This is a genomic window from Pseudomonas sp. S35, from assembly GCF_009866765.1.
In the GTDB taxonomy this organism is placed as follows: Bacteria; Pseudomonadota; Gammaproteobacteria; order Pseudomonadales; family Pseudomonadaceae; genus Aquipseudomonas.
The window spans coordinates 4299743-4755391 of the sequence record NZ_CP019431.1 but is presented as its reverse complement, the minus strand read 5'-3'; the positions used below and the strand labels follow the sequence as shown (position 1 = coordinate 4755391).

Below are 455649 nucleotides of genomic sequence, written 5' to 3'. Positions count from 1 at the left end.
GGATGTGTATCCGGAGCATCGTCCGGCAGCGGCAAACCCGAGGGATCGAAGATTTTGGTATCGGCGCCAAACTCTTCCAACAAGCGTGCTGCTTCCTGAGTCACCAACCGGCTGAAAGAGCGCTCTCGCGTCGATCCATACAGAAGCAAGATTCTAGGCTTATGGAGTGACGGTGTACGCGGCTCCAGTTGTTCCAACGACGGAATATCGATCAGGTCGGCGTGTACGTTCGGCAATGTGTCTTGCATATAAACTCCTACGGCGGCGCCAGATTGGGCACCGCCTCGGTTGATCTTTAAAGCGAACCGATGCGATTCAGTTCAGCTCTCAACTGTTCAGCGCTGATGGTCTTCAGTGGCAGCGCAAGAAATGCGCTCACGCGCTCGTGAATTTTGGCCAGTGTGGTTTCAAACGCTGCGGTGATCTCGGCTTCCGACCCGCTAGCGTCAGACGGGTCGGCCAGACCCCAATGCGCCTTCAAAGCTGGCCCAAAGAAGATTGGGCATGCCTCACCCGCTGCCCGGTCACAGACAGTGATCACGATGTCTGGAGGCGAGCCTTCAAAAGCATCCGAAGCCTTGCTGCTCAAGCCCGCAGTGGAGATACCCGCCGCCTCCAGCGTTTGCAATGCCCGTTGATTCACCCGGCCACTGGGAAAGCTTCCTGAGCTGACCGCTTCTACACCCTCGGGCGCCAAGTGGTTGAAAAGCGCCTCGGACAGAATGCTGCGGCAGCTGTTGTGGGTGCACATGAACAAGACTTTCATCAGGCGATTCCTTGATTCAGAAACTGAGGCGCAGTGCCAGGGCGGACAATGTGGCGACGAGGATGGGCACGGTCAGCACGATCCCGGTCTTGAAGTAATAACCCCAACTGATCGTTATGTTTTTCCGTGCGAGCACGTGCAGCCACAACAGAGTTGCCAAGCTCCCAATTGGGGTGATCTTCGGGCCCAAGTCGCAGCCGATGATGTTGGCGTAAATCATCGCTTGCTGGACTACACCATCGACTTCAGCGGCATGAATGGATAAGGCGCCTACCAGAACGGTGGGCATGTTGTTCATGATCGAAGACAGCAACGCTGTTAGCAGCCCTGTACCAAGGGACGCGCCCCAAACGCCATAACCGGCGAACACGTTCAGGATCTGTGCAATGTGGTCGGTCAGGCCGGCGTTCTTCAGACCATAAACAACCAGGTACATACCCAAAGAAAAGATCACTATCTGCCATGGCGCCTCTTTGAGTACCTTGCTTGTATTGATGGCGTGACCACGAGCCGCGATGACGTAAAGAATGAATGCACAGACTGCTGCAATGGCGCTGATTGGCACCCCCAGTGGCTCAATGACAAAGAAGCCGATCAGGAGTAGTGCCAACACCCACCAGCCAGCTACGAAAGTGGCCCGGTCGTGGATTGCCTCGTCCGGATTGTCCAGTTGGTTGAGGTCATACGTCTTTGGTAAATCCTTGCGGAAAAACCACAACAGCATGGCTAATGTCGCTGCCACGCTGACGATGTTTACCGGCACCATGATCGAAGCATATTCGTTGAAGCCGATATCGAAGTAGTCGGCAGAGACGATGTTGACCAGGTTGGAAACCACCAGCGGTAAGCTCGCCGTATCGGCGATAAAACCAGCTGCCATGACGAATGCCAAAGTGGCCGCAGGAGAAAAACGCAACGCCAGCAACATCGCGATCACAATGGGTGTGAGGATCAATGCTGCTCCGTCATTGGCGAACAGGGCCGACACCGCTGCGCCCAGCAGGACGATAAATGCGAACAGCTTGCGGGTGCTCCCGCCTCCCCATCGGGCCACATGCAGCGCAGCCCACTTGAAAAAACCTGCCTCATCAAGCAGCAGACTAATGATGATGACCGCGATGAAAGCCCCAGTGGCATTCCAGACAATGCGCCAAACCTCTGGTATGTCGGCAAGGGTAACGACACCTGCCAGCAACGCCACGATGGCACCGAACATCGCACTCCAGCCAACCCCAAGCCCCTTGGGCTGCCAGATGACAAGGACGATGGTGGCGATAAAGATCAATACGGCAATCAGCATTTCATTAATCCGGTTGGGCGTGAATCAGCTACACACGGCTTGGTTGATCGGACGGTCGTTCATGCTGCAGAGGCGCTTAGCCTCGGTTTCCAGCCATTGCTGATTGGCGTCTACCACTTCCTTCAAAACTGCAGTCACCCACGCGGGCAAATCGGGATTCAGTCGGTAGTACACCCATTGGCCTTGGCGACGATCCAACAACAAACCGGCAGAGCGCAGCAGCGCCAAATGACGAGAAATCTTCGGCTGACTTAGGTCGAGTGCTGCCGTTAGCTCGCAAACACACAGCTCACCTTCACTCACGACAAGCAGCGAAATTTTTGCTCGGGTGTCATCCGCCAGGCACTTGAATAAGGTGGTGGGGTTCATGGGTTCTGTCACAGATCCTCCAGGTGTTTGGTCTTGACCAAAACGAAGAGCTTGATGCGCTCGTGGATGTCGTGGAGCGTGTGGCGAAATACGCCAGGATCATCGCTGGTTACTGGGTCAGGAAAATCCCAGGCAATGACTTCACCTGCATTGGGCATTGGTAGGCACTCGCTTGCGGATTTATCACAAAGAGTGATTACGTAATCGAATCGATCAGCTTGAAACTCGCTGAGGGACTTGCTGCGCAGGCCCGTTGCATCGACTCCAACTGCCTCCAATGCCTGAGTCGTGCGCGGATCAACCTCAGACGGTTCAGATCCTGCGCTGAAGGCCTCGAAGCGCGGGTCGGTGTGCCGCAGCAAAGCCTCTGCAAGCAGGGAGCGGGCTGAGTTGGCAACGCACACGAAAAGCACTTTGATAGCAGGGCTCATGGTGGAACTCGATGCATATGGAAAATCGAATATACGCTTTAGCGAATATTCGGTAAAGCGAATATGATGTCTGCTGTTTGGCATGTGCCCTAACGTTCCATGCGTGTCGGCATAACGGAGATGAGAGGATGGAGGGGAAGATGATGATCCAGGCAAAGGAAATAGCCGGAGGACAGTGGCAGCGCTTTCGCGATGCGCTGAAATCTGCTGACCTTCCAGCAGACGATATTGATCTTCCAGGCCGAACCTTTTTTGAGTTCACACTGGACAGTGAGACGGTCGCATGGGGAGGATTCGAAACGCATGGTACGGACGGGTTGTTGCGTTCTCTGGTCGTAGTGTCGACATTCAGATCGAAGGGGGTCGGTGTCGCGGTGCTTCGGGTCATTGAAGCGAAAGCCGCCGAGAAGGGAATCGCTCGATTTCATTTGCTGACAACAACTGCGTCAGGCTTTTTTAAGCAGCAGGGCTATGCAGTAAATCAACGAGGCTCTGCGCCACCTCTTATTTCTCAGACGGAGCAGTTCAGGGGGCTTTGCCCTGGCTCGGCTTGCTACATGTGCAAGGCCTTATCTGCGAATGCACGAAAGTAGCTGATCACCTGGGTGATGGCCTTTGCCGCGATGCTAGTTAGATTTGCGCTGGGCGCGCCATGAGCCCTGCGAATCAGAGAATCAACTGCCGTCCTAGGGGCGACCGCTAGTGGTACGTTGCTCTGAGATACGATTTTAATGTGCCCGATTCGGCACATTAACCATCATTTCTAGGCTTAATGACCCAATTTGGGCACATTAAGCTGAGCGACGCAAAGTAACCCATAATGACGACGGCCCCTGCTGCATGCACAAATGCATCACCAGGGCTGACGACCGTTTGGCGATACTGAAAGACAGGGAATCGCAGGCATAAGAAAGGAGCGGAAATGATCTATTTTTTCATTGAAGACAGTAATGAGAAGGTGAAGATAGGTCGGGCCAAGGACATCGAGCGCCGCAGAAAAGGGCTTCAAACCGGGAATCCGAGGAAGCTCTTACTTCTGGGGTGGATTCGTACAGATGATGACGTACGGTTGGAAAAAGAGATTCATCAGCAATTCTCGCACCTACGTAGCACTGGTGAATGGTTCAGCCTGGATCCTGCGGACATTTTACCCATCCTTGAGCACTTTGGCATCGATGGGTTTGTCGGTAAGACTGAGGATTCCTTTGAGGTAACCAGCCATGATCGGGATGGTGTCCCCGAGTACCTCGGCGTATGGAACTGGGGCAACCTGGAATGGCACGAGTGCTGCCCTTTTTGCGGAAGCTTTTGCGGTATGCACTTTCAAGACGCGTCGAGTATGTATCTGCGCGATTTCGAGAAGTTCGTGGTGGTCTGGCACCAAGAGCTTGAGCACCTAAAGGCCCATCGGGCAAACCGATCCGGAAGATCGCGATGAAGAGAACGCTTCTGGGCATGGCCGAGGCCGGCGAGCCGCTCTTGCAGCAGGCCCTCCAGGCCATCCGAGCTCATCAGAAGGCGGTAGATGAAGGGCGAGCAGCCGAAGAGATCGAACGACTCCGTCTCGAAGCGGATCACCTGTATCAAACCGTCATCACTACCAGTTGCACGCACTGGGTAGGCTGGGTCAAACCCAGCATTGATAGTCCGCCTGAGTGGTTGGGCCTTGCCGAGCGATGAGACCGTATTGCCACCAAGTCCTGACTGCCCGGGGAAAGGGGGATCAGGTAGCAAACAAAGTCTTAACTCCATCCTTCAAGAATGACCAGTTGCTGATAACCAGCGAGATAGCTGTGGAAATCAGGATGCTGAGGATGGCCCACTTCACCGTAGCCTTAACCCCTGACTTGCCCTCCTCTTGGACAGGTCGAATGATATTTTTATAGATGTGCTCATAACCCTCTGACACCACGCGGATGCTATCGAAATGGCTCTGAATCTCGCGCAGTGGGCCGGATAACGGCTTAAGGAGTTCGTTTGATGCTACGTGTTTGTTGACCTCATCGATCTGACGCTTCGTGTCGCTGATTCGATTGGTCAGGGCGCTAGGATTGAAGGTCAGAATGTCGGTGATGCGCTGATCCAGGGCGACGTATTCCGTTTCAATCTTCTCAGCCAATGCTGCGACGTAGTGATGAGTACCGTCGTCGACGACGCATATGATGATTGGCTTGAAGCCATCCTCACCAATATCCGAGTAGTCGACCACACCAGCCTGATCGAGCTTGTAAAGCAGATACTCCAGAGCATTCCAGTTACCTACAAGGCTACCCAGAGCAGCCGTGACGTCGGGATTGTCGAAGTCAACGCCCCCTTTTTCGTCCGCATGGCGGATAAGACAGAGCAGAATTCTGAGCTCTTGCAACGGTGTGATTTGGTCATCAATTGTTGTTGTCATGTAAACCGGTGTACTCAGCTTGCAGAGATGATGGCCTGAACCTCTTAGGGCTTTCTCTGATCAATGTGAACACAGCGAACAGAAAGCGCTCAGGCGCCAGGCCGGGTTTATCGCACACCCCGGGTAAAACGCCTAGATGGCTTGGCCTCATCCAACGGGCAGAACCGATATATTCAGAACGGAACCGCCTAAACAAAGGTCACCATCCTTTTTTGGTCACAAGCGCAAGCGGAGCGCGCCGGCCCATGATGGGCCAAAGGCGAGAGGATGGAAGCCCGATCGGGTCGTAACCTGGCGAAGCCAGGGTGCGGTTCACGACAGCCGTCCTCGTAGGGGCGAGCCACCAAGTTTGCGGGTTCAAGAATTCCCTGAAAGCTCCGCCACGCTTGGCTTACAGCGTGAAAGTCTCGAAGGTTTTGCGGATTTCTTTGTGGATTTTACTTAAGCTACTCACCGTGTGCATGTCGTGGGACTTCAGCCGGCACTAGCTTGCAGGCCGGTTTGCCGTTCTTGGTGATCACGAGCGAGTGCCCCTCCTGCAGAAGCTTCATGATCCTCCGGAAACGCAGCCTTGCCTGCGTTGCGCTGATGACTTGCATGCTGAAGTCTCCCATGGCGAAGAAGGTATGGACGGAGTTGAAAGCGGCCAGCATCCGCAGCCAGCCATCCCAGTTCACTCACATTTCAGGATGGAAGTCGTCGAAGGAATTGACGTCCACCTCGAACTCCAAGGTGCCGAACCGGGCCAACAGATCTGCTCGCAGAGCTCCCTCGGCATACGGCTCAACGTCCACCCAATAGTTGTGGATCATCCCGTCATCCGAGGTGTGCCCCCTAACTTCCGCGTCTGCCAGAAGCTCCGCATCCTCTAGGGATATCTCAAGGCCACTGGCCAGCGCTTGCGCCATGCTAATGCTGGGACGGTGCTCCCCGCTTTCAGCGGCCTGTTGGTGCGCCCTGTCCTCCCATTCAGTCCTGCGATCACGGTCTGCATCCGTTTCGCTAGTGATGATGCAAACACCGTCCTCACCGAGCGACCACCTGCCATTCCGCCGAATCAGATTAACATCCGCCTTAAGGAAAAAAACCCTACCGTAGTAGACACGGCCAGGATCCTGCTGCCCTTCCCAGTCGATGGACATGCCCAACCTGAGTGCGCCAGTCGCATCGTCATAGGCGACTGAGTCCACCTCGCTATCACCGATGGCGAACTCACTGGCGTTGGTCTCGTCCATGGCGCTGGAAAGCAGGTGCTCAAGCTCTTGATCCAGCTCGGAGAACACATCGTCCTCGTGGATCGCGTCCTTGAAGTCACGCACGCCAAAGGCGGCGAGCATCAAACGAGCATCCGCAGGGGTTCGCTGGGCCACAACGACGAGCTCGTGGTACTCCTCGAACCCTGCCTGGCGCGCAAGCGCTTCTTGGGCAGCAGAAAGCTTCATGTCGTGAAGGCGACCATGCTGCTTGGCTTGCGATTTGAAAATGCTGAGAGGGGAAAAATCAGACAAAGCAATGTCTCCAAAACCATCAACGCTTTGGTTACCGATTGCCTGTTCACCGGGCAGCGTCTGGGTAGGGACATACCGAGGTAAAACGTGGGGTGCATCTACGATGGGCTATTGCTTCGCGAAACAGGCGCCAGGCGACCATCACCGCCTAGTGAGATCATAGGTCAACGAGCCCAACTCGACAACTCGATAGATGCTCAATTTCCTAAGTGGCATTAATACGAGCGACACTTAAATTTTGACGCTTTATATAGTCAAAAATACGACTTAGACGAAAAACAACTCTTGCAACAAATAACAGTTGTCGCCGGTTTGTTTATTCTGATAAATACTGAATCTGTTGGGTGCTACCACCCAAGTGCTCTTTAAATATGACTGAAATTTGGGCTTGCGGTTTTTGACCGGGAAACTGGTCGCCTTGGTGTTCGCCTTGGCTTTCTTCGCCGCACAGGTTGATGCTGCCCATCGCTCCTCAGTGCTTAGCGCCTAGGGCAATCCCAAAGGTGATCCAAGGGTTTGTCTCTGATCGTTTGATGCGTTGAGGCGAAATGTGATGCGGCGGTAATGCGGCGGACGGCTTATCAAGGGACTTGATAAGCAGAACTGTGGTTTGTAGTGGCATCTTCAGCGTTCCTTTCGGCCCGGAATGCTTGGCGGCGGGGCAATTTCGCCTGTCGTTGGGAACATCAGTCATGGTTAATTTAAAGAACCTAGCGCGCCGCAAGGCGCGTCAGTCTATGCACAACAATGAAGATGCTCGTGTCATCGAGATAGCTCCATCTCAAGAACCTAAAGCGGGTCGGATTGCGTGGGTAAAGGCGAAGGCAGTAACCCTGCTCAAGTGGATCGCACGTATTCGTCTATGCATCTGGTTATGGGAAAAGGCTGTTGAGGGCTGGGATTTTGTCGAGACAGTGGTGATTCCATTTATTGAGAATCTCCCATGACACAACAAACCACATCATTCGAATTCAGAGGGGCCGGTTCTTCGGGGCCGGCCCATCAACGGAAGCTTGGACATGGATGCTCCGTTCTATCCTCATAGCCCTATCCACAGCATCAGCGCCTTAGCACGTGCTCTCGGAGAGCCTGTCGAGAGGCTAATCGCACTTGCTCATCGTAGCTCTCGCCTTTATCGATATGTCCCGCAAACAAAAAAAGACGGCATAACACCCAGACATACCTATGACGCTCATGAGCCTCTGAAGACGATCCAGCGCAAGATCGTGGATCGGATCCTCAGCAAGGTTTCGTTCCCTGGATACCTGCACGGCGGTATCAGAGATCCCAAGCTACCCCGCAGCATTTACTCGAACGCTCGGGTTCATACCGGCGCCAAGACAGTCATCCTTCAGGACATCGCTGATTTCTTCCCGTCAATTACAAACGAGCACATTCATCGCTTGTTCGTGGGTCTCTTCCGTTTCTCCGCAGATGTAGCCACTCTGCTTGCGGATCTAGTTACTCGTGAGGGCCAGGTTCCACAAGGGGCGAGTACAAGTAGCTACTTGGCCAACCTAGTGTTTTGGGATATCGAGCCGGCGCTCGTCACTCGCTTTAAAGCTCAGGGACTGGCGTATTCGCGCTTCGCAGATGACATCACTGTTTCTTGCAAAACTCGTATTGATCAAGCTACTACCACCCAAGTTGTTGCCTCTGTCACATGGATGCTCGGTCAGAAAGGCTGCCTGCAGAAGCGAAGCAAGCTGCATGTTCGTAAGCGCGGGCAAGCACTGATTACTGGCGATAAAGCTGACGCCGTCACCGTGACCGGATTAGTGGTGAGCGGGCCAATAACAGGGCTTCCCAAAAAACACCGATTGGCTATCCGCGCCGCCGTGAAACAGCTGGAGGATCGCGTCGAGGGTAATTCAGGTCATCTGTCCGCTGATGATGAAAAGGAGATGCGTCGAGTAATGGGACGCATAGGCAGGTTGATCGCTTGTGGGCATCCAGAGGGGCAGCGCTTGAAGGCTCGCGTTCGAGTATTACTGACGCGTGCGCCACTTTTGGAGCGATATGCAGGTGCCGAGTTTCAGCGACAGATGGTTAGGGAAGTCTCCGCAGATCTGAGCTTAATTCCGGCCAGCAAATTGCAAATTGAGCTGCCGGTGGATCTGCCGTGGGAAGCGGGCTAGCAAAAGCCGCGCAGCCAGGATGAGAGTGAAGGATTGGAAGTGGCTGCTGTACGCCTAGTCACTGGTCTGCTGCCGCCTGCTGCACACTATCTCTGAGTCCTCAAGCGCTTGAAGGGCAGGCATCTTCCAACAATTGCAAGGATAGCGCTGTGGCGGCTCGATTCGATTTCCCAAGGTAGCGCTTGAGGGCTTGCTTGATTTTGACGGTGGTAAAGCCGGGACGGATCTTGGCTTTGAGTGCTCCGGGGGAGTAACTTCAAGTACCTTGCCCCATTATTCTTTCTCTTTAGAATCAGTCAGAGGCCTAACATGGGGCCTTATCGGTACGACTTTGCCTTTTCGTAGTTCTTGGTTGGCGTCATCCCAAGCAATTATTAACATGAGTTCCCGTGCTAACGCTGCCTCATATTTAGATTTGTAATCATCAGCAACTGCTTTTGCCTTGCTGGCTTTGATTTTGGCATGCTGAACTTGTGAGGCGCCCGGTTTTACCAGCTTTTTTTGTTGCTCGGCTCGGGTTAAAATCTCTTCGATCAGTGGCTTATATACGTCTCGGCTCTTCTTAATGCTTCCTGGGCTTTTGCCAGCCTCAATAGCTACAGCGTTCAAGGTGATTTTAGTATCCTTGTCTACAATGTCGGGTGAGCCGTCGATAATGCGATTGAGGGCGTCATAATAAGGCTTAAGGGTGGTCGTAAAGTTTTCAGTAGTAGACATGCTCGCTCCATACTTAACAAAAAAATTATTTTGATTTGGCTATAAGCCTGTCACGAAGCTCAGTAAAATCTTTAAGATTTTGCATTTCAGCTTTGTACTCCATGCTGTCGGAGTCAAGCTCTGAAATATCAAACTTCATGATTTCTAATGTGGCATCTAGGACAGATTGTTTCCCGATTAGGTGGCGGCATCCAGGGCACGTGAAAAAATTACCATGAGCACGCTTATCACAGGGCACGGGCGAGGCGCAACCACCTAGTGGGATCTCGGTGTAGGCCGCTAGGCCTTTAGCTGCTAGTTGCACCGTCTCAGCTACGGCGCGATCTACCCAAACGGAACTTGAGCGCTGGCCTGAGATATCCATACCTTTGAGGCCTAGCAGTTTTTCTGAGGTTCTTAGTGCTTCACGAATATACATGGCACCGTCAGCTTCGGATTTTGCCCTCCTGAGCTCGGCTGCGAGCTCAGGATTGATAAGGTTGAAGTGGTAATTCTGAGCGGAGCATCCCCTAGTATAGTAGAGGCTCATCACCTTGGTCAGATGTCCCAATAACCTCTTTAACGAAGGTAAAGTGATGAGTCCTGTTTGCGCGCAAAATACTGCCATGGTGCGACGAAATTGATGAGAAGATATTATCCAAGGAGCTCCTATCTTGTATTTCGGATCGCTACGCCAGTTTCTCAGGGGGTCGACTGCTTCAAGTTCTTGAATGTCAGCCTCTGTAATGAGTATAGGGTCTAACCCAGCCTCCACTCCCATTCTTTTTACCAAGTAGTCCTTCGACGGTTTGGCATTTGCAACAGGGTGTACTGCTGCCGAAATTAAAAGGTGGTTATTGGGGGTTTTGAAATGCGGTGAGAGAAATCGGTTGATTTTGGTAAGAGTGTCGACCGGTTTTAGGATTGCATCTGTGGTAATCCATTTTGTCGGCTTCGATGTGCTATAGAGTTTTGTCGTGATGCCGGCGACGTAGAGTGCATCATTATTCCATCCCTTAACGCGTTCTAAGCAATCGGTGGTTAATCCTTTAACTTCGTGGTCGCGCATCAAGGTGTATAGGTGGATCAGGCTCTTGGCGCAGTGCGATACTTTAGTAATAAAGCCAAGAACATTAATGATCGCCTTCCATTGATATTTTTCGCACAAGGTATCAAGATTGTATTCTTGAACAGCTTTCTTGAAATTGGTTGGATTATCTATATGCAGCGCTAAGTGTTCCGCCGTCGCTAGTTTTGAGGCTCTCGTATTTGGATTGGTGTGGATTTTATTGGATTTCCCATAGTACGGGTTTTCCGCTGCGCGATCTAACAAGGCGAATAAATTTTGGTGATGTTCTAAGAAGTCATCTATGTGAGCGTGATATTGGCGATATTTGAATAGAAGTATCCTGCTGGGGATGATAGGGAATTGTTTGCCCTCAGTTCTAATGGCTTTTGCTGCTTTTTGCATGTATGGAAATATTGTTCCATTCAATGGGAATCCGCGTTCAAGGCTGTCAATGCTGTTCAAAGTTCGGACAAGCGCAACCAGCGCTTTATTCATGCTAGGAGTCAGTTCCTCTTGAAAATTTTTGAAAAGGTCAAACTCTTCGAAAATGCTTTCCAGCTTAAGATTGTGTAATACGCAATGGTCATTGATTTTAGCGAGCAGTTGATGCGTTGAGTGCATGGTGCTCAATCGTAGTGGTCGACCACTTTTCAGATTTTTTGAAAACATCTTGATAATGAAAAGCTTTTTGCAAGTCTCAACGTTATGGTTTTTGTGATCGCAAACGTTGTAGAATGGCAGGAAATTAAAATAGATATTGTCGCCCACATGGAAAGCAAAGGCGGGAAGAATCCACTCGTCGGATGATAGTCGTGACAGGATTTCACCGTTTTGCGTGCGGGAAACCACCGTGTTCGAATCGAGTCTAGCAAAGGACATTCCATAGAATACATCTGTGCCCAGAAAGCTGAGATCGGTGGGAAAAACAGAAAAACTATTAGAGTGGGCTCGACCCGAATTTTGAGTGTTGTCTGTCATTTGATCACCTTGAGTCGAAGTAAACGCCCGTAGAGGGACTCCCAGTAGGGAGACAGTTTGTATTCTAGCTCAACTTCATCCTGCACGCGTTCTATCAAAGGCTTCATGTCTGGCCTTAATTCTAAGAGCTCTGCCAGGATAGAGTCGATTTTTTCAATGGCTTTGCCATGTACCGCATTAAATTGCTTTATGTCCTCGCATGAAGACAATCTTTCTCTGGTTACGTATCGCATGCTGAGCAATTTGCGTACTGAGTCTTCATCAGCGTGCAATCGAAACTCATCGCAGAAAACACACCCAACAAAGTTTCGACAATCAGGCTGATAGTTCTCCGGCGTTTCCTCTACCTCAGAAGGAGGCTCCCCGGAACATCCTCCCCCTGGGGTAGGGAGTTTAAGTTCGCGCTCCAGAATGGTGATGACATAGCTTAATGTGGTGGATATCTCGTCTATTGCTTGCTTCTCTTCCGCTTGTGCATAATGTTTCAAAATGGTGTCACTGCTGTTCTGCATTACTGCAGAAACGGTGCTGATAGTATAGTTTTGGGATAGCAGGTAGACGGACTTGTACTTTCTCAAGCCTTGGAAGTTTAGCCCCTGATGTAAAGGGTCAAGGAAGCTGCGTACCTGAGAGTTAAAGCTGTGAATGGTGTTAGCTTTGATAGGGCGATTCGCCGTGTTGTTTTTCTTGTAATTTATAAATAAGTAGGTGGAAGTCTTCTTGCGACATAGAAAACCACGTAGCTTAAGAAATTTGGTAAATTGCTTATGAAATGTCTTTTTGATCTCAAACTGCTGCTCCATGTCGCCAGCCCGGTATTTTATGACGACGAAGCCTGCATGGTCGCTCGTGGACGTCTCATAAGTTTCAGACCAAAGAAGCCTTCTTAGCTGCGATTCGTTTATACCTGCGTTTGCAACAAACATGGAGATAAACGCATCTTGGGCCAACCCTGCGAGCCACATACGCTTCTGGTGATAAATGTCAGCATTTGCGTTTCGAAGAAGCTCAAGCGCTTGCTCTCGTTGGGGTATTAGTTGATGACGGGACTGGTTTGCTTTCACCATGCACTGTTCGAGAGAGTTCACTTCGCCCAACCGATAATCCCAAATGACGCTATGGCCAACCTTCCAGGTAGAGTCAATAATCGCCGGCGTTGTGATTGCATATTCAGCAGGTAACAAAAGTGCTTCAGTTTCCATGTACGGAATTCGATGGGGAAAAGACTTTTTCTGAAGAACGAAGTCGGCGAGGCCGTCAAACAAGTATTGGCAGACCACTAAATGCTCGGCCATGGCTTGCTCTGATGGTGTCTTCGTAGGATTTGAAGAGGAACTATTAGCAGAGATGATGGGTAAGTCGTTTCGAAAATTGATAGCGGCTACTGGGTAAAAAAGCGAAGCGGTTCTCAATACTTGAGATTGGAGTCGGCTGGCCGTGTATTCAGAAATTCCGTCTTCACGGTTCATTTCAGTGATCAAATGATGAGTGTATCCATCAAGAGCCCGCTTGTAAGAATTCGCACACTCGAGAAAATCATTGTGTCCATTGTCATCAGACCAGTCACCAAACGCCACCAGCTCCACCGCATTTGTATATAGGGTATATGGACTACCACCCAGATGGTACGCTGCGGCGTACTCGAGACACCAATGTTGAATGTAAGGTGTGCGATGAGCGGCGAAAGAGTCAGCCTGGACTGGCTTAGGCATTTTTCGGCTATCAAAATTGCGTTCGGTGTAACAGAGTGCGCCGAGGTCGATTCTACGGTCATCGGTGCATTGCAGTACGAGACCTTCTATAGGTCTGGCCGTAATTACAGCGCGGAATTGGTCAAGTGTGTATTCTTGAAGATTAATTTCGTAGGGGTGCCGCTCTTGATTTATCATGCTTGGAGATCTCCCTTAGGACGATGGCTTCCAGGTGTGCCTCAACCTCGGTTTGAGCTTGGGCAAGGATCGGATGATCCTTTCTATACTTGAGGTATCCTAAGGTTACGTTCACATCTTCGTGATTCAGCCTGTTTCTGAGTTTGTCTAACAGTTCCAGTTGATTCATTTCGCCCTTGTTCAATCTTTGCATATAGTCCTCGAGTAAGTTCATTCCGAACGTGGCTCGTAGATCGTGAAACTGGTAGTTGAATGATGTATTGTTTTTCATAAGTTGTTCCTGAATAACCTTCGCGAATTGACGAATTGCAGATCCCTTTTCAGCGCTGAAGCCAAACAACGATTGGTCGATTTCTGCAACGTAGTATGGTTTTCCCGTTCGTGTGAGGAATACGTATTGGTTAGCGTTGTCCGTTATTGGTGATTTTTCGGCGCGCTCTGTATGGCGTTGAGAATGTATGTAGATATTTAGCATGTGGTGAACCCATGCGGGCATTTCGACAGCCTGATTTTTGCCGCCTTTAGCTTCGGTCATTTCTCCATCTCCTATAGTTACAGGATGGAGTGAATATTTGAAGGGGTCGTTGTCCGCGCCTATGCCACTAATTACGCAACTGTGCCGAAGCGTTAGGATTGACTGAATTCTCATTCCTGTTGTAAGCGCTACTACATGGGTGAGTAGCATTTCGGTATTCCCCAGTTGGATTAGGGCATCGAGAAGTGACTGTTGATCTTCGCGATTAATTGGGAAGAGCTTGCCCCCATCACGGATGAAGCGGCCAGTCGATATGGATCCTTTGTCTTTGAAGGGCAAATCAGTCGCCATCACTTCCTTCACTTGGACGACTCCATGCGCGTCTGTATAACGACGGCGCTTAACTGTCGATATCCACATTTCAGCTTCGGGCTTAAAGTTCCGGCACATTACTTTCCATGTGTAGAAACCAATCATGTTCCCGATTTTGCGATTCGCTGTTTTCCGCTTAATTTGGCCCCGAGCAATCTCAAGTTTCAACTCGGATTTGTAGTAATACGTTGGCCGTTCTGACTGTGGGCCCCGAAAGATGTCATAAGTTCTTTCACCGTCTGTCAGTTTGTTCATCATGTCTGAGAGGTCGCCTGCGGCATTCGAAGCGGTGGAATCTTTGATTCCCTTTACAGACCAGCACCAGAATAAGTAGAGGCAGCCTTCAAGCCAAAGACCCCCATCTGGTTGGACAATTACGTAGAGTCGTGGAGCGGACTGCGGCTGGAGGTGCATGGGCCTAATGGAATAACCCTTGCGGTCGCCTGTGTTGTTATCTGGAAGCGCAAGCCATTCAGTCGAATCCTGGTCATTACAAGGCTCCCAAAGACGGACATCCTTGAGGATGACCTTGTGATAGTTGCCTTGGGAAGCTCCGGCTAATTCAGGCATGGACAATACTCTAAGAGAATGTCCGTCCATTTAAGGTCAGCTCACGGGATCCGTCAAATCGCAGGAGCTCACGCGTGGTTCTGCACCTTGACCGTGTGCAAGGTAATGTCCACCACATCGCCGTCGGCGCCGACCTGGGGCATTTCGATCCAGTCGCCCACGCGCAGCATGTCGTTGCTGGTGAGCTGCACGCTGGCGACGAACGAGAGCAGGGTGTCCTTGTACACCAACAGGATCACCGCTGACATCGCACCCAGGCCCGACAGCAGCAACAGCGGCGAACGGTCGATCAAGGTGGCGACGATGATGATCGCGCCAAACACGAACAGCACCATCTTCGCCAACTGCACATAGCCCTTGATCGAGCGGGTGCGGGCGTGTTCGGTACGGGCGTAGATGTCCAGCAGCGCGTTGAGCAGGGCGCTCATCGCCAGCACCATGAACAGAATGCTGATGGCCAGCGCCACATTGCCGATAAACAATATCGCGGTTTTGCTCAGGTCCGGGACCAGGTAAAGGCCGAACTGGATCACCAGCGAAGGCGTCATCTGCGCCAGGCGATGGAAGACTTTGTTGTGCCGCAGGTCATTGAGCCAGTGCAGCGCCGGCTGCCGCCCGAGCAACTTGACCGCGTGGAGGATCAGGTAACGCGCCACCCGACCGAGCAGCAGGGCCACCACCAGCAACACCAGGAACCCGAGGCTGGCATGCAGCATGGGGTGTTGATCGAGGGCGCCCCAGAGGTCTTGGACGTTGAGCCAGAGCTGTTTGATATCCATGGATGAAACCGATTCTTCTGTAAGACATGACGGGGCGATTAGAGCATCTAAGTGCGACAAAGTTGACGTTGTGGACAAAAGCCTTAACAAAAAAGCAGCTGATTCGCGCCGTTCGCGTAAAGAAACTCGGTTTGGACGCCCGAAACCGGTACCCTATGCCGCTGATATTTTGTATTTCTTCGAGGTAGCACCCGTGTTTTCCCAATTCGCCCTGCACGAACGCCTGCTCAAAGCCGTGGCCGAGCTTAAATTTGTCGAGCCTACGCCTGTGCAAGCAGCGGCCATCCCGCTCGCGCTCGAAGGGCGTGACCTGCGGGTGACGGCTCAAACCGGCAGCGGCAAGACCGCCGCTTTCGTACTGCCGGTTCTGAATCGTCTGATCGGCCCGGCCAAGGTCCGCGTGAGCATCAAGACCCTGATCCTGCTGCCGACCCGTGAGCTGGCCCAGCAGACCCTCAAGGAAGTCGAACGCTTCTCGCAGTTCACCTTCATCAAGTCCGGCATTATTACCGGCGGCGAAGACTTCAAGGTCCAGGCCGCCATGCTGCGCAAGGTGCCGGATATCCTCATCGGCACCCCGGGCCGCATGATCGAGCAACTCAACGCCGGCAACCTTGACCTCAAGGAAGTCGAAGTGCTGGTGCTCGACGAAGCCGACCGCATGCTCGACATGGGCTTTGCCGACGACGTACAGCGCTTGGTCGCCGAATGCGTCAACCGCCAGCAGACCATGCTGTTCTCCGCCACCACCGGCGGTTCGACCCTGCGCGAGATGGTCGCCAAGGTCCTGAACAACCCTGAGCACTTGCAGGTCAACAACGTCAGCGACCTGAACGCGACCACGCGCCAGCAGATCGTCACCGCTGACCACAACGTGCACAAAGAGCAGATCCTCAACTGGCTGTTGGCCAACGAGACCTATCAGAAGGCCATCGTGTTCACCAACACCCGTGCTGCCGCAGACCGTATCTACGGCCGCCTGGTCGCCCAGGAATACAAGGCGTTCGTGCTGCACGGCGAGAAAGACCAGAAGGACCGCAAACTGGCCATCGACCGCCTCAAGGCCGGCGGCGTGAAGATCCTGGTTGCTACCGACGTTGCCGCGCGTGGCCTGGACGTAGATGGCCTGGACCTGGTGATCAACTTCGACATGCCCCGCAGTGGCGACGAGTACGTGCACCGTATCGGCCGTACCGGGCGTGCGGGCAACGATGGCCTGGCCATCTCGTTGATCTGCCACGGCGACTGGAACCTGATGTCGAGCATCGAACGCTACCTCAAGCAGTCGTTCGAGCGCCGTACCATCAAGGAAGTCAAAGGTACCTACACCGGGCCGAAGAAGGTCAAGGCGTCGGGCAAGGCCGTTGGCGTGAAGAAGAAAAAGACCGACGCCAAGGGCGACAAGAAGAAAACCGGCGCCAAGTCGCCGACCAAGCGCAAGATCGCCAACCGTCCGAAGACCGACAACCTGTCGCTCGTCAGCAAAGACGGCATGGCCCCGCTCAAGCGCCGCAAGCCAGAAGCACCGGCTGCCGAATAAGCCTGGGCCGATGTGAAAAAACCGGACATTGTCCGGTTTTTTTATGCCTTCAGTTTTTCGCGTTGGCGGCCGCTTCTTTCAGCTCTTTAAGACGGGCGTCGATCAACTGGCACTTGTCAGGGAACTCCGCGCTTTCGGTGTCCAGGTCCATCTTCTGCAACTCGTCGTTGATTTCCTTGGCCTTGGTAGGGTTCTGCTCGGTGAGCTTGGCGACTTGCGTGGCCAACTGCTCTCGTTTGGTCGTGGCCTCCTCGGGCGTGCAGGCCCAGACGGGCAGGGCGCTGAGCAGGGTGGCGGCGATGGCCAGGTTTCTAAGGGTGTTCATGGTTGTACCTCCTTGGTGATGATGTGCGGTTGAGGGGGCGAACGTCTGGAAAGTTCAGAGAAATGACGCCCGTCCGATGGGCTGAACGGCTGGTAGCGGGACAGGTCACAGCTGTTGACGGGCCACTTTTCCATGCCCGCAGGAGGAATCAGGATGACGACTTACAACTGGGATTTGATCGAACGTCTGCTGCATGAAGTGCAGAACGGCGAAGGCAGCTTTGCCCCGCGCAAATACGCCGAGCAGGAAGCGGCCGAGAAGGCCACGGCTGGCGAATCCACCGGTAACCTGGATGCGCTGAAAAAGACCGCCGCCGATTATGAAGCGCTGCTGTTCAAGCGCGGCTTTATTGAATCGCGTCCCGAAGAAGAGGGCGGCAATGGCGAGAATTTCATCCTGACGCCGCTGGGTGCGCAATTGCTGGCATTGATCGACAGCTCGATTCCGGGCAACGATCACCCGCGCCAGGTGCTGGATGAACAGGCCGATGCGCTGGACCCGGCGACGTTTGCTGAGGTCGCGTCGAAGGCGCAGATCGCCTGATACGCTGACGGCCCGGCACCGCTGAGGGTGTCGGGTGAGACTGTCGGATCGGTAATCTGCCGCTAAGGTGATCTCCGTCCTGCTGCGTTTTGCGCTGTATCTGGGCCTGATGCTGGTGTTTGGCGTGGCGCTCTTTGGCGTCTACGGGTTGAAAACCTCGGGCTGCAAGCTGCTGAACTTCAGGGTGTTGATGGAATGGACGGCAGGTGATTGCGCCACAGCCATCGGCGCACTGCGGCGCACTGCGGCGCAGCATGGCGCTGGAGTTCGGTGCAGTGGCGCTGATCCTCGGGCTGGTAGCGTGGCTGGGCACACTGGGACCCAATTAGGATTGCGCGCCTTTCAGGCATTTGAGTGCTTGGAAGTCAGCGCGCACCTTGTCGATTTTCTGGGTGAGCTTTTGGCGTTGCTGCACGGTACTTTCGGCCATCACGTCGACGAGCAGGCTGCGCGCAGCCGTTTCGGTCTGGGCATACGCTACGCGGTATTGCGGGGTCCACAGGCGTTCACGGTCCACCAGCAATTGTTGAATTTTCTGTGGGAAGTCGGCGCTGTGGCGTTGCTGCACCGCGTCGATGAATTGCGCCTGCCAAAGGGCACGGTTGCCGATCCACGCTTGGTTCTGCTCGCCCAAGGCGATGGACCAGGCGGTGACACGGTTCTGCTGGCTGGCGCTAAGCGGGCCCATCCAGGCGTCCAGGCGCTTGCTCATGCGCTCGGCGCGTTCGCTGATTTGTTGCGCAAGGGGCGGCTTGAGGTAGTCGTCCTGGCGTTTGCGCAGGTCCTTGGCGAGGGCGTCGTTCATTTCCTTGACCTGTTGATCGTCCAGGCCCTTGAGCAATTCTATGGCTGATGGCGTGATCTCACGGGCCACCTCGGCAATGGCTTGCTTGGCTTCCTGGGTGCGGGCTTGCAGCGCGGCGTCGCTCACTTGGTTGGCATCGACCATCTGTTGCAGGCGGTCCAGCCAGTCCAGGTAGCCAGGCAATTGTGTGGTGCAGTGCCAGGCCAGGTGCTCTTTGAGCTTATCGTTGAACCAGCTCTTCTGCCCGGCGTTCATCTCCAGGTAGTCATTGAGGGTCCAGGGGATGATCACGTCCAGGTTGCGATAGGCCAGGCCTACGCGGTTGCAGCCGGCGAGCACCAGGCTCAGGGTCAGCAGTACCACCAGCAGTTTGAGCCGACGCAGCATGGGCGTGTCCTTGGGCAGAGGGAGTCAATGCATGGGAACCCGCGCCGGGCGCGACAGTTCAGCCCATCAATAAAACGACCGAGCGGCCTTCAAGGTCAACAGGCCGTCGCATTGCGAATTGTGTCCGGAGTAGGCCGAGCAATCGCCGCCGTTGAGGCTGGAGTCGCTGTAGATCAGGTCCAGGTCGATGCCCTTCCACGCGCGTGAGAATTGCACCGACCAGTCACTGAAGCTGCTGATGGTGCCGCCGTCTACCGAGGCCGGCGTACCCAGCTGATGGGTGGTGTACTTCATGCTCACCCCGATGCCGAAGGGCTGGGTGCCGCCAAGGTCGGCGAAAAGGGTGCTGTCCTGGCGGTCCGGGTCATTGCTGAAGGATGCGCCGAAGCGATTGCCCAGCAGGTTAAGGCCTCCGTAGAACTCCTGGCTGTCGAGGGGGCTGAGCTTGGGGTAGCTGTAGTGGATCAAGCCGACTTCGTAGCCCAAGGTCTGGTCGAAGGGGTGTTTGAAGCCCATGTAGGAGTCGACTTCCAGGGTACTGGCCGAGGATAGGCCCATGTTTGGCGAAAATTGGCCGAAATACAACCCGCTGTCGTGGCTGAGGTCCAGCCCGCCATGGAACGAATCACTGCCCGGCGACGTAGGCTTGACCAAACCCTGCGCCATGCTGCGACTGGGAGTGGTGCCCAATTTCAGGTCGAAGTCGCCCAATTCGCGCTGGAAGATCTGCGCTTCGGCGAGGGGGCAAGCCACTAATGTGCTGACCAGAAAAATGCAGGATTTGAGCATGCTTCACTCCATGAAAAGCGAGGAGCAGTAACCGGGAGGATCGAGCAGATGCCCGTTCTAGACGTGTGCAAGCATACCGGCGAATGCCCGGCGGTGAGGCCCGTTCGTCGATTAGCACGGTATTGAATGGACTGGGAGGGTGTTTCTGGCTCTAGTCCTAGCGCCTTGAGAGCAAGACGCTTAGGGACCAGGTGTACTGCGCAGGTTTTACTTTTTGCCCAGGCTGATCTGCTTGGACGGGCCGAAAGTCTGGCCGCTCACGCCCTTGGCAATTTGCTGGATTTCGCCACCGGACTTGAGGAAAGCAGCGATCTGGCTGTTGATCGATTCGCTGGTTTCAACGGCGGGAGCTGGCTTTGCTTTGCTGTTGGATGCTTTTACGCGCATGGCGGCCACTAACCTGTAGAAAATTAACTTGGCCAGGCATCGTACAGGAAATACTTGACAATTGCTTGGTAAATATCTGCCAAGAATAAGTCTTGCGCCTGCAAATGGCCAAAGTTCATCTTTGAAATAAGCCGCTAACTTGCTGTTTTAGCTCGAAACCCGGTGGGTACTCGGTGTCGGCGGCACGGCCAAATCAGGCTGACCGATCGGACGAGCGGGGCCGTGCCATTGGAACGCCACGCCACCCCTTGATTTTTGCGGCGTACGCGCGTGGCATGCGCAAACCGGGTAGAATGCCGCCCACGCAATGAGGGTATTGGAAATGGCTCTAGTCGGGCGCTACAACAGTTTACAAGTGGTTAAGCACACTAACTTCGGTTTGTACCTCGATGGTGCGCAAGATGGCGAAATCCTCTTGCCTAATCGGTATATCCCCAAGGATATTCCCAGTGAAGATGAAGACTGGCTGAACGTTTTCATTTATCTGGACAGCGATGACAAACTTATCGCCACCACCGAGAAACCCAAAGTTCAGGTCGGCGAATTCGCCAGTTTGAAAGTGGTGGAAGTCAACAGTATTGGTGTGTTCCTTGATTGGGGCTTGCCGAAGGACCTGTTGCTGCCGTACTCGGAAGAAAAACGTCAGATGACGGCCGGCGAATACTGCGTGGTGCACGTCTACCTCGACAAGCACACCAAGCGTATCACCGCGACCGCACGCCTTGACCGCTACCTGGACAAGACCCCGGCCAACTACGTCGTGGGCCAGGAAGTCGACCTGCTGGTCGCCGAGGCCACCGACATGGGCTTCAAGGCGATCATCAACAACAAGCACTGGGGCCTGATCCACAAGAACGAAGTGTTCAAGTTCCTGCGCCCGGGCAAGGAAGAGAAAGGCTTTATCAAAGAGATCCGCGCCGATGGCAACATCAGCCTGAGCCTGCAACCGGTCGGCCAGGAAGCGGCCTCCAGCCTCAACTCGAAGATCCTTGCCAAGTTGCGCGAAAACAACGGCACTTTGCCGGTCAGCGATAAAAGCGACCCGACGGTGATCAGCAACTTGTTCGGCGTGAGCAAGGGCAACTTCAAGAAGGCTATTGGTGCGCTCTACAAGCAAGGTCAGATTGTGATCCATGCGGATCGCATTGAACTTAGCTGATTGAGGCCGGCTCTTGTGTAGGAGCGAGCTTGCTCGCGAAAAGGGTACATCTGCTAGCGCGATGGGCCTGGGATATTTTCGCGAGCAAGCTCGCTCCTACACAAAGGTCCGCCCGATGTCTAAAAAATCGTTGTTCGCTTACCTCGGCACCTTACTGGCTTTTTTGGTGCTCGACGGCCTGTGGCTTGGCGTCCTTATGGGGCCAACCTACAAATCGCTGCTGGGCCCGCTGATGCTTGATCAGCCCCGCCTGTTGCCCGCAATAATGTTCTATCTCCTGTATGTCCTAGGTTGTGTGGTGTTCGTGGTCTTGCCAAGCGCGAGCTGGCAGCGCGCGGCGCGACTGGGCGCGTTGCTGGGCCTGGTGGCCTACGGCACTTATGACCTGAGCAACTGGGCCACGCTGCAGGCCTGGTCTGCCGGCTTGGCCGGGATGGACATGGCGTGGGGTACCTTCCTTACGGCGATGTGCTGCACTGTTGGGTACTTGTGTGCACATCGGGTGCGTAGGTGATTGTGTACAGGATTGATGTGCACCGTTGCTGAGCGAAGCCCCCTGAACTAAACCACGGTAACTCCCTTTGAAACGTCGTTGTAGAGCGATTGTGTGCCATTGGCACGTATTCTGCTGACTATCTCGTATACAAACCATGCCGCCTCCCGTATGCACACCGCGACGGAAGCGCAGGCAGGTATTTCGAGGAGCCCAGCGATGACCGAACAATTGCCCAAAGGCTACAGCCCGCGTCTCTATAACCAAGACTTGGGCCCACTGCCGCAAAAGTGGACCTGGTACAACATCTTCGCCTTCTGGATGAGCGACGTGCACAGCGTCGGCGGGTATGTGTTCGCCGCCAGCTTGTTTGCCTTGGGGCTGGCCAGTTGGCAGGTACTGATCGCCTTGCTCGCCGGCATCTGCATCGTGCAGTTGATTGCCAACCTGGTGGCCAAGCCGAGTCAGCAGGCCGCGGTGCCTTACCCGGTGATCTGCCGGCTGGCGTTTGGCGTGTTTGGCGCGAATATTCCCGCCGTGATCCGCGGCTTGATCGCGGTGGCTTGGTACGGGATCCAGACCTACCTGGCATCCAGTGCGCTGATCATTGTGGTGCTGCGCTTTTTCCCACAGATGGCGGTGTATGCCGAGCCGCATTTTGCGGGCCTGTCCTACCTTGGTTGGTTTGGTTTCCTTAGCCTGTGGGCGCTGCAAGCTGCGGTGTTCTGGGCCGGGATGGAATCCATCCGCCGTTTTATCGACTGGGCGGGGCCGGTGGTGTATGCGGTGATGTTCGCCCTGGCCGGCTGGATCGTGTGGAAGGCCGGCTGGTCCAACATCAGCTTTACCCTGTCGGAAAAGTCCCTGTCGGGCTGGCAAGCGTTTGGCCAAGTGATCGTGGCCACGGCGCTGGTGGTGTCGTACTTCTCCGGGCCAACGCTGAATTTCGGCGATTTCAGCCGCTACTGCCGCAGCATGCAGGACGTGCGACGCGGAAACTTCTGGGGCCTGCCGGTGAATTTCCTGGCGTTCTCCCTGGTGACGGTGGTGATCGTCTCGGGCACCTTGCCGGTGTTTGGCGAAATGTTGCATGACCCGATCGCGACGGTTTCGCGGATCGACAACAGCATGGCCGTGCTGCTGGGGGCCTTCGCCTTCGTGACGGCGACGATTGGCATCAATATCGTGGCCAACTTCGTTTCACCGGCATTTGATTTCGCCAACGTCGCGCCGAGCAAAATCAGCTGGCGCGCCGGCGGCATGATCGCCGCCGTGGCCTCGATCTTTATCACCCCGTGGAACCTGTTCAATAACCCGCTGATGATCCACTACACCCTGGATATCCTCGCCGCGTTCATCGGGCCTCTGTTCGGGATTCTGCTGGTGGATTTCTACCTGATCAAAAAACAGAAGATCGACGTGGATGCGTTGTTCGATGACAGCCCGAGCGGGCGCTATTACTTCGACGGCGGCGTGAACTGGACGGCAGTCAAGGCGCTGGTGCCCGCGACACTGGTGGGCGTCGCGATCACCTTCACCCCGGCGTTGCAGGGCATGGCCAACTTCGCCTGGTTTACCGGGTGCTTCCTGGGTGGGCTGTTTTTCCTGGTACTGGCACGGCGCGAGCAGGTTCGTGCGCCGACGCCGCTGGTTGCTGGCTGACCAATACGCTGCCAGCCATTAACAGGCCTGCACCGGCGATCACCAACGCCGGCTGCAGGCCGCCGCTCATGTGGTTGCTGACCGACGCCAGCAACGGTCCACTCAATTGGCCGATGGCAAAGCTGGCGGTCAGTACCCCTGTGCTGCGCTGGTAGCCGTGGGGCGCGACCTCGCGCAGACGCGCCATCACCAACTGCATGCACGCCAGGAACGGCCCGCCGCACAATAACACCCCCAATGCGAGACCCCAGCCATTGCCCAGCAAGCAGGCGAACACGCCGGCCGCCTGTAGCCACAACGTTGCCATCAGCCAGCGGCGTGTGGTGGCCGGGTCCTTGCGGCGCAAGCTTGCGACGCCCACGCCAATCGCTGCTGCAAGGCCAAAGCACGGCCAGAACAGGTCGGCCTGCCACGCGCCTTTGAGCTGGGCGCTGGCCATCTGTGACAGAAAGGTCGCGGGGATGATGTAACCCAGTCCGAACAGCACATAAATCCAGCACAGGTGCGTGATGCTGCCATTGCTGCGCGCTTCGCTATCGCGGGCGACTGGGGCGGCGGTTGAGGGCTTTGGTAGGAACGGCAGGATCGCCAGTAACATCACCAGCGCCACCACGCCATACAGCAACCATAACGTGGCGGAGTTTTGTCCCAGCAGGTTTGAGCCCAGTGCCAACAACCCCGTCAACACAATCCCCAGGCCTGGCCCGGCAAATACCAGTGCACCCAGGCGAGGGCGCCCGGCGGCAATTGCCAGCGGCTGGCTCAGACTGGTGATCATTACCAGCGCCCATGCGCTGGCGACACCGGTGCCAAAGCGCAATAGCAGGTGCGGCCAGAACCCGTGGGCCCAATACGAAGCGAGCGTCAGTAGCACGCAGAGCCACAGCCCGCCGTACAAGCGCCCGCGCACATGGTGATGGCTGCGGGCGAAAATCGAATCCACTGCTCCCACCAAATACCCGAGGTAATTGGCGGCGGCGATCAGGCCTGCGCCGGTCAAGTCGATCTGCCCTTCGTTGAGCAAATGCGGCATTTGTGGGGTGAGGGCGAAGCGGCCAATGCCCATAGCCATCATCAGGGCGATAAAGCTGGCGAGTAAGCGAATCAGGGGTGACATGGTCAGGTGTCCTGCTGGGAAACGAATGACCTTCAGCCTAAAGCGCATTGACTTTCTGTAAAAATGAATAATAGTGAGTAACTTGTTCAGTTTTGGAGAAAGGTATGGAGTTCAGTCAATTGCGCATTTTCCAGGCCGTGGCGGAAGAGGGCTCCATCACCCGTGCGGCCGAGCGCTTGCACCGTGTGCCGTCGAACCTGTCGACCCGGCTCAAACAGATGGAGGAGCAACTCGGTGTCGACCTGTTCGTGCGTGAACGCCAGCGCTTGCAGCTTTCGCCTGCGGGCAAGGTTTTGCTGGACTACAGCACCCGCCTGCTGGCGCTGCACGATGAAGCCCACGGCGCCGTGCAGGGCGGGCAGCCTGCCGGCGACTTTGTGCTGGGCAGCATGTACAGCACCGGCGCGGTGCATTTGCCCAAATTGCTGGCGGGTTATCACAAGGCCTACCCGATGGTGAATTTGCAGGTGCAGTCAGCGCCCAGCGGTGAGTTGCTGGAAGGGCTGATTACCGGGCGTCTGGATGCAGCGTTTGTCGATGGCCCGCTGTCCATCGCCACGTTGGACGGCGTGCAGTTGTGCGAAGAAAAACTGGTGCTGATCTGCGAAGCCGACCATCCACCCGTGCGCGGCCCCCAGGATGTCGTTGGGCGCTCGGTGTTCACGTTCCGACGCAGTTGCGCCTATCGCGCACGCCTGGAAAGCTGGTTTGCCCACGAGCGCGTGGCGATGGGGCGGGCGATTGAGATCGAGTCTTATCAAGGCATGCTCGCATGTGTGATCGCTGGTTCCGGGGTGGCATTGATGTCTCAATCCATGCTCGACAGCCTGCCGGGCAAGGATAGTGTGTCCGTTCATCCGCTGACCGGGCAATTTGCCACTGCGACCACCTGGCTCATGTGGCGAAAGGGTATGCTCGGCGCTAACCTCAATGCGTGGATTGACCTGCAACAAGAGGGGCAGGCAGCGTCGCTGAAAGACATGCGCGCCATTGCTTGATCGATCCGTCAGCATTTGGATGAATTCGGTAATAGTTCGTTGTGGTTTCGTTCATGCAATACGTAGGACTTAGGGCTACTATCAGTGTAGGAAAGGGCGACAGAACATGCGCCTACCAGCATTACCCTCAAAGGGGGCAAACCATGAAAGAGAAAATTCAAAACTGGCTCCATGATCTGGGTGTTGCACTGGGCTTGATCGAGCCGCCGCTGCAGCCGGTGCCAATTCGTACGGATGATGAACAGCGGCGTCCACGTCGCCGGTAAGGCCCGGCCTTCCGACGGCAGCGGGTTTAAATGTGGGAGCGGGCTTGCTCGCGAATACGGTGTGTCAGTTGATGGTTAAGTTGACTGATAAACCGCATTCGCGAGCAAGCCCGCTCCCACGTTTGCTTTGCATCAAACGAAAAAGCGGCTGCGATATCCAGCGTCGTGCCCGCTGACATATGCGTTTGAATTCTCTTCTCACCACCTCTTGCATGTCAGTCTTTGGATTTTAGCTATCAGAATCGGACTACCGTGCTGTCAGAATTATCTGGCTTATTTTATTTTTAATATAAGCGTAGGTTGAGTTTTATTAGGAATAGATACGTATCGTTTACGTTTCTGTAATTTCCTAAAAAGGGCAGAAGTATGAGTTGATTCAAAATTGCTGGAGACAAAGTTATGGTGCGCTCGCCCATTCCGCCAGTTGCCGCGTCACTTATCGCCATTGCTGAACATGTTTTGCATATCGCACCTGTATCGAGAGCCTGGAAGGCAGCCGCCCCCAGCAACGTTGTTTTTCTTCCCCCTTCATTAACCAAACAAACCCTGCTCATACAGATCGCATTACTACGTCCGTCAACTGTCATAGTCGGCGACCAATCCATTGATGGAGATGTTATCGACCAATGGCGTGTATCCCACCCATTTGGAGACCTCTGTTTGATCCGCAGAGGTACAAGTCTGGATAAGATACGGCTAGATCTATGCGAGTCCAACGGGATTCGAGTGGTCAATACGCCCGGGGTCAACGCACCGCATGTTGCAGCTTATATCGCGCACTGGCTGAGACTGGCCAATGGTTCCATCCCCCATGACATCAGTGTGCTGGGATACGGCAATGTGGGCAAAGAGTTGGTCAAGCTGTTAGTTGATCGAGATCCGGATGTTCGGATTAAAGTGTTGAGTCCACGCGGCCGAGCGCCGGAGGCTACCGGGATAGTGTCTACCGATAGCCGAGTGTCATTTGTGACGGACTGGTTCGAGGCGCTGCAGGGTGCCAGCGCTGTCGCCATCTGTTTATCCCTGAATGATGAGTCCACCCAGCGTATCGACCAGGCCCTCATTGAGTGTATGCACAGACACGCTCGCCTGATCTGCGTCGCCAAACCGGACGTGTTCAGCGACGATGCTTTACAGGCCCTGTCAGAGGCTCAAGACATCCAATTAGTCTTGGATTACGGGCCTACGACATTGGATGCGTTTCGGATGCGTACACATGCGCTCGGTTGTAGTGTCACCACTTGGCGCAGACCAGCGACGCTGACGGTGCAGGCGGCAACCAGCGAAGACTGCCATTGCGACCTTGATTATGCTGTTTCTGTTCAGCTGAGTTTGATGGCCTTGCGCGGCCTTGTCAGGCGTAAACTTGCACACTCATTGGCGATTCCCTCCCTGCATGCAGATACCGATGCGCCGCATATATCGATTATCGGCAGAGGGATTAACGGCCTGCTCCAGGCTGTGATGTGTCGCTTGGCGAATTATCAGGTCACCGTCTATGGGGGAAGTCGGGAGAGTGATGGTGCCAGTCATAAACGTGTGAACATGCGCCATCTGTCAGCGACGGAGACGACTGCAAAGCCGCTACATAACGACTATCTACTTTCCGGAAATCAGCATCTTGCAGTTGAGTGCAACCGCGCCGGCATTGAGTTGTTTGAAAAACTCCTGGCTGACAATCCGTCGCTGGCGCAATTCGCGCGAGCGCGGGTTGTACGCTGTTACAGGGAAGATGCGAGCGGGGTAGCTGCCGCGATAGGTGAGCAACGCGACATCGAAAACAGGCCGTGGCCTAGTGGCAAAACTAAGGGTGAATTCGCAGAAATAAATCAACAACAGTTTCTGGAGCGTTATGGCGTCCCAGGAATCAGTCGAGCTATTGAGGTATCAGGCTACGATGTCGAATTTATCCATCTAATGGATGAAATAGAGGCGCTGTTGCAGCGCTCGGGGGTTCAGTTCCATATTCAGCATCTGAGTTCAGTCCAAATTGCTGAGCTGAGCAGAGAACACTTCGTCGTCACTGCTATGGGCGTAGAGGAGCCAGAAGTTATCCCGATCATCGGCTGGTTTTTCAAGCTGCGCGCTGTGGGTAATGAAGGGGCCCAAATGCGTGGTCTCAAGCTGCAATACGATCTGCCAATTGGCGTCATGAACTGCCGATTGGACGGTGACTGTATTCTTGTCTCCGGTGGACAGGTTCCGCCTGACTCTGCGTCGGAGTACAAGGAGCAAATTCTGACAGCGTGCCTGGCCGCTGTTTCTCTGCACTTTCCAATGTCTTACCGCAGTGCAATCGAAAATGGCGACTTGCACATAATCGAATGTGCCAGGCCTGGCACCTCAGATGGACTATCGATTGTTTATTGGGCCGCCCACCATCAAATCGCCGCCGGTGGCACCTATGCCGCCGGCACAACCCAAGCATTGGTATGGGCGTCCCTGGTCCAGGAAATCATTCAGGCAAACCAAAACCTGTCTGTTGAGCGATAAAAAAACGGGCGCGACATCCGACGTCGCGCCCGCTGAAGAAACCGCTTTAAATCCTGTTATCCCTCACGCCACCCGAGTTGCCGTTGCCTCTGGCCGGCGCGACAGCACACTCACCAGCACAAAACTCACCAGCCCTACTGCCAGGCTGTAGTAGATCGGCGTGTTCGCATCCAATCCATCCTTGAACATGAACACCAGCGCGGTCACAAAGCCCAGCGTCATGGACGCAATCGCCCCGGAGGTGGTTGCGCGCTTCCAGAAGATCGCGCCCATCAGCGGGATCAACATGCCGCCCACCAACAGGTTGTACGCCAGGGTCAGGGCGCTGATCACATCGTTTACCACCAGCGCGATACCCAGTACGGCAATCCCCGTGAGCATTGTAAACAGGCGGTTGATCGCCAGGCTCGACTGTTTACCGCCACGCAGGCGCGGCAGCAGGTCTTCGGTCAATACGGTGGAGGCGGCCAGCAGGCCAGCGCTGGCGGTGGACATCATCGCCGCCAGTGCGGCGGCAATCACCAGGCCACGAATGCCGTCCGGCAGCGATACTTTGACGATGGCCGCAAACGCGTTGTTGACGTTGTCCAGGTCCGGGATCAGTACGTGGGCGGCCATGCCGATCAGGGCACAGGCCAGCCCGTAGAGGATGCAGTAGAAACCGGCGAAGGTACCGGCGTACTTGGCGACCTTTTCGTCACGGGCGGTGAATACCCGCTGCCAGATGTCCTGGCCGATCAGGATGCCGAAGAAGTAGATCATGAAGTACGTGATGATCGTGTCCCAGCCGATCGCGGTGAAGCTGAAGCTCGACGCGGGCAATTTGGCCACCAGTTCATCCCAGCCGCCGACGCGGTACAGGCAGATCGGCAGCAGGATAAACATCAGGCCGACGGTCTTGATCACGAACTGCACGATATCGGTGAGGGTCAGCGACCACATGCCACCAATGGTCGAATACACCACCACCACGCCGCCGCCCAGCAACACCGAGATCCAGAACGGCAGGCCGAACAGCACTTGCAGCACCGTGCCGATGGCCAGGATCGAGGTCACGCCGATCATCAGCGCGTAGGCCAGCATGATCACCGCGCTGGCCTGGCGGGCCATAGGGTTGTAGCGCTTCTCCAATACCTGGGTCACGGTGAAAATCTTCAGCTTCAACAACGGCTTGGCCAGGAACAGGTTCAGCGCAATGATCCCCATGCCCAGGGCGGCGCACAGCCAGAAGCCGGAGATCCCATGCACATAACCCAGGCGCACGGTACCGACGGTGGATGCACCGCCCAATACCGTGGCAGCCATAGTGCCCATGTACAGCGACGGGCCGAGGTTGCGGCCGGCCACCAGGTAGTCTTCGTGGGTCTTGGCGCGGCGCATGCCGTAATAGCCGAGCACGAGCATGCCGGCGGCGTAGATGAGTACGACGAATAAATCCAAAGCCATGACGGCGAGTCTCCGATTATCTTTTTTATGAGGTCAGGCGGCGCGTTGCATCGCCGATTCAGCGAGCGAATCCATGCCCTTGCTGCGCGGATCAGTCGGTCCGTAAACAGAAGCCGGTTCCGGAAACAGCCGCAGCAACGTCAGATACACCACCGACGCCAACCCCAGCGTCACCGGCAAGCTGATATCAATGCCCTCGGCCAAATTGCCCAGTGGCCCGACAAACTGCCCCGGCAAGTTGACGAAGCACAGGCCCACCAACGCACTGGGAATCCACGCCCCCAGCCCACGCCAGTTCCAGCCATGGCTGAACCAGTAGCGCCCGCCGGTTTCCCCGCGGGTAAACACTTGCAGGTCATCCGGGCAGTAAAAGCCGCGGCGCACGATCAGGCCGATGATCATCATCACCATCCACGGTGTGGTGCAGGTGATGATCAGCACGGCGAAGGTCGACACGCTCTGCACCAGGTTGGCTGCGAAACGTCCGATAAAGATGAAGGCAATCGACATCACCCCGATCAGCAACGTCGCCTTGACCCGTGAGAGCAAGCGCGGGAATACGCTGGACATGTCCAACCCCGTGCCATACAGCGAGGTGGTGCCGGTAGACATGCCGCCGATCACCGCGATCAGGCACACCGGCAGGAAGAACCAGGTCGGCGCCACCGCCAGCAAGCCGCCGACGTAGTTGTTGGCCGCGATGTAGTCCGGTGCCTTGATCGCGACGATGGTCGCGGTGGCCAGGCCGAACAGGAACGGGATCAAGGTGGCGACCTGTGCCGCAACCACCGCCAGCATGATGCGTATCTTTGGCGTCTCACGCGGGATGTAGCGCGACCAGTCACCGAGGAACGCACCGAAGGAAATCGGGTTGCTCATGGCCACCAGCGCCGCACCGATAAACGCGGCCCAGAAGCCGGTCTGGCCCAAGGCGACGCTGCCGGCGAAGTGGCTGTCGAACGCCGGTGCAAACGCGAAGATGCCCAGTAAAAACAGCAAGCTCGCCGCCCACACCGCAATGCGGTTGACCCATAGCATGAAGCGAAAGCCGTAGATGCACACCGTAAGTACCAGCAGGGCAAAAAGCCCGTAGGCCAGGCCCAGGGTCAGGTCGGTTTCCGGCAAGCCGATCAGACGTTTCGCACCACCGACCAATGCATCGCCTGAACTCCACACCGACAGTGAGAAGAAGGCAATCGCCGTCAGCAGCGACAGAAACGAACCAACAATCCGCCCGTGCACTCCAAAGTGCGCACCGGAAGACACGGCGTTGTTGGTGCCATTGATCGGCCCGAACAGGCCCATCGGCGCCAGGATCACCGCACCCACCAGCACACCCAGCACAATCGCCCAGACACCGGCCTGGAATGACAAGCCAAACAGCACCGGGAACGAGCCCAGTACGGCCGTGGCAAAGGTATTGGCACCACCGAAGATCAGGCGGAACAGATCCTTGGGGCTGGCGGTGCGTTCGTGGTCCGGGATCTGTTCGACCCCGTTGGTTTCTATTTTGCGAATACTTTTATCGTTGTTTTTATTATTCATGATCAGCTCCGATCACATTGGCTAAGGGGGCGGCAGCCCTTCCGGCACAGCGGACAAATGTTCGTGACAGGCCAGCCACAGGCCTTGTTGTTCTGTGCGTAGCCCTTGCCGTTTGAAGACAATGGTCTCGCGTTCCTGGCTAAGAAATTGCTCCCCGTTCATGCGCAGCTCGGTGGCCACGTCATGCACAAATATCGCCACGTCCTCACCTTGCAGGCTGACGAACGCGTTGCTCGATGTGCACGACAGCACCTCGAAACCCTCGTGCGCACACCAGCTGTCCCACAACGCCTGGTAGGCATCGCGACTGAGCAGCGGCTGGGGGAGGGTGTAGAACACAAAGCTGGCGTCGACCGTGAACGCGCCGAAATAGGCGGCGCGATCATTGCGGGCGAAGGCCGCCACCAGCTCGGCGGCGGCTTGCAGCACCGCTTGCGCGCTCATCAGCGATGCGCCACGCCGGGCAGTACGCAGAGCATCTCGTACAGCAGGTTGGCGCCCAGCAGCGAGGTGTTGCCGGTGGTGTCGTAGGGCGGCGAAACTTCTACCAGGTCACAACCAATCAGGTCGAGGCCCTGGCAGCCACGGATAATCTCGATGGCCTGGATGGTGGTCAGCCCGCCGATTTCCGGGGTGCCGGTGCCGGGGGCCCAGGCGGGGTCGATGCCGTCGATGTCGAAGCTCAGGTACACCGGGCCACCGCCGACTTTCTCACGGACTTCGGCCATCAATGGCGCGAGGGAGTGATGCCAGCATTCTTCGGCCTGGACCACGCGAAACCCCTGTTTGCGGCTCCAGTTGAAGTCTTCGGCGGTGTAGCCCTGGGCGCGCAGGCCAATCTGCACCACGCGGTCGCAATCGAGCAGGCCTTCTTCCACGGCGCGGCGGAAGGTGGTGCCGTGGGCGATTTTCTCGCCGAACATATGGTCGTTCACATCGGCGTGGGCATCGATGTGCACCAGCCCGACCTTGCCGTGTTTTTTGTGGATCGCCCGCAGGATCGGCAGGGTGATGGTGTGGTCACCGCCCAACGTCATGGGAATCACGTTGTGCTCAAGGATCTCATCGTAGGCTTCTTCGATAATGCGCACGGCATCGAGCAGGTTGAAGGTGTTGATCGCCACGTCGCCGATATCGGCCACCGACAGCGAGTCGAACGGTGCGGCGCCGGTGGCCATGTTGTACGGACGGATCATCACCGACTCGGCGCGGATCTCACGCGGCCCGAAGCGGGTGCCGGCGCGCAGCGAGGTGCCGATGTCCAGGGGCACGCCGACAAAAGCGGCGTCCAGGCCCTTGGCCGATTGCAGGTGGGGAAGACGCATCATGGTGGCGATGCCGGCGAAGCGCGGCATTTCGTTGCCGCCCAGTGGTTGGTGGAAAATCTTGTCCACGGGATTGCCTCATCGTTGTTTTGTTTATTAGAGACCGATTCTGCGAAAAGCCCGGGGCGGGAAGAATCGGCAGGGGCAAATACTTAGTTCAGATTTTTCTAAACTAATGCAGGCGGGTAGACTGCCCCCGTCCACACCCGGAGCCGACCATGGCCAACGCCTTGCCCGACCTGAAACTCCTGCGCATCTTCGTCAGCGTCGTCCGCCACCAGGGGTTCGCTAATGCGCAGCACGAACTCAACCTGTCCACCTCGGCCATCAGCACCTACATGAGCCAGTTGGAATCGGCGTTGGGCCTGGTGCTGTGCCATCGCGGGCGTGGCGGTTTCAGCCTGACCAGCAAGGGCGAGTTGTTCCACCAGGAGACATTGCGCCTGCTCGGCGAATTGGAAGGTTTCGAGCAATACGCCGCCGCGCTCAAGGGCGAGTTGCGCGGCACCCTCAAGCTCGGTGTGCTCGACTCCACCGTCAGCGACAAGGCCCTGCCGTTCGCCGAGGTGATCGGCGCCTACAGCCTGGAACACCCGGCGGTGCACCTGCACCTCTCGGTGATGAGCCCCTACGAATTGCAATTGGGCGTGCAGGACAACCGCCTCGACCTGGCCATCGGCGCCTTCTCCAACCGCATGAGCGGGTTGATCTACATGCCGCTCTACCGCGAACAACACTGGCTGTATTGCAGCACGCGGCATCCTTTGTTTAATGAGCGACGCATTCCCGAACAAGTGATCACCCAGCAACGCATGGTCGGGCGCGGCTACTGGAGCCAGGCGGAGCTCGCCCGCCACGGCTTCAAGCACAGCGCCGCCACCGTAGAAAGCATGGAGGCGCAGTTGATCCTGGTGTTGTCCGGCGCCTACATCGGCTATCTGCCGGAGCATTACGCCCAGGCCTGGGCTGACAAGGGCGATTTGCGCGTGCTGTTGCCAGCGACTTTTGGCTACCAGGCGCCATTCTCGATGATCATGCGCCGTGGCCGCAGCCGCGAACCGCTGATCCAGACCTTCCGCGATTTGCTTAAAGCCCAGCTCAACCAGGCCTGATAAACCATGTCCAGACCCCAATGTTCCCGATGCCTCAGGCCGATCACCCATTGCCTGTGCCCGCTGATCCCCAGCCTCGACAGCCGCACCCGCGTGTTGCTGTTGCAGCACCCGAGCGAGGTCAACCATGCGCTCAACACTGCTCGGTTGGCGGCGTTGGGCTTGAACAATGCGCAGTTGGTGGTGGGGGAGGTGTTGGATGACCTGTCGACACTATTGAACCCGCCCGGTTATCAGACCCGGCTGCTGTTTCCGGCTGACGACGCGCAGCCGCTGCAAGCCTATGCGCCCGAGGATCGGCCACTGTTATTGGTGGTGCCCGATGGCACCTGGCGCAAGGCGCGCAAGTTGCTGCACCTCAATCCGTTGCTGGCAGCGTTGCCACGGGTAACGTTGGCCGATGGCGGTGTTTCGCGCTATCGGCTGCGCAAGGCGCCGGGGCCGGGGGCCTTGTCGACCATTGAAGCCATTGTGCAGGCGTTGCAGGTATTGGAAGCGCCATCGTCATTCGAGCCGTTGCTCAAACCTTTTGAAGCGCTGATCGAAGGGCAGATTGCGGCGATGGGGGATGAGGTCTTCCATAAAAATCATGGCGACGGTCGGCCTGGCTAGCAGGTTCACCGAAGTGCGGCCATCGGAGGCAAGCCCCCGATGGGGCCCTCACAGTCGCCTTATTCCTTTAAGCCATAAGCACCGCACTTTGCGTGATATGGCCCGCCGGCCTTTCCCGGTATGATGTGCGCCCCGCAGTCTGGATTGCGAATACGCCATGACCTTGCAGTACCCTACAATCGCCGATTGCGTCGGCAACACGCCCCTGGTCCGCTTGCAGCGCATGGCGGGTGAAACCAGCAATACCCTGTTGCTCAAGCTCGAAGGGAACAACCCGGCTGGCTCCGTCAAGGATCGCCCGGCGTTGTCGATGATCACCCGCGCCGAGTTGCGTGGGCAGATCAAGCCTGGCGACACCCTGATCGAAGCCACCTCGGGTAACACCGGGATCGCCCTGGCCATGGCCGCCGCGATCAAGGGTTACAAGATGGTGCTGATCATGCCCGACAACGGCAGCGCCGAGCGCAAGGCGGCGATGACCGCCTATGGCGCCGAGTTGGTGCTGGTGACCCAGGAAGAAGGCATGGAAGGTGCCCGCGACCTCGCCGAGCGCATGGCCGCCGAAGGACGTGGCCAGGTGCTGGACCAGTTCGCCAACGGGGACAACCCCGAGGCGCACTACACCTCCACCGGCCCGGAGATCTGGCGCCAGACCCAAGGCACCATTACCCATTTCGTCAGTTCCATGGGCACCACTGGCACCATCATGGGCAACTCGCGCTACCTCAAGGAGCAGAACCCGGCGATCCAGATCGTCGGCCTGCAACCGATGGAAGGCGCGGCTATCCCTGGCATTCGCCGTTGGCCCGAAGAGTATCTGCCGAAGATCTACAACGCCACGCGCGTGGATCGCATCATCGACATGGCCCAACGTGAAGCCGAAGACACCACCCGCCGATTGGCCCGTGAAGAAGGCATCTTCTGCGGCGTGTCCTCCGGCGGCGCCGTGGCCGGGATGTTGCGTTTGTCCAAGGAAGTGGAAAACGCGGTGATCGTCGCGATCATCTGTGACCGAGGCGACCGTTACCTGTCGACCGGCATTTTCGACGAACCCAACTGATGGCCAAGCACGAGAGAGGCCTGCGCTTCCAACCGACGGGCGGCAGCCGGGCCCCACAGATTCCCGTGGGCAAGAAGCAACGCCTGACCATCGAGCGCCTGGCCAACGATGGCCGTGGCATCGTGTTCTTTGAAGGGCGCACCTGGTTCGTCAACGGCGCGTTGGCCGGCGAAGAAGTCGAAGCGCGGGTGTTGGGCGCCCATGGCAAAGTGGTCGAGGCCCGCACCGAGCGGGTGTTCAAGGCCAGCGAACTGCGCCGCCCGGCGCCGTGCGCCCACGTTGGCCGCTGCGGCGGTTGCAGCGTGCAGCACTTGCCCCACAACGAACAACTCGCCCTGAAACAGCGCATGCTCGCCGAGCAACTGTCACGTGTGGCCGGTGTCGAACCGCAAGAGTGGGCTGCGCCGTTAAGCGGCCCGGAGTTCGGTTACCGGCGCCGTGCCCGCGTGGCCGTGCGTTGGGATGCCAAGGCGAAAAAACTCGAAGTGGGTTTGCGCGCCGTGGCCAGCCAGGACATCGTCGCCATCGACGATTGCCCGGTGCTGGTACAGGCCTTGCAACCGATCATGCAGCGCCTGCCAAACATGCTGCGCCGCCTGAGCAAACCCCAGGCGCTGGGGCATGTGGAGTTGTTCAGTGGCTCGTCCGTCGCCGTGTTGCTGCGACATATGGTGCCGCTGTCGGACGCGGACCTGCTGATCCTGAAAGAATTCTGCAGCTTCCATGAAGCCCAGTTGTGGCTGCATGGCGAAGGTCAGCCGGAACCGGTTGAGCCTGATCAGTCACTAGGGTTTCGATTGGACGCATGGGGCCTGGAGCTGGCGTACCGCCCTGGGGACTTTGTTCAGGTCAACGCCGGCGTCAACGAGGCGATGGTTGCCCAGGCCCTCGACTGGCTGGCGCCCCAGCCCGATGAGCGGGTGCTGGACCTGTTTTGCGGCCTGGGCAACTTCGCCCTGCCGCTGGCTAAGCAGGTGCACGAAGTGGTGGCGGTGGAAGGTGTGCAGACCATGGTGGACCGCGCCGCACAGAACGCCATCAGCAACAATTTGCACAATGTGCAGTTTTTTCAGGCCGATTTGTCCCAGCCTTTGACTGACGCAGATTGGGCCAAACAGGGCTTTTCTGCGGTACTCTTGGATCCACCCCGCGATGGTGCCCAAGAGGTTGTGCGCAAGCTCGCCACCCTGGGGGCCAAGCGCCTGGTGTATGTGTCCTGCAACCCAGCCACGCTGGCGCGGGACACGGTTGAGTTGGTCAAGCAAGGCTACCGGCTAAAACGTGCCGGGATCCTCGACATGTTTCCGCAAACAGCGCATGTCGAGGCCATGGCGTTATTTGAAGCGGGCTAGGATGCCCGTTTAATCCGACTGGCCTGCATTCTCCAAGGCCTGTGAACTGCCACGGAGATCGCAGTAAAAAGGTCGGCGATGATTTTGGCGCATCGAAGGTGCGTCGTAGGGAAGGTAAGCAAGATGGTACAGGTGAGAGCACACCAGCCGATCAACACTGACGGCAGTATCAACCTGGAGGCATGGCTGGATCATGCCATCAGTGTCGACCCGGCACTGGACCGTGAAGCCTTGAAAGCAGCCTGCGAGTTCGCTCGTGAGTCTGAGCAGCAAGACAATGCGGCCAAGAACCTGTGGGCCGAGGGCACTTCCAGCTTTCGCACCGGTTTGGAAATCGCCGAGATCCTCGCCGATCTCAAGCTTGACCAGGATTCGCTGATCGCCGCCGTGCTCTATCGCGGCGTGCGTGAAGGGCATATCCCGTTGCCGACGGTCAGCCAGCGTTTCGGCGCGGTGGTGGCCAAGCTGATCGACGGCGTGCTGCGCATGGCCGCCATCAGTGCCAGCCTCAGCCCGCGCCAGTCGATGGTGCTGGGTACCCAGGGCCAGGTCGAGAACCTGCGCAAGATGCTGGTCGCAATGGTCGACGACGTACGCGTCGCCCTGATCAAGCTGGCCGAACGCACCTGCGCGATCCGTGCGGTGAAGACGGCCGACGACGAGAAGCGCAACCGCGTCGCCCGCGAAGTCTTCGACATCTACGCGCCGCTGGCCCACCGCCTGGGCATCGGCCATATCAAGTGGGAGCTGGAGGACTTGTCCTTCCGCTACCTGGAGCCCGATCAATACAAACAGATTGCCACGCTGCTGCATGAGCGGCGGCTCGATCGTGAGCGCTTTATCAGCGACGTGATGGGCCAGTTGCGCGCCGAATTGCAGGCCACCGGCGTCGATGCCGATATCAGCGGCCGCGCCAAGCACATCTATTCCATCTGGCGCAAAATGCAGCGCAAGGGCCTGGCCTTCAGCCAGATCTACGACGTGCGTGCGGTGCGCGTGCTGGTGCCGGAAATGCGCGACTGCTACACCGCGCTGGGCATCGTCCACACCCTGTGGCGGCACATTCCCAAGGAGTTCGACGACTACATCGCCAACCCCAAGGAAAACGGCTACCGCTCGCTGCACACAGCGGTGATCGGCCCCGAGGGCAAGGTGCTTGAAGTGCAGATCCGCACCCACGCCATGCACGAAGAGGCGGAGCTGGGCGTGTGTGCGCACTGGCGCTACAAGGGCACCGACGTCAAGGCCGGGTCCAACCAGTACGAAGAGAAAATCTCTTGGCTGCGCCAGGTGCTGGAATGGCACGAAGAACTCGGCGACATCGGCGGCCTGGCCGAACAACTGCGCGTGGATATCGAGCCGGACCGGGTCTACATCTTCACTCCCGACGGCCACGCCATCGACCTGCCCAAAGGCTCCACGCCGCTGGACTTTGCCTACCGCGTGCACACCGAGATCGGCCACAACTGCCGGGGCGCCAAGATCAACGGGCGCATCGTGCCGCTCAACTACAGCCTGCAGACCGGTGAGCAGGTCGAGATCATCACCAGCAAGCACGGCACGCCGAGCCGCGACTGGCTGAACCCGAACCTGGGCTACATCACCACCTCGCGGGCGCGGGCGAAGATCGTCCACTGGTTCAAATTGCAGGCACGCGACCAGAACGTCGCCGCCGGCAAGACCCTGCTCGAACGCGAGCTGGGCCGCCTGGGCCTGCCTCAGGTGGACTTCGACAAGCTGGCCGAAAAGGCCAACATGAAGATCGCCGAAGACATGTTCGCCGCCCTCGGTGCCGGTGACCTGCGCCTGGCGCAATTGGTCAACCTGGCCCAGCAGTTGGTGGAGCCCGAACGCGGTAACGAACAGCTGGAACTGATCCCGCGCAAAGCCACCGGCTACAAGCCTGGCAAGCGCGGTGATATCCAGATCCAGGGCGTGGGCAACCTGCTCACGCAAATCGCCGGTTGCTGCCAGCCGTTGCCGGGGGATGCCATCGTTGGTTACATCACCCAGGGCCGTGGCGTGAGCATTCACCGCCAGGACTGCGCCTCGGTGCTGCAGTTGGGCGGGCGCGAGCCTGAGCGGATTATCCAGGTCAGCTGGGGCCCGGTGCCGGTGCTCACCTACCCGGTGGACATCATCATCCGTGCCTACGACCGTTCCGGTTTGCTGCGGGACGTGTCGCAAGTGCTGCTCAATGAGCGGATCAACGTACTGGCGGTCAACACCCGCTCGAACAAAGAGGACAACACCGCGTTGATGTCCCTGACCATCGAGATCCCGGGGTTGGACGCATTGGGCCGGTTGCTGGGGCGGATTTCCCAGTTGCCGAACATCATCGAGACACGGCGTAACCGCACACCATGATGTATTCGCTGGAAGACCTGCTGCATTTGATGAACCGCCTGCGGGACCCGCAATACGGGTGCCCGTGGGACATCAAGCAAACCTACGCGACCATCGTCCCGCACACCCTCGAAGAAGCCTATGAAGTGGCCGACGCCATCGAGCGCGGCGACTTCGATCATCTGCAAGGTGAACTGGGCGACCTGTTGTTCCAGGTGGTGTATTACAGCCAACTGGCGCGGGAAGAAGGGCGCTTCGAATTTGCCGGGGTCATCGACAGCATCACGCGCAAGCTGATCCGTCGCCATCCTCACGTGTTTCCTACTGGCGACCTGTATGCGCCGCTGGATGTCCCACAGTTGAGCGAAGAGCAGGTCAAGGAGCGCTGGGAGCAGATCAAGGCAGAGGAGCGTGCGCAAAAATCTGCCGCGCCGGAGCAACTGTCCCTGCTCGATGACGTGCCCACCGCGCTGCCGTCGTTATCCCGTGCGGCCAAGTTGCAAAAGCGCGCCAGCCAGGTCGGTTTCGACTGGCCGTCGGCCTTGCCGGTGGTGGATAACGTACGCGAAGAGCTGGATGAAGTGCTCGAAGCGATGGCCGATAACGACGCGGTGGCCATTGCTGATGAGGTCGGTGACCTGCTGTTCGCGGCGGTCAACCTGGCCCGTCATCTCAAGGTCGACCCAGAAACGGCGCTGCGTGGCGCCAATGCCAAGTTCGAGCGACGTTTCCGATTTATCGAACAGGCATTGCGCGATACCCATCGTCCCATAGAAGATTGCACCCTCGAAGAGTTGGACGCCCTGTGGGGCGAAGCCAAACGTCAGGAAAAGAATGTGTCCAGCTGCGGTTGAGCAGTTGCCTAAGTGAGTAAGCACCATGAGCCTTTCCCTTCGCGACCAGTTGCTTAAAGCAGGTCTGGTCAACCAAAAGCAGGCCAAGCAGGTCGGCAAAGAGAAACAGAAGCAGCAGCGTCTGGTCCACAAGGGCCAGGCCGAGGTCGATGACACCCAAGCCCGCCTGGCTGTCGAGGCGCAGGCCGAAAAGGTCAAGCGCGACCAGGAGCTGAACCGCCAGCAGCAGGAAAAAGCCGAGGCCAAGGCCCGCACGGCGCAGGTCAAGCAACTGATCGAAACCTCGCGCCTGCCCAAGTTGACCACCGAGGACTACTACAACTTCGTGGATGACAAGAAGGTCAAGCGCCTGTCGGTCAACACGCTGATGCGCAACAAGCTGAGCAACGGCTCCCTTGCCATCGTGCACCACGGCGGCGGCTACGAAGTGATCCCGCGCGAAGCGGCGCTGAAGATCCAGGAGCGTGCCCCGGAGCGCATCGTGCAGCTCAATATCCTCACCGAAAGCCAGGTGCCGGATGAGGACGATCCGTACGCGGCCTACCAGATCCCGGATGACCTGATGTGGTAAAGCGTTAAAGCTGCCACGCTCAAAACAACAAACCCCGCTCAAAAGGCGGGGTTTGTGTTTTCAGGTATCGGGCTGCGTGGGCCTTGTGCCTGAGTCCTGCGAATATTCAGGAGCTTTGTGCCTGGCGTTTCATCTCAAGCGACTCAAGCTCGTTCTTATAATTGTGAGCGTCGCTCTCGTTGTGAAACATGCCGACCAGCAGGTCTTGTTGGTGTACATCCCAGATGTGAATCCCATGGCCCAGCGCTTCGTGGGACATATGTGCATCGTCGCGTTCAGTTACTTTTACAGTCATCTGCTTGCTCCAATTTCTGGTGGGTATGCGGCAAGTCGTCGCAGGTCTTTTTATACGGTTTGTTAGCTTCCTAAGTAAACCGCTTTAGCGGTTTATGACAGAAGTTTCATCTTGGTCTCAGGCTTTGAAGAAATGTAGTGGCTCTTCGAATGCTATCGGGGGCAAGAAGCTTCAAGGCAAAACCTGCAGGCGAAAAAAAGCCCCGCATTCAGCGAGGCTCTTGTTCAGCTCATCCGTGCACTCAGTTGCCTTTGACAGCCTTGCCGTCAACGGTACCGTCTTGCAGCATGATGTTGTATTCCTTGCCGTCGGTCTCAACCTGGCGCAGGGCAACCAGGATGCCGCCCTGGTCCTTGGCAAACCACATCTGGGTGATGCGCTTGCTCTGCGTCGGGTCGCGCACGCGCTCGACCTTGATCGCGTCGATGGAGCCTACCTTGGTCTGGACCTTTTCCGGGCCGATCACGCGGAAGTCGTAGGTGTCGACGTCGGTGCCTTCAACCACGTTGTAGCTCATGCTCTTCTTGCCTGCCGCCACATCGCGTTGCAAGGCAAGCTGGTAGGTCGACTTGTCGAGCATGCTGCTTTGCAGGGCCACGTTGACCGGGTCTTTGTTTTCAAAACCGGTGACTTTCTTGGCCGTCTGGTCGAAGTCCAGGTTGATCTTCTTGGCCTTGCCCAGGCCACCACGCTCGAAGGTGTAGCTCTTGGGCTGCAGGGTGTCCTTGTCAAACAGGATCACGCTGGTTTCGGTCAGGCTGGCGATCATCATCGAGGCCTTGAAATTCAAGGTCCAGGTGCCGTCGCCATTCTTGACCAGGCTGCGTTCGGCCGAGCCACTCATGGGCAACTGTTTCCAGTCGGCGGTATAGCTGGCGGAGAAAGGGTGAAGGTCTGCCGCTTGCACGGTAGGCAAGGCAAACAGAGCAAAAGCGAAGAGCAAGGCGCGACGCATAAAATCTCCTAGGTTCGAATCAAGTGGCCGCTGGCCGCGAGTAACTGACCGTCCAATAATGCACCCTGATCACCAAGAATCAACCGCCCCTCGGCAAACCAGCGCACAGCCAGCGGGTAAATCCTGTGTTCCTGGGTATGAACCCGTTGCGCAAGCGTCTGCGCCGAGTCGTGCGACTCTACCGGAACCACTGCCTGTACGACCAGAGGCCCGCCATCGAGTTCCTCGGTGACGAAGTGCACGCTGCAGCCGTGCTCGCTGTCACCGGCGTCGAGGGCGCGTTGATGGGTGTGCATGCCCTTGTATTTGGGCAGCAGGGACGGATGGATATTGAGTAGGCGCCCTTCATAGTGCCGTACGAAATCAGCGCTGAGGATGCGCATGAAACCGGCCAGTACCACGAGTTTGGGATTGAAAGCATCGATCAGTTCGATCAAGGCGCTGTCGAAGGCCTCGCGGCCTTCGAAAGCCTTGTGATCCAGCGAGCGGGTGTCGATGCCCGCATCGGTGGCGCGTTGCAGGCCGTAGGCGTCGCTGCGGTTGGAGATCACCGCAGCGATGCGCACCGGGCTGTCGCCGGTGCGCGTGCTGTCGATCAAGGCCTGCAAGTTACTGCCGGTGCCGGAGAGCAGCACCACGACATCACAGGTCTGGGACATTAATGAGCCTTGAGGTTCTTCAGTTCAACCTGGGCCGCGCCTTCGGCAGCGGTGGCGATCTGGCCGATGACCCAAGGCTGCTCGCCAGCTTCGCGCAGGACGTTCAGTGCGGTTTCAACGTGCTCTTGCGCCACGCAAATGACCATGCCCACGCCGCAGTTCAGCACGCGGTGCATTTCAGTTTCGTTGACGTTGCCTTTCTCTTGCAGCCAGTCGAAGACTGCAGGACGCTGCCAGCTGGCCACGTCGACAATCGCCTGGGCGCCTTTTGGCAGCACGCGTGGGATGTTGTCCAGCAGGCCGCCACCCGTGATGTGGGCCATGGCTTTGACCGCGCCGGTGTCCTTGATCAGCTTGAGCAGTGGCTTGACGTAGATACGGGTCGGGGCCATCAGCAGGTCGGTCAGCGGCTTGCCGTCGAGTTGGATGTTCTCGATGTCGGCGCCGGACACTTCGATGATCTTGCGGATCAGCGAGTAGCCGTTGGAGTGCGGGCCAGAGGACGGCAGGGCGAGCAGGGCGTCGCCGGCAGCCACTTTGGAGCCGTCGATGATCTCGGCTTTTTCTACAACACCGACGCAGAAACCGGCCAGGTCGTAGTCTTCGCCTTCGTACATGCCTGGCATTTCAGCGGTTTCACCGCCGACCAGGGAACAACCCGACAATTCGCAGCCAGCGCCAATGCCGGTCACTACCTGGGTAGCGGTCTCAACGTTGAGCTTGCCGGTGGCGTAGTAGTCGAGGAAGAACAACGGCTCGGCGCCGCATACCACCAGGTCGTTGACGCACATGGCGACCAGGTCGATACCGATGCTGTCGTGCTTGTTCAGGTTCAGGGCCAGACGCAGCTTGGTGCCCACGCCATCGGTGCCGGAAACCAGCACAGGCTGCTTGTAGCCGGCCGGGATTTCGCAGAGGGCGCCAAAACCGCCCAGGCCGCCCATGACTTCGGGGCGCGCAGTGCGCTTGGCGACGCTCTTGATGCGTTCGACCAATGCTTCACCGGCGTCGATGTCTACACCGGCGTCCTTGTAGCTCAGGGAGGGTTGCTTGCTCATGATCCAGGCCTTTAGGGGGGATTCAGGGGTAACGACCGAGCGGGCAGGCGCTTTTGGTAAAAGGCCTAGCCGGTGACGGTCTGCGAAGGCGCGCGATTTTATCAGGCTTGAGGGGCAGCGGCCATCCTCGGGCCGACGGGCAGGGCCATATGAGGTTAAAAAAATGCTAATCGGCTCTGCTGTGGCATGTATTAAGGTATAGCCTTGAACCCGCTATCGTTATGACAGCATGAAAACTTACCAAGACCCTGTGAATGTTTTACTGGTCGGCGTGGTCACAGCCATGGCAAACCGCGTTCACACGGTCTGTTCCAGCCGCTAAATTTGTCGTTCGGGAATCTTCCATGCGTCTGTGTAATTTCTTTTTTGTGGGCTGTTTGTCGTTGGTCAGCCTGGCGAGTCATGCCGAAACCTTCAATGGCCTGTATCAAGTACTTGAACCTGTCAGCAGCCAATCGCCCCAAGAGCGCGACCAAGCCATCCAGCATGCGGTGCAAACCTTGGTGATCCGCCTGACCGGCGACGCCAAGGCTGCCGATGGCCCGGGCCTGGCGGCGGTTCGCCAGGACCCGCAACAAATCATCACGCAATACGGCTATGACGCCGGCCCGCCCGAGAGCCTGCAAGTGGATTTCGACCCGGTCAGCACCGACCGCGCCCTGCACGACGCAGGCTTGTCGGTCTGGGGGCGCAATCGCCCGTCGATCCTCGGCTGGTGGCTGAACGACTCCACCGAAGGCAGCAGCCTGGTGGGGGATGGTCAGGCCGTCGCCCAAGCGTTGCGCCGTGCGGCGCAGCACCGTGGCCTGCCGTTGCGCCTGCCCTTGGGGGATCTGGATGAGCAGGTCGTCGCCACCGCGCCAAACCTGGAAAGCGCCGACGCCGAACCCTTGCGCGCTGCTTCCGAGCGCTATGCAGCGGATGCCCTGCTGGCCGTGCACGCGCGCCAGGAAGGCAACCAATGGCAGGCAAAATGGCGTTTGTGGCTGGGCGACAAGAGCGAGCAAGGCACCGCGCAAGGGGCTGACACCGGCGCGGTGGCTGATGCGGTGATGCTGGCGATCAGCCAAAAGCTGGCGCCGCGTTTTGCGGTCAAGCCGGGCATCAGTGCCGATCAATTGCTGGAAGTGCAGGGGATGACCCTGGAGCGGTATGCCGCGCTGGAGCATTTGCTCGAGCCGTTTGCTGGCCAGCCGGTCCTGGTCGATGGTGATCGCATTGTGTATCGCGTCAACGGTAGCGCCGATCAGTTACGTAGCCAGTTGAGTCTGGCCAGGCTGCAGGAAGGTCCTGCGGCTGAGGTGCATGCGCAGCAACCGGTAGCAGATGGCGTGCAACCGGCCGTGGCACCTGAGCCTCAGGCACAACTGCATTTTCATTGGTAAACGTTCTTCCTTTATATAGAAGCAATGGAGTGGTGTATGGCGGATACGCGTCGTTGGGTGTGGCTTGGCGGGATCGTCCTGCTGTGCGTTTTTGTGTTCTTGCTGCATTCGATCCTGACGCCGTTCCTGGTTGCGTTGCTGCTGGCCTATCTATTTGATCCTGTGGTGGATCGCCTGGAGAAAGCTGGTCTGTCACGCACCTTGGGCGTAGTGGCGGTGTTTGCGCTGTTCACGTTGATCATCACCGCGTTGGTGCTGGTGCTGGTGCCGATGCTGGCCAAGCAACTGTTTCGCCTTTATGAACTGGCGCCGCAGATGCTCGACTGGCTGCAACACACGGCCATGCCGTGGGCGCAGGCCAAGCTGGGGTTGTCGGATGGTTTCTGGAAGTTCGACAAGGTCAAGGCGGCGATTAGCGAGCATATGGGGCAGACCACCGATATCGTCGGTGTGATCCTCAGCCAGGCCACGGCGTCGAGCCTGGCGTTGATTGGTTGGTTGACCAACCTCGTGCTGATCCCCGTGGTGGCGTTCTACCTGCTGCGCGACTGGGACATCATGATGGCCAAGATCCGCAGCCTGCTGCCGCGTGACCGTGAGGAGCGCATCGTGTCCCTGGCGGGTGAGTGCCATGAAGTGCTCGGCGCGTTTGTGCGGGGCCAGTTGCTGGTGATGCTGGCGCTGGGGGTTATTTATGCCGCCGGCCTGATGGCCATCGGCCTGGAACTGGGCCTGTTGATTGGCCTGATCGCAGGTTTGGCCGCGATCGTTCCTTATATGGGCTTTGTGATCGGTATCGGTGCGGCGCTGGTGGCGGGCCTGTTCCAGTTTGGCGGCGACCTGTACCCGATGCTCGGGATCGTTGCGGTGTTCATGGTTGGCCAGGCCCTTGAAGGCATGGTGCTGACGCCGTTGTTGGTAGGGGACCGGATTGGCCTGCACCCGGTGGCGGTGATCTTTGCGATCCTGGCCGGCGGTGAGCTGTTTGGCTTTACCGGTATCTTGCTGGCATTGCCAGTGGCGGCCGTGATCATGGTGCTGGTGCGCCATATGCACGATCTGTACAAGGATTCGGATGTGTACACGGGCGTCGAAGACCCCGACCTGTAACCGCTGCGTCACAAACCCGGCTTCGGCCGGGTTTGTTGTTTATGGGCGGGCGGCGTCAAGCAATCTGCCTAAAACTGGCAAGTTAACGCAAACCTTTGATTTTGCTTGTGGTCTGCTGCATTGTGCGCCCGGCGTCACGGGTATAAACTTTGCAAACTTTACACAGAGGCCACTAACGGTTCGATGGGAGCCGTTCAGTCAGCATGAAACCGATTCAGCTGCCCTTAGGTGTGCGTCTGCGTGATGACGCCACCTTTATCAATTACTACCCAGGCGCCAATGCCGCTGCACTCGGCTATGTTGAGCGGCTCTGCGAAGCCGACGCCGGGTGGACTGAAAGCCTGATCTATCTGTGGGGCAAGCATGGCGTGGGGCGTACCCACCTGTTGCAGGCCGCCTGTTTGCGTTTCGAGCAGATGGGGGAGCCGGCGGTGTACCTGCCGTTGGCTGAGCTGATGGATCGCGGTATCGGGATCTTCGACCACCTTGAGCAATACGAACTGGTGTGCCTGGACGACCTGCAGGCGATTGCCGGCAAGGCCGACTGGGAAGAGGCGCTGTTTCACCTGTTCAACCGCTTACGCGACAGCGGCCGACGCTTGTTGATTGCCGCCTCCACGTCGCCCCGCGAGTTGCCCGTCAAGTTGGCCGACCTTAAGTCGCGTCTCACCCTGGCGCTGATCTTCCAGATGCGCCCGCTGTCCGACGAAGACAAATTGCGCGCCCTGCAACTGCGCGCGTCGCGTCGGGGCCTGCACCTCACCGACGAGGTCGGGCACTTTATCCTCACCCGTGGCACACGCAGCATGAGCGCATTGTTCGACTTGCTCGAGCAGCTTGATCAGGCCTCTTTGCAGGCGCAGCGCAAGCTGACTATTCCCTTCCTCAAGGAAACCCTCGGCTGGTAGCCAGCCCTGTGTTTTCGGGGGCTTCGGCAAAATCCAGGCGTCAGAAAATTCGCGTTTTGGCTGTTTTTGCCACGCGACAGGCGCTTATAGGGGGTTAAGGGCTTAGATGTTATGGCCAAAATCAAAAGTCACATAATTCCCGATTGAATTTGCAAATGAATGTAAGAGAGGGCATAGTCTCGGCTTCTTTACACATCAGCCACGGTCGTGCCCATGCTAAATCGCTTCGCACCCCTCGTGCCTCTCGCACTCGTTACCCTGTTGTTTGGCTGCGCCTCCCACCCTCAACAGGTGGTTGAGCAGCAAAAGCCTCAACAACAGTCCCAGGCAAAATTCGTCGCTGCGCAGTCCGCTTCTGTTTATGAAGAAACTCTTTATAAGGAAGAGCAGACGACTGACAAGGAACTGGCCGATTTCTCCGGCAACAAGCCTTACCAGCTTCCGGTCCTGGCCGACAGCATCCTCGAACGCGGCATGTCCCTGATCGGTACCCGTTACCGTTTCGGCGGTACCTCTGAAGCCGGCTTCGACTGCAGCGGTTTCATCGGCTACCTCTTTCGTGAAGAAGCCGGCATGAACCTGCCGCGCTCGACGCGCGAAATGATCAACGTGAAAGCACCGTTGGTCGCGCGCAACAACCTCAAGCCTGGTGATCTGCTTTTCTTCAGTACTGCAGGCCGTGGTCGTGTCAGTCACGCCGGTATCTACTTGGGTGATAACCAGTTTATCCACTCCAGCAGCCGTCGCAGCGGTGGTGTCCGGGTCGATAGCCTGGGCGACAGTTACTGGAGCAAAACCTTCATCGAAGCCAAGCGCGCACTCGCCATGGCCCCGACGACGGTTACCGCTAGCAAGTAAAGTTAAAGTGATACTTGAAGTTTGACACGTAAGCGCTAGAATCCCTGGACATTGTTGTAATCCGTTCGCGCGAGCTTTGCTTGCGCGTTCTGGTTTTCAGCGTTCGGCAGCGAAAGCCGCATCCAGACCAGGATTGTTCTGCACATGTCGACGTCAGCCCGCCTCGTTCTTCTTGTGTGCGCCGCGCTCCTCAGCGCCTGCGCCAGTCGTCCGCCACCTGCGCCCGTGGCGGCCAAGCCCAAGCCGGTGTTCAACTATTCCACCCAGAATTTCTCGCCTGTTGCCGAAGACGTGCTCTTTCGCGCGTTGGGCCTGGTCGGCACGCCTTACCGCTGGGGCGGCAACACCCCAGACTCCGGTTTTGACTGCAGCGGCCTGATTGGCTTTGTCTACCGCGATGCCGCTGGAATCTCCCTGCCACGTACCACTCGCGAGTTGATCGTGATGCGCGCCCAGGACGTCAGTGAGCAAAACCTGCAAACCGGTGACCTGCTGTTCTTCGCCACCGGTGGCGGTTCACAGGTCAGCCATGCCGGGATCTATGTGGGCGAGGGCCGCTTTGTCCATGCGCCGCAAACGGGCGGTACGGTGAAGCTGGACACCCTGTCCAAGGCGTATTGGCAGAATGCTTACCTGAGCGCCAAACGTGTATTGCCAGGCAATCTGGCGCGTAATCCTTAAAAGCAGCTGCACGTCTCAAGCTTGAAGCTTGCAGCTAGCCCCCCAACCCACTAACCTTCGCCGCTTGTTCCAGGTGCTCTGTGACCTATGGGTCGACAGGGTGAAACAGGGAAGCCGGTGAGTGAGCGCGCTTGTACACAGCGCCGCCGCAATTCCGGCGCTGCCCCCGCAACGGTAAATGAGTCAAGACGCTGCCTTTTTGCCACTGTATCGCGAGCGATATGGGAAGGCGCAGCCGTCGGCCGGTTCTCTACAGAACGCCACTCATGAGCCCGGAGACCGGCCAGGATCATCCAACAGCATCACGGTGGGCGATGCTTGGCTGTCTGTTTGTCTTTTTCCTGCCCGCCGTTTTTGTTCAGCCCCAACGGAGAGCTGCCATGACCGATACCCCCGACCGCGACGAACGCCACCTGGCGCGCATGCTGCGCAAAAAAGCTGTGATCGACGAGCGCATCGCCAATTCACCCAATGAATGCGGCTTGCTGCTGGTGCTCACCGGCAACGGCAAGGGCAAGAGCAGCTCCGCGTTTGGCATGCTCGCCCGGGCTATGGGCCATGGGATGCAGTGCGGTGTGGTGCAGTTCATCAAGGGGCGCAACAGCACCGGCGAAGAGTTGTTCTTCCGCCGTTTCCCCGAGCAAGTGCGTTTTCACGTGATGGGCGAAGGTTTTACTTGGGAAACCCAGGACCGCCAGCGCGATATCGCCGCCGCCGAAGCCGCTTGGGCGGTGTCCCGCGAATTGCTGCAAGACCCGGCCATTGGCCTGGTGGTGCTGGATGAATTGAACATCGCGCTCAAGCACGGCTACCTCGACCTCGATCAAGTGCTCAGCGACTTGCAAGCCCGTCCGCCGATGCAGCACGTGGTGGTCACCGGCCGGGGCGCCAAGCCTGAACTGATCGAGATGGGCGATACCGTCACCGAAATGGGCATGCTCAAGCACGCATTCCAGGCGGGTATCAAGGCACAGAAGGGCGTCGAACTTTGAATCAGCCCCGTCATTGCCCGGCCGTATTGATCGCCGCACCGGCGTCCGGCCAAGGCAAAACCACCGTCACCGCCGCATTGGCACGCTTGCACCGCAACCTGGGGCGCAAGGTGCGTGTGTTCAAATGTGGCCCGGACTTTCTGGACCCGATGATCCACGAGCGCGCCAGTGGGGCGCCGGTGTATCAATTGGACATGTGGATGGTGGGCGAGCAGGAAAGTCGCCGCCTGCTGTGGGAAGCGGCGGGGGAGGCCGACCTGATCCTGATCGAAGGCGTGATGGGCCTGTTCGACGGCACGCCGTCCAGCGCAGACCTGGCGCGGCACTTCGGCGTGCCGGTGTTGGGCGTGATCGACGGCACCGCCATGGCCCAGACCTTTGGCGCCCTGGCGCTGGGCCTGGCGCGCTATCAACCGGACCTGCCATTCGCCGGCGTGCTGGCCAACCGTGTCGGCACCCTGCGCCACGCGCAGTTGCTCGAAGGCAGCCTTACCGAAGGCCTGCGCTGGTACGGCGCCTTGTCCCGCGAGACCGGGATAGAGCTGCCCAGCCGCCACCTGGGCCTGGTGCAAGCCAGTGAACTGAATGACCTGGATACGCGCCTGGATGCCGCCGCCCAAGCCTTGGGCAGCAGTTGCGAAGTCGCGTTGCCACCGCCCGTGACCTTTGCCGCGCCGCAAGTGATCGAGGCCGAGCCGTTGCTGGCCGGTGTACGCATTGCCGTGGCCCGCGACGAAGCCTTCGCTTTCACCTACGGCGCCAGCCTCGACCTGTTGCGGGCGATGGGCGCTGAGCTGACGTTTTTCTCGCCGATCCACGACCGCCAATTGCCCGACGCCGACAGTCTCTATCTGCCCGGCGGTTACCCGGAACTGCACCATCGGGCGCTGTCGGAAAATACGCCAATGCTCGACGCCATCCGCGCTCACCACGCGGCTGGCAAGCCGTTGCTCGCGGAGTGCGGCGGCATGCTGTATCTGCTGGACTCGCTCACCGACGTCGACGGCAACCGCGCCGAACTGCTCGGCCTGTTGCAGGGCGACGCAGTGATGCAAAAGAAACTGGCAGCCCTGGCACTGCAAAGCGTCGAATTGCCGGAAGGCGTGTTGCGCGGGCACACGTATCACCATTCTCTGACCAGCACCGAGTGCCAGCCGATTGCCCGTGGCCTGAGCCCGAACGGTGGGCGCGGTGCCGAAGCGGTCTTCCGACAGGGGCGGATGACGGCCTCTTACGTGCATTTCTATTTCCCGTCGAATCCAACGGCGGTAGCCGCCTTGTTTGCGCCGGACCGAGCTGAAACCCTATCCACTGTGGGAGGGGGCTTGCCCCTGATAGGGCCATGACCGATAACGCTTTCCCCCAGGCCGACCGCGACGCCGTCTACCGCGCCATCGCCGAACGCCGCGACATGCGCCACTTCAGCGGCGGCACTGTCGCGCCTCAATTGCTCCACCGCCTGCTCCAGGCTGCGCACCAGGCGCCCAGTGTTGGCCTGATGCAACCGTGGCGCTTTATCCGCATCAGCGACCGCCAACTGCGCGGGCAGATCCAGCATCTGGTGGAAGAAGAGCGCGTGCGCACCGCCGAGGCCCTGGGCGAGCGCTCCGATGACTTCATGAAGCTCAAGGTCGAAGGCATCAACGATTGTGCCGAAGTGCTGGTGGCGGCGTTGATGGAGGATCGTGAACGTCACATCTTCGGCCGCCGCACCCTGCCGGAAATGGACATGGCCTCGCTGTCCTGTGCGATCCAGAACCTGTGGCTGGCCGCTCGCGTCGAAGGCCTGGGCATGGGCTGGGTTTCATTGTTCGAACCCCAAGCCCTGGCCGATCTGCTGGGCTTGCCGCCCGGCGCCAAACCCTTGGCCGTGTTGTGCCTGGGGCCGGTCGCCGCGTTCTATCCGGCACCGATGTTACAGCTCGAAGGCTGGACCGAACCGCGTCCGCTGAGTGACATGTTGTATGAGAATACGTGGGGAGTGAGTCAATGAGTGTGGCCTTGCTGTGTGTCGCTGCGGTGGCGCTCGATGCGCTGCTGGGCGAGCCCAGGCGCTGGCATCCGCTGGTGGCGTTCGGCAATTTTGCCGGGCGCATCGAGCAACGTTTCAACAGCGGTGGCCGAGGCTGGCGCAGCCACGGCGTGACCGCATGGTTTATCGCCGTCGTGCCGCTGACGCTGCTGGCCACGGCCTTGTCGTGGGCGCCGTATATCGGCTGGGTGTTGGAGATTCTGGCGTTGTACTGCGCCCTCGGCATGCGCAGTCTCGGCGAGCACGTGATCCCGGTGGCCCAGGCGTTGCGCAGCGATGACCTGGATGAAGCCCGCACACGGGTGAGTTACCTGGTCAGTCGCCAGACCAGTGAGCTGGACCGCACCGAAGTGGCCCGCGCCGCGACTGAGTCGGTGCTGGAAAACGGCAGCGATGCAGTATTTGCCGCGCTGTTCTGGTTTGTGGTCGCGGGCGTGCCGGGCGTGGTGCTCTACCGCTTGAGCAACACCCTTGACGCCATGTGGGGCTATCGCAACGAACGCTTCGAACGCTTCGGCTGGGCGGCGGCAAAGATAGACGATGTACTCAACTATATTCCGGCGCGCCTGGTGGCCTTGACCTACGCCGTGCTCGGCAAAACCCGTTTGGCCCTCACATGCTGGCGCACCCAGGGCCCGACCTGGGACAGCCCCAATGCCGGGCCGGTGATGGCCGCCGGTGCGGGCGCGCTGGGTGTCGAGTTGGGGGGCGCCGCGATTTATCACGGCCAAGTGCACCAGCGTCCGCAATTGGGTGAAGGCCCGGCGGCGGATGCCGATTCCATCGACCGCGGCTGGCAACTGGTGCAGCGCGGCGTATGGTTATGGCTGCTGATCCTATGTGCGGGGGCGCAATTCTATGCTTGAACACGGTGGCCGGCTGCGTAAGGCATCCATTCAATACGGCATTGCCGAGGCTGATTGGCTGGACCTGTCCAGCGGCCTGGCACCTTGGCCCTGGCCCATCCCCGAGATCCCGCTACGCGCCTGGGCACGGCTGCCGGAGACCGACGATGGCCTGGAGCAGGCTGCCAGCGAGTATTACGCTGCTGCGCATGTACTGCCAGTGCCCGGCTCCCAGGCGGCGATCCAACTACTGCCGCGCCTGCGCCGCTCCGGCAAAGTCGGCGTGCTATCGCCGTGCTACGCCGAGCACGCCGAAGCCTGGCGCCGCGCCGGTTATGTGGTGCGTGAAGTGCAGGAGCAGGAAGTCGACTTCTTCCTCGATGGCCTCGACGTGCTGGTGGTGGTCAATCCCAATAACCCCACAGGTCTGAGCCTGAGCCCCCAACGCCTGCTGGATTGGCACTCGCGGTTGGCCCAGCGCGGCGGCTGGCTGGTGGTGGACGAAGCGTTCATGGACGTGACGCCGGAATTGAGCCTGGCGGGCCAGGCCCATCAGGTCGGGCTGATTGTGTTGCGTTCGTTCGGCAAGTTCTTCGGCCTGGCCGGTGTGCGCCTGGGCTTTGTGCTGGCCGAACGCAAGTTGCTCAAGTTGCTCGCCGAACAGGTCGGGCCGTGGGCGGTCAGCGGGCCGACGCGGGTGTTGGGGCAAGCGTGCCTGCGCGACACCGCGGGTCACGCGCGGCAGCGCGAGCGTTGCATCGAGGCTGGCCAGCGTTTGTTCACGCTGCTGGAGCGCCAGGGCTTTCAACCCCAGGGCGGCTGCGCCTTGTTCCAGTGGTTGATCACCCCGCACGCCGAACGCATGCACGAATTCATGGCCCAGCGCGGCATCCTGCTGCGTCTGTTCGTCCACGACAGTAGCCTGCGCTTCGGCTTGCCCGACACGGAGGCAGATTGGTTGCGCCTGGCCGATGCCCTGGCCGCTTATAAGGATGCTTCATGAGTACGCTGATGGTGCAAGGCACCACGTCTGACGCGGGCAAAAGTACCCTGGTGACCGCGTTGTGCCGCTGGCTGGTGCGCCAGGGCGTCGCGGTGGCGCCGTTCAAGCCGCAGAACATGGCGCTCAACAGCGCCGTGACGGCCGAAGGCGGCGAGATCGGCCGCGCCCAGGCCGTGCAGGCCCAGGCGGCCAACCTGGCGCCCCACACCGACATGAACCCGGTGCTGCTCAAACCCAACAGCGACACCGGCTCCCAAGTGATCATCCACGGCCGCGCCGTGACCACCATGAACGCTGTGGCCTATCACGACTACAAGGCCATCGCGATGCAGGCGGTGCTGGCCTCCCACGCCCGTTTGAGCGAGCGCTACCGCGTGGTGATGGTGGAAGGCGCGGGCTCCCCGGCGGAGATCAACCTGCGCGCCAACGACATTGCCAACATGGGTTTCGCCGAGGCAGTGGACTGCCCGGTTTTGCTCATCGCCGATATCAATCGCGGCGGTGTATTCGCTCATCTGGTGGGCACCCTGGAGTTGCTTTCCCCCAGCGAGCAGGCGCGGGTCAAGGGCTTCATCATCAACCGTTTTCGTGGCGATATCGCGCTGCTGCAACCTGGCCTGGATTGGTTGGAAGCGCGCACTGGCAAGCCGGTGGTCGGCGTGTTGCCCTACGTGATGGACCTGCACCTGGAAGCCGAGGACGGCATCGACCAGCGCCAGATCGACAAGGCCGCCCAGGTGCTCAAGGTGGTGGTGCCGGTGTTGCCGCGCATCAGCAACCATACGGATTTTGACCCGCTGCGCCTGCATCCTCAGGTCGACTTGCAGTTTGTCGGGCCGGGCCAGCCGATACCTGCTGCTGACCTGATCATCTTGCCGGGCTCGAAAAGCGTGCGTAGCGATTTGGCCTATCTGCGCGCCAACGGCTGGGACACTGCCGTGGCGCGGCACTTGCGCTACGGCGGCAAGGTATTGGGGATTTGCGGTGGCTTGCAGATGCTCGGCGAGCAGGTGCACGACCCATTGGGGCTGGAAGGGCCTGCGGGTTCCAGCGATGGCCTGGGGCTGCTGGCGTTCAGCACCACCCTGGAAGAAGAGAAGCAACTGCGTAATGTTCGCGGGCGTTTGTTGCTGGAGAATGCCGAGGTCAGTGGGTATGAAATTCATGCGGGTGTGACGTGCGGCGCTGCCCTGTCGAACGCTGCCGTACTGCTGGAGGACGGCCGCAGCGACGGCGCGCAAAGCGCTGATGGGCAGATTCTAGGCACGTATCTGCACGGCTTGTTCGAGACCCCGGCGGCGTGCAGCGCGTTGCTGCGCTGGGCCGGGTTGCAGGATGTGCAGGAGGTGGACTACCACGCCCTGCGCGAGCGCGATATTGAGCGCCTGGCCGATTTGGTGGAGAACCACTTGGACACCGATTTGTTGCGCAAACTGGTTGGTGTTTAATGGTGTACACACGGCCCAAATGTGGGAGGGGGCTCGCCCCCGATAGCGGTGTATCAGGTACCGAGTACATATCCATTCCTGCGTTCGGCCGGCGTGGTTTACGGGGCGACTTCACATCAAAAGCCCGATCAAAAGCGACTCGCTTCGCATCGTGGGTGGGTAGGTGGATTGGGGGTGGTTCATGCTTCAGCTGATTCTTGGCGGTGCTCGCTCGGGTAAGAGCCGACTGGCTGAGAGGCTTGCAGTGGAGAGTGCGTTGCCGGTCATTTATATCGCCACCAGCCAACCGCTTGATGGCGAAATGAATGCCCGCGTTGCCTTGCATCGCGAGCGTCGTCCTGATGACTGGGGTCTGATTGAAGAGCCGGTCGAGTTGGCCCGGGTCCTGTGCGATAACGCTGCAGTCGGTCGCTGCCTGCTGGTGGATTGCCTGACCCTGTGGCTGACCAATCTGCTGATGCTCGAAGACGCCGGGCGCCTGGTGTTCGAGCGTGATCAGTTGTTGCAAACCCTGGCCTCGCTGCCGGGTGAAATCATTTTTGTCAGCAACGAGACCGGAATGGGTGTCGTGCCGCTGGGCGAATTGACTCGCCGCTATGTGGATGAAGCCGGTTGGCTGCATCAAGCCTTGGCCGAGCGATGTCAGCGTGTTGTCCTGACGGTCGCCGGCCTGCCCCTGACTTTGAAAGGTACTGCGTTATGAGTGACACCTGGTGGCTCAATCCGTGTAAGGCGATTGACGCTTCGGCGTATGAACAGGCCTTGGCACGCCAGCAGCAATTGACCAAGCCGGCCGGCTCTCTGGGCCAGTTGGAAGCGCTGGCGGTGCAATTGGCCGGTTTGCAGGGCCAGGTCAAGCCGTCGATGGATCAGCTCTGGATTGCCATTTTTGCCGGTGACCACGGCGTGGTCGCCGAAGGCGTGTCGGCCTATCCCCAGGAAGTGACTGGGCAAATGCTGCATAACTTTGTCAGCGGTGGTGCGGCCATCAGTGTGTTGGCCCGGCAATTGGATGCGCAGTTGGAAGTGGTTGACCTCGGTACGGTGAGCCCATCGCTGAGCCTGCCCGGCGTGCGTCACCTGAATATCGGCGCGGGCACCGCCAACTTCGTCAAGGGCCCGGCCATGACCGATGCCCAAGGCCGATTGGCGTTGCAGGCGGGTCGCGACAGCGTTTTGCGCGCCCGCGAAAGCGGTGCGCAGTTGTTTATCGGCGGCGAGATGGGCATCGGCAACACCACCGCCGCCAGTGCGTTGGCGTGTGCGTTACTGGACTGCCAGGTCAGTGACCTGACCGGTCCGGGTACCGGGCTGGATGCCGCAGGTGTCAGCCATAAGGTTGCCGTGATCGAGCGAGCATTGGCGTTGCATGCCGGACAGCGCGGTGACGCACTGCGTACCTTGTTCAATCTAGGCGGCTTTGAGATTGCCGCGCTGGTGGGGGCTTATCTGGCATGTGCCCAGGAAGGTGTGGTGGTGCTGGTGGATGGGTTTATCTGCACGGTCGCCGCACTGGTCGCCACGCGCCTGAATCCAGGCTGCCGCGACTGGCTGCTGTTCGGTCATCGGGGCGCCGAGCCGGGTCATCGTCATGTGCTGCAAAGCCTCGATGCGCAGCCGTTGCTGGAACTCGGCCTGCGTCTGGGTGAAGGCAGCGGCGCCGCGTTGGCCGTGCCGCTGTTGCGCCTGGCGTGTGCGCTGCACGGGCAGATGGCGACGTTTGCCCAAGCGTCCGTGGCAGACCGCTCGGCATGACCTTGCACCTGGACCTGCTGCGTCACGGCGAAACCGAGCTGGGCGGCGGCCTGCGCGGTAGCCTGGACGACGCATTGACCGCCACGGGCTGGGAGCAGATGCGCGCCGCCGTGGTGGCGCAGGGGCCGTGGGACCGGTTGATCAGTTCGCCGTTGCAACGTTGCGCGCGGTTCGCCGATGAGTTGGGCGCGCGGCTCAAGGTGCCGGTGAGCCTGGAAAAAGATCTGCAAGAACTGCACTTCGGTGCCTGGGAAGGGCAGAGCGCAGCGGCGTTGATGGAAACCGACGCTGAAGGTCTGGGCCTGTTCTGGGCCGATCCCTATGGCTTTACACCGCCCGAGGGTGAGCCAGTCAGCGAATTTTCCGAACGGGTTTTGGGCGCGGTCTCACGCTTGTATCGGGCGTATGCCGGGGAGCGCGTGTTGTTGATCAGTCATGGCGGTGTGATGCGTTTGCTGCTGGCCCAGGCCCGAGGCTTACCCCGTGAGCAGTTGCTGAATGTCGAGGTCGGTCATGGTGGTCTGTTCAGCCTGCAGGTCGCGGCTGATGGCGTGTTGAAGGAAGGAATCTGACCATGCTGCCGTTCTGGATCGCGCTGCAATTTCTCAGCAGTTTGCCGATTCGCCTGCCTGGGATGCCGCAGCCCCAGGCGTTGGGACGCTCACTGTTGTTCTATCCGCTGGTCGGGCTGTTGTTCGGGCTGTTGCTGTGGGCACTGAATACGGCGCTGATGGGCGCGCCGCTGTTGCTGCATGCCGCGCTGTTGCTGACGGCCTGGGTGTTGCTCAGCGGCGGCCTGCACCTGGATGGCCTGGCGGACAGCGCGGATGCTTGGCTGGGTGGCTTCGGCGACCGCGAACGCACCCTCACCATCATGAAAGACCCGCGCAGCGGGCCGATTGCGGTGGTCACCCTGGGCTTGGTGGTGTTGCTCAAGTTCACCGCGCTGGTGGCCTTGATCGAGCAGCATAACGGCGCTGCGCTGATCCTGGCGCCGCTGATCGGGCGGGCGTCGATGCTGGCGTTGTTTCTGACCACTCGCTACGTGCGTGCAGGCGGATTGGGTCAGGCATTGTCGGATCATTTACCTCGACTTGTCGGCCAACAGGTGCTGATCCTCAGTGGTCTGGCCTGCGTCCTCATCGGCGGTTTCAACGGCGGGATTGCGGTACTGCTGGCGGCGATCTGCTTCGTGGGGCTGCGCCAGTTGATGATCAACCGCCTCGGCGGCACCACCGGCGATACCGCCGGAGCCTTGTTGGAGCTGCTGGAAGTCGCGGTACTGGTCGGCCTGGCGCTGTAACACTTTCTTGCATTCTCTTAATCGCGGGTATATACACGTTCCATGCTTGCCTCCCAATGTTTATGCACCAACCTGCGACGCGCCGCCCGTGGCGTCAGCAGGCATTACGACGGCGCTCTCGACGGCTTCGGGATCAACGTTGCCCAGTATTCTTTGCTGTGTAACCTGCAGCGCCTCGACCAACCGAGCATTTCCAGCCTGGCCGAAGCCATGGGCTTGGATCGCAGTACGCTGGGGCGAAACCTGCGCGTGCTTGAGTGCGAAGGCTTGGTGCAGTTGGTCGAGGGCAATGACCTGCGCAATCGCCTCGTATTGCTGACCGACGCGGGTGCAGAACGGCTGGCTGCCGCCTTGCCGGCCTGGGAAGCGGCACAACAGAAATTGATCGATCAACTGGGCGCGGATAAACGCGAAACCTTGTTGGCCTTGCTGGATGAACTCGCCTGAAGGCGGGTTTGTTCGAACATAAGCGGGTATATACCCGCGAGCGGAGAATAAGAAATGACCTCGATGTGGCGCACCAGTGGTTGGATCCTTGTGGGGAGTGCGCTGATCCTGGCGTTGTCGCTGGGCGTGCGGCACGGGTTCGGCCTGTTCCTGGCGCCGATGAGCAGCGAATTCGGCTGGGGCCGGGGCACGTTCGCCTTGGCGATTGCGCTGCAGAACCTGATCTGGGGCCTGGCGCAACCATTTGCCGGCGCGCTGGCCGACCGTTTCGGCGCGACCAAAGTGGTATTTGTCGGCGGGGTTCTGTACGCCGTAGGCCTGGTGTTGATGGGCTTGTCCGATTCCGCGTGGTCGCTTTCGCTGAGTGCTGGTCTGCTGATTGGTATCGGCCTGTCGGGCACCTCGTTCTCGGTAATCCTTGGCGTCGTCGGCCGCGCCGTGGCGCCGGAAAAACGCAGCATGGCCATGGGCATCGCCAGTGCTGCCGGTTCATTCGGCCAGTTCGCGATGGTGCCCGGCACCTTGGGCTTGATCAGTTGGCTGGGCTGGTCGGCAGCACTGCTTGCGTTGGGCCTGATGGTGGCGTTGATCTTGCCGCTGGTCAGCATGCTCAAGGATCGGCCGCTGCCGGTACTGGCCGGGCAGCAAACCTTGCGTGAGGCATTGCACGAAGCCTGCGGACACTCCGGCTTCTGGTTGCTGGCCTTTGGCTTTTTCGTTTGTGGTTTTCAGGTGGTGTTTATCGGCGTGCACCTGCCGGCCTATCTGGTGGATCAGCACTTGCCGGCCAGCACAGGTACCACGGTGCTGGCGTTGATTGGCCTGTTCAATATCGTCGGGACCTACACCGCCGGTTGGCTGGGTGGGCGTATGTCCAAGCCGCGCTTGCTGACCGGGTTGTACCTGTTGCGAGCGGTGGTCATTGTGCTGTTCCTGTGGGCGCCGGTGACCCAAATCAGCGCCTATCTGTTCGGCATGGCGATGGGCTTGCTGTGGTTGTCCACGGTGCCGCTGACCAACGGCACCGTAGCTACCTTGTTTGGTGTGCGAAATCTTTCCATGCTGGGTGGGATTGTGTTCCTGTTCCACCAGATTGGTTCGTTCCTCGGCGGCTGGTTGGGCGGGGTGGTTTATGACCGGAGCGGTAACTACGATTTGATCTGGCAGGGTGCCATTGTGTTGAGCTTGCTCGCAGCGGCCCTCAATTGGCCGGTTCGAGAGCGGCCGGTGGCGCGTTTACAGGCGCAAATGGAGGCGGCATGAGCCTGACAGCACGGGCGGTATTGATCACTGTGGGGCTGGTCCTACTGGTGCTGGCATGGTGGGGCTGGCAACGCGGAGGGCTGGCATTGATGCAACTGGGTATGTCGATCTGTTAAGTTCGATTCCTGAACTCTTGAGAGGACGTTTCGACATGCAGATGCGCTGGCTGGCTGTACCTGTGCTGATGGCGGCTTTTGGCGGTGTGGCGTTGGCTGCCGATTGTCCGCCCTTGCTTGAAGGCCAATTGCCCAAACTGCGCGCCAAGGAATCCATCGATCTGTGCCAGCGCTTTGCCGGCAAACCGCTGGTGATCGTCAATACTGCGAGTTTCTGCGGGTTCGCGCCGCAGTTCAAAGGCCTTGAAGCCTTGTATCAGCGTTACAAGGACCAAGGGCTGGAAGTGATCGGCGTGCCGTCCGATGACTTCAAGCAAGAAGCCAAGACCGGCGAAGAGACCGCCAAGGTCTGCTACGTGAATTACGGCGTGACCTTCACCATGACCGAGCCGCAGAAGGTCAAGGGGCCGGACGCTGTGAATCTGTTCAAGGTGCTGGCGCAGCAGAGCAACGCGCCGAAGTGGAATTTCTACAAGTATGTGGTCGATCGCCAGGGCAAGGTGATCGCCGATTTTTCCAGCCTGACCAAGCCAGACAGTCCGGAGTTGATCAAGGCCGTGGAGGCGGCGATAGCGTCCAAGCCTTGAACGTCGGCCACTAAAAAGCCCCGCCTCCTGTGCAGGAGAGCGGGGCTTTTTTACACCGGTCTGAATCAGAAGGTGTAAGTCATGCCCAGGCCGAAACCGTTGGCACTGTTTTCGTACTTGGCGCTGTAGTTGAACGGCGCAGACGTGTTATTGACCTTGATGTCTTCTTCCTTGAGGTAGGAGTAAGCCAGGTCGACCGTCATGTTATCCATCACTTTGTAGCCCAGGCCAACACTGAAGATTGTCCGGTCGCCGGTAGGAATACGTGGCGAGCGGTCTTTGTTGTTGGTGGGCGACTGATCGAAGGTCAGACCGGTACGCAGTACGACCTGCTTGGTCAACTGGTACGAAGTACCCACGGCGTAGGCCCAGGTGTCGTGCCAGTTCTGCTCTTCGGTGATGCTGCTGATACGGGATGGGGCCAAGGCACCGCCGTTTGCCGCAGTCACACCCTCGTTGTTGACGGTGATCTCTTTCAGGCGGCTCCAGCGTGTCCAGGTTGCACCGCCGTACAGTTTCCAAGCGTCAGTCAGGTCTTGAGTGACCGACAGGTCGTAGGATTCCGGCGTTTCAATTTTCAGCGACGCGTCGTAACGGTTGTTTGCCAGGAAACCTTGGGTCAAAGGAGGGCCGGACACTTCGGTGTGGCCTTCAAGCTTGTACTTGACCTTGGAGTGGTAGGTCAGGCCCACGCGGGTGGTGTCGGTGGCCTGGACCAACACACCAACGTTGAAGCCAATCGCGGTGTCATCGCCTTTGATTTTGACGTTGGTGTCGGGCTGTGTGAGGCTCAGGGTCTTGTCCGACTCCAGCACACCGGAAATCCGGTTGATGGTCGGGCCAAAACCGATGGATACCTTGTCGTTGAACGCATAGCTGACAGTCGGCTGGAAGGTCATGACCTTCACTTCGCTCTTGCTGCCGAAGCCACGGCCCTGGAAGCCGTTTTCATAGTCGGTCACCAGGCCGAATGGTGCATACACACCAAAGCCGATGGCCCACTGATCGTTGAGTTTGTTGGTGTAGAAGCCGAATGGCACCGCGGTGAACGGAACCATGTCGCCTTTGTTGGAGCCGCTTGGAAGGCCCTTCGCATCTTTGATATTGGTCGATGCGTCAATCGCAGCAACGCCGCCCGTGATTTGCTGGCCATTGAGGCGCGACATACCGGCAGGGTTACCGTAAACGGTGCTTGCATCATCGGCAGAAGAGGAGCGACCTGCGAAACCCGTACCCATCCCGCTGACGCTCTGTTCGTTCAGTGCGAAACCGCTCGCGAACAGTTGGGAGGATGCCATGGCAACGGCGAGGCTAAGTGTGGTCTTGAGCATTACTTTTTTCATTATTAGAACTCCGTGGTGATCACCGCTGCGGAAAGTACCAATAAAATTAACATCGCGCTATAGGCTGTAATGTAGGAGATAGAGCTGTTTTGTAGGACAATCCGACCAAAATTGAGGTTTTTTGGCGAATCTTGCAAATCGCCCGGTCAGCAGACCGAGTGATTCATGGGGGAAACACAGGTTTGCCAGGTTTGAGTGAAATCACGCAGTCGTCCCTGGGGATGAAATATTTCTTTCCAGATACGTGCCATGGCTAAAACATCGCCGGGCGGTGGCAGGGCGGGGCAGTGTTGTTCTACCAGCAGCCAGGCGATGGCCGTGGCGTAACGCAGGTTGACGGTGAGTTCCAGTTGCGGCGCGCTGAGGAAGGCGTGTTGGCTGGCCAGCCCGCGTACCAGGCTGGCACGCTCGGGGTCCAGTGCCAGGTAGGTGTCCCACAAGGCGCGGTGGCGAGGTTCGGTGATGCTGTACAGGCCGTGGCCGCGGCGGTCATGCAAGGCTGAGCCCAGTTCTGACTGGCTGGCCGCGATACCCAGCAGCAAGGACTCAGCCGTCGGGCTCTGCTGGCCGAGGTACATCAGCGTCGGCCGGATTACATAACGACACAATTCACTGGCAGCGATACCCATACAAGCCTCAATCCGTGAAAGTGGTCGACGAGGCCTGAGAAGGTGGGGGCTTGGCAGCAGTGGATCGGATCTCAGGCTCGCCGGAAGCGGATCATGCCGCTTGAGTTGAAGTGTAGTGTCATATTCATGATGTAAAGGCCTGTTTTTAAAACATCTTATTCATCCAGTTATAACGTTTATATCGATTTGAACTTAGTGCAACTGCACGAAACAGAAATCGCAGGCAATAAAAAAACCTGTGTTTTAAACAGGGTTTTTTGTGTTTCAGCGACTCGGGTCGATCAGGCAACCAGTGCCTGACGGGTACGCTCGATCACAGCCTGCAGCGGTTCGGCGCTGGAGTATTGATCGGGGTACAGGCGTTCGCTATGACGGGCGATGCCGTGTTCGTTGACCAGGGTGAAGCTGAAGCAGCCTTTGCGAGCGGCCATGATCAGGCAGTTCATTGGAGCAAAAGCGTTGGTGAGGGTGCGAATGGCATCCTGAGTATGGATTTGAGCGTTCATATTATTGGTGTTCCTACAAATGACACGGATAAGAGCCGTGCAACGTTAAAACGTTCCAGTAACGTTGATCACCATTGATCAAACGAAGAACCCGACTGGAACAAAGCAGCCAGTTTGAAGCGCTATTAAATTAGGCGCGCTTAGGCTGGCAGGTAGGTACTTAGGAGGGCAGGCAACACAACAGGGGCAAAGGTTCTGGGCCCAGGGTGAAGATCCTGATCAATTTGCAGGTTGGTTCGGTCAGAGTATGTAAACTTCGCGACACCCTTTGCTTGTTCAAAGGCAGTGTCGTCGCAAGTGATACCTGGAAACCATCGAGGTGGTCGATCCCGTGTTGTTCAGGGGAGTTGTTCGACCAGAATTGACTTTCAGCTTGGTACTAACGCCGCGGATAGTAACGGATTGAAACGGCGAAGGGAAGTGTGATAGTCAAATAAATTCTCTCAGCCGCCCAGCAGGCCACGATAGACCAGCACCGTGGCGGCGGCTGCCAGCGAACAGCCCAGCCCGTAGGCGGCGAGTGTCAGGCGCAGGGACTGCCCGGTCTCGACCACCTTCATCACATCGCCCATGTCATTGATGCGGCCCTCACCGAGTTCGATACACAGGCTCACTGCCGTGAAGGCGGCCGACAGCAAGATTGCGATGGCAAACAACGCGCCATCCGGCGATGGCAGCACGGCATTGATCGCCAGGGAAATAACGCAAATCAACAGCAATAACCCGGTGAATATCATGATTCCTTTCATCGACCCTCCCAATGTTGCGCTGCCGGTCAAGCAGTGTGGCGAGCGTGCAAGGGTTTGAAAAGTCCCTGGTGCGCCCTGGCGGTAACATTTTTTAAGCCAATTGCTTCAAAAAAAGCGCGGGTTATAACCATCGTAGGGGTACTTGTGCACATTAGTTGCCAGCTGTGTAACCACGCTGTCACGTGCCATGCTGCGCCGCCATTTGCCTGCAATGGAAATTTAAGTCAATGAAAAATCTGGCTTTTTTTAATTGGTGAAAAAATCGTCAGTTTGACTGCGGGCCCCGCTGCATGGGCGTTTGCGAGCGTTAAAGGGGGGTTGTCCACTGAGTTATCCACAGCTTCTGTGGATTGTCCCGAGCGCTTGCTCTAGAACGGGCGTGCATGGTTTTTTTCAGCTTTACCTGTACGAAAAAAAGAGTAGAGTGGCGCGCCTTCCGTTCTGTCCCACAGTGTTTTATGAAGTTTCGCTCAGTATCACCCTCTGTTACCGACACACCACAGACTGTTACCGCACCCAAGCGCTTTTCCTTGAAAGTTGCCCTGTGGTTGCTCGATAGCCCGCGCCTGGGGCACAGCACCAACGTCAAACACTTCGCCGGGCGCTTGCTCAAGCAGCCGGCCCGCGAGGGCGTGGTTGCCGCACAGAGCCGCCTGGGTCAATTGATGTGCCGTGAGTGTGGCAACGCCCGTGATCGCCGTATCGGCCACGACCTGCTGCGCCTGGCCGCCCGTGCCGGTGACCGCCGTGCCCAACGTGAACTGGGCCAGGTCGAAGACTGAGCTGTCCTCGCGCCCTATGCTTGGTTAACCTTGCTCCTTTTCGGTGATGGCAGAAATGGCTATGGCTTTTGACTGGACCAGTATTGCCCTGGGCCTTACTGGCGCAGCAGTGCCTTTATTGGCAGTGTGCTGGCAGATACAGCGGCGGCTGACTGCGCGCACTACCGGCTGGGAACTGCTTGAAGAGCGCTTGGCGACTGCGCAACTGGCCCAAGAAGGCCTCGCCGCGCAACTGGACGCCAGCCGCGACGAAATCAGCGACCTCAGCCAGGCCAACGCTGCCAAACAAGCCGACCTGGCTGCGGTGCGCCGCGAGGTCGAACTGTTGCAGATCGACCGCGACAATGCCCGCGACGCTGCCCACGCCTGGAACCTTGACCGCAGCGCCAAGGAAACCGAACTGCGCCGCCTGGACGCCTTGGCGTCCGGCCTGCGCGCTGAACTGCGCGAACAGCAGGACAGCCATCAACAGCGCCTCACCGACCTGCAAGGCTCGCGAGACGAACTGCGTGCGCAGTTCGCCGAGCTGGCCGGCAAGATCTTCGACGAGCGCGAGCAGCGCTTTGCCGAAACCAGCCAGGAACGGCTCGGCCAGTTGCTCGACCCGTTGAAGGAACGCATCCAGTCCTTCGAAAAGCGCGTGGAAGAGAGCTATCAGAACGAGGCACGTGAGCGCTTTTCCCTGGCCAAAGAGCTTGAGCGCCTGCAACAACTGAACTTGCGTCTGTCAGACGAGGCCACCAACCTGACCCGTGCCCTCAAGGGCCAGAAAACCCAGGGTAACTGGGGCGAACTGATCCTCGAACGTGTGCTGGAACATGCCGGGCTGGAGAAGGGCCGTGAGTACCAGACCCAGGTCAGCCTCAAGGGCCCGGACGGCGAACGCTTCCAGCCGGATGTGTTGATCATGTTGCCCGGTGACAAACAGGTGGTGGTGGACTCCAAGGTCAGCCTGACGGCGTATCAGCAGTACGTCGCGGCCGATGATGAGGTGATCGGCCAGGCGGCCTTGAAGCAGCATGTGCTGTCGCTGCGCAATCATGTCAAAGGCTTGGCCGGCAAGGATTACAAACGCCTGGAAGGCCTGCATAGCCTGGATTTCGTGTTGCTGTTCGTGCCGATCGAAGCGGCGTTTTCTGCCGCCTTGCAGGCTGAGCCGAACTTGTTCCAGGAAGCCTTCGACCGCCATATCGTGATTGTCAGCCCCACGACCTTGCTCGCCACCTTGCGGGTGATCGACAGCCTGTGGAAGCAGGAGCGCCAAAGCCAGAACGCCAGGGAGATCGCCGAGCGTGCCGGGTGGCTGTACGACAAGTTTGTGTTGTTTATCCAGGACCTGGACGAAGTGGGCAACCGTCTGCAGCAGTTGGATAAAGCTTACAGCGCAGCGCGGAACAAACTGACAGATGGACGCGGAAATCTGGTCAGCCGCACCGAACAACTCAGACTGCTCGGCGCCCGCGCCAGTAAAAGTCTGCCGGCTGATTTGCTGGAGCGGGCCATGACCGACTCCGACGGCGTGGCACACCTCCCCGAATAAACGCAGAGCTAAATGTGGGAGGGGGCTTGCCCCGATGGCGGTAGACCAGTCGCCAGGTGTTTGGCTGCTATACCCTCATCGGGAGCAAGCGCCCTCCCACCTCTTTACCGGGTACATCCGGTTTACAGAGGTAAGTGCCTGCTGAGCAACGCCCGCAGCGCCGCCGGCTTCACCGGCTTGGCCAAATAATCCAAGCCGGCGGCATGCACCTCGGCCACCATCTCGGGACGGCCGTCCGCACTGATGACTACGCCGGGGATCGGCTCCGCCAACTGTGCCCGCAGCCACCCCATCAATTCAGTGCCGGTCTCGCCGTGGTCCAGGTGGTAATCCACCAACGCCAACTGCGGCCGCACGCCTTCTGCCAGCAGCGCCGCGCATTGCGCCTGGTCGGTGGCGGTCCACACCTCGCAGCCCCAGCGCGTCAGCAGGCTGCGCATGCCAATCAGGATGCTCTCTTCGTTATCCACGCACAGCACCTGCGCGCCGCTCAGCGGCAAGCCATTTTCTTGGGGGGCCTTGGCCTGTGGGCTGGTTTGATTGCGCGCCAGCGGTACGCGCACGCTGAATACGCTGCCCTTGCCGGGCCACGAACGCACGCTGAGGCGATGGCCCAGCACGCGGCACAGGCCGTCGGCGATTGCCAGGCCCAGGCCCAGGCCTTTCTCGGCGCGGGTCTGGTGGCTGTCCAGGCGTTTGAACTCTTCGAAGATCACCTTCTGTTTATCCTGCGGGATACCGGGGCCGCGGTCCCATACTTCCAGGCACAGCTCGCCCTTGCGTCGGCGCACGCCAAGCAGCACCGGGCCATCGGCATAGCGAAAAGCGTTGGTCAGGAAGTTCTGCAGGATCCGTCGCAGCAGCTTGATGTCGCTGTCGATGCGCATGCGACTGCCGCGCAGGCGAAACCGCAGGCCTTGCTCCTGGGCCAGGGCCTTGAATTCCGCGCCCAGGGTGTCGAACAGTTCGTTGAGCACAAAGGGCTGGCGTTGCGGGTTGATCTTGCCGTTTTCCAGGCGCGAGATATCCAACAAGTCGCTGATCAGGTCTTCGGCGGAGCGCAGCGAACTGTCCAGGTGCTGCACCAGTTGCCGGGCTTCGCTGGAGAGGCCGTCGTTCTGATGGGAGAGGGCAGCGGAGAACAGGCGTGCGGCGTTCAGCGGTTGCATCAAGTCATGACTGACTGCCGCGAGGAAGCGAGTCTTCGACTGGCTGGCGGACTCGGCCACGCCTTTGGCATCGGTGAGTGCCACATTGAGCTGCGACAGTTCATGGGTGCGCTCGGTCACCCGTTGCTCAAGGCCTTCGTTGGCTTCGGTAAGTGCCTGCTCGGCTTCGCGGAACGCTGTAATGTCGGTGAAACTCATGACAAAGCCGCCGCCTGGCATCGGGTTGCCGATCAGCTCGATTACCCGCCCATTGGGAAACAGCCGTTCTGAGGTGTGAGCGCGGCCCTGGCGCATCCAGTGCAGGCGTCGCGCCACATGTACTTCGGCTTCGCCTGGGCCGCACAGGCCGCGTTCGGCGTTGTAGCGAATAATGTCGGCAATCGGCCGACCAACGCTGATCAGCCCGTCAGGGTAGTTGAACAACTCCAGGTAACGTCGGTTCCAGGCCACCAGCTTGAGGGACTGGTCCACCACGCTGATGCCCTGGGTGATGTTTTCGATGGCGCCTTGCAGCAACGCGCGGTTGAACTGCAGCACTTCCGAGGCTTCGTCGGCGATGCGTACTACGTCCTCCAGTTGCATTTCCCGCCCTTCAATCGCCGCTTTTACTACAGCGCGCGTCGAAGAAGCGCCGAGCACACCGGCCAATAGGCGTTCGGTGTGGGCAATCCAGTCGTTGTCGGCATTCTGATTGGGGTTGAAGCCTTTGCCCTGGCGATAGGCGAAGCGGATAAAACTCTGCTGGGCGCGCTCTTCACCGACAAAACGCGCCGCGAGGCTGAGCAGGTCGCTGATCTGTACCGAGAGCATCGAGCGGGCGTTGGCGCGCTGGCTGATTTCCTGGCCGATAAAGCGCCCGGCTTGCCAGTGTTCAGACACGCGGGTACGCGACAGCATCGACACCCACACAAACAACGTGAAGTTGCCTGCCAGGGAGAACACGGTGCCCAGGGTCAGTGACGTGACGGACAAGCCGAGCGGGTGGGAATGCATCCATGTCAGCCCTGGGAAAAGGCTGAGGGACCAGCCCAGGCTTTTCGCGGTTACGGGTAGGACCAGGGTGTAGAACCACAGGAATGTACCCGCTGCCAACCCGGCAAACACACCCCTTCGGTTGGCCTGTTTCCAATACAGCGCGCCGAGCATCGCGGGGGCGAGTTGGGTGACGGCGGCAAAGGCGATCTGGCCGATGGTGGCCAGGCTCGCCGTAGAGCCCAGCAGGCGGTAGCTGACATACGCGAGCAGCAAGATGATCACGATGCTGACCCGGCGCACCGAGAGCATCCAATGACGGAACACCTCGAAAGGTCGTTCGGCGCTGGAGCGCCGCAACAGCCACGGCAGCAACATATCGTTGGAGACCATGGTCGACAGGGCGATGCTCGCCACAATCACCATGCCGGTGGCCGCCGATGCGCCGCCGATAAACGCCAGCACCGCCAGCGCCGGGTGGGCTTCGGCCATAGGCAGGCTGATCACGTAGGAGTCGGGCAGCACCGAACCGGGCAGCAGCATTTTGCCGCCGAGGGCGATGGGGATCACGAACAATGCGGCAAGGATCAGGTAAGCGGGAAAGACCCACTTGGCCACGCGCAAATCCTGGGGGTCGATGTTTTCCACCACCGTCACATGAAACTGGCGCGGTAGGCAGATGATCGCCATCATCGCGACGCCGGTCTGCACTACCATCGATGGCCAGTTGACGGTTTCCTTCCAGTATTCCTCCAGCCGTGGTGCCAGCATCGCTTGGCTGAACAGGTCACCGAAACCGTCATACAGGCCGTAGGTTACAAACGCGCCGACGGCGAGAAACGCAAACAGCTTGACCAAAGATTCAAACGCAATCGCCAGCACCATGCCACGGTGGTGCTCCGTGGCGTCGAGGTTGCGCGTACCAAACACGATGGTGAACAACGCCAGCACCAGCGACACGATCAGTGCGGTGTCCTGGGCGCGGGTGCCGGTGGTGTCGGCCCCCGCGCCGATCAGCAGGTTCACCCCCAGCACGATGCCTTTGAGTTGCAGGGCGATATACGGCAGCACGCCCACCAGGCAGATCAGCGCGACCACCACAGCCAGTGACTGGGACTTGCCGTAGCGTGCGGCGATGAAGTCGGCGATGGAGGTGATGTTTTCCTGCTTGCTGATCAGGATCATCTTTTGCAGCACCCAGGGTGCCAACACCAGTAACAGCACTGGCCCTAGATAGATGGGTAAAAACGCCCACAGCTGTTCGGCGGCCTGGCCTACGGCACCGAAGAAGGTCCAACTGGTGCAATACACCGCCAGCGACAGGCTGTACACCCAGGCGCGCACACGTGGCGGCAACGGAGCGCGGCGACGGTCCCCGTAGAAGGCAATGGCAAACATAATGGCCATATAGGCCAGGGCAACGGCGGCGATCAGCCCGCTGGACAGCGTCATGGTAACTCCGAGCATAAGAACACCCAGGCATTCCAGGCCCGGTTGGACAGTCTCGCATGATGGCCGGGGTTAGTCAGTGTCGACCAAGGTCGTGTGGGATCTAATGTCGCAGGGAGGCGTTCAGCGTGGCGGCAGGGTTTTCTGGCGCACGATGTAGATCGTCACCAGCACCGCACTGGTCAGCATGAACCCTCGTGCCCAGGGCAGCGGCACCAGGTAACAGGACAGGCCGATGCTCAGCCACATCAAGCCGATGGCGTAGACCTTGCCTTTGAGCGGGATGCCGTTGCCGTCCAGATAGTCACGAATCCAGGGGCCCAGGCGCGGGTGTTCCACCAGCCAGTGGTAGAAGCGCGGGGAGCTGCGGGCGAAGCAGGCAGCGGCGAGCAGGAGGAAGGGTGTGGTCGGCAATACCGGTAGGAAAATGCCGATCACCCCTAGCGCCACGCTCAACCAGCCGATGGCCAGCAGTGCGTAGCGCAGGAGGAGCGAGCGATTGCCCATGGGTGTCACGGGCAAGCGACTCAGTGGTGACGTGGCTTGAGGATTGCCGGTTTTTCGTCAGGGGCGTTGCACAGCAGGTACAGGGCGGTCAGGGCTTCCGGGATCTGTACGATCATGTCGTCCATCAGGTTGGCGTCGGCGGCGATGTCGGAAAATTCCGGCTGGTCGTCGAACAGGCCCGAACCGACCATGATCGGCAGCAGCATTTCGCTGACTTCTTCCTCGGCGGTTTCGAACCAGGCGGCTTCGCGCAGGAACACGCCTTCCATGAAGCCAATGCACCAGCCGCGCAGGTCGGAATCGTCCGGCTCTTCGCCCAGGTCCAGCTCGCACGGCAGCTCGAATTCCTCGTCGGACGCCAGTTGGCGACCGATGTGGGCTTTGAGGGCCAGCAGGGTGGCTTCGATTTCTTCGCGCTGGGCAGCGTCGGCGTAGTGCGGCTCTTCGGCGAAAAGCGCGTCGATCCACTCACGGTCGGGTACGACTTCGGCGCAGATCGAAAGGGCGGTCAGGTAGCCGTGGGCGGCCACGTAGTCCAGCGCCTCGTCATGCAGCTCGTCGGCGTCGAGGAAGGCTTGCAGGCGGGTTAGTTGCTCAGCGAAGGACATTGAAGGACTACCTTGGGAATAAACGATGCTGAATTCTAGGCCTTCTTGCGCGCCCAAGCCAGTCGGCATGCATATTTGCCAGCTTTGGAGGCGGGCAGCAATTCGTCAGTGGCGCCCTTTGGCAGATGACGCTCGGGTATACTGCCGCGTTTTGTGATGCCCCTGCAGGCCAAGCGCCAGGCCGAGAAAACTTCGCTTACGGATTATTTTTCGTGTACTCGTTTTTTTCGGCCAGCCTGTACAGAGGGATTTCGGCACTATTTTGTTGGAGTTATACATGCTCGATCAGGCTCAACGCGTCCTCAAGGACATCTTCGGCTACGACAGTTTTCGTGGCCGCCAGGGTGCGATCATTGAGCGCGTGGCCAGCGGCGGCGATGCCCTGGTACTGATGCCTACCGGTGGCGGCAAATCGTTGTGCTTCCAGGTGCCTTCGTTGCTGCGCAACGGGCTGGCGGTGGTGGTGTCACCGCTGATCGCATTGATGGATGACCAGGTGGCGACCCTGGAAGAACTTGGTGTCGCCGCCGCCGCGCTGAACTCCACCCTTAGTGCTGAGCAGCAGCGCGACTTGGCCGCACGTATCAAGCGCGGTGAGGTGAAGATGCTCTACCTGGCCCCCGAACGCCTGGTGCAGCCGCGCATGCTGGCCTTCTTGCAGAGTCTGGAAATTGCCCTGTTCGCCATCGATGAGGCGCATTGCGTCTCGCAATGGGGCCATGATTTCCGGCGCGAATATTTGCAGTTGGGTCAATTGGCCGAACTCTTCCCCGACGTTCCGCGTATCGCCCTGACAGCCACCGCCGACAAGCGCACCCGCGAAGAAATCGTCGAGCGCCTGCACCTGCAGAACGCCGAGCGTTTCCTGTCGAGTTTCGACCGCCCGAATATCTTCTACCGTATCGTGCCCAAGGAGCAGCCGCGCAAACAGTTGCTGGCGTTCCTCTCCGAGCGCCGCAGCGATGCCGGCATCGTCTATTGCCTGTCGCGCAAGAAGGTCGATGAAGTGGCCGCGTTCCTCTGTGAACAGGGCTACCCGGCGCTGCCATACCATGCCGGCCTGCCCAACGAAACGCGCTCGGCCCACCAGAAGCGCTTCCTCAATGAGGAAGGCCTGATCATGGTGGCAACCATCGCGTTCGGCATGGGCATCGACAAATCCAACGTGCGTTTCGTGGCCCATATGGATTTGCCCAAGTCCCTTGAGGCGTACTACCAGGAGACCGGACGTGCCGGCCGTGATGGCCTGCCGGCGGATGCCTGGATGGTCTACGGCCTGCAGGACGTGGTCATGCTCAAGCAGATGTTGCAGAACTCCGAAGGCGATGAGCGCCACAAGCGACTGGAGCAGCACAAACTCGACGCCATGCTCTCGCTGTGCGAAGAGACCCGCTGCCGTCGCCAGACCTTGCTGGCGTATTTCGACGAAGACATGCCGCAGCCGTGCGGTCACTGTGACAACTGCATCGATGGCGTGCAGACCTGGGACGCCACCGAGCCCGCGCGTCAGGCACTGTCGACCATCTACCGCACCGGCCAGCGTTATGGCGTGGGCCACCTGGTGGATGTGTTGCTGGGCAAGGACAACGAGAAAGTCCGCAGCTTCGGCCACGAAAAACTCTCGGTCTACGGTGTTGGTAAAGCCCGCGCCGAGGGCGAGTGGCGTTCGCTGTTCCGGCAGATGGTCGCGCGCGGCCTGGTGGACATCGATATCGAAGGCTACGGCGGGCTGCGGCTGAACGACAGTTGCCGTGCGCTGCTCAAGGGTGAGGTGAGCCTGGAGTTGCGCCGTGACCTCAAGCCACAGACCACCGCCAAGACCAGCACCAGCCAGGCCAGCCAGCTTGTACGGGGCGAGGAACGCGAACAGTGGGAAGCGCTGCGTACCCTGCGACGCAAACTGGCCCAGGAACACAGCGTGCCGCCCTACGTTATTTTCCCCGACTCCACCTTGCTGGAAATGCTGCGCGAGCAGCCCACCACCATGGCCGAGATGGCGCGGGTCAGCGGCGTCGGTGCGCGCAAGCTGGAGCGTTATGGCCAGGCGTTCCTCGAAGTGCTCGGCGGCCAGGCCGACGCACCGAAGGAAATTGCCGATATTCGCCACGAACTGATCAGTCTCGCACGCGCTGGCATGACCCCGATCCAGATCGCCGGCCAACTGCAATGCTCGGAGAAAAACGTCTACACCTTGCTCGCCGAATCCATCGGCCAGCAGCAGTTGTCTCTGGAGCAGGCCCTTGATTTGCCGGAAGATTTGCTTGGTGAAATCCAGGATGCGTTCCTCGACGGAGAAGGCGAGTTGCCACCCGTTGCCGAGATCGCACCACTGTTTACCGGGCGTGTTCCTGAGGGCGTTTTGTACTGCGTACGGGCCGCCTTGCAGTCTGAATTCGAAATTTAGTGTGCCAATTACGACAATGTAACGAATCAGTACATAGCAACTCTTGCCTACGGGCATTGCTCATGCTTAGCTGACTAATAATTAGCCATACTCTCTTTTCAGTCTAAAACATGAGTTTTTTATGCCGTTAACCGATCAACACCGTTTTGGCATGCAACTGGCGCAAATGTCCCGGGGTTGGCGCGCCGAGCTTGACCGCCGCCTGGCGGGGCTTGGCTTGTCCCAGGCGCGCTGGCTGGTGTTGTTGCACCTGGCCCGTTTTGAAGAAGCACCCACTCAGCGTGAGCTGGCACAAAGTGTTGGCGTCGAAGGGCCGACCCTGGCTCGGTTGCTCGACAGCCTGGAAGGTCAGGGCCTGGTGCAACGTCAGGCGGTGGTGGAAGATCGTCGCGCCAAACGCATCCTGCTGTGTGACACCGCCCGGCCGCTGATCGAACAGATTGAAACCATCGCCACGGCCCTGCGCCACGAGCTGTTCGTGGGTGTGGACGAAGCCGATTTGAGTGTGTGCATGCGGGTGCATGGTCACATCCTGGCGAATCTGGAAAAGTCCTGATCTAAACGCTGATTATGCCCGGCTGGCTTGCTGTGGTGAGCGGGCCCGCTCACCACAATTCAGCGCTTCAGCACGGGTTCAGCGTAGCGTCAAAACGTCTGCCCCAGGTTCAAGTACACCGCCTTCTGATTGTCGTCATTGAACCCGTAGCTGAAATTCAGCGGCCCCAGCGGCGTATCAAACCCCAGGAAAATACTCGCAGCGTTGATGTAGCCGCTGTCGAATTCATTGTCGTTGTTCCAGGCCCGGCCCCGCTCCAGGGACGCGCCCATATACAACGGGAAATCCAGCGGCAGGTAAGAGCGCGGCGTCAGCCGGCGGTAGTACACCGCGCGCATCAAGCTGATGTTCTGTCCGGAAATCGCATCCTGGCGGAAACCCGACAACTGCCGTGCACCGCCCAGCAGAAAGCTGGAAATCACCACGTCCGAATCATCCAGGGTGCGCCCGTAGCGACCACCCAGTACCAGGGTGTCCGGGCCATGGCTCATGGCTTTGTCCAGCTTGAACTCCCATTGCCGGTAGCGCTGGTCCGAGCCCAATCCTGGTTCGAACTCGCGGTACGCCAGGCCGATGTCCTCGCCGGAGTGCGGGAAGTACACGTTATCCAACGAGTCGAAGGAATATTTGAGCTCATAGAAGCCTTCGCTGAAGCTCACGCTCGGCAGGTCGCGGTCGCCAATGCGCACATCCGCCTTGCCCCAGGCTTCGCCGACCCCGAAGCGAATCTCACCACTGTTGCCGATCTGGCGCCCCACGTTCAGACCGAAACCATAACGTTCCAGGCGGTATTCGGAGATGGGATCGTTGTCCAGGATCAGCTCGACGTTCTGCGCCTGGGCACTGAGGTAGGGCGCGATGAAGTAGCGTGAGCCCGCATCCATCGGTTGGTAGAACTCGCTGTACAACTCCTGCCGGTCACCGATCTGCACGCGCGTCAGCCACTCGGCGCCGAGGCGGTTGATGCCGTTCATGCGGTAGCTGGCGCCGAGGTTGAAGGCGCTGTCGCCGCGCATATCGTCCGATAGGTTCAAGCCCAGGCGCAGGTAGTCGGTGCCGCTGCGCTTGCCGCGTGCGCTGATCACCAGGGTGTTGTCCTGGCCCTTTTTCACCACGCGGTATTGGACCTGTTCGAAATAGTCCAGGCCGTAGAGGGTGCCCATATCGGTTTGCAGGCGGCCAAGGTTCAAGGGTTCGCCCAGGGGTTGGCGGATGTAGTAGCGGATCACGTCGTCGCTGACTTTCGAGTCGTTCTCCAGCTTGATCGCGGTGATCACCGGGGTACGCTCGCCCGGCGTACGCGCAGCCACCAATTCGGGGTCGACCGGTTCGGCGGGGCGCAAATGGGCCAGGCGCAGGTCGAGGGCACGGGTGGCGCGGTAGCCGGCGTCGATCATGTCCTTGGCACGGCCGAAATCGGTCACGCCGTAGGCGGCCAGGGGCGGCTGGATCAGCACGTCCTTGGGGTTGAGGGCCTTGAGCTGTTCTTCGGAGTTGCGCCGGGTCATCAGGGTAATGGACTGGTTGAGCACATCCACCACGGTCGCCAGTTGCTTGCGCGAGCGCAACGGTGTGCCGATGTCGACCACGATGGCGATGTCCACGCCCATCTCCCGCGCCACATCCAGTGGGATGTTATCGGTCATGCCGCCATCCACCAGCAGGCGCCCATCCAGCTCCACGGGGGCGAACACCGCCGGGATCGACATGCTGGCGCGGATCACCTGGGGCAGGTGGCCCTTGCTGAACACTACCTTTTCGCCGGTGGTGATATCGGTGGCCACGGCGCGGAAGGGGATCGGCAGTTTGTCGAAATTGCGCGTGTTGCTGCTGTGGGCGAACATGCTTTCCAGTAGCAGCGCCAGGTTCTGGCCCTGGATCACCCCAAGCGGCAGGCCGAGGCTGCCGTCATCGCGAAAGCTGAGTTTCTGTTTGACCAGGAAATCCCGGTCATCCTGCTTGCGCCGAAACGGCACGTCTTCACGCGGCGGCGCGTCGGACAACGCTTGCTGCCAGTCGATACTCAGCGCGAGCTTTTCCAGTTCGTCGATCTTGTAACCCGAGGCATATAGCCCGCCGATCACCGCGCCCATGCTGGTGCCGGCGATGGCGTCGATATGGATACCCTGTTCCTCCAGGGCCTTGAGCACACCAATATGCGCCAGGCCACGGGCGGCACCGCCGGACAGCACCAGGCCGATTTTCGGCCGTGGCGGTTCAACGGCGTCTGCTAGCAGGGGGATCAGGCAGAGGAACAGGCAGGACAGCAGGCGGCGCATCAGGAATCTCAAGGCTGGGCGATAAAGGCCGGTATTATAGCCACTCGATCCCCATCCCTCGTCATGCCAGGAATTTGTCAAATGATGTCCGTCAGCAAACCCGAGATCGTCATCACGTATTGCACGCAATGCCAGTGGTTGCTGCGCGCCGCGTGGCTGGCCCAGGAACTGTTGAGTACGTTTGCCGAAGACCTTGGCAAAGTGTCGCTGGAACCGGCGACTGGCGGAGCATTTCGCATCACCTGCGATGGCGTGCAGATCTGGGAGCGCAAGGCTGATGGTGGCTTCCCGGAAGCCAAGGTGCTCAAGCAGCGCGTACGCGATCAGATCGACCCGCAGCGTGACCTGGGGCACAACGACCGCACGCAGTGAAGGTCACCGCCATCGGCTGGCGGTGACTGATGGGGGCCGCTACTTGGCGGCCATTTTGCTTTTGACGAAGCCCACGACCCACGTCAGCACCAGGCCACCGACGCCACCGCCGACAATATTGCTGCCGACCGCCGCCACATCCAGCGCCTCGCCGCCCGAGGTACCCGTCAGCGCCGCTGCGACCTGGCCCAGCACGAGCCCGCCGATACCGCCCAGCATGGTGTTGAGCCCGGTCCCCAGGCTTTGTTTGGTCATGCCGGCCAAGTTGCCGCCGATGACACCGCTGATGATCTGAACCAGCAAGCTGATAAACATTTCCATGATGAAACCCCTGCATCGCGTTTAAGGAGTGACCACTCGCTTGCAGCAACTGCAAAGAACACCACGGCTGTCGTCGAGCTGTCAGTTATCCGTTGAACGACTACAGACTGTTGCGGATGTTTAAAGTATAGATCAGGCCGTTGCAGTCGGCTGTTTGGCCTGGCTGGCGCTGCCCATCAGCCCCGAGAGCACAATGGCGACGATGATCAGCGCGCCCCCCAGCAGCATGCGCAGCGTCGGCGTTTCGGCAAACAGCAGCCAGGCAACCGTGATGCCGTAGACCGGCTCCATGGCAAATACCACCGAGGCGGTACGCGCCTTGATCACCGCAAGGCTGGCGACAAACAGGCTGTGGGCCAGGCCGGTGCAGAACACGCCGAGCAGGCCGATCCACAACCAGTCCAGCGCCCGCACATCGGCCAGCCCCGGCGCGGCGACGGGCAACAGGCACGCCGCGACCACGACGTTCTGGCACAGCGCTGCCTGTACGGCGGGAATGCGCCCGGAACTGGCGCGGTTATTCAGCGACAACAACGAGAACAGCAGCCCCGAGGCGATACCCCAGAGCAGGCCGCCGGTGGCGGCGCTGGCCAGGTTGAAGTCCGGCGTCACCAACACCAGGCCAACGGTGACGAGCGCCACCAGCACCACTTCATTGGCGCGAATGCGTTCGCGGAAGATCAGCCCTTCAAGGATCACGGTAAACGCCGGAAAGGCCGTAAAGCCGAGGGTGGCGACGGCCACGCCAGCCACTTTGACCGCCATGAAGAACGTCACCCAATGCGCCGCCAGTAGCACGCCGCTGACCAACAGGCGTTTCCAGTCGCGCAGCTCCAGGGTTTTCCACGGGGCGTTGCTGGCGAAGCGCGCAAACACTGCCAATGCGATCACGGCAAACGCGGCGCGACCGAATACGATAATGGCCGGCGAGGCGGCCGCCAGCTTGCCGAATACGCCGGTAAGGCCAAACATCAGTGCGCCGATATGCAGGGCGCCGAGGGCTGAGCGGGGAGTCATTGCGATCCTTGAACCAACGGGGTGACAGAATCGCAGTCTAGAGGCTGCGGGTATGGGCGTCTGTCGCGCAGCTCGCGATTTTTAGCGCAAGACTCTTCCTACGTTACGCGGCGCAATGCCCCAGGTGATGCGCCAAACTCGCGCAACATGGCGGCGGCAAAGGCGCTTTGGGAGGTGTAGCCGACACGCTCGGCGATTTCACCGATGGGCAGCGGCGTCTCGCGCAGCAGGTTCAAGGCCAGTTGCAAACGACGGCTGCGGATGTAATCCATGGGCGTTTGCCCGCATTCGGCGACAAAGCGCGCGTGCAGGCGCGCCACCGACAGATCGGCGATCCGCGCCAGGTCGGCGACCTGCAGCGGATGGGCGACGTGCCGTTCGATATGCGCATTGAACGCCGCGTACGGCAGGCGCCGGCCGGGCACCGGTTGGGGCAGCGAGTGATTGAGGCTGGCCAGCAACAGCACCGCGCCCTGCTGCACGATCAGCGGGTCATCCACCGGGCTGTGGGCCAGCCATTGCACCAGTTGGTGTTGCCGCGAATCCAAGGCCAGGCGCGTCGGTTGGTCGAGCAGGCGGCGGCTGGCATCGGCGTGCTCGCCCAAAGATTGCACTACCCAGTGCTCGGTGGGCACATCCAGTACCAGGCAGCGGCTGCCATCGCGGCTGCCGCAGGCATGATGGGCGCAGAAGGGCAGCACCATCACGCTGCTTTCACGCACCTGGCTGCCACGGCCATCGACTTCCAGGTCCAGGTGACCGGACAGGCCGAACACCAACTGCGCATGGTCATGGCTGTGGTCGATGGGCGCTTCGAGGTAGTGGCGTAGCGTGAGGCTCGGTCCCATCGCTGTCTCCTATGCAGGTCGCCAGTCTACAACGCTTCGCGGCCGCACGCGTTGTCATCAGACTGACGCGCCGCTGTCATGGGCTATTAATCGCCGTGGCGCAAGCTCGCGAAAACAGCGTCGAGGGATGCCCATGACCAGTGCCGAGTTCACCAAACCCAGCCGTAAGCAACGCGTGCGTACCCTGTGGATTTCCGATGTGCACCTGGGCACCCGGGATTGCCAGGCCGAACATTTGTCGCAATTTCTCAAGGGCTACCACGCCGACAAGGTGTACCTGGTCGGCGATATCATCGACGGCTGGAAAATGCGCGGCGGCATGTATTGGCCCCAAGCCCACACCAACGTCATCCGCCGTCTGCTGACCATGGCCAAGCGCGGCACCGAGGTGATCTACGTCACCGGTAATCACGACGAGTTCCTGCGGCGCTATTCCAAGTTGATCCTGGGCAATATCCAATTGGTCGATGAGGCCGTGCACGTGACCGCCGATGGCCGGCATTTGCTGGTGATCCACGGCGATCAGTTTGACGTGATCACCCGTTATCACCGCTGGCTCGCCTTCCTCGGCGACTCGGCCTATGAGTTCACCCTCACCCTGAACCGCTGGTTGAACCACTGGCGAGCGCGGTACGGCTATGGTTATTGGTCGCTGTCGGCGTACCTGAAGCACAAGGTCAAAACCGCCGTGAGCTTTATCAGCGATTTCGAAGAAGCCATCGCCCACGAAGTGACCAAGCGCGAATTGCATGGCGTGGTGTGTGGGCATATTCACCATGCCGAGATTCGCAAGGTGGGCGAGGTGGATTACCTCAATTGCGGGGATTGGGTGGAGTCGTGCACGGCGTTGATCGAGCACTGGGATGGGCAGATCGAGTTATATCGGTTGGCGGATGCGCAGGCGAAAGAGGCGCTGCTCAAGGCCGAGATGGTCGCAGGCTGAAGGGGGTGCTCGGTCAAAATGTGGGAGGGGGCAAGCCCCCTCCCACAATGAGTCCCGTTATTTTCAGCTGGAGACGTCAGCGATAGCCAGGGCCAGCAACGCCAATCGCGTCGCATCCGCCCCGGCCACATTCGCCCGCCCCGAACTGACCATGTACACACTGTGCTTCTCACGCAGTTGCTTGACCTGTTCGGCACTCAAGCCGGTGTAGGAAAACATCCCGCGTTGCGCGCCGATATGCGCAAACTGCTCAGCCAGCCCATGGGGCGCCAGCGCCTCCACCAGCCCGGAACGCAACTGCGCGATCCGTGAGCGCATGGCTTCGACTTCGCCGCTCCACAGTGCCTTGAGCTCGGCATCCCCAAGGATGGTCGCCACGACAGCCGCACCATGATCCGGCGGCGTCGACCACAGGTTGCGCGCGATATTCGCCAGTTGGCTGCGCACGTCCGTGAGTTTTTCCGCATCTGCCGCACATACGATCAATGCGCCGACCCGGTCGCTGTACAGGCCGAAGTTCTTCGAGCAGGAGCTGGTGACCAGCACTTCCGGCAGTTCTGCAGCAAACAAGCGCACCGCCCAGGCGTCCTGCTCCAGGCCGTCGCCGAAGCCCTGGTAGGCAAAGTCGATCAGTGGCAGCAGTCGGCGCTCGCGCACGATCTGCAGCACCTGGCGCCAGTCGTCCTGGGACAGGTCGAAACCGGTGGGGTTGTGGCAGCAGGCGTGCAGCAGGACCACGTCGCCCTGGGGCACCGTGGAAAGAGTGGCCAACATCGCCGCCACATCCAGGCGATTGTCGGTGCCCACGTACGGATAGTGGCTGACCTTGAGCCCGGCCTTGGCGAAGATGCTTTCGTGGATCGGCCAGGTCGGGTTGCTCAGCCACACGCCACGGCCCGGCAGGCTGTGGGCGATAAAGTCGGCGCTCAAACGCAGGGCACCCGTGCCGCCTGGGGTTTGGGTTGCGCCCGCACGCCGCTCCTGGATCAGGCGGGAGTCGGCGCCGAGCACCAGCTCGCTGATCAACGCGCCAAAACGGGTATTGCCGTGGCCGCCGATGTAGGTTTTGGTGGCCTGGGTATCGACCAGGCGCTGTTCGGCCAGCTTCACGGCGTGCGGAATCGGCGTCAGGCCCTGGTCGTCCTTATAAACGCCCACGCCGAGGTCGAACTTGTTCGGGTTGGTGTCCTGGGCATACAGGTCCATCAACCCGAGGATCGGGTCGCCGGGTACGCGGCCAATGGCATCGAAATGCATTACTTGCGGCCCTCGGCGTCCTTGGCCACGTCGTCGGTGCGTGCGGCCATGATGAAGTCGTTGCGGTGCAGGCCCTTGATCGAGTGGCTCCACCAGGTCACGGTGACTTTGCCCCATTCGGTGAGCAGGCCTGGGTGATGGCCTTCGGCCTCAGAGATTTCACCCATTGCATTGGTAAACGCCAGGGCGAATTTGAAGTTCTTGAACAGGAAAACCTTTTCCAGCTGCATCACGCCATCGCGCACTTCGATGTTCCAGTCGGGGATCTGCTTGATCAGTACCGGCAGTTCTTCGTCGCTGACTTGCGGGGCATCGGCGCGGCAAGCTTCGCAGTGGGCTTGGTTCAAGGTGGTCATGGTCGGTGTCCTGAATTCGAATAGGTGAAGGTCAGTGGCGTCACCCTAAAGCAACGCGGGGCCAGGGAACAGACTCACCTGGCCTTAAAAGACGCAGTTCAAGCAGCCTTTGGTTTGGGCGGAAATTTGGGGGTGTGCAAGCCAAGCTGCATACCGCGCTCGACCATGCCCATGATGTCTTCCTGCGCCACGTCGAACAGGCGCTTGAGCTCGGGCAGCACGAAATAGAGCGGTTGCAGGATGTCGATGCGATACGGCGTGCGCATCGCCTCCAGCGGGTCGAACGCTTGATGTTCAGGCGCGTCCGACAGGCAGTACACGCTTTCCTTGGGTGACGACAAAATCCCGCCACCGTAGATGCGTCGACCTGCGGGCGTATCCACCAGGCCAAACTCGATGGTCATCCAGTACAGGCGCGCCAGGTACACCCGTTGCTCCTTAGTGGCCGCCAGGCCGAGCTTGCCATAGGTGTGAGTGAATTCGGCGAACCAAGGGTTGGTCAGCAAGGGGCAGTGGCCAAAGATCTCGTGGAAAATATCCGGCTCTTGCAGGTAGTCCAGTTCTTCGCGGGTACGAATAAACGTCGCCACCGGAAATTGCTTGTTGGCGAGCAGTTCAAAGAAGGTCTGGAAGGGAATCAGTGCGGGGACGCGGGCAACTTGCCAGCCGGTGGTCTCGGCCAACACTTGGTTGATTTCGCCCAATTGCGGAATGCGATCCAGCGGCAGGCCGAGCTTGTCGATGCCGTCCAGGTATTCCTGGCAGGCGCGGCCCTCGATCACTTTCAACTGGCGCGTGATCAGGGTGTTCCACACGGCGTGTTCTTCTGGCGAGTAGTGGATAAAACCTTGCGCATCGGGCTCGCGGGCCACGTAGTGCGTTTGCTTCATACGGCTCTCCTGCTAGGCATTCGTTCTTGTTATGTCCTGCGATGATGAACCTATTGATAACCCTCACGGGGCAAGATTTCATCCGCCTGCGGCCCAGGGTTGTAGGAAAAGCAACTGACTTTCGTAAAGTAATCGTTACGGGTCTGGGGTTGGTCGCGGTAATGGGCTGTGAAAAGCCCGCGCTCTGTCACATAATCTTGACGAGTATCTGCGCCCAGCGACAAAAAGACGCGGCGCCTACCCACTGTTCGGGCCCTTTCATGCGTATCAAAGTGCACTGCCAGAACCGCATCGGCATCCTGCGGGACATCCTCAACCTGTTGGTGGAGTACGGCGTCAACGTCGCCAAGGGCGAGGTCGGCGGGGAGCATGGCAATGCCATCTACCTGTTTTGCCCGAACCTGGTGAACATGCAGTTCCAGGCGCTGCGCCCGCAGTTCGAGGCGATTGCCGGGGTATTTGGGGTTAAGCGGGTAGGGCTGATGCCCAGCGAGCGGCGGCATATGGAGCTCAATGCCTTGTTGGGTGCCTTGGAGTTTCCGGTGCTGTCCATCGACATGGGCGGCTCCATCGTTGCTGCCAACCGTGCGGCGGCGCAGTTGCTCGGGGTGCGTGTGGACGAGGTGCCGGGTATTGCGCTGTCGCGCTACGCCGAGGATTTCGACTTGCCGCAGTTGGTGCGCGCGAGCAAGTCGCGGATCAATGGCCTGCGGGTCAAGGTCATGGGCGACGTATTCCTGGCGGACATCGCGCCGCTGCAATCGTCCGAGCACGATGACAGCGAAGCGATGGCCGGTGCCGTGCTGACCCTGCACCGCGCCGACCGGGTGGGTGAGCGTATCTACAACGTGCGCAAGCAGGAACTGCGCGGCTTTGACAGCATCTTCCAAAGCTCCAAAGTGATGGCGGCAGTGGTGCGTGAAGCCCGGCGCATGGCGCCGCTGGACGCGCCGCTATTAATAGAAGGTGAAACCGGCACCGGCAAGGAACTGCTAGCTCGCGCCTGCCACCTGGCCAGCCCCCGCGGGCAATCGCCGCTGATGGCGCTTAATTGTGCGGGGTTGCCTGAGTCGATGGCCGAGACCGAGCTGTTTGGTTATGGTCCCGGCGCCTTCGAGGGCGCGCGGGCCGAAGGCAAGCTCGGCCTGTTGGAGCTGACGGCGGGCGGTACGTTGTTTCTCGATGGTGTGGGGGAAATGAGTGCGCGTTTACAGGTGAAATTACTGCGCTTCCTGCAAGACGGTTGCTTTCGCCGAGTGGGCAGCGATGAAGAGGTGTACCTGGATGTGCGGGTGATCTGTTCGACCCAGGTGGACTTGTCCGAGCTCTGCGCCCGTGGTGAGTTCCGCCAGGATCTCTATCACCGCCTCAATGTGCTGTCGTTGCATATCCCGCCGCTTCGCGAATGCCTCGATGGGTTGGCGCCGTTGGTCGAGCACTTTCTTGATCAAGCCAGCCGGCAGATCGGCTGCCCGCTGCCCAAGCTGGCGCCGGCGGCGATGGAGCGTTTGAGCCACTACCACTGGCCGGGCAATGTGCGGCAGTTGGAAAACGTGCTGTTCCAGGCGGTGTCATTGTGCGAAGGCGGGACCGTCAAGGCCGAGCATATTCGCTTGCCCGATTATGGTGTGCGGCAGCCGCTTGGCGATTTTTCCCTGGAGGGCGGTCTGGAGTCGATTGTCGGGCGGTTCGAGAAGGCGGTGTTGGAGAGCCTGTATACGGAGCATCCCAGCAGTCGCCAGTTGGGCAAGCGGCTCGGTGTTTCCCACACCACGATTGCCAATAAGTTGCGGGACTACGAGATTCTCAAGGCCGACAAGTAACTACCTGACACCACTGGGTCAAAATGTGGGAGCGAGCAAGCCCGCTCCCACATTTGATCGTTGTCGCCAATGAGACCACCTCTTGCCGCAGGCGGCAGTAGTCCGCCGTTTTTTCGACTATCACCCAGCGCACATTTCCCGACACCTACGCGCAAACCCCCGTCCCGTCTGCATTTCATCCTGTTTCACAAAGTTGGTTCGCAAATTGCTTAAGCCTCATCAGTACAGCGGTGGGCGGCAAGCCTGCGTCAGAAAGAGGAAAGAGTGTGGACAAGTACCTTTATGTGGCAATGACCGGCGCCAGCCAGAATGCACTGGCGCAGAAGGCCCATGCCAACAACTTGGCGAACATTTCCACCAACGGTTTTCAGCGTGACCTGGAGCAGGCGCGTTCGATGCCGGTGTTCGGCGACAGCTTTCCGGCGCGGGCGTTTGCCTTGACCGAGCGTCCAGCCACTGACTTCACGCCTGGCGCGATGATCGAGACCGGCCGTGACCTGGACGTGGCCGTCAGCGGCGACGGCTGGATGGCGGTGCAGACCCCGGACGGCAGCGAAGCCTACGTGCGCAGCGCCAGCATGAACGTCGATGCATTGGGCGTGCTGCGTGCCGGCAACGGCATGCCGATCATGGGCAATGGTGGCCCGATTGCCGTGCCGCCCCAGCAGAAAATCGAAGTCGGCTCCGACGGCACCATCAGCATCCGCGCTATGGGCGAAGGCCCGCGGGTGATGGCTGAAGTGGACCGGATCAAGCTGGTCCAGCCGGACCTCAAGAATATGAATAAAGGCCTCGACGGCACCATCCACACCAAGGATGGCCAGCCGGCCGTGGTCGATGCGAGCGTCAAGCTGACCTCGGGCTTCCTGCAGGCGAGCAACGTCAATGCCGTGGAAGAAATGACCGCGGTGCTGGCGCTTTCCAAACAGTTCGAGCTGCACATCAAGATGATGAACAGCGCCAAGGAAGACGATCAGGCCATGACACGCGTCATGCAGATGAGCTGATTGAAGCCCACTAATTAATGTGCAACGCAGCGCCAACAAACAGGCGCGGATAGGAGAACAGCATGCTTCCGGCTCTATGGGTTGCCAAAACAGGTCTGTCCGCCCAGGACACCAACCTGACCACCATTTCCAACAACCTGGCAAACGTGTCGACCACAGGTTTCAAACGTGATCGCGCCGAGTTCCAGGACTTGCTCTATCAGATCAAGAAGCAACCGGGCGCCCAGTCGACCCAGGACAGCGAACTGCCGTCGGGCCTGCAACTGGGTACGGGTGTGGCGATTGTCGGTACGCAGAAGAACTTCAGCGCCGGTAACCTGCAACAGACCGGCCAGCCGCTGGACATGGCCATCAACGGCCGTGGCTTCTTCCAGATCCTGCAACCGGATGGCACCACGTCCTACACCCGTGACGGTACCTTCCACCTGGACTCCAACGGCCAGATCGTCACTGCCAACGGTTTCGCCCTGGAGCCGGCCGTGATCGTGCCAGCCGATGCCAAGACCTTCACTGTCGGCAACGACGGCACCGTGTCCATCACCGTTGCTGGCAACCCGGCGTCGCAAGTGATCGGCAACCTGCAGACCGCCGACTTCATCAACCCGGCCGGCTTGCAGGCAATGGGTAACAACCTGTTCCTGGAAACCGCCTCCAGCGGCGCGCCGCAAATCGGCACCCCTGGCCTGAACGGTTTCGGTACCACGCTGCAAAGCACCCTGGAAACCTCCAACGTGAGCACCGTGGAGGAGATGGTCAACATGATCACCACTCAACGCGCCTACGAGATGAACTCCAAGGTGATTTCCACCGCCGACCAGATGCTTTCGTTCGTAACGCAGAATCTGTAATCAAGTCTATGGGGCGCTCTTGAGGGCGCCTGCAACACCGTGAGGTATGGGTCATGAATCGCTATGTTTCCGTTTTGGCATTGAGTGGGATTGCCGTGCTCGCGGGCTGTGTCGCCCCGACGCCAAAACCCAATGACCCGTACTACGCGCCGGTGTTGCCGCGCACGCCGTTGCCGGCGGCGGCCAACAATGGCTCGATCTACCAGGCCGGTTTTGAGCAGAACCTGTACAGCGACCGCAAGGCGTTCCGGGTCGGTGACATCATCACCATCACCCTGAACGAGCGGACCCAGGCCAGCAAGAACGCCAACTCCCAAGTGGGCAAGAACAGTACCGCCAGTCTTGGCTTGACCTCGTTGTTTGGCGCAGTGCCCAACGTCAATAACCCGTTGAGCGACGGGGACCTGACCTTGAATGCCGGCTACAGCGGCAGCCGCGCCACCGATGGCAAGAGTGCCGCAGGGCAGGGCAACAGCCTGACCGGTTCGATCACCGTGACGGTCGCTGACGTATTGCCCAACGGCATCATTGCCGTGCGCGGCGAGAAGTGGATGACCCTCAACACCGGTGACGAGTTGGTACGCATTGCCGGCATGGTCCGCGCCGATGATATCTCCACCGACAACACGGTGCCTTCTACGCGGATTGCCGATGCACGCATTACGTATTCCGGTACCGGCGCCTTTGCTGATGCGAGCCAGCCGGGCTGGCTCGACCGTTTCTTCCTTAGCCCGCTGTTCCCTTTCTAGGTGGCCACTTTGAAACTCAAACAGCTGATGGCGGCCGCACTCTTGCTTTCGTTAAGCGCTGTCGCCCAGGCCGAGCGCCTGAAAGACATCGCCAGCATCTCTGGCGTGCGTTCCAACCAGTTGATCGGCTACGGCCTGGTGGTGGGGCTCAACGGTACGGGTGACCAGACCACCCAGACCCCGTTCACCCTGCAGACCTTCAATAACATGCTCTCGCAGTTTGGCATCAAGGTGCCGGCGGGTTCGGGCAACGTGCAGCTCAAAAACGTTGCGGCGGTGTCCATCAGTGCTGACTTGCCGGCGTTCTCCAAGCCGGGCCAGGTGGTGGACATCACCGTGTCGTCCATCGGTAACTCCAAAAGCCTGCGCGGTGGCACCTTGCTGATGACGCCGCTCAAAGGTATCGACGGTAACGTCTACGCCATCGCCCAGGGCAACCTGGTGGTGGGCGGGTTTGACGCCGAAGGTCGTGACGGTTCGAAGATCACCGTCAACGTGCCCTCGGCCGGGCGGATTCCTGGTGGTGCCACGGTGGAACGTACCGTGCCCAGCGGTTTCAACCAGGGCAACAGCCTGACCTTGAACCTCAACCGCTCCGACTTCACCACCGCCAAACGCGTGGTCGACAAGATCAACGACATGCTCGGCCCTGGCGTGGCCCAGGCCATTGACGGCGGTTCGATCCGCGTTACGGCGCCGCTGGACCCAAGCCAGCGCGTGGATTACCTGTCGATCCTGGAAAACCTTGAAGTCGACCCAGGCCAGGCGGTGGCCAAAGTCATCATCAACTCGCGCACCGGTACCATCGTGATCGGTCAGAACGTCAAGGTGTCGCCGGCCGCAGTGACCCACGGCAGCCTGACCGTGACCATCACCGAAGACCCGATCGTCAGTCAGCCTGGGCCGTTGTCCAATGGCCAGACGGCGGTCGTGCCGCGCTCGCGGGTCAATGCCGAACAGGAAGCCAAGCCGATGTTCAAGTTCGGCCCCGGCACCACCCTGGATGAGATTGTCCGCGCAGTGAACCAGGTAGGCGCTGCCCCTGGCGACTTGATGGCGATCCTCGAAGCCCTGAAACAGGCCGGCGCCTTGCAAGCCGACCTGATCGTGATCTGAGGCCATGGCCATGGATATGCGCAAGAGCGGGATCAGCAGCACGGCGGACTCGGGGTCTTACTCCGACTTGAACCGGCTTAACCAGCTCAAGGTTGGCGACGACAAGAACAGCGAAGGCAACATGCGCAAAGTGGCGCAGGAGTTCGAGTCGCTGTTCTTGAGCGAGATGCTCAAGTCGATGCGTTCGGCCACCGAGGCCCTGGGCAAAGACAACCCGATGAACACCCCGGCGGCCAAGCAGTACCAGGAGATGTACGACCAGCAACTGGCGGTGTCGATGTCGCGCGAGGGCGGTGGTATCGGCCTGGCTGACGTGCTGATGCGCCAGATGCAGAAGAACAAGCCGGTGGACGCTGCTGCGGCCACCTTGCAAGGCCCGGCGGCTGCCGAACCGACGAAGAAAGTCGATATGCCGACCGAGATTGCAGCCGGTACCCAGGCCGAGGGGCCGTTGGGTCGCTCCAATGGCCAGCGTCCGTTGTGGGCCTACCGCGTGGCGGAGCCCCAGGCCGGCGCCACTGCGGCCCACAGCAACGACATGGAACTGATGAACCAGCGCCGTATCGCCTTGCCGAGCAAACTGACCGATCGCCTGCTCGCCGGCATCGTGCCGAGCACCCAGGTGGCGACCGACGCCAAGGCCGCGCCGCTACGTAACAGCGCGGCCGATGACAACGTGATCAACAGCACCACACGCAGTTTTGCGGTGCCTAGCGAGCGTATGCAGGTCTACAGCCGCGCGGTGGCCCAGCCGCCCTTGGCGCCGGCGAAGAAAGCGTTCAGTTCGCAGGATGAATTTGTCGCCACCATGTTGCCGATGGCCAAGGCGGCTGCGGCGCGTATTGGTGTCGATCCGAAGTACCTGGTGGCCCAGGCCGCCCTGGAAACCGGCTGGGGCAAATCGGTGATGCGCGCCGAAGACGGCAGCAGCAGCCACAACCTGTTTGGCATCAAGGCCGGCCAGAGTTGGCAGGGCGGCCAGGCACGCGCGATCACCAGCGAGTTTCGCGATGGGGCGATGGTCAAGGAAACGGCGCAGTTCCGTTCCTACGATTCCTACCAGGACAGCTTCCACGACCTCGTGACATTGCTGCAAAGCAATGATCGCTATAAAGAAGTAGTGAAGTCGGCCGACAACCCGGAACAGTTTGTGCGCGAGTTGCAAAAAGCCGGTTACGCCACCGACCCGGCCTACGCCAGCAAGATTTCGCAGATCGCAAAAACGATGAACAGTTACCAGAATTACGCTGCCGCTGGCGCGACCACTCATTTATAAGGTCTGAACCATGAGTTTGCTCAACATCGGGATGTCGGGGCTTAACGCCGCTCAAGGATCGTTGTCGGTCTTGAGTAACAACATTGCCAACGCCAATACCGCGGGCTATTCGCGTCAGCAGACCACCCAGAGCGCGAACGCGTCGAACCAGTACGGCGGCGTGTTCATTGGCAGCGGCACCACCCTGGCCGACGTGCGCCGGGTCTACAACGAATACCTGGACACGGCCTACCAGAACAGCACCTCGCTCAACAGCGATGCCAAGGCTTACCTGGACCAGATCAGTGCGGTCGACAAGACGCTGTCGGACAAGACCACGGGCATGTCCGCCGTGCTCAGCTCATTCTTCGCGGCGGTGCAGACCGCCTCGGCCAGTCCGAACGACGCCTCGGCCCGCCAGATTTTGCTGACGAACGCCCAGACGCTGACCAACCGGTTCAACACCATCTCCAGCCAGTTGAGCCAGCAGAAAGAAACCATTAACAGTCAGTTGAGCTCGATGAGCGATCAGGTCAACCAATTGACCTCGTCGATTGCGTCCCTCAACAAGCAGATCGCCCAGGTGCAGGGCTCGTCCAACACCACCCCGGCCAACCTGCTGGACTCCCGGGCCGAGGCCGTGCGCTCGCTCAATGAGTTGATCGGCGTGACCGCCACGGAAAAGAACGGTGTGTTCAGCGTCAGCACCGGCAGTGGCCAGTCCCTCGTGTTGGGTGATCAGGCCAGCAGCATTTCCGCTGTGCCGAGCAAGAGCGACACCAGCCAGTACACGATCCAGCTCAACGCGCCTGGTGGTACGACCATGGACTTGGGCAATGTGATCAGTGGCGGCAGCATCGGCGGCTTGCTGCGTTATCGCAGCGATGCACTGATGCCGGCGATCAATGACCTGGGGCGCATCGCGCTTGTCACCGCCGATGCCCTCAACAGCCAGTTGGGCCAGGGCCTGGACCTCAACGGCGAGTTCGGTGCCTCGATGTTCACCGACATCAACAATGCCGCCTCCGTTGCCCTGCGCAGCCAGGCAGCCCAGGGCAACCTGGGCGATGGCGCCCTGGGCGTGACGATCAAGGACAGCAGCCAGCTGACCAACTTCGATTACAAGGTCAGCTTCAACGACGGGACCAACCTCAACAAGGTCACCGTGCTGCGTTCCGACGGCAAGGCCATGGGCACCTATGACCTGAGTGCCACGCCACCACCGGTGATCGATGGGTTCACCCTGGCGGTCAAAACCGGCACAAACGTGCAGGCGGGTGACAGCTTCAAGGTCAGCCCGACGGCCAACGGCGCCAAGGAAATCGGCACCGTGCTCAGCGACCCGAGCAAGATTGCCTTTGCCGCGCCGTTGCAGGGCGAAGCCGGTAAAACCAACCAGGGCACCGGCACTTTTACACCGCCGACGCTTACGCTCCCGCTGGATATCCAGGGCGGCGCCGACACCGCGCAGCTGCGCACCGGCATTGAGCATTCGATGCCAGTGACGATGGTCTTCGCTAAACCGGCAGCCGATGGCACCCAGGCCTACACGCTGAGTAACGCCCAAGGCGATCCGATCGGCACCGGCACAATCGTTCCAGGGCAGACCAACAAGATCAGCATCAGCGTGCCGATGCGCGATGCCGGCGGTGTTTTGTTGTCACCCGCCAAAAGCTTCAGCTTCGACACCACGGTCGGCGGTTCGCCGGCCAACGGTGACAGCACCACGTTTTCGTTCAATGCCTCCGGCAAGTCCGACAACCGCAACGCCCAGGCCCTGCTCAACCTGCAGACCAAGGCCACCGTGGGCCTGGCCGCCGACGGCAGTGGCGGCACCAGCCTGGTAGGGGCCAACAGCAAGTTGGTTTCGACCGTCGGCGCCAAGGCCGCAGCGGCCACCACGGACACCACGGCCACCAACGCGCTGTTGACGGCCAACAAGAACGCGCGCAACTCCGTCTCCCAGGTCAACCTGGATGAAGAAGCGGGCGACATGATCAAGTTCCAGCAGTACTACACAGCGTCGTCGCAGATCATCAAGGCTGCGCAAGAAACCTTCAGCACGCTGATCAATAGTCTTTAAGGGAGTCTGGGACGATGCGCATTTCTACACAGCAGTTTTTCGAAACCAGTGCCAGCAAGTATCAGAACAATTATTCCGGTGTGGTCAAGGCCCAGGAGCAGGCCAGTTCCGGTGTGCGTGTGCAAACCGCCGCTGATGATCCGGTGGCCGCACAGCGCTTGCTGATGCTGCAGCAGCAGAAAGATATGCTGTCGCAGTACAGCGGCAATATCACCAGCATTCAGAACAAGCTGACGAACGAAGAAAGCATCCTGGATGCGATCAACACCACGATCCAGGCCGGCAGCCAGTTGGCGCTGCGTGCGGGTGGCGTGACCAGTGATGCTGACCGCAAGTCCATTTCCGTCGAGGTGGGCGCGCTTGAGGATCAACTGCTGGGCTTGCTCAATAGCAAGGACTCGGCGGGCAATTACCTGTTCTCCGGCTCCAAGACCGACACGCCGCCTTACTCGCGCAACAACGATGGCACTTACAGCTATCAGGGCGACGAGAACGAACTGAGCCTGCAGGTTTCCGAGACCCTCACGGTCCGCACCGGCGATACCGGCAAGACCATTCTGGAAGGGGCGGTCAACACCAGTCGCACCCAGTCCAATTACATCGCGCCTACTGCTGCGCCGGTGGCGCCTGCGATTTCGCCGCCGCTGGTTGACGACCACAAGGTCGCCATCTCGAGCGGCCTGGTGACGTCGGGTACCGACTACACCAAGCAGTTCGCCGACGGCCAGCCGTACAAACTGACGTTTACCAGCAGCACCCAGTACGTCATTACCGACAAAGACAATAACGACATTACCTCGCAGGTCGCCGGTAACGGGACGTTTGACTCCACCAAGGAAGGCAGCGCCAGCGTCAACCTGCGTGGCGTCAAGTTCGATATCACGGTAGACCTCACTGACCGTGCTACAGGGCCCGATGCCGATGCGCTGGTCAAGGGGCGTGAGTTCAGCCTCGGCGCCAAGCCGGATGGGTTCAACATTGCGCGGACGGCGAGCAACACCTCAAGCGCGCAATTGACCAACGCCAGCGTCAGCAGTGCCGCCGATTATTCGAGTACGTTTCCCAACAGCGGCGTATTGATCAAGTTCGATGACACCGACCCAGCCGCCTACAAGGTCTATGCCCAGCCGTATACCGCAGGCAGCAAGCCGATTGTCGACAATGGTGTGGTCACCCCTGGCACTGGCACGCCGCCGGGCCCGAGCACGATCACGGCGGCGGGCGTCACCTTCGAGCTGAGCGGTACACCGAACGTCGGCGATCAGTTTTCGGTGGGCAACACCACCCAGAAAACCCAGAATGCCCTCGATACCCTGGGGCAACTGCGCAAGGCACTGGAACAACCGGCCGACGGTATTCCAGGCGCGCGGGTCAAGCTTCAGGACGCCCTGAACGCCGCCGTCAGCAACCTGACCAGCTCGGCCGACCAGGTGGACAACGTGCGGGGTTCCATCGGTGCGCGGGAAAATGCGCTGACGGTGCAGGCCAGCGCAAACACCAGCGTCAGCCTGGCCAACACGTCCACCATGAGCGCCCTGGCCAACATCGACATGGGCGAGGCGGCGATCAACCTGACGCTGCAACAAACCATGCTCGAAGCCTCGCAACTGGCCTTCGTGAAAGTCTCGCAGTTGAGCCTTTTCAACAAGATGTAAGTGGCGTCAAGTCAAGCGGCCTGCTCTGGAAACAGGGCGGGCCGTTGTCGTTTCTGGGGCTTAATTGTTGAAGCGTTTTGCACAAACCGCAGAAAATTGAGTGACCTGTGAGTCATAAAGCGCATCTTCACTGTATCGTGTGAAAAGGATAAGTCGTCACAGAGTCCGTGCGGGGCGGCTTTCAGCGAGATGTTTATGGGGTTATCCCCTTTATTGTCAGCACTCCGGGCGCAGTCCTCGGGGTGTTCTCCAGCTATTTAGTATTGGGAAGCCACAATGATTGGCATAAAAAGCATCGCCAGTTACGTGCCGGCAGACGGGATCGATAACTACGCCCAGGGTGCCAAGTTCGCCAAGGATGAAGAGTTCATCATTGGCAAGATCGGTTCGGCGTTCCTGCCGCGCAAGGAAGCCGCGCAGGAAACTTCCGATCTGTGTGTCGAGGCGGTCAACGCTTTGTTTGCCAACAACCCGGATCTGAAGCGCGAATCGATTGACGCGCTGATCGTCGTCACCCAGAACGGTGATGAAGAGGGTTTGCCCCACACGGCCGCCATCGTCCAGGACAAACTGGGCCTGCCGACCCACGTTGCTGCCTTTGATATCTCTCTGGGCTGCTCCGGCTACGTCTATGGCATCTACGCGATGAAGGGCTTCATGGAAGCCACGGGCCTGAAAAACGGCCTGCTGATCACCGCTGACCCGTATTCGAAGATCGTCGACCCGCAAGACCGCAACACCACCATGCTGTTCGGCGACGCTGCCACCGCCACCTGGATGGGCGAAGACGCGCCGTGGTTGCTGGGCAAGTCCAAGTTCGGCACCGACGGTTCCGGCGCGCCGCACTTGAAGGTCAGCGATGGCGTGTTCTTCATGAACGGCCGCCAGGTGTTCAACTTCGCCTTGCTCAAGGTGCCGGCGCATTTGCACGAGCTGCTCGACGAGTCGAACCTGGCGGCCGATGAGATCGATGCGTTCTGCATCCACCAGGGCAGTGCGGCGATTGTCGACGCCGTGGCCCGTCGCTTCGAAGACGCACCGGTGGAGAAGTTCATCAAGGACATGGTCGAGACCGGCAACACCGTGTCGTCGAGCATTCCGCTGCTGCTGGAAAAGCATGTAATGGACGCTACCTGGAAGCGTGTGGCTATTAGTGGTTTTGGTGTGGGGCTGTCGTGGGGCTCGGCGATTCTCTATCGCCCGTGACGCTTTAATAGGCTGCATAAAAAACGCCGATGATCGAAAGGTCATCGGCGTTTTTTATTTGGCGCCAGAAAAGCCAATGAAATAAGGGTTTTGGGCCTGTGTAAGCCCTTGAATTGCAAAGGGTGGCACGGCGCCAGTAAAAAAAATCAAAAAAATCCTCAAGCAACTGCCCACCACGACGATAACTATTACGTAGGTTCTCAGGCCACACCCGGCGGTTGCCAGGGCCGGAAGCCGCAGTATTCATCCAACGAGGATTTCGTCATGGCTTTAACAGTAAACACCAACATTGCTTCGATCACTACTCAGGGCAACCTGAACAAAGCTGGCGGCGCCCTGGCCACTTCCATGCAGCGCCTGTCTTCCGGCCTGCGTATCAACAGCGCTAAAGACGACGCTGCCGGCCTGCAGATCGCTAACCGCCTGACCAGCCAAATCAACGGCCTGGGCCAAGCAGTAAAAAACGTGAACGACGGTATCTCCATCGCTCAGACCGCTGAAGGCGCGATGCAGGCTTCGACCGACATCCTGCAAAAAATGCGTACCCTGGCTCTGTCTTCCGCTACCGGTTCCCTGAGCGCTGACGACCGTAAGTCGAACAACGACGAATACCAGGCTCTGACTTCGGAACTGACCCGAATTTCCGCCACCACCACTTTCGGCGGCCAGAAGTTGCTGGACGGTTCATACGGCACCAAAGCGATCCAGGTTGGCGCCAACGCTAACGAAACCATCAACCTGAGCCTGGAGAACGTTGCAGCCAATAAAATTGGTTCGCAACAGATCAAAAGCTCGGCCGTCAAGATCGATGCTACTGGTCTCGTGAAAGGGGATATCAGTGTTACCGGTAACGGCCAGACCAAAGATATCAGCTATCTGGCTAGTGCTTCTGCAAAAGACATTGCTGCTCAGCTCAACGGTGCAATCGGTGGTCTGAGCGCTACTGCCAGCACTGAAGTGAAATTCACAGTAGACGAGGTTGTCACTAAGGGCACCCCAGCTATTCTTGACGGTACTGGTGCTGTCACTACTCCAGCTGTTGCCGGTAAACCAGCAAACTTCCAGCTGTCTGTCGGCAATGGCGCAGCTGTTAACTTCGTCGGCGTAACTGACACTGCTAGCCTGGCTGACCAACTGAAATCCAACTCCGCGAAGTTGGGTATCACTGTCAACTTCGACGAAGTAAACAACACCCTAGAAGTGAAGTCCGATTCTGGCGAAAACCTGAAATTCACCAGCGGTACCGACTCGGCTGCGATCTCCGTCAACTCCAAAGATGGTCAAGGTAAGTACCAAGCTGCTGCTGGCGTGGAAACTCCTCAGGCTCTGACTACTGGTGATTATGTTGTCACTGGTCAGATTTCCCTGGATTCCGCCAAGGGTTACTCCCTGGGCCAAAGTACTGCTACTGGTGCTGCTGACGGTGTTTCTCAGCTGTTCGGCAACCCAACTGCCTCTTCGGTCAAGACAAATATCTCTGACACCGACGTGACCAACTCCGCCAATGCCCAAAACGCTCTGGCGGTGATCGACAAGGCCATCGGCACTATCGACAGCGTTCGTTCGGGCCTGGGTGCTACTCAGAACCGTCTGACTACCACTGCAGACAACCTGCAGAACATTCAGAAGAACTCCACCGCTGCACGTTCCACCGTTCAGGACGTCGACTTCGCTTCCGAAACCGCCGAACTGACCAAGCAACAAACCCTGCAATCGGCTTCCACCGCGATCCTGTCGCAGGCTAACCAGCTGCCATCCGCTGTACTGAAGCTGCTTCAGTAATCCCAGCGCTTGGTAACTAACGGAAGGGCGCGTCTACGTGCCCTTCCGTTTTTTCGGTTTAGAGGAGATTGGACATGGACATGAGTGTAAAGCTGAACCAGTCTTATCCGCCGGTTGCACCTCAAAGCGCACCTGCCAAGGTAGTGACTGACAATAGTGTTGTGAATGTCCAGGCAACGCCCGCGATCAGCCAAGAGCCCGCCCGCGCCGACCTGGAAAAAGCAGTCACCGATATTCGCGATTTCGTTCAGGCCACCCAGCGTAGCCTGGACTTTTCCATTGATGACTCCACCCATCGTGTGGTGGTGAAGGTAATCAATACCGACAATGGTGAAGTGATTCGCCAGATTCCGTCGGAAACAGCATTGAAGCTGGCACAGAACCTCAGCAGCGCAAGCAACTTGTTGTTTGACGACAAGGTCTGAGCTGGCATGAAACTTGTTGCTGTCTGGTCTTGAGGCGTAATAAGTCAAGATAACGGCAGCCACCGAACAGGAGATAGATGATGGCGGGTTCAACGGTAAGTGGTATCGGTTCCAATATCGATACGCAAGCAATCGTGACGTCCTTGGTGAATGCCGAAAAGGTACCCAAGCAAACTCAGATCAATACCGCGTCTCAGAAGGCGACCACCACGCTATCTTCGATCGGCAAGATTCAGGCGGCGCTGGATGCGTTTCGTGGTGCGCTCGACACCATGACAACGAGTTCGAGCTTTACGGGGTTGAGCGGCTCATCCTCGGATGAAAAGGTCGCCACCATGACCGCCAGTAACACGGCTTCCAACGGCAGCTTCCGATTGATCGTTGACCAGTTGGCTCAAGCGTCGAAATTGTCGTCCAGGAACTTCACGGGTGGCACTTCGACGGTAGTGAACGCTACTGACAAGGCAACCACGCTGACTATCACTCAGTCAGGCAAGGCTTACGATCTGAGCGTGCCTGCCGGTGCGACCCTGCAGCAGGTTCGTGACTCAATCAATACCCAGTTCGGCACGTCAGGGTTGAGCGCCAACATCCAAACCGACTCCAATGGTTCAAGGTTGATCCTGACCTCTACCACCATGGGCACTGGCTCGGATCTGACGCTGTCGGGTAATTCTGGCCTGGACACCGGCTCGACAGTGGTCGATAAGCCTTTGGATGCCAAGTACAGCATTGATGGTGTTGCGTCGGTCTCGAAAACCAACAGCATTGAAGGCGCCTTGAGTGGTGTGAACATCAAGCTGGTGGCCGTATCGGCAGTCAAAACCGGTGACACAAGTGATCCGCCGGTGAAAAACGCCACGCTGATTACCGTAAGCACCAACAATGCGGCACTCAAGTCAGGGGTCAAGGGTTTTGTAGATACCTACAATGCGCTGATTACTGCGATGAACGCCGAGACCAAGGTCACTACCAACCTGGATGGCAGCACCACGGCGGCAAGCCTCACCGGTGACTCGACCATGCGCTCGTTGCAGGCGGCAATCCGTAACGAGTTCAATCAGTTGTCGGGAACAGGCCAGTTCAAGTCCCTGGCTCAATTTGGTGTCACCACCAGTTCCAGCAACGGTTTGCTGACCCTGGACGACAAAAAGTGGGACGCGGCGGTAAAAACCAACGCAGCCGATATCAACAGTATGTTCAGCGGTCCTGACGGCATGCTGGCGCGTATGAAAAGCGCCACTGATGATTACGCCAAGTCCACGACGGGCATCCTGGCTACGCGTTCCACGTCCTTGTCCGACACACTCAAGGACCTGACCAAGCAGCAGTCAACCCTCGACGAGCGCATGACCCTGCTCACCAGCAGTCTGTCGGCCAAATACAACGCCATGGACACCCTGGTCGCCCAATTGCGCCAGCAGAGCACCAGCGTCATGACCACGCTCAATGCGCTGAACAATCCCAAAACCAATACTTGATCCGCTGCTGTCTAAAAAGAAGGCCAGGCAATCTGCCTGGCCTTTTTTTATCGCGGGACGACTGGGGCTAAAGCTTTTTGCGAACCCGTCGACATATTGGTTACTAGAATCCTTTCCGCTGTCGCCCGTCACGAGGTAGAAACATGAATCCCATGAGAGCCCTTCGCCAATACCAGAAGGTCAATTCCCATGCTCAGATCTCCGAAGCCAGCCCGCATCGCCTGGTGCAGATGCTGATGGAAGGCGGGCTGGACCGTATGGCCCAGGCCAAGGGCGCGCTGGCGCGTGGCGACATCGCCCAGAAGGGCCTGATGCTCGGCAAGGCCATCGATATCGTGATCGGCCTGCGTGACGGCCTGGATGCACAGAAAAGTGACAACCCGGCCTACGTCCAGCAGTTGGAAAGCCTGTACGCGTACATGACCAACCGTCTGATGGAAGCCAACCTGCACAACGACGCCGACATGATCGACGAAGTCGCCCGTTTGATGATCACCGTAAAAGAAGGCTGGGATGCGATTGGCGCGCCACAGGCCGCTGCAGAATAAGGCCTGGGTGCCTTGAGGAACACGTCATGAGCCAAGCACTGCAACGCATTGATGAAACCCGTGAGGCGCTGATGGGCGCGCTGGCGGACCGTAACTGGGACGCTATAGGCGAGCTGGATATGGGCTGTCGCGACGTGATCGAGCAGGTGCTCAGTGAGGCGCCGGTGGACGAAGATGCGCTGCGCGAGAAGCTTGAGAGCCTCTTGGCGGTCTACCAGCAATTGCTGGAGGTGACGACGGGCGAAAGGCAGGCTATTTTTGAAGAGATGTCGCAGATCAACCAAGCTAAAAATGCGTCAAAGGTTTACCATCTGTTCGGCTGAATGGCTCAGTTAATCCGAACGGCGCGTCATATATTTGACTGTGCCAGCATTTTTGACTTAACTAGTGCTGTTTTCAGATTTCAGACGTCTAGTAAGGTAAGAAGTCTTACAGGCGCCTCGATTGCCCTCAATCTCGGGGCAGGAAGTTTTACTAGGGAAGTTGCTATTGCATGTGGCGTGAAACCAAAATTCTGCTGATCGATGACGATAGCGTCCGCCGCCGCGACTTGGCGGTGATTTTGAATTTTCTTGGCGAAGAAAATTTGCCCTGCGGTAGCCATGATTGGCAGCAGGCGGCCAGCTCGTTGTCGTCGAGCCGTGAAGTCATTTGTGTGCTGATCGGGACGGTAAACGCTCCAGGTGCAGTTTTGGGCTTGTTAAAGACACTGTCTACCTGGGATGAGTTCCTTCCTGTTTTGCTGATTGGTGATATTTCTTCTGTCGAGCTGCCGGAAGACCAGCGCCGCCGCGTACTTTCCAGCCTGGAAATGCCCCCAAGCTACAGCAAATTGCTGGATTCCCTGCACCGTGCCCAGGTCTATCGCGAGATGTACGACCAGGCCCGCGAGCGCGGTCGCCACCGCGAACCCAACCTGTTCCGTAGCCTGGTCGGCACCAGCCGCGCCATCCAGCATGTGCGCCAGATGATGCAGCAAGTGGCCGATACCGACGCCAGCGTGCTGATCCTCGGCGAGTCGGGCACCGGCAAGGAAGTGGTCGCGCGCAACCTGCACTACCACTCCAAGCGCCGCGACGGGCCTTTTGTGCCGGTCAACTGCGGGGCGATCCCGGCAGAGCTGCTCGAAAGCGAATTGTTCGGCCACGAGAAGGGCGCCTTCACCGGCGCGATCACCAGCCGTGCCGGGCGTTTCGAGCTGGCCAACGGCGGCACGCTGTTCCTCGACGAAATCGGCGATATGCCGCTGCCGATGCAGGTCAAGCTGCTGCGTGTATTGCAGGAGCGCACCTTCGAGCGCGTGGGCAGCAACAAGACCCAGAGCGTCGACGTGCGCATCATCGCCGCCACCCACAAGAACCTCGAGAGCATGATCGAGGTCGGCAGCTTCCGCGAAGACCTGTACTACCGCCTCAACGTATTCCCGATCGAGATGGCGCCGCTGCGTGAGCGCGTGGAAGACATCCCGCTGCTGATGAACGAACTGATCTCGCGCATGGAACACGAAAAGCGCGGCTCGATTCGCTTCAACTCCGCCGCGATCATGTCGCTGTGCCGCCACGGCTGGCCGGGCAACGTGCGCGAGTTGGCCAACCTGGTGGAACGCATGGCGATCATGCACCCCTACGGCGTGATCGGCGTGGTCGAGTTGCCGAAGAAATTCCGCTACGTCGACGACGAAGACGAGCAGATGGTCGACAGCCTGCGCAGTGACATGGAAGAGCGGGTGGCCATCAACGGCCATACCCCGGACTTCGGTTCTACTGCCATGTTGCCGCCGGAAGGCCTGGACCTCAAAGACTACCTCGGCAACCTGGAACAAGGCTTGATCCAACAGGCCCTGGACGACGCCAATGGCATCGTCGCCCGCGCCGCCGAGCGCTTGCGCATCCGTCGAACCACCCTGGTGGAGAAGATGCGCAAGTACGGCATGAGCCGCCGGGAAGGTGATGAACAGGCGGATGATTGACGCCTGATTCCAAAGACCGCTGATTTATCAGCGGTTTTTTTTCGGCACAAGTATTGCTACAGCCCTCGCAACGTTCCGTTTAACTGACGGTCAGCCAGCGAGAGAGCATGATGCCCCACGCCGCCCAGCAATCTTCCAGCCCGTCTATCCCGGGACTTATGCCCTCTGTGGAGCAGCAAAGCCGTCAGGGTCTCGAACAGGCTTTTTCGCTGTTCAACCAGATGTCGAGCCAATTGACTGACTCCTACAGCCTGCTCGAAGCCCGCGTCTCGGAGCTTAAAGGCGAGTTGGAAGTGGTCAGCGCCCAGCGCATGCAAGAGTTGGCCGAGAAAGAACGCCTGGCCAACCGTTTGCAAAACCTGCTGTCGCTGCTGCCCGGTGGCGTGATCGTCATCGATGACCAGGGCCGTGTGCGTGAAGCCAACCCTGCCGCGTGCGACATGCTCGGCCTGCCGCTCGAAGGCGAGCTGTGGCGCCACGTCATCACGCGCTGCTTTGCGCCGCGTGAGGACGATGGTCACGAAATCTCCCTCAAGGACGGGCGCCGCCTGTCCATCGCCACCCGTTCCCTGGACGCGGAGCCGGGGCAGTTGGTGCTGCTCAACGACCTGACTGAAACCCGTCACCTGCAAGACCAATTGGCGCGCCACGAGCGTTTGTCGTCGCTGGGGCGGATGGTCGCTTCTTTGGCGCATCAGATCCGTACGCCGTTGTCCGCCGCATTGATCTACGCCAGTCATTTGACTGATGAGCAATTGCCAGCCGCCACTCACCAGCGGTTTGCCGGCCGGCTCAAGGAGCGCCTGCACGAGTTGGAGCACCAGGTGCGCGACATGCTGGTGTTTGCCCGCGGCGAATTGCCGCTGACCGACCGCGTGACGCCCGCCCAATTGATGCAGGCCCTGCAAGCGGCTGCAAGCACCCATATTCAAGACACCCAGGTGCGCTGGCAGTGTGACAGCCACCTGGGCGAGTTGTTGTGCAACCGCGACACCCTCGTGGGCTCGCTGCTCAACCTGATCGAAAACGCGGTCCAGGCCAGTAGCACTGGCGCGCGGCTCAAGGTGCACCTGTACAACCGTGGGCAAACCCTGCGGTTGTGTATCAGCGACAGCGGCAGCGGTATCGACCCGGTGGTGCTCAAGCGCCTGGGCGAACCTTTTTTCACCACCAAGACCAACGGAACCGGGCTCGGCCTGACCGTGGTCAAGGCCGTGGCACGTGCCCATCAGGGAGAATTGCAGCTGCATTCCCGTGTGGGGCGTGGCACCTGTGCATTGATGACCTTGCCGCTGTTTTTGTGCGCGGCAAGCGCGGAGTAAAAGTAATGGCTATCAAGGTTCTGTTGGTGGAAGACGATCGCGCCCTGCGTGAAGCATTGGCTGACACGCTGCTGTTGGCGGGCCATGACTACCGGGCGGTCGGTTCTGCCGAGGATGCCTTGGAGGCAGTGGCGCAAGAGGCTTTCAGCCTGGTGGTCAGTGACGTGAACATGCCGGGCATGGACGGTCACCAGTTGCTGGCCCTGCTGCGTGCGCGCCAGCCGCAGTTGCCTGTGCTGCTGATGACCGCTCATGGCGCCGTAGAGCGTGCGGTGGATGCGATGCGCCAGGGCGCGGCGGATTACCTGGTCAAGCCCTTTGAACCCAAGGCGCTGATCGAGTTGGTGGCGCGGCATGCCTTGGGCGTGATCCCGGCCAGCGAGAGCGAGGGCCCGATTGCCTTCGAGCCGGCCAGTGCGCAATTGCTCGAGCTGGCGGCCCGTGTGGCGCGCAGTGATTCCACGGTGCTGATCTCCGGCGAGTCCGGCACCGGTAAAGAGGTGCTGGCGCGTTACATCCACCAGCAATCGACCCGTGCCACACAACCGTTTATCGCTATTAACTGCGCGGCCATCCCCGACAACATGCTCGAAGCCACGCTGTTCGGCCACGAAAAAGGCTCCTTCACCGGTGCCATCGCCGCCCAGGCGGGCAAGTTCGAACAAGCCGATGGCGGCACCATCCTGCTCGATGAAATCTCGGAAATGCCCCTGGGCCTGCAAGCCAAGCTGCTGCGGGTGTTGCAAGAGCGTGAAGTGGAGCGCGTGGGCGCACGCAAGCCGATCCAATTGGATATCCGCGTGGTCGCCACCACCAACCGTGACCTCGCCGGTGAAGTGGCGGCGGGGCGCTTTCGTGAAGATTTGTTCTACCGGCTGTCGGTATTCCCGCTGGCTTGGCGCCCGCTGCGTGAGCGCCCGGCCGACATTGTCCCGCTGGCCGAGCGCTTGTTGAGCAACCATGTCAAAAAAATGAAGCACGCCCAAGCGCGGCTGTCGGCCGAGGCTCAAGCCTGCCTGATCAGCTACCCGTGGCCCGGCAACGTGCGGGAGCTGGACAATGCCATTCAGCGGGCCTTGATTTTGCAGCAGGGCGGCTTGATCCAGCCCCAGGATTTCTGCCTGGCCGTAGGCAGCGGTGCCGCGCCATTACCCACACTGGCGCCTGCGCCGGCGGTGGCTGAGGCAGAGTCCGCCGGTGCCCTGGGCGATGACCTGCGTCGTCGTGAATTCCAGATGATCATCGACACCCTGCGCGCCGAGCGTGGCCGTCGCAAAGAGGCCGCCGAACGCCTCGGCATCAGCCCGCGCACCCTGCGCTACAAGCTGGCGCAGATGCGTGATGCTGGCATGGATGTGGAGGCGTATCTGTTCGCGACCTAGCTGGTAACAAGGTTGACAAGGTTTGTCGCCTTTTCTTACGAGTTGATCCAGAGCTGGCACCCTTGTTGCTACCTCCCTTAGTAATTGCGGCGTAGCGTCAAAAAAATACGGGTTGTCGGAGAGAGAAGTTCATGAGCCAGGGTATTGAGTTCAATCGGTTGATGTTGGATATGCGCTCCATGCAAATGGATGCCATGGCTCAACCGAAATCCGTCGCGCCAGCGCCGGAATTGGGCCAAAGCAGCTTCGCCGACATGCTCGGCCAGGCCATCAACAAAGTCAGTGACACCCAGCAAGCCTCCAGCCAGTTGGCCAACGCGTTCGAGATCGGCAAAAGCGGCGTGGACCTCACCGATGTGATGGTCGCCTCGCAAAAGGCCAGCGTCTCCTTCCAGGCTCTGACCCAGGTGCGCAACAAACTGGTTCAGGCCTATCAAGACATCATGCAGATGCCGGTTTAAGGGCGAGAGTTAAGTCATGGCAGAAGCAGTCTCCGACAACGTACCCGCCAAGGCAGACGGCAAGCCGCCGCTGTTTGGCCTGTCGTTCCTGGAAAACCTCTCGGAAATGACCATGTTGCGTCAGGTGGGCCTGATGGTCGGCCTGGCTGCCAGCGTGGCGATTGGTTTTGCCGTGGTGTTGTGGTCGCAGCAACCCGATTACCGCCCGCTGTACGGCAGCCTGGCGGGCATGGATTCCAAGCAGATCATGGAAACCCTCGCCGCCGCCGACATCGCTTACACCGTGGAGCCCAACTCCGGCGCGCTGCTGGTCAAGGCCGACGACGTGGCCCGTGCGCGCATGAAGCTGGCGGCTGCTGGCGTAACGCCATCCGACAGCAATATCGGTTTTGAAATCCTCGACAAGGATCAGGGTCTCGGGACCAGCCAGTTCATGGAAGCCACGCGCTACCGTCGTGGCCTGGAAGGCGAACTGGCCCGCACCATCTCCAGCCTGAACAACGTCAAGGGTGCCCGTGTGCACCTGGCCATTCCGAAAAGCTCGGTGTTTGTGCGTGACGAACGCAAGCCAAGTGCTTCGGTATTGGTCGAGCTGTTCTCCGGCCGCTCCCTGGAGCCTGGCCAGGTGCTGGCGATCGTCAACCTGGTGGCCACCAGCGTGCCTGAGCTGAGCAAGTCGCAGATCACCGTGGTCGACCAGAAGGGCAACCTGCTGTCCGACATGGCCGAGAACTCCGCGCTGACCCAGGCCGGCAAGCAGTTCGACTACAGCCGCCGCATGGAAAGCATGCTGACCCAGCGCGTGCACAACATCCTGCAACCGGTGCTGGGCAACGACCGCTACAAGGCTGAAGTGTCCGCCGACGTGGACTTCAGCGCCGTCGAGTCGACGTCCGAGCAGTTCAACCCGGACCAGCCGGCCCTGCGCAGCGAGCAGTCCACCAGCGAACAACGCACCGCCGCCAATGGCCCGCCGCAAGGCGTGCCGGGTGCCCTGAGCAACCAGCCACCGGCCCCCGCGTCGGCCCCGCAAACCACCGGTGGCGCTGCTGCTGCCGCAGCTGCGATCCAGCCTGGCCAGCCACTGTTGGACGCCAACGGCCAGCAGATCATGGACCCGGCCACCGGCCAGCCAATGCTCGCCCCGTACCCGGCGGACAAGCGCAACCAGTCCACCAAGAACTTCGAGCTCGACCGCTCCATCAGCCACACCAAGCAGCAACAAGGCCGCGTCAATCGCCTGTCGGTGTCGGTGGTGGTCGATGATCAGGTCAAGGTCAACGCGGCGGATGGCGCCATCACCCGTGCGCCGTGGAGCGCCGACGAATTGGCGCGCTTCACGCGTCTGGTGCAGGACGCCGTCGGTTTTGACGCCAGCCGTGGCGACAGCGTCAGCGTGATCAACATGCCGTTCTCCGCCGAGCGTGGTGAAGTGATCGCCGAAGCGGCGTTCTACACCCAGCCGTGGTTCTGGGACATCGTCAAGCAAGTGCTGGGTGTGTTGTTCATCCTGGTGCTGGTGTTCGGTGTGCTGCGCCCGGTGCTCAACAACATCACCGGCAACGGCAAGAACAAGCAACTGGCAGCCTTCGGCGGCAGCGACGTCGAGTTGGGTGGCATGGGCGGCCTGGACGGCGAACTGGCCAACGACCGCGTCAGCCTGGGTGGCCCGCAGAGCATTCTGTTGCCAAGCCCTAGCGAAGGTTACGACGCACAGTTGAACGCAATCAAAAGTCTGGTAGCAGAAGACCCAGGTCGTGTGGCCCAGGTCGTGAAAGAGTGGATTAACGCAGATGAGTGATAGTCGAGCCGCTGTTGCCAAACTCACCAAGGTCGACAAAGCCGCAGTCCTGCTGCTGTCCCTGGGTGAAACCGACGCCGCCCAAGTGCTGCGCCACATGGGCCCCAAAGAGGTCCAGCGAGTGGGCGTGGCCATGGCGCAAATGCGCAATGTGCACCGTGAGCAGGTCGAACAGGTGATGAGCGAGTTCGTCGAGATCGTCGGCGACCAGACCAGCCTGGGCGTCGGCTCCGACAGCTACATCCGCAAGATGCTCACCTCGGCGCTGGGCGAAGACAAGGCCAACGGCCTGATCGACCGCATCCTGCTGGGTGGCAACACCAGTGGCCTGGACAGCCTCAAGTGGATGGAGCCGCGCGCCGTCGCCGACGTGATCCGCTTCGAGCACCCGCAGATCCAGGCGATTGTCGTCGCCTACCTCGACCCTGACCAGGCCGGTGAAGTGCTCGGTCACTTCGACCATAAAGTGCGCCTGGACATCATCCTGCGCGTGTCGTCGCTGAACACCGTGCAGCCGGCGGCCCTGAAAGAACTCAACACGATTCTCGAGAAGCAGTTCTCGGGTAACTCGAACGCCTCGCGGACCACCTTGGGCGGTATCAAGCGTGCGGCCGACATCATGAACTTCCTCGACAGCTCGGTCGAAGGCCAGTTGATGGACTCGATCCGCGAGATCGACGACACCCTGTCCGGCCAGATCGAAGACCTCATGTTCGTGTTCAACAACCTCTCCGATGTCGACGACCGTGGCATCCAGGCGTTGCTGCGCGAAGTCTCCTCCGATGTGCTGGTACTTGCCCTCAAAGGCTCGGACGAAGGCGTCAAAGAGAAGATCTTCAAGAACATGTCCAAGCGCGCCTCCGAACTGTTGCGCGACGACCTGGAGGCCAAAGGCCCGGTGCGTGTCAGCGATGTGGAAACCGCGCAGAAAGAAATCCTCACCATTGCCCGCCGTATGGCCGAAGCCGGAGAAATCGTTCTCGGCGGGAAGGGCGGCGAAGAAATGATCTAAGGCGCCCCTCATGTCGAACAAAGATGAGGCGCCCAGCGATCTGATTCGCGCACGGGACGTCGGTGGGTTCGACATCTGGTCGTTGCCCAGCTTCGACCCGCATGTGCCCGAGCCTGAGCCGGAACCGGTCGAAGAGTTGCCGGTGGAAATGGAAGAAGTGCCGCTGGACGAAGTCCAGCCACTGACCCTGGAAGAGTTGGAAAGCATCCGCCAGGAGGCTTACAACGAAGGTTTTGCCGCGGGTGAAAAAGATGGTTTTCGCAGCACCACCCTCAAGGTGCGCCAAGAAGCCGAGGCGGCGCTGAGCGTCAAGCTGGCCAGCCTGGAGCGCTTGATGGGCGTGTTGTTCGACCCCATCGCCGAGCAGGATTCGCAGATCGAAAAAGCCATGGTCGGCCTGGTGGAGCACATCGCCCGCCAAGTGATCCAGCGCGAACTGGTGCTCGATTCCAGCCATATTGAAAGCGTGATGCGCGAAGCCCTCAAGCTGCTGCCTTTGGGCGTCGGTAATGTGCGGCTGTACATCAACCCGCAGGACTTCGAGCAGGTCAAAGCCCTGCGCGAGCGCCATGAAGAAACCTGGCGCATCGTCGAAGACGCAGCGCTGCAGCCCGGTGGTTGCCGGGTCGAGACCGAACACAGCCGTATCGATGCCACGGTGGAAACCCGTATCAGCCAGATCATGGCCAAGCTGCTGGATCAAGTCCATGAGCAGGTACTGAACCCGGCCGAGCCTGATTTGAGCGTTGACCTGGACACCCCTGATGCGCCTTGATCGCACCAGCTTCGCCAAACGCCTGGGCGGCTACGCCGAGGCCACCGAGCTGCCTGGCCAGCCGATCCTGGAAGGGCGATTGTTGCGCATGGTGGGCCTGACCCTCGAAGCCGAGGGCTTGCGCGCCGCGATGGGCAGCCGCTGCATGGTGATCAACGACGACAGCTACCACCCGGTGCAGGTCGAAGCCGAGGTGATGGGGTTTTCCGGCAACAAGATCTTCCTGATGCCCGTCGGCAGCCTGGCCGGCATTGCCCCGGGCGCTCGCGTGGTGCCATTGGCCGACACCGGGCGCTTGCCGATGGGCATGAGCATGCTCGGCCGCGTGCTTGACGGTGCCGGTCGTGCGCTGGACGGCAAGGGCGGGATGAAGGCTGAAGACTGGGTGCCGATGGACGGTCCCACCATCAACCCGCTCAATCGCAACCCCATCAGCGTACCGCTGGACGTGGGCATTCGCAGCATCAACGGTTTATTGACGGTCGGTCGCGGCCAGCGCCTGGGCCTGTTCGCCGGTACCGGTGTGGGTAAGTCGGTGTTGCTGGGCATGATGACGCGCTTTACCGAGGCCGACATCATCGTCGTGGGCTTGATCGGTGAGCGGGGCAGGGAAGTGAAGGAATTCATCGAGCACAGCCTCGGTGAGGAAGGCCTCAAGCGTTCGGTGGTGGTGGCGTCGCCGGCGGACGATGCGCCGCTGATGCGCTTGCGTGCCGCCATGTATTGCACGCGCATTGCCGAATATTTTCGCGACAAGGGCAAGAACGTTCTGTTGCTGATGGACTCGCTCACCCGTTTTGCCCAGGCCCAGCGGGAAATCGCCCTGGCCATCGGCGAGCCGCCAGCCACCAAGGGCTACCCGCCGTCGGTGTTCGCCAAGCTGCCCAAGCTGGTGGAGCGCGCCGGTAATGCCGAGGCCGGTGGCGGTTCGATCACCGCGTTCTACACCGTGTTGTCCGAAGGCGATGACCAGCAGGACCCTATCGCCGACTCGGCGCGGGGTGTGCTCGACGGCCACATTGTGCTGTCGCGCCGTTTGGCCGAAGAAGGGCATTACCCGGCCATCGACATCGAAGCGTCCATCAGCCGGGTGATGCCAGCCGTGGTCACGCCGGAGCATATGGTCCGTGCGCAACAATTCAAGCAGTTGTGGTCGCGCTATCAACAGAGCCGCGACCTGATCAGCGTCGGCGCCTACGTGGCCGGCGGCGACCGCGACACCGACCTGGCTATCGCCCTGCAACCGCAGTTGGTGACCTACCTGCGCCAGGGCCTCAACGACAAGATCAGCATGGGTGAAAGCGAAGCGCATTTGCAGTCGATCTTCGCCCCGGCGCCAGGCGGTTAAGTCATGGCCAACAGCCGCGCCGCACGCTTGGCTCCCGTGGTGGACATGGCCGAAAAGGCCGAAAAAACCGCCGTCCAGCGCCTGGGTTACTTCCAAGGCCAAGTGCGCCTGGCGGAAAGCAAGCTGGGCGACCTGGAGCGTTTTCGCGGCGAATACCAGCAACAGTGGATCGAGCGCGGCACTAAGGGCGTTTCCGGCCAGTGGCTGATGGGTTACCAGGGCTTTCTCAACCAGCTGGAAACCGCCGTGGGCCAACAGCGCCAAAGCCTGGCCTGGCACCAGAACAACCTCGATAAAGCCCGCGAGAGCTGGCAAGAGGCGTTTGCCCGCGTCGAAGGCCTGCGCAAGCTGGTGCAGCGCTACATCGACGAGGCGCGGGCGCTGGAAGACAAGCGTGAGCAGAAGTTACTGGACGAGTTGTCCCAGCGCATGCCGCGCCAATCACAGTACTGAATGTTGTAGCAGCCTTGATGTGGGAGGGGGCTTGCTGCCACATTTGACTTGCTGTGTTGCTGGTATCCCATTCGCCTGCTACACCTTGTGTTTATGCCAATGACAAGGAAGCAGTCGTATGTCAGTCGAGTCAGAAGTATCCCTGGATGGGAAGAAGTTGACGATCGCAATCAAAGGCCGGTTCGACTTTGGCAGCCACCAGACGTTTCGTGAGTCTTACGAGCGCTTCTACAAAGTGCCTGAGCTGTACGTGGTCGACCTGAAAGAAACCACCTACATGGACAGTTCCGCCCTGGGCATGCTCTTGCTGCTGCGCGATCACGCGGGTGGGGATGACGCGCAGGTCAACGTGATCAACACCAGTTCGGATGTGCGCAAGATTCTCGCCATCTCCAATTTCGACAAACTGTTCGATATCAATTGAGCGCCCTGGCCCCTGCGGTTGAGCCGCTGACGATCCTGATTGCCGACGACAACGCCGCCGATCTTCTGTTGCTGTCGACCATTGTGCGGCGCCAGGGTCATCACGTACTTACTGCCACCAACGGCGAGGAAGCCGTTGAGGTCTTTGCCCGCGAGCGCCCGCAACTGGTGTTGATGGATGCACTGATGCCGGTGATGGATGGCTACGGCGCCGCGCGCTGGATCAAGCAACTGGCGGGGGAAGAACTGGTCCCCATTATTTTCCTCACCTCCCTGCGCGAAAGCGCCGCCCTGGCCGAGTGCCTGGATGCCGGCGGCGATGACTTCCTGCCCAAGCCCTATAACCAACTGATCCTGGCAGCCAAGATCAACGCCATGGACCGCCTGCGTCGTCTGCAAGCTACGGTGTTGCAACAGCGCGACCAGATCGCCAGGCACCATGACTACTTGCTGCATGAACAGCGGGTGGCCAAGGCGGTGTTCGACAAGGTCGCCCACTCCGGCTGTATCAACGCCGCGCCGAATATCCGCTACCTGCAATCGCCCTATGCGCTGTTCAACGGCGATTTGCTGCTGGCGGCCTACACGCCTTCGGGCGACATGCACGTATTGCTCGGCGATTTCACCGGCCACGGTTTGCCGGCGGCGGTGGGGGCCATGCCCTTGGCGGAAGTGTTCTACGGCATGACCGCCAAGGGCTACGGCCTGGCGCAGACCCTGCGGGAGATGAACGCCAAGCTCAAGCGCATCCTGCCGGTGGATATGTTCTGCTGCGCCACCCTGTTGTGCCTGAGCACCGAGCGACGGGTGGTGGAAGTGTGGAACGGCGGCATGCCCGACGGCTATGTGCATGAGGTCGCCACCGGCAAGCGTACGCCGCTGCAATCGCGGCATTTGCCGTTGGGGGTGCTGTCGGCGCAAGCCTTTGATGACCGCACCGAAGTCTGGCCCATGGCGTTGGGTGATCGGGTGTTCCTGCTGTCTGATGGCGTGCTGGATACCGCCGATGCCAACGATCAATTGTTTGGCGCCGAACGCTTGCAGCAGGTGTTTGCAGCCAACAGCCAGCCCAATCGACTGTTCGAGGACATCGAGCAGGCCTTGGCGGCGTTCCGTGGCGAAGCGCGGGATGACGTAAGCATGGTCGAGATTACCCTGCAGGCCGGCCAGTCGTTGCGGGCGACGGGGCCGCTGTATGCCGACAGTGGTCAGTCATGCCCGCTGGATTGGTCGGTGAGCTTCGAGTTTCGCGCCGAGACGCTCAAGCGTTACAACCCGTTGCCCTATTTGCTGCAACTGCTGCTGGAGATTCATGGCCTGCGCGAGCAGAGCGGGGCGCTCTACAGTGTCATGGCCGAGCTGTACTCCAATGCCCTGGAACATGGCGTATTGGGCCTGGATTCGCGGCTAAAACGCGATGCCGAGGGTTTTGCCGAGTATTATCGCCAGCGCAATGATCGCCTGGCCCAGTTGAACAGCGGTTACGTGCGGGTGCATGTGCAAGTGGTGCCGACCGAGGCGGGCGGCAAAATGACCCTGCGCCTGGAAGACAGCGGGCCGGGTTTCGATGTGGAGCAGATGCTGGCCCGGCCGCTGGATCTCGATCGTCTGTCTGGCCGAGGCCTGAGCCTGGTGCGCCAATTGAGCAGCGAGGTGCGCTGGTCCGACGGCGGGCGCAGTGTGTGCGTGGAGTTTTGCTGGGGGGCTCTGGCATAATCCGCCGATTCTTGATCAAGGAGCGAGCAAGTGGCTGATATTCATATGGACCCGCAGGTCTTGTCGGGTTTGCAGGAAGTGATGGAAGGCGAATACCCCAAATTGCTGGATACCTTTCTTGATGACTCCCAGAGGCGCGTCGAGGCGCTGCGCCAGGCGCGCGATGATGCCAAGGCGTTGGGCCAGATTGCGCACAGTTTCAAGGGCAGCAGCGGGAATCTCGGAGCGCTGCGCTTGGCGGAGCTTTGCCGGCGCCTGGAAGATGGCTCGGTCGAACCTGTCCAGGTGGACCTGGGTGGGCTGGTCGACGAGATTGACCAGGAGTTCGCGCTGGTTCGACCGTTGTATGAGCATGAGCGGGAGCGCTTTGCCGGGGTTTGATTGAGTCCCTATCCGTTGCTGCGGTAACGGATATATCCACCTGAAACCCACAATCCAAAAAAACTGGCCCAACTCTTGCTCTATCTCCAGGGACTGCATCCCCGACCCCCATGCAGTGGAGACCTTTACCTATGTCAGTCGCCCCCAATTCGCTTCTTCAGGCTGCCCCTGCGGCCAAGCCTCAAGCGCCCGCCGCCAATCCACCGGTCGCGGCTGCGGACCCACGGGACAAGGGCCCTGGCTTCGCTCAGGTGTTCGCCAGCCAAGGCTCGAAACCTTCGGTAAAAACCGACGACAACTCGGCCAAGCCCGCGCGCGACAAGCCTGCCGATGCCAGCGCCAAACCGGCTGCCGGCACCGACAAGCCTGCCGCCAGTACACCGGCGGTTGCCGATAGCGGCAATACCTTGCCTGCCAAGACGTCCGACGACAGTGCCAACAAGGATGACGACGGGCCCGCCGACCCGGCACTGGCGCAGCAGCCTGCGCCGGAGCCCGTCGTCGACCCGGCCATGATTGCGGCGGTCACACCGGTGGTCGTGCCCGTGGAAACCCCGGCGCCCGCGCCTGCCGCCAAGGACGACAAGGCCCAGCCTGTGGTCGCTGCGCCAATCGCGGCAACCGAGGAGGCCAAGCCGGCGTTCGATCCTGAAGCCGACCCGTTGGATGCGATGCCAGCCGTGCGCTTGGCAATGGAGCAGGGCGGGCATGTGTCGGCCAGCAGCCAGGCACCGGTCAAGACCGCACCGACGACCAGCCAGGATCAGCCAACTGCCGCACAGAATTTTGCCGCTGGCCTGGCCACGATGGTCGACCAGCAAGCCACCAAGGACAGCACGGACCAGGGCGGCGACAAGGCCTTCGGCGGCTTGATCGAAGATGGCCTCAAAGACTTGAAGAGCGCCAGCAGCGACACTCGGGTCGATGACTTCGCCAATCGCCTGGCGGCATTGACCCAGGCGGCGACGCCGAGAACCGCCAACGCCTTGCCGCCAGTTGCGAATGCACCGCTGGCCATGCACCAGAGCGGCTGGACCGACGAGATCGTCAACCGCGTGATGTACCTGTCCAGCGCCAACCTCAAGTCGGCGGAGATCCAGTTGCAGCCGGCTGAACTCGGGCGCCTGGATATCAAGGTCAACATGACGGCCGACCAGCAGGCCCAGGTCAATTTCATGAGCGCCCACCCGGTGGTGCGTGAAGCCCTGGAAAGCCAATCTGGCCGTCTGCGGGAGATGTTTGCGCAGCAGGGCATGGGGCAGGTGGACGTGAACGTGTCCGACCAGTCCCGTGGTCAGGAGCAGCAGCAACAACAAGCCCAGACCAGTGGCGTGAGTCGCGCTGGGCGCGGTGGTGATAGCGGCGACAGCGGCAACCACATTGATGTGGCTGAAGCCGTGGCACCCGTGACTTCTACAGTGATCGGCTCCAGCGCCGTCGATTACTACGCCTGACTCAAACCTCGCGCAGGTCAAAATGTGGGAGGGGGCTTGCCCCCGATAGCGGTGTGTCAGTGGCAGCTATAGTTGCTGGCACCCTGCAATCGGGGGCAAGCCCCTCCCACATTTGATTTGTGGTGCTCCCTCATCCCCGCTTGCCCGGACAACTCTGGCATAACACTTGCTCTTGCCTTTCCGTAGATCTATGAATCCCCGAATAGTGACGGATTATTGGCATGGCGAAGAGTGACGACGCAGCAAAAGCACCCGCAGGCAAAGGCAAGCTCAAGCTTATCCTGATGATAGTCGTGGGCCTGCTCCTGGCCATCGGCGCTTCCGTGGGCGGTACCTGGTACATCATGCACAGCAGTGCAAGTAAACCGGCACCTGCAGCCGAAACCACCAGTAACGTCAAGCAACCGGCAATCTTCGAACCGATGCTTCCGGCCTTTGTCGCCAACTTCAATCAGAACGGTCGTCAACGCTACCTGCAGGTGAGCATCACCTTGCTGGCGCGTAACCAGGCGGACCTGGATGCCCTCAAGGTGCACATGCCAGTGATCCGCAACAACCTGGTGATGCTGTTTTCCGCCCAGGGCTTCGACACCCTGGCCACCCCGGTGGGCCAGGAAATGCTGCGCCAGAAGGTCACTGCCAGCGTGCAGGAAGTGGCCCAGAAGGAGCTCGGTAAAGTCGTGGTCGAGCAGGCGCTCTTCACTAACTTCGTTTTGCAGTAGGAACACGACATGGCCGTGCAAGACCTGCTGTCCCAGGATGAAATCGACGCGCTGTTGCATGGCGTCGACGATGGTCTGGTACAGACCGAAATGGCTGCCGAGCCTGGCAGCGTCAAAAGTTATGACCTGACCAGCCAGGATCGCATCGTCCGTGGACGCATGCCGACCCTGGAGATGATCAACGAACGTTTTGCCCGCTACACCCGCATCAGCATGTTCAACATGCTGCGCCGTTCGGCGGATGTGGCCGTGGGCGGTGTGCAGGTGATGAAGTTCGGTGAGTACGTGCACTCGCTGTACGTGCCCACCAGCCTCAACCTGGTCAAGATCAAGCCGTTGCGCGGCACTGCGCTGTTCATCCTCGACGCCAAGCTGGTGTTCAAGCTGGTGGACAACTTCTTTGGCGGTGATGGCCGTCACGCCAAGATCGAAGGCCGTGAGTTCACGCCCACCGAGCTGCGCGTGGTGCGCATGGTGCTGGAGCAGGCCTTCATCGACTTGAAGGAAGCCTGGCAGGCGATCATGGAAGTCAACTTCGAGTACATCAACTCGGAAGTGAACCCGGCCATGGCCAACATCGTCGGCCCGAGCGAAGCGATTGTGGTGTCCACCTTCCACATCGAACTCGATGGCGGTGGCGGCGACCTGCACGTGACCATGCCGTACTCGATGATCGAGCCGGTGCGCGAGATGCTCGATGCCGGTTTCCAGTCCGACCTGGACGATCAGGACGAGCGCTGGGTCAAGGCCCTGCGCGAAGACCTGCTGGACGTCGACGTGCCGCTGAGTGCCACCGTGGCCCGTCGCCAACTGCGCCTGCGGGATATTTTGCACATGCAGCCGGGGGACATCATCCCGGTCGAATTGCCGGAAGAAATGATCATGCGCGCCAACGGCGTGCCGTCATTCAAGGTCAAGCTCGGTTCCCACAAGGGCAACCTGGCGCTGCAAGTGGTTGAGCCGATCAACCGCCGCTGATGTACCCCTATTTATGAATGTTTGCTCCGCCGAGGACATGTAATGGCTACCGAACACGAAAACACTTCCGCCGAAGACCAGGCCCTGGCTGACGAATGGGCTGCCGCCCTGGAAGAAACCGGTGATGTCGGCCAGGACGATATCGACGCCCTGCTGGCCGCCGATGCCGCTACCGCGCCAGCGGGTAACCGCTTGCAGATGGAAGAATTCGGCAGCGTGCCGAAGAACAACGACCCGGTGACCCTCGATGGGCCGAACCTGGACGTGATCCTCGACATCCCAGTGTCGATCTCCATGGAAGTGGGCAGCACCGACATCAACATCCGCAACCTGCTGCAACTCAACCAGGGTTCGGTGATCGAGTTGGATCGCCTGGCCGGTGAGCCATTGGACGTGCTGGTCAACGGCACCCTGATCGCCCACGGTGAAGTGGTGGTGGTCAACGAAAAGTTCGGCATCCGCCTGACCGACGTGATCAGCCCAAGCGAACGCATCAAGAAGTTGCGCTGATATGAAACGGCTGATGGTGGGACTGTTGGTCGCGCTGCCATTGGACGCCTGGGCGGCAGAGCCGGTGGCTCAGGCAGCCGCTGCTGCCGCACCGGTCGGCAGTGGCCTGGGCGGCCAGTTGACCCAACTGGTATTGGGCCTGTTGCTGGTGGTGGGCCTGATCTTTGTGCTGGCCTGGCTGCTGCGCCGTGTGCAGCAGGTTGGGCCGGGCAACGCGCAGGTGATCGAGATGATCGGCTCGCGCGCCCTCGGCCCGCGTGACCGGCTGGTGCTGGTGCAAGTGGGTGACGAACAGATCCTGCTGGGCCTCACCCCCGGCCGCATCACCCCGCTGCATGTGCTCAAGACCCCGGTGAACGTGGACCAGTCCAAGCCTGCCACGCCCGAATTCGCCCAGCGCCTGATGGAATTGCTGGGCAAGGATCAGAAGGATAAGAAGTAATGCGCGTTTTATTGACGCTCATGCTGTGGCTGGCGGCGCCGTTGGCGTTTGCCGCCGACCCGTTGTCGATCCCGGCCATTACGCTGGGTACCAACGCGGCCGGGGCCCAGGAGTATTCGGTCAGCCTGCAGATCCTGCTGATCATGACGGCGCTGAGTTTTATTCCGGCGTTCGTCATGCTGATGACCAGCTTCACGCGGATCATCATCGTGTTCTCGATCCTGCGTCAGGCCCTGGGCCTGCAACAGACGCCGTCGAACCAGATCCTCACCGGCATGGCCTTGTTCCTGACCATGTTCATCATGGCGCCGGTGTTCGACAAGGTGAACCAGCAAGCCCTGCAACCCTACCTGGCGGAAACCATCACGGCCCAGGTGGCGATCGACCGGGCGCAGGTGCCGATCAAGGACTTCATGCTCTCGCAGACCCGCTCCAGTGACCTTGAGCTGTTCATGCGCCTGTCCAAGCGTACCGACATCGCAACGCCGGACCAGGCGCCGTTGACCATTCTCGTTCCGGCGTTCGTGACCTCCGAGCTGAAGACCGCGTTCCAGATCGGTTTCATGATCTTCATCCCGTTCCTGATCATCGACCTGGTGGTGGCGAGCGTGCTGATGGCGATGGGTATGATGATGCTGTCGCCGCTGATCATCTCGTTGCCGTTCAAGATCATGTTATTTGTGCTGGTGGACGGCTGGGCGCTGATTATCGGCACCCTGGCCAGCAGTTTCGGCGGGGTGTAGCGCAATGACGCCAGAAGTAGCTGTCGACTTGTTCCGTGAAGCGCTGTGGCTGACCACCATAATGGTGGCCGTGCTGGTGGTGCCGAGCCTGTTGGTGGGCCTGCTGGTGGCGATGTTCCAGGCCGCAACGCAGATCAACGAACAGACCTTGAGCTTCCTGCCGCGCCTGCTGGTGATGCTGGTCACTCTGATCGTCGCCGGCCCGTGGCTGGTGCAAACCTTTATGGAATACATCCTGCAGTTGTACGGCAGTATTCCGCACTTGATCGGCTGATCGGGTGAACTCCCTGCTGGCATTGACCGACACTCAGATCAGTACCTGGGTGGCCTCGTTCATCCTGCCGCTGTTTCGCGTGACGGCCATGTTGATGGCCATGCCGGTGTTTGGCACGACCCTCGTGCCGCGCCGGGTGCGCCTGTATTTCGCGGTGGCAATCACAGTGGTGCTGGTGCCGGGCTTGCCGCCCATGCCGCCGGTGAATGCCCTGGACCTCAGCGCCTTGATGCTGATCGTCGAACAGATCCTGATCGGTGCCATGCTGGGGTTCTCCCTGCAGTTGTTCTTCCAGGCATTTGTGATTGCCGGGCAAATCATCTCGATCCAGATGGGCATGGGCTTCGCGTCCATGGTCGACCCCACCAACGGGGTGTCGGCGGCGGTGATCGGGCAGTTCCTGACCATGTTGGTGACCTTGCTGTTCCTGGCGATGAACGGGCACCTGGTGGCGTTTGAGGTGCTGACCGAAAGCTTCACCACCTTGCCGGTGGGGTCGGGGTTGGTGGTCAATCACTTCTGGGAAACGGTCGGGCGCCTCGGTTGGGTGCTGGGCGCTTCGCTGTTGTTGGTGCTGCCGGCCATTACCGCGTTGCTGGTGGTCAACATCGCGTTTGGCGTCATGACCCGTGCGGCGCCGCAACTGAACATCTTTTCGATTGGTTTCCCGTTGACCCTGGTGCTGGGCATGGGGATTTTCTGGATCGGCCTGGCCGACATTCTCAATCAGTATCAACCGCTGGCGACCGACGCCTTGCAGTTTTTACGTGATCTGGCACGGGCGCGCTGAGCCATGGCCGAGAGCGAGAGTGGTCAGGACAAAACAGAAGACCCCACGGAGAAACGCAAAAAGGACTCCAGGGAAAAGGGCGAGATTGCGCGCTCCAAAGAGCTCAACACGGTCGCCACCATGATGGCCGGTGCCGGCGCCTTGCTGATCTACGGCGGTGGATTGGCGCTGGACTTGCTGGAGCTGATGAAACACAACTTCACCTTGCCCCGTGAGGTGTTGCTCAACCCCGATAGCATGGGCCAATACCTGCTGCACTCGGGCAAGATCGCGATCCTGGCCGTGCAGCCGATCCTGATCACCTTGTTGCTGGCCGCGCTGATCGGCCCTGTTGCCTTGGGTGGCTGGCTGTTTGCCGCCGGCAGCATGGCGCCCAAGTTCAGCCGTATGAACCCGGCGGCCGGGCTCAAGCGCATGTTCTCGGCCAAGGCGCTGGTGGAGCTGCTCAAGGCCTTGGCCAAGTTCATCCTGATTCTGTTTGTGGCGCTGATGGTGTTGTCGTCCGACATCGACGACCTGCTGCGCATCGCCCATGAGCCGCTGGAGTCAGCGATCATCCACAGCGTGCAGGTGGTTGGCTGGAGCGCGCTGTGGATGGCCGCCGGGCTGATCATCATTGCGGCCGTGGATGCGCCGATCCAGCTGTGGGAAAGCCACAAGAAACTGCTGATGACCAAGCAGGAAGTGCGCGACGAGCACAAGGACCAGGAAGGCCGTCCCGAGGTCAAGCAGCGCATCCGCCAACTGCAGCGCGAAATGTCCCAGCGCAAGATGATGGCCGCAGTACCCGACGCCGACGTGGTCATCACCAACCCGACCCACTACGCCGTGGCCCTCAAGTACGACCCCGAGAAAGGCGGCGCGCCGATGCTGCTGGCCAAGGGCAGCGACTTTACCGCCTTGAAAATCCGCGAAATCGCGGTGGCCAACGACATCCTGCTGCTCGAATCCCCGGAACTGGCGCGGTCGATCTTCTACTCCACCGACCTCGACCAGGAAATCCCGGCAGGTTTGTACCTGGCGGTTGCCCAAGTGCTGGCGTATGTCTATCAGATTCGCCAATACCGCGCGGGCAAGGGCAAGCGCCCGGATCCGCTCAAAGACCTGCCGATTCCGCCAGAGTTGCGCCGCGACTCTTGACCTTCCCCCCGTGGTGCTGGACGAGCTTCTTTGTGGTGAGCGGGCTTGCCCCGCGCCTGCCTGCGCGGCAGCCCCTTGACCGTCGCCAGCCTCTACCACTCGTCGTTAAGCCCCGTCTACCTGTCAACTTTGACAGTGGTCGCCGTCTCCTTATCGCGGTTTTATAGCTCCGGGAATTCCACGCACTTTGCAGTGCGTGAGGTAGAGGGTATTGCGATGGAGGTGATGAAAGGCACGGTCGAGGCATACGACCACAAAACAGGCGAGGGCGTGATTGCAATGGATCGCGACGACGAACGTGTGCGGGTGGACCTCACGAGTTCTACTGGGATTTGGCTCAAGCAAGGTCAGAGAGTGCAGTTTTCGAGAATCCACCGCCCTGAGGGCGTATTCGCGTCAAACATCAAGATTATCCAGTGAGTCTCGCCTGGTTTTCTGGGCGGGGTGTCAGGAGAGCGGCAATGTCGACAGGCACGGTGAAATGGTTTAACGGCGAAAAAGGATACGGCTTTATCAGTCAGGATGGGGGTGGAGATGTCTTCGTCCACTATTCGGCGATCAAGGGAGAGGGCTATAAGACGCTCGAAGACGGGCAGAAGGTCGAGTTTGGTGTAGAGAAAGGCCAAAAAGGTGATCAGGCCACGGATGTGCAGGTTGTCAGTTAGGTAGGCTCAGTCGAGTGCCTGGCCCTTGCGGATGCCCAGATGCCCCGGCAGCCCCCAACAAGGTCACTGCGAGTGCCAGAACCAATCGAGTTGAGGGTTTTGGGGCCGCTTCGCAGCCCAGCGCGGGGCAAGCCCGCTCACCACGGTGTTATGTATAAGCCTTTGAGAGGTGCGTAGTGGACGTGTTCCCTCGCACCGCCCCTGCCACATTTGAATGTGTGCCTCTCGCGATCCACGGCCTCAAAAGCAAAGTTGGAAGGCTTCTTGCAATACCGCCTCCAGGACGTCTCCCGGCGTCAAAAGTTTGCTTCAAGGAAACGAGGAATACCGGTGGTGGATCGCTCTCAAATGCTCGGCACGGCCCGTACGACCCTGACTGACCTCTCGCGAGGCAATCTGGGTGTGCCGTTGTTGTTGCTGGTGATGCTGGCAATGATGATGTTGCCCATGCCGCCGTTCCTGCTGGACGTGTTCTTCACGTTCAACATTGCGCTTTCGGTCGTGGTCCTGCTGGTCTGCGTGTACGCCCTGCGGCCGCTGGATTTTGCGGTGTTCCCGACGATCCTGCTGGTGGCGACCCTGTTGCGCCTGGCGCTGAACGTGGCGTCCACCCGTGTGGTGATGCTCCACGGCCAGGACGGCCACGCCGCCGCCGGTAAGGTGATCCAGGCCTTCGGCGAGGTGGTGATCGGCGGTAACTACGTGGTCGGTATCGTGGTGTTCGCGATCCTGATGATCATCAACTTCGTGGTGGTGACCAAGGGCGCCGGGCGGATTTCCGAGGTGAGCGCACGCTTTACCCTCGACGCCATGCCCGGCAAGCAGATGGCTATCGACGCCGACCTCAACGCCGGCCTGATCGACCAGAACCAGGCCAAGACGCGCCGCTTGGAAGTCGCCCAGGAAGCCGAGTTCTACGGTTCCATGGACGGTGCCAGCAAATTCGTGCGCGGTGACGCCATCGCTGGCCTGTTGATTCTGTTCATCAACCTGATCGGCGGCATGGCCGTCGGTATCTTCCAGCACGGCATGACCTTCGGCGATGCGGGCAAGGTGTACGCCTTGCTGACCATCGGTGACGGTTTAGTGGCGCAATTGCCATCACTGTTGTTATCTACAGCTGCGGCCATCATGGTGACCCGTGCCTCGGGCTCCGAAGACATGGGCAAGCAGATCAGCCGGCAGATGTTTGCCTCGCCCAAGGCCCTGGCCGTGGCGGCGGGCATCATGGCGATCATGGGTATCGTGCCGGGCATGCCCCACGTCTCGTTCCTGAGCATGGCGGCCCTGGCCGGCGGTGCTGCGTACCTGTTCTGGAAGAAGCAGAACCAGGTCAAAGTCATCGCCCAACAAGAAATTGCCCGCCAGCAAGAACTGCTGCCATCCCCGGCCCGCGCCCAGGAAACCAAGGAGCTTGGCTGGGATGACGTGACCCCGATCGATATGATTGGCCTGGAAGTGGGCTACCGCCTGATCCCCTTGGTGGACCGCAACCAGGGCGGCCAATTGCTTGCGCGGATCAAGGGCGTGCGCAAAAAACTGTCCCAGGACCTGGGTTTTCTGATGCCCACCGTGCACATCCGCGACAACCTCGACCTGGCGCCAAGCGCCTACCGCCTGACCTTGATGGGCGTGATCCTGGCCGAAGCCGAGATCTACCCGGACCGCGAGTTGGCGATCAACCCAGGGCAGGTGTTCGGCAGCCTCAACGGCATTACCGCCAAAGATCCGGCTTTTGGCCTGGACGCGGTGTGGATCGAAATCAGCCAGCGCAGCCAGGCGCAGTCCCTGGGCTACACCGTGGTGGACGCCAGCACCGTGGTTGCGACCCACCTCAACCAGATTCTGTACAAGCACTCCCATGAGCTGATCGGCCACGAAGAAGTCCAGCAATTGATGGGTTTGCTGGGCAAAGCTTCGCCAAAACTCGCCGAAGAACTGGTGCCGGGCGTGCTGTCGCTGTCGCAATTGCTCAAAGTGCTGCAGGCGCTGCTGGCCGAACAGGTGCCGGTGCGCGACATCCGCAGCATTGCCGAGGCCATCGCCAACAATGCCGCCAAGAGTCAAGATACCGCCGCGCTGGTGGCTGCGGTGCGCGTCGGATTGTCCCGCGCAATCGTGCAAAGCATTGTAGGGCTTGACTCCGAGCTGCCTGTGATCACCTTGGAGCCAAGGTTGGAACAAATATTGCTCAATAGTATTCAGAAGGCAGGACAAGGCCAGGAAGAGGGCGTTCTGCTGGAACCAAGCATGGCTGAAAAGCTGCAGCGCTCGTTGATCGACGCCGCGCAGCGCCAAGAGATGCAAGGCCAACCGGTGATTCTGCTGGTGGCCGGCCCGGTCCGCGCGATGTTGTCGCGGTTTGGACGCCTGGCAGTACCGAATTTGCACGTTTTGGCTTATCAGGAAATTCCTGACAACAAGCAAGTGACTATCGTCGCGACAGTAGGGCCCAACGGCTGAGGGTAGTGGGTTATGCAAGTGAAGCGTTTTTTCGCCGCCGATATGCGTCAGGCCATGAAACTGGTCCGTGATGAACTGGGCGCCGACGCCGCGATTATCGGTAACCGTCGTATTGCCGGCGGTGTCGAGCTGACGGCTGCCCTGGATTACACCCCCTCGGCGCTGGCGCCACGCGTGCCGAACATGGAGCTCGAAGACGAGCTGCGCAAGACCGCCTCGCGTATCGTCTCGGCCCAGGCCGAACTGAGCATGCGTGGCGACAGCGATGCCACCACCAATCGCCAGTTGTTTGCCGGCCTGCCGCTGACGGCTGCCGAGCCCCTGGTTGAGCCGACCTTCATCGAACCGCCGCGTCCTGCCGCGCCAGCCCCGGCCGCCGCCGTCGACCAGCGTGTGTTTGATTCGATGCGCTTTGAGCTCAATGGCCTGCGCGAACTGCTGGAAGTGCAGCTCGGCTCGCTGGCCTGGACACAACTGCAAGGCAGCAAGCCGCAACAGGCCAACCTGTGGCGCCGCCTGCAACGCATCGGCCTGTCCGGTCCGCTGTCTCGCGACCTGCTGGCCCTGACCACCGAAATCGACGAACCTCGCCAAGCCTGGCGCATGTTGCTGGCGCACCTGGCGCGGATGATCGTCACCCCGGAAATTGAACCCTTGGAAGAGGGTGGCGTGATCGCCATGGTCGGCCCTGCCGGCATGGGCAAGACCACCACCCTGGCCAAGCTGGCCGCGCGTTACGTGCTCAAGTACGGCGCCAATAACATCGCGCTGGTGAGCATGGACAGCTACCGCATCGGTGCCCAGGAACAGCTCAAGACCTTGGGTCGTATCCTCAATGTGCCGGTGACCCACGTCGATCCGGGCCAGTCCCTGGCCAACGCGCTCGACCCGCTGCTGCGCAAGCGCGTGGTGTTGATCGACACCGCCGGCCTGCAAGCCAGCGACCCGGCGTTGCGCATGCAACTGGAAAGCCTGGCTGGGCGTGGCATCAAGTCGAAAAATTACCTGGTGCTTGCAACCACCAGCCAAAAACAGGTTCTTACCGCTGCGTACCATAGCTACAAGCGCTGCGGCCTGGCCGGTTGCATCCTGACCAAACTGGATGAAACCGCCAGCCTGGGCGAAGTGTTGAGCCTGGCTATCAGCCATGAACTACCGGTTGCCTACCTGACCGACGGGCCGCGGATCCCGGATGATCTGCATCTGCCGCGCCGTCATCAGTTGGTCAGCCGCGCCGTCAGCGTGCAAATGCAAGAAGAGCCTAGCGAGGAAGCGATGGCCGATATGTTCGCCGACCTCTACCACCACCCGGCAAAACGGGTCGGTTGAAGTCAGGATGAACACCGTGAAATGTACCTACATCGATGGTCTGCAAGCGATTCACGCGGCCAAGCCATGTAGCCTGCGTCTAAGCAAGACAAGGTAAAGAAATAAAATGGGCAGCATGCATCCCGTACAGGTGATCGCGGTGACCGGCGGCAAAGGTGGCGTCGGGAAAACTAACGTGTCAGTGAATTTGTCCCTGGCCCTGGCAGAGCTTGGCCGTCGCGTCATGCTGCTGGATGCTGACCTGGGGCTGGCGAACGTCGACGTTCTGCTGGGACTGACGCCCAAACATACCCTTGCCGATGTGATCGAGGGGCGCTGTGAGCTGCGCGATGTGCTGCTCCAGGGCCCTGGCGGGATCCGCATCGTGCCGGCCGCCTCCGGTACCCAGAGCATGGTGCACCTGAGCCCGGCGCAACATGCCGGCCTGATCCAGGCCTTCAGTGATATCGGCGACAACCTCGACGTGCTGGTGATCGACACCGCCGCCGGGATCGGCGAGTCCGTGGTCAGCTTCGTGCGCGCCGCGCAGGAAGTGTTGCTGGTGGTCTGCGATGAACCCACCTCGATCACCGACGCCTACGCCCTGATCAAACTGCTTAACCGTGACTACGGCATGAACCGCTTCCGCGTGCTGGCCAACATGGCCCAGAGCCCGCAGGAAGGGCGCAACCTGTTCGCCAAGTTGACCAAGGTCACGGATCGCTTCCTCGATGTCGCCTTACAATACGTCGGCGCAGTTCCCTACGACGAGTGTGTGCGCAAGGCTGTGCAAAAGCAGCGTGCAGTCTACGAAGCGTTCCCTCGTTCCAAATGCGCACTGGCGTTCAAGGCTATTGCCCAGAAGGTCGATACTTGGCCGTTGCCCGCCAACCCTCGGGGGCATCTGGAGTTTTTCGTCGAGCGATTGGTACATCAGACGAGCGCAGGACCGGTGCTATGACAGCGAACGGCTACAACGCCTACAAGAAATCTGCCCGTGACAGCCAGGGTGAGTTGATTGAGCGCTATGCGCCGCTGGTCAAGCGTATCGCCTATCACTTGTTGGCTCGCCTGCCCGCCAGCGTGCAGGTCGAGGACCTGATCCAGGCCGGCATGATCGGCCTGCTCGAAGTGTCGACCAAATACGACGCCAGCAAAGGCGCGAGTTTCGAGACGTATGCGGGTATCCGTATCCGTGGCGCGATGCTCGATGAGGTGCGTAAAGGCGATTGGGCGCCGCGTTCGGTGCACCGCAATACGCGCATGGTCAGTGACGCAATTCGTGCAATTGAAGCAAAAACCGGTCGCGACGCTAAAGATCACGAAGTTGCGGCCGAACTCCAATTGAGTCTCGACGATTACTACGGGATTTTGAACGATACCTTGGGCAGCCGCCTGTTCAGTTTCGACGACCTGTTGCAGGACGGCGAACACGAAGGGCTGCACGAGGACGGCGCGAGCGCACACATGGAGCCGTCGCGCGACCTGGAAGATGAACGCTTCCAGGGCGCATTGGCGGACGCCATTGCCAACTTGCCCGAGCGCGAGCGGTTGGTGTTGGCGCTGTACTACGACGAAGAGCTGAACCTCAAGGAAATCGGTGAGGTCCTGGGGGTCAGTGAATCGCGTGTCAGCCAGTTGCACAGCCAATGCGCAGCCCGCTTGCGCGGGCGATTGGGAGAGTGGCGAGCGCGCTGACAGGCGGTGTGGGGGCACTGCGAAGCGATACCGCGAAGGTGATTGGCCTTCGCGGGTTCGACCCGTGGTGTTCCCAGCAGTCCTTTTTGTGTAATGCCTGTTGATTGAAATGGCGCGTCCAGGTGCTGGGCGCGTTTAAGACTGCTTGGAGGTCGAATTGGACAAGAACATGAAAATCCTCATCGTTGATGACTTCTCAACGATGCGGCGGATCATAAAAAACCTGTTGCGTGACCTTGGGTTCACAAACACGGTCGAGGCGGATGACGGCCTGACGGCAATTCCGATCCTCAACAGCGGGAGCATCGACTTTCTGGTAACGGACTGGAACATGCCGGGAATGACCGGTATCGACCTGTTGCGCCACGTGCGCGCCGACGAAAAGCTGCGCAGCCTTCCCGTGTTGATGGTGACCGCCGAAGCCAAGCGTGAGCAGATCATCGAAGCCGCCCAGGCCGGGGTCAACGGTTATGTGGTCAAGCCATTCACTGCACAGGCCTTGAAAGAGAAGATCGAAAAGATCTTCGAACGCATCCACGGCTAATGCCATCGCGGGGGAGCTATGGAGCATAAAGAAACGTCACAGGGAGACTTCGAGTCGACCCTGAAAAAACATGCTCACCAGTTGGTCGACAGCCTTGAAAGAGGCCAGTTCGGCGACGCGGTGCAGTTGATCCATGAGCTCAACCAGACCCGTGACCGCGGCCTGTATCAGGAAGTGGGCAAGCTCACACGCGAGCTGCACAGTGCGATCGTCAATTTCCAGATTGACCCGCATATGCCCCAGGCCGAAGAAATCTCACAAATCACTGACGCCACCGAACGCCTGTCCTACGTGGTCAGGCTGACTGAGGCGGCGGCCAACCGCACGATGGACCTGGTGGAAAACGCCACGCCCCTGGTCAATGGCATGGCCACTGAAGCCCAAGCCCTGAGCAACGACTGGGGCCGCTTCATGCGCCGGGAAGTGGGGGCTGAAGAGTTCCGTGAGCTGGCCCGTCGGGTCGAAGGGTTCTTGTCACGCAGCGAGCAGGAAAACCGCACGGTTGCCAGCAACCTCAATGACATTCTGCTGGCCCAGGACTACCAGGACCTTACCGGTCAGGTGATCAAGCGTGTGACCCAGTTGGTCACCGAAGTGGAAAGCAACCTGCTCAAATTGGTACTCATGGCTGGCCAGGTCGACCGTTTTGCCGGCATCGAACATGACCGCGAAGCGATCCTCTCTGAAAAAGATCCACAAAAACATCTCGCCAAGGGTGAAGGTCCGCAGATTCATGCCGATAAACGTGAAGACGTTGTGTCAGGTCAGGATGACGTAGATGACCTGTTATCCAGTTTAGGCTTCTAAGGAGCACCCACATGAGCTTCGGCGCCGATGAAGAGATCCTTCAGGATTTCCTTGTAGAGGCCGGCGAAATTTTAGAGCAACTGTCCGAACAACTGGTCGAGCTGGAAAGCCGACCGGATGATGCGAACCTGCTCAATGCAATTTTTCGCGGTTTTCATACTGTAAAAGGGGGCGCCGGCTTCCTCCAGCTCCATGAGCTGGTGGAGTGCTGCCACATCGCCGAGAACGTGTTCGACATCCTGCGCAAGGGTGAGCGTCACGTTGATTCGGAATTGATGGACGTGATTCTCGAAGCACTGGATGCGGTCAACGGCATGTTCAGCCAAGTGCGTGAACGTGCCCCGATCACCGCGGCCACGCCGGAACTGTTGGCCGCCCTGGCGCGCTATGCAGAGCCGGCCGACACCACGGCAGCGCCGGTGGTTGAAGCCGCGCCTGAGCCGGTGGCGCAGCCAGAAGCCGATGTAACGGACAGCGAGTTCGAGCAGTTGCTCAACTCCCTCAGTGCCGTCAAGGCCGAGGCTGAAGCACCGGCGGCGCCTGCCCCGGCAGCGGCGCCGACCAGCGAAGACATCACCGACGCCGAGTTCGAATCGCTGCTCGACCAGTTGCACGGCAAGGGCCAGTTCGCCGCCGATGCGGTGGCGCCGGTTGCCGCTGCCCAAGCGCCTGCGGCCCCGGCCAGTACCGACATTACCGATGACGAATTCGAAGCCTTGCTTGACCAGTTGCATGGCAAAGGCACGTTCGCCGTCGACGCCCTGCCAGACGTGGCGCCAGCGCCTGCTGCTGCACCTGCCAGTGCCAAGCCTGCGGACGATGGGTTGATCTCCGATCACGAATTCGAAGCGCTGCTGGACGATTTGCACGGCAAGGGCAAGTTCACCGAAGTCGCCTCGGCGGCGGCTGTGGCGACGGCGGCACCGGTTGCGGCCAAAGCGGCTGCACCTGCACCTGTGGCAGCGGCCAAGCCAGCCGCCCCGGCTCCAGCACCGGCGCGTGCAGCTGCGCCACCGCCGCCGGAAAAACCGGCCAGTGAAGCCGAAACCACGGTGCGGGTCGATACCGCGCGCCTGGACGACATCATGAACATGGTCGGCGAACTGGTACTGGTGCGTAACCGTCTGGTGCGCCTGGGCCTGAGCAGCGGCGATGAAGCCATGCAAAAGGCCGTGTCGAACCTCGATGTGGTGACGGCCGACCTGCAAACCGCGGTGATGAAAACGCGCATGCAGCCGATCAAAAAAGTCTTCGGCCGTTTCCCGCGCCTGGTCCGTGACCTGGCACGCCAGCTGAAGAAAGAGATCAACCTGGAACTGGTGGGTGAAGAAACCGACCTCGACAAAAACCTTGTCGAGGCCCTGGCCGACCCGCTGGTCCACTTGGTGCGCAACGCCGTCGACCACGGCGTCGAAACCCCGGAAGAACGCGAAGCCTCGGGCAAGTCCCGTGGTGGCAAGGTGATTCTGGCGGCGGAGCAAGAAGGCGACCATATCCTGCTGTCGATTACCGATGACGGCAAAGGCATGGACCCGGCGATCTTGCGCAATATCGCGGTCAAGCGCGGCGTGATGGACAAGGACGCCGCCGACCGGCTGACCGACACCGAGTGCTACAACCTGATCTTCGCCCCAGGCTTCTCGACCAAGACCGAGATTTCCGACGTGTCGGGCCGTGGCGTGGGCATGGACGTGGTGAAGACCAAGATCAGCCAGCTCAACGGCTCGATCAACATCTACTCGACCAAGGGCCAGGGCTCCAAGATCGTGATCAAGGTGCCGTTGACCTTGGCGATCATGCCGACCCTGATGGTGATGCTGGGCAACCAGGCTTTCGCCTTCCCGCTGGTCAACGTCAACGAAATCTTCCACCTCGACCTGTCGCGTACCAATGTGGTGGACGGCCAGGAAGTGGTGATCGTGCGGGACAAGGCGTTGCCGCTGTTCTACCTCAAGCGCTGGCTGGTTGCATCGGCTGCCCATGAGGAGCAGCGCGAAGGCCATGTGGTGATTCTGTCCGTGGGCACCCAGCGCATCGGCTTTGTCGTCGATCAACTGGTTGGCCAGGAAGAAGTGGTCATCAAGCCTTTGGGCAAAATGCTGCAGGGAACCCCGGGCATGTCGGGTGCGACCATCACCGGTGACGGTCGGATCGCGCTGATTCTCGATGTTCCGAGCATGCTCAAGCGTTACGCCGCTCGGCGTATTTGATTCTGGTGGGGCAGGGCGGTAATGCCCGCCCCGCCTAACGGAGTGTTTATGGCAGTCAAGGTCCTGGTGGTGGACGATTCGGGTTTCTTCCGCCGCCGCGTCTCGGAAATTCTTTCCGCCGATCCAAGCATCCAGGTGGTCGGTACGGCCACCAACGGCAAAGAGGCGATTGATCAAGCCATTGCGCTGAAGCCGGACGTGATCACCATGGACTACGAGATGCCGATGATGGATGGCATCACGGCAGTCCGGCACATCATGCAACGCTGCCCGACCCCGGTATTGATGTTCTCCTCGCTGACCCATGAAGGCGCCCGAGTGACCCTCGATGCGCTGGATGCCGGTGCGGTGGACTTCCTGCCGAAGAATTTCGAAGACATCTCGCGCAACCCCGAGAAGGTCAAGCAACTGCTGTGCGAGAAAGTCCACAGCATTTCCCGCAGTAACCGTCGCAGCCTGTTCAGCGCGCCAACGCCTGCCCCAGCGCCGGTAGCGCCTGCGGCTGCGCCCACCAGTTCCTCGTTCAGTCGCCCGGCGCCTGCACCGATTGCACGGCCTGCGCCGCCACCGGTACGTACGTCGGCCCCGGCTGCTGCGCATTCGGCGGCACCTAAGCGCAAGGCCTATAAATTGGTCGCCATCGGTACCTCCACCGGCGGCCCGGTGGCCTTGCAGCGCGTATTGACCCAGCTGCCGGCCAACTTTCCGGCGCCGATCGTGTTGATCCAGCACATGCCGGCGGCGTTCACCAAGGCCTTTGCCGAGCGCCTGGACAAGCTGTGCCGCGTCAGCGTCAAGGAAGCCGAGGATGGTGACATCCTGCGTCCTGGCCTGGCGTTGCTGGCCCCGGGTGGCAAGCAAATGATGGTCGATGGCCGTGGCGCGATCAAAATCCTGCCAGGCGACGAGCGCCTCAACTACAAGCCGTGCGTGGACATCACCTTCGGCTCGGCGGCTAAGTCCTACGGTGACAAAGTTCTGGCGGTGGTGCTCACCGGCATGGGCGCCGACGGCCGTGAAGGCGCCCGCCTGCTCAAGCAGGGCGGCAGTGCAATCTGGGCCCAGGATGAAGCCAGCTGTGTGATCTATGGCATGCCCATGGCCATCGTCAAGGCTGACCTGGCCGACGCCGTCTACAGCCTGGACGATATCGGCAAGCATCTGGTGGAGGCCTGCCTCTAATGGATGTGTTGAGCCTGATCGGCATCATCATGGCGTTTGTCGCCATTATCGGCGGCAACTACCTCGAAGGCGGCCACCTTGGCGCCCTGGCCAACGGCCCGGCGGCGCTGATCGTGATCGGCGGCACCGTGGGCGCGGCGTTGTTGCAGTCACCGATGAGTTCGTTCAAGCGTGCGATGCAGATCGTGATCTGGATCATCTTCCCGCCACGCGTCGACCTGGCCGGGGGCATCGACCGGGTGGTCAACTGGAGCCTCACCGCACGCAAGGAAGGCCTGCTGGGCCTGGAAGGCGTGGCCGATGCCGAGCCCGACAGCTACTCGCGCAAGGGCCTGCAATTGCTGGTCGACGGCGCCGAGCCGGAAGCGATCCGCAGCATCCTGGAAGTGGATTTCTACACCCAGGAAAGCCGCGACATCAACGCCGCCAAGGTCTTTGAAAGCATGGGCGGCTATGCGCCGACCATCGGCATCATCGGTGCGGTGATGGGCCTGATCCACGTGATGGGCAACCTGGCCGACCCTTCGCAGTTGGGCAGCGGCATTGCGGTGGCGTTCGTTGCCACTATCTACGGCGTGGCGAGTGCCAACCTGGTGCTGTTGCCCGTGGCCAGCAAACTGAAGTCTATTGCCATGCGCCAGTCGCGTTACCGTGAAATGTTGCTCGAAGGCATCCTGTCGATTGCCGAGGGCGAGAACCCGCGCTCCATTGAACTGAAGCTCCAGGGCTTCATGGATTGATGGGGAGTAATGCCAATGAGCCGTCGCCGTCGCGAGCCTGAAGAACACGTCAACCACGAACGCTGGCTGGTGTCCTACGCGGACTTCATCACCTTGCTGTTCGCATTTTTCGTGGTGATGTACTCCATCTCGTCGATCAATGAAGGCAAGTACAAAGTCATTTCCCAGGCGTTGATCGGCGTGTTCAACGACGCCGATCGTTCGCTCAAGCCGATCCCCATCGGCGAAGAGCGGCCCAAGACCGTGACCCCGGCCAAGCCGCTGGTCAATGACAGCGACGAAACCGCAGCCGGCGTGGGCGGTACCAGTGACCCGCTGAAAAGCATCGCCGATGACATCAGTGCTGCGTTTGGCGACCTGATCAGCTCCAATCAGATGACCGTGCGCGGCAATGAGTTGTGGGTGGAGATCGAACTCAATTCCAGCCTGTTGTTCGCCAGCGCCGACGCATTGCCCAGCGACCAGGCGTTCACCATCATCGATAAGGTGGCGGCAATTCTCCAGCCGTTCGAGAACCCGATCCACGTCGAAGGCTTTACCGATAACGTACCGATCAGCACCGCGCAGTACCCGACCAATTGGGAGCTGTCCTCGGCCCGTGCTGCGAGCATCGTGCGCATGCTCGCGATGCAGGGCGTAAACCCCGGGCGCCTGGCGTCGGTGGGCTATGGCGAGTTCCAGCCGGTGGCCAATAACGCCACGCTGGAAGGCCGTGCGCGCAACCGTCGGGTGGTGTTGGTGGTGTCACGCAACCTGGATGTGCGCCGCAGCCTGACCGGGACCGGCACCGCCAATGCAACACCGGACGCGGCCTTGAAGCGCGCTGGCACACAAACTGCACCGGCCCCTGTAAAGCCGCCGGTTCGGCAGAGTGCCGTCAATTCTCCGTCACCGGCTCAATAACCTATGCAATGTCTCGGTCGCGCACATGCCCACCGGGAGGAACCATCCGAATGAGAGTCTGGGCAGTTGCCAATCAAAAAGGTGGGGTCGGCAAGACCACCACCTCCATCGCTTTAGCCGGTTTGCTGGCCGAGGCGGGCAAGCGTGTGGTCGTGGTCGACCTCGACCCCCATGGCTCGATGACCAGCTATTTCGGTTACGACCCAGACGCACTGGAACACAGTTGCTTCGACCTGTTCCTGCACAAGGGCAGCGTGCCGAGCGACTTGCCCGGCCAGTTGTTGCTGCCAACGAGCAACGAGAGCATTTCCCTGCTGCCATCCAGCACCGCACTGGCCACCCTTGAGCGCCAGTCGCCGGGGCAGAGCGGGCTGGGCCTGGTGATCGCCAAGACCTTGGCGCAACTGTGGCAGGACTTCGACTACGCCATCATCGACAGCCCGCCGTTGCTCGGCGTGCTGATGGTCAACGCGTTGGCGGCCAGCCAGCAGTTGGTGATCCCGGTGCAGACCGAGCACTTGGCGGTCAAGGGCCTGGAGCGCATGGTCAGCACCCTGGCGATGATCAACCGCTCACGCAAACAGGCGCTGCCGTATAGCATCGTGCCGACCCTGTTCGACCGCCGTACCCAGGCCTCCCTGGGCACATTGCGCGTATTGCGCGATGGCTACCCGGATGCCATCTGGAATGGCTACATCCCGGTGGATACCCGCCTGCGCGATGCTAGCCGGGCAGGGCTGACGCCCTCGCAGTTCGACGCCAAGAGCCGTGGCGTGATGGCCTACCGCGCGCTGCTCAAGCACCTGCTGTCCCAGCAGCTTGTGGCGCAGGTGGCTTGATGAATCGTCCTGTTGAACTCAAGACCCGGCCGCAACTGGCACTGGAATCCTACCTGGATGCCCTGCTGCAGGAAGCGACCGAGGAAGACGTGCCGGAACCGATCCTGGTGCTGGAGCCCGCGCTAGAAGTGCCGGCGGCCAGCACCCTGGACGAGTTCCAGTTGGCGGTATTGGAAGAGCAGGCGCGTGATGCCTATGTCGCGCCGGTGATCGTGCCGCTGGCTGTCCCGGTGGCCATGCCCGTCGCGCCGGTGGTGGTCGAGCCGGTGGTGCAAGTGCACTTGCCTGCGAGCATTACGCCGCCACCCGTGAGCGGCGATGAGCGACCGGCCTGGGCGGCCGAACCGTTCGAATGCCTGCTGTTCGATGTCGCCGGGTTGACCCTGGCCGTGCCGCTGGTGTGCCTGGGCTCGATCTACTCCCTGGAAGGCCAGGAACTGACGCCACTGTTCGGTCAACCGGAGTGGTTCCTTGGCATCCTGCCGAGCCAGGCCGGCAACCTCAAGGTGTTGGACACGGCGCGCTGGGTGATGCCCGATCGCTACCGCGACGACTTCCGCCAAGGCTTGCAGTACGTGATCTCGGTGCAGGGCTACGAGTGGGGGCTGGCGGTGCATCAAGTCAGCCGCTCGTTGCGCCTGGACCCGAACGAAATCAAATGGCGCAGCCACCGTGGCCAACGGCCTTGGCTGGCGGGCACTGTGATCGAACACATGTGCGCGTTGCTCGACGTTGCCGAACTGGCCGAGTTGATCGCCAGCGGTGCCGTCAAGGCGATGCCTGTTACCAAACGCAGTTGATTGAACAATAAGGGCCGCGCGCGAGTGCGGCCAACGAAGCACACACGCCGTACGTAACGGCATTTGAAGGGGTCATGGGTATGAACAAGTCAGCGTCCGCACAAGGTTTGGATGATCCGATCCTGCAATGGGTTACCTTCAAACTGGACAACGAAACCTACGGCATTAACGTGATGCGCGTGCAGGAAGTGCTGCGCTACACCGAGATCGCTCCGGTTCCAGGTGCGCCAAGCTACGTGCTGGGCATCATCAACCTGCGCGGCAACGTGGTGACGGTGATCGACACCCGCCAGCGTTTTGGCCTCGATACAGCCGAGATTACCGACAACACCCGCATCGTCATCATCGAGGCCGACAAGCAAGTGGTCGGGATCTTGGTCGACAGCGTGGCCGAAGTGGTTTACCTGCGCCAATCGGAAGTGGAAACCGCGCCGAACGTGGGTAACGAGGAATCGGCCAAGTTCATCCAGGGCGTGTGCAACAAGAACAACGAACTGCTGATTCTGGTTGAGCTGGACAAGATGATGAGCGAAGAAGAGTGGTCGGAACTGGAGAGTATCTGATTGTTCTTTGAGGCCGTGGTGATTGTCCTGGCCCTGCTGTGGGCCGGGACGCTGGCGTTTATGCTGCGCTATGTGCGCCAGCAACGGGAATTGGCGATGCAACAGGCCGAGCGCGACGCGGTGCGCGACCGGCGCATCCTGGAGCTGGTCAAGCGCGTTGATCACTTCCAGCAAAGTGCGGTGAAGGTCGGGGATGAGGTGCATGAACTGCGCGCCATCCTCGCGCCGCTGCCAGACAAGTTGGCGCAGATCGAGCAGCGCGACCCGGCGAGCCTGTCGTTTGCCCAGGCGGCGAAGCTGGTGGGCATGGGCGCGACGGTGGATGAACTGACCCAGTCCTGCGGCTTGACCCAGGCTGAGGCGCAGTTGATGAGTAAATTGCACAAAAGCTGATTGCGCGGTGTAAGCCGTGCAACACCGCTCTCTACCTTTAGCCAGCGCTATCTGGGCTGAAAATCAAAAGTGTCGGCTGCGGCTGGTTGTATCGTGCGTGTCCCAATGCCATGTTTTCTCATGGCACTTTTATGTCTTTGTGCTGACCAACCTGCGTATGCAGGAAGTTTCAATCACAAGGATGCGAAATGTCTGTCGACGCTTTATCAAGAACAAACCCCTCTGTTTTGCTGCAGCCCTGCGGCGCTGCCCTGCCAGCCTTTCTGGCAGGATTCACCTCATGGTGTTTCATACGTTGTCCGAGTCAAACCAAGGAAGAACGCCATGTTCAGCAAGGTTCTGCGGTTGAGTGTTTGCGCTGTATTACTGACCGGCTGCACGGGCAGGGGCTTTCAGCCGCCGCCGGTAACCCATCACTAAAAGGAAGCAGGGAATGAATGATCTACGCAAAGGACTGTACGGCGTCGCGCTGGCATTGGCGGCGGCAGGGCTGGGCGGTTGTGCTTCGTCGATGACGGTCACCGGCGAGCCGGGGGTGAAGATGGGCGAGAGCTATGCCCAGGTGCTCGCGGTGGTCAGCCGCAACAACGCCGTGACCAAGCAGGTCGATGGCCAGGGCTTCCGGGCTGAGGGTTACTCGTCGATGTTCAAGGACTGCCGCATCAAGTACTTCATCTTCCAGGGCGCCGATGGCTTGCAGATGGTGAAGTACGAGCCGGCGCCGCAGTTGTCGGTCAACCACAATTGCCGTCAGCCGTAAGTGGCCCTTTCTTCCTTTGCGAGTTGATTGCCGATGAATGTTAGACGCATGGTTCCTGCGGCGTTGCTGGTACTGCTGACGGGATGCGGCCAAGTGGCGAACATCCGCTCCCTGTCCACCGGCTACGTCGCACCGACGTCCGGCGAGACGGCCCGTGTACGGTTGATCACCGATGGCCTGGTGCGCGCGGTGCCGGGGCGTGATTGCCTGGACTGGAATGTGCCGGGCGCCGGGGTGATGGCGTCGACCAAGGCGGGTTTTCCCGACCACAACGGTGAAAACCTGGGTATGCCGGGGCCGATTTATTCGTGGGCCGCTGCCGTATCGTCGGAGTTGGTGGTGCCGGCGAACACGCCGATCGCGTTTCATTACCTGGGGCAGTTGCAGTCTTCCCGGCAATGTTCCAGCACCATGACCTTTGTGCCTCGGCCCGGGGTGGATTACATGGTGCAGGCGTCCATGTATGCAAACTGTTCATTCCAGCTGCACGAACTGCCGGCGGGCGGCAAACAATGGGTCGCTGTAGCGCCCGCGCCCAAGGGCAAGCTGTCGATGTGCAACGCTATGGATAATTTCTAGCGGGCCAATTATTTTTTGGCCTCAATGACTTTTTCCTACTCCTTAAAGGTCAACATCCTTCAAGCACTATTGAACCCAGGAGTACGCCCCCCATGACCACCCCCAAGGCACTGTTGATCCTTCACGGCAAGCAAGCCCTCAACGAGGACGTGCGCGCAGCCGTGCTGGCCCGGCGCGAGCGGGGGTTGGAGTTGGCGGTGCGGGTGACCTGGGAGGGCGGTGACGCGCAACGGCTGGTCAAGGAGGCGCTGGACGGCGGCTATACCCACATCATTGCCGGTGGCGGCGACGGCACCTTGCGCGATGTGGCCGAGGCGATGGCCCAGGCCCAGAGCGACGCTAGCCTGGTGCTGATGCCGCTGGGCACCGCGAATGATTTTGCCAAGGCCGCCGGTGTGCCGTTGGAGCCTGCCCAGGCCCTGGCGTTGCTGGATGTGCCCCCCAGGGCAATCGACCTCGGCCAGGTCGGCGGGCAGATTTTCCTGAACATGGCCACCGGCGGCTTCGGCAGCCAGGTTACGGCGAATACTTCCGAAGACTTGAAGAAAGTCCTCGGCGGCGCCGCTTATCTGTTTACCGGCCTGACGCGCTTCAGCGAATTGAAGGCCGCCTATGGTGAGCTGGAAGGGCCGGATTTCCACTGGAAGGGCGAACTGCTGGCACTGGGCATCGGCAACGGGCGCCAGGCGGGCGGGGGGCATGTGCTGTGCCCTGGCGCATTGGCCGATGATGGCTTGCTCGATGTCAGTATTCTGCCGGCGCCGCAGGAAGTGGTCGGCACGCTGCTCAACTTGATGAGCGACGGTGGGCTCGACAACATGTTCGTGCGGGCGCGCCTGCCGTGGGTCAAGATCAAGGTGGCGCAGGGTTTGTACATCAACCTCGATGGTGAACCGCTACAGGGTGACGACCTGCACTTCGAAGCCTTGCCCAAGGCGCTTCGCGTGCATCTGCCGGTGGGTTCGCCCCTAGTCGTCCAGGCTGATGATCTGCTCGCGCACGGCGAATAACACCAGGCCCGCCACGTCGAATATCTGCAGGCGCTTCATGATCTGCGAGCGGTGCGCTTCCACCGTCTTGATACTCAGGCCCAGGCCGTGGGCGATCTCGCGGGTGGACTTGCCGCGCACGATCAGGCGCAGTATCTCCAGCTGGCGGGCCGTGAGGTTGTGCGTGTGGCCGGCGGGGGTGACCGGCCCCTGGCTGCGCACCAGCGCCTGGTTGATCACGGTGTGAGCGATCGCTGGGCTCAGGTAGCGTTCGTTGTTGCGCAAGGCTTGCAGCGCGTGTTCCAGCTCATTGGCGCTGGTGTCCTTGAGCAGGTAGCCGTGGGCGCCGGCCTCCAGCGCGCACATGATCAGTTCCGGGTCGGTGTGCATCGACAGGATCAGCACCTTGCTCTTGGGGTGCGCACGCTTGAGTTGCTGCAGCGCGTCCAGGCCACCGGTGTGTTTCATCGACAGGTCCAGCAGCACGATGTCCGGTAGCAAGGTATTGAACTGCTCCAGCAACTGCGCGCCATCACTGGCTTCGCCGGTTACCGTGTAGCCGGGAATATCCTGGATCAGCGCACGTACGCCGGCCCGGATCAGGGCATGGTCGTCCACCAGAAGTAATGTGCAGGTCACTCGATAACCTTAGGGGCGCTGGCCCGCTCGAGGGCGCGGGGCGCCCAGGGGAACAGCGCGTCGATGCGTGTTCCGTTGCCTGGCTGGCTGCTCACGGAGAGTGAACCGCCAAGTTGATCAACCCGCTCGGCCATGCCCGCCATGCCCCGCTGACCTTCCAGGCTGGGGTTGATGGCAGGTGAAAAGCCCTGGCCGTCATCACAGATAGTCAACGACAGGCCCTCGGGCAGGCGTTGCAGGCGTACCTGCAGGTTGCGCGCCTGGGCGTGGCGCAGCATGTTGGTGACGGCTTCCTGGGTGATGCGAAAGGCCGCCACGGCCATTTCTTCGGGGATGCCCGTCAGCCGTTGCTGGCACTCCAGGCTCCAGTGCACGGGGGTGTTTTCCAGGGTCTTGAGCAGGTGCGCGCGCAGGCTGGCTTCCAGGCCCAGGCTGGCGAGCTGGCGAGGATTGAGGATGGCGGACACGTCGCGCACCTTGGCCAGGGTCTCGTTCAAGGTATTGCACAGGACGTTGCACTGGGTTTGCAGCTCATCCGGCAGTCGACGCTTGAGCCATTCGCTTTGCAGCTTGGCGGCGGTCAGCAGTTGACCGATATCGTCATGCAGTTCGCGGCTGAGGCGGTGGCGTTCGTTTTCCTGCACTTTCAGCAGGCGATCGGCCAACTCCTGGGGCTGGAACTTGATGGATTTGCGCGAGTACCACTGTTGCAGACCTACCACCAACACGGTGGCCAGGTTGAACAGCAGTACCATCAGCGGCAGCGCTGCACCGTGGGCGTAGGCCCACAGGCTCAGCAGCAGCGAGCCAAGGCATAGAGTAAGGATCAAACGGCGTGCATTGCTGCGGGACGCGGACCTTGCGATGAATGTCTTGAGGCTGGCATGCATAGCGGATGGAGCCAATGAAGGTTCGCTGCGGGAAGACCGGTCGACGCTGACCGGACGCTGTTTGGAATGCTGTATTGAATCGTTTTCAAGCTGAGTGAAGTTGAGTCACTTCAAGCCTGGGCATAATACCACCACTCTTACCGTTGGTCGCCAGGTGCCTGTCTGGCGGGCTTATTTAAGCGCACAGACACTCCGGGTGGTAATCCCAGAGTTCATAAAAGTGGGGTTGTATTATTTTAAAGGCGCCATGTATCGTTAATGGCTAATTGATATCTATGTGGGCGCCATTCAATTTCAACGGGTAATTGAATCTGTCGCTTTTAGATAACTACGCGTTGAATACGACCTGAATAACGCTTCAAGACGCGTGGTGAATGCGCTGCTGCGGTTTATAACTGAAGTCCTTTTGTGGAATCTGCACTGTGACCGTGGCAATCAAGGTGGTTTGTTCCGCTTCATCCAGTGTCAGCAGGCCAGTCTTCGCGTCGATCAATTCCAACTGCCAGGCCAGCAGTCGCAGGCAATCTTCCAGGGCATTGAGCGCCTGATCGTGCAACTGCAGAGGGTTTTCGGCATTGGCGATCAGGTATTGGATATGCCGCGAAAATTCGCTGATTGCCCGCAACGCCAGGCAATCGGCCTTTTCGGCGAGTTTCATCAGGCTGATTTTCATGCAGTCGATGGCATCGCTGTCGTTGCGAATCAGATGCAGGTGGCTCAGGCACTCTTGCGACTTGGTCAGCAGCTTTTCTGCCTCGTGCAGGAACTCGGGAAGTGCAAGTTGCCACTCGTTACCGTCGTTCATCATGCAAGTCTCCACAACATAAGGTCGGGTGATGAGAGGTCGCACCGGGTGAATGGCGTAAAACTACCGCTGAAAGATGATTGGAGTCTGTAGGTCGCTTCTGAGATTTCAGTAGGACGTTTATTTGAATGACGGCGACGGCGGCGCACTGCGCTCAAGAGCGGGCTCAATTGCACACCTTCAGTTGCCGCGATGTGACCGTCCGGAAGACCCGTGGGCCGAGGGCTTGGGATGGCAAACAAAGCCTGACTCCATTCATGCAATGAGAATGGCGTCACATTAATGGCTATTAGATACTGCGAATATCAGGTTGGGCCTGATTGCGTATAGGGGAATCCCTTGCATGGCGGAACCTTGCACCCATTTGAATGTCGTGCAATGCCGCTGTACTGCTCTCTTGAGAGGTTCTTGCAGTAGAGCATGATGTCAGTGTGACATCAATGGATTTACGTGGCATTTTAGCGGGGGTCAAGGTCTGGCGTTCGCCGCCGATAACAGCAGTAATGAATTGCACAATCCCTTCGCGCATTTTCCAGCGCACACCAGGAGCATTTAATGGCCGGCATTCTCGACACGGTAGACCAACGCACGCAACTGGTGGGTGAGAATCGCCTGGAGATCCTCATGTTCCGCCTGGCCGGGCGGCAACTGTTCGCGATCAACGTGTTCAAGGTGCAGGAAGTCCTGCAACTGCCCAAGCTGACCCTGATGCCCCAGCGCCACCCCTTCGTGTGCGGCGTGGTCAACCTGCGTGGCCAGACCCTGCCCGTGATCGACCTGTCCCAGGCCATCGGTATGCGCCCGCTGGTGCCAGGCCCTAACAGCACCATTATCGTCACCGAGTACAACCGCTCTGTGCAGGCGTTCCTGGTGGGCGGCGTGGACCGCATCGTCAACATGAACTGGGAATCCATCCTGCCGCCACCGACCAGTGCCGGGCGCCAGCACTACCTCACCGCCATCAGCAAGGTCGATGACCAGTTGGTGGAGATCATCGACGTGGAAAAAGTGCTCGCCGAAATCGTGCCCTACAACGCCAAGGTGTCCCGTGAAAAGCTCGAAGACCCGGTGCTGGAACGTGCCCGTGGCCGCGAAGTGCTGCTGGTGGACGACTCCAATGTCGCCCTGTCGCAACTGCGCGACACCCTGGGCCAACTGGGTGTGAAGATGCACATCGCCAGCGACGGCCTCAAGGCGCTGAACATGCTCAAGGCCTGGGCCGACGCCGGCCACGTGATGACCGACAAGCTGCTGATGATCTTCACCGACGCCGAAATGCCCGAGATGGACGGCTACCGTCTCACCACCGAAATCCGCAACGACCCCCGCCTGCGCAAGCTCTACGTGGTGTTGCACACCTCGCTGTCGGGCAGCTTCAACGACTCGATGGTGAAGAAGGTCGGCTGCGACAACTTCCTGTCCAAATTCCAGCCCGACAAACTGGTGGACGTAGTGCGTCAGCGACTGATGCTGGACGAAGTCCCCGCTTGACCTTAGGGTGGCATCTTTGCCCCCTCAGGAATGCAGGCCCATGCTTCGTCTCAGCGCGTTGTACCGTTACCCCTTGAAGTCCGGCAAGGCCGACATCTTGCAGCACATCGGCCTGGATACACTCGGGTTGGACGGGGATCGACGCTGGATGTTGGTGGACGAGGCCAGTGGGCGCTTTCTCACCCAGCGCGCCGTGGCGAAAATGAGCCAGTTGTCGGCGTTATGGAACAGCAGCGGTGGCCTGACGCTGAGTTCGCCTGGGTACACGCCGCTCGATGTGGCGCTACCTTGCAGCGACAGTGAACTGCGTGGCGTGACCATCTGGCGCGATACCCTGCGCGTACCCGATGCCGGTGATGCAGCCGCTGCCTGGGTCAGTGCCTTTATCGGCAAGCCGACGCGCCTGGTGCAGGTGCCGGTTGAGCGGGCCCGTACCACCCAGGACGGTTATGGCAAGGATGATGACAAAGTGGCCTTTGCCGATGGTTTTCCGCTGCTGCTGATCGGCCAGGCGTCCTTGGACGATCTGTCGCAGCGCATCGGTCGCCCCATGGAAATGCTGCGTTTTCGCCCCAACCTGGTGATCGAAGGCAGTGACGCTTTCGCCGAAGACGGCTGGAAGCGTTTGCGCATCGGCGACGTAGAGTTTCGGGTGGTCAAGTCCTGCTCACGCTGCATTCTTACCACCATCGACCCCGCCAGCGGCGAGCGCAACGAGGACCGCGAACCCTTGACCACGCTCAAGACCTATCGCGAATTGGACGGCGAGGTGATGTTCGGCCAGAACCTGGTCAACGATGGCGTCGGACGCCTGGAAGTGGGCATGCCGGTGACCATTCTCGAATAGTTTTCAGCGCCTATGAAAAATGCCCGTCTCGCAGGAGACGGGCATTTTTTTGACCGGGCGAATGCTTAGCCGCGGTATTCGCACAGGTAAGCCGTGTCCACCGCGACCTTCAGCTGGAACTTGCTGTTGGCCGGTACGTTGAACTGGCTGCCGGCGGCGAAGGTTTCCCACTCGTTGGCGTCTGGTAGTTTGACGGTCAGGGCGCCCGAGACGACGTGCATGATTTCACGCTGGGCGGTGCCGAATTCGTATTCACCCGGGGCCATCACGCCGATGGTCGCCGGACCTTCTGCGGTGCCGAAAGCGATCGACTTGACGGTGCCATCGAAGTACTCGTTGACTTTGAACATGGGCGAATCCTCGGAAAAAGGGGTTAGCGCTTCACTGTAGGAGCAAGAAAGTGGGCGCTCAGTATGCCCAAGGGCAGGGGAGCTGCCTAGACCGGTAAAATCAGCGGCAACAGGCGCGCGGTATTGCGTGCATCTTCCAGTGCCCGATGTTGCTGGCCGTGAAACTGCATTCCCGCCAATTGCAGGGCGCCATTGAGCCCCAGGGGCTTGTCCAGGCGCCGGGCCTTGGCGAAACGCTGCTTGAGGTTCACATGGGGTGTTTTAGCGAGTGCACTGGCCAAGCTGTTGCGCTGCCATTCGAGCTCAAGCTGGGCACGGTCATAGTCACCCCAACTGGCCCAGCCTTCCAGGCGTGGTTGATGCTGGCCCAGCCAGCGTTCGAACAACGGCCACACCTCGGTGATGGGCGCGGCGGTATCGATATTTGCCTGGGTGATATGGGTCAACTGGCGGCAAAAAGGCGTCAGCAATGGACGCCGCAGGGGCCGCACAAAGCGCTGGAAGTGGTCCAGTTCGCGGCCCTGGCGGTTCACCAGGCTCGCGCCGATCTCGATGACCTCCATCTCCGTCACGGGCCAGCCGCCTTCATCCGTTGTGGCTTCAAGGTCAATAATCAGCCAATGAGGCATTGTGCAGGTTCCCGTACTCGTCCCTTCCTGATGGGGATAGAGCGTAGCCCGGGCCTGTAGTTCCGCCCAGAGGTTATTCGATCTCCAGCAACACTTGGCGATTGCGTACCTGATCACCGGCAAGCACCCGCACAAGTTTTGCCCAAGCGCTTGCTTGGGTGGCGGCCACGGCCTAAATTGCCGGCCAAGACGTCAGTAGAAGTGAAGGAGAGCAGCATGGATGAGCAAAAAGCCCTGCGGGTGATGCGCACCATGATCGACGGCGGCCAATTGACCGACCCCGACAGCGCCCGGGGCAAGCTGCTGCAAACGGCGGCGCACCTGTTTCGCAACAAGGGCTTTGAGCGCACCACCGTGCGTGACCTGGCCAGCGCAGTGGGCATCCAGAGCGGCAGCATCTTTCATCACTTCAAGAGCAAGGACGAGATCCTGCGAGCGGTGATGGAGGAAACCATCCACTACAACACCGCGATGATGCGCGCTTCGCTGGAGCAAGCCAGCACTGTGCGTGAACGTGTGCTGGCGCTGATTCGCTGCGAATTACAGTCGATCATGGGCGGTAGCGGTGAGGCGATGGCGGTGCTGGTGTACGAATGGCGCTCGCTGTCGGCCGGGGGCCAGGCCCAGGTACTGGCCCTGCGCGACGTGTACGAAGAGATCTGGCTGCAGGTGCTGGGGGAGGCCAAGGCGGCCGGGTATATCAAGGGCGATGTGTTTATTGCGCGACGCTTCCTCACCGGCGCCCTGTCCTGGACCACCACCTGGTTTCGCGCCGAGGGCAGCCTGACGCTGGAGCAGTTGGCTGAAGAAGCGTTGTTGATGGTTCTTAAGGCTGATTGAGGCACAAACTATTAATTTCCCGGTGGAAAGTTGTCTCGCCAGACAAAAACGCCTAGCTTATCGCCATCAATGTGTTGAACGGTGTTTGCCTTGATGTTATCGCCTTGGCGGCTGGCTGCAGGACTTACTTTATGGGCACTGGGCACCGCATGGTGGATGCCGGCTTCGGCTGCGCAATTGGTACGCATCGGCGCGGCGCATTTCCCGCCCTACACGGTGCGCCCTGAGCAGGGCGCCGACACCGGTTTACTGCCGCAGTTGGTCGAGGCCCTCAACGCCTTGCAAACCGATTACCAATTTGTGCTGGTGCCCACATCCATCCCCCGACGCTTTCGCGATTTCGAGCAGGGCCGGGTTGATATGGCGATCTTCGAAAACCCTGTCTGGGGCTGGCAGAAGATTGCGCACACCAGCGTCGACATGGGCCTGGAAGACGCCGAAATTTTTGTTGCCCACCGTGCGCCCGGTCGCGACCAGGCTTATTTCGCCGACCTCGCTGGCAAGCGCCTGGCGGTATTCAGCGGTTATCACTACGCCTTCGCCAACTTCAACCCCGACCCCAAGTACATGGCCGAGCACTTCAACGCCACCATGACCTACTCCCATGACAGCAACCTGCTGATGGTGGCGCGTGGGCGTGCGGACATCGCCTTGGTAACCCGGTCGTACTTGAGTGATTTCATGGTGCGCAATGCCGATATGGCCGGCGAGTTCCTGGTATCGGAGCGCATCGACCAGGTCTATCACCATTACGCCTTGCTACGGCCGAAGGCGCCGATCACGGGCGAAGCGTTTTCTGCGTTGCTCAAACGTTTGCGCGATAACGGCCAGATGTTGAAAATCTTCGAGCCTTATCGCATCGATGTGATGGCGACGCCTTGAACGGCTAAATTTCCTCGTGCGGCTCACGTCACTTCTCTATCTGTTGACGCTACCGTGAGCCCCTCCCATGTCCAATCTGAATGACCTGTCGGTCTTGCCGTTGCCGGCCGGGCCCGCCTTGACTGCCGATGAAACCGAAAGCCACCTGAGCCTGACCCTGGAAGGCCAGCCGCTGGCGCGTCTGCGCCTGGAGCGTGGCGACGAGCTGCAAGTGCATTTGCAGCACGCCGGCGATGTACCCTCCGCAAGGGCCTTGTGGGCCGCCTGCTACTGGTTGTTTGCCAAAGAGCCTGCTCGGCAGCGCCTGGCCTGGCACCTTGAACATGCGCCTGAGGATGCTTTGCGCAGCGGTTTGCTGGTGGCCACCGAGACCGCCGGGCAGTACCGCTGCGAGCGTACGCTGTTCTGGCAATTGCCCCAGCCGTGGTTGGGACACTCGCCCAGTGGCACCTACCCGCAACAGATGGTCATCAGCGACGGCAAGCGCCACCCGGCGCGTGCGCCGAAGCCTCGGGGTGAGGTTTACCGGCGTTACGACGCACGTCTTGGTGCCTGGATTTCGTTGCGCACGGTAGAAATCGACGTGGACCTGGCGCGCTTCAATCGCTGGCAAAACAGCGCACGCGTGGCGAGTTTCTGGCAGGAAAGCGGCAGCCTGGAACAGCACCGCGAATACCTCGACAGGCTGGCGGCCGATCCGCACACCCTCACGCTGATCGGCTGTTTCGATGACGAACCCTTCGCCTACTTTGAAGCCTATTGGGCCAAGGAGGACCGCATCGCACCGTTCTACGACGCGGCGGATTACGACCGTGGTATCCACATGCTGGTGGGCGAGGAGCATCATCGCGGCCCGCACAAGGTTGCCAGTTGGCTATCGGCGCTGGTGCACTACCTGTTCCTGGATGACCCGCGCACCCAGCGCGTGGTGGCTGAACCGCGTGCCGATAACGCGAAGATGATCGGCCATATGCACAACCAGTGCTTCCACTGCGAAAAGGAATTCGACTTCCCGCACAAGCGTGCGGCGCTGATGATTCTGGGCAGGGAGCGGTTTTTTGAGCGGTGCGGTTTGATCTAAAGCGAGACTCAAGGGCGGGAGCGGATAGGCCGCTCCCTTTTTTTGCCTCAGACCCGGCGTGCGAAGGTATCGCTGTGGCTGCCCGACACCTTGCGGCAGTGCACCAGGGCATCGCGGATCATGAAGTTCACCAGCGTTGGCGAAACCCCCAGTTCCTTGGCGATGTCCTTTTGCGGCACGCCGTGCAGGCGATACATCTCGAACGCGTAGCGGGTGCGCTGCGGCAGCTCCGTCAGGGCGTCGGCAATGTTTTCCAGGGTGTTGAAATTGATATGGGAGGTTTCCGGTGAAGCGCCGTGAATGACCACATTCAAGCCTTCCTCTTCAGTCCCGGAGTATTTGAGCTCCAGCGCCTGCTTGCGATAGTGATCGATGGCCAGGTTGCGCACGATCTGGAACAGATAGCTCAGTTGGGCCTTGAATGACGATGTAATCGTCGGCGCAGACTGCAGTCGAAAGTAGGCGTCCTGCACTACGTCCTCGGCGCGGGAGCGACACCCGGTAATGCGTGCCGCAATCTTCACGAGGATCAGTCGATTGTCGACAAATGCCTGGAGAAGAGGTGAGTCGCACCTGCCTGTGGATACTTGTTCCGTCATGGAAATCACCTTGCAAAAGAGGTTGGGGGAGGGCGTCCTTGCTGAGGCCTCCTACACATCGGGCAACAAATTAGGCTTAATGATAATGATTGTCAAATGAGAAGGCGAACTAATCTTATAGCTATTTGTAAGATGTGAAGCGTGTCTCGCTTGTGCCCGGCGACTAATTATTTGCTGTTGCCGTCCGTTCTTCTGGGTGACAGGTCCGTTAGCAAGGCGGCCTAGGATCAGCACCCGCAGGAGGATGAAATGGGTTTTTATCGTGCATACAGCGTGTTTCAGTTTGGAGTCATCGAGCGATGAGCACGCCGACCCGACTGCGGCTGTTCTGCTTGCCCTATTCAGGCGCCAGCGCCATGGTCTACGCCCGTTGGCGCCGGGCTTTGCCCGAGTGGTTGCAGGTCTGCCCGCTGGAATTGCCGGGGCGCGGCATGCGCATGGACGAGCCCTTGCAGCGCGATATCAAGGCCTTGGCCGCGCAACTGGCGAATGAAATCAGCCGCGACCTGGACGGCCCTTACGCGTTGTTCGGCCACAGCCTGGGCGGCTTGCTGGCCTTTGAATTGGCGCATGCGCTAAACGCACTAAATGTCCCTGCGCCGCTGGCGTTGTTCGCCTCGGGCACTGCCGGCCCGGCGCGCCGTGATGTCAGTGAGTACGCCATCGAAAAGACCGATGAGCAACTGATCGCCCGCCTGCGCGAACTGCAGGGCACCGCCGAGGAAGCCTTGGCCAACCCCGAATTGATGCAACTGATGCTGCCGATCCTGCGCGCCGACTTCCTGCTGTGCGGCAGTTTCAGCTATGGCACGCGTGAGCCGCTGGGCATGCCGATCCACGTGTTCGGCGGCAAGCAGGACAGTGTGCGCGCCGACCAATTGCTCGACTGGCAACTCGACGCCGCCAGCGGTTTTTCCCTCGACATGTTCGACGGTCACCACTTCTTCCTCGTGCAGCACGAAAGCGCCGTGCTGCGCTGCATGCGGCGCTATGCCGACGAGCACCTGGCCCGCTGGCGCAATGGCGCGGCGCGGCAACTGGTCGCCGGCTGACAGCTACTCAATCCCCGAATTTCCCGTAAGCCGATTTCAGGCAGGAACCCCATGATGGACGCCTTCGAACTTCCCCGCACACTGGTCCAGTCCCTTCAACGTCGCGCTGCGCAGACCCCGGACCAGGTGGCTCTGCGCTTCCTCGCCGAGTCCGCCGAGCACAGCGTTGTGCTCAGCTACCGCGACCTCGACCAGCGCGCCCGCACCATCGCCAGCGCCCTGCAGGCCAATGCCGAATTGGGCGACCGTGCCGTGCTGTTGTTCCCCAGTGGCCCGGATTACGTTGCGGCGTTCTTTGGTTGCCTGTATGCCGGTGTGATCGCGGTGCCGGCCTACCCGCCGGAGTCCACCCGTCGTCATCATCAGGAGCGTTTGTTGTCGATCATCAGCGACGCCGAACCGCGCTTGCTGCTGACCATCGCCAGCCTCGCCGATGGCCTGGCGCAGATCGAAAACGCGCCGCCGGTGCTGAGCGTTGACAGCCTTGATGCGCAACGCGCCGGCGACTGGATCGCGCCCGATCTGCAGCCCGACGACATCGCTTTCCTGCAATACACCTCCGGCTCCACCGCGCTGCCCAAGGGCGTGCAGGTCAGCCACGGCAACCTGGTGGCCAACGAAGTGCTGATCCGTCGCGGCTTCGGCATCGACCTCAACCCCGACGACGTGATCGTCAGTTGGCTGCCGCTGTACCACGACATGGGCCTGATCGGCGGCCTGCTGCAACCGATTTTCAGCGGCGTGCCCTGTGTGCTGATGTCGCCGGCCTACTTCCTTGGCCGGCCGTTGCGCTGGCTGGAAGCGATCAGCGAATACGGCGGCACCATCAGCGGCGGCCCGGACTTCGCCTACCGCCTGTGCAGCGAACGGGTCAGTGAGTCGGCGTTGGAACGCTTGGACCTGAGCACCTGGCGCGTGGCCTATTCGGGCTCTGAGCCCATCCGTCTCGATACCCTGGAACGTTTTGCCGAGAAGTTCGCCGCCTGTGGTTTCAGCTCGGATAATTTCTTCGCCTCCTACGGCCTGGCCGAGGCGACGTTGTTTGTCGCTGGCGGCACCCGGGGTCATGGCATCCCGGCGCTGCGCGTCGACGAGACAGCCCTGGCCGCCAACCGCGCCGAACCGGGGCAGGGCAGTGCGATCATGAGCTGCGGCACCAGCCAGCCGGAACACGCGGTGCTGATCGTGGATCCCCACACCCTGAGTGAATTGCCCGACAACAGCGTCGGCGAACTCTGGGCCACCGGCCCCAGCATCGCCCACGGCTACTGGCGCAACCCTGAAGCCACTGCCAAGACCTTCGTCCAGCATGCCGGGCGCACTTGGCTGCGCACCGGTGACCTGGGCTTTATCCGCTTTGGCGAGGTGTACATCACCGGCCGCCTGAAAGACCTGCTGATCGTGCGCGGCCACAACCTGTACCCCCAGGACATCGAGCAAACCATCGAGCGCGAAGTGGAAGTGGTGCGCAAAGGCCGCGTCGCGGCGTTTGCCGTGAATGACCAGGGCCTGGAAGGCATCGGCATCGCGGCCGAGATCAGCCGCAGCGTGCAGAAAATCCTGCCGCCCGAAGCACTGATCAAGGCGATCCGCCAAGCGGTGGCCGAGGCGTACCAAGAGGCGCCGAGTGTGGTGGTGCTGCTTAACCCCGGCGCATTGCCCAAGACCTCCAGCGGCAAGGTGCAGCGTGCGGCCTGCGCGCTGCGTCACGCCGATGGCAGCCTCGACAGCTACGCGCAATTTCCGGATGTGCAAGGGCCGGCGGGCGACGCGGCGCTGGCATCCGAACTGCAACAGCAGATCGCGGCGATCTGGTGCGAGCAGTTGCAGGTGGCGACGGTTGCCGCCGACGATCACTTCTTCCTGCTCGGCGGTAACTCCATCACCGCTACCCAAGTGGTCGCACGCCTGCGTGAAACCCTCGGCCTGGAGCTGAACCTGCGCATGCTGTTCGAGGCGCCGACCTTGTCGGCGTTTGCTGCCAATGTGGCGCAATTGCAGCAGGACGGCGGCGTGGCCCAAGGTGCGATTCATGCCTTGTCGCGCCATGACGAACTGCCCCAATCCCTGGCCCAGAACCGCCTGTGGATCACCTGGCAACTGGATCCCCAGAGCAGCGCCTACACCATTCCCGGTGGCCTGCGCCTGCGTGGCGAATTGGACGAAGACGCGGTGCGCCTGAGCTTCCAGCACCTGATCCAGCGCCACGAAGCCCTGCGCACGCGCTTCTACGAGCGTGACGGCCAGGCCTTCCAGCGCGTTGACGCCAACGTGGCGTTCGAGCTGCAAGTCATCGACCTCAGTGACCTGCCCGCCGCCGAGCGTGAAGCCCGCGCGCAACAGATCCGCGAAGATGAAGCACGTACCCAGTTCGACCTGGAGAAAGGCCCGCTGCTGTGGGTGACCCTGGTGCGCCTGGACGATGAAGACCATCAACTGCTGGTGACGCTGCACCACATCATTGCCGATGGTTGGTCGCTCAACATCCTTATCGACGAGTTCTCGCGGCTGTACGCCGCCGCTTCCCAGGGCCAATCCCTGGCACTGCCGGCCCTGGAACTGCAATACGCCGACTACGGCGTTTGGCAGCGTCAATGGCTGGCCGAAGGTGAAGGCCAGCGCCAACTGGCGTACTGGAAAAACCAACTGGGGGACGAGCATCCAACCCTGAGCCTGGCCACCGACCACCCGCGCTCCGCGCACCACTTGCACAGTGCTGCGCGCCATAGCGTGCGCCTGAGCGCCGGCCTCAGCGAAGCGATTCGCAAGACCGCCCAGGCCAATGAGTCCACACCGTTCATGCTGTTGCTGGCGGCCTTCCAGACCTTGCTCTACCGCTACAGCGGCCAGCGCGATATCCGCATCGGCGTGCCCAATGCCAACCGCCCGCGCCAGGAAACCCAAGGCCTGATCGGCTTCTTTATCAACACCCTGGTGCTGCGCGCCGAACTGGACGGGCGCCTGCCATTCAACCAGCTGTTGGTTGCCACCCGCGAGACTGCATTGGGCGCCCAGGCCCATCAAGACCTGCCGTTCGAGCAACTGCTGGAAGCCTTCCCGCAAGCGCGTGAGCAGGGCTTGTTCCAGGTCATGTTCAACCACCAGCAACGCGACCTCAGCGCCTTGCGTCGCCTGCCCGGCATGCTCGCCGATGAGCTGGCGTGGCACAGCCGCGAAGCCAAGTTCGACCTGCAACTGCACAGCGAAGAAGACCGCAACGGGCGCCTGAGCCTGGCGTTCGACTACGCCGATGAGCTGTTCGACGGCGCAACCATCCTGCGCCTCGCCGACCACTTCATCAACCTGCTGCACGCCATCTGCGAACAACCCCAGCAAGCCCTTGGCGACCTCAACTTGATGCACGCAGACGAGCAGCAGCCGTGGGGCGCAGCGCCGTGCGCGCCGGCCCAGCAATGGTTGCCCGAGCTGCTCAACCAGCAGACTTCGGACAACACCGCGCTGGTCTGGGAGGACGGCAGCCTGACCTTCGCCCAACTGCACACCCAGGCCAACCGCCTGGCCCATTACCTGCGCGACAAAGGCGTCGGCCCGGACGTGTGCGTGGCCATCGCCGCCGAGCGCTCGCCGCAACTGCTGATCGGCCTCCTCGCGATCATCAAGGCCGGTGGCGCCTATGTGCCGCTGGACCCGGATTACCCTGCCGAGCGCCTGGCCTACATGCTCAAGGACAGCGGCGTGCAACTGCTGCTGACCCAGACCGCGCTGCTGGAACAACTGCCAGCCGCCGACGGCGTGTGCGTGATCGCGATGGACAGCCTGCACCTGGACAGCTGGCCGACCCAGGCACCGGGCCTGCACCTGCACGGCGACAACCTCGCCTACGTGATCTACACCTCCGGCTCCACCGGCCAGCCCAAAGGCGTGGGCAACACCCACGCGGCCCTGGCCGAGCGCTTGCAGTGGATGCAGGCCACTTACCAACTGAACGAGACTGACGTGCTGATGCAAAAGGCGCCCATCAGTTTCGACGTGTCGGTGTGGGAGTGCTTCTGGCCGCTGATCACCGGTTGCCGCCTGGTGCTGGCCGGTCCTGGCGAGCATCGCGACCCGCACCGCATCGCGCAGCTGGTGCAGGAACACGGTGTGACCACCCTGCACTTTGTGCCGCCGCTGTTGCAGCTGTTTATCGACGAGCCATTGGTTGCCGAATGCACCAGCCTGCGTCGCCTGTTCTCTGGCGGCGAAGCCTTGCCGGCCGAGCTGCGCAACCGCGTCCTGGCCCAATTGCCAGCGGTGCAGTTGCACAACCGTTATGGCCCGACCGAAACCGCGATCAACGTCACCCACTGGCACTGCACCGCCGAAGATGGCGAGCGTTCACCGATTGGCCGGCCGCTGGGCAATGTGATCTGCCGCGTGTTGGACGATCAGCTCAACCTGCTGCCGGCCGGTGTGCCGGGTGAATTGTGCATCGGTGGCATTGGCCTGGCGCGGGGTTATCTCGGCCGTGCCGGCTTGACCGCCGAACGTTTTATCGCTGACCCGCTGGGCGAGGCGGGCGCGCGCCTGTATCGCACCGGTGACCGCGTGCGCTGGAATGCTGGCGGCGTGCTCGAATACCTGGGCCGCCTTGATCAGCAGGTCAAGCTGCGCGGCTTTCGCGTAGAGCCAGAAGAAATCGAAGCGCGCCTGCTGGCCCTCGACGGTATCGCCCAGGCGGTGGTGCTGGTGCGCAATGCCACGCTGATCGGCTACTACACCGCAAGCACCGCGCTGGACGAACAGGACGTGAAAACCGCCCTGGCCGCCGAGTTGCCGGAGTACATGGTGCCCGCGCTGCTGATGCGCCTGGACGCCATGCCCCTGAGCCCCAGCGGCAAACTGGACCGCCGCGCATTGCCGGAGCCGGTGTGGCAAACCCGCGAACACATTGAGCCCGAAACCCCCTTGCAGCAGCAGATTGCCGCGATCTGGCGCGAAGTGCTCGGCCTGCCAACAATCGGCCTGCGTGACGACTTCTTCGCCCTTGGCGGCCACTCGTTGCTGGCCACGCAAATCATCTCCCGCACCCGCCAGGCCTGCGACGTCGAACTGCCGTTGCGCACCTTGTTCGAAGCCAGCGAGTTGGGCGCGTTTGCCGAGCAGGTCGGTCTGATCCAGGCCTCGGGTCAGCGCAACCAGCAAACTGCGATTGGCCAGGTCGACCGCAGCCAGCCGGTGCCGTTGTCCTATTCCCAGCAGCGCATGTGGTTCCTCTGGCAGATGGAACCGGACAGCCCGGCCTACAACGTCGGCGGCATGGCACGCCTGCGTGGCGTGCTGGATGTGGGGCGTTTCGAGGCAGCATTGCAAGCCTTGATCATGCGCCACGAAACTCTGCGCACCACGTTCCCGAGTGTCGACGGCGTGGCCTATCAAAAGGTCTCGACGCAGACCGGCCTGCGCATGGACTGGCAGGATATTTCCACGCTGAACGAAACCGAGCGCCAGCAGCGCTTGCAGCAACTGGCCGACCATGAGGCCCACACGCCGTTCAACCTGGAGACCGGGCCGCTGCTGCGTGCATGTGTGGTCAAGGCCGGCGAGCAGGAACACTACCTGGTGCTGACCTTGCACCACATCGTCACCGAAGGCTGGGCGATGGACATCTTTGCCCGTGAACTCAGCGCGCTGTACGAAGCCTTTATCGACGAGCGCCTGTCGCCACTGGCGCCGTTGCCGGTGCAATACCTCGACTACAGCGTGTGGCAGCGCCAATGGCTGGAATCCGGCGAGCGCCAACGCCAACTGGATTACTGGACCGCGCAACTGGGCACTGAGCATCCGTTGCTGGAACTGCCCGGCGACCGCCCACGCCCACCGGTACAAAGCCACCAGGGCGAGCTGTACCGCTTCGACCTGAGCGACGACTTGGCCGCCCGCGTGCGCGCCTTCAACGCCGAACGCGGCCTTACGCTGTTCATGACCATGACCGCGACCCTGGCCGTGTTGCTCTACCGCTACAGCGGCCAGACTGACCTGCGTATCGGCGCCCCCGTGGCCAACCGTATCCGCCCGGAAAGCGAAGGGCTGATCGGCGCGTTCCTCAACACCCAGGTGCTGCGTTGCCAGCTCACTGGGCAGATGAATGTGGGTGAGTTGTTCGAGCAAGTGCGCCACACCGTGATAGAAGGCCAGTCCCACCAGGACCTGCCGTTCGACCATCTGGTGGAAGCCCTGCAACCGCCGCGCAGTGCGGCGTATAACCCGCTGTTCCAAGTGATGTGCAACGTGCAGCGCTGGGAGTTCCAGCAGAGCCGTCAACTGGCGGGGATGACCGTCGAGTACCTGGCCAACGATGCCCGTGCGACCAAGTTCGACCTCAACCTGGAAGTCACCGACCTCGACCATCGCCTGGGTTGCTGCCTGACCTACAGCACTGATCTGTTCGACGAACCGCGCATCGCACGCATGGCCGAGCACTGGCGCAACCTGCTGGAGGCGCTGATCGCCGATCCACAACAACGCCTCAGTGAGCTGCCGTTGCTGACGGCCACTGAGCAGCGGGCATTGCAAGACAGCCTGGGCATCGAAGCCGGTGAGCACCGTCTCGACCAGTGCATTCATCAACTGTTCAGCCAGCAGGCCGTCAAACGTGCCGATGCGCCAGCGCTGACCTTTGCCGGTGAAACCCTCACATACGCCGAGCTCGACGCCCGCGCCAATCGCCTGGCCTGGATGCTGCGCGAGCGCGGCGTTGGCCCGCAGGTGCGCGTCGGCCTGGCGCTGGCGCGGTCCCTGGAAATGGTCGTCGGCCTGCTGGCGATCCTCAAGGCCGGCGGCGCCTATGTGCCGCTGGACCCGGAATACCCGCTGGACCGCTTGCACTACATGATCGAAGACAGCGGCATTGGCCTGCTGCTCAGCGACGCGGCGATGTTCGAAGCCCTGGGTGAACTGCCGGCCACGGTAGCGTGCTGGTGCCTGGAAGATGACTCGCCAATGCTGGCGAATTACCCGGCCGATGAGCTGCCGTTTATCAGCCTGGCGCAACATCAGGCGTACCTGATCTACACCTCCGGCTCCACCGGCAAACCGAAAGGCGTGGTGGTCTCCCACGGCGAAATCGCCATGCATTGCCAGGCGGTGATCGAACGTTTCGGCATGCGCCCGGATGACTGCGAACTGCATTTCTATTCGATCAACTTCGACGCCGCCACCGAGCGTTTGCTGGTGCCGTTGCTCAGCGGCGCGCAAGTGGTCCTGCGGGCTCAGGGCCAATGGGACGCCGAGGAAATCTGCGGGCTGATCCGCACCCATCGCATCAATATCCTCGGCTTTACCCCAAGCTATGGCAGCCAGTTGGCGCAATGGCTGGCGACCCAGCACCAGACCTTGCCGGTGCGCATGTGCATCACCGGCGGTGAAGCGCTGACCGGTGAACACTTGCAGCGCATTCGTGCGGCGTTCCAGCCCCAGGTGTTTTTCAACGCCTATGGCCCGACTGAAACCGTGGTAATGCCGCTGGCCAGCCTGGCGCCGCAGCAACTGGAGGAGGGCGCCGCCAGCGTGCCGATCGGCAGCATTATCGGCGACCGTGTGGCCTACATTTTCGACGCTGACCTGGCCTTGGTGCCCCAAGGCGCGACCGGCGAGTTGTATATCGGCGGCGCCGGCCTGGCCCAGGGTTATCACCAACGGCCGGGCATGACGGCAGAGCGTTTTGTCGCCGATCCATTTGCCACAAATGGCGGCCGTCTGTACCGCACCGGCGACCTGGTGCGCCAACGCGCCGATGGCCTGGTGGAGTACCTGGGGCGTATCGACCATCAAGTGAAAATCCGTGGTTTCCGTATCGAGCTGGGCGAAATTGAAACCCGCCTGCTGGAACACGACGCCGTGCGCGAAGCGGTGGTGCTGGCGCTGGATTCGCCGAGTGGCAAACAGTTGGTGGCGTATCTGGTCAGCGACGCCGAGCACGGCCCATTGCGCGAAGCCTTGAAGGCTCACCTCAAGGCGCAACTGCCGGACTACATGGTGCCTGCGCATCTGATCGTGCTCGACAGCATGCCGCTGACCGCCAACGGCAAACTCGACCGACGTGCCTTGCCAGAGCCCGATCCTGCGGCCAATCGCCAACAGTACGTGGCCCCGCGCAACGAACTGGAAAGCACCTTGGCGGCGATCTGGTGCGCGGTGTTGAACGTGCCGCAAGTCGGCCTCGACGATAACTTCTTTGAACTGGGCGGCGACTCGATCCTGTCGATCCAGGTGGTCAGCCGGGCGCGGCAGGCGGGGATTCACTTCAGCCCCCGCGACCTGTTCCAGCACCAGACCGTGCAAACCCTGGCCGCCGTCGCCACACGTACCGAGCAAGTCTCCGCCGAGCAAGGCCTGCTTACCGGCAGCTCGGGCCTGACGCCGATCCAGCACTGGTTCTTTGACACCGACATCCCGGCGCGTCATCACTGGAACCAGGCGTTGGTGCTCAAGCCGCTGCAATTGCTCGAACCCCATCGCCTGGAGCAAGCGCTGCTGGCGGTGCTGGAACATCACGATGCGCTGCGTCTGAGCTTCACCCCGCGCGATGCGCAGTGGCACGCCGAACACTTGGCCGTGCCCCTGGGTGGCGTGCTGATGCAGGCACAAGTGCGGGATATGGCGCAGTGCACCGCACTGTTCACCGACACCCAGCGCAGCCTCGACCTGGAACAGGGCCCGCTGCTGCGCGCCTTGCTGGTGGATGGCCCTCAAGGCCAGCAACGCCTGCTGATTGCGATCCACCACTTGGTGGTCGACGGCGTGTCGTGGCGCGTGTTGCTCGAAGACCTGCAAAACGTCTATCGCCAATTGAGCGAGGGCCAGTCTGTCAGCCTGCCGGCCAAGACCAGCGCCTTGCGTGACTGGGCTGCGCGCTTGCAGGCTTATGCCGGCAGCGAATCCCTGCGCGAAGAACTGAATGTGTGGCAGGACCAATTGGCCGGCCCGACGGTGACATTGCCGGTGGATCGCCCGCAAGGTTCACGGCGCAATCGCGATGCCGAAACGGTCAGCGTGCGCCTCGACGCCGAACGCACCCGCCAGTTGCTGCAGCAAGCCCCAAGCGCGTACCGCACCCAGGTCAACGACCTGCTGCTGAGCGCCTTGGCCCGCGTGCTGTGCCGCTGGAGTGGGCATGACTCGGCGCTGATCCAACTGGAAGGTCATGGTCGCGAAACCCTGTTCGATGAGATCGACCTGACCCGCAGCGTGGGTTGGTTCACCAGTGCTTACCCGCTGCGCCTGACGCCGCTGGCTGAGCAAGGCGACTCGATCAAGGCCATCAAGGAGCAACTGCGCGGTGTGCCGCACAAGGGCCTCGGTTATGGCGTGCTGCGCTACCTGGCGGACGACCTGAGCCAGCAGACCATGGCGGCACTGCACACCGCCGATATCACCTTCAACTACCTCGGCCAGTTCGACCAGAGCTTCGGCGCCGATGCGCTGTTCCATCCGCTGGATGAATCGGCGGGTATGGCCCATGACCCGGATGCGCCGCTGCCTAATGAACTGAGCATCGACAGCCAGGTGTATGGCGGTGAACTGGTGCTGCGCTGGACCTTCAGCCGTGAGCGTCATGATGCCCACACCATTCGCGAGTTGGCCGAGGCCTACCTGGCCGAGCTGAACAGCCTGATCGCGCATTGCCTGAAGGACGATGCCGGTGGTCTCACGCCATCGGACTTCCCCCTGGCGCGACTCAACCAGTCGCAGCTCGACAGCTTGCCCGTACCGGCCAGCGTCATCGAAGACGTGTACCCGCTGACGCCAATGCAAGAGGGCCTGCTGCTGCACACCCTGCTGGAGCCCGGCACCGGCCTGTACTACATGCAGGATCGCTACCGCATCAACAGTGCCCTGGACCCCGAGCGTTTCGCCCAGGCGTGGCAAGCGGTGATCGCCCGTCATGAAGCCTTGCGTGCCTCGTTCTGCTGGAACGTCGGCGAAGACATGCTGCAAGTGATCCACAAACCGGGCAGCACACCGATCGAGTACCTGGACTGGAGCGACGATACCGAGGCTGAGCAAGAGCCGCGTCTGCAAGCGCTGCTTAAGTCCGAGCGCGAAGCCGGTTTTGATCTGCTCAACCAGGCGCCGTTCCACCTGCGGCTGATCCGCGTCGACGCAGCGCGCTATTGGTTCATGATGAGCAACCACCACATCCTCATCGATGCCTGGTGCCGTTCGCTGCTGATGAATGACTTCTTCGACATCTACATCGCCCTGGGCGAAGGCCGTGAAGCGCAGTTGGCCACGCCGCCGCGTTATCGCGACTACATTGCCTGGCTGCAACGCCAGAACCTGAATGAGGCCCGCCAGTGGTGGCAGCAGAACCTGCAAGGGTTCGAGCGCGCCACGCCGATCCCGAGCGACCGGCCGTTCTTGCGTGAACACGCGGGCCACAGCGGCGGCATGGTGGTGGGTGACTGCTACACCCGCCTGGATGCCCGCGACGGCGCGCAACTGCGCGAGTTGGCCCAAGCCCATCAACTCACCGTCAACACCTTTGCCCAGGCGGCCTGGGCGCTGGTGCTGCGTCGCTTGAGCGGTGATCGCGACGTGCTGTTCGGTGTCACCGTGGCCGGGCGTCCGGTGGACATGCCCGAGATGCAACGCACTGTCGGCCTGTTTATCAACAGCATCGCGCTACGGGTGAAACTGCCGGAAGACGACCAGCGTTGCAGCGTGCGCCAATGGTTGAGCGGCCTGCTCGACAGCAATATGCAACTGCGCGAGTACGAATACCTGCCGCTGGTGACCCTCCAGGAACACAGCGAACTGCCCAAGGGCCAGCCGTTGTTCGACAGCCTGTTCGTGTTTGAAAACGCTCCGGTGGAAACCTCGGTACTGGACCGCGCACAAAGCCTGAATGCCACCTCCGATTCCGGCCGCACCCACACCAACTTCCCGCTGACCGCCGTGTGCTACCCCGGCGATGACCTGGGTTTGCACCTGTCCTACGACCAGCGTTACTTCGACGAAACCACCGTGCAGGGCATGCTTGGCGAGTTCAAGCGCTTGCTGCTGGCGCTGGTGCAAGGCTTCCATGGCGACATGGCCGACCTGCCGCTGATTGGCGAGCAGGAGCGTGAATTCCTGGTAGACGGTTGCAACCAGAGTGAACACGACTATCCGCTGGACAGCAGTTATATCGAGCTGTTCGAACGCCAGGTAGCCGCGCATCCGCAACGTATCGCCGCCAGTTGCCTGGACCAGCAATGGACCTTTGATGAACTCAACCGCCGCAGTAACGGCCTGGGCCACGCATTGATCGCGGCGGGCGTCGGCCTGGATCAACCGGTGGCGTTGTTGGCTGAACGTAACCTCGACCTGTTGGGCATGATCATTGGCAGCTTCAAGGCCGGTGCCGGGTACCTGCCGCTGGACCCGGGCCTTCCGAGCCAGCGCTTGAGCCGCATCATCGACCTGAGCCGTACGCCGTTGCTGGTGTGCACCGAGGCGTGCCGCGAGCAGGCATTGGCGCTGCTGGAGGCGTTCGCCTGTGGTATGCGGCCTAAATTGCTGGTGTGGGAAGCACTGGCGGCGTCGGAGCAGAACCCAGGCATCTACAGCGGCCCGGACAACCTTGCCTATGTGATCTACACCTCGGGCTCCACCGGTTTGCCCAAAGGTGTGATGGTCGAACAGCGCGGCATGCTCAACAACCAACTGAGCAAACTGCCGTACCTGGACCTGAGCGCGGCGGACGTGATCGCGCAAACCGCGTCGCAAAGCTTCGATATTTCCGTGTGGCAGTTCCTCGCCGCGCCGCTGTTTGGCGCGCGGGTGGATATCGTGCCGAACACCATCGCCCACGATCCCCAAGGCTTGCTGGCCCACGTTGAGGCACAAGGCATCAGCGTGCTGGAGAGTGTGCCGTCGTTGATCCAGGGCATGCTGGCCCAGGACCGTATCAGCCTCGACGGCCTGCGCTGGATGCTGCCGACCGGCGAAGCGATGCCGCCGGAACTGGCGCACCAATGGTTGCTGCGTTACCCGCAGATCGGTTTGGTGAATGCTTACGGCCCGGCAGAGTGTTCCGATGACGTGGCGTTCTTTTGCGTCGACCTGGCGTCTACTCGTGGCACTTACCTGCCGATCGGTACGCCGACCGACAACAACCGCCTGTACCTGCTCGATGGCGCGCTGGAGTTGGTGCCACAAGGCGCCGTGGGCGAGCTGTGTGTCGCCGGTACCGGCGTCGGTCGTGGTTATGTCAGCGACCCGTTGCGCACGGCCGGCGTGTTTGTGCCGAACCCGTTCGGTGCGCCGGGCGAGCGCCTGTACCGCACCGGCGACCTGGCGCGTCGGCGCAGCGATGGTGTGCTGGAGTATGTGGGGCGTATCGACCATCAAGTGAAGATCCGCGGCTACCGCATCGAACTGGGTGAAATCGAAGCGCGCCTGCACGAACAACCTGAAGTACGCGATGCCGCAGTGGGCGTGCAAGAGGGCGTCAACGGTAAACACCTGGTGGGTTACCTGGTGGCGGCCGATGAAGCCCTCAACCCCAGCGAACGCCTGGACCGCATCAAGCAACGCCTGCGCGCCGAACTGCCGGAATACATGGTGCCGCTGCACTGGCTGTGGCTTGACCGCCTGCCGCTCAACGCCAACGGCAAACTCGACCGCAATGCGCTGCCAGCCCTGGAGATCGGCCAGTTGCACAGCCAGGACTACCTGGCGCCGCGCAACGAACTGGAAGGCACACTGGCCGCGATCTGGGCCGAAGTGCTCAAGGTCGAGCGGGTGGGCGTCGAAGACAACTTCTTTGAACTGGGCGGGCACTCGTTGTTGGCCACGCAGATTGCCTCGCGGGTGCAGAAGACCTTACAGCGCGATGTGCCGTTGCGGGCGATGTTCGAGTGCAGCACGGTGGCGGAGTTGGCCGAGTATATCGATGGGCTTGCGGCCAATGACATCAGCGCGCAGAAGGTGGATCGGTTGAGTGATTTGATGGCGCAGTTGGAGGGGCTTTAATTTTCGCTGGGTTTGAGGGACCCATCGGGGGCTTGCCCCCGATGGCGTCAGACCAAGCGCCGCTTACTTGGGCCCCATAATCTTCACCAACTTATCCGGCGACGGCGCGCCTTGCTGTTGCTGCAACCCACCCTTGTCATCCAGGTAGAAAATCGCCGGGGTGGCGGACAGTTCCAACTCATCCATCAACTTCATGTTGGCATCGAGCTTGGCTTCGATATCGGCCGGGATCTTCTCCAGTGCCTGCAATTTGCTGCCCTTGCCGGCGGCTTCGTGTTCTTCGAGGGCTTTTTGCGGGTCTTTGGCGGCAAACAGAGCAGCCGACTTGGCCGCGCTGTCTTCGCGGATGATGCCGACCATGATGTGGCGCAACTGCACCTTGCCGGCCTTGACCCACGGGCGCGCCTGTTCCCAGAACATGTTGCAGTACGGGCAGTTGGGGTCGCTGAACAGGTAGACGATGCGCGGCGCGTTTTTGTCGCCGTCCTGGATCCAGCTGCTTTTTTCCATCTTGGCCCAGACTTCCTTGGCCATCGGCGCGTACACCAGTTTTTCCAGGGGCGCGGTGCTCAGGTCATTGCCCTGGGCGTCGTACAGGTTGCCGGCGATCACGTGTTTGCCGTCGGCGGTCAGGTACAGGGCCATGCCGCGGTTCTGGTATTGCGCGGCGTAGCCGGTGAGGCCGCTGGGGGCGTCGAATTTGCCGATGATCCTGGCGCCCTTGGCTTCAATCTGTTTGATCGGCGCCGGCCAGTCTTCGGCGTGGGCCAGGGTGGCCGCCGCCATCAGTGGCAGCAGGGTCAGCAGGTGGCGGAGGCTTGGCATGTCGGTTTCCTTTGAGGGGCGGTGTCGAAGGGTTCCATGGCGCGGGCCAGGCTGGCCTGGGACAACTCGCCCAGGTGGCTGTTGACCAGGCGCCCGTCGGCTGTATAGAACAACGTGGTCGGCAAGGCCATGGAGCCCACGGCCTGGCCGAGACGGCCGCTGGCGTCGAACAATACGTTGTCGAGGGTCAGGCCCTGGGTGGCCAGGTAAGTGCTGACGCTTTGCATGCTTTCGGCCTGGTTGACGAACAGGAAGGTGACGTCGGGGCGTTGATGTTGCGCGCGCTCCAGCACCGGCATTTCCCGGCGACACGGCGGGCACCAGGTGGCCCACAGGTTGATGACCAGCGGGCCGCCCTTGTAGTCGGTCAGTTGCACTTCCTGGCCGTCGGCATTGCGCAAGGTGATCTGCGGCAGTTGGGTGCCTTTGTCATAGAGGTTGAGGGCCAGGCTGGTCATGCCCCAGAACACCAGGCCAGTGATGACCCCGGCGCTCAGCGGCTTGCGCAGCGCCGGGCGACGCCAGCCGTAGGCCAGTGCACCGAGGATCAGGGCGATGATGCCGGGCCAGGCGAGAAAGCCGCCGTCGCGCAGGTCGACCATCTGCAGCCAGTCGCTGCTGTAGTAACGCCAGTACATCAGCACAAAGCTGATGCGCGCCGCGAGCATGCCCAGCAGGAACAGGCTGAACAGCACCGATTCCGGGTTCTCACCGCCACGCTTGGCCACGCGCCAGCCCACCAGGGTGGCGAGAATCAGCGCGCTGATCAGCAGAATGTGATTCAGCGCGATGGCGAAGGTGCCGATGGTCAGGGTCAGCATCAGAGAGCGTCCCGGGCTTGGGTCCAGCGTTGCAGGAAGGCGGCGGCGTTTACTTCGCCGGTGATGCGCTGGGCGCGGCGTTCTTCGCCGTCAGGGCCGATCCAGACGAAGCTCGGTGGCCCCGGTACTTTGTAGCGACCCAGCAGCTCGCGGCTGGCGGCGTTGTCGGCAGTGACGTCCAGGCGCAGCAGGCGTACGTCTTTCAGGGCGTCGAGGACTTCGGGTTGGCCGAACACCTGTTTCTCCATGATCTTGCACGACACGCACCAGTCAGCGTAGTAGTCCACCAGCACCCATTGGCCCTGGGCCTTGGCGCTGTCGAGTTGGTTTTGCAGCACGGCGGGGTCATTGATGGTCATGAAGGCGTCGTGGGCGGTGGGCGCGCCAGTGACCTGTGTGCCGCTGTACACCTTCAACGGTTGCCACAGGTCGTCGCTGCCACCGGCCGCACCCACCACCAGCACTGCGCCCCACAGGCCCAGCACCAGGGCGCCGGCACCGAAGACCTTGGCCGCCAGGCCGTACTCGCGGGCCAGTGTCCAGCCGCAGTAAGCCATCACCAACGCCAGCCCGCCCCACAAACCGAGCCACAGGCTTTCGTCGACTACGGGGCGAATCATCAATACGGCCGTGGCGAGGAACAGGAAGCCGAAGATGCCCTTGAGCACATTCATCCACGTGCCCGGCTTGGGCAGGAAGCGGTTGCCTACCGTCACCAGCAGCAGCAATGGAATGCCGATGCCGATCCCCATGGCGAAGAGGATCAAGCCCCCGTGCAGCGCATTGCCGCTCTGGGCGATGTACAGCAGCGCGCCGGCCAGGGGCGCGGTCATGCACGGGCCGACCAGCAGGCCGGACAAGGCGCCGAGAATACCGGCACCCACCAGGCTGCCGCCGCTTTGCTGGCGGCTGACGTTGTCCAGGCGATCACGCAGGAAGGCCGGCAGTTGCAGTTCAAAAAAGCCGAACATCGGCAGGGCGAGAATGACAAACAGTGCGGCGAAGCTACCGAGGATCCACGGCGTTTGCAGCAGGGCGGCGAGATTGGCGCCCAGCAATGCGGCCAAAACACCCAGCGCGGCGTATACCAGCGCCATGCACACCACGTAGCTGCTGGCCAAGGCGAAGCCGCGACGCGGGCTGGCGCCGCTGCCCACGACCAGGCCGGCGAGGATCGGCAGCATCGGCAACGAACACGGCGCAAACGCCAGGAGCAGGCCCAGGCCAAAGAACACCAGCAGGCTCCAGCCCAGGCTGCGCTGTTGCAGGCCGCTGGCCAGGCTCTGGTCCTGGGCCTCGGCGGTCGCTGCAACGGCCGGGTTGCCACCCATGTCTACGGTGATCGACTGCGGCGGGTAGCACAGGCCCGCGTCGGCGCAGCCCTGCCAGCCCAGCTTGACCTTGCCGGTGACACCTGCGGGGAGCTTCACCTCCAGGCCCTGGCGATACACTTGCTGCTCGCCAAAGAACTCGTCGCTGTGGGCTTCGCCTTGGGGGAGCACGGGTTGTTCGGCGAGGCCGTCGAACTTCATGCGCTGTTTGTACAGGTAATAACCGTCGGCAATCTGCCAATACAGCTGTGTTTCACCGGATTCCAGGCGCTCGGAGGTAAAGGTGAAGGCCATGCCCACCGGGAGGAAATCGGGTTTGGTCTCAAAGGGGTTGCCCGGCGCGGCCTGGGCGAACCCCGCGAATAACACCAGCAGAAAGGTAAACAGATGCCGCATGGTCAAGCCTTAGTTCGATGCAAGTGAGGCACACAATGTGTGGCGTTGATTAACCGATGATTAACCCGGCGCTATTCTAAAGTGTAGGGAATATCTGAGCTTGCCTCTTTTCACGGCATAATCTGCGCTTAATCCGCTGCACCTTTAATCACCCCATCTTTCATGAAGGGTTCACCATGCACGTACTGGTCTGCGAAGACGACGAACTGATCGCCAGCGGCATCGTGGCCGGCCTCACCGCCCAGGGCTTTACGGTCGAGCGCGTGGCCACGGCGGCTGCCGCGCGCGCGATGCTCAAGGCGGCGACCTTCGACATCATGGTGCTCGACCTTGGCTTGCCCGACGAAGACGGCCTCAAGCTGCTGCAACAGTTGCGCAGCCAGGGCCTGGAGATTCCGGTGCTGATCCTCACCGCACGGGATTCGGTGACCAACCGCGTCGACGGCCTGCAAGCCGGTGCCGATGACTACCTGCTCAAACCTTTCGACTTGCGCGAATTGGCCGCACGCCTGCAAACCCTGCTGCGGCGGATGGCGGGGCGCAGCGTCAACCTGATCGAACACGGCCGGTTGACCTATGACCCCAGCAGCCGCGAAACCCTGCTCGGCGGCCAGCCGGTGGATTTGTCCCGGCGCGAGCAGGCGCTGCTGCAGGCGCTGCTGCACAACAAGGGCCGAGTGCTGTCCAGCGAGCAGCTCAAGGACAGCGTCTACGGCTTCAATGATGAGTTGGAGAGTAACGCCCTCAACGTGCATATCCATCACCTGCGGCGCAAATTGGGCAACGGCATCGTCGAGACCGTGCGTGGCCTGGGCTATCGCCTGGGGCCGGCGGATGATGGAGAGAGCGTTTCGTGAAAAGCCTGCGCCTGCGCCTGACCTTCAAGCTCGGCGCCGCATTCGTGTTGATCTGGGCCCTGGCGGCAGCCTGGATGCTCAACGACCTGCGCAACCAAATGATGTTTTCCCTCGACCAGCGCCTGGTGGCTTCGGCGCGCATGGTGGCGGGGCTGACCGAGCAGATGCCGGGTCTGGCCAGCGTCAGCGGCGGCGCGCATTTCAGTGCCGAGCAACTGCACGTGCCCGGCGGCATGGCCTGCCAGGTCAGTTCGTTGCGCGGGGAAATCCTGGCGCGCAGCCACACTACGCCAGACCAGGGCCTGGAGTCGCAGCGCAGTGGCTTTCGTGACCAGATGATCGACGGCGTGGGCTGGCGCAGCTTCACCCTGTCCCGTGGCGACCTGTTGATTACCACCGCTGACCGCCAGGTGGAGCGTGAAGCGCTGAACATGTCGATCCTGCTGGCGGCGTCGGTGCCGGTGGGTGTGGCCATGCTCGGTTGCCTGTGCCTGCTGTGGCTGGGCATCGGCCAGAGCCTGCTGCCGCTCAATCGCATGCGTGATGCGCTGATGCGGCGCAGTGCCGATTCTCTCGAACCGCTGCAGATCCACCCGCTGCCCAGCGAGCTCAAGCCGCTGCTCGACACCCAGAACCAACTGTTGCAGCGCATCGCCAAGACCATCGAGCGTGAGCGCCGCCTGACCGGCGATGCTGCCCATGAACTGCGCAGCCCGCTGACGGCGATCAAGACCCATCTGCAAGTTGCGCGCATGACCGAAGGCGCGGCCCGCGACCAGTCCCTGGCCCATGCCGAGGAAGGCGCCGACCGCCTGCACCGGACCCTGGAGCAATTGCTGTTGCTGGCGCGGGTGGAAGGCAGCCTGTCGTTTGACGATGGCGTGCAGTCCAGTGCCGAGGAGGTCGCACGGTTGGCGATCCAGGATGCCAATGCCGGCGATAACTCACGTATCGACTTGATCCTGCCGGACAACCTCTGCGATGCCCCGGTGGACATGCCTGTGGGGCTGGCGGTTGCCGCCTTGCGCAACCTGCTGGACAACGCCCTGCGCCATACCCCGGCAGACACCCGCGTAGAACTCAGTGTGTTGACCGGCGCCGGCCAGGTGGTGTTTCGCGTACGTGACCACGGTAAACAGATTTCCAGCGAGGACCTGCAATACCTGACCCAACGCTTCTGGCGCAACGGCAGCAGCGAAGGCTGTGGCCTGGGCCTGGCGATTGTGCAGGCGATTGTGCAGCGTTGCTCGTGCTCGCTGAAGTTCGACAGCCAGGCGGATGGGCTGCGTGTCGACCTGGGGATGCCGCTGCGACGCTGATCAGCGTTCTTTCAAGTGCCAGATAGTTACCGCCGTCCTGACGTTCAAACCTTCAGGATGGCGGTAATTTTTTTGCGCTTGAACGGGCCGAAAGACTCGGCCTGTATTGAAAAGGACGGTTCTTATGTTGGTCATCGACACCAGTTTTCCTGCCGCAGGCTTCAATGGCCGCAACGGCGAGCCCATTGGGCAGTTGATTCTGCACTACACCGCAGCCCCCTTTGCGGTATCCCTGCGCACCCTGACCCAGGATGGGGTCAGTGCTCACTATCTGTTGCCCGACCCTGATGAAGCCAGTTACCGCGCTGCCGGTTATGACGAATTGCGCGCGTTTCGCTTGGTCGACGAAGACAAGCGCGCCTGGCATGCCGGCGTAAGCCAGTGGGGCGGGCGGGATAACCTCAATAGCCGCTCGATTGGCATCGAGATCGTCAACCTGGCCCGGGATGACGGCGGCGTGTTCACCTTTCCTGAGTACCCTGAGGAACAGGTCGAGGTGCTGATTGCACTGCTTCGCGACCTGCTCGGGCGCTATCCGCAGATCGGGCCGACGGACATCCTCGGGCATTGCGACGTGGCCTACACGCGCAAGAGCGATCCAGGCCCCCGGCTGCCCTGGCGGCGCTTGTTCGAGGCGGGGATCGGCGCGTGGTTCGATGAGGCCACCCGGGCCATGTACCAGCGGCGGTTTTACCTGGGGCTGCCGCCGGAGGTCGAGGTGGAGCGGGCGTTTCAGCGCTATGGCTATGCACCGGCGAAAAATCGCCAGGGCTTCGAGCAAAGAACACGGGCGTTTCAGATGCACTTTCGCGCGCGGGACTACCGTGGGCTGCTTGATGCAGAGACCTGCGCGATTTTGTACGCACTGAATGAAAAGTACCTGGGGCTGTGTGGCTGAACGTTTTTCGCGACCAGAGGAGTAAATCCTCCTCACGCTGGTGCGTTTCCAGAACAGGAAATCCGTGCGCATGCCCTTGGGCCAGACGCCAACGGATCGGCAGTTTGGTCACCATTATCAGCGTATTGAGGGACAGAGAGATGTCAGTCGCTACCAGCCGTATCGAAGACGCCCCGGTGCATGTCAGCCCGGTACCCGCGGAAACGCTCTACCAGTTCGACGAAACTCCCTTGCTGGCTCGCCAGCGCCAGCAGGAATCCAACGCCCGCAGTTATCCGCGACGCATTCCCCTGGCACTCAAGCGCGCCAAGGGCATTTACGTGGAAGACGTGGAAGGCCGTCAGTTCATCGACTGCCTGGCCGGTGCCGGTACCCTGGCGCTGGGGCATAACCATCCGGCGGTGATCGAAGCTATTCAGCAAGTGCTGAGCGATGAGTTGCCGTTGCACACGCTTGACCTGACCACCCCGGTCAAGGACCAGTTCGTACAGGATCTGTTTGGCCTGTTGCCGGCGGAGTTGGCGCGGGAAGCGAAAATCCAGTTCTGCGGCCCTACCGGCACCGACGCGGTGGAAGCCGCGTTGAAACTGGTGCGCACGGCCACCGGGCGCAGCACGGTGCTGTCGTTCCAGGGCGGTTATCACGGCATGAGCCAGGGCGCATTGAGCCTGATGGGCAGCCTCGGGCCGAAGAAACCCTTGGGTGCGCTGCTCGGCAATGGCGTGCAATTTCTGCCGTACCCCTACGATTATCGTTGCCCGTTTGGCCTGGGCGGCGCGGAAGGTGTGCGGGTCAACCTGCATTACCTGGAGAACCTGCTCAATGACCCGGAAGCCGGGGTGCTGTTGCCGGCGGCGGTGATTGTCGAAGCGGTGCAGGGCGAAGGCGGCGTGATCCCTGCGGACCTCGACTGGCTGCGCGGTCTGCGTCGCATCACTGAGCAGGCCGGTGTGGCCTTGATCGTCGATGAGATCCAGAGCGGTTTCGGCCGCACTGGCAAAATGTTCGCCTTTGAACACGCGGGCATCATTCCGGATGTGGTGGTGATGTCCAAAGCCATCGGCGGCAGCCTGCCGCTGGCGGTGGTGGTGTACCGCGACTGGCTCGACACCTGGCTGCCGGGCGCCCATGCCGGGACGTTCCGTGGCAATCAGATGGCCATGGCCACAGGTTCGGTGGTGATGCGCTACCTCAAGGACCACGACTTGGCCGGCCACGCGGCGGCGATGGGTGAGCGCCTCGTTGAACACCTGCGCCTCCTGCAGCGCGACTTTGCGCAACTGGGGGATATCCGTGGGCGCGGGCTGATGCTCGGCGTGGAGTTGGTGGACCCGGACGGCACCCTCGATTACCAGGGCCACCCACCGGTGCATCGCCATTTGGCGCCGTTGGTACAGCGCGAATGCCTCAAGAGGGGCCTGATCCTGGAACTGGGCGGTCGCCACGGCAGCGTAGTGCGCTTCTTGCCACCGCTGGTGATCACCGCGGCCGAAGTCGACCGCGTGGCAGAAATCTTTGGTCGGGCCCTGGCGGCAGCGGTCGCCAGCCTCTAATTTTTCGCCCGTTTGGTACGTTTCTACAGATATCAGCGCTGCGCGTGGTGCGCAGCCAGCCTTTGAGCAATGGAGAACAGCAATGACCTCAGTATTTGACCGCGACGACATCCAGTTTCAGGTAGTGGTCAACCATGAAGAACAGTATTCCATTTGGCCCGACTACAAGGCCGTGCCAGAAGGCTGGCGCACCGTGGGCAAAAGCGGCTTGAAGAAAGAGTGCCTGGCCTACATCGAAGAAACCTGGACCGACATGCGCCCGTTGAGCCTGCGCCAGAAAATGGACGGCGCTGCACTGGCCTGAATACGGCGGTTTTTGTCTGGTAATCAGGCGTTATGTGGCGATCACGCTGGTTGTGGTGAGCGGGCGGTGCGACGATTCGACAAGCCCGCTCACTACCACAAGCCCGCTTAGCAAAGGTGGGTGCGATGCCTTCAAGCTTCCTTGTTTTTTTCCAACCCGCCGGACGCCCCCGTCACCACCTGCACACTCAAGCGCGGTGTCGCCAGATCCAGCCCGGCCTCGTCCAGATGCCGTTTCAACGACAGGTTGAACGCCCGCGACACTTCCCACTGTTTGATCGGCGCCGTCTTGAACCGTGCGCGCAGGATCGCGCTGCCTGACTCAAAGCTTTCCACACCCTGGATCTCCAGCGGCGACCAGATGTTGCGGCGCTGCAGCGGGTCATTGCGCATTTTCTGGCCGACATCGCGGATCAGCTTGATCGCGTTATCAATGTCCATGTTGTACGGGATCGCCACGCGAAAGATCGCGTAGCCGAACTCTCGCGAGTAGTTCTTGATGCTCTTGATTTCGCTGAACGGGATGGTGTGCACAATCCCGTCGATATCGCGCAGGCGCACGGTGCGGATGGTCAGGCCTTCGACGGTGCCGAGGTGGCCGCCTACGTCCACATAGTCATCAATCGCCAGGGAGTCTTCGATGATGATGAACAGCCCGGTGATCAAGTCCGCCACCAGCGACTGCGCACCAAAACCGATGGCCAGGCCGATCACACCGGCACCCGCCAGCAGTGGCGTGACGTTCATGCCCATGTTCGCCAGGGCGACGATGGCGGCGATGATAAAGATGGTCACGAACAGCACGTTGCGAATCAACGGCATCATGGTCTGCGCCCGCGCATTGGCCAGGCCTTTGCGCGAACGGGTGAGGGCATGGTGGATCGCGGTGTCGCTGAGGATCCAGATCAACCAGGCAAACAGCAGCGTACCGCCCAGGCCGAACAGCTTGACCGCGATTTCATGGCCGTCGCCTTCGGCAAAGCCAATCAGCGACAGGCCCCACACCCGCAGGCCCAGCTCGATAAACACCAGCCACACGGTCAGGTGGGCCAGGGTATAGATGAAGCTTTTGAGGCGCTCGGAGTACAGCGCGTGGCGTTTGTGCCCGCGTTGCGGCTTGAGGGCATGGCGGCGCACCAAACCGTTGATCACCATGCACAGCACCAGCAACACCGTGCACAGCAGTGATTGGCGCAGGGCGGTGCTGGTGTCGCCGGCCGAGACGAACGTTGCGAACAGCGAAATGCCCACCAATAGCAAGGCTGGGATGTACCAGAACGTGCCGATGATCGAGAGGGTGTCGCTGAGGGCGCGTCGCGTGAGGCGGCGCGACAGAGGCTGGTTGCGAATCAGGTGGGCGATCGGCCGGCGAAAACGCAGGATAAATACGCCGGTGGAGAGCGCCGCCATCACATTGGCGACGGTCGCGGCGGTGTGAGACAGGTGCTGGCCCAGGGATTGGACCAGGCGCGGGTCGCTCAAGGCTTCACCAAAGGCGGCAAAGCTGCCGATCCACCACAGCGGGCGAAACGCCTGGTGCCGCAGGATATACAGCGCACGATGGCGGTGCGGGCCGTCGAGCAGCGAGAAGGCGATCACGCAGATGGCCGAGAAACAGGTGCCGACCACCAGCGCGTAAGCCAGCACCATCGCCAGGGACTTGCCCAGTGACGAGGGCAGGACGTAGCTCAGGTACACAGTGATCACCAGCGCGATCAGCCACGGCCCCAGTTTACGCAGGGCAAAGCGCACCATGTCCCAGGTGCGCGGGTGTTGCGGCAACTCTTCAGGCAGGCCGAATCGTTCGCGGACGCGGTGGCTGAGCCATATCAACGCGTAGGCCAATAGGCTCCACACCGCGAGAATCAGCGCGAAGCCGAAAATGATCGGCAACCATTCGCTGGCCGGCAGTATCAACGCGTCGAGTTCGTCCTTGGCCTGGTCGATCTCACTGGACCAGCGTCCCAGCGGGCTGTCATTGCCGGAGAACTGTTGCTCCAGGCTCGACAGCGTGCTGCCGATCAGCCCCAGCACGCCTTGTTCGGCGGCCGGCTGCGCTTTCTGCGTGGCGGCGCGGAGTTTTTTCAGGTCGCTCAGCAGTTGGGTGCGCTGCTGGTCGTTTTCCAGGGTCTTGATCACCTCGTCCAATGATTGGCCCAGGGGCACTTCTGCCTGGGGCTGGGACTTGTTGGCACTGCCCAACAGGCCAGGCAAGCCGACCGCGTGGGCAGACGCAAGCGGCAGCAGGGTGAGCAGGGCGATCAGCAGGTAGCAGGGCAGGGCAAACAGGCGGGAAAACACGAGGCGGTCAACCTTGGAAACGACGGGTTGAGCGAGTGTACGAGTGCACGGGTCATTCGGCCAGTTTAGCGAGGATCTTGTACACCACAGTGCCCAGGATCAGCAGCATACCGATCCACATGCCGAATACGCCGAGGGGCTTGTCACGAAAGTTGAAACCGACCGCGAGCATGATCATGCCGATCAGGATAGGGATAAGCATGGCGTGGAAGGAAGACATGGAGATCATGGTGCGACGGCCTTGTCGGAGTGGGAATACTGACAAGTCTAGGTCGGATTGCGGGATGTGCAGGTGATATAGATCAGGTGGGGCGCGAAACCAAATGTGGGAGGGGCAAGCCCCTCCCACATTTGTGACTGTATTCAGCTTTTGGATCAGGGCAAGTCGTGGCTCGCGTAGAACGCGCCCAGTACCTTCACCAAATGCGCCAGGTCATGGCTGCCGCACAGTTCACGAATGGAGTGCATGGCAAACGTCGGCAGGCCGATGTCCACGGTGCGCACGCCCAGGTGGCTGGCGGTGATCGGGCCGATGGTCGAGCCGCAGCCCATGTCGCTGCGCACGACGAAGCTTTGTACCGGCACTTCCTCGGCCATGCACAGATGACGGAAGAACCCGGCGGTTTCGCTGTTGGTGGCGTAGCGCTGGTTGCTGTTGACCTTGATCACCGGGCCGGCATTGAGCTTGGGGCCGTGGTTGGCGTCATGCTTGTCGGCGTAGTTCGGGTGTACGCCGTGGGCATTGTCCGCAGAAACCAATAGCGATTTCTGAATGGTACGTACGAATTCATCACCTTCGGGCAACAGGCGGCGCAGGGTCTGTTCCAGCATCGGGCCATCGGCGCCGCAGGCCGAGCAAGAGCCAACCTCTTCGTGGTCGTTGCACACCAGCACGCAGGTTTCGTCGCTTTCGCTGGTGAGCAAGGCTTGCAGGCCGGCGTAGCACGACAGCAGGTTGTCCAGGCGCGCGCCGGCAATGAAGTCGCCATTGAGGCCAATCACGGCAGCGCCCTGGGTATCGTAGAAGCTCAACTCGTAGTCGAGCACCACGTCAGCGTTCAACCCATGTTCGCGTGCCAGTTGCTCGGTGAGCACCGCGCGAAAGTCCACGCGTTCGTCACCGGCAAATTGCGCGAGGATTGGCGGCAGCTCAGTCTGGGCATTGATCGCCCAACCCTGGTTGGCTTCACGGTTGAGGTGAATGGCCAGGTTGGGGATGATCGCGATAGGCAGCTTGAAGTCGATCAACTGGCTCTCGACCTTGCCGTCGCGGCGAAAGGTCACGCGGCCGGCCAGGGACAAGTCACGGTCAAACCACGGTGCCAGCAGTGCGCCGCCGTAGACTTCCACACCCAGTTGCCAGAAGCCCTGGCGTTGCAGTTCTGGTTGGGGCTTGACCCGCAGGCACGGGCTGTCAGTGTGGGCGCCGACCAGGCGAATACCGCCTTGCAGCGGCGAGTGACGGCCGAGCTTGAAGGCGATGATCGAGGAGTCGTTGCGGGTCACGTAGTAGCGACCGTTGGCTTCGGTGGCCCAGGTTTCGCGTTCGTCGAGACGCTGGTAGCCGGCCGCTTCCAGGCGCTGGGCCAGGGCCGCAGTGGCATGAAAAGGAGTAGGGGAGGCCTTGAGGAAGTCGATCAGGCCTTGATTCAACGCTTCGCGCATAAATAGCTCCAGACAGCAATGCGCGGAGTTTACCGCATTGGTTTGACTCGGTGTCCAGAAGTGACACAGAACAAATGTGGGAGGGGGCTTGCCCCGATGACGAAGTGTCAGTCACTGAATCTGTTGACTGCGCCGATGCCATCGGGGGCAAGCCCCCTCCCACATTTTGATCGTGTTGCCAATTCTAGAACGGTGCCGGGCACTCAAACCGCAAGCGCTCACCGCTTTGCGGGTGAGTGAAGCTCAGCATGCTCGCGTGCAAACACAAGCGCGGCCACGCAGCCAGGGCCTGCTCATGGGCATACAACCCATCACCCAGCAGCGGATGACCGATGGACAACATATGCACCCGCAGTTGGTGCGAGCGCCCGGTGATTGGCGTCAGCTCGACACGGCACCAGTCCCCACAACGCTCCAGCACTTTCCAGAAGGTCAGCGCATGCTTGCCGAATTCGTGGTCCACCACATGCCGTGGCTTGGTTGGCGGGTCGTAGCGCAGGGGCAGGTCGATGCTGCCGCTGTCCAGTTCCGGTTGGCCCCAGGCCAGGGCGGTGTAGGCCTTTTCGGTTTCACGGTCGTGAAACTGGCGGGACAGTTCGCGATGGGTATCGGCATCCCGGGCCAGCAGGATAATCCCCGAGGTTTCCCAATCCAGTCGATGGACGATGCGGGCTTCGGGGTAGCCGTTGTCCTGCAGTCGGGTGATCAGGCAGTCCTTGTTGTCGTCGGCGCGGCCAGGCACCGAGAGCAGCAAGGTCGGCTTGTTCACCACCAGGACGGCGGCGTCCTGATGCAGGATGTGGATATTGGACAGCGGCATTAAACAGCCTCGTAACAAACGCCAACGGCGGCTCGACCACCCGGTTCCCGCGAGGGGATCAAGGTGATCGAGCCGCCGTGGCGGCCGCCTGTTCGATCAACGATCAGGCAGGGTGATATTGAGTTCCAGAATCGAGCAGCTGCCGTCATTTTCCAGGGCGACATGCACGTCATCGTTGCCGATATTGACGTACTTGCGGATCACCTCGACCAGTTCCTTCTGCAAGGCTGGCAGGTAGTCCGGGGTGCTGCGTTGGCCGCGTTCGTGCGCCACGATGATCTGTAGACGCTCTTTCGCGACCGACGCGGTGCTTGGCTTTTTGTTGGCGCGAAAGAAGTCGAGAAATTTCATTGTTTAGTTGCCTCCAAAGATACGCTCGAAGAATCCCTTCTTCTTTACATCGAGGAAGCGATGTTCCACGGTCTTGCCCAGCAAGCGATCAACCGCATCGCTGTACGCCTGGCCGGCGTCGCTCTGGTCGTCAAGAATCACGGGTACGCCCTGGTTGGACGCCTTCAGCACGGCCTGGGATTCCGGGATCACACCCAGCAGGGTCACGGCGAGGATGTCCTTGACGTCTTCAACGCCGAGCATTTCGCCGTTGCTGACGCGCTCAGGGTTGTAGCGGGTGAGCAGCAGGTGTTCCTTGATTGGGTCCTGACCCTCTTCGGCGCGCTTGGACTTGCTGGCCAGCAGGCCGAGCATGCGGTCCGAGTCACGTACCGACGATACTTCCGGGTTGGTCACGACGATGGCTTCATCGGCGAAGTACATCGCCAGGTGAGCACCGGTTTCGATACCGGCCGGGGAGTCGCACACCACGTATTCGAAGGTTTCCTTCAGCTCGGCGAGGACTTTGCCCACGCCTTCTTTGGTCAACGCATCTTTGTCACGGGTCTGGCTGGCAGCCAGCACGTACAGGTTCTCAAGGCGCTTGTCCTTGATCAGGGCCTGTTGCAGGTTGGCTTCGCCGTTCACCACGTTGACGAAGTCGTACACCACGCGGCGTTCGCAGCCCATGATCAGGTCGAGGTTACGCAAACCGACGTCGAAGTCGACGATGACTGTCTTGTGGCCGCGCAGAGCGAGGCCGGTACCGATAGCGGCGCTGGTGGTGGTCTTACCCACACCACCCTTGCCGGATGTAACCACGAGAATCTTGGCCAAGGTGTTTCACCCCTAAGGAAAAAGGACTTTGCAGTCCCTGAAAAACATCTCTTGAAACTCGCCGCAGGCGGACAGCCTTCGTAGGAAAAAAGAGGTGGTTTCCACGGGGAAACGCCAACTTCCAATTCTTCCTACGCAAGTATTGCCAGTTTCGCTTTGCTATCAGAGTCTAGAGATGCTTGGAAAATGCGGCAGTATCCGTTAAAGCCGGATGATGTTCAACACATCGCCCGACAGGCTGACCTGCACCCCGGCCCCCCACAGCGGATCACGGCGCAAATCTTCGGAAACCTTGTATCGACCTGCGATGGACACTAGCTCAGCGGTCAACTGCTGGCAAAAAATACGGGCCTTGGTATCCCCCTTGATGCCGGCGAGGGCACGTCCGCGCATCGGGCCGTATACATGGATATTGCCATCAGCCAGAAGTTCCGCGCCGGGGCTGACCGAGGAGATCACCACAAGGTCGCTTCCTTCGGCGTAAATCTGCTGCCCGCCGCGTACGGGCGAGGTGATGATCTTTGTAGGCTTGATCGTCGGTTCCGGAGGTTTTTCCGGTTTTTTCTTCACTTCGTCGACCAACGGTTCCAGTGGTCGCTCGCGAGCGCCGGACGGTGGCAGTACTGGCAGTTCAATAGCGATGGCCGCAGCAATGTCTTCGATACGGCTGGCGCGGATTGCCAGGGTACGCAGGCCGTGGGAGCGGCAAACACGCATCAGGCCGGGCAGATCGACAGCGCCCTGGCCGGCTGGCAGTTTGTCCAGGGCCAGCACCAGCGGGGCGTTGTTGAAGAAGTTGGGGGCCAGCGCGACCTTGGCGGCCAACTGGCGGTCCAGGGCGTCGAGGTCGTTGCGGGCCAGTTCCAGCACGGTGATGGCGAGCATGCTGCCTTTCAGCTGGAACACGGGATCTTGGTCTAGCGGTTCGGTTTGGCTCATGGTCGGCATAAAGCGGCTTGTCACGAAAAGTGTCGAGACTTATAACGAGAACACTCACTGGCCGCAAGCCGAGTCGAACCGTTGTAGAATGCGCGGCCCTGTCTTTACCGGAATCTGTAATGGATCGCCCGCGTTTTCGAGCTGTATTTTTTCACCCGCGCTTCTGGCTGTTATGGCTGGGGCTCGGGCTGCTGTGGCTGGTCACCCAACTTCCATACCGCGTGCTGCTGACCATTGGTCGGTTGCTGGGCGCGGGTATGTACCGTGTGGCCGGCGAACGTCGCCGCATCGCCGCACGAAACCTGGAACTGTGCTTCCCGGAAAAAACCGCCAAAGAGCGCAAGCAGTTGCTCAAGGAAAACTTCGCCTCCACCGGCATCGCTTTCTTTGAGATGGCCATGAGCTGGTGGTGGTCGCGCCAGCGCCTGGCGCGCCTGGCCCACGTCGAGGGTCTCGAACACCTCAAGCAGGCCCAGTTGGATGGCAAGGGTGTGATCCTCATGGCCCTGCACTTCACCACTCTGGAAATCGGCGCGGCGCTGCTGGGGCAAAAACACACCATTGACGGGATGTACCGCGAGCACGGCAACCCGTTGTTCGACTTTATCCAGCGCCGTGGCCGTGAACGCCATAACCTCGATTCCCTGGCCATCGAGCGCGAAGATGTGCGCGGCATGCTCAAGCTGCTGCGCGCCGGCCGCGCTATCTGGTACGCACCGGACCAGGACTACGGCGCCAAGCAAAGTATCTTCGTGCCGCTGTTTGGCATCCAGGCCGCTACCGTCACCGCCACCAGCAAGTTCGCCAAGCTGGGCAAGGCGCTGGTGGTGCCGTTCACCCAGGAACGCCTGGCCGACGGCAGCGGTTACCGGTTGGTGATCCACCCGCCGTTGACCGACTTCCCTGGCGAAACCGACGAGATCGATTGCCTGCGCATCAACCAGTGGATTGAAGCCGCAGTGCGTGAATGCCCCGAGCAATACCTGTGGGCCCATCGCCGCTTCAAGAGTCGGCCACCGGGCGAACCCAAGCTGTACGAAAAACGCCGCCGATAAGACAGACTTTTCCCAACATGGAGTGATGCGATGCGCCCAGCTGAACCGGTTACAGGCTTGATTCTTTCCGGCGGCGGGGCGCGAGCGGCGTATCAGGTGGGGGTATTGGCGGCGATTGCCGAGCTATTGCCGCCGGGCGCCCCCAACCCGTTTCCAGTGATCGTCGGCACCTCGGCCGGTGCGATCAACGCGGTGAGCCTGGCCAGTGGCGCGATGGACTTCACCGCAGCCGTCCAGCGCCTTACAGCATTCTGGCAGGGCTTTCGCAGCCATCTGGTATTGCGCAGCGATTGGCCCGGTGTCATCCGTCAGGCGAGTCGCTTCCTGATCCACAGCCTGCTGGGCCTGGGCCGGCAATTTCCGGTAGCGCTGCTCAACAGTTCGCCGCTGCGTGACCTGCTGCATGACAAGCTGCATCTGGCGGGTATCGATGAGGCGATCCGGAATAAACATCTGCATGCGGTTGCGGTCACCGCATTCGGCTATGAGTCTGGGCAAGCGGTGACTTTCTACCAGGGCGGCGGCACCATCAATGCCTGGCTGCGTCACCGCCGCATTGGCGTACCCACCGCGCTCACGGTAGAACATTTGCTGGCCAGTTCGGCGATCCCGTTATTGTTCGCCCCGGTGAAACTCGAGCAGGAGTATTTCGGCGACGGCGCGGTGCGCCAATCAGCCCCGATCAGCCCGGCCCTGCACCTGGGCGCCAGTCGGGTGCTGGTGGTAGGGGTCAGCGGTAACCCGCGTGGCAACGAGCCGGCGGTGCAGCGCACCTTTACCGGCCAGGAGCCGACCCTGGCGCAGATCGGCGGGCATATGCTCAATAGCACGTTCATCGACAGTCTGGAGAGCGATATCGAATTGCTGGAGCGCTTGAACCAGTTCAGTCATGCCGGGCCTGGGCTGGCGGCGGTGGAGGTGCTGGTGATTGCTCCGAGCCAACCGATAGATGAAATTGCGGCACGCCATCGGCAGGAATTGCCGGCGGCATTGCGGCTGTTTCTGAGGGGGCCGGGGGCGACCAAGACGAGCGGGGCAGGGGTGTTGAGTTACTTGTTGTTCGAGGCGGGGTATTGCAGCGAGTTGATCGAGTTGGGCAGGAAAGATGCGCTGGCCAAGCGCGATGAGATCACCCGGTTCCTGGGACTTAAATCAGTCTAAATGTGGGAGGGGGCAAGCCCTCTCCCACATTTGTAATTCAGCGTTGCTTAGAAGTGGTACTTGACCAGGAAGCTCGCCGTGTCCTGAGTCGTCTTGAACGCCCCAGAATCTTCGATCCCGTACTTGTTCTTCCAGTAGTCGTATTCAAAGCCCACATACAACTGCTTATCGCCCCAATGCAGCGCTTTACCCAGGTCGTATTTGACCTGCGGGTTGAAGTGCAGGTTGGCGTGGTAAGTGCCACGGGCGTTCTTGTCGTTGTCCACCACCCAGTCCATGAAACCGTCAATCAGAATGTCGGAGTTGCCGACCGCAAGGGTGTAGGCCCACACCGGGGTGATCTGCCAAACGCCGTCGCCTGCGCGATTGCCTTCGGTCTGGCGCTGGTAGAAGTTCAACTGGAAGTAGTCGAAACCAGGGATGTTCAAATCGAACGCCGGGCCGAGCAGGTACGACTCGTTGTCGCCTTCGCCGAACTCGTAAGTGAAGGCCAGCAGCACGTCCTTGATCGGGCCGAAGGACAGGTCCTTGTCGAGGATCTTACCGAATGACAACCGTGGGCTGATCTCGCCGTAATAGGTGCTTGGGCCGACGTTGCCGTCTTCCTTGCCGTTGTAGAAGATGCGGTCGACAAACACGAAGTTGTCGCCGTACTTCCACGCATCGGCGTGTTCGAAGGTGACGGTTTGCTGGATCTGCGGGTTGACGGTAAAGCTCTTGCCCCACAGGTACGTCAGGCTGTTGTTCTGCCACTGCAACAAGTCACCGGCAACGGCTTGGCCACCAGCCAGCAGCGATCCTGCCAGCATCAGGCCTTTGAACATAGGTTTCATTCGGTTGCTCCCGAGTTAAGGTTTTGTGGTTTTTCTTCTACGCAGGCGCTCTGGTGTGGCGCCTTTTGGTTCGCTGCAAAAATCGTCTGTTCGGTCAGCTTTAATGCTTTTAGCAAGAGCTGCGCCAAGGTGTTTGAAACGCCAAAAAATCCTCGTCGGCTGTAAACACTACAGTCGAATCCAGAGGTTTTTTGTGCACGTTGGCAGCAGACATTAGGCCGGGATAAGTTGGCCTTACAGTCAGCTTTTACATTCGCTGTTTTTTTTTGAGTCGATTCGAGCGGGCGCGGAGAATACTGGCTCCCAAGCCTTGGCTCAAGTGCGCTCTTAAAGAGCGTGTCGGGCATAAATGGGGCACGGCTGATGGCCGCCCCCACGTGGAGGATGTGCATGTGGCTGTTCCTTGTTCGTTATTGTTTTTGTTGTCGTAACGAAGGAATCAATGCGTATGAGCAACAGCAGGGCGTTCTGCACCGCCCAGGATGTTGAACAGGATATTCAGCGACAACGCGCTGAGGGTGGCCATGGCGATGCCACTGTGGGTAATCGGGCTCATCCACAACGGCAGTTGTGCGAAGAACTCCGGGCGCACCACTGGGATCAGGCCCATGCCGATGCTCACCGCCACCAGTAACTGGTTACGGCGGTCGGCGATGTCGGCTTCCTGGAGGATCTTGATGCCGGTGGCCGCGACCATGCCGAACATGGCAATCGCGGCGCCGCCAAGCACTGCCGGTGGAATCGATGCCACCAGGTACGCGGCCTTGGGCAGCAGGCTGAGGACAATCAGGAACGCGCCGGCCATGATCGTCACCGAGCGGCAGCGCACGCCGGTCATCTGCACCAGGCCGATGTTCTGGGCGAACGAGGAGTGGGTAAAGGTGTTGAAAAACCCGGCGAAGAACGACGCGCCGGCATCACACAGCAAGCCGCGACGCAGCATCTTGGGCGACACTTCCTGGCCGGTGATCTTGCCCAGGGCGAGGAACATCCCGGTGGACTCGACAAAGATGATCACCACCACCAGGCACATCGACAGGATCGGTGCCAACTCGAACGTGGGCATGCCGAAGTGCAGCGGCGTCACCACCTGTACCCATGGCGCCTGGGCCAGGCCGCTGAGGTCGACCATGCCGATGACGCCGCACAAACCGTAGCCCAGCCCCATGCCGATCAACACCGAAATGTTCACCCAGAAACCGCGCATGAAGCGGTTGATCAACAAGATGGTGCCCAGTACCAGCGCCGCAATCGCCAGGTAGATCGGCGAGCCGAAGGTGGCTGCCGCGCTGCCGCCGCCGGCCCAGTTCACGGCCACAGGGAACAACGACAGGCCGATGGCGGTGATCACGGTGCCGGTCACCAGCGGCGGGAAGAAGCGCACCACCTTGGACATGAACGGCGCGATGATCATCCCGAAGAACCCGGCGGCGATGGTCGCACCGAAGATCCCCTGCAAGCCGATGCCCGGCATGCCGGCCATGGCGACCATGCTGCCGACGGCGGCGAAACTGGCGCCCATCATCACCGGCATGCGAATGCCCACCGGGCCGATGCCGAACGACTGGACCATGGTGGCGATACCGGCCACCAGCAGGTCGGCGTTGATCAGGAAAGCGATTTCTTCGCGGCTCAGGCCGGCGGCCTGGCCGATGATCAGAGGCACGGCGACGGCGCCACCGTACATCAGCAAGACGTGTTGCAGGCCTACCAGAATCAGTTGCAAGAGGGGCAGCCGCTCCATGGCAGGCGCGGCAGGAATCTGCGGTTCGACTAACTCGGTCATGCAACACCTCGGATCTTTTTTATTGTTGTGTTGTGTGGCATTCAATTGCCGGGTGTAACTCAATCTCAAAATCGACACAGAACCCCTGTGGGAGGGGGCAAGCCCCCTCCCACATTGGAATTGTGTGAATCAGTTAGTTGGTGCGGGCGCCTTGATTGATCCAGGTGCCAATCAAGTCGCGTTCCTGCTGGGTCATCTGGGTGATGTTGCCCAGCGGCATGATCTGGCTCGCCACGGCCTGCGCTTGGATGCGTGCCGCCTGCTGCTGGATCTGCGCTGGCGTATCGAACATCACACCAGCCGGTGCGGTGCTGAACAGTGGGCTGGTCGGCTTGGCCGAATGGCACACGGTGCAGCGTTGCTCGATCACACTGTGGACCTGGCCGAAGTCCGTAGAGGCTTGCGCCGGTGCAGGTTCGGCGGCGGGAGCTGCAGGTGCTGCGGGTTTCAAACCACCGCCCAACGCCGTTTCAGGCAATGGCTGGTACTCGATGGCCGTCGGTGCCTTGGCAATCGGTTCGGCTGGTTTTGGCCCGGTGACATACGCCAGGCTGATCATCGCCAGCGCGCCCACTGGCAAGGTCCACGCATACTTCTGGCTGTTGTGACGGGTGTTGAAGTAGTGCCGAACCAACACTGCCGCCACTGCGATACCCGCCAGGATCAACCAGTTGTATTGGCTGCCGTAGGTGCTCGGGAAGTGGTTGCTGATCATGATGAACAGCACCGGCAAGGTGAAGTAGTTGTTATGGCGTGAACGCAGCAAACCTTTGGCCGGCAGGGCCGGATCCGGCGTGCGGTTCTCGGCGATGGCGGCCACCAGTGCGCGCTGCGCCGGCATGATGATGCGGAACACGTTGCCCACCATGATGGTGCCGATCACCGCACCCACGTGCAGGTAGGCGCCACGGCCGCTGAACACTTTGCTGAAGCCATAGGCCGCCGCAATCAACAGCACAAACAGGATGAAACCCAGCAGGGCAGGGCGTTTGCCCAGGGCCGAGTCGCAGAGGAAGGAGTAGATGAACCAGCCGGCGAACAGTGAGCCAATGCCCAGCAATACGCCTTCGGTGCCGCTGAGGCTGCTGCCGGGCGCAAGCAGGTACAGCGTCGGGTTGAGGTAGAACACCACGCACAGCAGCGCGACGCCCGACATCCAGGTGAAATAGGCTTCCCATTTGAACCAGTGCAGGTTGTCCGGCATGGTCGGTGGGGCCAGTTTGTATTTTTCCAGGTGGTAGATACCGCCACCGTGGATCGCCCACAAGTCACCGGCCAGGCCGCTCTTGGGGTTGACGCGATTGAGGTTGTTTTCCAGCCAGACAAAGTAGAAAGAAGCGCCGATCCAGGCGACGCCAGTGATCATGTGAACCCAGCGCACGCTAAGGTTCAGCCATTCCAACAGATGTGCTTCCACAGTCTTTACCTCTCGCCTGTCACCCTTGTTGTCGGGTGATCCGGCCTTCTCTTATTGGTGGGGGGGCGAGGATCAACCGCTCATCCTCTTTGAAAAAATGCTCATCGCAGTTATTGCCTGTGCCACTGCGATCAACCACCAGGAAGTCATCCCGCTTTTCGATCGTCAGCACCGGGTGGTGCCAGACGCCGCGATGGTAATTAATGCCCTGCCTGCCGTTGGTAACGAAGGCGCGGACCAAGCCCGATACAGGTGCATCGCCAAGTGGCGCGACCACGATCAGAAAGGGGTTGCCGAGCAGCGGGATGAAAGCCTGACTGCCCAGCGGGTGTCTCTCCAGCATGCACACGGTCAGCGGCATGTCCTGCGCATCGGCGCGGAAGATGCTGATGATGGCGTTGTCCTCTGGCGTGGCGGTCTCGACCGTCGCCAGTTTGTGAAAGCGCATGGTCGACCCGTTGTTGATCATGAAGTGATCGCTGCCATCGGTTTCGATAACGTCTCCGAAAGGGGCGAAGGCTTCTTTGGTCAGGGGTTCGATCATCAGTGTGCGCATGGCTGTCTTCTTTTCCGAATGCTGTGTTGTTTGATCTGCTTGTTTTTGTAGTGAGCGGGCTTGCCCCGCGCTGGGCTGCGTAGCAGCCCCAAAAGACAGGGCCGCTTCGCGCCCCAGCGCGGGGCAAGCCCGCTCACCACAGGGTTCACCGCTTACTTGGCTACTTTGCCCAAAACCCGCAGGCGGCTCACACCACCATCCGGGAACACATTCAGGCGGATGTGGGTAATCGGCCCCAGCGCCTTGATCTGTTCGGCGAAGGTATGTTCGGCGTGCATTTCCAGCTTCTGCGCCGGCAGCAGTTCGCGCCAGAACAGCGACTGGGTTTCGATCTGGCTGTCGGTGCCGCCTTTTACGAACGCGCCCTGGATCGAGCACGTGTCCGGGTAGTTGCCCTTGAAGTGCAGGGTGTCGACGATGATCTTCTCGATCTCGCCTGGGTGGCCCAACGCGACGATCACCCAGTCATTGCCTGGCGTGCGACGGCGGGCGGTTTCCCAGCCGTCGCCCATGTTGACGCCACGGCCTGGGTTGAGGATGTTGCTCATGCGGCCGAAGTGCTCGTCGGAGCAGGCCAGGGCACGGCCGCCATTCAAGGCAGCGGCCAGGTCGACCTGTTCGTTGTCGCCCACCGAGGACCAGTCGCGGAACGGCACGCCGTACACACGCAGACGGGCGACGCCGCCGTCCGGGTAGATGTTGAAACGCAGGTGGCTGAACGCCTGGTCGTTGTTGATCTCGTGGTAGTGGTGGCTGTTGCCTTGCAGCTCGACGGCCGACAGCACTTCGGTCCACTGGGTGTTGGCATCCGGCTCGCCCGAGGCCAGGAAGCAGGCTTCCAGGGAGGCCGACGGCGGGAAGTTGCCGGTGAAGAATGAAGTGTCGATGTCCACGCCTTTGATCGAACCGGGTACGCCCAGGCGGATCACGGCGCTGTCGTAGCCTTCGAAGCGCTTGCGGCGTGACTCCCAGCCGTCCATCCACTTGCCGTTGTCATCGAAAACGCCCTCCTTCCACACGGCCGGGGTCGGCTGGAACAGGCGGTTGGCGTCGGCGAACCAGTCATCGGTGACTTCGATGATCTTGGTGCCCAGGCGGGCGTCGGCCAGGTTGACGAACTTCTCGAAAGGTACGGGTTGCGCTTTCATTCTTCTTGTCTGCCTTGAATAGAGTGGCTGGGGATGGTCGTTTAGAGGGTCAGTAAACGGAACAACGCGATCTTGTTGATCTCGGCCAGGGCGCATTTGAATTCGGCGTCTGCCGAGTTGTGAATGCGTGTCTCGAACGCGGCCAGGATCTGGTGCCGGTTGCTGCCTTTTACCGCCATGATGAAGGGAAACTTGAACGTGGCCTTGTAGGCATCGTTCAGCTCGGTGAAGCGCGAGAACTCTTCGGCCGTGCATTGGTGAATCCCCGCGCCAGCTTGCTCATCGGTGCTGGCTTGGGTGAGTTGGCCCTGGACGGCGGCTTTGCCGGCCAGGTCCGGGTGAGCGTTGATCAGGGCCAGCTGACTGGCATGATCGGCGCTCAACAGGATGTCGCTCATGCGCTGGTGCAGGGTTTCGATCTGGTCGATCGACGCGTCCTGGCCCAGGTCGAAGGCCTTTTCGGCCACCCATGGCGAATGTTCGTAGATATCGGCGAAAGCGGCGACAAACTCATCGCGGCTCAGGGTCGATGGCTTCAGGGTCTGGAATGCCGTCATTTCGCCGCTCCCGTGTACGGGTGGGTTTCATGCCAGTGGCGGGCAATGTCGACGCGGCGGGTGAACCACACGTGTTCGTGGCCCTTGGCGTATTCGATAAAGCGCTTCAACGCAGCCAGGCGCGCCGGGCGGCCGATCAGCCGGCAATGCAGGCCGATGGACAACATCTTCGGTGCCTCGGCGCCTTCGGCGTACAGCACGTCGAACGCATCCTTGAGGTACTCGAAAAAGTCATCACCCTTGTTGAAACCCTGCACCTGGGTAAAGCGCATGTCGTTGGTGTCCAGGGTGTAAGGGATCACCAGGTGCGGCTTGCCGGTAGGGTTGTTGGGCTCCCAGTACGGCAGGTCGTCGTCGTAGGTGTCGCAGTCGTACAGGAAACCGCCTTCTTCCATCACCAGCCGGCGCGTATTGGGACCGGTGCGGCCGGTGTACCAACCCAGTGGGCGCTCGCCGGTCAGTTCGGTGAGGATGCGGATCGCTTCGAGCATATGCTCGCGCTCCTGGGCCTCGTCCATGTACTGGTAGTCGATCCAGCGGTAGCCGTGGCTGCAGATCTCGTGGCCCGCCTCGACCATGGCGCGGATCACGTCCGGGTGGCGCTGGGCGGCCATCGCCACGGCGAAGATGGTCAGCGGGATATCGAATTCTTTGAACAGCTTGAGGATGCGCCACACGCCGGCACGGCTGCCGTATTCGTACAGCGACTCCATGCTCATGTTGCGCGCGCCTTGCAGCGGCTGGGCCGAGACCATTTCCGAGAGGAAGGCTTCGGACTCTTTGTCGCCGTGCAAGATATTGCGCTCGCCGCCTTCTTCGTAGTTGAGTACGAAAGACAGCGCAATGCGTGCCTTGCCCGGCCAGTGGGGGTGAGGAGGGTTACTGCCGTAACCGATCAGGTCGCGTGGGTAGTCAGCGCTCACTGCAGTCTTCCTTCTTGTTCGTGGTAGCAAGTGTGTGGCGGCCGGCGCAAAAACCTGGTGGCGTCACAGCGATGGGCTGATTGTATACAACTTGATGGTCACTTTGTAAGCCTGTATTTCTGCATTTTTTCCAGACGGTTGCCACAGCTTAGCATTGCAAGAAACTTGCCCATATGGTCAGTAAATGGATCAAAGGTCGTTTAAAAGCAAGGCTTGTCAGGAAATTGGTGCCAGGATCGCTGCTTGAAGTGATGCGTGAAACTTTGTGATTTTTATTGTGTACAATTTTTATTAAAAGTGTCTTAATCAGCCTAACGCCGGCTTTTGCATGCCCTGTAAAGGTGCGGCCTATTTCACTTCACTCAAGGGAGCCCCGTTCCATGGGACGACTGACCACGCACGTACTCGACGCCGCCCACGGCTGCCCTGGCAGCGCCATCCAGGTTGAACTGTACCGCGTCGAAGGCACACAGCTTGAGCTGGTTGCCAGTGCCCTGACCAACAGCGATGGCCGTTGCGACGCACCGCTGCTGCAAGGCGACGATTACCGCAGTGGCGTCTACCAATTGCAGTTCAGCGCCGGCGATTACTACCGTGCCCGTGGCGTACAACTGCCGGAACCGGCGTTCCTCGATGTCGTCGTACTGCGTTTTGGCATCAGTGCCGAACAGGATCACTACCACGTGCCCCTGCTGATTTCGCCTTACAGCTACTCCACCTATCGCGGTAGCTGAGCCGTCACCTCGCTTCACACCCCCAAAGCTCTTCGTTGGTTTCGCCCGCGCACACTGCGGGCTTTTTTTTGCCTGCCGGTTTTGCGCTCAACTATGTAGCGCCGCAGTGGTCCGTCCGTTGCCTAGCCTTTTCCTTCCATATACAGGGAGGCGACATGAGCACGGTAACGGACAATCAGTTGGACCCCATCAGAGCCGGGTTGACCCGGCGTATCAACGCAACGGCGCAACCGAGCCGGGTCATCAATGAACTGCACAATGCGGGCCTGCGCTGCGAGGTCACGGCCAAGGGCCTTGGGCAGTTGCTCGACCGTGCGCCACGGATTGGCTCGATCATTCGCCAGGCCTTGCGCGACGCATTCGGTGTCGACCCCGACACCCAGTTGCTCAAGGTGCCCCTGGCGCTTGAGGGCATGCCCCACACGCAGGACTTGGTTGAGGCCAGCCTTGGGCTACTGGCGGCGCGGCAGCAGACGCCCCCGGCCCCCGTCCCGGATGATCGGGCCGGGCAGGCGCTGAGCCAAGCCCTAGGGCCGGACTGGCCCAGTCGCTTCGACACCGTAATGGCCCGCTACTGGGACGGCCTGGCCGCAGACTCATGGCGATCAAGGCGAGCCCGCTGGCATGAGTTGTATCAGGCCTTTCTTGCGAGCCAGGCCGTACTCGCCCATGGCGTGTTCGAGTTGTCGGATCATGGCCTGGACATGGTGCAAAGCCTGCTCGACGCGCCGACGGCCGAAGCGCGCCAACGGGCGGGCGGCGACTGGGCGAGCTTGAACGTATCGTCGCTGTACTGGCCACTGAAAGGCGCGACGCCCGTGGCCGTGAGCGGCGGGTTGCACCTGTACCGTGCGGGCCAGCGTCATCAGCGCCAAGTGATTTTTCTACCGGGGTTGGCCCAGGGATTTCACGAATTCGGCTCCTTGGTCCAATTGCAGGAGGCGTTGCCGGCATTGGTCAGTCGCCACCTGGACGGCTGGTGGCAGCGTTTGCCGCTGCGTCAACGACACGCGGTGCCGGACCTGTTCGTTGCTGAATTTCCCGGGTTCAGCCTGCAGCCGGCAGACCCCATTGAAGACGATGCACTGCAACAGGCCGCCGACGCTTTACTCGCCACCCAATGGCAAAACGAATGGGACACCGTGGCGCAGGTCAACCTGGCCTTGTTGTTTCCCCGGGACGCCATCCGCGGTACCCACGGCAGCCTCGTCGAGCGCTTACGCACGGTTGAGCGGCAGCGGCGGCAGTTGATCCCGCTGCGTCCGTCCTTGCATCGAGCGCTGGAGACTTTGCTGGGCTGGGACGCACACCGATGTCGTGATCACATCCACTTTGCCAGCCTGGCCCGCGAGCTGCCCAAGGGTGCCTGTGAACAGACGGTGGCGCGTTATGAGCAAGGCTTGTTGGCGCTGCTGGACCCTGCCGATGCCAGCCAGGAGACCCCAGCCTGGGCGCAGATGCAGGTGCTGCATCAGCAATGGCAAACCCATCAATCCCAGGCATTGGCGATGCTGGAGGCGCATGAAGCAAGCCTTGGCGACCTGGATTTCTGGAGTCGTAAAGTCGCGGGGCAACCGCCCAGGGGCGTCCTGTTATTGCGGGCCCGGCGCGGCGCGCTCGAGAGTGAGGCACGGTTGCAGTGCCACCTTAAATTGATCAGCGAGGGCCAGCAGCAACAGGTCGCGCAGGGCATGGTCAAGCCCGGCGCCACGCGGGTAACGGGGGTTGTGATTGAACACCAGCGCCTGCTGGGCGCGCTGGTTATCTGCACGGCTGAGGCCGTCCAGCAACCGGTGATGTTGTATGTGCCTGGACGGCAAGGAGGGCTTCAGGCGTTTGCATCGCTGGCAAGGTTGTCCGAAGCACTCAGCGCCAGCTTCAAGGCGATCGACCGTTCGCCGCTGTGGGATTGTCTGCATCGTACCCAGCGCAGTGCCGTCCTGGCCAAGGTCCGAGCGTTGAAGGTCGACGAGCCGGTGAGCGTCGAGTATCCGCAGATCGACGGCGACGGCTTGCTGCTGGCGATCAAAGAGCAGATCAAGGGCTTCAATCAGCTCGACCATCTGTTGGCGGCCGGCGAGCCCGTGTTCAGCGAAGTCAGTGATCCGTCGTTCGCCAGGCTGGCGCTGGCGGATGAGGCGGTCAACAGTCTGCAGGTGCCACCTTGCGAGGCGTTTGAACAGGCCCTCGCCAACGTGCAACTACTGCGGCTTGCCGCTGCCGAGCGCAAGCGGCTTCCAGCCTGGCTGGAGACCGCGCAGGCTTGGCCGCGCAAGCGTTATCGGCGCCTACAGGCGTCATCCCTGCGCAGTTGGCAGACGCTGGAGTCAGGCGTATTCGAGCGTTTGCCGGCACTGACGGTGTTTGCCCGCGACGCGTTGATCAAGCGGCTGCAAGATGACGGTTTTTACCCTGGGTTGGATATTGACCAGCCGCTGTTGGACATGCCCGATGATGTCAGCGCCCATTGGGTGGGGCATCCAGAGCGGGCGGTGGGGGAGTCCGGCGCGAAAATCGTGGTCAGCCAGGAGCGGCAGACCTACAGCCTGTTGCAATTGGCGTTGCATAACCTTGATGCGAAAGCGCCCTGGGCACGTTGGCGGCTGCAGAAGGCCCATTATCTGCAGCCAGCCTGGAAGGATCGCCTCAGCCCCGACTACTTGCTGGCCACGCTATCGAGGCTGGACCTCGCACAGCGCTATGCCCAACAGATTCGCCAGGCGTTTTATGGCGACCCCCACAGCGACGATCCACAGACCCTGCGACCAGCATTGCTGCGTGCGTTCAGGCAGGCGGCGCAGTGGCATCTGTTCAGCGCCGCCAACAGTGGCCTGAGCGCCCCCGGCCAGCGTTTGTTCGCGCTGGCATTGGCGGCGCAGAGCCGTGCCGATCTTGAGCGTGACGGCCACAGCGTGCAGTTGTGCACGGTCAGGCTGGAGGCGCTGACACTGCCGGCGCCACGGCATATCGCCGGCGTGGTGGTGATCATTGACGAGGTGGATGATCGCTGCGTGCTGTATTGGCCTGACAGCCCTGAACAACCGAGCATTACCGAATACAGCGGCCTGGCAGAGGCCCGCACGGCGTTGATCGGGCTGGCCTCGACGCCGGGCGCGAAGGCTGCGATGGCCCAAGGGGTTGCCCCGGGGTGGGAGGCTGATGGCCTCGCGGGGTACCCGAACGACCTGCGTGTTGAGGTCGGTTGGATGGAAGGGCTGCTCCGTTATGCCCTGGGTTCCGACGTGTTTCATCTGGCGCGCTGGTTCAACCGCAGTCGAGTGTTTCCGGCCAAAGACTTGAGTGCGATTGAGGCGGAAATTGACGAGCAGCGCACTCATTCCCCAGACAATTGGTTAGGCATCACTCCCACCGAGGGCAATCACCTGCTTGAGCTACTGGCCCACTCCCGCGTATTGACGGCGCAGCGCCAGGCTTATAGCCAGTGCAACTCCGATGACGAATTGAAGGTGTACCGCGCGTGGCGTCTCGGCGAGCAGGCCGATGCACGGTGGCGAGGGCTGTTGTCATTCGTGCCGGTGCTGGGGTTGGGGATCAAGCTGTATGAAGTGTTATTGGCTGCGCGGCGGCTTCATCAGCAGCATTCACCTGAAGGAATTTTCGAGTTGGTGACCAGCGTGCATATGTTCGTGCTCGAAGTGGCCATGACGTTGCTCCCCGTGCGGGGTTCCCGAGCCGGCGCCAAGCCGCAGGCGCCCAATATGAGCCGCGTCTTGCAAAGGCTGCATCGTCAGCAGCACTTGGCGGCCGGCGGCAGTTTTTTCATGCGTACCTCATTGCCCGCCAAACGGTTCAAGGGCTTGGAAGGCTACCGCAGTCCGAGCGCAGCAGGCGATGGCATCGCGCTAGGCGGGCGCAACAAAGGCAGCTACCTCAAGGATGGCGAACAATTTGTGGTGGACGGCAGGGACCACTATCCCGTTTATCGTCGGCCGGGTGAGTCTGCTTTGCGTCTGAAAAACCGACAACGCCCAGGAGAAAATGAATGGCTGCTGCAGATCGACGAACCTCGACAGTGGCTGCTGGGCGCCGATGCTCCCGAACCGCAGCCGGGGCCCAGTACGGCGTTGTTCCGGCCCTGGGAGCGGCCTGCACCCGGCACGTTCTGGGCTGTTCGCTCACGCCCGACGGCGGAGCGCGTACGCAGCCAGCCGGTGTTGACCGAGAGCTATTGGCAGGCCTGGGGGCACGAGCTGCCTGGAGTCTCGCCGCAGGTGTTGTCGGCGTCCAAACGCTTGTACCGGGTGTATGGCGAGGCGCCTTTCGATGCCGTGAAGCTGGGGGAGAACTACTTCGAGATAGTGCCCGGTGGCCTGCACGCGCCCCATGATGTGGTCTTTGTAAAAAGCCCCAGGGCCCTGGCCCATAACGCAATGGATGACCTTGACCGCTGGTTGGGCGTCAGTCTGGGTGAACAGCCCATTCCCTTCGTCTATGGCGCAGACGGCCGCTGGACGCCTCATCAACCCCTGTTCAATCGCCCCTTGGCGGAGTCGGTCGGGGCTGTTTTTCCAGGCCTGACCCAGGGGAGTCGGCGTTTCGCCGTGCAGCGTCTGGTGGAAGTGGCCGACAGCAGCCGCTCGATGACGGCGACGAGGTTGTTGAACCTGCGCACCACGCTCGACGATTGGCTGCCCGCCGTGCCGCGAGCGGCGGGGTACACCGATGACTTGCTGAAAATGCTCCGGCCGATCGAGTTAGAGGGCAAGTTCAGTGTGAATATCAGCGTAGATGGCTTAGGGCCTGGGTTTGAGCGGGTGGACTTCCTGGTGCCTTTCAGGCTGGAGCCGCGTCTGCTGGACAAGCGCACAGCGCCGGCCTCAAGCAAGATCATCGTTGCTCAGAATGCAGTCAGGCAGGTGTTGGAGCGTCAGGGGTTTCACCTGGAAACGGTGCCCAAGGGCAATCGCGGCGACCTGAACAACTTTATCGTCACGCACCCTAAATCCAACAACGTATATTTCATCCTTACGCGTTGGACGGATTCGAGCAGCATTCCGTTGTCGTCCAATAGGATCTTGCAGTTATCTGACGTGTGGTTCGACCGCAAGCTCGCCAGCCGGGGCAGCCAACGCAGTGTGCAATACGAAACCGTCAAGAAGGCCATCAAAGAACGTCGCCTGGTCCGGCTGGTGGGGGGCATTCAGCAGGACACGCGCGGGTCGACGTTCACGGTGTTTTTCAGCCGCGTGGCCGGGTTGGACTGACCCCGACGCACCCGCGTCGGGGCGGGCTGGCTCAGCGGCTCAATAGCGAGGCCGCGCCCGCACCACTGAACAGCCCGGCGCTGATGCGGTTGAACCAGCTCTGGCCTTTGCCGCTGCGCAGGTAGCGCGCGGCACCGTGGGCACCCAGGCCGTAGGCCAGCTTGCACAACAGGTCGAGCACGGTCCAGGTGGCGATCATGATCAGCAACTGCGGCAGGAACGGCTGCTGGCTGCTGAGGAACTGCGGCAGGAACGCGGCAAAAAACAGGATGTCCTTGGGGTTGCTGGCGCCCAGCACAAAGGCCCGGCCAAACAACGCGCGAAAGCGCGGCACGGGCGCTGCCTGCGGAACCTCCGCGCCACGGGCCGGCAGGCGCGACTGCTGCCAGCTCTGCCAGGCGAGGTAGAACAGGTACAGTGCGCCGACGATCTTCAAGGCGCTGAACAACTGCTCCGAGGCCAGCAACAGTGCGCCCAGGCCCAGGGCCGAGGCGCTCAACAGGCAGATCGAGGCAAACACCCCGCCGAGAAACGCCGGGTATGAACGGCGCAGGCCGTAGTTGAGGCTGTTGCTGATCATCAGCAATGACAACGGGCCTGGGATCAGGATCACGATCAAGGCAGCGCCGCTGAACAGCAGCCAGGTTTCCACACTCATTCCATTCCTCCATTCATGCAAAAGCCCCGCCCGAAGGCGAGGCGGTGTTCGCCACTTCCGCGGTTACAGGAAGACAAACTTGGCGATGAAAATCGCGCACAACGCCCACAGGCTCACGGAAATTTCCTTGTGCTTGCCCGTGCCGGCCTTGAGCGCCACATAGGTGATAAAGCCCAGGGCGATGCCGTCGGCGACCGAGAAGGTCAGCGGCATCATGATCATGGTGACAATCGCCGGAATGCTGTCGGTGGCTTCGTCCCACTCGATATGCGCCATGCCGCTCATCATCAGCATCGCGACATAGATCAACGCGCCCGCCGTAGCGTACGCCGGGATCATGCCGGCCAGCGGCGCAAAGAACATCGCAGCCACAAACAGCACGCCCACGGTGACGGCGGTCAGCCCGGTGCGCCCACCGGCGGCCACGCCTGCAGCGCTTTCCACATAACTGGTCACCGGCGGCACGCCGACCATCGCACCGAACACGCTGGAAGCACTGTCGGCTTTCAGGGCGCGGGACAGGTTTTCGATCTTGCCGTCGGCGTTCACCAGCCCGGCGCGCTGGGCCACGCCCATCAGGGTGCCGGCGGTGTCGAACATATGCACGAACAGGAACGCAAACACCACGCTGATCATGCTGACGTTGAACACGCCCATCACGTCCATCGCCATCCAGGTCGGGGCCAGGCTTGGCGGGCTGGCGACAATGCCCTGGTACTGCACCAGGCCCAGGCCCCAGCCGGCCAGGGTCACGGCGATGATGCTGAGCAGGATCGCGCCAAAGACGCGGTGGTAGCTGAGGATCGCGATCAGCAGAAAGCAGATGGCCGCCAGCAGCGGGGCAGGCTCATGCAGTGAGCCTAGCTTGATCAAGGTGGCCGGGCTGTCGACGATGATGCCGGCGGTCTTCAGGCCGATCACGCCCAGGAACAAACCGACGCCCGCGCCCATCGCGTGGCGCAGGCTGACCGGGATGCTGTTGAGCAGCCATTCGCGGATGCGCGACAGCGTGAGGATCATGAACAGCACACCGGAGATAAACACCGCACCCAAGGCGGTCTCCCAGTTGTAGCCCATGGTGCCGACCACGGTATAGGTGAAAAACGCGTTCAAGCCCATGCCCGGTGCCAGGCCCACCGGCCAGTTGGCGTACAGGCCCATCAGCAGGCAACCTAGGGCGGCGGCGATACAGGTGGCGACAAAGGCCGCACCGTGATCGATGCCGGCGTCGGCCATGATGTTGGGGTTGACGAAGATGATGTAGGCCATCGTGATGAAGGTGGTGAGGCCGGCGATCAACTCGGTCTTCACTGTGGTGCCATGCAAACGCAGTTTGAACAGGCGTTCCAGCCAACCGCCTTGCGGCGTGGCCAGGTCCAGCGTAGGGGCTTCGGTTTTGCGGCTATCCACAGCGAGTACTCCTCAAGAGTTTTATTGTTATTTCCAGCGCCGGTCACATGAGTGGGCAACAGCGCTTTGAGGTACTGGCGGGTTTGTTGACTGTTAGGTCAGGAACTCGCACGCAGCGAATTTATGCTTTTGTATACAAATAAAGCAAATAATGTTTTTGATTATGTACTCAAAACTCGATGAAAGGCTAATGGGCACTCAGTGCCTGGTTGACCGCCAGCCATCCGGCCACCGCTTCTTCCCCGGCTTCATTGAACGCGCGCTGTAGCAGTTTGACCTGTTCACGGCGCAGTGACTGCTCAAAACGCAGCCCTTCTTCGGTCAATTCCAACAGGCGTTTGCGCTTGTCGGTCTCGCAGGCAACGCTGTCCACCAGGTGCATTTCCTGCAGTTGGCGCAGCGGCATATTCAGCGCTTGCTTGCTCACGCCGAGTAATTCCAGCAGTTGCTTGACGCTCAAGGCCGGGTAGCGCGCGATAAAAAACACGATGCGCTGGTGCACCCGGCTCAGGCCTCGGCGTTCGAGCATTTCGTCGGCTTTGGCGGTAAAGGCCTGGTAGCCGAAGAAGAACGCTTCCATGGCCTGCTGCTGACTGGTCTGGTTTTTAAGGTCAAGCATATTGACGTATCCATTCAAGTCATCGTAATTTCGGTCAACCAGTTTGACGTATTTCCTACAGCCTTCGCTAGCGGTGAACTCCATGGCCTTCTCTGAACGTGTTACGCGCCTTAAAAGCTCTTTGATCCGTGAAATCCTTGCGGCGGCCCAGCGCCCGGAAGTGATGTCGTTCGCCGGTGGCCTGCCGGCCGAAGCCATGTTGCCCGCGTTGAACTGGGACGACCTGCCGCTGAACATCGGCCAATACGGCATGAGCGAAGGCGAGCCACAGCTGCGTGAATTGCTGGCCGCCGAAGCGCGGGCATTGGGCGTGCCGTGCCAGGCCAGTCAGGTGTTGGTGGTCAGTGGCTCCCAGCAAACCCTGGACCTGGCGGCCAAGCTGTACATCGACAAAGGCACGCAGGTTTTGCTGGAAGGTCCGACCTACCTGGCGGCGTTGCAGATCTTCCAGTTGTTCGGCGCCGAGTGCCTCACCGTGCAACTGGAAGCTGACGGCCCCGACGTGGCCGCGCTGCGTGCCAAGCTTGAGCACCATCGCCCGGCGTTCATCTACCTGATCCCGACCTTCCAGAACCCGTCGGCCGTGCGCTACAGCGAGGCCAAGCGTGACGCCGTGGCGGCGTTGCTCGATGAGTTCGGCGTGACGCTGATCGAAGACGAACCCTACCGTGAACTGACCTTCGACGGCGCCAGCGCGCGGCCCATCGTCAGCCGCTTGCAGAAGGCCAGCTGGATCTACACCGGCACCGTGTCCAAGACCTTGTTGCCCGGCCTGCGGGTCGGCTACCTGATCGCCAGCCCGGACCTGTTCGCGCACTTGCTCAAGCTCAAGCAATCGGCAGACCTGCACACCAACCGCGTCGGCCAGTGGCAGGCGATGCAATGGATCGGCAGCGAAAAATACCAACAGCACCTGGTGGAACTGCGTAGCTTTTACCGCCAGCGCCGCGACGCGTTCCAGGCCGCACTTGAGCGTCATTTCGGCGACCTGGCCGACTGGCAAGTGCCCCAGGGCGGATTATTCTTCTGGCTGGCCTTGAAACAGCCGCTGGACACCCGCACCTTATTGGCCCAAGCGCTGGAGCAGAACGTCGCGTTCATGCCCGGTGAGCCGTTCTTTGCCGAGCCAGATCAACACCTGGGCTCGTTGCGCCTCAATTTCAGCCATATCGACCCGGCCCGCCTGGACGAAGGCCTCAAGCGCCTGGCCTCGGTGGTCCGTCAAGCACAGCACGCGCAAGCGGCATAAGGGGAGCCCCATGTACAAGGTTTATGGCGATTACAAGTCGGGCAACTGCTACAAGATCAAATTGATGCTCAACCTGCTCGGCATCCCTTACCAATGGGTGGATGTCGACATCCTCAACGGCGGTACCGAAACTCCCGAGTTCCTGGCCAAGAACCCCAACGGCAAGATCCCTGTGCTGGAGTTGGAGGACGGCACGTGCCTGTGGGAGTCCAACGCGATTCTCAACTTCCTCGCCGACGGCAGCGAGTTCTTGCCGACCGAGCCGCGCCTGCGCACCCAAGTGCTGCAATGGCAGTTCTTCGAGCAATACAGCCACGAGCCGTATATTGCGGTGGCGCGGTTTATCCAGTTTTACCTGAACATGCCCGAGGATCGCCTTGAGGAATACAAGACCACCCACAAGGGCGGTTACAAGGCGTTGAAGGTGATGGAGCGCCAGTTGCAAACCACGCCTTACCTGGTGGGTGAGCAGTATTCGATTGCCGACATCGCGTTGTATGCCTACACCCACGTGGCTCACGAAGGTGGTTTTGATTTGACGCCGTACCCGGCCGTGCAGGCGTGGTTGCAGCGCGTGGCGAGCCATCCCAAGCATGTGGCCATGCTCGACTGATCACCGCGGTCAAAAAATGTGGGAGGGGGCTTGCCTTAGGGCTTGCCCTCTCCCACATTTAATCTGCACAGGTCTGTCAGATCGCGGCGAAGCGCTTGTCCAGGTAATCGATGATCACCTTGGAGTCATACATCCAGGTGGTCTGGCCATTCTCTTCGATGCGCAGGCACGGCACCTTGATCTTGCCACCTTGCTCCAGCAGGGTCTGGCGATCCTGCTCGTTGTGCTTCGCGTCCTTCAACGCCACCGGCACATTCAGGCGGTGCAGGGTGCGGCGGGTCTTCACGCAGAACGGGCAGGCGTGGAATTGATACAGGGTCAAATCCTTGGCCGCCTCGTTCACCTTGGCTTGTTGCTCGGCGGGGCGCTGCTTTTTACGTGGGCGGGTAAGGAAGTCGCCCGCGATGATGACGTGGCCGAGGCCCACTCGAAGTGCTTTGACGAACATGGCTGAAACCTCTTGCCCATGACTGAGGGGGCGCAGCTTACCTGATTTCTGCAGGCGAAAAAAAACCGGCGATGAACGCCGGTTTTTTGCTGCTCGGCCGGTTACTTGATCAGGCTGAGGAACTCGCTGCGGGTGGCCGCGTTTTCGCGGAACTCACCCAGCATCACCGAAGTGATCATCGACGAATTCTGTTTCTCGACACCGCGCATCATCATGCACATGTGCTTGGCCTCGATCACCACGGCCACGCCCAGGGCGCCGGTCACCTGCATTACGGCATCGGCGATCTGGCGGCTGAGGTTTTCCTGGATCTGCAAGCGGCGCGCATACATGTCGACAATCCGCGCGACCTTCGACAGGCCCAGCACTTTGCCGCTCGGGATATACGCGACGTGGGCCTTGCCGATAAACGGCAGCAGGTGGTGTTCGCACAGCGAGTACAACTCGATGTCCTTGACCAGCACCATTTCGCTGTTGTCGGAGCTGAACAAGGCGCCATTGGTGACTTCTTCGAGCGTCTGCTCATAACCGCGGCAGAGGTACTGCATCGCCTTGGCGGCACGCTTTGGCGTGTCGAGCAGACCCTCGCGGGAGACGTCCTCGCCGAGTTGGCCGAGAATCTCTGTGTAATTCTGTTCCAGGGACATGAAACTACCTGTGGGATTTTCGCAAAGCGCAAGGTTACGGTGGCGGACACATCGCTGCAAGCCTGACGATGGCACTTGTTACTCGTCCCGCCCCTCCATCATCGTCCGCTTGAGCATCACATACACCGCCCCCGCGCCGCCGTGGCGGGCCTGGCACGAGGTAAAGCCGAGCACTTGGGCATGCTGGCGCAGCCAGGTGTTGACGTGGCTTTTGATCATCGGTCGCTTGCCGTCCAGGCGCACAGCCTTGCCGTGGGTGACGCGCGCGCAGCGGATTTCGAATTTGGTGGCTTCGGCGAGGAAGGCCCACAGGGTTTCCCGGGCTTTCTCTACGGTCATGCCGTGCAGGTCGAGGCTGCCTTCGAACGGGATCTGGCCGGCCTTGAGCTTGCGCATCTGGCTTTCCTGCACACCGTCGCGGGCCCACATCAGCTCGTCTTCGGGGCCGACGTCGATGACAAACTGGTCCGACAGACCATCCACGGTGGTGGCGTCGGTGCGCACGGTCGCGGCCTGGCGCAGCTTGGCGATCTGCGCCCGGTCGGCTTTGGGTTTGCCGGTCTCGGCGCGATCGTGCTTGATCGGCTTGACGCCGCGCAGCTCGTTTTTGAACAGGGAAAAATCGTCGTCTTGCATGTCGGCCTCCGCGAAGGGCGGGCAGTTTACCTAATTCGCGGCAGCCGGGCGTAGGAAACGCTATCCAAGCGCCATCAGTCGTGCTTTTTCATCAGGTGCGCAGCGATGTTCAGTGACAACGGCTGGCGCATTTTCCGACGGCTACGACGCCATAACCAAATGCCCAGCCACAGCACCAGCAAGCCGATGCCCAACAGGAGCGCTGAACCACCCGGGCTGGCATTCAGTTCGCCAAGGGCCGGCGAATGACCAAACAAACCGGCGCCACCCGCGCCTGCGAGCAACAGACCTACAATCGCCAGCAGCGCGGCAATGCCGGCCACCAGGCGCAGACGCCAGTTGCTCGGGCCCTTGGGGCGCAAGCGACGAGCATCAAAACCATCGGATATCTTCATTCCGACCTTTCCTCCAGGGTATCGGCCCTTCGACCGGAAGATACACAGGTTGTTCCGGTGCCAGAGGTAAATGCGCCAAATGAAAGGGTTTAGCGGATGAGCGGGGCAATAAACACTGCCGCACCGCTCATCAGAAGGGCGATCAGATCAGGTCTTTGGTCAACGCGAGGGTGGCGAAGTTGTCAGCCATGATGGCCATTTCGGTCTGCTGTACGTGCTCGGCACTCAGGATGCCGTCTTTGTAAGGCAGGTCGCGGGTGGCGCAGGCGTCTTCCACCAGGGTGCAGCGAAAGCCCAGGTTCTTGGCGGCGCGCACGGTGGTGCTGACGCTGGAATGGCTCATGAAACCGCAGACGATCAGGTCCAGGGAGCCGAGGTCTTGCAGGCGTTTCTCCAGGCCGGTGCCATGAAAGGCGCTGGGCAGCAGCTTCTCGATAATGGTCTCGTCGCCTTCAGGTTCAAGGCCGGGAATGAACTCACCGCGTTCGCCCTGAGGGTCGAACATGCCGCCGACCGTTCCCAGGTGGCGCACATGCACGATCGGACGGCCAGCGTTGCGCGCCGATGTCACCAGCTGCTTGATATGGTCGACCGCCGTGTCCATGCCCGAGAGGGCGAGTGGACCGCTGAGGTATTCCTTCTGGGCGTCGATGATCACGAGGGTCGCATGGGCAAGGTTGGCAGCTGCGTAACCACGACCGCTGAGTTGAAACATCGTCTTTGGAACGGACATTCTGGGGCTCCTGTGAGTGGGGCTTTTGCGACATTGTCCACTGGCTGAGCGGTTCTGTGAATCGCTACTATCGTAAGGTACGCCGTTGTTGACGTGCAGCCATGTCAAGGGATGGTCGTGTTTAACACAATGATGGCAAATTGGATGAAATCCGACGTACGGCAATGGGAGTTTCGTACATCGTCGGTACAGGCGAAGGCTGTTAGAATCGCCAGTCGTTTTTTCCAGGAGTCTGCCCCGTGATCACTTCCCGCCTGCGCACCTTGCGCGACCATATCCGTTGGGCTGTCAGCCGTTTCCATGGGGAAGACCTGTTTTTTGGCCACGGCACTGACAATGCCTGGGACGAAGCCCGGCAATTGGTACTCGGCGCCTTGAACCTGCCGTGGGAAATTGCCGACAGCTACCTGGACTGCAACCTGGAAGAAGAGGAAGTTTCCCATGTGCAGCGGTTGCTGCATCGCCGTATCCACGAGCGCGTGCCCACCGCGTACCTGCTGGGCGAGGCGTGGTTCTGCGGCATGTCGTTTATCGTCGACGAGCGCGTGCTGGTTCCGCGCTCCCCCATTGGCGAGCTGATCGAAAACCGCTTCGAACCCTGGCTGGCCCAGCCGCCGGCGCGCATTCTTGACCTGTGCACGGGTTCCGGCTGCATCGGCATTGCCTGTGCCTACGAGTTCCAGGACGCTGAAGTGGTGCTGGGCGACTTGTCCTTCGAAGCCTTGGAAGTGGCGAACCAGAACATCGAGCGCCACGGCGCCGACGAGCGCGTCTACACCGTGCAGGGCGATGGCTTCGACGGCCTGCCGGGCCAGCGCTTTGACCTGATCGTGTCAAACCCGCCGTATGTGGACGCCGAAGACTTCGCCGACATGCCGGACGAGTACCAGCACGAGCCAGAACTGGGCCTGGCCTGTGGCGATGACGGTTTGAACCTGGTGCGTCGGATGCTCGCCGAAGCGGCGGACCACCTGACCGAGAAAGGTTTGCTGATTGTGGAAGTGGGCAACAGCCAAGTGCACGTCGAGGCACTGTACCCGCAAGTGGACTTTGCCTGGCTCGAATTCAAGCGCGGCGGGCATGGTGTGTTCATGCTCACGGCCGAGCAGTGCCGCGAACATCAGGCAGTCTTCGCCGCCAAGGTTTAACGGCAGGAACACAGTTAAAAATGTGGCAGGGGCGGTGCGACGATTCGACTTGCCCCTCCCACAAAGATCGCATTTCAAACGGCTAGCGGTGCGTGGCAATCCAGATCAGCAACCCTGCCTGAAACACCGTAAACGCCACCAGACAGGTGATGGTAAAGCGCAAACCGCTGTCCTCACGCTTGAACTTGGTGACCTTTTCCTCTTCCTTGCGCAGCTTCACTTCCTGTTCCAGCAGGTTCTGTTCGGCCTGTTGCAGCATCTGCGCGGCTTCGAGAATCTCCACGAACTGCACCTTCTCGGTGTTCCAGTTCTCCAGCACATCGCCGACCTTGCCCGGTTGCACGTTGCCCTTGAGGTGCTGCACATCCGCATAGGCCACATCAAAACCATGGACCCGCAGGAAGTGATCGCGGCGCAGCCGCGTGGCTTCGTTGAGCGCGTCCTTGTTGGCCAGGTCCACGCCGTCGACGCGATAGTGCGACCACTTCTTTTTCGCCCACGCCGCCCCTTGGGCCACGAGGAAACGCCCGATACCGCGGTTGGCCGGTTCGATCTCCAGGCTGTTGCCGGGGCCGAAGTGCACACGATGTTTATCGTGGTCGACCCAGATATCCAAATGGTTCTGCTCGCGGCGCACACGCTGGCCGGGCAGTTGGATGACCATACGCAACAGGCTGAGGTGTGGGTCATTGCGCTCGGCATAACCGAATTGCACGAACCGCAACGGCCGCACGCCGGTGGCGCGGTCAGTGGCCAGCGGGGCCAGGCGCAGCATCTTGAAATGTTCGGCCTGGACATCCGCCCACGGCAACGGCGCCGTATCGACGGCCTCGGTTTTTTCAGCCGGGGTGTCGGCGGTCGGTTCTGGTGTTGCTTCAGTGGTTGTCATGCGGCGCGATCCTGTCCAAGCCCAGCCAGCCGACAGTCTTTTTGCTGTCGACACTGGGCTTATCGGCCGTTCTTTCCAGGACTGGAGGCAAATTGTCGCTTAACGGGGTTGAAGTCCGTCGATAAAGCGCACCACGCGGTTGCCCAACTCGGCGGCGAGGGGTAATTGCGGGTCATTGTAGGAGGCCAGTTGTTGCTTGACGTCGTTGGGCACGATGCGCATCACGTGGTTCATGCCTTCGATCACCGTCAGTTCGGCATCGGGCTTGGCCCTTTTCAGTTGCTGGGCGTCACCGACACCGACCTGAATATCGTTAGTGCCCTGAACGATCAACGCCGGCATGCGCAGTCTGGCAAAGGCCGCTGACGGGTCGGCGCGAAACAAGCTGATCAGGTAAGGCTGCACGCTGGGTCGGAAAATAGCCTGCAGCGGGCCAGGCACATCCGCATCCACCTGACCGGCCTTGAGGTGATCGAGGATCTCATTGCTGCGCAGCAGCAGGGCAGGGGGCAGGTGATCGGCCAGTTGCTGGCGGATCACCTGGTCTACCGGGCGGGCGCTGCCGGACAGGGAAATGACGCCCGCCGGGTCGAGTTGCGGGGCGGCGAGGGCCGCCACCAAGGCACCTTCGCTGTGGCCCAGTACGATCAACGGGCCCATGCGTTTGTCGGCCTTGAGCAATTTGCCCCAGGCCACCGCGTCGGCGACGTAGGCGTCCAAGGTGAGGTTGCGCTCGTCGGGTGTGGCGGCCAGGCTGGCGGCTACACCGCGTTTGTCATAGCGCACGCTGGCGATGTTATGCCGGGCCAGTACCCAGGCCAGGCGCTTGAGGCTGTCGTTGCGCGCGCCGTCGGTACTGTTGCCATTGCGGTCGGTGGGGCCGGAGCCGGCGATGATCAACACAACGGGCACGGGGTTGTCGGATTGGGGCAGCAGCAGCGAGCCAAACAGCTTGCCGCTGCCGGTGTCCAGGCTGATGGGCCGTTGCAGTACGACGGGGGAGGCGGCGTGGGCCAGGGTAGTCAAGAGCGTGAGGGTGAACAGTAAAGCTCGCAGCATTATCGTGCCATTATCCGGGGAGTGCCGGTTGGACCCATGTCGACCGGTAAGGTTTCGAGGATGAACTAGTCGGTTAGCCTGCGTATACTGGCCGCCTTAAGTTATTACGGTTGACTTGATTCAACTGATTTCACGGAGCGCCCTGCATGTCCGGCAATACCTTCGGCAAGCTGTTCACTGTCACCACCGCGGGCGAAAGCCATGGCCCGGCGTTGGTCGCCATTGTCGACGGCTGCCCGCCCGGCCTGGCGCTGTCCCTGGAAGACCTGCAGCGTGACCTGGACCGCCGCAAGCCCGGCACCAGCCGCCACACCACCCAGCGCCAGGAGCCCGACGAAGTCGAGATCCTCTCCGGCGTGTTCGAAGGTCGCACCACCGGTTGCGCCATCGGGCTGCTGATCCGCAACACCGACCAGAAGTCCAAGGACTACTCGGCGATCAAGGACCTGTTCCGCCCGGCCCATGCCGACTACACCTATCACCACAAATACGGCGAGCGCGACTACCGTGGCGGTGGCCGCAGCTCGGCACGCGAAACCGCGATGCGCGTGGCCGCCGGTGCCATCGCCAAGAAGTACCTGGCCACCCAGGGCATCGTGATCCGTGGCTACATGAGCCAGTTGGGCCCGATTGAAATCCCGTTCAAGACCTGGGACAGCGTGCAAGACAACGCTTTTTTCTGTCCTGACCCGGACAAGGTGCCAGAGCTGGAGGCGTACATGGACCAGTTGCGTCGCGACCAGGATTCCGTCGGCGCCAAGATCACCGTGGTCGCCGAAGGTGTGAAACCAGGCCTGGGCGAGCCGATCTTCGACCGTCTCGATGCTGAACTGGCCCACGCGCTGATGAGCATCAACGCGGTAAAAGGCGTGGAAATCGGCGCCGGGTTTGCCTGCGTGTCCCAGCGCGGCACCGAGCATCGCGATGAGATGACCCCGCAAGGTTTTCTCAGCAACAACGCTGGCGGCATCCTGGGGGGCATTTCCTCCGGCCAGCCGATCGTTGCGCACCTGGCGCTCAAGGCCACGTCGAGCATCACCACTCCCGGCCGTTCGATCGACGTGCATGGCAACCCGGTGGACGTGATCACCAAGGGGCGCCACGACCCGTGCGTCGGCATCCGTGCCACGCCGATTGCCGAGGCGATGATGGCCATCGTGTTGATGGACCACTTGCTGCGCAACCGTGGGCAGAATGCCGATGTGCAGGTGAACACCCCGGTACTGGGCCAGCTGTGACGGGCTGGTTGTGACAGCCCTTCCTTATTGGCGCCTCTCTAGCTTCTACCTGTTCTACTTCGCCCTGCTCGGGGCGACGGCGCCGTTCCTGGCGCTGTACTTCGATCATCTGGGCTTCTCCAGCGCGCGTATCGGCGAGCTGGTGGCCATCCCCATGCTGATGCGCTGCGTGGCGCCCAATCTGTGGGGCTGGCTGGGCGATTACACCGGCCGCCGCCTGGCCATCGTGCGTTTTGGCGCGGTGTGTACCCTGGTCAGTTTTTCGTTGATTTTCGTCAGCAAGACCTACGCCTGGCTGGCCCTGGTGATGGCCCTGCATGCGTTCTTCTGGCACGCGGTGCTGCCGCAGTTTGAAGTGATCACCCTGGCGCACCTGCAAACACAGACATCGCGCTACAGCCAGGTGCGTCTATGGGGCTCCATCGGTTTTATTCTTACCGTGGTGGTCATGGGCCGGCTGTTCGACTGGCTGAGCCTGGACATCTATCCGGTCGTGGTGGTGGTGATCATGGCCGGTATCATCGGCGCCAGCCTGTGGGTACCGAATGCGCAGCCGGCCACCCAGGGCAATCGCCTGGCGGGTGACGGGTTCCTCAAACAGTTGCGCAGTCCTGGCGTATTGGCGTTTTACGCCTGCGTAGCACTGATGCAAATGAGCCACGGCCCGTATTACACCTTCCTGACACTGCACCTCGAACACCTCGGTTACAGCCGGGGCGTGATCGGGATGCTGTGGGCGCTGGGGGTGGTGGCCGAAGTGCTGATGTTCCTGGGCATGAGCCGTATCCTCACGCGTTTCTCGGTGCGCCGGGTATTGCTGGCCAGCTTTTTGTTGGCGGCGCTGCGCTGGTTGCTGCTGGGCTCGTTTGCCGAATTCCTGTGGGTCTTGCTGTTGGCGCAGGTCATGCACGCCGCCACGTTCGGCAGCTTTCACGCCGCGGCGATTGCCTTTGTGCAACGCAGCTTTGGCGATAAACAACAAGGCCAGGGCCAGGCGCTGTACGCCGCCCTGGCCGGCACTGGCGGTGCGCTGGGCGCGCTGTATTCCGGCTACAGCTGGAACCTGTTGGGGCCGACCTTCACCTTTAGTATTGCCAGCGTCGCCGCCCTGGCCGCTGCCGTTATCATTGGCCTTCGATTGCACGAGCAGAACCAAGGAACCCTTCAATGAGTTATGTCGCCGTCTACCCCGTTGCTACGCCGTCTACCCCGAACAAGGTGCTGACCCATGGCGACGACATCGCCGCCACCCTGGCCGAGCACGGCGTGCGGTTCGAGCGTTGGCAGCCCAGCCTGATCGAGAAGGGCGCCAGCGACGCGGCAATGATCGCGGCTTACCAGGCACAGATCGACGGCCTCGGCTACGGTCACGTGGAAGTGCTCAGTGTTAGCCATGATCACTTACAGAAAGCCGAACTGCGTGCGCAGTTCCTCAAGGAGCGCCGCTACTGCGACGATGACGCGCGGTTTTTCATCGCGGGCCAAGGCCTGTTTTCCCTGCACATTGGCGACTACGTGTATGCCGTGCGCTGTGAGAAAAACGACCTGCTGGTCATCCCCGCGGGCATGGCGCACTGGTTTGATATGGGTGAGAACCCGCACTTTGTGGCGTTGCGGTTATTCAACTCGGCAAAAGGCTGGGTGCCTGAGCTGACCGGCGACGCTATTGCCAACGAATTTCCAGGTTTGGATGACTGAGCCCAATTATCCAAAATCTTCAACCCCGGCATGTTGGAACTTGCTGTGGGAATAGGCTTAAGCATTTGTAGGGCTTGGCTGTTTCTTGCTGGCCCTACTCACGGATTCCATTGGTTATGTAACTCTCTGCGGCCCGACGTTTATATCACCTGTCAATAGGACGAATCCGAAGGGTGATAGGGCGTCAGCCAAAAAAGGAGTGAGTGTCATGAATGCCTCAGAGGAGCTGAGTCCGCCGCCGTTTTGCGTATCCACCGCCGCCAGAAGGCGGCTGAGTTTGTCGGGCAAGCCCCTGACCCCGGCGGAGTTGGAAATTCTGCGTTGGGCCTCGGAGGGAAAGACCGTCTGGGAGATCAGTCAGATTCGCGCCACGTCCGAAGCCACTGTCAAATTCCACCTGCGCAATATCTACTGCAAACTTGACGTGACCAATCGCGTGCAAGCCATGAATGAAGCGGCGCGCCTGGACCTATGGTGAGCCGCATAAAAAAGGGCCGCGACGCTCAACGGCGTCGCGGCCCTTTTTTATGCGGTTGTATTTAAGCCGAATGATAGGTCGGCAGTGCAAAGCGGTTCTGGCTTTGCAGCATGGAAATTTGTGGCAGTTCACTGGCTTGTTCGGCCAGGTCACGGCGAATGGCGCTGATGACCCAGGTCAATTGGTCGGCGGTGTGCAACTGTTGGTAGGAAATCGAGCGCTTGACCTGTTTGCCTTCGCTGTTGCGCAGGGTCAACAGGATGCCACCGTCTGGACGTGGCTGGGTGGTGACGTCGTAGTTGGAGAATACTGAAGCGAATTTATCTTGGATCAGGCTCATGTCTATCAGCTCCGTTGGCTCAAGTTGGCAAGCATGGAGTGATAGGTGCAGTGATTGTGCCAGCTAGGGATGTGAAAAAATATCGTTATAAATCAATTGCTTAATAAATATCCGTATTTTTGGTTTCGTGCATTTTGCATGAATGGCCATCATGCATCCTGCATTTTGCGCTACTCACCGGGCTGTGAGGGTCGCGCCGTTATCCATAATGACTGCTGCGGCGCCGCTAAATTCCTTTTTTCGGCGGTGTCGGCTGGGATACAAAACTTTTCAAATCCCGCGTGTACAGCTGAAGAACGGCTGACGTATTTTCCTGCAAGGCATTCGACTTCCGCCTACGGAAGTACCGGTGTTTTCTGGATCAGACGAAAAATAAGAAAAAGGACGTTCCTCCATGAGCCATCCGCAGAACGACATGATCACCTGGGGCAAGTTGCTGAGTAAGGTGCCCACCATTGTTCGGGCCCTGCCACGCGTGGTACGCGGTATGCGCGCTGCCAATGTCACCGACCCCGCGCAGCCGTGCGGGTTGGGATGGCACTTTGAGCAGGCGACCCTGCGCAACCCCGACGGTAAGGCATTGCTGTATGGCGATCAGGTGCTCAGTTACACCGACGCCAACCAGCGCGCCAACCGAATCGCCCACCACCTGCACGCCCAAGGCATCGGCAAGGGCGATGTAGTGGCACTGTTTATCGAAAACCGCCCTGAACTCCTCCTTAACGTGTTGGCCGTGGCCAAGCTTGGGGGGATCTGCGCGATGCTCAATACTGCGCAAACCCAGGCGGCGCTGGTGCACAGTCTGAACCTGGTGAGCCCGGTGGCGATTGTGGTGGGCGCCGAACTGGTCAGCGCCTACGACGCGGTGCGTGATCAGGTGCAAATCCCGGCGCAGCGGAGCTGGTTCGTCGCGGATCAGTCGTCCAGTACGGTGCCCCAAGGCTATATCGACCTGTTGGCAGTCAGCGCCGAGTGCCCGGTAGACAACCCGGCCAGCACCGCGCAGATCTTCTTCAACGACCCGTGTTTCTATATCTACACCTCCGGCACTACGGGCCTGCCCAAAGCCGGGATCATGAAACATGGCCGCTGGACCAAGACCGCTGTGAGCTTTGGCAGTATCGCCCTGGACATGGGCCCGGACGATGTCCTGTATTGCACCTTGCCGCTGTACCACGCCACCGGGTTGTGTGTGTGCTGGGGCTCGGCGATTGTCGGGGCGTCGGGGTTTGCCATTCGCCGCAAGTTCAGCGCCAGCCAGTTCTGGGACGATGCACGCAGATTCAACGCAACCACCCTCGGTTATGTCGGTGAACTGTGCCGTTACCTGCTCGACCAGCCGCATGGCGAAAACGACCGTGACAACCGCGTGACCAAGATGGTCGGCAATGGCCTGCGCCCGGGCGTGTGGGCGCAGTTCAAGGCGCGCTACGGCGTCGAGCATATCTGCGAGCTGTACGCGGCCAGCGACGGCAATATCGGCTTTACCAACGTACTGAATTTCGACAACACCATCGGCTTTTGCCTGCAGCATTGGGCCCTGGTGGACTACGACCACGAAGGCGGCGAGCCGCAGCGTGGCCGTGATGGCTTCATGCGCAAAGTGCCCACGGGCGGGCAGGGCCTGTTGCTGGCCAGGATCGATGAAAAGTCGCCCTTCGACGGCTACACCGACCCGGAAAAGAACCGCAGGGTGGTGCTCGCCGACGTGTTTGAAAAAGGTGACCGCTACTTCAATACCGGCGACTTGTTGCGCAGCATTGGCTTCGGTCATGCGCAATTTGTCGATCGCCTGGGGGACACCTACCGCTGGAAGGGTGAAAACGTCTCCACCACCGAGGTCGAGAACGTCCTGCTGCAACACCCGCAGATCGCCGAGGTGGTGGCCTATGGCGTTGAGATCGAAAACACCAATGGCCGCGCGGGCATGGTCGCCATCACGCCGAGCGAATCCCTGGCTGCACTGGACATGCGCGAACTGCTGCAATTCGCCCACGGCCAGTTGCCCGCCTATGCGGTGCCGTTGTTCCTGCGGATCAAGGTGAAGATGGAGACGACGGGCACCTTCAAGTACCAGAAAGTCAAACTCAAGGAGGAAGCCTATGATCCCGACAAGGCCGGCAATGACCCGGTGTATGCCTGGCTGCCGGGGTCGGACTGCTATGTGCCGGTCACCGGGCAATTGCTGGCGCAAATCCAGGGCGGCCAGTTCCGCTATTGATTGTGCCTATGGGGGCTTTTGACAAAAAAGCCATGACAGGTGGGAACTCCCTCGCGACACTGGGCGCCATATAAAGCATCAGATGAGGAGCCCCACATGTCCAACCAGCCTAAACAAATGACCGAAGACGAAGCCGCCGAATTTGCCGAGCAAGTCTTCGACGTGGCCCGCCGCGGCGACGCGGCCATGCTCGCTGCGTTGCTGGCCAAAGGCTTGCCGGCGAACTTTCGCAACCACAATGGCGACACCCTGCTGATGCTCGCGGCCTACCACGGCCACGCCGAGGCGGTAAAAGTGCTGCTGGAGTTCAAGGCCGATCCACTGATCGCCAACGACAAGAACCAGTTGCCGATTGCCGGCGCGGCGTTCAAGGGCAGCCTGGACGTGGTCAAGGCACTGATCGAAGGCGGTACGCCGGTGGAAGCGGCATCGTCTGACGGACGCACGGCGCTGATGATGGCGGCGATGTTCAACCGCCTCGAGATGCTCGACTACCTGCTGGGCCAGGGCGCCAGCCCCAAGACCACCGATGCCCAAGGCGCCACGGCGCTGGCGGCGGCGCAGACTATGGGCGCGGCGGATACGGCGGCGCGGTTGCAGAAACTGGTGTAGGCTTTGCGCCCTCGAAAACCAGCCCGTTACAGGATCGCCCCATGAAAACCGCCCTCGTCGAACTTATCAGCTACATCAGCGCCGGTGTCATGGGCGAGGACGAGGTGGCGCGCATCGCCGATGAGGCCGCCCAGGCCTACGCCGATCCTGCGGCATTTCTGGCCGCCAACCCGGACATCAACTACGACGACAGCTTCCCGATTCCGTTGGGGGAGTGGGTGGTGGTCGGCAGCCTGCCAGAGACCGTGCTGTTCCAGGCCGACACGTATGGCGACCTGTTTGCGCAGATCGTCGCCTCGTTCGGCCCTGGCGTGGCGTTCAACCTCAAGCCCAAGCAGTTGGCCAAGACCGAAGACCTCACCGCGCTGAACCGCATCCAGATCCAAATGAGTGCCCTCAGCCCGGAAGACGGCGGCTATGTCTTGCTCAACTTCAGCCAATTGTTGGATGACGAAATCCAGGCCGTTCTGGTGTTCGCCAAGGACCTGCCACGCGTGCTGGAACTGTGCGCCGAAGTCGGCATCAAGGCCGAGCCGTCGCTGGAAGCGCTGAAGGTCGCCATACACGTCTGAAATAATACGGAACCCCTGTCAGCGCTGACTATCCTACAAGTGCATGCCCTCACTTAGGAGCGACACCATGGGTTCCACATTTAATGGCTTGATCGGTTTGATCATCCTCGCGCTGGATATCTGGGCGATCATCAACGTGTTCAAAAGCGGCGCGAGCACAGGCGCCAAGGTGTTGTGGATCCTGTTGATCCTGCTGCTGCCAGTGCTGGGCCTGATCATCTGGGCGATTGCGGGGCCACGCGGTAACGTGCGGATCTGATCGCCTCACTCCATCTGGAGTGGGCACAGTAAGACGTGTGGGAGGGGGCTTGCTCCCGATCACGGTGTATCAACCACTCATGTGGCACTGACGCATCGCTATCGGGAGCAAGCCCCCTCCCACATTAGGTTTAAGCTGTCTGTGAGATTTGTGTATCGAAATATTCGCTGCACACAATTTTCACAACCCATCCAAGACAATTCTGCGGCTTTATGTGCCTGCCATTAAAGGCGGTGCAGCGGTGCACGTTCAGTAATTAATAGCCTTGCTGTGATTGATCGGGCACCATTCGCGCCACTGCGATATTTCGTTACTTAAACTTCCAATGGGTCCTGAAACGACATGGCAAACCCGGACGCCCTGAGTCAGCAGCGAGCTTCTAATCGCCTGCTGCAACCGACCGTCAAATCCCATCTGGCATACACGCTGCTCTGTGCACTGGTCATGATGGTGATGCTCTCCCTGCTGCGCCTGGCGCTGCTGGTGTACAACCGCGAGATGATCCTCGATACGCCGGCTTCGACCTTCCTCGAAGCGTTCGCCAACGGTTTGCGCCTGGATCTGCGCCTGGTGGTGTACCTGCTGATCCCGCTGCTGCTGGCACTGTTCAGCGTACGGGCCATGGCTGCGCGTGGGTTCTTCCGTTTCTGGCTGACGATTGCGTCCAGCATCGCCCTGTTCCTGGGCTTGATGGAAATGGACTTCTACCGCGAGTTCCACCAGCGCCTCAACGGGCTGGTCTTCCAGTATGTGAAGGAAGACCCGAAAACCGTGATGAGCATGCTCTGGTACGGCTTCCCGGTGGTGCGCTACCTGCTGGCCTGGGCCGTGGGCACGCTGATCCTGAGTATCGCCTTCAAAGGCGCCGACCGCGCCACGCGCCCACGCGGCCCGTTCAGCGGGGGCAGCATTGGCACGCGCCAAGTGGCGCCGTGGTACAACCGCATCGCGGTGTTCGTGGTCTGCCTGCTGATCGCGGTGGTGGCCGCTCGTGGCACCCTGCGCCAGGGCCCACCGCTGCGTTGGGGTGACGTTTACACCACGGACTCGAACTTCGCCAACCAGTTGGGCCTCAACGGCACCTTGTCGCTGATCGCGGCAGCCAAGGCCCGGTTCGGTGAAGACCGCGCCAATATCTGGAAGGCCACCCTGGATCAGCCGCTGGCGACCCAGACCGTGCGTGACATGCTGGTACTGCCCCAAGAGAAACTGGTGGATACCGACACCGCTGCGGTGCGCCGCGACTACATGCCGCCGGCCGAGAAGACCCTGCCGATCAAGAACGTCGTGGTCATCCTGATGGAAAGCTTCGCCGGTCACTCGGTGGGCGCCTTGGGCCGTCCGGGCAACATCACGCCGTACTTCGACAAACTGTCCAAGGAAGGCCTGCTGTTCGACCGCTTCTTCTCCAACGGTACCCATACCCACCAGGGTATGTTCGCCACCATGGCCTGCTTCCCGAACCTGCCGGGTTTCGAATACCTGATGCAGACGCCGGAAGGCAGCCACAAACTATCGGGCCTGCCGCAGTTGCTCAGTGCGCGTCAGTTTGACGACGTGTATGTCTACAACGGCGACTTCGCCTGGGACAACCAGTCGGGCTTCTTCAGCAACCAGGGCATGACCAACTTCATTGGCCGTAATGACTTCGTCGACCCGGTGTTCTCCGACCCGACGTGGGGCGTGTCCGACCAGGACATGTTCAACCGAGGCCTGCAAGAGTTGAAGGCGCGCGAAGGCGGCAAGCCGTTCTATGCCCTGCTGCAAACCCTGTCCAACCACACGCCATATGCGTTGCCGACCCCATTGCCGGTAGACAAAGTCACCGACCGTGGCAGCCTCAACGAACATTTGACGGCCATGCGTTACTCCGACTGGGCCTTGGGCCAGTTCTTTGAAAAGGCCCGCAAGGAGCCGTACTTCAAGGAAACCCTGTTCGTGATCGTGGGCGACCACGGCTTTGGCAACGAACAGCAGATCACCGAGATGGACCTGGGCCGCTTCAACGTGCCGATGCTGATGATCGCGCCGGGCATGCAGGAGAAGTTCGGCGAGCGTGACCACACCGTGGGCACCCAGATCGACATCGTGCCGACCATCATGGGCCGCCTCGGTGGCGACACCCTGCACCAGTGCTGGGGCCGTGACCTGCTGAACCTGCCGGAAGGCGACAAGGGCTTCGGCGTGATCAAACCCTCGGGCAGCGACCAGACCGTGGCCTTGGTCACCGCAGACCGCATCCTCGTTCTGCCCAAGGAGATGCCGCCGAAGTTGTGGGAATACGAACTGGGCGCCAACCCGACCGGTAAAGTGATTCCTGAATCGCCGGACGAGGCCGCGCTCAAGCAGAAACTTGAGTCGTTCCTGCAAACCGCCACCAAGAGCCTGTTGGATAACACCGCTGGCGTGGTTGACGGCAAACCGGACTAACTAACCGGCAATAAAAAAGAGGCCTTTTCAGGCCTCTTTTTTTATGCGGTTTTTATATCCGGCCGAGCAACAACAACACCAGCAGCACGACCAGCACAACACCCAGGATGCCCGACGGGCCATAGCCCCAGTTACGCGAGTGCGGGAACACTGGCAGACCACCGACCAGCAGCAGGATCAAGATGATAATTAGAATGAGGCTCATGGTTTATTTCCTTATAGGCCTTATGCAAGGACTGATGATTTAACGTTAGGGCCGCAGGTTTAATGACGGGCCCCTTAACAACTCCGACTGCTGCGCTTGGCGGAAAATTCCGTGTTTTTTTAAAGCATTTTGCGAGCAGGCTTATTTCTTTTGATGCGCTCGCAAATACCCTGCTTTAGTTGAAAAAGATTGAACTTAGGTTATAGCCAGGCGTCCGACCGGGCCCACGGTTTGCCTGGGGCATTCAGCACTCTGATGGTGCGTGGGTGCGGCAAAAACCTTCGCTACACTGCCGATCACTTCTTCGGTGAACCACAAGGCTACTTCCTATGCAAAATCGCATGATGATCACTGGCGCCGGGTCCGGCCTGGGTCGTGAAATCGCTCTGCGCTGGGCCCGTGAGGGTTGGCAGTTGGCCTTGTCGGATGTCAGTGAGCCGGGCTTGCAGGAAACCCTCAAGCGGGTACGCGAGGCCGGTGGCGATGGCTTTGTCCAGCGCTGCGACGTGCGCGACTACAGCCAGCTGACGGCGTTTGCCCAGGCCTGCGAAGTGAAGCTGGGGGGCATTGATGTGATCGTCAACAATGCCGGCGTGGCCTCGGGCGGCTTCTTTGCCGAACTGTCCCTGGAGGATTGGGACTGGCAGATCGCGATCAACCTGATGGGTGTGGTCAAGGGCTGCAAGGCGTTCCTGCCACTGCTGGAAAAGAGCAAGGGCCGCATCATCAACATCGCCTCTATGGCGGCACTGATGCAAGGGCCAGCCATGAGCAACTACAACGTGGCCAAGGCGGGTGTGGTGGCGCTGTCGGAAAGCCTGCTGGTGGAGCTCAAGCAGCAGGAAGTCGGTGTGCACGTGGTGTGCCCGTCGTTCTTCCAGACCAACCTGCTGGACTCGTTCCGAGGCCCGACGCCGGCGATGAAGGCCCAGGTAGGCAAGTTGCTGGAGAGCTCGCCGATTTCGGCGGCGGACATTGCCGATTACATCTATCAACGGGTCGCTGAAGGGGAGTTCATGATCCTGCCCCACGAGCAGGGTCGCATGGCCTGGGCGTTGAAGCAGAAAAACCCGCAGTTGCTCTACGACGAAATGACCACGATGGCGGACAAGATGCGCGCCAAGGCACAGGCTGTTAAAGGCTAGGCGGGGGGCTGGTCTGTCAGGCAAATTACCTATCGGTGTAGGTGTTGCCTGATTTGGCTGCAAGCCATTGATGCATCAACTCTCAGCGCGCATGGTCGAGGTCCTGTCACTCCAAAAGGACAACCGCCATGCTGGTCTTAAGCCGCGCTGTAGGCGAAATCATCTCCATCGGTGATGACATCACCGTGCATATCCTTGAGCTCAATGGTAACCAAGTGAAATTCGGCATTGTCGCGCCACCGGGGGTCAATGTGCACCGCGCCGAGGTGTACCAGAAAATCCTCGAGCGCCAAGCCTCGCAAGCCCAATCCGCCATCAACCCCTAGAACACCCTCAGTCGAACAGATGCTTGGGCACATCGTGCTTGAGCATCAACTGGCACTGTTCGCTTTCTGGATCAAACACGATCAGCGCCTGGCCTTTGGTCAGCGCCTGGCGCACGCGCAGCACGCGGGTTTCCAGGGGCGTGTCGTCGCCATTGTCGGTGCCGTCGCGGGTGACGAAGTCTTCGATCAGGCGCGTGAGGGTGTCGACTTCAAGTGCATCGTAGGGAATCAGCATACAAGCCTCAGGGGTTAAGTCCCGGCGATGCTACTGTGCCGGGACCCTTGTGACCAGTATCAGGACTTCTGACCGACCAGGCTGTCCACCGACGGCACCCGCGTGTCGCTCTCCATCTGCGTCTCATGTTCCAGCTGATGACTGAACCGATCCAGTGAGCCCTGGGCCGGTTGCGCATCGCTGGCGAACACCGGCGGGCTGAGGATATACGCGCCCAGCAGGCGGCTGAGGGCGGCGAGGCTGTCGATGTGGGTGCGTTCGTAGCCGTGGGTCGCATCGCAACCGAACGCCAGCAACGCCGTGCGGATATCGTGGCCGGCCGTCACCGCCGAGTGCGCATCGCTGAAGTAATAGCGAAACAGATCGCGGCGCACCGGCAGATCGTTGTCTGCGGCCAGGCGCAGCAGATGGCGGGACAGGTGATAGTCATACGGCCCGCCGGAGTCCTGCATGGCTACGCTTACCGCGTGCTCGCTGGAATGCTGGCCGGGGGCGACCGGGGCGATGTCGATGCCCACGAACTCACTCACGTCCCACGGCAGGGCCGCCGCCGCGCCACTGCCGGTTTCCTCGGTGATGGTGAACAGCGGGTGGCAGTCGATCAGCAACGGCTCGCCACTGTCGACGATGGCCTTGAGCGCAGCGAGCAAGGCCGCCACGCCGGCTTTGTCGTCAAGGTGGCGCGCGCTGATATGCCCGCTCTCGGTGAACTCAGGCAAGGGGTCAAAGGCCACGTAGTCGCCGACGCTGATCCCCAGGGAATCGCAATCGGCACGCGTCGCGCAGTAGGCGTCCAGGCGCAGTTCGACATGGTCCCAGCTCACCGGCATTTCATCCACGGCGGTATTGAATGCGTGCCCGGAGGCCATCAACGGCAGCACACTGCCGCGAATTACACCGTTGTCGGTGAACAGGCTGACACGGCTGCCTTCGGCAAAGCGGCTCGACCAGCACCCCACCGGCGCCAAGGTCAGGCGACCGTTGTCTTTGATCGCACGCACGGCGGCGCCGATGGTGTCCAAGTGTGCGGAGACCGCGCGGTCGGGGCTGTTTTTCTGGCCCTTGAGGGTGGCGCGGATGGTGCCGCGGCGGGTCATTTCAAAGGGGATGCCCAGCTCTTCCAGGCGCTCGGCGACATAGCGCACGATGGTGTCGGTAAACCCGGTGGGGCTGGGAATGGCGAGCATTTCCAGCAGCACTTTTTGCAGGTAGTTGAGATCCGGTTCGGGGATGGTTCGGGTCATAAAGGTTTCCTTTAGTAGCAAGCTTTGAGCTGCAAGCTTCAAGTTAAACGCGGTATCTGAGGCTTGCCGGTATTGCTCTACTCTTGAGGCTTGTAGCTTGTAACTTGAGGCTTTTCACTGTGTGGGAATAGCAGGTCCACAAACTTCTGCGCGGTCGGCTGCGGCTCATGGTTGGCCAGGCCGGCCCGTTCGTTGGCTTCGATAAACACGTACTCGGGCTGATCAGCGGCGGGCACCATCAGGTCCAGCCCCACCATCGGGATGTCCAGGGCACGGGCGGCGCGCACGGCGGCGTCCTTGAGGGTGGGGTGCAGGGTTGCGGTGACGTCTTCGAGGCAACCCCCGGTGTGCAGGTTGGCGGTGCGGCGCACGGCCAGGGTGTTACCGCGGGGCAGGATGCTGTTGTAGTCGTAGCCAGCGGCGGCCAGGGTGCGCTCGGTTTCAGCGTCCAGGGGGATTTTGCTTTCGCCGTCGGTGGCCGCCTGGCGACGTCGGCTCTGCGCCTCGATCAGCGCGAGGATGGAATGTTGGCCGTCACCGGTCACTTCGGCAGGGCGGCGAATCGCGGCAGCGACCACCTCGAAACCGATCACCAGGATGCGCAGGTCCAGGCCTTCATGGAAGCTTTCCAGCAGCACGCGGCTGTCGAACTGCCGCGCCGCTTCAATGGCCTGCTGTACTTCTTCGATGCTCTGCAGATCCACCGCCACGCCCTGGCCCTGTTCACCGTCGAGCGGCTTGACCACGATGCGCTGGTGCTCGTCGAGGAACTCCAGGTTGTCATCGGCGCTGCCGGCTAATTGCTGCGACGGCAGGTGCAAACCGGCGGCCTTGAGCACTTTGTGGGTCAGGCTCTTGTCCTGGCACAGGGTCATGCTGATGGCGCTGGTCAGGTCGCTCAACGACTCCCGGCAGCGTACGCGGCGCCCGCCGTGGCTCAAGGTGAAGAGGCCTGCATCGGCGTCATCGACCTGCACATCGATGCCGCGCCGGTGCGCTTCTTCGACAATGATCCGCGCATAGGGATTGAAACCCGCCTGTGGACCGGGGCCGAGGAACAGCGGCTGGTTGATACCGTTCTTGCGCTTGATCGCAAACGTGGTCAGGGCACGGAAACCCAGCTTGGCGTAGAGGCTCTTGGCCTGGCGGTTATTGTGCAGCACCGACAGGTCGAGGTAACTCAAGCCACGGCTCATGAAGTGCTCGACCAAGTGGCGCACCAGCACTTCGCCAACGCCGGGGCGCGTGCATTGCGGGTCGACCGCCAGGCACCACAGGCTGCAGCCGTTTTCCGGGTCGTGAAAGGCTTTGTGGTGGTTAAGGCCCATGACACTGCCGATCAGCGCGCCGCTGTCTTCATCCTCTGCCAGCCAATACACCGGGCCACCTTGATGGCGCGGGGTGAGGCGTTCGGGATCGACCGGCAACATACCGCGGCCTTGATACAACTGGTTCACCGCCTGCCAGTCGGCCTCGGTTTGCACCCGGCGAATACGAAACCCGCGAAACACTCGGGTCGCCGGGCGGTAGTCGGTGAACCACAGGCGCAAGGTGTCGGAGGGGTCGAGGAACAACTGCTGCGGGTCAATCCCCAGGATCTGCTGGGGCGCGGCCACGTACAGCGCAATATCGCGTTCGCCCGGCTGCTCATGGAGCAGTTCCTGAGCCAGGCTCGCGGGGTCGGGAAAGGTATGCCCGATCAACAGGCGGCCCCAGCCGCAATGCACGGCAATCGGCTCGGCGGCCAGGGGGCTGCCATCTTCGGCGAGCCGGGCTTGCAGGCGCTCGTAGGTCGGCGCCTGGCCCTTGATCAGGCGTTGGCTGTAAGCCGCTGCGTGGGGTTTCATCAATCAGATTCCTTGTTCGCTGAGCCACAGGTTCAGCGCCGCCAATTGCCACAGCTTGGAGCCGCGCAACGGGGTCAATTGGCCTTGGGGGTCCGTCAGCAGGCGGTCGAGCATGGCCGGGTTGAACAGGCCGCGATCCTGGCTTGGGTCCAGCAGCAACTCGCGCACCCAGTTGAGGGTGTCGCCTTGCAAATGCTTGAGGCCAGGCACGGGGAAGTAACCTTTCTTGCGGTCAATGACTTCACTCGGGATCACGCGGCGCGCAGCCTCTTTCAACACCTGTTTGCCACCGTCGGGCAACTTGAACTGGCCCGGCACGCGTGCCGACAGTTCCACCAGGCGGTAGTCCAGGAACGGCGTACGGGCTTCCAGGCCCCAGGCCATGGTCATGTTGTCCACGCGCTTGACCGGGTCGTCCACCAGCATCACCGTGCTGTCCAGGCGCAGGGCCTTGTCCACGGCGGCGTCGGCACCGGGCATCGCAAAATGTTCGCGCACGAAGTCACCGGCGGCGTCATTGGCGGTCAGCCATTTGGGCGCGACGGTGGCGGCGTAGTCGTCGTAGCTGCGGTCGAAAAACGCCTCGCGGTACGCCGCATATGGGTCGCTGGCGCCGTCGACTTGCGGGTACCAGTGGTAACCAGCGAACAACTCGTCGGCACCCTGGCCGCTTTGCACCACTTTGCAATGCTTGGCCACTTCCCGCGACAGCAGGTAGAAGGCAATGCAGTCGTGGCTGACCATCGGCTCGCTCATGGCGCGGAACGCGGCCGGCAGTTGCTCGATGATTTCACGCTCGGCGATGCGCAATTGGTGGTGTTGGGTGCCGTAGTGCTTGGCGATCAGGTCGGAGTATTGAAACTCGTTGCCAGCCTCGCCGCCGGCGTCTTCAAAACCGATGGAGAACGTGGACAGATCCTGCACACCGACTTCCCGCAGCAGGCCGACGAGCATGCTCGAATCAACGCCGCCGGAGAGCAGCACACCGACATCCACTGCCGCCCGTTGGCGAATCGCCACGGCTTCGCGGGTACTGTCGAGCACGCGGTCGGTCCAGTCTTGCAGCGTCAGGTTTTTTTCATCCTCGCGCGGGCCGTAGGGCAGGGTCCACCAGGTTTTCTGTTCGGTCTTGCCGTCGGCATCAATGCGCATCCAGCTGGCTGGCGGCAGTTTTTCGATACCCGCCAGCAACGTGCGCGGCGCAGGCACCACGGCATGGAAGTTCAGGTAGTGATTGAGCGCCACCGGATCAAGGATCGGGTTGATATCGCCACCCTTGAGCAGCGCTGGCAAGGCCGAGGCAAAACGCAGGCGTTGGCCGGTGCGCGACAGGTACAGCGGCTTGACGCCCAGGCGGTCCCGCGCGATGAACAGGCGCTTGGCATCACGCTCCCAGATGGCAAAGGCAAACATGCCATTGAGCTTGGGCAGCAGCGCTTCGCCCCAGGCGTGATAGCCCTTGAGCAGCACTTCGGTGTCGCCGCCCGAATAGAAGGCGTAGCCCAGGGCTTCGAGCTCCCGGCGCAGTTCGGGGAAGTTGTAGATGGCGCCGTTGAACGCCAGAGACAGCCCGAGTTGGGCGTCGACCATCGGTTGGGCTGAGCCGTCCGACAGGTCCATGATTTTCAGGCGCCGATGGCCCAGGGCAATCGGACCTTGGGCGTGGAAGCCCCAGGCGTCCGGGCCACGAGGGGCCAAATGATGGGTGATGCGCTCAATCGCAGCCAGGTCGGCAGGTTGGGCATCGAAACGTAACTCGCCAGCTAATCCGCACATATTCCATAGGGCCTTGTATTTGCTGGGCCTAGGCGCATCTACCGAGATTCAGGTACCGATTCTGTACCGGTTTTCGATAAATCCAGCGTTTCAAGCTCCGCGAAATCACTCGAAAAGCTGATCCACTTGGCATAGGTTGAAAGCAATACCCGAACGCTGTGTCCACGTTGCGCAGGGCTGACAACCCATAACGCTTAGCCCCAGTTTCGGATCGGATGTATAGCTCTGATCTGTCACCCGAACCGTCCGGCGCGAAAACATAATCAGAGCGCGCCGCCGTAGGTAGTCTGGCTTTTTCGAGTGCCTGCAAAGCTCGATCGTTCAATAAAACTTCCCGCGAGACCTTATTTGATGCGCCTGGGGCTGAGCGAAGCTCGCGCCTGCAAATCAGCCTGCTGCATCTGGTAGGCATCAAAAAGCCCGCACTCAGCGGGCTTGTTAGTTCGCCTCAGGCAGCTAGGCGATGTACCGTCACGGCAATCTTTTCTCCGTGCTCTTGCTCGGCCGCGCCCTGACGTCAGGCGCGCAGCCGATGTCGTGGGCTAGCGTGTAACGGGTGTGGTGTTGGCGCCGCGAATCAGCTCACGCAAGGCGAACCGGTTCGGGTGGCAGGCCTCGGCCACGCTTCTTGGCAGGGGCAAAGGCTCATTGTCTAGCCAGGCGGCCAGCAACTCCCCCGACAGCGGTGCGGTGATCAGCCCTCGAGAGCCATGCCCGCTGTTGACGTACACACCGTCCAGCCAAGGGCAAGGCACGTCGGGAACCTGCCGCGCATCCTTACGCAGTACCTGGTAAGCCTGGGCGAACGCCAGGTGGTCCGCCAGAGGGCCGACGATCGGCAGGTAGTCCGGGCTGGTGCAGCGGAAGGCCGCGCGGCCTTCGAGCTGCTCGGGCGCCTGTTGGTCGGCGTCCAGGCGTTGGGCCAGGTCCGGCGATATTTCCTGCAGCAGCGCCAGGTTGCTGGCGTGCTCGGCTGCCGTCGGCGCGAGGTCATCATTCTTGAAGTCGAAGCTGGCACCGAGCGTGTGTTCGCCCAGGCGGGCCGGCGCCACGTAGCCTTCGGCGCAGACCACCGTCGCCAGGGCCTGGCTGGCCGGTGTCTGCGGCAAGCGCGTGATCTGCCCGCGGATGCGCTTGAGGGGCAACGCGGCGCAGGCGGCAAAGCGCTTGACCTCGGCAGCTGCCGCCAAGACCACCACCTCGGCGCAGGCCAGCAGGTGTTCGCCGTCCCAGGCTTGCCACTGGCCGTCGGCTTTGCGCATATCCAGAGCGTCGTGATGCAACAGCACCTTGATGTGCGGGTGCCGTGCCTGCCATTCACAGAGCGCCGGTGGGTGTACCCAGCCACCTTCGGGAAAATACAGCCCGCCGTGTTCCAGGCCGATCCCGGCCACGGCCTGTGCCTGGTCCTGATCCAGAACGTGCAGCAGTTGCGGCGCGAAGGCCGTGGCCAATTGCGCCTGACGTTCGGCCTCCTTGCTGTTGAAGGCCAACTGCAAGACCCCGCAGCCGTCCCAATCGATGCCGCGATGCAGGTGTTCGAGCAGGCGCCGGGTATGCCCGAAGCCGCTGACGATCAGTTGCGACAGCGCGGTGCCGTGGGCTGACAGCTTGAGGTACAGCACGCCCTGTGGGTTGCCCGACGCTTCCTTGGCCAAGGCACTGCGGCGCTCCAGCAGGCTGACGTGCCAACCGCGTGCCGCGAGGCTGGCGGCACTGGCGCAACCGGCCAGCCCGCCGCCGATCACTAGGGCCCGGCGCTGGCCGGTGAATACCGGCGGGCGGGCGAACCAAGGCCTGAGGGTGGGCGGGGGGGGCGTGTCGGTCGGCCAGCCGAGGAACTCGCCGCGCAGGATTTCCCACTTATGGCCGATGCCAGGGGTGCGCTTCATCTTGAAACCCGCAGCGTTGATCAGGCGTCGCACCCAGCCCGTGCTGGTGAACGTGCTGATGGTCGAGCCGGGTGCTGCGAGGCGCGCCAGTTCAGCGAACAGTTCGGCGGTCCACATCTCGGGGTTTTTCGCCGGGGCGAAACCGTCGAGAAACCACGCGTCGATCTGTGCATCCAACTGTGGCAGTTGCTCCAGGGCGTCGCCGATCAGCAGTGTCAGGGTCACGCGGCCGTTGTCCAGCACCAGCCGCTGGAAGCCTTGATGAATCGCCACATATTGGGCCAGCAACTGATCGGCCAGCGGCTTGAGTTCCGGCCACAGGGCCAGGGCCCGTTGCAGGTCGGCGTGGCTCAGGGGGTATTTTTCCACGCTGACAAAATGCAGGCGTGCACCGGCCACCGCGTGTTGCTCGAACAACTGCCAGGCGCACAGGAAGTTCAAGCCGGTGCCGAAGCCTGTCTCGCCAATCACCAGCCGCCCGCCCACTGGCAGGGCGGCAAAACGCGCCTGCAAGCGGTTCTGTTCGAGGAACACATAGCGGGTTTCTTCCAGGCCCGACTGGTCGGAGAAGTACACATCGTCGAAGACCCGCGAGTGCGGGCGACCTTGTTCATCCCAGTCGAGCTGGGCGTGGGATACGGGGTTCATGGGCGGCTCGGAAAAGACAAGGCGGCCATTCTAGCCGATCAACAGGCAATGAATTGACCCACGGCAAGGGCGGGTGGAATTTCCTCCCGCGTGCTGCTGCCCAATCCGCTAGTCTTGAGCCATCTTGAAACGGAGCTGCCCATGTTCGAATCCGCCGAAATCGGTCACGCCATCGACAAAGACACCTATGACGCCGAAGTGCCGGCCCTGCGCGAAGCCTTGCTGGAAGTGCAATACGAGTTGCAACAGCAGAAGCGCTTCCCGGTGATCATCCTGATAAATGGCATCGAGGGCGCCGGCAAGGGCGAAACGGTCAAGTTGCTGAATGAATGGATGGACCCGCGCCTGATCGAAGTGCGCACCTTCGACCAGCAGACCGACGAAGAACTGGCCCGGCCACCGGCCTGGCGCTACTGGCGGCAATTGCCGGCCAAAGGCCGCATGGGCATCTTTTTCGGCAACTGGTACAGCCAGATGTTGCAAAGCCGGGTACATGGGCGGATCAAGGATGCGCGACTGGACCAGGCCATAGCCGGTGCCGAGCGCCTGGAAAAAATGCTCTGCGATGAAGGCGCGCTGATCTTCAAGTTCTGGTTCCACCTGTCCAAGAAACAGATGAAGGCGCGGCTCAAGGCTTTGGCCGACGACCCGCTGCACAGCTGGCGCATCAGCCCGCTGGACTGGCAGCAGTCCGAGACCTACGACAAGTTTGTGCACTTCGGCGAGCGCATTTTGCGGCGCACCAGTCGCGACTATGCGCCGTGGCATGTGATCGAGGGGGTGGATGCTAATTATCGCAGCCTCACCGTGGGCAAGATCCTCCTGGAAAGCCTGCAAAACGCGCTGAAGCAGGCCAAGGGCAAGGCCAGCGGCATGAACCCGGCGCCTTTGATCCCTTCGGTCGACCAGAAGAACTTGCTGGACAGCCTCGATCTGTCCCTGCGTTTGGACAAGGACGACTATGAAGAACAACTGATCACTGAGCAGGCGCGCTTCTCGGGCCTGATGCGCGACAAACGCATGCGCAAGCACGCGCTGGTCACGGTGTTTGAAGGCAACGATGCGGCGGGCAAGGGCGGTGCGATCCGCCGGGTCGCGGCGGCGCTCGACCCGCGCCAGTACCACATCGTGCCGATTGCCGCGCCGAGTGAAGACGAGCGCGCCCAGCCTTACCTGTGGCGGTTTTGGCAGAAGATCCCGGCGCGGGGCATGTTCACCGTGTTCGACCGCTCCTGGTACGGCCGCGTGTTGGTGGAGCGTATCGAAGGCTTCTGCACCCCGGCGGACTGGATGCGCGCGTATGGCGAGATCAATGACTTTGAAGAACAACTGCGTGATGCGGGTGTGATCGTGGTCAAGTTCTGGCTGGCCATCGACAAGGACACCCAGCTGGAACGCTTCCAGGCGCGTGAAGAGATCCCGTTCAAACGCTTCAAGATCACCGAAGATGATTGGCGTAACCGCGACAAATGGGACGACTACCGCGCGGCCGTGGGCGATATGGTTGACCGCACCAGCACCGAAATCTCGCCCTGGACCCTGGTAGAAGCCAACGACAAGCGCTGGGCGCGGGTCAAGGTGTTGCGCACGATCAACCGGGCGCTCGAAGACGCGTTCGCCCAGTCCGACAAGCACGACAAGAAGAAAAAGAAATAACGTAGTCAGCCGTGAATTTGTAGTGAGCAGGCTAGCCCTGCGCCGGGCTGCGAAGCGGCCCCAACCCCTGCCAATGAGTTCTACCTGAAAAAACGCAGCGCCTGAATTGGGGCCGCTTCGCGCCCCAGCGCAGGACAAGCCTGCTCACCACAGGGATCAGGTTCACCCCAACACCTGCCAATGAGTTCTACCTGAAAAAAACGCGGCGCCTGAATTGGGTCCGCTTCGCGCCCCAGCGCAGGACAAGCCTGCTCACCACAGGGATCAGGTTCACCCCAACACACCGGCAAGCAGGCTTTTTGTAGTGAGCAGGCTTGCCCTGCGCCGGGCTGCGAAGCGGCCCCAACCCCTGCCAATGAGTTCTACCTGAAAAAACGCAGCGCCTGAATTGGGCCCGCTTCGCGCCCCAGCGCAAGGCAAGCCTGCTCACCACAGGGATCAGGTTCACCCCAACACCCCGGCACGCAGGCTTTTTGTAGTGAGCAGGCTTGCCCTGCGCCGGGCTGCGAAGCGGCCCTAAAACCTGCCAATGAGTTCTACCTGAAAAAACGCGGCGCCTGAATTGGGGCCGCTTCGCGCCCCAGCGCAGGGCAAGCCTGCTCACCACAGGGATCAGGTTCACCCCAACACACCGGCACGCAGGCTTTTTGTAGTGAGCAGGCTTGCCCTGCGCCGGGCTGCGAAGCGGCCCTAAAACCTGCCAATGAGTTCTACCTGAAAAAAACGCGGCGCCTGAATTGGGGCCGCTTCGCGCCCCAGCGCAGGGCAAGCCTGCTCACCACAGGGATCAGGTTCACCCCAACACACCGGCAAGCAAGCTTTTTGTAGTGAGCAGGCTTGCCCTGCGCCGGGCTGCGAAGCGGCCCCAACACCTGCCAATGAGTTCTACCTGAAAAAACGCAGCGCCTGAATTGGGGCCGCTTCGCGCCCCAGCGCAGGGCAAGCCTGCTCACCACCTGGATCAGGTTCACCCCAACACCTGCCAATGAGTTCTACCTGAAAAAACGCAGCGCCTGAATTGGGCCCGCTTCGCGCCCCAGCGCAGGACAAGCCTGCTCACCACAGGGATCAGGTTCAGCACAAAGAGCCGGTTCACCACAACACACAGGCTTACCTCAGCTGGCCATGATTTTGTATATGCCGGATGAATGATCATCGCGGCTGCGTGGGCCTGCCTCTATCCTCGATCCATCGCCCCATAACCACAAGATCGAGGTAGCCCATGCGTGAAGTAGTGATCGTCGACAGCGTGCGAACCGGCCTGGCCAAGTCCTTTCGCGGCAAGTTCAACCAGACCCGCCCGGATGACATGGCCGCCCATTGCGTCAACGCGCTGCTAACCCGCAATGGCATCGACCCGGCCACGGTGGAAGATTGCATCGTCGGTGCCGGCTCCAACGAAGGCGCCCAGGGCTACAACATCGGGCGCAACGTGGCAGTGCTGTCGCAGTTGGGCACCGGTACGGCGGGCATGACCCTCAACCGCTTTTGCTCGTCGGGCTTGCAGGCGATTGCCATCGCTGCGAACCAGATCGCGTCGGGTTGCAGCGACATCATCGTCGCGGGTGGGGTCGAGTCCATTAGCCTGACCATGAAAAGCGTCAACACCGATAACCTGATCAACCCGTTGTTGAAAGAGCAGGTGCCAGGCATTTATTTCCCCATGGGCCAGACCGCCGAAATCGTCGCGCGCCGCTACCACGTCAGCCGCGAAGAACAGGATTTGTATGCCCTGCAAAGCCAGCAACGCACCGCCCAAGCCCAGGCGGACGGCTTGTTCAACGATGAAATCGTACCCATGGCGGTCAAGTACAAGGTCGAGGACAAAAACACCGGCGCGGTGCAGGTCCTTGACGGCGTGGTCGACCGCGACGACTGCAACCGCCCCGACACTACCCTGGCCAGCTTGCAAGGCTTGAAACCGGTGTTTGCAGAGGACGGTTCGGTGACGGCGGGTAACTCCTCGCAGTTGTCCGACGGCGCCTCGATGACCCTGGTGATGAGCCTGGACAAAGCCCTCGAACTGGGGCTCAAGCCCAAGGCGTTTTTCCGCGGCTTTACCGTGGCAGGCTGCGAACCGGACGAAATGGGCATCGGCCCGGTGTTCTCGGTGCCCAAATTGCTCAAGGCCAAAGGCTTGCAGGTGGCGGATATCGACCTGTGGGAGCTCAACGAAGCGTTTGCCTCGCAGTGCCTGTATGCGCGAAATCGGCTGGAAATCGACAATGACAAATACAACATCAATGGTGGCTCGATCTCCATCGGCCACCCATTCGGCATGACCGGCTCACGGCAAGTGGGGCATCTGGTGCGTGAGTTGCAACGGCGCAACCTGCGCTACGGCATCGTTACCATGTGCGTGGGCGGCGGCATGGGCGCTACCGGGTTGTTTGAGGCCGTGCGCTAGCCGATCGAGGGTTCGTCGTGCGGGTCACTTGTGCCCGATCAATGCAGAGGGGGAGCGTGCTCCCTCTCCGCGCTTCTGCTGTTGAGTAATAACAAAGAGCCACTTTGTTGAATAATCAATTAGCGTGCTCCAGTAATATCTGGTTTTTTTAGTGTATGTAATCCCTGTCTTACAGGGATATTTTTTTTCTGAATTTTTCTTGTTAGTTTGTATGTAGGCTATTTCTGTCGGCCGTTTTTAATATTTATTACTCGTTTTCATCCTTTCCTACGTGTCATGTTCTGCTTGGATGACGTTATTGAGGGAAATGGACGGCTTACTTATTCAAGTGTGAAGTGGAAACTTGCCCGGCGTTGAGCGAGGCCATGAATTGCAATACAAAAAATTGTAAATGCAGTTCATGAACAAACGACTTGATTGCGCGGGTAATACCGCTTGTTTAATCAGCCCTGCGCTTATTGGTTGCCGGGCTTCTTAATGGCATTTGTTAAGTGGGAACTTGTGAATGAAAACCAAAATTAAAACTGCGTTGTTGGCTGTCGGCCTGTTGGCCGGTTCGGTGTCCGTTGCCCAGGCTGCGGATGGGACGGTCACGTTTTTGGGGTCAGTCCACTCGGGTGCTTGCTCCATCAAGCCGGACTCTGTCGATCAGACCGTACGCCTGGGGGCAATTGCAAAGCATCAGCTGCAAGCGGGTGGCAAGTCTGAGGCCCGGCGTGTGTTGATCGAACTCGAAGGCTGCGATCTGTCCGACCTCACCGATAACACGGTCACCACGACGTTCACCGGTGCCCCCTCCAGCGTTGTTCCTGGCGCGATCGGTACGGTCGGTGGCGCAGGCGGCGTAGGCATCATGATGACCCACGGCGGCGGCCTGGTTGAGCTGGGTGTCCCTACCGCCCCGCAGATCATCGCCAGCGGTGATAACACGCTGGAATTCGGTGCCTATGTGCAAGGTGCCGCGACGGACCCAATCATTCCAGGCGATTTCAGCGCCGTCACCAATTTCACCTTGGCTTATCAGTAAGTTTCCCCCCCCGTCACCCAGTGTGGCGGGGGGAACGCTGACGGGAGATCCAGGTGAAAACATTCATTCGTTTCGCTCTCGCTTCCTCATTAACGACCTTTATCAACCCTTGCGTTTTCGCCCAGGCGTCTTCGCAGGGCGAAGGGGTCGTCCTGTTGGGGGGAGAAGTCATTGACTCGGCCTGCGGGCTGGAGCTGGGCAGTGTCGATCAAACCATCGAGATGCCGCCGGAGCCGGTTGGCCGGCTGTTACGCAACGCGCGGGGGGAAGACCATCCCTTCCAACTGCGTCTGGTCAATTGCTCATTGACGCGTCCGGACCCGTTGCGCCCAGGGGGAACCTTGCCTGATTGGGAGCATATGCGAGTGACGTTTGACGGCCCTACTGACAGGTCCGGGCTCTCCTTTGCTGTCTTTGGCGCCTCGCAGGGCGTTGCCCTGCACATTGTGGACGCTGCCGGCGAGGAGAGTATTCCAGGGCAGCGCATGGCGCCGACGCAGTTGGCGGAGGGCGATATGACACTCAACTACAGATTCTATCTGGTCGGTAATGGACTGCCGCTGGTGGTAGGGGCCCACAGCGCCGCAGTGCGGTTCAAGTTGGAATACTTTTGACTAGTGATGGACAGGTTTTCATGTTGATTACAGCGAAGATCAAAAATACGCTGCGCCCTGGTCTGTTTGGCGGGTTGATGTCACTGGCGGGAACGGCACTGGGGGCCGCAGACATCGAGTTCAATACCGACGTTCTTGATCTTATTGATCGCACCAATATTGACTTGTCTCAATTTGCGCGCAGCGGTTTTATTTTACCCGGCACTTATTCGATGCTGGTGCACATCAATGGCCAGCCTGTTGCAGAACAGTCGGTGGTGTTCTATCCCCCCGATAACGATCCCAAAGGCAGTCAAGCCTGTTTATCGCACACGCTGGTGGAAAAATTGGGCTTGAAAGAGTCCGAAGCCAGCACACTTACCTGGTGGAAGGGCGGCGAGTGCCTGGATATTCAAAGTATGCCCGGCATGGAGGTCAGTGGTGATCTGGCCAGTTCCGCGCTGAGCATCAACCTGCCGCAGGCTTATCTTGAGTACAACGCCATAAACTGGGATCCGCCGTCCCGATGGGATGAGGGTGTGCCGGGGTTGTTGATTGACTACAGCCTGACAGCGCAGTCCAACTATCAGAGGGCTGATGGCAACCGCAATAATCTCAGTGGCAACGGCACCGTCGGAGCCAACGCTGGCGCCTGGCGCTTGCGGGCCGATTGGCAGGGGCGTGTCGAGAGCGGTCGGCAAGAGGCGGCCGGGCCTCAAAAACTGGAGTGGAGCCGCTACTACGCGTATCGCGCCATCCCTGCGCTGAAGGCGCGCCTGCTGGTGGGTGAGAACTACCTGTATTCGGACCTGTTTGACAGCTTTCGCTTTACCGGTGCCGCGCTGAACTCGGATGAAAGCCAGTTGCCACCCAACTTGCGGGGTTACGCACCGGAAGTGGTCGGTTTGGCTAAAACCAATGCAAAAGTCATCATCAGCCAACAAGGGCGTGTGCTCTACGAAACCTTGGTCGCGGCTGGCCCTTTTCGCATTCAAGACTTGCAGGATGCGGTGACGGGCAAACTGGACGTACGGGTCGAGGAGCAGGACGGTTCGGTACATAGCTTCCAGATCGATACGGCAGGTGTGCCCTACCTGACGCGCCCCGGGCAAGTGCGTTACAAGTTGGCGGCCGGGCGACCGTCCAATCTTCAGTACGGCTCTGATGGCGATCTTTTTGGTTCGGGAGAGTTTTCCTGGGGGGTCAGCAATGGCTGGTCGTTGTTTGGCGGCGCCATGACCGACAACAACTATCGGGCCTTGTCCGTTGGGGCCGGTCGCGACTTGCTGGCGTTCGGTGCCCTCTCGCTGGATGTGACGCAGTCCCATGCCGACGTGTGGAACGAGACACTCTCGGGTAAATCCTATCGCCTTCAATACTCCAAGAACTTTGAGAAGTACGACAGCCAAGTGACCTTCGCCGGGTACCGGTTTTCCGAGAAAAATTTCTTGAGCATGAGTGAATACCTCGATGCTCGGCATTACGGGTTGAACGGCGAACTCGGCGGGCGCGGGGACTATCGCGATCCCGATGAGGGATGGAAGCCCATTGGCGGCAGCAAGGCGCTTTATACCGTGACGGTCAACAAGCAGCTTCGTGATCTGAACGCCACCGTCTACGCCAGCTACCACAAGCAGACCTATTGGGATCGGCCGGACACTCAGCGTTGGAACCTGTCGCTGTCGCGCTACTTCAATGTGGGCTCGGTTAAAAATATGAGCCTTTCCTTGAATATGTTTCGTACGCAGGAATACGACTATCGAGACAACGGGATGGCCCTCACGGTCAGCCTGCCATTGGGGCGCACCGGCACGCTGTCGATGGATGCCAATCGGGCCGCCGGCAAAAACAACGTAGCCGCGCGCTACAGCGATCGCATCGATGAGCGCAACAGTTACCAGCTTGGTGTAAGCGACACGTCTGCCAGTGGTTACCTGAGCCATATGGGCAACCAGGCCGACATCGACCTGAGCGCCAGTACGCAAGAGGGCGGCTTCAGAACCCTCGGTGTGTCTGCGCGGGGTGGTGGCACGCTCACGCCCTACGGCGCTGCGTTGCACCGTACCACGAGTACCGGTGGCACTCGCCTGATGATCGATACCGGTGGCGTGCCCGATGTCCCCGTGCGCGGTTACGGCGCACCGACCCACAGTAACGTTTTCGGCAAGGCAGTCATCTCCGATATCAGCAGCTATCAGCGTACGGCGGCCAGCGTGGATCTGGAGCGCCTGCCGAGCAATGTCGAGGCGACTCAATCCGTCACGCAGCTGACGCTCACCGAAGGGGCGATTGGTTATCGCACGCTGGATGTAATTGCCGGGGAAAAGGCAATGGCCGTTCTGCGCCTGCCGGATGGCAGCTCGCCGCCCTTCGGCGCGACGGTGAAAAACCTGAAGCAACAGGACACCGGGATTGTGAATGACGGCGGCAATGTCTACCTGAGCGGTATTCGGGCCGGCGAGCAAATGATCGTCAGTTGGGGCGGTGATGAGCGATGCATCCTCACGCTCCCCGTCATGTTGCCTGCTGATGGCTTGACCGATGCCTTGCAACTGCGCTGCCAGAGCGTCGCTGCTGCCCCATCCTCGCCCGAGCCGGCCGTGCTGACCGGCCAGCCCAATGATACGGAGAACACAGCCTCATGATGCTTAACACACACCTCACCCCCAGCGCCTTGGTGCTGCTGGCCCTGGGCTTGAGCCAGAGCGCCAACGCCGCGATTGGCCTGGATCGTACCCGCGTGATTTTCGACGGTGGCAAAGACGCTACCAGCGTGAACATCACCAACAACAACACGCAGTTGCCATATTTGGCCCAGGGCTGGATTGAGGATGAAGCGGGTGAAAAAATCACCTCGCCTTTGATCGTGCTCCCGCCGGTTCAACGATTGGAGCCTGGGAAACAAAGCCAGGTGAAAGTCCAGGCGTTGCCGGCGGCCAAGTCGTTACCGCAGGACCGAGAGACGGTCTACTACTTCAACCTGAGGGAGATCCCGCCCCGCAGCGATAAATCCAACACGCTGCAAATTGCGTTGCAGACCCGCGTCAAGTTGTTCTACCGACCACAAGCGATCGCGCCGAGCCAGCAGGACTTTTCCAACCCTTGGCAGGAGCGACTGACCCTCACCCGGGAAGGCGATCAATACCGGGTCAATAACCCTACGCCGTACTACGTGACCCTGGTCGATGCGCGCAGCAGCAAGGATGGCAAAACCGTGCCGGGCTTCGCGCCCCTGATGGTACCGCCCAAAGGTGCGCTGACGCTGGGGCCAACGGCCAGTGCATTGGGCACTTCTCCCTATCTGACCTACGTGAATGATTACGGCGGTCGTCCTCTGCTGGCCTTCACCTGCAATGGCACTACATGCAACGTGAACGTGCAGGCCTCATCGTCTGATAAGTAATGCCTGCTGCGGGAGAACGTTATGACGTCGCAACGTATGAAAGTCCTGGGCTGCCTGCTCTGGGTTCTGGCGGCAGGGGCACACGCCGAGGATGAAGAGGATGTCGAAGGCGCGAGTGGGCTGCTCAATGTACTCGGGGCCATGCATGAGTCGCCTTGCAGCCTGGAGATGGCATCGCTGCATCAGACGGTCGACCTCGACGCGGTGTCTTCCAGCCAGTTGCAACGGCCGGGTGACCAGGCGACCGCCAAGGCATTCCAACTGCGCTTTACCGACTGCCAGCGTACCGCAGGCCGGGTGCGCAGTGACCGGACGGGGAACCTGACCTGGAGTGCCTACCAACCCGTGCTGTCAGTGGCCTTCAGCGCGCCTGCCGATGCCGAGGATCCGCGGTTGGTCAAAGTGCAAGGTGTTACTGGGATGGGCCTGCACCTGACCGATGCCCTGGGCCGTGATGTGCAACTGGGTTCAAGGGGCGAACCGCTGTTTTTGCCCGTTGGCCGCAACACCCAGACCTGGAATGTTCGGCCCACGCGCACCTCCGCACCGTTAACCAGTGGCGTATTCAGGGCCGTGGTGGAATTCAGGCTCAATTATGAGTAAGGGCAAAGCGATGGCTAAATCAATCGGCTCGCGGGCCATTTTCATCGGCAGTTGCGTGCTGTGCGCCGTCAGCCAAGGTGTGCAGGCCGAGACCAGCTTGACCGTGCGCGCGGTCATCATCGCGCCGCCGCCGTGTGTCATCAACGGTGGCAGTACGTTGGATGTGCCGTTTGGCAATGACCTGCTGACGTCACGGGTTGACGGGGTCAACTATCGCCGGAATGTACCTTACACCGTCACCTGCGATGCCCCGTTCAGCAACGCGATGACGCTGGAACTCAAGGGGCCGGGCGCTTCGTTCGACAGCCGTGTGCTCTTGACCCGCAAGCAAGACCTTGGGGTAAAGCTGTTTGTGAACGGTGCCGACTGGCCGCTCAATACCGTCGTGAATTTTACGCACCCCAACTTTCCGGTGGTGCAGGCGGTGCCTGTCAAACGCGCGGGGAGCACCCTGACAGGTGGGGCGTTCGATGCCGCCGCGACCCTTGTGGTCGAATACCAATGATGAGGAACGATCAATGAACGATTGGCAGCAGCGAGCGTTGCTCGCCGTGTGTTCCCTTGGGCTTTGCAGTGGTGCGTCAGCCAATTTGACCTTTAGTGGAACACTCAATGAGCCGCCTCCCTGCACGATTGATGCGGGGAACACGATTGAAGTCGATTTCGGCGATGTCGGGGTAAAGCGCGTCGATGGCGTGAAATACCGTAGGGGCGTGGGTTACACCATCAGTTGTGGGACCGACACACTGCCCTGGGTGCTGAAGCTGAGCGTCAACGGCACCGCCACAACGTTTGATGGCGCTGCGCTGCAAACCAGTGTGCCGGAGCTAGGCGTTCGGATTTTTCAGAACAACGTGCCGTTTGCGCTCAATACGCCACTGGACATCACCCTGTCATCACCCCCGACATTGGAGGTGGTCCCCGTGAAACGGCCAGGTGCAATCCTGGCGCCCGCCAGGTTTTCGGCGGTGGCCACGCTGTTGGCCGAATACCAGTAGGAGTTGAATCCATGCGACATGACAGTGTTCATAAGTGTTGGTCCTGTGTCGGGCTGGTGTTTCTGCTCACCTTCGGCCTGATGCCCACAGGGCATGCTGCGGACAACCTGAGTTTCAAGGGCAACCTGGTTGAGCAGGCTTGCACGATCCGGCCCGGCGATGAGGCCATCACGCTGGAACTCTGGGACCTGACCAGCAAGCACCTCTACCTCAACACCCGTTCACGGGGCAAAGGGTTCAGGTTGCACCTGGACGACTGCAATACCACGGTCGGCAATACGGTCACCATCCTGTTCGGCGGCAGGGAAAACACTGCGCTTCCCGGCTTGCTCGCGCTGGACGGTGGCAGTGGTGCCTCGGGTATTGGAGTGGGTATCGAGACGCTGAGTGACAAGCCGTTGCCCTTGAATGCCGTCAGCGACGAACAGGTGCTGAGCAATGGCAACAACGTGATTGAGCTCAAGGCCTATGTGCAGGGTGAGCCGAATGCCATCCGCGATCAAACCATAGGGCATGGCGCGTACACGGTGACCTCGACGTTTACGTTGGATTACCCGTAGCGGTCAGCCGTCACTCATCGGCTGGAAGCAGCCTCAGACAAACCTCAAATCTCTGCCGGGCAGCGCTGAAACGCGGGCCGAGTGTTCGTATGGCTGTGCCTGGGCGGAAGGGTAGCGAGAGATCAAAATGAAACGACTGTATGGAGCTATTGTGCTGCTCGTCCTGACGGGTACTACCACGACGGCCTGGGCCGTTGATTGTCGCGTCAATGGCGGTGAATGGGCGCGTGTGACTCACCTGACCGTACCCGTGAGTGTGCGACTCGACGGTGACCGCACGAGGATTCTGATGGAAGGCGCACGGCTCGAATGCCGATTCACCGCAGGCGCGGGTCCCGCTTGGGGGGCAGACTTCTGGGAAACCGGCAACAACTCAGGTGCACCCTGGACGCCGGGTCCCAAATTCGCCAGTGAACGGGCCGGTTTGCGAATCAACGGGGCGTTCCAAAACGTTCCGGTTCCGGCGGGTATTCGAGTCGCCACGATGCCCAACAACGGGATCGGTTACCCGATCAACATCACCCCCTACATTTTGGTCCGCAATAACCCGTCTAATCCGATCAACGTTCGAATAGGCGACAGCCTCGGCCTTTTACGCCTCACCAGTTCGAACAACTATGACGCCACGCGGCCACAACTCACCGTCACCTACACCGCCGCCAATAATTTCGAATTGTCCCCATCGACCTGCACCATCAACAACAATAACCCGATCAACATCGACTTCGGCAACGTACACCAGCGGGCAATGGGCAGCGATCCGCTCACCTCGACTATCCGCACCAACCTCAGGCTGGCCTACACATGCCCGGACCCCGGTATCACCACGCCTATCACGATCACCTACAGGGGGACTTCAACGGGTTTTGACTCGCGTCTGCTGAGGATGACCAACCCCGACGTGGGCACTGCTCTTATCCGTGCAGGCTCTGCGGTTCAAGTGAACGGTTCGTTCCTGACCCGTATCACCAACAGTGTGGGCGGGGACGATGTCACATTTTCCCTGGTCCGCCGAAACGGCTCCTTACCGACCCCTGGGGCGATCAGCGGCAGCGGAGTGCTGGTGATGGGGGTGCCGTAATGGGAGTACCCAAAGCGCACTGCATACCCCTAGAATGAGGGCTCCTCTACCTCCGGCTTTTTGGGGCACTCATGCACATCTCTTCCGGCCGCTGGGTCTACGGTTTTCTCCTGACCCTGCTGACCGCGTTCCTCTGGGGTATTCTGCCGATCAAACTCAAGCAAGTGCTGCAGGTGATGGACCCGATCACCGTCACCTGGTTTCGCCTCACCGTGGCCGGCGGTTGCCTGTTCGTCTACCTTGCCGCCACCCAGCGCCTGCCCAGCCGCAAGGTGCTCGGTCCCAGGGGCGGTTGGCTGGTGGCGATGGCCGTGTGCGGCCTGGTGGGCAACTACGTGTTGTATCTGGTTGGCCTGAAACTCCTCAGCCCCGGCACCGCGCAGTTGGTGGTGCAGATGGGCCCGATCTTTTTGATGATCGCCAGTGTGTTTGTGTTCAAGGAGCGTTTCAGCCGTGGGCAGGTATTGGGGTTGTTCGTCCTGATCGCGGGCTTCGGGCTGTTCTTCAACCAGCGCCTGGAAGAACTGCTGACCTCCCTTGGCACCTACACCGCCGGCGTGCTGACGATCCTGCTCGCCACGTCGATCTGGGTGTTCTATGCCTTGGGCCAGAAGCAACTGCTGACGGTGTGGAATTCGCTGCAAGTCATGATGGTGATCTACCTGACCTGCGCCTTGTTGCTCACGCCTTGGGCCCATCCGCTGGAGGCGCTGCAACTGAGCCCGTTGCAAGGCTGGCTGCTGCTGGCGTGCTGTATGAACACCCTGGTGGCCTACGGCGCGTTTGCCGAAGCCCTGGCCCATTGGGAAGCCTCGCGGGTGAGTGCGACGCTGGCGCTCACGCCGTTGGTGACCTTTGTGGCGGTGGCGTTGGCGGCGTGGCTGTGGCCGGACTACGTGCAGGCCGAAGAGATCAACGCCTTGGGCTATGCCGGGGCGCTGGTGGTGGTGCTGGGGTCGGCGACCGTCGCCCTGGCGCCGTCGTTGCTCGCCGGGCTCAAGGCCCGGCGGCTGCGCCTGGCGTCTTGAAGTCAGCTGCCGAGCATGTTTTCCGGGCGTACCCACTGATCGAACTCCTCGTCAGTGAGGTAGCCCAGCTCCAGCGCCGCTGCCCGTAGTGTCAGCCCTTCGGCATAGGCCTTCTTGGCGATTTCTGCCGATTTGTCATACCCGATATGCGGGTTGAGCGCCGTCACCAGCATCAGGCCACGTTCCAGGTGCTCGGCCATTTGCACAGGGTCGGGCTCAAGGCCGGCGATGCAATGCTCCTGGAAGTTGTTGCAGCCGTCGGCCAGCAGGCGGATCGACTCCAGCAGGTTGTGGATGATCACCGGTTTGTACACGTTCAACTGCAAGTGCCCTTGGCTCGCGGCAATGCCGATGGTTACATCGTTGCCCAACACCTGGCACGCCAGCATCGACAGCGCTTCGCATTGGGTCGGGTTGACCTTGCCCGGCATGATCGAACTGCCCGGCTCGTTGGCCGGCAGCTTCACCTCGGCCAACCCGGCGCGTGGGCCTGATCCCAGCAGGCGCAGGTCGTTGGCGATTTTCATCAGGGCCACGGCCAGGGTTTTCAGCGCGCCGTGCAACGTCACCAGGGGTTCGTGGCCGGAGAGCGCAGCGAATTTGTTCGGCGCGGTGACGAACGGCAGCCCTGACAGTGCCGCCAACTCGGCAGCAATTGCCTCGCCAAAACCATGGGGCGCATTGAGCCCGGTACCGACGGCTGTGCCGCCCTGGGCCAGTTCACATGCCGGGGGCAGGGCACTGCGAATGGCGCGTTCGGCGTAGTCGAGCTGGGCGATAAACGCCGAGAGCTCCTGGCCGAACGTGATCGGGGTGGCATCCATCATATGGGTGCGACCGGTTTTCACCAGCTTCATATGCCGCGCAGCCAGCTCGGCCAAACCACCGGAAAGCGTAGCGATCGCCGGTAACAAGCGTTGATGGACGGCCTGCACTGCCGCGATGCTCATGGCCGTTGGGAAGCAATCATTGGAACTCTGGGAGCGGTTCACATGATCGTTCGGGTGCACTGGGCTTTTGCCGCCCCGTTGATTGCCCGCCAATTCGTTGGCGCGGCCGGCGATTACTTCGTTGGCGTTCATATTGCTTTGGGTGCCGCTGCCGGTCTGCCAGACCACCAGGGGAAACTGATCGTCATGCTGGCCGTCGAGTATTTCATCGGCGGCCTGTTCGATCAGGCGGGCGATATCGGCGGGCAGGTCGCCATTGCGGTCGTTGACCCGCGCAGCGGCCTTCTTGATCAGGGCCAGGGCGTGCAGCACCGCCAGGGGCATGCGTTGCTCGCCGATGGCGAAGTTCACCAGCGAACGTTGGGTCTGGGCGCCCCAGTAAGCGTCATCCGGGACGGCAACTTCTCCCAGGCTGTCGGTTTCGATACGGCTCATCGGGCACACTCCTTCAGGTTCGTTTGCGCAGTTTAGGCCGTGATCGGCCGGGTGGGTTCCCCAAAAAGACTTTTCATCGGGCAATCCTTGCCTGACAAGGCGCGGGGTTGAGCCCTAAGGTTTTTTAGGCGCAGAATGGGCGCCCTTGGGGTCTTACCTCGCCAGCTAGAAAGGAAACTCGATGACTCGTCTTCGTGCCATCTGTACCGCGGTTGCTCTGGTATGCGCCAGCGGCCAGGTTTTTGCCGATACCGCCAGCCACAACGCCAGTGCCGAAGCCTTCCTTACCCTGGCCCATGCCGACAAGCTGGGTACCCCGGTGTACATGCAAGTGCAGCAAATGTTCGCCCAGCGTTTCGAACAGACCAAGGCGCCTGCCGCCAAGCAGTCCGTACTCGACAGCTACCAGGCCAAGGCCAACGCCGCACTGGACCAGGCCATCGGCTGGCCGAAGCTGAAGCCGGACATGGTCAAGCTCTACACCACCAACTTCAGCGAATCCGAGCTCAAGGACCTGGTTGCGTTCTACCAGTCGCCACTGGGCAAGAAAGTCCTGGAAAAAATGCCACAGCTGACCCAGCAATCGGCCCAGATGACCCAGGCCAAGCTGGAAAGCGCAGTGCCGGTGGTCAACAAGCTGTTGGAAGACATGACCAACGAGCTGACCCCAAAAGCCGCGCCGGCCAAGAAGAAGTAAGCAGGAATGACCATGCAACAGCGTATCGAAACGGCGCTCGCCGCCCTGGCCCCGCAACACTTGAGCGTGCTGGATGAAAGCCATATGCACAGCCGTGGCTTGCAGACCCACTTCAAGGCCGTGCTGGTCAGCCAGCAGTTCGAGGGGCTCAACCGCGTCAAGCGCCACCAGAAGGTCTACGCCACCCTGGGTGACCTGATGAGCGAGTTTCATGCGCTGGCGCTGCATACCTACACGCCTGAAGAGTGGGCGACAATCGACGCAGCCCCGGCCTCGCCAACCTGCGCCGGCGGACATTGACGGGGCATCCCTGATAGAATCCGCAACGCGCCGCTTAGCCGGCGCGTTTTTTTTGCATCCGGTTCACCCTTTACGAGGGTAGCCACCTGGAGAGAACACCCATGACTCAACCGATTGTCGTGGCGGCACTGTATAAGTTCGTCACCCTCGAAGATTACGTCGCCCTGCGCGAGCCCTTGCTGCAGGCGATGGTCGACAACGGCATTAAAGGTACCTTGTTGATCGCCGAAGAAGGCATCAACGGCACCGTTTCCGGCAGCCGCGAAGGCATTGATGGGCTGATGGCCTGGCTGAAGAACGACCCTCGGATGGTCGACATCGACCACAAAGAGTCGTACTGCGACGACCAGCCGTTCTACCGCACCAAGGTCAAGCTCAAGAAAGAGATCGTGACCCTGGGCGTCGAAGGCGTCGACCCGAACAAAAAGGTCGGCACCTACGTCGACCCGAAAGACTGGAACGCCCTGATCAGCGACCCGCAAGTGCTGTTGATCGACACCCGTAACGACTACGAAGTGTCCATCGGCACCTTTGAAGGCGCAATCGACCCGAAAACCACCAGTTTTCGCGAATTTCCCGACTACATCAAAGCCAACTTCGACCCGGCCAAGCATAAGAAAGTCGCCATGTTCTGCACCGGCGGCATTCGTTGCGAAAAGGCGTCGAGCTATATGCTCAGCGAAGGTTATGGCGAGGTTTACCACCTCAAGGGCGGCATCCTGAAGTACCTCGAAGAGGTGCCCCAGGCAGAAACCAAATGGCAGGGCGACTGCTTTGTTTTCGACAATCGCGTGACCGTGCGCCACGACTTGAGCGAAGGCGACTACGATCAATGTCATGCCTGCCGCACACCGGTCAGTGTCGAAGACCGCGCATCCGAGCACTACGTGGCCGGCATCAGTTGCCCGCATTGCTGGGATAAGCTGCCGGAGAAAACCCGACGCAGCGCCATCGACCGGCAAAAGCAGATTGAACTGGCCAAGGCCCGTAATATGCCGCACCCGATTGGCTTCAACTACAAGCAAACCCCTTCCGAGGCCTGACCCATGTCTGCGCGCCTGCTCTATGTAATGGACCCGATGTGCTCCTGGTGCTGGGGCTTTGCCCCGGTGGCGCAGGCGCTGGTTGAGCAGGCCCACGCGGCCGGCGTGGACGTGCACCTGGTGGTGGGCGGCCTGCGCACCGGCAGCGGCGCGGCGCTGGAGCCGACTACCCGGCGCTATATCCTCGAACACTGGCAGGCTGTCACCGACGCCACCGGCCAACCGTTCATGCGTGAAGGCGCGCTGCCCGACGGCTTTGTGTATGACACCGAACCTGCGTGCCGCGCCATCGTCACCGCTCGCAGCCTGGCGCCGGATTGCGCGTGGACACTGCTGGGGCTGATCCAGCGTGCGTTTTATGTCGAGGGCCGCGATGTGACTCTCGCCAGCGTGCTGGTGGAACTGGCCGAGCAGGCGGGCATCCCGCGTATCGAGTTTGCCGGCGAGTTTGACCGTGCCGAGCAGCATGCCGCCACGGCAGCGGATTTTACCTGGGTGCAGGACCTGGGGATCGCCGGTTTCCCGACGCTGCTGGCCGAGCGCAATGGTCAACTGGCCTTGCTGACCAACGGTTATCAGCCGTTGTCCGAGCTGTCACCGTTGCTGGGGCGATGGCTGGAGCGAGCAACCTGTGCATGAACAACCGCCCCGCATTGATCGTCTGACCTGGGCGGAAATTCGCCGCCTGGCCCTGCGTCACAAAAAGTCCCTGTGGATCGCCAATGGCGTCGCCGTGCTGGCGACCCTGTGCAGCGTGCCGATTCCCTTGCTGCTGCCGTTGCTGGTTGATGAAGTGCTGCTGGGCCACGGCGATGCCGCGCTCAAGGTGATGAACCACGCGCTGCCCCTGGGTTGGCAGAAGGCCGCCGGTTATATCGGCCTGATGCTGGTGGTGACGCTGCTGCTGCGCTGCGGTGCCTTGGTGTTCAACGTGGTCCAGGCGCGGCTGTTCGCGCGGTTGGCCAAGGACATCGTGTACCGCATCCGCGTGCGCCTGATCGAGCGGCTCAAGCGCATCTCCCTCGGCGAATACGAAAGCCTGGGCAGCGGCACGGTGACTACCCACCTGGTCACCGACCTGGATACCCTGGATAAATTCGTCGGCGAAACCCTTAGCCGCTTCCTGGTGGCGATGCTGACCCTGGTCGGTACCTCGGCGATCTTGGTGTGGATGCATTGGCAACTGGCGTTGCTGATCCTGCTGTTCAACCCGCTGGTGATCTACGCCACGGTGCAGTTGGGCAAGCGTGTCAAACACCTCAAGAAGCTGGAAAACGACAGCACCTCGCGTTTCACCCAGGCCCTGACCGAAACCCTCGACGCCATCCAGGAAGTCCGCGCCGGCAACCGTCAGGGCTTTTTCCTCGGGCGCCTGGGCCAGCGCGCCCAGGAAGTGCGCGACTACGCAATCCATTCCCAATGGAAAACCGATGCGTCCAGCCGCGCCAGCGGTTTGCTGTTCCAGTTTGGTATCGACATCTTCCGTGCGGCGGCGATGCTCACCGTGCTGTTTTCCGACCTGTCCATCGGCCAGATGCTCGCGGTGTTCAGCTACCTGTGGTTCATGATCGGCCCGGTGGAGCAGTTACTGAACCTGCAATACGCCTACTACGCCGCTGGCGGCGCACTCACGCGCATCAACGAACTGCTGGCGCGGGCTGACGAGCCGCAATACGTCGGCGGCGAAGACCCGTTCACCGGGCATGAAACCGTCGGCATCGAAGTGCGCGGCCTGGACTTCGGTTATGGCGACGATCTGGTGCTCAATCAGCTGAACCTGCAGATTGCTCCTGGCGAAAAAGTCGCGATTGTCGGCGCCAGTGGCGGTGGCAAAAGCACCCTGGTGCAACTGTTGCTCGGGCTGTACACGCCCCAGGCGGGCAGTATTCGCTTCGGTGGTGCAACCCAGCAGGAAATCGGCCTGGAGACCATTCGCGAGCACGTTGCGGTGGTGCTGCAACACCCGGCGCTGTTCAACGACACCGTGCGCGCCAACCTGACCATGGGCCGCGAGCGCAGTGACCAGGCCTGCTGGCAGGCGCTGGAAATCGCCCAGTTGGAGGCTACGGTCAAGGCATTGCCCCAGGGCCTGGACAGTGTGGTGGGGCGTTCCGGCGTGCGTTTTTCCGGCGGGCAGCGCCAGCGCCTGGCGATTGCGCGCATGGTGTTGGCCGAGCCCAAGGTGGTGATACTCGACGAAGCGACCTCCGCCCTGGACGCTGCCACCGAGTACAACCTGCACCAGGCCTTGGCGCGGTTCCTCAGTGGGCGTACTACACTCATCATCGCGCACCGTCTGTCGGCGGTAAAACAAGCCGATCGAGTCTTAGTGTTTGACGGTGGTCATATCGCTGAGGATGGCGACCATCAGCAATTGATCGCTGATGGCGGTTTGTACGCAAAACTCTATGGGCACCTGCAACAAGTACGTTGATTTAGCCTAGGCTGTGCTATCGGAAGTGGATGTTTGCGTGCGTATCCAGCAGTGCATATGCAAGGGACTTCATGAAGCAAAAGCGGACTCTCGGAACGCCTCGGCTGTTGGGCATAGTCTGGCCCTTTATCGCCGTCGTGCTGTTCCAGGCATTGTTGGGCTGCGTCAGTCTCTACACGCTGTCAGCGGTGCGAGGCTATGTGGGCGGCGAGAGCTTGTGGTCCAAGGGCCAGAAGGATGCCATCTATTACCTGACGCTTTACGCCGATGACCGCAACCCGTCCACCTACCTCAAATACCAGCAGGCCATCGCCGTGCCCCAGGGCGGGCATGAACTGCGCATGGCCCTTGACCGTCCCACTCCTGACCTGAACGCCGCGCGCCAGGGCATTATCAAGGGTGGCAACCACCCCGATGATGTGTCCAGCCTGATCTGGCTGTACCTCAATTTTCGTCATTTCAGTTACCTGGAAAAGGCCATCGAGCTGTGGACGGTGGGCGATGGCTACCTGGTTCAGTTGGATGACCTGGCCCGGGAGATGCACAGCACGATCAGCGTCGGTCAAGTCAGCCCTAATGATGTGCGCCAATGGAAAGCGCATATCACTGCCATCAACGAGGGCGTGACGCCGGCGGCCAAAGCCTTCAGCGACGCCCTGGGCGAAGGCTCGCGCATGATCCTGCGGTTGCTGCTGATCACTAACCTGGCGACGGCCTTGGGCCTGATCGTGCTGGCACTGTTGCGTACGCATAAGCTGCTGGCCCAGCGCCATGCCTTCGCTGATGCCTTGCAGGCTGAGAAGGAGCGTGCGCAGATCACCCTGGAGTCGATTGGTGACGGGGTGATCACCACCGCCGTCGACGGTGCCATCACCTATATGAACCCGGCAGCCGAGGCCATGACCCACTGGAACTCGGCCCAGGCCCAGGGCTTGCCCCTGGCGGCGCTGTTCAACCTGTTGGATGACAACGCCCAACCTGACGGGTTTACCCTGATCGAACACATCGTCAAGGGTCAGCTCAAGGGCGGCAGCGAGCACGCGAAAACCATCCAGCGTCTGGACGGCAGCACGGTTTCGGTTACCCTGGTGGGCGCGCCGATCCGCAGCGCTGGCAAGGTCAGCGGTGCAGTTTTGGTCTTGCATGACATGACCCAGGAGCGCCAGTACATCGCCAACCTGTCGTGGCAGGCCACGCACGATGCCTTGACCGGGCTGGCCAACCGCCGGGAATTCGAATATCGCCTGGAACAGGTCCTGCACATGGCAGGGCAGCCCGAAGGCGGGCGGCACGCATTGATGTTCCTCGATCTTGACCAGTTCAAGCTGGTCAACGACACCTGCGGTCATGCGGCGGGTGACGAGTTGCTGCGGCATATCTGTGCGCTGCTGCAATCGGACTTGCGTGAGGGCGACACGCTGGCGCGTCTGGGGGGCGACGAGTTCGGCATCCTGCTGGAGCACTGCCCGGCGGCCGTGGCGGAGAAAATCGCCGAGGGCCTGCGCCACACGGTGCAGAGCCTGCATTTTGTGTGGAAGGGTCGGCCATTCATGACCACCGTGAGCATCGGGCTGGTGCATATCTCACAAACCCCGACCACCCTGGAAACCTCGCTGCGTGCCGCCGACATGGCCTGCTACATGGCCAAGGAAAAAGGCCGCAACCGGGTGCAGGTCTACCACGCCGACGACTCGGAATTGTCCATGCGATTTGGCGAGATGGCCTGGGTACAGCGGCTGCACATGGCGCTGGAAGAGAACCGGTTTTGCCTGTACGCACAGGAAATCTCACCGTTGGGCAATACCGATGGCGGCAATGGCCATATTGAAATCCTGCTGCGCCTGCATGATGAGTCGGGTCGCATCATCCTGCCCGATAGCTTTATACCGGCCGCCGAGCGTTATGGGTTGATGACGTCCCTAGACCGTTGGGTGGTGGAAAACGTGTTCAGGCTCATCGCCCATTGCATGCACGAGCGTCCGGGCCGGCCTATGGCCATGTGTGCGATCAATCTGTCAGGCATCACCATTGGCGATGACGATTTTCTCGGGTTTTTACGTGAGAAATTCGATACTTACAGTGTTCCGCCGGAAATGATTTGTTTTGAAATAACTGAAACCAGCGCGATTGCCAATTTGGGCAGCGCTATTCGCTTTATTAATGAACTCAAAGCCTTAGGCTGCCACTTTTCCCTTGATGACTTTTGCGCCGGAATGTCCTCGTTCGCGTATCTGAAACATTTACCTGTAGACTTCCTGAAGATCGATGGAAGTTTCGTAAAGGATATGCTGGACGACCCGATTAACCGCGCCATGGTCGAAGTGATCAATCACATCGGCCACGTCATGGGTAAGCGCACAATTGCCGAATTTGTTGAAACACCGCACATCGAACAGGCTTTGCTCGATATTGGTGTGGATTACGCTCAGGGCTACCTGATCGAACGACCGCAGTTGTTTACCTTTGATAGCTTGCAGTGCCGACCTGTGCGGCCGCAGCCTCTGTTATTCAGGGCGCCCGGTACATTCCGCTGAAACATTTGCTGGTCTGTAAATCACACTTAAAAAGGAGCCTTAACAGTGATCGACACATTCAACAGAACCGGCCCGCTTATGGAAGCCTCGAGTTACCCTACCTGGGCTCAGCAATTGATCCAGGACTGTAGCGAGAGCAAGCGCCGAGTTGTCGAGCACGAACTGTACCAGCGCATGCGTGACAACACGCTCAGCGCCAAGACCATGCGCCACTACCTCATTGGTGGCTGGCCAGTAGTGGAACAGTTTGCCTTGTACATGGCACAGAACCTCACCAAGACCAAGTTTGCCCGCCACCCAGGGGAGGATATGGCGCGACGTTGGCTGATGCGCAATATCCGCGTGGAACTGAACCACGCTGACTATTGGGTACATTGGGCGCGGGCCCATGGTGTAAGCCTGGAAGAGCTTCAGGCGCAAAATGTACCGCCGGAGTTGCATGCACTGAGCCATTGGTGCTGGCACACCAGTTCCGCCGATTCGTTGATCGTGGCCGTGGCCGCGACCAACTATGCGATTGAGGGGGCGACAGGGGAGTGGTCTGCGGTGGTGTGCTCGACCGGCGTGTATGCGGCGGCCTTCCCCGAGGAAGACCGCAAGCGTGCGATGAAGTGGCTGAAGATGCATGCCCAGTACGACGACGCACATCCGTGGGAAGCCTTGGAAATCATCTGCACCCTGGCCGGGATGAACCCCACCAAGGCTTTGCAGGCGCAGCTGCGTCAAGCCGTGTGCAAGAGCTACGACTACATGTACCTGTTCCTGGAAAGTTGCATGCGTGTGGAGCGAGAAAAACCGGCGACCGTGTTAGTGCGTGAGCGCCAGGTACGCGTCGCCAGCGAGGCGTGATAGAGCGCAACGGCGGGGGTTGTTACCCCGCCATTGCCAAGCGATTGCGGCCTTCGCGCTTGGCCACGTACAAGGCGTTGTCGGCTCGCCGTAACAGGCTCTCGGCCGATTCAGCGGCCAGCAAGGTCGAACAACCGAGGCTTACCGTCAACTCAATCCGTGTTCCATCTACCCAGTAGTCCTGGGCCTGCGCCGCCTGGCGCAGCCGTTCCCCGACCATCGCCGACGCGTCCCGACCGGTGTTGGACAGCAGGATCAGGAATTCTTCCCCGCCAAACCGGAACACCATGTCCACATTACGCAACTGGCCCTTGATGGCCGAGGCGACGGTACGCAACACGGTATCGCCGGCGGCGTGGCCGTGGGTGTCGTTGATCACCTTGAAGTGGTCGATGTCCAGCATCAGCAAAGACAACGGGTTCAGGTGCCGGCGCGCCATGTCGATTTCCCGTTGCAGGGTCTGGTCCATGGCAATGCGGTTGCCCGTCTCGGTCAAAGGGTCACGCAGGGCGCTGCGGGTGGCAGCGCGATAGAGCAGGGCGTTGCGCATCGGGTAGAGCAGGGTGGCCAGCAGCGATTCGAGCTGGCCGAGTTCGTCTTCGGCCAGGCGTTGGTTGCGGCGGAAGATCAACTCGCCCAAGTGCTCGCCTTCATGGCTCAGGCTGTAGCTCACCGAGTGATGGCCGCGCTGGCCGAACTCCAGGCGTAGGTCACTGGCCTGGTGGCGGTAGTGCAAGGCGTCGAGGGGCACCAGGTGCTGGATCTCACGGAAGAACACCGCGAGGATGCGCTCCGGTTCCAGGCTGGTCTGCAAGAGCATGCCCAGTTGCTGGCGAAGTTGTGCGACGGTCGTCGGGCGGCGGGGTAGGAGCGATGGCTGACCAAAGCCCAGGCGTTGCAATTTGGCACTGTCGAAGTCAATTGCGTTGGTCTGGGTAGGTGTTTTCATAAGCGATCGGCCTCTAAGCACTTAGCTGTCTTACAGGCTCGATGAGAGTGGCGAGTGCCAAGCGTCTAACTGTTCCTTCAGTTCCGTAAAACATTGGTTACAGTCTAGACCGCTTTGCAATGGGTTATAACCCCTGGGCACCGCCGCACGTCTTGTCATCGCTAACCTGCTTGAACGTGGTTAGAGCGAGATTCATGCCACTTCGTTTCTTTTTATAAAAGTCCTTATAAATCAAAGGCTGTTTTTTAAGCAAAAAGCAGCCGTTGGGGCATGACGTCAGTTATTTGGCTGGTTGGACCAAGGTGGTGTGGTCAATCTGGTCAATCGACGTCACCCCCGTCAATGTCATCGCCACGCGCATTTCCTTGGCGAAAATATCCAGCAGGTTTTCCACCCCGTGCTGGCCATCGGCAGCCAATGCGTAGGCGGTCGCGCGACCCAGCAGGCATGCCTTGGCGCCTAGGGCGAGCATGCGTACCACGTCGAGTCCGGAGCGGATGCCGGAGTCCACCAGTACCGTCAGGTCATCGCCCACGGCCTCGGCAATCGGTGGCAGGGCCTTGGCGGTGGACAACACACCATCGAGCTGACGGCCGCCATGGTTGGAGACCACGATGCCGTCGGCACCGAAACTCACGGCGTCCCTGGCGTCCTGAGGGTCGAGGATGCCCTTGATGATCATCGGGCCTTTCCAGACGTCGCGGATCCACTCCAGGTCGCTCCAACTGATCGACGGGTCGAAGTTGTTGGCCAGCCAGCCGATGTAGTCTTCCAGGTGGGTGGGTTTGCCCAAGTACTTGGAGATATTGCCCAAGTCGTGGGGGCGGCCCATCAAGCCCACATCGAACGCCCATTGTGGCTTGGTGACGGCCTGCAGCATGCGTCGTTGCGCCGCAAACGGCCCGGACATGCCGGAATGGGCATCACGGTAGCGCGCACCGGGCGTCGGCATATCCACGGTGAACACTAGCGTCGTCACACCGGCCGCCTGTGCACGCTCCAGCGCATTGCGCATGAAGCCACGGTCCTTGAGGACATACAGTTGGAACCAGATCGACTGCGGGCTCTGGGACGCCACTTCTTCAATCGAACACACCGACACCGTCGACAGGCAAAACGGAACCCCCTTTTTGGCCGCCGCCTTTGCTGCCTGCACCTCACCGCGCCGCGCATACATACCGGTCAGTCCCACGGGGCTGAGGATCACTGGCATGTCCAGCGCCTGGCCGAACACGGTGGTCTTGAGGCTCAGCGAGTCGACATTGCGCAGCACGCGCTGGCGCAGGCTGATCTCGGCCAGGTCCGAGCTGTTGGCACGCATCGTGTGTTCGGCGTAAGCGCCACCGTCGATGTAGTCGAACAAAAAGCGCGGCAGCTTGCGCTTGGCGGCGGCGCGGTAGTCGGAGGCGGACGAAATAATCATGCACGGTATCTCGGCAGGGCAAGGTGGCTCCACGATAGGCGAACTTCTGTCATGATAAAAACAACTTTTATCGCTAGAAGCCAGTCGCAAAAGGAATGCTGATGAACCTGAGAACATTGCGCGCCTTTGTCGAGGTAGTGCGCCAAGGCGGTTTTTCCCAGGCGGCCGAGGTGGTATCCCTGACTCAGTCGAGTGTGAGCAAGGCAATCAAGACCCTCGAAGACGAACTGGGGATGCCGCTGCTCAACCGCTTGGGCCACAGAAATGAACTGACCGCCGCTGGCGAAATCGCCTACAGCCGCGCCCTGGTCCTGCTGGCCGAGCACAACGATCTGGTCGCCGAGATCAACGACCTGCGCGGCCTCAAGCGCGGTGTGTTGCGTATCGGCTTGCCACCGGTGGGCTGCGGTGTATTGTTTGCGACGATGTTCGCCACCTACCGCCGGCGCTACCCGGACATCGACATCGAACTGACCGAGTACGGCAGCAAACGACTGCGCGAGTGCCTGGAAGCGGGCGAGGTCGACCTGGCCGCACTGCTGTTACCGGTAGACGAAGGTTTCGACTACCAACCCGTGCGCAACGAACCCTTGATGGCCGTACTGCCCATCAGCCACCCCTTGGCCCAACGCCAGCGCATCGACTTCACCGACTTGGCGGACTCGCCGTTTATCCTGTTCGAAGCCGGCTTTGCCCTCAACGCCAAAATCCTCGCCGCCTGTGAGCGCAAAGGCGTAACGCCCCGTGTAGCCGCCCGTAGCGGCCAGATCGACTTTATCGTCGACTTGGTGTCGGCCGGTCTCGGTGCCGCCTTCCTGCCACGCATGCTCGCACACAAGCACCAACACCCCGGCATCGCCCTGATCCCCCTCGATGAACCCCATACCGACTGGCACATCGCCCTGGCCTGGCGCGCCAGCGCCCACCTGCCACCCGCCGCACGGGCGTGGCTGGAACTGGCCAGGGAATAACAGCGTTTAACCGGTCATCCGGATTAATCGGCAAAAAAGCCAGGGAAAGCTTGACTTCTCCTTTTCAATCAGTAACATACGGCGCATTCCGCGATAGCTCAGTTGGTAGAGCAAATGACTGTTAATCATTGGGTCCCTGGTTCGAGTCCAGGTCGTGGAGCAAGATAGGAAAAGCCTGCAGCGATGCAGGCTTTTTTTTGCCTCGGATTTCTCCGGGGTGATCAAAGCGCACAGCGTGACCAGCATGAAGCCGTCTCAAATCCTATGATTCAGAGGGAAGCTCCATGAAAGTCGCTGCAGTCGTTTCAACCAAAGGCGGGCCGGGTAAGACCACGGTTGGCGTCAATCTGGGCGCGTTCTGCGCCGATGCAGGGATCCGTACCCTGCTCATCGATCTGGATAACCAGCCGTCGTTGTCGTCGTTTTATGCGCTATCGCATGAGGCGCCTGGTGGAACCTATCAACTGATCGCGAACAACGAGACTCGGGCCGACCAGGTCATCTCGCAGACCTGCATTCCTAATCTCTCACTGCTCCATTCCAATGATCCGTTCAATCAGCTGGGAAATTTGTTGCTGCATGCTGCTGACGGGCGCCTTCGTCTCAAGAATCTGTTGCCGGCTTTCGAGCAGGACTTTGATCTGATTTTGATCGATACCCAAGGAGCACGCTCCATTGTGTTGGAGATGGCCTTGCTCGGGGCACACATGGCTATTTCGCCCATCACCCCGGATATGCTGACTGCACGAGAGTTTCAGCGTGGAATGCTCCAGCTCTATCGAGATATTGAGCCGTTGGCAGCGCTGGGTGCAGAGACGCCAATGTTGAATGTCGTGATCAACAAGCTTGATGCAACCGATGATGCAAACTTGATTTATCACACGCTGACCGAAACCTTTGCTGATCATCCGAAGGTTCAGATGATCCAGACCACAATTCCGGCCGCCGTGAGCTATCAATCTGACAAGTATCCTCAACTCCTCTTGGAGATAGGGCCTTTTCTGGGCATGATAGGGCATGTGGCCAGCATTTCAATTTCACGATTTGCCTAGTTTCAGGTCATTTTAAGCGAAAGGGTACGTTAGAAAAGTGGCTCGGCATTTATTTGGCTAGGGCAAAATGGCGGCTCTATATGCTCTCCATTTTTTGTAAAAATCTAGCTTAGTCAGTTGAACAGTGAGATCTGATCAGTAGAGGGCAGTTGTATCTACGTTGAAAGCGAGCATGGCGATTCGGGCGCCAGCATGCGGCTTGGAGCTGCTGGATGGAGTGTGCTTATCAGGTTTTTGATGCCTGAGTCACTTCCAGCCACAAGGGTGGAGTGCATATCACTTCTCCAAACGACGTTCGGAGAAAACCTTCCAGAAGGGGTCGTGTGTGCTTTTTCTCTACTCGCGTGTATAGGACACGAGCAGGAAGCTTATGAGCTTTTGGTGGCGTTCCTGAGCGAAAAGCATGATTCGGAAAGATTGAGTCTGTTGCCGCTGACCGAAAACTGACCCAGTAAAGGCTGTTCTGCCGACTGAAAACTGACCCAGGTGTTCAACTGCTTCTGCTCACTTTTCGAGCAGGAGAACACAGGGTGATCAGCATGGAAATGTTGGGAAAAATCCGGCGGATGTACTTCCGCGACAAGCTCTCGCTGCATCAGATAGCCAAGCGTACCGGACTGTCGAGAAACACCATTCGAAAATGGGTCAGAGCACCCGAAGCCACCCAGCCGGCGTACCAACGGTGCGCAACCTTCAACAAACTCAGTCCATTTCACGAGACGCTGGAGCAGGCGCTCAAGGCCGATTCGTTTCGGGCAAAGCACAACCGCAGGAGTGCCAAAGCACTCTTCGAGCAGATCAAGGCCGAGGGCTACGACGGCGGCTACAGCCAGCTCACCGCCTTCATACGCGCGTGGCGCGGCGAGCAAGGCAAGTCTTTTCGGGCCTTTGTGCCGCTGACCTTTGCACTCGGGGAGGCCTTTCAATTCGACTGGAGCGAAGAAGGTCTGCTGATCGGCGGCCTGTTCCGACGCATCCAGGTCTCCCATATGAAGCTGTGCGCCAGTCGCGCATTTTGGTTGGTTGCGTATCCCAGCCAAGGCCACGAGATGTTGTTCGATGCCCATACCCGCTCGTTTGGCGCGTTAGGTGGGGTGCCGCGTCGCGGCATCTACGACAATATGAAAACGGCTGTCGACAAGGTCAACAAAGGCAAAGGCCGCACAGTCAATGCCCGGTTTGCCGTCATGTGTGCCCACTACCTATTCGATCCGGACTTCTGCAACGTGGCCTCCGGCTGGGAAAAAGGCATCGTTGAAAAGAACGTTCAAGACAGCCGACGGCGCATCTGGCTCGATGCTCAAAACTGCATGTTCCATACCTTCGAGGAATTGAATGCCTGGCTCGGCCAACGCTGCCGTGCGCTCTGGGACGAACTGGTGCACCCGCAGTACAACGGGCTGACAGTGGCGGACGTCCTGGAGCTAGAACGCGCCGAATTGATGCCGATGCCGACTGCCTTTGATGGCTACGTCGAGCGCACCGTACGGGTCTCCAGCACCTGCCTGATCAGCGTGGCGCGAAATCGCTACTCGGTGCCGTGTGAGCGGGTCGGCCAGTGGGTCAGCAGCCGTTTGTATCCCACACGGGTGGTGGTCATCGCCGATGAAACGATGATTGCCAGTCACGAGCGCCTGTTTGATCGAGATCAGGTCAGTTTTGACTGGCAGCATTACATCCCGCTCATCGAACGCAAGCCCGGTGCGCTGCGCAATGGCGCTCCGTTTGCCGATCTGCCGAAGCCGTTGCAACTGCTAAAACGCGGTCTGAGGCGGCACACCAATGGTGATCGAGTCATGACTCAAGTACTGGCGGCTGTTCCCATCGCCGGGCTCGACGCCGTATTGGTGGCTGTGGAGTTGGTACTTGAATCCGGCAGCTTGAGTGCTGACCACATCCTGAATGTCCTGGCTCGACTGACATCGACAGCAGCCCCTCCGTCTGCCGAAACCAGCCTTCAACTCAAGATAGCGCCTGTCGCCAATACGGCACGCTACGACCGGCTCCGTACCACCGATGAGGAGACTCGCAATGCGTGATCTTATGGCGGAACTCAAAGAACTGCGTCTGCATGGCATGGCCAGCGCCTGGGAAGAACTAGCCTCGCAAGGAGAAGCTTCGACGGCATCCTCGAAATGGCTGCTCGAACATCTGCTTCAACAAGAACATGCAGATCGAGCGGTGCGCTCAGTGAATCATCAGATGAACATGGCCAAACTGCCCATGCATCGTGATTTGGCCGGCTTCGACTTCAGCGCTTCCAGCGCAGATGCCCGCCTGATCAGGGATCTGTCCAACCTGGAGTTCACCGATACCGCGCAGAATGTCGTGTTCATCGGCGGGCCTGGAACAGGCAAAACACACCTCGCCACCGCCTTGGCCGTTTCCGGGATCACGACGCATCACAAACGCGTGCGCTTCTACTCCACGGTGGATCTGGTCAATCTGCTGGAGCGCGAAAAGTACGACGGCAAGACGGGCCGCATCGCTCAAGGGCTGCTACGAACAGACCTGGTGATACTCGATGAACTGGGGTATTTGCCCTTCAGCCAGAGCGGTGGTGCCCTGTTATTTCATTTGCTGTCCAAGCTGTACGAGCACACCAGCGTGGTGATCACCACCAACCTCAGCTTCTCGGAATGGTCGAGCGTGTTTGGTGACGCCAAGATGACAACGGCGTTGCTGGATCGGCTGACACACCACTGCCACATCGTCGAAACGGGCAACGAGTCCTACCGCCTGCAACACAGCAGCTTGGTCGCCCAGACCAAGATCAAATCACGTGAACGAAAGCGCAAAGACAATGATGGTGCCGAGGACGATGAGCTGTTTTGATCCGCACCGAAAATACCCTGCCGCATGCCCAAATGCGGTGGGGCTTTAATGCCTCTTCCACCGGGACACGACTGCTAAGCTTATCCACAATTGCTGATGCCAAAATCAGCAATCCGCCCTGGGTCAATTTTCAATCGGCAGGGTGGGTCAGTTTTCATTCAGCGCCGACATCCCAATGCCCACCCTTGTTCCTTGCAGCCCTTCGTTTTGGATTGACGGGCTCGGGAAAGTCGCTTCCCGAGATAGTGGAAGATCTGCGTTCTCAGTTGGTGCTTGATCTCGCAGCGACCAGGCTTTTCGAGCAGGCGCTGCATCACGCGGGTTATTTGGACATGCAGGCAGCGAACTACAGCCGTAGATTTTTGCTGAATGAGATGAAGATTTTCCTTGTCGATGAAGACTTCCCTCGCCTGATCCCTTTCAAGGTCCCAACAGCCATTCGTCGAGTACAGTACGAGCTCGATCTGGCATTGATATCGGCTGTTAACCATCCCTTGGCGGATGTGCTCAAGCAACTTGGAGTGCTTTGATGGAACTTGTAGATTTTCTGCGAGACACGCAGGCATCGATCCGAGAAGAAATTGTGAAAGATGTTGCACCGGGGGAAGCTCCTGTGCCCGCAGAGGCTTTATTCACTGAGCATGTCATGATGCATATGGCTGACGAGGGAATAACCTTTGAGCCTACGGTCTGCCACTATGGCGCTAAGGTCGGGAATTATAAAGTCAAAATCAGCGGCTACTCTGTCTCGGATACTACCGATGAGCAGGGAAACCCTGATCGATTGGATTTATTCGTTAGTTTATACAAGGGGCTTGAGGACATTGAAGATGTTCCGGATCCTGAAATCGGTAGAGCTGCGAAGCAAGGGCTGCACTTTCTAAAGTTTTGCGCCACAGGGAAACTTTCAGAAGCGCTTGATGAAACCAACGAGGCTTATCCGCTTGTTACAGAGGTTGAGCGTATATTCAAAGCGCTGGATAGCATTCGTATATTTGTCATCACCGATGGTCAGGTCAAAACAAGGAACTATGCGCCACAGGATGTCGAGGGCAAGCAGGTTCGCTTGGAAGTTATGGATATTCAGCGCCTGTTCAACCATTGGCAGCAAGGCCGGCCTAGGGATGAATTGGTAGTCAATTTTCAGGATCTTTGTGGTACTGCATTACCAAGCGTATGGGTGCCAGGGGCAGGTGAAGACGAATACGATTATGCCCTGACGGCGATTCCAGGAGAGGCTCTACGCTTTCTTTACGAGAAATACGGGCCGCGTATTCTTGAAGCTAACGTACGTTCATTTCTTGGGGTCGGTAGCCGAGGAGTCAACAAAGGAATACGGGACAGCTTGCGAACCAACCCGGAACGATTCATGGCTTACAACAATGGCATTGTGGTGGTAGCTGACGCAGCCAAGCTGGATCGTACGGCCGATGGGTCGATGGGTATTTTGTGGCTTCAAGGTATGCAAATTGTCAACGGAGGACAAACAACAGCCTCTATTTATTTCGCCAAGAAAAAAAATCCTGATATAGATCTCAACAGGGTTCGAGTGCCTGCAAAAATTATTGTGCTTCGAAATGCTGACGGTAGTGACGAGGAACTAATCTCGAATATCTCCCGTTATGCCAATAGTCAGAACGTTGTAAAACAATCTGATTTGTCTGCTAATAAGCCATTTCACCGTGAGCTCGAGAAGCTTTCTATGCGCACCTACTGCCCGGACGGAGTGGGGCGGTGGTTCTACGAGCGGTCTGCCGGCAGTTATAAGGTGATGCTTGAAAAAGAAGCATCGACGGTTGTTCAAAAGAAAAAGCTCCAAGCAGCTATTCCTCCCTACCGCAAAATCACGAAGCCAGATTTAGCGAAGTTTTTATTCACTTGGGAGCAAAAACCTCACATTGTAGGCTTGGGCAGCCAGAAGAATTTCCAAGCCTTCATGGACCAGTTGGGTGAACGTGAGAGTTCTGGAGCTGATGTGATTCCGGATCAGAATCAGTTCAAGGAAATGATAGCGAAAGCTATTCTTTTTAAATCTGCGCAGAAGGTGATTAGGCCTCTGTTTCCAGCATTCCAAGGTAATATTACTGTTTACACTATCTCGGTTCTCGCACTTAAACTCGGGGGTAAATTCGATTTTTCCCGCGTTTGGCAATCCCAAGCGATCTCGCCTGAGTTACAGCGCCAATTAGCTGTTTGGTCTCATGAAGTCAATGACGCGCTTCATCGAGGCTCTGGAGGGAAGATGATTTCTGAATGGGCCAAAAAGCTCGAGTGTTGGTTGCAGGTGAGAGATTTTGCGTACTCGGAGCACGAAATCGATATTCCTGAGATTTCCTGAGTCATAATTTGAGTTTTGGCTGGGTGAGTTTTTTTGAAGCATCCAGCCATCGAACTCTAACCCATATTGCTGAGCGGTATCCTAAGCGCAACGAATTTCTCGTTTCTGATCAATGTCTTTCGCCATAGCCATCGCAGCGTCCAACTCACTGATCCCATGATCACTCATCAGCCTAAACCGCTCAGCTTTTTCCTCAGGCTCAGTCATGGCCATCGCCAGATATAGGCTGGGGCGGCACGGCTCTGAAAAGCACCTCCGTGGACTTCGACAAAATAACCCCCTCCGTAAACTTCCCCGACTCCTTACGTGCCGATAGCATCAGCTTTTTCTGAGCATCATTGAGCTCCCGGAATCTCGCAATCTTGTTCACCTCATTCGGCGGCATATTCAAGCATCGCAGGATTGACGACCGGCTCGCGACGTGGCAATCGGCCATTGAGTACGGCGTACGCCGCCAGACCAATCAGCAGCCCCCAGAACGCTCCGCCGATCCCGAACAATGTGATGTTGGCGGCGGCGGCCAGAAAGGTGATCAGCGAGGCTTCGCGGGATTTGGCGTCGGTCATGGCACTGGCCAGACTGCCGCCGATAGTGCCCAGCAGGGCGAGCCCGGCCAGAGTCGTGATGAAGGCAGCGGGGAAGGCCATGAACAGTGCCGCGAGGGTCACGCCGAAGACCCCGACGAGGATGTAGAAGACGCCCGCAGCAATGCCGGCGATCCAGCGTTTGGAGGGCTCTTCGTGGGCTTCCTTGCCGGTGCAGATGGCGGCTGTAATCGCCGCGATGTTGAACGCGTGGGAACCAAAGGGCGCCATGAGCAAGGAACCCAGCCCGGTGATGGACACAATCGGATTGGCACTCGTGCTGAAACCATCGTTGCGTAGCACCAGCATGCCAGGCATGTACTGGCCGGTCAGGGTGATCAGAAACAGCGGCAGCGCGACACTGAGCAAGGCATTGAGCGAGAACTCTGGCAGGGTGACCACGGGTGCCGCGAGTTGCAGCGCCAACCCCGACAAGTCGACACGCCCCTGAACCAACAGGAAGGCCAGTCCCAAGGCCAGAATGCCCACAACCGCGTAGCGTGCGGTAAGGCGTTTGAGCACGATGTAGGCAACAATTAGCAACCCGACCAGCATCGGGTCAAGGCTCATGCCGCTAAAAGCACCGATGCCGAACTGCAGCAGGATACCGGCCAGCAACCCAGCGGCCACACCCGGTGGGATCAGTCGGATGACTTTTTCGAAATAGCCGGATAAGCCCAGCAGCACGAAGGCAACGGCCGAGATCATGTAGGCACCCACCGCCTCGGCATAGGGGATGGTGGCCAGAGCGACGACCAGAAACGCCGCCGCAGGTGTCGACCAGGCGGTGATGATCGGTTCGCGGGAAACCCAGCTGAGGACCATCCCCGTAACGCCCACGCCAATCGACACGGACCACACCCACGAAGCCGTCAACTCAGGGCTCAGCCCAGCCACTTTGGCTGCCTGGAAGACCAGAATGAAGGTGCCGCCATAATTGACAATGACCGAGATCAGCCCGGCGACAATCGTCGGGATGAGATCGCTCAGACGCACAGGTGACTTGGATGCTGATGAAGGCATGGCTTTACTTTGCTCCTTGCTAAGCGAGGCGCTTGGCCTCGATGGGGATCGGTCAACGAACCCAACTCTGTTCAACGTTGCCCACCCAGCGACAGTTCGCCGAGCACAAAGGCAATCGCGATGGGCAGAGTCTACGGATAAACTGGCCTGCTTTTGTAGGCCGGTTTATTCGTATGGAGCAGACCGCATGGCGAAAACATTCGAGCTCGAAACGCTGAAGATACGACTCAACGAGGCCGAGTTTCAGAGGCTGGACCTGCATCAGCGGATTCAACGAGCCCTGCGCGCACTGATCCTCGATGGCGCCCTTGACGCTGGCCTGAAGCTGCCCGCGACCAGGGTCCTGGCCAAGACCCTCGGCGTTGCCCGCGACACGGTCGAGAACGCTTATGGGCAATTGCACCGTGATGGTTTCATCGTGCGGCGCGAGGGCTCCGGCAGCTACGTATCGGAGACGATTGGCGCCGAATTACGCGGGGCTGTACGCCGGCGCATGAAGCTGCACGACACCAAGCGCAGCGAGGCGACGCCAGGATCGGGCTTGAGCCGGCGCGGTCGGATGATTTTCGACAGTGGTGGCGTTACCGATCAACAGGTGGTCAAGGCCTTTGCCACAGGGCTGCCGGAAACCCGTACCTTTCCCACCGATATATGGGAACGCCTGCAACGCCAAGTCATGAAGGACTACCGGGATAACGTCCTGCTGCATGGCGACCCACAAGGCGCCGAGCCTCTGCGCAAGGCGATCGCCACCTACTTGAACCTCGAACGAGGGGCCACATGCTCCCCCAGCCAGATCCTCGTGTTGAGCAGCACTCGTCAAGCCCTGTTCCTGTGTGCCCAGTTGCTAGTGGACGTGGGCAAGCCGATCCTGCTGGAAAACCCGGGCTACTACGGTGCCAAGAAGGCCTTTGAAACGGCAGAGACCAAAGTCGTGCCCATTGACGTCGATGCGCTGGGCATACGCACGGACCTGCTGCAGGCTGACCGCAGCGGGGCCAATTGCGTCTATATCACGCCGTCGCACCAATACCCCACCGGGGCCACCTTACCGCTGGAGCGCCGACTCGAGCTGATCAACTGGGCGACCGAGCATGGCAAGTGGATCATTGAGGACGACTACGACAGCGAGTTTCACTACGACGGGCTGCCGATCGCGTGTGTGCAGGGCCTGGACAAATACCAGCGTACGATCTACCTCGGTACCTTCAGCAAAACGCTCTATCCGGGTTTGCGAATGGGCTACATGGTGCTACCTGTCGAGCTGGTCAAAGCCTTCACCTACGCGCGAAGCATCATGGACGGCCACACGCCACAGATCCTGCAACTGACCCTGGCGCGCTTTATGGAAGACGGCCACTACAACTCCCACGTCCGGGCCATGCGCAAACTCTACGCCGGACGCCGTGCAGTCATGCTCAATGCTATCGGCAAGCACCTGGACGGTATCGTCACGGCCTTATGCCCCCAAGGCGGGCTGCAGATTCCCTGCCTGCTGGCCGATGGCTGGTCGGAGGCAAAGACCATCCGCCAAGCTGCCAGCGCAGGCGTGCAACTGCCAGGCCTCAGTCGGCTGTATGCCGGCGAGGTGAAGCAACAAGGTTGGCTATTGGGGTACTCGTCCTTGACCGCCTATGAAATCGAAGCAGCCATGCTGCGGCTGGCCAATGCCCTGAGCAATCAATAGGACACCAACTGGCCTGCACAGATGCAGGTTTTTTTGCGCCGGATTGCGTAAGGGCCTGCAAGCCCGCCGACCAAGAAAGGCCCGCTGCGAGTAATCGCGCGGGCTTTGTGTGTTTCTAACGGCCGCGTAAAGCTGCCTCTCGTCGCTTGCCAGGTCGTGGCGCCGTGCAGGTCTTCCGATCTGTGCCTATGCTGGCTTCGTTAGTATCAAAATGTTCCAAGAGTCTTCTCTGTACCGTGCTTGCCAGGCCCTGAAGGCCGCAGCATCGAAAGGCACAACGGAATGTGCGCAAAACGGCTGATGAATAAATAGCGCAGTGATTCAGCTTCCTCCGGATAGGGAAATAGGTTTGTGCCGGTAAAAAAAATTCTTTGTGTTGTCGGGACGCGTCCCGAGGCCATCAAAATGGCCCCGGTCATTTTGGCCTTGAAAAAAGAGCGTTGGGCCGATGTGCGGGTTGTCGCCACGGCGCAGCACCGTCATTTACTGGATCAGTTGCTGGGCTTTTTCGGGATCGAGGCCGATATCGACTTGGACGTCATGCGGCCAAATCAAACTCTCACCACCCTGACGGCCCAGTTATTGCTCGACTTGGACGGCGTCCTGCTGGAGCAGCAGCCCGATGTGGTGCTGGTGCAAGGCGATACCACCACGGTGCTGGCGTGTGCCTTGGCGTGTTTTTATCACCGCATACCGCTGGGTCATGTTGAGGCCGGCCTGCGCACCTGGGATAAGCAATCGCCCTTTCCCGAAGAAGCCAACCGGGTCATGACCAGCGAATTGGCGCGATGGCACTTCGCGCCGACGCAAGGTGCCCGGCAAAACCTGCTGAAAGAGGGGGTCTGCAGTGCGAACATTTTCGTCACGGGCAATACGGTAATCGATGCGCTGCTTGCGACGGCCGCCCAGGCGCCGGAACTGGGCCAGGCGCTTGACCCGAGCAAGCGCCTGGTATTGGTGACGGCCCACCGTCGAGAGCATTTTGGCGAGCCGTTTCGCAACATTTGCCAAGCGCTGCGAACCCTGGCCGAGAACAACCCAGACGTTCAGTTTCTGTATCCCGTGCACCCGAATCCGAATATCCAGGCGGTTGCCCATGCATCCCTGGCGGGCATCGCGAACTTCAAGCTGTGTGCGCCCCTCGATTACGCGGCGTTCATCGCCGCCATGAAAGCAGCGTATTTCATCCTGACCGACTCGGGAGGCGTCCAGGAGGAAGCCCCTGCGTTGGGTAAGCCGGTGCTGGTGATGCGTGATGACACCGAGCGGCCGGAAGCGGTGGAGCAGGGTGGGGTGAAACTGGTTGGCGCGAACTGTGCGCGCATTGTTGAAGAGGCGCAGCGCCTGTTGGACGACGAGTCGGCCTATCGCGCCATGGCACGTGGTGTCTCGCCCTACGGCGATGGGCTGGCGGCCGGGCGCATCGTCACTGTCTTGCGCGAACACTTTACTTGAAGCGTCTGGTCTTCCTCTCGCCGTTGCCCTGGGACAGTTTTGCCCAGCGGCCGCACAAGTTTGTCGAGTGGGTTCACCGCCGCACGGGGGCGCCGGTGCTGTGGGTCGACCCTTACCCCACGCGACTGCCCCGGTGGAGTGATCTCAGGCATTCGCCGGCAGCCCCGGCGACGAATCCGTCTGCTGTTACGCCGTCGTGGCTTAGCGTGATCAACCCGGGTGGCTTGCCCATTGAGCCGATACCCGGTGCGAGCTGGGTGAACCGGTTTTTCTGGCGACAGGCGTTGCGCCGCATCGATGCGTTCACCCGCGACTCTCCAGCCTTGCTGGTGGTCGGCAAACCCTCGGCGCTTGCGCACTTGCTGTTGCGGCGGCTTCGTCACTGCTCGTCGTTGTACGATGCGATGGACGACTTCCCGGCGTTTTACACAGGGCTTTCGCGGTCTGCGCTGGCGCGCCGTGAGCGGCTGATTGCACAACAAGTGGACGTGATCTGGGCGTCCAGTTCCGGCCTCGACGCGCAGTGGCGGCGTTACCGACGTGATGTCCACCGGGTGTTCAACGGCCTCGACCTGTCGGCGATCTGCGCCGTGCAGCCCGCGCCGGCCGTGTCGGCAAGCAAGGTGTTCGGCTACGTCGGCACGATGGCTGCCTGGTTTGACTGGGACTGGGTCGTCGCGTTGGCCAAGGCTCGGCCGAACGATGAAATTCGTTTGATCGGGCCCGTCTTCGGGCCCTTGGGCGCGGGGCTGCCAGGCAATGTGGTGGTGTTGCCTGCGTGTGGCCATGGGGCTGCGTTGAACGCCATGGCGCAGTTCGATGTGGGGTTGATTCCCTTCAAGCAGACCGCGCTTACCGCGTCAGTCGACCCGATCAAATACTACGAATATCGCGCACTGGCCTTGCCGGTGATCTCGACCGATTTTGGCGAGATGCACGGGCGTAGTGACCTGCCGGGGGTTTTTATCAGCCACTCACGCACTGATCTCGCCGCGTTGGCCGAGGCCGCTCTGCAGTGTGAGCGCAATTGTGATCAAGCCCGTGCCTTTGCACTGCAACACTCATGGGAAGCGCGTTTTGATGCCGCCAAGCTTTATCCATAACTGTGACGTGATCGTCGTCAACTACAACGCCGGCCCGCTGATCGGTGACTGTGTGGCGTCGGCGCTGAGGGAAGGCGCCTTGCGTGTGATCGTGGTAGACAACGGTTCGAGCGACGGGAGCCTGGCGCACTTGGAGGTGTACGAGACCGATGCCCGCGTGAGCATCATCAGGAATAACCACAACAGTGGCTTTGCCGCGGCCTGCAACACCGGCGTGGGTGTTTCCGAGGCCGGCACATTGTTGTTCCTGAACCCCGATTGCGTGCTGATGCCGGGGGCGTTGGGGCACATGATGGATGCGCTGCACGGTGATCCTGGCGCGGGTATGGTGGGTGGGTTTTTGTGTAACCCCGACGGGTCTGAACAGCCGGGCGGACGGCGGGTGTTCCCCACGCCAAGGCGCGCGTTTGTGCGGGCGTTTGGCTTGTCCCGCCTGGACTGGCTGTTTCCCTCGTTATGCGCAGATTTCTTGTTGCATCGTGAGCCACTGCCCGACGGGCCGGTCGCGGTGGAGGCCATTTCCGGTGCCTGCATGCTGGTCAAGCGCGAGGTCCTGGCGCCCGTAGGCCTGTGGGACGAAGGCTATTTTCTGCACTGCGAAGATCTGGACTGGTGCATGCGTTTCAAACTCAAACAGTGGCGCGTGGTGTTTGTGCCCCAGGCGCGCGTCATGCACTGGCGGGGCGCGTGCAGCCGCAGCCGGCCGTTCTTTGTCGAGTGGCACAAACACCGGGGCATGGTGCGTTTTTACGAAACGTATTTCAGGGCGCAGTACCCCAAGGTGCTGTGGTGGTGGGTGGTGATGGGGGTGTGGCTGCGCTTCGGCATGGTCTCGACCTACCATGCGGTCAAGTTGACGCTGGCTCGACTGGGCGGTGGGCGTGCCTGAGGTCACGGTGGGTGTACTGGGGGCCAGCAGCTTGGTGGGGCGTCATGTGCTGGCGTTGCTTGAGCGCGAGCCGTGCAAGGTCATCGCGTTTTCACGGCAAGAACAGCACGGTAAGGACAGCGGCACGCTTCGTTGGCAACGTTTAGGCGAGATAGCGGAACCGGCGCCTGTGCAACCGATTGCGGTGTGGATCTGCGTGGCGCCGATCTGGGTGCTGCCGCAGTATTTTGCGCTGTTGCAGGCCTGCGGTGCGCGCAAAGTCATCGCCCTTTCATCCACCAGTTGTTTTACCAAAAGCCACTCCGATGACTTGCAAGAGCAGCGCCTGGCCAGCCAGTTGCGCGACGCCGAGGTTCGGCTTGAAGACTGGGCGCTGCATCATCAGGTCCATTGGGGCGTCCTGCGCCCCACGTTGATCTACGGCGACGGGCGCGACAAAAACATCGCCGAGATCGCCCGGGTTATCCGCCGTTTCGGTTTTTTCCCGCTGTTTGGCCGGGCGGTGGGGTTGCGCCAACCCGTGCATGCCGAGGATGTGGCGATGGCCTGTGTGCGTGCAATGCAGGCGCCTCAGGTTTGCCGTCATGCCTATAACCTTTCAGGCGGGGAGACACTGGCCTACCGAGACATGGTGGCCCGCGTGTTCAGCGCACAGAACCGGCGCCCGCGCTTGCTCACGGTGCCGCTCTGGGTATTTCGAATTGCCGTGCCGCTGCTGCGCTGCCTGCCGCGCTATCGCCAGTGGTCGGCGGCAATGGCGCAGCGCATGAACCAGGATTTGGTTTTCGATCATGGGGATGCAGCCCGGGACCTCGGCTTTGCGCCCAGGGCTTTTGTGCTGTCGAAACAGGACTTGGGTTAGTCACTCATGCTCATGGGGCACCCACGGGCCCCACTTGGCCTCATACAGCGCCTTGTTGCGTTCAAACAGCGCACGGCGCTCGCCCTGGTGCATGAGTTTGAACGACGCCGACAGGTGGTGATGGATAAACACATCATGCGCGCAGGCGTTGATCAACCCGGCCTGTTCGACACGCCGGCAGTAGTCGTCATCCTCGAAGAAGCCCCGCCCATAGATCTCATCCAGCGGGCCGATGCGCGTGTAGGTACTGCGCGGCATCATCACGCAGAAGAATGCCAGGGTCGGCAGCCGGACTAACTCACCCAGGTGCCGGCAGGTATAGCGTCGGGCCGCTTGCGGCATGTCCGCGGGGCTGGCGTAGCCGATGTCGACCTTGGCCTGATTGCCGATGTTATTGGTCACCGGGCCGATCAGGCCGAGCTCAGGGTTGCGTTGCAAATGCCGTTGCAAGGTACTCGCCCACCCCGACGTCACCTGCGTGTCGTTGTTGAGCAGCACCAGGTAATCGCCCGTGGCAACCGCCAGGCCTTGATTGTTTGCGGCGGCGAAACCACGGTTGTCGGGGTTGAAAATCACGGTCTGCCCGCTGCCGGCAGCCCATTCGGAGAGCCATTGAGCACTGCCATCACTGGACGCGTTGTCCACCACAATGATCTCCAGCGCGGGCGATTCGTGGTTTCGCGCCAGGCTGTCCAGGCAGGCGCGTGTCAGCGCCAGGTTGTTGTAGGTCACCACGATGACACTGGTCCGGGGCGCGTGCTTGCGAATTTCGGCCAGGGCCATCAGTGCATCGGCGCGGTGTGCCCAGGTTTGTTGGGCGGCGAACGCCTGTCGTTGTGCAACCTGTTCGGTGGTTGATGGCGCCAGCGCCTGGGCGACGGCGGCAATAAACCCTGGGGTGTCGGATGCGATCTGCACCTGTGCGCCAAACTGCTGCATTTCCGGCAGGTCCACCGCGACCACTGGTTTCCCGGCGCTCAGGTACTCATAGACCTTGACCGGGTTGGTGGCGAGCGTCAGCGGCGTCACCTTGAACGGCACGATACACAGGTCGAAACCGTGCAGGTAATAAGGCAGTTCGGCATAGGGCACTTCGTCGATGAACTCGACGTTCGGGCAGCCGCGCAATCGAGCCCTAACGCCTGCCGTATCGGCGCCGATCAATAGCACCACATGCTGGGGAAAGGCCTTGGCGATCTGGATCACCAACGCGTGGTCGAACCAATCGGCGATGGCGCCGTAATAACCGATCACCGAGCGCTGCAACCGGTCACGGTAGATCGACGCCGGGGCGTTGCAGAACTGGCTGAAATCCGCAGCGTTGCGCAGCACGGCGCTGGGTCTGTCACGCTGTTGCGGCCATTGCTGGGCCAGCCAGTCGGAGGTGAATAGGCGCACGTCGGCGTCGCGGACCAAGCGCTGCTCAAGCTCCAGGATGTGCGCAGCGTTGTTGCCGAAGCCTTGGTGATGGTCCATGCAGTCGTAGATCAATCGACTGTCGGGCAGTTCAGCGGCGACGTCACACCAGAAGGGGTGTTGCACCAGGGAAATCACCCGTGCACAGCCGGCCCAGAGCAGCACCTCGCCGATACTGTGGCGCAACTGTTGTACCTGCGCGGTGCTCGGCGCTGCGGCGTAGATGAGCGGTGCGCCGCGTACGCACAGGTGGACCTGGAACACCCGATGCTCCTGGTCCAGCGCCTCAAGCTCAAAGCCTGAGTGGCGGGCGTCTACCAGAGATGTCGAAACGTAGATGACCCGGCGTCCCGCAGCGACCAGCGCGAGGGCCAGTTGTTGAGGGCGTTGGTGCCTGAAGTCCCAGTCGATAGCGCCCCAGATAATGTAGTCCGCCAGCCCGGCCTGCTGCGGTTGCGGAGCCGGTGAAGGGCTGACGAAACCGTGCGCGGGCTTCAGGGCGCCGCGCAGTGCGCGTACCGCCCGGAGCACTACCCGTCGGTAAAGCGCGGCGAGCAGTTTTTTCACCCCGGCCGGCAATGGCAGCCGATGGTAGGCCACGCGCCAGCGGTTCCAGCGCGAGGGACGCCGATCGGTCAGCATAGGGGAGGGCCGCCTTATCCGGACGTTCGCGGTGAGGCGGCGACGATCACGAAGTCGCTTTTCAGCGTGTCGGATTCGATCAAGCCATCTTCGATGTCGAACAGCATTTGCAGCACCCGTAACGACTGTGGGTTGTCTTCCTTGAAGTTGCCGGCGATGCCGTGCATCAGGAACTGCAGCAGCGAGCCGCCACAGCGGTTCAGCGCCCGAATATCAAAGTGCTCCCCCACCACGCGCAGGATATCCGCCGAACGCACGGCTTCCGAGGGGTCGACTTTGACCACGTCGGCAGGGTCGGGCAATGGCACCACTTGTTGCACCTGACCGTATGAGCCCTGCACGAACGAGCGGCGAAACTGCTCGGGAATCAAGCCGAACGCATGGCTGATGGCGGCACGTTGCTGCGCATCAAAGGCGAAATGGTTGGCCCCGACGTATTCATTGAAGAACAGCCAGCCGCCGGGTTTCAGGCTGCGGGCCACCCGCTGGCAGACCACCTCCAGCTCCCGGATATGGTGCAGCGAACCATTGAACCAGACCGCATCATAGTGATGGGCGGGCAGATCGGTCTTTTCGATATCGCACAACGAGTAATGGATCGTCGACGCCCCCATCGCCAGCGCTTCGGCCCTGGCGGCGTCGAGCGCGCCGGGTGCGATGTCCATAGCGTCGCAGTGCTCGAACGCATTGAGCCGGTAGAGCTCGCGCTCCAAGGTGCCGGTGCCACAGCCGATACTGAGCATCCGCGCGCCTTGCACCCGATCGCCCAGGAACTCTTTGAGGCAGTACTGCACCCAGCCGGGGTGGCCGCTGCCGGCTGTTGCCTTGTGCTGATGGCGCCGCTGTACGGCCGGGACGGCGAGCCAGTACACATCCGCCGAAAAGGCGTCGGAACCGGCCATGTTTTCCGACCAGTGATCGGCCGTGACTTGCTTGTCGGCGCTCATCTCTCCCAGCTTGCCGCTGAGCTTGCTCATGATTCGCTTGAACACGGTGTCCTCCTTGGGTTGGTCAGTGCGTACCCGGTTGTCGCTGCGGCTACGGACGTGTCCATGCCCCCCACTTGCTTTCAAAATACGCTTGGTTTTTGTCCCACAGCGCCTGGTATTCACCGCTGGCAATCAGCTTCTTGAAGGAGGCCTGGCCAACGTGATGGATGAAGGCATCTTCTGCGCACACAGTCCTCAAGCCCGCCGCCTGGATACGCCGGCTGTAGTCGTCGTCCTCGAACATGCCGATGCCGAACGCCTCGTCCAGCCAGCCGATGCGCTCGAACACGTCGCGGCGCATCGCCACGCAGAACATGGCAAGCATGCTGATATCGAAGGTGCGGCCACGGTGCTGGGCGATGTGGCGGTCGGCGAAGGCCTCCATGTTGGCGATGTCAACGTAGTCGACGCTGATCTTCGCTTCGTTGCCCACCGAGTTGGTCATCGGGCCGACCAGGCCGATCTGCGGGTCTTGCAGGTGCTTGAGCAGCGGGTCGACCCAGCCCTTGGGCACCACGGTGTCGTTGTTGAGCAGCACCAGGTAGTCACCGGTCGCCAATTTGAGCCCCTGGTTATTGGCCGCGGCGAAGCCCAGGTTGCGGTCATTGAGTACCAAGGTAATGTTGGCGTGGGTGCGGCCCAGGTAACGCAGGTAGTTGCCGGTATCGTCCGAAGACGCGTTGTCGACGATGATCAACTCGTAATTGGGGTAGGTGGTATTGCGCAGCAGGCTCTTGATGCAGGCTTGGGTCAGCTCGACATTGTTGTAAGTGACGACCACGATCGACACTTTCGGATGCAACGCCGTCAGGGCGCTGAGGTTGGCGTCGAAGCGGTTGCGCCAGTCATTGGCGCTGGCGAGTGCCACGCGCTCGGTGGCGACCGCGAGATTGGTTTCGCTCAGGGCGCGCTCGATCTGTTCGATGAACGCCTGGGGCCCATCGGCGAAATACACGTAGTCGTCGTAGAGCTTCATTTCTTCCAGCGGCACCGATACCACTGGTTTGCCCGCGCTGATGAACTCGTAGAACTTCACCGGATCGACCGCGTGGGTCACGTTATACAGCCGGAACGGGATCAGGCAGACATTGAAGTGGTACAGGTACAACGGCATCTGGGCATAGGGCTTTCTGCCCAGCAGTTGCACATTGGGCAGGCGGTCCAGGCCGGCCAGGTCCTTGACGAAGATGTCGCCGATCAGCACGAAATTCCAGTCTGGGCGCTGCTGGGCGATGGTGGCTATCAGCTTGAGGTCTACCCATTCGGCCAGGCCCCCGTAAAAGCCGATCAAGGGCCGTGGGGTATCCGACAGCAGGCTGTTGGGGACGCAGTTGCGCTCAAAGAATTGGAAATCCACGCCATTGCGCAAGAGCAGGCAGTTGCTGCTCGCCGTGGCCCATTTGTCGTGCAGCAAGGCGGCGGTGACCGTCACCAGGTCGGCGTCGCGAACCAGGCTTTGCTCTTCCTCCAGCAGCACCTCGCCGATACCCGGAAAGCCCACCCAGTCATCCATGCAGTCGTATTGGATTTTCCAGCCATGCTCGCGGCGCAACTGCGCGGCGAGTGGGGCCCAGAAGGCCAGGTGGACAACCGACACTGCGGTCTTTATGCGCAGGTCCTTGGCCAGTTGCTCGATCGCCGTTGAATAGGCCTGCAGGTTTGCCTCCCCCAGGCGCTGGTTGTAGCAGTCCACGAACGCATGGCGCTGTAGCGCAATTTCGAAGACGCCGGGCGCCACTTCAAGGCTGCTGTAGGCGTGGCCGGGCTCGGCACTGCGCGAGGGCAGGATGTAGAACACACGGTAGCCATGCCGGGCGAACTGGCTCATCAACTGCTGGGGGCGCTGGAAGCGCGCGGCCCAGTCGATATTGGCGAAGCAGAGGATATCGAAGCGGTTCTCTGTCGGTGCGTCGCCAGGCGATGACGACCCACGGCTTGTCGACGGGGTGTCGAGGGGAGCACTGCCCTGGTGCAGGAAGTCGAGGGTCTCGGCGTCCGTGTGCAGGGATCGGTACCGCACCCAATGGAGCAATGCGCGCAACGGCTTGGTGATCCGCCAGGACCGCGTGTTTTTCAACATGGCGATATAGGCAATCGCCGCGTCGCGCTGTCGGTTGGCCGCATCGCGCTCAACGCGCATGCGGTCATGCTCAAGCGTGGCCAGGGTGTCCTTATCCATGTCGTGATCCTTCACGGGTGCGTTACGTTGTTTTGCTCGCCATACGCGTGCAGTGGCGTCTGGTCGCCGGCGGGCCACATCGAGCTGCTGGAGCCGGGGCGGTAGAACGTGACGGTCACACTGCGCCGGGAGGATTGGCAACCGTCCACCACCCGTGAAACGGCATGCCAGGAATTGTCCGAGCGCACCAGAATGGCCGAGTTGCCGATCACCGGGATCACTTGCGCGACGACATCGGTGGGGGCGCCAGAACCGAGGATTTGCAGGCAGCCGCCCTCGGCCGGGTTCCACGTCTGGTTGAAATACAGGATGTGCGTGACCAGCTTGTCGCCCAGGTCCGGATGAGGCCCCAAGTTGGCGCCGGGGCCGTAATGGAACACGTTGACCTCCATGGGCACCTGGGTCAAATCCACCCCGGTCAGCGCTGACATCGCCTCGCGGTAGTGCGGTGAACGCAGGCTGTCGGTCAATGCCTGCCATTCGCGGCTTAACGCCTCGGGGTGGACCACTTCGTGGCTGCCCATGGCGATCAATTGCCGCGCCTCGTACTCGTAGTCCTTCGCCCCGCCGTAGCCGGAGACCGTCTTGAAGTGATCATGCGGGTAGGTTTCGGCCAGCGCCCTGGCATCTTGCGGGGCGTACAGCTCTGCGATCTCGGCCCAGGCGTACGGGGCGGTTTCCAAGCGATGGGCAGTCAGTTTGCTCAGGTCAATCATGTCGAAGGGCTCCCAGCCATTTCTGCAAAGTACGGCGCGCATGGCGCAACGGCGCGGTCAGCTTGAAAGAGTTGGATTGATACAGCTTTTCAAGCACCTGTTGATGGTGCTCGTGTTCGGTTTGCCGGTCGGCGGCCTGGCATTGCATCTCTGAATAGAGCGCTTCGAGAGCGCCAGGCAAGGCCTGCCAGTAACGGTTGAGGGCGGGCGCGGTAGGCCTGCGCCCTTCGCGGATCAGCTCTGCCACCCGGTCCCAGTGGGCGTCGACCTGCTCTATGGCTGAGGCGGTGACGGCCGATATCGGCTGCTTGCCCAACTGCGCGCGAAACCACTGCGGGTCTATCGCCTGGTCCCGGCGCAATTGGAAGATCCGCCCATAGCTGGGCAGCGCGGTGTATTTGCCGGTGCCCAGGTCTGCCGAGCAGAAGATCGGCACCCCAAACACCAGCGAGCTGATCGCCAAGTGGTAGCTGTGCCCGATCACGCCTTCGGCATGGGCGAGCACCTCGGCCAGCAGCAGGGGGTTGGGCCAATAGGGTAGGCACCGTGAACGCTCCAGATCATCGCCCAGCACGGCGGGGTGATCGCCGAGCACTGGCCCGATGGGCAGCAGCAACAGCTGCAAGTCCTCGAATAGACCGGCATGGGTTCGCCACAGCGCCAGGAAACTGTCCAACCCCCACATGGCATGTACCACCAGGTAAGGCTTGGTCAGGTCGGCGCTAGCACGTAATGCCAGGAATTGGGCTGACGGTGAGTGGGGGTCGAGCAGCCGTGGAAGGCCGAAGGCGGTGTCGGGCAGCACTTGCACCGGGGCCGTTTGCGACACACCGACCAGGGCCGCCTGCGACAGCGCATCCCGAACCCTGATGTGGGGGCTGTGATCCAGGGTCAGCTTCACCAGCGGCGCGGCCCAGGGCGGGATGTCGTTGCAATGCATGCCTGGCGCGTTCCAGATCAGCGGGACGCCGTGTTGCAACGCGATCAGTGCCGGCGTCAGCCAGTAGCCGGTGGGGTGATGAATGGAGGCGTCCGGCGGGTAATAACCGGTGGCTACGACCTTATCGAAGCGAATGATGAAGCCCCCGCCGATCAGCACCCCGTCCAACTGGCTGGCGATGTCCGGCAACCGGGTCACTGACGTGACCTCATACGGCCATTCAGGCACGGTTTTGCCATGATAGGAAAACCGGTGAAGCGTTATCGGCCCCAATCGCCGGGTCAGCTCCGCCTCGGCAAGGATGGGGAACAACAGGTCGCCATAATTGGCGACATCGAACGTGCCGAATATCCCGACCTGCCATGCTCGACTCATTGCAGCTCCCCGGATTGGATCGTTTGAGCGCCAGGGCTGGCTTCTATTCCCAGGTCGACGAAACCCAGGAAGTCCTTGGTGCCAGGCAAGGTGTCGAAGGCCAAGAGCGCCACCTGTTTCTCGATCAACTGCGCAGTCTCTTCAGTGTGGCCGTTCATCAGTTTGAGGGTGATGTGGTACTTGCCCGCCGCGAGGCTGGCCGGGAAGCGGACGCTAATCGTCGCTCTGCGCCAGCCGTCTTGCGCCCCCTCCATGTGCAGCGGCAGATTCGCCCCGCCGATCACCAGCAGCCGCGCTTCCTGGATCGTCACGCTGATGGTCGGCAGTTCGATGGTGTCGCGCACTCGGGTTTCGATGCGCAACTCGATGGTCTCGCCATACACAAAGCTCGAATACAGGCTGCCGGTGTTGGTAAAGCAGGCCGCAACAATATGGCCCTCATCCGTGCCAAAAGCGATACCGCCCTGTTTGGCCAGAAACGCCTTGGGGGCAACCGGCACCGTGCCGCCGCTGGCCCAACGGCGCTGCTCGTCACGCATTTCGAGCAGGTAGAGTTCGGCCATTTCTTCGGGAGAACCGCTGGCGCGCACCTTGCCTTCACGCAGGTAGATGACCCGATTGCAAAAGCGCTTGACCATGCCCATGTCATGGGACACGAACAACAGCGTAGTGCCTTGTTGGGTCAGCGCCTCCAGACGGTTGAGGCATTTGAACTGAAAGGACGCGTCCCCCACCGCCAGGGCTTCGTCGACGATCAGGATGTCCGGTTGCACGCACACCGCCACCGCGAAGGCCAGCCGCACCAGCATGCCGCTTGAGTAGGTCTTGGTCGGCTGGTCGATAAAGTCGCCAATATTGGCGAAGTCGGTGATTTCGGTGAAACGGGCTTCGATTTCGGCATGGCTCAGCCCCAGCACGGCCCCGTTCATGTAGACGTTTTCGCGTCCGGTGAATTCGTGATTGAAGCCCGAACCCAACTCCAGCAACGCAGCGACCCGCCCATGGCTCTGAATGCTGCCGGACGTGGCGCTCAGCGTGCCGCAGATCAGTTGCAGCAGTGTCGACTTGCCGCTGCCGTTGCGGCCGATGATGCCGACGGTTTCGCCTTTGCGCAGTTCCAGCGACACGTCCTGGAGTGCCCAGAACTCCCGGTAGAAATGCTTTTTGCCACGGGACAGCATCTGCCACAGGCGATCCCTGGGCGTGTCGTAGATGTGATAGCTCTTACTCAGGTGGGCCGTTTGCACGGCAATGTCAGAGCACATCGGCAAATCCTTTGCGGGTTTTCTGGAACCAGGTGAACCCCAGCCACGCGACGCCACTGGCAACCAGCAGGCCGCAGGCCCAGGTGAAGGGGTCTGGCACGATGCCCCAAAACAGCACGTCCCGGGTCTGCTCGACCACCCGTGTCAGCGGGTTGAGGTGCAGCAGGCCCTGGTAGGCCTCAGGGAAGGCGCTGGTCGGGTAGAAAATCGCCGAGACAAACATCAAGGCCGTCGTCAGCACGCCGACCATCTGGCCGACATCGCGCAGGTAAACCCCCAGCGAGGCCAGCAGCCATGCGATGCCCAAAGTAAACAGCACCAGTGGCAACAGCACCAGGGGCAAGAGCAGGCTGGTCAACGGAGGCAGGCCGAAAAACACCAAGTGGAACACCAGCCAGATCACCAGGCTGGCCCCGGTATGGAACAACACCGCGCCCAGCGTCACCCACGGCAGGATTTCCAGGGGGAACATGACTTTCTTGACGTAGTTGGCGTTGGAGATGATCAGCGCCGGCGCACGGCTCACGCATTCGGAAAACACGTTGAACACCAGCAGGCCGGCAAACACCAGCAACGCGAACTCCGTTCTGGAGCCGCTGCCTTGGGGCCAACGCAGCTTGAACATCATGCTGAACACGAAGGTGTACACCAGCAACATGAAGAGCGGGTTCAGGAACGACCACAACAACCCCATGATGGAGCCGCGATACCGACCAATTACCTCCCGCTGGACCATGGATACCAACAGTTCTCTATGTCGCCACGGACTGGAAAACATTCCGGCCTGTGTGTTTGCTTGACTCATCCAACGATTCCCATGGCCAGTGCAGTGCGGTCATGAGTCTAGTCAGGAATTGCCGTCTCGCTATAAGTGTTTCAAGGATTATTCAATGGCGGGAATATCGGGCCGGTTTAAAGTGCCAGCCATGTTGACTGGCACACCGTAATTGCGAGCAATCACCAGCGATAGGTCACCGAACTGACCAACTGCCGCTCATCGCCATAGCGGCAAATCGCAAACTCGCAGTAGGTGTAGCGCTTATTGGTGACGTTATTGGCGTTAAGCGCGACCTCCCAATTGGGGTCGATTTCGTAACTGGCACGGGCGTCGTACAGCGTGTAAGCCGGCATTGAAGACGGCACGCCAGATGCCTGCGTGGTGCCCTTGTAACGAGCGCCGCCGCCGATGCGCAGTTGCGGCACGCCCAGCGCGGCCAGGCGGTAATCGGCCCAGAGGGCGGCCTGGTGATAGGGCGTGTCTTCGCTGCGCTGGCCGATTTCGCTGGCGATGTCGCTCTTTGTGATGCGTGCGTCGATGTAGGCGTAAGACGCGATCAGACTGAGGTTGGGGGTGACTTCGGTCTTGGCTTCCAGTTCAAACCCACGCGAGCGCACCTCGCCGACCTGGACCGAGTAGCTGCTATCGGTGCGGTCCTGGCTCAACACGTTGCGCTGTTCCAACTGGTACACCGCCGCACTCAGCAGTGTGGCGCTGCCTTCGGGTTGATAGCGGATACCGATCTCATATTGCTTGCCCTCGGTGGGCACAAAGCTTTGCTCTGCCTTGTTGGCGCCGGCCACCGGGAAGAACGATTCGCTGTAGCTGATGTAGGGCGCCAGGCCGTTGTCGGCCTTGTACACCAGGCCCGCGCGCCAGGTGGTGGCTTCATCGCTTTTGCCGCTGTCGGCGCCATTGCGAAACAGTTCGGTGTGCTGGTCCGCCCAATCATGACGGCCACCGAGCAGCAGTATCCAACGTTCGTCGAACTTGATCTGGTCCTGGAAGTAGATGCCTTTTTGCAGGGTATCGATCTGCGAGCCACGGTCGGTTGCGGGGTTCTTATTCACCACCACCGGCTGGCCATATTGGTAGGTCGCCAGGTTCAGCGACGGTGCGTTGCCACGGAAGTTGTGCGAATCGTAACTGGTGTCGTAGCCATCGAAACCCAGCAGGAAGGTGTGCTGCCAGTCGCCGAACTGCCATTTGCTCTCGATATTGGTGTCGCTGGCCAGGCCTCGCGAGCGTTCCTGGCGGTCGCTGTATTGGCGTCGCAGCAGGCCGGTGGTTTGTGCGGTGCCGATGTTGGTGCCGGCGATGTTGACTTGCAGGTAACGCCAGGTCACATCCGACTGGTAGTAACGCAGCTTGTTGCTGATGCGCGTGTGTTCATCGAAGCGATGTTCGAACTCATAGCCCAGCGCCGACATCTCGCCGTTCATTTCGTCGTAGTCCGGCTCGCCGATAAAGTCGTGGCGGCCGATCTGGAACCTGCCGCTGCCCACACCTTTGGTCAATTGATAGGGCAGGGGCGCGGAGAAGCCGGTTTCGGTCTTCTGGTAGAACGACAGCAAGGTCAGCGAGGTGTCGTCATCCGGCCGCCAGGTCAGGGCCGGGGCGACGTAGACCTTATCGTTCTGGATATGGTCGGCCGCGGTATCGCTCTTGCGGTCGAGCAGGGTCAGGCGGTAGCTCAAGGTATCGCTGTCGCCCAACGGGCCGGTGAAGTCGGCGGACAGTTGCTTGCGGTTGTTCTGCCCGGCTTGCAGGTTGACCTCGTGGTAAGGCGTCTGGCTCGGGCGTTTGCTCACCGTGTTGATCAGGCCGCCCGGCGACAGCTGCCCGTACAGCACCGACGCCGCGCCGCGAATCACTTCGGCGCGCTCCAGGCCATAGGGTTCCTGCACGCCATCGTAGGAATTGTTTTGCAGGCGCAGGCCATCACGCAGGGAGCCACCGGTGGCGGATTCCACATCGAAACCGCGAATGCGGAAGCGGTCCGAGGTGCGGTTGAAACTGGTCGGTTGGCTGGTGAAGCCCGGGGTCAGGTCCAGGCTTTGCGACAGGGTTTCCGATTGCCGGTCGCGGATCTCGTCGCTGGTGACCACAGACAGCGATTGCGGGGTTTCGATGATCGGTGTATCGGTCTTGGTCGCGCTGAGGTTGCGCGTGGCCACGTAGCCCTTGACGTGCTCGGTGCTGCTTTCTTCGCTTAGAGCGTTGATCGAGGTCGGACCCAATTCCAGCGAACCGCTGGTGTTGGCCGGCACCAGCACATACCCGTTGGCGCCTTGCACCGCTTGCAAGCCACTGCCACGCAGCAAGTGGGCAAAGCCCAGGCTGATCGGGAAATCGCCTTGCAAGCCGGCGGTGCTCACACCGGCGACGGCTTTGCTGTCGAACAACAGCGCTACATGGGCCTGCTGCGCGAACAGGTTAAGCGCCGGACCCAGCGGGCCGGCAGCGATGGCATACCGCGCCGCCTCTTGTGCGGCCACCGGACTGCACAGGCCCAGGCTCAGTGCAGCGAGGCTGGCCAGGTTGATTGCCAGGGCGAGGGGCAGGGGAGAACGCTTGAGGTGGCGCGGCATGGAAGAATTCCTGTTATTGAGGTGCTTTCTTCCTTGACGGGGCAGTGTTGAAAAGCGGAACCCGGCACGCGAGATTATTTTTCGTGACGCTCAATCTGCAACCACAACGGGCTGAACGAACGGACACGCACCGGCAGGCCATCGGCAATCAACTGCAGGGCGCGACGCGGGTTATCCAGCGGCAATACGGCGGACACGCGCAGGTCGGCCAATTGCTCACGATTGAACTGCACATGGCCGCCGTACTGGCGCGCCAACTCATCCAACACTTCCGGCAGCGGTCGGTCCTGCACCACCAACTGGTGGTGTTCCCAGGCGTCGTTGGCGGTACGCGGATCGACCTTGCCCAGCAACTTCACCGCGTGGGGCGTGATGCGCGCCTGCTCGCCGGCACTGACGTTCACGACGTTGTGATGGCCAGCATCGGTGGCGGCGACAGTCGATTCGAGCATGGTCAGCAGCGTGCCCGGCGTTTCGCGCTTGACCGTGAAACGCGTGCCAAGGGCGCGCATCTGGCCATCGTCGGTCACCACGGTGAATGGCCGCGTGGCGTCGTGGGCCACCTGCACCAGTATTTCGCCGCGCAGCAAGCGCACCTGGCGTTGCTGGCCGTTGAAGGTCAGGTCCACGGCGCTGTTGCCGCTGAGGGTCAGTTGCGAACCGTCCTCCAGGTTGACCCGCTGCCAGACCGTCGGGGCGGTGCGTTGGTCGGCCAGCAGGTAACTGGGCGGGTACGCCCGCAACGCCAGGGCAATCGGCAACGCCACAAGCAGGCCCAATAACACCCGACCGGTCGGGTTGCGCCGGCGCACCCGGGCCGCTTCCAGCGCGGCCTGCGCCGGTGCCTGTTGCGGGCGCAACGCCTGCAAGCGCCCGACAAACCCCTGTAAGCGCTCAAATGCTGCCGCGTGCTGAGGGTCGGCTGTTTTCCAGCGGTCGAATTGCTGCTGCTCGCGCTCGCTGAGGTGGCCCTCATTCAGGCGAATCACCCAGTTCGCGGCCTGTTGGTCGAGGTCGGCGCTCATACGTCCAGCGCGTGGTTGCAGTGCAGCAGGGCATTCATCAGGTGCTTGCGCACCATGCGCTCGGAAATCCCCAGGCGGCTGGCGATGTCGCTCTGGCGCAGGCCTTCGAGGAAGTACAGCAAAAACGCCTGCCGCGCATTCAGGGCCAGGCCGTCGAGGACGAAGGCGATTTGCTCCAGCGCCTCGAGGGTGACCAAGATCTGTTCCGGCGATTGCTGGCATTGCTCCATCATTTCGATGGTCAGCGCCAGTTCGCGCAGGTAGGCGTCTTCCAGTTGACGGCGGCGTGCACGGTCGATGATCAAGTGGCGCGCGGTGGTCGTGAGGAACGCCCGAGGTTCACGCAGGGCGCCGAGGGCGTCGCGGGACGTGAGGATGCGTACAAAGGTGTCGTGGGAAAGGTCCGCAGCGTTCTGTGGGCAACCCAACTTTTTTCGCAGCCAGCCGAACAACCAGCCATGGTGCTCGGTGTAGAGCACATGGACGGCCTGGTTCAAGGGGAGGTCGCTGGCCGACATGGAAGGGTACGTCTGCGGATAAGAATTATTCGCAAGATTAGCGGTGTGCCATCAGCGAAAGCAAGCGTGGCCCGCGTTGATTGTGTATTTAGGCCTTCGGGTTGGATAAAAGGGGAGTGATGGACGCGGCAATATCCCAGCTCAGCATGAGCTGGCTGATCGCGGCATCTACGGTTGCGGTGTGCATGCCGTCACGCGCCAGGATGGAAACCCCCTGCAGGAAACTGTCAAACACCGTCGCCATGACGACCGGCTGGGTATGCGCTGGCAGTTGCCCCAGGCGCACTGCCCGCTCCACACACGCCACGATCCCGGCTCGCGTGCGCAACCGTGATTGGGTCAGCGCATCGGCCACCCGTGCGTTCTCCGGGCTTGGCGCGCTCATCACGCCCAGCGCCACCATGCAGCCTTTGGGATGGCCGTCTTCACACTGCATGCGCGCCGATTGGCGCAGCGCGGTCTCGATAGCCTGACGCGGTAGCAGGGTTTCATCCCACAAGCATTCGGTGACTTGGGCGTAGGTGGCCAGGTAGCGCTGAACGCATTCGTCGAACAACGCTTCTTTGGAGCCGAAGGCCGCGTAAAAACTCGGCGCGGAGATGCCGCCGCCCAAGCCTGCCTTGAGCTGGGCGAGGGAGGTGGCGTCATAACCGTGCTGCCAGAACAGGTGCAGGGCCTGTTCCACGGCGTGTTCACGGTCGAAATTACGGGGGCGGCCCATTTGTGCCATGTCAGGTCTCCAGTGGCAGAGCGAGATAAATACTAGTCGATACATAAGTTATTGACAATGCAGGGCGGCCGCCCGCAACATTTGTATCGATCAGTATTTAAGTCTGCTTCCAAGGAGCTTCCCGTGACGCCTTCACTCACTTTATCGGCCTCGTCCGAGCGCTTGCCTATCGGCGCCTTGCTCGCCTTGGCCATGACCGGTTTCATCTGCATCGTCACCGAGACCCTGCCCGCCGGCCTGTTGCCGTTGATCAGCGAAGGGCTGGCGATTTCGCCGTCCATGGCCGGGCAGATGGTCACGGCCTATGCATTGGGTTCGGTGCTGGCGGTGATTCCCATGACCATCGCCATCCGTGGCTGGCGTCGGCGCAATGTGTTGCTGCTGACCATCGTCGGTTTCCTGCTGTTCAACTCCATCACTGCGTTGTCATCCCATTACGGGGTAACGCTGGTGGCGCGTTTTTTTGCCGGTGTCGCGGCGGGGTTGGCCTGGAGCCTGTTGGCCGGCTATGCGCGGCGCATGGTCGCGCCCCATCAACAGGGCAGGGCGCTGGCACTGGCGATGGTCGGCACGCCGATTGCGCTGTCGCTGGGCGTACCGCTGGGTACTTGGCTGGGCGGGCTGGTGGGATGGCGCACTGCGTTTGGCCTGATGTCGGGGCTGACGGTGGTGTTGATCGCCTGGGTGCTGGTGCAAGTGCCGGACTATGCACCGCAACCTGCGCATCAACGCGTGTCCCTGGGCAAGGTGCTGACCACGCCTGGCGTGCGCCCGGTACTGGCGGTGGTGATCAGTTGGATGCTGGCGCACAACATTCTGTACACCTACATCGCCCCCTTCGTGGCGCCGGCGGGGTTGGCGGAGCACGTCGACCTGGTGCTGCTGGTGTTTGGCATCGCAGCGTTGGCGGGGATCTGGGTCACCGCCAGGCTGGTCGAGCCGTTGCTGCGCAAGACCGTGCTGGTGAGCCTGGCGGCCTTTGCGCTGGTCTGCGTGGTGTTTGGCTGGCTGGGCTCAGTCGCTGAGGTGATCTATTGCGGCGTTGCCGTCTGGGGCCTGAGCTTCGGCGGCGCCGCGACCTTGCTGCAAACCGCGCTGGCGGATGCGGCGGGCGAGGGCGCGGATGTGGCGCTGTCGCTGAATGTGGTGGCCTGGAACAGTGCGATCGCCGGCAGCGGCGTAGTGGGCGGGGTGCTGCTGGACAGCTGGGGCGTGGCGTCGTTTCCGTGGGCGATGCTCGTGCTGATTGGCGTATCGCTGATGATTGCCTGGGGCGCCCGTGCCCATGGTTTCAAACCGGGCGCGCGCAGCGCGAAAAATCCTGCGATGGTTGGGCACTAATCTCACAAATTCAGGTCAATAAATCCTTGAATATCATTCACTTGGCTCCGTTCGCGGAGCCTGCCGCTTTACTCCTTTTCGAAGATTGACTGCATGTACCTACGCACTATCGCTGTCGGGCTGTCAGCCCTTGCCCTGTTCTCCACCGGGGCATACGCCCGTGGTGCGATGGAACTCTATTCCAGCCAGGAGCAGCGCCTTTCGTTCGACAGCTGTGCCGATATTTTCCCCGCTGCGACACCGATCAAAACCGCCACCATCCCCGCCAGCATGAAGCCGCTGGCGCTGTGCTCCGACCATTTTGCCGTGCTGTATTCGCAAACCAGCAAGACGCCGCTGGTAGTGGTCGAACGCCTCAACGCCCGCCAGCTTAAAGACGCCAAAGGCGAGGAACGCACCAACCACTTCTACGCCGACCCGCGCATCCCCAAGGGCGCACGCGCCGAGTTGAGTGACTACCGCGGCCAACAACCGGCCATGGACCGTGGCCACCAGTCCCCGGCTGCCGATGCACCCGACGCCAAGGCTATGGCCCAGTCCTTTGCGCTGTCGAACATGGTGCCCCAGGACCCCACCAACAACCGCAAGATCTGGAGCAAGGTCGAGGCCGACGTGCGCAAATTCGCCGTGCGCGCCGGTGGCGATGTGTTTGTGTTTACCGGGCCGTTATTTGATTCGGGCTACAGCACCATGGGCGACAACGAGGTGTGGGTGCCGACGCGTCTCTTCAAGTTGGTGTACGACGCGTCGTCCAAACGGGCCTGGGCGTATGTGTTGCCCAATGCTGAAACGCGGATTCAGCGGCCGATGGATTACGACACGTTTGTGAAGGCGACCGGGCTTAAATTGCTGGGCAATCTTCCGGTGTCGGGGTCGGTGGGACGCGGCTGATTGAGCGGGTTTATACTTTGCGGCCTCGTACTCCATCTTCTTCAAATGAACTGAGATCCCGATGAGCACCTCTCTTCCCATAACGCCCACGCGCACACCCGTCGCGCCGCTGGTAGCCTTTATCATCCTGGTGCTTGGCGCCTTGTTCCTGCAAAACAGCGTCGGCTCACGCCAGGTGTTGTTGCTGGTAGTCGGCGCCGCGCTGGGCCTGACCCTCTACCATGCGGCCTTCGGCTTCACCTCTGCCTGGCGCGTCTTTATCAACGAGCGCCGTGGCGCCGGCTTGCGCGCGCAGATGGTGATGCTCGCGCTGGCGGTGTTGCTGTTCTTCCCCGCATTGGGGGCGGGCACTTTGTTCGGGCAACCGGTGGTCGGGCTGGTGGCGCCAGCCGGGGTGTCGGTGGTGTTCGGTGCGTTTATCTTCGGCATCGGCATGCAGTTGGGCGGTGGCTGTGCCTCGGGCACACTGTTCACCGTGGGCGGCGGCAATGCGCGCATGCTGGTGACGCTGCTGTTCTTTATCTGCGGCTCGTTGATCGCCACGCACCATGTGGACTGGTGGTTTGCCCTGCCGGCGTTCCCGGCGGTGTCCATCGTCAAGAGGTTTGGCGTAATGCCGGCCTTGCTCGCCAGCCTGGCGATGTTCGCCCTCATCGCGACCGTCACCGTACGCCTGGAAAAGCGTCGTCATGGCCAGCTTGAAGAAGGCGGGAAGAGTGAACACCAAGGCCTGAGCCGTTTCCTGCGCGGCCCGTGGCCCCTGGTGTGGGGCGCGATTGGTTTGGCGCTGCTCAACTACGCCACCCTGGCACTGGCCGGGCGGCCGTGGGGCATTACCTCGGCATTCGCCCTGTGGGGCGCCAAGGTGGCGAGCGGTTTGGGTGTGGACGTAAGCGCCTGGGCGTTCTGGCAGATGCCGGGCAATGCCAAGGCCCTGGCGGCGCCAGTGTGGGAAGACATCACCAGCGTCATGGACATCGGCATCGTCCTCGGCGCGCTGTTGGCCGCCGGCCTGGCCGGGCGTTTCGCCCCCAGCCTGAAGATCCCGGCCCGTTCGCTGATCGCGGCGGTGATCGGCGGCCTGCTGCTCGGCTACGGCTCGCGGTTGGCGTACGGCTGCAACATCGGCGCGTACTTCAGCGGCATCGCCTCGGGCAGCCTGCATGGCTGGGTGTGGTTGGTGGCGGCGTTTATCGGTAACAGCGTGGGCGTGCGCCTGCGGCCGTTTTTCTTTGCCGGCGAGCGCCGGCCGGCGGCGCTGAGCGGTTGTTGAGTCAGTCTTGCGGGGAAACGCTTGGCGCCTGATCGGCTTCAGCCGCCAGCTTTTCCCGCTGCGCCTTGCTGATGTATTTGTCCTTGGATTTGGGTGCCAATTTGGCGCTGGCCTTTTTGGCCTTGGCCTTGAAGAGCTGCTGGAGTTTTTTCTGGCGGTTCATGGAGGCTACCTGGGTTAAACGTGCCCGGATGATACCAGCTCAAAAACCATTGCCTAGCAAGGTTGTGCCGCCAAGCTGTTGCTGACGCTGCGGCCCAGCACCAGCACCGTCACAAACCCGCAGCCCACCAACGCCGTGGCCAGGCTCAACAGCACCGCGCTGCCCATCTGGTCGACGATCTGCCCGCCAAAGAACGAGCCCAGAGCAATAATCACCTGGAACAGCGCCACGAACAGCGGCATGCCGCGCTCGACATCCTTGGGCGCCACCACAAACATCCAGATACTTGCGCACGCCGGAAAGGCGCCAAAGGCAAAGCCCCACAGCGCGATCAGCATCGCGGCGCCGGTCATGCCGGTGGCAAAATACGGGAACAGCGCGGTACTGGTGCCGATCATCAGCGCCACCAGCAGCAAGGTATTGCGCACGCTGCGGTTGGCGGCGAACCCGGCAAAAATATTGCCCATCACGCCGGCGACGCCATACAGCAGCAACAGCGAACCAATGGTCGGCCCATCGAAGCCAGAACTGTGTTTGAAGAACGGCGCGACATAGGTGTACGCCGCAAAGTGCGCCAAGCCGATCAGCAACACCGCGATCAACCCGACCCGCGCCTGTGGGTTGATAAACAATGCCGGCAAATCACTGATGCGAATCGCCTTCTCCGGCGTCAGCTTGGGCAGCAGGAACACTTGCGCCAACAGCACCGGAATGCCCACCAGCGCGGTGACCAGGAACGTCATGCGCCAGCCCATCAAACCACTGAGCCAGGTGCCGACTGGCACGCCGAGTACGGTGGCCAGGGTCACGCCCATCATGATGATCGACGTGGCCTTCGCTACACCCACGCCCTTGGGCGCCAGGCGACCACTGAGGGCAATCGCCGTGGCCCAGAAACCGCCGATGCTGATACCCAGCAACACACGACCCAACAGCAGCAGGTTGAAGTCGCTGGCAAAGGCCACCACCGTGTTGGCGATGATCATGATCAACGTCAGGCCGATCAGCAGGTAACGCCGGTCCATCGCGCCAATGCTCACCGACAGAAACGGTGCAGCAAGGGCGGCCATGATGCCGGGCAGCGTCACCATCAAGCCGGCGTGGCCGGCGCTGATACCGAGGTCGGCGGCGACGTCGTTGAGCACGCCCACCGGCAGGAATTCACTGGTCACCAGGGCGAAGGCACCCACGGCAACCGAAAGAATCGCCAGCCACTGTTGTTTGACGCTTTGTTGGTTATGTTCGGGAAGGCCGCTAGGGGCCTGGAGGGCACTTGGCATGATGCTGGGTTCCAAGGGGGGATGTCGCCTGAGGCCAGGCGAGGGTGAAAAATTAGAAGGTTATTATAGGAATCGGGCTCGGCAACGCTAGGCGAGAGGTTCGATAGTAATCATCAGTGCTATCGATGTGATGGGGGCAGCCTGCCTGGCAGGGTGTGGCTGGTGGTGGCGTTTTTCTTTGCCGGTGAGCGCCAGCCGGTCATCGGGCAGGCGCTCGATGCTCACCGCGTCAAAGGCTGACGGGGCCAGGCGCTTGCGCCGCAACCGGCCGGCGTTGGACAAACGTTGCCTTGACCCTTTTGGAGAACAGTATGTAGGGGACCCAGATCGAGGTGGACACCAATCCGCGGACGGTTTCCTTGGTCGTGTTGTAGTCGAATATGGGTTCATCCACCAGAACAAGCGAGCTGAACCATGCATCAAGTGGAACGTAAATAGCCGAGGCGATGAGCGTGACGATATAAACCTTGGGGAATAAATAGTGTTCGCAGAAGAACAGGTAAACCAAATAACCAAAGGCCGCGATAAAGACTGCATTGACGAGGGTTTCTGATATCAGGATCGCGCCCCACAGGGCGTTAGTCATCGTCGGGCCGGATGAGGTGAGGGTACTAAACGCGCCATCTGCGAATATCGGGTAATACACCGCGATAAGGGCATAACCCAGACGCGCCAAGGCTATAAACAGGCCCAACCCAACCACGATCAGCCAACCGCCCAGTCCCTTCAGTGGTTTACTTTCTTGCATGTTCGCTCTGCCGTTCAATAAAGTTAAAACGATAAATAGTCAGCCGTGCTGCTGAATCGCCGCCCTATACCAAGCAAGCACAATCACGCCGGCTCAATACTCCTCGCCAGCCCTGTCGCCCATGCAGCGGTCATCTTTTCCCCAACAACATCAAACTCCGGGTGGGTGCTTCGATACTCCGAAAGCTCCACCATTGCACGGCTCATACCGCTGTGGACTCTGGCGAGCAATTCATTGCAACGGGCTTCTGTCAAACTGCACGAACTGCGCCCGAACTGGACCAGCATCTTACGTTTTGGCCAAGCCTTTGAACCGCCGAGCAACAGACCCATAATGTCGTTGACTTGATACACCGTGGTCGTCACAAGGTCGTAAGCTGGCGCGAGCCAAATATCGGCGTCTTCTGCGCAGTTCTCATAGAGCAGGCCGAAATTCTTCAAGTGCCCGTCTCCATTTTGTATGCCGGCGCAGAGCGCCACCATCATAAAAAAGTCCTCAAGTGCCTTGGTCACAAGAGAAGGAGAGACGTAAGTCTTGATCAACTTCGCGCAACCCTGGTAGCTACCGTCGTACTTTTTATCTGTCCCCCATCCGGATAAAACGCACATATCTTCAAAACCAAGGTAGGCGCTTTCACCGATGTCGAACCGTTTGACCACCAGAAACTTACCCTGCTGACTCAACTGGCATTCAGGCACTTCAAGGCCTGTATGAAATGCCGCGCGCATGCAGAAAAACTCATTGGCGGCCAGTTGCGCGAAGTCTGAATCATTGAAGGCCTTCACCAAGTGCGTAGCGCCCCGATGGGTGAGACGCGCAACGTCAGGATTCGTATCGTCAACGTTGCGCACCAGTACCTTCGGCTGAACGCCCGAAACGCCTGAGTAGGCTGCGTAGGTTTTCATCAGGTCGTCGAACAGATCTTTCGCCCCGTCATACACGAGCAGCTCGGAGAGTTTTATTTCAGGTAGTAATTCATCCGAAGTGGCTCGGGCGACGCTGATGCGGCCCAGTTGATGGGGGCCGACGATACCCAGCAATGTGAAGTCATCAAAGCCTCGCACTGACTTGCTGAAACGTCGCACAAGCTCCGCTTTCAGGTGGCCTTCGGGGAGATGCATCTCAAACAGGGGATGGATGCCATACGCCCAGATGTAGCTCTCCAGGCGCACCGGCATGGTCAGGGAAACCGCGTTCTTTTCGGTGACTGCCGGGTTATACGAAAACACCGAATCGCGCTGGTTTTCTTCGCCGCGCCCGAGTATTCCGGCAGGCACGCCGCTGGTGCCGATGTGCAGCCGATCGCTTGGTCTAGTCATGGACGTTTTCTGCTTTCAGTTCATCCAGCGTTTTGCGTCGACGCTTAGGTGTCGCGGTTAACTCGTACCCTAACCCTTCAAGGATCGCAGCCACCTTGCGAATTCCCACTTCGGGGATGGTGTTGTTCTCGATTCCGGAGATGGTTGCACGACTCATACCGTGCCGAAGTGCGAGCTGGCTTTGGGAAAGGCCAGCTGCCTTTCGCAGGTTTTTGATCAGGAAACCTAAATCGTCCAAAATTTTTGCATCCTATGCAATGCATTTGTGAGGGTTAATACACTTATGCATCGTATTTGATTCGTTTTTTCTTGAATAGCCTTTTCTTTAGTTAGGCGCTTTGCGCCCCAAAAACTCACTGATCAGCCCCACCACCTGCTGCTGAATCACCGCCCGTGGCCGAGCCCCCTCACCATCGCGGCAAATCATGCCGTCGCCTGGCGAACTCTCCTCAATCAACGCCATGCCGCCCGGCTTGCAGATCGACATAAAGCTGAAGTGGGTGGCGTCGCTGATCTCCACATACTTCGTCGTTGCTTCAGGCAGGCGCTTGACCATATCAGCGGACTCCAACTGCGGGTCCATATCTTCCGACGGCACACCCCCCGCAATCACCAGCGCCGGTACCGGCAGCGCAGCCAGGCTGGCGTCGGTGAAGCCGCGCGACAGGCCCAGGTCCAGGGACACGATGGCGGTGACGCGCTTGTCGCTCAAATCCGCCGCCAAGCGCGCTTTACCTTCTGGCGTGCCAGCGGGATTCATCTCCTGATAGCCAATGCAGCCGCCGAGCTTGGGGTGGGCGCTGCAGTCGCGGCTGAACAGCTCGGGGTCGAAGCGCGCCCCGGCGATTTCCAGCACGGTCCAGCCGCCAAGGGAATGGCCCACGGCGGCAATCTGGCCATTCACGACCGCGCCAAATGGCTTCGGCTGGGCCAATACCGCGTCGATCACGCGGCTCAGGTCGGCCGGGCGTTGCCATAACTGCGCGGCGGTTTGCGGGTTGCGATCCTTGGTGGTGGTGCCAGGGTGGTTAACCGCCGCCACGATGTAACCCTGATGCGCCAACGCACTGGCCAGCCACACCTGCTTGCCCCAGTTACCGCCATAACCGTGGGAGAGCACCACCAGCGGATGCTCACCGGCAGCCGGCGGCGCGTCGGGCACGGCGAAGGCACCGATAAACACCGCGTTATCGGCGATCAGCGTGGGTTTGGCCGTGGTGGCGGCGGGGTACCAGACGACCAGTTCGAGTGGTCGGTTGTTTAGCGCATCGGGCAGGGGGACGGTTTTGAAACCGACGGGGGTTTCGGCGGCGAAGGCGGGAGCGGTCAGGCACAGCAATAGCAGGGAGGCGAGGGTGTTTTTCACGGGTGTTATCGTCCTTGATATGAGCGACGCATCATGCACTGAATCCCCCGTTCAGAGCCATGAGCCCCACGCCATTTTTCCTGCCGTTAACGCCTACGTATGGGTCAACCCCGTCAACGTATCCGCAAGGGGTTTGGTCCGCTGCGCCGTACCCTCCGTCGCCCGGCTCGACGCCTCCAGCACATCCTGCATCTCCCGCAGCGCGCCGACCCCGTGGACTGGTCTTCAATCTGCTGGGCCACCCGCTGGATCTCACTCGACAGCAGGTCGACATCCACGCCGCTTCAATCGCGGAGTTGAGCGCCAGCAAGTTGGTTTGCCCGGCGATCTGCTGGATCGCCTGCACAATCAACAGGATATGCAAACTCGCCCCGCCAGCGTGCGCCCCCCATGCACCGCGACACCCGTTTGATATTGGCCCCCAACTTGGCAATCCGCTCCTGCATCCCCCTACCGCTTACCGCCACCGCGAATGTCCTCACACTCCAGCGGCATCACCACCACCCGGCCGAGGCGATCAGACTGTCGTTGAACAGCTGCAACACAATCCGGTCCCTGCGCTCGTCGGTGGCGCAATACATCTCGAAAGGATCAAGGACTAGGCGTCTAACCACACAGAAGAGTTCTGACGTCTCCTATCGGGCGGTGCAGGAGGCGTTGCTTGGGGGGAGCAGCCATTCTTCAAGTGCGTAATCAAGAAAGGCTGTTGATCTGAAACATGGATTCTAACGAAATCCGTCGAAGCCGGCGGCAGGCAGTAGACACCAAGGTGGCAATTTGCTAGCTTCGATAACTACAGATATGCTAACTAATAGAATATCAAGGAAGAAATAATGAGTTCAAAATCTGAAGAGCCTAACGCCAAAGTCGTCACTAAGAAATCGAAGCGCGGCGACCTTATCAATCCAGAATTATTCGGGAACGAGGCTGGAGATGATGAAGATCTGGAAGTATTAAATAGTTATTTTTTAGATAAGCCCGAATTTGAGCGATTTTATTCTAATAACACTAGATTGGCATTCGTCAGGTCTCGGAAAGGTGTAGGAAAGTCGGCGCTGCTTAAACAAACGCTTTACTTGCAGCAAGAGAAAAAGGCAGGAGATATACTTATTTATGTTAAAGCGGCAGATCTGATAGCAATGCAGGAAGTGAAGTCAAGTTCTCCTGATGAGTTGCTATATGGTTGGCAGCAAAGGATTTGCTCTCAGATCAATCTAGAATTAGGGGCCGCCCTGCGTTTTGGGTTTACTGATGATTCAATGTTGTTGATTGAGTCTGCTGAAATTGCGGGGTTTCGAAACAGAAATATAGTAAGTGCCCTTTTTGATAGATTAAAAATAAAGGGCTTAGGTGCAGAAATTGATCGTACAAGAATTACAGTCGCTGATTCCCATGCGGTGCTTCAACGGGTTCTTGAAAGTAAAGATGTAACAGTTTGGATGTTTGTGGATGATGTTGATGCAACATTCGTGAATACAGAGCATGAAAGGCTTAAGGCCAGTACGTTTTTCAGCGCTTGTCGGAATTTAATCAGTTCGGTTAAAGGACTTTGCATTCGAGCATCAGTAAGAAGTGATGTTTGGTCAGTTCTAGCGCAGCATGATGAGGCGTTGGATAAGTGTGAGCAGTACATGCTCGACTTGGCATGGAGTACCACAGAGACCGGGAGGATTTTGGAAAATAAAATAAGTAGTTATTTTTGCCGAAATTATAGTGATGATCCAAAATTCACCTCTCTTAGTCCTGGGGTTGATGGGACAAAAATTCGAAAAATTGTTTTCAAAGAACCATTCAATTGGTCTGGTCGACCTATGGAGTCTCATCGGCCAATTCATATTTTATCTGCTGGCCGGCCTCGATGGGCTGCTCAATTATGTAAGCTTGCCGGCCGAGATGCTTATGACAAGGCATACTCTCATATTTCAATGGGTCACATCAGAGAGGTTCTCAGGAAATATGGGCAGTTTCGCGTAAGTGATTTATATAAAGAGCATCGTCACCAATGTCCTATGCTCCAAGAAATAATTGAATCGTTCAGCGGCGGTGTTTATAGATTTACGACAAGCCAACTTATTGATCATGTGACCGATAAGATAATAAAGCGTATCGGAGTTCCTGCGATTGACGGGATTAGCTCTGTTAAGGGCTCGCTTTCAGTTGCTCACTTTCTCTTTAGGTGCGGTTTTATTGCTGCGCGAGATGAGGCTGACGTTACAGGCTTGGGCTTTGTTCGCCATGAAGAGCGACCGAACTTACTTACTTCTAATATAAATTTGGATGATGGGATGTCTTGGGAAGTCCACCCTAGTTACAGGGATGTGCTACGGATACACAAAATGTAATTATTGATTTAAAATTTATGAGTCATTTTATCTGAGCAGTCAGTAGTAGAGCATGCATCCTCGATGCATAGACTACTTTTGCACGTAATCGGGGGCAGACCATGTTTAAGCGTCTGTTTAGATTGTGGTCTGCCCCTGAGGAATCCCCACGAATCTACTCCAGTCTCTAAGCTTGCCGGTGCAAAGCCGAAACGCAGACTCTTCATGTCCCGAAAACCTTCGTCAATCGTAACCGCTCCATGAACCCAAAATTCAACGCGGCCATATGATCCCGGATGCTGTGCTCCCGATAGGCGACTACCAAACTGCCCGACTTATGCAGGCCACTTCAAGCTATCTGACTTACCTGCAAGGAAGTTTTGTGGGGATTCCTCAGGGCTGACCCCTATTTACACTGACAGGTAACTTATCGGTCATTTGGTATAAATAAAAACAGGAACGAATCAATGGATATTAAAGAATTTTGCCTCGCTCATGGATTCGATATGAGCAAATGTGGGGTAGCGTTGGGCGGTGGTGGTTTCGAAATGACTGAGTTGAAAACCTCACCAGTCGAGTTTTTGACATTGGCGGAGGATGATTTTGAACGGGGCGGTTTGGTGGCTCTTGTCAATGCAACGACCAACGCAAAACGCGCCATTGTCTCTCAGCTTGATCAGTTGTTGATCTCTTTCGGCTATCCCTCACTTCGATGGAACGTGCCGAAGAAGATCGAACGGCTAAGGGCGCTTGGGTTATTGGCGCCAAGTCTGTTGCGTAAAGTCGTCGACATGCGAAATATTCTCGAGCACGAGTACGCAACGCCTGAGCTTAAAAATGTTGAAGAGGCGTTGGATATCGCGAGCCTATTCGTGATGTCCGCTTCAGCTATGTTCATTCCATTCGATGATGTCTTGGAGTTCTCACTCCCTGACCTCGTTGTGACAGAGAGCTCTGTCACTCATATTTCGGCGGGACTGAATCGCGAGCCTGATAGAGTTTTTTACACTGTCTACGCTTATAAGCCTGGAGGCCCTGGAGGGAGTAGCGTCGGTCAGTGTGAGATTAAATCAGGGCATGTCCTGTTCGAGGCGATGGTGAAGCTTTCCGCGTCGCTGATGCTTCGCTATAAGGTGAACCAAGCTCTCGGCGATTTTGAAGCCGCGTATGCCCAGCTATAAGTACTCGTTTTATTAATGTTGTGGCTGTGAACTGCTGTAATCCACCGAAGAGAGCCAGCCCGGTGGTGGCATCAAGCTAAGCTCAAGCAAATCTGGTGATGGGCAATGTGAATTATTCTGACGGGCTGCTTTCGACCCATAACGGACATTCGAAACCTGGCTGAAATCAGCCTGAAGCAGCCGGTTAGTATTTTTTTCGTCACGGCTTCGGAGTGGCTGCGGCCATACAGTGATGTGGGCCGCACGGCTGCTCCGGTATAGAGTCTTTACCGGCGCTCTTAAATTGCTTGGGTTGTGGGCTTCAAAGGTTGGAGCTTCTTCAAGATATCGTTCAGTTCCACACCAATGTTTACGGTCAGATATTGAATACGGTCATGCTCTTTTCGCATGAACTCGCGAGCGTTGGTTTTTTCAAACAACTCTCCCGCGTACCAAAACGACTCCAAGAACAGAATCCACTTCTCTTCCCGTTTGCCGGTGGCGTCCTCGTTCAGTTCTGAGCGGACGATGCTGCGGTGCTTTGACGTGTTGGTCAGGGCATTAAGGTACTTGTAGTCATCGCCAGTTGTGATCTCGCGGAAAAATCTACAGAGTTTGTCGTACTCGGAATTCCCGGCAGCGCGTTGCTGCTCTAGGAGCTTGAGGACCTCCTTGGCATAGATGTCCCGCTCCTTGAGGGGCCTGGGGAGGTTGTCCAGCGCCAAGGAGTAGTAGAGCATGTGGGAACAGGTATCCGCCACGGCATGCAGGCTCTGGACGAAGGCAGTGATATTCGCCCTGATCTTCAGCATCAGGTAACTAAACTCATCATAGTCCTCGTAGACACCCCACAAGCCTGTCTCCTTCAGTTTGGATTCGATGTATCCATTCATCATGTCCAAGGCTTCGTGGTAGTGGTAACGGCAGAACTGAGGTCTGTCCGTCATGGATCTTACACTAGGGTGCGCCTTCTTCCACTGTGTCGCCCCGAATACCGCAGTGACTAGCTCCTCCGTCAATCCGATGTCCCACGTGGGGTTCTTCTTTTGTTCAGTTTTAGAATCGACGTCCATTTTTCCCCTTATTTGGTTGGGAAATCTCTAAGTTGTTAGTCTGCGTACGTACTTTAGCTGTCCATTGAAACTTTGTTCTGAAGGTCTGCAATGAGGTGCTTCTTGACAGTTTCCTGTCCTCCCGAATGACTGCTTCTGGTCAGAAGCTGCCCTTCACCGTCGAGAATTGTCGGCGAGTGGCGTTTTCTGTTTTCGTGTTGTCATGACACTTTAGTCGAATTGGCGGAATGTGAACCCTCAACGCTCTCGATTTGGAAAGCAACAAGGCCAAATAAAATCGCGAGTCGTCGTAATAGAGATCACAACGACTCGGCGACCTAACTTAGTGTTGAGGGTCAGCTATCAGCTCCCGCTCCATCAACTTATCCACCAACAAAACCCCCAACTCACTCAACTGGTGAATCGCCAACGCCACATCCCGCTGCTTCCCCGTCAGCTCATCCGACAGGTCCAGCAACAACGCAGTCACCGAAGAAAAAGTCTCATAGCTATTGGCAATCAGCACTTCACTGCTGACATCGTCCGCAACGCTGAACAGCGTATTCGAAGGTGGAGGAGGCGGCCCTGGCGGTTCGGCGCCCGCGTTGAGGTAGTGATCAATCGCACGATGCGCCGCCTGATTCAGTTTCAGGTCGGGACCGTTCGGAGGGTTAGGCGTGACTTTGTACATGTGTGTTGTACCTGTTTTAGGGCCAACACCTTTTCGCTACTAAACGAGAGGGTGGCGGCTGTGCGCAGGTTAGTAGACCGGGGAAACACACAAAGCCGGCGCGCCCGAGGGCGCCCTGCGCACAGCCACCATCAAGTACAGACAAGAACATCTGATCGATGAGGCTCATGCACTTTATGTTGTCACTCGGGCTACTAAACCCGATCACTGAGTTGTCAGCGACCGGGCCACCTTAGAGACGCCCACTCAAGTGCACAAGCCGGCGGATTCTGACGCAACTGTAGGTAACGGAGCAAGGCGCTGCAGCTTGCTGTAGGACATGTCTACAAGGTAGGCGCGAGCTGATGCGCGAAGAATCCTGGAGCGCCGCGTGAAACCGGAGTCGCGGCGTTATCGTTGACGTTTTTCGCGAGCAAGCTCGCTCCTACATAGGGTTGCGTCGATTACTGGAGGTTCTTGTCCAGGAACGCCCGTATAACCGGGATGATCGCCTTCCCATGGGTTTCCAGCGCAAAGTGCCCGGTGTCATAAAAACGAATATCCGCCTTGGGAATATCGCGCTTCCACGCCTCGGCGCCGGCCGGCAGGAAGAAGGGGTCGTTCTTGCCCCACACCGCGAGCAGCGGTGGCTGGTACTGGCGGAAGTACGACTGGAAGGCCGGGTACATCGCTACGTTGGAGGCGTAGTCCAGCACCAGGTCGAGCTGGATGTCGGCATTGCCTGGACGGGATATTTGCAGCCCTTCCAGCGTGTAGCCATCGGGTGAAACCGAGCTTTTGTCGGCCACGCCTTCCAGGTACTGCCACTTGATCGAGGCGGGGGTGGGGAAGTCGTGCAGGGCGTCACGGTTTTGTTGGGTCGGGGCGTGCCAGTAGCGTTGGATAGGAGCCCAGCCGGCGCCCAGGCCTTCTTCGTAGGCGTTGCCGTTTTGGGAAATGATCGCGGTCACTCGCTCCGGATGGGCAACGGCCATGCGCCAGCCTACGGGGGCGCCGTAGTCATGGACCATCAGTGCGTATTTATCGAGTTTGAGCTGTTCGGTGAACTGGCCGATGGTCTTCGCCAGTTGGCTGAAGGTGTAGGCGTATTCGCCGCGCGGCGGGGCTTCGGTGAAGCCAAATGCCGGCAGGTCCGGCGCGATGACGTGGTAGCGGTCGGCAAGCTCGGGCATGAGTTCGCGGAACATGAAGGATGAGGCGGCGAAGCCGTGCAGCAGCAACACGGTCGGCGCGCTGGGGTCGCCCGCCTCGCGGTAGAACACCTTTACGTCGCCGACCTGCTCGTAGCGGTAATGCACTGTGTTGTCTGCATGGGCCGCGCCGCTGATCAGCAAGGCGGCGGTGAGCCCGGCAGCGGCCGTGGCGTTGGACGTGGTCATGATGTGGCTTCCTGTGTAACCGTTAAAGTTTGTGTTTGAAGGTTATGTCTGGATTTGGTAACCTGTCAAACATATTTTATTGGTTACTGGCCGCCCATGAATCCGAACAGCACTGCCGCAGGCGCACTTTTTCTGGCCGACAACCTGGCCCTTGATTTCATCAACTCCGAGTACGGGGTGGGGGATCAGCGCCATGACTGCTTCACCGATGATCACAGCGTGATGAGCTGGCTGACCCAGGCGGGCCTGTTGCCCGAGCAGCTTGACCCGAAGGCGCCGAGTGGGTTGCTGGCCCTCGCTCGTACGCTTCGTGCGAGTTCAAGGGCGGTGGTGAATGCGGCAATGACAGGCGTTCCCGTCGATCTCGCGGTGATCAACCAGGTGCTTGAAGCGGGTCGCCCGGTGAGCAGGCTGGAATGGGCGCAGGAGAACAAGGCATTTCGGCTTGCCACGCGTCCTCGGGACAGCAGCCCGGCCAGCCTGCTTGTGCCGGTGGCCGAGTCGCTGGTGGGCTTGGTCACGAACGATAAGTTTGAATTCGTCCGCCAGTGCGAGGCCCACGACTGCGTGCTGCTGTTCCATGACCTGAGCAAATCACACCGCCGCCGCTGGTGCAGCATGGCGACCTGCGGCAACCGGATGAAGGTGGCGGCGTTTCGTTCCAGGAATAAACCTTGAGTCGATAGGGGGGGGCAGTTTTTCTCTGATTGAACTTGGTATTGCCCAACATCACCCCATAACTACCCTGTCTCCATCAACCGCAAGGACAAACCATGACCAACCCAACCGAAACCGCCATCCTCGCCGGCGGCTGCTTCTGGGGCATGCAAGACCTGTTGCGACGCTACCCCGGGGTGCTGCACACGCGAGTCGGCTACACCGGTGGCGATGTGCCGAACGCCACTTACCGCAATCATGGCAACCATGCCGAAGCGATTGAGGTGGTGTTTGACCCGGCGGTGATCACATACCGGCAGATGCTTGAGTTCTTTTTCCAGATCCATGACCCCAGCACGTCTAACCGGCAGGGTAATGATCTCGGGCTTAGCTATCGTTCGGCGATTTACTACCTGAGCGAGCAGCAAAGGGATATTGCCGAAGATACCGCGGCTGATGTAGATGCCTCCACGCTGTGGCCGGGGCGTGTGGTCACGGAAATTGAACCCGCCAGGGAGTTTTGGGAGGCGGAGCCGGAGCATCAGGATTATCTTGAGCGGATACCCAACGGGTATACCTGCCACTTCATACGGCCGAATTGGAAGTTGCCCAAACGAGCGTGAGCGTGAGTAGCACCTGGGGGAAGGGATCGGCCTGCCCCCCATTTGCTCATTTCTTTTTTTGCCTTGAATCCACTGCCCGCCTTCTAGAGAATCCCCGCCTTTGGCTCGAAAGGATGCGTGCGATGAAGTTCGAAGGGGCGTTCCAATACATGGGCAATCACGGGATTGCGCACCAAGATCGCTAACCTGGCCGCCACGGCCTTTGCTTCGGCGACCAGTGCCGTGGCGTCCCCTTACGTGGGTGTTCCTGTAGGTGCGGGTGTGCGCATGTATGCCAATGAAGTCCTGCCCACCTATCATGCCGGCGACGTGCTGGCCAGCATCGAGGCGCAGGTCAACGGCGGTATTGGCCCACAACGCAGCGCCTCGGCACTGATCATCAAGACCTGACTGGAGAAGCACATGTCTGACATTACCCAACTGGTCTTGGCCCTGGTGCTGTTTTTTCTGCTCGATCGGTTTGTTAAACCGTACCTGCTTCGCAAGTGGCTGGGGGTGCTGCTGGTGGTGGCGGGGGCGGTCGGCTGTGTGGCGGCAAGCCAGGTCCGTCCATGGGGGGCTGACCTGGGGTTGCTGTCGATCTTTGCGGTGGCGTTGGGGGTGGGGTTGTTCCTGAAGCGGCGGCGGTTCGAACAGCCTGGCTGAAGGCTCCATCGCCACAGGCGCAGTCAAGGCTTCTCGTAGGCCTTTTACTCGTCCTGCAACACGATATGGTCCGCCACACACCTCATAGATAAACGAAGACGTGCGATTCACCAGGTTCGGCAGGCCCAAGAAGTAGATGCCGCTTTGTGCCGAGATTCCACGCTGGCGGTCCCAGCGGGAACGGCAAACCGTGTGCCCGGTTAGAAATGTAAACGATGTCCCCGGTTTGTACCGGGGCAAGCCCCCTCCCACATTGGATTGATTGTGTTTTCGAGACCGAGCTACTCCCAGAAACCAGCGCCTTCAGCGCACCAGGCAAGGCTGCTTGTTGTTGAAACTCCACCCCGGAATCAGGAACTGCATCGCCACGCTGTCATCCCGCGCCCCAAGGCCCATGCCTTTGTACAGCTCGTGGGCCTTGGCCAAGGCGTCCATGTCGATGTCCACGCCCAGGCCCGGCTTGGCCGGTACTTTCACATAACCGCCTTCGATCTTCAGCGGCTCTTTGGTCAAACGCTGGCCGTCCTGCCAGATCCAGTGGGTGTCGATGGCGGTGATGTCGCCCGGTGCGGCAGCGGCCACTTGAGTGAACATCGCCAGGGAAATATCGAAGTGGTTGTTGGAGTGCGAGCCCCAGGTCAGGCCCCAGTCGTTGCACATTTGCGCCACGCGTACCGAGCCTTGCAGGGTCCAGAAGTGCGGGTCGGCCAGGGGGATGTCCACGGATTGCAATTGGATCGCGTGGCCCATTTCGCGCCAGTCGGTGGCGATCATGTTGGTGGCGGTCTTGAGGCCCGTGGCGCGGCGGAATTCGGCCATGACTTCGCGGCCCGAGTAGCCGTTTTCGGCCCCGCACGGGTCTTCGGCGTAGGCGAGTACGTGGTGCTGGTCGCGGCACAGGCGGATGGCTTCTTTCAGTGACCAGGCGCCGTTCGGGTCGAGGGTGATGCGCGCATCGGGGAAGCGTTCGGCCAGGGCGGTGACCGCTTCGATCTCTTCGTCGCCGCTCAAGACGCCACCCTTGAGCTTGAAGTCGTTGAAGCCGTATTTGGCCTTCGCGGCTTCGGCCAGGCGCACCACGGCTTCAGCCGTCAGGGCTGTTTCATGGCGCAGGCGGAACCAATCGTCGTCGGCATCCGCTTCGTTACGATAGGCCAGGTCGGTGGCGCTGCGGTCGCCCACATAGAACAGATAGCCGAGCATCTTCACCGCGTCGCGCTGCTGGCCTTCGCCGAGCAAGGCGGCCACCGGCACTTCGAGGAACTGCCCCAGCAGGTCGAGCAGGGCGGCTTCCATGGCGGTGACGGCGTGGATGGTGATGCGCAGGTCAAAGGTTTGCAGGCCACGGCCGGCCGAATCCCGCGAGGCAAAGGTGCGGCGCATCTGGTTGAGGATGCGCTGGTACTGGCCGATGGGTTGGCCGATCACCAGGCTGCGCGCGTCCTCCAGGGTTTCGCGGATGCGTTCGCCGCCCGGCACTTCACCGACGCCGGTGTTGCCCGAGCTGTCCTTGAGGATGACGATGTTGCGCGTAAAAAATGGCCCGTGGGCGCCGCTGAGGTTGAGCAGCATGCTGTCGTGGCCGGCCACGGGGATGACCTGGAAGTGGGTAACGACGGGAGTGGTCATGGCAAATTCCTAAAGAGGCTCAAAGAGGTTTGCTGAGGGCGGCGCCCGTTGGCGTCACGCTGGGCGAAGTCAATGCGGCAGAGGGCGCGGTCTTGGCGAAGAACACCAGGATCGCTGCCAGCACCGAGGTGCCGGCCAGGCCGTAGAGGCCGCCCTGGATCGAGCCGGTGGTCTGCTCCAAAAAGCCAAACGTGGTCGGCGCAACGAAGCCGCCCAGGTTGCCGATGGAATTGATCAGCGCGATCACGGCAGCGGCGATGCGCACATCCAGATAGCCCTGGGGAATCGGCCAGAACAGCGACGACGCCGACTTGAAGCCGATGGCTGCAAAGCAGATCGCCACAAAGGCAAATACCGGCCCGCCGGTGGTGGACATGAACATGCCCGCCGCCGCAATCAACAGCGCCGCCGCCACCCAGGCTTGCTGGAACTTGAACTTGCCCGACAGCGACGCGAAGGCGTACATGGCGATGATCGAGATCAGCCACGGGATCGAGTTGAAGAAGCCCACCTGCACATCACTCAAGTCGCCCATCTTCTTGATGATGCTCGGCAGCCAGAACGTTGCCGCGTAAATAGTCAGCTGGATGCAGAAGTACAGCGCGCAGAACAGCAGGATCTGGCGGTCTTTGAGCAGCTTGCCGATGGTCGGTTTGACGCTGGTCAGCGCTTCACGCTGGCGTTGTTCTTCGTCGATGGCGCCGACCAGCGCGTCCTGTTCTTCGCGGGTCATCCATTTGGCGTCGTGGGGCTTGGAGTCGAGCCAGAACCAGACAAAGAAGCCGATCACCACCGAGGCCAGGCCTTCGATGGCGAACATCCATTGCCAGCCGTGGAAGCCAAAGCCTTCGATCTGCAACAACACACCCGACAGCGGGCCCGAGATCAGCGAGGCCACCGCCGAGCCGCTGAGGAAAATCGCAATGGCCTTGCCGCGCTCAACGCCCGGCAACCAACGGGTGAAGTAGTAGATCACCCCAGGGAAGAACCCGGCTTCGGCCACGCCCAGCAGAAAGCGCAGGATGTAGAAGTGGGTTTCGTTCTGGATGAAGGCCATCATCGTCGCGACGATGCCCCAGGTGAACATGATGCGCGTCAGCCAGATACGCGCGCCGACCTTTTGCAGCAGCATGTTGGAAGGCACTTCGAACAAGGCATAACCGATGAAGAACAGCCCGGCACCGAACCCGTAGGCCGCTGCGCCGATGCCCAGGTCGTGCTCCATGTGCGTGCGCACAAAGCCGATATTGACCCGGTCAATGTAGTTGAGGATGAACATGATCACGAACAGTGGGAGCACGTGGCTCTTCACTTTGCGTACGGCGCGTGCGAGGACGGGATCACTGTGTGGCGCGGCAGATGCATGGCTTGAATTGTTCACAATTCAAAACTCCCCCTGATTATTTTTATGCGGGTTTGCGTGTCTTGTTGATAGACATCATACAAGTTGATTTCTGAGGTTCGCAATCTGTTGATGGATGTTTTTGTGTTTATAAGGCCCTTGTGTGATTGAGTGTTTTGGTTATTTGTCCGCGTTTATTGGGTTTTTATGCGGTTTATTGACCGCGGCAGCGCCCCGCGTCGGCGATTGCGTTGACCGTCCGGGTTTAGGTGATCCAGGTTGGTTGTCATACAAGTTTGGCGGTTTTTCAATCAACCTCGGCAGCGCCCTTGTTCTGGGTGTTAAGCTCCCCGCAGCCCAACCCCGTGGACCCGCAACAATGCCCAGTGAAGCCCCAACTCCCGTGCGTAGACGCTCCACCAACCTGGCCCAGGGCGTGGTCGACGCCCTGACCCAGCGCATCCTGCTCGGGCAGTTGAAGCCGGGTGAGAAGCTACCGTCGGAATCCACCATCGTGCTGGAGCATGGCGTCAGCCGCACGGTGGTGCGTGAGGCACTGTCGAAGTTGCAGGCGGCTGGGTTGGTGGAGACGCGTCACGGCATCGGCACCTTTGTGCTGGCGCCACACGCCCAGCAAGGCTTGCGCCTGCATGTGGACACGGTCGCCAGCGTGCGCAACATGCTGGAACTGCGCCTGGGCCTGGAAGTACAAGCGGTGGCGCTGGCGGCACTGCGCAGGAGCGACGCGCAGTTGGCCCTCATGCGCGCCGCGCTGGACGACTATCAAGCCTGCCTCGCCAACAACGACAGCTGCGTGGAAGAGGACAAGCGCTTCCACCAGTTGATCGCCGAAGCCACCGGCAATACCTTCTTCACCGAAATCATGCTGCACCTGGGCAACGCGATGATTCCGCGCACCCAAGTCAAGAGCGACGAGCGTGGCGGCGCGGACTTTGCCAAACTCGGGCAGTTGGCGAACCTGGAGCACGAGGCGATTTTCAACGCGATCAAACGCCAGGACCCGGACGCCGCACGTGCCGCCATGGTGTTGCATCTGACCAACAGCCGGGATCGGTTTTCCGGGGAATGATAAGGAACACAGGTTGAACGAACACACCTTGTCCATGCGCCTGGAACGCGTGGCCGCGCAGGTGCCGCACGGTGCGCGCCTGGCCGATATCGGCTCGGACCATGCCTACCTGCCGGTGGCGTTGTTGCGCCGTGGCACGATCGCGGCGGCGGTGGCGGGGGAGGTGGCGAGCACACCGTTCCAGGCGGCCGAACGCACCGTGCGTGACAATGGCCTGCAACAGCAGATCACCGTGCGGCTGGCCGATGGTTTAGCGGCCATCGAAGCGAGTGACGCTATCACTGCCGTCAGCCTCTGCGGCATGGGCGGCGAGACGATCCGCGACATCCTTGAAGCCGGCAAGGCTCATCTGGACGGCGTTGAACGCTTGATCCTGCAACCCAACGGCGGTGAGCAACCGCTACGCCTCTGGTTGATGAACAACGGCTATCGCATCGTCAGTGAAGAGCTGCTGCACGAAAACCGTTTTTACTATGAAATCATCGTTGCCGAGCGTGCTGGACCGGTGAGCTATACCGCCGAGCAGTTGTACTTCGGCCCGCTGCAAATGCAGGCCCGCAGCCCGGTGTTTTTAGCCAAGTGGCAGCGTGCGTTGCGCCTGAAGCACAAGACCCTGGCGGGTTTTGAGCAGGCGTTGCAGGCGGTGCCCGAGGCGAAGCTGCAAGAAATCAGCCGGCAGATCAGATGGATCACCACGCTGTTGGCTTGATGACCCTTCATTCAATCGTGATTACCCAGGAACCCCGCAATGGCAGACGCTACCGACCAAGCCTTCTATGACCGCGCAGACGCGCATATCGAACTGTCGAACGAACAACTCAAAACCTTCGAAAACCTCGGCCAGGTCAGCGCGTCAATGATGTTCGGCACCACCCGCTTCAATGCCTGGGCCCTCGCGCGCAATTTCAAGTCCGGCGCGCACATGGCCGAGGAGCGTGAAGCGATGCTCAAGTATTGCTGTGATCAGTACCGGATGATGCTTGAGGACAATCTGGATGATCACATCAAAAATTTCGAGCAGTACATGCAGGCCAAGTAGGCCAGCAGTACGGCCCTTTTCATCATGTCCGTGGAACGCCTGCGCCATCGGTTACAGGTGTGTCCTTACCCCTGAGTGTTTTTGCCCCATTTTCGAGCACGCAACGGGCGCTAAAAACGCGCCACCCGCCCTGTTTCAGGGCTTGGCACCAACGGCCCGTATCTTGCTAGAGCCTTCTCAATCAATGACATGGCACTTTGCCGTTAGTCATTTCAAGGCTTCGCCCACCGTGCACCACGTGGGTGGTTTGATGGAGTAGTCGGACATGCACAGTTTGTTATCACCCGGTATCCGCCTGCTCGGACGTTTCGGTTTTGCGCGTAAATTCCAAGTGTTGTTCCTCCTGTTCATGCTGCCCCTGGCCGGGAGCCTGTGGATGATCGGCCAGGACTATCGCGCCAAGCTAGGTGTGATTACCAACGAGCAGTCCGGCGTTCGCCAATTGCTGGCCCTGGATACGCTGGATGGCCAGCTGACAGCCCAGCGCAACCTGGCTGCGCGTTGGAAGGCGGCAGACATCCTGCACGCGCCGACACCGGCGGCCAAGGCGGCGATGGATAAGGTCGATGCCAATTTCCCGGTGATCCTGCAAAGCCTGCAAACCTTGGGCGATGCGCTCAAAGCCCAGAACGCCAGCGCCGATATCCTCGCGCGTTTCGAGGCGTTGCAGGCCACCGTCAAGGGCATGGACTCGGCCTCCCTGCGCACCGTGGGCTGGTGGCCGGATGGCTACGACCGTTTCACCTCGGCGTTGAGCGCGATGCAAGCGCTGCGTGAACAGATCGCCCTCGATACCGGGCTGATCCTCGACCCTTGGCTGGAAACCTATCTGCTGATGCAGATTTGCACCCAGCACACGCCCGACCTGATCGAGCGCATCGGCCGCATGGCCAGTGTCGGGCAGTCGTCCATCGCGTCGGGGCAGTTCACCCTGCAAAGTCGTTTGCAGATGCGTGACCTGCGTGGCCGCATGGGCGATGCGCGGGATCAGTTGGTCAAAGCTGCGGCGTCGCTCAAGGCCAAGCAATACGCGGGCATGGAACCGTGGACGGCGCAGTACGACAACAGCCTGCAACGGCTGGATAACGAACTCAAAGTGCTCGACGACGGCGTGTTCGGCGGCACCATCAAGCTCGATACCACGGCGTTCGAGGGCAGTGTCGATGCCATGCTCGGCAGCCTGGGCGCACTGCGCAACCAGTCGCTGACGTCGCTGGATGCACGCCTGACTCACTACCACGATCGCTCGTTGCAGCAGATCATCCCGGTGGCGGCCACCTTCAGCCTGCTGGCCCTGGCTGCGCTGTACCTGTTCATGTGCCTGCAAGCCTCGATCCGCCGCAGTGCCAGCGGCATCACCACCCTGGCGGAGTCCCTGCGCGACGGTAACTTGTGCGTCGAAGTGGCCGTGGAAGGCCGCGACGAGCTCGCGATCATCAGCACCGCGCTGAACGTGGCGGTGGTGCAACTGCGCACCAGCCTGCTGGGGGTCAATCACGAAACCCAGCAGCTCGGTTCAGCGGTGCTCACCCTTAATTCCCAATCGGGCAGCACCCTCAGCGAAGTCGAAGACCAACAGCACCAGATCAGCCAGATCGCCGCCGCCGCGACGCAGTTGGCGGCCACGTCGATGGGCGTCGCCAGAAGCTGCGAGCAAGCCTCGGGCAGCGCCCAGCAAACCCGACGTATTGCCGAGGACAGCAGCCGCGACAGCCAGCGCACCACGGCCAGCATCCAGCAACTCAACCAGCGCCTCACCGACACGGCCGACGCGTTGCAGCAAGTCAGCCAGCAGGGCCAGCAGATTCAATCGGTGGTTGATACCATTCGCGGCATCGCCGAGCAAACCAACCTGCTGGCACTCAACGCCGCCATCGAAGCGGCCCGCGCCGGTGAGCAGGGCAGGGGCTTTGCAGTGGTGGCCGATGAAGTGCGCAGCCTGTCGCAACGCACCCAGGCCTCCACGGCGCAGATCGCCGGCACCGTCGACAGCCTGCGCGCCACGGTCAGCCAGGCAGTCACTCTGATGGGCGCCGCGTGCGAGCAAGCCTTGACCGATGCCGAGTCCGTTACCGGGCTGGGCACGCGTTTGGGCGAGATTGCCGGCGCCGTGCAGAACGTCACCGACACCCTGGCGCAGATCGCCACGGCGGTGGAAGAACAAGCGGCGACGGCCGATGAAGTGAGCGGCAATATCCAGCAAGTCGACCAGGCGGCGGGTCGCTTGCTGGACGGCGCGCGAGCGGTCAACCGGGCGGCGGACACCTTGAGCAAGGGCAGCCAGGCGTTGAGTGACAACACCGCACGGTTCCGTTTGAGCTGAGGGCTATTGGGCTGCGGTGCGCAGGACTTCAATCCACAGCGCACCTTTGCCCGAAGCCGCCTCACCCACTCGCTTCAAGGCGCCGCTGCCGCTGACCGCATAGGTGCCGACCTTGTCGCTTTTCTCGCCGGTCACCAGCAACCATTGGCCATTGGGCGAAAACGCGATATTGCGTGGCTGTTTCTCTTCGACCGGGTAGTTGTCGAGGAACTTCAAAGCGCCCGTCGCCGCATCCACCGCAAACGCCGACACCGAACTGCTGGTGCGCTCGCTCATCAGCAGCAGCGTGCCGTCTGGCGACAGGCGCAGGTCGGCGGCCCAGATGCGTGGTGTCGGGTCGTCCTTCAAGTCATTGTTGCGGGCATCGCGCACTTCGCCGTGGGCCAGTTGCAAGCGCGCCGGAATGCCATTGGCCACGCCGATCTGGCTCAGCGCGCCGCTGCTGTCGTCGATGGCGAACGCCGTGACGGTGCCGCTCATCTCGCCGACCACATACAGGTATTTACCGTCGGCCGAAAACGCCAGGTGCCGCGGCCCGGTGTTGGCCGGCACGCTCACGAAGCCGCTGCCGATGGGCGTGAGTGCGCCGGTGTTGGCGTCGAAGCGGTATTGCAGCACATGGTCATTGCCCAGGTTGCCCGCGTAGGCAAAGCGATTGCTCGGGTCGGTGCGCAGGGAATGCGCATGCAGCCCGGTTTTGTAGGTGAGGATCGGCTCGGCCTTGCCGATGGGCTGCACGCTGAGGGTATCGGCCCCGTAGGACGCTGCGAGCAGATAACGCCCGGCACGGTCGGTGGCCAGGTAGGCCATGCTTTCGGCCAGGGGCGCCTTGGACTGTGGCGTCAAGCGCCCGGTGACCGGGTCAATGCTGAAGCCTTGTACCTGGAACGGCTTGACCCGCAGCGCGGCAAACAAGCTTTTACCGTCGGGGCTCAGGGCCATAGGGTTGACTTGGTCACCGGCCGTCACCTGGTCGACCAGGCTCAGGGCGCCGTTGCTTTCGTCGAGACGGTACTGGGAAATCAGGCCGTCGCCGGGGCTGGAGATGTACGCGAAGGTTGCAGCGTGGGCCTGTGCACTGAGGCCGCAGGCAATGGCAGCGGCCAGGAGGAGGGGTTTAGTCACAAGGAATCCTTTTATTGTTGTGGTTGTGGTCAGTTATCGTATGACTGTAAGTGAGTCACAGCAATGGTTGTTTTATCGGTCGACTGGCTGTGTATCTTGCAGCCAGCCACGGGCATGATGCGCTCCATGAATAACGATCCTATCGCACTGTATTGGCGTTTCTACACACCCGATCCTGGCATTGGCCCGCGCGAACAGGTGCCGATGCTCGCGCAGGAGCTGGCCTGGGCGCGTGAACACGGGGGTGGGCACCGCTTCAGTTGGATCGCAGTGTTGTGTCCGCCATTGTGTTTCGGATTGTTCCTGCCTAGCCTGGCGTTCTTACTGAGCCTGTTGCTGTACCGCGCGGTATTCGACGCTGGGCTCGACGTGGATCGCATCATCGGCGATTCGTTTGGCTGGCAGGTGCTGGCGGGACTGGTGTTCACGGCTGCATGGGCGCTGCGTAACTACCTGCGCGATAGGCATGACCCGATCAACGCTTACTGGCAGGCGATGCCGGGGCAGGGAGTGGTCGAGGTGGAGCGTCATACCCTGGTGTCGGGTATTAGCCTGTGGGCATCGGACTTCGACCCGGACTGCAACGCCCTCATGCAATGGAACAACGGCCGCCTTGAGCGCACCCAGAGCAGCGGGGTGTCGCAATGGGTCGTGGCGCTGACCACGGCCGGTCATTGGCTGGTGATCAAGGACGAATACCCGGGTGACTTCACCTACAACCGCGTCGGCTGCATGCCGGCCGCGCAAAAGCGCATGCAGCCAAGCCGTGACGTAGTATTGGCCTTCGCCCCCCGCACGAACCTGCTGCTGGGGCGACGCTTTGAGGGTGAGCCGATACCCTTGACCCACACCGCCTATTGGCTGTCTGCCGAAGAACTCAAGCGTTTGGTTGAAGCTGCGCACCACTGGACGTTTTTTCCGCCGGAGCGCTATGGCGTGGTCAATCCACACGATGCGCCTTGGGTGCAGCGGCTAGTGGAAAAGGCACGCCTTCAGTAGCGAGCGTGCTTGCTATGGTCAGCCAGCGAGTATGCGGCAAGCTTGCTTTTTGTGGTGAGCGGGCTCGCCCCGCGCCGGGCTGCGCAGCAGCCCCAATGAGGCCGTCGCGATTGTTCAGGTAAAACGCAGTGTCTGGTTTTAGGACTGCTGCGCAGCCCAGCGCGGGGCAAGCCCGCTCACTACAGGAGCCTGTTTATCCTCTTCAGAGCACCGCAGCAAGCCACCACAAGTCGTCAAACCGTCCCGCGAGCAAGCCTCTTTGTGGTCAGCCAGCGAATATGCGGCAAGCTTGCTTTTTGTGGTGAGCGGGCTCGCCCCGCGCTGGGCTGCGCAGCAGCCCCAATGAGGCGGCCGCGATTGTTCAGGTAAAACGCAGTGTCTGGTTTTAGGACTGCTTCGCAGCCCGGCGCGGGGCAAGCCCGCTCACTACAGGAGCCTGTTCACCACAGGGATACATTCAGTCACCAAGTGCCACGGGCTCATTCCACACACCGCGCTAGCGTTAATGTTCTTCAGACTGTTCACCAAGAGCAATGGAATGCGCCCCACACCTCAATCCCATCGTCTGCGCCACGGTCGTTACTCGGAGCACGGTCGCAGCTACCTCGTCACTATCGTCGTTCATCAGCGCCAGCGCTTGTTCACTGACCTTTACCTGGGCCGTCTGCTAGTCGCCGAGCTCCGGCAGGCTCATGAGATGGGGCTGGTTGACTCTCTTGCCTGGGTCATCATGCCTGACCACATCCACTGGTTGTTTGAGCTCAAACAAAAGCAGTTGGCTGACGTGGTGCGACGTACCAAGTCATGTAGCACGCTGGTCATCAACCGGCGTCGTCAAAGCAAAGAGCGTGTCTGGCAACCCGGTTATCACGATAGGGCAGTGCGTGTGGAGGATGATCTTCGCAAAATGGCGCGTTACATCATTGCCAACCCCTTACGCGCCGGTTTGGTGGAACGAGTGGGGGATTACTCGTTGTGGGATGCTGCGTGGCTCTGAGGAGGGTGAGCGGGCTACTGCACCATCTGCCACAACGACGCCCCGACGCCGGTGATGCTCTCTCCGGCAATCAACCCAGCCGCCGCGGTAATCGCAAAGCGCTCGGTGATGCTCGGCCAACGGCAGCTCACCCACCAGGTCAGCACCGCGCCCAGCGCCATCATCAACGACACCGACGCCGGCAATACAAACGCCAGCCCCAATGCGGCGGCGCTTGGCAAGTATCGGGAGCGATGGGCCGGCAACAGGCTGTCGAGCACACCCAGCAACACGCCTACGCCGCCGCCAATGGCAATCGCCCAGCGAATGCTCGCCGATAACGAATCCAACCCATGGGTCAGGGTTTGCGCCACGGCTTTCCACGTCGCCACCGCTGGCGCCGGCCACTGTTCGGTGAGCAGCATGGACTGCGGGTCGGGGATCAGCGCCAAGTACGCAAACACACCAACGATGCTGCCGATGAAAATCCCCAGGATCTGCGCGATCACCTGCTTGTGCGGCGTGGCGCCAATCGCCTTGCCCACCTTGAAGTCGTTCATCAAGTCCGTGCATTGCCCGGCAGAGCCACCGGCGGTGTTGGCGCTCATCAGGTTGATCGGCACCTGGCCGGGGGCGACGATACCGAAGCTCAACTGGGACAATTGCCCGATGGCGCCAATCGGCGGAATCCCCGTAGCGCCCACCACGCGGGCGGCGACGGCGGCCAGGCAGATCGCCAGGGGGATGGTCAGCAGTGCCATCCACAGGTTGATGCCGAACAACAGCGCTTGCAGGCTCACCACCAAGCAGATCGCCAACCCGAAACCCGCGGCAGGCCCGGGTTTTGGCCAGGTCCAGAGTGCACCACCGCTGGCCTTGGTGGCGGTGCGCAACGCCCACAAACGAATCGCCAACGAGGCCACGGTGGAGCACACCATCAGGCTCACCCCCGGCCACAGCAACCACTCCACCAACGCAGCGAATTGCGGGCCGCTGTTGTCTGCCGGCAACGTCACCAGGTGTTGCGCCAGCAGCCACGGCCCCAGGCCGCCCCACGCGAGCAAGGCGCCGAGCAACAGGGTCAGGCCTACACGAATGCCGATGATGCCGCCAAACCCCAGCAGCAACAGCGAAGGGTCGGCAGTGAACGTCAGGCGCTCCAACTGCGCGCTGGGCGACCAGCGCGGGAAGGCCCACATAAACGTGTCCACCCACTTCACCACGCCGGACAGCAAGGCGGCGCTGAGCAGCACCTTCAAGCGTGTCGCGGCTTCGCGGCCATGGTTGTAGATGTGCAGCAGGGTTTCCAGGGTGGCCATGCCTTCGGGAAATTTCAGTGCCTTGTCATTGAGCAGGGAGGGCCGCAGGTACCAAGCGATCCAGATGCCCAGGAAACTCACCGAGAACACCCAGGCGATCATCGGCAGTGCGTCCAATTGGTTGCCCGTCAGCAAGGTGTAGGCCGGGATCGGCGCCACCAAGCCGCCGGAGATGATCGAGGCCGCGGCCGAGGCGACGGTCTGGTTGATATTGCTTTCATGCAGGGTCCACGGCAGCTGTTGCGGGGAACGCTTGGCCAGCCCTTGCCAGATGGCGTAACCGATCAGCAGGGCAATGATCGACATGTTGAACGACCAGCCGATCTTCAAGCCGGCATACACATTGGAGGGCGTGAGCAGAATACCGAGCACCGTGCCGGTGATGACGGCACGCAGGCTGAGTTCGCGTTCGACGGGAGCGTACTGGGGAATGGCGGGCGAGGCTGAAAGCATGCGGATTCCTTTCGGCGTGAAACAGGGCGACCTAACAAGTGAGCCCTGTAGAGGCTGAAGGTTCCTGAGTCGGCAAGAAGGGATAGCAGCGCAACGTCCGCCCGTTTTTTGTGGTGAGCGGGCTCTTGTGGTGAGCAGGGCTTCATGTGGTGAGCGGGCTTGCCGCGCGCTGGGCTGCGTAGCAGCCCCAATGAGGCTGCCGCGATTTTTCAGGTAAAACGCAGTGTCTGGTTTTAGGGCTGCTTCGCAGCCCGGCGCGGGGCAAGCCCGCTCATCACATGAAGGTCGCTTACTACATGAAGGCCGCTCACTACATGGAGCTAGATGCCCCCTATGAGGTCGAGTACACCATTTGGCCGCGCTTCAGTTACTGGGCAAACGCGTACTCGCCACCCTGTTCCAGTGCCTGGCGATACGCCGGCCGTGCCTGAAAGCGCTGCACCCACGCCGCGAGGTGCGGGTAGGCCTGCAACTTGCCCTGGGCCTTGGCGATTTCACCGATAAAACTCATCTGGATATCGGCCCCGCTCAGCTCATCACCGAGCAAATACGGCGTGTGCGCCAGCGCATCGTTCAGATAGCCCAAGTAGTTGGCGACTTCGGATTCGATGCGCGGATGCAACGGCGCCCCAGCATCGCCCAGGCGTCCCACATAGAGGTTGAGCATCAACGGCAACATGGCCGAACCTTCGGCAAAGTGCAGCCATTGCACGTATTTATCGTAGTCCGCCGAGGCTGGGTCAGGTTGCAGGCGACCGTCGCCATGCCGGCGGATCAGGTAGTCGACGATGGCGCCGGACTCGATCACCACATGGGCGCCGTCTTCAATCACCGGGGACTTGCCCAGGGCGTTGATCGCCTTGAGTTCAGGCGGTGCGAGGTTGGTCTTCGGGTCGCGCTGGTAGCGCTTGATCTGGTAGGCCAGGCCAAGCTCTTCCAGCAGCCACAGGATGCGCTGCGAGCGTGAGTTGTTGAGGTGGTGAACAATGATCATGGGAACTCCGCTGGGCAAGGGGTGTGAAGGAACAGACTGCGGCGCCGCCGTAGAGTGCCCTCAATCGGCGTTGAACGCCTCTTCGATAAAGGCTTGCAGCCCTTTCTCTTCCAGGATCTGCATAGAGAAATGCCCAAAACGCATGGGCATCTCAGTTCCATGCCCTGCCTCCTGATGTGTCGATCAGCGCACAACATCCAGCGCCGTGTATTGATTCACGTAGTGGAACTGGCTCGATGTCGACTCCAGCGTCAAGGCCACGCCCAAGTCCAAGATGAACGCCCGCGAGGTCTTGTAGTCGCCCTGGTCGCACTCAAGCTTGATGGCGTCTCCGGTCAGCGAGGCAAACACCTGCCGCGCCGGGAAGCGTTCGCCCATCTTGCAGATCAATGAGGTGGCGGTGGGTGTGTCGGTGGGCTTGGCGGGCACGTTCAGCATCTGCAGGTCTGCGCGCAAGGTCTGGCCTGGCGCCCAACTGCTCGGCACCTTCATCTCGACGGCGAGGGTTTGCAGCACTCGCCCATCGCCGACGCCGTTCATCTTCGACTTCAACTGGATCAGGTCGGCCAGCATCAGGCGGTCGACGTTGAAGGCGTTGCCGTAGAGCTCGTTCTTCTTCAGCAGGCCGCCGTCGGCGGTGAAGGTCACCGAGGTGGGGCTGTCCGGGCTGCCGTCGCTTTTTTTGGAGAGATAGGTGTAGCTCAACCTCTTGAATTTCGGCTGCAGCAGTGGCGCGTCGAGGCCTTGGAGCACACTGGCAGGTACCTCGACATCGTTGATGCTGGTTTCGACCACGGTGCGCGGGTAGTCGACCGGCGCAATGTCCGGCCGCAGCCAAGCCAGCAGCGCCGCATCGACGCCACCTTGTACCGAGCAACTGACGCGAGTGTGCTCGCCGTCGGGCTCGACGATCAGCACCCGCTCAACGTTGCGTGTGCCGGGCGCCTTGCCCGGTTGCGGCTTGATCGCCTGCCAGCGGTCGTCGAGCTTGAGCTCACTGCGAATATAGCCCCCGTCGATTTTTTGCAGGCGCGCGGGCTGGTCCAACAGCGGAGCCAGGCGCTGGGCCACCTCGTCGACACCGCCCTGCACCACAAAACCCCAGTAGTAGTAGCGCCCCAACTCGTCGAGGTCGCTGGCCTCGTCGGCATACGTCAGCAGCTTCAGGCCGGCGATGGGCGGTGCACTGACCGGCACTTGGTTGGCGTTGCGATCGGCACGGTTTTTAACCGCGATCCAGGTGAAGTCCTTGTCCTGCTTGAGCGGCGCATAGGCCTGCCACGCGGCGCGGTGGGTGTTCAGGCTGCTGAAGAAGGTGGCGTCGCAGCGAGTGAAGGCCTTGAGCGTGTCGGTTAGCGCGGCGTCGTCGGCGTGGGCGATGGCTGGCAGCAACAGGGCAGACGCGAGTAGCAGGGCGGACGCGGGCGACTTCATAAAGCGGGATATCCGTATCGGGGCGGGAGGAGGGTATTATCCAGAGATTGGGCGCTAGCCACTAGCGTTGCAGGCGTACACGGCAATTGCTGCGATGCGGGCGCTGTCACGCGGTTGGAAGAAATCAAGGGCAAATAGCCAGTCATGGACAACAAAGCACAACTGATCAGACTCGCAGAACAGGCCTCAGAAGATCTGTTCCGCTGGAGCCTTTTTGTCGCCCACACCGAGTTCCTGTGGCACGACACCACTCTGGTAACGGATGCTGGCGCGTGGCAGCGCCAGTGGTTTGAGCTGGAAATCGTCAACGGCCTGGCGTTATCGGCGTGGGAAGAAGACGGTCGGCCGGATGATTGGTCGGCGCGCTGGCGTGAGGGCTATCAGCTGGAGGCGGTTGAAGTGCTGCGCGAGCTGCTGGCGCTTTTGTCCTCGGGTGCTTGAGAGGTCCAAGGGGGCCAGCGGGCTTGTACGATCGGGAGTATCAGTTTTTTTGTGTTCGGGCTGGTTAGGGCCTGCCGTCAGGCAGGCCGTTGTTTTACCAGCTCGGTCTGGTAAATCGGTCTCCGTAAAGAATCGCAAACTGATTCATTGCCACTTTCCAATCATGCGCCGGGTGCCCCCAGTTAGCCGTGATATTTCGTAGTCCCAGCCAGATCAGCTTCGTTGCCGCATCGTCGGTCGGGAAGTGCCCACGGGTTTTAATAATCTTTCGTAGCTGAGCGTTGATGCTTTCGATGGCATTGGTCGTGTAGACCACTTTTCGGATACCCGCCGGGAATACAAAAAACGGTATAACCCGATCCCAGGCGCGACGCCATGCAGCAACTACTGTCGGATACTGCTTACCCCAAGGCCCCGCTTCAAAGGCGTTGAGCTCTTGCTCGGCCACGTCCGCATTGATCGCCTGGTAGATCGGCTTGAGGGCTTTGGCCAATGCCCGACGTTTATCCCAAGCGGCATAGTCCAAGCTGTTGCGGATCAGATGCACGATGCAGGTTTGCAGCGTCGTGGCAGGAAAAACCGCTCCCAAAGCCTCCGGTATCCCTTTAAGGCCATCCGTGACGGCGATTAGAACATCTTCTACCCCACGCGTTTTGAGGTCGTTGAAGACCTTCATCCAAAACTTGGCGCCCTCGGTGCTCTCAATCCAGATCCCCAGAATGTCACGTGTGCCATCGGGTAATACGCCCAGCGCCAGATAAATGGCCTTGTTGCGCACTAACCCCTCGTCCCGGATTTTGACCCGTAGCGCATCAAAGAAGATGACCGGGTACATAGGCTCCAGGGGGCGCTGCTGCCAAGAGCCGACTTCTTCCATTACGGCATCGGTGACTGAGCTGATGAAGTCATGGGACACGTCAGTTCCATACTGCTCAGACAGAAAAGCGCGGATCTCACGCACCGTCATACCCCGGGCGTACATGGCAATTATCTTGTCGTCGAAGCCTGTAAAACGGCGTTCGTGCTTGGGAATCAGGATCGGGGCGAAGCTACCATCGCGGTCTCTGGGGATATCCAGGCGAAGCGGCCCATCGTCGGTAAGAACCGTTTTGCCACTCTTGCCATTGCGCTGATTGGTCGACTCCTCAGGGCGCTCCGCGCCCTGAGGATAACCAAGGTGGTGACCCAGCTCGGCACCTAGCGCGCGCTCGATCAGAGCCTTCTTGAACGCCATGGACGCGTCTTGAATGGCTTCGGCGCTCATCGGGCCTTTAACAAACTGCTCGATCAGCTCTTGGGGAATCGAGGGTAACTCCCTCGCTGCTGCATGGGCGGGCTTCTTTTTGGTCGGCATAGATGCACCTCTAGCTACATGTTATGCCCGAACACAAAATTTCTGACAGTCTCGTACGATCCTGCAAGTTCAAGCTTGGCCGGTTCCCGTCGATAACCTTCATGAACCCGCCAATCATGGACCGATTAAATGGCACTCTCCGTCAGCTCCGCCTATCTTCCCCCAGCCAGCAGCCGCCTCGCACCCTCCGACCAGGCGCTGGTGCCCCAACCGCTGACGGATGTTGCCAAGGACGCCCTGGCAAACGCCGCGCCCGCCGCCATCTATCATCCCAGCGAAGACACCAGCAGCACGACGAAACCGCTGGAAGTCGTCGACACCTGGGTCGGTCGCTCAGAATCGCCGGAGTACCATCGATTCGCCGAGCTCTTCAGGACTGCGAACAGCGTGCTGAAAGCCTCTTTCCAGACCTTTCAGGCAACGCTCTCCACCACCGCCCCCGACCTGGCCAGCAAGAAATATGGCTTCACGGTAGACGCTGACGGCAGCCTTAAAGTGCTCAATACCGCCGGCCAGCTCAACAGCTCGGACACCCAGCGGCTCACGGATCTGCTCAACAAATCCCTGGGCCTCAAGACCGCAGCCGTTGCCTACCGAGATGCCGCCATCGACACGACGGACGCCAGCTCGCCCTGGTCCGGCAGCGCCATGGGCTACTACAGCCTGACCCAGGAAAACTTCGCCAACACCATCGACCTGGCGCCACTGTTCAAAGATAAGCACAGCCTGGTACCGGCGGAATTCAGGGATGCAGAGTTTTTGACCCAACTGGCCTACAAAGGCGAACGGGCGACCGAGGCGACGGAAGCGGCGATGTTGGCGCGGCGGGCGGTGCAGCGGTTCAGTACACAGGCTTAACCCACGCACGCAGGTTTTTGTAGTGAGCGGGCTTGCCCCGCGCTGGGCAGCGGAGCAGCCCCAAAACCATACCCTGCGGTTTTCCTGAAGCATCGCAGCGGCCTTATTGGGGCTGCTCCGCTGCCCAGCGCGGGGCAAGCCCGCTCACCACGGGAGGTTGCCGTGATGCCGCTATCTCAAAGAAAAGCACAGCATGGTGCCGGCGGGGCGCAGCGGTTCAGTACACAGGCTTAACCCACGCACGCAGTTTTTTGTAGTGAGCGGGCTTGCCCCGCGCTGGGCAGCGGAGCAGCCCCAAAACCATACCCTGCGGTTTTCCTGAAGCATCGCAGCGGCCTTATTGGGGCCGCTTCGCTGCCCAGCGCGGGGCAAGCCCGCTCACCACGGGAGGTTGCCGTGATGCCGCTATCTCAAAGAAAAGCACAGCATGGTGCCGGCGGGGCGCAGCGGTTCAGTACACAGGCTTAACCCACGCACGCAGGTTTTTGTAGTGAGCGGGCTTGCCCCGCGCTGGGCAGCGGAGCAGCCCCAAAACCATACCCTGCGGTTTTCTTGAAGCATCGCAGCGGCCTTATTGGGGCTGCTCCGCTGCCCAGCGCGGGGCAAGCCCGCTCACCACGGGAGGTTGCCGTGATGCCGCTATCGACCTGGCGACGCTGTTCAAAGACAACCCACCACAGCAGGGCGCGTATCGACAAAGAGAGTGTGCATGATTAATGCGTTCTGAACCCATGCCCCTATAATCAAGCACCGACTGGATGAAGTCGGCTAATGAATCGTTAGGGAAAACTCAAGATGCGAGGCCTAATCGTTAACAGTTTGGCTGTTCTCAGCATGGCAATGTTCTGCGCCGGCTGTACTTCATATGCTTCCAAACCGCCCATCAACGAACCTGTTGACGCCGCAAGCAATGAAAATGTCCCCAGCTTCACGTATGCAGTTGACGCGCCTTGGAAAGACAGCCGCTTCGGCAAGCGCGCCTATCAAGCGACACAAAAAATCATTCCACACGCACAAGACATCAGCTCAACCCCAGCGGCTGCGAACTTCCCCGTACTGGCCATAAAAATCTCGGCGTTTTCCTCGGGCGGGGCGTGCGCGCAGGAATACCTGACGGGCTTGAGTCTTGGCTTGATTCCCAGTTGGTGCACGCGTCAGGAGTTGTTCAAGTTTGATTTCATACTTAATAACACTCACGGCCTGTGCAGGCAGAAAACCTATTCAATAAGCGCCCAGACGTTTTCACATATCACCGTGATTCCATTTGCCATGCTCGATACCGAGGACCAACCCTTAACGCTCTATTCGGCAGCGCTAAAAGCGTTCCTTCAAGACGCGCCCTGTGCAACCTGATCCATGCTTCAAATCGGCCTCTGCAGCACTCGCGCATTCCACACAGCCCGATAGCGCTCGCGCCAACCCGGACTGCCTTGATCCAGCCACGCCAGCGTCGCCTCAATCGTAACCGCGCTGATGACGAAGTGATTGATGTGCTCCGCGATTCGTTCCTGGGACAAATGCAGCAAGTCCAGGTAGGCATTGAACGAGTTCGCCAGTACGACGTACTCATCACCGTGCTGGCGACGCCCTGTCCAGGCGGGTAAACCTGCGACCATCGCGCCCACGTCCTGGCGACCGTCGCGCAGGTCAAGCAGCAACACACTCGCGCCGCCATCGCGGCCGATCGGCAACAACCCCGTCGCGGGGAAACCAGATTGCTGGCGCAGTTGTTCCAGTTCAAAAGGGTTGGACTCGTAGGTTTCACCGGGGTCCAGGCCATACAGCAGGAAACTCAGCAACTCCTTATCGCCATTGCTCATGGTTGCCAGCACGTCGTAGTCCACGGTGGCGCCGTTGCAGGTCTTGAGAAACTGCCGGTAGTCATCCGGCAGGCGGGCGCCGAGAGTGGCTTCCAACTGCGCGAGGGCCTGGTCGGATGCGCCTTCTCGGGTGTCGTCGAAGATCAATCCACGGTAGTCAGTCATTGAGGGCTCCCGGCGCCTTAGTAAAAATCATAATAAAGTGCCCATTCCCCGGTTTGGTTGTGCTTCCAGAACATCAGGCTGCCACTGTGGACCACGTTGAGGTTGATCTTCGCGTCTGATGAGATCTGGAACACAAACTCGAAACCCTCGCCCGGATCAACGCCTGACTGGCAGAACGAGGGGTAACCGCCGATCTTGTGTTCGTAGGTGTGGGTGGTCAGGTCGTAATAGCTTTCTATCTTTCCCGCACGTTCCAGCGCGAGGACGGCTTGCTCAAGGTCCGCCGGGACACCGCCGCCATCCCACAGTGGGTAGTCCTCGGGCACCGCTTGCGCCTTCAGTGGGAAGGGCTTGAGAAATGCACCCGCCACCGGCAGTGCCTTGCGCACCAGCACGTCATCAGGCCCGTATTCGCGGATCACCCAGTTATTTCCCATCGGCTCAAAGCACGCTGGAAACGGGTTAGACATGAACACCGTCAGTACCCGAACCTCGGCCAACAACGGGCTGTTGAAGGGCAGGGCGGGCAGGTAAAACTGCGCGAAGGGGAGCAGCGGTTGCCCCGCGTGATTGGTCGGTACGCCTTCGTCAGGCCGGAACAGGAAGACATTGCCCAGCCAGCTTTCCTCATCGGTACCAAGCGGGCGAAAGCCGCCGGCAATGAACTTGACGGCCGGGCGGGCCAGGCGTTGCTTGATTTGTGGAATATCCATGACGATGCAAAGCTTCCTTTTGCTACAGGCTCAAGGGCCGCAGATTAGCAGTGTGCGGGTGCCATACCGTTAAGGATTGGCCTTGATCCGCCCCAGAATCGCCGTGCGCATACATCCCCAGGCGATCACGCCGACAATCAGCACCTCGGCGACACCCACCAGCACATTGAATGAAAACACCCACGGCTGCTCGGCCCAATAAAAGCTCGCCGAGCCCGAGCGAACACCGCTGACCCGCAGCCGCCCGGTGAACAGCGCGCGCACCAAGGCGATCACGTGAGTCAGCTCCAACACCGCCAGGAAAGCACCCAGCAGTGAGAGCAGGGCACGTGCCGCAATGCCGAGCTTATCGGTGGACTCAGCGACTGGCGCGAGCCCTGTGCTTTTGCGTGGTTTGGCGGCTTTCGCAGGTGCTGGCGCAGGCCTATAGGGCGCCGGCGTTGCCGACCCCACGACCACCTCAGTGGGCACAACCACACCCAGGTAATCGGCCAGTTCACGCAGCCACACATCGGTGCGTTTGCTCCCCGGCACCACCGGCACGTTATCGGTGCTCAACCGTTGCTCGGTGCCGTCGCGCATCACCAGCCACAGCTGGGTGTAGGCGGGCTCGGCCTGCGGGCGGCGGCGAAGTTCGAGGTGGTGGGGTTTATCGATGCTGAAGACCGACTGCACACGCTCGCGGCCACCGAAAAAGTTATGGGTGCGGCGCTTGCCCTCACCGTTCACTCGCGACAACAGCAGCGTCTCGCGGATGCCGGTGTACACCATCAGCAGCAGGCCAAGGGCGGGAATGAGCAGCAGCAGGAGTACGATCAGCAGCGAGCTCAGCGGATCCATGTCTGCCAGCTGCGAGCCGCTATCGGTGAACCAGAACACCACGAAGACCAAAGGCAGGATGAACGCCATCGCGCCTGTCAGCAGCACAAACACGCTTTGCACCCCGTTGCGCGAGTGGACGTGCAAGTCACCCTGTGGGGTGCGCTCGAAGTGATGGCCAATCAACATGCAACTCTCCTGATGCGCGTTTAAAACAGGCCGGGGGCGGGTTTTACGCTGGGCAGAATACCTGATGCCTGTAGGTTTTGATCTGCTGGCTTGTAGCTTCTTTCTGAAAGTGAGTATTTGCCCCTGTTGTTTTCTGTCCATATAGAAAATTCCGATTTTATATTTCGAACTCTTCTTTTATTGAGGTCGGAAATCGGACATGGCAACGGCTTATATCAATCAAAAATTCATTGATTACGCGAGTCTGAGGCGTATGGAACTCAGTGGCGCATCGCCCCTGGCCGCGCAGAAATTCTATGCACTGAACGCGCATCTACCCCGTCCTTTTGTAAGAGCGGGGTACCTGGTTATCGTGCCGAGTCATACCACCAAAGAAAGTACCGCTGACGAAGCCTGGTTAATGACCCGGGCCGCGGAGATCAGCCAAGTGCTGGACCGCGATCCAGAGGTCGGTGGCTTGGTGATCAGTCACTACGATTTGCTGCAGAGCTTGGCGGGTTACACCTCCTTGGGCATCGGTAGCGCTACATCCGCTTGGAGTACCCACCTCAATGACGTCCGCCACACTCTGGAAGACATCGAACAGGCCTATGCTCGGCTCAAGAATGGCACCGTGGGCAGGGAGACGTTCTTTGAGCAACGCCGAGCGCTGCTTAAACAACTGAATGACCAACTACAAGGCGCCGCGCGGTTTGGCACGGGGTTGCGCAGTAATAGTTCGTTGAAGTGGATTCTGCAGATATCGACCAAAAGCGTCCTGCACAAAGGCGATATCAAAGGCTATGCAGAGCGCATCGAACGCATTGCTGCGATAGCTCGACATTTGCGCAAGGGCAGTTACATCGGTCTGGCGCTGGACGTGGGAGGGGCAGGCTTGAAGGTGAGCGCGGCGTGTACGGAGGGGCGGGAGGAAGAGTGTCGTAAAGCGCAGTTTGTCGAAGTGGGCAGGTTGGCGGGGAGTGTTGGTGGATCCATTATGGGGGGTGAGGCAGGCGGTAAAGTTGGACTCGCTTTATGTAGGTTGTTTTTGGGCATTGCTACCAAAGGTGTAGGCCGTGTTTCATGCGGCGTTGTTGGTGGGGCTACGGGTGGGTATATGGGTGGCAGCTATTTCGGTGGTCATGGCGCGCAGTTGGGTGAAGAACTCTATATGGCAGATGACCTATGGATATAGCTGGCTACAGGGTCATCACAGTTCTTGTGGGCGTAGAGGTCATTATTGCCGTCGCGTTACTGCTGTACTCGTACTACTTCAAGCTTGAAAAGCTGGAGCAGTATTTTGAGGGCAATAAGATTGTTCAACACAATAAGCGGCTTTGGCCCGGTAATCGACCGAGGGATAAAGCCATGCGCATGGGGCAGATCGGTTTGTTTTTTATGTTCCCGAAAAGTTACACCCGGTTGGGTGATGTGAGTGAAGAAGAGCTTGTTTGCGTTCCGGTTTCCCTCAAACGTTGGGCGCTATGGCCGGACTACTTGATTGTGCAGATAGTTTTGTTGTCGGTAGGGCGTTATATTTTATAGGTGATGTGATTTCTATGAAAATAAATTAAAGCTGGCCGAGTTTTTGTAGCGATGATCAAGCGCGTCGCTATGGGAGTATCAGTTTTTTTGTGTTCGGGCTGGTTAGGGCCTGCCGTCAGGCAGGCCGTTGTTTTACCAGCTCGGTCTGGTAAATCGGTCTCCGTAAAGAATCGCAAACTGATTCATTGCCACTTTCCAATCATGCGCCGGGTGCCCCCAGTTAGCCGTGATATTTCGTAGTCCCAGCCAGATCAGCTTCGTTGCCGCATCGTCGGTCGGGAAGTGCCCACGGGTTTTAATAATCTTTCGTAGCTGAGCGTTGATGCTTTCGATGGCATTGGTCGTGTAGACCACTTTTCGGATACCCGCCGGGAATACAAAAAACGGTATAACCCGATCCCAGGCGCGACGCCATGCAGCAACTACTGTCGGATACTGCTTACCCCAAGGCCCCGCTTCAAAGGCGTTGAGCTCTTGCTCGGCCACGTCCGCATTGATCGCCTGGTAGATCGGCTTGAGGGCTTTGGCCAATGCCCGACGTTTATCCCAAGCGGCATAGTCCAAGCTGTTGCGGATCAGATGCACGATGCAGGTTTGCAGCGTCGTGGCAGGAAAAACCGCTCCCAAAGCCTCCGGTATCCCTTTAAGGCCATCCGTGACGGCGATTAGAACATCTTCTACCCCACGCGTTTTGAGGTCGTTGAAGACCTTCATCCAAAACTTGGCGCCCTCGGTGCTCTCAATCCAGATCCCCAGAATGTCACGTGTGCCATCGGGTAATACGCCCAGCGCCAGATAAATGGCCTTGTTGCGCACTAACCCCTCGTCCCGGATTTTGACCCGTAGCGCATCAAAGAAGATGACCGGGTACATAGGCTCCAGGGGGCGCTGCTGCCAAGAGCCGACTTCTTCCATTACGGCATCGGTGACTGAGCTGATGAAGTCATGGGACACGTCAGTTCCATACTGCTCAGACAGAAAAGCGCGGATCTCACGCACCGTCATACCCCGGGCGTACATGGCAATTATCTTGTCGTCGAAGCCTGTAAAACGGCGTTCGTGCTTGGGAATCAGGATCGGGGCGAAGCTACCATCGCGGTCTCTGGGGATATCCAGGCGAAGCGGCCCATCGTCGGTAAGAACCGTTTTGCCACTCTTGCCATTGCGCTGATTGGTCGACTCCTCAGGGCGCTCCGCGCCCTGAGGATAACCAAGGTGGTGACCCAGCTCGGCACCTAGCGCGCGCTCGATCAGAGCCTTCTTGAACGCCATGGACGCGTCTTGAATGGCTTCGGCGCTCATCGGGCCTTTAACAAACTGCTCGATCAGCTCTTGGGGAATCGAGGGTAACTCCCTCGCTGCTGCATGGGCGGGCTTCTTTTTGGTCGGCATAGATGCACCTCTAGCTACATGTTATGCCCGAACACAAAATTTCTGACAGTCTCGTCGCTATCGGCTCCAACGAATTTATCACCGGTTACGCAATGCTCCTCCTTTCTTGTGGTCTCTACCCTGACTCCGCAAAAGGACAGGCTTCATGTCGATACGCACTGCGCTCTGCCTGCTGACCCTGCCGTTGTTCGCAGGCTGCCAGTATTTACCCCACACCGATTACTTCACGGCACCTGCAAACGAGCCCAACCCCGCCTGGGTACGCATCGTCAACTTCACGCAGCATGCCGATCTGTACCAATACGAAAACGGTAAACGTTCGGGTGGCGTGATTCGCAGCGGGCCGCTTCCGTTCATTCATACGCAGGATCAGGGGATGCCGAAAGCGGGGCAAAACCTCACGTCGGACTATTACGAAACGCAAATCCGGCCCGGCATCGAAACGCACGTGGGTATGTCCTGGCAGGGCGCGCGCACGCAATCTTGCTACGTCACGGCGAAGTTCACGCCCCAGGCTGGGCGCTTTTACCAGTTCAGGCTGACATCAGGTTCGTCAGGCACCTGTACGCTGTACCCGTCGCTGATCGAGCGCGACAAGGATGGAGGCGGGTGGCATCTCACGCCAAACTCGCAGGTGACGTACAAGGGCGAAGGGCCGACAGCCAAAACCCACTACAACAATAGCCGCTTCGAGGATCCCGATTACCATCCACCTGCGGATCTCTATCCCGGCGTTGACGTTTTATAAACAGGCTAACCACGAGGTCAATATGGGCTATCACGTCACCCACAGATACGGTGCCATGAGCTCGGCGCCTGGCATACACACGTTCCCTGCGCTTCTTGGCGAACTGAAAACGCGTGCGCACGATGAGGAACACGGGCAGGTGTCGGTGACCAACGACGCAGAGTGGTGCATCGCTGTAAACCTGTCGGGCATCGTCACCTTTGAAAACCTGGAGTCCGGTGACCCTCGCCACATGAAGCAAGTGCCGGGGGGCAAGATCCTGGAATTATGGGGTTTATTGGTGCAGGGGGATGTTGCGACTATTGAGCAAGAGCCGTGGGTGGCTGGTTATGGCTGAGTTTATGCGGTCGTTGGGCGATGTGAGTTGAGCTCTTTGGGTTGGCATTCAGCCCTATTTTAGGCTTTGGTGACTGGCAGTTATCGGCCAATTGCCGCCCATCGTGCCAGGCAGCTCTTGTTCCTGCCCAGCCTGAAGTCGGTCACGTAGCTGAGCCAATTGCTCAAAACCGATTATTCAGTTCGCCGCCTCAAGGTTGATCCAGCTAATGCCGCAGCATGAGTGCGAAGACTTTAATTACTCGACCTTGTTATCTGGCAATGGGGCCGTATGAATTTCGTCAAACATAGCAGTTGCCACTGAAGCAGCATAAACAATGTATTTCACATCACTTTCTTTGCTCTTGACTTCATAAATTTCACAAAGAAGACTTTTATTATTTTTGGGTAACACAACAGGCGACCAAGATGAAGGGCTCTTGAAGTTGTACTCAGGGCCTTTGTACGTTAAAGACTTTATGCCAGCAACGGTGCGCTTATATTTTTGTCTATCAGGTCTTTTGGAGTTTTCATAGTCGCCTATAAATGATCCTAAAGAACCAGAGACAACATCTATGCACTCCCTGTCTAGCGCGGTTTCATAATCAGCAGCCGCGTATGTTCCAACGCTGCCATGGTTGGAATAGAATTTTTGTCGCGGCGACAATTTCTCTTCTGGCTGCTTGGGTGTATATTCGTCACCCTCGAAATAGTATTCGATGTACCCTCGCGAAATATCCACCCTGTTGTATTTTGTTCTCTTTTCTATCACGTCTTCGAAAGTATACCAGCGATGCTCAATTAGGGTGTGCTCGACGTCTAGCCCGCTCGCCATCACCTTTAAAGAAAGCGCGGAGCCGAACAAGATATATGCAATATGAATACTTTTCATGAGCTCACCTAAGGCATGGTTTTTTAAATTTTACTTTATTTTAATCAGTGCACGATAGAGTTGTAAATTTATCCAATAGCAAAATCAACCTCATCAATTGAATTGCCCCGCTTTGTAGAAGCGTCGTATGACCGCTTTTTGGCCAAAGCGGACAGATCGACCCAGAACTTGAGTCGACCTATCAATGCAGGTTAGAAATGCCAGTCCTCAGCGTGAACGACACGACAGAATGGGCCCGCCAGGGTTGCATTGTGATGAGCGACGATACTTTCGGCCTTCAATGCGGGAGTGTCAGTGCAGGTATGACCATCGGCGATCAGCACTGCATCGAATCCAAGATCTCGTGCGGCGCGGCAGGTGCTATCGACACAATACTGGGTCTTCATTCCGGCAATAACCACGCCTTGAGAACCACAAGCCTTTAGTCGATCGGCCAGGTCAGTCATGGCGAAAGCGTTAGGTCGGCTTTTTTCGAAAATCACTTCGTCGCCTTGCAGCAACAGTTCCTGCACCAGTTGCGTCAACGGGCTTCCAGGTTCGATAGGCGAGCCGGGCGGCCCCACGTGGCGAGCAAGAAAAATTGGCGTGCCGGCCCTGCGGGCTTTATTCAACAGACTATTCAACGTATTTAGCAGCGCCTCACCAGCCCATGGTTTATCTGGGCCATGAAACAATCCAACCTGCATATCGAGAATCAACAGTGCATGCATTGTGCTTTTCCTTGCGTTTGGACCAGCGACACAAGGGCAAAAGAAAAGGCCCTATCCATCACTGGCGGGCCTTTGAAGTTCGTGCGTTATTGGCTCACGACACCTCTCACGACCCGCCTCGGGCGGTCGTGGTAGTGGTGGTCGAGGCAATACGTAGCTGATTCATAAGTGGACAGTATCTCCACGGTGCTTGGTTGGCAAGGGGACAAGATCTACGCGATGGCTACTTCTTGTATTGCTCATTGAGGTCCGCTTTTGGCCGGAAGCAGGTCCTTAGCGGCTAACAACTTCACCATGTAGGCCCCGTAGTGATTTCACTCCTTACCTACCCTTCCTATAGGTCGCGGCCATGATCATCTATCAAGTCTGTCAAAACCTAACTCGCCGAATCGCTGTATGCCTTACAGCGACGCGGCGAGCGTTGATGCTAGCGCATTGAAGGGCCCGGTATCAGCCGGGGCGAGGCACTTCGCGGTCGAGCAATTTGGCGGTCATGAGTACGCCCAATTCACTCAGTTGGTGAATCGCCAGCGCAATGTCGCGGTGTTTGCCGTTGAGGTCTTCGGATAAGTCGAGCAGCAAGGTGCTGACGGACGTGAAGGTCTCGTAGCTGTTGGTGATGAGGGTTTCGTTGCTGGCGTCGGGGGCGACGGTGAAGAGGGTGGTTGAATCCGGTGTGACATTAAGCATAAAGATATCCTGAATTGGGCCGCCACTTCCCGCTACTAAACGGTGGGTGGCAGCTGTACGCAGGTTAGTAGACCGGTGGATATCTAAAGCCGGCGCGCCCGAAGGCGCCCTGCGTACAGCCACCATCAAGTACAGACGCGATGTCTGATTGATGACGCTCATGCACTTATAGATACCCAAACTCAGGCTACTAAACCCGATCACCGAGATGTCGGCGACCGGGCAACCTTAGAGACGGCTACCCCTGTGCACAAGTCGGCGGATTCTGACGCAAGCGTAGGCAATGGAGCAAGCGCCCTTGCCACAGGGGGCTGGTCAGTTTAGTGAGCCTTCTGCGCGTTTCTTGGCACGCAGTGCCAGGCAGCGGTCGTATTCGACGGTGAAGGCTTGGTTGGGGGTGTCGTTGGCGTGGGTCAGGCGCACGACGCGGATGGTGCTGCGCATGTCTTCGGCATCCTGGCCTTTGAGGCCTCTCATATCCACCAGGACCTGCTCGGCGCGTTCGATGGACATCCCTTGGTTGTTGGCGTCGGTGGCCACTTTGTTCATGGCGGCGTATTTGTAGCACACGTGCACGTCTTCGTTTTGTTGGTTGTCCCGGTTCACTTGTTCGGGTGTGCGGGCGGCCAGGGCTTGTTGGCGGGTTTGTTCGTCGCGTTGGGCCTTGAGGCGTTTTGCTTCGCGTACGGCGGCTTGGTCGGCGAGGGTTTTCGCGTCGCGGGCGGCTTCGGCGGCTTGGTAGGCTTTGTCTTGTTCGGCTTTGCGGGCGAGGGCCTTGCGGTCGATGTCTGCGCGGCGGGCGTCTTCGGCGTTTTGTTCGGCGTTGGCCTGCATGCGGTGCTGGCTCAGGCGTGCGGTGCTGGCGATGTAGGGCTGTTCTTTTTGCAGGGCTTCCAGGAATTCTTTGAACGCGGCGGTCTGTTTGCGTGAGGGCGAGGCTTCGCACATTTTCATCAGCACGCCCAGGTCTTGTGCCAGGAAGTGCTTGGACACGTCCACCAGTTGCGCATGGATCGCGGGGTCGTTGCGGGGGATGACGATGTCGGGGGCCATGATGCGCAGCAGGTTGGAAACGGTGGACGGGTACAGGAAGGTGCTGGCCACTGCGCAGGTGTCTGCGGTGGCGCTGAAGTTTTTGCGCTGGATCTGCTCGATGGCCGAGGCGCGGTAGGTGTCGATGTTTTTCAGGCGCAGGGCGTCAGCGTTGTACAGGACGACGGGTACGCCCATGTCTTTTTCCAGGACCTCGGCGTAGACGCGTGCGAGTTGGTGCAGGGTTTCAAAGTCGTCGCCTTCGCTGCTGGTCGACACCAGCGCGGCGTAGCGGTACTTGCTGGCGTCGGTGAGGTTGGTCTTCAGGATGCCGAAGTTGTTTTTATCAGAACTGTACAGGCCGGCACTGGCGGCGCCGGGCAGGCACGAAATCAGCAGCAGGCTGGCGGCGAGCAGTGTTTTGAATGGCGGCATTGCCTGTCCCTGGTCTTGATTGAATAAGGTGTGCGGGCACGCGCGGTGAAGCGGTGCCGGGCGCCGCATGATAGTGAAATGCCATGACGAAGGCATCTGGAGTTTCAAACCGGTTCACTCGCAAACACCCCGTTGCAGCGCATATCGGTCTACCATGCCACCCCCGGCAGTGGTTCCACGCGCTACCGATCTCTCTCTTGCAAGGTATCGCCCATGTCCATCGACCAAATCAGCCTCCCCAAGGGCGTCGGCCCGCACGCCACCAAGCTGCTCGACGCCATCACCGGCGCTTGCTCCCATGAAGAACTCAACCGCGCAGGCGGTAAGGCAGAAGGCTTTGTATTGGGGTTGGAAGCTTCCAAGGCGATCAAGAGCCAAATCGCTGAGTCGCTGTATGTGGCTTATGACGATGCCGCGAGCCATCGCGCCAGTGAGTTGAAGGGTTAAACCTCAACACCAGACCTGATGTTGTACAGTCGACTCCCGCCACAGGGCTGATTAAATCAGGGACCCCCATGACATTGACCGTCGACACCTTGCTCACCCTGGCCATGGCCAACCCCATCAACGCCGAAATTACCGCACGTTTGCCCGACCTGGGTGTGGAGCAATGCATGCTCACGGCGGGCTGTCTGTTCCAGGCAGTGTGGAATCACCAGTCCAATCTTCCTGCTGCGCAGGGGGTAAAGGACTACGACGTTTTCTACTTCGACACCGACCTGTCCTACGAAGCCGAGGACGCGGTGATTCGCAAGGCCGAGCGGTTGTTCCAGGACTTGGGCGTGAATGTGGAGGTCAGGAACCAGGCGCGGGTTCACCTTTGGTATGGGCAGCGGTTTGGCCGGCCGTATCCTCAGTTGCATTGCGCCAGGCAGGGCGTGGATCGTTACCTGGTGGCCGGGACGTGCATCGGCTTGGAGATTGCCACCGGCGAGGTGTATGCGCCGTTTGGGTTGGCAGATGTGGAGCACGGAGTGTTGCGCATCAACCCACTGCATCCGGAACCGGCGTTGTTTGCACAGAAGGCCAGGAGTTATCAGGCGCGGTGGCCGTGGCTGAGGATTGTGGCGACGGATTGAAGGCCGTGCAGTCCATTTTTGTGTGGTTCATTGAATTTATCGGCGCTGGTTTGAGTCACTGATGCTATGCGTGGCTTTCTTCCATCCGATCTCAAGGACCGACCATGACCTTTTTCATCTTCCTGCTCGCCTGCGCCGCCGCTGCCAGCACCGGCGTGATCTTCAAGCCCGGTGCCTGGTACGAATCCCTGGTCAAACCCAGCTTCACCCCGCCCAATTGGCTGTTCCCAGTGGCATGGACAATCATTTACCTGCTGCTGGCCTGGGCCGGTTACCGTCTTAGCCTGATCCCCGGCAGCCAAATGGTGCTGGCGCTGTGGGCCGCGCAGATCGCTTTGAACACGCTGTGGACGCCGGTGTTTTTTGGCGCCCATCGCCTGCTTGCCGGGATGGTGATCATCGTGTTGCTGTGGATCACCGTGGCGGCCATGGTGGTGTTGGCGGTGCGCCTGGATTTGATCACCGGTTTGATCCTGTTCCCGTACCTGGCGTGGCTGTGTGTCGCGGCGGCGTTGAATTTCTCGATCTTGCGCAATAACCGCTGATGGCCCACCAAACTTGGCCGGCCAGCGAGCCGGAACTGGCCCAGATGCGCCGCTTCAACCAAAAGCTCGCCTGGATGCCGCGCTTTAAAATCCGCAATCGCATCACCCCGCGCTTGATCCAGGCGCTGTTGCGCGTGAGCCAGAAGGTCAGGCGCGCAACGCCGGCCGAAAGCCGCACCGTGGGCGGTGTGCCCGTGCGTATTTTGCGGCCTATCGGCAAGCCCAAGGGCGTGGTGCTGGATATCCACGGCGGCGGCTGGGTGATTGGCAATGCGCAGATGGATGACGCGCTTAACCTCGGCATGCTCAACGCGTGCGATGTGACGGTGGTGTCGGTGGATTACCGGCTGGCGGTGGACACGCCGGTCGAGGGGCTGATGGAAGATTGCCTGGCGGCGGCGCGTTGGTTGCTCTGTGATGAAGAGTTCAAAGACCTGCCGGTTATCGTCGTCGGCGAGTCGGCCGGCGGGCATTTGGCGGCAGCGACCTTGCTGGCGCTCAAGCAATGGCCCGAGCTGCTCCAGCGTGTGAGCGGCGCGGTGCTGTATTACGGTGTCTACGATTTGACCGGTACACCGAGCGTGCGCAACGCCGGGCCGGACACCTTGCTGCTGGACGGGCCGGGAATGGTCGAGGCACTGCGCATGCTCACGCCGGGGATCAGCGATGACGAACGCCGGCAAGCGCCGTTGTCACCGCTGTATGGCGACTTTGAAGGCTTGCCACCGGCGTTGATGTTTGTCGGTGAACTGGACCCGCTCAAAGATGACACGCTGTTGATCGCTGAACGCTGGCCCCAGGCCGAGGCCCATCTGCTGCCGGAATCGGCCCACGGGTTTATCCATTTTCCGGTGGCGATGGGGGAGGCGGTGTTGGCGTACAGCCGAACGTGGATCACTGAGCGCATCGATGGCCGCTATAAAGGTTGCCCTTGACCTCTGTGTTGAGCCCGCTCTTGGTGTTGCCCCGGCTGTTGTGGCGAGCCCGCTTGTTGTAGTGAGCGGGCTTGCCCCGCGCTGGGCTGCGAAGCAGCCCCCAAACCAAGCGCTTAGATTTTACTGAAGTATCGCGGCGGTCTTATTGGGTCTGCTTCGCAGCCCAGCGCGGGGCAAGCCCGCTCACCACAAGTGGATTGCTCAGTGGTTGAAGGGGTAGTCGATGTAACCCTCGGCGCCTGGCGCGTAGAACGTGTCCTTGTCGGGCACATTCAAGGCGGCACCGCTACGAAAACGCGCTGGCAGGTCCGGGTTGGCCAGGAACGTGCTACCAAAAACCGCCGCATCGGCATTGCCTTCGGCGATCAAGCTGTCGGCGCTGTCCCGAGTCAGCCCGCTGCCCACCAAATAGCAGCCATCGAACAACGGGCGCAACGCCGCGTGGTAGTCAAAGCTCGCGCCGAACAGCGCTACATGCAAGTAGGCGAGCTTCAGCCCGCGCAGTTGCGTGACCAAGTAGGTGTAGGTTTGCTGCGGGTTGGCATCGCTGATGTCGTTGAAGTTCATCTGCGGGGAAATCTTGATGCCCACCCGATCAGCGCCCACTTCATCGGCCATCGCCTTGAGGACTTCCAGCACGAAGCGGCTACGGTTTTCCACCGAACCGCCGTACTGATCGTCGCGTTGGTTGCTGGCGCTGGAGAGAAATTGCTCGGGCAGGTAACCGGAGGCGGCGTGCAACTCCACACCGTCAAAACCCGCCTCGATGGCCCGGCGCGCTGCCTGGCGGTAGCTGTCGACCACGCCACCGATCTGCGCCACGCTCAATGCGTGGGGCGTGACGAAGTCCTGCAGGCCGGTCGCGGTCCAGGTCTGGCCCGCCGGTTTAATCGCCGAGGGGGCCAGCGGCAGCGCGTTGTCGGCCAACAACGATGGGTGGGACACCCGGCCGCAATGCATCAGTTGCATGAAGATGTGCCCGCCTTGGGCATGCACGGCGTCGGTGACGGATTTCCAGGCGGCCACCTGTTCGGCGGTTTCGATACCTGGGGTGCGCACATACCCTTTGCCCGATGCGTCGGGGAACACCCCCTCGGAGATGATCAAGCCCGCCGTGGCGCGCTGCGCATAGTAGGTGGTCACCAGGTCGGAAGGCACGCCGGCGTCGTCGGCGCGTGAGCGTGTCATCGGCGCCATGACCAGGCGGTTGGCGAGGGTGTAGCGACCGAGCGAAAGGGGAGAGAAAAGAGCATTCATGGCGGTGTTCCTCATCAGTGATGGGGTTATGATTGATCAATCCGATTTCGGGATAAATCCCTTAAATGCGAAATGACTAATTCACCGATGGGATAATGCCGTGGAATTTCTTAACGATATGGCGCTGTTTGTCGAGGTGGTGAAGGCCCGCAGTTTCAGCCGCGCGGCCGAGACCTTGGGCATGCCGAACTCGACATTGTCCCGGCGCATCAGCGAGTTGGAAAAAGGCATCGGCCTGCGGCTGTTGCACCGCACCACGCGCAAGATCGAGCCCACCGAGGCAGGCCAGCTGTACTTTGAGCGCTGCAAGCGCATTGTCGATGAGGCCCGTCTGGCCCATGAGCAACTCGGCGAAATGCTCGCCCGGCCCAGTGGTGTGCTGCGTGCCTCGTTGCCGGTGGATTTCGCCTTGGTTTACCTTGCGCCGTTGATCGCCGAGTTCTCCCGGTTGCATCCTGGCATCACGTTCGAACTCGATTTGACACCGCGCCAGGTCGACTTGATCAGCGATCCAGTGGACGTGGTCATTCGTATGGGCGAGCCCGCCAATTCGAACCTGATCGCGCGCAAACTCGCGAGCATGCGCCGAGCGCTGTACGCCTCGCCCCAGTACCTGGAACGCGCCGGCCGGCCTGCGCAACCGGCAGACCTTGTGCATCACGAATGTTTGCGCATGCGCGGCTCAAGGGCGCATCAATGGTGGTTGGCATCGGGGGCGGATACGGTGGAAGTCGATGTGGGCGGGCGGTTTGAGCTCAATAGCGTGGGCATGCTCAGGCGCTTGGCCGCGTTGGACCTGGGCATTGCGATGCTGCCCGAGGGTATTGCCGAGCAAGACGTTGCCAGTGGCACCCTGTGCAGGGTGTTGCCCGACTGGCACGGCTCGCCGGTCTCGGTCTATGCCCTGACCGAGACGCGCCTGCTGCCGGCGAAAACCCAACGCTTTATCGAGTTTTTGCGCGACAGGCTGGAGGATGCATGACCGGCCCGATACGGGTACCTGCGCTACCAACGAGTAAGTGAATGATGAACATCCAGACGGTCACCGTTGCTGAGATTCCCGAGGTACTGGCCTTCGTCCTGGCGGCTCGCGCCGAGCTGTTTCCCAAGCTCAGCGCCACGGGCATGCCCGCTGACCTGGCGCAATTTGAAGCCACTTACCTTCAGGGCGACGGGCATTTTCTGGTCGCTTGCGATGACGATCAGATCGTCGCAGCCATCGGTTATTTGCCTTACGACAACCGCTTTTCGCAGCTCAATTACCAGGGCCGCAAGACCGTGGAAGTGGTACGCCTGTTTGTACGCCCGGCCTTTCGCCGCTTTGGTCTGGCGGGGCAGCTCTATCGCGCATTAGAGGCCACGGCGCGGGCGGATGGCGTGGACGTGGTGTACCTGCATACCCACCCGTTCCTGCCGGGTGCGATTGATTTTTGGGGGCGGCAAGGCTTTGAAATTGTGGATGTCGAGGACGATCCAGTGTGGCGCACGACGCATATGCAGCGGCATTTATAGGGCTGTGGTCACTGGGCATTTGTGATGAGCAGGCCTGTTGTGCGCACCGGGCTCGTTGTGGTGAGCGGGCTTGCCCCGCGCTGGGCTGCGAAGCGGCCCCCGAACCATGCGCTGAGGTTTTGCTGAAGAATCGCGGCGGTCTTAGTGGGGCTGCTTCGCAGCCCAGCGCGGGGCAAGCCCGCTCACCACAAAGAGCTCACATGCCACAAAGAGCTTACAAGCCACAAAGCACTCACATGTCACAAAGAGCGCCTGTGCAGCGGTATTTATAGGGCTTTGGTCACTGGGCCTTTGTGATGAGCAGGCCTGTTGTGGCCCCGGGCCTTTGTGATGAGCAGGCCTGTTGTGTGCACCGGGCTCGTTGTGGTGAGCGGGCTTGCCCCGCGCTGGGCTGCGAAGCGGCCCCCGAACCATGCGCTGAGGTTTTGCTGAAGAATCGCGGCGGTCTTAGTGGGGCTGCTTCGCAGCCCAGCGCGGGGCAAGCCCGCTCACCACAAAGAGCTCGCAAGCCACAAAGCACTCACATGTCACAAAGAGCTCTCAAGCCCCAAAGAACTCACATCCCACAAAGAGCTCATGTGCCGCAGCAGGCCAAGGTGCCACAAAGAGCTCACATGCCAAAATAGGCCCAACTGTCACAAAGGACTCATCAGCCATAACAACCCTAGTGACTCAGTTAGAACGCAACCGCAATATCTGCGCCCCATCAAACGGGTCGGTCAGGTAATGCCCCTGCACCCCAAACGTGTCCTGCAAGCGCTGTGGCGTCAGCACTTGCAGCGGTGTGCCCAGTGCCACCAAGCGCCCGCGATCCAACACCGCCAGGCGATCACAGGTCAGCGCCTGGTTAAGATCATGCAGCGCAATCAACGTTGTCACGGGCAACCCCTGCACGCCTTTCAAGATCGCCAGTTGATGCTGGATATCCAAATGGTTGGTCGGCTCATCCAGCAACAGAATCTGCGGCCGTTGCGCCAGGGCCCGGGCGATGTGCACGCGTTGGCGTTCGCCGCCGGAAAGGCTGCGCCAGGCGCGTTGGCTCAGGTGCGTGGCGTCCACATCGTGCAGGGCCTGGACTACGATGGCGTGATCGTCGCTGGACCACGGGCTCAGCGCCGACAGCCACGGCGTGCGGCCCAGTGCCACGGCATCGAACACGCGGATGGCGTCGTCGGTGTCGGCCTGTTGTTCCACCACCGCCAGTTGTTGTGCGATGGCGCGGCGCGACAGTTCGCCCAAACGCGCACTCCCAAGCCGCACCTCACCTGACGCCGGTGCGCGCAAGCCCGCCAGCAGTTTGAGCAAGGTGGATTTACCCGAGCCGTTCGGGCCGACAATCCCCAAGGTCTCGCCCAACTGCACCTCCAGGTGAATGTCGCGCAGCAATTCGGCGTCGCGCACTTTGAAGCCCAGGCCGGTGCAACTGAGTACGCTCATCGTGCGTTCCTCCGGCCGATCAGGATCAACGCAAACACCGGTGCGCCGACCAAGGCCGTGACCACGCCCACCGGAATCACCTGGCCTTTGATCAAGGTGCGCGACAGTACATCCGCTGCGATCAAAAACAATGCGCCGCCCAAGGCACTGGCCGGCAGCAAGCGCGAGTGCCCGGTGCCGAGCAGCAGGCGCACGGCGTGGGGGATCACCAGACCGACAAAGCCGATGGAGCCGACGATCGACACCATCACCGCCGTGACGAGCGCGGCGCAGCCCACCAGCACAAATTGCACACGGCGCACCGGGATGCCCAGGGACGCCGCCGAGTCGCTGCCGAAGGTGAATGCATCCAGCGCACGACGGTGCCACAGGCACACCGCCAAGCCGGCGACCGCCACCGGCACTGCCAGCCACACCGACGGCCAGCGCACGCCGCTGAGGTTGCCCAGCAACCAGAACATGATGCCGCGGGCCTGCTCGGAACTGGCCGACTTGGTGATCAAGAATGCGGTGAGCGCATTGAACAGCTGCGAACCGGCGATGCCCGCGAGGATGATCTGGCCGGTGCCGCTCACCGAGCCGCTGGCCCGTGCCAGCAGAATCACCAGGGCAAACGCCGCCATGGCGCCGACAAACGCGCCGGCCGACAGCGATATCAACCCGCCGCCCACGCCCATCAGTGCCACCAGCACCGCCCCGGTCGAGGCGCCGGCGCTGATGCCCAACAGGTACGGATCGGCCAACGGGTTGCGCAGCAGCGACTGCAGGATCACCCCGCAGGTGGCCAGCCCCGCGCCGCACGCGGCGGCGACCAGGGCGCGGGTCAGGCGGTAGTTCCACACCACGCCTTCGTCGATCGGGTCCAGTACGTAGCCGGCGTTCCACAGTTTGTTGGCGAGCACTTGCAGCACCACCTGCGGTTCGATGGCCGTTTCGCCGATGGCCACGCCGGCGAGTAAGGCGATCAACAGCAGCGTCAGGGCGAGTAGGGTGCGGATCATTTGGACAGGTCGTAGCCGTCGATGGCGCCGGCCAGTTGTTCAAGGCCGTCGAACATGCGGATGCTGGCCTGCAGCGCCAGGGCATCGAGGATGATGATGCGGTTGTTTTTGACGGCGTCCATGTTGCGCGTGACCGGGTCGCTGCGCAGGAAGGCGAGTTTCTTCTCGTGGTCATCGGCAGGGTAGCGGCGACGGTCCATGCGGGCGATCACCAGGAAGGTCGGGTTGGCCTTGGCGATGGTTTCCCAGCCGACGGTGGGCCACTCTTCATCGGACTGCACCACGTTGTGCAGGCCGAGGGTGTCCAGCATGAATTCGGGGATGCCCTTGTGGCCGGCCACGTACGGGTCGCTGGTCATCTCTGAACTGGAGAACCACACCAGTGCGCTGGCGTGCTTGAGGCCTTTGCTCTGCACGGTGGCGACGGACTTGGCCAGGCGTGCCTTGAGGTCGTCGTTCAGCTGTTGGCCGCGAGCCTGTACGTCGAAAATCTCGGCCAGTTGGCGGATGCTTTTGTAGATGGTTTCGATGCGAAACGGCTCCAGCCGCGTACCGTCGGCGCCCACCAGGTTGTCTTTGCCTTCGCAGTCGGAGGGCAGCAGGTAGGTGGGGATCTTCAGCTCGTGGAACTGCTCACGCGTACCCACCACACCTTGCGGGCCGACTACCCATTCCAGCTCGGCCGCCACCAGTTGCGGGCGCTTGGCGATCACGGCTTCGAAGCTCGGCTCATTGTTGGCCAGGCGTTCGATTTTATCGTTCTGCGCCTTGTATTGGGGCAGTACGTTGTTGAACCACAGCGAGGTGCCGACCACTTTATCGCCGACGCCCAGGGCATACAGCATTTCGGTGGCGGCCTGGCCGATGGTCACGCTGCGCGCCGGGGTTTGCTGGAAGGTCACGGCGCTGCCGCAGTTTTCAACGGTCAACGGGTAGTGAGTGGGCGCCGCGTGGGCCAGGGCACAGAAACCCAGGCCGGTGATCAGGGCAGTAACGCGTGGCAGCATGGGGCGATCTCCGTTTGAACCATACGTGAAGCAGGGGCAGTACGGCTCGGAAATACGCCCTCGAACGCTGCCGGTCGGGCAGGCAAGGATGTCCTTCCCGGACACCCCGCCGGTTAGTGATTGTGCTGGGCCGGCAGGTCTCCTGACTGATGCGTCGTCGCCACGCTCCGGCCTTCCCGGACAGGGTCCAGTGGCGTTAAGGAGCAGGCTCAGCACCTACAGTTGCGGGGGCAGTTTCGATTGGCGCCGTGGGCGGCGTTTCGAATTCCCTATTAGTCCCGTGGGGGAACCGGCGGCGGTATGGTAGTCGATCGCGTTGCCCAGGGGGAGCGTCAAACGAGGCGGGAACGCATATAACCGCCTCGTTGGGGGGAGCTGTCGAGCCCGTGAGGGCTCGGCGTTACTTGCGATCGAGCCACACGGTCTGCGCATTGCAGAACTCGCGTACGCCAAAGTGCGACAGCTCGCGGCCAAACCCGCTCTTTTTCACGCCACCAAACGCCACACGTGGGTCGGAGACGCTGAAGGCGTTGACGAAGATCCCGCCGGTTTCCAGCTGGTTGCCGATATCCCGCGCTTTTGCCGCGTCGGCAGTGAAGATGCTGGCGGTGAGGCCGAACTCGCTGTCATTGGCCAGGGCCACGGCGTGGTCGGCGTCGCGGGCGGTGATGATCGAGGCAACCGGGCCGAACAGTTCCTGTTTGAACGAGGTCATCTGGTCGGTGACGTTGGCCAGCACGGTCGGCGCGTAGTAGTTGCCGCTGCCTGGGACTTTATCGCCGCCCAGCAGCAGGGTCGCGCCTTCTTCCAGGGTGGCCTGGACTTGGCCGTGCAGTTCATCGCGCAGGTCGAAGCGGGCCATTGGACCGATGTAGGTGGTGGCTGAGGTGGGGTCGCCCATGACCAAGGCGCGGCTGGCTTCGACGAATTTGGCGGTGAAGGCTTCAGCCACGCCTTCTTCGATGATCAGGCGCTTGGCGGCGGCGCAGACTTGGCCGCTGTTCTGGAAGCGGCCGATCAGTGCAGCTTGCACGGCGGCGTCGAGGTCGGCGTCGTTGAGCACGATGAACGGGTCGGAGCCGCCCAGTTCCAGCACACATTTTTTCAGCGCGGCACCGGCCTGGGAGCCGATGGCGATACCGGCGCGCACGCTGCCGGTGAGGGTCACGGCGGCGATGCGTGGGTCGGCGATGGCTTGGGATACGCCGTCGGTGGTCACGTTGATCACTTCAAACATGCCGTCGGCAAACCCCGCTTTCTGGAAGGCTTGCTGGATCAGGTAGGCGCTGCCCATCACGTTTGGCGCGTGTTTGAGCACGTAGGTGTTGCCGGCCAGCAGCGTCGGCACGGCGCCGCGCAGCACTTGCCATACCGGGAAGTTCCACGGCATCACGGCGAGGATCGGGCCCAGTGGGCGGTATTCGATATGGGCCGTGCCGTTGTCCACCAGGGTCGGTTCCGGGGCAAGCATGGCCGGGCCTTGGGCGGCGTACCATTCGCTCAGTTGCGCGCACTTTTCGATTTCGGCACGGGCCTGGGCGATGGGTTTGCCCATCTCCAGGGTGATCATCTGCGCCATTGTTTCGGCTTGCTCGCGCAGGGCGGCGGCCAGGGCCAGCAGTAATTCTGCGCGCTGGCTCACCGGCTGGCGGCGCCAGGTGCGGAAGGCGGCGGTGGCGCGGTTGAGGGCGGCGTCCAGCTGCGACGCGGTTTCGTATGGGTAGCTGCCGACCGTTTCGCCGTTGGCCGGGTTGATCGATAAGGCGTGGGTAGTCGCGTTCATGGCACCGTCCTGCGTGTACGTTGGGATGGAGGTCAGCGTACGGGGCTGGTTCTTTTCTGGAAAGTGAATAATATTAAGCAATACGTTCACGATTGGAGAATGACTTGGATCTGGTGCAGCTGGAAATCTTCAAGGCCGTTGCCGAGCAGGGCAGCATCAGCGCCGCGGCGCAGTTGATTCATCGCGTGCCGTCGAACCTGACCACGCGGATCAAGCAACTGGAGCAGGATCTCGGTGTGGCGCTGTTTATCCGCGAAAAGAGCCGCCTGCGGCTGTCACCGGCCGGATGGAATTTCCTCGGCTATGCGCGGCGCATCCTCGACCTGGTGCAAGAAGCCCGCGCCACGGTGGCGGGGGAGGAGCCCCAGGGGGCCTTTGCCCTTGGCTCGCTGGAAAGTACCGCCGCGGTGCGCATTCCGGCGTTGCTGGCGGCGTATAACCAGAAGCACACCAAGGTCGAGCTGGACCTGAGCACTGGGCCGTCAGGCACCATGATTGAGGGCGTGCTGTCGGGTCGGCTGACGGCCGCGTTTGTCGATGGCCCGGTGCTGCACTCGACCCTTGAAGGCGTGGCGGTGTTCGAGGAGGAGATGGTGGTGATCGCACCGCTGCACCATGCGCCGATCACTCGGGGGCAGGAGGTGAACGGCGAGAACATTTATACGTTTCGCTCCAATTGCTCGTACCGCCATCACTTCGAGCGTTGGTTTTCACAGGATGGTGCGGTGCCGGGCAAGATTTTCGAGATCGAGTCCTACCACGGCATGCTCGCCTGCGTCAGCGCCGGGGCTGGGCTGGCGCTGATGCCACGCAGCATGCTGGAAAGCATGCCGGGGTTTGCGGCGGTGAGCGTGTGGCCGTTGATGGACAGTTTTCGCGTGCTCAATACGTGGTTGATCTGGCGGCGGGGGACGGTGTCGCAGAGTTTGAGCAGCTTTGTGAAGCTGCTGGAAGAGCGCGGGTTGGTTGCCACCTGAATCCAATGTGGGAGGGGGCTTGCCGCTCCCACATTTTGATCTTCATCAGCCGCCAAATTGCAGGGTGCCCATGGCCAGTTTGGCCATGATTGCCGTCGCGCCCAATTGCACCAACCACAACGCCAAGCCGCCGAGGAACACGCCCAGCGCCACTTGCAGCACCAGGCTTTTCTGGCGTTTGGCTTGCGGCGCGCGCGGGGTGTAGTCGTGCAACTCGTCGCGGTCGGCGCGCAGGTCCAGGTCATCGTTTCGCATAGGGCTCTCACAGCAAAGGGGCGGTCAGGGTTCAGTCTAGGGGCTGGAGACGAAAAAGGGGAAGCCATCGGCTTCCCCTCCTTGTGCAACGGCTACAGGTTTACAGCACCTGGACGATTGCCTGTGTGACCGCACCAATGTTCGACTGGTTCAGCGCCGCCACACAGATACGCCCGGTGTCCAGCGCGTAGATGCCAAACTCGGTACGCAAACGGGTGACTTGCTCAACGGTCAGGCCGGAGTAGGAGAACATCCCACGCTGGCGGCCGACGAAGCTGAAGTCGTGGCCCGGTGCGGCCTTGGCCAGTTCGGCGACCATCTGCTCACGCATGCCACGGATGCGCAGGCGCATTTCGGCCAGTTCGGCTTCCCACTGGGCGCGCAGCTCAGGGTTGTTGAGCACGGCGGCCACAATCGCAGCGCCGTGGGTCGGCGGGTTGGAGTAGTTGGTGCGGATCACACGCTTGACCTGGGACAGGATGCGCGCGCTTTCTTCCTTGGAGTCGCCAACGATGGACAGCGCGCCCACGCGTTCGCCGTACAGGGAGAACGACTTGGAGAACGAGCTGGACACAAAGAAGGTCAGGCCCGATTCAGCGAACAGGCGCACGGCAGCGGCGTCTTCGTGGATGCCGTCGCCGAAGCCCTGGTAGGCCATGTCGAGGAACGGCACCAGGTTCTTTGCCTTGACCACGTCCAGCACGTTTTGCCAGTCGGCCGGGCTCAGGTCGACGCCGGTCGGGTTGTGGCAGCAGGCGTGCAGCACCACGATGGACTGTGGCGGCAGGGCGTTGAGGTCTTCGAGCAGGCCGGCGCGGTTTACGTCGTGGGTGGCAGCGTCGTAGTAGCGGTAGTTCTGCACCGGGAAACCAGCGGTTTCAAACAGTGCGCGGTGGTTTTCCCAGCTCGGGTCGCTGATGGCGACGACGGCGTCGGGCAGCAGTTGCTTGAGGAAGTCAGCGCCGATCTTCAGGGCGCCGGTGCCACCAACGGCCTGGACGGTCACGACACGGCCGGCTTCGAGCAGCGGCGAGTCGTTACCGAACAGCAGGGTTTGCACGGCCTTGTCGTAGGCGGCGATACCGTCGATCGGCAAGTAGCCACGGGCGGCGTGTTGCGCCACGCGAATGGCTTCCGCTTCGGCAACGGCACGCAAGAGTGGAATCTTCCCCTCCTCGTTGCAGTAAACGCCCACGCCAAGGTTGACCTTGGTGGTTCGTGTATCGGCGTTGAATGCTTCGTTGAGGCCCAGGATAGGATCGCGTGGTGCCATTTCGACAGCGGAGAACAGGCTCATTTTGCGGCAGCTCTATGGGGGAAAGGAGGGACGTGTCGCGCTCCAGCCGAATGCACTAGAGCGGTGCACAAACGGGGAGCTAGTATAGAGGCCATCACGGCTGAGGGCGACAACCTAAACGGCTTTTCGGCCAAGTTTTTCGGTTTATTTGCTGACCGTTAGTCTTATTGCAGCATTGGCCGACAACGCCGGGCAGGACGATTGCCTTGAAACCCGTCACATTCGCCACCACTTCTACAGCTATCATGGTTTTTTCCTACTGCCCGCTCTGAATCTTCGCGGGTGGTGGTCTATTTCGTCCCCGACGGGTTTACAGTCCGGGGTGACTTCAAGAGGTACGTTATGTCGGATTTCCAACTAGTCACCCGCTTTGAACCCGCTGGCGATCAGCCGGAAGCCATTCGCCAGATGGTCGAAGGCATCGAGGCCGGCCTGGCCCACCAGACGTTGCTCGGGGTGACCGGTTCGGGCAAGACCTTCAGCATTGCCAACGTGATCGCGCAGATCAACCGGCCCACGCTGGTGCTGGCGCCCAACAAGACCCTGGCCGCGCAGCTCTACGGCGAGTTCAAGGCGTTCTTCCCGAACAACGCGGTGGAATACTTCGTTTCCTACTACGACTACTACCAGCCCGAAGCCTATGTGCCGTCCTCCGATACGTTTATCGAGAAGGATGCGTCGATCAACGACCATATCGAACAGATGCGTCTGTCAGCGACCAAGGCGTTGCTGGAGCGCAAGGACGCGATCATCGTCACCACGGTGTCGTGCATCTACGGCCTGGGCAGCCCGGAAGCTTATTTGAAGATGGTGCTGCACGTGGACCGTGGCGACAAACTCGACCAGCGCGAGTTGCTGCGCCGCTTGACCAGCTTGCAGTACACCCGCAACGACATGGATTTTGCCCGCGCCACCTTCCGTGTGCGTGGCGATGTGATCGACATCTACCCGGCCGAATCCGACCTGGAAGCGATCCGCATCGAGTTGTTCGACGATGAAGTCGAAAGCCTCTCGGCCTTCGACCCGTTGACTGGCGAGGTGATCCGCAAGCTGCCGCGTTTCACCTTCTATCCGAAAAGCCACTACGTAACGCCGCGTGAAACCCTGATGGGCGCCATCGAGGGCATCAAGGTGGAGTTGGCCGAGCGCCTGGAGTACCTGCGCGCCAACAATAAGCTGGTGGAAGCCCAGCGCCTGGAGCAGCGCACGCGCTTTGACCTGGAGATGATCCTGGAGCTGGGCTACTGCAACGGCATCGAAAACTACTCGCGCTACCTCTCGGGGCGTGACTCCGGTGCGCCGCCGCCCACACTTTACGACTACCTGCCGGACGACGCGCTGCTGGTGATCGACGAATCCCACGTCAGCGTGCCGCAGGTGGGCGCGATGTATAAAGGCGACCGTTCGCGTAAAGAAACATTGGTGGAATATGGGTTTCGCCTGCCGTCGGCGCTGGATAACCGGCCGATGCGTTTTGACGAATGGGAAGCCATCAGCCCGCAGACCATCTTTGTCTCGGCCACACCGGGTAACTATGAGGCCGAGCATGCCGGCCGCGTGATCGAGCAACTGGTGCGCCCGACCGGTCTTGTGGACCCGCAAATCGAAATCCGCCCGGCGCTGACCCAGGTCGACGACCTGCTCTCGGAAATCAACAAGCGCGTGGCGCTGGAAGAGCGGGTGCTGGTCACCACGCTGACCAAGCGCATGTCCGAAGACTTGACCGACTACCTGGCCGACCACGGCGTGCGCGTGCGCTACCTGCACTCGGACATCGACACCGTGGAGCGCGTGGAGATCATCCGCGACCTGCGCCTGGGTGTGTTTGACGTGTTGGTGGGGATCAACCTGCTGCGTGAAGGGTTGGACATGCCGGAAGTGTCGCTGGTGGCGATTCTCGATGCGGACAAGGAAGGTTTCTTGCGTTCCGAGCGCTCGCTGATCCAGACCATCGGCCGGGCGGCGCGTAACCTCAATGGTCGGGCGATTCTCTACGCGGACCGCATCACCGGCTCGATGGAGCGGGCGATTGGCGAGACCCAGCGTCGTCGCGACAAGCAGATCGCGTTCAACCTGGAGCACGGTATTACGCCTAAAGGTGTGTTCAAGGACGTCGCCGACATCATGGAAGGCGCGGTGGTGCCCGGCTCGCGCAGCAAGAAGCGCAAGGGCATGGCCAAGGCCGCCGAGGAAAGCGCCAAGTACGAGAACGAACTGCGCTCGCCGAGTGAGATCACCAAGCGGATCCGCCAGTTGGAAGAGAAGATGTACCAGTTGGCGCGGGATCTGGAGTTTGAGGCGGCGGCGCAGACGCGGGATGAGATTGGCAAGTTGCGCGAGCGGTTGCTGGCTGTCTGATTGACGGTGATGCCACTGGCCTCATCGGGAGCAAGCCCCCCACATTTGACGGTATTCGCAAATCAATGTGGGAGGGGGCTTGCCCCCGATAGCCGCGCCTCGGTTTTCCAGAAATCCCCCAGGCTGTTACCATTCGCCCCTTGTTTCAATTTTCAGTTTTATCGCCCATTCGAGACCTGCCATGACCACCGTCCGCACGCGCATCGCGCCATCGCCTACTGGGGATCCCCACGTCGGCACTGCCTACATCGCCTTGTTCAACTACTGCTTTGCCAAGCAGCACGGTGGTGAATTCATCCTGCGGATCGAGGACACCGACCAACTGCGCTCCACCCGCGAGTCGGAACAGCAGATTTTCGATGCCTTGCGTTGGCTGGGCATCACCTGGGCCGAAGGGCCGGACGTCGGCGGCCCGCACGGGCCGTATCGCCAGAGCGAGCGCAGCGACATCTACAAGCAGTACACCCAGCAACTGGTCGACATGGGCCATGCGTTCCCGTGCTTCTGTACCGCCGAAGAACTCGACCAGATGCGCGCCGAGCAACAGGCCCGTGGCGAAACCCCACGCTACGACGGCCGTGCGCTGCTGCTGTCCAAGGAAGAAGTGGCCCAACGCCTGGCAGCCGGCGAACCGCACGTTATCCGCATGAAAGTGCCGAGCGAAGGCGTTTGCGTAGTGCCGGACATGTTGCGCGGTGACGTCGAGATCCCGTGGGACCGCATGGACATGCAAGTGCTGATGAAGACCGACGGCCTGCCGACGTACTTCCTGGCCAACGTGGTGGACGATCACCTGATGGGCATCACCCATGTGCTGCGTGGCGAAGAATGGCTGCCGTCGGCGCCGAAACTGATCCTGCTCTACGAATACTTCGGTTGGGAGCAGCCGCAGCTGTGCTACATGCCGCTGCTGCGCAATCCGGACAAGAGCAAGCTGTCCAAGCGCAAGAACCCGACGTCGGTGACCTTCTACGAGCGCATGGGCTTCATGCCCGAAGCGATGCTCAACTACCTGGGCCGCATGGGCTGGTCGATGCCGGACGAGCGCGAGAAGTTCTCGCTGCAGGAAATGGTCGACAACTTCGACCTGTCTCGCGTGTCCCTGGGCGGGCCGATTTTTGATGTCGAGAAGCTGTCGTGGCTCAATGGCCAGTGGCTGCGTGACTTGCCGGTGGAAGAGTTCGCCAGCCGCGTGCAGCAATGGGCGTTGAACCCTGAGTACATGATGAAGATCGCGCCGTTGGTGCAGGGCAGGGTGGAGACGTTCAGCCAGGTCGCACCGTTGGCGAGTTTCTTCTTTGCCGGGGGCGTGAACCCGGATGCCAAGCTGTTCGAGTCCAAGAAACTCTCGGGCGATCAGGTTCGCCAGTTGATGCAGTTGATCCTGTGGAAGCTCGAAAGCCTGCGTCAGTGGGAGAAGGATGCGATCACTGCGACGATCCAGGCGGTGGTGGAATCCCTGGAGTTGAAGTTGCGCGATGCCATGCCGCTGATGTTCGCCGCGATCACCGGGCAGGCCAGTTCGGTGTCGGTGCTCGATGCGATGGAAATTCTCGGCCCGGACCTCACCCGTTTCCGTCTGCGCCAAGCCCTTGATTTGCTTGGCGGTGTGTCGAAGAAAGAAAACAAAGAGTGGGAAAAGCTGCTGGGCGCTATCGCTTAAGTACGCTGTTGTAACGTCGAAACCCCGGTTTTCCGGGGTTTCGACGGTAAGTGATTGTTATCCCGGCAAAAAACTTTGGAAAATGTTGAAAATAAATTTGACACACTTCCAAACCGCCATTAAGATTCGCCCCGTCCTCACCGATGAGGGGCTATAGCTCAGCTGGGAGAGCGCTTGCATGGCATGCAAGAGGTCAACGGTTCGATCCCGTTTAGCTCCACCAATTTACAGGTTCAAGGTCTGGCCACACCGTCCTTGAATCGATCAGAACTCAGCTCTGATCAGTTGTGCAGAAGGTTTTGTCCCCTTCGTCTAGTGGCCTAGGACACCGCCCTTTCACGGCGGTAACAGGGGTTCGAGTCCCCTAGGGGACGCCAGTTTCAACAAGCAGCTCGAAAGGTCTGCTGCGCCGCGAGGCGAAAAATCCGGGGCTATAGCTCAGCTGGGAGAGCGCTTGCATGGCATGCAAGAGGTCAACGGTTCGATCCCGTTTAGCTCCACCAATTTTACAGGTTCAAGGTTCTGGCCACACCGTCCTTGAATCGATCAGTTCTCAGCGCTGATCAGTTGTATAGAAGGTTTGTGTCCCCTTCGTCTAGTGGCCTAGGACACCGCCCTTTCACGGCGGTAACAGGGGTTCGAGTCCCCTAGGGGACGCCACGATTACCCGCTCTGCGGGATTTTTAAGGGTCATTCAATTATTGAATGGCCCTTTTGTTTGTCTGGCGTTTGGCCAATTCTCCTCTCACTTCCTTTCTTGCTGTTCTGACCAGTGGTCACGCCTGTCGCTTGCTAAATATTATTATGGTAATAATATTCAACCCATGAGAGTTGGAGGTTTTGATGAGCGATAAAAAAGCACAAACCCGCGAACGCATTCTGCAGGCCGCCAGTGCCGCGTTGATCCAGCGCGGCCCGGCTGAGCCGAGCGTTGGCGAAGTCATGGGCGCGGCGGGGCTGACCGTCGGTGGTTTCTACGCGCACTTTGAAAGCAAGGATGCGCTGATGCTGGAGGCCTTTACACAGCTGCTGGCGCGGCGCCGTGCATCCATCGACGACATGGACGCGCAATTGACCGGCGAAGAGCGCAGGGGGCTGGTGGCGGCGTTTTATCTGTCGCGCAAGCATCGGGACTCTACGGCCCAGGCCTGTCCGATCCCAGCGACCGTCGGTGAGATGGCTCGCTTGCCGGACACCTTCCGCGACGCGCTGAACGAGCATGTGGAGCTGATGGCCGCGCAACTCGCCGCCACGCCCGAAGATACAGACAAGGCCTTGGCTGACATGGCCCTGATGATTGGTGGCTTGGCGTTGGCCCGTGCCTTGGGGCCGGGTGAACTGTCGGATCGAGTGTTGCGCGCTGCCAAGTCGGCTGTGCGATAGGAAGAGGGCTCGCGCAATGGGCACGTTAACCTGGATTCGTCGTTTCAACGGCACGCTGGGGCACTTGGCGCCACAGACGGTGGCGAGCAAGATGCGTCGTGCCTTCATGACGCCGCGCGACCTGCCTCCCCGCGACTGGGAGTTGCCGCTGCTGGCGCAATCGGAGCGCATCACATTGCGCTTCGGCTTGTCGGCCCTGCGCTGGGGGCAAGGCCCTGCTGTCTTGTTGATGCATGGCTGGGAAGGCCGACCCACTCAGTTCGCCAGCCTGATCACCGCCCTGGTCGACAACGGCTATTCTGTGATTGCGTTGGATGGTCCTGCCCACGGGCGCTCACCGGGGCGTGAGGCCCATGTGTTGCTGTTTGCCCGTGCCATGCTTGAAGCCGCTGCCGAGTTGCCGCCGCTGCATGCGGTGGTCGGTCACTCCATGGGCGGCGCCAGTGCGATGCTGGCGGTGCAGTTGGGGTTGCGCACCCAGGCGCTGGTCAGTATTGCTGCGCCGTCGCGCTTCCTGGATGTGCTGCGCGGTTTTACCCACATGGTCGGTTTGCCGGCGCGGGCGCGGTCGGCGTTTATCCAGGAGGTGGAGCACGCGTTCGGAATGCCGCTCAAGCATTTGGATGTGGCGCACTACCAGATGAATATCCCCGGGCTGATCGTGCACGCCGAAGACGATACCTTTGTGCCTGTCAACGCCTCGCAAGCCATCCATGACGCCTGGTTCGACAGCCGCCTGCTGCGCCTGGAGCAGGGCGGGCACCAAAAAGTGCTGGCCGATCCTCGGGTGATCGACGGCGTGCTGGCGCTGTTGGCGGGCTGCTGTCTACAGGCGCGGCAACGTGCCTGATACACTGCTGCCCGCCGACATTAATCGACCGGGAGCAAGGCATGGGCTGGGATTTGGCAACGCCGTTTATCATCGATCTGCAGGTTGCCCCTGAAGACATCGACGGGCTGGGGCACGCCAACAACGCGGTGTACGTGTCGTGGCTGGAGCGTTGCGCCTGGCGCCATTCCCAGCGGCTGGGGCTGGACCTGACCGAGTATCGCCGCCTGGACCGCGCCATGGCCGTGGTGCGCCATGAGATTGACTACCTGGCCGCCGGCTATGAAGGCGACGAATTGCAACTGGCCACCTGGATCGTCGATTGGGACCAGCGCCTGAAAATGACCCGCCGCTTTCAACTGGTCCGCCCGTGTGACGGTGTAACCCTGCTGCGTGCGCAAACCACCTTCGTGTGTATTGAGTTGTCCAGCGGCAAGCCCAAGCGCATGCCGGCGCAGTTTCTCGACGGTTATGGCCCTGCCCTGACAGGGGGTTAACGGTTGCTGTGGGAAACCCAGTAAACTGCGCCACGATTTTTGTTGAGTGTTTCCCATGCAAATTGCTTTGGCGCCCATGGAGGGGTTGGTCGACAACATCCTGCGCGATGTATTGACTCGCGTGGGCGGTATTGACTGGTGCGTGACCGAGTTCATCCGCGTCAACGACCGCCTGCTGACCCCGGCGTACTTCCACAAACTGGCGCCAGAGTTGCTGCACGGCGCTCACACCGCGGCGGGCGTGCCCTTGCGCGTGCAATTGCTCGGTTCCGACCCGGTGTGCCTGGCAGAAAACGCTGCCCTGGCCTGCGAGCTGGGTTCGCAAGTGATCGACCTGAACTTCGGCTGCCCGGCCAAGACCGTCAACAAGTCCCGTGGCGGTGCGGTGTTGCTCAAGGAGCCGGAGCTGCTCAACCAGATCGTCGAACACGTACGCCGCGCAGTCCCTGCGCATATCCCGGTGACAGCCAAGATGCGCCTGGGCTTCGATAGCCCGGACGGTGCCCTGGTCTGCGCCACCGCCCTGGCCGAGGGTGGCGCGGCGCATATTGTGGTGCATGCGCGCACCAAGACCGATGGCTATAAGCCGCCGGCCCATTGGGAGTGGATCCCGCGAGTGCAGGACGTGGTCAAGGTGCCGGTGTTCGCCAATGGCGATATCTGGAGCGTCGAAGACTGGCGCCGCTGCCGGGAAATCAGCGGGGTGGAAGACATCATGCTCGGCCGCGGCCTGGTGGCGCGGCCCGACCTGGCGCGGCAGATTGCAGCCGCGCGCGCTGGTGAAGAGGTGGTGGAGATGACCTGGGCGCAGATGCAGCCCATGCTTCATGAGTTCTGGACCCAATCGGTCGCGCAACTGACTGAGAAGCAGGCGCCTGGCCGTTTGAAGCAGTGGCTGGCGATGTTGACGCGTAATTACCCGCAGGCCGTGGAGCTGTTCACCGCTCTTCGCCGTGAAACGGATGTGCGGCAAGTGAGTTGCCTGCTGGGTATAAACCATCCTGAAGCGGGTTAAATACTTTTGAGGGGCACCGGTTTAGATGTATGAAACATGCCCTGTAAGTGTGGGGATCTATCGAGGAACTTTTTGTGAGCTGGTGGCCACGTAAAGGGTGGGCGGCCGGTCAGTAATGCGTGGGAGTGGTTGGTTTTTGCATTCATCTTGTTGGCCGTCTAAAAATCGAACAACTAAAGGATGTGAGTTTTTATGTTTAATCCAAGTTTAAGTTTTCCATCAAATCCACCACCAGTTGTTACCACCACCGTTAGTGTACCCAATGGCAATAATTATCAGATGGGTCAACCCGGTGGTGGATGCATGGGCCATGGTATCCATTATGGAGCTCCCCAAGCGTCAAATACACAGCCCGGTACGGTTCAAGTTCAAACTCAAGTTCAACCTCAGCCTGAGGAGAAGAAAGGTTTCTTTGCCAAGATTGGCGGTTTCTTCGGAGGTGTGGTGGGTGCGGTCGGTAGCGTTATTGGTGGCATTGGTAGCGCCATCGGTGGTGTGCTGGGTGGTATTGGAAAGTTGTTTAGTTAGTCAGTTGAGTTGCACCAGTTTTTGGCCAGTTTGGCCAGGCGGTTTTCGGTAAGGCTTTCGTCAGTAATCGGCCTGCCGGTGTGATGTTGGTAAAGCGGGCAGTCCCAGGATTGGATTGGGGGCTGTACTAAAGAGTTACTGTTTTTGTTGGCTAATTGGTGCGTTGGTTTCAACCTTAAAATAAGCGGCTGCCACTGTTCACTTGGAACGTGGCAGTCGGTCATGTAACAGTTACATCAGTAACTGTCTGAACTCTTTCAGTGGTAGCGGCCGGCTATAGATAAAACCTTGGTACAGGTGGCATCCCAGCGCTTGCAGGAATGCCAGTTGCTCCGGGGTTTCGACGCCCTCTGCGATCACTTCCAGGTTCAAGCTGCGAGCCATGGCCACGATGGCGCGGATGATTTCGGCGTCGTTGGGGTCGTGGGTCGCGTCGCGCACAAACGACTGGTCGATCTTCAGCGCATCCACCGGCAGGCGTTTGAGGTAGGTCAGCGATGAGTAACCGGTGCCAAAGTCATCCATCGCAAAGCTCACGCCGAGCTTTTTCAGGCGGCGCATTTTGTTGACGGTGTCATCCAGGTTCTGGATCACGATGCCTTCGGTGATTTCCAGTTTCAGTAGGCTGTAGGGCAGTGAATGCTGCTTGAGGCTGTGCTCCACCCGTTCCACGAAGTCGTTCTGGCGAAACTGGCGGGGGCTGATGTTCACGCACAGGCTGAAATTCAGCGGGTCGACCTTGCCCTCTTTGATCAGTTGCCCAAAGGCGGCGCAGGCTTCATCGAGGATCCAGGTGCCCACTTCGAGGATCAGGCCGCTGTCTTCCAACACCTTGATAAATTCCGACGGTGACTGCGCACCCAGTTGCGGGTGCTGCCAGCGCACCAAGGCCTCGGCGCCGACGATCGTGTTGTCGCGTGCATCCACCTGGGGTTGGTAGTGAACGCTGAACTCGCCGCGTGACAGCGCCAGGCGCAGGTCGGTTTCCATGCGCAGGCGTTCGCTGGCGGTTTTTTGCATGCTGTTGTGGAACATCTGCGTGGTGTTGCGTCCTGAGTCCTTGGCGCGGTACAGGGCGATGTCGGCGCGCTTGAGCAAGTCCGCCGGGGTCGAGCCATGATCGGGAATCAGCGCCACGCCGATGCTGGGCGTGACCTGTAAGCGATGCCCGTCGAGGAACATCGGCTCCGACAGCAATTCACGCAGGGTGTCGGCCAGTTCCTGCACCTGATTGCTCACCTCCATGCGCGAGCCGTCCAGGCCGCTGAGCAACACCACGAACTCATCACCGCCCAGGCGCGCCACGGTGTCTTCCATGCGTACGCTGGCTTCAAGGCGTGCCGTGACGATTTTCAGCACTGTGTCGCCCACTGGGTGGCCGAGCGAGTCGTTGATGTGCTTGAAGTGGTCAAGATCGAGGAACAACAGCGCGCCGCGCAGATTGTGGCGCTTGAGCAGGGCGATCTGCTGGCTCAGGCGATCCATCAGCAGTGCGCGGTTGGGCAGGTTGGTGAGCGGGTCGTGGTAGGCCAGGTGGCGGATCTGCGCCTGGGCGTTTTTCAGCAGGCTCACGTCCCGCGCGGTCAGCAACAGGCAGGGGGTTTCATTCAGGGTGATGGGCTCCACCGACACTTCTACCGCCAGCACGTCGCCACGCTTGTTGTGCCAGAGCATCTCCAGGTGGTGAATACGGCCCTTGACCTGCAACTCGGCCAGCAGTGCCGAGCGTTGGTTTTCGTCGGCCCAGATACCGATCTGGTACAGCGTGAGGCCAATGGCATCTTCGGCGCGGTAGCCGGTCAGGCGGCAGAAGCCATCGTTGACCTCTACATAACGGCCCGTATCACGCTCGGTAATGGAAATCGCATCGGGGCTGGAATGGAAGGCCTTGGCGAATTTCTCTTCGCTGGCCTTCAGCGCGGCCTCGGAACGTTGTTGTTGGGTGATGTCACGCAACGTGGTGACGATGCACGACTGGTCGCCGACTTTGATCAGGCGGCTGGAAATCATGCAGGTCAGGCTCTGGCCGTCCTTGTGGTGCACCACCACGGCCACGTTGCTCAGCGCCTGTTCGCGAATCACCCGCTCAATACGTTGCAGGCGCTGGTTCGAGTCATCCCACAGGCCGATCTGGTCGGCGCTTTTGTCGATCACCTCGGTGGCGGTCCAGCCAAAGGTCTGGGTGAAGGCTGGGTTGATCTCGATAAAGGCGCCGCTGTCCACGCCAGTGACGCAGATCGGGTCGGGGCTCGCCTGGAACAGGCTGGCGAATTTTTCTTCGGAGGCGCTCAGGCGTTGTTCGCGTTCCACTTGGTCGGTGATGTCCAGCAGGGTGCCCGCCATGCGCAGCGGTGTGCCTTGCTCGTCGCGGTACAGGCGGGCACGGCTTTCCAGGTAGCGCGAGGTGCCGTCTTCCATGGGGACGCGATAGGTCAGTTGATAATTGCCGGCGGGGCCTTCGCGCAGGGTGCGGTAGGCGTTGCGCATGTTGTCTCGGTCTTCGCCGGGCATGCCTTCGAAAAACGCCTCGAACGATTCATGAAACGGCTCCGGCGGCAGGCCATGCAACTGGGCGGCGCGGGCTGAACCGTAGAGCAGGCCGCTGGGGATGTGCCAGTCCCAGGTGCCCAACTGCGCGGAATCCAGGGCCAGGTCAAGGCGTTCCTGGCTGTCCTTGAGCGCCTGTTCGGCATTTTTACGTTCGGTGGTGTCGAGGAATGTGCTGATCAGGTAAGCCTCGCCCTCCAGCTCGACCTTTTGCGCACTGAGCGTGCCATCGTGTACCTGGCCGTTACTGGCGCAAAACTGCACCTCCAGGGTGATGGGCTCACCCTTGCGCTGAGTCGCCTTGACCAACTGCGCGCGCTGCTCGGGGTGGCGCCACAGGCCCAGGTCCAGGGTGGTGCGGCCAATGACGTCGGCCACTGGCCAGCCGAACAGCATTTCGAAGTATTGGTTGGCCTCGCTGATCAGGCCATCCGACTGGCGCGTGAGCAGCACCATGTTCGGGCACAGGTGAAAGAGCGTGGCGAAGCGTTTTTCGGAGTGCCCCAGCGCGTTTTCACGCTCGCGCTGGTGAGTGAACTCGCGGATCACTCCAATCATGCGGCGCCTGCCGGCCTTGTCCGGCAGCAGGCTGCCGTTGACTTCCAGCCAATGAAAGCTGCCATCTGGCCACCGGATTCGATGGTGCATGGCCTGCCCGAACGGTTCGCCCGCCAATACCGCATGAAACGCCCGTACCACCCGTGCGCGATCTGACGGTGCCAGCAAGTCCAGGTAGTCCAGGTCCTTGGGCAGCGGTTGGCGTGGGTCAAAACCAAACAGTGCCTGGGTGCCCCGCGACCAACTTATTCTTCCGCTGTCGATTTCCCAGCACCATGCGCCCAGCCGTGCAGCATTGAGGGCTGCCAGCAGTTGCGGGGCGCTGTCCCAGCTTTGCTCCGCCTCTTGGGGGTCCAGGGCGTAGATGCGGGGCAGGGGTGGTACGGAATCGACGGGGTTGCGCATTAGCAAAGGGCCTTGGCTCGATGGGCAAACAACGCGGTAAGACTCAGAACCCGGGGCCGCACAGTGTCATGCCGATATCCCTGGCAGATCCACCTGTGCATCCAATAGGCTCATGAAAGCCCGCGCAGCATTCGACAGCGTCCTTTCGGTGTGCACGATATAGCCTAGCTGGCGACTGAGTTGTATGCCCGGCAAAGCGATACTTGCCACTTGATCATCGAGCATGGTGCGTGGCAGCACGCTCCAGGCCAGCCCGATGGACACCATCATCTTGATAGTTTCCAGATAGTTAGTGCTCATCGCGATGTTCGGTGTCAGGCCCTGGGCTTCGAACAGTCGACTGACAATATGGTGCGTAAAGGTATTGCCCCCTGGGAAAACTGCCGGGTGGCCGGCGATGTCGGCCAGGCTGATGGAGCCGTTGCTGATCAGGCTGTGCTCCGGCGCCACCACAAAGTCCAGTGGGTCGTCCCACACCGCAGTGGCGCGCACCAGGTTGTGGGGGTCGGGCGCCAGGGTAATCACTGCCACTTCGGCACGACCGTGGAGGATTTCCTCGTAGGCGACCTCCGAATCGAGAAACTGAATATCCAGCGCCACGTTGGGGTATTGCCGGGTAAAGGTGCGCAGGATCGGCGGCAGGCGATGCAAACCAATATGGTGACTGGTGGCCAGGGTGAGGCGGCCGCTGACTTCGCCTGTGAGGTTGGTGAGGGCGCGGCGGGTGTCGTCGAGTACATTGAGGATTTGATAGGCGCGCGGCAGCAGGGCTCGCCCGGCCTCGGTCAGGCCCACTTCACGGCCTAGGCGATCGAACAGGCGCACCTTCAATTGTTGCTCCAGGCCGGCGATGCGTTTGCTGATGGCCGGTTGGGTCAGGTGCAGGCGTTCGCCGGCGCCGGAGAAACTGCCGGTCTCGGCGATGGCGATAAAGGCGTTGAGGTTGGCCAGGTCCATTGTGGTATTCCAGTTGGTAATCCAAAGCATAAAAAATATGAATTTGAGTTATTTAATGTAGCGCCATACCATCAGCCTCACAAGCCAAAGGGTTATTGAAAAACCCGGCGCATAGCAAGACCGATGATGAGGACCGACTGATGGCCGGCAAAACGCTTTACGACAAGCTTTGGGATTCCCATGAAGTGAAACGGCGCGATGATGGGTCGTCGCTGATCTATATCGACCGTCACATCATCCATGAAGTGACCTCGCCCCAAGCGTTCGAAGGCCTGCGACTGGCCGGGCGCAAGCCTTGGCGCGTCGACTCGATCATCGCCACCCCGGACCACAACGTGCCGACCACCCCCGAGCGCAAAGGCGGCATCGACGCCATCGTCGACACCGTGTCGCGCTTGCAGGTGCAGACCCTCGACGACTACTGCGACGAATATGGCATCACCGAATTCAAGATGAATGACGTGCGTCAAGGCATCGTCCATGTAATCGGCCCGGAGCAGGGCGCGACCTTGCCAGGCATGACCGTGGTCTGCGGCGACTCCCACACCTCCACCCACGGTGCTTTCGGCGCCCTGGCGCACGGCATCGGTACTTCGGAGGTGGAACATGTGTTCGCCACCCAGTGCCTGGTCGCCAAGAAAATGAAGAACATGCTGGTGTCGGTCGAAGGCACGTTGCCGTTCGGCGTAACCGCCAAGGACATCGTGCTCGCCGTGATCGGCAAGATCGGCACCGCCGGCGGTAACGGCCATGCCATCGAGTTCGCCGGCAGCGCGATTCGCGACCTGTCCATCGAAGGCCGCATGACCATCTGCAACATGTCCATCGAAGCCGGTGCCCGCGTGGGCATGGTGGCGGCAGACGAAAAGACCGTCGAGTACGTCAAGGGTCGTCCCTTTGCACCGGCAGGCGCCGATTGGGATGCCGCCGTGGAAGCCTGGAAAGACTTGGTCTCCGACGCCGATGCGGTGTTCGACACCGTGGTCGAGCTCGACGCGGCCCAGATCAAGCCGCAAGTCAGCTGGGGCACCTCGCCGGAAATGGTCTTGGCCGTCGACCAGAACGTGCCGGACCCGGCCAAAGAAGCCGATTTGGTCAAGCGCGGCTCCATCGAGCGTGCCTTGAAGTACATGGGTTTGAAAGCCAACCAGGCGATCACCGACATCCAGTTGGATCGCGTGTTCATCGGCTCTTGCACCAACTCGCGGATCGAAGACCTGCGCGCTGCAGCGGTCATCGCCAAGGGCCGCAAGGTGGCCTCGACCATCAAGCAAGCCATCGTGGTGCCGGGCTCGGGCCTGGTCAAAGCGCAAGCTGAAGCCGAAGGCCTGGACAAGATCTTCCTCGAAGCCGGTTTTGAATGGCGCGAGCCGGGCTGTTCCATGTGCCTGGCGATGAACCCGGACCGCTTGGAGTCGGGCGAGCATTGCGCGTCCACCTCCAACCGTAACTTCGAAGGGCGTCAGGGCGCCGGTGGGCGTACCCACCTGGTCAGCCCGGCCATGGCCGCTGCGGCTGCCGTCAACGGTCGTTTCATCGACGTTCGCGAATTGATCTGAGGAATACCCGATGCGTGCTTTTACACAACACACAGGTTTAGTCGCGCCGTTGGACCGTGCCAACGTGGACACCGACCAGATCATCCCCAAGCAGTTCTTGAAGTCGATCAAGCGCACCGGTTTCGGCCCCAACCTGTTCGATGAGTGGCGCTACCTGGACGTGGGCTACGCCTATCAGGACAACTCCAAGCGCCCGCTGAACAAGGACTTCGTGCTCAACGCCGAGCGTTACCAAGGCGCCAGTGTATTGCTGGCCCGGGAAAACTTCGGCTGCGGCTCCAGCCGTGAACACGCGCCGTGGGCCCTGGAAGAATATGGCTTTCGCAGCATCATCGCGCCGAGCTACGCCGACATCTTCTTCAATAACAGCTTCAAGAACGGCCTGCTGCCGATCATCTTGACCGACGCAGAAGTCGACGAACTGTTCAAACAGGTGGAAGCCGACGTGGGCTACCAACTGACCGTCGACCTGGCCGCGCAAACCGTGACCCGTCCGGACGGCAAGGTGTACCACTTTGAAGTGGACGCCTTCCGTAAGCACTGCCTGATCAATGGTTTGGACGATATCGGCCTGACGTTGCAGGACGGCGATGCGATTGCGGCGTTTGAAACCAAGCACCGGTCGAGCCAGCCTTGGTTGTTTCGAGATTGATGTAGGCAGGACCGGCCTCATCGGGGGCCAGTGTTAACCACACAAAACCCAAGGAACTCACCATGACCAGCACCGCCCACACCCAAGTCGTGCAAAAACAATTCGGCGAGCAAGCCTCGGCCTACCTGAGCAGTGCCGTGCACGCCCAGGGCACCGAATTCGCGCTGCTCCAGGCCGAACTGGCGGGGCAGGGCAGCGCACGACTGCTGGACCTGGGCTGCGGTGCCGGTCATGTCAGTTTCCATGTGGCGCCGCTGGTTAAAGAAGTGGTGGCCTACGACCTGTCCCAGCAGATGCTCGACGTGGTGGCCGCGGCTGCGCAGGATCGCGGTTTCACCAATATCAGCACCGTTAACGGCGCCGCTGAACGCTTGCCGTTCGCCGATGGCGAGTTCGACTTCGTGTTCAGCCGTTATTCGGCCCACCACTGGAGCGACCTTGGCCTGGCCCTGCGCGAAGTGCGCCGGGTGCTCAAGCCCGGCGGCGTGGCGGCATTCGTGGATGTGTTGTCGCCGGGCAGCCCGCTGTTGGACACTTACCTGCAAACCGTCGAAGTGCTGCGCGACACCAGCCACGTGCGCGATTACTCTGCTGGCGAGTGGATGCGCCAGCTCAGCGAAGCCGGTCTGCATGTACGTAACAGCAGCCGCCAGCGCCTGCGCCTGGAGTACACCTCGTGGGTCGAACGCATGCGCACGCCGCAAGCCCTGCGCGCCGCAATCCTGGAGCTGCAACAGGCGATGGGCCAGGAAGTGCGTGATTATTACGAGATTCAAGCCGACGGCACCTTCAGCACCGACGTGCTGGTGGTCTGGGCCGAACGCTAGTTATTTTTCCCGACCTGCCCGCGGGCGGGTCGCTTGATGAAATGAGGAACCCATGAGCAAGCAGATTCTGATTCTCCCTGGCGACGGTATCGGGCCGGAAATCATGGCCGAAGCGGTCAAGGTCCTGGAGCTTGCCAACAGCAAGTACAGCCTGGGCTTTGAGCTGAGCCACGACGTGATCGGTGGCGCGGCTATCGACAAGCACGGCGTGCCATTGGCCGACGAAACACTGGACCGCGCCCGTGCCGCCGACGCCGTGCTGCTCGGCGCTGTGGGTGGCCCGAAGTGGGACAAGATCGAGCGTGACATCCGCCCTGAGCGCGGCCTGCTGAAGATCCGCGCGCAACTGGGCCTGTTCGGCAACCTGCGCCCGGCCATCCTCTATCCGCAACTGGCGGATGCGTCGAGCCTCAAGCCGGAAGTGGTCGCGGGCCTGGATATCCTGATCGTGCGTGAGCTGACCGGTGGCATCTACTTCGGCTCGCCACGTGGCGTGCGTGAACTGGAGAATGGCGAGCGCCAGGCCTACGACACCCTGCCTTACAGCGAAAGCGAAATCCGCCGTATCGCCCGTGTCGGTTTCGACATGGCCCGCGTGCGTGGCAAGAAGGTCTGCTCGGTGGATAAAGCCAACGTGCTGGCCTCCAGCCAACTGTGGCGCGAAATCGTCGAAGAAGTGGCCAAGGACTACCCGGACGTCGAACTGAGCCACATGTACGTCGACAACGCCGCCATGCAGTTGGTGCGTGCGCCGAAGCAGTTTGACGTGATCGTGACCGACAACCTGTTCGGTGACATCCTGTCCGACCAGGCGTCGATGCTCACCGGCTCCATCGGCATGCTGCCGTCGGCGTCCCTGGACACCAACAACAAGGGCATGTACGAGCCTTGCCACGGCTCGGCGCCGGATATCGCAGGCCAGGGCATAGCCAACCCGCTGGCGACCATTTTGTCGGTCTCGATGATGCTGCGTTACAGCTTCAACCTGAGCGATGCGGCGGACGCAATCGAGCAAGCCGTGAGCCTGGTGCTGGACCAGGGTTTGCGCACGGGCGACATCTGGTCGCAGGGTTGCACCAAAGTCGGTACGCAAGAAATGGGCGACGCAGTAGTCGCCGCGCTGCGGAATCTGTAATCTCTCGGGCCCGCTTGCAGTTGTTGCTGCAAGGCGGCCCACTTTTTAACAAGGTGTAGTTGCGATGAAACGTGTAGGTCTGATCGGTTGGCGCGGTATGGTCGGTTCCGTGCTCATGCAGCGGATGCTGGAAGAGCAGGATTTCGATCTTATTGAGCCGGTGTTTTTCACCACGTCGAACGTGGGTGGCCAAGGGCCGTCTGTGGGCAAGGACATTGCCCCGCTCAAGGACGCCTACAGCATTGACGAGCTCAAGACCCTCGACGTCATCGTGACCTGTCAGGGTGGCGACTACACCAGCGAAGTCTTCCCCAAGCTGCGCGAAGCCGGCTGGCAGGGTTACTGGATCGACGCCGCGTCGAGCCTGCGCATGCAGGACGATGCCGTGATCATCCTCGACCCGGTCAACCGCAAGGTCATTGACCAGCAACTCGATGCTGGCACCAAGAACTACGTCGGCGGCAACTGCACCGTCAGCCTGATGCTGATGGGTCTGGGTGGCTTGTTCGAAGCCGGCCTGGTCGAGTGGATGAGCGCCATGACCTACCAGGCGGCGTCCGGTGCCGGCGCGCAGAACATGCGCGAGCTGATCAAGCAGATGGGCGCGACCCATGCCGCTGTTGCCGATCAACTGGCCGACCCGGCCAGCGCGATCCTCGACATCGACCGTCGTGTGGCCGAAGCCATGCGCAGCGATGCCTACCCGACCGAGAACTTCGGTGTGCCATTGGCCGGCAGCCTGATCCCGTGGATCGACAAGGAACTGCCGAACGGCCAGAGCCGTGAAGAGTGGAAGGCCCAGGCCGAGACCAACAAGATCCTTGGTCGCTTCAAGAGCCCGATCCCGGTCGACGGTATCTGCGTGCGCATCGGCGCCATGCGCTGCCACAGCCAGGCGCTGACCATCAAGCTGAACAAAGACGTACCGATCGCCGATATCGAAGGGCTGATCAGCCAGCACAACCCGTGGGTCAAGCTGGTGCCGAACAACCGCGATATCAGCATGCAGGAACTGAGCCCGACCAAGGTCACCGGCACCCTGAATGTACCGGTAGGCCGTCTGCGCAAGCTGAACATGGGCAGCCAGTTCCTCGGTGCGTTCACCGTTGGCGACCAACTGCTGTGGGGCGCGGCTGAGCCGTTGCGCCGCATGCTGCGGATTTTGCTGGAGCGTTGATCGCTTGAGGCAATAATAGAAACCCGCGTTCTGGTGACAGGCGCGGGTTTTTTGTTGCCCTTTAGGGCCTCATCGGGGGCAAGCCCCCTGCCACAAGGGTACGCATTCCAAATGTGGGAGGGGCTTGCTCCCGATAAGGCCTTAAGCCACACCACACACCCCAGCTTAATTGCCTCACCCCCAGCCACCCGGTAAAGTGCCGCTCCCCCCGCAATGCCCGAGGCAGCCCCCATGACCCAGACCTTTGAAATCGCCGTGATCGGCGCGACCGGCACCGTTGGCGAAACCCTGGTGCAGATTCTCGAAGAGCTGGCGTTCCCGGTGGGTACCCTGTACCTGCTGGCCGGCAACAATTCCGCCGGCGCCTCGGTGCCGTTTCGCGGCAAGAACGTGCGGGTCAAGGAAGTTGATGAGTTCGATTTCAGCAAGGTGCAGCTGGCCTTCTTCGCTGCCGGCCCGGCAGTCACCCTGAGCTTCGCGCCGCGTGCAACGGCGGCGGGCTGCTCGGTGATCGACTTGTCCGGTGCTTTGCCCGCCGAACAGGCGCCGCAGGTGGTGCCGGAAGCCAATGCCCATGTTCTTGAAGGGTTGAAAAAGCCGTTCCAGCTCGGCAGCCCAAGCCCTAGCGCCACCAACCTGGCCGTGGTGCTGGCGCCGTTGCTGGGTTTGCTGGATATCCAGCGTGTCAGCGTTACCGCAAACCTGGCGGTGTCGGCCCAAGGACGTGAAGCGGTCAGCGAATTGGCCCGACAGACCGCGGAGCTGCTGAACGTACGCCCTTTGGAGCCGAAGTTCTTCGACCGGCAAATGGCTTTCAACCTGTTGGCGCAAGTCGGTACGCCAGACGCCCAAGGTCATACAGCCCTGGAGAAACGTCTCGTACACGAGCTGCGTGCCGTGCTGGAAACTCCTTTGCTAAAGATTTCCGCGACATGCGTTCAAGCCCCGGTGTTTTTTGGCGATAGCCTGGCTGTGTCCTTGCAGTTGGGCGCGCCGGTGGACCTTGTTGCTGTCAACCGCGCACTTGACGCCGCGCCCGGTTTGGAGTTTGTAGAGGAGGGCGATTACCCCACTGCCGTGGGTGATGCCGTAGGCCAGGACGTAGTCTATGTAGGACGTGTGCGCGCAGGCGTGGATGACCCTGCGGAACTAAATCTGTGGCTGACGTCAGATAACGTACGCAAAGGCGCAGCTCTGAATGCCGTGCAGTTGGCGCAGTTGTTGATAAAACGCCTTGTGTAAAAGATACTTGGCGGCAATTTGTAGATTGATTCTAGCCAGGCGCTATGCTTGGCCCCAAGCAGGAACAGATGCGCGTCGGTGACCTATCGGCTCGCCATGCCTTATGGCAAGCGGTTACCACCCTTCTCGCAGGTCGGGGAGTGTTCAAACAAAGGATGAGGCTATGGTTCAAGTTCGCAAACTGGTGTTAGCAATAGCGGCCGCCTCGGCGCTGTCTTCCGGTATGGCGCAGGCGCTGCAGCTGGGGGAGATGACCCTTAAGTCGAAGTTGAACCAGCCGTTGTCGGTGGAAATCGAATTGCTCGATGTCGGCGGCCTCACGGCGTCCGAGATCACCCCGAGCCTGGCTTCGTCCCAGGCGTTTGTGGATGCGGGCGTGGACCGCCAGGCGTTTCTCAATGACCTGACGTTCACCCCGGTGATCAACCCCAGCGGCCGCAGCGTGGTGCGTGTCACTTCAAGCAAGCCGTTGCCTGACTCCTACATACGTTTCCTGTTGCAGGTGCAATGGCCCAGCGGCCGCCTGATGCGCGACTACAGCGTGCTGCTCGACCCGGCCAAGTTCGACCAGTCGGCACCGACCCCGGCTGCGCCGGCTCCCCGCCTGAGTGCGCCAACCCGCAGTACGCCAGCAGTTAGCAAGGCCGCGCAGCATACGACCACGGCCCATGACACCCTGTGGGAAATCGCCGAAAAGAATCGCAATGGCGGCTCGGTGCAGCAGACCATGCTGGCCATCCAGGCGTTGAACCCAGGCGCCTTTGTCGACGGCAATATCAACCGTCTTAAAACCGGCCAGGTCCTGCGCCTTCCAGACGTCGTACAAAGTACCGCGCTGCCGCAGCCCCAGGCGATTGCCGAAGTGAATGCGCAAACCATCGCCTGGCGCCAGGGGCGGCGCACGGCGGCCAATCAGGCGGCGGGCAAGCAGCAACTGGACGCCACCAAGCGCAGCCAGGCTGGTAGTGCACCTGCCACTACCAGTGCCAAGGACAATCTAAGCCTGGTCTCGGCCGCAGCGGCCAAGAAGGGCGGCAAAGGCGGCGCCGGTGACAGTCAGGCGCTGAGCGATAAGCTGGCGATGACCCAGGAGCAACTGGACACCACCCGCCGTGACAACGACGAGCTCAAAAGCCGTGCGGCAGACTTGCAGAGCCAGTTGGACAAGCTGCAAAAACTCATTCAACTGAAAAACGATCAACTGGCCAGGCTGCAGGCGGAAAAAGGCGCCCCGGCAGCTCAGGCGACGCCAGCGATGCCCGCGCAGTTGGCGAGCGACCCGGCTGCCACTCCGGCAGCCCCTGTGGCCGAGGCAGCCACGCCAGCACCTGCCGCGCCAGCGCCTGAGCCGGTTAAGCCCGTCGCTCCCGCTGAGGCCACCGAAGGCAAATTCAACGACCTGCTGACCAATCCGGTTGTCCTCGGTGTCGTAGGCGGTGCGGCTGGCCTGCTGGTGTTGCTGCTCTTGCTGCTGTGGTTGCGTCATCGCAATGCCCGCCGCGAAGAGGAAAAACACCTGCGTATGGCGCGGGCACTGGCTGAAGAGCCGGTGTTTACCTCCAGCATCGACGATGACCTGCCACCGGACAGCTTTGAAGGCCTCGAAGTGGCGGCGCCAAACGTCAAGCTGGCAGCCGCTCCAGCGCCTGCTCCCGTCGTCGAGCCTGCAGTGGTGGTGCCTACGGTGGCTTCCGTGCTCTCGCCCCTCGCCGCTGCCGTGGCGCCGCAAAACGCCAACGATGCACTGGCGCAAGCTCAATCCCACATCGACCGTGGTCATCTGAACCAGGCTGCGGATGTGCTGGAACAAGCGATCAAGCACGAGCCCAAGCGCAGCGACTTGCGTTTGAAGCTGATGGAGGTCTGCGGCCTGCAGAGCGACAAGAACGGTTTCGTCACCCAGGAGCGTCAACTGGTGGCCACGGGTGAGAATCATGCCCAGGTCGAGCAACTCAAGTCGCGCTTCCCGGCTATGGCCGTGTTGGCGGCCGGTGTCAGTGCCGCCGTTGCGGCAGCGGCCCTGGATGCCCAGTACGTGAAGGATTTGCTGGAAGACAAACCCACAGTCGCCACCCCGCAGGCAGAAACGTTCGACACGGATTTCGACCTGAGCTTGGACGATCTGGAAGCCGTTTCGCCGGAAGTGGTTGCCCAGAACGATGATCTGAGTTTTGAGTCCGTACTGCAGCAGCAGACTGACGCCAAGGCCAGCACGGATGACCTGTCTGATTTCGACCTGGATCTGGATCTGGAATTATCCCCACCGTCTTCTCAGTCAGATGATGATTTTCTCTCCGGGCTTGAGGCGCCGACAGCCAGCGGGGCAGCGATCGATCCGCCGACCTTGACGCCTCCTGCGCCGGGTGACTTCGACCTGCCGGACGACTTTGATCTGTCCCTGGCCGACGAGTTGCAGGCGCCTGCTGCTACGCCTGACGCGTTCGCGTCTGAGCTGGATGATGTCAATGCGGAGCTGGACCGTCTGTCCCAGAGCCTGGAGCATCCGCCGATCGAGCCGTCTTTCACGGCAGAAGACGCGGCGTTGGGTGAAGACGAGTCGGAGTTCGATTTCCTCGCCGGTACCAATGAAGTCGCCACCAAGCTGGACCTGGCCCAGGCCTACATCGAAATGGGTGATGCCGACGGCGCGCGGGATATTCTTTCTGAAGTCTTGACCGAGGGCGATGAAGCCCAGCGCGGTGAAGCCAAGGAGATGCTCGACCGGTTGGCTTGATCGCTGGCGGTTGACGTGACGGCGACCTTCGGGTCGCCGTTTTGCTTTCTGGGCCACCAAACACATGGCGTCTCGGGCGCGCCGCCTTATAATGGCGGCCTTTGCGCAACTCATCGGGCTCTCAGTTCTTGGCAAATATAGATAACGCGGCCGCCGAAATGGCGGCCGCAGGCTTTTACCGCATCGCCCTGGGCGTGGAATATAAAGGCTCGCGCTATCGTGGCTGGCAGCGCCAGGCGTCGGGTGTGCTGACGGTGCAGGAAACCCTGGAAAAGGCCTTGTCCAAGGTCGCCGATTCGCCGGTGTCGCTGATGTGCGCCGGGCGTACCGATGCGGGTGTGCATGCCTGCGGCCAGGTGGTGCACTTCGACACCCAGGCCGAACGCACGATGAAAGCGTGGGTGATGGGCGCCAATATCAATTTGCCCCACGACGTCAGCGTCAGTTGGGCCAAGGTCATGCCGGCGCATTTTCATGCGCGCTTCAAGGCCATCGCTCGGCGCTACCGCTACGTGATCTACAACGACCAGATCCGTCCGGCGCACCTTAACGAAGAAATCACCTGGAACCACCGCCCACTGGATGCCGAGCGCATGGCCGAGGCCGCGCAGCACTTGGTTGGTGTGCACGACTTCAGCGCCTTCCGTGCCGGCCAGTGCCAGGCGAAGTCGCCGATCAAGGAAGTCCATCACCTGCGAGTGACCCGTCACGGCAAGATGATCGTGCTCGACATTCGTGCCGGTGCGTTCCTGCACCATATGGTGCGCAACATTGCTGGGGTACTGATGACCATCGGCACTGGCGAGCGCCCGGTGGAATGGGCCAGGGAAGTGCTCGAAAGCCGCGTTCGCCGCACTGGCGGAGTGACGGCCCACCCGTTTGGCCTGTACCTGGTGGATGTCGAGTACCGCGACGAATTCGAGTTGCCGGAGCGTTTTATCGGGCCACACTTCCTCACTGGGTTCAGTGAACTTGGCGGCTGACGCCTGGAAAAGCTTTTGTTACCATCCGGGACTTTCTCGGCACAACCCTGAGGTTTCCACGACATGTCAGCCGTTCGCAGCAAGATTTGCGGGATTACCCGCATAGAAGACGCGCTGGCGGCAGTCGAGGCGGGTGCGGATGCGATTGGCTTGGTGTTTTATGCCAAGAGCCCGCGGGCGGTGAATGTGCTGCAGGCGCGGGCGATCATCGCCGCCTTGCCGCCGTTCGTGACCAGCGTGGGGTTGTTCGTCAACGCCAGCCGCTGTGAACTCAACGAAACCCTGGATGCCGTGCAACTGGATATGCTGCAGTTTCATGGCGACGAAACCCCGGACGAATGTGAAAGCTATCAGCGCCCGTACATCAAGGCGCTGCGCGTCAAGGCCGGCGACGACATCGCCAGTGCGTGTGCTGCCTATGCTAGCGCACGCGGGATATTGCTGGACACCTATGTCGAAGGCGTGCCGGGCGGTACCGGCGAGGCGTTCGATTGGTCGCTGATTCCGCAGGGGTTGAGCCAGCCGATCATCCTGGCAGGTGGGCTGACCCCGGCGAATGTGGTCGCGGCCATCGAACAGGTCCGCCCGTATGCCGTGGATGTCAGCGGTGGCGTGGAGCAGGGCAAGGGCATTAAGGATCACGGCAAGATTCGCGCATTCATGCAGGCGGTGCGTAACGGTAGTGTCGGGATGTGACGGCTGGCAGTCTGCCGCCGTCCATAACTACCACTGTGTAAAACCGGCGTCGCCTGAGGGTGGCCCGGAAATAGAAGTGGCAACCTTGCGCTGGCAGGTTGTCTGGAAGGCTGAGGGATGCAGGCTGGAAATGGCAGGTCGAACGTCTGACCCCGTCCAGTCCGCGTCATCGCCACATATGAATTTAGCTCAAGGGCATACGCGGGGCTGTGTTCAAGCCACCGGTACTGGAGAAAGAAAGCATGAGCAACTGGTTAGTAGACAAACTGATCCCTTCGATCATGCGTTCCGAGGTGAAAAAAAGCTCGGTTCCTGAAGGTCTGTGGCACAAATGCCCTTCCTGCGACGCGGTGTTGTACCGTCCGGAGCTGGAAAAGACCCTGGACGTTTGCCCTAAGTGCAATCACCACATGCGCATCGGCGCTCGCGCCCGCATCGACATCTTCCTGGATGCCGACGGCCGTAACGAACTGGGCGCAGACCTGGAGCCGGTGGACCGTCTCAAGTTCCGTGACAGCAAGAAGTACAAGGATCGTCTCGTCGGTGCGCAGAAGCAGACCGGTGAGAAGGACGCGTTGATTTCCGTCAGCGGCAAGCTGCTGGGCATGCCGGTCGTCGTTTCGGCGTTCGAGTTCTCCTTCATGGGCGGCTCAATGGGTGCCATCGTCGGTGAGCGTTTTGTTCGCGCCGCCAACTACGCCCTGGAAAATCGCTGCCCGATGATCTGCTTTGCCGCCTCCGGCGGTGCGCGGATGCAGGAAGCCCTGATCTCCCTGATGCAAATGGCCAAGACCTCCGCGGTGCTGGCGCGTCTGCGTGAAGAAGGCATCCCGTTCATCTCCGTGCTGACCGACCCGGTCTACGGTGGTGTTTCCGCCAGCCTGGCGATGCTGGGCGATGTGATTGTCGGCGAGCCAAAAGCCCTGATCGGCTTTGCCGGCCCGCGCGTGATCGAGCAGACCGTTCGCGAAAAACTGCCGGAAGGCTTCCAGCGCAGCGAGTTCCTGCTGGAGCACGGCGCCATCGACTTGATCGTTGCGCGCGGCGAACTGCGTCCACGCCTGGGTAACCTGCTGGCACAAATGATGGGGCTGCCGACGCCTGTGTACGTTGCGCCCAAAGTCGAGCCAATCGTGGTACCGCCGGTGCCTGCGAACCTATGACCCAACGAACCCTGGGCGAATGGCTCGCCTACCTTGAGCAGTTGCATCCGTCCGCCATCGACATGGGCCTGGAGCGCTCGCAACAGGTAGCGGCCCGCCTCGGGTTGGGCCGGCCGGCACCGCGTGTGATCACGGTGACCGGCACTAACGGCAAGGGCTCTACCTGTGCCTTTGTCGCTGCGCTGCTGCAAGCCCAAGGGCTGAACGTGGGGGTTTATAGCTCGCCCCATCTGCTGCGCTACAACGAGCGGGTGCAACTCAATGGCGTCGAAGCCACTGATGAGCAGCTCTGCGAAGCCTTCGCCGCACTGGATGCGGGCCGGGGCGAGACTTCCCTGACGTATTTCGAGATGGGCACCCTGGCGGCGTTCTGGCTGTTCGAGCGTGCGCAACTGGATGTGGTGGTGCTGGAAGTTGGCCTGGGTGGGCGTCTGGACACGGTCAACGTGGTGGATGCCGACCTGGCGCTGGTCACCAGCATTGGGGTGGATCATGCCGATTACCTGGGCGATACCCGCGATTCCGTTGCCTATGAAAAGGCGGGGATCTTCCGTCAGGGCAAGCCTGCGCTGTGTGGCGACCTGGATCCGCCGCAACCCTTGCTGGACAAGGTGCGTGAGCTCGATTGCCCGTTCTTCCTGCGTGGGCGTGAATTCACGCTTGAAGTCGGTGAACGCTATTGGCAGTGGCGCGGGCGTGATGCGCGTGGCCAGGCGGTGGCGCTGCACGATCTGCCGTTGCTGAACCTGCCGATGGAAAACGCCGCGCTTGCGCTGCAAGCCTATTTGCTGCTGGATCTGCCGTGGGATGCCGAGCAGATTGCGGCGACCCTGCAGGCGACTCGCGTGGTGGGGCGTCTGGATCGTCGGTCGTTCACCTGGCAGGGCAAGCGTTTGAGCCTGCTGCTGGATGTGGGGCATAACCCTCATGCGGCCGGGTACCTGGCGCGTCGCCTGTCGCGCACGCCGCCGGTAGGGCGTCGACTTGCCGTCTTTGGTTTGCTCGCCGACAAGGATCTGGACGGTGTGGTTGCGCCGTTGCTGGGCAATGTCCAGGCGTGGGCGGTGGCGCCGCTGGATTCGCCGCGCAGCCGTCCGGCTGTTGAGCTTGAAGTCGCACTGCAGAACCTTGGTGCGCCGGTGGCGTCTTATGCAAGCGTGACCGCAGCCCTGGAGGCGCAGTGCGCGGTCGCGACGGCCGAGGACGAGATTCTGTTGTTCGGATCATTTTATTGTGTTGCCGAGGCGCTTGAGTGGTTGGCCCGGCGCTCCACGGAGGAAGCTGCACATGGCATTACTGGATAGCGCGTACAAGCAGCGAATGGTTGGGGCTCTGGTGCTGGTGGCATTGGCGGTGATTTTCCTGCCGATGCTGTTTTCTCGCCAGGACGAAGAGCGCCAGGTCGTTGTCGAGGCTCCGGCTGCACCCCAGGCCCCGGCGCTGCCGCAAGTGCAGGTCGAGCCGGTGGTGGTGCCTGAGCCCCAGGCGTTGCCTGAGGAAGAGCCTGTGCCGGCCGATGAGGAAATGGCTGCTCCTTCCGCGCCGGTGCAGCCGAGCGTGCCGGTGGTCAAGCCCGCTCCGGCGCCTGCCGTAGCCGCCAAGCCTGCCGCTCCGGTGCCTGCGCCCAAGCCAGTTGCGCCGCAACCTGCTGCGCCAGGCAAGCCGGACGTGGGTCAGAGCCGTATCGACCCAAATGGCTTGCCGATCAGTTGGTCGATCCAGGTGGCCAGCCTGGGCAATCGCGAAGGCGCCGATGCCTTGCAGAAGAAGCTGCGTGCCCAGGGCTATAACGCCTATATCCGTAGCGCCGATGGCAAGAACCGCGTATTCATCGGGCCGTTGATCGAGCGTGCCGAGGCGGATCGCTTGCGGGATCTGCTGGATCGCCAGCAGAACCTGAAGGGCTTCGTGACCCGGTTCCAGCCTGAGCGCGGCTGAGTTCGTATCGATTCGAGCTTGAAATGCAGTCAAATGTGGGAGGGGGCTTGCCCCCTCCCACATTAGTTTTTCATAGGGGTTGAAATAGGGTTGGCCAGCCACAAACTATTGATTTGCAAAGCAGCCGCAATCACCGCTTACCGATAGCCCGGCGCTCTGCTAAAATGCGCCGCCTTATCTGTCCGTAGGCTCGAACGTGCCATTTACCTGGGTTGATTGGGCGATTGTTGCAATCGTCGCCATCTCCGCTTTGATCAGTCTGAGCCGCGGCTTCGTAAAAGAAGCATTGTCGTTGCTGACCTGGATCATCGCAGGCGTCGTGGCCTGGATGTTCGGCGGTTCTTTGTCGGTCTACCTGGCCGGATACATCGAAACACCCTCGGCTCGCGTCATCGCGGGCTGCGCCATCATGTTCATCGCCACGCTGCTGGTGGGAGCAATGGTCAATTATCTTATTGGCGAGTTGATACGTGTCACCGGCCTTTCCGGGACCGATCGATTTCTCGGCATGGCCTTCGGTGCCGCGCGTGGCGCGTTGCTGGTGGTCGTGGCGGTCGGGCTGTTGAGCCTGGGGCCGGTACAGCAGGATTCATGGTGGCAAGAGTCGGTACTCGTGCCAAAATTTCTATTGGTTGCAGATTGGTCCAAGAACCTCATATTGGGGTGGAGCAGTCAGTGGCTGGCCAGCGGAATCAGCGTACCCGCTGATCTTCCGTTCAAGGAACACCTCTTACCGGCCAAAACGCCTCAGTAAGTAAGAGTGTTCAGTCAAGATTCATTAAGTAGGGGTTGCGTCGCATGTGTGGCATCGTCGGTATCGTCGGTAAGTCGAACGTCAATCAGGCGCTGTATGACGCGCTAACCGTCCTCCAGCACCGCGGCCAGGACGCTGCCGGTATTGTGACCAGCCACGACGGCCGGTTATTCCTGCGCAAGGACAATGGCCTGGTACGTGACGTGTTTCATCAGCGTCACATGCAGCGCCTGGTCGGGCACATGGGCATTGGTCATGTGCGTTACCCGACGGCTGGTAGCTCGACCTCGGCCGAAGCTCAACCGTTTTACGTCAACTCGCCTTACGGCATCACTCTGGCGCATAACGGCAACCTGACCAACGTTGAACAATTGGCCAAGGAGATTTACGAATCTGACTTGCGCCACGTCAACACCAGTTCCGATTCGGAAGTGCTGCTCAACGTGTTCGCCCACGAACTGGCCCAGCGCGGCAAGCTGCAGCCGACCGAAGAAGACGTGTTCGCGGCCGTGATCGACGTGCACAACCGTTGCGTCGGTGGTTATGCCGTCGTGGCGATGATCACCGGCTACGGCATCGTGGGTTTCCGTGACCCGCACGGCATCCGCCCGATTGTGTTCGGCCAGCGTCATACCGACGAAGGCGTCGAGTACATGATCGCGTCCGAAAGCGTGTCCCTGGACGTGCTGGGCTTCACCCTGATCCGCGACCTTGCGCCGGGCGAAGCGGTGTACATCACCGAAGATGGCAAGCTGCACACCCGCCAGTGCGCTGTAGCGCCAAAACTCACCCCGTGCATCTTCGAACACGTCTACCTGGCGCGTCCGGATTCGATCATTGACGGCGTTTCGGTCTATAAGGCGCGCCTGCGCATGGGCGAGAAGCTGGCCGACAAGATCCTGCGCGAGCGTCCTGAGCACGATATCGACGTGGTGATCCCGATCCCGGACACCAGCCGTACCGCTGCGCTGGAACTGGCCAACCACTTGGGCGTCAAGTTCCGCGAAGGCTTTGTGAAGAACCGCTACATTGGCCGTACCTTCATCATGCCGGGCCAGGCTGCGCGCAAGAAATCGGTGCGCCAGAAGCTCAACGCCATCGAGCTGGAGTTCCGCGGCAAGAACGTGATGCTGGTGGATGACTCCATCGTACGCGGCACCACCTGCAAGCAGATCATCCAGATGGCTCGCGAAGCGGGTGCGAAGAACGTGTACTTCTGTTCCGCAGCGCCTGCCGTGCGTTACCCGAACGTGTACGGTATCGACATGCCGAGCGCCCACGAACTGATCGCCCACAACCGCACCACCCAGGACGTGGCCGACCTGATCGGTGCTGACTGGCTGATCTATCAGGACCTGCCGGACCTGATCGAAGCGGTTGGCGGTGGCAAGATCAAGATCGACCAGTTCGACTGCGCCGTGTTCGACGGCAAGTACGTGACCGGTGACGTCGACGAGGCCTACCTGAACAAGATCGAGCAGGCGCGTAATGACTCGTCGAAGATCAAGACCCAGGCGGTCAGCGCGATCATCGATCTGTACAACAACTGAGTAGACACCGGCCCTGAGGGGCCGGTTTTGTATCTTAAATAAAGAATTGAGTAAGGAGTGGCAGCATGAGTCAGGAATGGGATGCCGGTCGGTTGGACAGCGACCTCGATGGCGTGGCTTTCGACACCCTGGCTGTGCGCGCCGGCCAGCACCGCACCCCGGAAGGTGAGCACGGCGACCCGATGTTCTTCACCTCCAGCTACGTATTCCGCACCGCCGCCGATGCGGCTGCACGCTTTGCCGGCGAAGTGCCGGGCAACGTGTACTCGCGCTACACCAACCCGACTGTGCGTGCGTTCGAAGAGCGTATCGCAGCCCTGGAAGGCGCTGAGCAAGCCGTGGCTACGGCCACCGGCATGGCGGCGATCCTGGCGGTGGTGATGAGCCTGTGCAGCGCTGGCGATCATGTGCTGGTGTCGCGTAGCGTGTTTGGTTCGACCATCAGCCTGTTCGAGAAGTACTTCAAGCGCTTCGGGATCGAAGTGGACTACGTACCCCTGGCAGATCTGTCCGGCTGGGATGCGGCGATCAAGGCCAACACCAAGTTGCTGTTCGTCGAGTCGCCGTCCAATCCGCTGGCTGAGCTTGTGGATATCGCCGCGCTGTCCGAAGTGGCCCACGCCAAAGGCGCGATGCTGGTCGTCGACAACTGCTTCTGCACGCCTGCCTTGCAGCAGCCACTGAAGCTGGGCGCGGATATCGTTGTGCACTCGGCCACCAAGTTCATCGACGGCCAGGGTCGTTGCATGGGTGGCGTGGTTGCCGGGCGCGGCGAGCAGATGAAGGAAGTGGTGGGCTTCTTGCGCACCGCTGGCCCGACCCTGAGCCCGTTCAACGCCTGGATCTTCCTCAAGGGCCTGGAAACCCTCAGCCTGCGCATGAAGGCCCATTGCGCCAACGCCCAGGCCCTGGCCGAGTGGCTGGAGCAGCAGGACGGTATCGAGAAAGTGCACTACGCCGGCCTCAAGAGCCACCCACAACATGAATTGGCCCAGCGCCAGCAGCGTGGTTTCGGTGCCGTGGTGAGCTTCGAGGTAAAGGGTGGCAAAGAGGGCGCCTGGCGCTTTATCGACGCGACGCGCTTGATCTCCATCACCGCCAACCTGGGTGACAGCAAAACCACCATTACCCACCCGAGCACCACGTCCCATGGCCGTTTGGCGCCACAGGAGCGTGAAGCCGCCGGTATCCGTGACAGCCTGATCCGCATCGCGGTGGGTCTGGAAGACGTGGCCGACTTGCAGGCAGACCTGGCTCGCGGGCTGGCGGCCTTGTGATCGAGTGGTCCATGGAGGCGGCAGCGGCCACTAACGGCCGCGTCGCGCTGGTGACGGGCGCGGCGCGGGGCATTGGCCTCGGTATTGCCGCGTGGCTGATCAGTGAAGGCTGGCAAGTGGTGTTGACTGACCTGGACCGCGAGCGCGGCTCCAAGGTGTCCAAGGTGCTGGGCGAGAACGCTTGGTTCATCACCATGGACGTCGCTGACGAGAAGCAAGTCGCCCAGGGCGTCGCCGAAGTGCTGGGGCAGTTCGGGCGTCTGGATGCGTTGGTGTGCAATGCAGCAGTGGCCGACCCGCGCAATATCACGCTGGAAAGCCTCGACCTGGCTTATTGGAACCGTGTGCTGGCGGTAAACCTCAGCGGGCCGATGTTGCTGGCCAAGCACTGCGCGCCGTACCTGCGTGCTCACGGCGGCGCGATCGTCAACCTGGCGTCGACCCGGGCGCGTCAATCGGAGCCCGATACCGAGGCTTACGCGGCGAGCAAGGGCGGCTTGCTGGCGTTGACGCATGCCTTGGCGATGAGCCTCGGGCCGCAAGTGCGGGTGAATGCGGTCAGCCCTGGCTGGATCGATGCGCGTGATCCCGCTGCGCGGCGTGCCGAGCCATTGACTGACGCCGATCATGCCCAGCACCCGGCGGGCAGGGTGGGTACGGTCGAGGACGTGGCGGCGATGGTGGCGTGGCTGCTGTCGCGCCAGGCTGGGTTTGTGACCGGCCAGGAGTTCGTGGTGGACGGTGGCATGAGCAAGAAGATGATCTACAGCGAGTAGTGCGGTCTTGAAGCAATTTTGTCTTTTTCAGAAAAACTTCAAGCAGGCTATTGACTTAGGTCCGCTACCTGCGTAAATTTCGCGGCCTCAACGAAGCAAAGGGTGATTAGCTCAGCTGGGAGAGCATCTGCCTTACAAGCAGAGGGTCGGCGGTTCGATCCCGTCATCACCCACCACTTCTTGAGAGTCTTACCTTCGGGTGAGACGCAACGTTAAAGGTTGCACCGACGCGCAGCGGTAGTTCAGTCGGTTAGAATACCGGCCTGTCACGCCGGGGGTCGCGGGTTCGAGTCCCGTCCGCTGCGCCATATTTTCCAGGTCTGACTTGTCGGGCTTGAGATTGAACAGCCCAGGCTGATCGATCAGATGTTTAAAGACGGTTGAGGGTTTACGCTCAACTGGTCAAGCGATACGCAGCGGTAGTTCAGTCGGTTAGAATACCGGCCTGTCACGCCGGGGGTCGCGGGTTCGAGTCCCGTCCGCTGCGCCATATCTGCCTCAAGGCCCACTGAACGCCTTGAAGCACAAAGCAAGCCTTTGGCTACTTTGATCCGATAGCAAAGACCCTGGTCGAAAGACCGGGGTTTTTTGTGTCTGCGATTTGGCGGTGCAGCGCAAGAGCCGGCGAGCCGGCTCCCGTGGTGTCGTCAAAACCCGAGCTTGTCCCGCAAGCCGTAGTACCACGCCCCCAGCGCCGCGAACGGCGTACGCAACAGTTGCCCGCCCGGGAACGGGTAGTGCGGCAGGTCGGCAAACGCATCAAAGCGCTCTGCCTGGCCTCTCAACGCCTCAGCCAGTACCTTGCCCGCCAAGTGGGTGTACGTCACGCCATGGCCGCTACAGCCCTGTGAGTAGTAGATGTTGTCGCCCAGGCGCCCCACCTGCGGCAAGCGCGACAGGGTCAGCAGGAAATTACCGGTCCAAGCGTAGTCGATCTTCACATCCTTGAGTTGCGGGAAGGCCTTGAGCATCTTCGGGCGAATGATCGCTTCGATATTCGCCGGGTCACGCGCGCCATATACCACGCCGCCGCCGAAGATCAGGCGCTTGTCACTGGTGAGGCGGTAGTAGTCGAGCAGGTAGTTGCAGTCTTCCACACAGTAATCCTGTGGCAGAAGGGTCTTGGCCAGCTCATCCCCCAGCGGCGCCGTGGTGATGACTTGCGTGCCGCAGGGCATCGATTTGGCAGCCAGCTCCGGTACCAGGTTGCCCAGGTAGGCATTGCCCGCGACGATGATGAACTTGGCCCTGACCTTGCCCTGGGCGGTGTGCACCACGGGGTTGGCGCCGCGCTCGATGCGCACTGCCGCCGATTGCTCGTAGATCGTGCCACCCAGGGACTCCACGGCCGCAGCTTCGCCGAGTGCCAGGTTGAGCGGGTGGATGTGGCCGCCACTCATGTCCAGCAGGCCGCCTGCGTAGTTGTCACACGCCACCACCTCACGGATGCGACGCTCGTCCAGCAACTCCAGCTGAGTATGGCCGTAGCGCTCCCACAGGCGCTTCTGCGACTCCAGGTGACCCATGTGCTTGCTGTTGAGTGCGGCGAACACGCCGCCGTCCTTCAGGTCGCACTGGATCTGGTACTTGGCCACCCGCTCGCGAATGATCCTGCCGCCCTCGAACGCCATCTGCCCCAACAGTTGCGCCTGCTGAGGGCCGACGCTGCGTTCGATCACATCGATATCACGGCTGTAGCTGTTGACGATCTGCCCGCCATTGCGGCCCGACGCACCAAAGCCCACCTTGGCGGCTTCCAGCACGGTCACGCGAAAACCGTTCTCCAGCAGGAACAGCGCGCTGGAAAGTCCGGTGTAGCCGGCACCAATCACGCACACATCGGTTTCGACCTCACCTTGCAGCGTCGGGCGCGGCGGAACGGCATTCGCGGACGCGGCGTAATAGGACTGGGGGTAGGGGGTGTTCGCCATCCTGGAACCTCTGTTTTATATTTTTTACGAGTGACTCGATCCTACCTCAGTTGAAAATTGCCTGCCAGCCACCCGAAAAATACGCGTATGACGGCCGCAAATAAAAAATTCGCATATTCATAGGGTTAGCTGCAAAAAAGATGTTGACACCCCTCCGCAATTCCGTAGAATGCCGCCTCACAGCAGGCACGTAGCTCAGTTGGTTAGAGCACCACCTTGACATGGTGGGGGTCGTTGGTTCGAGTCCAATCGCGCCTACCAAACAAAATCCGCTCTGCTGGGCGGTCTAGAAGGGCTCACCGAAAGGTGAGCCCTTTTTTGTTGGTGCGCCAGGCATGGCGCGTTGCGCGAAGCGCAACCAGCTTGGCTGTGGTGGCCACGCTGGTGACTTGGAGGTGAAAGTCCTCTACACACCCGGCAAGGGGAAGTGTTAGCCAGAGGCAAGGGTGTCGCGGGCGACTGCGAATCTGAAGGAAGCCCGAGGCAAAATGCTGGCCTGACGAACAGGAAGCGGATAGAGGCGGCGCAGCGGGGTAAGAAGGCCAATATCTTCAAAGCCCAATACTTGCACGGAGCGCTGTGACGTAGATCCGACAGGCATAAGCAGGAAGGTCGCGCGAATTACCCTGGGAGATCTGTAGGTTTGCCATTGTGCTACCGAGCGTCGAGAGGCGACGGGATGAGCTCACAGAAGTCAGCTGAGGCCGTAGTAAGTGGCGGATTACCGCGTCACCAAGGGCCGAACAGGTTATGCCGCCAGTAGGCGTCAGAGTCTCGTCGAATGTTGAAACGCAGAATATTCTCCAAGAGAAAACTGTTACCCCAGGTCCTGGACGGTATCCGAGGATGAAGGCTGACAGGGCGCAAACATCGACGGCGTCTGTGGCGTGGACGAACGCGGAGCCGGGCACGCTGATGGCGCGGGTGCTTGCACCCGCCAACCTCAAGCGTGCGTATCAACGCGTGGTCAGCAACAAGGGCGCACCGGGTACCGATGGCATGGCGGTCGACCAGTTGGCGGGCTACGTGAAACAGTATTGGCCGATCCTCAAGTCTCGGCTGCTGGCCGGCGAGTATCACCCGCAAGGTGTACGCGCCGTCGACATCCCCAAACCCAAAGGCGGCACAAGGCAGCTGGGTATCCCCAGTGTCGTGGATCGCCTGATCCAGCAGGCGCTGCTGCAACAGCTCACGCCAATCTTCGACCCTCTGTTTTCGGACCACAGCTACGGCTTTCGTCCGGGCCGAAGCGCTTATCAAGCTATCGGAACCGCCCGCGCCCATGTGGCGGCGGGACACCGCTGGTGCGTGGAACTCGATCTGGAGAAGTTCTTTGATCGGGTCAACCACGATGTATTGATGGCCTACATCGAGCGTCAAATCGAAGACAAACGTGTGCTCAGACTGATCCGCCGGTATCTTGAAGCGGGAATGATGTCGGGCGGGATCGTCAGCCGACGGCAGGAAGGCACGCCGCAAGGCGGCCCGTTCTCACCGTTGCTGTCGAACATCCTGCTCAATGAACTCGACCGCGAGCTGGAACGGCGGGGCCATCGCTTTGTACGCTATGCCGACGACGCCAACATTTATGTGCGCAGTCGTCGTGCTGGCGAGCGAGTGCTGGTCAGGGTTGAGCGCTTCCTGAATCAACGCCTGAAACTGGCGTTGAATCAGGAAAAGAGCCGAGTAGCACGGCCGTGGGCGTGTGATTACTTGGGTTACGGGATGAGCCTGCATAAACAGCCGAGGCTGAAAGTAGCGACGATGAGCCTGAATCGCTTGCGCGATCGGCTCAGAGAACTGCTGCGCGGAGCGCGGGGCCACAAGATGGCAAGCGTCATTGAGCGGATTAACCCGGTGCTACGTGGTTGGGCGGGTTACTTCAAGCTCAGCCAGAGCAACCGCCCCCTTGAGGAGTTGGATGGGTGGATGCGCCGTAAACTTCGCTGTGTCATTTGGCGTCAATGGAAGCAGCGCCCAACGAGGGCGCGCAACTTGATACGTCTGGGGATCAGCGAAGCACGCGCCTGCAAATCAGCGTTCAACGGGCGCGGGCCATGGTGGAACTCGGGAGCGTCACATATGAATCACGCGCTGCCGAAGAAGCTGTGGGACAGCCTGGGGCTGGTCTCAATACTGGATACGATAAAACGGCTTAACCGCATAACCTGAACCGCCGTATACGGACCCGTACGTACGGTGGTGTGAGAGGACGGCGGATGTAAATCCGCCTCCTACTCGATCGTGCGATTTGCAAACCTTTTGCAAAAACTCCCACCTCAGAACGCCAATTCTTCGCCCACCTCCATGTTGGTTTTTTTTCAGCTGTTGCGACTAAACATCAAGGGCTGTCTAAAGTATTTGAATGCCAGGCCGATAAGGAGCGCAAACCTCCAACATTCGGACATTTGGCATGCTTATCAACATTAGCACCACCGCTTCCGTAGCCAGCACTCCAAGCACCGTCAGCTCGACGGACACGGCCACCACCGACAGCACCAACAGCGCCGCCAGCAGCTCAACTGCCGGCGCGAGCGCTGACACTAAAGGTGCTGCGGGAGCCGGTGGTGGTGCCCAGGTTGCTTCGGTCTCGAAACAGTCCGATACGGTCAAAGAGTTGAAAAAGCAGATCGAGCAGTTGCAGAAGCAGCTTCAACAGCAGCAGCAGGCTCTTCAGAAGGCGCAGTCCAGCAACCAGAGCGCCGACGCCAAGGCTGCCGCCGTCGCCGCGGCTCAAACGCAAATTGCCGGCACGGCTGCCGCGTTGCAGACGGTGACTTCGGCGCTGTTGCAGGCCGTCACCGCCGAGGGTGGCAGCACGTCGGGTTCGATGGTCAGCACCACCGCCTGATTGCGCGAACCTGTGTTGAACCGCCATGTTTATGCGCGGTTCAGCACACTTTCCCCTGCGCCCATCGGTAGCCGATACACATCCACCAGCGCCAACATCCCCAACAACGCCACTCCGACGAACGCCACGCGAAAATCCCCGGTCTGCGCCTGAACTTCATGCCCTTGCACGGTCATGGATGCGCGCAATAGCAGTGCCGCCACGGTCACGCCCATGCCCATCGCCAACTGGAACGACAGGCTGAACAGCGCCGACGCCTCGCTCATGCACGCCTTGGGTACGTCGGCAAAGCCAATCGAGTTGTAGCAGGTGAACTGCATCGAGCGTGACAGCCCGCCTACGAACAGTACGCCGGCAATCAGTGCAAACGGTGTCTGTGCGGTAAAAAATGCGCAGGCCACAATCGACACTACGCCGATAATCCCATTGACCCTTAACACGTTGCGAAAGCCGTAGCGCTGCATGATGGCCGTGGTAAAGGGCTTCATCGCCAGGTTGCCCGCGAATACCGCCAGCACCAGCAGGCCTGCGTCCACGGGCGACAAGCCAAATGCCACTTGAAATAACAGGGGCAACAAGAAGGGCAGGGCGCTGATGGCCAGGCGAAAGAGCGACCCGCCATAGATGCTCACGCGAAAGGTCGTGATGGACAGGGTGTCCAGCGGCAACAGAGGGGCGCTGGCGTGCCGGCAATGATGCACGGCCCATACCGCCAGCAGCAGGCCCGCTGCAACCAGTGCAGCGCCCGGGATGAGCTTTTCGCCTGATTGGCTACCCAGCCATTCCAACCCGCCGAGCAGCGCTACGCAGGCGCCTGCCAGCAAGATAAATCCCTTCGCATCGAACCTGCGCACGCTCGGCTCGCGACCTGCCGGCACCAGCCACAGGGCGGCGATCAAGGCCAAGGCGCCGAGGGGCACGTTGACGTAGAAGATCCACGGCCAGGACGCGTGGGTCACGATCAAACCGCCGGCCAATGGCCCGAGAATGGGGGCGACGAGGCCGGGCCAGGTGATCACCGCGATCATCTTCACCAGGTCTTTCTTGTCTGTGTTGCGCAGCACTGCCAGGCGCCCCACGGGCACCATCAGCGCACCACCAATACCCTGCAGGACGCGGGCGAACACAAACATGTCGAGGCTTTGGCTCAGCCCGCAGAGCAGCGAGGCGAGGGTGAATACGATGATCGCCCCGGCAAAAACGCGACGGGCGCCGAAGCGGTCGGCGATCCAACTGGACAGCGGTATGAAGATCGCCACGGCGAGAATGTAGGCGGTGATACCGATGTTCATGTCCACCGGCGTCACGCCGAAAGCTGTGGCCATGGTCGGCAGGGCGGTGGCGATCACGGTGGCGTCGAGGTTCTCCATGAAGAAGGTGACGGCGACCACCAGGGCGATCAGGCGGGTTTGCAGGTTGAGGTTCGTGGTGTCTGGCGTGGGAGCGTTCACCGGTGCTGCCTCTTGATGTGTGAAGGTTGGAGCCCCGGCAACCGTCTCAGCTGCCACGTCCAAACCAGACGTTGAGCAGGATCAGTTCAACCACCGCCACCAACACCAAGAACAACACGAACCCAAGTGAGAACACGCGTTTGCGCCGTGGTGGTGTGTAGTCACAGCTGAGCTCCAGCACCTTTAGCGCCAGGTCGATCAGGTTCCAGATGAAGTCCAGAAGCACGCTCATCCCGTTGCTGTCTTACTGGGTCTTGGCGTTCTTGATGTCACTGATCATCTGCTTGGCAATCGCCTGAACCTGCTTCTGCGTCATGGCCGAAGCGATGCCTTCCCAGGCGGACGATGACGTGTCGTAGGTGCGCGAGCCAATTGGCGCGCCGGATTTCAGGTCAGAGTAATCGGCGCGGGAGAACACCCAGGCATTACCTACCAGCGCGCCGGCGACATACCGTGAGCCGGGTTCGATGTAGCGGAACTTGCTTACGTTGATGGCGATGCCGACGCCGGTTTCGCCGCTTGGGGTCACCGAGGCGGTTTCTGTGACATTGAAGCCGGCCTGGCGTGCTTCGACCTGGAGTGCGTTATTCCAGTCACGCTTGAGCAGGTTCCAGTCCGGGTTCTGCTCCAGTTGGTTTTCACCTTTGATGCTCACCACCAGGTTCTGTTTGGCGGCTTGCGGGATCGCCAATTCAGCGCTGCCACCACTTTTGACCTTGGCGGCACACCCGCCGAGCATCGACAAGGCAACGGCGCAGGAGAGGGCGATCAGGATTTTTTGGGTTTTCATTGAATTTCCATATCCACAGCAGTGATAAGAGGCATGTGCCGGGCTCCGGCGCGGGGCTAAGATGCGCGAATCCCTCGCGACCTGTCTACATTTTGTTACACGTACTGCCTTCAGCCGCCGACAAAATTTATTGGTTCGCAGCAACAATTTTTCTTGTTGGACACCTCCCGCCTCCAGGCAGCACAGTTGCCGCCACTGACGCTCGCCCTGACGGGCCAACAATAAAAAACCGAGCCGACTGCACGCCACTTCCTGCTGTGAACACTTTGTTCACATCCTGCTGTAATGGCGCCGCAGCGCGCACTTAAGGACCTCTTCGCCATGCAAACCGTTGTGAATCTGTGGCCGTTGATCGGCGTACTTGTGATCGTGGTTGGCTTTGTTTTGCGCTTCAATCCGTTGTTGGTGGTCACCGCCGCCGCGTTGGCCACCGGGCTCGCTGCCCACTTCCCGCTGGAAAAAATCCTCGCCACCATGGGCGATGGTTTCCTTCAAACCCGTGCCCTGCAATTGATCCTGCTGTTGCCCCTGGCGGTCATAGGCTTGCTGGAGCGCCATGGGTTGCGCCTGCATGCGCAGAACTGGATTGCGCGGTTTGAGCGCGCCACGGTCGGGCGCTTGCTGATTATCTACCTGTTTGTGCGCGAATCCACCGCCGCCATGGGCTTGACCAGCCTGGGCGGGCACCCGCAGATGGTGCGTCCGCTATTGGCACCGATGGCAGAAGGCGCGGCAGAAAAACGTTACGGCAAACTGCCGGACAAGGTGCGCCACAAGGTATTGGCCATGTGCGCGGCGACGGACAATGTCGGGCTGTTTTTTGGTGAGGATATCTTTGTCGCCTTTGGTGCTATCGCGTTGATGCACACCTTCCTGCTGGGCTCGGGAATTGATGTAGAGCCACTGCACATTGCTGTGTGGGGCATCCCCACGGCGATTTGCGCCTTCATCATCCACGCGATCCGATTGCATCGTTTTGACCGCCGCCTTACCCGTGAGCTGACGCCCGTCGTCGTCCCAGTGGAGGCTGCACAATGATCATCTCCATTCAATACCTGTACTGGCTGGCCGGGGTGCTGCTGCTGATTACCGCCGGCATGATCCTGATGGACCGTGCCCATCCCAAGCGTTGGTCCAGCGCCCTGTTCTGGCTGCTGTTCGCGATTCCGTTCCTGGTGGGCGAGCGCCTGCCTTCGGTGGTGATCGGCGCGGGCGTGGTGGTCATGGCCCTGATCGCAGGCTTTGGCGGCGTTGGTCGTGGCACCCATGTCGAGTTGCATGACAAGGCCTCCCGTGCCAGTGCCGGGCGTCTGGGACACAAACTGTTTATCCCGGCGCTGGCCATTCCGTTGACCACGGTGATCGGCTCGGTATTGCTCAAGCACACCGAAATCGGCGGGGTGCCGTTGCTGGATCCGAAAAACACCACCTTCGTGTCGCTCGGCCTTGGCTGTCTGATCGCCCTTGGGCTGGCCTGCTGGTTGACCCGCGATACGCCGGTGCAAGCCTTGCGCGAGTCGCGCCGCCTCACCGAGGCCCTGGGTTGGGCCATGGTGCTGCCGCAGATGCTGGCGATGCTTGGCCTGCTGTTCAATGAAGCGGGGGTCGGCACAGCTGTCGCGCACGTCACCACCACTTATATCAACCTGGATTTCAAGTTGGTGGCGGTGATGGTCTATGTCTTGGGCATGGCGCTGTTCACGGTGATCATGGGTAACGGCTTTGCAGCGTTCCCGGTGATGACGGGCGGGGTCGGCGTGCCAGTGCTGGTGGGTATCTACGGCGGGAACCCGGCGGTGATGGCGGCCATCGGTATGTTCTCCGGCTACTGCGGTACCCTGATGACCCCCATGGCCGCCAACTTCAATATCGTACCGGCGGCGTTGTTGGAGCTGCCGGACAAGAATGCGGTGATCAAGGCCCAGTTGCCAACTGCGCTGATGATGCTACTGGTCAATATCGTGCTGCTTTACCTGTTGATGTGAGGCCTTTATGCAAACCGTACTGCTGACGGGGTTTGAGCCCTTTGATCAAGATCCGGTGAATCCTTCCTGGGAGGCAGTGCGCCAACTGGACGGTGTGCAGTTCGCTGAGGATGTACAGATTGTTGCGCGTCGGCTGCCCTGTGCGTTTGCCACCGCCCCCGAGTGCCTGGTGCAACTGATCAGCGAACTGCGGCCGGCGATGGTCATCGCCACTGGCCTGGCGCCCGGGCGCAGCGAGATTTCCTTGGAGCGGGTGGCGATCAATATCAACGACGCGCGTATCCCCGATAACCTGGGGTATCAGCCCATAGACACGTTAGTTGTCGCGGATGGGCCGGCGGCTTATTTCTCGACGCTGCCGATCAAGGCGATGGTCAAGGCAGTGCGTGAGTCGGGGGTTGCTGCCTCGGTGTCGCAGACGGCGGGCACCTTTGTCTGCAACCAGGTGTTCTATCGTTTGCAGCACCTGCTGGCAGGCTCGCAGGTACGCAGTGGTTTTATCCATGTCCCCGATCAATCGTTGATGGCGTTGTCGAGCCTGGTCGATGGGTTGCGCGTCGCCGTGTCGGTGGCGTGGAACACGCCTGTGGATGTACGGGAAGTGGGCGGTCAGGTGAGCTGACTCAACGCGCGGCGCGCTAACTTCGGCTACAGTTGAGCTACGTTTCTGCCTTGGATAGTCGCCATGATCAAGCCGCTGAAGTTCGTGTCTGTTGCACTGTCGCTTGTACTGTTTGCCGGTAGCGGGATGGCCCTGGCGGATCCGGGCAATGGCAAGGGGCAGGGTAACAACAAGGGCAACAACCCGGCTGGGCAAGGGCATGACAAGCCTAAAGGCAAGGGGGCGCCGAACAGTCGCGGCCCCAGCGTCGACCGTGGCAGTGTGCTCGGTGTGCTGGGGGGCTACCGCGATTACTGGAGCCCCGGACCGGCGTTGCCGCCGGGTATCCAGAAGAACCTGGCGCGCGGCAAGCCCTTGCCGCCAGGCATTGCCAAAAAGCTTGATGGCCGTTTACTCGGCCACTTGCCCCGTTACGATGGGTATGAGTGGCGGCAAGTGGGCACCGACCTGATATTGGTGGCTATCGCGACGGGCCTCGTCTATGAAATCCTCAATGGCGCCTTTGATTGAGCGGCCGTCGTTCATGCCTCGCGGCGTGGGAAAAACAGCTCAAAACAGGTCACCTCATCTTCGCTGGTAACGCTGTAGTGCCCGTTATGCAATTGCATGATGGTCGCCACGATAGACAGGCCCAACCCATTGGAGTGGGCCGAACGCTCCCGTGATTCATCCACCCGGTAAAACCGTTCGAACAGCCGCGACAAATGCTCGGCGGGAATGGTCTGGCCCTTGTTGCTCACGCATAGCCTGATGCCCGCAGCAGTTGGAATCGCCTGGATCAGCAGCTCGCCATTCGGCGCGCCATATTTGATGGCGTTGGCGCACAGGTTTGCCAGGGCGCGACGCAGCAGCATCGGTTCCGCCCAGATCACACCGTCGCCCTCGGTCCGAATGCTGATACCCACATCGCCCGCCAACCCTTCGAAATAATCCGCGATGCGCGCTATTTCATCCGCCGCCGCCAACGCTTGGCGTTGGCGCAGGGCGCTGACCGGGTCGGTGCGTGCCAAAAACAGCATGTTGTCGAGCATCCTCGCCAGCCGCTCCAGCTCTTCGATATTGGAGGCCAGGAGTTGCTGGTAGCTCTCGCTGCTGCGTTGCTGTTGCAGGGCGACCTGGGTTTCCCCCAGCAAGTTGTTGATCGGCGTGCGCAGTTCGTGGGCCATGTCGGTGGACACCTGGCCCAGTTGCACAAAGCCCTTGGCCAAGCGCTCAAGCATGGTGTTGAACGCGTCGATCATCGCCAGCAGCTCTTTCGGCGCGCCGTGGCTGTCCAGGCGTTCGGCCAGGTTGCCCACGCCGATCCCCTGGGCATGCTGCGCCAAGCGCCGCAAGGGCAGCAGGCCGCGATGCACCAGCAGGTAGCCCACCAGTGCGAGGAGGATCGCGGCGATGCTGGCCAGGATATACACGCTCAACCGGTAGCTGGCGAGCATGGCCGTGCGCTCGGTCATCAGGCGTCCGCTGGTGACTTGCAGGCTGCCCAGGTCGCCGGAATCGATGGACGCGGCCAGGGTGGAGAAGGGCACGCCGTTTATGCCGGGCAGGTGCTGCACGTCGCTCAGCGCGAGGACGTGATCCTTGGGCACCGGCTTGATCGCGGGCAGGTCGATGTTGCCCGGGTTTACCAGCAGCAGCGGCGCTTGGCCGGGGGCGGCGATGCTCAGCACGGATTCACGGTTGCCCAGCATGTTCTGGAACAGTTCCGGTTTGGTCCTGATCAGGTCCAGTGTGTTGCTGTCGTTGAGCAGGTTACGCAGTTGATCCACCCGGGAAATCAATTGCACATCGTCGCGCAGGATCAGCTCGCGCTCCAGCTCGCGGTACAGTGCCACGCCAAGGGTGGCGAGCAGGGCAAAGGCGAGCAGGGCGAAGATCAGGGCCAGGCGCAGGGTCAGGGAATAATGACGGCGGTGGGTCATGGCTGGGTATCGAAACGGTAGCCAATGCCCCGCACGCTGTGGATCAGCTTGAGCGGGAACGGGTCGTCTATTTTCAGGCGTAGGCGCCGTACGGCCACGTCTACCACGTTGGTGTCGCTGTCGAAGTTCATGTCCCAGACCCGCGAGGCGATCAGCGAGCGCGACAGCACCTGGTCCTGGTGGGTGGCGAACAGGTGCAACAGGGCGAATTCCTTATTGGTCAGGGTGATGCGCGTGCCAGCACGGGTAACGCGGCGTTTGAGCACGTCGATCTGCAGGTCGGCGATGTGCAACTGTTCTTCTTCACGGCTTGGGCCGCGACGGGTCAGGGTGCGCAGGCGTGCAACCAGTTCGGCGAAAGAGAAGGGCTTGATCAGGTAATCATCGGCACCCAGTTCCAGGCCTTTGATACGGTCGGCAATGTCGTCGCGAGCCGTCAGAAAAAGCACTGGGGTGTCGGAATCTTTGCGCAGGCGACGCAGCACTTCCCAACCGTCCATTTTTGGCATCATCACATCCAGCACGATTACGTCGAATGGCGTTTCCAGCGCTTGGTGCAAGCCATCCACGCCATCGCGGGCGAGGCTTACGCAGTAGCCCTGTTCCTGCAGGCCGTTGAGCAGGTAATTGCCGGCCTTGGGTTCGTCTTCGACAACGAGGATGTTCATTTGAAATGCCCTGATTCAATACGTGGCGCCAGTGTAGCCGGATCAATTGCTACTGGCGCATTGAGTCGTGCCAGTGCGTTCATGGTAACCAGGCGCCTCGAACAGCGCGGCAACAGGATGATGACAAGTTTGTAATGATTGACGGGTTGCGCGGGCGTCGGCGTTTACAACCCAAGGAGTGATCCGTAGATTGCATCGGGCCGATTATTCGTTTCAGCTCACGAGGAAACCCCGCAGTGTCTATCCGAGGTTCAGCCGTACTTGCCCGCCCTTACCGCGCCTTCCTGTTCGATATGGACGGAACCCTGCTCAATTCCATTGCCGCCGCCGAGCGCGTGTGGGGCATCTGGGCTGCGCGCCACGGGCTGGATGTCGCGGCCTTTTTGACCACTATTCATGGGGCGCGGGCGATCGACACCATCACGCGCCAGGCATTGCCTGGTGTCGATCCGCAGGTAGAGGCAAAGTGGATTACCGAGGCTGAAATCAACGATGTGCAAGGCGTCGTGGCGATTCCCGGCGCTGTCGCGTTTCTCAACAGTGTGCCCGGTGATCAGTGGGCGCTGGTCACCTCTGCGCCGAAAGCGTTGGCATTGCGCCGGTTGCAGGCCGCAGGCATTGCGCCGCCAGCGTTGCTGGTGACTGCCGAAGACGTGGCCATCGGCAAACCGAACCCCGCTTGTTATGAGTTGGGCGCCCAGCGCTTGGGGGTGCCGGTGCAGGACTGCCTGGTGTTCGAGGACGCGACGGTGGGGATTCGTGCGGGGGAGGCGGCTGGGGCGGATGTGCTGGTGGTGACGTCGACGCACCTCGAGCCCATGCTCACGGAACATCCGTCGATTGAGGGGTATGAACAGTTGCAGGTACGACGCTGCGCTGATGGCTTGTTGTATTTGCAGAGCGCGGTGGGCTGACACACTCGCCGAGTTCGTGTCCGTTCTTGGCCTGTTTCGCATTGAGCATGTGCCGTCAGGCGCCCGTTTTATCGGCGGCCCGCCGGCACAGCTGGCGCTGCAAGGCCTGCTGGATGGGCTTGAGGCAGAACATGAACAGGTACGCACACAGCAGTAGTACCAAATCCAGCGAGGAATGCGAGGTGGTCGGCCCCGGGCCTTCGATTTCCAGCCACAGGCCATATTCCAAGCCCATGAAGACCAGCCCTATCAACAAAGCGAGCATCCAGGATCTGGAAAAAAATGGCGACGCGGTAGTGGGCCTCATCGACGTGCTCCTGAGTGCACACGGACGGAAGGATGTCAGTCAGGAGTTTCGGCTGTGGGCAGTGGAACAAGTTCCAAGCGTTAGGATAATTTCATCTTTGGGGCACTTGGGCGTACGGGCGACGCTGATCACGCATTCAACCACGAACAATCCGAATAAGGCTTTCGCCAGCCGTTACATGAACGAAAGGGCTGGCTACTGAGTGCGCTTCAAGGCGTCTGGTTTTTGTCCGGAGCGGTCAGGCCAGCCTGGATGCGCTGGTAGATCTCCTCGCGATGCACGGCAACGTCCTTGGGTGCGTTGATGCCGATTCGTACTTGCTGGCCGCTTACGCCCAGGATGGTGATCGTGATGTCATCACCGATGTTTATGCTTTCACCGACTTTGCGGGTGAGTATAAGCATGGACTTCTCCTTGATTGCTTTTAGGACACATGTTTCAGACAGGGCAGGTGTCGGATGTGTGTAGCTTACTGCTAAGCGCTTCCCTGTGACTGCCTCTTTTAGGACGCATAGAGGCGACATTAATTCCCATGGCGGCATCATACAGGTCTGCGATACATCATTCGCATTGTTTAAGCCAACGTTTATGACGGCCAGAATAGACAGTGAATGATAAAGTCGCCTCTTTATCCTTTAAAGGAGCAGGGCAGTGCGTAAAGTAGCGATGGCAATTGCGGTGTTGGCATTGGCCGGTTGCGGTGAAGGCAACCGTGTCGATGCGCCCAAGGCCAAGCCAGCCGTGACTGAGAGCCAGCCACAGATCGGCGCGATTGCCGCCCAGGAATGGGACCTGCGAGTAGGTCCCCCGGACCACAAGCTGCAGGCCATCACCGACCTGACCGCCTGGCTGCTTGAGCATGGTTTCAATTTTTATATCGTGAAAGTCGACGGCAAGGACGAAGTGCTACTGGGGCCATTCGCAACCAAGGCTGAGGCCGAAGCCAAGCAGACGCTGCTCAACGAAAAAATGGCCAGGGCCAAGAAAACCGACACGGTGTCCGAGATCATCGAGCACAACGCTGCACCGTAACGTGAAGTCTGGGCGGGAGTCCCGCCCATTTTCAACCGCAGGCTTTGAGGTTCACCGGGCCGACAAACTCATTGCCGCGCCCCATCACACACGCCACGGTCTGGTTTCGCTGGCGCTCCCAGGCCTGCACCGGGTAGGTCTTGTTCCACGCTTCATACAACTGGCGATCCTGTTTCGACAGGCGCAAGCCGTACTGCTTGCTCATGTAGAAGTACGTACGTGCGATCATCCCGCGAATGGACGGGCGCGGCATGACCTTCTTGGCTTTGAAGTCCACCTGGGTCAAGCATGAGCCGTATTGCCCGCTTTGCACTGGCAACCAGCCAAAACTGAAGTTGCTGCGGTCACCGTTAACCTCACCGATACTTGGCACCAGGTTGTGCAGGTCTGCTTCGGCACGCTTGAACACATCATCATGGCGCGTGCAGTTCTTGCGCCCTCCGTCTTGCCAGCACTGGCGTTGATGACCAATCTGCCAGGCCGGGACAATGTGTTCCCACTCGATGCGCGCCGCGCGGTTGGCATTTTTGCGTGGTATGTAACCGCAGGCTTTGAGGTCAACGCGGTTACCGGTGTATTTACAGCCGCAATAGAACTCGGTGGATTGCGGTGCATACAGTGTCCAGGCGATTTTCTTGGCTTCGCTAAAGGTGCGGGGCGCCTGGGCGTGGGCGGTGACGGCAAAAAACAGGCAACAAACAGCAATAAAACGGGCACTCATTGAATCAGTCTTCCTTCGGCACAACCCAGAAAATCTGCACGCCGCCGTCGTCGCGGTAAGCGAGGGTGACGTTGTCGTTCTCCGCGATTTCCTCCAGCAAGCGTTGCCACTCATCCTCGGGTTCGTCCGGTAAACGGAAGATCAAGGCGGCCTTGGCTTTCTGGGCGTTGGTGGAGTTGATGATTTTTTGCACACGAATAGCCAAGCGTTCGTAGGCATTGGGCGGAGTAGGCGCTACGGAAGAAGACTTTGCCACGGAGGATTCCTTATTAAGCTGTACGTGCATACAGTATTTAACTGTAGGCAATTTCGCAACTGCTTAAATTTCGAGGAGTTAGTCCGACAGCAAATTAAGGGAAGAGGTGTAGGGCGGGAGGGGGAGGGAGTTTGTTATGGCGAGGGAGCAAGCTCCCTCGCCACATACAGGGTGCCGTCAGGAATCAATATTCCCAGAAAATTCGTTGCAACTCTTTGCTGTCCTGGGTCTTGGTCAGGGCGACCATTGCCAGAATCCGCGCTTTTTGCGGGTTAAGGTCGAGGGCGGCAACCCAGTCGTATTTGTCATCTGGCTGTTCGGCGTTACGCAGCACCATGCCACCGGCATTCACGTGGGAAGAGCGAATGATCTGTACGCCTTGCTTACGCAATTCCACCAGGGCAGGGACCACCTTGGACGATACCGAACCATTGCCGGTACCGGCATGGATGATGGCTTTGGCGCCAGACTGGGCCAGGGCCTTGTAGGCGGTGTCGCTCACGTTGCCATAGCCATAGGCAATTTCAACGTCGGGCAGGCTCTTGATGTTCTTGATGTCGAATTCCGAATCCGTGGTGTGGCGCTTGGCTGGCAGGCGGAACCAGTAGGATTTGCCTTCAACGACCATGCCCAGTGGGCCCCATGGGCTTTTGAATGCTTCGGTCTTGATGTTGATCATCTTGCTGACGTCGCGACCCGATTGGATCTCGTCGTTCATGGTCACCAGCACGCCTTTGCCGCGTGCGTCTTTGCTGCCGGCTACCGCCACGGCGTTGTACAGGTTGAGCATGCCGTCAGCCGACATGGCGGTGCCCGGGCGCATGGAACCGACGACCACGATTGGCTTGTCGGTTTTTTCCACCAGGTTCAGGAAGTAGGCGGTCTCTTCCAGGGTGTCGGTACCGTGGGTGATCACGATGCCGTCCACGTCCTTGCTGTCCGCCAACTCAGCGACGCGTCGACCCAGTTGCAGGAGGTTTTCATTGGTGATGCTTTCGGACGCAATTTGCATCACTTGCTCGCCACGCACGTTGGCGATCTGGCTCAGCTCGGGAACCCCCGCGATCAATTGCTCGATACCGACTTTGGCGGCCTGATACGTGGCGCTGTTGGCCGCGCTCGCGCCTGCGCCGGCAATGGTGCCGCCAGTGGCGAGGATTACCACGTTGGACAGCTTGGTCTTGGATTCAACGTCCTTTGCCTGGGCGGCAACGGGGAACAGCAGCAGAAGGGCTAATGCGCCCGGAACACAATTCTTCAATGCAGATTTCATTATTTTTCTCTCTGGTTTTTGATGAGTGCTGCAGCAGGTTCATCTAGAACACTCGGGCGGTGCTGAATGCCTCGAGGTGCTGTGTAAGAGCAGGATCTGTACCAGACTGAATGTGTCGGCATTTTTAAAATAAGTGATTGATTTGTAAGGCTATTAATTTTTATTCGAAAGAAATGTACCAGGCAGGCGTCCGGCTTTCCGAATAAGCCGGGCCTTTGCGTTCGGTTGTCCGACAGAAATATCCGAAAATTCCGGTTATCAGGCCAAAGCCCGTGATTTCATCGCGTGGTTGGGTAAAGGATGTCTATTCATGCGCTTCAATCGCAGTTAGGCGACGGGGCTTGTATGAAACGTCGTTGTCTACCGTTGACAAATCCCGGCAAGGTTCTCATAGTCCGGGTAACGCAAACGTTTGCGAGATATTTCGCGAGGTGCTCAGGGAGCTCCGTGAAAGCTCGTATCAGCCGCCCGGTTGGGGGGCTGCCGAAACGGTTTTCGGTGCAAGCGTTGCTTACAATAATCATAAGATCGGAGTGAACCCATGAAGCTGCCATTCGCTGGACGTCTTCTTGCTGTCGCTGTGCTTGCTGCCGCATCCGCCGCTTTACCTCTTTCCTCTGCATTCGCTGACGACGCCGTCAAACCCAAGGTCGGCCTGGTGATGAAATCCCTCGCCAATGAATTCTTCGTCACCATGCAGGACGGTGCCAAGGCGTACCAGAAAGATCACGCCGCCGATTTCGACATGATTACCAACGGTATCAAGAACGAAACCGATACCAGTGCGCAGATCGACATCGTCAACCAAATGATCCTCGCCAAGGTCAACGCCATCGTCATCGCGCCTGCCGACTCCAAGGCCCTGGTCACCGTACTCAAGAAAGCCTCCGACGCGGGTATCAAGGTGGTCAACATCGACAACCGCCTGGACCCGGGTGTACTGAAAAGCAAAAACCTCGAGATTCCCTTCGTCGGCCCCGACAACCGCAAAGGCTCCAAGCTGGTGGGCGACTACCTGGCCAAGCAACTGGCTGCGGGCGACAAAGTCGGCATCATCGAAGGCGTACCGACCACCACTAACGCCCAGCAGCGCACCGCAGGCTACAAGGACGCGATGGACGCAGCTGGCATGAAGATCGTTTCCACTCAATCGGGTAACTGGGAAATCGACCAGGGCCAGAAAGTGGCCTCGGCCATGCTGAGTGAATACCCGGACCTCAAGGCATTGCTGGCGGGTAACGACAATATGGCCTTGGGCGCCGTCTCCGCCGTGCGCGCAGCGGGCAAGTCCGGCAAGGTGCTGGTAGTGGGCTACGACAATATCGAAGCCATCAAGCCGATGTTGCAGGACGGTCGCATCCTGGCGACCGCCGACCAGGCGGCTGCCCAGCAAGCGGTGTTCGGTATCCAGAACGCGCTCAAGTTGGTCAAGGGTGAGAAAGTCGATGCCAACGATGGCGTGATCGAAACCCCGGTCGAACTCGTCCTCAAGAAGTAATGGCGGTAGCACCCAACAGCGTCCGCTCGCCCTGGGCGGACGCCTGGAGATTTTCCTATGTCATCTTCTGCCCCGAACGCTGTCCTCTCGGTCAGCGGTATCGGTAAGACCTATGCCCAACCGGTTCTGTCCGACATCACGCTCACGCTTAACCGCGGGGAAGTGCTGGCGCTGACCGGTGAGAACGGCGCAGGCAAAAGTACCTTGTCGAAGATTATCGGTGGGTTGGTCACACCGACCACCGGGCACATGCAATTCAACGGTCAGGATTACTGCCCGGCCAGTCGTACCCAGGCCGAAGCGCTGGGCGTGCGCATGGTCATGCAAGAGCTCAACCTGCTGCCGACGCTGACCGTTGCCGAAAACCTGTTCCTGGATAACCTGCCCAGTTGCGGTGGCTGGATCAGCCGCAAGCGCCTGCGTAAAGCGGCGATCGAGGCCATGGCCCAGGTCGGCCTGGATGCCATTGACCCGGACACCCTGGTTGGCAGTCTGGGCATCGGCCACCAGCAGATGGTCGAGATCGCCCGCAACCTGATCGGCGACTGTCATGTACTGATTCTCGATGAGCCCACGGCCATGCTCACCGCCCGTGAAGTCGAGATGCTGTTTGAACAAATCACCCGCTTGCAGGCCCGGGGCGTGGCGATCATTTACATTTCGCACCGGCTGGAAGAGTTGGCCCGCGTCGCCCAGCGTATTGCGGTACTGCGCGACGGCAAGCTGGTCTGCGTCGAGCCGATGGCCAATTACAACAGCGAGCAACTGGTGACCTTGATGGTCGGCCGCGAGCTGGGTGAACACATCGATCTTGGCCCGCGCAGCATCGGCGGTCCGGCGCTGACCGTGAAAGGCCTGACCCGCTCGGACAAAGTCCGCGACGTGTCCTTTGAAGTGCGTGCTGGCGAGATCTACGGCATTTCCGGCCTGATCGGCGCTGGCCGTACCGAATTGCTGCGCCTGATCTTTGGTGCCGACCTGGCCGACAGCGGCACCGTGGCCCTTGGCTCGCCGGCCCAGGTGGTGAGCATTCGTTCGCCGGTGGATGCGGTCGGTCATGGCATCGCCTTGATTACCGAGGACCGCAAGGGCGAAGGCCTGCTGCTGACCCAATCCATCAGCGCGAATATTGCCTTGGGCAACATGCCGGAAATCTCCGGTGGTGGCGTGGTCAATCGCCGGGACGAAACCGCATTGGCCAAGCGCCAGATCGACGCCATGCGCATCCGCAGTTCCAGCCCGGCGCAATTGGTGTCGCAGCTGTCCGGCGGCAACCAGCAGAAGGTGGTGATTGGCCGTTGGCTGGAGCGCGACTGCTCGGTGATGTTGTTCGATGAGCCCACCCGCGGCATCGACGTGGGCGCCAAGTTCGACATTTATACCCTGCTTGGCGAGTTGACCCGCCAGGGCAAGGCGTTGGTGGTGGTGTCCAGTGACTTGCGTGAACTCATGCTGATCTGTGACCGCATCGGCGTGCTCTCCGCCGGCCGCTTGATCGAGACGTTCGAGCGCGACAGTTGGACCCAGGACGAATTGCTCGCCGCCGCGTTTGCCGGCTATCAGAAACGTGACGCGCTGCTCAATGACGCCGCGCCTAGGAATACCCCATGAAAACCACATCCTCTGCCGGTAAAACCGGTGGCAATTTCTTCGGCCTGGGCACTTACCTGGGGCTGGCGGGTGCCTTGCTCGCGATGATTGCGCTGTTCTCGGTGCTGAGCGATCACTTCCTGTCCTACGACACCTTCAGCACCCTGGCCAACCAGATCCCGGACCTGATGGTACTGGCGGTGGGCATGACCTTCATCCTGATCATCGGTGGCATTGACCTGTCGGTGGGCTCGGTATTGGCGTTGGCGGCGTCGGCGGTGAGCGTGGCGATTCTCGGTTGGGGTTGGAGCGTGTTGCCAGCCGCTTTGCTGGGTATGGGTTGCGCTGCGTTGGCTGGCACCATCACCGGTTCGATCACCGTGGCCTGGCGGATTCCGTCATTTATCGTGTCCCTCGGTGTGCTGGAGATGGCTCGCGGCGTGGCGTACCAGATGACCGGTTCACGCACCGCCTATATCGGTGATTCGTTTGCCTGGCTGTCCAACCCGATTGCCTTCGGTATTTCTCCCTCGTTCATCATCGCGCTGCTGGTGATCGTCGCTGCCCAGTTGGTATTGACCCGCACGGTATTCGGCCGTTACCTGATCGGCATCGGCACCAATGAAGAGGCGGTGCGCCTGGCCGGTATCAATCCCAAGCCCTATAAAATCCTGGTGTTCAGCCTGATGGGCCTGTTGGCCGGTGTGGCGGCACTGTTCCAGATCTCGCGCCTGGAAGCGGCGGACCCGAACGCCGGCTCAGGCCTGGAGCTGCAAGTGATCGCCGCGGTGGTGATCGGCGGTACCAGCCTGATGGGCGGGCGCGGTTCGGTGATCAGTACCTTCTTTGGTGTGTTGATTATTTCGGTATTGGCTGCCGGCCTGGCGCAGATCGGCGCCACGGAACCCACCAAGCGCATCATCACCGGTGCCGTGATCGTGATTGCCGTGGTGCTCGATACCTACCGCAGCCAACGCGCCAGTCGGCGGGGCTGAGCCATGGCAACGATCAAGGATGTGGCCGCGCTTGCAGGTATTTCCTACACCACCGTGTCCCATGTGGTGAACAAGACGCGCCCAGTGAGCGAGCCGGTACGCATAAAGGTCGAAGCCGCGATCAAGCACCTCGACTACGTACCCAGCGCGGTCGCGCGCTCGCTCAAGGCCAAGACCACGGCCACCATTGGTTTGCTGGTGCCTAACAGCCTCAACCCGTACTTTGCGGAGCTGGCGCGGGGCATCGAGGATTACTGCGAGCGTAACGGCTACTGCGTAATCCTGTGTAATTCCGATGACAACGCGCAAAAACAGCGCAGCTATCTGCGGGTGCTGCTGGAGAAGCGCGTCGATGGCTTGATCGTGACCTCGGTCGGTGGCGATGACAGCGGCCTCGCCGCAGGCCTGAGCGCAGTGCGCACGCCCATGGTGATTGTCGACCGCGCGCTGGACGGCATTGATGTCGACCTGGTGCGCATTGATCACGAGCAGGGCGCCTACCTGGCGACCCGGCACTTGCTGGAGCTGGGGCATCGCGATATCGCCTGCATTGGCGGCCCCGCTCATACCCGCGTGGCGCAAATGCGCCTGGCGGGGTACCACCGCGCCTTGCTTGAGGCGGGCGTGGCGGTGACGGCCACGCGCACCCTGGAAAGTGACTTCACCAGCAACGGCGGTTACGCCGCCGCCGCGCAATTGCTAGCACAAAACCCACCCAGCGCGATTTTTGCCAGCAACGACATGATCGGGTTCGGCGTGTTACGCGCAGCCGCCGAGCGTGGCATTCGCGTGCCCGGCGAGCTGTCGGTGATTGGCTTCGATGACATTCAGATGGGCCGCTACGTGTACCCGGCACTGACCACGGTCGGGCAATCGATCCTGCAACTGGGCGAGACCGCGGCCGAGCTTTTACTGCGACGAATTGCAACCCCCCAACTGCCGATCGATCAACGCATCGTGACGCCGAGCATTGTATTGCGCGAGTCGACGGCGCCCGTCGCCGGCGTGTTCGCCCAGTACCGCTGAACCGACTTGATGAGTACTGATGTATGCCAGCAAAAGTAGTGGTAGTAGGCAGCCTGAACATGGACCTGGTCACTCGTGCCAGTCGGCTGCCCCGCGCCGGTGAAACCCTGATCGGTCAAACGTTCTCCACCGTTCCTGGAGGCAAGGGTGCCAACCAGGCCGTGGCAGTGGCAAGGCTGGGCGCGGATGTGGCGATGATTGGCTGTGTGGGCAAGGACGCCTACGGCGCTGAGCTGCGTGATGCGTTGCTGGTGGAAGGTATCGATTGCCAGGCCGTCAACGCCGTGGACGGTTCCAGCGGGGTGGCGTTGATCGTGGTGGACGACAGCAGCCAGAACGCCATTGTGATCGTTGCGGGCAGCAACGGTGAGCTGACGCCTGCATCACTGCAGGCCGCTGATGCAGTGCTGCAAGCTGGCGATGTGATCATCTGCCAGCTGGAAGTGCCAATGGCGACCGTGGGCTACGCCCTCCAGCGTGGCCGTGCATTGGGCAAGACTGTGATCCTCAACCCGGCCCCGGCCAGCGGTCCCTTGCCGAAAGAATGGTATGCCTGCGTCGATTACCTGATTCCCAATGAGAGCGAAGCCACCGCGCTGAGCGGTGTGACGGTTGACTCTCTCGACAGTGCCAAGGCGGCTGCGACGCAACTGATCAACGCCGGGGCCGGCAAAGTCATCATCACGCTCGGTGCTCAAGGCGCGCTGTTTGCTGACGGCCGGCGCTTTGAGCATCTCGCTGCACCCAAGGTCAAGGCGGTGGACACCACGGCCGCGGGCGACACCTTCGTTGGCGGCTTTGCTGCTGCATTGGCCAGCGGCAAAGGTGAGGCCGAGGCCATCCGTTTTGGCCAAGTGGCCGCAGCGCTGTCGGTCACTCGCGCCGGCGCGCAACCCTCCATTCCCACGCTGCATGACGTTCAAGGTTTTGTGCCCGAATGAAAAAGACCCCGTTGCTCAATATTGCTCTGTCGCGCGTCATCGCATCCCTGGGCCATGGCGACGTCCTGGTCATCGGCGATGCCGGCCTGCCGGTGCCGCCAGGCGTTGAGCTGATCGACCTGGCGCTGACCCAGGGCATCCCCGACTTCATCAGCACCCTGCGCACTGTGCTCAGCGAAATGCAGGTGGAAAGCCACGTGCTGGCTGAAGAAATCCTACTCAAGCAGCCTCCTGCGCTGACTGAGTTGAATGCCCTTGCTGAACAGGCCGCCCTAGGTGAGCGGCGCCTGCTCAGCCATGAAGGGTTCAAGCAACTCAGCCGCACCGCGCGCGCCGTCGTGCGCACGGGCGAGTGCCAGCCGTACTGCAATATTGCGCTGGTGTCCGGCGTGACGTTTTAGCGTTCCCCCAACGACAAGGAGTGTTTTATGCACCGTGGAATCCCAACCCTGAAAAACCTGTTCCGGAGTGTCCTGCTTTTGTCCGCACTCACTGCAGCAAGCGCCCAGGCGGCGGAGAAAATCGACCTGATCATCGACACTGACCCCGGTGCCGATGACGTAGTGGCCTTGCTCTTTGCCATGGCGTCCCCTGAGGAGTTGAGCATCCGTGCGCTGACGACGGTTGCCGGCAACGTGCGCCTGGACAAAACCTCCCGCAATGCGCGGCTGGCTCGCGAGTGGGCAGGGCGCGAGGACATCCCGGTGTACGCGGGTGCACCAGCGCCGTTGCTGCGCAAGCCGATCTATGCCGAGAATATCCACGGCAAGGAAGGTATTTCCGGGGTTGCCGTGCACGAACCCAAAAAGGGCTTGGCCGAGGGTAATGCCGTTGATTACCTGATCAAGACCCTTCGTGCTGCCAAGCCTCACAGCATCACAATTGCCATGCTCGGCCCACAGACCAACCTGGCGCTGGCATTGACTCAGGACCCGCAAATCACTCAGGGCATCAAGGAAGTGGTGGTGATGGGCGGTGCGCACTTTAACGGCGGTAATATCACACCGGTTGCCGAGTTCAACCTGTTCGCCGACCCGATCGCGGCTGAGGTCGTGCTCAAGAGTGGCGTGAAACTGACCTACTTGCCGTTGGACGTAACACACAAAGTGCTGACCAGCGACGCGCGCCTGAAGAAAATCGCCGATATCAAGAACAACGCGAGCAAGGTGGTCGGCGACATTCTCAACGAGTACGTCAAGGGCGATATGGAGCACTACGGTATTCCCGGCGGCCCGGTGCACGACGCCACCGTCGTTGCCTACCTGCTCAAGCCTTCGTTGTTCAGCGGGCGTGAGGTCAACGTGGTGGTAGACAGCCGTGAAGGCCCGACATTCGGTCAGACCATTGTCGACTGGTACGACGGCCTGAAGCAGCCGAAGAATGCATTCTGGGTTGAGAACGGCGACGCCCAGGGCTTTTTCGACCTGCTGACCGAGCGCCTTGCGCGCCTGAAGTGACCGCTGCAGCGGCCGACATTCGTTGGCCGGTTCTTACTCGCGGTCGGGGTCGTGTGCCCCTCTGTGGTCGGCCGGGTATTTCTCGAATACCTGGCCGATGAACGCTTGCGCCGCCTGGGTCCCCAGTTCCTTGACCAGCAGGTCGATGCCGATGATTGCCAGTTCCTCTGGGCTTCCGGGGCTGTAGGAGCTCTGTCCTTGGGGCCACTTGGCTTTGATGTCGGCTTGGAGCGTTACGGTGGTCATGGATATCTCACGGGGCTGAAGGTCCTGGGCAATGCGCTGGAACGCGGTTCCAGCGGGCGCAGTTAAGCATTTTGCACGGCATTTGGCACTGCTACTTAGGCATGAGCCAAGCGCTGTGACACACTGTGCCCCTGTTTTATTGCCGGGGAACAACCGCGTGCAGATCGATTTGAATGAACCTGACAGCCTGAGCCTGGACGCCGTGCGCCAAATGCTCGCCAGTGCCAGTGATGATGAGCACACCCAGTTGCGTGTGACGAAGGCCGGAATCGCTTACATCTCGTCGGGTGTAGTGGGCGGCAGTGATATAGACGGCCTGCTGTTTCGCCTTGAAACCTGGGCCAAGGGCTCCGGTTATGTAGGTAACGTGGCGGCGAGCGATGAGGTCTGGGTGATGCAGATTTTTAATGCATTGAAGCAGAACTGGCCCAAGCCACTGTTCGATTACATCGATATCTACTGATTGCGTTCATATCTGGTCACGATTGATCGCGCGAATGCCTGCTGAGAGTCAGGCAGACTTGTCCGTCGGCGGTTTACGTCTTGAAACCAATCTTGCCGGAACGCTGTCGTACGCTCTCTGTTCATTTTTTATCAATAGGAGGCTTCATGCCTTGGAAGCTCGCATCATTGGGTACTTTGTTGGCCGCGCTCGCGTTGGCGGGTTGCAGCACCCCAGGTGCCTCTGAGCCAGCCAAAGACACCGCCGTGGCCGATGCCGGGCATAGTCGCTGTGAGTCAAAGGCCGCCGAATTCACGATCGGCCAGAAAGCCTCGCCCCAGTTGCTGGAACAGGCCCGCACCCGTGCCGGCGCGCAGAACGCGCGGATCCTCAAGCCCAGCGATATGATCACCCTGGAATACCGTTCCGATCGCCTCAACCTGAACACCGACGACAACTTGGTGATCACTCGGGTCAATTGCGGCTAAGCCTCTGCAGGCTTTTACGGCACCCATAAAAAACCCCGTCGCATGGACGGGGTTTTTTTAGCTCAGCGGAGAATTACTCGCCGCGAACCTGTGCAGCTTGCATACCCTTTTGGCCTTTCTCAGCCACGAAGGAAACGGTTTGGCCTTCTTTCAGGCTTTTGAAACCGTCGCTTTCGATAGCTTTGAAGTGTACGAACAGGTCGTCACCGCCACCTTGAGGAGTGATGAAGCCGAAGCCTTTTTCATCGTTGAACCATTTAACGGTGCCGGTTTGGCGATTAGACATGGTGTATCTCCAAGAAACATATATTTTCAGTAGTGCTGTGCTGCTCAGGCCAACTGGGCACACCGGGCTATCATAGTCGAAATGTTCGGCTTGGGAGCCCCCCCAAGGCATTGTTTGCTAATCAATAGCGTTGCGTTTAGTGCTTTACTCGGCTGAAAGCCCCGAAATACGGGGCTTTTGCGCGAAATATCAGCTGGTAAAAAAAGCCATAAAAGCGATGAGATTTGTGAGAAATGGCAGTTTTCAGGCGGTTTTTTCAACAAAAAGACCGTCAGATCGAAGGCCGATCTTATTTTTTCTTCACCACTTTGCAGGACGAAATTGCCGCGACTGCCTTGTTTTTGAGTGGTGCGCTGGCATTCGGGTTGGTCATGAGTTCTTTGATCTCAGCGGTGGTCAACTCGGCATTGATCTTGTCCGCGCCACATTCGCAGTGGGCTTTGGCGGTTTTGGCGTCCACGTTCTGGCTGGCGGCAGCGCTGCAATCGTTGACGAAGCTGTCACGAGCGCCGGCTGGCCAGTTCGATGGGGCTGCGGCCTGCGCGCCGAGGGAAAGGAGGGTCAGGGAGGCGGCGAGCGCGAGGGTAGAGGTAAAACGCATCATGAAGTGCTCCTTTAATTCGAGGACGAACGGCGATTCTCAGGGGGTTTGAGGGCTTGGGTACAGTCCAAGTTCATTTTTGCAGCTATAAAGCCGGGAATTTGTCTTTACATAAGAGGGCGTCGGCGCGATGACCGTTCATCTGTGCTAGCATCGTCGGCCTGGCTTTTACAGGCGCGCCATTTGCCGTCTTGCCACGTTCTTTTTAGCTCACTCCAGTCACTCTGGTTCGATTATCGGTTGGCCGAAAGGCTCCTGCCGCTGTAAGGCAGGCGTTCATCACTGAACGGCCTGGTGTTGGATCTTGTACTGGCTCATCCCAACCCACGTGACCTTTGGTAGGGGTCACCACTAGGAGAGGAGGCGCCATGCCAACTATTACTCTTCCCGATGGCAGTCAACGTTCATTCGATCATGCGGTTTCCGTAGCCGAGGTCGCCGCATCCATTGGTGCCGGCCTGGCCAAGGCCACCGTCGCCGGTAAAGTCGACGGCAAGCTAGTCGACGCCAGTGACCTGATCACCTCCGACGCCAGCCTGCAAATCATCACGCCCAAGGATCAAGAGGGGCTGGAGATCATTCGTCACTCTTGCGCTCACTTGATTGGCCACGCGGTCAAGCAGCTGTACCCAACCGCAAAGATGGTGATCGGTCCGGTTATCGAAGAAGGCTTCTATTACGATATCGCCTACGAGCGTCCTTTCACTCCGGACGACATGGCAGCCATCGAGCAGCGCATGCACGCGCTGATCGAGAAAGACTACGACGTCATCAAAAAGGTCACCCCGCGCGCCGAAGTGATCGACGTGTTCACCGCCCGTGGCGAAGACTACAAGCTGCGTCTGGTGGAAGACATGCCGGACGAGCAGGCCATGGGCCTGTACTACCACGAAGAATACGTCGACATGTGCCGTGGCCCGCACGTGCCGAACACACGATTCCTCAAGTCGTTCAAGTTGACCAAGCTGTCCGGTGCCTACTGGCGCGGCGATGCCAAGAACGAACAGTTGCAACGGATCTACGGCACCGCCTGGGCTGACAAGAAGCAGCTGGCGGCCTACATCCAGCGCATCGAAGAAGCCGAAAAACGCGACCATCGCAAGATCGGCAAGCGCCTGAACCTGTTCCATCTCCAGGAAGAAGCGCCGGGCATGGTGTTCTGGCACCCGAACGGCTGGACCCTGTACCAGGTGCTCGAGCAGTACATGCGCAAGGTTCAGCGCGATAACGGCTACCTGGAGATCAAGACTCCGCAGGTCGTTGACCGTAGCCTGTGGGAGAAATCCGGGCACTGGGCCAACTACGCCGACAACATGTTCACCACCCAGTCGGAAAATCGCGACTACGCCATCAAGCCAATGAACTGCCCGTGCCACGTGCAGGTGTTCAACCAAGGCCTGAAGAGCTACCGCGAGCTGCCGATGCGTCTGGCCGAGTTCGGTGCTTGCCACCGTAACGAGCCGTCGGGCGCTCTGCACGGCATCATGCGTGTACGTGGCTTTACTCAGGACGACGCCCACATCTTCTGCACCGAAGAGCAGATGCAGGCTGAATCCGCCGCGTTCATCAAGCTGACCATGGACGTTTATCGCGATTTCGGCTTCACCGAAGTCGAAATGAAGCTGTCCACTCGTCCGGAAAAACGCGTTGGCTCCGACGAGTTGTGGGATCGCGCCGAAGCTGCTCTGGCCGCAGCGCTAGACAGTGCGGGCCTTGCGTACGATTTGCAGCCGGGCGAGGGCGCGTTCTACGGTCCTAAGATCGAGTTCTCGCTGAAAGATTGCCTTGGCCGTGTCTGGCAATGTGGTACCTTGCAGCTCGATTTTAACCTGCCGATCCGTCTGGGAGCCGAATACGTCTCCGAAGACAACAGCCGTAAACACCCGGTTATGCTGCACCGGGCGATCCTCGGCTCGTTCGAACGGTTCGTCGGGATCCTGATCGAGCACTACGAGGGTGCATTCCCTGCGTGGCTGGCGCCGACCCAGGCAGTGATCATGAATATCACTGATAAACAGGCAGATTTTGCCGCTGAAGTTGAAAAAACTCTCAACGAAAGCGGATTTCGTGCCAAGTCCGACTTGAGAAATGAAAAGATCGGCTTTAAAATCCGCGAGCATACTTTGCTCAAGGTTCCCTATCTTTTGGTTATCGGAGATCGGGAAGTCGAGATGCAGACTGTCGCTGTGCGTACTCGTGAAGGTGCTGACCTGGGCTCGATGCCCGTCGCCCAGTTCGCTGAGTTCCTCGCGCAAGCGGTTTCCCGGCGTGGTCGCCCAGATTCGGAGTAATTATTATTAAGCGTGAAATGAGACAAGATAAACGAGCTGCACCGAAAGCCCCGATCAACGAGAATATCTCGGCACGCGAGGTTCGGTTAATTGGCGCTGACGGCGAGCAGATTGGCATCGTCTCGATTGATGAAGCGCTTCGTATTGCAGAAGAGTCCAAACTGGACCTGGTGGAAATCTCCGCCGATGCAATCCCACCCGTTTGCCGGGTGATGGACTACGGCAAGTCGATCTTCGAAAAGAAGAAGCAGGTTGCCGCGGCGAAGAAGAACCAAAAGCAGATTCAAGTAAAAGAAATCAAGTTTCGTCCAGGGACGGAGGAAGGGGATTACCAGGTAAAACTGCGCAACCTGGTACGTTTCCTGAGTGATGGGGACAGGGCCAAGGTATCCTTGCGATTCCGCGGCCGTGAGATGGCCCACCAGGAGCTGGGGATGGAACTCCTCAAGCGGGTTGAAGCTGACCTGCTCGAGTACGGTTCGGTCGAACAGCATCCTAAGATGGAAGGACGCCAGCTGATCATGGTCATCGCCCCGAAAAAGAAGAAGTAATCAACAGGGCACGGCAGGCCTTCTGATTATGTTTATCAACTGAATGCGGAGTATCCGAACATGCCAAAGATGAAGACTAAAAGTGGTGCTGCTAAGCGGTTTCTGAAAACTGCTAACGGTATCAAGCACAAGCACGCTTTCAAGAGCCACATCCTGACCAAAATGTCGACCAAGCGTAAGCGTCAACTGCGCGGTAGCAGCTTGCTGCATCCGTCTGACGTGGCAAAAGTCGAGCGCATGCTGCGCCTTCGTTAATTTTGGATCAAGAATAGAGGAAGTAACTCATGGCTCGTGTAAAGCGTGGCGTCATTGCCCGTAAACGTCACAAAAAAATTCTGAAACTCGCTAAAGGCTACTACGGCGCGCGTTCACGCGTATTCCGTGTTGCCAAGCAAGCGGTAATCAAGGCAGGCCAATACGCCTACCGTGACCGTCGTCAGAAAAAACGTCAGTTCCGCGCTCTGTGGATCGCTCGTATCAACGCTGGTGCTCGTGTTAACGGTCTGTCCTACAGCCGTTTCATTGCTGGCCTGAAAAAAGCTTCCATCGAAATCGACCGTAAGGTTCTGGCTGAACTGGCCGTGAACGATAAAGCGGTGTTTGCTGCGATTGTCGAGAAAGCTAAAGCCACCTTGGCTTAAGTACCCCCGACAGTCACCCCGGGCTACTCCTGTGGCCTGAGGTGGTAAACGTCATAAATAGGGGAAGAGCCTTCAAGCTCTTCCCCTATTTTGTATCTGGAGTCTGTACATGGAAAACCTGGACGCGCTCGTCGCTCAAGCTCTTGAGGCTGTGCAAAGCGCTGAAGATATCAATGCCCTGGAGCAAATCCGGGTTCACTACCTTGGCAAGAAAGGTGAGTTGACTCAGGTGATGAAGACCCTGGGGAATTTGCCGGCTGAAGAGCGTCCGCAAGTCGGTGCGCTGATCAACGTTGCCAAGGAGCGTGTCACAGAGGTACTCAATGCGCGCAAGGCGACGATGGAGGAGGCCGATCTTGCGGCCAAACTCGCCGCCGAGTCCATTGACGTCACCTTGCCTGGTCGCGGCCAGGCCTCGGGCGGTCTGCACCCGATCACTCGGACTCTGGAACGTATCGAACAGTTCTTCACCCACATTGGCTACGGCATTGCCGAAGGCCCTGAGGTCGAAGACGATTATCACAACTTCGAGGCGCTCAACATCCCAGGCCACCACCCGGCCCGGTCGATGCACGACACCTTCTATTTCAACGCAAACATGCTGCTGCGCACCCATACCTCGCCGGTACAGGTCCGCACCATGGAAGCGAACAAGCCGCCGATCCGCATCGTCTGCCCAGGCCGTGTGTACCGTAGCGACTCCGATATCACCCACTCGCCGATGTTCCACCAGGTAGAAGGCCTGCTGGTTGATCGCGACATCAACTTCGCCGACCTCAAGGGCACCATCGAAGAGTTCCTGCGGGTGTTCTTCGAGAAGGAGCTGGCGGTGCGTTTCCGTCCATCGTTCTTCCCGTTTACCGAGCCTTCCGCTGAAGTCGACATGGAATGCGTGATGTGCAGCGGTAAAGGCTGCCGCGTCTGCAAGCAGACCGGTTGGTTGGAAGTGATGGGCTGCGGCATGGTTCACCCTAACGTGCTGCGCATGTCCGGGATCGACCCGGAAGAGTTCTCGGGCTTTGCCTTCGGCATGGGCGTTGAGCGTCTGGCCATGCTGCGTTACGGCGTGAACGACTTGCGTCTGTTCTTCGACAACGACTTGCGGTTCCTCGCGCAATTTCGCTAGTCGTAACGAATCTTTAGGAGAGCAGGATGAAATTCAGTGAACAATGGCTGCGCGGCTGGGTAAGCCCGCAGGTAGATCGCGACGAGCTGGTTGCTCGTCTGTCGATGGCCGGTCTTGAGGTCGATAGCGTTACGCCGGCCGCCGGTGTTTTCAGTGGTGTGGTCGTGGGTGAGGTGCTCAGCACTGAGCAGCACCCGGACGCCGACAAATTGCGCGTGTGCCAGGTCAGTAATGGCGACGAGACTTTCCAGGTCGTGTGCGGAGCGCCCAACGTGCGCCCGGGCCTGAAGATCCCGTTCGCCATGATCGGTGCCGAACTGCCGGGTGACTTCAAGATCAAGAAGGCCAAGCTGCGTGGCGTTGAATCCAACGGCATGCTGTGCTCCCAAGCCGAGCTGCAAGTTGGCGAGGGCAATGATGGCTTGATGGAACTGCCGGCCGACGCGCCAGTGGGTCAGGACATTCGTATCTACCTAGAACTGGAAGACGCTAGCATCGAGGTCGACCTGACCCCGAACCGTGGCGACTGCCTGTCCCTGGCCGGCCTGGCCCGCGAAGTGGGCGCGCTCTATAACGCCCCAGTCACCCGCCCGGCGGTTGCCGTCGTGCCCGCGGTGCACGACGAAGTGCGTCCGATCGAAGTACTGGCGCCCAATGCCTGTCCACGTTACCTGGGCCGTGTGATCCGTAACGTCGACCTGTCCAAACCAACCCCGCTGTGGATGGTTGAGCGTCTGCGCCGTGCTGACGTGCGTAGCATCGACGCTGCCGTCGATATCACCAACTACGTAATGCTGGAGCTGGGCCAGCCGCTGCACGCGTTCGATCTCGCCGAAATCAACGGTGGCATCCGCGTGCGCATGGCTGAAGAAGGCGAGAAGCTGGTATTGCTCGACGGCCAGGAAGTGGCCTTGCGCGCCGACACCCTGGTGATCGCCGACCATTCCCGTGCCCTGGCGATTGCCGGCGTGATGGGTGGCGAGCACAGCGGTGTGTCCGCAACCACTCGCGATATCTTCCTTGAAAGCGCGTTCTTCGACCAAATCGCTATCGCTGGCAAGGCCCGTTCGTACGGTCTGCACACCGACGCGTCGCACCGTTACGAGCGTGGCGTGGACTGGAAGCTGGCCCGTGAAGCTATGGAGCGCGCCACCGGCCTGCTGCTGGAAATCACCGGTGGCGAAGCCGGCCCAATTACCGAAACCGTCAGCGAACAGTACCTGCCGTCCGTGGCGCCGATCACCCTGCGCGCCAAAAGTGTTGAGCAAATGCTTGGCCTGGTGATTGAACCTGCTGAAATCGAGCAATTGTTGTCAGCTCTCGGCCTCGGCATCTGCGCTGGTGGGGCAGGGCAGTGGCACGTTGAAGTGCCAAGCCATCGTTTCGATATCAGCCTCGAAGTAGACCTGATCGAAGAGCTGGCCCGCCTGTACGGTTACAACCGCCTGCCGGTTCGTTATCCGCAAGCGCGCCTGGCGCCGCAACCCAAGGCCGAGGCGCGTGCGCACCTGCCTGAGCTGCGTCGCCTGCTGGTAGCTCGTGGTTACCAGGAAGCGGTGACCTACAGCTTCATCGATCCTAAGCAGTTCGAACTGTTCAACCCCGGCGTCGAGCCGCTGCTGCTGGCCAACCCGATCTCCAACGACATGGCCGCCATGCGCTCGTCGCTGTGGCCTGGCTTGGTCAAGGCGCTGACCCACAACCTGAACCGCCAGCAAGACCGCGTGCGGATGTTCGAGAGTGGCCTGCGTTTCGTCGGTCAACTGGACGGCCTGAAGCAAGAGCCAATGTTGGCTGGCGTGGTCTGCGGCAGCCGTCTGCCCGAAGGCTGGGCGCAAGGCCGCGACGCCGTGGACTTCTTCGACGTCAAGGCTGACGTTGAAGCAGTGCTGGGTTTTGCCGGTGCATTGGATGCGTTCACCTTCGTTCCGGGCAGCCATCCAGCGTTGCATCCGGGCCAAACCGCACGCATTGAACGTGAAGGTCGACTGGTGGGCTTCGTTGGCGCTATCCACCCGGAACTGTCGAAAACCCTCGGTCTCGACCGTCCGGTCTTCGTTTTCGAGCTGCTCCTGGCTGAAGTGGCTTCGGGCAAAATGCCTAAATTCAGCGAGCTGTCGCGCTTCCCCGAAGTGCGCCGCGACCTGGCCCTGATCGCCGACCGTGAAGTCGCCGCCACTGCTGTTCTGGATGTAATCCGTGAAAATGCAGGGGAATGGCTGACGGACCTCAGGCTATTTGACGTCTATCAAGGTAAAGGCATTGATCCGCATAGAAAAAGCCTTGCAGTTGGCTTGACCTGGCAGCATCCATCGCGCACTCTTAATGACGATGAGGTGAATACCACGACACAAAATATCCTCACCTCGCTCGAACAAAGGTTGAACGCCACGTTAAGGAAGTGACGTATGGGGGCTTTGACGAAAGCTGAGATGGCGGAACGTCTGTACGAAGAGTTGGGTCTGAACAAACGCGAGGCCAAGGAATTGGTCGAGCTGTTCTTTGAAGAGATCAGACACGCTCTGGAAGACAACGAACAGGTCAAGTTGTCCGGTTTCGGCAATTTTGACCTGCGGGACAAACGCCAGCGGCCTGGCCGCAATCCAAAAACGGGAGAAGAAATCCCGATCACGGCTCGCCGTGTGGTCACCTTTCGTCCAGGGCAGAAGTTGAAGGCCCGAGTTGAGGCTTATGCTGGAACCAAGTCATAACGACGAGCTACCCGTCATCCCAGGCAAACGCTACTTCACCATCGGTGAAGTCAGCGAGCTCTGTGCGGTAAAACCGCATGTGCTGCGCTATTGGGAGCAGGAGTTTCCTCAACTCAACCCCGTCAAACGCACCGGGAACCGTCGGTATTATCAGCGCCAGGATGTGCTGATGATCCGACAGATCCGCGCGCTGCTGTACGACCAAGGGTTCACCATCAGCGGCGCACGCCAGCGTATGTCCGGTGATGAAGCCAAAGACGACACCACCCAATACAAGCAAATGATCCGCCAGATGATCTCCGAACTCGAAGATGTACTGGTGGTTTTGAAGAAGTGATACAGGCTTTTAAAATACTTCCACATTTCAAAAGCTTGCGGTATATTCCTGATCGCTTCGTTACGAAGCGAACCCAGTAACACGCCTAGTCGGGGCGTAGCGCAGTCCGGTAGCGCACTAGCATGGGGTGCTAGGGGTCGAGTGTTCGAATCACTCCGTCCCGACCATATTTTTCAGTGACTTAGCCGAACTCTAGCCAGTTCGGCTTTTTTACGCGTAGGGACTTTTGCGGGGGATCATCCCAATTTCCTCCTCAAGATGGTCAGCGCTGGCCCGCGAGAGTCAGTAGCCGACACTTTGTTCGCAGCCTCAATCAAGTGCTGCAACTCCGGGGTAGAATAGTGGCTCGTAATGCTGCCGTTCTTATGCCCCAACAACGCTTTCCGATCTTCCTCTGTCACGCTCGCCGCACGTAGCCTTCTGCCAAAGGTGTGCTTCAAGTCGTGAATCCTGATCGACCTGAATCCGGGGTGTGCCGGCGATTGGTGGGCCTTCTCCCATTTGTCCGCTGCGCGCACCCTGGCTTTCTTCCAGGCCGAGTCGTTCATTCGATGCATCGCCGTTGGCCCGAACTGATCTGGTTGCCCATACGGGAACACCAGGCCTTGGTGTAGACCGCGCTGGCCATCGATGATGGACATCGCCACGTTGTTCAAGATCACCAGGCGTTCATCGCCGTTCTTCACCCCTGCTTTTTCACTCCGCCCGCCGAATCCGGCAGGTATCAGAAACACGCTGGTGTTCAGGTCCGGCACCCGTATTTCCCAATCCCACCGCAACTTGCACACTTCCTGCTCCCGGCAACCCGTGTTCACCTTATAGAGGGCCATCCTCAACAGGTGGTCGGGCAGCTCAGGGAATAACAGGGCCTGCTCTTCCCAGGACATCGGGTAGGGTTTGCGGCTCGACTTCTTTTCCTCAAGCATCGATATCATCGGCACGCTCTCCAGCCACGGCCGCTTTTCAGCATCTCGCCACTTGCGGTGACACAGGTTCAAGATCCTGACCACTCGCTGTAGGGCGATATTGACCGTCCTGTTCGATACGCCTGGCTTGACCTTTCCTTTGTCGGTCTTGCTCGGCCGCTGCCGGTCACGAATGAACGTAGCCAGGCTCCCATCATCGATGTGCGTTATCGGCAGATCGCCGATGTATGGGTCGAGTTGTTCGATGTGGGAAGCGGAAAGGCCGATTGATGCCTGGTCTTTGAACTCGACCAGGAACCGGGTGGCAGCCTCGCGCCAGGTTCGCACCTGGCGCACGCCGTAAATCTTTTCCTGCCGCAGCTTTTCCAGCCGATGAATCAAGTACTGCTCGGCTTCTTCCCTCTCGCTTGCTCCAGTGCTTTCTTGAAGTCGGCTACCTCTGACGACTTTGTCGATGTGCCAAATCCCGTTCCTCTGGTAGAGGCCCGACATTGTTTTTCGCGCCATTGTTTTGCTCCTTGGCGCCCACTGCGGGGCGGATTGTTGTCCTGATCGGTCTGCTTTTCAATTGCCATGCGCTCGATGTAGGCGTCTGCCCACTGGTCGAGCTCAAGACGGTCGAAGGCAACGCCCTGTTTTCCAATGGGGAATTCGCGGACGTGGGGGCGGACGGTGTTCTTGAATTCTTCCCGGCACATGCCGAGGTAGGCGGGTGCAGCCGACGCCCGGATGAAGCGCGGCGCTGGTGCTGCGGCCTGTGCCGCGTTTGTTCTGGACATGGGAATGCCTCGCCACGCCGTTGCCGGGTGGTTGATCAGTCTGGAAGGGATTAGAGTGAGGTTCTATTTCGAAGGGATATTGCGATGGTGAGCGACGTGGCGGTGGTTGGTTCAAACGACGACTCTAAGTACATCGCTTATGGCGATGACAGCCAATTCAACGGTGCACTGGTCTATGCCTTTTTAATCTTTAAGCGCACAAAGCTTAAGTCGATTGTTCGTGAAGTTGAGGATATTAAAAGGAGATTTAAGTTTCCTGTCGGTGTGGGAATACACTGTAGGGAGCTCATGAGTGGGCAACTCCGAGAAAAGAAGGGCCTCAGTCATTTGACTGAAACTGATATCAACTCGATTCTTGTTAATGTCATAACGGTTATAAATCGCTATCAAGGACTTGTACGTTTCACGTATGCGTTTATGAGTAAATTAGACGGCATGTTTCCGGAAGATAAGATTGTCTTCCAATCTATCAAAGGAGAGCCGGATATAGCCATGCCCGCAAGGCTTGATCCGAAGGGGATCCTCGGCCATCTGGCTCTTGGGTGTTTCATGAACGGAAATGATCCTCGTCACGGTCCTTCGCCAGCAGATTGCCAAATCTTTATCTCGCCCGATCCGACAGTCATAAAGTTTATAGGGGAAACTCGTAGTCAGGCACATTTTTTAGCATCAGGGTTCATAAGGGATTTTGGTGGTTCTGACGTTTTTAATAGTGTTGAGCCTATAATTGGTGGTGGGGATTATCCGCAACTTCTGGATGTTGCAGATGTTCTTGCCTATATTTGTTGTCACGCGATCCATGCGGACTCGTCGCAGAAGCGTTTCAATCAGTTATACGACTTGATTGAGTGGCGGGTTGGTTCTGAATATGTTACGGATCCTCCCATTTAACTCTCATCTTTTCCGCTTGCCGGGCCTTGCTGCATTTGTCGTGGTTCCCGCTGTTGCGGGGCCTGTTGCACTTGTCGCACTTGGCCAGGAACTCATGCACCCCGGAGGACAGCTTGCCGGTGCTGGTCATGGCGCACCCCGCTTCATGAACATGATCCAGTGGGTTTTCTCCCGCTTGCCGGACTTGTGCCCGAACAGCGGGATTTCATTGGTGAGGGCCAGTATTTGGCTGACGCGCACCTGGGTTTCGTTCCACTTGAACACCAGGAACTGGCCGGGCTTCAAAACCCGGAAGCACTCGGCGAAGCCCTGGCGAATATCTTCTTGCCAGTCGGCGGTGAGCATTCCGTATTTCAGGCGCATCCAGCTGTCACGGCCGGCGCGGGTAAGATGTGGCGGATCAAACACCACCATGTTGAACGTGTTGTCGGGGAAGGGCAGTTGCCGAAAGTCCATGATTACGTTGGGTTCAACATTCAGAACCCGACCATCACAGAGGACGTGTTGCTCATCGCGGATGTCTCCGAACAGCGCGTGCTGGCTGTCCTTGTCAAACCAGAACATCCGGGAGCCGCAGCAGGGGTCAAGGATCATGGCGGCGTAACCCGCTTGAACTCGACCACCCAGACCCACGGGTTGGCTTCCCAGTCGCCGCCAGTGGACTCCCACAACTCCCGCCAGGCCGCCGGGTACCAGTCTCGGTAATTCGGTGAAACGTCATCGCTTGCCAGCTCTGGCGGACATTGCAGGCCTTCTGCCCGGATACCGGCGCGGCTGATGTCCTGCAATCGCTCAACGCGCACGTCGGTGATCTCCAGCAGGATGCGGCTGTCACGGCGGAACATATGGATGCTGGGTTTCCAGCGGATTTCGTTGGCGGCCGGGATGTTTTCCAGTTCCGGCGTCAGGCATCCGGGATAGGTTGCGGCGAACGTCAGATAGCCGGGATCGCAATTTCCGACACGGGCCCAGGTCTCGCGCACCCAAAGCCGGTCGCCAGGCTTGCCGTAGGGGCACGGTTCCCCGTGCTGCGTGTTCATCTGGACTTCGCCAGCGTAGTTGGTCGGAGAGTCCCAGCTTGGCACGCCATCAACTACATCAACCGGGGCCGTCTGGAACTGCGGTTTTACTACCCGCCGCGTGACTGTCTTCTGCCCGGCCAGGATCGCCCGCACCAGTGGGCCTTTGAATAGAATCGGACGCTCTTTCATGACGCCCCCTTCAACAAGTCGATAACGATCTTTACGCCGCTGGCCACGCTGGCGGGTTGCTGCGCGGCGTACCGGGTCAGGTCGGCAATGGCCTTGGTCCGCACGGGCTCGCGCCGGATGGATGGCCCCAGCGCCTGGACGAAGCCAACTGCGAACTGCTTGCCCTCCAGTTCCATGACGCGGTTGATGGGGCCGGTGATGACCAGTTCGGGCAGTGGCTCGTTGGCTAGGACTGGCGCGAGAAGTTTGGAGGCGCGCGCGGGCGCCTGGCGGGCGCGGTCAAGCGCCTGCTGTGCAAGTGAGTTCATGGGGGATGCCTCAGACGATCAGTTCAAGTTGAGGTGGCAGCCACACGGCGCTGCTGTTGTTGGCTTCAATCCGGTCGGCGATCACGTTGGCGCGCTGGCCGGCGGTTGGCGGGGCGTACATTCCAAAGCGGCTGATGCTTCCGCCGTTGACTGCCGCATTCGTGGAGTCGGCAGAGGCGAAGGGCAGGTGCTGGAATATCGAGGGGTCGAGCATGCGCAGGCCGTGCAGGCGGCACACCGGCCGGCCCCGGTCATCGCATACAGCGGCCATGGCGGTGCCCATTCGTTTCCACCAGGCATCTGTGCCGGGGCTTGCCCATTGGCCGGAACTGCCAAAGGCAACCGTCGGCCATTCATTGGCGAGACGCTCCAGTCGCTCAATGGATTCATGCAGGTGCCAGACCGGTACGCCGCGCAACTCCCTGGGCCAAGCCGAAAGCAGCGCATCGTTTGCCGCTTCGTCCCCATCAATGACATCAGGTATCAAGGCCCAGTCGAAGCCCGGGTGCCGGTGCCATTGCTCGACCCAGGCGGTATAGCCATCAACATCCAGCTTGCCGCCTTTCTTCCAGACCGAAAATGCACCGTTGTCGAAGACGAACGACTGGCAGACATCGGCAACGATGCCCATGTCGTCCTGTCGCGGAAATGGCACCAGGGCATGCCGGCCGGCAAGAAAACGAGCAGCATCCTGCCGGCTCCCGCCAATCGGTGTGCCGTGGTAATGGATCATGGCGTTACCTGCTGGGATACGCTCAACGCCACCGCTACGGGCTGAACCCAGATCGGCATGCTGTTGAGCATGAAGGTTTCGCCGGCCTCTGCCAGCAACAGGGTGGTGCCCATCACGTGGGCGATTGCTTCGGCGGCTGCCGGTGGAACAGCGTTCCCGATTCGCTCGCGCCAGGCCTGGTCGCTCAGGCCATCCAACTCAAACCATTCCTCTGGCTCAACCAGGCTCTGCAGCGCGGCCAGCTCAAGGGTGGTGAATGGCCGGTGCCAAGTGCCGTCGAGGCTTTCGATTACGCAGGTCAAGCGCTCGCTGGCTTCCGGCATGCGGGGATCTGCAACAGACCACCGGCCGTTGTCCTGGCGAGCACTGGCGGAAACGGCACCGCACTGGTCGTTCCAGCTGGTGACGCCGTAGTGGCCACCGGTCAACCAGGCATCGCCCTTGCCGCGCTTCATGCCTGGACGTGGATCCTGAACAGCGAAAGCACCCTGGCCCGTGGTGCTGCCTGAGATAACCGTGCGTGATACACCATCCCATTGGGCCACGTTGTACTTGGCATGCCCAATACCTGGGTCGCGGGGATCAGCGATGCATTGGCCACCGGCGCTTGGCGACTGGCCACCGGTTACCGTCCCGGCCGGGCCATCCATCTTGCACACCCGGTACACGTTGTTGTGGCGAACACCCGCTGGTCGAGGGTCAGCAACGCTGAACGTCCCTTGTCCGGGCGACTTGACGCCGATCACCGCGCCGCTGGTTTCGTCCCAGCGGCGGACGCCGTACTGCTGGTATTGCAAGGCGCCAGTTCTGGCCCGTGGGTCAGCTACCGAGAACTTGCCGTTGGTTGGCCCGCTGCGCGCAGCGACGGTACCGGCGGTTTCGTTCCAGTCGTGCACGCCCAGGAAACCGTCCCGGAATTGCGGAACAATGACCAGGTCGCGCAGGTAGCCGTCCTCGATCACCAGGTCATTCAGGCAGCGCCAGTCCTTGCCGGCTTCGACCAGGGCGAGCCGCACCCATGTTTTCCATTGCAGCGCCGGTACCCTGTGCATAGGGCCCGCGGCTTCCACGTCGCCGGCCATGGGCATGCGGCCCAGGATCGAACCGACCGACTTGAGGGTTTTCTTTTCCGGCTCGTACAGGAAGGGCGGTACCTTCTCGATGTGCCTGGCCACCAGCAAGAAGCGCTTGCGGCTCTGGGCCAGACCGCCGATGACGCCACAGTCGTGGGTGGTTTCTGCAACTGCATAACCGTAGTGGTTCAGCAGCTTGTTGATCTGGTCCAGCAGGTGCCGACCACGGGTGGCCAGGCGCGGCACGTTCTCGAAAACGATCAACGATACGGGGTCATCCTTCCAGGCTTCGCACATCAGCCACACGCAGCGCAGCGTCAGTTCGTTGAGGGCCTGGTACTTCGGGGTCAGGCTCATTGTCTCGGACAGCAGGCCAGAGGCGCCTTTGCATGGGCTGCTGATGAAGACTGCGTCGGGGCGTTCGTAGCCAGCGGCGCGGCGTACATCGTCAGGGCCAGCCTCAACCCAACCAGGTGGTGGCGGCTTGCCGTGGAAGGCGGTGTACATCGGTAGGGTGAACAGATCCATCAGGGTACCGGGCACACCCGACAGGCGCTGGAAGTCGCGCAACCCGGCCGGGTCAACGTCAATTCCGCCAATGCACTGCCACTCGGCCTGCATGTTGCCCACCACGGGCTTGGCTTTGTTGAACCCTTTGGCGCCGCCGCCGAGGCCGCAGCAAAAATGGAAGTGCTTGAAAATTCGCTTGAGCATCATGCGGCGGTTTCCTTTGGGCAAGAGAAAGGCGCCCGAAGGCGCCTGGATTTGAGTGGGTGTGGAATTGAAATTAGGTGCTAGGGTTGAGGCTTGGGCGCCTCGCCTACCATCAGAAGGAAGTGAAAATGAAAGTAACGTCTGACCTGTCAGGCCTGAAACGTCTGCAAGAAAATATGGAAAAGCTTCAAGGCTCTCACGAGGTTTCTCTGGCAGAAATCCTCACTGATGATTTTGTGTCGAGTCACAGCAAATACGCGGGCTTTGACGAGCTGCTCGCTGACATTGGCGTCACTACAAAAGAAGAGTTCATTGCTTTGCCCGACGACAAGTTCGACGCGTTCCTCGCCGCAAACACTGAGTTTGAAAGCTGGGAGGACATGCAGAAGCAGGGCGCGACTGCATACGCCAGGTCCAAGCTGATGGACGGTTTTAAGCGTTGAGCTAGCGCCCCTTCCGGGGCGCTTTCCTTTACGCCACCTGAGCAGGCGGGTTCATGGCGAAGTAGATGCGGGCGCAGGCTTCGGTATCGGGCCGCGCGCGGTGGCCACCGACCAGTTCTTCACCGGTGAAGTGCAACAGGGCCTCGGCCACCGAAGGCTGTTTGAACTGACGCCCACGGCCGGCGGCGATCATGCGTTCAGTCGGCGGGCATTTGACGATATTGGTCGAGGACTGGCAGGTGCAGTACTTCGCCCCGGCCTTGAATTCGTCGGCGGTGGCTTCGTCCATGAAACGCTTCAAGCCGATGCGCAAGATGCGGTCATCGAACGAGACGTTGTGCGCAACCCGTAGACCGGCTTGGGCCATGATGCTCATGAAGCCGGCAACCGCTTCACGCTCTGGAATGCCGTGTTCCAGGGCCATTTCGGTGGTGATGCCATGTATCACCGCCACCTCGTTCGGGATTACCCAGCCATCGGGCTTCACCATCGCTTCGAACGAGTCCACCAGCACACCGTCAGGGGTGTACAGCAGCGCGCAGATGTCGACGATATGCGGCTGATCAGGGTGATCGCTGGGCGATTTGAACAGCGGCAGGCCAGTGGTTTCGGTATCGAAGAAGCAAATCAACTCGGACATAGGTTTTCTCCAGGCACAAGAAAGGCGCCTGTAGGCGCCTGGTGGTGTTGCGGGAATGGGTTTAGGTCACGTCGGCCAGGGTGGCGATTACCTTGTAGCTGTGGTCCATGGCGGTTTCGCCTTCGCCTTCCAGCTCGATCACGCCGTTGTCGAGCAAGCGAATCAGTAGGGATGCGGCCTTGTCGCTGTCGATGGCCAGGCGGCTCTGGATCCAGTGGGCCTTAAACGCCTTGTTGTTGGACTTGAGCACGATCAGCTGGGCCGCATCGTCGTAGGTGAATTCGCCGAACTCTTTGCCCAGGTCGGCGCCGGTATCGCCAGCGCCGCCGGTGCGCTCGGCCAGATCTTCGGCGGTGCCCAGCGGGTGTTCGCCATCCGGTTCGTCAGCGCCGGTTGGAGTTGTCAGGACCGGGCGCAGCACCTCGCGTGCGCCGTTGGAGTTCATCGCAGAGACAATGCCGGTCTGTTCCATGCCTTCAAGCATCCGCGCTGCACGGTTGTATCCGATCTTCAATTTGCGCTGAATCGCCGAAATGCTCGGGCGGCGGGACTCGATGACGAACACCACAGCATCGCTGTACAGCGGATCCTGACCATCTGGAACGGTGTCGTCATAGCTCGCGAGTTCATCGGCGCCGGTACCGCCAGCGGGGAACAGGTTGCCAGTCAGATCACTGACGTGCAGCGCCAAATCCTTTTGGTCACGGTCCGGCTGAATGAAGTCGAGGCCTTCTTCATAGTCGGTAGGCGCCAGCACAAGTAGGCACATCTTCCCGGGAACCTTGGCCAGGGCCGTAGCATCCGGCGCGTTGACGTCAATGCTGGCGGTGATGGTGATTGCCTTTTTCTTGAACTTGGCGTCTACCACTTCGACTTCGATGGTTTCGACATTGCGCGAGCTGATGATGGCGATTGCGTTGAACGCGGCCTCGGTTGCGGCCTTCGTCATGCGGTCAATGACTTCCTGCTGCTGACCTTCATTCAGCTTGCCGTAGGGCGAGTGCAGGTTCTTCAGCTCGAAGAGCCCAGCGTTGACCAGGTCATGCACAAGCAGTTCGTGGGCCAGGTAGGACGGCTCAACGCCCGCCAACTTGGCGCGCTCGATGATGTCGCGGTGTTCAGTCTTCATGGGCATTCCTCAGTGCTTGGCGATCCGCTCAAGCTTCGATTGTTGAGCGGGGCTCAGATTGGTATGGGCGCCGTAACGCTTGAAGCTGGCGCGGATGTTCTCGACGAATTCCAGTTCCCATTCCCCGCTGGCGTGCAGCTCAGCGGAGGCCAGGATTCCGGCGAACTCCTCGACACTGTCGTAGATGTCGAGGATGGATTGAGCCGCCATGATCAGGCTGCAGCCAGTTGGGCCTGTACTGCCTGGATGTGGTTGACCAGGGCGGTACAGATACGCGGGAAGTCGCATTCGCGGTACAGCGTGGCACCACGCTCACGGGCCGCAGCTTCGAAGCCCAGCGAACTCATGAAGCTGGCCGACACGACGAAGCCGAGGCGGTCGCTAAGGTCGCCCAGCTTGAAGTGCCGGCCATCGTCAACGGGCTGTTGAACTGCTACAGCCGTCTTGATCGGCGTGGCAGCAACCTGCGCTGGCTGTTCTGTGGCTTTCGCGGGCTGCTCAATCACGGGATCAACAACCGGCTCAACGACCCGCTGTAGCTGTTGGGCTGCGAGCTGCTGCGCCTTTTCCTCTTCCTGGCGCTTGATCTGGGCCTGTTGCTCTTCGTGCTCGTTGATCCGGACCTTTATCAGCGCCACCAGGTCATCATTGGCCTTGAGCGCCAGTTCCTGGAAGTCGTGGAACAGGAACTTGTAGTCAGCTGCCAGTTCGTTGAGGGTGGCTTGGTTGACTCGGATTCCGTCGGCGATCCGGCTGGCTTCGATCTTCGCCCGTGCCAGTTCGCTGTCGGCGGCTTCCTGGAGGCTGGATACCGACTTCTTGCCCTTGATGGCGCCTGCAAAGTCGGAAGCCACACGCGGCATGCGAATGCGGCCACCCAGCGTTCCGTTGATCTGGTCGATGTGGTCCTGCAAAGCCTTGGCCGCATCCATGACGATGTCGCTGCGGATCATTTCCTTGCGTGCCTTGACCAGCTTTTCCAGTTCCAGGCGCTTGCGCCGGGTCTCGGCCGTGATGTCATCAATTGCCTTGAACAGCACGTCGATGCTCTCGGTTTGGCTCAGGGCGTGTTCTTTCGCGGCCTTGAGCTTGTCCTCGACCTCGCTACACCACTTGACCGTGGCGTCAGCGTCGGCGAAGTCCTGGTCGGTTTTCAGCTCGGTGCTGATGTTGCTGATAACGGTCAGGGCATGCGACTTGAAGGCGTCCAGGTTGCTGGCAGTGACCATGCCCGTAACATCGATGCGCAGCGCGGGCAGCTGATCAGGGGCGGCGCCGATTGCTTCGACCTTGGTTTCCTGCGGGACGAATTCGCCCAGGTCCTGTTCGAACTGGGCCCAACCGGCGATCAGTTCTTCACGGCGCCCCGGTACCGGGCTGTATTCCATGCTCACGTACTTGTCGCGGGTGCCATCTGAACAGACGAACAGCACGCGTTCAGCACCGCTGACCAGCAGCTGCTGCTCAAGCTGCCAGTAATAGTGCGGGTCCAGCTCGCCGGCGCGGATCTGCGTGGCGACCTTCTCGTTCCACAGTTTGTGTTCGAACAGGACGTCACCCAGCATCGTGGCGCCATCCATCGAGGCCAGCAGGTTGCCGCTGGTGCCGACGATTGGGTACAGCTCTTCGCCGATGTCTTCCTCGGCCAGGGGGCGCGCCATTTCCTCGGTAGCATGGCCACGGTCGAACGCGGCCTGTTGTTGCGGGGTAACGTCCGGAACAATGCCGGTCTTTTTCATTGCCAGCAGATCGTTGCGGGTCTGGAACTTCGAAGCGCCCATCATCGCGGGCGCCTCCGAAGCGGTGAAGTGACTTGCGCGAAGGGCCAGCCATTCCGGCGTGCCCTGCTGGACGTTATGCACTTTCATTGGTGACTTCTCCTTCGATTGGCGTCAGAGCGTTGATGCGCTCGATCTGCTCAGGGGTGACGGTGTACTTGCTGACCAGGTTGGTTAGCAGGTGCTCTGGGCTGGTGCGGCCGGCAGCGATCATCCCGCGCCACTTCTCCGCGTTCTCGTCGAGCTTGCTGTCGGGGTAAGCCGGCAGCACCTTCGGCTCTTCGGCCTTGCGGGGCAGTGACTGGTTGAGCTCGCGCTCGGTTGGGATGTCCTGGACTTCCTCGGCCATCGGCATGCCGCGCAGCACGTCGGGGAACACGTCTCGAAGGGCGAAAGAGCGGGCGCGCATCTGGCGCATACGCTTCGGGTACTGCGCCCATGGGCCTTGCTTGCCCTTGAGGCCGGCCTGCTGGGCGTCGGTCATGCTGAACGTGCGGGTCTGTTCGTCTTCGCCGACACGCTTCACCCGGCAGGAAGCCGTCTCGCCGTCGTCGGTCTCGTACACGTACTCACACAGCGGCGAGCTGCGGACCAGGGCGATGACCGCGTCACCCCAGAGCGACGGGCGCCCGTTGATGACCGCGATGCTTTGCATGGCTTGCATGGGCTGCAGGCCCAGCTCCATGCCCCACTGCACGGCCACCAGGATGTTGGCGGGCTTTTTCTGAAAGTCCTTCGGGACAATGTCGGATGCCGCGAGGAAGTCGGCGAACCTCAACGCATCATCGAGGTTTTGCGGCGCCAGGCTGAACGTGGGCTTGATGGTTAATTCGGACACAAGAGTTTCCTTGCCGCGACGTGCGCAGCATTGAGGGGGTGAAGGGGGAAGGGTTTAGGCGGAGCGAGCAGCCAACATTGCGTCGGCGATCATGTAGGCGTCGATCACTTGGCCCGATACAAACGCCTCTTTTCCGTGCGAGCGGATTTTCATGCTGTGCGACGGATAGTTGGCGATGAGCGCTGCCATTGCCTTGGCCGCAAAGTAATCGCGCAGGGTCATGCCATATTCGGCATGACGGCCATAACCTTCTGTTCCGATAATTCCTTGGCTTTCAGTGTGAATGCACTGTTCGGCAGGCAGAGGAAACGCCGGGCCGCCGGCTTCTTTGGTGGACATGGGGTTTACCTATTGAGTGATCAGGCCGCCGATGGCAGGGCCCAAGAGAACGATGGTGAGGAAGGTCAGGCCAACGATGGCCGAGGTCCAGCGGATGGCGCGCCGCCGGTCACGCTGGCGGGCGGTCATGGCGACCGTTGCGACTGGGCGCGGCGCGTAGGACCGAAAGCCATGTTCCAGCGCGAAACGTGGCGCTGGTGCTGAGTGGCATCGGCGCCGGGGTAGACCTCTTTTCCGCAGCGGGGGCAGTTGGCCTGATCGTCACAAATCGCCACCTGGCAGCAGCGCGTGAACATCGTGCTGTTGGTGGGGGAGCAGAGGAATACGCTGATCATGAAAACCTCGCAATCAACATGCCGCGGCGAATCTCGATGCGCAGCGGTCGGGGTAGATCGGCGACCAGAAAAAAGCCCTGCGATTGCAGGGCGTCTCTGAGTTCTTTCACTGTTCGGCAGATGATGGTCACGGTGCTGACCTCCGAATATCGGCGAGAAAGGCCTCAGACTGGATTGTGTAGATCCGGTGCAGCCGGCCAACGTAGTGGGTGTGTTCATCCATATCGATCGCACCCAGCGAGTGGGCCATTTCAATGGCCATGCTCGTTTCTGCGTGCAACGTGGCCGACGAGTCGCCGGCGTTCAACAGGACAAACCGAGAATCGATCATGTCCAGGGCAACGTTGCGTGCCCGAGCGGACAGGTAGGAGGCGCGGCTCATGCTGCCCACCGTTGCCGGCGATTGCGGGCGTCAATCTCGACCCACAGCGCCAGCGTGATCTGCGGCCCGTACTGGTGAGCCAGCACCGGCAGTTGGTAGTCCGGAACATCCATCCGCACGCCGTCTTCGTCGTAGCAGATGCCCGACACCAGGCTGAATTCCAGCTCCCGTTCGCCCTGGGCGTCCCAGTCGCTGTTCCAGCTGCCAGGGCAGGGCGGAGCATTCAAGCAATGGGTCACCTCCACCTGGAGGACAAACCCCTCAACAACTATTTCGTGTTCCATGGTCGCCTCCAGGGCGGTGATTACATCCGTCTGCCCACTCGGTGGAATGGGCAGAGGTGATGCGGTCAAAAGGAAACGAGGCAGCAAGGGCCGTCATAACCGTCCTCGCAGACAAATGCCTGCGCCTGCCCGGTTGCGACGGTCCAGCACTGAACGTAAACGGTGCCTGCGAACTTGCTCTTGATCATGATTTGCATTGGTCTTGCTCCGGTTGTTTTCCTGCATTGGTTCTGCGTCTTCACCATCTGGTGGCGCCGGAGGCAAGCCCTACCCGGACTCAAGACGCAGACCGATGCAGCCTGGTTTACCAGGCGCTCGGTGTTTCTGTTTGGTATCCGGTGCTGCTGGCCGCTGTTACACGCCACCTGCGGACTGGGCGATTACTTGTTCGGGAGCTCTGAGAGCTCAACAGGTCGCCACGCCCATGCAGGACTGCAACCTCTCCATTCTTGGCGCTTTACGCTTCGCGCCTTGGGTGGAGGCCCCCCATCTGGTCTGTTCAGGCCGGACCATTGCTGCCTTTGGTTTTGCGGTGGAACTAAAGAGCGTTGGCTTTCGCCGTCTCGCTGCATATGCAAGCGGACTTGCACTTATAAAAGCATGCTTGTATCCGATATGCAAGTTCACTTGTGTATTTTCCTCGTGACGAAAAAAAGCCCGCTCAGTGGCGGGCTCGGGTTTTCTGTTCGTTTCAGCCTTTTGGCTGCGTTTCCTGCATTCGCTTGCGCCAGGCCTCATGCCATTTTTTCGCGTACCACTGACGGTAGACGTAGTTCACTGCTGCGGCGCCAAGCGAAACTATGACTACGGCCCAGTCAGCGCGCTCGCCGATATCGCCGGCAATTGCGAGGGCGATCAGTGAGGATGTCCCGGCGATAAACCCGACAAATACGGCCTGATTGCCGTCGTTGTAGTCCGGCTTTCTGCCTTTCCTGGCCACCGTAATTTCATCTGCATCTCTGGCCCGCGCAGCGTAATCCTCAGGGCTTTCGTCTTGAACACCCATTTCAAAGCTTCCTTGCGTTCCAGGCCAGCAACACTCGGGCGTGAATGATCATGCCTTCCAGTTCGGCACCCTTGATGTCGTAGGGCGGGAAGGTCTCGTTATCCGAGATCATGCGCAACATCTTGGGTAGGCGCTGCAGGCGCTTGATGTACAGCATGCCATCAAGTGTAAAGACGTAAACACCGTCAACCACCACCTCATTGACGCCCTGGTCAACGATCAGCGGATCGCCACTGGAAAAGGTGGCGCCCATGCTTTCGCCGAATCCCGTAATCACTGACAGGTTGTCGCCGTGGGTATAGGTAATGCCCTGTTCACGAAGGTATTCGGTTCGAACGGTGATGTTCCGGACCGTCTCGATGTATTCCTTTGGCAGGACCTGGCCAGGCCCCATGGAGGCGACAACATCGTACTGAGGAATATCAATTTCGTCGTCCCGCTGCTGTCGGGAGAAGTCACCTATCACTACGTTGTCCATGGCACGCCGCCTCGGTGGATCGCCGACGCCATCCAGTAGCCAGTCGACTGTCGTATCCAGTCCACGGGCCAGCGCCAGCAGGTTGTGGTTCTTTATGTTCCCGGTATCCCCAGCGAACCATTGGCGCACGGCTTCGTAACTGACATCGCACGTGGTTGCGATGAGCCGTTTTACGCCACGTACGCCGGTTTCAGGCTTCCGTGCCAATACAAGTTTCGTCATTCGATCAGTGATGTTCATCTGCCCAATCTACAAGTTGGCTTGTCAAGCATGCTTGCTTATTAAATACAAGCATGCTTGAATTTGGCGTAACAGCATTGGAGGTGCCTATGAAACGCCAGACAGCGATTGATTATTACGGCTCCATCCCCAAGCTTGCGCAGGCCCTCAAGATCACCTACGAGGCCGTGCGGCAGTGGGGGGATGAAGTCCCCGAGTTGCGCCAGTACCAACTGGAAAAGCTCACAGATGGTGCACTGAAGGCCGGCCAAGAAAGCCGGTCTCAGTCGGTGGCATAGCCATGCCAACGAGCCCATTAAGCCCCGAGCAGACTGCAAGGGCCCGCAGGAACTATGTGGTTCTCATGCAGGCGCTTGCATCTGTCGGCAATGCGCCCGTGGCGCTTGCAGTCGGCGTCGATGAAGCAACCATCAGCCGCATGAAACCGGAGAAGTTCGAGCAGTTCTGCCAAATCCTGGCGGTGCTCGATCTGAAAGTGGTGCCGAAGGCCATGCAGTGCTTCGACAAGCGGGACATTGCGACCCTGCTACACCAGGCCAAGCGCTACATGGAGCTGATTCAGGACACTGACCAGCTGGAGCGTGAGTGATGGATTGGTTCCGGATGTATGGCGAGTTCGCCACTGACCCGAAAGTACAGATGATGAGCGAGGCCATGCAGCGCCGCCTGGTCATGCTCTTTTGCCTTGAATGCAGTAACGGTATTGAAACGTTTCATGTAACGGAACGTGCAACATCAATCGCGTTCGCTTTGCGTGTTTCAGATGAAGTTTTGGCCGAGACAAAAGTCGTGTTTTTGGCCAAAGGTTTCATCAATGACGACTGGACCTTGCGTAACTGGAGCACCCGCCAATACGAGTCAGACTCAAGCACAGCAAGGGTTAAGGCCTGGCGAGACAAGAAGAAACAGCAAGCGCAACAAGGTGAAACGTTACAGAAACGTTCCAGTAACGCCCCAGAACAGAACAGAACAGATACAGAACAGAATAAGAACCCCCTTAATCCCCCTGCTGCTGAAAACGAAAAGCCTGACGCTGATCCGAAGCCGCCGACTGACCCGAAACCCAAGCGCAAATCCCGTTTGCCCGAACCGTTCAACCTCACCGGCGACATGCGCAAGTGGGCAGCCGAACGCACCCCGGCCGTGAACCTGGTCAATGAAACCGAGAAGTTCGTGAACTACTGGCGCGGTAGCGGCGGGACCAAGGCCGATTGGCCAGCCACTTGGCGCACCTGGTTTCTCAAGGCCCAGGACGACGCCAACCGCCGCATGAGCGGACCGCAGCGCACCGGCAACCCACCCCTGGACATGGCCAGCACTGACTGGGCACTGGAGCCGATTCTATGAAACGCGTTTCCGATATCACCAAGGGCCTCGACCCACAACAGGCGCTGGCGCAGATCCCGCTCGCACAGCCGATCAAGGTCGATCAGCAAACCGCCGACATCGTGAACACCGTGTTCGACAAGCTGCAGGGCATTTTCCCGGCATGGCGCCAGGCTTGGACCGACGACAAAGCGCTGTACAACGCCAAGCGCGAGTGGATCGCAGGTTTCATCCAGGGCGGTATCAACTCCGACGCGCAATTGGCTTTCGGTTTCCAGCAGGCCCGTAAGTCGTCCAGCCCGTTTTTGCCCAACGTCGGCCAGTTCGTTGCCTGGTGCAAGCCAACCGCCGAAGACATGGGCCTTCCGCATGAGGCCGATGCATGGATTCAAGCCCTGCAGGGGAAGTACAGCCATCCAGCGGTACGAATCGCAGCAGAGGCCACCAGCACGTTCGACTTGCGTTCAGCCAGGACAGACGACAAGGCCCTCAAGCAACGCTTCGAACGCAACTACGCCATCGTCATGCGCCGGGCACAGACCGGCCAGCCGCTGGAAGGGCGAATTTCCAAAGGCCTGAGCCACGAAAGCATGCGGCCGCGGGAACAGATTCAGTTGGAACACTCCCGCAAGGTCGCCGACGAGCTGGTCGCCACCCTCGAAATCCCAACAGACCCCAAATCGTGCCGCGCACTGCTGCTGGCAAAACTCGGCATTCGGAGAGACGAACATGCGTGATTACAGCGAACTGGAACGGCTGGCAGAAGCTGCAACACAAGGCCCTTGGAGCTATGACGGGTCTTACGTTTGCCCAGCCCGCGTTGAGGATGGGACGACCTACGTTGAATCGTGGCGCTCAGTCGCCGATTGCGCCCAGCCAGAAAACACCAAGTTCATTGCCGCCGCCAACCCTGCCGCAGTCCTGGCCCTGATCGCCGAGAACAAGCGACTGCGCGCCGGCATGAAGGGCGACTACGACCTCGACGCTTGGCTCGACTGGACGCAAGAGGCTGACGGGCTCCGAAAGGATGCTGACCGCTACCAATGGCTCAGGGATAAAAGCGAAGCCGTGCATCAGTTCTACCTGAGCGTGCCGCTGTGGTTCAAGGGAGTGCGCTTTCGCGCTCAGGATGTGGACAAGGCTATCGACGCAATGAGCAAGGGAGAGCAGTCGTGACCGACCTAAACCCCGTGTCGTTCTTCGTGCCAGGTGAGCCGCAAGGCAAGGGACGGCCCCGCGTTGGCTCTGTCGCGGGGCAAGCGCGGATGTTCACCCCAGCCAAGACCCTGGCCTACGAGGGCGTTATTGCCTTCGCTGCACAGCAGGCAATGGACGGCAGGGCGCTCATCACCGGCCCGGTGTTGCTCGAAATGAACATGCTCCACCCCATACGAGACTCTTGGTCGAAGAAGAAAAAGGCCGGCGCCTTAGCAGGTGAAATCGCTCCTACCATCAAGTGTGACGCGGACAACTGCCTGAAAGCGGTCTGCGATGCGCTCAACAACATCGTCTGGAAAGACGACGTTCAGGTCGTGAACGTGTCGTTGAGCAAGCGCTTTGCTGCAACGCCAGGCGTTCGGGTTCGAATCGTTCCACTCACAATGCTTCCGGCGTAGGTGCTGATCATGGACCAGAAATTTAGGGGTGTTTTTCCACACAAAACCGGTGGCTGGACTGCCGCCATCGGCTACGAAGGCAAGAACAAATATCTGGGCTGGTACCGGGAATTCGACTCTGCCAAGCAGGCCAGGCTCGCCGCCGAGGTAGAACTGTTCGGCGCAGTCTTCGACCGGCGCGAGATTGAGCTGCACCCAGATCATGCGTTGATCCCGCTGCATGGCCGCAAAGGCGTGTTCTACGGATATGCCCAGATCGACCTGCAGGACCTGGACGAAGTTCGCGATATCGCCTGGACGCTTGACCCACGTGGGTACGTTGCTGGTAGACCGCCGGGGTTCAAAACATCCACCACCATGCATCGCTGGATCATCTACGGGGAAGCAAAGGGCGGCGGTGTTGACCATATCAGCGGCGATAAAACCAATAATCGCCGCGCAAATCTGCGCATTGCCACCCAGACCCAGAACGCTAGGAACACCCGCATTGCCACGAACAACACCAGCGGGTTCAAAGGCGTCTCGCAAACGGCGGAAGGCCGGTGGCGTGCTCGTATCACAGTGGATCGTGCGGAGATTCGCCTGGGCAACTTCGACACCCGCGAGCAGGCCGCAGCGGCATACGACGCAGCAGCACTGATTCACCACGGGGAGTTCGCTTCGCCAAATGAGCCACCGCTGTGCCTGTGAAAGATCAGCAATACGCGAAAATACGCAATGAGGGGGATTTATGAGACTGATCAGCGCACGGCAAGCATGGCGGGAGGCGCTTCACGAGAGCCGCGACTCGGTGCTTGCAGCAGCCCAAGAGCGTATCAAGCTGGGCAAGCGGGGCAGGGTGATCGGTGAAACCATGCCCTCGATGCGTGACAGCAACGGCCGGTGCGCGCACATGCTCGCTGCCGGCCTTGTGCAATCTGCCATTGGGACGCTGCCAAAGCCGCTGCAGCACTTCGGGCACGCGCTGTACTCGCCTGTCGCCAATGGCCAGGACATCAACGTGGCGCACGCCCTGGTCTGGTTGACCGTGGACCTGGGCGAGTGCACCGCCAAGCGCAAGGAAGTTGCGTACTGGATGGCCCTGGCCGCGATCAAGAGCCACCAGGCAGCCGTCAACGGGCGTGAAGCCTGGGGCCCCGGCCGTGTGGTGGAGTTCGTGCACGACTGGTATGGGACGAAGGTGAGCGTCAGCCACTGGGCACGCGACTGGTCTACGATCTGGTCCACCATCGCCAGCACCGTGGACCATCTGGACGCGAAGGCGTTGAAGCCCGTGGCGGCGGTCATCGTGAAAATGGCGGAGCGCCGCGTGTTCGGCACCAGCAGGTGGGATCTGTACGACCGTGAACACGTCGCCGACCTTCGGGCCGAGGCATACGCCGCTCGCCGGGGTTCTGCCCGCGAAGCCTTGCACGCACGCCTGAACGCCATGGGCACCGAGCAGCTGCGCCGGTGGTTCCGCCGCATGAACGCCTACGGTGCCGCGTACCGCCGTGAGTGGGGCATCGACACGCAGGAGAACCCAGGCCGCCACCTGGTGTACAACGACAGGATCAGCGAGTACTGGAGCCAACGCCAGCGCGTGGGAGACGTGACAAAACGGGTCGCTTGACCAAATGGCGAGTGTTCCGGTACCTTTTCACCACGTTGCAAAGTTACGTCCAGCTCCCAGAAACCCGCCAAGTGCGGGTTTTTTGTTGCCTGAATTTCAATCTTGAGCCCCGCCGCCGTGCGGGGCTTTTTCGTTTCTGGGGTCGCAAATGGCAGAGCCAAGCAGCGGTGCAGTGTTGGCCGCTCAGGCGGCTGCAGGCGTGGCAGGTGTAACTGGCGTGACGGCTGCGAGCATGATGCCCGGCGTCGATGTGAACGCCGTGGTTGGGGCCTTCGCCGGCGCCATGTTCTTCGTGGTGTTCGCCAAGGATCTCAAGCCTTTGGCCCGCTTCGGCTACTTCATCGCGTCGTGGGTGCTGGGTTACTACGTGGCCAGCGAGGTCATTGGGCGCGAATGGGCCAGAACTTCCGGCCTTGTCGCCTTCTTCGGCGCGCTGTTCTGCGTTGTCGTGTGCATCAGTCTTCTGGAGTGGATCGAGGGCGGCAAAATGCCCGGATGGCTGCAATGGGTCGCCGAGAGATTCGGAGGTAGCCGCAATGGTTGATCCATGGACTTTGGCAGCCGCGGCGATTTGTGGCGCGATCTGCTTTCGCATCACGTTCTACCGGCGCCACGGCGCCCGGTATCGCGCCGGCGTGTCGTGGTGTGCGTACGCCTTGGCCGCTGCAACTGGCTGCGAATGGCTGTCGGTGATGCTGGCAATCCTGCTTGCCAAGCCAGTCACCGCCGTTTCCCCGTTCATCCTGATCGTGCTGCTGGTGCTGGCAGTGCTTGTCTACCGCGCTGGCGGCAACGTCGCACGCATTCTGAGAATGGACTGATGAAAATCACACCTTCCCACCTGGTGGCAATCCTCCGCTGCCAGGACGCAACCGCGCGCCTGTGGGCTGACCCGCTGAACAATGCCTGCGCCCTGTACCAGATCGACACGCCGTTGCGCCTCGCTGCGTTCCTGGCCCAAGTCGGGCACGAGAGCGCCAGGCTGTCGCGGGTAGTCGAGAACCTGAGCTACAGCGCCACCGCGTTGCAGCGCACCTGGTCCAGCCTGTTCGATGCCAAGACAGCCGCCGAATACGCCCACCAGCCAGAGCGCATTGCCAACGTTGCTTACAACGGGCGCCTGGGCAATACCGCGCCTGGCGATGGTTGGAAGTACCGGGGCCGTGGACTGATCCAGATCACCGGCAAGACGAACTACACCTTGTACGGCGGGTTAATGGGCCTTGATCTGGTCAACACCCCGTCGCTGCTTGAATCCCCGAAGAACGCGGCTATCTCTGCCGCGTGCTTTTGGCACACGAACGGGCTGAATGCCCTGGCCGACCTCGGGGACATCCAGAGCATCGGCAGCATCATCAACACCGGTCGCCGTGGCCGTACACCCAATGGTGCCGCTGAGCGCCAGGCGTTGTACCAAGTGGCGCTGAAGGTGCTGGCCGAATGAATCACCCAACCCGAGAGGCAACACCAATGACCAAGCACTTCATCGGTACCAAGATCGTCTTGGCGCTGGCAATGACCCGTCTCGCCTACAACGACTATCGAGGCTGGGCACTGCCCGCCGACGAGAACGGCGCCGATGACGGCTACCTGGTCGAGTACACCGACGGTGGCGCGCCCAACCATCCAAACCACGCTGGGTACATCAGCTGGTCGCCCAAGGCGCAGTTCGACGCGGGTTATGTGTCAGTTGGCGAAGTGGGTCACCTGCCGCCTCACCAGCAACGAGTGATCGCCGAGCGTGAGCAACTAGCCGACCGCATCCAGAAGCTGGAAGCGTTCCTGCACACCGACCTGTACGCCAGCCTGCCCGACGACGAACAACAGCTGCTCAAGATGCAGGCCGATGCAATGGTGCTGTACCTCGGCATCATCAACACCCGAACCTCTAAGTTCGCCTGAGGAATCCCGCCATGATCCGCTACCTCATTGCCGCACTCGCTGCATGCCTGGTGCTGATCTACGGCGGATGGAGCCACATCCAGGGACAGGCCAAGGACATGGCCGTTGCGAAGGATCGCATTGACACCCTTGAGCGCGCGGCCGAGTCACGGCGCAACACCCAGCGCCTGCTGGCCCAGCTTGACACCGAACATACAAAGGCCCTGACCGATGCGCAGACCACTAACAATCAGCTTCTTGCTGCTGTCGCTACTGGCGCTCGCCGGCTGTCCGTCAAGGCCACCTGTCCCGCTGTGCGAAACACCGCCGCTACCGCCGGCCTGGGTGATGCAGAAGCGAGAGCCGAACTTGACCCAGCGGCTGGTCAACGAATTGTCGCCATCGCCAACGACGGTGACGAAGGACTGATAGCCCTGCGCGCGGCACAGGACTACATCAACACCGTCTGCCTGGGCGGTACCAATCAAAAGGGGCAGTGACCTATGGCCCTGACAGCAAAGCGACAGGCATTTGTTTTCGAGTACCTGGCAGACAAGGACCTGAATCAAACACAGGCAGCCATCCGCGCCGGGTACGCAGTGAAAGGGGCCAAGGACCAGGCCTACAACCTGATGCAGAACCCTGAGGTGGCAGCAGCCATCGCGGCCGGCATGGAGGCTCGCAACAAGCGCCTACAGGTTGATGCTGACTACGTGCTGAAGCGCCTTACTTCCATTGACCAAATGGACCTTGCCGAGATCCACGGCGATGACGGCAAGCTGTTGCCCATCAAGCAATGGCCGCTGATCTGGCGCCAGATGGTCAAAGAAGTGGACATGAAGACGGGCAAGGTCAAGTTCCACGACAAGCTGCGCGCGCTTGAGTTGATCGGCAAGCACGTCAACGTCAATGCCTTCCGGGACCAGGTGGCGGTAGACGTCACCCACACCCTTTCCGAACGGATGGCCAAAGCCCGTGAACGCGCCAGCAGAGGTTGACCAGGAACAACAGCTGGTCGAGGACATCCTCTCGTTTGCGCAAGATCCGCTTGGATACGTTTGGTACGCCTTCCCATGGGGCGAGCCGGGGACAGAGCTTGCCAACAAGTCAGGGCCCAGGCCTTGGCAGATTGAAGTCCTCGACTCAATTGGCAAAAAGCTGCGCGCCGGCGCCAAGGACCTGGGCGAGGTAATCCACGAAGCCACGGCCAGCGGCCACGGTATCGGCAAGTCAGCGCTGGTGTCCTGGCTGATCAAGTGGGCCGTCGATACCTGCGTTGATGCTCGCGGCGTCGTCACGGCCAACACTGAAACCCAGCTCAGGACAAAGACCTGGCCCGAGGTGGCCAAGTGGAATCGGCTTTCCATCACGTCCCATTGGTTCCGAATCACGGCCACGGCGCTGATCAGCACAGACCCGGAACACGAAAAGAACTGGCGCGTGGATGCGGTGCCATGGTCGGAGAGCAATACCGAGGCATTCGCCGGCCTGCACAACGAGGGCAAGCGCCTGCTGCTGGTGTTCGACGAGGCCTCGGCCATCGCCGATCTGGTGTGGGAGGTAGCTGAAGGTGCGCTCACTGACGAGAACACCGAAATCATCTGGGCTGCCTTCGGCAACCCAACCAAGACCACCGGCCGTTTCCGGTCGTGCTTCACCCGGTACAAGCATCGGTGGTCACACCGGCAGGTCGACAGCCGCACGGTTGAAGGCACCAACAAGACGCAAATCGCCAAATGGCAACAGGACTACGGGGAAGACAGTGACTTCTTCCGCATCCGTGTGCGCGGCATGTTCCCGAGGGCTTCCGAATTGCAACTGATCCCTACTGACTGGGTCGCCGACGCGATGAAGCGCGAACCGGTCTTTGGCTTGGATGACGCCCTGGTGTGCGGTATCGACATCGCACGGGGCGGCGCCGACAGCAACGTAATTCGGTTCCGTCGCGGCCTCGACACCCGATCTATCCCGGCGATCAAGATCCCAGGCAGCGAGACCCGCAACACCGCTTTGTTCATCGCCAAGGTGTGCACCGTGGTGCAGGAACACCGACCCGACGCGGTGTTTGTCGACGCCACTGGCGTTGGTGGTCCGGTTGCCGACCAACTGCGCCGCCTGATGCCTGGCATCGTGATCATCGACATCAACTTCGCCAGCATGGCGCCCGATCGGCACTACGCGAACATGCGCACCTACATGTGGTGGCAGATGCGCGAAGCATTGCGGGCGGGCCTGGCCATCGACAGCAGCGAGGAACTTGAAGCCGAGCTGACCTCGCCTATGTACACGCATAACGCCAGTGACCAGATCGCCCTGGAAAAGAAGGACGACATCAAGAAGCGCCTTGGCATCTCACCCGATGACGCCGACGCGCTGGCACTTACCTACGCCATGCCGGTGATGAAGAGCCAATACAACGACTACGGCGGTTCTGGGGCCAGCAGCAACGGCCTTGAATCCGAATACGACCCTTACGCGAGTAACTGACATGTGCGGAAAGAGCATCAAGAAATTGGTCAACAAGGTGGTAGACCTTGACCCATTGCGCGGCGGCGACGTTCTGCTTGAGGGGATGGGCCTGCCGAACATGTTTGGCGAGAACACCGGCATGTTCAACAAGGCCGAGCGCGAGAAGGCCGCAGCAGAGGCCGCGTCCGGCTCGACCGTTGCCACCACGTCGGCTACGCCAACTACGTCCAGCGACTCAGTGCAGGCTGCTGTGGAGGCTGAGCGCAAGCGCCGTCTGGCTCAGTCCGGCCAAAACGGCACCATCTTGACCGGCACATCTGGCGTGCTTGGCAATGCCAACACCAGCCAGAAAACGCTGTTGGGGGTGTAATTTGGCCGACTCTCTGCGCGAACGCTGCGAGAAGCGCTACACCGCTCTCAAGAGCGAGCGCGACAGCAACTGGCTGCCTGAGTGGAAAGAGCTGGGCGACTTCATCAGCCCGCGCTCTGGCCGCTGGTACAACACCGACACCAACGACGGCAAGCGCCGCGACCAGAAGATCATTAACCCGCAGGCCACCTTCGCGGCCCGCACGCTTGGCGCAGGCATGCACACCGGCATGACCAACCCCGCATCGCCCTGGGTGAAGTTCGGCACACCAGACCCTGGCCTGATGGATTACGCACCGGTCAAAGCCTGGTTGTTTGCGGCAGAAAAGGCCATGCGCGAAGTCATGGCCAGGGGCAACTTGTACAGCGTGCTGCCCAACCGCTACAGCGAAGAGGGGATTTTTGGCACCGCGCCAATGGTGGTTATGCCGGACGACAGCGACCTGCTGCGCTCGTACCCGCTGGCTGTTGGCAGCTACATGCTTGCCAACAACAGCCGCAACCAGGTGGACACGCTGTACCGCGACTTCCGCATGACCGCGCGCCAGATGGAGCAGCAGTTCGGCAAGGACAAGATGGACACCGCGTCCAAGAATCTGCTCAGCAGCAAGCCCGACGCGTGGATCGATATCTGCCACGGCATCGAGCCCAACGACACCCGCGAGAAGGGGCGAAAGGACAACACCAACATGCCTTTCCGGTCCGTGTACTGGGAGAAGGGTGGCGATAAGGATTCGATGCTGCGCGAATCCGGGTTCAAGGTGTTCCCGGTCATGGCTCCGCGCTGGGATGTGCTGGGCGAAGACGTGTACGGCACTGGCCCAGGATCGATGTGCATCGGCACCACCAAGGCCATCCAGCTGATGGAGCGCCGCAAGGCCGAGTTGCTGGAGAAGGGCGTGCGTCCGCCGATGGGCGCACCGGTCAGCCTCAAGAATCAACGAGCGTCGATCCTGCCGGGAAGCATCACTTACCTGAACGATATGCAGGTTGGTGCCAAGTTCGCACCGCTGTATGAGGTACAGCCTGCATGGTTGAGCGCATTGCGCGGCGAGATTGCCGCCGACAGCTCTATCGTTGACACCGCGTTCTTCGTCGATCTGTTCCTGATGATCAGCCAGATGGACAGCGTGCGTACCGCGTATGAGATCGCCACGCGCAAGGAAGAGAAGCTGCTGATGCTCGGCCCGGTGCTGGAGCGCCAGACCGATGACCTGCTCGACCCGCTGGTCGATATGTACTTCAACCAGATGCTCGAGCAATCCATTCCCCGCTGGACCGGTATGTTGCCTGGTGCGCCGCTGTTGCCGCCGCCACCCAAAGAACTGGCCGACATGGACTTGCGCATTGAGTTCACCAGCATCCTGGCTCAGGCGCAGAAGGCTATCGGTGTATCCAGTATCGAGCGTGCTATCGGTTTCGCCGGCACCGTGGCCACCACTACGCAAAGCTTGGAACCTCTGGATCTGCTCGATGGCGACGAAGCCATGCGCCAGTACTTCGAACTGATCGGTGTGCCGCCAACCATGGTGCGTGCTGACGATATGGTCGTGCAGATCCGCCAGCAGCGCGCACAGCAGCAGCAAGCCGCGCAGATGCAGCAGGAATTGGGCACGGCCATCCAGGGCGCCCAGGTGCTGAGCCAGACCGACACCAGCGGCGACAACGCCCTGACAGCGCTGGCGGGGGCTATGTGATGGCCGAGCAGAAACCTACCGAGCAGGACTTGCAGGACATCGCCGACTTCAAATGGTTGATGGGCGACAGCCGTGGGCGCCGCTTCATGTGGCGAACCATGGGACGTAGCCGGCTGTTCCAGTCCTCAATTGGTCCCACGGACGCAGTCACGAACTTCAACGAAGGCCAACGCAATGTTGGCCTTTTTCTTTTGAGCCAGGTGAACGACCTGACCCCTGACCTTTACGCCGTCATGGCCGCCGAGAACGTAGAGCGACCAGCTGACGAACAACCCCAGGAGACTGATGAATGAGCCCTTTGATGATGAAGCTGCTTGGCCGCGTGTACATGAACGAGGCGGAAACCGGTGGTGGTGGCGGTGGCGCAGATGCTCCGGCGTCCGCTCCCGCAGCAGAAGCCCCGGCCGCAGCGGCCGAGGGCTCAGTTTTGACCCCGCCCGCTCCCGCAGCAGCACCGGCGGCGGCCCCAACCAAAACCCCCGAGCAGATCCAGCAGGACGCTGACGCGGCGGCGAAGCTCAAGGCCGACACCAGCGCGCCCGAGGCCTACGAGGACTTCACCCTGCCAGAAGGCATGGACATGGACGCCGAGGTGCTGGGCGAATTCAAGGCACTGGCCAAGGAACTGAACATTCCGCAGGCCAAGGCCCAGCAGTTGATCGACTTCCAGACCCAGCTGGCGACCAAGCAGGCCGAGCAGTACCAGGCAGCGGTCACCAAGCAGTCCCAGGACTGGGCCGCAGAAATCAAGAACGACCCTGACGTCGGCGGCGAGAACTACGACAAGAGCGTAGCCAGCGCGGTCAAGGTCATTCAGTCCTTCGGTGACCCGGCATTGGCCGAGTTGCTGAATAACTCCGGGCTGGGCAACCACCCGGCGCTGTTCAAGTTCTGCCATCGCATCAGCGCGGCTATCTCGGAAGACAAGTTCGTCTTGCCTGGTAGCCAGACCGACGCCCCCAAAGAAATGACGCTTGTCGACGCGTTCCGCTGAAACACCCATAAACCGTAGGAGATACACAGATGGGCATTTTGACCTCCACCATGCCGACCCTGATCGATAAGTTCAGTCGGGAAGATGGCAGCAAAAAAATCATGAAGATCGTCGAGCAGATGGCTAAGCAGAACGACATTCTCATGGACGCCGAGTATCAGGAGTGCAATGACGGCTCCAAGCACAAAACCACCATGCGTTCTGGTATCCCAGAGCCAACGTGGCGCATGTTCAACCAGGGCATTCAGCCGTCCAAGTCGACCACCGTGCCTGTGTTGGATACGACCGGCATGATGGAAGATTACGGCCTTGTGGATAAGGCGCTGGCCGACTTGAGTGGTAACGCTGATGCGTTCCGCTCCTCAGAAAACATGGCCAAGTTGCAGGGCTTCAACAACAAAGCAGCTCGTTACATGATTTACGGCAACACCCAGGCAGAGCCACAGGCGTTTCTGGGCCTCGCGCCACGCTACAACGACAAGTCGGCCGAGTCCGGGGCCAACATCGTTGATGCTGGCGGTACAGGCTCCACCAACACATCCATCTGGGTTGTGACCTGGGGAGAAATGACCACCCACTTGCTGTATCCGAAGGGCAGTGTTGCTGGCTTCCAGCACAAGTTCCTCGGCCAGCAGACCGCACGTGCAGATAACGGCGGTGACTTCGAGGCTTACCGCGACCACTTTAAGTGGGATATCGGCATGTCCGTTCGTGACTGGCGGGCTAACGCCCGGGTGGCGAACATCGACATTACCCAGCTGCAGACCGATCCAACTGTGTCCGGGCCGAAGCTGATCGAGCTCCTAGTGCGCGCGATCTACAAGGTTGACAATCCGATGCAGGGGGAAGGGCGCACGGTTATCTATGCGAACCGTGAAATCCAGACGTTCCTGCACTTGCAGGCGATGAACTCTAAAAACGTCAACCTCACCCTGGGCGAATACGCCGGTCGCAAGATCCCGGAAATCCTGGGCATCCCGATCAAGCGCAACGACGCAATCCTCAACACCGAAGCCCGCGTGGTCTAACGACTACGTGGCTTTACCCTATTCAGGAGAGACCATCATGCTTCTCGACGCAAAGCTGCTCATGTCGAACGCCCAGGCAATCACTGCCTCGGCCGCTTCGACCGACGTTATCGACCGTGGCGACAACAAAGATGTAGGTCGCGCCGGTGACATTCCTCTGCTCATTCAGGTTGTTGAAGCGTTCAACACCCTGACTAGCCTCACCATCGAGCTTCAGACCGATGACAACTCGGCGTTCAGCTCCCCGCGCTCACTGTATTCGGTCGTGGTGCCGCTGGCCGACCTGAAGCTTGGCTACCAAACCCCAGTTATCACCCTGCCGCAGAAGACAGAACGTTTCCTGCGCCTCAATTACACCGTCACCGGCACCGCCCCAACACTGGGCAAGATCACCGCTGGCGTCGTTGCTGGAGTACAGACCAATGCCTAAGCGCTATGAAGTGCTGGAGCGGTCGTTTATCAACGGCCGCCTCTACGAGCCGGGTGAAACGCTGGTGCTGGAAATCGACAGCCCTGGCGGCAACCTGAAACTGGTTGGCGGCGATAAGTCGGCTGGCGGTTCCCCCACCGGCAACCCCAACACTGACGGCCCGGAGTACTCCGGCAAGCACAACGGTGGCGGGCGTTTCATCATCGTCAACAAGGCCGGTGAGCGTGTTGGCGAGTTCACTGGTGCACGGGAGGACGCGGAAGCGGAAGCGGCACGCCTGAACGCTGGCGGTGAGATTACGCCAACCACCGGCAACCCCAACACTGACGGCGACAACACCGGCGGCAACGGACTGCCAGACGCCTGACCACCTGCAACAACCCTCAGGGCCCTTCGGGGCCCTTTTCTTTTTCTGAGGTTCCCGAATGTCCAGCGATATCGAGATCTGCAACATCGCGCTTTCGCGGGTGGCGCTTACGCAGCCAATAGCGTCGTTCACTGAGCGGAGCAAGCCGGCCGAGCAGTGCCGTGTGTTTTACGGGTCGATGCGAGAACTGGTGTTGCAGGCGTTTCCCTGGCCGTTCGCGGAGTCGATTGTTTCCCTTGCCGACCTAGGTAGCCCTGCGCCTGGGTGGGCATATCGGTATCGCTATCCCGCAGATTGCTTGCAGGTGCGAAGCATTGTGCAACCCGGCTGGCGCCGTGCATTGACCGCTGACCAAGAAATTCCGTTCAAGATCGGCTACGACTCCGGCGGCCGGGTGATTCATACCGATCAGCCAGAAGCCGCATGCCGCTTCACATTCAAGGTCGAAGACTCGACTTTCTTCGACGCCCAGTTTTCTGACGCACTGGCCTGGCGCCTTGCCATGGAGCTGGCGTTACCCCTCAGCTCCAAGCCGGACTTACAGCAGTTCGCTGCCCAGCAATACCAAATGGCCCTGACGCTGGCCGAGGGTTCTGCCTTCGAAGAGTCTCAGGACGACCCGGAGCCTGAATCAGAATTCATCACGGTGCGCCAATGACCAGCGTATTGCAGCCAACCTTCGCGGCGGGTGAGCTGTCGCCGTCGGCCAGTGCCCGTACCGATATCGCCCGCTACTACACCGGGCTCAAGCTATGTCGCAACTTCATGGTCATGCCCTACGGCGGCGTGCGTAACCGCCCGGGCACCAAGTTTGTGTGCGAAATCAAGGATTCAACCAAGCGCTGCCGGTTGATCCCGTTCCAGTTCAACGACGTGCAGACCTACGTCCTGGCATTTGGCGATCTGAACATGCGCGTGATAAAGGACGGTGGCCAGGTGCTGTACAGCGCCGGCCCAAACATCGGCCAGCCCTTCGAACTGGCGCTTCCGTACACGCAGAACGACCTGAACCAACTGAACTACACCCAGTCCGCTGACGTGATGACGCTCGTGCAGCCTGGGTACAAGCCGCGCGAATTGAGCCGACTGGGCCATGACAATTGGACCACGGCTGAAATCAGCCTGGCGCCGCGCATTGCTGCTCCTGCGTCGGTAGTCGCGGCGGCCGCTGGCACTGGTGGTGGTGTACAGCAGAGCTGGCGCTATCAGGTAACAGCGGTCCTTGATGACGGGAACACCCTGGACGAGTCGCTGCCAGCTACATCGAACAGCATAACGATATCGGTCTCCACGGCGGTTGCCACGATCAACTGGTCTGCTGTGCCCGGGGCAACGTATTACATCGTTTACAAGGACAACGCCGCCGCAGGTATCTACGGGTTCATTGGTCGCGCCACCACCCTGGCGTTTGAGGATCAAAACTTCACAGCGGTCAAAACAGACTCTCCACCGAATGGTAATGACCCGTTTGTGGGTGCTGGGAATTACCCCGGCGCCGTGGGCTATTACCAGCAGCGCCTGGTGTTCGCCGGCAGTGATAACAATCCGCAGACCGTGTGGATGTCCAAGACAGGCCTGTTCAAGAACTTTGGGTTCTCTATCCCGAGCAAGGATGACGACTCAATCACGTTCACCATTGCCAGCACCGAGGTGAACCGCATGCGTCACCTGTTGGCCCTGCGCAAGCTTCTGGGGCTCACGTCGGGAGGCGAATGGACTTTCTCCGGCGCTGACACGGGGCTGACCTCAAAGACAGTACAGGCGAGCCAGGAAGGCTATGACGGATCTGCAACCGTTCGGCCAGTGGTGGTGGGCAACAGCGCGGTGTACGTGCAGGCCCGCGGCAGTCGCGTGTCATCCTTCGGTTATTCCATCAATGCCGACGGCTTCGCGTCTGACGACCTGACCCTGTTCAGTGCCCACCTGTTCCGGGGTAAAGAACTGACCAGCGTTGCGTACCAGAAAATCCCCGACTCCATCGTCTGGTATGTCCGTGACGACGGTATTTTGCTGGGCCTGACCTACTTGCCCGAACAGCAGCTGGTGGGCTGGCACTGGCACGATACTGACGGGTTTGTTGAATCCATCGCGTGCGTCCCGGAAGGCCAGGAGGACGCGCTCTACATGGTGGTGCGCCGAACCATCAATGGTGTGCAGAAGCGTTACATTGAGCGCATGGCTACGCGCCAGACCACCAGCATCGAAGATGCCTTCTTCGTTGACTCCGGCCTGACCTATGACGGGCGCAATACCGATACCGCCAAGACCTTCACATTGTCGGGCGGCACCACATGGGGCTTTCCTGAGGTGGTGACCATGACGGCGGTCGGTCATGCGCCATTCCTTGCCGGTAGCGTGGGGTTCAACTACTCATTGAAGGTAGCGACCACGGATGAAAACGGCGATCCGGCTACCGATATTGTCCGTGTCGAAGTGGTGGGCTACACCAGCACCAGCGTGGTCGCTGTCAAGCTGTTGATTATTTGCCCGGAAACACTGCGCGGCAAGCCAATCTCTACTTGGGCGCGCCAGGTGAAGAGTCTTTCAGGTCTGAGCCATCTTGAAGGCAAGACCGTTTCCATCCTTACCGACGGCAGTGTTCACCCGCAGCGCGTCGTTACGGGCGGCACCATCGTTTTGCAGGAATACACCGGCATCGCGCACGTGGGCTTGCAGTACTTCTCCGACATGGAAACCCTCGACCTTGAACTCAAGAACGCCAATGAAACCGTTCTTGATAAGAAAATTGCCGTCACTGGGTTGACCGTGGTGGTCGAGGAGTCGAGAGGCATTCTTGCCGGCTCGGATAAAAACAATCTTTACGAGGCGAAGACGGACCGTAATGAATATGAGCCTCCGATTGAGCTGCTGACCGGCCAGGCAACCGTCCCAATCTCCAACACCTGGGAGAGCAAGGGGCGGGTGTTCATTCGTCAAGCAGACCCTCTGCCACTGTCGGTTTTGGCGGTTATTCCGGAGGTGACCATTGGCGGCCGCTGAGGTTTTACCTATTGAGCCCGAGGACATCCCGGCAATCCTGCGCGACGTGCGCCAGGCGGATATCGACGAGATCGTCGAGGGGCTAGGCGTCTCACTGGAGCTGGAATTACTACAGGGCATCAACGACAGCCTGAACGCCCGCAAGATCGTGGTCGACGGTCACATAGTCGCAGTGTTCGGCGATGCGGTGCATAGCGTTCTGGGCTCTGTCGGTGTGCCTTGGCTGATCAGTACCACCCACGTCGAGCGCAATGCTCGTGCGTTCCTCAAGGTCTGCAAGCCAGAGGTGCAAGGGATGCTTACCCGGCACCGCCACCTCATCAATTACGTCGACGCCCGAAACACCTCGGCCATTCGCTGGCTGAAATGGCTGGGCTTCAACTTCGGCGAGGCCGTCCCGTATGGGCCTAAGCGCCTTCCGTTCTACCCCTTCACGCTGAATCGAGAGGAATAACCATGTGCTGGATGGCATTGATACCCGTCGCCATTGGCCTGGCGGGCAGCATGATGCAGGCCCAAGGGCAGAAACAGAACGCCGCGTTTCAGTCGGACATGATGCAGCAGAACGCCGGATTCAAGCAGCAGACGGCACAGGAAGTGCTGAACGCCGGCGATACGACGGCAGACTGGCAGCGCGTCCGCACTGGGCAGGCGATAGGCACCCAGCGGAGCGTGCAGGCCGCGAATGGCATCGACGTGAACAGCGGGAGCGCCGCACAGATTCAGGATGACACCGCCATGCTCGGTGAGTTGGATGCCTTGACGATCCAGAACAACGCCGCGCGCGAGGCCTACGGCTACCGCGTGCAGGCCAAGCAGGATCTGCTCAACGCCAACCAGACCGTTCAGAACGGTAACACCGCCGCCATGGGCTCAATCCTCGGTGGTATTGGCGGTGCATTTGGTTCATTCGCGGGGGCTCGATAATGCCACGGGTACCGACATACGAAACTGCACTGGTTCAGCAGCAGCCCACGCGCCCTATTCAGTTGCAGGGTGTTGCACCTGACACCACCTCGATTGCTCAAGGCTTGCAAACGCTGGGGCGCGGCGCGCAGATGCTCATGGACAAAGAGCGCGAGAAGGCCGACACCGCGCTGCTGATGGATGCCGACAACCAGCTCACCAAGTGGCAGCAGCAGAACATGTACGGCGAGAACGGCGCCTATAGCCGCAAAGGTCAAAACGCCCTAGATGTCACCAATCAGACCCTGGATCAGTTCGACAAGGCTCAGGCTGAGATTGCCAAAACCCTGACTAACGATCAGCAGAAGGCCAGGTATGCGCAGATCGTCAACAGCCGGCGCAACTCCCTGTCCAGCGACCTGAATCGCTACGAGTACGGGGAGCGCCAGAACTATTACGGCCAAGTTGAAAAGGCCCAACTTGAAACATCCATGCAGGGTGCGGCCCTGGAATACCAAGACCCAACCAAGGTTGCTCAGTACCGCCAGAAGGCTGATGCGGTTTTAACCAGCCGCGCCCAGCGCCTTGGGCTGTCGCCTGAGGCTGCGCAGGCAGAACGCCTGGAAACCAACAGCGGCATGTCCTCTGCCGTTATCCAGCGGATGCTGATCGACTCCCCGCAAAAGGCCAAGAGCTATTACGAGTCCTATAAGGAGACGATGACGGCCGAAGATCAGATCCGCACCAGTAACGGTATCGACCAGGGCTTTCGACGCCTTGAGGCCGAGGCGCGCCAACGCCAGGTGGAGGCACGGCAGATTCAGGCCATAAACCGCATGGAGCTGAGCAGCCGAGTGCAGGATGCCAGCGCCGCCTACTCTCAGGGCCTGGACTTCAAAAACCCGCCATCGAAAGTTGACTTTGCAGCAGCATACGGGCCCGAGAAGGGCGCTCAGGAGTTCGACAGGTTTTCGAAGGTGCAGGCTCTGGCCCCAGCCATCCGGGAATTTGCCACTGCAGATCCTCAGGAGCGCCAAGCCATCTTGGGTAAGTTCCAGCCAGCTCAGAACGGAACCGCCGGCGAGGGATTCAAGGAAGACAACGAGCTTTACCAGCACTTGACCAACGTAGGTGTGCGCCTTATGAAACAGCAGCAGGAAGACCCTGCCGCGTACGTGGCCAAGTACAGCCCTACCGTGCAGCAGGCGTTTGCAGTTGCCCAGCAAGACGGAACGCCAGAGGCCTACCAGGCTTACGCGCGAACCACTCTGGCCGAACAGCAGCGCCTGGGTGTCAAGCAGCCCAAGCTGTTGCCGGATGCCGCCGCCGACCAATTGGTTGCGAACTTCACAAACCAGCTCAATGGAGGTGAAAACGCCGCGACGATGATTGAGCAGCAGCAAGCGTTGTGGGGCAAGGACTTCCCAGCGGTGTTGCAGCAGGTGGGCAACAAGCTCCCGGCCGAGGCGCAGGTAATCGCCACCGGCCTGCCGAAGGATGTGGCCGAGCGCATGGCGTCGGTAGCCAGCATCAAGGACAGCGATCTGCATGCAGGCCTTCAAAAGGGGCAGAAAGATACGATCAATCAGTCGGTATCCGCTGCTATGGCGCCGTTCGCTCAGTCCCTGCAAGGCCAGTCTGGCGGCATCAACACATACAACACCATGTACCAGGCCGCTGCCAGGACCGCTACTTCCTATGTGCTCCAAGGCATGGAGCCGGAAAAGGCAGCTACCAAGGTCGTGAATGGGATGCTGAACGACAAATACGACTTCTTCGGCACGTATCGGGTACCCAAGACCCAGGACACCGAGGCGGTCAGCCGTGGCGCAACTGCAGCAATGCGGCAGATCAAACCTGATGAACTGATGCCGCTGCCTGGGTTCGCCGGCGTCACCGAGGAACAGAACCGTAAGCAGCTGCACGACGCTCTACAGAGCAGTGGGCAGTGGGTGCCGAATGAGGATGAAAGCGGGCTGTCGTTGACCCTGAACGGGTACCGCGTGCGCGGCGCCGATGGCAATCCCATCACCCGCAGCTGGGCCGACCTGCAACAGAAAGGCCTGCGCGAGCCCGATCAGTACCGCGTGGCACCAATGGGGTTCATGCCATGACTATCTATGCAGGTGATGCGCCGGTTCTTGACCGGCGGACGATGCTCGACATCCCGGCCGACTCTGGCGAGGTCTGGGACGCGGCCTTTGGCAGCGCGTTCTCGACCAACCCGTCGAGCGCCATCATTCGTACCGAGCAGCTCGGCCAGGCCCAGGAAGGCCTACGCCTTACTGGCGACACAGAATCCATTCTGGTGCCGCCACGCAATGAGCCCGACACACCGCTTATGGATGCGCAGGCAGCGCGGGACAAGGTTTCAGGCATGGGGCTGGATATCAAAGTTCCCGAACAGGGAATCCGAGAGGGCGCCCTAGACATTCTCATTGATCGACACCGTGAGCAGGCTGCCCGCCAGCAAGTAATGATCAGGGCGAACGGTGGATCGTTCGGCACCCAGCTCGGCGCTAGTGTTGCCGCTTCGCTACTTGACCCGCTCAACATTGCTTCGGCATTTGTGCCGGTGGTGGGCGAGGCACGCTATGTCGCAATGCTAGGGCGCGCTGCATCACCGCTGGGCCGTGCCGGTGTTCGTGCGGGTGTTGGAGCTGTTGAGGGGGCCGTGGGTGCTGCGATCATTGAGCCGCTGCCGCTGATCGCAGCCGGTATGGATCAGACGGAATACGGGCTGTCCGACTCCCTGGCAAACATCGCCATGGGTGGCCTGCTCGGTGGTGGCCTGCATACCGTGGGGGGCGCCGTATCTGATGCGCTGCGCCGGCGGATTGCCACCGAAACCCCGCCGCAGGTTGAAAGCGTTCTCAACAGCACCGAACGCCAGATTCCGCAACCACTGAGGTCGACCGATTTTGAGCGTGTCTTTAACCAGGATCCCGAAACCGCACTGCGCGGCGCACTGGCCCGTGATCTGGAGGCCGATGGCGCAACGCTGTACCGCAATGCAGAGCGCCAGGCCATTGAAGAGATACGCCCGACTTTGACGGGAGAACGTGTTGGCAACGTGGCCGACCTGCATGTTGAGCGCCTGGCGCTGACCCAGCGCGCCATGGGTCTGGACGCGACATTCAAGGACCTGGCCAAAGAGTTCCAGGGCCAGCGGATGACCCGCAAGCAGGCCGAGCGCGCAGCCCGCGACACCATCGCCGCCCAGCGTGAACAGATCGGCGCACGCCAATCTGAAATCAACACCGCACTGGAGCGCAACCGCGCAGGCGAGTTTGACCGGCGCGACCTTGGCCTTATTGAGCGAGGCGAGGTGCCAGAACGCTTGCGCCCGCAGATCGAGGCCCGCGCCAAGCAAATCATGCAGGGCTACCAGCAGCGTCCACTGGGGCCCGCGCTCCGTACCGCCCGGGAAACTGCAGAGGGCGCTGACTGGACCGTGCGCAACAGTGCGTTTCGCACCGCGGTGGCTCAGGCGGTCAGCGGCCGGGATATCGACGTGCAGGCGCTGTTCGATTTGGAGGCCCCCGGCAAAGCTGCTGGAGCCATGGAGTACGTGAAGCGTCCGCCTGCGCGCCGCATTGACCCCGATGGCCAGGCCGAAAGCCTGCGCGTGGACAGCGCGCCCAAGTCCCAACCGCTGGACGAATTTGAGGCCACCCGCCGGCAGTTCGACGAGGACGACGCCCTGGTCAAGGAAATGCTGGACCAACTCCCTGAGAAAGACCGGGCCGATGTGTTGGCCGCCAGCCGCGACGAAGCCGAAGCCGCCCAGGCCCAGGCTGACCGCGCCGAGCAATATTCGAAGGCATACCGCGCCGCCGCCGTATGCGACATAAGGAACGGACAATGACGCCTTGCATCGACGCTGTACGGGCTGCCGCTGGCAACCTTGAAGACAGGGAAATATCTGAAATCTTTGAGCTGCTGCGGGGGCGCGCCAAGGAACTGATGGCCAGGGAGGGTGCCTTGGGCATGGAACAAGCCACGTTGCGTGCAGCGGATGAACTGGGCAAGCAGGCCCAGCACGCGGCATTGATCGAGAAGCGCAACGCCTTGCTGAACCTGCGCCGGCGTGGCGAGATTGTTTCGTTCGTGCGCGGCAGCTTTGCCGACCGTCCAGACCTTGGCATTGAATCGTTGCTGGTGGGCACCAACCTTGCCCGCCAGGGTTCGCGCTTGTCGGTTGCTGCTGAACAGAAGGCCTTGGGCGATGCATATATAGGTGGCTTCATCCACGATCTGGAGCGCCAGGACCTGACCGCGATCATCGCCAAGGGGGATTCCGACGTTGATATCGCCGATGCCCTTTGGAAGATCGGCACCAATCAGGACACCTCAAAGCTCAACGACCAGGTGGTGAGCATTGCCCGCACCATCCAGAGGTATCAGGAGGCAGCGCGCATCGATGCGAACCGCGCCGGCGCCAACATCGGCAATCTGCCTGGGTACATCGCCCGCCAGAGCCACGACGGCGAGAAGATCGGTTCTGCTGGGTTCGATAAATGGCGTGAAGAAATCTTGCCTCGGCTTGACCAGCGCACGTTCGATGACGTGGCCAACCCTACACAGTTCCTACGCGGGGTGTATGACGGCCTGGTATCGGGCGATCACCTCAAGGCGCCCAGCGATTCTGCGCCCAACGGGTTCAAAGGCCCGGCCAATATCGCCAAGAAGGTCAGCCAGGAGCGCGTCCTCCACTTCAAGGATGGCGTGGCCTGGCACGAGTACAACACGATGTTCGGCACCGGCAACCTGCGCGAGTCCGTGTTGCGCGGCCTGGACATGGCCGGACAGAACACCGCGATCATGCGGCGCCTGGGTACCAATCCTGAGGCAAACCTCAACATGGCCATGGATATTCTGGCCGAGGACGTGCGCAAGTCCGGCGATCCGAAGGCACTGACCAACTTCAACACCGCGCGCGGCAACATGATCGCCAACCGTTTTGCCGAAGTCAGCGGCGCCACACGGATTCCCGGCAACGCCAACCAGGCGCGCGTTGCTGCAAACGTCAGGGCCTGGCAGTCGCTGTCCAAGCTGGGCGGGGCGCTGCTGTCCAGCTTCGCCGACCTGCCGGTTGCAGCCAGTGAAATGCGCTACCAGGGAAAAAGTTTCCTGGGCTCGCTGGGGGAAATGACAGCCGGCCTGGCCAAGGGGCGCGGGAGCCTTGAACAACGCGAGATTCTTTCGAGCTTTGGGGTTTATGGGGATTCGATGCGAGGGGAAATCATGCGGCGCTTTTCTGCCGATGATTCTGTGGGCGGGAAGATGTCGCGGGGGATGTCGCTGTTCTTCAAGCTAAACGGCTTGTCCTGGTGGACTGATGCCAACAAGGCCAGCGCCGGCTTGATGATGGCCCACAACTTGGCCCAGAACAAAGGCAGGGCCTGGGGCACGATAGATACCGGCCTTCGCCGCACGCTTGAGCTGTACGACCTCGACGCCGGCAAGTGGGATCTGTTGCGCGGGATGGATACCCGGATGGCTGATGGCCGGGATTACCTGACCACGGACGGTATCCCGAGTATCGCCGATGATCGCATCAGCGCGTATTTGACTGAGCAGGGCCGCAACGTCTCCGACGCCGCGATTCGCGAAACTCGCGAAGGCCTCAACCGTAGCTTGCGCGCCTACGTGAACGACCGGGTCAGTTATGCCGTGTTGGAGCCGGACGCCCGTACACGCTCGATCATGAACCAAGGAACCCGGCCGGGAACGATCATGGGCGACCTCAACCGGTTCATGACCCAGTTCAAGAGTTTCCCCGCCGCGTACATGCAAAAAACCCTGGGCCGAGAGCTGTACGGGCGTGGGTACGCGCCGACACCGCTGGGGGAGGGCTACCGGGGCAGTAAGGATCTGATCGCCGCCCTGCGTAACGGCAACGGCGAGCGCCTGGCCATGGCCCAATTGATGCTGTGGACCACGGCGTTCGGCTACCTGTCCATGTCCGCCAAGGATGCGGTCAAGGGTCGCCAGCCCCGGCCGGCAGATGATCCCAAGACGTGGATTGCCGCGATGACCCAGGGCGGCGGCTTCGGGATCATGGGTGACTTCATGTTCGGCGAGGTCAGTCGCTTCGGCAATAAACCGCTGGAAACACTGGCTGGACCGACGCTGGGCACCGCCGCTAACGCTCTCGACCTGTGGGCCAAGATCCGCTCAGGTGATGACGCCGCGTCGTCGGCTCTTCGCCTGGCCCAGAACAACACACCTTTCCTGAACCTGTTCTATAGCCGAATCGCCATGGATTACCTTTTTCTCTACTCGGTTCAAGAGGCAATGAACCCTGGATCGCTGCGCCGAACAGAGCAGCGTATCCAGCAAGAAAACGGCCAGAAGTTCCTGGTTAAACCCTCGCAAAGCTATATCGACCCCCTGGGCATAGCCCGCTAACGCCGACCCATCCCACCGAATCCCGCCATTGAGCGGGATTTTTTTTGCCTACAGGAAAGGAGTCACAGCCGTGACCGTAAACACAGTCGATAGCATCGCTGAGTTCGTGACCAACGGGGTAACCACGAACTACCCGTTTTACTTCAAGTTCTTGGCGAACGAGGACTTGGTTGTCACTTACATCAACCCGCAGGGGGTCAGCACGCAACTTGTCCTTGGCACGAACTACACCGCCCATGGCGCGGGCAATGATGATGGCGGCAGCATCGTTACAGTCGCCGCTCTTGCAGGGCCTGGCCAGCTGGTTGTTTCAAGGGAAATGGTTGCCTATCAGCAAACCTCGCTCAGGAACCAAGGCAAGTTCCTCGCCGAGACCCACGAGGATGTTTTTGACAGGCTAACCATGCTTGTCCAACAGGGGCTTGCCTTCGCTCGGCGTGCCTTGTCGCGCAAGCCAGGAAAGGATTTCTTCGACGCGGAAAATCGGAACGTTTCGAACCTGGCAGATCCGGTGGCGCTTCAAGATGCGGTCACCAGGAAATGGACCCAGCAGTATGTCGGTGGTCTTTTGCAGACAGGCCAGGGGCCCGCAAACAGCGCCGCGAACATCCTTTACACGGACTCGGCGGGCATTCCTGCGGTGTTGCAGGCGCTGGTGGGGAACATGATCGCGGGTAACCTCACGGTCAATGTTCCAGGTCAGTTTGCGGAGCCGGCTGACGCGATGGACTGGGTTAGAACAAAAACCATCGCCAACGGTGCCAAAGTAACTATTAAGCTGGCCGACGGGGTGATTACTCTCACAAGGGGAACATCGCTCAACCATCCGCAAAATAGCTTAATCGATTTGATTGGTAACGTTTCCGCGATGGCTTCCTGCCAGGTCGCCCCCGTAGCAGGAACAACATTTGATGCGTTCACTTGCACATCAGGCTGCTTCGGGAAAATTGACGGGTTTCGTCTTTCCCGACCAAATAAGGCCGGCACGGGAATTCTCGCTCTTGGTGCAGACATTGCTCGCGTCGGCCCAAATGTTGAAGTTGATAACTTCTACTACAGCTATGCGTCGCGTGACGGCGGCAGGATGCAGGCCGACGATACGGTGTCGAGGAATGCCGGGGATGTCGGTTACTGGGCATATGACGGCGGGCGCCTTGGCTGCAAGAGGGCCAAGGCATACGACGCCATTGATGTGGATAGCGATCTTGGCTATGGATTTCAGGCAGAGTACGGCGGAACGCTTGAGTGTGAAGAGGCGTATGCGACAGGCTGCAGAAAGGCGGGCATTGCCGCGCTCGCCGGAGGCACTGTTCGCGCCCATAATTCAAACCCTTCGGGGAATATCGGTTCTGGCTTCTTGATTCGTGGTGCATCGTTCATTGCCATGAATGGTGCGACGCCGAACAACAATGGACGCTGGGGGGTCGAGCGCGAAAGTAATGGCGTTGTTTCTGGTAGCTACGTAGGGACCGGTAACACCCTTGGGCAGCAGAAGCCGGTTGCTCTGCTCGTGAATGAAAACGGAGTATCGGCAGTCGCAAGTAATACTGGAGCGACTCTTGGTATTGGGTCAAACGGGCCGGAAGGTGTTGTTATTACTGTTCAGGGGGCGACAGCGCTTAGAGCCGGAAGCACTGGGGTAGGCGCTGTGAACTTTCTTCAAGCAGATGCCGCACTTAGCGGGCAGCCTGTGCTGGTGAAGGCGAGAGGTGCCGACAACATAATTGATATCGAACTATCACCGAAAAATGGTCACGTTCGTCTACCTGGATACTCGGCACATGCTGATGCACCAATTGTCGGATGCTTTGAAATTATGGATACAGCAGGGGTAATTCGGAGGGTTGCAGTGATCGCTTAAGAGTTTTGTCGGCGGCAGTGATATGCCGCCGCCAACAATCTCCATCACATCTAGAATGACTTAACCTGTCCAGCCAGCGTTGCTTTACTGGAAGGTGATTTACGAAGAAATGGTAACTCGACGTACCTATAACTCAGGTGTGATATGAAAAAAACAAGGGCTGTTGCGCAAAAAGTTATGAGAGCAAATTGCGCGTCTGACGCGGGGGCTCTCGCGATCAAATGTTTGAGTGCAAAGCCAGACAGCATCAAAAGGGGGGCGTGCACTAGGTAGACGCTGTAACTCATATCGCCGAGAGCGGTGAATGGGCGAAGAGTCATCAGCTTGGGTCGTGCTACCACGATGGAGGAAAACAGGGCGGCTGTTATCAGGTACCGCTCCCAGCCATAAGGGCTGTAGTCGTATGCCAAAGAAAGATACAAAGCGATAACTGATAGCGCCGAAAATCCTAGTCGGATTTTTTTATTGAAATGAAGATGGCGAAGGTGCTTCGCCGATAGCGCGCCTATGAGGAAATACCCGGCAAAAGTTGTTCCAGTCACGATCAGCTCATAGGCCACGAGCACCGCACCAAATGGCAGTGCGAGCTTATCACCGTGCTTGGTAAACGATGCCCATACTATGAGCGGGAAGGCGAGGTAGAACTTGACTTCATACGCAAGTGTCCAGATAACCGAGAAGAATCGATCTATCTCTATACCGAAGGCATAAAAATCATTGCCGTTGCCTTTCAGTCCAAAAAATGCCATATCAAGTAGATGATAAATCTGTGTTGTCTTGAAAGCAGACCAATCGCCGACCATGCATATCACAGTGACGTTTAGTAGGAAGTACGCTATGTATGCCGGCACTATTCGACGGAATCGGGAAGTGTAAAATTTTGACCAGTCGAATGCTCCTGATTTTGAATACATTTGCCCGAAAAACAGCAAGCCTGTTATGCAGAAAAAAACCTGAACCGCCAGCGATCCGTAGTTTTCTCGCAGAGCAAAGTCGAATGTGTAATTTATTCCTTGAGCGGCCAGTCTCCAAAAGTGAGTTGCAACCACCGCGATTGCCGCAAGACCTCTGACGCCATCAAGATAAAGATCCCTTTCTTGATTTTGCACCTGGTCATCGGAGCTTGAACGAAAGAACAAAAATGAAAGAGATACAAAAAATATCAAGATGACTAGCGGTAAAAAATTCTGGAGCTGCATCGGATTCCCCGTATATATCCATTAGGGCGTAGTAAAGGCGCTCCCTTCGGGCCTTACGCCAATGCCAAAAGAAACAGGTGTAAAAACTCGCGGGCGACTGTACAGGCGGTGTGCCACTGGTGCAAGCGAAGGGGGTTGTGTTGGTCGGCAGGACGCCTGAGCGGGGACTTTCTGTCCGAAAGCCTGTAGGGAGATTTGCGGGGATTCGTGAATCCCCGTTCAACATCGTTAGGCGTCGATTGCAGTGGGCGCCTACGTAAGGTGTTGCTATTAAAGGCTTTTCAGGACTCCCGCCAGCATGGGGTGCTAGGGGTCGAGTGTTCGAATCACTCCGTCCCGACCATATAATTCAAGGGGTTGCGAGATTTTATCTCGCGACCCCTTTTTATTTTAAGTCGCTTTTACCCCTACAAAACCACTGGCTCTGGGTGGAATCCTCAGCTGATACAAAGGCCAGAGTTTGTCCCGGAAGGCACAAGCAGCACGTCAATGCTTCCAGTCAGACCTTCCGGCCGAACACAGGTTTACGCAGAGCTGTCCGTTCTTGAACAGTTAATCATTGCTCTGAAAATCGCGAACAAGACTCTCGCTTGGACTGATAGGGCTGAGTGCGTAGCCAGAAGTGTTCGAGAGATGTCGAATGGGGTGTGAGTTCGGCGTCGCGTGATTCGCGCCTCGGGCATGGAAACCATCAGATTCGGATTTTCGTTTTCATGTGCTTATAGGCGACACGCTTGGTCGGCTGACGTTCGCATATGGCTTTACCGTACGGAGGAATGAAGCGTATCGTGCTGGCAAAAGGACATGGATAGATATTTGCCTCGCAAGGATGACGTTTCTTCTCTAAGCGCCCATCTCTTCGTTGCATATCCTTAGCATTCTGCTGAAGGATCAGGCATCCAGACATCCCTGAAATAACATCGTTGGAACAAGCGTGCCGGCAAGTCACGCGTTTCTTCCTGCGTGAAGCGCTTGTTAGCGCGTAAAAGATAAATTTGAAGGCTGAAGTGTGGACTTTTCGACATTATTGAAATTGTGGGGCGACGCCAGCACTGCTCAGCTAATAGCTCCGCGTGTAGTCATGGTGGCCGTGGCGGTCTTGTGTCTTTGGTACATCGGAAGATATTTCATCCCATCGTTCGTGTTGAGCAGAAGGCTCAAGTCGCTTACGAGTAGCATTGCTACTATCAAGGCAAAGTCGCCTGATCAGCTTCAAGCAGAGCTGTCGAAAGTATTCAATGCGACAAAACTGAAGCATCTTTGGAAAGAGTATTCAGAGACCCTTCACAATCAGTTCGAATATCACGAAGGCGAGGATCGCCTGGTGCGCTCCCGTGCGACTACTGTCGCGGCGAACTTTTTTACCGGTCAGAGTGTTGTCGATACACCGCTGGCTACTGAATTTTTCAAGCACCTGCCAGGCATCCTGACGGGGGTTGGCATTGTTGGAACCTTCTTCGGCTTGATGCTAGGGTTGCAGCACTTCGATCCAAGCACGCCGGAGCTGGTCAACTCAAGCGTGGACAAGCTCCTGAAGGATGTACTCTTTGCCTTCATCGGTTCATTTCTCTCCATCATGGCGTCGATCATCGTCACTGTCTCGGAAAAGTGGCGATTAGGGCGCTGTTACAAGCACCTTGAATCGCTGAATGAGGCAATCGATAGCCTATTCGACAGCGGAGTTGGCGAGGAATATCTTGCTGCGCTTGTAAGGTCCAGTGCTGAAAACTCGGTCCAGACTCGCCAACTGAAAGACAGCCTCGTCACGGATCTTCGGGAAATGCTGCAAAACCTCGTCGATACACAGGTCCGCGAAAGCCTCAAGTTGGCAGACACATTGTCTACGACCTATCGTGACTCCGGGCAGCTGTTGGCGGATCAGGTCAGCAGTGCCATTGAAAACAGCTTGAAGTCGCCATTGGAAGCGATTGCCGGGGCTGTACAGGCTGCCAGCGGCGATCAATCCGGCCAAGTGCAGAATCTGCTTCAGGATGTTCTGGTGGCATTCATGAACAAGCTGGAAGGCACCTTCGGCCAGCAATTCAACGGCCTGAATGAAATGATGGGCCAGTCTGTCGCTGCCATGCAGTCAATGCAGCAAGGATTCTCCAGCCTCATTCAAGACATGCGCTCGGCCAGCGAAAACTCGAATCAGAGCAGCTCGGCAATGATTGCACAGCTGCTTGCCGACATGCAGACCGGCCAAAGTGCCATGCAGGCTGGCATGAACGAGATGCTGGCAAATCTGCAGTCATCCATTGCCCGCATCGGCACTGAGGGCGAAGACGCTGGCGCGCGCATGGCACAGCAGTTAGAAAAAATGTTCGCCGACAGCGAGGCGCGGCAGCTGGCGATGGCCGAGAGTCTTCAGTCGTTTGTCGAGTCAATCCAAAAAAACATGGGCCAAGGTCAACAAGAAACCATGGCCAAGATTGCAGGCTCTGTAGAAGTGCTCGGCGAGCAGCTTTCTACTGTTTTCAAAAAACTGGAAAGTGGGCGCGAGCAAATGGATCAGTCCACTCGCGTTGCACAGGCAGAACTTCATCACGGCACTCGCGCGCTGGTGGGGGGGCTGGACGAGCAGGTCAAAACGCTGCTGCAGTCTGTCGCGGAACAAAATAAAGCCTCGCGAGACAACGTCAAAGCATTAAGCGCGCAAACCGAACAGCATCTGCAAAGCATGCAACTTGGTGCAGACAAAATGAGAGCCGCAGCTGAGCGCTTTGAAAATGCTGGATTGAGTGTATCGAAGGCCAGTGAATCGACGGCTAGTTTGCTGGGCACTGTTCAGGGGGCTGGTGCCGAGCTTGCTCAGGCCTCACGAGAATTGAACAGCATCGTCGCGGACTATCGCAACAACCGTGAATCGTTGAGCAAAACACTAACCGTTATCGAAGGGGTGGTAGCCAGCGCGCAAGTTGAGGCCAGCGGACGTGCTCAATATCTTCAGGATCTGAAGCAACAATCGGAACGCATGCAGTCGCTCAATCGCGAGGTTCATGAGTACCTGGAAAACATCAGCGGCGTTTTGGGCGATGGTTTCAAAGAGTTTGGCGACGGCATGGACAGGGTACTCCGGCAGACGTTGGGTAGTCTGGATACGGAGCTGGATAAAGCTGTTAAAAGTCTGGCTGGTGGCGTCGATGGAGTGAAGGAAAGCATTGAAGACTTCGGCGACATCATGGAACGAATCAAGCAGTAATGGAGACTGACATATGTTTGGTAAGCAGATGCCTTCGGTGGCTCGCGCTAAGGATGATGCGGAGAAACCGTTCTGGATCTCTTTTGCAGACTTGATGACCGCCATGATGATCCTGTTTCTCGTCGTGATGGTTGCAGCTTTGAGCTCGGTCACCCAGAGGATCAGTCAGTCAGAGCAGGGCGAAAAACAGCGCAGTCGCGACATTAGCCAGCTCTGCGAGCATTTGCAGCTCAAGGCTAAGCATTCTAATGCAACCATCGTCGTCGACTGCAAAGACAATCGGATCAGTTTCGGTGAGGCGGGACGTTTTGGGCATAACCAGTATTCTTTGAGCGACGAGGGTCAAAGTGCCCTTCAGGGCGTAGTGCCACTCATTCTTGATGCTGCCGATAGCGAAGAAGGGCGGAAGTGGTTCAAGCAGGTTGTTATCGAGGGGTTTACTGATACCGTCGGCTCGTATTTATATAACCTGCACCTGTCCTTACAACGGTCCGAGTGGGTGATGTGTAGCCTGCTTGATAGTCGCAGCCCTTTGCAAATCGGCCTTTCAGCTGAAAGACAACAGCAGATCAGATCGATGTTCCTGGCGGGTGGTGTTTCTTTCAACAACGCAAAGGACACCAACGAGGCAAGCCGCCGAGTTGAACTGAGAATGCAGTTCTACGGTTTGAAGGAGAAAGAGGAAAACCTCAAACCAGAAGTTCCAGTATTCACCAGCACAGTGTCCGAGAAATGCCAGTTGGCGATGACGCGATGACCAGTGCATTAGCCAAGCTGTCGTCAGCTATAGCGCTCAGGCTCGATGCCCGTAGAATCGCGATCAGTTCTGAACCGTTGGCTCGCTTTCCTCGAATGGAAGCTGCCAGTGCCGATTTATACGACCGGTTTGAGCGGGCAGAGAAAGCATTGCCACCGCCTCAGGAAAAACGTAGAGCCGCCATCAATAAATTCAGGAATGTCCTGCCTCTGTCGTCCTCCGAATGGCGCATGGTCTTCGCCGGTCTCGCCGATAAAGTCGAGAGTGTTGGCCCCATTCTTGAAGACGAGCAACTTTATGGTCGAGTCCATATCGAGGTCAGTCAGCGGATCGAAAAACGGCGCCTGAGCCGCCGCGATTGGCTGGCGCTTTGTTTCAGCTACTTCGGTTACGAGTCCGATAAGCCCGACACGAATCCGGTCTGGTGCTTGTTGCAAGGCGACATCCGCAATGGTTTCGCTTGTGTAAAGGCGCAACAGACTCGTGAAAAAGAATGGATCCGTATCGTCCAGTATCATAAGCAGCTGTTTTCCGAACAGGCTGGGGAGACGCTTGGCGAGCAGATGTTCAACGGCGAGATCAGTGATCTCTCGGTGCTGCAAACAATCGCGCAGATACCTGACAGCAGTTGGTTATGGCACCGGATATTTAACGTATTGCTGTCTCGAATCTTTAATTTGGAAGACGACGAGTTCTCGAAAAGATTCCCCGACTTCATTGAGATCGGGCGTCAGCATCCGACATACATGAATGCGCTCCTCAGCGCCTGCCTGACGCGTTATCACGCAGCGTCGTATCGGGAAAAACCGTCGTCCCTTCTCAAACAGAGTGCTTTGGATAACTGGGGCAGCCCACAAATTCGCTCCAGGCAAAATAGCTGGCTTCAGTACGTGGAGAAAGACGTTTGTGCGATGGTGGTCGCGTGGTTTGCTAAAGAAGACCTTGAGCACTTCTTCAATCTCCTCAAAGGCGATAGGGATGTAGATCAGGCACGCCTGTTCTATTGGCTACGTTTCGCGAATCAGATGAGCTATACGCGGATTGTGTTGGGTGCAGACGCCAAAACGGATGCCGGGTCTGACTTTGTTGATTTTCGGCGAAAAAACAATGGCCGTTTGAGCTACCTAGCGGGCAGTAAATCAAGCAACAACGCAGTCATTATGCAAATTGCAAATTATCTGTTCGTCGAGTTTTCGGAGAAAGGCAACGCTTGTTACGTCTACAAAGCCGACAGCGCACCGTTCAACCCGGACCAGATTTATCTGGATCTTAACTCGGAGTTGAAACAGAAAAATAAATCAGCCGTAAAACCCATGGGACATATGGCTGTGCCATCAAGGCCAAACCATGTTAGCGGATGGCTGGCTAAATTTGACGAGACTCTTGCAGAACTCGGTATCCGGGCTGATGGGCACATTGATAGTCGAGGTGATCACCCATTCAGGTCGCCACCCAAAACTATTGCTTTCGAAGCGCAGTTGGCGGAAGCGTTGAAGGGGATTTCTCATAGGGTGTATGACTCCCGCGCCAAAGGCGGAGCCTTACAAGTGCAACTTGAAAGTCATGAGCCAGCGGCCATGGCTTCTCTGCAGCGCCTCGGCTTCAAGCCCGTCAACAATCAGCCACTGAAATTCTGGAGGCAGTAATGCTCAAGCGTTTTCTATCTGGAAAAGGCCTGCTGCCGAAGTCCGGTGAGTTCAATAATTTGCCACTATACTCGATAGAGGAGCAGGGATTGTGCTTCCCGCTGAGCCTTGCCGACAGTACTGAGTTTTGGTCACTTGTAGGTTACCTCGATCAGCTCGAAGAGGAAGAGTTCGTATCCCAACTCAGTGATCGCTGGCTACTGCCGTGGGACGAGCTTTATCGACTTTTGAATGAGGAAGGGCACGCCAGCAGCGTACCGTTACTCGGATTGCCAAAGCAGTCGAATTTGACGCCGCAGCTCACTAGCCAAGGCAGTCTTGCTTCGAACGATTTCAAGGTATCGATAGGTGCTTGGCGCGATAGCGAATCCGCGGCGACAGTGCAAACCAAACGTACGGGCGCTGTCCTAACGCATGGCGATAAAATCGAGCTGCTGCCTGAGGCAACTTACCAATTGGTGAGTGCTGTTCGGCAACTCCATTTATCGCAACAAGAAAGCCCTGGCGAACTTACCAACCAGATCGGCTGGGCCAGCGTCCGCAAGCTGGCCCGCAAGGCTGGCGCAGGCATGGACGGTTTTCTCGACAAAACCGTTGTGGTCAGGCCCGAGAACCTTCGTCTCCATCCACGTAAATCGAGCGTAGGCAATACGCCTGTCATCGAGCTGGAACCTACATTCGACGGGCAGCCTGAAAATTGGTTGGAAAATTTCGATGCCCACAAACAAGTGCAGGATCGTTACCGGGTCATCGGGGCTGACGGATTTCTGACCCATGTGCTGATCGAGCCGGAAGTAAAATCGGTACTAGATTATGTGCGTTCACTGCACGGACGCCGGGTGGCGGGCGACGATGCGCTTTCATTCATTCGCAATCCCTATAGCGCTTTGGGTGATAGTGCCAGTCAGGTGTTGGACGCTGACACCTACGAGAGCGACTTGGCGGACGCTGGTATCTTCTTTCACCGTTTTCATCTTGAGCCCGAGCTAAACGATACAGGTCTACGCATTCAGCGCATTAACCTGACCCTTGAGCCCATTTCACCAACACCGCAAGCATCGATAGAACTGCCGTTCAACGAAGCCCATGAGTTTGCTCCCTTCGTGCATGAACTTCAGTTGAAGCTGGCTGCAGGGATGCCGGCGGGCTTCTGGCAGGGTTACGAGCTTGAATTAAGCGACTTCGATTTGCGTCAATTGGCAGGCATCAGTGAGTTGCTTAGACGCTGGCAGAACGAAGCGGCTGGCGCGGAGTTCGACGCAGTGTTGGATTTGTCGCTGTATGGCGATCGTGTCACTGGCATCGGCGAAGCAGAGCGCATCACGTCACCTTTCCTGGTCAAGGAGGCGACAGAAAACTGGTTGCCTAAAGACCTCGCGGATTTGGGCTCCGACGCCGAAATCCTCGGGCGCTGGGATCCGTCGGATCGGGCTCAGTTTGATGAGTTCGAGCAACGGCTGGGCGAGGCTCGCGCGGCAGGTGATGATACGGTACTGATGCCACTCTCCGACACGCCGCTTTCCATCGCGGCGGCAGAGCAGCTGTTTGATGCCTGGTCCAAAAAGATATCCACACCCGAGACCAAGATTTCGAGTTTTGAAGAAAAAGTAGGTCGAGCGGTACTTCAAATTGGTCATAACATCGACGAGCCAACGTACGTTCAAGTACGTCAGGAAGCCCTACGAGCAGCCCTCGATGCCCAGCCTGAGCTGCCGAGCCTGCTAAGACCCGAAGTCATCTTGAGAGAACATCAGTTACAGGGCATTGCATGGCTTCAACATCTCTTCCGGCTTTCGCCGACAGACGTCTCAGGTTGCTTGCTCGCCGATGACATGGGGCTGGGCAAAACCATTCAACTGCTGACGTTTCTGGTTTGGTACCTGGAGCAATATCCTCAAGACAAGCCGACCTTGATCGTTGCGCCGGTTTCATTGCTCGATAACTGGGAGCGAGAGCTGCACCGGTTCTTCTTTGCTGACGCACTCCCAGTCCTGAAGCTTTACGGCTCGGCTTTGAGCGCGGTGAAGTTCAAGAAAGATGAGATTCCTGCCGACTTGAAGGCTAAGGGTATCAAGAACCTACTTCGTCCGGGCTGGGTTGGCGGTGCACGCATCGTACTGACCACCTACGAAACGCTTCGTGACCAAGAGTTCTCCCTCGCTCGCCAGCAATGGTCGATCGTCGTGTGCGACGAAGCTCAGAAACTGAAGAACCCTGCCGCTCTGGTGACTCAGGCAATTAAGGCTGTTCCGGCTCGATTCCGGGTCGCTTGCACCGGGACGCCAGTGGAAAACTCCCTGATTGATCTTTGGTGCCTGTTCGACTTCATCCAGCCAGGCTTCCTTGGCGGGTTGAACCAGTTTGGTCGCGAGTACCAGCGACCCATCGAAGCTGCACTTGAGCGAGACACCGTTGCCCTGGAACGCTTGCGTGGGCTGATTGAGCCGCAAACCCTGCGCCGCACAAAACAGGATATCGCCAAAGACCTGCCCGCGAAAATCGAAGACAAGGGTTGCCGTTCATTGTCGATGCACGCCCTACAGCGAAATCTTTACCTCTCGGAAATTTCGGCCTATAGCCAGAAGCAACAGATCGAAGAACAGCTTGATCAGAAAACCTCCGGCATGCTCGGCCTGCTGCATAAGCTCAAACTCATCTGTGCTCACCCCTATAGTGTTCAGCCGGACAAACGCCTGCGTGACAACTCGCCGAAGCTGCGCTGGCTGCTCGATACCCTTGAGTCCATCAAAAAGGCAGGGAAGGGTGACAAAGTCATTCTATTTACCGAACTGCGTGATATCCAGCGTGAACTCCAACACGCCATTCAGGAGTATTTCGGATTCCGCGCAACCGTGATCAACGGCGACACCAGCACCAGCAGCCAGAGCGCGAACAGCCGACAAAAACTGATCGACCAGTTCCAGGATCAGCCGGGCTTCTCTGTGATCATCCTCTCGACTATTGCAGTTGGCTTTGGCGTCAACGTTCAGGCTGCCAACCACGTCATCCACTTCACCCGATGCTGGAACCCGGCCAAGGAAGATCAAGCCACTGATCGTGCGTATCGTATTGGACAGGAGAAGGATGTTTACGTGTATTACCCAACAGTGCGGGATGCGGCGATGCCAACGTTTGAAGCGACGCTGGATGAGTTGTTGAGCAAGAGACGGGCGTTGGCGAGGGATATGTTGAGCGGCTCGGGGGAAATTCAAGCCAGTGATTTCGAACGAGTGCTCGGGGTCTGTTGAGGCAAAATGAGCGGCAAGGGTTACCGCTCACTGTTTAGGTTAGGTGTTGGCCGCACTTTCCACCGGAAGTGTTGCCAACTCGCTTTCCATCTCTTCATCGTCTCCCACAGCTGATGCTGGTAGACGCTTGGAGACCGTGACGCCCAAAGCGACGAACTTGTCCACGGTCTTGGTCAGGCTTCCGTGATCCCCTTTCAGCGTATTGACGCTGTCTGAGTAGCTTTTCTGCACCGTAGCGATCTGATTACCGAGCTTGTCCATTTTATCCACGAAGATTCGCAACTTGTCGTAGACCTTGCTCGCCATTGTTGCGAGTTGCAGCGTGCTGCTGTTTTGACGTTGGATGCTCCACAGATTCGATACGACCCTCAGAACTGGCAGCAGTGTGGTGGCGGTAATTATCGCAATACGTTTTTCATATGCAGCCTGGAATACCCCCGGACTGTGCTCAGCCGCGACCAAATACGCGGGCTCAACCGGCATGAATAAAAACACAAAGTCAGGAGAGTTGATGCCGTTAAGGTCGGTGTATTTCTTATCGGACAATCCGTTGATGTGGTTCTTCAACGCCAGAACGTGTGCGGACAGGGCTTTGGTGCGATCTTCGTCGGTTTCGGCGGAAACGTACTCCGTGTAGGCCACAAGCGACATCTTGCTGTCAATGATGATGTGTTTACCTTCGGGTAAATTGACAACGAAGTCTGGTCGATTGTTTCCTGCATCGTCGTCCTTGAAGTTCGCCTCGCGGTGGTACTCGAACCCTTTACGCAGCCCTGCCTGCTCGAGCAGCATCTCTACCTTTTGCTCGCCCCAGGTGCCTTGAAGTTTTTTGTCACCTTTAAGCGCTTTGGTAAGATTTGATGCCTCGGTTGTGATCTGGACGTTCAATTCCATCAGCTTGACCAGCTCGCTTTTCATCGAGCTTTGGCCTTGCACGGTATCGGAGTGAACCTGATCCACTCGCTGACGGAATGATTCGAGCTGGTCCTTGAACGGTTTTAGCAGAGTGTCCAGCCCTTGGCGGCTTTGCTCAGAGAAGCTCTGCTGTTTGCTGTCGAAAATCTGATTTGCAAGGTTCTGAAACTCCTGCTTGAGTTGAACCTTGTTATCTTCCAACAGCTGCAGTTTCTCTGTAGCTGAGTGCTGGTCGCGCTGGTGGCGCATATTTATTTCGGCAAGACTCTGCTTCGCAAGGCTGAGTTCATCTCGCGTATCGCCTAGTTCTTTGTCTCGTTGGGCCAATGTGTTGCGCAGCGTGTCCAATTGGTCCTTTTGTTCTGCTGCCTGCCCCAATTGTTCGCGCTGCTTTTTGAATTCTTCCTGGGTATTGTCGAGACGACTTTGGAGGTCCTTATTGGCGGTTTTTACCTCCAGGAGCTGATGCGCTTGTTCCGCGCTTTGACCTAGATGCTCACCTTGTTTTTGCAGTTGTAGTTGAGCTGCTTCAAAACGCGCTTGCTGCTGCTTCAGCGCCTGCTTCAACTCATCCAACTGCCGAGTCTGCTCCTGGCCTTGCCCAAGCTCTTGTTTTAATTCGCCGAGCTGTAGCCGGAGTTGGTTCGTTTCCACGCTGTGTTTTTCAGTGAGGGCGGCGGCCTCTGCAAGTTGCTGCACTTTATCGAGCGTGCGTTGCTTCTCGGCCTCCAGCGAAGTCTTGAACTCGCTGAGCTGAATGCTGAGCTGCTTCTCGATCTCTCGATGGTTCGCCAATGCTTCACTGGCCAGTTTCAGCTCATTTTGATGTTCCGATTGCTCATGGAGCATTTGCTGCTCACGTTGCCGAGAAAGCGCAACATCGTTCAGCAATTGCTGGTGTTCAGCTTGATGACTGGATTGTATTTCGGAGAATTGTTGAGCCAGCTTGCCTGCCGCGATACGGCTATTGATCCAGAAACCGATCCCCAGAAACAGCAAGCTGAAGAGTCCGATCAGGGCCGGAATGAAATATTGTTGTGCCATCGGTACGTCCTTTTATCGCTGGGGTAGATTGCAAAATGATGGCACGGAGCTGGTCGACTGAGAACTGTTAAATATCGACCTGGTTTTAATCGAAGGTCAGCTTCTCGGAGATTTCGATGTTTAAGTGTTAGCCGGTGGGCCACGATACTCGATTAAAAACAAATCATTCCGTGCCGGCCGGTAAATAGGCCCAGATTAAGCAAAGCGGAGCCGGCGGTGATCACTCATCATCAGCCCAGCGGGGAAGCATCGCAGTGTTTTCTGCGTCTAGCATCGGATCAATGCGGCGCAGTTTCTTCCGCTTATTTTTCCAGAGAATGGCTCTGTGCAAAAAGAATTGCGGTCGAGATATCGAGCGATATGGAAGCAAACGACTTCATCAGCAAGGATTGCGGCAGTGCCCAATCCCACTTTTCGCGCAGCATGTTTTCCACCTCCGAAAGTATCGAGTCCAAATCAGCAGCATCCAGGCTTCCGACTTCCTTCAGTGCCATTTGGGTTCGACCGATGTCGGCGTCAACCTCAATGGTAAGGCCTGTGTTATCACAAGAAAGGCCGATATGATTGAGTAACAACCGCAGTGCATCGTTGGCATGATCACCTAGCCAGCTCATCAGATAACACTTACCGCCCGACTCAACTATGTAGCGCTTACCAAGGCCCAGCGAAACAAATGTCTTTCGAGCCTCGTCGAGAAGCTCTTGAGCCCCTTGATCAATAAAGGGGCAGGGGATTGTGTCTGCCAAGACGGCTCGCATTTCTTGGCGTACGTTGTCATGCACCATCGCACCCAGACCATCGAACTGAGGAGGGGCACCACCGCGTGCTGCTGAAACGATGATGACTTTGGCCTGGAGATCAACATCACGAACCTGCCACCTCCGGCCTCCGAAAATAATGCGCTGATCCTTGGTCAGTGGACGGCTTACCGGCACAGATCCCAGTGCCTTACCATCGCATATAAGGCGAAATTCTTCGTCGCTGGTGAATGCGCTGTAGAACTCATAGTGGTTGATCAATCGCTCTCCAACCGTCCCAGGAAGAAGCAACCCTGAGCTGTCCTGAACAATGAGCTCGTGCTCGCCGAGCGCCTTGAGCAACTTCACAAAGTCTGGTTTCTCAACTTTTGGAAATGCTCCCTCAGCAATCAAACTTTTCCAGAGATCTGCAGCAGATGCACCGCCGCACTGGGCAATCACTGAAAGACATTGTTGAACGAGGGTGGACGCGTGAATGCCTTGAGCCCTGGGAGGTTCAAACCACCCCTCGGCCAGCAGTCGAACCATGGCAATGGTTTGAACCAAGCCTTGGCGCAGTTGATCCGAGAGGCTCGATCCATCTTTGAGTGGCGACTCCTTGCAGTAAACGCGCAGCGTTGCTTTTTCTCCTGGGCGCCTTCCCGATCGCCCTAGACGTTGTCGCAGACTCGCCACCGATGGTGGGGCACCAATCTGCACGACTGTTTTGATGCTGCCGATGTCTATGCCGAGCTCAAGCGTCGTGGTGCAAATCGCGGATGCTGCATGAGTCCCTGCCTTGAGAGCATGTTCTGCTTGCTCACGTAAGTCCTTCGAAAGGCTACCGTGATGAGGCCAGAATTCGTTAGGCGCGCCGTCTTTCTCGCAGCGCCGTCGCAGTTGATCTGCGTACCATTCAACCTGAGACCGGCTGTTTGGGAAAATCAGGTTGTTACTGCCGCGTAACACCTTGTAAAGATGATCAGCGATCGCGAAGTCTGGGCTTGCCTCGTTCTCTGTCTCGTCTTCATTTTCCGCCTGGTCAGAGAGCTTTGCGGGCTTCTTCTTGAGCTCGCTCATGGGTGGCTGAATGTAACCACGAACTTGCACCTGGAGAGTCTGGTTGGAGCTTTTTGATTCAATGACGGTAACGCCATCGGCATTTCCCGGACGCAAAAACTCCGACGCCATCTTCATATCGCCGAGGGTGGCTGAGAGCCCGACTCTAGGGAGACGGTGGCCGGCAACAAGTTCTACCCGATGCATTAGCGACTGAAGTTGCTTGCCTCGTTCGCTACCGATGAACGCATGCAGCTCATCCACGACGATATAACGCAGGTGCTGGAACACCCCGCCAAGACTTGAACCGCGGTTGACGAACAGGGCTTCAAGGGATTCAGGAGTGATCAGTAGCACCCCCTCAGGGGACTTCAAAAAGCGATGTTTTTTGCTTGAGGAAATGTCCCCGTGCCAAGCCACTACGGGAATCTCAAGATGCTCACAAAGGCGGCTTAACCTGTCCCACTGGTCGTTGATCAGGGCCTTGAGCGGGCTGATATACAGCACCGAACCGGGTGGATCATCACGATTCAGCAAATTGGTGAGTATGGGAAGAAAAGCAGCCTCGGTTTTGCCTGCCGCTGTCGCTGCGGCGATGATGACATCCTGATCGGCATCCACCAGAACAGGTACCGCCCATTCCTGGGCGTCGCGCAAGGAAGTCCAGCCTTCCGCCCAAACCCATCGCTGGATTCGGGACTCAAGTTGATCGAAACCCGATGACTCAGAGTGTGAAGGTGGCAAGTTCATCGTCCGCATCGACTTTGGTATCGTCTTCGCCGCCTGAGTCCCTGGCGACCTCGACAGCTCCAAGCAGCGTCCGCCAATCGGCGCCCGGGTTTTGCTCCAAGATGGCTAGCAGGTTGATGAACGCTGTGATCGTGGTGCGCGGCGTACGGAAGTAGGATTCCCCCAAGCGCTGATTACAATGCGCCATAAACAGTGGGAGCGCCTCGTCAGGCAGTAAGTACTTTTCAGCATCTCCGCCAGCGTATACGTGACGAAGTTTCTGAAGCAGTACGTAGAAGTCTTCCGGGGTCAGGCTGGTCAGGCGAATGACCGGCCCCGACAGATCCACCAATCCTGATTTCGCAAACGAGTTCTCGGCCAATCGAGATTGCAGGGCAGGGTAGCTGAATAGCCCCCGACGAGTGTCCATCAAAAACTCAGGCGTGCCACCTAAAACGAAACCAAGCCCTTCGGACGATCCCTGCAGAGAGTCGTTGAGGATACGGAGGATCTGTTCGTAATTGGCATTACGAGCTTGGGTATTGGCCAGTTTGTAGAGGTTGACCAGTTCGTCGAGGCAGATCATCAGACCGCCAAAACCTGCAAGTCTGACGAATCTCGACAGGAGCTTGAGCTGATCGTAGACGGAGGCATCATCAATGATGGTTCGTACGCCCAAGGCTGCTCGGGCATCAGTCTTAGTGGTGAACTCTCCACGCAACCAACGGATGGCGTCGGCCTTGAGCTGCTCGTTGCCTTCTTCGAAACCTCGGCAATAGGCGGCAATCACCTCCGCAAAGTCATACCCGTTGACCATCTCGGTCAGCTCGGCCAAGTGAGCACGAATAACAGTCTCGCTGTCCGTACCCGCCGCCTTGGCTTCGGTTTTGGCCTGGGAGATGAATTTCTCAACAATGCCTTGCATAGCCCCACCGTCGGGCTTCGTACGCGTCGACATGTTTTTAGCCAACTCGGAGTAAAGCGAACGTGCTTGTCCACCCGTGGCATGTAATCTGCGATCTGGGTTCAAGTCGGCATGCATGGTGACAAGCTTGCGCTCCATGGCAATGGCTCGTACCAGGTTCAGAAAGAACGTCTTGCCCGCACCGTACTCGCCAATGACGACTCGAAATGCCGATCCACTTTCAACCAGGCGATTGACGTCCTTGATCAGTGCATCTAGTTCACCTACCCGGCCAACCTGAATCAGGTGTTGGCCCACGCGAGGAACGACGCCTGCGCGTAGCGACTGGATGACCGCATCGCGATCCTTGGCTCTGATAGTGCTCATAGGGATAACTCTTCCAGAATGTCTGTATTGATCTCGACAGGGTCATCACCCTCAGTGACGGGCATGTCGAAACGTTCAAAAGCCATGTCGTTAATTTGTTCCAGGGCACCATCGAGCATCAGTTCCATGTCGCTGGCGGCAGCTTCAAGTTCGGAGCGGCTCCACTCAGTGCGTGAGATCAGCAACCGAAGGAATGCAGAGTGTTCTAAATCGAGACCATCAATGTCTGCACTCGATTCTTGTACTGATTCTGCCACATCGACCAACTGTTCCGATTCGTCAACCTGGTCATCAGTGAAGACTTTGGCAAGGAGGGCGGAGACCTCTGCGGTTTCTCGTTGCAGTTCTGCAATGCGCTCGTGATCAAGCACGAACCCTTGATTCGCAGTGGCGGTGATCGGGGTACCAGGCTCGGAACGAGGAATGCCGGCTTTTGGTTTTACGGAGGCAATACTTGCTCCAGATGCAGCACCGTGGAGATCGCTGTACAGCAACTGACTGTCTAGCTGCAGGGCCTTGTAAACGCGCTCAAGAAGTTTCACTTCCAATGGGCTGACGATGCCATCAGCTTGCGCCAGATGGGCCAGGAAGCTGGCAATCGTGCGTTTGGCTTCGACCGTTAGTGGGTCGAGTTTTTTCTTCAGGCTGGCCAGCGTTGGTGGTTGCTGAATCTGGATTCGCAGGTGTGCTTTAAGGCGTTTGCGATGGGCGACACTCAGGTGATTCCAGGAGTCGATGTGTTGAGCAAGCAGCGTAACCTCCTCAGTGGAGGTATCACCATCGGCAGAAGCCACAGCACTAGCAAGGTCGAGCGTCACCGAAGCAGCATTGTAAGCTGCAGAAGCTCGCAGTGACCCGTCTTCTGGTTGAGTCACGAACAGCGCGATTTGATCCTCTGCCTTCGGTGTCTTACTGCCAGCCAGTACGTCGGGTTCAATACCGATGTGAAGCGATTCCAGTGCGCGGGCAAGTGCAAGTACTTTGTCGCGGGACAGGGCGCCGGCGCTCTTGAACCGGCCTGCGAGTTCGCCAAAGCTCATGACAATCAGGTCGTCGCCAATTCTGAGTTGAAGCTCGTCCAATTCTGTACGGGCTGCCGTCGGCCAGAGAGCGACGGGAAGCTGCAGAAGACCTTCGAGAGCTTCTGCGCTATCAGGGTTGCGGCCCAAATATCGGCTGTAGGGTTCAAGCTCGGTAGTGCATAGCTCAACCAGCAACTGCAGGCTTTTTCGTGTGCCTGACGTGGCCAGGACATCAGGAAGGTCACCCAAGCTAAGCGTGGGCGCCATTAAGACCGCGGAGGCCGGCCGATAGCTGGTTTTAAGCTTGGTCTTGTTCTGCGCCAGGCTAAGACCCTTAGGATGGGCGCTTGTGTACTTAAGCTTGAACAGTCTCGAAAAGACATCCTTACAGCGGGTCACGGGCGTGCGTTTGCTGATGTTGGGGTCAGCTAGCGCCCAGGCTAATGCCCAATCGGCATCAAGGGGGCGCTTGTTGGAGGCGAATTGCCCCAGACCTACGCGCAGTGGCAGTGGCATCTCGTAGCTATAAGCGACAACGTTGGGAGGTGGGCCAAGGTAAAGGTCTGGATCGATCTTGGTGTTGCTCAGGTAATCCAGAAAACCTTCCGCATATCCCCTGAACGACCTATTTTCCCCATAGATACTCAATAGTCGCTGGACTTCTTCGACGATCAAAGGAAGCTCAGCCTTGACGCCCGGGTCACTCACTGCGTCAACGAGTACTCGACGCTCTAGACCATAGAAATACAAAAAGACGTAGCCGGTGTCTGCCAGTGGGTAACGACGACCACCCTCCAGCCATTGAAGGTATCCACGGCGAGCCTCTGACGTGATGGAGTGAAAACTGGGCCAATAGGACATCAGCCGTTCTTCTAGATCGACGTGTGTCTTTGCGATACGGAGCTTGGGGTTTATCAGTGAGGGTTCTTCGGCATCGTGCCGGCCACCTAGCACGCTGCCCATATAGAACATGCCACCGGGAATTGAAAAACCGGAAACGGTGACAGATTCACCTGCTGGCACCCAGAGAACATCAGGTTTTTGCGTGCTCGCATTTGGAATTTTGAAGGACTTTGAAGATGCTGAGCCGAGTTGGACAGTGTAAAAATCAGAGGTTTCCTCTGTGCCCATATGGCTCCCTGAAACCTCACGCATAGAGAAAGTGAGGCCTGACCGTTGATGCTCTCGCAGACGTTCCGTCTCCGAAACGGCCACTGAAAATTTCTCGGCCTGTCGCCTTGAGCGACGAACCAGCAGCCAAAAAACCGCGGCAATGCAAGCAATAACACCAATGGCGATCCAAGCATTTTTCGGGATCGATGCGACTGCGCCGAAGGCCAGAGCGAAAATGATCAGGATGCCGTTACTTGTAGAATTTTTTGCCTTCTTCCTTGCCATGAGTCGTTTCAACCTTGAAAGATGGGTGCTGGCGCAATGGC

At 59.9% G+C, this 455649-nt stretch carries 437 protein-coding genes, 10 tRNA genes, 4 pseudogenes and 2 riboswitches (1 of these 453 running past the window's edge); of the genes and pseudogenes, 283 read left to right on the top strand and 168 right to left on the bottom strand.

The window, feature by feature from the left end:
• The 5 genes in view from arsH to PspS35_RS21235 are tightly spaced (at most 47 nt apart) and all read right to left on the bottom strand, a layout consistent with a single transcriptional unit that may run on beyond the window.
• Positions 1–248 carry the 5' end (the start) of an arsenical resistance protein ArsH gene (gene arsH, locus PspS35_RS21255; RefSeq protein ID WP_159936669.1) on the bottom strand. The gene continues 466 nt to the left of window position 1, outside the view, so 248 of the gene's 714 nt are visible here — the first part of the coding sequence; its start codon is at positions 246–248; its stop codon lies beyond the left edge, outside the window.
• Between the two features lie 47 nt (positions 249–295).
• Entirely contained in the window at positions 296–766 is a 471-nt protein-coding gene (locus PspS35_RS21250; protein WP_159936668.1) for an arsenate reductase ArsC, read from the bottom strand.
• A 16-nt stretch (positions 767–782) separates the two neighbouring features.
• Positions 783–2066, bottom strand: coding sequence for an arsenic transporter (locus tag PspS35_RS21245; protein ID WP_159936667.1), 1284 nt, complete (start codon positions 2064–2066; stop codon positions 783–785).
• Between the two features lie 24 nt (positions 2067–2090).
• Positions 2091–2435, bottom strand: a complete 345-nt coding sequence (locus PspS35_RS21240; RefSeq protein ID WP_174244831.1) for a metalloregulator ArsR/SmtB family transcription factor — start codon at positions 2433–2435, stop codon at positions 2091–2093.
• 8 nt (positions 2436–2443) lie between these two features.
• Entirely contained in the window at positions 2444–2866 is a 423-nt protein-coding gene (locus PspS35_RS21235) for an arsenate reductase ArsC (RefSeq protein WP_159936666.1), read from the bottom strand.
• Positions 2867–2994: 128 nt separating this feature from the next.
• On the opposite strand from PspS35_RS21235, the gene arsN2 reads away from it, so the two are divergent.
• The 3 genes and pseudogenes from arsN2 to PspS35_RS21220 all read left to right on the top strand — a co-directional run bounded on the left by arsN2 (position 2995) and on the right by PspS35_RS21220 (position 4509).
• Entirely contained in the window at positions 2995–3459 is a 465-nt protein-coding gene (arsN2, locus tag PspS35_RS21230; protein WP_159936665.1) for an arsenic resistance N-acetyltransferase ArsN2, read from the top strand.
• Positions 3460–3788: 329 nt separating this feature from the next.
• On the top strand, positions 3789–4304 hold the full coding sequence (locus PspS35_RS21225; protein ID WP_159936664.1) for a GIY-YIG nuclease family protein: 516 nt from the start codon (positions 3789–3791) through the stop codon (positions 4302–4304).
• Positions 4301–4509: pseudogene (locus PspS35_RS21220) on the top strand (hypothetical protein). Before PspS35_RS21225 ends, PspS35_RS21220 begins: the two are co-directional and overlap by 4 nt.
• 80 nt (positions 4510–4589) lie before the next feature.
• Here the strand turns inward: PspS35_RS21220 and PspS35_RS21215 are convergent.
• The 3 genes from PspS35_RS21215 to PspS35_RS30115 form a co-directional block, all read right to left on the bottom strand.
• Complete coding sequence (locus tag PspS35_RS21215; protein WP_159936663.1) at positions 4590–5264, bottom strand: hypothetical protein; 675 nt, start codon at positions 5262–5264, stop codon at positions 4590–4592.
• 677 nt (positions 5265–5941) lie between these two features.
• Positions 5942–6772 (bottom strand): hypothetical protein, encoded by an 831-nt coding sequence (locus tag PspS35_RS21205; RefSeq protein WP_159936661.1) that lies wholly within the window; start codon positions 6770–6772, stop codon positions 5942–5944.
• A 316-nt stretch (positions 6773–7088) separates the two neighbouring features.
• On the bottom strand, positions 7089–7238 hold the full coding sequence (locus PspS35_RS30115) for a hypothetical protein (protein ID WP_174244830.1): 150 nt from the start codon (positions 7236–7238) through the stop codon (positions 7089–7091).
• Positions 7239–7464: 226 nt separating this feature from the next.
• Here PspS35_RS30115 and PspS35_RS21200 point away from each other — a divergent pair, with 226 nt between their 5' ends.
• Entirely contained in the window at positions 7465–7719 is a 255-nt protein-coding gene (locus PspS35_RS21200) for a hypothetical protein (RefSeq protein ID WP_159936660.1), read from the top strand.
• A gap of 72 nt (positions 7720–7791) precedes the next feature.
• A complete protein-coding gene (locus tag PspS35_RS21195) occupies positions 7792–8910 on the top strand; it encodes a reverse transcriptase family protein (RefSeq protein ID WP_159936659.1) in 1119 nt (372 codons plus the stop codon).
• Positions 8911–9183: 273 nt separating this feature from the next.
• Here the strand turns inward: PspS35_RS21195 and PspS35_RS21190 are convergent, their stop codons facing one another.
• The 5 genes and pseudogenes from PspS35_RS21190 to PspS35_RS21170 all read right to left on the bottom strand — a co-directional run.
• Positions 9184–9627, bottom strand: coding sequence for a hypothetical protein (locus tag PspS35_RS21190; protein ID WP_017337083.1), 444 nt, complete (start codon positions 9625–9627; stop codon positions 9184–9186).
• Between the two features lie 25 nt (positions 9628–9652).
• Positions 9653–11653: an integrase gene (locus tag PspS35_RS21185; protein WP_159936658.1), complete on the bottom strand. Its 2001-nt coding sequence runs from the start codon at positions 11651–11653 to the stop codon at positions 9653–9655.
• Positions 11650–13542 carry an integrase gene (locus PspS35_RS21180; protein WP_159936657.1) on the bottom strand — a complete coding sequence of 631 codons (1893 nt, stop codon included), beginning with the start codon at positions 13540–13542 and terminating at the stop codon, positions 11650–11652. Before PspS35_RS21180 ends, PspS35_RS21185 begins: the two co-directional genes overlap by 4 nt.
• Positions 13508–14959, bottom strand: a complete 1452-nt coding sequence (locus tag PspS35_RS21175; RefSeq protein ID WP_159936656.1) for a site-specific integrase — start codon at positions 14957–14959, stop codon at positions 13508–13510. The genes PspS35_RS21180 and PspS35_RS21175 overlap by 35 nt, the downstream gene beginning before the upstream one ends.
• A gap of 77 nt (positions 14960–15036) precedes the next feature.
• A pseudogene (locus PspS35_RS21170) lies at positions 15037–15738 on the bottom strand (mechanosensitive ion channel family protein); the annotation flags it as partial.
• 193 nt (positions 15739–15931) lie between these two features.
• Between PspS35_RS21170 and PspS35_RS21165 the strand changes: the two are divergent.
• Positions 15932–17278: a DEAD/DEAH box helicase gene (locus tag PspS35_RS21165; protein WP_017735367.1), complete on the top strand. Its 1347-nt coding sequence runs from the start codon at positions 15932–15934 to the stop codon at positions 17276–17278.
• A gap of 49 nt (positions 17279–17327) precedes the next feature.
• Here PspS35_RS21165 and PspS35_RS21160 read toward each other — a convergent pair whose 3' ends face one another.
• Positions 17328–17603 (bottom strand): hypothetical protein, encoded by a 276-nt coding sequence (locus PspS35_RS21160; protein WP_159936655.1) that lies wholly within the window; start codon positions 17601–17603, stop codon positions 17328–17330.
• A gap of 153 nt (positions 17604–17756) precedes the next feature.
• Here PspS35_RS21160 and PspS35_RS21155 point away from each other — a divergent pair, with 153 nt between their 5' ends.
• Together PspS35_RS21155 and PspS35_RS30570 are read left to right on the top strand one after the other, a co-directional pair.
• Positions 17757–18146: a hypothetical protein gene (locus PspS35_RS21155; protein ID WP_015885270.1), complete on the top strand. Its 390-nt coding sequence runs from the start codon at positions 17757–17759 to the stop codon at positions 18144–18146.
• A gap of 206 nt (positions 18147–18352) precedes the next feature.
• Positions 18353–18475, top strand: a complete 123-nt coding sequence (locus tag PspS35_RS30570; RefSeq protein WP_275113827.1) for a hypothetical protein — start codon at positions 18353–18355, stop codon at positions 18473–18475.
• Here the strand turns inward: PspS35_RS30570 and PspS35_RS21150 are convergent.
• The 3 genes from PspS35_RS21150 to PspS35_RS21140 form a co-directional block, all read right to left on the bottom strand.
• A complete protein-coding gene (locus tag PspS35_RS21150) occupies positions 18472–19338 on the bottom strand; it encodes a DUF6279 family lipoprotein (RefSeq protein WP_159936654.1) in 867 nt (288 codons plus the stop codon). The genes PspS35_RS30570 and PspS35_RS21150 overlap by 4 nt on opposite strands.
• Before the next feature lie 66 nt (positions 19339–19404).
• Entirely contained in the window at positions 19405–20127 is a 723-nt protein-coding gene (locus PspS35_RS21145) for a TorF family putative porin (protein WP_159936653.1), read from the bottom strand.
• Between the two features lie 207 nt (positions 20128–20334).
• Positions 20335–20514 carry a hypothetical protein gene (locus PspS35_RS21140; RefSeq protein WP_003193095.1) on the bottom strand — a complete coding sequence of 60 codons (180 nt, stop codon included), beginning with the start codon at positions 20512–20514 and terminating at the stop codon, positions 20335–20337.
• Between the two features lie 322 nt (positions 20515–20836).
• Between PspS35_RS21140 and PspS35_RS21135 the strand changes: the two genes are divergently transcribed.
• The 3 genes from PspS35_RS21135 (at position 20837) to PspS35_RS21125 (ending at position 23828) form a co-directional block, all read left to right on the top strand.
• On the top strand, positions 20837–21673 hold the full coding sequence (locus tag PspS35_RS21135) for a S1-like domain-containing RNA-binding protein (RefSeq protein WP_099584054.1): 837 nt from the start codon (positions 20837–20839) through the stop codon (positions 21671–21673).
• Between the two features lie 115 nt (positions 21674–21788).
• Positions 21789–22187, top strand: coding sequence for a DUF2177 family protein (locus PspS35_RS21130; protein WP_159936652.1), 399 nt, complete (start codon positions 21789–21791; stop codon positions 22185–22187).
• A gap of 198 nt (positions 22188–22385) precedes the next feature.
• Positions 22386–23828, top strand: a complete 1443-nt coding sequence (locus tag PspS35_RS21125) for an NCS1 family nucleobase:cation symporter-1 (RefSeq protein WP_159936651.1) — start codon at positions 22386–22388, stop codon at positions 23826–23828.
• Here PspS35_RS21125 and PspS35_RS21120 read toward each other — a convergent pair.
• The gene (locus tag PspS35_RS21120; protein ID WP_159936650.1) at positions 23740–24945 is read right to left on the bottom strand and encodes an MFS transporter; all 1206 of its coding nucleotides are present in this window, start codon (positions 24943–24945) and stop codon (positions 23740–23742) included. The genes PspS35_RS21125 and PspS35_RS21120 overlap by 89 nt on opposite strands.
• A gap of 104 nt (positions 24946–25049) precedes the next feature.
• On the opposite strand from PspS35_RS21120, the gene PspS35_RS21115 reads away from it, so the two are divergent.
• The 3 genes from PspS35_RS21115 to PspS35_RS21110 all read left to right on the top strand — a co-directional run bounded on the left by PspS35_RS21115 (position 25050) and on the right by PspS35_RS21110 (position 28702).
• Positions 25050–25943, top strand: a complete 894-nt coding sequence (locus tag PspS35_RS21115) for a LysR family transcriptional regulator (RefSeq protein ID WP_159936649.1) — start codon at positions 25050–25052, stop codon at positions 25941–25943.
• Positions 25944–26086: 143 nt separating this feature from the next.
• Positions 26087–26209, top strand: a complete 123-nt coding sequence (locus PspS35_RS30565) for a PA1414 family protein (protein WP_003193089.1) — start codon at positions 26087–26089, stop codon at positions 26207–26209.
• A 399-nt stretch (positions 26210–26608) separates the two neighbouring features.
• Positions 26609–28702, top strand: a complete 2094-nt coding sequence (locus PspS35_RS21110; protein WP_159936648.1) for an FAD-dependent oxidoreductase — start codon at positions 26609–26611, stop codon at positions 28700–28702.
• 63 nt (positions 28703–28765) lie between these two features.
• On the opposite strand, the gene PspS35_RS21105 is transcribed toward PspS35_RS21110, so the two are convergent.
• From PspS35_RS21105 to speB, 4 genes are read right to left on the bottom strand one after another with little or no spacing between them, the layout of a single operon-like run.
• Complete coding sequence (locus PspS35_RS21105) at positions 28766–30148, bottom strand: sodium:solute symporter (protein ID WP_159936647.1); 1383 nt, start codon at positions 30146–30148, stop codon at positions 28766–28768.
• Between the two features lie 33 nt (positions 30149–30181).
• The gene (locus tag PspS35_RS21100) at positions 30182–31693 is read right to left on the bottom strand and encodes a cytosine permease (RefSeq protein WP_159936646.1); all 1512 of its coding nucleotides are present in this window, start codon (positions 31691–31693) and stop codon (positions 30182–30184) included.
• 21 nt (positions 31694–31714) lie between these two features.
• Complete coding sequence (locus PspS35_RS21095; RefSeq protein ID WP_159936645.1) at positions 31715–32137, bottom strand: nuclear transport factor 2 family protein; 423 nt, start codon at positions 32135–32137, stop codon at positions 31715–31717.
• Positions 32137–33087, bottom strand: a complete 951-nt coding sequence (gene speB, locus PspS35_RS21090) for an agmatinase (RefSeq protein ID WP_003210733.1) — start codon at positions 33085–33087, stop codon at positions 32137–32139. The genes PspS35_RS21095 and speB overlap by 1 nt, the downstream gene beginning before the upstream one ends.
• Positions 33088–33236: 149 nt before the next feature.
• On the opposite strand from speB, the gene PspS35_RS21085 reads away from it, so the two are divergent.
• The 7 genes from PspS35_RS21085 (at position 33237) to PspS35_RS21055 (ending at position 40925) form a co-directional block, all read left to right on the top strand.
• On the top strand, positions 33237–34130 hold the full coding sequence (locus PspS35_RS21085) for a LysR family transcriptional regulator (protein WP_017134867.1): 894 nt from the start codon (positions 33237–33239) through the stop codon (positions 34128–34130).
• Positions 34131–34136: 6 nt separating this feature from the next.
• Positions 34137–34742, top strand: coding sequence for a DTW domain-containing protein (locus tag PspS35_RS21080; protein ID WP_159936644.1), 606 nt, complete (start codon positions 34137–34139; stop codon positions 34740–34742).
• Between the two features lie 157 nt (positions 34743–34899).
• Positions 34900–35802 (top strand): cysteine synthase CysM, encoded by a 903-nt coding sequence (gene cysM / locus PspS35_RS21075; protein WP_159936643.1) that lies wholly within the window; start codon positions 34900–34902, stop codon positions 35800–35802.
• Positions 35802–37154 carry a 23S rRNA (uracil(1939)-C(5))-methyltransferase RlmD gene (gene rlmD / locus PspS35_RS21070; RefSeq protein ID WP_159936642.1) on the top strand — a complete coding sequence of 451 codons (1353 nt, stop codon included), beginning with the start codon at positions 35802–35804 and terminating at the stop codon, positions 37152–37154. Before cysM ends, rlmD begins: the two co-directional genes overlap by 1 nt.
• Positions 37155–37277: 123 nt before the next feature.
• Positions 37278–39521 carry a GTP diphosphokinase gene (gene relA / locus PspS35_RS21065; RefSeq protein WP_159936641.1) on the top strand — a complete coding sequence of 748 codons (2244 nt, stop codon included), beginning with the start codon at positions 37278–37280 and terminating at the stop codon, positions 39519–39521.
• On the top strand, positions 39521–40354 hold the full coding sequence (gene mazG, locus PspS35_RS21060) for a nucleoside triphosphate pyrophosphohydrolase (protein ID WP_159938099.1): 834 nt from the start codon (positions 39521–39523) through the stop codon (positions 40352–40354). Before relA ends, mazG begins: the two co-directional genes overlap by 1 nt.
• 25 nt (positions 40355–40379) lie before the next feature.
• Positions 40380–40925, top strand: coding sequence for a DUF2058 domain-containing protein (locus tag PspS35_RS21055; RefSeq protein WP_159936640.1), 546 nt, complete (start codon positions 40380–40382; stop codon positions 40923–40925).
• A gap of 106 nt (positions 40926–41031) precedes the next feature.
• Here the strand turns inward: PspS35_RS21055 and PspS35_RS21050 are convergent, their stop codons facing one another.
• The 4 genes from PspS35_RS21050 to purM form a co-directional block, all read right to left on the bottom strand.
• The gene (locus tag PspS35_RS21050) at positions 41032–41220 is read right to left on the bottom strand and encodes a hypothetical protein (RefSeq protein ID WP_032887774.1); all 189 of its coding nucleotides are present in this window, start codon (positions 41218–41220) and stop codon (positions 41032–41034) included.
• A 241-nt stretch (positions 41221–41461) separates the two neighbouring features.
• Positions 41462–42175 (bottom strand): DUF3108 domain-containing protein, encoded by a 714-nt coding sequence (locus tag PspS35_RS21045; RefSeq protein WP_159936639.1) that lies wholly within the window; start codon positions 42173–42175, stop codon positions 41462–41464.
• Between the two features lie 8 nt (positions 42176–42183).
• Complete coding sequence (gene purN, locus PspS35_RS21040; RefSeq protein ID WP_159936638.1) at positions 42184–42834, bottom strand: phosphoribosylglycinamide formyltransferase; 651 nt, start codon at positions 42832–42834, stop codon at positions 42184–42186.
• Positions 42834–43892: a phosphoribosylformylglycinamidine cyclo-ligase gene (gene purM, locus PspS35_RS21035; protein ID WP_014719398.1), complete on the bottom strand. Its 1059-nt coding sequence runs from the start codon at positions 43890–43892 to the stop codon at positions 42834–42836. Before purM ends, purN begins: the two co-directional genes overlap by 1 nt.
• 344 nt (positions 43893–44236) lie before the next feature.
• Here purM and PspS35_RS21030 point away from each other — a divergent pair, with 344 nt between their 5' ends.
• The 18 genes from PspS35_RS21030 to PspS35_RS20945 all read left to right on the top strand — a co-directional run bounded on the left by PspS35_RS21030 (position 44237) and on the right by PspS35_RS20945 (position 60625).
• Positions 44237–45277: a DUF2066 domain-containing protein gene (locus tag PspS35_RS21030; protein ID WP_159936637.1), complete on the top strand. Its 1041-nt coding sequence runs from the start codon at positions 44237–44239 to the stop codon at positions 45275–45277.
• A 36-nt stretch (positions 45278–45313) separates the two neighbouring features.
• Positions 45314–46387 (top strand): AI-2E family transporter, encoded by a 1074-nt coding sequence (locus tag PspS35_RS21025; RefSeq protein WP_032887781.1) that lies wholly within the window; start codon positions 45314–45316, stop codon positions 46385–46387.
• Positions 46388–46590: 203 nt separating this feature from the next.
• The gene (hda, locus tag PspS35_RS21020) at positions 46591–47295 is read left to right on the top strand and encodes a DnaA regulatory inactivator Hda (RefSeq protein ID WP_017134884.1); all 705 of its coding nucleotides are present in this window, start codon (positions 46591–46593) and stop codon (positions 47293–47295) included.
• Between the two features lie 213 nt (positions 47296–47508).
• Positions 47509–48153: an NlpC/P60 family protein gene (locus PspS35_RS21015; RefSeq protein ID WP_159936636.1), complete on the top strand. Its 645-nt coding sequence runs from the start codon at positions 47509–47511 to the stop codon at positions 48151–48153.
• A gap of 144 nt (positions 48154–48297) precedes the next feature.
• Positions 48298–48834, top strand: coding sequence for a C40 family peptidase (locus tag PspS35_RS21010; protein WP_159936635.1), 537 nt, complete (start codon positions 48298–48300; stop codon positions 48832–48834).
• 54 nt (positions 48835–48888) lie between these two features.
• A riboswitch (cobalamin riboswitch) is annotated at positions 48889–49137 on the top strand.
• Between the two features lie 77 nt (positions 49138–49214).
• Complete coding sequence (gene cobO, locus PspS35_RS21005; protein ID WP_101272377.1) at positions 49215–49826, top strand: cob(I)yrinic acid a,c-diamide adenosyltransferase; 612 nt, start codon at positions 49215–49217, stop codon at positions 49824–49826.
• Positions 49823–51172 carry a cobyrinate a,c-diamide synthase gene (locus tag PspS35_RS21000; protein WP_159936634.1) on the top strand — a complete coding sequence of 450 codons (1350 nt, stop codon included), beginning with the start codon at positions 49823–49825 and terminating at the stop codon, positions 51170–51172. The genes cobO and PspS35_RS21000 overlap by 4 nt, the downstream gene beginning before the upstream one ends.
• Positions 51169–51819 (top strand): 5,6-dimethylbenzimidazole synthase, encoded by a 651-nt coding sequence (gene bluB / locus PspS35_RS20995; protein ID WP_159936633.1) that lies wholly within the window; start codon positions 51169–51171, stop codon positions 51817–51819. The genes PspS35_RS21000 and bluB overlap by 4 nt, the downstream gene beginning before the upstream one ends.
• Positions 51816–52724, top strand: a complete 909-nt coding sequence (gene cbiB, locus PspS35_RS20990) for an adenosylcobinamide-phosphate synthase CbiB (protein WP_159936632.1) — start codon at positions 51816–51818, stop codon at positions 52722–52724. Before bluB ends, cbiB begins: the two co-directional genes overlap by 4 nt.
• Positions 52717–53706 (top strand): threonine-phosphate decarboxylase CobD, encoded by a 990-nt coding sequence (cobD, locus tag PspS35_RS20985; protein WP_159936631.1) that lies wholly within the window; start codon positions 52717–52719, stop codon positions 53704–53706. Before cbiB ends, cobD begins: the two co-directional genes overlap by 8 nt.
• Positions 53703–55154 carry a cobyric acid synthase gene (locus PspS35_RS20980; protein WP_159936630.1) on the top strand — a complete coding sequence of 484 codons (1452 nt, stop codon included), beginning with the start codon at positions 53703–53705 and terminating at the stop codon, positions 55152–55154. The genes cobD and PspS35_RS20980 overlap by 4 nt, the downstream gene beginning before the upstream one ends.
• Before the next feature lie 181 nt (positions 55155–55335).
• Positions 55336–55857, top strand: coding sequence for a bifunctional adenosylcobinamide kinase/adenosylcobinamide-phosphate guanylyltransferase (gene cobU / locus PspS35_RS20975; protein ID WP_159936629.1), 522 nt, complete (start codon positions 55336–55338; stop codon positions 55855–55857).
• The gene (gene cobT / locus PspS35_RS20970) at positions 55854–56909 is read left to right on the top strand and encodes a nicotinate-nucleotide--dimethylbenzimidazole phosphoribosyltransferase (RefSeq protein WP_159936628.1); all 1056 of its coding nucleotides are present in this window, start codon (positions 55854–55856) and stop codon (positions 56907–56909) included. Before cobU ends, cobT begins: the two co-directional genes overlap by 4 nt.
• On the top strand, positions 56906–57481 hold the full coding sequence (gene cobC, locus PspS35_RS20965) for an alpha-ribazole phosphatase family protein (protein ID WP_159936627.1): 576 nt from the start codon (positions 56906–56908) through the stop codon (positions 57479–57481). Before cobT ends, cobC begins: the two co-directional genes overlap by 4 nt.
• 2 nt (positions 57482–57483) lie before the next feature.
• Entirely contained in the window at positions 57484–58212 is a 729-nt protein-coding gene (locus PspS35_RS20960) for an adenosylcobinamide-GDP ribazoletransferase (RefSeq protein ID WP_159936626.1), read from the top strand.
• A 42-nt stretch (positions 58213–58254) separates the two neighbouring features.
• Entirely contained in the window at positions 58255–58659 is a 405-nt protein-coding gene (locus tag PspS35_RS20955; RefSeq protein WP_101272367.1) for a MarR family winged helix-turn-helix transcriptional regulator, read from the top strand.
• Positions 58660–58722: 63 nt separating this feature from the next.
• Positions 58723–59922 carry an MFS transporter gene (locus PspS35_RS20950; RefSeq protein WP_174244886.1) on the top strand — a complete coding sequence of 400 codons (1200 nt, stop codon included), beginning with the start codon at positions 58723–58725 and terminating at the stop codon, positions 59920–59922.
• Between the two features lie 151 nt (positions 59923–60073).
• The gene (locus PspS35_RS20945; protein ID WP_159936624.1) at positions 60074–60625 is read left to right on the top strand and encodes a redoxin domain-containing protein; all 552 of its coding nucleotides are present in this window, start codon (positions 60074–60076) and stop codon (positions 60623–60625) included.
• 65 nt (positions 60626–60690) lie between these two features.
• Here PspS35_RS20945 and PspS35_RS20940 read toward each other — a convergent pair whose 3' ends face one another.
• The 4 genes from PspS35_RS20940 to PspS35_RS20925 form a co-directional block, all read right to left on the bottom strand.
• Positions 60691–61968 carry an outer membrane protein transport protein gene (locus PspS35_RS20940; RefSeq protein ID WP_159936623.1) on the bottom strand — a complete coding sequence of 426 codons (1278 nt, stop codon included), beginning with the start codon at positions 61966–61968 and terminating at the stop codon, positions 60691–60693.
• 146 nt (positions 61969–62114) lie between these two features.
• Positions 62115–62597 (bottom strand): hypothetical protein, encoded by a 483-nt coding sequence (locus PspS35_RS20935; RefSeq protein WP_159936622.1) that lies wholly within the window; start codon positions 62595–62597, stop codon positions 62115–62117.
• Between the two features lie 281 nt (positions 62598–62878).
• Complete coding sequence (locus PspS35_RS20930) at positions 62879–63103, bottom strand: hypothetical protein (protein ID WP_003175353.1); 225 nt, start codon at positions 63101–63103, stop codon at positions 62879–62881.
• A gap of 443 nt (positions 63104–63546) precedes the next feature.
• Positions 63547–63852 (bottom strand): hypothetical protein, encoded by a 306-nt coding sequence (locus PspS35_RS20925; protein ID WP_159936621.1) that lies wholly within the window; start codon positions 63850–63852, stop codon positions 63547–63549.
• Between the two features lie 458 nt (positions 63853–64310).
• Between PspS35_RS20925 and PspS35_RS20920 the strand changes: the two genes are divergently transcribed.
• Together PspS35_RS20920 and rmuC (PspS35_RS20915) are read left to right on the top strand one after the other, a co-directional pair.
• Positions 64311–64634 carry a hypothetical protein gene (locus PspS35_RS20920; RefSeq protein ID WP_043293316.1) on the top strand — a complete coding sequence of 108 codons (324 nt, stop codon included), beginning with the start codon at positions 64311–64313 and terminating at the stop codon, positions 64632–64634.
• 175 nt (positions 64635–64809) lie between these two features.
• The gene (gene rmuC, locus PspS35_RS20915) at positions 64810–66174 is read left to right on the top strand and encodes a DNA recombination protein RmuC (protein WP_174244885.1); all 1365 of its coding nucleotides are present in this window, start codon (positions 64810–64812) and stop codon (positions 66172–66174) included.
• 122 nt (positions 66175–66296) lie between these two features.
• On the opposite strand, the gene PspS35_RS20910 is transcribed toward rmuC (PspS35_RS20915), so the two are convergent.
• The 3 genes from PspS35_RS20910 to PspS35_RS20900 form a co-directional block, all read right to left on the bottom strand.
• Positions 66297–69767 carry a PAS domain-containing hybrid sensor histidine kinase/response regulator gene (locus tag PspS35_RS20910; RefSeq protein ID WP_159936620.1) on the bottom strand — a complete coding sequence of 1157 codons (3471 nt, stop codon included), beginning with the start codon at positions 69765–69767 and terminating at the stop codon, positions 66297–66299.
• Positions 69768–69887: 120 nt separating this feature from the next.
• Positions 69888–70271 carry a YbaN family protein gene (locus tag PspS35_RS20905; protein WP_159936619.1) on the bottom strand — a complete coding sequence of 128 codons (384 nt, stop codon included), beginning with the start codon at positions 70269–70271 and terminating at the stop codon, positions 69888–69890.
• A 20-nt stretch (positions 70272–70291) separates the two neighbouring features.
• Complete coding sequence (locus PspS35_RS20900) at positions 70292–70879, bottom strand: YecA family protein (RefSeq protein ID WP_159936618.1); 588 nt, start codon at positions 70877–70879, stop codon at positions 70292–70294.
• Between the two features lie 277 nt (positions 70880–71156).
• Between PspS35_RS20900 and recQ the strand changes: the two genes are divergently transcribed.
• Both recQ and PspS35_RS20890 read left to right on the top strand, forming a co-directional pair.
• Positions 71157–73283 (top strand): DNA helicase RecQ, encoded by a 2127-nt coding sequence (recQ, locus tag PspS35_RS20895; RefSeq protein ID WP_159936617.1) that lies wholly within the window; start codon positions 71157–71159, stop codon positions 73281–73283.
• Between the two features lie 121 nt (positions 73284–73404).
• Complete coding sequence (locus PspS35_RS20890) at positions 73405–73839, top strand: MarR family transcriptional regulator (protein ID WP_028617350.1); 435 nt, start codon at positions 73405–73407, stop codon at positions 73837–73839.
• Between the two features lie 89 nt (positions 73840–73928).
• On the opposite strand, the gene PspS35_RS20885 is transcribed toward PspS35_RS20890, so the two are convergent.
• Entirely contained in the window at positions 73929–76118 is a 2190-nt protein-coding gene (locus tag PspS35_RS20885; protein WP_159936616.1) for a patatin-like phospholipase family protein, read from the bottom strand.
• A gap of 84 nt (positions 76119–76202) precedes the next feature.
• Between PspS35_RS20885 and PspS35_RS20880 the strand changes: the two genes are divergently transcribed.
• Entirely contained in the window at positions 76203–76490 is a 288-nt protein-coding gene (locus PspS35_RS20880) for a SelT/SelW/SelH family protein (RefSeq protein ID WP_159938097.1), read from the top strand.
• Positions 76491–76529: 39 nt separating this feature from the next.
• Here the strand turns inward: PspS35_RS20880 and PspS35_RS20875 are convergent, their stop codons facing one another.
• The 3 genes from PspS35_RS20875 to PspS35_RS20865 form a co-directional block, all read right to left on the bottom strand.
• Positions 76530–76811: a hypothetical protein gene (locus PspS35_RS20875; protein WP_159936615.1), complete on the bottom strand. Its 282-nt coding sequence runs from the start codon at positions 76809–76811 to the stop codon at positions 76530–76532.
• Positions 76812–76943: 132 nt separating this feature from the next.
• The gene (locus tag PspS35_RS20870) at positions 76944–77828 is read right to left on the bottom strand and encodes a DMT family transporter (protein WP_159936614.1); all 885 of its coding nucleotides are present in this window, start codon (positions 77826–77828) and stop codon (positions 76944–76946) included.
• A 98-nt stretch (positions 77829–77926) separates the two neighbouring features.
• Entirely contained in the window at positions 77927–78676 is a 750-nt protein-coding gene (locus PspS35_RS20865; RefSeq protein ID WP_159936613.1) for a helix-turn-helix domain-containing protein, read from the bottom strand.
• 133 nt (positions 78677–78809) lie between these two features.
• Here PspS35_RS20865 and PspS35_RS20860 point away from each other — a divergent pair, with 133 nt between their 5' ends.
• Positions 78810–79619, top strand: a complete 810-nt coding sequence (locus PspS35_RS20860; protein WP_159936612.1) for a UDP-2,3-diacylglucosamine diphosphatase — start codon at positions 78810–78812, stop codon at positions 79617–79619.
• Positions 79620–79682: 63 nt separating this feature from the next.
• Here the strand turns inward: PspS35_RS20860 and PspS35_RS20855 are convergent, their stop codons facing one another.
• The 3 genes from PspS35_RS20855 to phhA form a co-directional block, all read right to left on the bottom strand.
• A complete protein-coding gene (locus PspS35_RS20855) occupies positions 79683–80876 on the bottom strand; it encodes an amino acid aminotransferase (RefSeq protein WP_159936611.1) in 1194 nt (397 codons plus the stop codon).
• Positions 80876–81232, bottom strand: coding sequence for a 4a-hydroxytetrahydrobiopterin dehydratase (locus tag PspS35_RS20850; protein WP_105523117.1), 357 nt, complete (start codon positions 81230–81232; stop codon positions 80876–80878). The genes PspS35_RS20855 and PspS35_RS20850 overlap by 1 nt, the downstream gene beginning before the upstream one ends.
• Before the next feature lie 98 nt (positions 81233–81330).
• Positions 81331–82122, bottom strand: coding sequence for a phenylalanine 4-monooxygenase (phhA, locus tag PspS35_RS20845; RefSeq protein WP_159936610.1), 792 nt, complete (start codon positions 82120–82122; stop codon positions 81331–81333).
• A 260-nt stretch (positions 82123–82382) separates the two neighbouring features.
• Here phhA and PspS35_RS20840 point away from each other — a divergent pair, with 260 nt between their 5' ends.
• From PspS35_RS20840 to yegS, 54 genes are all read left to right on the top strand, one after another.
• The gene (locus PspS35_RS20840; RefSeq protein WP_159936609.1) at positions 82383–83945 is read left to right on the top strand and encodes a sigma-54-dependent transcriptional regulator; all 1563 of its coding nucleotides are present in this window, start codon (positions 82383–82385) and stop codon (positions 83943–83945) included.
• A gap of 266 nt (positions 83946–84211) precedes the next feature.
• Entirely contained in the window at positions 84212–84952 is a 741-nt protein-coding gene (locus tag PspS35_RS20835; RefSeq protein ID WP_159936608.1) for a flagellar basal body rod protein FlgF, read from the top strand.
• A gap of 62 nt (positions 84953–85014) precedes the next feature.
• Positions 85015–85800: a flagellar basal-body rod protein FlgG gene (flgG, locus tag PspS35_RS20830; RefSeq protein WP_076952969.1), complete on the top strand. Its 786-nt coding sequence runs from the start codon at positions 85015–85017 to the stop codon at positions 85798–85800.
• A 53-nt stretch (positions 85801–85853) separates the two neighbouring features.
• A complete protein-coding gene (gene flgH / locus PspS35_RS20825) occupies positions 85854–86549 on the top strand; it encodes a flagellar basal body L-ring protein FlgH (protein WP_122513433.1) in 696 nt (231 codons plus the stop codon).
• Positions 86550–86576: 27 nt separating this feature from the next.
• A complete protein-coding gene (locus PspS35_RS20820; RefSeq protein WP_163011924.1) occupies positions 86577–87665 on the top strand; it encodes a flagellar basal body P-ring protein FlgI in 1089 nt (362 codons plus the stop codon).
• A gap of 4 nt (positions 87666–87669) precedes the next feature.
• Complete coding sequence (flgJ, locus tag PspS35_RS20815; RefSeq protein WP_159936607.1) at positions 87670–88941, top strand: flagellar assembly peptidoglycan hydrolase FlgJ; 1272 nt, start codon at positions 87670–87672, stop codon at positions 88939–88941.
• 10 nt (positions 88942–88951) lie between these two features.
• On the top strand, positions 88952–91003 hold the full coding sequence (gene flgK, locus PspS35_RS20810) for a flagellar hook-associated protein FlgK (protein WP_159936606.1): 2052 nt from the start codon (positions 88952–88954) through the stop codon (positions 91001–91003).
• 14 nt (positions 91004–91017) lie between these two features.
• Positions 91018–92658 (top strand): flagellar hook-associated protein 3, encoded by a 1641-nt coding sequence (locus PspS35_RS20805; RefSeq protein ID WP_159936605.1) that lies wholly within the window; start codon positions 91018–91020, stop codon positions 92656–92658.
• A gap of 276 nt (positions 92659–92934) precedes the next feature.
• Complete coding sequence (locus tag PspS35_RS20800; RefSeq protein ID WP_159936604.1) at positions 92935–93864, top strand: ketoacyl-ACP synthase III; 930 nt, start codon at positions 92935–92937, stop codon at positions 93862–93864.
• Between the two features lie 264 nt (positions 93865–94128).
• The gene (locus PspS35_RS20795; RefSeq protein ID WP_159936603.1) at positions 94129–95646 is read left to right on the top strand and encodes a flagellin; all 1518 of its coding nucleotides are present in this window, start codon (positions 94129–94131) and stop codon (positions 95644–95646) included.
• 74 nt (positions 95647–95720) lie between these two features.
• Positions 95721–96071 (top strand): flagellar protein FlaG, encoded by a 351-nt coding sequence (locus PspS35_RS20790; protein ID WP_159936602.1) that lies wholly within the window; start codon positions 95721–95723, stop codon positions 96069–96071.
• A gap of 80 nt (positions 96072–96151) precedes the next feature.
• Positions 96152–97552 carry a flagellar filament capping protein FliD gene (gene fliD / locus PspS35_RS20785; protein WP_159936601.1) on the top strand — a complete coding sequence of 467 codons (1401 nt, stop codon included), beginning with the start codon at positions 96152–96154 and terminating at the stop codon, positions 97550–97552.
• Positions 97553–97695: 143 nt separating this feature from the next.
• A complete protein-coding gene (gene fliS / locus PspS35_RS20780) occupies positions 97696–98100 on the top strand; it encodes a flagellar export chaperone FliS (protein WP_159936600.1) in 405 nt (134 codons plus the stop codon).
• Between the two features lie 26 nt (positions 98101–98126).
• Positions 98127–98423: a flagellar protein FliT gene (gene fliT, locus PspS35_RS20775; RefSeq protein WP_028617332.1), complete on the top strand. Its 297-nt coding sequence runs from the start codon at positions 98127–98129 to the stop codon at positions 98421–98423.
• Between the two features lie 170 nt (positions 98424–98593).
• Positions 98594–100069, top strand: coding sequence for a sigma-54 dependent transcriptional regulator (locus PspS35_RS20770; RefSeq protein WP_159936599.1), 1476 nt, complete (start codon positions 98594–98596; stop codon positions 100067–100069).
• 158 nt (positions 100070–100227) lie between these two features.
• The gene (locus PspS35_RS20765) at positions 100228–101391 is read left to right on the top strand and encodes an ATP-binding protein (protein WP_174244884.1); all 1164 of its coding nucleotides are present in this window, start codon (positions 100228–100230) and stop codon (positions 101389–101391) included.
• Between the two features lie 5 nt (positions 101392–101396).
• Entirely contained in the window at positions 101397–102773 is a 1377-nt protein-coding gene (locus PspS35_RS20760; RefSeq protein ID WP_159936598.1) for a sigma-54 dependent transcriptional regulator, read from the top strand.
• Positions 102774–102904: 131 nt separating this feature from the next.
• On the top strand, positions 102905–103234 hold the full coding sequence (gene fliE / locus PspS35_RS20755) for a flagellar hook-basal body complex protein FliE (protein WP_015885194.1): 330 nt from the start codon (positions 102905–102907) through the stop codon (positions 103232–103234).
• Between the two features lie 16 nt (positions 103235–103250).
• The gene (gene fliF / locus PspS35_RS20750) at positions 103251–105035 is read left to right on the top strand and encodes a flagellar basal-body MS-ring/collar protein FliF (RefSeq protein ID WP_159936597.1); all 1785 of its coding nucleotides are present in this window, start codon (positions 103251–103253) and stop codon (positions 105033–105035) included.
• Positions 105028–106047: a flagellar motor switch protein FliG gene (fliG, locus tag PspS35_RS20745; protein ID WP_159936596.1), complete on the top strand. Its 1020-nt coding sequence runs from the start codon at positions 105028–105030 to the stop codon at positions 106045–106047. Before fliF ends, fliG begins: the two co-directional genes overlap by 8 nt.
• 10 nt (positions 106048–106057) lie before the next feature.
• Positions 106058–106822, top strand: coding sequence for a flagellar assembly protein FliH (gene fliH / locus PspS35_RS20740; protein WP_159936595.1), 765 nt, complete (start codon positions 106058–106060; stop codon positions 106820–106822).
• The gene (gene fliI / locus PspS35_RS20735) at positions 106812–108170 is read left to right on the top strand and encodes a flagellar protein export ATPase FliI (protein ID WP_159936594.1); all 1359 of its coding nucleotides are present in this window, start codon (positions 106812–106814) and stop codon (positions 108168–108170) included. The genes fliH and fliI overlap by 11 nt, the downstream gene beginning before the upstream one ends.
• Positions 108171–108173: 3 nt before the next feature.
• Complete coding sequence (gene fliJ / locus PspS35_RS20730; RefSeq protein WP_159936593.1) at positions 108174–108623, top strand: flagellar export protein FliJ; 450 nt, start codon at positions 108174–108176, stop codon at positions 108621–108623.
• A gap of 118 nt (positions 108624–108741) precedes the next feature.
• On the top strand, positions 108742–109047 hold the full coding sequence (locus PspS35_RS20725; protein ID WP_159936592.1) for an STAS domain-containing protein: 306 nt from the start codon (positions 108742–108744) through the stop codon (positions 109045–109047).
• Complete coding sequence (locus PspS35_RS20720) at positions 109044–110762, top strand: fused response regulator/phosphatase (protein ID WP_159936591.1); 1719 nt, start codon at positions 109044–109046, stop codon at positions 110760–110762. The genes PspS35_RS20725 and PspS35_RS20720 overlap by 4 nt, the downstream gene beginning before the upstream one ends.
• Before the next feature lie 30 nt (positions 110763–110792).
• Entirely contained in the window at positions 110793–111143 is a 351-nt protein-coding gene (locus PspS35_RS20715) for an Hpt domain-containing protein (protein WP_159936590.1), read from the top strand.
• 131 nt (positions 111144–111274) lie between these two features.
• The gene (locus PspS35_RS20710; protein WP_159936589.1) at positions 111275–112597 is read left to right on the top strand and encodes a flagellar hook-length control protein FliK; all 1323 of its coding nucleotides are present in this window, start codon (positions 111275–111277) and stop codon (positions 112595–112597) included.
• Positions 112598–112818: 221 nt separating this feature from the next.
• On the top strand, positions 112819–113319 hold the full coding sequence (gene fliL / locus PspS35_RS20705) for a flagellar basal body-associated protein FliL (protein ID WP_159936588.1): 501 nt from the start codon (positions 112819–112821) through the stop codon (positions 113317–113319).
• A 9-nt stretch (positions 113320–113328) separates the two neighbouring features.
• A complete protein-coding gene (fliM, locus tag PspS35_RS20700) occupies positions 113329–114297 on the top strand; it encodes a flagellar motor switch protein FliM (RefSeq protein WP_010208755.1) in 969 nt (322 codons plus the stop codon).
• A gap of 42 nt (positions 114298–114339) precedes the next feature.
• Positions 114340–114807 carry a flagellar motor switch protein FliN gene (gene fliN, locus PspS35_RS20695; RefSeq protein WP_032887893.1) on the top strand — a complete coding sequence of 156 codons (468 nt, stop codon included), beginning with the start codon at positions 114340–114342 and terminating at the stop codon, positions 114805–114807.
• Between the two features lies 1 nt (position 114808).
• A complete protein-coding gene (gene fliO / locus PspS35_RS20690; protein WP_159936587.1) occupies positions 114809–115249 on the top strand; it encodes a flagellar biosynthetic protein FliO in 441 nt (146 codons plus the stop codon).
• Positions 115249–115992, top strand: a complete 744-nt coding sequence (fliP, locus tag PspS35_RS20685; protein WP_159936586.1) for a flagellar type III secretion system pore protein FliP — start codon at positions 115249–115251, stop codon at positions 115990–115992. The genes fliO and fliP overlap by 1 nt, the downstream gene beginning before the upstream one ends.
• Before the next feature lie 4 nt (positions 115993–115996).
• Positions 115997–116266, top strand: a complete 270-nt coding sequence (gene fliQ, locus PspS35_RS20680) for a flagellar biosynthesis protein FliQ (protein ID WP_159936585.1) — start codon at positions 115997–115999, stop codon at positions 116264–116266.
• Positions 116267–116270: 4 nt separating this feature from the next.
• Positions 116271–117056 (top strand): flagellar biosynthetic protein FliR, encoded by a 786-nt coding sequence (fliR, locus tag PspS35_RS20675; RefSeq protein ID WP_159936584.1) that lies wholly within the window; start codon positions 116271–116273, stop codon positions 117054–117056.
• Positions 117057–117059: 3 nt separating this feature from the next.
• Complete coding sequence (gene flhB / locus PspS35_RS20670; RefSeq protein WP_159936583.1) at positions 117060–118196, top strand: flagellar biosynthesis protein FlhB; 1137 nt, start codon at positions 117060–117062, stop codon at positions 118194–118196.
• A gap of 75 nt (positions 118197–118271) precedes the next feature.
• Positions 118272–118616 carry a cold shock domain-containing protein gene (locus PspS35_RS30405; RefSeq protein WP_238785909.1) on the top strand — a complete coding sequence of 115 codons (345 nt, stop codon included), beginning with the start codon at positions 118272–118274 and terminating at the stop codon, positions 118614–118616.
• A gap of 41 nt (positions 118617–118657) precedes the next feature.
• The gene (locus PspS35_RS20660) at positions 118658–118861 is read left to right on the top strand and encodes a cold-shock protein (RefSeq protein ID WP_159936582.1); all 204 of its coding nucleotides are present in this window, start codon (positions 118658–118660) and stop codon (positions 118859–118861) included.
• 333 nt (positions 118862–119194) lie between these two features.
• Entirely contained in the window at positions 119195–121324 is a 2130-nt protein-coding gene (flhA, locus tag PspS35_RS20655) for a flagellar biosynthesis protein FlhA (protein ID WP_159936581.1), read from the top strand.
• A 12-nt stretch (positions 121325–121336) separates the two neighbouring features.
• Positions 121337–122653 carry a flagellar biosynthesis protein FlhF gene (flhF, locus tag PspS35_RS20650; protein WP_159936580.1) on the top strand — a complete coding sequence of 439 codons (1317 nt, stop codon included), beginning with the start codon at positions 121337–121339 and terminating at the stop codon, positions 122651–122653.
• A gap of 106 nt (positions 122654–122759) precedes the next feature.
• A complete protein-coding gene (gene fleN, locus PspS35_RS20645; RefSeq protein WP_003192912.1) occupies positions 122760–123593 on the top strand; it encodes a flagellar synthesis regulator FleN in 834 nt (277 codons plus the stop codon).
• Positions 123590–124330: an RNA polymerase sigma factor FliA gene (gene fliA, locus PspS35_RS20640; protein WP_015885174.1), complete on the top strand. Its 741-nt coding sequence runs from the start codon at positions 123590–123592 to the stop codon at positions 124328–124330. The genes fleN and fliA overlap by 4 nt, the downstream gene beginning before the upstream one ends.
• A gap of 169 nt (positions 124331–124499) precedes the next feature.
• On the top strand, positions 124500–124874 hold the full coding sequence (locus PspS35_RS20635) for a chemotaxis response regulator CheY (protein ID WP_160385018.1): 375 nt from the start codon (positions 124500–124502) through the stop codon (positions 124872–124874).
• 18 nt (positions 124875–124892) lie between these two features.
• Positions 124893–125681: a protein phosphatase CheZ gene (locus PspS35_RS20630; protein WP_159936579.1), complete on the top strand. Its 789-nt coding sequence runs from the start codon at positions 124893–124895 to the stop codon at positions 125679–125681.
• Between the two features lie 11 nt (positions 125682–125692).
• On the top strand, positions 125693–127891 hold the full coding sequence (locus PspS35_RS20625; RefSeq protein ID WP_159936578.1) for a chemotaxis protein CheA: 2199 nt from the start codon (positions 125693–125695) through the stop codon (positions 127889–127891).
• A 48-nt stretch (positions 127892–127939) separates the two neighbouring features.
• Entirely contained in the window at positions 127940–129073 is a 1134-nt protein-coding gene (locus PspS35_RS20620; RefSeq protein WP_159936577.1) for a chemotaxis response regulator protein-glutamate methylesterase, read from the top strand.
• Positions 129073–129813, top strand: a complete 741-nt coding sequence (locus PspS35_RS20615) for a flagellar motor protein (RefSeq protein WP_032887912.1) — start codon at positions 129073–129075, stop codon at positions 129811–129813. The genes PspS35_RS20620 and PspS35_RS20615 overlap by 1 nt, the downstream gene beginning before the upstream one ends.
• A 15-nt stretch (positions 129814–129828) precedes the next feature.
• Positions 129829–130716 carry a flagellar motor protein MotD gene (motD, locus tag PspS35_RS20610; protein ID WP_159936576.1) on the top strand — a complete coding sequence of 296 codons (888 nt, stop codon included), beginning with the start codon at positions 129829–129831 and terminating at the stop codon, positions 130714–130716.
• Positions 130717–130766: 50 nt separating this feature from the next.
• Positions 130767–131555 carry a ParA family protein gene (locus PspS35_RS20605; protein WP_159936575.1) on the top strand — a complete coding sequence of 263 codons (789 nt, stop codon included), beginning with the start codon at positions 130767–130769 and terminating at the stop codon, positions 131553–131555.
• Complete coding sequence (locus PspS35_RS20600) at positions 131555–132355, top strand: CheW domain-containing protein (protein ID WP_159936574.1); 801 nt, start codon at positions 131555–131557, stop codon at positions 132353–132355. The genes PspS35_RS20605 and PspS35_RS20600 overlap by 1 nt, the downstream gene beginning before the upstream one ends.
• Before the next feature lie 80 nt (positions 132356–132435).
• Positions 132436–132918, top strand: a complete 483-nt coding sequence (locus PspS35_RS20595) for a chemotaxis protein CheW (RefSeq protein ID WP_159936573.1) — start codon at positions 132436–132438, stop codon at positions 132916–132918.
• Complete coding sequence (locus tag PspS35_RS20590; RefSeq protein ID WP_159936572.1) at positions 132919–133311, top strand: DUF2802 domain-containing protein; 393 nt, start codon at positions 132919–132921, stop codon at positions 133309–133311.
• A 433-nt stretch (positions 133312–133744) separates the two neighbouring features.
• The gene (locus PspS35_RS20585) at positions 133745–134071 is read left to right on the top strand and encodes a hypothetical protein (protein WP_159936571.1); all 327 of its coding nucleotides are present in this window, start codon (positions 133745–133747) and stop codon (positions 134069–134071) included.
• Between the two features lie 33 nt (positions 134072–134104).
• A complete protein-coding gene (locus PspS35_RS20580) occupies positions 134105–134650 on the top strand; it encodes a hypothetical protein (RefSeq protein WP_159936570.1) in 546 nt (181 codons plus the stop codon).
• Between the two features lie 92 nt (positions 134651–134742).
• Positions 134743–135660: a lipid kinase YegS gene (gene yegS, locus PspS35_RS20575; protein WP_159936569.1), complete on the top strand. Its 918-nt coding sequence runs from the start codon at positions 134743–134745 to the stop codon at positions 135658–135660.
• Here the strand turns inward: yegS and PspS35_RS20570 are convergent.
• The 3 genes from PspS35_RS20570 to PspS35_RS20560 all read right to left on the bottom strand — a co-directional run bounded on the left by PspS35_RS20570 (position 135619) and on the right by PspS35_RS20560 (position 137976).
• On the bottom strand, positions 135619–136278 hold the full coding sequence (locus PspS35_RS20570) for a response regulator transcription factor (RefSeq protein ID WP_159936568.1): 660 nt from the start codon (positions 136276–136278) through the stop codon (positions 135619–135621). The genes yegS and PspS35_RS20570 overlap by 42 nt on opposite strands.
• On the bottom strand, positions 136275–137168 hold the full coding sequence (locus PspS35_RS20565) for a sensor histidine kinase (RefSeq protein WP_159938094.1): 894 nt from the start codon (positions 137166–137168) through the stop codon (positions 136275–136277). Before PspS35_RS20565 ends, PspS35_RS20570 begins: the two co-directional genes overlap by 4 nt.
• A gap of 358 nt (positions 137169–137526) precedes the next feature.
• Positions 137527–137976, bottom strand: a complete 450-nt coding sequence (locus PspS35_RS20560; protein ID WP_174244829.1) for a hypothetical protein — start codon at positions 137974–137976, stop codon at positions 137527–137529.
• A gap of 552 nt (positions 137977–138528) precedes the next feature.
• Here PspS35_RS20560 and PspS35_RS20555 point away from each other — a divergent pair.
• Positions 138529–139464 carry a chemotaxis protein CheV gene (locus tag PspS35_RS20555; RefSeq protein ID WP_159936567.1) on the top strand — a complete coding sequence of 312 codons (936 nt, stop codon included), beginning with the start codon at positions 138529–138531 and terminating at the stop codon, positions 139462–139464.
• A 40-nt stretch (positions 139465–139504) separates the two neighbouring features.
• The gene (locus PspS35_RS20550; RefSeq protein WP_159936566.1) at positions 139505–140311 is read left to right on the top strand and encodes an MOSC domain-containing protein; all 807 of its coding nucleotides are present in this window, start codon (positions 139505–139507) and stop codon (positions 140309–140311) included.
• Positions 140312–140376: 65 nt separating this feature from the next.
• Here the strand turns inward: PspS35_RS20550 and PspS35_RS20545 are convergent, their stop codons facing one another.
• Together PspS35_RS20545 and PspS35_RS20540 are read right to left on the bottom strand one after the other, a co-directional pair.
• On the bottom strand, positions 140377–140661 hold the full coding sequence (locus PspS35_RS20545) for a pyrimidine/purine nucleoside phosphorylase (protein WP_159936565.1): 285 nt from the start codon (positions 140659–140661) through the stop codon (positions 140377–140379).
• An 86-nt stretch (positions 140662–140747) separates the two neighbouring features.
• Positions 140748–141290: an exonuclease domain-containing protein gene (locus tag PspS35_RS20540; RefSeq protein WP_159936564.1), complete on the bottom strand. Its 543-nt coding sequence runs from the start codon at positions 141288–141290 to the stop codon at positions 140748–140750.
• A 216-nt stretch (positions 141291–141506) separates the two neighbouring features.
• Between PspS35_RS20540 and PspS35_RS20535 the strand changes: the two genes are divergently transcribed.
• The 3 genes from PspS35_RS20535 (at position 141507) to PspS35_RS20525 (ending at position 144093) form a co-directional block, all read left to right on the top strand.
• A complete protein-coding gene (locus tag PspS35_RS20535) occupies positions 141507–142130 on the top strand; it encodes a TetR/AcrR family transcriptional regulator (RefSeq protein WP_159936563.1) in 624 nt (207 codons plus the stop codon).
• Between the two features lie 93 nt (positions 142131–142223).
• The gene (locus PspS35_RS20530; protein ID WP_159936562.1) at positions 142224–143012 is read left to right on the top strand and encodes a transporter substrate-binding domain-containing protein; all 789 of its coding nucleotides are present in this window, start codon (positions 142224–142226) and stop codon (positions 143010–143012) included.
• 67 nt (positions 143013–143079) lie between these two features.
• Entirely contained in the window at positions 143080–144093 is a 1014-nt protein-coding gene (locus PspS35_RS20525) for a GNAT family N-acetyltransferase (protein ID WP_159936561.1), read from the top strand.
• Between the two features lie 47 nt (positions 144094–144140).
• Here the strand turns inward: PspS35_RS20525 and PspS35_RS20520 are convergent, their stop codons facing one another.
• Entirely contained in the window at positions 144141–144692 is a 552-nt protein-coding gene (locus tag PspS35_RS20520; protein ID WP_005789991.1) for an RNA polymerase factor sigma-70, read from the bottom strand.
• Between the two features lie 299 nt (positions 144693–144991).
• Here PspS35_RS20520 and PspS35_RS20515 point away from each other — a divergent pair, with 299 nt between their 5' ends.
• Positions 144992–145744: an alpha/beta fold hydrolase gene (locus tag PspS35_RS20515; protein WP_159936560.1), complete on the top strand. Its 753-nt coding sequence runs from the start codon at positions 144992–144994 to the stop codon at positions 145742–145744.
• Positions 145745–145795: 51 nt separating this feature from the next.
• Positions 145796–158704, top strand: a complete 12909-nt coding sequence (locus PspS35_RS20510; RefSeq protein WP_159936559.1) for a non-ribosomal peptide synthetase — start codon at positions 145796–145798, stop codon at positions 158702–158704.
• A gap of 63 nt (positions 158705–158767) precedes the next feature.
• Here PspS35_RS20510 and dsbG read toward each other — a convergent pair whose 3' ends face one another.
• From dsbG to dsbD, 3 genes are read right to left on the bottom strand one after another with little or no spacing between them, the layout of a single operon-like run.
• On the bottom strand, positions 158768–159529 hold the full coding sequence (gene dsbG / locus PspS35_RS20505; RefSeq protein WP_159936558.1) for a thiol:disulfide interchange protein DsbG: 762 nt from the start codon (positions 159527–159529) through the stop codon (positions 158768–158770).
• Positions 159505–160350, bottom strand: coding sequence for a TlpA disulfide reductase family protein (locus tag PspS35_RS20500; protein ID WP_159936557.1), 846 nt, complete (start codon positions 160348–160350; stop codon positions 159505–159507). Before PspS35_RS20500 ends, dsbG begins: the two co-directional genes overlap by 25 nt.
• Positions 160350–162077, bottom strand: coding sequence for a protein-disulfide reductase DsbD (gene dsbD / locus PspS35_RS20495; protein WP_159936556.1), 1728 nt, complete (start codon positions 162075–162077; stop codon positions 160350–160352). Before dsbD ends, PspS35_RS20500 begins: the two co-directional genes overlap by 1 nt.
• A gap of 176 nt (positions 162078–162253) precedes the next feature.
• Here dsbD and PspS35_RS20490 point away from each other — a divergent pair, with 176 nt between their 5' ends.
• From PspS35_RS20490 to PspS35_RS20470, 5 genes are all read left to right on the top strand, one after another.
• Positions 162254–162934, top strand: coding sequence for a response regulator (locus PspS35_RS20490; RefSeq protein ID WP_159936555.1), 681 nt, complete (start codon positions 162254–162256; stop codon positions 162932–162934).
• On the top strand, positions 162931–164253 hold the full coding sequence (locus PspS35_RS20485; RefSeq protein ID WP_159936554.1) for an ATP-binding protein: 1323 nt from the start codon (positions 162931–162933) through the stop codon (positions 164251–164253). The genes PspS35_RS20490 and PspS35_RS20485 overlap by 4 nt, the downstream gene beginning before the upstream one ends.
• Before the next feature lie 124 nt (positions 164254–164377).
• The gene (locus tag PspS35_RS20480) at positions 164378–165151 is read left to right on the top strand and encodes an N-acetylmuramoyl-L-alanine amidase (RefSeq protein ID WP_159936553.1); all 774 of its coding nucleotides are present in this window, start codon (positions 164378–164380) and stop codon (positions 165149–165151) included.
• Positions 165152–165291: 140 nt separating this feature from the next.
• The gene (locus tag PspS35_RS20475; RefSeq protein WP_159936552.1) at positions 165292–166704 is read left to right on the top strand and encodes an aspartate aminotransferase family protein; all 1413 of its coding nucleotides are present in this window, start codon (positions 165292–165294) and stop codon (positions 166702–166704) included.
• Between the two features lie 82 nt (positions 166705–166786).
• Complete coding sequence (locus PspS35_RS20470) at positions 166787–167008, top strand: MbtH family protein (RefSeq protein WP_159936551.1); 222 nt, start codon at positions 166787–166789, stop codon at positions 167006–167008.
• 131 nt (positions 167009–167139) lie between these two features.
• On the opposite strand, the gene PspS35_RS20465 is transcribed toward PspS35_RS20470, so the two are convergent.
• From PspS35_RS20465 to minC, 7 genes are all read right to left on the bottom strand, one after another.
• Positions 167140–169308, bottom strand: a complete 2169-nt coding sequence (locus PspS35_RS20465) for a mechanosensitive ion channel domain-containing protein (protein WP_159936550.1) — start codon at positions 169306–169308, stop codon at positions 167140–167142.
• A gap of 52 nt (positions 169309–169360) precedes the next feature.
• Complete coding sequence (locus PspS35_RS30110; RefSeq protein ID WP_010208820.1) at positions 169361–169537, bottom strand: hypothetical protein; 177 nt, start codon at positions 169535–169537, stop codon at positions 169361–169363.
• 146 nt (positions 169538–169683) lie between these two features.
• Entirely contained in the window at positions 169684–170973 is a 1290-nt protein-coding gene (locus PspS35_RS20460; RefSeq protein ID WP_159936549.1) for a M18 family aminopeptidase, read from the bottom strand.
• Positions 170974–171157: 184 nt separating this feature from the next.
• Complete coding sequence (locus tag PspS35_RS20455; RefSeq protein WP_159936548.1) at positions 171158–171793, bottom strand: RluA family pseudouridine synthase; 636 nt, start codon at positions 171791–171793, stop codon at positions 171158–171160.
• A 96-nt stretch (positions 171794–171889) separates the two neighbouring features.
• Positions 171890–172144, bottom strand: coding sequence for a cell division topological specificity factor MinE (minE, locus tag PspS35_RS20450; RefSeq protein ID WP_003175252.1), 255 nt, complete (start codon positions 172142–172144; stop codon positions 171890–171892).
• Between the two features lie 3 nt (positions 172145–172147).
• Positions 172148–172960, bottom strand: coding sequence for a septum site-determining protein MinD (gene minD / locus PspS35_RS20445; RefSeq protein WP_065887939.1), 813 nt, complete (start codon positions 172958–172960; stop codon positions 172148–172150).
• Between the two features lie 201 nt (positions 172961–173161).
• Complete coding sequence (gene minC, locus PspS35_RS20440; RefSeq protein ID WP_159938092.1) at positions 173162–173899, bottom strand: septum site-determining protein MinC; 738 nt, start codon at positions 173897–173899, stop codon at positions 173162–173164.
• Between the two features lie 119 nt (positions 173900–174018).
• On the opposite strand from minC, the gene PspS35_RS20435 reads away from it, so the two are divergent.
• A complete protein-coding gene (locus tag PspS35_RS20435) occupies positions 174019–174954 on the top strand; it encodes a lipid A biosynthesis lauroyl acyltransferase (RefSeq protein WP_159936547.1) in 936 nt (311 codons plus the stop codon).
• Positions 174955–174984: 30 nt separating this feature from the next.
• Entirely contained in the window at positions 174985–176115 is a 1131-nt protein-coding gene (locus PspS35_RS20430; protein WP_159936546.1) for a patatin-like phospholipase family protein, read from the top strand.
• A gap of 47 nt (positions 176116–176162) precedes the next feature.
• Here the strand turns inward: PspS35_RS20430 and PspS35_RS20425 are convergent, their stop codons facing one another.
• The 8 genes from PspS35_RS20425 to puuE all read right to left on the bottom strand — a co-directional run bounded on the left by PspS35_RS20425 (position 176163) and on the right by puuE (position 183335).
• On the bottom strand, positions 176163–176948 hold the full coding sequence (locus PspS35_RS20425; protein ID WP_159936545.1) for an outer membrane protein OmpK: 786 nt from the start codon (positions 176946–176948) through the stop codon (positions 176163–176165).
• Positions 176945–177340: a hypothetical protein gene (locus tag PspS35_RS20420; RefSeq protein WP_159936544.1), complete on the bottom strand. Its 396-nt coding sequence runs from the start codon at positions 177338–177340 to the stop codon at positions 176945–176947. Before PspS35_RS20420 ends, PspS35_RS20425 begins: the two co-directional genes overlap by 4 nt.
• A 47-nt stretch (positions 177341–177387) precedes the next feature.
• The gene (locus tag PspS35_RS20415; RefSeq protein WP_159936543.1) at positions 177388–178734 is read right to left on the bottom strand and encodes a nucleobase:cation symporter-2 family protein; all 1347 of its coding nucleotides are present in this window, start codon (positions 178732–178734) and stop codon (positions 177388–177390) included.
• 133 nt (positions 178735–178867) lie between these two features.
• Positions 178868–180151: a urate hydroxylase PuuD gene (locus PspS35_RS20410; protein WP_159936542.1), complete on the bottom strand. Its 1284-nt coding sequence runs from the start codon at positions 180149–180151 to the stop codon at positions 178868–178870.
• 19 nt (positions 180152–180170) lie between these two features.
• On the bottom strand, positions 180171–180707 hold the full coding sequence (locus tag PspS35_RS20405; protein WP_159936541.1) for an ureidoglycolate lyase: 537 nt from the start codon (positions 180705–180707) through the stop codon (positions 180171–180173).
• A gap of 152 nt (positions 180708–180859) precedes the next feature.
• Positions 180860–181855 carry an allantoicase gene (gene alc, locus PspS35_RS20400; RefSeq protein ID WP_159936540.1) on the bottom strand — a complete coding sequence of 332 codons (996 nt, stop codon included), beginning with the start codon at positions 181853–181855 and terminating at the stop codon, positions 180860–180862.
• Between the two features lie 41 nt (positions 181856–181896).
• Complete coding sequence (gene uraD, locus PspS35_RS20395) at positions 181897–182412, bottom strand: 2-oxo-4-hydroxy-4-carboxy-5-ureidoimidazoline decarboxylase (RefSeq protein WP_122308384.1); 516 nt, start codon at positions 182410–182412, stop codon at positions 181897–181899.
• Positions 182409–183335, bottom strand: a complete 927-nt coding sequence (puuE, locus tag PspS35_RS20390) for an allantoinase PuuE (RefSeq protein WP_032888005.1) — start codon at positions 183333–183335, stop codon at positions 182409–182411. Before puuE ends, uraD begins: the two co-directional genes overlap by 4 nt.
• 380 nt (positions 183336–183715) lie before the next feature.
• Between puuE and uraH the strand changes: the two genes are divergently transcribed.
• Together uraH and PspS35_RS20380 are read left to right on the top strand one after the other, a co-directional pair.
• On the top strand, positions 183716–184069 hold the full coding sequence (gene uraH / locus PspS35_RS20385; RefSeq protein ID WP_159936539.1) for a hydroxyisourate hydrolase: 354 nt from the start codon (positions 183716–183718) through the stop codon (positions 184067–184069).
• A 155-nt stretch (positions 184070–184224) separates the two neighbouring features.
• The gene (locus PspS35_RS20380) at positions 184225–189294 is read left to right on the top strand and encodes a DUF6543 domain-containing protein (protein WP_159936538.1); all 5070 of its coding nucleotides are present in this window, start codon (positions 184225–184227) and stop codon (positions 189292–189294) included.
• A 31-nt stretch (positions 189295–189325) separates the two neighbouring features.
• On the opposite strand, the gene PspS35_RS20375 is transcribed toward PspS35_RS20380, so the two are convergent.
• From PspS35_RS20375 to PspS35_RS20365, 3 genes are all read right to left on the bottom strand, one after another.
• On the bottom strand, positions 189326–189952 hold the full coding sequence (locus tag PspS35_RS20375) for a LysE family translocator (RefSeq protein ID WP_159936537.1): 627 nt from the start codon (positions 189950–189952) through the stop codon (positions 189326–189328).
• A 63-nt stretch (positions 189953–190015) separates the two neighbouring features.
• Positions 190016–191362 carry an NCS2 family permease gene (locus PspS35_RS20370; protein ID WP_159936536.1) on the bottom strand — a complete coding sequence of 449 codons (1347 nt, stop codon included), beginning with the start codon at positions 191360–191362 and terminating at the stop codon, positions 190016–190018.
• A 187-nt stretch (positions 191363–191549) separates the two neighbouring features.
• Positions 191550–191981, bottom strand: coding sequence for a MarR family transcriptional regulator (locus PspS35_RS20365; RefSeq protein WP_159936535.1), 432 nt, complete (start codon positions 191979–191981; stop codon positions 191550–191552).
• Between the two features lie 82 nt (positions 191982–192063).
• Here PspS35_RS20365 and PspS35_RS20360 point away from each other — a divergent pair, with 82 nt between their 5' ends.
• On the top strand, positions 192064–193230 hold the full coding sequence (locus PspS35_RS20360; protein WP_159936534.1) for a PLP-dependent aminotransferase family protein: 1167 nt from the start codon (positions 192064–192066) through the stop codon (positions 193228–193230).
• 10 nt (positions 193231–193240) lie between these two features.
• Complete coding sequence (locus PspS35_RS20355) at positions 193241–193843, top strand: glutathione S-transferase family protein (protein WP_159936533.1); 603 nt, start codon at positions 193241–193243, stop codon at positions 193841–193843.
• Positions 193844–193919: 76 nt separating this feature from the next.
• Here the strand turns inward: PspS35_RS20355 and PspS35_RS20350 are convergent, their stop codons facing one another.
• The 5 genes from PspS35_RS20350 to PspS35_RS20330 all read right to left on the bottom strand — a co-directional run bounded on the left by PspS35_RS20350 (position 193920) and on the right by PspS35_RS20330 (position 196702).
• The gene (locus PspS35_RS20350; RefSeq protein ID WP_159936532.1) at positions 193920–194291 is read right to left on the bottom strand and encodes a glutathione S-transferase N-terminal domain-containing protein; all 372 of its coding nucleotides are present in this window, start codon (positions 194289–194291) and stop codon (positions 193920–193922) included.
• Positions 194292–194392: 101 nt separating this feature from the next.
• Positions 194393–194938 (bottom strand): GTP cyclohydrolase I FolE, encoded by a 546-nt coding sequence (gene folE, locus PspS35_RS20345; RefSeq protein WP_083357562.1) that lies wholly within the window; start codon positions 194936–194938, stop codon positions 194393–194395.
• Positions 194939–195016: 78 nt separating this feature from the next.
• Positions 195017–195574: a Smr/MutS family protein gene (locus tag PspS35_RS20340; RefSeq protein ID WP_159936531.1), complete on the bottom strand. Its 558-nt coding sequence runs from the start codon at positions 195572–195574 to the stop codon at positions 195017–195019.
• A 74-nt stretch (positions 195575–195648) separates the two neighbouring features.
• Positions 195649–195969, bottom strand: coding sequence for a hypothetical protein (locus tag PspS35_RS20335; protein WP_159936530.1), 321 nt, complete (start codon positions 195967–195969; stop codon positions 195649–195651).
• A gap of 142 nt (positions 195970–196111) precedes the next feature.
• Positions 196112–196702 carry a cysteine hydrolase family protein gene (locus PspS35_RS20330; protein ID WP_159936529.1) on the bottom strand — a complete coding sequence of 197 codons (591 nt, stop codon included), beginning with the start codon at positions 196700–196702 and terminating at the stop codon, positions 196112–196114.
• Between the two features lie 239 nt (positions 196703–196941).
• Here PspS35_RS20330 and prmB point away from each other — a divergent pair, with 239 nt between their 5' ends.
• A complete protein-coding gene (gene prmB / locus PspS35_RS20325; protein WP_159936528.1) occupies positions 196942–197850 on the top strand; it encodes a 50S ribosomal protein L3 N(5)-glutamine methyltransferase in 909 nt (302 codons plus the stop codon).
• A gap of 82 nt (positions 197851–197932) precedes the next feature.
• Here prmB and PspS35_RS20320 read toward each other — a convergent pair whose 3' ends face one another.
• Together PspS35_RS20320 and PspS35_RS20315 are read right to left on the bottom strand one after the other, a co-directional pair.
• Positions 197933–198739 (bottom strand): hypothetical protein, encoded by an 807-nt coding sequence (locus PspS35_RS20320; RefSeq protein WP_159936527.1) that lies wholly within the window; start codon positions 198737–198739, stop codon positions 197933–197935.
• A gap of 99 nt (positions 198740–198838) precedes the next feature.
• Positions 198839–199801 (bottom strand): alpha/beta fold hydrolase, encoded by a 963-nt coding sequence (locus PspS35_RS20315; protein ID WP_159938091.1) that lies wholly within the window; start codon positions 199799–199801, stop codon positions 198839–198841.
• A gap of 143 nt (positions 199802–199944) precedes the next feature.
• Between PspS35_RS20315 and aroC the strand changes: the two genes are divergently transcribed.
• The 4 genes from aroC (at position 199945) to PspS35_RS20295 (ending at position 203212) form a co-directional block, all read left to right on the top strand.
• Positions 199945–201036 carry a chorismate synthase gene (gene aroC, locus PspS35_RS20310; RefSeq protein ID WP_159936526.1) on the top strand — a complete coding sequence of 364 codons (1092 nt, stop codon included), beginning with the start codon at positions 199945–199947 and terminating at the stop codon, positions 201034–201036.
• A gap of 4 nt (positions 201037–201040) precedes the next feature.
• A complete protein-coding gene (locus PspS35_RS20305) occupies positions 201041–202207 on the top strand; it encodes an MFS transporter (protein ID WP_174244883.1) in 1167 nt (388 codons plus the stop codon).
• A complete protein-coding gene (locus PspS35_RS20300; protein ID WP_159936524.1) occupies positions 202204–202734 on the top strand; it encodes an acireductone dioxygenase in 531 nt (176 codons plus the stop codon). The genes PspS35_RS20305 and PspS35_RS20300 overlap by 4 nt, the downstream gene beginning before the upstream one ends.
• 208 nt (positions 202735–202942) lie before the next feature.
• Positions 202943–203212, top strand: a complete 270-nt coding sequence (locus PspS35_RS20295; protein ID WP_159936523.1) for a helix-turn-helix transcriptional regulator — start codon at positions 202943–202945, stop codon at positions 203210–203212.
• A 61-nt stretch (positions 203213–203273) separates the two neighbouring features.
• On the opposite strand, the gene PspS35_RS20290 is transcribed toward PspS35_RS20295, so the two are convergent.
• Complete coding sequence (locus PspS35_RS20290) at positions 203274–203552, bottom strand: DUF3509 domain-containing protein (protein WP_003172952.1); 279 nt, start codon at positions 203550–203552, stop codon at positions 203274–203276.
• 394 nt (positions 203553–203946) lie between these two features.
• Here PspS35_RS20290 and PspS35_RS20285 point away from each other — a divergent pair, with 394 nt between their 5' ends.
• The 5 genes from PspS35_RS20285 (at position 203947) to PspS35_RS20265 (ending at position 209646) form a co-directional block, all read left to right on the top strand.
• The gene (locus PspS35_RS20285; protein WP_159936522.1) at positions 203947–205773 is read left to right on the top strand and encodes a long-chain-acyl-CoA synthetase; all 1827 of its coding nucleotides are present in this window, start codon (positions 203947–203949) and stop codon (positions 205771–205773) included.
• A gap of 96 nt (positions 205774–205869) precedes the next feature.
• Positions 205870–206385 carry an ankyrin repeat domain-containing protein gene (locus PspS35_RS20280; protein ID WP_159936521.1) on the top strand — a complete coding sequence of 172 codons (516 nt, stop codon included), beginning with the start codon at positions 205870–205872 and terminating at the stop codon, positions 206383–206385.
• Positions 206386–206426: 41 nt separating this feature from the next.
• Complete coding sequence (locus tag PspS35_RS20275; protein WP_159936520.1) at positions 206427–206957, top strand: hypothetical protein; 531 nt, start codon at positions 206427–206429, stop codon at positions 206955–206957.
• 67 nt (positions 206958–207024) lie between these two features.
• Positions 207025–207216 (top strand): PLDc N-terminal domain-containing protein, encoded by a 192-nt coding sequence (locus PspS35_RS20270; protein ID WP_003172956.1) that lies wholly within the window; start codon positions 207025–207027, stop codon positions 207214–207216.
• Positions 207217–207558: 342 nt separating this feature from the next.
• Positions 207559–209646 carry an LTA synthase family protein gene (locus PspS35_RS20265; RefSeq protein ID WP_159936519.1) on the top strand — a complete coding sequence of 696 codons (2088 nt, stop codon included), beginning with the start codon at positions 207559–207561 and terminating at the stop codon, positions 209644–209646.
• A gap of 52 nt (positions 209647–209698) precedes the next feature.
• Here PspS35_RS20265 and PspS35_RS20260 read toward each other — a convergent pair whose 3' ends face one another.
• Complete coding sequence (locus PspS35_RS20260; RefSeq protein WP_015885095.1) at positions 209699–209851, bottom strand: DUF3309 family protein; 153 nt, start codon at positions 209849–209851, stop codon at positions 209699–209701.
• A gap of 329 nt (positions 209852–210180) precedes the next feature.
• Between PspS35_RS20260 and PspS35_RS20255 the strand changes: the two genes are divergently transcribed.
• Both PspS35_RS20255 and csrA (PspS35_RS20250) read left to right on the top strand, forming a co-directional pair.
• Complete coding sequence (locus PspS35_RS20255) at positions 210181–210996, top strand: SDR family oxidoreductase (RefSeq protein WP_159936518.1); 816 nt, start codon at positions 210181–210183, stop codon at positions 210994–210996.
• 128 nt (positions 210997–211124) lie between these two features.
• Entirely contained in the window at positions 211125–211322 is a 198-nt protein-coding gene (gene csrA / locus PspS35_RS20250; protein WP_159936517.1) for a carbon storage regulator CsrA, read from the top strand.
• Between the two features lie 7 nt (positions 211323–211329).
• On the opposite strand, the gene PspS35_RS20245 is transcribed toward csrA (PspS35_RS20250), so the two are convergent.
• From PspS35_RS20245 to mnmC, 5 genes are all read right to left on the bottom strand, one after another.
• Positions 211330–211557 carry a YheU family protein gene (locus PspS35_RS20245; protein ID WP_003192759.1) on the bottom strand — a complete coding sequence of 76 codons (228 nt, stop codon included), beginning with the start codon at positions 211555–211557 and terminating at the stop codon, positions 211330–211332.
• Positions 211558–211616: 59 nt separating this feature from the next.
• Positions 211617–212801 (bottom strand): osmoprotectant NAGGN system M42 family peptidase, encoded by a 1185-nt coding sequence (locus tag PspS35_RS20240; RefSeq protein ID WP_159936516.1) that lies wholly within the window; start codon positions 212799–212801, stop codon positions 211617–211619.
• A gap of 77 nt (positions 212802–212878) precedes the next feature.
• The gene (gene ngg / locus PspS35_RS20235; protein WP_159936515.1) at positions 212879–214648 is read right to left on the bottom strand and encodes an N-acetylglutaminylglutamine synthetase; all 1770 of its coding nucleotides are present in this window, start codon (positions 214646–214648) and stop codon (positions 212879–212881) included.
• 3 nt (positions 214649–214651) lie between these two features.
• Complete coding sequence (locus PspS35_RS20230; RefSeq protein WP_159936514.1) at positions 214652–216424, bottom strand: N-acetylglutaminylglutamine amidotransferase; 1773 nt, start codon at positions 216422–216424, stop codon at positions 214652–214654.
• A 542-nt stretch (positions 216425–216966) separates the two neighbouring features.
• Entirely contained in the window at positions 216967–218964 is a 1998-nt protein-coding gene (gene mnmC, locus PspS35_RS20225; RefSeq protein WP_159936513.1) for a bifunctional tRNA (5-methylaminomethyl-2-thiouridine)(34)-methyltransferase MnmD/FAD-dependent 5-carboxymethylaminomethyl-2-thiouridine(34) oxidoreductase MnmC, read from the bottom strand.
• Positions 218965–219105: 141 nt separating this feature from the next.
• Here mnmC and pap point away from each other — a divergent pair, with 141 nt between their 5' ends.
• From pap to PspS35_RS20165, 12 genes are all read left to right on the top strand, one after another.
• On the top strand, positions 219106–220620 hold the full coding sequence (gene pap / locus PspS35_RS20220; RefSeq protein WP_159936512.1) for a polyphosphate:AMP phosphotransferase: 1515 nt from the start codon (positions 219106–219108) through the stop codon (positions 220618–220620).
• Positions 220621–221842: 1222 nt separating this feature from the next.
• Positions 221843–223027: a thiolase family protein gene (locus PspS35_RS20215; protein ID WP_159936511.1), complete on the top strand. Its 1185-nt coding sequence runs from the start codon at positions 221843–221845 to the stop codon at positions 223025–223027.
• A 505-nt stretch (positions 223028–223532) separates the two neighbouring features.
• Positions 223533–224054: a fimbrial protein gene (locus PspS35_RS20210; protein WP_159936510.1), complete on the top strand. Its 522-nt coding sequence runs from the start codon at positions 223533–223535 to the stop codon at positions 224052–224054.
• A gap of 53 nt (positions 224055–224107) precedes the next feature.
• Positions 224108–224668 carry a fimbrial protein gene (locus PspS35_RS20205; protein WP_159936509.1) on the top strand — a complete coding sequence of 187 codons (561 nt, stop codon included), beginning with the start codon at positions 224108–224110 and terminating at the stop codon, positions 224666–224668.
• Between the two features lie 20 nt (positions 224669–224688).
• Positions 224689–227292 (top strand): outer membrane usher protein, encoded by a 2604-nt coding sequence (locus PspS35_RS20200; protein ID WP_159936508.1) that lies wholly within the window; start codon positions 224689–224691, stop codon positions 227290–227292.
• Positions 227289–228050: a fimbria/pilus periplasmic chaperone gene (locus PspS35_RS20195; RefSeq protein ID WP_159936507.1), complete on the top strand. Its 762-nt coding sequence runs from the start codon at positions 227289–227291 to the stop codon at positions 228048–228050. The genes PspS35_RS20200 and PspS35_RS20195 overlap by 4 nt, the downstream gene beginning before the upstream one ends.
• A 21-nt stretch (positions 228051–228071) precedes the next feature.
• The gene (locus PspS35_RS20190; protein ID WP_159936506.1) at positions 228072–228653 is read left to right on the top strand and encodes a fimbrial protein; all 582 of its coding nucleotides are present in this window, start codon (positions 228072–228074) and stop codon (positions 228651–228653) included.
• 10 nt (positions 228654–228663) lie between these two features.
• The gene (locus PspS35_RS20185) at positions 228664–229158 is read left to right on the top strand and encodes a fimbrial protein (protein WP_159936505.1); all 495 of its coding nucleotides are present in this window, start codon (positions 228664–228666) and stop codon (positions 229156–229158) included.
• A 13-nt stretch (positions 229159–229171) separates the two neighbouring features.
• The gene (locus tag PspS35_RS20180) at positions 229172–229651 is read left to right on the top strand and encodes a fimbrial protein (RefSeq protein ID WP_159936504.1); all 480 of its coding nucleotides are present in this window, start codon (positions 229172–229174) and stop codon (positions 229649–229651) included.
• Between the two features lie 11 nt (positions 229652–229662).
• The gene (locus PspS35_RS20175; RefSeq protein ID WP_159936503.1) at positions 229663–230211 is read left to right on the top strand and encodes a fimbrial protein; all 549 of its coding nucleotides are present in this window, start codon (positions 229663–229665) and stop codon (positions 230209–230211) included.
• 127 nt (positions 230212–230338) lie between these two features.
• Complete coding sequence (locus PspS35_RS20170) at positions 230339–231292, top strand: fimbrial protein (protein WP_159936502.1); 954 nt, start codon at positions 230339–230341, stop codon at positions 231290–231292.
• Positions 231293–231363: 71 nt separating this feature from the next.
• Positions 231364–232320 (top strand): DMT family transporter, encoded by a 957-nt coding sequence (locus PspS35_RS20165; RefSeq protein WP_159936501.1) that lies wholly within the window; start codon positions 231364–231366, stop codon positions 232318–232320.
• Positions 232321–232322: 2 nt separating this feature from the next.
• Here the strand turns inward: PspS35_RS20165 and PspS35_RS20160 are convergent, their stop codons facing one another.
• Positions 232323–233705 carry a class II fumarate hydratase gene (locus tag PspS35_RS20160; protein WP_159936500.1) on the bottom strand — a complete coding sequence of 461 codons (1383 nt, stop codon included), beginning with the start codon at positions 233703–233705 and terminating at the stop codon, positions 232323–232325.
• A gap of 181 nt (positions 233706–233886) precedes the next feature.
• Here PspS35_RS20160 and PspS35_RS20155 point away from each other — a divergent pair, with 181 nt between their 5' ends.
• From PspS35_RS20155 to PspS35_RS20125, 7 genes are all read left to right on the top strand, one after another.
• Complete coding sequence (locus PspS35_RS20155; protein WP_032885944.1) at positions 233887–234402, top strand: DUF2059 domain-containing protein; 516 nt, start codon at positions 233887–233889, stop codon at positions 234400–234402.
• A 6-nt stretch (positions 234403–234408) separates the two neighbouring features.
• Positions 234409–234702: a BolA family protein gene (locus PspS35_RS20150; protein WP_105227470.1), complete on the top strand. Its 294-nt coding sequence runs from the start codon at positions 234409–234411 to the stop codon at positions 234700–234702.
• Between the two features lie 101 nt (positions 234703–234803).
• Positions 234804–235745, top strand: a complete 942-nt coding sequence (locus PspS35_RS20145; RefSeq protein WP_159936499.1) for a rhodanese-related sulfurtransferase — start codon at positions 234804–234806, stop codon at positions 235743–235745.
• A gap of 36 nt (positions 235746–235781) precedes the next feature.
• Positions 235782–236384, top strand: coding sequence for a DsbA family protein (locus tag PspS35_RS20140; RefSeq protein WP_174244882.1), 603 nt, complete (start codon positions 235782–235784; stop codon positions 236382–236384).
• Positions 236377–238179, top strand: a complete 1803-nt coding sequence (locus PspS35_RS20135) for an ABC transporter ATP-binding protein (protein ID WP_159936497.1) — start codon at positions 236377–236379, stop codon at positions 238177–238179. Before PspS35_RS20140 ends, PspS35_RS20135 begins: the two co-directional genes overlap by 8 nt.
• A gap of 71 nt (positions 238180–238250) precedes the next feature.
• Complete coding sequence (locus PspS35_RS20130) at positions 238251–240713, top strand: EAL domain-containing protein (protein ID WP_159936496.1); 2463 nt, start codon at positions 238251–238253, stop codon at positions 240711–240713.
• A 45-nt stretch (positions 240714–240758) separates the two neighbouring features.
• Positions 240759–241562 carry an iron-containing redox enzyme family protein gene (locus PspS35_RS20125; protein ID WP_159936495.1) on the top strand — a complete coding sequence of 268 codons (804 nt, stop codon included), beginning with the start codon at positions 240759–240761 and terminating at the stop codon, positions 241560–241562.
• A 22-nt stretch (positions 241563–241584) separates the two neighbouring features.
• Here PspS35_RS20125 and PspS35_RS20120 read toward each other — a convergent pair whose 3' ends face one another.
• Both PspS35_RS20120 and lldD read right to left on the bottom strand, forming a co-directional pair.
• Positions 241585–242511 carry a GGDEF domain-containing protein gene (locus PspS35_RS20120; protein WP_159936494.1) on the bottom strand — a complete coding sequence of 309 codons (927 nt, stop codon included), beginning with the start codon at positions 242509–242511 and terminating at the stop codon, positions 241585–241587.
• 280 nt (positions 242512–242791) lie between these two features.
• Positions 242792–243934 carry an FMN-dependent L-lactate dehydrogenase LldD gene (gene lldD / locus PspS35_RS20115; protein WP_159936493.1) on the bottom strand — a complete coding sequence of 381 codons (1143 nt, stop codon included), beginning with the start codon at positions 243932–243934 and terminating at the stop codon, positions 242792–242794.
• Between the two features lie 101 nt (positions 243935–244035).
• On the opposite strand from lldD, the gene PspS35_RS20110 reads away from it, so the two are divergent.
• The 7 genes from PspS35_RS20110 to PspS35_RS20080 all read left to right on the top strand — a co-directional run bounded on the left by PspS35_RS20110 (position 244036) and on the right by PspS35_RS20080 (position 251130).
• Positions 244036–244905, top strand: coding sequence for a LysR family transcriptional regulator (locus tag PspS35_RS20110; RefSeq protein ID WP_159936492.1), 870 nt, complete (start codon positions 244036–244038; stop codon positions 244903–244905).
• An 87-nt stretch (positions 244906–244992) separates the two neighbouring features.
• A tRNA-Asn gene (locus tag PspS35_RS20105) sits at positions 244993–245065 on the top strand.
• Between the two features lie 124 nt (positions 245066–245189).
• Positions 245190–245957 carry a ParA family protein gene (locus PspS35_RS20100; protein ID WP_238785907.1) on the top strand — a complete coding sequence of 256 codons (768 nt, stop codon included), beginning with the start codon at positions 245190–245192 and terminating at the stop codon, positions 245955–245957.
• Between the two features lie 539 nt (positions 245958–246496).
• Positions 246497–247996, top strand: coding sequence for an IS21-like element ISPpu27 family transposase (gene istA, locus PspS35_RS20095; protein ID WP_159935364.1), 1500 nt, complete (start codon positions 246497–246499; stop codon positions 247994–247996).
• Positions 247989–248792, top strand: coding sequence for an IS21-like element helper ATPase IstB (gene istB, locus PspS35_RS20090; RefSeq protein ID WP_010466203.1), 804 nt, complete (start codon positions 247989–247991; stop codon positions 248790–248792). The genes istA and istB overlap by 8 nt, the downstream gene beginning before the upstream one ends.
• Positions 248789–249322 carry a PD-(D/E)XK motif protein gene (locus PspS35_RS20085; RefSeq protein ID WP_238785905.1) on the top strand — a complete coding sequence of 178 codons (534 nt, stop codon included), beginning with the start codon at positions 248789–248791 and terminating at the stop codon, positions 249320–249322. The genes istB and PspS35_RS20085 overlap by 4 nt, the downstream gene beginning before the upstream one ends.
• Positions 249322–251130 (top strand): AIPR family protein, encoded by a 1809-nt coding sequence (locus PspS35_RS20080; RefSeq protein WP_159936491.1) that lies wholly within the window; start codon positions 249322–249324, stop codon positions 251128–251130. The genes PspS35_RS20085 and PspS35_RS20080 overlap by 1 nt, the downstream gene beginning before the upstream one ends.
• An 81-nt stretch (positions 251131–251211) precedes the next feature.
• On the opposite strand, the pseudogene PspS35_RS20075 reads toward PspS35_RS20080, so the two are convergent.
• Together PspS35_RS20075 and PspS35_RS20070 are read right to left on the bottom strand one after the other, a co-directional pair.
• A pseudogene (locus tag PspS35_RS20075) lies at positions 251212–251524 on the bottom strand (conjugative transfer ATPase); the annotation flags it as partial.
• Positions 251502–252737, bottom strand: coding sequence for a benzoate/H(+) symporter BenE family transporter (locus PspS35_RS20070; protein ID WP_159936490.1), 1236 nt, complete (start codon positions 252735–252737; stop codon positions 251502–251504). The gene PspS35_RS20070 and the pseudogene PspS35_RS20075, both read right to left, overlap by 23 nt.
• Positions 252738–252924: 187 nt before the next feature.
• Between PspS35_RS20070 and PspS35_RS20065 the strand changes: the two genes are divergently transcribed.
• From PspS35_RS20065 to PspS35_RS20045, 5 genes are all read left to right on the top strand, one after another.
• Positions 252925–254424 carry a PLP-dependent aminotransferase family protein gene (locus tag PspS35_RS20065; RefSeq protein ID WP_159936489.1) on the top strand — a complete coding sequence of 500 codons (1500 nt, stop codon included), beginning with the start codon at positions 252925–252927 and terminating at the stop codon, positions 254422–254424.
• 351 nt (positions 254425–254775) lie between these two features.
• Positions 254776–255879, top strand: a complete 1104-nt coding sequence (gene wecB, locus PspS35_RS20060) for a UDP-N-acetylglucosamine 2-epimerase (non-hydrolyzing) (RefSeq protein WP_275113826.1) — start codon at positions 254776–254778, stop codon at positions 255877–255879.
• On the top strand, positions 255876–256982 hold the full coding sequence (locus PspS35_RS20055) for a glycosyl transferase (RefSeq protein ID WP_174244828.1): 1107 nt from the start codon (positions 255876–255878) through the stop codon (positions 256980–256982). The genes wecB and PspS35_RS20055 overlap by 4 nt, the downstream gene beginning before the upstream one ends.
• On the top strand, positions 256960–257871 hold the full coding sequence (locus PspS35_RS20050) for a glycosyltransferase family 2 protein (RefSeq protein WP_159936487.1): 912 nt from the start codon (positions 256960–256962) through the stop codon (positions 257869–257871). Before PspS35_RS20055 ends, PspS35_RS20050 begins: the two co-directional genes overlap by 23 nt.
• Positions 257864–258733: an NAD-dependent epimerase/dehydratase family protein gene (locus PspS35_RS20045; protein WP_159936486.1), complete on the top strand. Its 870-nt coding sequence runs from the start codon at positions 257864–257866 to the stop codon at positions 258731–258733. The genes PspS35_RS20050 and PspS35_RS20045 overlap by 8 nt, the downstream gene beginning before the upstream one ends.
• Here the strand turns inward: PspS35_RS20045 and PspS35_RS20040 are convergent, their stop codons facing one another.
• The 11 genes from PspS35_RS20040 to PspS35_RS19990 all read right to left on the bottom strand — a co-directional run bounded on the left by PspS35_RS20040 (position 258734) and on the right by PspS35_RS19990 (position 272897).
• A complete protein-coding gene (locus PspS35_RS20040; RefSeq protein ID WP_159936485.1) occupies positions 258734–260791 on the bottom strand; it encodes a glycosyltransferase in 2058 nt (685 codons plus the stop codon).
• A gap of 14 nt (positions 260792–260805) precedes the next feature.
• On the bottom strand, positions 260806–261783 hold the full coding sequence (locus PspS35_RS20035) for a class I SAM-dependent methyltransferase (RefSeq protein ID WP_238785903.1): 978 nt from the start codon (positions 261781–261783) through the stop codon (positions 260806–260808).
• Positions 261784–261829: 46 nt separating this feature from the next.
• Positions 261830–263959: a glycosyltransferase gene (locus PspS35_RS20030; RefSeq protein ID WP_159936484.1), complete on the bottom strand. Its 2130-nt coding sequence runs from the start codon at positions 263957–263959 to the stop codon at positions 261830–261832.
• 11 nt (positions 263960–263970) lie between these two features.
• Positions 263971–264675: a 2OG-Fe(II) oxygenase family protein gene (locus PspS35_RS20025; RefSeq protein ID WP_159936483.1), complete on the bottom strand. Its 705-nt coding sequence runs from the start codon at positions 264673–264675 to the stop codon at positions 263971–263973.
• Positions 264668–265990 (bottom strand): polysaccharide pyruvyl transferase family protein, encoded by a 1323-nt coding sequence (locus tag PspS35_RS20020; protein WP_159936482.1) that lies wholly within the window; start codon positions 265988–265990, stop codon positions 264668–264670. Before PspS35_RS20020 ends, PspS35_RS20025 begins: the two co-directional genes overlap by 8 nt.
• Positions 265987–267255: an ABC transporter ATP-binding protein gene (locus tag PspS35_RS20015; RefSeq protein ID WP_159936481.1), complete on the bottom strand. Its 1269-nt coding sequence runs from the start codon at positions 267253–267255 to the stop codon at positions 265987–265989. Before PspS35_RS20015 ends, PspS35_RS20020 begins: the two co-directional genes overlap by 4 nt.
• Entirely contained in the window at positions 267245–268060 is an 816-nt protein-coding gene (locus tag PspS35_RS20010; protein WP_159936480.1) for an ABC transporter permease, read from the bottom strand. The genes PspS35_RS20015 and PspS35_RS20010 overlap by 11 nt, the downstream gene beginning before the upstream one ends.
• A 152-nt stretch (positions 268061–268212) precedes the next feature.
• The gene (locus tag PspS35_RS20005; protein WP_159936479.1) at positions 268213–270624 is read right to left on the bottom strand and encodes a TonB-dependent siderophore receptor; all 2412 of its coding nucleotides are present in this window, start codon (positions 270622–270624) and stop codon (positions 268213–268215) included.
• Between the two features lie 74 nt (positions 270625–270698).
• The gene (locus tag PspS35_RS20000; RefSeq protein WP_159936478.1) at positions 270699–271649 is read right to left on the bottom strand and encodes a FecR family protein; all 951 of its coding nucleotides are present in this window, start codon (positions 271647–271649) and stop codon (positions 270699–270701) included.
• Complete coding sequence (locus PspS35_RS19995) at positions 271646–272167, bottom strand: sigma-70 family RNA polymerase sigma factor (RefSeq protein WP_150760338.1); 522 nt, start codon at positions 272165–272167, stop codon at positions 271646–271648. Before PspS35_RS19995 ends, PspS35_RS20000 begins: the two co-directional genes overlap by 4 nt.
• Before the next feature lie 88 nt (positions 272168–272255).
• Positions 272256–272897, bottom strand: a complete 642-nt coding sequence (locus PspS35_RS19990; RefSeq protein WP_159936477.1) for a TetR/AcrR family transcriptional regulator — start codon at positions 272895–272897, stop codon at positions 272256–272258.
• Positions 272898–273020: 123 nt separating this feature from the next.
• Here PspS35_RS19990 and PspS35_RS19985 point away from each other — a divergent pair, with 123 nt between their 5' ends.
• From PspS35_RS19985 to PspS35_RS19975, 3 genes are all read left to right on the top strand, one after another.
• Positions 273021–274238, top strand: coding sequence for an MFS transporter (locus tag PspS35_RS19985; protein WP_159936476.1), 1218 nt, complete (start codon positions 273021–273023; stop codon positions 274236–274238).
• A gap of 93 nt (positions 274239–274331) precedes the next feature.
• On the top strand, positions 274332–275129 hold the full coding sequence (locus PspS35_RS19980; protein ID WP_159936475.1) for a DNA/RNA non-specific endonuclease: 798 nt from the start codon (positions 274332–274334) through the stop codon (positions 275127–275129).
• Between the two features lie 61 nt (positions 275130–275190).
• A complete protein-coding gene (locus tag PspS35_RS19975) occupies positions 275191–276402 on the top strand; it encodes a YeeE/YedE family protein (RefSeq protein ID WP_159936474.1) in 1212 nt (403 codons plus the stop codon).
• Between the two features lies 1 nt (position 276403).
• Here PspS35_RS19975 and PspS35_RS19970 read toward each other — a convergent pair whose 3' ends face one another.
• From PspS35_RS19970 to PspS35_RS30400, 7 genes and pseudogenes are all read right to left on the bottom strand, one after another.
• Positions 276404–276565 (bottom strand): DUF2986 domain-containing protein, encoded by a 162-nt coding sequence (locus PspS35_RS19970; protein ID WP_159936473.1) that lies wholly within the window; start codon positions 276563–276565, stop codon positions 276404–276406.
• 53 nt (positions 276566–276618) lie between these two features.
• Positions 276619–277845, bottom strand: a complete 1227-nt coding sequence (locus tag PspS35_RS19965; protein WP_159936472.1) for an MFS transporter — start codon at positions 277843–277845, stop codon at positions 276619–276621.
• Positions 277846–278074: 229 nt separating this feature from the next.
• Entirely contained in the window at positions 278075–278593 is a 519-nt protein-coding gene (locus PspS35_RS19960; protein WP_159936471.1) for a DUF2569 domain-containing protein, read from the bottom strand.
• 83 nt (positions 278594–278676) lie between these two features.
• Positions 278677–279912: a type II toxin-antitoxin system HipA family toxin gene (locus tag PspS35_RS19955; protein ID WP_159936470.1), complete on the bottom strand. Its 1236-nt coding sequence runs from the start codon at positions 279910–279912 to the stop codon at positions 278677–278679.
• Positions 279905–280150: a helix-turn-helix transcriptional regulator gene (locus PspS35_RS19950; RefSeq protein WP_027604011.1), complete on the bottom strand. Its 246-nt coding sequence runs from the start codon at positions 280148–280150 to the stop codon at positions 279905–279907. Before PspS35_RS19950 ends, PspS35_RS19955 begins: the two co-directional genes overlap by 8 nt.
• Before the next feature lie 87 nt (positions 280151–280237).
• The gene (locus PspS35_RS19945; RefSeq protein ID WP_159936469.1) at positions 280238–281278 is read right to left on the bottom strand and encodes an alpha/beta fold hydrolase; all 1041 of its coding nucleotides are present in this window, start codon (positions 281276–281278) and stop codon (positions 280238–280240) included.
• A 93-nt stretch (positions 281279–281371) separates the two neighbouring features.
• Positions 281372–281648, bottom strand: a pseudogene (locus PspS35_RS30400) (chemotaxis protein); the annotation flags it as partial.
• A gap of 463 nt (positions 281649–282111) precedes the next feature.
• Here PspS35_RS30400 and PspS35_RS19940 point away from each other — a divergent pair.
• Entirely contained in the window at positions 282112–283620 is a 1509-nt protein-coding gene (locus PspS35_RS19940; protein ID WP_159936468.1) for a hypothetical protein, read from the top strand.
• A gap of 446 nt (positions 283621–284066) precedes the next feature.
• A complete protein-coding gene (locus PspS35_RS19935) occupies positions 284067–284780 on the top strand; it encodes a hypothetical protein (protein ID WP_159936467.1) in 714 nt (237 codons plus the stop codon).
• A 278-nt stretch (positions 284781–285058) separates the two neighbouring features.
• Here the strand turns inward: PspS35_RS19935 and PspS35_RS19930 are convergent, their stop codons facing one another.
• The 3 genes from PspS35_RS19930 to PspS35_RS19920 form a co-directional block, all read right to left on the bottom strand.
• Complete coding sequence (locus tag PspS35_RS19930; protein ID WP_159936466.1) at positions 285059–285832, bottom strand: hypothetical protein; 774 nt, start codon at positions 285830–285832, stop codon at positions 285059–285061.
• Positions 285833–286154: 322 nt separating this feature from the next.
• Positions 286155–286502 (bottom strand): DUF6124 family protein, encoded by a 348-nt coding sequence (locus PspS35_RS19925; protein WP_159936465.1) that lies wholly within the window; start codon positions 286500–286502, stop codon positions 286155–286157.
• Positions 286503–286945: 443 nt separating this feature from the next.
• Complete coding sequence (locus PspS35_RS19920) at positions 286946–287881, bottom strand: alpha/beta hydrolase (RefSeq protein WP_159936464.1); 936 nt, start codon at positions 287879–287881, stop codon at positions 286946–286948.
• A gap of 96 nt (positions 287882–287977) precedes the next feature.
• On the opposite strand from PspS35_RS19920, the gene PspS35_RS19915 reads away from it, so the two are divergent.
• The 4 genes from PspS35_RS19915 (at position 287978) to PspS35_RS19900 (ending at position 289806) form a co-directional block, all read left to right on the top strand.
• Complete coding sequence (locus tag PspS35_RS19915; protein WP_159936463.1) at positions 287978–288559, top strand: ABATE domain-containing protein; 582 nt, start codon at positions 287978–287980, stop codon at positions 288557–288559.
• 95 nt (positions 288560–288654) lie between these two features.
• The gene (msrA, locus tag PspS35_RS19910) at positions 288655–289161 is read left to right on the top strand and encodes a peptide-methionine (S)-S-oxide reductase MsrA (protein ID WP_159936462.1); all 507 of its coding nucleotides are present in this window, start codon (positions 288655–288657) and stop codon (positions 289159–289161) included.
• A 165-nt stretch (positions 289162–289326) separates the two neighbouring features.
• Positions 289327–289551, top strand: a complete 225-nt coding sequence (locus tag PspS35_RS19905; protein ID WP_238785901.1) for a hypothetical protein — start codon at positions 289327–289329, stop codon at positions 289549–289551.
• Between the two features lie 12 nt (positions 289552–289563).
• On the top strand, positions 289564–289806 hold the full coding sequence (locus tag PspS35_RS19900) for a hypothetical protein (RefSeq protein ID WP_159936461.1): 243 nt from the start codon (positions 289564–289566) through the stop codon (positions 289804–289806).
• Between the two features lie 303 nt (positions 289807–290109).
• Here PspS35_RS19900 and gudD read toward each other — a convergent pair whose 3' ends face one another.
• Entirely contained in the window at positions 290110–291435 is a 1326-nt protein-coding gene (gene gudD / locus PspS35_RS19895) for a glucarate dehydratase (protein WP_159936460.1), read from the bottom strand.
• A gap of 19 nt (positions 291436–291454) precedes the next feature.
• Positions 291455–292816 (bottom strand): MFS transporter, encoded by a 1362-nt coding sequence (locus PspS35_RS19890; RefSeq protein WP_159936459.1) that lies wholly within the window; start codon positions 292814–292816, stop codon positions 291455–291457.
• Positions 292817–293156: 340 nt separating this feature from the next.
• On the opposite strand from PspS35_RS19890, the gene PspS35_RS19885 reads away from it, so the two are divergent.
• The 4 genes from PspS35_RS19885 to PspS35_RS19870 all read left to right on the top strand — a co-directional run bounded on the left by PspS35_RS19885 (position 293157) and on the right by PspS35_RS19870 (position 297229).
• Positions 293157–293867, top strand: a complete 711-nt coding sequence (locus tag PspS35_RS19885; RefSeq protein ID WP_159936458.1) for a FadR/GntR family transcriptional regulator — start codon at positions 293157–293159, stop codon at positions 293865–293867.
• Positions 293868–293880: 13 nt separating this feature from the next.
• Entirely contained in the window at positions 293881–294576 is a 696-nt protein-coding gene (locus PspS35_RS19880; protein ID WP_159936457.1) for a tRNA (adenine(22)-N(1))-methyltransferase TrmK, read from the top strand.
• Between the two features lie 39 nt (positions 294577–294615).
• The gene (locus tag PspS35_RS19875; protein WP_159936456.1) at positions 294616–294906 is read left to right on the top strand and encodes a DUF3144 domain-containing protein; all 291 of its coding nucleotides are present in this window, start codon (positions 294616–294618) and stop codon (positions 294904–294906) included.
• 265 nt (positions 294907–295171) lie between these two features.
• Complete coding sequence (locus PspS35_RS19870) at positions 295172–297229, top strand: methyl-accepting chemotaxis protein (RefSeq protein WP_159936455.1); 2058 nt, start codon at positions 295172–295174, stop codon at positions 297227–297229.
• Between the two features lie 3 nt (positions 297230–297232).
• On the opposite strand, the gene PspS35_RS19865 is transcribed toward PspS35_RS19870, so the two are convergent.
• Positions 297233–298354, bottom strand: a complete 1122-nt coding sequence (locus PspS35_RS19865; RefSeq protein ID WP_159936454.1) for a lactonase family protein — start codon at positions 298352–298354, stop codon at positions 297233–297235.
• Positions 298355–298480: 126 nt separating this feature from the next.
• On the opposite strand from PspS35_RS19865, the gene PspS35_RS19860 reads away from it, so the two are divergent.
• Positions 298481–299353, top strand: coding sequence for a hypothetical protein (locus PspS35_RS19860; RefSeq protein ID WP_238785900.1), 873 nt, complete (start codon positions 298481–298483; stop codon positions 299351–299353).
• 538 nt (positions 299354–299891) lie between these two features.
• On the top strand, positions 299892–300350 hold the full coding sequence (locus PspS35_RS19855; RefSeq protein WP_159936453.1) for a transposase: 459 nt from the start codon (positions 299892–299894) through the stop codon (positions 300348–300350).
• Positions 300351–300364: 14 nt separating this feature from the next.
• Here the strand turns inward: PspS35_RS19855 and PspS35_RS19850 are convergent, their stop codons facing one another.
• The 3 genes from PspS35_RS19850 to PspS35_RS19835 form a co-directional block, all read right to left on the bottom strand.
• A complete protein-coding gene (locus tag PspS35_RS19850) occupies positions 300365–302101 on the bottom strand; it encodes an OPT family oligopeptide transporter (protein WP_159936452.1) in 1737 nt (578 codons plus the stop codon).
• Between the two features lie 367 nt (positions 302102–302468).
• Complete coding sequence (locus PspS35_RS19845; RefSeq protein WP_159936451.1) at positions 302469–303095, bottom strand: glutathione S-transferase; 627 nt, start codon at positions 303093–303095, stop codon at positions 302469–302471.
• A gap of 183 nt (positions 303096–303278) precedes the next feature.
• On the bottom strand, positions 303279–304529 hold the full coding sequence (locus tag PspS35_RS19835) for a hypothetical protein (protein ID WP_159936450.1): 1251 nt from the start codon (positions 304527–304529) through the stop codon (positions 303279–303281).
• Between the two features lie 144 nt (positions 304530–304673).
• Here PspS35_RS19835 and PspS35_RS19830 point away from each other — a divergent pair, with 144 nt between their 5' ends.
• Positions 304674–304970, top strand: coding sequence for a hypothetical protein (locus tag PspS35_RS19830; RefSeq protein WP_159936449.1), 297 nt, complete (start codon positions 304674–304676; stop codon positions 304968–304970).
• 94 nt (positions 304971–305064) lie between these two features.
• Here the strand turns inward: PspS35_RS19830 and PspS35_RS19825 are convergent, their stop codons facing one another.
• Positions 305065–306324, bottom strand: a complete 1260-nt coding sequence (locus PspS35_RS19825; protein WP_159934745.1) for an IS256-like element ISPsy17 family transposase — start codon at positions 306322–306324, stop codon at positions 305065–305067.
• Positions 306325–306453: 129 nt separating this feature from the next.
• Between PspS35_RS19825 and PspS35_RS19820 the strand changes: the two genes are divergently transcribed.
• Entirely contained in the window at positions 306454–307182 is a 729-nt protein-coding gene (locus PspS35_RS19820; RefSeq protein WP_159936448.1) for a hypothetical protein, read from the top strand.
• A gap of 795 nt (positions 307183–307977) precedes the next feature.
• Complete coding sequence (locus tag PspS35_RS19815; RefSeq protein ID WP_159936447.1) at positions 307978–308535, top strand: hypothetical protein; 558 nt, start codon at positions 307978–307980, stop codon at positions 308533–308535.
• An 8-nt stretch (positions 308536–308543) separates the two neighbouring features.
• Here PspS35_RS19815 and PspS35_RS19810 read toward each other — a convergent pair whose 3' ends face one another.
• The 3 genes from PspS35_RS19810 to PspS35_RS19800 all read right to left on the bottom strand — a co-directional run bounded on the left by PspS35_RS19810 (position 308544) and on the right by PspS35_RS19800 (position 310888).
• The gene (locus PspS35_RS19810; RefSeq protein ID WP_159936446.1) at positions 308544–309167 is read right to left on the bottom strand and encodes an SMI1/KNR4 family protein; all 624 of its coding nucleotides are present in this window, start codon (positions 309165–309167) and stop codon (positions 308544–308546) included.
• Between the two features lie 17 nt (positions 309168–309184).
• A complete protein-coding gene (locus PspS35_RS19805; RefSeq protein ID WP_159936445.1) occupies positions 309185–309880 on the bottom strand; it encodes a DUF1963 domain-containing protein in 696 nt (231 codons plus the stop codon).
• A 69-nt stretch (positions 309881–309949) separates the two neighbouring features.
• Positions 309950–310888: a hypothetical protein gene (locus PspS35_RS19800; RefSeq protein WP_159936444.1), complete on the bottom strand. Its 939-nt coding sequence runs from the start codon at positions 310886–310888 to the stop codon at positions 309950–309952.
• A gap of 199 nt (positions 310889–311087) precedes the next feature.
• Between PspS35_RS19800 and PspS35_RS19795 the strand changes: the two genes are divergently transcribed.
• Together PspS35_RS19795 and PspS35_RS19790 are read left to right on the top strand one after the other, a co-directional pair.
• Positions 311088–312062: a hypothetical protein gene (locus tag PspS35_RS19795; RefSeq protein WP_159936443.1), complete on the top strand. Its 975-nt coding sequence runs from the start codon at positions 311088–311090 to the stop codon at positions 312060–312062.
• Positions 312053–312412 carry a hypothetical protein gene (locus tag PspS35_RS19790; protein ID WP_159936442.1) on the top strand — a complete coding sequence of 120 codons (360 nt, stop codon included), beginning with the start codon at positions 312053–312055 and terminating at the stop codon, positions 312410–312412. Before PspS35_RS19795 ends, PspS35_RS19790 begins: the two co-directional genes overlap by 10 nt.
• 132 nt (positions 312413–312544) lie before the next feature.
• Here the strand turns inward: PspS35_RS19790 and PspS35_RS19785 are convergent, their stop codons facing one another.
• The gene (locus PspS35_RS19785) at positions 312545–313804 is read right to left on the bottom strand and encodes an IS256-like element ISPsy17 family transposase (RefSeq protein WP_159934745.1); all 1260 of its coding nucleotides are present in this window, start codon (positions 313802–313804) and stop codon (positions 312545–312547) included.
• 145 nt (positions 313805–313949) lie between these two features.
• On the opposite strand from PspS35_RS19785, the gene PspS35_RS19780 reads away from it, so the two are divergent.
• Together PspS35_RS19780 and PspS35_RS19775 are read left to right on the top strand one after the other, a co-directional pair.
• A complete protein-coding gene (locus PspS35_RS19780; protein ID WP_159936441.1) occupies positions 313950–314552 on the top strand; it encodes a hypothetical protein in 603 nt (200 codons plus the stop codon).
• Positions 314553–314574: 22 nt separating this feature from the next.
• Complete coding sequence (locus tag PspS35_RS19775; RefSeq protein ID WP_159936440.1) at positions 314575–314889, top strand: hypothetical protein; 315 nt, start codon at positions 314575–314577, stop codon at positions 314887–314889.
• Positions 314890–315126: 237 nt separating this feature from the next.
• Here the strand turns inward: PspS35_RS19775 and PspS35_RS19770 are convergent, their stop codons facing one another.
• The 4 genes from PspS35_RS19770 to PspS35_RS19755 form a co-directional block, all read right to left on the bottom strand.
• Positions 315127–315759 carry a hypothetical protein gene (locus PspS35_RS19770; RefSeq protein ID WP_159936439.1) on the bottom strand — a complete coding sequence of 211 codons (633 nt, stop codon included), beginning with the start codon at positions 315757–315759 and terminating at the stop codon, positions 315127–315129.
• A gap of 191 nt (positions 315760–315950) precedes the next feature.
• On the bottom strand, positions 315951–316469 hold the full coding sequence (locus tag PspS35_RS19765; RefSeq protein ID WP_159936438.1) for an isochorismatase family protein: 519 nt from the start codon (positions 316467–316469) through the stop codon (positions 315951–315953).
• Between the two features lie 450 nt (positions 316470–316919).
• Complete coding sequence (locus PspS35_RS19760; protein ID WP_159936437.1) at positions 316920–317159, bottom strand: DUF6124 family protein; 240 nt, start codon at positions 317157–317159, stop codon at positions 316920–316922.
• A gap of 315 nt (positions 317160–317474) precedes the next feature.
• The gene (locus PspS35_RS19755) at positions 317475–318626 is read right to left on the bottom strand and encodes a hypothetical protein (protein ID WP_159936436.1); all 1152 of its coding nucleotides are present in this window, start codon (positions 318624–318626) and stop codon (positions 317475–317477) included.
• A 213-nt stretch (positions 318627–318839) separates the two neighbouring features.
• Between PspS35_RS19755 and PspS35_RS19750 the strand changes: the two genes are divergently transcribed.
• From PspS35_RS19750 to PspS35_RS19735, 4 genes are all read left to right on the top strand, one after another.
• Positions 318840–319073: a hypothetical protein gene (locus PspS35_RS19750; RefSeq protein ID WP_159936435.1), complete on the top strand. Its 234-nt coding sequence runs from the start codon at positions 318840–318842 to the stop codon at positions 319071–319073.
• Positions 319074–319141: 68 nt separating this feature from the next.
• The gene (locus PspS35_RS19745) at positions 319142–319705 is read left to right on the top strand and encodes a nucleotidyltransferase family protein (protein ID WP_159936434.1); all 564 of its coding nucleotides are present in this window, start codon (positions 319142–319144) and stop codon (positions 319703–319705) included.
• 104 nt (positions 319706–319809) lie between these two features.
• Entirely contained in the window at positions 319810–320250 is a 441-nt protein-coding gene (locus tag PspS35_RS19740; protein ID WP_065925072.1) for a TspO/MBR family protein, read from the top strand.
• Positions 320250–321185: an alpha/beta hydrolase fold domain-containing protein gene (locus PspS35_RS19735; protein ID WP_159936433.1), complete on the top strand. Its 936-nt coding sequence runs from the start codon at positions 320250–320252 to the stop codon at positions 321183–321185. The genes PspS35_RS19740 and PspS35_RS19735 overlap by 1 nt, the downstream gene beginning before the upstream one ends.
• 201 nt (positions 321186–321386) lie before the next feature.
• On the opposite strand, the gene PspS35_RS19730 is transcribed toward PspS35_RS19735, so the two are convergent.
• Positions 321387–322442, bottom strand: coding sequence for an alkene reductase (locus PspS35_RS19730; RefSeq protein ID WP_159936432.1), 1056 nt, complete (start codon positions 322440–322442; stop codon positions 321387–321389).
• A 100-nt stretch (positions 322443–322542) separates the two neighbouring features.
• On the opposite strand from PspS35_RS19730, the gene PspS35_RS19725 reads away from it, so the two are divergent.
• Together PspS35_RS19725 and PspS35_RS19720 are read left to right on the top strand one after the other, a co-directional pair.
• Positions 322543–323424 carry a LysR family transcriptional regulator gene (locus PspS35_RS19725; RefSeq protein WP_159936431.1) on the top strand — a complete coding sequence of 294 codons (882 nt, stop codon included), beginning with the start codon at positions 322543–322545 and terminating at the stop codon, positions 323422–323424.
• Between the two features lie 41 nt (positions 323425–323465).
• On the top strand, positions 323466–323954 hold the full coding sequence (locus PspS35_RS19720) for a GNAT family N-acetyltransferase (RefSeq protein WP_159936430.1): 489 nt from the start codon (positions 323466–323468) through the stop codon (positions 323952–323954).
• Positions 323955–324626: 672 nt separating this feature from the next.
• Here the strand turns inward: PspS35_RS19720 and PspS35_RS19715 are convergent.
• The 4 genes from PspS35_RS19715 to PspS35_RS19700 all read right to left on the bottom strand — a co-directional run bounded on the left by PspS35_RS19715 (position 324627) and on the right by PspS35_RS19700 (position 329182).
• Entirely contained in the window at positions 324627–325391 is a 765-nt protein-coding gene (locus tag PspS35_RS19715) for an ABC transporter ATP-binding protein (RefSeq protein ID WP_159936429.1), read from the bottom strand.
• Positions 325388–326392 (bottom strand): iron ABC transporter permease, encoded by a 1005-nt coding sequence (locus PspS35_RS19710; RefSeq protein WP_159936428.1) that lies wholly within the window; start codon positions 326390–326392, stop codon positions 325388–325390. The genes PspS35_RS19715 and PspS35_RS19710 overlap by 4 nt, the downstream gene beginning before the upstream one ends.
• Positions 326389–327399, bottom strand: a complete 1011-nt coding sequence (locus tag PspS35_RS19705) for an ABC transporter substrate-binding protein (protein WP_159936427.1) — start codon at positions 327397–327399, stop codon at positions 326389–326391. Before PspS35_RS19705 ends, PspS35_RS19710 begins: the two co-directional genes overlap by 4 nt.
• A gap of 114 nt (positions 327400–327513) precedes the next feature.
• Positions 327514–327708: riboswitch (cobalamin riboswitch) on the bottom strand.
• 91 nt (positions 327709–327799) lie between these two features.
• Positions 327800–329182, bottom strand: coding sequence for an aldehyde dehydrogenase family protein (locus tag PspS35_RS19700; RefSeq protein WP_159936426.1), 1383 nt, complete (start codon positions 329180–329182; stop codon positions 327800–327802).
• Positions 329183–329286: 104 nt separating this feature from the next.
• On the opposite strand from PspS35_RS19700, the gene PspS35_RS19695 reads away from it, so the two are divergent.
• Positions 329287–330159: a LysR family transcriptional regulator gene (locus PspS35_RS19695; RefSeq protein WP_159936425.1), complete on the top strand. Its 873-nt coding sequence runs from the start codon at positions 329287–329289 to the stop codon at positions 330157–330159.
• Between the two features lie 45 nt (positions 330160–330204).
• Here PspS35_RS19695 and PspS35_RS19690 read toward each other — a convergent pair whose 3' ends face one another.
• Both PspS35_RS19690 and PspS35_RS19685 read right to left on the bottom strand, forming a co-directional pair.
• Positions 330205–330414, bottom strand: coding sequence for a hypothetical protein (locus tag PspS35_RS19690; protein WP_017138724.1), 210 nt, complete (start codon positions 330412–330414; stop codon positions 330205–330207).
• A gap of 100 nt (positions 330415–330514) precedes the next feature.
• Positions 330515–331711 carry an amino acid aminotransferase gene (locus PspS35_RS19685; protein ID WP_159936424.1) on the bottom strand — a complete coding sequence of 399 codons (1197 nt, stop codon included), beginning with the start codon at positions 331709–331711 and terminating at the stop codon, positions 330515–330517.
• A gap of 342 nt (positions 331712–332053) precedes the next feature.
• Between PspS35_RS19685 and uvrB the strand changes: the two genes are divergently transcribed.
• From uvrB to PspS35_RS19630, 11 genes are all read left to right on the top strand, one after another.
• A complete protein-coding gene (uvrB, locus tag PspS35_RS19680) occupies positions 332054–334069 on the top strand; it encodes an excinuclease ABC subunit UvrB (RefSeq protein ID WP_159936423.1) in 2016 nt (671 codons plus the stop codon).
• Between the two features lie 181 nt (positions 334070–334250).
• Entirely contained in the window at positions 334251–335732 is a 1482-nt protein-coding gene (gltX, locus tag PspS35_RS19675) for a glutamate--tRNA ligase (protein ID WP_150677355.1), read from the top strand.
• A 147-nt stretch (positions 335733–335879) separates the two neighbouring features.
• A tRNA-Ala gene (locus PspS35_RS19670) sits at positions 335880–335955 on the top strand.
• Between the two features lie 78 nt (positions 335956–336033).
• Positions 336034–336109 (top strand) — tRNA-Glu (locus PspS35_RS19665).
• Positions 336110–336159: 50 nt separating this feature from the next.
• A tRNA-Ala gene (locus PspS35_RS19660) sits at positions 336160–336235 on the top strand.
• A gap of 81 nt (positions 336236–336316) precedes the next feature.
• A tRNA-Glu gene (locus PspS35_RS19655) sits at positions 336317–336392 on the top strand.
• A 183-nt stretch (positions 336393–336575) separates the two neighbouring features.
• Positions 336576–337115, top strand: a complete 540-nt coding sequence (locus tag PspS35_RS19650) for a TetR/AcrR family transcriptional regulator (RefSeq protein WP_159936422.1) — start codon at positions 336576–336578, stop codon at positions 337113–337115.
• 16 nt (positions 337116–337131) lie between these two features.
• Entirely contained in the window at positions 337132–337965 is an 834-nt protein-coding gene (locus tag PspS35_RS19645; RefSeq protein WP_159936421.1) for an alpha/beta fold hydrolase, read from the top strand.
• A 41-nt stretch (positions 337966–338006) separates the two neighbouring features.
• On the top strand, positions 338007–338441 hold the full coding sequence (locus tag PspS35_RS19640; protein WP_159936420.1) for a thioesterase family protein: 435 nt from the start codon (positions 338007–338009) through the stop codon (positions 338439–338441).
• Positions 338442–338496: 55 nt separating this feature from the next.
• On the top strand, positions 338497–339456 hold the full coding sequence (locus PspS35_RS19635; RefSeq protein WP_159936419.1) for a tRNA-dihydrouridine synthase: 960 nt from the start codon (positions 338497–338499) through the stop codon (positions 339454–339456).
• Between the two features lie 192 nt (positions 339457–339648).
• Positions 339649–339984 carry a hypothetical protein gene (locus PspS35_RS19630; protein WP_159936418.1) on the top strand — a complete coding sequence of 112 codons (336 nt, stop codon included), beginning with the start codon at positions 339649–339651 and terminating at the stop codon, positions 339982–339984.
• Positions 339985–340215: 231 nt separating this feature from the next.
• On the opposite strand, the gene PspS35_RS19625 is transcribed toward PspS35_RS19630, so the two are convergent.
• Positions 340216–343494, bottom strand: a complete 3279-nt coding sequence (locus tag PspS35_RS19625) for an EAL domain-containing protein (RefSeq protein ID WP_159936417.1) — start codon at positions 343492–343494, stop codon at positions 340216–340218.
• A 66-nt stretch (positions 343495–343560) separates the two neighbouring features.
• Positions 343561–344451, bottom strand: a complete 891-nt coding sequence (locus PspS35_RS19620) for a LysR family transcriptional regulator (protein WP_159936416.1) — start codon at positions 344449–344451, stop codon at positions 343561–343563.
• A 140-nt stretch (positions 344452–344591) separates the two neighbouring features.
• Between PspS35_RS19620 and leuC the strand changes: the two genes are divergently transcribed.
• The 19 genes from leuC to PspS35_RS19525 all read left to right on the top strand — a co-directional run bounded on the left by leuC (position 344592) and on the right by PspS35_RS19525 (position 363404).
• Positions 344592–346010: a 3-isopropylmalate dehydratase large subunit gene (gene leuC, locus PspS35_RS19615; RefSeq protein WP_122307578.1), complete on the top strand. Its 1419-nt coding sequence runs from the start codon at positions 344592–344594 to the stop codon at positions 346008–346010.
• A gap of 10 nt (positions 346011–346020) precedes the next feature.
• On the top strand, positions 346021–346662 hold the full coding sequence (gene leuD, locus PspS35_RS19610; RefSeq protein WP_159936415.1) for a 3-isopropylmalate dehydratase small subunit: 642 nt from the start codon (positions 346021–346023) through the stop codon (positions 346660–346662).
• Between the two features lie 62 nt (positions 346663–346724).
• Complete coding sequence (locus PspS35_RS19605) at positions 346725–347489, top strand: class I SAM-dependent methyltransferase (protein ID WP_159936414.1); 765 nt, start codon at positions 346725–346727, stop codon at positions 347487–347489.
• Positions 347490–347541: 52 nt separating this feature from the next.
• Positions 347542–348624 (top strand): 3-isopropylmalate dehydrogenase, encoded by a 1083-nt coding sequence (leuB, locus tag PspS35_RS19600; protein ID WP_017737859.1) that lies wholly within the window; start codon positions 347542–347544, stop codon positions 348622–348624.
• A gap of 64 nt (positions 348625–348688) precedes the next feature.
• Entirely contained in the window at positions 348689–349801 is a 1113-nt protein-coding gene (gene asd, locus PspS35_RS19595; protein WP_032888280.1) for an aspartate-semialdehyde dehydrogenase, read from the top strand.
• Positions 349802–350032: 231 nt separating this feature from the next.
• Complete coding sequence (locus PspS35_RS19590) at positions 350033–351043, top strand: aspartate-semialdehyde dehydrogenase (RefSeq protein ID WP_159936413.1); 1011 nt, start codon at positions 350033–350035, stop codon at positions 351041–351043.
• 163 nt (positions 351044–351206) lie between these two features.
• A complete protein-coding gene (locus tag PspS35_RS19585; protein WP_159936412.1) occupies positions 351207–353777 on the top strand; it encodes a FimV/HubP family polar landmark protein in 2571 nt (856 codons plus the stop codon).
• A 158-nt stretch (positions 353778–353935) separates the two neighbouring features.
• Positions 353936–354760 (top strand): tRNA pseudouridine(38-40) synthase TruA, encoded by an 825-nt coding sequence (truA, locus tag PspS35_RS19580; protein WP_159938086.1) that lies wholly within the window; start codon positions 353936–353938, stop codon positions 354758–354760.
• A gap of 63 nt (positions 354761–354823) precedes the next feature.
• A complete protein-coding gene (locus PspS35_RS19575) occupies positions 354824–355456 on the top strand; it encodes a phosphoribosylanthranilate isomerase (RefSeq protein ID WP_159936411.1) in 633 nt (210 codons plus the stop codon).
• 242 nt (positions 355457–355698) lie between these two features.
• The gene (gene accD, locus PspS35_RS19570) at positions 355699–356619 is read left to right on the top strand and encodes an acetyl-CoA carboxylase, carboxyltransferase subunit beta (protein ID WP_159936410.1); all 921 of its coding nucleotides are present in this window, start codon (positions 355699–355701) and stop codon (positions 356617–356619) included.
• Complete coding sequence (gene folC, locus PspS35_RS19565) at positions 356616–357923, top strand: bifunctional tetrahydrofolate synthase/dihydrofolate synthase (protein ID WP_159936409.1); 1308 nt, start codon at positions 356616–356618, stop codon at positions 357921–357923. The genes accD and folC overlap by 4 nt, the downstream gene beginning before the upstream one ends.
• Positions 357907–358557, top strand: a complete 651-nt coding sequence (locus PspS35_RS19560) for an SPOR domain-containing protein (protein WP_159936408.1) — start codon at positions 357907–357909, stop codon at positions 358555–358557. The genes folC and PspS35_RS19560 overlap by 17 nt, the downstream gene beginning before the upstream one ends.
• Positions 358558–358753: 196 nt before the next feature.
• On the top strand, positions 358754–359311 hold the full coding sequence (locus tag PspS35_RS19555; RefSeq protein ID WP_003192538.1) for a CvpA family protein: 558 nt from the start codon (positions 358754–358756) through the stop codon (positions 359309–359311).
• A gap of 44 nt (positions 359312–359355) precedes the next feature.
• Complete coding sequence (gene purF / locus PspS35_RS19550) at positions 359356–360861, top strand: amidophosphoribosyltransferase (protein WP_032888260.1); 1506 nt, start codon at positions 359356–359358, stop codon at positions 360859–360861.
• 65 nt (positions 360862–360926) lie between these two features.
• Positions 360927–362138 carry an O-succinylhomoserine sulfhydrylase gene (locus PspS35_RS19545; RefSeq protein ID WP_099583998.1) on the top strand — a complete coding sequence of 404 codons (1212 nt, stop codon included), beginning with the start codon at positions 360927–360929 and terminating at the stop codon, positions 362136–362138.
• 11 nt (positions 362139–362149) lie between these two features.
• Positions 362150–362914: an SDR family oxidoreductase gene (locus tag PspS35_RS19540; RefSeq protein ID WP_159938085.1), complete on the top strand. Its 765-nt coding sequence runs from the start codon at positions 362150–362152 to the stop codon at positions 362912–362914.
• A gap of 100 nt (positions 362915–363014) precedes the next feature.
• Positions 363015–363090, top strand: a tRNA-Val gene (locus PspS35_RS19535).
• A gap of 55 nt (positions 363091–363145) precedes the next feature.
• A tRNA-Asp gene (locus PspS35_RS19530) sits at positions 363146–363222 on the top strand.
• 105 nt (positions 363223–363327) lie between these two features.
• Positions 363328–363404: transfer RNA gene (locus PspS35_RS19525), tRNA-Asp, on the top strand.
• A gap of 157 nt (positions 363405–363561) precedes the next feature.
• Here PspS35_RS19525 and PspS35_RS19520 read toward each other — a convergent pair.
• Positions 363562–364845, bottom strand: coding sequence for an FAD-binding oxidoreductase (locus PspS35_RS19520; protein ID WP_159936407.1), 1284 nt, complete (start codon positions 364843–364845; stop codon positions 363562–363564).
• A 184-nt stretch (positions 364846–365029) separates the two neighbouring features.
• On the opposite strand from PspS35_RS19520, the gene PspS35_RS19515 reads away from it, so the two are divergent.
• The 3 genes from PspS35_RS19515 (at position 365030) to PspS35_RS19505 (ending at position 367696) form a co-directional block, all read left to right on the top strand.
• A tRNA-Val gene (locus PspS35_RS19515) sits at positions 365030–365106 on the top strand.
• Positions 365107–365595: 489 nt separating this feature from the next.
• Positions 365596–367017 carry a group II intron reverse transcriptase/maturase gene (gene ltrA / locus PspS35_RS19510; RefSeq protein ID WP_159936406.1) on the top strand — a complete coding sequence of 474 codons (1422 nt, stop codon included), beginning with the start codon at positions 365596–365598 and terminating at the stop codon, positions 367015–367017.
• Between the two features lie 241 nt (positions 367018–367258).
• Complete coding sequence (locus tag PspS35_RS19505; protein WP_159936405.1) at positions 367259–367696, top strand: hypothetical protein; 438 nt, start codon at positions 367259–367261, stop codon at positions 367694–367696.
• A gap of 29 nt (positions 367697–367725) precedes the next feature.
• Here the strand turns inward: PspS35_RS19505 and PspS35_RS19500 are convergent, their stop codons facing one another.
• Genes PspS35_RS19500 through PspS35_RS19490 form a run of 3 tightly spaced genes read right to left on the bottom strand, consistent with a single transcriptional unit; the run spans position 367726 to position 369937 of the window.
• Positions 367726–369147, bottom strand: a complete 1422-nt coding sequence (locus PspS35_RS19500; RefSeq protein ID WP_159936404.1) for an MFS transporter — start codon at positions 369145–369147, stop codon at positions 367726–367728.
• 46 nt (positions 369148–369193) lie between these two features.
• On the bottom strand, positions 369194–369379 hold the full coding sequence (locus PspS35_RS19495) for a hypothetical protein (protein WP_159936403.1): 186 nt from the start codon (positions 369377–369379) through the stop codon (positions 369194–369196).
• 12 nt (positions 369380–369391) lie between these two features.
• Positions 369392–369937 (bottom strand): DUF4410 domain-containing protein, encoded by a 546-nt coding sequence (locus PspS35_RS19490; protein ID WP_159936402.1) that lies wholly within the window; start codon positions 369935–369937, stop codon positions 369392–369394.
• Between the two features lie 321 nt (positions 369938–370258).
• Between PspS35_RS19490 and PspS35_RS19485 the strand changes: the two genes are divergently transcribed.
• The 4 genes from PspS35_RS19485 to PspS35_RS19470 all read left to right on the top strand — a co-directional run bounded on the left by PspS35_RS19485 (position 370259) and on the right by PspS35_RS19470 (position 373054).
• Positions 370259–370975: a DUF969 domain-containing protein gene (locus tag PspS35_RS19485; protein ID WP_159936401.1), complete on the top strand. Its 717-nt coding sequence runs from the start codon at positions 370259–370261 to the stop codon at positions 370973–370975.
• Positions 370972–371922 carry a DUF979 domain-containing protein gene (locus tag PspS35_RS19480; RefSeq protein ID WP_159936400.1) on the top strand — a complete coding sequence of 317 codons (951 nt, stop codon included), beginning with the start codon at positions 370972–370974 and terminating at the stop codon, positions 371920–371922. Before PspS35_RS19485 ends, PspS35_RS19480 begins: the two co-directional genes overlap by 4 nt.
• 7 nt (positions 371923–371929) lie before the next feature.
• Positions 371930–372544 (top strand): pyroglutamyl-peptidase I, encoded by a 615-nt coding sequence (gene pcp, locus PspS35_RS19475; RefSeq protein ID WP_159936399.1) that lies wholly within the window; start codon positions 371930–371932, stop codon positions 372542–372544.
• A 63-nt stretch (positions 372545–372607) separates the two neighbouring features.
• On the top strand, positions 372608–373054 hold the full coding sequence (locus PspS35_RS19470; RefSeq protein ID WP_159936398.1) for an anti-virulence regulator CigR family protein: 447 nt from the start codon (positions 372608–372610) through the stop codon (positions 373052–373054).
• An 11-nt stretch (positions 373055–373065) separates the two neighbouring features.
• On the opposite strand, the gene PspS35_RS19465 is transcribed toward PspS35_RS19470, so the two are convergent.
• Entirely contained in the window at positions 373066–374466 is a 1401-nt protein-coding gene (locus PspS35_RS19465; protein ID WP_159936397.1) for a heavy metal sensor histidine kinase, read from the bottom strand.
• Positions 374463–375134: a heavy metal response regulator transcription factor gene (locus PspS35_RS19460; protein WP_159936396.1), complete on the bottom strand. Its 672-nt coding sequence runs from the start codon at positions 375132–375134 to the stop codon at positions 374463–374465. Before PspS35_RS19460 ends, PspS35_RS19465 begins: the two co-directional genes overlap by 4 nt.
• A gap of 236 nt (positions 375135–375370) precedes the next feature.
• Between PspS35_RS19460 and PspS35_RS19455 the strand changes: the two genes are divergently transcribed.
• The gene (locus tag PspS35_RS19455) at positions 375371–376048 is read left to right on the top strand and encodes an HAD-IA family hydrolase (protein ID WP_159936395.1); all 678 of its coding nucleotides are present in this window, start codon (positions 375371–375373) and stop codon (positions 376046–376048) included.
• 55 nt (positions 376049–376103) lie between these two features.
• On the opposite strand, the gene PspS35_RS19450 is transcribed toward PspS35_RS19455, so the two are convergent.
• Both PspS35_RS19450 and csrA (PspS35_RS19445) read right to left on the bottom strand, forming a co-directional pair.
• On the bottom strand, positions 376104–376355 hold the full coding sequence (locus PspS35_RS19450) for a hypothetical protein (RefSeq protein ID WP_159936394.1): 252 nt from the start codon (positions 376353–376355) through the stop codon (positions 376104–376106).
• A 209-nt stretch (positions 376356–376564) separates the two neighbouring features.
• On the bottom strand, positions 376565–376759 hold the full coding sequence (gene csrA, locus PspS35_RS19445) for a carbon storage regulator CsrA (protein ID WP_003192511.1): 195 nt from the start codon (positions 376757–376759) through the stop codon (positions 376565–376567).
• A gap of 262 nt (positions 376760–377021) precedes the next feature.
• Between csrA (PspS35_RS19445) and PspS35_RS19440 the strand changes: the two genes are divergently transcribed.
• Positions 377022–377387, top strand: a complete 366-nt coding sequence (locus tag PspS35_RS19440; protein ID WP_174244881.1) for an SPOR domain-containing protein — start codon at positions 377022–377024, stop codon at positions 377385–377387.
• 31 nt (positions 377388–377418) lie between these two features.
• On the opposite strand, the gene PspS35_RS19435 is transcribed toward PspS35_RS19440, so the two are convergent.
• From PspS35_RS19435 to PspS35_RS19425, 3 genes are all read right to left on the bottom strand, one after another.
• On the bottom strand, positions 377419–378108 hold the full coding sequence (locus PspS35_RS19435; RefSeq protein ID WP_159936392.1) for an endonuclease I family protein: 690 nt from the start codon (positions 378106–378108) through the stop codon (positions 377419–377421).
• 4 nt (positions 378109–378112) lie between these two features.
• Positions 378113–378364, bottom strand: a complete 252-nt coding sequence (locus PspS35_RS19430; protein ID WP_174244827.1) for a DUF1654 domain-containing protein — start codon at positions 378362–378364, stop codon at positions 378113–378115.
• Positions 378365–378548: 184 nt separating this feature from the next.
• Positions 378549–379637, bottom strand: coding sequence for an asparaginase (locus PspS35_RS19425; RefSeq protein ID WP_159936390.1), 1089 nt, complete (start codon positions 379635–379637; stop codon positions 378549–378551).
• A 541-nt stretch (positions 379638–380178) separates the two neighbouring features.
• Between PspS35_RS19425 and PspS35_RS19420 the strand changes: the two genes are divergently transcribed.
• The 7 genes from PspS35_RS19420 to PspS35_RS19390 are packed head-to-tail and all read left to right on the top strand — an operon-like array spanning position 380179 to position 387144.
• Positions 380179–381135: a sugar ABC transporter substrate-binding protein gene (locus PspS35_RS19420; protein WP_159936389.1), complete on the top strand. Its 957-nt coding sequence runs from the start codon at positions 380179–380181 to the stop codon at positions 381133–381135.
• Positions 381136–381192: 57 nt separating this feature from the next.
• Entirely contained in the window at positions 381193–382746 is a 1554-nt protein-coding gene (locus PspS35_RS19415) for a sugar ABC transporter ATP-binding protein (protein WP_159936388.1), read from the top strand.
• A complete protein-coding gene (locus PspS35_RS19410) occupies positions 382743–383720 on the top strand; it encodes an ABC transporter permease (protein ID WP_159936387.1) in 978 nt (325 codons plus the stop codon). Before PspS35_RS19415 ends, PspS35_RS19410 begins: the two co-directional genes overlap by 4 nt.
• Positions 383721–383723: 3 nt before the next feature.
• Complete coding sequence (locus tag PspS35_RS19405) at positions 383724–384746, top strand: LacI family DNA-binding transcriptional regulator (protein ID WP_159936386.1); 1023 nt, start codon at positions 383724–383726, stop codon at positions 384744–384746.
• Positions 384747–384769: 23 nt separating this feature from the next.
• On the top strand, positions 384770–385687 hold the full coding sequence (rbsK, locus tag PspS35_RS19400) for a ribokinase (protein WP_159936385.1): 918 nt from the start codon (positions 384770–384772) through the stop codon (positions 385685–385687).
• Positions 385684–386088 (top strand): D-ribose pyranase, encoded by a 405-nt coding sequence (rbsD, locus tag PspS35_RS19395; RefSeq protein ID WP_159936384.1) that lies wholly within the window; start codon positions 385684–385686, stop codon positions 386086–386088. The genes rbsK and rbsD overlap by 4 nt, the downstream gene beginning before the upstream one ends.
• 27 nt (positions 386089–386115) lie before the next feature.
• Positions 386116–387144 (top strand): nucleoside hydrolase, encoded by a 1029-nt coding sequence (locus tag PspS35_RS19390; RefSeq protein ID WP_159936383.1) that lies wholly within the window; start codon positions 386116–386118, stop codon positions 387142–387144.
• 33 nt (positions 387145–387177) lie between these two features.
• Here PspS35_RS19390 and PspS35_RS19385 read toward each other — a convergent pair whose 3' ends face one another.
• Positions 387178–387390 carry a hypothetical protein gene (locus PspS35_RS19385; RefSeq protein WP_159936382.1) on the bottom strand — a complete coding sequence of 71 codons (213 nt, stop codon included), beginning with the start codon at positions 387388–387390 and terminating at the stop codon, positions 387178–387180.
• Between the two features lie 157 nt (positions 387391–387547).
• Here PspS35_RS19385 and PspS35_RS19380 point away from each other — a divergent pair, with 157 nt between their 5' ends.
• Positions 387548–387853: a hypothetical protein gene (locus PspS35_RS19380; protein ID WP_159936381.1), complete on the top strand. Its 306-nt coding sequence runs from the start codon at positions 387548–387550 to the stop codon at positions 387851–387853.
• Between the two features lie 146 nt (positions 387854–387999).
• Entirely contained in the window at positions 388000–388320 is a 321-nt protein-coding gene (locus PspS35_RS19375) for an I78 family peptidase inhibitor (RefSeq protein WP_159936380.1), read from the top strand.
• A 73-nt stretch (positions 388321–388393) separates the two neighbouring features.
• Here the strand turns inward: PspS35_RS19375 and PspS35_RS19370 are convergent, their stop codons facing one another.
• A complete protein-coding gene (locus PspS35_RS19370; RefSeq protein WP_003234260.1) occupies positions 388394–388606 on the bottom strand; it encodes a cold-shock protein in 213 nt (70 codons plus the stop codon).
• 289 nt (positions 388607–388895) lie between these two features.
• The gene (locus PspS35_RS19365; RefSeq protein ID WP_159936379.1) at positions 388896–389210 is read right to left on the bottom strand and encodes a hypothetical protein; all 315 of its coding nucleotides are present in this window, start codon (positions 389208–389210) and stop codon (positions 388896–388898) included.
• A gap of 365 nt (positions 389211–389575) precedes the next feature.
• Between PspS35_RS19365 and thrS the strand changes: the two genes are divergently transcribed.
• From thrS to PspS35_RS19320, 9 genes are all read left to right on the top strand, one after another.
• The gene (gene thrS / locus PspS35_RS19360) at positions 389576–391498 is read left to right on the top strand and encodes a threonine--tRNA ligase (protein ID WP_159936378.1); all 1923 of its coding nucleotides are present in this window, start codon (positions 389576–389578) and stop codon (positions 391496–391498) included.
• Positions 391498–392049, top strand: a complete 552-nt coding sequence (gene infC, locus PspS35_RS19355; RefSeq protein WP_015884933.1) for a translation initiation factor IF-3 — start codon at positions 391498–391500, stop codon at positions 392047–392049. The genes thrS and infC overlap by 1 nt, the downstream gene beginning before the upstream one ends.
• Positions 392050–392109: 60 nt before the next feature.
• Entirely contained in the window at positions 392110–392304 is a 195-nt protein-coding gene (rpmI, locus tag PspS35_RS19350) for a 50S ribosomal protein L35 (RefSeq protein WP_002553160.1), read from the top strand.
• Between the two features lie 29 nt (positions 392305–392333).
• Complete coding sequence (gene rplT, locus PspS35_RS19345) at positions 392334–392690, top strand: 50S ribosomal protein L20 (protein ID WP_053257052.1); 357 nt, start codon at positions 392334–392336, stop codon at positions 392688–392690.
• A gap of 109 nt (positions 392691–392799) precedes the next feature.
• On the top strand, positions 392800–393816 hold the full coding sequence (gene pheS, locus PspS35_RS19340) for a phenylalanine--tRNA ligase subunit alpha (RefSeq protein ID WP_017737822.1): 1017 nt from the start codon (positions 392800–392802) through the stop codon (positions 393814–393816).
• Positions 393817–393842: 26 nt separating this feature from the next.
• Complete coding sequence (pheT, locus tag PspS35_RS19335) at positions 393843–396221, top strand: phenylalanine--tRNA ligase subunit beta (protein ID WP_159936377.1); 2379 nt, start codon at positions 393843–393845, stop codon at positions 396219–396221.
• 3 nt (positions 396222–396224) lie between these two features.
• On the top strand, positions 396225–396527 hold the full coding sequence (ihfA, locus tag PspS35_RS19330; protein WP_002553164.1) for an integration host factor subunit alpha: 303 nt from the start codon (positions 396225–396227) through the stop codon (positions 396525–396527).
• The gene (locus PspS35_RS19325) at positions 396508–396864 is read left to right on the top strand and encodes a MerR family transcriptional regulator (protein WP_003219935.1); all 357 of its coding nucleotides are present in this window, start codon (positions 396508–396510) and stop codon (positions 396862–396864) included. Before ihfA ends, PspS35_RS19325 begins: the two co-directional genes overlap by 20 nt.
• 90 nt (positions 396865–396954) lie before the next feature.
• A tRNA-Pro gene (locus PspS35_RS19320) sits at positions 396955–397031 on the top strand.
• 69 nt (positions 397032–397100) lie between these two features.
• Here PspS35_RS19320 and PspS35_RS19315 read toward each other — a convergent pair.
• Entirely contained in the window at positions 397101–398282 is a 1182-nt protein-coding gene (locus tag PspS35_RS19315; protein ID WP_238786076.1) for a tyrosine-type recombinase/integrase, read from the bottom strand.
• Entirely contained in the window at positions 398168–398569 is a 402-nt protein-coding gene (locus tag PspS35_RS30395) for a hypothetical protein (protein ID WP_238785898.1), read from the bottom strand. The genes PspS35_RS19315 and PspS35_RS30395 overlap by 115 nt, the downstream gene beginning before the upstream one ends.
• Positions 398570–398653: 84 nt before the next feature.
• Between PspS35_RS30395 and PspS35_RS19310 the strand changes: the two genes are divergently transcribed.
• The gene (locus tag PspS35_RS19310; protein ID WP_159936375.1) at positions 398654–399460 is read left to right on the top strand and encodes a hypothetical protein; all 807 of its coding nucleotides are present in this window, start codon (positions 398654–398656) and stop codon (positions 399458–399460) included.
• A 126-nt stretch (positions 399461–399586) separates the two neighbouring features.
• Here the strand turns inward: PspS35_RS19310 and PspS35_RS19305 are convergent, their stop codons facing one another.
• The 5 genes from PspS35_RS19305 to PspS35_RS19285 are packed head-to-tail and all read right to left on the bottom strand — an operon-like array spanning position 399587 to position 403499.
• The gene (locus PspS35_RS19305) at positions 399587–400054 is read right to left on the bottom strand and encodes a class I SAM-dependent methyltransferase (protein WP_159936374.1); all 468 of its coding nucleotides are present in this window, start codon (positions 400052–400054) and stop codon (positions 399587–399589) included.
• Positions 400051–400671 (bottom strand): hypothetical protein, encoded by a 621-nt coding sequence (locus PspS35_RS19300; protein WP_159936373.1) that lies wholly within the window; start codon positions 400669–400671, stop codon positions 400051–400053. Before PspS35_RS19300 ends, PspS35_RS19305 begins: the two co-directional genes overlap by 4 nt.
• Positions 400668–400979 carry a hypothetical protein gene (locus tag PspS35_RS30390; protein ID WP_238785897.1) on the bottom strand — a complete coding sequence of 104 codons (312 nt, stop codon included), beginning with the start codon at positions 400977–400979 and terminating at the stop codon, positions 400668–400670. Before PspS35_RS30390 ends, PspS35_RS19300 begins: the two co-directional genes overlap by 4 nt.
• A gap of 10 nt (positions 400980–400989) precedes the next feature.
• On the bottom strand, positions 400990–401712 hold the full coding sequence (locus PspS35_RS19290; protein ID WP_159936372.1) for a hypothetical protein: 723 nt from the start codon (positions 401710–401712) through the stop codon (positions 400990–400992).
• Complete coding sequence (locus PspS35_RS19285) at positions 401709–403499, bottom strand: DNA cytosine methyltransferase (protein ID WP_174244880.1); 1791 nt, start codon at positions 403497–403499, stop codon at positions 401709–401711. Before PspS35_RS19285 ends, PspS35_RS19290 begins: the two co-directional genes overlap by 4 nt.
• A 128-nt stretch (positions 403500–403627) precedes the next feature.
• Between PspS35_RS19285 and PspS35_RS19280 the strand changes: the two genes are divergently transcribed.
• Complete coding sequence (locus PspS35_RS19280; RefSeq protein ID WP_159936370.1) at positions 403628–403942, top strand: hypothetical protein; 315 nt, start codon at positions 403628–403630, stop codon at positions 403940–403942.
• A gap of 28 nt (positions 403943–403970) precedes the next feature.
• On the opposite strand, the gene PspS35_RS19275 is transcribed toward PspS35_RS19280, so the two are convergent.
• The 6 genes from PspS35_RS19275 to PspS35_RS19250 all read right to left on the bottom strand — a co-directional run bounded on the left by PspS35_RS19275 (position 403971) and on the right by PspS35_RS19250 (position 408666).
• Positions 403971–404582, bottom strand: coding sequence for a 3'-5' exonuclease (locus PspS35_RS19275; protein WP_159936369.1), 612 nt, complete (start codon positions 404580–404582; stop codon positions 403971–403973).
• Positions 404583–404643: 61 nt separating this feature from the next.
• Positions 404644–405711 carry a DNA translocase FtsK gene (locus tag PspS35_RS30560; protein WP_159936368.1) on the bottom strand — a complete coding sequence of 356 codons (1068 nt, stop codon included), beginning with the start codon at positions 405709–405711 and terminating at the stop codon, positions 404644–404646.
• Positions 405712–405720: 9 nt separating this feature from the next.
• Entirely contained in the window at positions 405721–405921 is a 201-nt protein-coding gene (locus PspS35_RS19265; RefSeq protein ID WP_017847647.1) for a hypothetical protein, read from the bottom strand.
• A 2-nt stretch (positions 405922–405923) separates the two neighbouring features.
• Positions 405924–407579 (bottom strand): YqaJ viral recombinase family protein, encoded by a 1656-nt coding sequence (locus PspS35_RS19260; RefSeq protein WP_159936367.1) that lies wholly within the window; start codon positions 407577–407579, stop codon positions 405924–405926.
• Positions 407566–408327, bottom strand: coding sequence for a recombinase RecT (locus PspS35_RS19255; RefSeq protein WP_159936366.1), 762 nt, complete (start codon positions 408325–408327; stop codon positions 407566–407568). The genes PspS35_RS19260 and PspS35_RS19255 overlap by 14 nt, the downstream gene beginning before the upstream one ends.
• Positions 408328–408381: 54 nt before the next feature.
• Entirely contained in the window at positions 408382–408666 is a 285-nt protein-coding gene (locus PspS35_RS19250; protein ID WP_159936365.1) for a hypothetical protein, read from the bottom strand.
• A 12-nt stretch (positions 408667–408678) separates the two neighbouring features.
• Here PspS35_RS19250 and PspS35_RS19245 point away from each other — a divergent pair, with 12 nt between their 5' ends.
• Complete coding sequence (locus tag PspS35_RS19245) at positions 408679–408870, top strand: hypothetical protein (protein ID WP_159936364.1); 192 nt, start codon at positions 408679–408681, stop codon at positions 408868–408870.
• Between the two features lie 127 nt (positions 408871–408997).
• Here the strand turns inward: PspS35_RS19245 and PspS35_RS30555 are convergent, their stop codons facing one another.
• The 5 genes from PspS35_RS30555 to PspS35_RS19225 all read right to left on the bottom strand — a co-directional run bounded on the left by PspS35_RS30555 (position 408998) and on the right by PspS35_RS19225 (position 411391).
• Complete coding sequence (locus PspS35_RS30555) at positions 408998–409132, bottom strand: hypothetical protein (protein ID WP_275113825.1); 135 nt, start codon at positions 409130–409132, stop codon at positions 408998–409000.
• Positions 409129–409383: a hypothetical protein gene (locus PspS35_RS19240; RefSeq protein WP_238785896.1), complete on the bottom strand. Its 255-nt coding sequence runs from the start codon at positions 409381–409383 to the stop codon at positions 409129–409131. The genes PspS35_RS30555 and PspS35_RS19240 overlap by 4 nt, the downstream gene beginning before the upstream one ends.
• Entirely contained in the window at positions 409380–409667 is a 288-nt protein-coding gene (locus PspS35_RS19235) for a hypothetical protein (RefSeq protein ID WP_159936363.1), read from the bottom strand. Before PspS35_RS19235 ends, PspS35_RS19240 begins: the two co-directional genes overlap by 4 nt.
• A 691-nt stretch (positions 409668–410358) precedes the next feature.
• On the bottom strand, positions 410359–410673 hold the full coding sequence (locus PspS35_RS19230) for a hypothetical protein (protein ID WP_159936362.1): 315 nt from the start codon (positions 410671–410673) through the stop codon (positions 410359–410361).
• 1 nt (position 410674) lies between these two features.
• A complete protein-coding gene (locus PspS35_RS19225; protein ID WP_159936361.1) occupies positions 410675–411391 on the bottom strand; it encodes a S24 family peptidase in 717 nt (238 codons plus the stop codon).
• An 89-nt stretch (positions 411392–411480) separates the two neighbouring features.
• Here PspS35_RS19225 and PspS35_RS19220 point away from each other — a divergent pair, with 89 nt between their 5' ends.
• The 30 genes from PspS35_RS19220 (at position 411481) to PspS35_RS19075 (ending at position 437361) form a co-directional block, all read left to right on the top strand.
• Positions 411481–411669 (top strand): Cro/CI family transcriptional regulator, encoded by a 189-nt coding sequence (locus PspS35_RS19220; RefSeq protein ID WP_159936360.1) that lies wholly within the window; start codon positions 411481–411483, stop codon positions 411667–411669.
• 2 nt (positions 411670–411671) lie between these two features.
• Positions 411672–411980, top strand: coding sequence for a CII family transcriptional regulator (locus PspS35_RS19215; RefSeq protein WP_159936359.1), 309 nt, complete (start codon positions 411672–411674; stop codon positions 411978–411980).
• Positions 411980–412738, top strand: coding sequence for a hypothetical protein (locus PspS35_RS19210; protein ID WP_159936358.1), 759 nt, complete (start codon positions 411980–411982; stop codon positions 412736–412738). The genes PspS35_RS19215 and PspS35_RS19210 overlap by 1 nt, the downstream gene beginning before the upstream one ends.
• Positions 412735–413454: a replication protein P gene (locus PspS35_RS19205; protein WP_159936357.1), complete on the top strand. Its 720-nt coding sequence runs from the start codon at positions 412735–412737 to the stop codon at positions 413452–413454. Before PspS35_RS19210 ends, PspS35_RS19205 begins: the two co-directional genes overlap by 4 nt.
• Positions 413447–413893 carry an ead/Ea22-like family protein gene (locus PspS35_RS19200; RefSeq protein WP_159936356.1) on the top strand — a complete coding sequence of 149 codons (447 nt, stop codon included), beginning with the start codon at positions 413447–413449 and terminating at the stop codon, positions 413891–413893. The genes PspS35_RS19205 and PspS35_RS19200 overlap by 8 nt, the downstream gene beginning before the upstream one ends.
• Positions 413890–414333, top strand: a complete 444-nt coding sequence (locus tag PspS35_RS19195; RefSeq protein ID WP_159936355.1) for a RusA family crossover junction endodeoxyribonuclease — start codon at positions 413890–413892, stop codon at positions 414331–414333. The genes PspS35_RS19200 and PspS35_RS19195 overlap by 4 nt, the downstream gene beginning before the upstream one ends.
• 9 nt (positions 414334–414342) lie before the next feature.
• The gene (locus PspS35_RS19190; protein WP_159936354.1) at positions 414343–415023 is read left to right on the top strand and encodes an AP2 domain-containing protein; all 681 of its coding nucleotides are present in this window, start codon (positions 414343–414345) and stop codon (positions 415021–415023) included.
• A 220-nt stretch (positions 415024–415243) separates the two neighbouring features.
• Positions 415244–415945, top strand: coding sequence for a hypothetical protein (locus PspS35_RS19185; protein WP_238785894.1), 702 nt, complete (start codon positions 415244–415246; stop codon positions 415943–415945).
• 148 nt (positions 415946–416093) lie between these two features.
• Positions 416094–416489, top strand: coding sequence for a putative holin (locus PspS35_RS19180; protein WP_159936352.1), 396 nt, complete (start codon positions 416094–416096; stop codon positions 416487–416489).
• Entirely contained in the window at positions 416482–416766 is a 285-nt protein-coding gene (locus PspS35_RS19175; RefSeq protein WP_159936351.1) for a phage holin family protein, read from the top strand. The genes PspS35_RS19180 and PspS35_RS19175 overlap by 8 nt, the downstream gene beginning before the upstream one ends.
• On the top strand, positions 416766–417389 hold the full coding sequence (locus PspS35_RS19170; protein ID WP_159936350.1) for a glycoside hydrolase family 19 protein: 624 nt from the start codon (positions 416766–416768) through the stop codon (positions 417387–417389). The genes PspS35_RS19175 and PspS35_RS19170 overlap by 1 nt, the downstream gene beginning before the upstream one ends.
• Entirely contained in the window at positions 417386–417847 is a 462-nt protein-coding gene (locus PspS35_RS19165) for a hypothetical protein (protein WP_238785893.1), read from the top strand. The genes PspS35_RS19170 and PspS35_RS19165 overlap by 4 nt, the downstream gene beginning before the upstream one ends.
• Before the next feature lie 11 nt (positions 417848–417858).
• Positions 417859–418326: a lysis system i-spanin subunit Rz gene (locus tag PspS35_RS19160; RefSeq protein WP_159936349.1), complete on the top strand. Its 468-nt coding sequence runs from the start codon at positions 417859–417861 to the stop codon at positions 418324–418326.
• Positions 418327–418329: 3 nt separating this feature from the next.
• Positions 418330–418824 carry a terminase small subunit gene (locus PspS35_RS19155; protein WP_044272767.1) on the top strand — a complete coding sequence of 165 codons (495 nt, stop codon included), beginning with the start codon at positions 418330–418332 and terminating at the stop codon, positions 418822–418824.
• Positions 418802–420313 (top strand): terminase, encoded by a 1512-nt coding sequence (locus PspS35_RS19150; protein WP_159936348.1) that lies wholly within the window; start codon positions 418802–418804, stop codon positions 420311–420313. The genes PspS35_RS19155 and PspS35_RS19150 overlap by 23 nt, the downstream gene beginning before the upstream one ends.
• Position 420314: 1 nt before the next feature.
• Positions 420315–420665, top strand: a complete 351-nt coding sequence (locus PspS35_RS19145; protein WP_159936347.1) for a hypothetical protein — start codon at positions 420315–420317, stop codon at positions 420663–420665.
• A gap of 1 nt (position 420666) precedes the next feature.
• Entirely contained in the window at positions 420667–422361 is a 1695-nt protein-coding gene (locus tag PspS35_RS19140) for a portal protein (RefSeq protein ID WP_159936346.1), read from the top strand.
• Entirely contained in the window at positions 422361–422654 is a 294-nt protein-coding gene (locus PspS35_RS19135) for a hypothetical protein (RefSeq protein ID WP_159936345.1), read from the top strand. Before PspS35_RS19140 ends, PspS35_RS19135 begins: the two co-directional genes overlap by 1 nt.
• Positions 422651–423355 (top strand): hypothetical protein, encoded by a 705-nt coding sequence (locus PspS35_RS19130; RefSeq protein ID WP_159936344.1) that lies wholly within the window; start codon positions 422651–422653, stop codon positions 423353–423355. The genes PspS35_RS19135 and PspS35_RS19130 overlap by 4 nt, the downstream gene beginning before the upstream one ends.
• A gap of 29 nt (positions 423356–423384) precedes the next feature.
• Complete coding sequence (locus PspS35_RS19125) at positions 423385–424383, top strand: major capsid protein (protein ID WP_095009776.1); 999 nt, start codon at positions 423385–423387, stop codon at positions 424381–424383.
• A gap of 37 nt (positions 424384–424420) precedes the next feature.
• Complete coding sequence (locus PspS35_RS19120) at positions 424421–424813, top strand: Bbp16 family capsid cement protein (protein WP_095009777.1); 393 nt, start codon at positions 424421–424423, stop codon at positions 424811–424813.
• Positions 424806–425180, top strand: coding sequence for a hypothetical protein (locus PspS35_RS19115; RefSeq protein WP_159936343.1), 375 nt, complete (start codon positions 424806–424808; stop codon positions 425178–425180). Before PspS35_RS19120 ends, PspS35_RS19115 begins: the two co-directional genes overlap by 8 nt.
• Before the next feature lie 58 nt (positions 425181–425238).
• Positions 425239–425838 (top strand): hypothetical protein, encoded by a 600-nt coding sequence (locus tag PspS35_RS19110; protein WP_159936342.1) that lies wholly within the window; start codon positions 425239–425241, stop codon positions 425836–425838.
• Positions 425835–428180 (top strand): hypothetical protein, encoded by a 2346-nt coding sequence (locus tag PspS35_RS19105; protein WP_159936341.1) that lies wholly within the window; start codon positions 425835–425837, stop codon positions 428178–428180. Before PspS35_RS19110 ends, PspS35_RS19105 begins: the two co-directional genes overlap by 4 nt.
• On the top strand, positions 428167–428634 hold the full coding sequence (locus PspS35_RS19100) for a phage protein Gp13 family protein (protein ID WP_159936340.1): 468 nt from the start codon (positions 428167–428169) through the stop codon (positions 428632–428634). Before PspS35_RS19105 ends, PspS35_RS19100 begins: the two co-directional genes overlap by 14 nt.
• Before the next feature lie 11 nt (positions 428635–428645).
• Positions 428646–429107: a hypothetical protein gene (locus PspS35_RS19095; RefSeq protein WP_159936339.1), complete on the top strand. Its 462-nt coding sequence runs from the start codon at positions 428646–428648 to the stop codon at positions 429105–429107.
• The gene (locus PspS35_RS19090; RefSeq protein ID WP_238785891.1) at positions 429107–431200 is read left to right on the top strand and encodes a hypothetical protein; all 2094 of its coding nucleotides are present in this window, start codon (positions 429107–429109) and stop codon (positions 431198–431200) included. The genes PspS35_RS19095 and PspS35_RS19090 overlap by 1 nt, the downstream gene beginning before the upstream one ends.
• On the top strand, positions 431197–432954 hold the full coding sequence (locus PspS35_RS30105; RefSeq protein WP_238785890.1) for a hypothetical protein: 1758 nt from the start codon (positions 431197–431199) through the stop codon (positions 432952–432954). The genes PspS35_RS19090 and PspS35_RS30105 overlap by 4 nt, the downstream gene beginning before the upstream one ends.
• Positions 432951–435500, top strand: a complete 2550-nt coding sequence (locus PspS35_RS19080) for a hypothetical protein (RefSeq protein ID WP_159936338.1) — start codon at positions 432951–432953, stop codon at positions 435498–435500. The genes PspS35_RS30105 and PspS35_RS19080 overlap by 4 nt, the downstream gene beginning before the upstream one ends.
• A 70-nt stretch (positions 435501–435570) precedes the next feature.
• Entirely contained in the window at positions 435571–437361 is a 1791-nt protein-coding gene (locus PspS35_RS19075) for a hypothetical protein (RefSeq protein WP_159936337.1), read from the top strand.
• Between the two features lie 50 nt (positions 437362–437411).
• On the opposite strand, the gene PspS35_RS19070 is transcribed toward PspS35_RS19075, so the two are convergent.
• Positions 437412–438560: an acyltransferase gene (locus PspS35_RS19070; protein WP_159936336.1), complete on the bottom strand. Its 1149-nt coding sequence runs from the start codon at positions 438558–438560 to the stop codon at positions 437412–437414.
• A 1009-nt stretch (positions 438561–439569) separates the two neighbouring features.
• Between PspS35_RS19070 and zorA1 the strand changes: the two genes are divergently transcribed.
• Genes zorA1 through zorD form a run of 4 tightly spaced genes read left to right on the top strand, consistent with a single transcriptional unit; the run spans position 439570 to position 447413 of the window.
• Positions 439570–441762: a type I Zorya anti-phage system protein ZorA1 gene (gene zorA1, locus PspS35_RS19065; RefSeq protein ID WP_053162990.1), complete on the top strand. Its 2193-nt coding sequence runs from the start codon at positions 439570–439572 to the stop codon at positions 441760–441762.
• A gap of 13 nt (positions 441763–441775) precedes the next feature.
• Positions 441776–442519, top strand: coding sequence for a type I Zorya anti-phage system protein ZorB1 (gene zorB1 / locus PspS35_RS19060; RefSeq protein WP_159936335.1), 744 nt, complete (start codon positions 441776–441778; stop codon positions 442517–442519).
• Positions 442516–444165 carry a type I Zorya anti-phage system protein ZorC gene (gene zorC, locus PspS35_RS19055; protein ID WP_159936334.1) on the top strand — a complete coding sequence of 550 codons (1650 nt, stop codon included), beginning with the start codon at positions 442516–442518 and terminating at the stop codon, positions 444163–444165. The genes zorB1 and zorC overlap by 4 nt, the downstream gene beginning before the upstream one ends.
• The gene (gene zorD, locus PspS35_RS19050; protein WP_159936333.1) at positions 444165–447413 is read left to right on the top strand and encodes a type I Zorya anti-phage system protein ZorD; all 3249 of its coding nucleotides are present in this window, start codon (positions 444165–444167) and stop codon (positions 447411–447413) included. The genes zorC and zorD overlap by 1 nt, the downstream gene beginning before the upstream one ends.
• Positions 447414–447452: 39 nt before the next feature.
• On the opposite strand, the gene rmuC (PspS35_RS19045) is transcribed toward zorD, so the two are convergent.
• From rmuC (PspS35_RS19045) to PspS35_RS19030, 4 genes are all read right to left on the bottom strand, one after another.
• The gene (gene rmuC / locus PspS35_RS19045; RefSeq protein WP_159936332.1) at positions 447453–449372 is read right to left on the bottom strand and encodes a DNA recombination protein RmuC; all 1920 of its coding nucleotides are present in this window, start codon (positions 449370–449372) and stop codon (positions 447453–447455) included.
• 302 nt (positions 449373–449674) lie between these two features.
• Positions 449675–451918: a DEAD/DEAH box helicase gene (locus PspS35_RS19040; protein WP_159936331.1), complete on the bottom strand. Its 2244-nt coding sequence runs from the start codon at positions 451916–451918 to the stop codon at positions 449675–449677.
• Entirely contained in the window at positions 451893–453188 is a 1296-nt protein-coding gene (locus PspS35_RS19035; RefSeq protein WP_159936330.1) for an ATP-binding protein, read from the bottom strand. Before PspS35_RS19035 ends, PspS35_RS19040 begins: the two co-directional genes overlap by 26 nt.
• On the bottom strand, positions 453185–455608 hold the full coding sequence (locus PspS35_RS19030) for a TerB N-terminal domain-containing protein (RefSeq protein WP_159936329.1): 2424 nt from the start codon (positions 455606–455608) through the stop codon (positions 453185–453187). Before PspS35_RS19030 ends, PspS35_RS19035 begins: the two co-directional genes overlap by 4 nt.
• Between the last annotated feature and the right edge of the window lie 41 nt (positions 455609–455649).

Coding starts and splice junctions, on each gene's coding strand:
- PspS35_RS19715 (WP_159936429.1), bottom strand. CDS start 325,391: ATGAGCGTACTCAGTTGCACCGGCCTGGGCTTCAAAGTGCGCGACGCC.
- PspS35_RS20520 (WP_005789991.1), bottom strand. CDS start 144,692: ATGACGGAACAAGTATCCACAGGCAGGTGCGACTCACCTCTTCTCCAG.
- PspS35_RS19720 (WP_159936430.1), top strand. CDS start 323,466: ATGATGAACATCCAGACGGTCACCGTTGCTGAGATTCCCGAGGTACTG.
- PspS35_RS19645 (WP_159936421.1), top strand. CDS start 337,132: ATGGGCACGTTAACCTGGATTCGTCGTTTCAACGGCACGCTGGGGCAC.
- PspS35_RS19815 (WP_159936447.1), top strand. CDS start 307,978: ATGCGAGGCCTAATCGTTAACAGTTTGGCTGTTCTCAGCATGGCAATG.
- PspS35_RS19200 (WP_159936356.1), top strand. CDS start 413,447: ATGCGTGATTACAGCGAACTGGAACGGCTGGCAGAAGCTGCAACACAA.
- pcp (WP_159936399.1), top strand. CDS start 371,930: ATGCAAACCGTACTGCTGACGGGGTTTGAGCCCTTTGATCAAGATCCG.
- PspS35_RS20020 (WP_159936482.1), bottom strand. CDS start 265,990: ATGAGTCGAGCATGGCAGGTCGGGATATTCGGCACGTTCGATGTCGCC.
- PspS35_RS19130 (WP_159936344.1), top strand. CDS start 422,651: ATGAGCCCTTTGATGATGAAGCTGCTTGGCCGCGTGTACATGAACGAG.
- PspS35_RS19960 (WP_159936471.1), bottom strand. CDS start 278,593: ATGCAAGAAAGTAAACCACTGAAGGGACTGGGCGGTTGGCTGATCGTG.
- PspS35_RS21135 (WP_099584054.1), top strand. CDS start 20,837: ATGGCTCTAGTCGGGCGCTACAACAGTTTACAAGTGGTTAAGCACACT.
- PspS35_RS20545 (WP_159936565.1), bottom strand. CDS start 140,661: ATGTTCAAAGTCAACGAGTACTTCGATGGCACCGTCAAGTCGATCGCT.
- PspS35_RS20530 (WP_159936562.1), top strand. CDS start 142,224: ATGTTATCGCCTTGGCGGCTGGCTGCAGGACTTACTTTATGGGCACTG.
- PspS35_RS20365 (WP_159936535.1), bottom strand. CDS start 191,981: ATGCTTGACCTTAAAAACCAGACCAGTCAGCAGCAGGCCATGGAAGCG.
- PspS35_RS19310 (WP_159936375.1), top strand. CDS start 398,654: ATGGTGAGCGACGTGGCGGTGGTTGGTTCAAACGACGACTCTAAGTAC.
- folC (WP_159936409.1), top strand. CDS start 356,616: ATGACCCAACGAACCCTGGGCGAATGGCTCGCCTACCTTGAGCAGTTG.
- PspS35_RS19810 (WP_159936446.1), bottom strand. CDS start 309,167: ATGACTGACTACCGTGGATTGATCTTCGACGACACCCGAGAAGGCGCA.
- flhF (WP_159936580.1), top strand. CDS start 121,337: ATGCAAGTGAAGCGTTTTTTCGCCGCCGATATGCGTCAGGCCATGAAA.
- PspS35_RS19110 (WP_159936342.1), top strand. CDS start 425,239: ATGTCCAGCGATATCGAGATCTGCAACATCGCGCTTTCGCGGGTGGCG.
- cobD (WP_159936631.1), top strand. CDS start 52,717: ATGCTTGAACACGGTGGCCGGCTGCGTAAGGCATCCATTCAATACGGC.
- fleN (WP_003192912.1), top strand. CDS start 122,760: ATGGGCAGCATGCATCCCGTACAGGTGATCGCGGTGACCGGCGGCAAA.
- PspS35_RS20470 (WP_159936551.1), top strand. CDS start 166,787: ATGACCTCAGTATTTGACCGCGACGACATCCAGTTTCAGGTAGTGGTC.
- PspS35_RS20875 (WP_159936615.1), bottom strand. CDS start 76,811: ATGGAAATGTTTATCAGCTTGCTGGTTCAGATCATCAGCGGTGTCATC.
- PspS35_RS19835 (WP_159936450.1), bottom strand. CDS start 304,529: ATGAAGTCGCCCGCGTCCGCCCTGCTACTCGCGTCTGCCCTGTTGCTG.
- csrA (WP_159936517.1), top strand. CDS start 211,125: ATGCTGGTCTTAAGCCGCGCTGTAGGCGAAATCATCTCCATCGGTGAT.
- pap (WP_159936512.1), top strand. CDS start 219,106: ATGTTCGAATCCGCCGAAATCGGTCACGCCATCGACAAAGACACCTAT.
- PspS35_RS19770 (WP_159936439.1), bottom strand. CDS start 315,759: ATGAAAAGTATTCATATTGCATATATCTTGTTCGGCTCCGCGCTTTCT.
- PspS35_RS21030 (WP_159936637.1), top strand. CDS start 44,237: ATGCGTCTGTGTAATTTCTTTTTTGTGGGCTGTTTGTCGTTGGTCAGC.
- PspS35_RS21010 (WP_159936635.1), top strand. CDS start 48,298: ATGTCGACGTCAGCCCGCCTCGTTCTTCTTGTGTGCGCCGCGCTCCTC.
- purF (WP_032888260.1), top strand. CDS start 359,356: ATGTGTGGCATCGTCGGTATCGTCGGTAAGTCGAACGTCAATCAGGCG.
- PspS35_RS21120 (WP_159936650.1), bottom strand. CDS start 24,945: ATGTCACCCCTGATTCGCTTACTCGCCAGCTTTATCGCCCTGATGATG.
- PspS35_RS19415 (WP_159936388.1), top strand. CDS start 381,193: ATGTCATCTTCTGCCCCGAACGCTGTCCTCTCGGTCAGCGGTATCGGT.
- cysM (WP_159936643.1), top strand. CDS start 34,900: ATGACCTTGCAGTACCCTACAATCGCCGATTGCGTCGGCAACACGCCC.
- PspS35_RS19120 (WP_095009777.1), top strand. CDS start 424,421: ATGCTTCTCGACGCAAAGCTGCTCATGTCGAACGCCCAGGCAATCACT.
- zorD (WP_159936333.1), top strand. CDS start 444,165: ATGCTCAAGCGTTTTCTATCTGGAAAAGGCCTGCTGCCGAAGTCCGGT.
- minE (WP_003175252.1), bottom strand. CDS start 172,144: ATGAAATTTCTCGACTTCTTTCGCGCCAACAAAAAGCCAAGCACCGCG.
- PspS35_RS21175 (WP_159936656.1), bottom strand. CDS start 14,959: ATGCCTGAATTAGCCGGAGCTTCCCAAGGCAACTATCACAAGGTCATC.
- PspS35_RS20100 (WP_238785907.1), top strand. CDS start 245,190: ATGAAAGTCGCTGCAGTCGTTTCAACCAAAGGCGGGCCGGGTAAGACC.
- PspS35_RS20460 (WP_159936549.1), bottom strand. CDS start 170,973: ATGCGCGAAGCGTTGAATCAAGGCCTGATCGACTTCCTCAAGGCCTCC.
- asd (WP_032888280.1), top strand. CDS start 348,689: ATGAAACGTGTAGGTCTGATCGGTTGGCGCGGTATGGTCGGTTCCGTG.
- PspS35_RS20120 (WP_159936494.1), bottom strand. CDS start 242,511: ATGAAAACACCTACCCAGACCAACGCAATTGACTTCGACAGTGCCAAA.
- rpmI (WP_002553160.1), top strand. CDS start 392,110: ATGCCAAAGATGAAGACTAAAAGTGGTGCTGCTAAGCGGTTTCTGAAA.
- PspS35_RS19735 (WP_159936433.1), top strand. CDS start 320,250: ATGGCCCACCAAACTTGGCCGGCCAGCGAGCCGGAACTGGCCCAGATG.
- PspS35_RS20330 (WP_159936529.1), bottom strand. CDS start 196,702: ATGTCCGTTCCAAAGACGATGTTTCAACTCAGCGGTCGTGGTTACGCA.
- PspS35_RS21235 (WP_159936666.1), bottom strand. CDS start 2,866: ATGAGCCCTGCTATCAAAGTGCTTTTCGTGTGCGTTGCCAACTCAGCC.
- PspS35_RS20865 (WP_159936613.1), bottom strand. CDS start 78,676: ATGGGACCGAGCCTCACGCTACGCCACTACCTCGAAGCGCCCATCGAC.
- ngg (WP_159936515.1), bottom strand. CDS start 214,648: ATGAAACCCCACGCAGCGGCTTACAGCCAACGCCTGATCAAGGGCCAG.
- PspS35_RS19935 (WP_159936467.1), top strand. CDS start 284,067: ATGGATATTAAAGAATTTTGCCTCGCTCATGGATTCGATATGAGCAAA.
- PspS35_RS20290 (WP_003172952.1), bottom strand. CDS start 203,552: ATGAGCCTGATCCAAGATAAATTCGCTTCAGTATTCTCCAACTACGAC.
- PspS35_RS19590 (WP_159936413.1), top strand. CDS start 350,033: ATGACCCAGACCTTTGAAATCGCCGTGATCGGCGCGACCGGCACCGTT.
- PspS35_RS20360 (WP_159936534.1), top strand. CDS start 192,064: ATGGCCTTCTCTGAACGTGTTACGCGCCTTAAAAGCTCTTTGATCCGT.
- PspS35_RS19080 (WP_159936338.1), top strand. CDS start 432,951: ATGACGCCTTGCATCGACGCTGTACGGGCTGCCGCTGGCAACCTTGAA.
- PspS35_RS20635 (WP_160385018.1), top strand. CDS start 124,500: ATGAAAATCCTCATCGTTGATGACTTCTCAACGATGCGGCGGATCATA.
- PspS35_RS20585 (WP_159936571.1), top strand. CDS start 133,745: ATGAATGATCTACGCAAAGGACTGTACGGCGTCGCGCTGGCATTGGCG.
- PspS35_RS19820 (WP_159936448.1), top strand. CDS start 306,454: ATGGCACTCTCCGTCAGCTCCGCCTATCTTCCCCCAGCCAGCAGCCGC.
- flgK (WP_159936606.1), top strand. CDS start 88,952: ATGAGTTTGCTCAACATCGGGATGTCGGGGCTTAACGCCGCTCAAGGA.
- PspS35_RS20300 (WP_159936524.1), top strand. CDS start 202,204: ATGAGTTATGTCGCCGTCTACCCCGTTGCTACGCCGTCTACCCCGAAC.
- PspS35_RS20145 (WP_159936499.1), top strand. CDS start 234,804: ATGACTCAACCGATTGTCGTGGCGGCACTGTATAAGTTCGTCACCCTC.
- PspS35_RS19780 (WP_159936441.1), top strand. CDS start 313,950: ATGTCGATACGCACTGCGCTCTGCCTGCTGACCCTGCCGTTGTTCGCA.
- PspS35_RS19930 (WP_159936466.1), bottom strand. CDS start 285,832: ATGGACGTCGATTCTAAAACTGAACAAAAGAAGAACCCCACGTGGGAC.
- PspS35_RS20940 (WP_159936623.1), bottom strand. CDS start 61,968: ATGAAAAAAGTAATGCTCAAGACCACACTTAGCCTCGCCGTTGCCATG.
- PspS35_RS21095 (WP_159936645.1), bottom strand. CDS start 32,137: ATGAGCGCGCAAGCGGTGCTGCAAGCCGCCGCCGAGCTGGTGGCGGCC.
- PspS35_RS19795 (WP_159936443.1), top strand. CDS start 311,088: ATGGCAACGGCTTATATCAATCAAAAATTCATTGATTACGCGAGTCTG.
- PspS35_RS19390 (WP_159936383.1), top strand. CDS start 386,116: ATGCACCGTGGAATCCCAACCCTGAAAAACCTGTTCCGGAGTGTCCTG.
- PspS35_RS20760 (WP_159936598.1), top strand. CDS start 101,397: ATGGCTATCAAGGTTCTGTTGGTGGAAGACGATCGCGCCCTGCGTGAA.
- PspS35_RS19275 (WP_159936369.1), bottom strand. CDS start 404,582: ATGTCCGAGTTGATTTGCTTCTTCGATACCGAAACCACTGGCCTGCCG.
- PspS35_RS20080 (WP_159936491.1), top strand. CDS start 249,322: ATGGAACTTGTAGATTTTCTGCGAGACACGCAGGCATCGATCCGAGAA.
- PspS35_RS19995 (WP_150760338.1), bottom strand. CDS start 272,167: ATGTCGGCCAGCGACCTCCCCTTGAACCAGGCCGTCCATGTGCTCTAC.
- PspS35_RS20170 (WP_159936502.1), top strand. CDS start 230,339: ATGAAACGACTGTATGGAGCTATTGTGCTGCTCGTCCTGACGGGTACT.
- PspS35_RS19465 (WP_159936397.1), bottom strand. CDS start 374,466: ATGACCCACCGCCGTCATTATTCCCTGACCCTGCGCCTGGCCCTGATC.
- cobC (WP_159936627.1), top strand. CDS start 56,906: ATGACCTTGCACCTGGACCTGCTGCGTCACGGCGAAACCGAGCTGGGC.
- relA (WP_159936641.1), top strand. CDS start 37,278: ATGGTACAGGTGAGAGCACACCAGCCGATCAACACTGACGGCAGTATC.
- PspS35_RS20210 (WP_159936510.1), top strand. CDS start 223,533: ATGAAAACCAAAATTAAAACTGCGTTGTTGGCTGTCGGCCTGTTGGCC.
- PspS35_RS20320 (WP_159936527.1), bottom strand. CDS start 198,739: ATGACAACCACTGAAGCAACACCAGAACCGACCGCCGACACCCCGGCT.
- PspS35_RS19280 (WP_159936370.1), top strand. CDS start 403,628: ATGAAAGTAACGTCTGACCTGTCAGGCCTGAAACGTCTGCAAGAAAAT.
- PspS35_RS20040 (WP_159936485.1), bottom strand. CDS start 260,791: ATGCTGACCGATCGGCGTCCCTCGCGCTGGAACCGCTGGCGCGTGGCC.
- istA (WP_159935364.1), top strand. CDS start 246,497: ATGGAAATGTTGGGAAAAATCCGGCGGATGTACTTCCGCGACAAGCTC.
- rbsK (WP_159936385.1), top strand. CDS start 384,770: ATGCCAGCAAAAGTAGTGGTAGTAGGCAGCCTGAACATGGACCTGGTC.
- PspS35_RS21140 (WP_003193095.1), bottom strand. CDS start 20,514: ATGCGCGTAAAAGCATCCAACAGCAAAGCAAAGCCAGCTCCCGCCGTT.
- thrS (WP_159936378.1), top strand. CDS start 389,576: ATGCCAACTATTACTCTTCCCGATGGCAGTCAACGTTCATTCGATCAT.
- PspS35_RS19170 (WP_159936350.1), top strand. CDS start 416,766: ATGAAAATCACACCTTCCCACCTGGTGGCAATCCTCCGCTGCCAGGAC.
- PspS35_RS20110 (WP_159936492.1), top strand. CDS start 244,036: ATGAACCTGAGAACATTGCGCGCCTTTGTCGAGGTAGTGCGCCAAGGC.
- mazG (WP_159938099.1), top strand. CDS start 39,521: ATGTATTCGCTGGAAGACCTGCTGCATTTGATGAACCGCCTGCGGGAC.
- PspS35_RS20725 (WP_159936592.1), top strand. CDS start 108,742: ATGTCAGTCGAGTCAGAAGTATCCCTGGATGGGAAGAAGTTGACGATC.
- PspS35_RS21180 (WP_159936657.1), bottom strand. CDS start 13,542: ATGATAAATCAAGAGCGGCACCCCTACGAAATTAATCTTCAAGAATAC.
- PspS35_RS19425 (WP_159936390.1), bottom strand. CDS start 379,637: ATGAAATCTGCATTGAAGAATTGTGTTCCGGGCGCATTAGCCCTTCTG.
- rplT (WP_053257052.1), top strand. CDS start 392,334: ATGGCTCGTGTAAAGCGTGGCGTCATTGCCCGTAAACGTCACAAAAAA.
- PspS35_RS19630 (WP_159936418.1), top strand. CDS start 339,649: ATGTTTAATCCAAGTTTAAGTTTTCCATCAAATCCACCACCAGTTGTT.
- PspS35_RS30105 (WP_238785890.1), top strand. CDS start 431,197: ATGACTATCTATGCAGGTGATGCGCCGGTTCTTGACCGGCGGACGATG.
- msrA (WP_159936462.1), top strand. CDS start 288,655: ATGACCAACCCAACCGAAACCGCCATCCTCGCCGGCGGCTGCTTCTGG.
- PspS35_RS20605 (WP_159936575.1), top strand. CDS start 130,767: ATGAGAGTCTGGGCAGTTGCCAATCAAAAAGGTGGGGTCGGCAAGACC.
- PspS35_RS20065 (WP_159936489.1), top strand. CDS start 252,925: ATGGCGAAAACATTCGAGCTCGAAACGCTGAAGATACGACTCAACGAG.
- PspS35_RS19095 (WP_159936339.1), top strand. CDS start 428,646: ATGGCATTGATACCCGTCGCCATTGGCCTGGCGGGCAGCATGATGCAG.
- fliF (WP_159936597.1), top strand. CDS start 103,251: ATGGCAGAAGCAGTCTCCGACAACGTACCCGCCAAGGCAGACGGCAAG.
- PspS35_RS19035 (WP_159936330.1), bottom strand. CDS start 453,188: ATGAGCACTATCAGAGCCAAGGATCGCGATGCGGTCATCCAGTCGCTA.
- PspS35_RS30390 (WP_238785897.1), bottom strand. CDS start 400,979: ATGAACTCACTTGCACAGCAGGCGCTTGACCGCGCCCGCCAGGCGCCC.
- flgG (WP_076952969.1), top strand. CDS start 85,015: ATGCTTCCGGCTCTATGGGTTGCCAAAACAGGTCTGTCCGCCCAGGAC.
- folE (WP_083357562.1), bottom strand. CDS start 194,938: ATGTCCCTGGAACAGAATTACACAGAGATTCTCGGCCAACTCGGCGAG.
- PspS35_RS21100 (WP_159936646.1), bottom strand. CDS start 31,693: ATGAATAATAAAAACAACGATAAAAGTATTCGCAAAATAGAAACCAAC.
- PspS35_RS19860 (WP_238785900.1), top strand. CDS start 298,481: ATGAATAACGATCCTATCGCACTGTATTGGCGTTTCTACACACCCGAT.
- PspS35_RS19970 (WP_159936473.1), bottom strand. CDS start 276,565: ATGAACCGCCAGAAAAAACTCCAGCAGCTCTTCAAGGCCAAGGCCAAA.
- PspS35_RS19730 (WP_159936432.1), bottom strand. CDS start 322,442: ATGAATGCTCTTTTCTCTCCCCTTTCGCTCGGTCGCTACACCCTCGCC.
- PspS35_RS20805 (WP_159936605.1), top strand. CDS start 91,018: ATGCGCATTTCTACACAGCAGTTTTTCGAAACCAGTGCCAGCAAGTAT.
- PspS35_RS19115 (WP_159936343.1), top strand. CDS start 424,806: ATGCCTAAGCGCTATGAAGTGCTGGAGCGGTCGTTTATCAACGGCCGC.
- PspS35_RS19560 (WP_159936408.1), top strand. CDS start 357,907: ATGGCATTACTGGATAGCGCGTACAAGCAGCGAATGGTTGGGGCTCTG.
- PspS35_RS20215 (WP_159936511.1), top strand. CDS start 221,843: ATGCGTGAAGTAGTGATCGTCGACAGCGTGCGAACCGGCCTGGCCAAG.
- PspS35_RS19800 (WP_159936444.1), bottom strand. CDS start 310,888: ATGTTGATTGGCCATCACTTCGAGCGCACCCCACAGGGTGACTTGCAC.
- PspS35_RS19705 (WP_159936427.1), bottom strand. CDS start 327,399: ATGCTGCCACGCGTTACTGCCCTGATCACCGGCCTGGGTTTCTGTGCC.
- PspS35_RS19260 (WP_159936367.1), bottom strand. CDS start 407,579: ATGAAAGTGCATAACGTCCAGCAGGGCACGCCGGAATGGCTGGCCCTT.
- PspS35_RS20540 (WP_159936564.1), bottom strand. CDS start 141,290: ATGCCTCATTGGCTGATTATTGACCTTGAAGCCACAACGGATGAAGGC.
- PspS35_RS20030 (WP_159936484.1), bottom strand. CDS start 263,959: ATGGATAAGGACACCCTGGCCACGCTTGAGCATGACCGCATGCGCGTT.
- pheT (WP_159936377.1), top strand. CDS start 393,843: ATGAAATTCAGTGAACAATGGCTGCGCGGCTGGGTAAGCCCGCAGGTA.
- PspS35_RS20265 (WP_159936519.1), top strand. CDS start 207,559: ATGGCAAACCCGGACGCCCTGAGTCAGCAGCGAGCTTCTAATCGCCTG.
- PspS35_RS19975 (WP_159936474.1), top strand. CDS start 275,191: ATGAGCACCTCTCTTCCCATAACGCCCACGCGCACACCCGTCGCGCCG.
- cobU (WP_159936629.1), top strand. CDS start 55,336: ATGCTTCAGCTGATTCTTGGCGGTGCTCGCTCGGGTAAGAGCCGACTG.
- PspS35_RS20355 (WP_159936533.1), top strand. CDS start 193,241: ATGTACAAGGTTTATGGCGATTACAAGTCGGGCAACTGCTACAAGATC.
- flhB (WP_159936583.1), top strand. CDS start 117,060: ATGGCCGAGAGCGAGAGTGGTCAGGACAAAACAGAAGACCCCACGGAG.
- PspS35_RS19450 (WP_159936394.1), bottom strand. CDS start 376,355: ATGAGGCCCACTACCGCGTCGCCATTTTTTTCCAGATCCTGGATGCTC.
- PspS35_RS19030 (WP_159936329.1), bottom strand. CDS start 455,608: ATGGCAAGGAAGAAGGCAAAAAATTCTACAAGTAACGGCATCCTGATC.
- PspS35_RS21115 (WP_159936649.1), top strand. CDS start 25,050: ATGGAGTTCAGTCAATTGCGCATTTTCCAGGCCGTGGCGGAAGAGGGC.
- truA (WP_159938086.1), top strand. CDS start 353,936: ATGGCGGCCGCAGGCTTTTACCGCATCGCCCTGGGCGTGGAATATAAA.
- PspS35_RS19165 (WP_238785893.1), top strand. CDS start 417,386: ATGAATCACCCAACCCGAGAGGCAACACCAATGACCAAGCACTTCATC.
- fliA (WP_015885174.1), top strand. CDS start 123,590: ATGACAGCGAACGGCTACAACGCCTACAAGAAATCTGCCCGTGACAGC.
- PspS35_RS20285 (WP_159936522.1), top strand. CDS start 203,947: ATGAGCCATCCGCAGAACGACATGATCACCTGGGGCAAGTTGCTGAGT.
- PspS35_RS30560 (WP_159936368.1), bottom strand. CDS start 405,711: ATGAAGACTGAACACCGCGACATCATCGAGCGCGCCAAGTTGGCGGGC.
- PspS35_RS19845 (WP_159936451.1), bottom strand. CDS start 303,095: ATGATCATTGTTCACCACCTCAACAACTCACGCTCGCAGCGCATCCTG.
- PspS35_RS19365 (WP_159936379.1), bottom strand. CDS start 389,210: ATGATGCGTTTTACCTCTACCCTCGCGCTCGCCGCCTCCCTGACCCTC.
- purM (WP_014719398.1), bottom strand. CDS start 43,892: ATGAGCAAGCAACCCTCCCTGAGCTACAAGGACGCCGGTGTAGACATC.
- PspS35_RS20900 (WP_159936618.1), bottom strand. CDS start 70,879: ATGTCCTTCGCTGAGCAACTAACCCGCCTGCAAGCCTTCCTCGACGCC.
- accD (WP_159936410.1), top strand. CDS start 355,699: ATGAGCAACTGGTTAGTAGACAAACTGATCCCTTCGATCATGCGTTCC.
- PspS35_RS19870 (WP_159936455.1), top strand. CDS start 295,172: ATGCACAGTTTGTTATCACCCGGTATCCGCCTGCTCGGACGTTTCGGT.
- PspS35_RS19750 (WP_159936435.1), top strand. CDS start 318,840: ATGTCCATCGACCAAATCAGCCTCCCCAAGGGCGTCGGCCCGCACGCC.
- PspS35_RS20595 (WP_159936573.1), top strand. CDS start 132,436: ATGAACAAGTCAGCGTCCGCACAAGGTTTGGATGATCCGATCCTGCAA.
- PspS35_RS20525 (WP_159936561.1), top strand. CDS start 143,080: ATGTCCAATCTGAATGACCTGTCGGTCTTGCCGTTGCCGGCCGGGCCC.
- PspS35_RS20920 (WP_043293316.1), top strand. CDS start 64,311: ATGAAGTTTCGCTCAGTATCACCCTCTGTTACCGACACACCACAGACT.
- PspS35_RS19440 (WP_174244881.1), top strand. CDS start 377,022: ATGGCAATTGCGGTGTTGGCATTGGCCGGTTGCGGTGAAGGCAACCGT.
- leuD (WP_159936415.1), top strand. CDS start 346,021: ATGCGTGCTTTTACACAACACACAGGTTTAGTCGCGCCGTTGGACCGT.
- PspS35_RS21240 (WP_174244831.1), bottom strand. CDS start 2,435: ATGAACCCCACCACCTTATTCAAGTGCCTGGCGGATGACACCCGAGCA.
- PspS35_RS20710 (WP_159936589.1), top strand. CDS start 111,275: ATGTCAGTCGCCCCCAATTCGCTTCTTCAGGCTGCCCCTGCGGCCAAG.
- fliQ (WP_159936585.1), top strand. CDS start 115,997: ATGACGCCAGAAGTAGCTGTCGACTTGTTCCGTGAAGCGCTGTGGCTG.
- fliO (WP_159936587.1), top strand. CDS start 114,809: ATGAAACGGCTGATGGTGGGACTGTTGGTCGCGCTGCCATTGGACGCC.
- arsN2 (WP_159936665.1), top strand. CDS start 2,995: ATGGAGGGGAAGATGATGATCCAGGCAAAGGAAATAGCCGGAGGACAG.
- PspS35_RS21085 (WP_017134867.1), top strand. CDS start 33,237: ATGGCCAACGCCTTGCCCGACCTGAAACTCCTGCGCATCTTCGTCAGC.
- PspS35_RS21130 (WP_159936652.1), top strand. CDS start 21,789: ATGTCTAAAAAATCGTTGTTCGCTTACCTCGGCACCTTACTGGCTTTT.
- PspS35_RS20855 (WP_159936611.1), bottom strand. CDS start 80,876: ATGCATTTCGATGCCATTGGCCGCGTACCCGGCGACCCGATCCTCGGG.
- PspS35_RS19685 (WP_159936424.1), bottom strand. CDS start 331,711: ATGAGCCTGTTCTCCGCTGTCGAAATGGCACCACGCGATCCTATCCTG.
- istB (WP_010466203.1), top strand. CDS start 247,989: ATGCGTGATCTTATGGCGGAACTCAAAGAACTGCGTCTGCATGGCATG.
- PspS35_RS21200 (WP_159936660.1), top strand. CDS start 7,465: ATGGTTAATTTAAAGAACCTAGCGCGCCGCAAGGCGCGTCAGTCTATG.
- PspS35_RS20375 (WP_159936537.1), bottom strand. CDS start 189,952: ATGAGTGTGGAAACCTGGCTGCTGTTCAGCGGCGCTGCCTTGATCGTG.
- PspS35_RS19825 (WP_159934745.1), bottom strand. CDS start 306,324: ATGCCGACCAAAAAGAAGCCCGCCCATGCAGCAGCGAGGGAGTTACCC.
- PspS35_RS19980 (WP_159936475.1), top strand. CDS start 274,332: ATGTACCTACGCACTATCGCTGTCGGGCTGTCAGCCCTTGCCCTGTTC.
- PspS35_RS21160 (WP_159936655.1), bottom strand. CDS start 17,603: ATGAACACCCTTAGAAACCTGGCCATCGCCGCCACCCTGCTCAGCGCC.
- PspS35_RS19710 (WP_159936428.1), bottom strand. CDS start 326,392: ATGATCCGCACCCTACTCGCCCTGACGCTGCTGTTGATCGCCTTACTC.
- aroC (WP_159936526.1), top strand. CDS start 199,945: ATGTCCGGCAATACCTTCGGCAAGCTGTTCACTGTCACCACCGCGGGC.
- PspS35_RS19830 (WP_159936449.1), top strand. CDS start 304,674: ATGGACAACAAAGCACAACTGATCAGACTCGCAGAACAGGCCTCAGAA.
- PspS35_RS19290 (WP_159936372.1), bottom strand. CDS start 401,712: ATGATCCATTACCACGGCACACCGATTGGCGGGAGCCGGCAGGATGCT.
- PspS35_RS20010 (WP_159936480.1), bottom strand. CDS start 268,060: ATGAGTCAAGCAAACACACAGGCCGGAATGTTTTCCAGTCCGTGGCGA.
- rmuC (WP_159936332.1), bottom strand. CDS start 449,372: ATGGCACAACAATATTTCATTCCGGCCCTGATCGGACTCTTCAGCTTG.
- PspS35_RS20150 (WP_105227470.1), top strand. CDS start 234,409: ATGACCATGCAACAGCGTATCGAAACGGCGCTCGCCGCCCTGGCCCCG.
- PspS35_RS19385 (WP_159936382.1), bottom strand. CDS start 387,390: ATGACCACCGTAACGCTCCAAGCCGACATCAAAGCCAAGTGGCCCCAA.
- PspS35_RS19605 (WP_159936414.1), top strand. CDS start 346,725: ATGACCAGCACCGCCCACACCCAAGTCGTGCAAAAACAATTCGGCGAG.
- rbsD (WP_159936384.1), top strand. CDS start 385,684: ATGAAAAAGACCCCGTTGCTCAATATTGCTCTGTCGCGCGTCATCGCA.
- csrA (WP_003192511.1), bottom strand. CDS start 376,759: ATGCTTATACTCACCCGCAAAGTCGGTGAAAGCATAAACATCGGTGAT.
- PspS35_RS19745 (WP_159936434.1), top strand. CDS start 319,142: ATGACATTGACCGTCGACACCTTGCTCACCCTGGCCATGGCCAACCCC.
- fliI (WP_159936594.1), top strand. CDS start 106,812: ATGCGCCTTGATCGCACCAGCTTCGCCAAACGCCTGGGCGGCTACGCC.
- PspS35_RS19635 (WP_159936419.1), top strand. CDS start 338,497: ATGCAAATTGCTTTGGCGCCCATGGAGGGGTTGGTCGACAACATCCTG.
- leuC (WP_122307578.1), top strand. CDS start 344,592: ATGGCCGGCAAAACGCTTTACGACAAGCTTTGGGATTCCCATGAAGTG.
- PspS35_RS21125 (WP_159936651.1), top strand. CDS start 22,386: ATGACCGAACAATTGCCCAAAGGCTACAGCCCGCGTCTCTATAACCAA.
- PspS35_RS19920 (WP_159936464.1), bottom strand. CDS start 287,881: ATGACCACGTCCAACGCCACGGCCGCTGCCGGGCTCACCGCCGCCTTG.
- PspS35_RS21150 (WP_159936654.1), bottom strand. CDS start 19,338: ATGCTGCGTCGGCTCAAACTGCTGGTGGTACTGCTGACCCTGAGCCTG.
- flgH (WP_122513433.1), top strand. CDS start 85,854: ATGAATCGCTATGTTTCCGTTTTGGCATTGAGTGGGATTGCCGTGCTC.
- PspS35_RS19640 (WP_159936420.1), top strand. CDS start 338,007: ATGGGCTGGGATTTGGCAACGCCGTTTATCATCGATCTGCAGGTTGCC.
- PspS35_RS19965 (WP_159936472.1), bottom strand. CDS start 277,845: ATGCCAAGTGCCCTCCAGGCCCCTAGCGGCCTTCCCGAACATAACCAA.
- motD (WP_159936576.1), top strand. CDS start 129,829: ATGAGCCGTCGCCGTCGCGAGCCTGAAGAACACGTCAACCACGAACGC.
- PspS35_RS19250 (WP_159936365.1), bottom strand. CDS start 408,666: ATGTCCACCAAAGAAGCCGGCGGCCCGGCGTTTCCTCTGCCTGCCGAA.
- PspS35_RS20800 (WP_159936604.1), top strand. CDS start 92,935: ATGATTGGCATAAAAAGCATCGCCAGTTACGTGCCGGCAGACGGGATC.
- PspS35_RS19540 (WP_159938085.1), top strand. CDS start 362,150: ATGGAGGCGGCAGCGGCCACTAACGGCCGCGTCGCGCTGGTGACGGGC.
- PspS35_RS19495 (WP_159936403.1), bottom strand. CDS start 369,379: ATGAGCGTGCTTCTGGACTTCATCTGGAACCTGATCGACCTGGCGCTA.
- PspS35_RS21185 (WP_159936658.1), bottom strand. CDS start 11,653: ATGACAGACAACACTCAAAATTCGGGTCGAGCCCACTCTAATAGTTTT.
- PspS35_RS20240 (WP_159936516.1), bottom strand. CDS start 212,801: ATGACCCGAACCATCCCCGAACCGGATCTCAACTACCTGCAAAAAGTG.
- PspS35_RS20890 (WP_028617350.1), top strand. CDS start 73,405: ATGCCGTTAACCGATCAACACCGTTTTGGCATGCAACTGGCGCAAATG.
- PspS35_RS20415 (WP_159936543.1), bottom strand. CDS start 178,734: ATGACCGAGTTAGTCGAACCGCAGATTCCTGCCGCGCCTGCCATGGAG.
- PspS35_RS20910 (WP_159936620.1), bottom strand. CDS start 69,767: ATGACGCTGTCCAGCGGGCTGATCGCCGCCGTTGCCCTGGCCTATATG.
- PspS35_RS19805 (WP_159936445.1), bottom strand. CDS start 309,880: ATGGATATTCCACAAATCAAGCAACGCCTGGCCCGCCCGGCCGTCAAG.
- PspS35_RS19135 (WP_159936345.1), top strand. CDS start 422,361: ATGGCCGAGCAGAAACCTACCGAGCAGGACTTGCAGGACATCGCCGAC.
- PspS35_RS19885 (WP_159936458.1), top strand. CDS start 293,157: ATGCCCAGTGAAGCCCCAACTCCCGTGCGTAGACGCTCCACCAACCTG.
- alc (WP_159936540.1), bottom strand. CDS start 181,855: ATGAAAGCGCAACCCGTACCTTTCGAGAAGTTCGTCAACCTGGCCGAC.
- PspS35_RS20175 (WP_159936503.1), top strand. CDS start 229,663: ATGCGACATGACAGTGTTCATAAGTGTTGGTCCTGTGTCGGGCTGGTG.
- PspS35_RS19850 (WP_159936452.1), bottom strand. CDS start 302,101: ATGCTTTCAGCCTCGCCCGCCATTCCCCAGTACGCTCCCGTCGAACGC.
- PspS35_RS19690 (WP_017138724.1), bottom strand. CDS start 330,414: ATGCGAAACGATGACCTGGACCTGCGCGCCGACCGCGACGAGTTGCAC.
- PspS35_RS20475 (WP_159936552.1), top strand. CDS start 165,292: ATGTCAGTCGCTACCAGCCGTATCGAAGACGCCCCGGTGCATGTCAGC.
- PspS35_RS19300 (WP_159936373.1), bottom strand. CDS start 400,671: ATGAAAGAGCGTCCGATTCTATTCAAAGGCCCACTGGTGCGGGCGATC.
- minC (WP_159938092.1), bottom strand. CDS start 173,899: ATGAGCCAAACCGAACCGCTAGACCAAGATCCCGTGTTCCAGCTGAAA.
- PspS35_RS20795 (WP_159936603.1), top strand. CDS start 94,129: ATGGCTTTAACAGTAAACACCAACATTGCTTCGATCACTACTCAGGGC.
- PspS35_RS20480 (WP_159936553.1), top strand. CDS start 164,378: ATGTTGGTCATCGACACCAGTTTTCCTGCCGCAGGCTTCAATGGCCGC.
- PspS35_RS20790 (WP_159936602.1), top strand. CDS start 95,721: ATGGACATGAGTGTAAAGCTGAACCAGTCTTATCCGCCGGTTGCACCT.
- PspS35_RS19230 (WP_159936362.1), bottom strand. CDS start 410,673: ATGGGTGTTCAAGACGAAAGCCCTGAGGATTACGCTGCGCGGGCCAGA.
- PspS35_RS20050 (WP_159936487.1), top strand. CDS start 256,960: ATGCCGCCAAGCTTTATCCATAACTGTGACGTGATCGTCGTCAACTAC.
- gudD (WP_159936460.1), bottom strand. CDS start 291,435: ATGACCACTCCCGTCGTTACCCACTTCCAGGTCATCCCCGTGGCCGGC.
- rlmD (WP_159936642.1), top strand. CDS start 35,802: ATGGCCAAGCACGAGAGAGGCCTGCGCTTCCAACCGACGGGCGGCAGC.
- PspS35_RS19090 (WP_238785891.1), top strand. CDS start 429,107: ATGCCACGGGTACCGACATACGAAACTGCACTGGTTCAGCAGCAGCCC.
- PspS35_RS20945 (WP_159936624.1), top strand. CDS start 60,074: ATGCAGATGCGCTGGCTGGCTGTACCTGTGCTGATGGCGGCTTTTGGC.
- PspS35_RS20620 (WP_159936577.1), top strand. CDS start 127,940: ATGGCAGTCAAGGTCCTGGTGGTGGACGATTCGGGTTTCTTCCGCCGC.
- PspS35_RS30395 (WP_238785898.1), bottom strand. CDS start 398,569: ATGTCCAGAACAAACGCGGCACAGGCCGCAGCACCAGCGCCGCGCTTC.
- fliT (WP_028617332.1), top strand. CDS start 98,127: ATGAGCCAAGCACTGCAACGCATTGATGAAACCCGTGAGGCGCTGATG.
- PspS35_RS21250 (WP_159936668.1), bottom strand. CDS start 766: ATGAAAGTCTTGTTCATGTGCACCCACAACAGCTGCCGCAGCATTCTG.
- ihfA (WP_002553164.1), top strand. CDS start 396,225: ATGGGGGCTTTGACGAAAGCTGAGATGGCGGAACGTCTGTACGAAGAG.
- uvrB (WP_159936423.1), top strand. CDS start 332,054: ATGTCGGATTTCCAACTAGTCACCCGCTTTGAACCCGCTGGCGATCAG.
- PspS35_RS20275 (WP_159936520.1), top strand. CDS start 206,427: ATGAAAACCGCCCTCGTCGAACTTATCAGCTACATCAGCGCCGGTGTC.
- PspS35_RS20280 (WP_159936521.1), top strand. CDS start 205,870: ATGTCCAACCAGCCTAAACAAATGACCGAAGACGAAGCCGCCGAATTT.
- PspS35_RS19650 (WP_159936422.1), top strand. CDS start 336,576: ATGAGCGATAAAAAAGCACAAACCCGCGAACGCATTCTGCAGGCCGCC.
- PspS35_RS20950 (WP_174244886.1), top strand. CDS start 58,723: ATGTGGCGCACCAGTGGTTGGATCCTTGTGGGGAGTGCGCTGATCCTG.
- PspS35_RS20885 (WP_159936616.1), bottom strand. CDS start 76,118: ATGCGCCGCCTGCTGTCCTGCCTGTTCCTCTGCCTGATCCCCCTGCTA.
- PspS35_RS21055 (WP_159936640.1), top strand. CDS start 40,380: ATGAGCCTTTCCCTTCGCGACCAGTTGCTTAAAGCAGGTCTGGTCAAC.
- PspS35_RS19040 (WP_159936331.1), bottom strand. CDS start 451,918: ATGAACTTGCCACCTTCACACTCTGAGTCATCGGGTTTCGATCAACTT.
- PspS35_RS20860 (WP_159936612.1), top strand. CDS start 78,810: ATGACCAGTGCCGAGTTCACCAAACCCAGCCGTAAGCAACGCGTGCGT.
- PspS35_RS20935 (WP_159936622.1), bottom strand. CDS start 62,597: ATGGGTATCGCTGCCAGTGAATTGTGTCGTTATGTAATCCGGCCGACG.
- PspS35_RS20380 (WP_159936538.1), top strand. CDS start 184,225: ATGAGCACGGTAACGGACAATCAGTTGGACCCCATCAGAGCCGGGTTG.
- PspS35_RS20260 (WP_015885095.1), bottom strand. CDS start 209,851: ATGAGCCTCATTCTAATTATCATCTTGATCCTGCTGCTGGTCGGTGGT.
- purN (WP_159936638.1), bottom strand. CDS start 42,834: ATGTCCCAGACCTGTGATGTCGTGGTGCTGCTCTCCGGCACCGGCAGT.
- PspS35_RS19505 (WP_159936405.1), top strand. CDS start 367,259: ATGCTTATCAACATTAGCACCACCGCTTCCGTAGCCAGCACTCCAAGC.
- PspS35_RS20180 (WP_159936504.1), top strand. CDS start 229,172: ATGAACGATTGGCAGCAGCGAGCGTTGCTCGCCGTGTGTTCCCTTGGG.
- PspS35_RS19915 (WP_159936463.1), top strand. CDS start 287,978: ATGAATCCGAACAGCACTGCCGCAGGCGCACTTTTTCTGGCCGACAAC.
- PspS35_RS20420 (WP_159936544.1), bottom strand. CDS start 177,340: ATGCACATCCTCCACGTGGGGGCGGCCATCAGCCGTGCCCCATTTATG.
- PspS35_RS20190 (WP_159936506.1), top strand. CDS start 228,072: ATGACGTCGCAACGTATGAAAGTCCTGGGCTGCCTGCTCTGGGTTCTG.
- fliS (WP_159936600.1), top strand. CDS start 97,696: ATGAATCCCATGAGAGCCCTTCGCCAATACCAGAAGGTCAATTCCCAT.
- PspS35_RS21245 (WP_159936667.1), bottom strand. CDS start 2,066: ATGCTGATTGCCGTATTGATCTTTATCGCCACCATCGTCCTTGTCATC.
- PspS35_RS20615 (WP_032887912.1), top strand. CDS start 129,073: ATGGATGTGTTGAGCCTGATCGGCATCATCATGGCGTTTGTCGCCATT.
- PspS35_RS19575 (WP_159936411.1), top strand. CDS start 354,824: ATGTCAGCCGTTCGCAGCAAGATTTGCGGGATTACCCGCATAGAAGAC.
- PspS35_RS21045 (WP_159936639.1), bottom strand. CDS start 42,175: ATGCGTCGCGCCTTGCTCTTCGCTTTTGCTCTGTTTGCCTTGCCTACC.
- bluB (WP_159936633.1), top strand. CDS start 51,169: ATGACCGATAACGCTTTCCCCCAGGCCGACCGCGACGCCGTCTACCGC.
- PspS35_RS20295 (WP_159936523.1), top strand. CDS start 202,943: ATGAATGCCTCAGAGGAGCTGAGTCCGCCGCCGTTTTGCGTATCCACC.
- PspS35_RS20335 (WP_159936530.1), bottom strand. CDS start 195,969: ATGAAGATATCCGATGGTTTTGATGCTCGTCGCTTGCGCCCCAAGGGC.
- PspS35_RS19940 (WP_159936468.1), top strand. CDS start 282,112: ATGAGTTCAAAATCTGAAGAGCCTAACGCCAAAGTCGTCACTAAGAAA.
- PspS35_RS19285 (WP_174244880.1), bottom strand. CDS start 403,499: ATGCTCAAGCGAATTTTCAAGCACTTCCATTTTTGCTGCGGCCTCGGC.
- zorB1 (WP_159936335.1), top strand. CDS start 441,776: ATGTTTGGTAAGCAGATGCCTTCGGTGGCTCGCGCTAAGGATGATGCG.
- PspS35_RS19435 (WP_159936392.1), bottom strand. CDS start 378,108: ATGAGTGCCCGTTTTATTGCTGTTTGTTGCCTGTTTTTTGCCGTCACC.
- PspS35_RS20600 (WP_159936574.1), top strand. CDS start 131,555: ATGAATCGTCCTGTTGAACTCAAGACCCGGCCGCAACTGGCACTGGAA.
- PspS35_RS19925 (WP_159936465.1), bottom strand. CDS start 286,502: ATGTACAAAGTCACGCCTAACCCTCCGAACGGTCCCGACCTGAAACTG.
- PspS35_RS19225 (WP_159936361.1), bottom strand. CDS start 411,391: ATGAACATCACTGATCGAATGACGAAACTTGTATTGGCACGGAAGCCT.
- PspS35_RS20130 (WP_159936496.1), top strand. CDS start 238,251: ATGAAGCAAAAGCGGACTCTCGGAACGCCTCGGCTGTTGGGCATAGTC.
- PspS35_RS19585 (WP_159936412.1), top strand. CDS start 351,207: ATGGTTCAAGTTCGCAAACTGGTGTTAGCAATAGCGGCCGCCTCGGCG.
- PspS35_RS20770 (WP_159936599.1), top strand. CDS start 98,594: ATGTGGCGTGAAACCAAAATTCTGCTGATCGATGACGATAGCGTCCGC.
- PspS35_RS20840 (WP_159936609.1), top strand. CDS start 82,383: ATGCGTATCAAAGTGCACTGCCAGAACCGCATCGGCATCCTGCGGGAC.
- PspS35_RS20870 (WP_159936614.1), bottom strand. CDS start 77,828: ATGACTCCCCGCTCAGCCCTCGGCGCCCTGCATATCGGCGCACTGATG.
- PspS35_RS20155 (WP_032885944.1), top strand. CDS start 233,887: ATGACTCGTCTTCGTGCCATCTGTACCGCGGTTGCTCTGGTATGCGCC.
- PspS35_RS20405 (WP_159936541.1), bottom strand. CDS start 180,707: ATGCGCACACTGATGATCGAACCCCTGACCAAAGAAGCCTTCGCCCCT.
- PspS35_RS20630 (WP_159936579.1), top strand. CDS start 124,893: ATGGAGCATAAAGAAACGTCACAGGGAGACTTCGAGTCGACCCTGAAA.
- PspS35_RS19215 (WP_159936359.1), top strand. CDS start 411,672: ATGCCAACGAGCCCATTAAGCCCCGAGCAGACTGCAAGGGCCCGCAGG.
- PspS35_RS19105 (WP_159936341.1), top strand. CDS start 425,835: ATGACCAGCGTATTGCAGCCAACCTTCGCGGCGGGTGAGCTGTCGCCG.
- PspS35_RS30110 (WP_010208820.1), bottom strand. CDS start 169,537: ATGATCTCCATGTCTTCCTTCCACGCCATGCTTATCCCTATCCTGATC.
- PspS35_RS21050 (WP_032887774.1), bottom strand. CDS start 41,220: ATGACTGTAAAAGTAACTGAACGCGACGATGCACATATGTCCCACGAA.
- PspS35_RS20560 (WP_174244829.1), bottom strand. CDS start 137,976: ATGATGAACGACGGTAACGAGTGGCAACTTGCACTTCCCGAGTTCCTG.
- PspS35_RS19210 (WP_159936358.1), top strand. CDS start 411,980: ATGGATTGGTTCCGGATGTATGGCGAGTTCGCCACTGACCCGAAAGTA.
- PspS35_RS20195 (WP_159936507.1), top strand. CDS start 227,289: ATGATGCTTAACACACACCTCACCCCCAGCGCCTTGGTGCTGCTGGCC.
- fliD (WP_159936601.1), top strand. CDS start 96,152: ATGGCGGGTTCAACGGTAAGTGGTATCGGTTCCAATATCGATACGCAA.
- PspS35_RS20000 (WP_159936478.1), bottom strand. CDS start 271,649: ATGAGCGCCGACCTCGACCAACAGGCCGCGAACTGGGTGATTCGCCTG.
- PspS35_RS19765 (WP_159936438.1), bottom strand. CDS start 316,469: ATGCATGCACTGTTGATTCTCGATATGCAGGTTGGATTGTTTCATGGC.
- PspS35_RS21225 (WP_159936664.1), top strand. CDS start 3,789: ATGATCTATTTTTTCATTGAAGACAGTAATGAGAAGGTGAAGATAGGT.
- PspS35_RS19315 (WP_238786076.1), bottom strand. CDS start 398,282: ATGTCGGGCCTCTACCAGAGGAACGGGATTTGGCACATCGACAAAGTC.
- PspS35_RS20340 (WP_159936531.1), bottom strand. CDS start 195,574: ATGCAAGACGACGATTTTTCCCTGTTCAAAAACGAGCTGCGCGGCGTC.
- PspS35_RS20765 (WP_174244884.1), top strand. CDS start 100,228: ATGCCCTCTGTGGAGCAGCAAAGCCGTCAGGGTCTCGAACAGGCTTTT.
- PspS35_RS21025 (WP_032887781.1), top strand. CDS start 45,314: ATGGCGGATACGCGTCGTTGGGTGTGGCTTGGCGGGATCGTCCTGCTG.
- PspS35_RS21145 (WP_159936653.1), bottom strand. CDS start 20,127: ATGCTCAAATCCTGCATTTTTCTGGTCAGCACATTAGTGGCTTGCCCC.
- PspS35_RS20425 (WP_159936545.1), bottom strand. CDS start 176,948: ATGAAACCTATGTTCAAAGGCCTGATGCTGGCAGGATCGCTGCTGGCT.
- PspS35_RS19265 (WP_017847647.1), bottom strand. CDS start 405,921: ATGGCGGCTCAATCCATCCTCGACATCTACGACAGTGTCGAGGAGTTC.
- PspS35_RS19175 (WP_159936351.1), top strand. CDS start 416,482: ATGGTTGATCCATGGACTTTGGCAGCCGCGGCGATTTGTGGCGCGATC.
- PspS35_RS19740 (WP_065925072.1), top strand. CDS start 319,810: ATGACCTTTTTCATCTTCCTGCTCGCCTGCGCCGCCGCTGCCAGCACC.
- PspS35_RS19205 (WP_159936357.1), top strand. CDS start 412,735: ATGAAACGCGTTTCCGATATCACCAAGGGCCTCGACCCACAACAGGCG.
- PspS35_RS20850 (WP_105523117.1), bottom strand. CDS start 81,232: ATGACCACCTTGAACCAAGCCCACTGCGAAGCTTGCCGCGCCGATGCC.
- PspS35_RS19305 (WP_159936374.1), bottom strand. CDS start 400,054: ATGATCCTTGACCCCTGCTGCGGCTCCCGGATGTTCTGGTTTGACAAG.
- PspS35_RS19325 (WP_003219935.1), top strand. CDS start 396,508: ATGCTGGAACCAAGTCATAACGACGAGCTACCCGTCATCCCAGGCAAA.
- PspS35_RS19620 (WP_159936416.1), bottom strand. CDS start 344,451: ATGGACCTGGCCAACCTCAACGCCTTTATCGCCATCGCCGAGACCGGC.
- PspS35_RS20350 (WP_159936532.1), bottom strand. CDS start 194,291: ATGTTCGTCAAAGCACTTCGAGTGGGCCTCGGCCACGTCATCATCGCG.
- PspS35_RS19855 (WP_159936453.1), top strand. CDS start 299,892: ATGCGCCCCACACCTCAATCCCATCGTCTGCGCCACGGTCGTTACTCG.
- PspS35_RS19470 (WP_159936398.1), top strand. CDS start 372,608: ATGATCAAGCCGCTGAAGTTCGTGTCTGTTGCACTGTCGCTTGTACTG.
- PspS35_RS19190 (WP_159936354.1), top strand. CDS start 414,343: ATGGACCAGAAATTTAGGGGTGTTTTTCCACACAAAACCGGTGGCTGG.
- PspS35_RS20255 (WP_159936518.1), top strand. CDS start 210,181: ATGCAAAATCGCATGATGATCACTGGCGCCGGGTCCGGCCTGGGTCGT.
- PspS35_RS20165 (WP_159936501.1), top strand. CDS start 231,364: ATGCACATCTCTTCCGGCCGCTGGGTCTACGGTTTTCTCCTGACCCTG.
- PspS35_RS20980 (WP_159936630.1), top strand. CDS start 53,703: ATGAGTACGCTGATGGTGCAAGGCACCACGTCTGACGCGGGCAAAAGT.
- PspS35_RS20070 (WP_159936490.1), bottom strand. CDS start 252,737: ATGCCTTCATCAGCATCCAAGTCACCTGTGCGTCTGAGCGATCTCATC.
- PspS35_RS19420 (WP_159936389.1), top strand. CDS start 380,179: ATGAAGCTGCCATTCGCTGGACGTCTTCTTGCTGTCGCTGTGCTTGCT.
- fliE (WP_015885194.1), top strand. CDS start 102,905: ATGAGCCAGGGTATTGAGTTCAATCGGTTGATGTTGGATATGCGCTCC.
- PspS35_RS21105 (WP_159936647.1), bottom strand. CDS start 30,148: ATGGCTTTGGATTTATTCGTCGTACTCATCTACGCCGCCGGCATGCTC.
- uraH (WP_159936539.1), top strand. CDS start 183,716: ATGGGACGACTGACCACGCACGTACTCGACGCCGCCCACGGCTGCCCT.
- PspS35_RS19760 (WP_159936437.1), bottom strand. CDS start 317,159: ATGCTTAATGTCACACCGGATTCAACCACCCTCTTCACCGTCGCCCCC.
- PspS35_RS20660 (WP_159936582.1), top strand. CDS start 118,658: ATGTCGACAGGCACGGTGAAATGGTTTAACGGCGAAAAAGGATACGGC.
- zorC (WP_159936334.1), top strand. CDS start 442,516: ATGACCAGTGCATTAGCCAAGCTGTCGTCAGCTATAGCGCTCAGGCTC.
- PspS35_RS20930 (WP_003175353.1), bottom strand. CDS start 63,103: ATGAACGCTCAAATCCATACTCAGGATGCCATTCGCACCCTCACCAAC.
- PspS35_RS19545 (WP_099583998.1), top strand. CDS start 360,927: ATGAGTCAGGAATGGGATGCCGGTCGGTTGGACAGCGACCTCGATGGC.
- fliG (WP_159936596.1), top strand. CDS start 105,028: ATGAGTGATAGTCGAGCCGCTGTTGCCAAACTCACCAAGGTCGACAAA.
- PspS35_RS21155 (WP_015885270.1), top strand. CDS start 17,757: ATGACGACTTACAACTGGGATTTGATCGAACGTCTGCTGCATGAAGTG.
- PspS35_RS19775 (WP_159936440.1), top strand. CDS start 314,575: ATGGGCTATCACGTCACCCACAGATACGGTGCCATGAGCTCGGCGCCT.
- phhA (WP_159936610.1), bottom strand. CDS start 82,122: ATGAAGCAAACGCACTACGTGGCCCGCGAGCCCGATGCGCAAGGTTTT.
- PspS35_RS19405 (WP_159936386.1), top strand. CDS start 383,724: ATGGCAACGATCAAGGATGTGGCCGCGCTTGCAGGTATTTCCTACACC.
- PspS35_RS20580 (WP_159936570.1), top strand. CDS start 134,105: ATGAATGTTAGACGCATGGTTCCTGCGGCGTTGCTGGTACTGCTGACG.
- PspS35_RS19145 (WP_159936347.1), top strand. CDS start 420,315: ATGTGCGGAAAGAGCATCAAGAAATTGGTCAACAAGGTGGTAGACCTT.
- PspS35_RS30115 (WP_174244830.1), bottom strand. CDS start 7,238: ATGGGCAGCATCAACCTGTGCGGCGAAGAAAGCCAAGGCGAACACCAA.
- yegS (WP_159936569.1), top strand. CDS start 134,743: ATGACCACCCCCAAGGCACTGTTGATCCTTCACGGCAAGCAAGCCCTC.
- PspS35_RS19900 (WP_159936461.1), top strand. CDS start 289,564: ATGTCTGACATTACCCAACTGGTCTTGGCCCTGGTGCTGTTTTTTCTG.
- PspS35_RS19375 (WP_159936380.1), top strand. CDS start 388,000: ATGCCTTGGAAGCTCGCATCATTGGGTACTTTGTTGGCCGCGCTCGCG.
- PspS35_RS19125 (WP_095009776.1), top strand. CDS start 423,385: ATGGGCATTTTGACCTCCACCATGCCGACCCTGATCGATAAGTTCAGT.
- PspS35_RS19070 (WP_159936336.1), bottom strand. CDS start 438,560: ATGCAGCTCCAGAATTTTTTACCGCTAGTCATCTTGATATTTTTTGTA.
- PspS35_RS30565 (WP_003193089.1), top strand. CDS start 26,087: ATGAAAGAGAAAATTCAAAACTGGCTCCATGATCTGGGTGTTGCACTG.
- PspS35_RS20435 (WP_159936547.1), top strand. CDS start 174,019: ATGGATCGCCCGCGTTTTCGAGCTGTATTTTTTCACCCGCGCTTCTGG.
- PspS35_RS20140 (WP_174244882.1), top strand. CDS start 235,782: ATGTGCTCCTGGTGCTGGGGCTTTGCCCCGGTGGCGCAGGCGCTGGTT.
- PspS35_RS20270 (WP_003172956.1), top strand. CDS start 207,025: ATGGGTTCCACATTTAATGGCTTGATCGGTTTGATCATCCTCGCGCTG.
- fliN (WP_032887893.1), top strand. CDS start 114,340: ATGGCTACCGAACACGAAAACACTTCCGCCGAAGACCAGGCCCTGGCT.
- PspS35_RS20905 (WP_159936619.1), bottom strand. CDS start 70,271: ATGGGCAATCGCTCGCTCCTCCTGCGCTACGCACTGCTGGCCATCGGC.
- PspS35_RS20820 (WP_163011924.1), top strand. CDS start 86,577: ATGGCGGCCGCACTCTTGCTTTCGTTAAGCGCTGTCGCCCAGGCCGAG.
- PspS35_RS20490 (WP_159936555.1), top strand. CDS start 162,254: ATGCACGTACTGGTCTGCGAAGACGACGAACTGATCGCCAGCGGCATC.
- cobT (WP_159936628.1), top strand. CDS start 55,854: ATGAGTGACACCTGGTGGCTCAATCCGTGTAAGGCGATTGACGCTTCG.
- PspS35_RS20455 (WP_159936548.1), bottom strand. CDS start 171,793: ATGCCGCTGTCCAATATCCACATCCTGCATCAGGACGCCGCCGTCCTG.
- PspS35_RS20430 (WP_159936546.1), top strand. CDS start 174,985: ATGCGCCCAGCTGAACCGGTTACAGGCTTGATTCTTTCCGGCGGCGGG.
- PspS35_RS19180 (WP_159936352.1), top strand. CDS start 416,094: ATGGCAGAGCCAAGCAGCGGTGCAGTGTTGGCCGCTCAGGCGGCTGCA.
- PspS35_RS19955 (WP_159936470.1), bottom strand. CDS start 279,912: ATGACTAGACCAAGCGATCGGCTGCACATCGGCACCAGCGGCGTGCCT.
- ltrA (WP_159936406.1), top strand. CDS start 365,596: ATGCCGCCAGTAGGCGTCAGAGTCTCGTCGAATGTTGAAACGCAGAAT.
- PspS35_RS20230 (WP_159936514.1), bottom strand. CDS start 216,424: ATGTGCGGATTAGCTGGCGAGTTACGTTTCGATGCCCAACCTGCCGAC.
- PspS35_RS20005 (WP_159936479.1), bottom strand. CDS start 270,624: ATGCCGCGCCACCTCAAGCGTTCTCCCCTGCCCCTCGCCCTGGCAATC.
- PspS35_RS19490 (WP_159936402.1), bottom strand. CDS start 369,937: ATGAAAACCCAAAAAATCCTGATCGCCCTCTCCTGCGCCGTTGCCTTG.
- PspS35_RS19485 (WP_159936401.1), top strand. CDS start 370,259: ATGCAAACCGTTGTGAATCTGTGGCCGTTGATCGGCGTACTTGTGATC.
- PspS35_RS19520 (WP_159936407.1), bottom strand. CDS start 364,845: ATGGCGAACACCCCCTACCCCCAGTCCTATTACGCCGCGTCCGCGAAT.
- PspS35_RS19790 (WP_159936442.1), top strand. CDS start 312,053: ATGGATATAGCTGGCTACAGGGTCATCACAGTTCTTGTGGGCGTAGAG.
- PspS35_RS20015 (WP_159936481.1), bottom strand. CDS start 267,255: ATGTGCTCTGACATTGCCGTGCAAACGGCCCACCTGAGTAAGAGCTAT.
- cbiB (WP_159936632.1), top strand. CDS start 51,816: ATGAGTGTGGCCTTGCTGTGTGTCGCTGCGGTGGCGCTCGATGCGCTG.
- pheS (WP_017737822.1), top strand. CDS start 392,800: ATGGAAAACCTGGACGCGCTCGTCGCTCAAGCTCTTGAGGCTGTGCAA.
- PspS35_RS20160 (WP_159936500.1), bottom strand. CDS start 233,705: ATGAGCCGTATCGAAACCGACAGCCTGGGAGAAGTTGCCGTCCCGGAT.
- PspS35_RS20550 (WP_159936566.1), top strand. CDS start 139,505: ATGCTTCGTCTCAGCGCGTTGTACCGTTACCCCTTGAAGTCCGGCAAG.
- PspS35_RS19990 (WP_159936477.1), bottom strand. CDS start 272,897: ATGGCACAAATGGGCCGCCCCCGTAATTTCGACCGTGAACACGCCGTG.
- PspS35_RS21190 (WP_017337083.1), bottom strand. CDS start 9,627: ATGTCTACTACTGAAAACTTTACGACCACCCTTAAGCCTTATTATGAC.
- PspS35_RS19460 (WP_159936396.1), bottom strand. CDS start 375,134: ATGAACATCCTCGTTGTCGAAGACGAACCCAAGGCCGGCAATTACCTG.
- gltX (WP_150677355.1), top strand. CDS start 334,251: ATGACCACCGTCCGCACGCGCATCGCGCCATCGCCTACTGGGGATCCC.
- leuB (WP_017737859.1), top strand. CDS start 347,542: ATGAGCAAGCAGATTCTGATTCTCCCTGGCGACGGTATCGGGCCGGAA.
- fliJ (WP_159936593.1), top strand. CDS start 108,174: ATGGCCAACAGCCGCGCCGCACGCTTGGCTCCCGTGGTGGACATGGCC.
- PspS35_RS20880 (WP_159938097.1), top strand. CDS start 76,203: ATGTCCGTCAGCAAACCCGAGATCGTCATCACGTATTGCACGCAATGC.
- cobO (WP_101272377.1), top strand. CDS start 49,215: ATGACCGATACCCCCGACCGCGACGAACGCCACCTGGCGCGCATGCTG.
- PspS35_RS20555 (WP_159936567.1), top strand. CDS start 138,529: ATGGCCGGCATTCTCGACACGGTAGACCAACGCACGCAACTGGTGGGT.
- PspS35_RS19625 (WP_159936417.1), bottom strand. CDS start 343,494: ATGCGCAACCCCGTCGATTCCGTACCACCCCTGCCCCGCATCTACGCC.
- PspS35_RS20565 (WP_159938094.1), bottom strand. CDS start 137,168: ATGCATGCCAGCCTCAAGACATTCATCGCAAGGTCCGCGTCCCGCAGC.
- PspS35_RS19160 (WP_159936349.1), top strand. CDS start 417,859: ATGATCCGCTACCTCATTGCCGCACTCGCTGCATGCCTGGTGCTGATC.
- PspS35_RS19480 (WP_159936400.1), top strand. CDS start 370,972: ATGATCATCTCCATTCAATACCTGTACTGGCTGGCCGGGGTGCTGCTG.
- PspS35_RS20955 (WP_101272367.1), top strand. CDS start 58,255: ATGCTTGCCTCCCAATGTTTATGCACCAACCTGCGACGCGCCGCCCGT.
- PspS35_RS19220 (WP_159936360.1), top strand. CDS start 411,481: ATGAAACGCCAGACAGCGATTGATTATTACGGCTCCATCCCCAAGCTT.
- PspS35_RS20535 (WP_159936563.1), top strand. CDS start 141,507: ATGGATGAGCAAAAAGCCCTGCGGGTGATGCGCACCATGATCGACGGC.
- PspS35_RS20960 (WP_159936626.1), top strand. CDS start 57,484: ATGCTGCCGTTCTGGATCGCGCTGCAATTTCTCAGCAGTTTGCCGATT.
- PspS35_RS19235 (WP_159936363.1), bottom strand. CDS start 409,667: ATGGAACACGAAATAGTTGTTGAGGGGTTTGTCCTCCAGGTGGAGGTG.
- uraD (WP_122308384.1), bottom strand. CDS start 182,412: ATGACGGCATTCCAGACCCTGAAGCCATCGACCCTGAGCCGCGATGAG.
- PspS35_RS19155 (WP_044272767.1), top strand. CDS start 418,330: ATGGCCCTGACAGCAAAGCGACAGGCATTTGTTTTCGAGTACCTGGCA.
- mnmC (WP_159936513.1), bottom strand. CDS start 218,964: ATGAACCCCGTATCCCACGCCCAGCTCGACTGGGATGAACAAGGTCGC.
- PspS35_RS19785 (WP_159934745.1), bottom strand. CDS start 313,804: ATGCCGACCAAAAAGAAGCCCGCCCATGCAGCAGCGAGGGAGTTACCC.
- flgJ (WP_159936607.1), top strand. CDS start 87,670: ATGGCCATGGATATGCGCAAGAGCGGGATCAGCAGCACGGCGGACTCG.
- PspS35_RS21080 (WP_159936644.1), top strand. CDS start 34,137: ATGTCCAGACCCCAATGTTCCCGATGCCTCAGGCCGATCACCCATTGC.
- PspS35_RS19370 (WP_003234260.1), bottom strand. CDS start 388,606: ATGTCTAATCGCCAAACCGGCACCGTTAAATGGTTCAACGATGAAAAA.
- PspS35_RS20510 (WP_159936559.1), top strand. CDS start 145,796: ATGATGGACGCCTTCGAACTTCCCCGCACACTGGTCCAGTCCCTTCAA.
- PspS35_RS21015 (WP_159936636.1), top strand. CDS start 47,509: ATGCTAAATCGCTTCGCACCCCTCGTGCCTCTCGCACTCGTTACCCTG.
- lldD (WP_159936493.1), bottom strand. CDS start 243,934: ATGATTATTTCGTCCGCCTCCGACTACCGCGCCGCCGCCAAGCGCAAG.
- fliP (WP_159936586.1), top strand. CDS start 115,249: ATGCGCGTTTTATTGACGCTCATGCTGTGGCTGGCGGCGCCGTTGGCG.
- PspS35_RS20245 (WP_003192759.1), bottom strand. CDS start 211,557: ATGCTGATTCCCTACGATGCACTTGAAGTCGACACCCTCACGCGCCTG.
- PspS35_RS20025 (WP_159936483.1), bottom strand. CDS start 264,675: ATGATTGACCTGAGCAAACTGACTGCCCATCGCTTGGAAACCGCCCCG.
- PspS35_RS20625 (WP_159936578.1), top strand. CDS start 125,693: ATGAGCTTCGGCGCCGATGAAGAGATCCTTCAGGATTTCCTTGTAGAG.
- PspS35_RS19240 (WP_238785896.1), bottom strand. CDS start 409,383: ATGAGCCGCGCCTCCTACCTGTCCGCTCGGGCACGCAACGTTGCCCTG.
- PspS35_RS20500 (WP_159936557.1), bottom strand. CDS start 160,350: ATGCTGACCCTGACCATCGGCACCTTCGCCATCGCGCTGAATCACATT.
- PspS35_RS20200 (WP_159936508.1), top strand. CDS start 224,689: ATGTTGATTACAGCGAAGATCAAAAATACGCTGCGCCCTGGTCTGTTT.
- PspS35_RS20925 (WP_159936621.1), bottom strand. CDS start 63,852: ATGAAAGGAATCATGATATTCACCGGGTTATTGCTGTTGATTTGCGTT.
- PspS35_RS20515 (WP_159936560.1), top strand. CDS start 144,992: ATGAGCACGCCGACCCGACTGCGGCTGTTCTGCTTGCCCTATTCAGGC.
- PspS35_RS21110 (WP_159936648.1), top strand. CDS start 26,609: ATGGTGCGCTCGCCCATTCCGCCAGTTGCCGCGTCACTTATCGCCATT.
- fliL (WP_159936588.1), top strand. CDS start 112,819: ATGGCGAAGAGTGACGACGCAGCAAAAGCACCCGCAGGCAAAGGCAAG.
- PspS35_RS19875 (WP_159936456.1), top strand. CDS start 294,616: ATGGCAGACGCTACCGACCAAGCCTTCTATGACCGCGCAGACGCGCAT.
- PspS35_RS19410 (WP_159936387.1), top strand. CDS start 382,743: ATGAAAACCACATCCTCTGCCGGTAAAACCGGTGGCAATTTCTTCGGC.
- PspS35_RS20185 (WP_159936505.1), top strand. CDS start 228,664: ATGGCTAAATCAATCGGCTCGCGGGCCATTTTCATCGGCAGTTGCGTG.
- PspS35_RS21215 (WP_159936663.1), bottom strand. CDS start 5,264: ATGACAACAACAATTGATGACCAAATCACACCGTTGCAAGAGCTCAGA.
- PspS35_RS19755 (WP_159936436.1), bottom strand. CDS start 318,626: ATGCCGCCATTCAAAACACTGCTCGCCGCCAGCCTGCTGCTGATTTCG.
- hda (WP_017134884.1), top strand. CDS start 46,591: ATGAAACCGATTCAGCTGCCCTTAGGTGTGCGTCTGCGTGATGACGCC.
- fliH (WP_159936595.1), top strand. CDS start 106,058: ATGTCGAACAAAGATGAGGCGCCCAGCGATCTGATTCGCGCACGGGAC.
- recQ (WP_159936617.1), top strand. CDS start 71,157: ATGCTCGATCAGGCTCAACGCGTCCTCAAGGACATCTTCGGCTACGAC.
- dsbD (WP_159936556.1), bottom strand. CDS start 162,077: ATGCGGCATCTGTTTACCTTTCTGCTGGTGTTATTCGCGGGGTTCGCC.
- PspS35_RS19700 (WP_159936426.1), bottom strand. CDS start 329,182: ATGAACGCGACTACCCACGCCTTATCGATCAACCCGGCCAACGGCGAA.
- fliM (WP_010208755.1), top strand. CDS start 113,329: ATGGCCGTGCAAGACCTGCTGTCCCAGGATGAAATCGACGCGCTGTTG.
- dsbG (WP_159936558.1), bottom strand. CDS start 159,529: ATGCCAAGCCTCCGCCACCTGCTGACCCTGCTGCCACTGATGGCGGCG.
- PspS35_RS21195 (WP_159936659.1), top strand. CDS start 7,792: ATGGATGCTCCGTTCTATCCTCATAGCCCTATCCACAGCATCAGCGCC.